The organism is Cellulomonas hominis (assembly GCF_014201095.1).
In the GTDB taxonomy this organism is placed as follows: Bacteria; Actinomycetota; Actinomycetes; order Actinomycetales; family Cellulomonadaceae; genus Cellulomonas; species Cellulomonas hominis.
The window spans coordinates 3925522-4378847 of record NZ_JACHDN010000001.1 but is presented as its reverse complement, the minus strand read 5'-3'; the positions used below and the strand labels follow the sequence as shown (position 1 = coordinate 4378847).

At 75.2% G+C, this 453326-nt stretch carries 444 protein-coding genes, 6 tRNA genes, 8 pseudogenes, 2 riboswitches and 2 other annotated features (1 of these 462 running past the window's edge); of the genes and pseudogenes, 230 read left to right on the top strand and 228 right to left on the bottom strand.

Going from position 1 to position 453326, the window contains the following annotated elements:
- From HNR08_RS20755 to HNR08_RS20740, 4 genes are all read left to right on the top strand, one after another.
- Positions 1-1597, top strand: partial view of a bifunctional acetate--CoA ligase family protein/GNAT family N-acetyltransferase gene (locus tag HNR08_RS20755; protein WP_146835304.1) — the 3' portion only. Its footprint begins 1184 nt before the window's first position; the window shows 1597 of its 2781 coding nt (coding positions 1185-2781); its start codon lies beyond the left edge, outside the window; it ends in the stop codon at positions 1595-1597.
- Between the two features lie 178 nt (positions 1598-1775).
- Entirely contained in the window at positions 1776-2345 is a 570-nt protein-coding gene (locus tag HNR08_RS20750) for a DUF5998 family protein (RefSeq protein ID WP_146835301.1), read from the top strand.
- A 2-nt stretch (positions 2346-2347) separates the two neighbouring features.
- Positions 2348-3526, top strand: a complete 1179-nt coding sequence (locus HNR08_RS20745; RefSeq protein ID WP_146835299.1) for an alkaline phosphatase family protein — start codon at positions 2348-2350, stop codon at positions 3524-3526.
- Positions 3527-3543: 17 nt separating this feature from the next.
- Positions 3544-4200, top strand: a complete 657-nt coding sequence (locus HNR08_RS20740) for a thymidine kinase (RefSeq protein ID WP_146835296.1) — start codon at positions 3544-3546, stop codon at positions 4198-4200.
- A 44-nt stretch (positions 4201-4244) separates the two neighbouring features.
- Here HNR08_RS20740 and sepH read toward each other — a convergent pair whose 3' ends face one another.
- Complete coding sequence (gene sepH, locus HNR08_RS20735; RefSeq protein WP_146835293.1) at positions 4245-5339, bottom strand: septation protein SepH; 1095 nt, start codon at positions 5337-5339, stop codon at positions 4245-4247.
- A 94-nt stretch (positions 5340-5433) separates the two neighbouring features.
- On the opposite strand from sepH, the gene HNR08_RS20730 reads away from it, so the two are divergent.
- From HNR08_RS20730 to HNR08_RS20720, 3 genes are all read left to right on the top strand, one after another.
- Complete coding sequence (locus HNR08_RS20730; protein ID WP_246802986.1) at positions 5434-6183, top strand: trimeric intracellular cation channel family protein; 750 nt, start codon at positions 5434-5436, stop codon at positions 6181-6183.
- A 121-nt stretch (positions 6184-6304) separates the two neighbouring features.
- Positions 6305-7150 (top strand): inositol monophosphatase family protein, encoded by an 846-nt coding sequence (locus tag HNR08_RS20725; RefSeq protein WP_246802985.1) that lies wholly within the window; start codon positions 6305-6307, stop codon positions 7148-7150.
- A 226-nt stretch (positions 7151-7376) separates the two neighbouring features.
- Positions 7377-7676 carry a DUF4193 domain-containing protein gene (locus HNR08_RS20720; protein ID WP_146835284.1) on the top strand — a complete coding sequence of 100 codons (300 nt, stop codon included), beginning with the start codon at positions 7377-7379 and terminating at the stop codon, positions 7674-7676.
- Between the two features lie 43 nt (positions 7677-7719).
- On the opposite strand, the gene HNR08_RS20715 is transcribed toward HNR08_RS20720, so the two are convergent.
- Complete coding sequence (locus HNR08_RS20715; RefSeq protein ID WP_146835281.1) at positions 7720-8208, bottom strand: DUF3093 domain-containing protein; 489 nt, start codon at positions 8206-8208, stop codon at positions 7720-7722.
- Between the two features lie 40 nt (positions 8209-8248).
- Here HNR08_RS20715 and dut point away from each other — a divergent pair, with 40 nt between their 5' ends.
- The 4 genes from dut (at position 8249) to HNR08_RS20695 (ending at position 10688) form a co-directional block, all read left to right on the top strand.
- Complete coding sequence (dut, locus tag HNR08_RS20710) at positions 8249-8731, top strand: dUTP diphosphatase (RefSeq protein WP_246802984.1); 483 nt, start codon at positions 8249-8251, stop codon at positions 8729-8731.
- Between the two features lie 74 nt (positions 8732-8805).
- Positions 8806-9582, top strand: coding sequence for a DUF3710 domain-containing protein (locus HNR08_RS20705; RefSeq protein ID WP_246802983.1), 777 nt, complete (start codon positions 8806-8808; stop codon positions 9580-9582).
- Position 9583: 1 nt separating this feature from the next.
- Positions 9584-9958 carry an OB-fold nucleic acid binding domain-containing protein gene (locus HNR08_RS20700; RefSeq protein WP_146835276.1) on the top strand — a complete coding sequence of 125 codons (375 nt, stop codon included), beginning with the start codon at positions 9584-9586 and terminating at the stop codon, positions 9956-9958.
- Positions 9959-10013: 55 nt separating this feature from the next.
- Positions 10014-10688 carry a DUF3159 domain-containing protein gene (locus HNR08_RS20695; RefSeq protein ID WP_146835273.1) on the top strand — a complete coding sequence of 225 codons (675 nt, stop codon included), beginning with the start codon at positions 10014-10016 and terminating at the stop codon, positions 10686-10688.
- On the opposite strand, the gene HNR08_RS20690 is transcribed toward HNR08_RS20695, so the two are convergent.
- Together HNR08_RS20690 and HNR08_RS20685 are read right to left on the bottom strand one after the other, a co-directional pair.
- Positions 10618-11295 (bottom strand): potassium channel family protein, encoded by a 678-nt coding sequence (locus HNR08_RS20690; protein ID WP_146835270.1) that lies wholly within the window; start codon positions 11293-11295, stop codon positions 10618-10620. The two genes, HNR08_RS20695 and HNR08_RS20690, sit on opposite strands and share 71 nt — an antisense overlap.
- Positions 11292-11942: a potassium channel family protein gene (locus HNR08_RS20685; RefSeq protein WP_146835367.1), complete on the bottom strand. Its 651-nt coding sequence runs from the start codon at positions 11940-11942 to the stop codon at positions 11292-11294. Before HNR08_RS20685 ends, HNR08_RS20690 begins: the two co-directional genes overlap by 4 nt.
- 107 nt (positions 11943-12049) lie before the next feature.
- Here HNR08_RS20685 and HNR08_RS20680 point away from each other — a divergent pair, with 107 nt between their 5' ends.
- The 4 genes from HNR08_RS20680 (at position 12050) to HNR08_RS20665 (ending at position 18603) form a co-directional block, all read left to right on the top strand.
- Positions 12050-14053: an APC family permease gene (locus HNR08_RS20680; protein WP_146835267.1), complete on the top strand. Its 2004-nt coding sequence runs from the start codon at positions 12050-12052 to the stop codon at positions 14051-14053.
- Positions 14043-15314 (top strand): class I SAM-dependent RNA methyltransferase, encoded by a 1272-nt coding sequence (locus tag HNR08_RS20675; RefSeq protein WP_146835264.1) that lies wholly within the window; start codon positions 14043-14045, stop codon positions 15312-15314. The genes HNR08_RS20680 and HNR08_RS20675 overlap by 11 nt, the downstream gene beginning before the upstream one ends.
- Positions 15315-15456: 142 nt before the next feature.
- Positions 15457-15642, top strand: a complete 186-nt coding sequence (locus tag HNR08_RS20670) for a translation initiation factor 2 (protein WP_146835261.1) — start codon at positions 15457-15459, stop codon at positions 15640-15642.
- Between the two features lie 162 nt (positions 15643-15804).
- On the top strand, positions 15805-18603 hold the full coding sequence (locus HNR08_RS20665) for an aconitate hydratase (RefSeq protein WP_246802982.1): 2799 nt from the start codon (positions 15805-15807) through the stop codon (positions 18601-18603).
- Between the two features lie 257 nt (positions 18604-18860).
- Here the strand turns inward: HNR08_RS20665 and HNR08_RS20660 are convergent, their stop codons facing one another.
- The 3 genes from HNR08_RS20660 to HNR08_RS20650 are packed head-to-tail and all read right to left on the bottom strand — an operon-like array spanning position 18861 to position 21281.
- Complete coding sequence (locus HNR08_RS20660; RefSeq protein ID WP_146835256.1) at positions 18861-19286, bottom strand: DUF1801 domain-containing protein; 426 nt, start codon at positions 19284-19286, stop codon at positions 18861-18863.
- A gap of 31 nt (positions 19287-19317) precedes the next feature.
- The gene (locus HNR08_RS20655) at positions 19318-20226 is read right to left on the bottom strand and encodes an aminoglycoside phosphotransferase family protein (RefSeq protein ID WP_146835253.1); all 909 of its coding nucleotides are present in this window, start codon (positions 20224-20226) and stop codon (positions 19318-19320) included.
- A gap of 47 nt (positions 20227-20273) precedes the next feature.
- The gene (locus HNR08_RS20650; RefSeq protein ID WP_222596004.1) at positions 20274-21281 is read right to left on the bottom strand and encodes an NAD-dependent epimerase/dehydratase family protein; all 1008 of its coding nucleotides are present in this window, start codon (positions 21279-21281) and stop codon (positions 20274-20276) included.
- A gap of 53 nt (positions 21282-21334) precedes the next feature.
- Between HNR08_RS20650 and HNR08_RS20645 the strand changes: the two genes are divergently transcribed.
- Positions 21335-21910, top strand: coding sequence for a TetR/AcrR family transcriptional regulator (locus tag HNR08_RS20645; RefSeq protein WP_146835250.1), 576 nt, complete (start codon positions 21335-21337; stop codon positions 21908-21910).
- An 11-nt stretch (positions 21911-21921) separates the two neighbouring features.
- On the opposite strand, the gene HNR08_RS20640 is transcribed toward HNR08_RS20645, so the two are convergent.
- The 9 genes from HNR08_RS20640 to HNR08_RS20600 all read right to left on the bottom strand — a co-directional run bounded on the left by HNR08_RS20640 (position 21922) and on the right by HNR08_RS20600 (position 30688).
- The gene (locus tag HNR08_RS20640; protein WP_146835247.1) at positions 21922-23424 is read right to left on the bottom strand and encodes an MATE family efflux transporter; all 1503 of its coding nucleotides are present in this window, start codon (positions 23422-23424) and stop codon (positions 21922-21924) included.
- 150 nt (positions 23425-23574) lie between these two features.
- Complete coding sequence (locus HNR08_RS20635) at positions 23575-24258, bottom strand: NUDIX hydrolase (protein WP_146835244.1); 684 nt, start codon at positions 24256-24258, stop codon at positions 23575-23577.
- Positions 24255-24959: a type 1 glutamine amidotransferase gene (locus tag HNR08_RS20630; protein WP_146835240.1), complete on the bottom strand. Its 705-nt coding sequence runs from the start codon at positions 24957-24959 to the stop codon at positions 24255-24257. The genes HNR08_RS20635 and HNR08_RS20630 overlap by 4 nt, the downstream gene beginning before the upstream one ends.
- A complete protein-coding gene (locus tag HNR08_RS20625) occupies positions 24956-26527 on the bottom strand; it encodes a phytoene desaturase family protein (protein ID WP_146835237.1) in 1572 nt (523 codons plus the stop codon). Before HNR08_RS20625 ends, HNR08_RS20630 begins: the two co-directional genes overlap by 4 nt.
- 37 nt (positions 26528-26564) lie before the next feature.
- A complete protein-coding gene (locus tag HNR08_RS20620; protein WP_146835234.1) occupies positions 26565-27308 on the bottom strand; it encodes an MBL fold metallo-hydrolase in 744 nt (247 codons plus the stop codon).
- Positions 27305-27553, bottom strand: a complete 249-nt coding sequence (locus HNR08_RS20615; protein ID WP_146835231.1) for a CDGSH iron-sulfur domain-containing protein — start codon at positions 27551-27553, stop codon at positions 27305-27307. Before HNR08_RS20615 ends, HNR08_RS20620 begins: the two co-directional genes overlap by 4 nt.
- A complete protein-coding gene (locus tag HNR08_RS20610) occupies positions 27550-28539 on the bottom strand; it encodes a glycosyltransferase family 2 protein (RefSeq protein WP_146835229.1) in 990 nt (329 codons plus the stop codon). The genes HNR08_RS20615 and HNR08_RS20610 overlap by 4 nt, the downstream gene beginning before the upstream one ends.
- Positions 28536-29597, bottom strand: a complete 1062-nt coding sequence (locus HNR08_RS20605; RefSeq protein WP_146835226.1) for an iron-containing redox enzyme family protein — start codon at positions 29595-29597, stop codon at positions 28536-28538. Before HNR08_RS20605 ends, HNR08_RS20610 begins: the two co-directional genes overlap by 4 nt.
- A gap of 92 nt (positions 29598-29689) precedes the next feature.
- Positions 29690-30688, bottom strand: a complete 999-nt coding sequence (locus HNR08_RS20600) for an NAD-dependent epimerase/dehydratase family protein (protein ID WP_146835223.1) — start codon at positions 30686-30688, stop codon at positions 29690-29692.
- A gap of 125 nt (positions 30689-30813) precedes the next feature.
- On the opposite strand from HNR08_RS20600, the gene HNR08_RS20595 reads away from it, so the two are divergent.
- Complete coding sequence (locus HNR08_RS20595; RefSeq protein ID WP_146835220.1) at positions 30814-31593, top strand: TetR/AcrR family transcriptional regulator; 780 nt, start codon at positions 30814-30816, stop codon at positions 31591-31593.
- A 10-nt stretch (positions 31594-31603) separates the two neighbouring features.
- On the opposite strand, the gene HNR08_RS20590 is transcribed toward HNR08_RS20595, so the two are convergent.
- Complete coding sequence (locus tag HNR08_RS20590; protein ID WP_146835217.1) at positions 31604-32176, bottom strand: YbaK/EbsC family protein; 573 nt, start codon at positions 32174-32176, stop codon at positions 31604-31606.
- A 57-nt stretch (positions 32177-32233) separates the two neighbouring features.
- On the opposite strand from HNR08_RS20590, the gene HNR08_RS20585 reads away from it, so the two are divergent.
- Entirely contained in the window at positions 32234-32701 is a 468-nt protein-coding gene (locus HNR08_RS20585) for a GNAT family N-acetyltransferase (RefSeq protein ID WP_246802981.1), read from the top strand.
- Positions 32702-32736: 35 nt separating this feature from the next.
- On the opposite strand, the gene HNR08_RS20580 is transcribed toward HNR08_RS20585, so the two are convergent.
- Positions 32737-33273, bottom strand: a complete 537-nt coding sequence (locus tag HNR08_RS20580) for a YbhB/YbcL family Raf kinase inhibitor-like protein (protein ID WP_146835214.1) — start codon at positions 33271-33273, stop codon at positions 32737-32739.
- 218 nt (positions 33274-33491) lie between these two features.
- Between HNR08_RS20580 and HNR08_RS20575 the strand changes: the two genes are divergently transcribed.
- The 6 genes from HNR08_RS20575 to HNR08_RS20550 are packed head-to-tail and all read left to right on the top strand — an operon-like array spanning position 33492 to position 41451.
- A complete protein-coding gene (locus tag HNR08_RS20575) occupies positions 33492-34526 on the top strand; it encodes a hypothetical protein (protein WP_221286399.1) in 1035 nt (344 codons plus the stop codon).
- The gene (locus HNR08_RS20570; RefSeq protein ID WP_146835211.1) at positions 34523-36151 is read left to right on the top strand and encodes a DNA polymerase Y family protein; all 1629 of its coding nucleotides are present in this window, start codon (positions 34523-34525) and stop codon (positions 36149-36151) included. The genes HNR08_RS20575 and HNR08_RS20570 overlap by 4 nt, the downstream gene beginning before the upstream one ends.
- On the top strand, positions 36144-39614 hold the full coding sequence (locus HNR08_RS20565) for an error-prone DNA polymerase (protein WP_146835208.1): 3471 nt from the start codon (positions 36144-36146) through the stop codon (positions 39612-39614). The genes HNR08_RS20570 and HNR08_RS20565 overlap by 8 nt, the downstream gene beginning before the upstream one ends.
- A gap of 45 nt (positions 39615-39659) precedes the next feature.
- Positions 39660-39974: a MazG nucleotide pyrophosphohydrolase domain-containing protein gene (locus HNR08_RS20560; RefSeq protein ID WP_246582120.1), complete on the top strand. Its 315-nt coding sequence runs from the start codon at positions 39660-39662 to the stop codon at positions 39972-39974.
- Between the two features lie 26 nt (positions 39975-40000).
- Positions 40001-40981: a dihydrodipicolinate synthase family protein gene (locus tag HNR08_RS20555; protein WP_146835206.1), complete on the top strand. Its 981-nt coding sequence runs from the start codon at positions 40001-40003 to the stop codon at positions 40979-40981.
- A complete protein-coding gene (locus tag HNR08_RS20550; RefSeq protein WP_246802980.1) occupies positions 40978-41451 on the top strand; it encodes a GNAT family N-acetyltransferase in 474 nt (157 codons plus the stop codon). Before HNR08_RS20555 ends, HNR08_RS20550 begins: the two co-directional genes overlap by 4 nt.
- A 24-nt stretch (positions 41452-41475) precedes the next feature.
- On the opposite strand, the gene HNR08_RS20545 is transcribed toward HNR08_RS20550, so the two are convergent.
- The 3 genes from HNR08_RS20545 to HNR08_RS20535 form a co-directional block, all read right to left on the bottom strand.
- The gene (locus HNR08_RS20545; protein ID WP_146835203.1) at positions 41476-42486 is read right to left on the bottom strand and encodes a hemolysin family protein; all 1011 of its coding nucleotides are present in this window, start codon (positions 42484-42486) and stop codon (positions 41476-41478) included.
- On the bottom strand, positions 42483-43892 hold the full coding sequence (locus HNR08_RS20540; protein WP_221287229.1) for a hemolysin family protein: 1410 nt from the start codon (positions 43890-43892) through the stop codon (positions 42483-42485). Before HNR08_RS20540 ends, HNR08_RS20545 begins: the two co-directional genes overlap by 4 nt.
- A gap of 142 nt (positions 43893-44034) precedes the next feature.
- Entirely contained in the window at positions 44035-45240 is a 1206-nt protein-coding gene (locus HNR08_RS20535; RefSeq protein ID WP_146835195.1) for an AI-2E family transporter, read from the bottom strand.
- 177 nt (positions 45241-45417) lie between these two features.
- On the opposite strand from HNR08_RS20535, the gene HNR08_RS20530 reads away from it, so the two are divergent.
- Positions 45418-45501 (top strand) — tRNA-Leu (locus HNR08_RS20530).
- A gap of 243 nt (positions 45502-45744) precedes the next feature.
- Here the strand turns inward: HNR08_RS20530 and HNR08_RS20525 are convergent.
- On the bottom strand, positions 45745-45969 hold the full coding sequence (locus HNR08_RS20525) for a PLDc N-terminal domain-containing protein (RefSeq protein ID WP_146835192.1): 225 nt from the start codon (positions 45967-45969) through the stop codon (positions 45745-45747).
- Positions 45970-46028: 59 nt separating this feature from the next.
- On the bottom strand, positions 46029-47279 hold the full coding sequence (locus HNR08_RS20520) for an alpha/beta hydrolase family protein (RefSeq protein ID WP_246802979.1): 1251 nt from the start codon (positions 47277-47279) through the stop codon (positions 46029-46031).
- A 101-nt stretch (positions 47280-47380) separates the two neighbouring features.
- On the opposite strand from HNR08_RS20520, the gene HNR08_RS20515 reads away from it, so the two are divergent.
- From HNR08_RS20515 to HNR08_RS20505, 3 genes are read left to right on the top strand one after another with little or no spacing between them, the layout of a single operon-like run.
- Positions 47381-48853 (top strand): DUF3375 domain-containing protein, encoded by a 1473-nt coding sequence (locus tag HNR08_RS20515; protein WP_146835189.1) that lies wholly within the window; start codon positions 47381-47383, stop codon positions 48851-48853.
- Positions 48846-49652: a DUF4194 domain-containing protein gene (locus HNR08_RS20510; RefSeq protein WP_146835186.1), complete on the top strand. Its 807-nt coding sequence runs from the start codon at positions 48846-48848 to the stop codon at positions 49650-49652. The genes HNR08_RS20515 and HNR08_RS20510 overlap by 8 nt, the downstream gene beginning before the upstream one ends.
- Positions 49649-53020: an ATP-binding protein gene (locus HNR08_RS20505; RefSeq protein WP_146835183.1), complete on the top strand. Its 3372-nt coding sequence runs from the start codon at positions 49649-49651 to the stop codon at positions 53018-53020. The genes HNR08_RS20510 and HNR08_RS20505 overlap by 4 nt, the downstream gene beginning before the upstream one ends.
- Positions 53021-53076: 56 nt before the next feature.
- Here HNR08_RS20505 and HNR08_RS20500 read toward each other — a convergent pair whose 3' ends face one another.
- Positions 53077-53457 (bottom strand): SHOCT domain-containing protein, encoded by a 381-nt coding sequence (locus HNR08_RS20500; protein WP_146835180.1) that lies wholly within the window; start codon positions 53455-53457, stop codon positions 53077-53079.
- Between the two features lie 151 nt (positions 53458-53608).
- Here HNR08_RS20500 and HNR08_RS20495 point away from each other — a divergent pair, with 151 nt between their 5' ends.
- Complete coding sequence (locus HNR08_RS20495) at positions 53609-56350, top strand: cation-translocating P-type ATPase (RefSeq protein WP_146835177.1); 2742 nt, start codon at positions 53609-53611, stop codon at positions 56348-56350.
- 57 nt (positions 56351-56407) lie between these two features.
- Positions 56408-57928 (top strand): MFS transporter, encoded by a 1521-nt coding sequence (locus tag HNR08_RS20490; RefSeq protein WP_146835347.1) that lies wholly within the window; start codon positions 56408-56410, stop codon positions 57926-57928.
- Between the two features lie 6 nt (positions 57929-57934).
- Here HNR08_RS20490 and HNR08_RS20485 read toward each other — a convergent pair whose 3' ends face one another.
- Positions 57935-60586: a winged helix-turn-helix domain-containing protein gene (locus tag HNR08_RS20485; protein WP_146835174.1), complete on the bottom strand. Its 2652-nt coding sequence runs from the start codon at positions 60584-60586 to the stop codon at positions 57935-57937.
- 93 nt (positions 60587-60679) lie between these two features.
- On the opposite strand from HNR08_RS20485, the gene HNR08_RS22855 reads away from it, so the two are divergent.
- On the top strand, positions 60680-61567 hold the full coding sequence (locus tag HNR08_RS22855; protein ID WP_246802978.1) for a DUF6325 family protein: 888 nt from the start codon (positions 60680-60682) through the stop codon (positions 61565-61567).
- 28 nt (positions 61568-61595) lie between these two features.
- Entirely contained in the window at positions 61596-61985 is a 390-nt protein-coding gene (locus HNR08_RS20475) for an SHOCT domain-containing protein (protein ID WP_146835171.1), read from the top strand.
- Positions 61986-62006: 21 nt separating this feature from the next.
- On the opposite strand, the gene HNR08_RS20470 is transcribed toward HNR08_RS20475, so the two are convergent.
- Genes HNR08_RS20470 through HNR08_RS20460 form a run of 3 tightly spaced genes read right to left on the bottom strand, consistent with a single transcriptional unit; the run spans position 62007 to position 65737 of the window.
- Positions 62007-63275 (bottom strand): MFS transporter, encoded by a 1269-nt coding sequence (locus HNR08_RS20470; protein WP_146835168.1) that lies wholly within the window; start codon positions 63273-63275, stop codon positions 62007-62009.
- A gap of 12 nt (positions 63276-63287) precedes the next feature.
- Positions 63288-64169, bottom strand: coding sequence for an alpha/beta hydrolase (locus tag HNR08_RS20465; protein WP_183835252.1), 882 nt, complete (start codon positions 64167-64169; stop codon positions 63288-63290).
- A complete protein-coding gene (locus HNR08_RS20460; protein WP_146840771.1) occupies positions 64166-65737 on the bottom strand; it encodes a hypothetical protein in 1572 nt (523 codons plus the stop codon). Before HNR08_RS20460 ends, HNR08_RS20465 begins: the two co-directional genes overlap by 4 nt.
- Positions 65738-65934: 197 nt before the next feature.
- Between HNR08_RS20460 and HNR08_RS20455 the strand changes: the two genes are divergently transcribed.
- Positions 65935-68079 (top strand): DNA/RNA non-specific endonuclease, encoded by a 2145-nt coding sequence (locus HNR08_RS20455; RefSeq protein ID WP_146840770.1) that lies wholly within the window; start codon positions 65935-65937, stop codon positions 68077-68079.
- Here the strand turns inward: HNR08_RS20455 and HNR08_RS20450 are convergent.
- Entirely contained in the window at positions 68052-68888 is an 837-nt protein-coding gene (locus tag HNR08_RS20450; protein WP_146840769.1) for a glycoside hydrolase family 16 protein, read from the bottom strand. The genes HNR08_RS20455 and HNR08_RS20450 overlap by 28 nt on opposite strands.
- A gap of 91 nt (positions 68889-68979) precedes the next feature.
- On the opposite strand from HNR08_RS20450, the gene HNR08_RS20445 reads away from it, so the two are divergent.
- Genes HNR08_RS20445 through HNR08_RS20435 form a run of 3 tightly spaced genes read left to right on the top strand, consistent with a single transcriptional unit; the run spans position 68980 to position 71218 of the window.
- Entirely contained in the window at positions 68980-69330 is a 351-nt protein-coding gene (locus HNR08_RS20445; RefSeq protein WP_146840768.1) for a DUF8129 domain-containing protein, read from the top strand.
- 26 nt (positions 69331-69356) lie between these two features.
- Positions 69357-69587, top strand: a complete 231-nt coding sequence (locus tag HNR08_RS20440; RefSeq protein WP_168432057.1) for a hypothetical protein — start codon at positions 69357-69359, stop codon at positions 69585-69587.
- A 2-nt stretch (positions 69588-69589) separates the two neighbouring features.
- Positions 69590-71218 carry a RecQ family ATP-dependent DNA helicase gene (locus HNR08_RS20435; RefSeq protein WP_146840767.1) on the top strand — a complete coding sequence of 543 codons (1629 nt, stop codon included), beginning with the start codon at positions 69590-69592 and terminating at the stop codon, positions 71216-71218.
- A gap of 7 nt (positions 71219-71225) precedes the next feature.
- On the opposite strand, the gene HNR08_RS20430 is transcribed toward HNR08_RS20435, so the two are convergent.
- Positions 71226-71681, bottom strand: coding sequence for a universal stress protein (locus tag HNR08_RS20430; RefSeq protein WP_146840766.1), 456 nt, complete (start codon positions 71679-71681; stop codon positions 71226-71228).
- Positions 71682-71797: 116 nt separating this feature from the next.
- Here HNR08_RS20430 and HNR08_RS20425 point away from each other — a divergent pair, with 116 nt between their 5' ends.
- Positions 71798-72967, top strand: coding sequence for a hypothetical protein (locus tag HNR08_RS20425; RefSeq protein ID WP_183835251.1), 1170 nt, complete (start codon positions 71798-71800; stop codon positions 72965-72967).
- A gap of 380 nt (positions 72968-73347) precedes the next feature.
- Entirely contained in the window at positions 73348-74400 is a 1053-nt protein-coding gene (locus HNR08_RS20420) for a M15 family metallopeptidase (protein ID WP_183835249.1), read from the top strand.
- A 28-nt stretch (positions 74401-74428) separates the two neighbouring features.
- Here HNR08_RS20420 and HNR08_RS20415 read toward each other — a convergent pair whose 3' ends face one another.
- The 4 genes from HNR08_RS20415 to HNR08_RS20400 form a co-directional block, all read right to left on the bottom strand.
- Complete coding sequence (locus HNR08_RS20415; RefSeq protein WP_146840855.1) at positions 74429-75493, bottom strand: YihY/virulence factor BrkB family protein; 1065 nt, start codon at positions 75491-75493, stop codon at positions 74429-74431.
- Between the two features lie 125 nt (positions 75494-75618).
- Positions 75619-76044, bottom strand: a complete 426-nt coding sequence (locus HNR08_RS22490; protein WP_146840854.1) for a winged helix-turn-helix domain-containing protein — start codon at positions 76042-76044, stop codon at positions 75619-75621.
- 290 nt (positions 76045-76334) lie between these two features.
- Positions 76335-78101 carry a metallophosphoesterase family protein gene (locus HNR08_RS20405; RefSeq protein ID WP_221286398.1) on the bottom strand — a complete coding sequence of 589 codons (1767 nt, stop codon included), beginning with the start codon at positions 78099-78101 and terminating at the stop codon, positions 76335-76337.
- Between the two features lie 73 nt (positions 78102-78174).
- Positions 78175-79146: an IS481 family transposase gene (locus HNR08_RS20400; protein ID WP_183835247.1), complete on the bottom strand. Its 972-nt coding sequence runs from the start codon at positions 79144-79146 to the stop codon at positions 78175-78177.
- 107 nt (positions 79147-79253) lie between these two features.
- Here HNR08_RS20400 and HNR08_RS20395 point away from each other — a divergent pair, with 107 nt between their 5' ends.
- From HNR08_RS20395 to HNR08_RS20385, 3 genes are all read left to right on the top strand, one after another.
- The gene (locus HNR08_RS20395) at positions 79254-80237 is read left to right on the top strand and encodes a cation diffusion facilitator family transporter (RefSeq protein ID WP_146838059.1); all 984 of its coding nucleotides are present in this window, start codon (positions 79254-79256) and stop codon (positions 80235-80237) included.
- An 8-nt stretch (positions 80238-80245) separates the two neighbouring features.
- Positions 80246-81562 (top strand): cytochrome P450, encoded by a 1317-nt coding sequence (locus HNR08_RS22850; protein ID WP_221286396.1) that lies wholly within the window; start codon positions 80246-80248, stop codon positions 81560-81562.
- Positions 81563-81809: 247 nt separating this feature from the next.
- Positions 81810-82202 carry a PASTA domain-containing protein gene (locus HNR08_RS20385; RefSeq protein WP_146838061.1) on the top strand — a complete coding sequence of 131 codons (393 nt, stop codon included), beginning with the start codon at positions 81810-81812 and terminating at the stop codon, positions 82200-82202.
- 310 nt (positions 82203-82512) lie between these two features.
- Here the strand turns inward: HNR08_RS20385 and HNR08_RS20380 are convergent, their stop codons facing one another.
- On the bottom strand, positions 82513-83277 hold the full coding sequence (locus tag HNR08_RS20380; protein ID WP_146838063.1) for a fructosamine kinase family protein: 765 nt from the start codon (positions 83275-83277) through the stop codon (positions 82513-82515).
- 30 nt (positions 83278-83307) lie between these two features.
- Here HNR08_RS20380 and HNR08_RS20375 point away from each other — a divergent pair, with 30 nt between their 5' ends.
- Entirely contained in the window at positions 83308-84303 is a 996-nt protein-coding gene (locus HNR08_RS20375) for an aminoglycoside phosphotransferase family protein (protein WP_183835245.1), read from the top strand.
- 7 nt (positions 84304-84310) lie between these two features.
- Here the strand turns inward: HNR08_RS20375 and HNR08_RS20370 are convergent, their stop codons facing one another.
- The gene (locus HNR08_RS20370) at positions 84311-84817 is read right to left on the bottom strand and encodes an Lrp/AsnC family transcriptional regulator (RefSeq protein ID WP_146838067.1); all 507 of its coding nucleotides are present in this window, start codon (positions 84815-84817) and stop codon (positions 84311-84313) included.
- Between the two features lie 119 nt (positions 84818-84936).
- Here HNR08_RS20370 and ald point away from each other — a divergent pair, with 119 nt between their 5' ends.
- From ald to HNR08_RS20350, 4 genes are all read left to right on the top strand, one after another.
- Complete coding sequence (ald, locus tag HNR08_RS20365; RefSeq protein ID WP_146838069.1) at positions 84937-86055, top strand: alanine dehydrogenase; 1119 nt, start codon at positions 84937-84939, stop codon at positions 86053-86055.
- 62 nt (positions 86056-86117) lie between these two features.
- On the top strand, positions 86118-86702 hold the full coding sequence (locus HNR08_RS20360) for a GNAT family N-acetyltransferase (protein WP_146838071.1): 585 nt from the start codon (positions 86118-86120) through the stop codon (positions 86700-86702).
- Complete coding sequence (locus HNR08_RS20355; protein WP_146838073.1) at positions 86699-88774, top strand: M3 family metallopeptidase; 2076 nt, start codon at positions 86699-86701, stop codon at positions 88772-88774. Before HNR08_RS20360 ends, HNR08_RS20355 begins: the two co-directional genes overlap by 4 nt.
- Before the next feature lie 40 nt (positions 88775-88814).
- Positions 88815-90167, top strand: a complete 1353-nt coding sequence (locus HNR08_RS20350) for a M20/M25/M40 family metallo-hydrolase (RefSeq protein WP_146838075.1) — start codon at positions 88815-88817, stop codon at positions 90165-90167.
- A 15-nt stretch (positions 90168-90182) separates the two neighbouring features.
- Here the strand turns inward: HNR08_RS20350 and HNR08_RS20345 are convergent, their stop codons facing one another.
- Entirely contained in the window at positions 90183-90443 is a 261-nt protein-coding gene (locus HNR08_RS20345) for a DUF5703 family protein (protein WP_221286395.1), read from the bottom strand.
- A 62-nt stretch (positions 90444-90505) separates the two neighbouring features.
- On the opposite strand from HNR08_RS20345, the gene HNR08_RS20340 reads away from it, so the two are divergent.
- Positions 90506-90799, top strand: coding sequence for a primosomal protein (locus HNR08_RS20340; protein WP_146838077.1), 294 nt, complete (start codon positions 90506-90508; stop codon positions 90797-90799).
- Positions 90800-90819: 20 nt separating this feature from the next.
- Here HNR08_RS20340 and HNR08_RS20335 read toward each other — a convergent pair whose 3' ends face one another.
- Positions 90820-91782 (bottom strand): aldo/keto reductase, encoded by a 963-nt coding sequence (locus HNR08_RS20335; RefSeq protein ID WP_146838079.1) that lies wholly within the window; start codon positions 91780-91782, stop codon positions 90820-90822.
- An 83-nt stretch (positions 91783-91865) separates the two neighbouring features.
- Between HNR08_RS20335 and HNR08_RS20330 the strand changes: the two genes are divergently transcribed.
- On the top strand, positions 91866-92747 hold the full coding sequence (locus HNR08_RS20330) for an undecaprenyl-diphosphate phosphatase (protein ID WP_146838081.1): 882 nt from the start codon (positions 91866-91868) through the stop codon (positions 92745-92747).
- Positions 92748-92761: 14 nt separating this feature from the next.
- On the opposite strand, the gene HNR08_RS20325 is transcribed toward HNR08_RS20330, so the two are convergent.
- Together HNR08_RS20325 and HNR08_RS20320 are read right to left on the bottom strand one after the other, a co-directional pair.
- Positions 92762-92950: a hypothetical protein gene (locus HNR08_RS20325; protein WP_146838083.1), complete on the bottom strand. Its 189-nt coding sequence runs from the start codon at positions 92948-92950 to the stop codon at positions 92762-92764.
- Positions 92951-92966: 16 nt separating this feature from the next.
- Positions 92967-93947: a CorA family divalent cation transporter gene (locus HNR08_RS20320; protein ID WP_168431211.1), complete on the bottom strand. Its 981-nt coding sequence runs from the start codon at positions 93945-93947 to the stop codon at positions 92967-92969.
- 112 nt (positions 93948-94059) lie between these two features.
- Here HNR08_RS20320 and mshC point away from each other — a divergent pair, with 112 nt between their 5' ends.
- On the top strand, positions 94060-95313 hold the full coding sequence (gene mshC, locus HNR08_RS20315) for a cysteine--1-D-myo-inosityl 2-amino-2-deoxy-alpha-D-glucopyranoside ligase (protein ID WP_146838087.1): 1254 nt from the start codon (positions 94060-94062) through the stop codon (positions 95311-95313).
- Here the strand turns inward: mshC and HNR08_RS20310 are convergent.
- From HNR08_RS20310 to HNR08_RS20295, 4 genes are all read right to left on the bottom strand, one after another.
- Positions 95310-95711 carry a DUF4232 domain-containing protein gene (locus HNR08_RS20310; protein ID WP_146838089.1) on the bottom strand — a complete coding sequence of 134 codons (402 nt, stop codon included), beginning with the start codon at positions 95709-95711 and terminating at the stop codon, positions 95310-95312. The two genes, mshC and HNR08_RS20310, sit on opposite strands and share 4 nt — an antisense overlap.
- The gene (locus tag HNR08_RS20305) at positions 95712-96584 is read right to left on the bottom strand and encodes a hypothetical protein (protein WP_146838091.1); all 873 of its coding nucleotides are present in this window, start codon (positions 96582-96584) and stop codon (positions 95712-95714) included.
- 82 nt (positions 96585-96666) lie between these two features.
- On the bottom strand, positions 96667-97059 hold the full coding sequence (locus HNR08_RS20300; protein ID WP_146838093.1) for a VOC family protein: 393 nt from the start codon (positions 97057-97059) through the stop codon (positions 96667-96669).
- Positions 97060-97180: 121 nt separating this feature from the next.
- A complete protein-coding gene (locus HNR08_RS20295) occupies positions 97181-98044 on the bottom strand; it encodes a PAC2 family protein (protein ID WP_146838095.1) in 864 nt (287 codons plus the stop codon).
- A gap of 58 nt (positions 98045-98102) precedes the next feature.
- Between HNR08_RS20295 and HNR08_RS20290 the strand changes: the two genes are divergently transcribed.
- The 8 genes from HNR08_RS20290 (at position 98103) to HNR08_RS20260 (ending at position 106348) form a co-directional block, all read left to right on the top strand.
- Complete coding sequence (locus tag HNR08_RS20290; protein WP_146838097.1) at positions 98103-99791, top strand: bifunctional 3'-5' exonuclease/DNA polymerase; 1689 nt, start codon at positions 98103-98105, stop codon at positions 99789-99791.
- A 60-nt stretch (positions 99792-99851) separates the two neighbouring features.
- Positions 99852-100448: a TetR/AcrR family transcriptional regulator gene (locus tag HNR08_RS21360; RefSeq protein ID WP_146838099.1), complete on the top strand. Its 597-nt coding sequence runs from the start codon at positions 99852-99854 to the stop codon at positions 100446-100448.
- Positions 100445-101374 (top strand): DMT family transporter, encoded by a 930-nt coding sequence (locus HNR08_RS21355; RefSeq protein WP_222596017.1) that lies wholly within the window; start codon positions 100445-100447, stop codon positions 101372-101374. The genes HNR08_RS21360 and HNR08_RS21355 overlap by 4 nt, the downstream gene beginning before the upstream one ends.
- Positions 101371-102276, top strand: coding sequence for a 3-methyladenine DNA glycosylase (locus tag HNR08_RS20280; protein ID WP_146838101.1), 906 nt, complete (start codon positions 101371-101373; stop codon positions 102274-102276). Before HNR08_RS21355 ends, HNR08_RS20280 begins: the two co-directional genes overlap by 4 nt.
- 251 nt (positions 102277-102527) lie before the next feature.
- Positions 102528-104399, top strand: coding sequence for a M6 family metalloprotease domain-containing protein (locus HNR08_RS20275; RefSeq protein ID WP_146838103.1), 1872 nt, complete (start codon positions 102528-102530; stop codon positions 104397-104399).
- Positions 104399-105151, top strand: a complete 753-nt coding sequence (locus tag HNR08_RS20270; RefSeq protein WP_146838104.1) for a hypothetical protein — start codon at positions 104399-104401, stop codon at positions 105149-105151. The genes HNR08_RS20275 and HNR08_RS20270 overlap by 1 nt, the downstream gene beginning before the upstream one ends.
- Positions 105148-106038: an ATP-grasp domain-containing protein gene (locus HNR08_RS20265; protein ID WP_146838106.1), complete on the top strand. Its 891-nt coding sequence runs from the start codon at positions 105148-105150 to the stop codon at positions 106036-106038. The genes HNR08_RS20270 and HNR08_RS20265 overlap by 4 nt, the downstream gene beginning before the upstream one ends.
- A gap of 1 nt (position 106039) precedes the next feature.
- Positions 106040-106348: a hypothetical protein gene (locus HNR08_RS20260; protein ID WP_146838108.1), complete on the top strand. Its 309-nt coding sequence runs from the start codon at positions 106040-106042 to the stop codon at positions 106346-106348.
- 19 nt (positions 106349-106367) lie between these two features.
- On the opposite strand, the gene HNR08_RS20255 is transcribed toward HNR08_RS20260, so the two are convergent.
- The gene (locus tag HNR08_RS20255; protein WP_371862384.1) at positions 106368-107549 is read right to left on the bottom strand and encodes an ROK family transcriptional regulator; all 1182 of its coding nucleotides are present in this window, start codon (positions 107547-107549) and stop codon (positions 106368-106370) included.
- 129 nt (positions 107550-107678) lie between these two features.
- Between HNR08_RS20255 and HNR08_RS20250 the strand changes: the two genes are divergently transcribed.
- From HNR08_RS20250 to HNR08_RS20225, 6 genes are all read left to right on the top strand, one after another.
- The gene (locus HNR08_RS20250; RefSeq protein ID WP_146838111.1) at positions 107679-109196 is read left to right on the top strand and encodes a sugar ABC transporter ATP-binding protein; all 1518 of its coding nucleotides are present in this window, start codon (positions 107679-107681) and stop codon (positions 109194-109196) included.
- Positions 109193-110254, top strand: a complete 1062-nt coding sequence (locus tag HNR08_RS20245; RefSeq protein ID WP_146838113.1) for an ABC transporter permease — start codon at positions 109193-109195, stop codon at positions 110252-110254. Before HNR08_RS20250 ends, HNR08_RS20245 begins: the two co-directional genes overlap by 4 nt.
- Before the next feature lie 45 nt (positions 110255-110299).
- Positions 110300-111352 (top strand): substrate-binding domain-containing protein, encoded by a 1053-nt coding sequence (locus HNR08_RS20240; protein ID WP_146838115.1) that lies wholly within the window; start codon positions 110300-110302, stop codon positions 111350-111352.
- Positions 111353-111419: 67 nt separating this feature from the next.
- Positions 111420-112610, top strand: coding sequence for a Gfo/Idh/MocA family protein (locus HNR08_RS20235; RefSeq protein ID WP_246803073.1), 1191 nt, complete (start codon positions 111420-111422; stop codon positions 112608-112610).
- A gap of 44 nt (positions 112611-112654) precedes the next feature.
- Positions 112655-113659 carry a sugar phosphate isomerase/epimerase family protein gene (locus HNR08_RS20230; RefSeq protein ID WP_146838117.1) on the top strand — a complete coding sequence of 335 codons (1005 nt, stop codon included), beginning with the start codon at positions 112655-112657 and terminating at the stop codon, positions 113657-113659.
- A gap of 39 nt (positions 113660-113698) precedes the next feature.
- Complete coding sequence (locus HNR08_RS20225) at positions 113699-115180, top strand: RNB domain-containing ribonuclease (RefSeq protein WP_246803074.1); 1482 nt, start codon at positions 113699-113701, stop codon at positions 115178-115180.
- A gap of 46 nt (positions 115181-115226) precedes the next feature.
- Here the strand turns inward: HNR08_RS20225 and HNR08_RS20220 are convergent, their stop codons facing one another.
- Positions 115227-116360, bottom strand: coding sequence for an aromatic acid exporter family protein (locus HNR08_RS20220; RefSeq protein WP_146838119.1), 1134 nt, complete (start codon positions 116358-116360; stop codon positions 115227-115229).
- A gap of 64 nt (positions 116361-116424) precedes the next feature.
- Here HNR08_RS20220 and HNR08_RS20215 point away from each other — a divergent pair, with 64 nt between their 5' ends.
- Together HNR08_RS20215 and HNR08_RS20210 are read left to right on the top strand one after the other, a co-directional pair.
- Complete coding sequence (locus HNR08_RS20215) at positions 116425-116721, top strand: hypothetical protein (protein WP_146838121.1); 297 nt, start codon at positions 116425-116427, stop codon at positions 116719-116721.
- Positions 116722-116809: 88 nt separating this feature from the next.
- Complete coding sequence (locus HNR08_RS20210) at positions 116810-117496, top strand: HAD family hydrolase (RefSeq protein ID WP_246803075.1); 687 nt, start codon at positions 116810-116812, stop codon at positions 117494-117496.
- A 27-nt stretch (positions 117497-117523) separates the two neighbouring features.
- Here HNR08_RS20210 and HNR08_RS20205 read toward each other — a convergent pair whose 3' ends face one another.
- The 3 genes from HNR08_RS20205 to HNR08_RS20195 are packed head-to-tail and all read right to left on the bottom strand — an operon-like array spanning position 117524 to position 120688.
- Positions 117524-118429, bottom strand: coding sequence for a carbohydrate ABC transporter permease (locus HNR08_RS20205; protein WP_146838122.1), 906 nt, complete (start codon positions 118427-118429; stop codon positions 117524-117526).
- A complete protein-coding gene (locus HNR08_RS20200) occupies positions 118426-119361 on the bottom strand; it encodes a carbohydrate ABC transporter permease (RefSeq protein ID WP_146838129.1) in 936 nt (311 codons plus the stop codon). The genes HNR08_RS20205 and HNR08_RS20200 overlap by 4 nt, the downstream gene beginning before the upstream one ends.
- Positions 119362-119419: 58 nt before the next feature.
- On the bottom strand, positions 119420-120688 hold the full coding sequence (locus tag HNR08_RS20195; protein WP_146838131.1) for an ABC transporter substrate-binding protein: 1269 nt from the start codon (positions 120686-120688) through the stop codon (positions 119420-119422).
- Positions 120689-120841: 153 nt separating this feature from the next.
- Here HNR08_RS20195 and HNR08_RS20190 point away from each other — a divergent pair, with 153 nt between their 5' ends.
- Positions 120842-121822 (top strand): IS481 family transposase, encoded by a 981-nt coding sequence (locus HNR08_RS20190; protein ID WP_146840922.1) that lies wholly within the window; start codon positions 120842-120844, stop codon positions 121820-121822.
- A 13-nt stretch (positions 121823-121835) separates the two neighbouring features.
- Here the strand turns inward: HNR08_RS20190 and HNR08_RS20185 are convergent, their stop codons facing one another.
- Entirely contained in the window at positions 121836-122873 is a 1038-nt protein-coding gene (locus HNR08_RS20185; RefSeq protein WP_146837188.1) for a nucleoside hydrolase, read from the bottom strand.
- Between the two features lie 318 nt (positions 122874-123191).
- Here HNR08_RS20185 and HNR08_RS20180 point away from each other — a divergent pair, with 318 nt between their 5' ends.
- Positions 123192-124232: a LacI family DNA-binding transcriptional regulator gene (locus HNR08_RS20180; protein ID WP_146837185.1), complete on the top strand. Its 1041-nt coding sequence runs from the start codon at positions 123192-123194 to the stop codon at positions 124230-124232.
- Between the two features lie 124 nt (positions 124233-124356).
- On the opposite strand, the gene HNR08_RS20175 is transcribed toward HNR08_RS20180, so the two are convergent.
- Both HNR08_RS20175 and HNR08_RS20170 read right to left on the bottom strand, forming a co-directional pair.
- Positions 124357-125283, bottom strand: a complete 927-nt coding sequence (locus HNR08_RS20175) for a RecB family exonuclease (protein ID WP_146837182.1) — start codon at positions 125281-125283, stop codon at positions 124357-124359.
- Between the two features lie 55 nt (positions 125284-125338).
- On the bottom strand, positions 125339-127105 hold the full coding sequence (locus tag HNR08_RS20170; protein WP_146837179.1) for an HNH endonuclease signature motif containing protein: 1767 nt from the start codon (positions 127103-127105) through the stop codon (positions 125339-125341).
- A 181-nt stretch (positions 127106-127286) separates the two neighbouring features.
- Between HNR08_RS20170 and HNR08_RS20165 the strand changes: the two genes are divergently transcribed.
- From HNR08_RS20165 to HNR08_RS20075, 19 genes are all read left to right on the top strand, one after another.
- Positions 127287-128402, top strand: a complete 1116-nt coding sequence (locus HNR08_RS20165; protein ID WP_146837176.1) for a site-2 protease family protein — start codon at positions 127287-127289, stop codon at positions 128400-128402.
- Positions 128403-128413: 11 nt separating this feature from the next.
- Positions 128414-129478 (top strand): tRNA (adenine-N1)-methyltransferase, encoded by a 1065-nt coding sequence (locus tag HNR08_RS20160; RefSeq protein WP_246803050.1) that lies wholly within the window; start codon positions 128414-128416, stop codon positions 129476-129478.
- 109 nt (positions 129479-129587) lie between these two features.
- A complete protein-coding gene (arc, locus tag HNR08_RS20155; protein ID WP_146837173.1) occupies positions 129588-131216 on the top strand; it encodes a proteasome ATPase in 1629 nt (542 codons plus the stop codon).
- Between the two features lie 98 nt (positions 131217-131314).
- Positions 131315-131938, top strand: a complete 624-nt coding sequence (locus HNR08_RS20150) for a DUF4956 domain-containing protein (RefSeq protein WP_146837170.1) — start codon at positions 131315-131317, stop codon at positions 131936-131938.
- The gene (locus tag HNR08_RS20145; protein ID WP_146837167.1) at positions 131935-132687 is read left to right on the top strand and encodes a VTC domain-containing protein; all 753 of its coding nucleotides are present in this window, start codon (positions 131935-131937) and stop codon (positions 132685-132687) included. The genes HNR08_RS20150 and HNR08_RS20145 overlap by 4 nt, the downstream gene beginning before the upstream one ends.
- 12 nt (positions 132688-132699) lie before the next feature.
- Positions 132700-134574: a carbohydrate-binding domain-containing protein gene (locus tag HNR08_RS20140; RefSeq protein ID WP_146837164.1), complete on the top strand. Its 1875-nt coding sequence runs from the start codon at positions 132700-132702 to the stop codon at positions 134572-134574.
- 136 nt (positions 134575-134710) lie between these two features.
- On the top strand, positions 134711-136339 hold the full coding sequence (gene dop, locus HNR08_RS20135; RefSeq protein ID WP_146837161.1) for a depupylase/deamidase Dop: 1629 nt from the start codon (positions 134711-134713) through the stop codon (positions 136337-136339).
- Between the two features lie 76 nt (positions 136340-136415).
- Positions 136416-136610: a ubiquitin-like protein Pup gene (locus HNR08_RS20130; RefSeq protein ID WP_146837158.1), complete on the top strand. Its 195-nt coding sequence runs from the start codon at positions 136416-136418 to the stop codon at positions 136608-136610.
- Positions 136611-136613: 3 nt separating this feature from the next.
- Entirely contained in the window at positions 136614-137468 is an 855-nt protein-coding gene (gene prcB / locus HNR08_RS20125) for a proteasome subunit beta (RefSeq protein WP_371862380.1), read from the top strand.
- The gene (prcA, locus tag HNR08_RS20120; RefSeq protein WP_146837155.1) at positions 137465-138190 is read left to right on the top strand and encodes a proteasome subunit alpha; all 726 of its coding nucleotides are present in this window, start codon (positions 137465-137467) and stop codon (positions 138188-138190) included. Before prcB ends, prcA begins: the two co-directional genes overlap by 4 nt.
- A gap of 13 nt (positions 138191-138203) precedes the next feature.
- Positions 138204-139565 carry a Pup--protein ligase gene (gene pafA / locus HNR08_RS20115; RefSeq protein ID WP_146837152.1) on the top strand — a complete coding sequence of 454 codons (1362 nt, stop codon included), beginning with the start codon at positions 138204-138206 and terminating at the stop codon, positions 139563-139565.
- Between the two features lie 110 nt (positions 139566-139675).
- Entirely contained in the window at positions 139676-140578 is a 903-nt protein-coding gene (locus HNR08_RS20110; RefSeq protein ID WP_146837149.1) for an FKBP-type peptidyl-prolyl cis-trans isomerase, read from the top strand.
- 2 nt (positions 140579-140580) lie between these two features.
- Positions 140581-141351: an imidazole glycerol phosphate synthase subunit HisF gene (gene hisF, locus HNR08_RS20105; protein WP_146837146.1), complete on the top strand. Its 771-nt coding sequence runs from the start codon at positions 140581-140583 to the stop codon at positions 141349-141351.
- 59 nt (positions 141352-141410) lie between these two features.
- A complete protein-coding gene (gene coaE, locus HNR08_RS20100; RefSeq protein ID WP_146837143.1) occupies positions 141411-142040 on the top strand; it encodes a dephospho-CoA kinase in 630 nt (209 codons plus the stop codon).
- Positions 142037-142690 carry a pyroglutamyl-peptidase I gene (pcp, locus tag HNR08_RS20095; protein WP_146837140.1) on the top strand — a complete coding sequence of 218 codons (654 nt, stop codon included), beginning with the start codon at positions 142037-142039 and terminating at the stop codon, positions 142688-142690. The genes coaE and pcp overlap by 4 nt, the downstream gene beginning before the upstream one ends.
- An 80-nt stretch (positions 142691-142770) precedes the next feature.
- On the top strand, positions 142771-144876 hold the full coding sequence (gene uvrB / locus HNR08_RS20090) for an excinuclease ABC subunit UvrB (RefSeq protein WP_146837137.1): 2106 nt from the start codon (positions 142771-142773) through the stop codon (positions 144874-144876).
- A 10-nt stretch (positions 144877-144886) separates the two neighbouring features.
- Positions 144887-145333, top strand: coding sequence for a VOC family protein (locus tag HNR08_RS20085; RefSeq protein ID WP_146837134.1), 447 nt, complete (start codon positions 144887-144889; stop codon positions 145331-145333).
- A gap of 194 nt (positions 145334-145527) precedes the next feature.
- Entirely contained in the window at positions 145528-146568 is a 1041-nt protein-coding gene (locus HNR08_RS20080) for a TerC family protein (protein WP_146837131.1), read from the top strand.
- Between the two features lie 4 nt (positions 146569-146572).
- Positions 146573-147571: a TerC/Alx family metal homeostasis membrane protein gene (locus HNR08_RS20075; RefSeq protein WP_146837128.1), complete on the top strand. Its 999-nt coding sequence runs from the start codon at positions 146573-146575 to the stop codon at positions 147569-147571.
- A 12-nt stretch (positions 147572-147583) separates the two neighbouring features.
- Here HNR08_RS20075 and HNR08_RS20070 read toward each other — a convergent pair whose 3' ends face one another.
- Positions 147584-147877: a YciI family protein gene (locus tag HNR08_RS20070; RefSeq protein WP_146837125.1), complete on the bottom strand. Its 294-nt coding sequence runs from the start codon at positions 147875-147877 to the stop codon at positions 147584-147586.
- 39 nt (positions 147878-147916) lie between these two features.
- Here HNR08_RS20070 and HNR08_RS20065 point away from each other — a divergent pair, with 39 nt between their 5' ends.
- Positions 147917-148762, top strand: coding sequence for an aldo/keto reductase (locus tag HNR08_RS20065; RefSeq protein ID WP_146837122.1), 846 nt, complete (start codon positions 147917-147919; stop codon positions 148760-148762).
- A 1-nt stretch (position 148763) separates the two neighbouring features.
- A complete protein-coding gene (locus HNR08_RS20060) occupies positions 148764-149921 on the top strand; it encodes an acyl-CoA dehydrogenase family protein (protein ID WP_146837119.1) in 1158 nt (385 codons plus the stop codon).
- Between the two features lie 57 nt (positions 149922-149978).
- Here HNR08_RS20060 and HNR08_RS22485 read toward each other — a convergent pair whose 3' ends face one another.
- The 3 genes from HNR08_RS22485 to HNR08_RS20045 all read right to left on the bottom strand — a co-directional run bounded on the left by HNR08_RS22485 (position 149979) and on the right by HNR08_RS20045 (position 153874).
- Positions 149979-151229: a DUF4190 domain-containing protein gene (locus tag HNR08_RS22485; RefSeq protein WP_146837116.1), complete on the bottom strand. Its 1251-nt coding sequence runs from the start codon at positions 151227-151229 to the stop codon at positions 149979-149981.
- A gap of 90 nt (positions 151230-151319) precedes the next feature.
- The gene (locus tag HNR08_RS20050; protein ID WP_146837113.1) at positions 151320-152024 is read right to left on the bottom strand and encodes an MBL fold metallo-hydrolase; all 705 of its coding nucleotides are present in this window, start codon (positions 152022-152024) and stop codon (positions 151320-151322) included.
- A complete protein-coding gene (locus tag HNR08_RS20045) occupies positions 152021-153874 on the bottom strand; it encodes a glycoside hydrolase family 15 protein (protein ID WP_246803049.1) in 1854 nt (617 codons plus the stop codon). Before HNR08_RS20045 ends, HNR08_RS20050 begins: the two co-directional genes overlap by 4 nt.
- A gap of 91 nt (positions 153875-153965) precedes the next feature.
- Here HNR08_RS20045 and uvrA point away from each other — a divergent pair, with 91 nt between their 5' ends.
- Positions 153966-156827 (top strand): excinuclease ABC subunit UvrA, encoded by a 2862-nt coding sequence (gene uvrA / locus HNR08_RS20040; protein WP_183835243.1) that lies wholly within the window; start codon positions 153966-153968, stop codon positions 156825-156827.
- A 2-nt stretch (positions 156828-156829) separates the two neighbouring features.
- Here the strand turns inward: uvrA and HNR08_RS20035 are convergent, their stop codons facing one another.
- The gene (locus tag HNR08_RS20035; protein ID WP_146837103.1) at positions 156830-157363 is read right to left on the bottom strand and encodes an OsmC family protein; all 534 of its coding nucleotides are present in this window, start codon (positions 157361-157363) and stop codon (positions 156830-156832) included.
- Between the two features lie 77 nt (positions 157364-157440).
- Here HNR08_RS20035 and uvrC point away from each other — a divergent pair, with 77 nt between their 5' ends.
- The 9 genes from uvrC to HNR08_RS19990 all read left to right on the top strand — a co-directional run bounded on the left by uvrC (position 157441) and on the right by HNR08_RS19990 (position 166578).
- Positions 157441-159507 carry an excinuclease ABC subunit UvrC gene (gene uvrC, locus HNR08_RS20030; RefSeq protein WP_146837100.1) on the top strand — a complete coding sequence of 689 codons (2067 nt, stop codon included), beginning with the start codon at positions 157441-157443 and terminating at the stop codon, positions 159505-159507.
- Positions 159504-160451 carry an RNase adapter RapZ gene (gene rapZ / locus HNR08_RS20025; protein WP_146837097.1) on the top strand — a complete coding sequence of 316 codons (948 nt, stop codon included), beginning with the start codon at positions 159504-159506 and terminating at the stop codon, positions 160449-160451. The genes uvrC and rapZ overlap by 4 nt, the downstream gene beginning before the upstream one ends.
- Positions 160448-161461 carry a gluconeogenesis factor YvcK family protein gene (locus tag HNR08_RS20020; protein WP_146837094.1) on the top strand — a complete coding sequence of 338 codons (1014 nt, stop codon included), beginning with the start codon at positions 160448-160450 and terminating at the stop codon, positions 161459-161461. Before rapZ ends, HNR08_RS20020 begins: the two co-directional genes overlap by 4 nt.
- Before the next feature lie 4 nt (positions 161462-161465).
- Positions 161466-162446 carry a DNA-binding protein WhiA gene (whiA, locus tag HNR08_RS20015; RefSeq protein WP_146837091.1) on the top strand — a complete coding sequence of 327 codons (981 nt, stop codon included), beginning with the start codon at positions 161466-161468 and terminating at the stop codon, positions 162444-162446.
- Positions 162447-162657: 211 nt separating this feature from the next.
- Positions 162658-163662, top strand: coding sequence for a type I glyceraldehyde-3-phosphate dehydrogenase (gap, locus tag HNR08_RS20010; RefSeq protein WP_146837088.1), 1005 nt, complete (start codon positions 162658-162660; stop codon positions 163660-163662).
- A 155-nt stretch (positions 163663-163817) separates the two neighbouring features.
- On the top strand, positions 163818-165008 hold the full coding sequence (locus HNR08_RS20005; protein WP_146837085.1) for a phosphoglycerate kinase: 1191 nt from the start codon (positions 163818-163820) through the stop codon (positions 165006-165008).
- Between the two features lie 5 nt (positions 165009-165013).
- A complete protein-coding gene (gene tpiA / locus HNR08_RS20000) occupies positions 165014-165802 on the top strand; it encodes a triose-phosphate isomerase (RefSeq protein WP_146837082.1) in 789 nt (262 codons plus the stop codon).
- Positions 165803-165962: 160 nt separating this feature from the next.
- On the top strand, positions 165963-166205 hold the full coding sequence (gene secG / locus HNR08_RS19995; protein WP_146837079.1) for a preprotein translocase subunit SecG: 243 nt from the start codon (positions 165963-165965) through the stop codon (positions 166203-166205).
- A gap of 13 nt (positions 166206-166218) precedes the next feature.
- Positions 166219-166578, top strand: coding sequence for an RNA polymerase-binding protein RbpA (locus HNR08_RS19990; protein ID WP_146837075.1), 360 nt, complete (start codon positions 166219-166221; stop codon positions 166576-166578).
- Positions 166579-166766: 188 nt separating this feature from the next.
- Here HNR08_RS19990 and pgl read toward each other — a convergent pair whose 3' ends face one another.
- The 4 genes from pgl to tal are packed head-to-tail and all read right to left on the bottom strand — an operon-like array spanning position 166767 to position 171104.
- Positions 166767-167537, bottom strand: a complete 771-nt coding sequence (pgl, locus tag HNR08_RS19985; protein WP_146837072.1) for a 6-phosphogluconolactonase — start codon at positions 167535-167537, stop codon at positions 166767-166769.
- Positions 167534-168451 (bottom strand): glucose-6-phosphate dehydrogenase assembly protein OpcA, encoded by a 918-nt coding sequence (locus HNR08_RS19980; RefSeq protein ID WP_146837069.1) that lies wholly within the window; start codon positions 168449-168451, stop codon positions 167534-167536. The genes pgl and HNR08_RS19980 overlap by 4 nt, the downstream gene beginning before the upstream one ends.
- Positions 168448-169989, bottom strand: coding sequence for a glucose-6-phosphate dehydrogenase (gene zwf, locus HNR08_RS19975; protein WP_146837066.1), 1542 nt, complete (start codon positions 169987-169989; stop codon positions 168448-168450). The genes HNR08_RS19980 and zwf overlap by 4 nt, the downstream gene beginning before the upstream one ends.
- Positions 169986-171104 carry a transaldolase gene (gene tal, locus HNR08_RS19970; RefSeq protein ID WP_146837063.1) on the bottom strand — a complete coding sequence of 373 codons (1119 nt, stop codon included), beginning with the start codon at positions 171102-171104 and terminating at the stop codon, positions 169986-169988. Before tal ends, zwf begins: the two co-directional genes overlap by 4 nt.
- Before the next feature lie 322 nt (positions 171105-171426).
- Here tal and HNR08_RS19965 point away from each other — a divergent pair, with 322 nt between their 5' ends.
- The 14 genes from HNR08_RS19965 (at position 171427) to HNR08_RS19900 (ending at position 184467) form a co-directional block, all read left to right on the top strand.
- The gene (locus HNR08_RS19965) at positions 171427-172383 is read left to right on the top strand and encodes a heme o synthase (protein ID WP_146837060.1); all 957 of its coding nucleotides are present in this window, start codon (positions 171427-171429) and stop codon (positions 172381-172383) included.
- A gap of 27 nt (positions 172384-172410) precedes the next feature.
- A complete protein-coding gene (gene xerD / locus HNR08_RS19960) occupies positions 172411-173391 on the top strand; it encodes a site-specific tyrosine recombinase XerD (RefSeq protein ID WP_146837057.1) in 981 nt (326 codons plus the stop codon).
- A 79-nt stretch (positions 173392-173470) separates the two neighbouring features.
- On the top strand, positions 173471-174337 hold the full coding sequence (locus HNR08_RS19955; RefSeq protein ID WP_146837054.1) for a ParA family protein: 867 nt from the start codon (positions 173471-173473) through the stop codon (positions 174335-174337).
- Positions 174321-175247: a segregation and condensation protein A gene (locus HNR08_RS19950; protein WP_146837051.1), complete on the top strand. Its 927-nt coding sequence runs from the start codon at positions 174321-174323 to the stop codon at positions 175245-175247. The genes HNR08_RS19955 and HNR08_RS19950 overlap by 17 nt, the downstream gene beginning before the upstream one ends.
- Positions 175244-175933: an SMC-Scp complex subunit ScpB gene (gene scpB, locus HNR08_RS19945; protein WP_146837048.1), complete on the top strand. Its 690-nt coding sequence runs from the start codon at positions 175244-175246 to the stop codon at positions 175931-175933. Before HNR08_RS19950 ends, scpB begins: the two co-directional genes overlap by 4 nt.
- Positions 175933-177162: a pseudouridine synthase gene (locus HNR08_RS22090; RefSeq protein WP_246803312.1), complete on the top strand. Its 1230-nt coding sequence runs from the start codon at positions 175933-175935 to the stop codon at positions 177160-177162. Before scpB ends, HNR08_RS22090 begins: the two co-directional genes overlap by 1 nt.
- Positions 177159-178277: a prephenate dehydrogenase gene (locus HNR08_RS19935; RefSeq protein ID WP_146840685.1), complete on the top strand. Its 1119-nt coding sequence runs from the start codon at positions 177159-177161 to the stop codon at positions 178275-178277. Before HNR08_RS22090 ends, HNR08_RS19935 begins: the two co-directional genes overlap by 4 nt.
- Complete coding sequence (gene cmk, locus HNR08_RS19930; protein WP_146840684.1) at positions 178259-178996, top strand: (d)CMP kinase; 738 nt, start codon at positions 178259-178261, stop codon at positions 178994-178996. Before HNR08_RS19935 ends, cmk begins: the two co-directional genes overlap by 19 nt.
- The gene (locus tag HNR08_RS19925; protein WP_146840683.1) at positions 178993-179652 is read left to right on the top strand and encodes a lysophospholipid acyltransferase family protein; all 660 of its coding nucleotides are present in this window, start codon (positions 178993-178995) and stop codon (positions 179650-179652) included. The genes cmk and HNR08_RS19925 overlap by 4 nt, the downstream gene beginning before the upstream one ends.
- A gap of 50 nt (positions 179653-179702) precedes the next feature.
- Positions 179703-181265: a ribosome biogenesis GTPase Der gene (gene der, locus HNR08_RS19920; RefSeq protein WP_146840682.1), complete on the top strand. Its 1563-nt coding sequence runs from the start codon at positions 179703-179705 to the stop codon at positions 181263-181265.
- The gene (locus HNR08_RS19915; RefSeq protein WP_146840681.1) at positions 181262-182359 is read left to right on the top strand and encodes a hypothetical protein; all 1098 of its coding nucleotides are present in this window, start codon (positions 181262-181264) and stop codon (positions 182357-182359) included. Before der ends, HNR08_RS19915 begins: the two co-directional genes overlap by 4 nt.
- A gap of 82 nt (positions 182360-182441) precedes the next feature.
- Positions 182442-183104 carry a GntR family transcriptional regulator gene (locus HNR08_RS19910; protein ID WP_146840680.1) on the top strand — a complete coding sequence of 221 codons (663 nt, stop codon included), beginning with the start codon at positions 182442-182444 and terminating at the stop codon, positions 183102-183104.
- Positions 183101-184366 carry an MFS transporter gene (locus HNR08_RS19905; protein WP_246803208.1) on the top strand — a complete coding sequence of 422 codons (1266 nt, stop codon included), beginning with the start codon at positions 183101-183103 and terminating at the stop codon, positions 184364-184366. The genes HNR08_RS19910 and HNR08_RS19905 overlap by 4 nt, the downstream gene beginning before the upstream one ends.
- A 27-nt stretch (positions 184367-184393) precedes the next feature.
- Positions 184394-184467: transfer RNA gene (locus HNR08_RS19900), tRNA-Pro, on the top strand.
- A 68-nt stretch (positions 184468-184535) separates the two neighbouring features.
- Here the strand turns inward: HNR08_RS19900 and HNR08_RS19895 are convergent.
- Entirely contained in the window at positions 184536-185858 is a 1323-nt protein-coding gene (locus tag HNR08_RS19895; protein ID WP_146840679.1) for an alpha-L-fucosidase, read from the bottom strand.
- Positions 185859-186066: 208 nt separating this feature from the next.
- On the opposite strand from HNR08_RS19895, the gene HNR08_RS19890 reads away from it, so the two are divergent.
- Together HNR08_RS19890 and HNR08_RS19885 are read left to right on the top strand one after the other, a co-directional pair.
- Entirely contained in the window at positions 186067-186702 is a 636-nt protein-coding gene (locus HNR08_RS19890) for an SGNH/GDSL hydrolase family protein (RefSeq protein ID WP_146840678.1), read from the top strand.
- Positions 186699-187361, top strand: a complete 663-nt coding sequence (locus tag HNR08_RS19885; protein ID WP_146840677.1) for a GntR family transcriptional regulator — start codon at positions 186699-186701, stop codon at positions 187359-187361. Before HNR08_RS19890 ends, HNR08_RS19885 begins: the two co-directional genes overlap by 4 nt.
- Here the strand turns inward: HNR08_RS19885 and HNR08_RS19880 are convergent.
- From HNR08_RS19880 to HNR08_RS19850, 7 genes are all read right to left on the bottom strand, one after another.
- Complete coding sequence (locus HNR08_RS19880) at positions 187358-188224, bottom strand: amidohydrolase family protein (protein ID WP_183835241.1); 867 nt, start codon at positions 188222-188224, stop codon at positions 187358-187360. The two genes, HNR08_RS19885 and HNR08_RS19880, sit on opposite strands and share 4 nt — an antisense overlap.
- On the bottom strand, positions 188221-189225 hold the full coding sequence (locus HNR08_RS19875) for an aldo/keto reductase (protein WP_146837968.1): 1005 nt from the start codon (positions 189223-189225) through the stop codon (positions 188221-188223). The genes HNR08_RS19880 and HNR08_RS19875 overlap by 4 nt, the downstream gene beginning before the upstream one ends.
- Positions 189195-190043, bottom strand: coding sequence for an RraA family protein (locus HNR08_RS19870; protein WP_146837966.1), 849 nt, complete (start codon positions 190041-190043; stop codon positions 189195-189197). Before HNR08_RS19870 ends, HNR08_RS19875 begins: the two co-directional genes overlap by 31 nt.
- 2 nt (positions 190044-190045) lie before the next feature.
- Complete coding sequence (locus tag HNR08_RS19865) at positions 190046-191998, bottom strand: DUF8034 domain-containing protein (protein WP_146837964.1); 1953 nt, start codon at positions 191996-191998, stop codon at positions 190046-190048.
- Positions 191999-192004: 6 nt separating this feature from the next.
- Positions 192005-192934 carry a carbohydrate ABC transporter permease gene (locus tag HNR08_RS19860; protein ID WP_221286394.1) on the bottom strand — a complete coding sequence of 310 codons (930 nt, stop codon included), beginning with the start codon at positions 192932-192934 and terminating at the stop codon, positions 192005-192007.
- On the bottom strand, positions 192934-193875 hold the full coding sequence (locus tag HNR08_RS19855; protein WP_146837962.1) for a carbohydrate ABC transporter permease: 942 nt from the start codon (positions 193873-193875) through the stop codon (positions 192934-192936). The genes HNR08_RS19860 and HNR08_RS19855 overlap by 1 nt, the downstream gene beginning before the upstream one ends.
- Positions 193876-193949: 74 nt before the next feature.
- Positions 193950-195212 (bottom strand): ABC transporter substrate-binding protein, encoded by a 1263-nt coding sequence (locus HNR08_RS19850; protein WP_146837960.1) that lies wholly within the window; start codon positions 195210-195212, stop codon positions 193950-193952.
- 208 nt (positions 195213-195420) lie between these two features.
- On the opposite strand from HNR08_RS19850, the gene HNR08_RS19845 reads away from it, so the two are divergent.
- From HNR08_RS19845 to HNR08_RS19805, 9 genes are all read left to right on the top strand, one after another.
- Positions 195421-196935, top strand: coding sequence for an MFS transporter (locus HNR08_RS19845; protein ID WP_146837958.1), 1515 nt, complete (start codon positions 195421-195423; stop codon positions 196933-196935).
- A 38-nt stretch (positions 196936-196973) separates the two neighbouring features.
- The gene (locus HNR08_RS19840) at positions 196974-198050 is read left to right on the top strand and encodes an aminopeptidase P family protein (protein ID WP_146837982.1); all 1077 of its coding nucleotides are present in this window, start codon (positions 196974-196976) and stop codon (positions 198048-198050) included.
- 97 nt (positions 198051-198147) lie between these two features.
- Entirely contained in the window at positions 198148-198993 is an 846-nt protein-coding gene (locus HNR08_RS19835; RefSeq protein WP_146837957.1) for an STAS domain-containing protein, read from the top strand.
- Positions 198993-199397 carry an STAS domain-containing protein gene (locus tag HNR08_RS19830; protein WP_221286393.1) on the top strand — a complete coding sequence of 135 codons (405 nt, stop codon included), beginning with the start codon at positions 198993-198995 and terminating at the stop codon, positions 199395-199397. The genes HNR08_RS19835 and HNR08_RS19830 overlap by 1 nt, the downstream gene beginning before the upstream one ends.
- Positions 199394-199810: an anti-sigma regulatory factor gene (locus HNR08_RS19825; protein WP_146837955.1), complete on the top strand. Its 417-nt coding sequence runs from the start codon at positions 199394-199396 to the stop codon at positions 199808-199810. Before HNR08_RS19830 ends, HNR08_RS19825 begins: the two co-directional genes overlap by 4 nt.
- On the top strand, positions 199798-200820 hold the full coding sequence (locus HNR08_RS19820; protein ID WP_146837953.1) for an ATP-binding protein: 1023 nt from the start codon (positions 199798-199800) through the stop codon (positions 200818-200820). The genes HNR08_RS19825 and HNR08_RS19820 overlap by 13 nt, the downstream gene beginning before the upstream one ends.
- Complete coding sequence (locus HNR08_RS19815; RefSeq protein WP_221286392.1) at positions 200817-202544, top strand: hybrid sensor histidine kinase/response regulator; 1728 nt, start codon at positions 200817-200819, stop codon at positions 202542-202544. The genes HNR08_RS19820 and HNR08_RS19815 overlap by 4 nt, the downstream gene beginning before the upstream one ends.
- Positions 202541-204127: a SpoIIE family protein phosphatase gene (locus HNR08_RS22845; RefSeq protein ID WP_146837951.1), complete on the top strand. Its 1587-nt coding sequence runs from the start codon at positions 202541-202543 to the stop codon at positions 204125-204127. The genes HNR08_RS19815 and HNR08_RS22845 overlap by 4 nt, the downstream gene beginning before the upstream one ends.
- 56 nt (positions 204128-204183) lie before the next feature.
- Entirely contained in the window at positions 204184-205842 is a 1659-nt protein-coding gene (locus HNR08_RS19805; RefSeq protein ID WP_146837978.1) for an Eco57I restriction-modification methylase domain-containing protein, read from the top strand.
- 6 nt (positions 205843-205848) lie between these two features.
- Here HNR08_RS19805 and HNR08_RS19800 read toward each other — a convergent pair whose 3' ends face one another.
- Positions 205849-206895 carry a hypothetical protein gene (locus tag HNR08_RS19800; protein WP_246803070.1) on the bottom strand — a complete coding sequence of 349 codons (1047 nt, stop codon included), beginning with the start codon at positions 206893-206895 and terminating at the stop codon, positions 205849-205851.
- A 106-nt stretch (positions 206896-207001) separates the two neighbouring features.
- On the opposite strand from HNR08_RS19800, the gene HNR08_RS19795 reads away from it, so the two are divergent.
- Complete coding sequence (locus tag HNR08_RS19795) at positions 207002-207601, top strand: hypothetical protein (RefSeq protein WP_146837947.1); 600 nt, start codon at positions 207002-207004, stop codon at positions 207599-207601.
- 34 nt (positions 207602-207635) lie between these two features.
- Here the strand turns inward: HNR08_RS19795 and HNR08_RS22085 are convergent, their stop codons facing one another.
- From HNR08_RS22085 to HNR08_RS19775, 5 genes and pseudogenes are all read right to left on the bottom strand, one after another.
- Positions 207636-208136: a glutathione peroxidase gene (locus tag HNR08_RS22085; protein ID WP_246803071.1), complete on the bottom strand. Its 501-nt coding sequence runs from the start codon at positions 208134-208136 to the stop codon at positions 207636-207638.
- Positions 208137-208190: 54 nt separating this feature from the next.
- Positions 208191-208721: pseudogene (locus HNR08_RS22080) on the bottom strand (WecB/TagA/CpsF family glycosyltransferase); the annotation flags it as partial.
- 218 nt (positions 208722-208939) lie between these two features.
- Complete coding sequence (locus tag HNR08_RS19785; protein ID WP_146837943.1) at positions 208940-209392, bottom strand: SRPBCC family protein; 453 nt, start codon at positions 209390-209392, stop codon at positions 208940-208942.
- Positions 209393-209394: 2 nt separating this feature from the next.
- Positions 209395-209748: an ArsR/SmtB family transcription factor gene (locus HNR08_RS19780; protein WP_146837941.1), complete on the bottom strand. Its 354-nt coding sequence runs from the start codon at positions 209746-209748 to the stop codon at positions 209395-209397.
- Complete coding sequence (locus HNR08_RS19775; protein WP_221286390.1) at positions 209745-210251, bottom strand: SRPBCC domain-containing protein; 507 nt, start codon at positions 210249-210251, stop codon at positions 209745-209747. The genes HNR08_RS19780 and HNR08_RS19775 overlap by 4 nt, the downstream gene beginning before the upstream one ends.
- 189 nt (positions 210252-210440) lie before the next feature.
- Here HNR08_RS19775 and HNR08_RS19770 point away from each other — a divergent pair, with 189 nt between their 5' ends.
- Genes HNR08_RS19770 through HNR08_RS19760 form a run of 3 tightly spaced genes read left to right on the top strand, consistent with a single transcriptional unit; the run spans position 210441 to position 214533 of the window.
- Positions 210441-212174 (top strand): ABC transporter ATP-binding protein, encoded by a 1734-nt coding sequence (locus tag HNR08_RS19770; RefSeq protein ID WP_146837939.1) that lies wholly within the window; start codon positions 210441-210443, stop codon positions 212172-212174.
- Positions 212171-214159, top strand: a complete 1989-nt coding sequence (locus HNR08_RS19765) for an ABC transporter ATP-binding protein (RefSeq protein ID WP_146837937.1) — start codon at positions 212171-212173, stop codon at positions 214157-214159. The genes HNR08_RS19770 and HNR08_RS19765 overlap by 4 nt, the downstream gene beginning before the upstream one ends.
- Entirely contained in the window at positions 214156-214533 is a 378-nt protein-coding gene (locus HNR08_RS19760) for a hypothetical protein (RefSeq protein ID WP_246803069.1), read from the top strand. Before HNR08_RS19765 ends, HNR08_RS19760 begins: the two co-directional genes overlap by 4 nt.
- A 31-nt stretch (positions 214534-214564) precedes the next feature.
- Here the strand turns inward: HNR08_RS19760 and HNR08_RS19755 are convergent, their stop codons facing one another.
- Entirely contained in the window at positions 214565-215320 is a 756-nt protein-coding gene (locus HNR08_RS19755; RefSeq protein ID WP_146837935.1) for a VOC family protein, read from the bottom strand.
- 137 nt (positions 215321-215457) lie between these two features.
- On the opposite strand from HNR08_RS19755, the gene HNR08_RS19750 reads away from it, so the two are divergent.
- The 3 genes from HNR08_RS19750 to HNR08_RS19740 all read left to right on the top strand — a co-directional run bounded on the left by HNR08_RS19750 (position 215458) and on the right by HNR08_RS19740 (position 219554).
- Complete coding sequence (locus HNR08_RS19750; RefSeq protein WP_146837972.1) at positions 215458-216303, top strand: ABC transporter ATP-binding protein; 846 nt, start codon at positions 215458-215460, stop codon at positions 216301-216303.
- Between the two features lie 97 nt (positions 216304-216400).
- On the top strand, positions 216401-217414 hold the full coding sequence (locus HNR08_RS19745) for an ABC transporter substrate-binding protein (protein WP_146837933.1): 1014 nt from the start codon (positions 216401-216403) through the stop codon (positions 217412-217414).
- 10 nt (positions 217415-217424) lie between these two features.
- Positions 217425-219554, top strand: a complete 2130-nt coding sequence (locus HNR08_RS19740; RefSeq protein ID WP_146837931.1) for an iron ABC transporter permease — start codon at positions 217425-217427, stop codon at positions 219552-219554.
- A gap of 14 nt (positions 219555-219568) precedes the next feature.
- Here HNR08_RS19740 and HNR08_RS19735 read toward each other — a convergent pair whose 3' ends face one another.
- The 6 genes from HNR08_RS19735 to HNR08_RS19710 form a co-directional block, all read right to left on the bottom strand.
- On the bottom strand, positions 219569-220600 hold the full coding sequence (locus tag HNR08_RS19735; RefSeq protein WP_146837929.1) for an NAD(P)/FAD-dependent oxidoreductase: 1032 nt from the start codon (positions 220598-220600) through the stop codon (positions 219569-219571).
- Position 220601: 1 nt separating this feature from the next.
- Entirely contained in the window at positions 220602-221126 is a 525-nt protein-coding gene (locus tag HNR08_RS19730; protein ID WP_146837927.1) for an isoprenylcysteine carboxyl methyltransferase family protein, read from the bottom strand.
- Positions 221123-222205, bottom strand: a complete 1083-nt coding sequence (locus tag HNR08_RS19725) for a type III polyketide synthase (RefSeq protein WP_146837925.1) — start codon at positions 222203-222205, stop codon at positions 221123-221125. Before HNR08_RS19725 ends, HNR08_RS19730 begins: the two co-directional genes overlap by 4 nt.
- A 125-nt stretch (positions 222206-222330) precedes the next feature.
- Positions 222331-223236 (bottom strand): UbiA family prenyltransferase, encoded by a 906-nt coding sequence (locus HNR08_RS19720; protein ID WP_146837923.1) that lies wholly within the window; start codon positions 223234-223236, stop codon positions 222331-222333.
- 103 nt (positions 223237-223339) lie between these two features.
- Positions 223340-223984, bottom strand: coding sequence for a PAS domain-containing protein (locus HNR08_RS19715; RefSeq protein WP_186812765.1), 645 nt, complete (start codon positions 223982-223984; stop codon positions 223340-223342).
- Positions 223985-224128: 144 nt separating this feature from the next.
- A complete protein-coding gene (locus tag HNR08_RS19710) occupies positions 224129-225820 on the bottom strand; it encodes an HNH endonuclease signature motif containing protein (protein ID WP_146837919.1) in 1692 nt (563 codons plus the stop codon).
- 168 nt (positions 225821-225988) lie between these two features.
- On the opposite strand from HNR08_RS19710, the gene HNR08_RS19705 reads away from it, so the two are divergent.
- Positions 225989-226678: a GOLPH3/VPS74 family protein gene (locus HNR08_RS19705; RefSeq protein ID WP_146837917.1), complete on the top strand. Its 690-nt coding sequence runs from the start codon at positions 225989-225991 to the stop codon at positions 226676-226678.
- Positions 226679-226684: 6 nt separating this feature from the next.
- On the opposite strand, the gene dinB is transcribed toward HNR08_RS19705, so the two are convergent.
- Both dinB and HNR08_RS19695 read right to left on the bottom strand, forming a co-directional pair.
- Positions 226685-227917, bottom strand: a complete 1233-nt coding sequence (gene dinB / locus HNR08_RS19700) for a DNA polymerase IV (RefSeq protein WP_146837915.1) — start codon at positions 227915-227917, stop codon at positions 226685-226687.
- Positions 227918-227947: 30 nt separating this feature from the next.
- The gene (locus HNR08_RS19695; RefSeq protein WP_146837913.1) at positions 227948-229792 is read right to left on the bottom strand and encodes an anthranilate synthase family protein; all 1845 of its coding nucleotides are present in this window, start codon (positions 229790-229792) and stop codon (positions 227948-227950) included.
- Positions 229793-229963: 171 nt separating this feature from the next.
- Between HNR08_RS19695 and HNR08_RS19690 the strand changes: the two genes are divergently transcribed.
- Entirely contained in the window at positions 229964-231184 is a 1221-nt protein-coding gene (locus HNR08_RS19690) for an amidohydrolase family protein (RefSeq protein WP_246803068.1), read from the top strand.
- Between the two features lie 19 nt (positions 231185-231203).
- On the opposite strand, the gene HNR08_RS19685 is transcribed toward HNR08_RS19690, so the two are convergent.
- From HNR08_RS19685 to HNR08_RS22935, 3 genes and pseudogenes are all read right to left on the bottom strand, one after another.
- Positions 231204-232256: an IS110 family RNA-guided transposase gene (locus HNR08_RS19685; RefSeq protein WP_168432408.1), complete on the bottom strand. Its 1053-nt coding sequence runs from the start codon at positions 232254-232256 to the stop codon at positions 231204-231206.
- Positions 232257-232506: 250 nt separating this feature from the next.
- Positions 232507-233052 (bottom strand): annotated as a pseudogene (locus HNR08_RS19680) (sigma factor-like helix-turn-helix DNA-binding protein); the annotation flags it as partial.
- Between the two features lie 124 nt (positions 233053-233176).
- Positions 233177-233455: pseudogene (locus HNR08_RS22935) on the bottom strand (RNA polymerase sigma factor); the annotation flags it as partial.
- Between the two features lie 137 nt (positions 233456-233592).
- Between HNR08_RS22935 and HNR08_RS19670 the strand changes: the two are divergent.
- From HNR08_RS19670 to HNR08_RS22840, 7 genes are all read left to right on the top strand, one after another.
- Positions 233593-234054: a hypothetical protein gene (locus HNR08_RS19670; protein ID WP_146840874.1), complete on the top strand. Its 462-nt coding sequence runs from the start codon at positions 233593-233595 to the stop codon at positions 234052-234054.
- Between the two features lie 220 nt (positions 234055-234274).
- Positions 234275-235156, top strand: a complete 882-nt coding sequence (locus HNR08_RS19665) for a manganese catalase (RefSeq protein ID WP_146840873.1) — start codon at positions 234275-234277, stop codon at positions 235154-235156.
- Between the two features lie 10 nt (positions 235157-235166).
- A complete protein-coding gene (locus HNR08_RS22075) occupies positions 235167-235976 on the top strand; it encodes a hypothetical protein (protein WP_183835237.1) in 810 nt (269 codons plus the stop codon).
- Positions 235973-236506, top strand: coding sequence for a phage holin family protein (locus HNR08_RS22070; RefSeq protein WP_146840871.1), 534 nt, complete (start codon positions 235973-235975; stop codon positions 236504-236506). The genes HNR08_RS22075 and HNR08_RS22070 overlap by 4 nt, the downstream gene beginning before the upstream one ends.
- Positions 236499-237110, top strand: a complete 612-nt coding sequence (locus HNR08_RS19650) for a DUF3618 domain-containing protein (RefSeq protein ID WP_146840870.1) — start codon at positions 236499-236501, stop codon at positions 237108-237110. The genes HNR08_RS22070 and HNR08_RS19650 overlap by 8 nt, the downstream gene beginning before the upstream one ends.
- 75 nt (positions 237111-237185) lie before the next feature.
- On the top strand, positions 237186-237977 hold the full coding sequence (locus tag HNR08_RS21350; RefSeq protein WP_221286389.1) for a DUF6098 family protein: 792 nt from the start codon (positions 237186-237188) through the stop codon (positions 237975-237977).
- A gap of 200 nt (positions 237978-238177) precedes the next feature.
- Positions 238178-239149, top strand: coding sequence for a D-alanyl-D-alanine carboxypeptidase family protein (locus HNR08_RS22840; protein ID WP_183835235.1), 972 nt, complete (start codon positions 238178-238180; stop codon positions 239147-239149).
- A gap of 10 nt (positions 239150-239159) precedes the next feature.
- On the opposite strand, the gene HNR08_RS19635 is transcribed toward HNR08_RS22840, so the two are convergent.
- Both HNR08_RS19635 and HNR08_RS19630 read right to left on the bottom strand, forming a co-directional pair.
- Positions 239160-240029 carry a formate/nitrite transporter family protein gene (locus HNR08_RS19635; protein ID WP_146840312.1) on the bottom strand — a complete coding sequence of 290 codons (870 nt, stop codon included), beginning with the start codon at positions 240027-240029 and terminating at the stop codon, positions 239160-239162.
- Between the two features lie 20 nt (positions 240030-240049).
- Complete coding sequence (locus HNR08_RS19630) at positions 240050-240631, bottom strand: DinB family protein (protein WP_146840310.1); 582 nt, start codon at positions 240629-240631, stop codon at positions 240050-240052.
- A gap of 63 nt (positions 240632-240694) precedes the next feature.
- Between HNR08_RS19630 and HNR08_RS19625 the strand changes: the two genes are divergently transcribed.
- The 5 genes from HNR08_RS19625 (at position 240695) to HNR08_RS19605 (ending at position 244941) form a co-directional block, all read left to right on the top strand.
- Complete coding sequence (locus HNR08_RS19625; RefSeq protein WP_146840308.1) at positions 240695-241684, top strand: phosphotransferase family protein; 990 nt, start codon at positions 240695-240697, stop codon at positions 241682-241684.
- Between the two features lie 75 nt (positions 241685-241759).
- Positions 241760-242470 carry an ANTAR domain-containing protein gene (locus tag HNR08_RS22835; protein WP_146840306.1) on the top strand — a complete coding sequence of 237 codons (711 nt, stop codon included), beginning with the start codon at positions 241760-241762 and terminating at the stop codon, positions 242468-242470.
- Positions 242471-242641: 171 nt separating this feature from the next.
- Complete coding sequence (locus HNR08_RS19615) at positions 242642-243370, top strand: ANTAR domain-containing protein (RefSeq protein ID WP_146840304.1); 729 nt, start codon at positions 242642-242644, stop codon at positions 243368-243370.
- A 120-nt stretch (positions 243371-243490) separates the two neighbouring features.
- A complete protein-coding gene (locus HNR08_RS19610; RefSeq protein WP_146840302.1) occupies positions 243491-244030 on the top strand; it encodes a flavodoxin family protein in 540 nt (179 codons plus the stop codon).
- A gap of 53 nt (positions 244031-244083) precedes the next feature.
- Complete coding sequence (locus tag HNR08_RS19605) at positions 244084-244941, top strand: aminotransferase class IV (RefSeq protein ID WP_246803172.1); 858 nt, start codon at positions 244084-244086, stop codon at positions 244939-244941.
- Between the two features lie 13 nt (positions 244942-244954).
- Here the strand turns inward: HNR08_RS19605 and HNR08_RS19600 are convergent, their stop codons facing one another.
- The gene (locus HNR08_RS19600; RefSeq protein ID WP_146840300.1) at positions 244955-246106 is read right to left on the bottom strand and encodes a M20/M25/M40 family metallo-hydrolase; all 1152 of its coding nucleotides are present in this window, start codon (positions 246104-246106) and stop codon (positions 244955-244957) included.
- Positions 246107-246131: 25 nt separating this feature from the next.
- A complete protein-coding gene (locus tag HNR08_RS19595) occupies positions 246132-247418 on the bottom strand; it encodes a sensor domain-containing phosphodiesterase (protein ID WP_146840298.1) in 1287 nt (428 codons plus the stop codon).
- Between the two features lie 138 nt (positions 247419-247556).
- Between HNR08_RS19595 and HNR08_RS19590 the strand changes: the two genes are divergently transcribed.
- From HNR08_RS19590 to HNR08_RS19580, 3 genes are read left to right on the top strand one after another with little or no spacing between them, the layout of a single operon-like run.
- Entirely contained in the window at positions 247557-249431 is a 1875-nt protein-coding gene (locus HNR08_RS19590) for a glycosyltransferase (RefSeq protein WP_146840296.1), read from the top strand.
- Complete coding sequence (locus tag HNR08_RS19585) at positions 249376-250527, top strand: hypothetical protein (RefSeq protein WP_146840294.1); 1152 nt, start codon at positions 249376-249378, stop codon at positions 250525-250527. The genes HNR08_RS19590 and HNR08_RS19585 overlap by 56 nt, the downstream gene beginning before the upstream one ends.
- A gap of 59 nt (positions 250528-250586) precedes the next feature.
- The gene (locus HNR08_RS19580; RefSeq protein ID WP_146840292.1) at positions 250587-250796 is read left to right on the top strand and encodes a hypothetical protein; all 210 of its coding nucleotides are present in this window, start codon (positions 250587-250589) and stop codon (positions 250794-250796) included.
- Between the two features lie 91 nt (positions 250797-250887).
- Here the strand turns inward: HNR08_RS19580 and HNR08_RS19575 are convergent, their stop codons facing one another.
- The 3 genes from HNR08_RS19575 to HNR08_RS19565 all read right to left on the bottom strand — a co-directional run bounded on the left by HNR08_RS19575 (position 250888) and on the right by HNR08_RS19565 (position 253404).
- Positions 250888-251472 carry a Dps family protein gene (locus tag HNR08_RS19575; protein ID WP_146840290.1) on the bottom strand — a complete coding sequence of 195 codons (585 nt, stop codon included), beginning with the start codon at positions 251470-251472 and terminating at the stop codon, positions 250888-250890.
- A 100-nt stretch (positions 251473-251572) separates the two neighbouring features.
- A complete protein-coding gene (gene ligD / locus HNR08_RS19570) occupies positions 251573-252466 on the bottom strand; it encodes a non-homologous end-joining DNA ligase (protein WP_146840288.1) in 894 nt (297 codons plus the stop codon).
- Positions 252463-253404, bottom strand: coding sequence for an ATP-dependent DNA ligase (locus HNR08_RS19565; RefSeq protein ID WP_221287178.1), 942 nt, complete (start codon positions 253402-253404; stop codon positions 252463-252465). The genes ligD and HNR08_RS19565 overlap by 4 nt, the downstream gene beginning before the upstream one ends.
- Before the next feature lie 78 nt (positions 253405-253482).
- Between HNR08_RS19565 and ku the strand changes: the two genes are divergently transcribed.
- The 5 genes from ku to HNR08_RS19540 all read left to right on the top strand — a co-directional run bounded on the left by ku (position 253483) and on the right by HNR08_RS19540 (position 257655).
- The gene (ku, locus tag HNR08_RS19560) at positions 253483-254517 is read left to right on the top strand and encodes a non-homologous end joining protein Ku (RefSeq protein WP_146840284.1); all 1035 of its coding nucleotides are present in this window, start codon (positions 253483-253485) and stop codon (positions 254515-254517) included.
- Positions 254518-254520: 3 nt separating this feature from the next.
- Positions 254521-255588 (top strand): PHP domain-containing protein, encoded by a 1068-nt coding sequence (locus HNR08_RS19555; RefSeq protein WP_146840283.1) that lies wholly within the window; start codon positions 254521-254523, stop codon positions 255586-255588.
- A gap of 147 nt (positions 255589-255735) precedes the next feature.
- Positions 255736-256017, top strand: coding sequence for an HU family DNA-binding protein (locus HNR08_RS19550; RefSeq protein WP_146840281.1), 282 nt, complete (start codon positions 255736-255738; stop codon positions 256015-256017).
- A gap of 160 nt (positions 256018-256177) precedes the next feature.
- The gene (locus tag HNR08_RS19545; protein ID WP_210737247.1) at positions 256178-256579 is read left to right on the top strand and encodes a Fur family transcriptional regulator; all 402 of its coding nucleotides are present in this window, start codon (positions 256178-256180) and stop codon (positions 256577-256579) included.
- 20 nt (positions 256580-256599) lie between these two features.
- Entirely contained in the window at positions 256600-257655 is a 1056-nt protein-coding gene (locus HNR08_RS19540; protein WP_308169183.1) for a threonine aldolase family protein, read from the top strand.
- 229 nt (positions 257656-257884) lie between these two features.
- On the opposite strand, the gene HNR08_RS19535 is transcribed toward HNR08_RS19540, so the two are convergent.
- On the bottom strand, positions 257885-259720 hold the full coding sequence (locus tag HNR08_RS19535) for a DEAD/DEAH box helicase (protein WP_146840753.1): 1836 nt from the start codon (positions 259718-259720) through the stop codon (positions 257885-257887).
- A gap of 236 nt (positions 259721-259956) precedes the next feature.
- On the bottom strand, positions 259957-260382 hold the full coding sequence (locus tag HNR08_RS19530; protein WP_146840752.1) for a CoA-binding protein: 426 nt from the start codon (positions 260380-260382) through the stop codon (positions 259957-259959).
- A 110-nt stretch (positions 260383-260492) separates the two neighbouring features.
- On the opposite strand from HNR08_RS19530, the gene clsA reads away from it, so the two are divergent.
- The 8 genes from clsA (at position 260493) to HNR08_RS19490 (ending at position 265999) form a co-directional block, all read left to right on the top strand.
- Positions 260493-261104 carry a cardiolipin synthase ClsA gene (gene clsA / locus HNR08_RS19525; protein WP_146840751.1) on the top strand — a complete coding sequence of 204 codons (612 nt, stop codon included), beginning with the start codon at positions 260493-260495 and terminating at the stop codon, positions 261102-261104.
- Positions 261101-262105, top strand: a complete 1005-nt coding sequence (locus HNR08_RS19520; RefSeq protein WP_146840750.1) for a DUF881 domain-containing protein — start codon at positions 261101-261103, stop codon at positions 262103-262105. Before clsA ends, HNR08_RS19520 begins: the two co-directional genes overlap by 4 nt.
- On the top strand, positions 262102-262434 hold the full coding sequence (locus HNR08_RS19515) for a small basic family protein (RefSeq protein WP_146840749.1): 333 nt from the start codon (positions 262102-262104) through the stop codon (positions 262432-262434). The genes HNR08_RS19520 and HNR08_RS19515 overlap by 4 nt, the downstream gene beginning before the upstream one ends.
- Positions 262431-263195, top strand: a complete 765-nt coding sequence (locus tag HNR08_RS19510; protein ID WP_146840748.1) for a DUF881 domain-containing protein — start codon at positions 262431-262433, stop codon at positions 263193-263195. The genes HNR08_RS19515 and HNR08_RS19510 overlap by 4 nt, the downstream gene beginning before the upstream one ends.
- Before the next feature lie 125 nt (positions 263196-263320).
- Positions 263321-263836 (top strand): FHA domain-containing protein, encoded by a 516-nt coding sequence (locus tag HNR08_RS19505; protein WP_146840747.1) that lies wholly within the window; start codon positions 263321-263323, stop codon positions 263834-263836.
- Positions 263833-264630 (top strand): transcriptional regulator FtsR, encoded by a 798-nt coding sequence (gene ftsR, locus HNR08_RS19500; RefSeq protein WP_371862418.1) that lies wholly within the window; start codon positions 263833-263835, stop codon positions 264628-264630. The genes HNR08_RS19505 and ftsR overlap by 4 nt, the downstream gene beginning before the upstream one ends.
- An 80-nt stretch (positions 264631-264710) precedes the next feature.
- Complete coding sequence (locus tag HNR08_RS19495; protein ID WP_246803215.1) at positions 264711-265247, top strand: bifunctional nuclease family protein; 537 nt, start codon at positions 264711-264713, stop codon at positions 265245-265247.
- A 167-nt stretch (positions 265248-265414) separates the two neighbouring features.
- Entirely contained in the window at positions 265415-265999 is a 585-nt protein-coding gene (locus HNR08_RS19490; protein ID WP_146840746.1) for a MerR family transcriptional regulator, read from the top strand.
- A gap of 38 nt (positions 266000-266037) precedes the next feature.
- On the opposite strand, the gene HNR08_RS19485 is transcribed toward HNR08_RS19490, so the two are convergent.
- Complete coding sequence (locus HNR08_RS19485; protein WP_168431192.1) at positions 266038-266808, bottom strand: AAA family ATPase; 771 nt, start codon at positions 266806-266808, stop codon at positions 266038-266040.
- Between the two features lie 109 nt (positions 266809-266917).
- Here HNR08_RS19485 and HNR08_RS19480 point away from each other — a divergent pair, with 109 nt between their 5' ends.
- Together HNR08_RS19480 and HNR08_RS19475 are read left to right on the top strand one after the other, a co-directional pair.
- Entirely contained in the window at positions 266918-268246 is a 1329-nt protein-coding gene (locus HNR08_RS19480; protein ID WP_146840786.1) for a chloride channel protein, read from the top strand.
- A 45-nt stretch (positions 268247-268291) separates the two neighbouring features.
- Positions 268292-268951: an MBL fold metallo-hydrolase gene (locus HNR08_RS19475; protein WP_146840785.1), complete on the top strand. Its 660-nt coding sequence runs from the start codon at positions 268292-268294 to the stop codon at positions 268949-268951.
- Here the strand turns inward: HNR08_RS19475 and HNR08_RS19470 are convergent.
- Both HNR08_RS19470 and HNR08_RS19465 read right to left on the bottom strand, forming a co-directional pair.
- Positions 268941-270170 (bottom strand): endo-1,4-beta-xylanase, encoded by a 1230-nt coding sequence (locus tag HNR08_RS19470; RefSeq protein WP_146840784.1) that lies wholly within the window; start codon positions 270168-270170, stop codon positions 268941-268943. The genes HNR08_RS19475 and HNR08_RS19470 overlap by 11 nt on opposite strands.
- Before the next feature lie 42 nt (positions 270171-270212).
- A complete protein-coding gene (locus HNR08_RS19465; protein ID WP_146840783.1) occupies positions 270213-271217 on the bottom strand; it encodes a LacI family DNA-binding transcriptional regulator in 1005 nt (334 codons plus the stop codon).
- A gap of 77 nt (positions 271218-271294) precedes the next feature.
- Between HNR08_RS19465 and HNR08_RS19460 the strand changes: the two genes are divergently transcribed.
- From HNR08_RS19460 to HNR08_RS19450, 3 genes are all read left to right on the top strand, one after another.
- Positions 271295-271981, top strand: coding sequence for a polysaccharide deacetylase family protein (locus HNR08_RS19460; protein ID WP_246803219.1), 687 nt, complete (start codon positions 271295-271297; stop codon positions 271979-271981).
- 80 nt (positions 271982-272061) lie between these two features.
- Entirely contained in the window at positions 272062-272601 is a 540-nt protein-coding gene (locus HNR08_RS19455; RefSeq protein ID WP_146840781.1) for an SRPBCC family protein, read from the top strand.
- A complete protein-coding gene (locus HNR08_RS19450; RefSeq protein WP_146840780.1) occupies positions 272598-273773 on the top strand; it encodes a zinc-dependent alcohol dehydrogenase in 1176 nt (391 codons plus the stop codon). The genes HNR08_RS19455 and HNR08_RS19450 overlap by 4 nt, the downstream gene beginning before the upstream one ends.
- Here the strand turns inward: HNR08_RS19450 and HNR08_RS19445 are convergent.
- Entirely contained in the window at positions 273763-273918 is a 156-nt protein-coding gene (locus HNR08_RS19445; protein WP_168431187.1) for a hypothetical protein, read from the bottom strand. The genes HNR08_RS19450 and HNR08_RS19445 overlap by 11 nt on opposite strands.
- 154 nt (positions 273919-274072) lie before the next feature.
- Here HNR08_RS19445 and HNR08_RS19440 point away from each other — a divergent pair, with 154 nt between their 5' ends.
- Both HNR08_RS19440 and HNR08_RS19435 read left to right on the top strand, forming a co-directional pair.
- Positions 274073-275251, top strand: a complete 1179-nt coding sequence (locus HNR08_RS19440) for an AI-2E family transporter (RefSeq protein ID WP_420867778.1) — start codon at positions 274073-274075, stop codon at positions 275249-275251.
- Between the two features lie 71 nt (positions 275252-275322).
- Entirely contained in the window at positions 275323-275658 is a 336-nt protein-coding gene (locus HNR08_RS19435; RefSeq protein ID WP_146839965.1) for a cupin domain-containing protein, read from the top strand.
- A 90-nt stretch (positions 275659-275748) separates the two neighbouring features.
- On the opposite strand, the gene HNR08_RS19430 is transcribed toward HNR08_RS19435, so the two are convergent.
- Together HNR08_RS19430 and HNR08_RS22055 are read right to left on the bottom strand one after the other, a co-directional pair.
- The gene (locus HNR08_RS19430; protein ID WP_221286388.1) at positions 275749-276531 is read right to left on the bottom strand and encodes a phosphotransferase; all 783 of its coding nucleotides are present in this window, start codon (positions 276529-276531) and stop codon (positions 275749-275751) included.
- Between the two features lie 101 nt (positions 276532-276632).
- Positions 276633-277460 carry a class I SAM-dependent methyltransferase gene (locus HNR08_RS22055; protein ID WP_146839961.1) on the bottom strand — a complete coding sequence of 276 codons (828 nt, stop codon included), beginning with the start codon at positions 277458-277460 and terminating at the stop codon, positions 276633-276635.
- Between the two features lie 118 nt (positions 277461-277578).
- On the opposite strand from HNR08_RS22055, the gene HNR08_RS19420 reads away from it, so the two are divergent.
- The 6 genes from HNR08_RS19420 to arr all read left to right on the top strand — a co-directional run bounded on the left by HNR08_RS19420 (position 277579) and on the right by arr (position 281928).
- Positions 277579-277920, top strand: coding sequence for a YciI family protein (locus HNR08_RS19420; RefSeq protein ID WP_146839959.1), 342 nt, complete (start codon positions 277579-277581; stop codon positions 277918-277920).
- 70 nt (positions 277921-277990) lie between these two features.
- Entirely contained in the window at positions 277991-278761 is a 771-nt protein-coding gene (locus HNR08_RS19415; RefSeq protein WP_146839957.1) for a hypothetical protein, read from the top strand.
- Positions 278762-278982: 221 nt separating this feature from the next.
- Entirely contained in the window at positions 278983-279849 is an 867-nt protein-coding gene (locus HNR08_RS19410; RefSeq protein ID WP_146839955.1) for an NmrA family NAD(P)-binding protein, read from the top strand.
- A complete protein-coding gene (locus HNR08_RS19405) occupies positions 279846-280478 on the top strand; it encodes a TetR/AcrR family transcriptional regulator (protein WP_146839953.1) in 633 nt (210 codons plus the stop codon). Before HNR08_RS19410 ends, HNR08_RS19405 begins: the two co-directional genes overlap by 4 nt.
- Positions 280479-280609: 131 nt before the next feature.
- Positions 280610-281488, top strand: coding sequence for a class I SAM-dependent methyltransferase (locus tag HNR08_RS19400; protein ID WP_221286387.1), 879 nt, complete (start codon positions 280610-280612; stop codon positions 281486-281488).
- 29 nt (positions 281489-281517) lie between these two features.
- Positions 281518-281928, top strand: a complete 411-nt coding sequence (gene arr / locus HNR08_RS19395; protein ID WP_146839974.1) for an NAD(+)--rifampin ADP-ribosyltransferase — start codon at positions 281518-281520, stop codon at positions 281926-281928.
- Here arr and HNR08_RS19390 read toward each other — a convergent pair.
- From HNR08_RS19390 to HNR08_RS22940, 3 genes and pseudogenes are all read right to left on the bottom strand, one after another.
- Entirely contained in the window at positions 281921-283348 is a 1428-nt protein-coding gene (locus HNR08_RS19390) for a DHA2 family efflux MFS transporter permease subunit (protein ID WP_221286386.1), read from the bottom strand. The genes arr and HNR08_RS19390 overlap by 8 nt on opposite strands.
- Positions 283345-283647: a hypothetical protein gene (locus tag HNR08_RS22465; RefSeq protein WP_338075839.1), complete on the bottom strand. Its 303-nt coding sequence runs from the start codon at positions 283645-283647 to the stop codon at positions 283345-283347. Before HNR08_RS22465 ends, HNR08_RS19390 begins: the two co-directional genes overlap by 4 nt.
- Positions 283648-283653: 6 nt before the next feature.
- Positions 283654-283773, bottom strand: a pseudogene (locus HNR08_RS22940) (PadR family transcriptional regulator); the annotation flags it as partial.
- A gap of 95 nt (positions 283774-283868) precedes the next feature.
- On the opposite strand from HNR08_RS22940, the gene pstB reads away from it, so the two are divergent.
- Both pstB and HNR08_RS19375 read left to right on the top strand, forming a co-directional pair.
- The gene (pstB, locus tag HNR08_RS19380; RefSeq protein WP_221287171.1) at positions 283869-284639 is read left to right on the top strand and encodes a phosphate ABC transporter ATP-binding protein PstB; all 771 of its coding nucleotides are present in this window, start codon (positions 283869-283871) and stop codon (positions 284637-284639) included.
- An 11-nt stretch (positions 284640-284650) separates the two neighbouring features.
- Positions 284651-285196, top strand: coding sequence for an ANTAR domain-containing protein (locus tag HNR08_RS19375; RefSeq protein WP_146839942.1), 546 nt, complete (start codon positions 284651-284653; stop codon positions 285194-285196).
- On the opposite strand, the gene HNR08_RS19370 is transcribed toward HNR08_RS19375, so the two are convergent.
- The 9 genes from HNR08_RS19370 to HNR08_RS19330 form a co-directional block, all read right to left on the bottom strand.
- Complete coding sequence (locus tag HNR08_RS19370) at positions 285180-286049, bottom strand: arsenate-mycothiol transferase ArsC (RefSeq protein ID WP_246803151.1); 870 nt, start codon at positions 286047-286049, stop codon at positions 285180-285182. The two genes, HNR08_RS19375 and HNR08_RS19370, sit on opposite strands and share 17 nt — an antisense overlap.
- 31 nt (positions 286050-286080) lie before the next feature.
- The gene (locus HNR08_RS19365) at positions 286081-286431 is read right to left on the bottom strand and encodes an ArsR/SmtB family transcription factor (protein WP_146839940.1); all 351 of its coding nucleotides are present in this window, start codon (positions 286429-286431) and stop codon (positions 286081-286083) included.
- An 81-nt stretch (positions 286432-286512) separates the two neighbouring features.
- Positions 286513-287157: an arsenate reductase ArsC gene (locus HNR08_RS19360; RefSeq protein WP_146839938.1), complete on the bottom strand. Its 645-nt coding sequence runs from the start codon at positions 287155-287157 to the stop codon at positions 286513-286515.
- A 59-nt stretch (positions 287158-287216) separates the two neighbouring features.
- The gene (gene trxA, locus HNR08_RS19355) at positions 287217-287540 is read right to left on the bottom strand and encodes a thioredoxin (protein WP_146839936.1); all 324 of its coding nucleotides are present in this window, start codon (positions 287538-287540) and stop codon (positions 287217-287219) included.
- Between the two features lie 25 nt (positions 287541-287565).
- Positions 287566-288573 carry a thioredoxin-disulfide reductase gene (trxB, locus tag HNR08_RS19350; protein ID WP_146839934.1) on the bottom strand — a complete coding sequence of 336 codons (1008 nt, stop codon included), beginning with the start codon at positions 288571-288573 and terminating at the stop codon, positions 287566-287568.
- A gap of 12 nt (positions 288574-288585) precedes the next feature.
- A complete protein-coding gene (locus tag HNR08_RS19345; RefSeq protein WP_146839932.1) occupies positions 288586-288996 on the bottom strand; it encodes an arsenate reductase ArsC in 411 nt (136 codons plus the stop codon).
- A 14-nt stretch (positions 288997-289010) separates the two neighbouring features.
- The gene (locus HNR08_RS19340; RefSeq protein ID WP_146839930.1) at positions 289011-289721 is read right to left on the bottom strand and encodes an arsenate reductase/protein-tyrosine-phosphatase family protein; all 711 of its coding nucleotides are present in this window, start codon (positions 289719-289721) and stop codon (positions 289011-289013) included.
- Between the two features lie 100 nt (positions 289722-289821).
- On the bottom strand, positions 289822-291249 hold the full coding sequence (locus HNR08_RS19335) for an arsenic transporter (protein ID WP_146839928.1): 1428 nt from the start codon (positions 291247-291249) through the stop codon (positions 289822-289824).
- Positions 291250-291597: 348 nt separating this feature from the next.
- The gene (locus HNR08_RS19330; protein WP_146839926.1) at positions 291598-291951 is read right to left on the bottom strand and encodes an ArsR/SmtB family transcription factor; all 354 of its coding nucleotides are present in this window, start codon (positions 291949-291951) and stop codon (positions 291598-291600) included.
- A gap of 100 nt (positions 291952-292051) precedes the next feature.
- Here HNR08_RS19330 and arsD point away from each other — a divergent pair, with 100 nt between their 5' ends.
- Together arsD and arsA are read left to right on the top strand one after the other, a co-directional pair.
- On the top strand, positions 292052-292432 hold the full coding sequence (gene arsD, locus HNR08_RS19325; protein ID WP_146839924.1) for an arsenite efflux transporter metallochaperone ArsD: 381 nt from the start codon (positions 292052-292054) through the stop codon (positions 292430-292432).
- Positions 292433-292444: 12 nt separating this feature from the next.
- A complete protein-coding gene (gene arsA, locus HNR08_RS19320; RefSeq protein ID WP_276509377.1) occupies positions 292445-294217 on the top strand; it encodes an arsenical pump-driving ATPase in 1773 nt (590 codons plus the stop codon).
- Between the two features lie 61 nt (positions 294218-294278).
- Here the strand turns inward: arsA and HNR08_RS19315 are convergent, their stop codons facing one another.
- Positions 294279-295673, bottom strand: a complete 1395-nt coding sequence (locus tag HNR08_RS19315) for an FAD-dependent oxidoreductase (protein ID WP_146839922.1) — start codon at positions 295671-295673, stop codon at positions 294279-294281.
- Positions 295674-295786: 113 nt separating this feature from the next.
- Here HNR08_RS19315 and HNR08_RS19310 point away from each other — a divergent pair, with 113 nt between their 5' ends.
- From HNR08_RS19310 to HNR08_RS19255, 12 genes and pseudogenes are all read left to right on the top strand, one after another.
- On the top strand, positions 295787-296173 hold the full coding sequence (locus tag HNR08_RS19310) for an ArsR/SmtB family transcription factor (protein ID WP_146839920.1): 387 nt from the start codon (positions 295787-295789) through the stop codon (positions 296171-296173).
- Positions 296173-296691 carry a GNAT family N-acetyltransferase gene (locus HNR08_RS19305; protein ID WP_146839918.1) on the top strand — a complete coding sequence of 173 codons (519 nt, stop codon included), beginning with the start codon at positions 296173-296175 and terminating at the stop codon, positions 296689-296691. The genes HNR08_RS19310 and HNR08_RS19305 overlap by 1 nt, the downstream gene beginning before the upstream one ends.
- A complete protein-coding gene (locus HNR08_RS19300) occupies positions 296640-297761 on the top strand; it encodes an MFS transporter (RefSeq protein WP_183835231.1) in 1122 nt (373 codons plus the stop codon). The genes HNR08_RS19305 and HNR08_RS19300 overlap by 52 nt, the downstream gene beginning before the upstream one ends.
- Positions 297762-297792: 31 nt before the next feature.
- Positions 297793-298236 (top strand): helix-turn-helix domain-containing protein, encoded by a 444-nt coding sequence (locus tag HNR08_RS19295; protein WP_246803310.1) that lies wholly within the window; start codon positions 297793-297795, stop codon positions 298234-298236.
- Positions 298181-299442, top strand: a protein-coding gene (locus HNR08_RS19290) for an IS3 family transposase (RefSeq protein ID WP_183834765.1) whose coding sequence is annotated in 2 segments (ribosomal slippage) — positions 298181-298529 and positions 298529-299442 — 1263 coding nt in all. Because the reading frame shifts where the segments join, the coding sequence is not laid out codon by codon here. The genes HNR08_RS19295 and HNR08_RS19290 overlap by 56 nt, the downstream gene beginning before the upstream one ends.
- A 37-nt stretch (positions 299443-299479) precedes the next feature.
- Positions 299480-300100: pseudogene (locus HNR08_RS19285) on the top strand (integrase core domain-containing protein); the annotation flags it as partial.
- A gap of 38 nt (positions 300101-300138) precedes the next feature.
- Positions 300139-300378, top strand: coding sequence for a hypothetical protein (locus HNR08_RS19280; RefSeq protein ID WP_168430949.1), 240 nt, complete (start codon positions 300139-300141; stop codon positions 300376-300378).
- 235 nt (positions 300379-300613) lie between these two features.
- A riboswitch (Fluoride riboswitch) is annotated at positions 300614-300689 on the top strand.
- A 381-nt stretch (positions 300690-301070) separates the two neighbouring features.
- Positions 301071-302333: a phosphopyruvate hydratase gene (eno, locus tag HNR08_RS19275; RefSeq protein WP_146840818.1), complete on the top strand. Its 1263-nt coding sequence runs from the start codon at positions 301071-301073 to the stop codon at positions 302331-302333.
- Positions 302334-302458: 125 nt separating this feature from the next.
- A complete protein-coding gene (locus HNR08_RS19270) occupies positions 302459-303004 on the top strand; it encodes a universal stress protein (protein ID WP_246803221.1) in 546 nt (181 codons plus the stop codon).
- A 26-nt stretch (positions 303005-303030) separates the two neighbouring features.
- Entirely contained in the window at positions 303031-303432 is a 402-nt protein-coding gene (locus HNR08_RS19265; protein WP_146840817.1) for a fluoride efflux transporter FluC, read from the top strand.
- The gene (locus HNR08_RS19260; RefSeq protein ID WP_146840816.1) at positions 303429-303809 is read left to right on the top strand and encodes a fluoride efflux transporter FluC; all 381 of its coding nucleotides are present in this window, start codon (positions 303429-303431) and stop codon (positions 303807-303809) included. Before HNR08_RS19265 ends, HNR08_RS19260 begins: the two co-directional genes overlap by 4 nt.
- 171 nt (positions 303810-303980) lie before the next feature.
- Positions 303981-305606, top strand: coding sequence for an FAD-dependent oxidoreductase (locus HNR08_RS19255; protein ID WP_183835227.1), 1626 nt, complete (start codon positions 303981-303983; stop codon positions 305604-305606).
- On the opposite strand, the gene HNR08_RS19250 is transcribed toward HNR08_RS19255, so the two are convergent.
- Positions 305564-306825, bottom strand: a protein-coding gene (locus HNR08_RS19250) for an IS3 family transposase (RefSeq protein WP_183834765.1) whose coding sequence is annotated in 2 segments (ribosomal slippage) — positions 305564-306477 and positions 306477-306825 — 1263 coding nt in all. Because the reading frame shifts where the segments join, the coding sequence is not laid out codon by codon here. The two genes, HNR08_RS19255 and HNR08_RS19250, sit on opposite strands and share 43 nt — an antisense overlap.
- Before the next feature lie 96 nt (positions 306826-306921).
- Here HNR08_RS19250 and HNR08_RS19245 point away from each other — a divergent pair.
- The 7 genes and pseudogenes from HNR08_RS19245 to HNR08_RS19215 form a co-directional block, all read left to right on the top strand.
- Positions 306922-307077 carry a rhodanese-like domain-containing protein gene (locus HNR08_RS19245; protein ID WP_183835225.1) on the top strand — a complete coding sequence of 52 codons (156 nt, stop codon included), beginning with the start codon at positions 306922-306924 and terminating at the stop codon, positions 307075-307077.
- Between the two features lie 192 nt (positions 307078-307269).
- Positions 307270-307644: a thioredoxin gene (trxA, locus tag HNR08_RS19240; protein ID WP_146840814.1), complete on the top strand. Its 375-nt coding sequence runs from the start codon at positions 307270-307272 to the stop codon at positions 307642-307644.
- Positions 307641-308036 (top strand): DUF302 domain-containing protein, encoded by a 396-nt coding sequence (locus tag HNR08_RS19235; RefSeq protein WP_146840813.1) that lies wholly within the window; start codon positions 307641-307643, stop codon positions 308034-308036. Before trxA (HNR08_RS19240) ends, HNR08_RS19235 begins: the two co-directional genes overlap by 4 nt.
- A 71-nt stretch (positions 308037-308107) precedes the next feature.
- Positions 308108-308371: a metal-sensitive transcriptional regulator gene (locus HNR08_RS19230; protein ID WP_146840812.1), complete on the top strand. Its 264-nt coding sequence runs from the start codon at positions 308108-308110 to the stop codon at positions 308369-308371.
- A gap of 557 nt (positions 308372-308928) precedes the next feature.
- Positions 308929-309966: pseudogene (locus tag HNR08_RS19225) on the top strand (IS256 family transposase); the annotation flags it as partial.
- A gap of 51 nt (positions 309967-310017) precedes the next feature.
- Positions 310018-311255 (top strand): IS3 family transposase gene (locus tag HNR08_RS19220; protein WP_246803297.1). Its coding sequence is split into 2 segments (ribosomal slippage): positions 310018-310297 and positions 310297-311255, totalling 1239 coding nucleotides; the frame shifts between segments, so codons are not numbered across the junction.
- Positions 310296-310409, top strand: a sequence feature (AL1L pseudoknot). (Overlaps the previous gene by 114 nt.)
- Before the next feature lie 15 nt (positions 311256-311270).
- A pseudogene (locus HNR08_RS19215) lies at positions 311271-311477 on the top strand (transposase); the annotation flags it as partial.
- A 409-nt stretch (positions 311478-311886) separates the two neighbouring features.
- Here HNR08_RS19215 and HNR08_RS19210 read toward each other — a convergent pair.
- The 3 genes from HNR08_RS19210 to HNR08_RS22825 are packed head-to-tail and all read right to left on the bottom strand — an operon-like array spanning position 311887 to position 314662.
- Positions 311887-312126: an acyl carrier protein gene (locus HNR08_RS19210; RefSeq protein WP_146840899.1), complete on the bottom strand. Its 240-nt coding sequence runs from the start codon at positions 312124-312126 to the stop codon at positions 311887-311889.
- Positions 312127-312146: 20 nt separating this feature from the next.
- Complete coding sequence (locus HNR08_RS22830; RefSeq protein WP_146840900.1) at positions 312147-314039, bottom strand: HAD-IIIC family phosphatase; 1893 nt, start codon at positions 314037-314039, stop codon at positions 312147-312149.
- Entirely contained in the window at positions 314036-314662 is a 627-nt protein-coding gene (locus HNR08_RS22825; protein WP_146840901.1) for a serine O-acetyltransferase, read from the bottom strand. The genes HNR08_RS22830 and HNR08_RS22825 overlap by 4 nt, the downstream gene beginning before the upstream one ends.
- 232 nt (positions 314663-314894) lie before the next feature.
- Between HNR08_RS22825 and HNR08_RS19195 the strand changes: the two genes are divergently transcribed.
- Positions 314895-315329 (top strand): MerR family transcriptional regulator, encoded by a 435-nt coding sequence (locus tag HNR08_RS19195; protein ID WP_371862415.1) that lies wholly within the window; start codon positions 314895-314897, stop codon positions 315327-315329.
- Positions 315330-315353: 24 nt separating this feature from the next.
- On the opposite strand, the gene HNR08_RS19190 is transcribed toward HNR08_RS19195, so the two are convergent.
- Positions 315354-316844 (bottom strand): SulP family inorganic anion transporter, encoded by a 1491-nt coding sequence (locus tag HNR08_RS19190; RefSeq protein WP_307724270.1) that lies wholly within the window; start codon positions 316842-316844, stop codon positions 315354-315356.
- 317 nt (positions 316845-317161) lie between these two features.
- On the opposite strand from HNR08_RS19190, the gene HNR08_RS19185 reads away from it, so the two are divergent.
- Positions 317162-317668, top strand: a complete 507-nt coding sequence (locus tag HNR08_RS19185) for a DUF421 domain-containing protein (protein WP_146840698.1) — start codon at positions 317162-317164, stop codon at positions 317666-317668.
- Between the two features lie 383 nt (positions 317669-318051).
- On the opposite strand, the gene HNR08_RS19180 is transcribed toward HNR08_RS19185, so the two are convergent.
- Positions 318052-319053: a hypothetical protein gene (locus HNR08_RS19180; protein WP_146840699.1), complete on the bottom strand. Its 1002-nt coding sequence runs from the start codon at positions 319051-319053 to the stop codon at positions 318052-318054.
- Between the two features lie 356 nt (positions 319054-319409).
- Between HNR08_RS19180 and HNR08_RS19175 the strand changes: the two genes are divergently transcribed.
- Entirely contained in the window at positions 319410-319892 is a 483-nt protein-coding gene (locus tag HNR08_RS19175) for a nuclear transport factor 2 family protein (protein ID WP_183835221.1), read from the top strand.
- A gap of 525 nt (positions 319893-320417) precedes the next feature.
- Here the strand turns inward: HNR08_RS19175 and HNR08_RS19170 are convergent.
- Together HNR08_RS19170 and HNR08_RS19165 are read right to left on the bottom strand one after the other, a co-directional pair.
- A complete protein-coding gene (locus tag HNR08_RS19170) occupies positions 320418-322556 on the bottom strand; it encodes a DNA methyltransferase (protein WP_146840701.1) in 2139 nt (712 codons plus the stop codon).
- Positions 322557-322558: 2 nt separating this feature from the next.
- Positions 322559-325294, bottom strand: coding sequence for a DEAD/DEAH box helicase (locus tag HNR08_RS19165; protein ID WP_183835219.1), 2736 nt, complete (start codon positions 325292-325294; stop codon positions 322559-322561).
- 332 nt (positions 325295-325626) lie between these two features.
- Here HNR08_RS19165 and HNR08_RS19160 point away from each other — a divergent pair.
- From HNR08_RS19160 to HNR08_RS19140, 5 genes are all read left to right on the top strand, one after another.
- Positions 325627-326864, top strand: a protein-coding gene (locus HNR08_RS19160; RefSeq protein ID WP_246803297.1) for an IS3 family transposase whose coding sequence is annotated in 2 segments (ribosomal slippage) — positions 325627-325906 and positions 325906-326864 — 1239 coding nt in all. Because the reading frame shifts where the segments join, the coding sequence is not laid out codon by codon here.
- Positions 325905-326018, top strand: a sequence feature (AL1L pseudoknot). It overlaps the preceding gene by 114 nt.
- A 23-nt stretch (positions 326865-326887) precedes the next feature.
- Entirely contained in the window at positions 326888-327952 is a 1065-nt protein-coding gene (locus HNR08_RS19155) for a competence protein CoiA family protein (protein WP_183835217.1), read from the top strand.
- A gap of 161 nt (positions 327953-328113) precedes the next feature.
- On the top strand, positions 328114-328428 hold the full coding sequence (locus HNR08_RS19150) for a helix-turn-helix transcriptional regulator (RefSeq protein ID WP_146840925.1): 315 nt from the start codon (positions 328114-328116) through the stop codon (positions 328426-328428).
- The gene (locus HNR08_RS22040) at positions 328425-329012 is read left to right on the top strand and encodes a hypothetical protein (RefSeq protein ID WP_246803308.1); all 588 of its coding nucleotides are present in this window, start codon (positions 328425-328427) and stop codon (positions 329010-329012) included. Before HNR08_RS19150 ends, HNR08_RS22040 begins: the two co-directional genes overlap by 4 nt.
- A 148-nt stretch (positions 329013-329160) precedes the next feature.
- The gene (locus tag HNR08_RS19140) at positions 329161-329574 is read left to right on the top strand and encodes a hypothetical protein (RefSeq protein WP_146838438.1); all 414 of its coding nucleotides are present in this window, start codon (positions 329161-329163) and stop codon (positions 329572-329574) included.
- A gap of 1 nt (position 329575) precedes the next feature.
- On the opposite strand, the gene HNR08_RS22035 is transcribed toward HNR08_RS19140, so the two are convergent.
- A complete protein-coding gene (locus tag HNR08_RS22035; RefSeq protein ID WP_246803089.1) occupies positions 329576-330040 on the bottom strand; it encodes a hypothetical protein in 465 nt (154 codons plus the stop codon).
- 241 nt (positions 330041-330281) lie between these two features.
- On the opposite strand from HNR08_RS22035, the gene HNR08_RS22030 reads away from it, so the two are divergent.
- Complete coding sequence (locus HNR08_RS22030; RefSeq protein WP_246803088.1) at positions 330282-330764, top strand: hypothetical protein; 483 nt, start codon at positions 330282-330284, stop codon at positions 330762-330764.
- 325 nt (positions 330765-331089) lie between these two features.
- Here the strand turns inward: HNR08_RS22030 and HNR08_RS19130 are convergent, their stop codons facing one another.
- The 5 genes and pseudogenes from HNR08_RS19130 to HNR08_RS22025 form a co-directional block, all read right to left on the bottom strand.
- A complete protein-coding gene (locus HNR08_RS19130; protein WP_146838436.1) occupies positions 331090-331425 on the bottom strand; it encodes a helix-turn-helix domain-containing protein in 336 nt (111 codons plus the stop codon).
- The gene (locus HNR08_RS19125; protein WP_146838434.1) at positions 331422-332513 is read right to left on the bottom strand and encodes a tyrosine-type recombinase/integrase; all 1092 of its coding nucleotides are present in this window, start codon (positions 332511-332513) and stop codon (positions 331422-331424) included. The genes HNR08_RS19130 and HNR08_RS19125 overlap by 4 nt, the downstream gene beginning before the upstream one ends.
- Before the next feature lie 496 nt (positions 332514-333009).
- The gene (locus tag HNR08_RS19120) at positions 333010-333447 is read right to left on the bottom strand and encodes a hypothetical protein (protein WP_146838432.1); all 438 of its coding nucleotides are present in this window, start codon (positions 333445-333447) and stop codon (positions 333010-333012) included.
- Positions 333444-333905 (bottom strand): hypothetical protein, encoded by a 462-nt coding sequence (locus HNR08_RS21340; protein ID WP_221286385.1) that lies wholly within the window; start codon positions 333903-333905, stop codon positions 333444-333446. The genes HNR08_RS19120 and HNR08_RS21340 overlap by 4 nt, the downstream gene beginning before the upstream one ends.
- 155 nt (positions 333906-334060) lie before the next feature.
- Positions 334061-334292, bottom strand: a pseudogene (locus tag HNR08_RS22025) (IS5/IS1182 family transposase); the annotation flags it as partial.
- Positions 334293-334528: 236 nt separating this feature from the next.
- On the opposite strand from HNR08_RS22025, the gene HNR08_RS19105 reads away from it, so the two are divergent.
- The 6 genes from HNR08_RS19105 to HNR08_RS19080 all read left to right on the top strand — a co-directional run bounded on the left by HNR08_RS19105 (position 334529) and on the right by HNR08_RS19080 (position 337888).
- Positions 334529-334834, top strand: coding sequence for a LapA family protein (locus HNR08_RS19105; RefSeq protein ID WP_183835211.1), 306 nt, complete (start codon positions 334529-334531; stop codon positions 334832-334834).
- A gap of 54 nt (positions 334835-334888) precedes the next feature.
- The gene (locus HNR08_RS19100; RefSeq protein WP_146838428.1) at positions 334889-335353 is read left to right on the top strand and encodes a hypothetical protein; all 465 of its coding nucleotides are present in this window, start codon (positions 334889-334891) and stop codon (positions 335351-335353) included.
- A 6-nt stretch (positions 335354-335359) separates the two neighbouring features.
- Positions 335360-336457, top strand: coding sequence for a fatty acid desaturase family protein (locus HNR08_RS19095; protein WP_371862385.1), 1098 nt, complete (start codon positions 335360-335362; stop codon positions 336455-336457).
- A 68-nt stretch (positions 336458-336525) separates the two neighbouring features.
- Complete coding sequence (locus HNR08_RS19090) at positions 336526-336753, top strand: hypothetical protein (RefSeq protein ID WP_146838426.1); 228 nt, start codon at positions 336526-336528, stop codon at positions 336751-336753.
- Positions 336754-337183: 430 nt separating this feature from the next.
- On the top strand, positions 337184-337525 hold the full coding sequence (locus tag HNR08_RS19085) for a hypothetical protein (protein ID WP_146838424.1): 342 nt from the start codon (positions 337184-337186) through the stop codon (positions 337523-337525).
- 174 nt (positions 337526-337699) lie between these two features.
- Positions 337700-337888 (top strand): hypothetical protein, encoded by a 189-nt coding sequence (locus tag HNR08_RS19080; RefSeq protein ID WP_146838422.1) that lies wholly within the window; start codon positions 337700-337702, stop codon positions 337886-337888.
- A gap of 96 nt (positions 337889-337984) precedes the next feature.
- On the opposite strand, the gene HNR08_RS19075 is transcribed toward HNR08_RS19080, so the two are convergent.
- From HNR08_RS19075 to map, 4 genes are all read right to left on the bottom strand, one after another.
- Positions 337985-338359: a hypothetical protein gene (locus HNR08_RS19075; protein ID WP_146838420.1), complete on the bottom strand. Its 375-nt coding sequence runs from the start codon at positions 338357-338359 to the stop codon at positions 337985-337987.
- 121 nt (positions 338360-338480) lie between these two features.
- A complete protein-coding gene (locus HNR08_RS19070) occupies positions 338481-339035 on the bottom strand; it encodes a mycothiol transferase (RefSeq protein ID WP_146838418.1) in 555 nt (184 codons plus the stop codon).
- Positions 339032-339424 (bottom strand): cupin domain-containing protein, encoded by a 393-nt coding sequence (locus HNR08_RS19065; protein ID WP_146838416.1) that lies wholly within the window; start codon positions 339422-339424, stop codon positions 339032-339034. The genes HNR08_RS19070 and HNR08_RS19065 overlap by 4 nt, the downstream gene beginning before the upstream one ends.
- Positions 339425-339480: 56 nt before the next feature.
- Positions 339481-340242 (bottom strand): type I methionyl aminopeptidase, encoded by a 762-nt coding sequence (gene map / locus HNR08_RS19060; protein WP_146838414.1) that lies wholly within the window; start codon positions 340240-340242, stop codon positions 339481-339483.
- Between the two features lie 69 nt (positions 340243-340311).
- Between map and HNR08_RS19055 the strand changes: the two genes are divergently transcribed.
- Genes HNR08_RS19055 through HNR08_RS19040 form a run of 4 tightly spaced genes read left to right on the top strand, consistent with a single transcriptional unit; the run spans position 340312 to position 342992 of the window.
- Positions 340312-340596 carry a helix-turn-helix transcriptional regulator gene (locus HNR08_RS19055; RefSeq protein WP_146838412.1) on the top strand — a complete coding sequence of 95 codons (285 nt, stop codon included), beginning with the start codon at positions 340312-340314 and terminating at the stop codon, positions 340594-340596.
- A gap of 30 nt (positions 340597-340626) precedes the next feature.
- A complete protein-coding gene (locus tag HNR08_RS19050; protein WP_146838410.1) occupies positions 340627-341661 on the top strand; it encodes a S66 family peptidase in 1035 nt (344 codons plus the stop codon).
- Positions 341662-341712: 51 nt separating this feature from the next.
- Positions 341713-342681, top strand: a complete 969-nt coding sequence (locus HNR08_RS19045; protein ID WP_146838408.1) for an NAD-dependent epimerase/dehydratase family protein — start codon at positions 341713-341715, stop codon at positions 342679-342681.
- Positions 342678-342992, top strand: coding sequence for a dihydrofolate reductase family protein (locus HNR08_RS19040; protein ID WP_146838406.1), 315 nt, complete (start codon positions 342678-342680; stop codon positions 342990-342992). The genes HNR08_RS19045 and HNR08_RS19040 overlap by 4 nt, the downstream gene beginning before the upstream one ends.
- A 9-nt stretch (positions 342993-343001) precedes the next feature.
- Here HNR08_RS19040 and HNR08_RS19035 read toward each other — a convergent pair whose 3' ends face one another.
- On the bottom strand, positions 343002-344000 hold the full coding sequence (locus HNR08_RS19035; RefSeq protein ID WP_146838404.1) for a serine hydrolase domain-containing protein: 999 nt from the start codon (positions 343998-344000) through the stop codon (positions 343002-343004).
- A 72-nt stretch (positions 344001-344072) separates the two neighbouring features.
- Here HNR08_RS19035 and HNR08_RS19030 point away from each other — a divergent pair, with 72 nt between their 5' ends.
- Together HNR08_RS19030 and HNR08_RS19025 are read left to right on the top strand one after the other, a co-directional pair.
- Positions 344073-344654, top strand: a complete 582-nt coding sequence (locus HNR08_RS19030; RefSeq protein ID WP_146838402.1) for a hypothetical protein — start codon at positions 344073-344075, stop codon at positions 344652-344654.
- Entirely contained in the window at positions 344651-344977 is a 327-nt protein-coding gene (locus HNR08_RS19025; protein WP_146838400.1) for a transcriptional regulator, read from the top strand. The genes HNR08_RS19030 and HNR08_RS19025 overlap by 4 nt, the downstream gene beginning before the upstream one ends.
- A 9-nt stretch (positions 344978-344986) precedes the next feature.
- On the opposite strand, the gene HNR08_RS19020 is transcribed toward HNR08_RS19025, so the two are convergent.
- The 4 genes from HNR08_RS19020 to HNR08_RS19010 all read right to left on the bottom strand — a co-directional run bounded on the left by HNR08_RS19020 (position 344987) and on the right by HNR08_RS19010 (position 347360).
- Positions 344987-345328 (bottom strand): VOC family protein, encoded by a 342-nt coding sequence (locus HNR08_RS19020; RefSeq protein WP_146838398.1) that lies wholly within the window; start codon positions 345326-345328, stop codon positions 344987-344989.
- Between the two features lie 40 nt (positions 345329-345368).
- Complete coding sequence (locus tag HNR08_RS19015; protein ID WP_222596021.1) at positions 345369-346535, bottom strand: epoxide hydrolase family protein; 1167 nt, start codon at positions 346533-346535, stop codon at positions 345369-345371.
- Positions 346523-346708: a hypothetical protein gene (locus tag HNR08_RS22020; RefSeq protein ID WP_216447764.1), complete on the bottom strand. Its 186-nt coding sequence runs from the start codon at positions 346706-346708 to the stop codon at positions 346523-346525. Before HNR08_RS22020 ends, HNR08_RS19015 begins: the two co-directional genes overlap by 13 nt.
- A gap of 106 nt (positions 346709-346814) precedes the next feature.
- Positions 346815-347360: an NUDIX domain-containing protein gene (locus tag HNR08_RS19010; protein WP_146838394.1), complete on the bottom strand. Its 546-nt coding sequence runs from the start codon at positions 347358-347360 to the stop codon at positions 346815-346817.
- A gap of 120 nt (positions 347361-347480) precedes the next feature.
- Between HNR08_RS19010 and HNR08_RS19005 the strand changes: the two genes are divergently transcribed.
- The 3 genes from HNR08_RS19005 to HNR08_RS18995 all read left to right on the top strand — a co-directional run bounded on the left by HNR08_RS19005 (position 347481) and on the right by HNR08_RS18995 (position 349939).
- Positions 347481-348302 (top strand): SDR family oxidoreductase, encoded by an 822-nt coding sequence (locus HNR08_RS19005; RefSeq protein WP_146838392.1) that lies wholly within the window; start codon positions 347481-347483, stop codon positions 348300-348302.
- A gap of 68 nt (positions 348303-348370) precedes the next feature.
- Positions 348371-349468 carry a carboxylate-amine ligase gene (locus tag HNR08_RS19000; protein ID WP_246803087.1) on the top strand — a complete coding sequence of 366 codons (1098 nt, stop codon included), beginning with the start codon at positions 348371-348373 and terminating at the stop codon, positions 349466-349468.
- Positions 349469-349594: 126 nt separating this feature from the next.
- Entirely contained in the window at positions 349595-349939 is a 345-nt protein-coding gene (locus tag HNR08_RS18995; protein WP_146838390.1) for an RNA polymerase-binding protein RbpA, read from the top strand.
- A gap of 69 nt (positions 349940-350008) precedes the next feature.
- On the opposite strand, the gene HNR08_RS18990 is transcribed toward HNR08_RS18995, so the two are convergent.
- The 10 genes from HNR08_RS18990 to HNR08_RS18945 all read right to left on the bottom strand — a co-directional run bounded on the left by HNR08_RS18990 (position 350009) and on the right by HNR08_RS18945 (position 361712).
- The gene (locus tag HNR08_RS18990; RefSeq protein WP_146838388.1) at positions 350009-350779 is read right to left on the bottom strand and encodes a polyprenol monophosphomannose synthase; all 771 of its coding nucleotides are present in this window, start codon (positions 350777-350779) and stop codon (positions 350009-350011) included.
- Positions 350776-352341 (bottom strand): apolipoprotein N-acyltransferase, encoded by a 1566-nt coding sequence (gene lnt, locus HNR08_RS18985; protein ID WP_146838386.1) that lies wholly within the window; start codon positions 352339-352341, stop codon positions 350776-350778. Before lnt ends, HNR08_RS18990 begins: the two co-directional genes overlap by 4 nt.
- A gap of 410 nt (positions 352342-352751) precedes the next feature.
- Positions 352752-354311: an amidohydrolase gene (locus HNR08_RS18980; RefSeq protein ID WP_146838384.1), complete on the bottom strand. Its 1560-nt coding sequence runs from the start codon at positions 354309-354311 to the stop codon at positions 352752-352754.
- A gap of 45 nt (positions 354312-354356) precedes the next feature.
- Positions 354357-357233 carry a DEAD/DEAH box helicase gene (locus HNR08_RS18975; protein ID WP_146838382.1) on the bottom strand — a complete coding sequence of 959 codons (2877 nt, stop codon included), beginning with the start codon at positions 357231-357233 and terminating at the stop codon, positions 354357-354359.
- 9 nt (positions 357234-357242) lie between these two features.
- On the bottom strand, positions 357243-358169 hold the full coding sequence (locus HNR08_RS18970) for a diacylglycerol/lipid kinase family protein (RefSeq protein ID WP_146838380.1): 927 nt from the start codon (positions 358167-358169) through the stop codon (positions 357243-357245).
- Positions 358166-358963, bottom strand: a complete 798-nt coding sequence (gene tatC, locus HNR08_RS18965) for a twin-arginine translocase subunit TatC (protein WP_307724260.1) — start codon at positions 358961-358963, stop codon at positions 358166-358168. Before tatC ends, HNR08_RS18970 begins: the two co-directional genes overlap by 4 nt.
- Positions 358964-358970: 7 nt before the next feature.
- Positions 358971-359264 carry a twin-arginine translocase TatA/TatE family subunit gene (locus HNR08_RS18960; protein WP_146838378.1) on the bottom strand — a complete coding sequence of 98 codons (294 nt, stop codon included), beginning with the start codon at positions 359262-359264 and terminating at the stop codon, positions 358971-358973.
- A 90-nt stretch (positions 359265-359354) separates the two neighbouring features.
- Entirely contained in the window at positions 359355-359696 is a 342-nt protein-coding gene (locus HNR08_RS18955) for a hypothetical protein (RefSeq protein WP_146838376.1), read from the bottom strand.
- A gap of 5 nt (positions 359697-359701) precedes the next feature.
- Positions 359702-360697 carry a helix-turn-helix transcriptional regulator gene (locus tag HNR08_RS18950; protein ID WP_146838374.1) on the bottom strand — a complete coding sequence of 332 codons (996 nt, stop codon included), beginning with the start codon at positions 360695-360697 and terminating at the stop codon, positions 359702-359704.
- Positions 360690-361712, bottom strand: a complete 1023-nt coding sequence (locus HNR08_RS18945; RefSeq protein WP_146838372.1) for a helix-turn-helix transcriptional regulator — start codon at positions 361710-361712, stop codon at positions 360690-360692. The genes HNR08_RS18950 and HNR08_RS18945 overlap by 8 nt, the downstream gene beginning before the upstream one ends.
- A 34-nt stretch (positions 361713-361746) precedes the next feature.
- Here HNR08_RS18945 and HNR08_RS18940 point away from each other — a divergent pair, with 34 nt between their 5' ends.
- Positions 361747-362964, top strand: a complete 1218-nt coding sequence (locus HNR08_RS18940; RefSeq protein ID WP_146838370.1) for a DUF3866 family protein — start codon at positions 361747-361749, stop codon at positions 362962-362964.
- Positions 362965-362976: 12 nt separating this feature from the next.
- Here HNR08_RS18940 and HNR08_RS18935 read toward each other — a convergent pair whose 3' ends face one another.
- From HNR08_RS18935 to HNR08_RS18675, 53 genes are all read right to left on the bottom strand, one after another.
- The gene (locus tag HNR08_RS18935; protein WP_246803086.1) at positions 362977-363468 is read right to left on the bottom strand and encodes a PH domain-containing protein; all 492 of its coding nucleotides are present in this window, start codon (positions 363466-363468) and stop codon (positions 362977-362979) included.
- A gap of 10 nt (positions 363469-363478) precedes the next feature.
- Entirely contained in the window at positions 363479-364327 is an 849-nt protein-coding gene (gene hisG / locus HNR08_RS18930; protein ID WP_146838368.1) for an ATP phosphoribosyltransferase, read from the bottom strand.
- Between the two features lie 29 nt (positions 364328-364356).
- Positions 364357-364620 (bottom strand): phosphoribosyl-ATP diphosphatase, encoded by a 264-nt coding sequence (locus tag HNR08_RS18925; RefSeq protein ID WP_146838366.1) that lies wholly within the window; start codon positions 364618-364620, stop codon positions 364357-364359.
- Between the two features lie 59 nt (positions 364621-364679).
- Positions 364680-365378: a nicotinamide riboside transporter PnuC gene (gene pnuC / locus HNR08_RS18920; protein ID WP_146838364.1), complete on the bottom strand. Its 699-nt coding sequence runs from the start codon at positions 365376-365378 to the stop codon at positions 364680-364682.
- Positions 365375-365845 carry a 6,7-dimethyl-8-ribityllumazine synthase gene (gene ribH / locus HNR08_RS18915; protein ID WP_146838362.1) on the bottom strand — a complete coding sequence of 157 codons (471 nt, stop codon included), beginning with the start codon at positions 365843-365845 and terminating at the stop codon, positions 365375-365377. The genes pnuC and ribH overlap by 4 nt, the downstream gene beginning before the upstream one ends.
- The gene (ribB, locus tag HNR08_RS18910; RefSeq protein ID WP_146838360.1) at positions 365842-367125 is read right to left on the bottom strand and encodes a 3,4-dihydroxy-2-butanone-4-phosphate synthase; all 1284 of its coding nucleotides are present in this window, start codon (positions 367123-367125) and stop codon (positions 365842-365844) included. Before ribB ends, ribH begins: the two co-directional genes overlap by 4 nt.
- Positions 367122-367742 carry a riboflavin synthase gene (locus tag HNR08_RS18905; RefSeq protein WP_146838358.1) on the bottom strand — a complete coding sequence of 207 codons (621 nt, stop codon included), beginning with the start codon at positions 367740-367742 and terminating at the stop codon, positions 367122-367124. The genes ribB and HNR08_RS18905 overlap by 4 nt, the downstream gene beginning before the upstream one ends.
- A complete protein-coding gene (gene ribD / locus HNR08_RS18900) occupies positions 367742-368743 on the bottom strand; it encodes a bifunctional diaminohydroxyphosphoribosylaminopyrimidine deaminase/5-amino-6-(5-phosphoribosylamino)uracil reductase RibD (protein WP_183835399.1) in 1002 nt (333 codons plus the stop codon). Before ribD ends, HNR08_RS18905 begins: the two co-directional genes overlap by 1 nt.
- A 144-nt stretch (positions 368744-368887) precedes the next feature.
- Positions 368888-369019, bottom strand: a riboswitch (FMN riboswitch).
- A gap of 112 nt (positions 369020-369131) precedes the next feature.
- Positions 369132-369800, bottom strand: a complete 669-nt coding sequence (gene rpe, locus HNR08_RS18895; protein WP_146840905.1) for a ribulose-phosphate 3-epimerase — start codon at positions 369798-369800, stop codon at positions 369132-369134.
- 37 nt (positions 369801-369837) lie between these two features.
- Entirely contained in the window at positions 369838-371514 is a 1677-nt protein-coding gene (locus HNR08_RS18890; RefSeq protein WP_146840904.1) for an RsmB/NOP family class I SAM-dependent RNA methyltransferase, read from the bottom strand.
- Complete coding sequence (gene fmt, locus HNR08_RS18885; protein WP_183835208.1) at positions 371511-372455, bottom strand: methionyl-tRNA formyltransferase; 945 nt, start codon at positions 372453-372455, stop codon at positions 371511-371513. The genes HNR08_RS18890 and fmt overlap by 4 nt, the downstream gene beginning before the upstream one ends.
- A 161-nt stretch (positions 372456-372616) precedes the next feature.
- Complete coding sequence (locus tag HNR08_RS18880) at positions 372617-374380, bottom strand: HNH endonuclease signature motif containing protein (RefSeq protein WP_146832060.1); 1764 nt, start codon at positions 374378-374380, stop codon at positions 372617-372619.
- Positions 374381-374491: 111 nt separating this feature from the next.
- On the bottom strand, positions 374492-375103 hold the full coding sequence (locus HNR08_RS18875) for an HAD family hydrolase (protein ID WP_146832057.1): 612 nt from the start codon (positions 375101-375103) through the stop codon (positions 374492-374494).
- Positions 375100-377241: a primosomal protein N' gene (locus HNR08_RS18870; protein ID WP_146832054.1), complete on the bottom strand. Its 2142-nt coding sequence runs from the start codon at positions 377239-377241 to the stop codon at positions 375100-375102. Before HNR08_RS18870 ends, HNR08_RS18875 begins: the two co-directional genes overlap by 4 nt.
- 5 nt (positions 377242-377246) lie before the next feature.
- Entirely contained in the window at positions 377247-378452 is a 1206-nt protein-coding gene (metK, locus tag HNR08_RS18865) for a methionine adenosyltransferase (protein ID WP_146832051.1), read from the bottom strand.
- Between the two features lie 19 nt (positions 378453-378471).
- Positions 378472-379686 (bottom strand): bifunctional phosphopantothenoylcysteine decarboxylase/phosphopantothenate--cysteine ligase CoaBC, encoded by a 1215-nt coding sequence (gene coaBC, locus HNR08_RS18860; RefSeq protein ID WP_146832048.1) that lies wholly within the window; start codon positions 379684-379686, stop codon positions 378472-378474.
- A gap of 13 nt (positions 379687-379699) precedes the next feature.
- Entirely contained in the window at positions 379700-379963 is a 264-nt protein-coding gene (gene rpoZ, locus HNR08_RS18855) for a DNA-directed RNA polymerase subunit omega (protein ID WP_146832045.1), read from the bottom strand.
- Between the two features lie 37 nt (positions 379964-380000).
- Positions 380001-380576 (bottom strand): guanylate kinase, encoded by a 576-nt coding sequence (gene gmk, locus HNR08_RS18850; RefSeq protein WP_146832042.1) that lies wholly within the window; start codon positions 380574-380576, stop codon positions 380001-380003.
- A 64-nt stretch (positions 380577-380640) separates the two neighbouring features.
- Positions 380641-380952 (bottom strand): integration host factor, actinobacterial type, encoded by a 312-nt coding sequence (mihF, locus tag HNR08_RS18845; protein ID WP_146832040.1) that lies wholly within the window; start codon positions 380950-380952, stop codon positions 380641-380643.
- Positions 380953-381141: 189 nt separating this feature from the next.
- The gene (pyrF, locus tag HNR08_RS18840; RefSeq protein ID WP_146832037.1) at positions 381142-381999 is read right to left on the bottom strand and encodes an orotidine-5'-phosphate decarboxylase; all 858 of its coding nucleotides are present in this window, start codon (positions 381997-381999) and stop codon (positions 381142-381144) included.
- Positions 381996-385325: a carbamoyl-phosphate synthase large subunit gene (carB, locus tag HNR08_RS18835; RefSeq protein WP_146832034.1), complete on the bottom strand. Its 3330-nt coding sequence runs from the start codon at positions 385323-385325 to the stop codon at positions 381996-381998. The genes pyrF and carB overlap by 4 nt, the downstream gene beginning before the upstream one ends.
- Complete coding sequence (gene carA / locus HNR08_RS18830) at positions 385325-386515, bottom strand: glutamine-hydrolyzing carbamoyl-phosphate synthase small subunit (protein ID WP_146832031.1); 1191 nt, start codon at positions 386513-386515, stop codon at positions 385325-385327. Before carA ends, carB begins: the two co-directional genes overlap by 1 nt.
- Complete coding sequence (locus HNR08_RS18825; protein ID WP_146832028.1) at positions 386512-387054, bottom strand: PH-like domain-containing protein; 543 nt, start codon at positions 387052-387054, stop codon at positions 386512-386514. Before HNR08_RS18825 ends, carA begins: the two co-directional genes overlap by 4 nt.
- The gene (locus HNR08_RS18820) at positions 387054-388406 is read right to left on the bottom strand and encodes a dihydroorotase (protein ID WP_146832025.1); all 1353 of its coding nucleotides are present in this window, start codon (positions 388404-388406) and stop codon (positions 387054-387056) included. Before HNR08_RS18820 ends, HNR08_RS18825 begins: the two co-directional genes overlap by 1 nt.
- Positions 388403-389446, bottom strand: coding sequence for an aspartate carbamoyltransferase catalytic subunit (locus HNR08_RS18815; protein WP_146832022.1), 1044 nt, complete (start codon positions 389444-389446; stop codon positions 388403-388405). Before HNR08_RS18815 ends, HNR08_RS18820 begins: the two co-directional genes overlap by 4 nt.
- Positions 389443-390030, bottom strand: a complete 588-nt coding sequence (pyrR, locus tag HNR08_RS18810) for a bifunctional pyr operon transcriptional regulator/uracil phosphoribosyltransferase PyrR (protein ID WP_146832019.1) — start codon at positions 390028-390030, stop codon at positions 389443-389445. Before pyrR ends, HNR08_RS18815 begins: the two co-directional genes overlap by 4 nt.
- Before the next feature lie 245 nt (positions 390031-390275).
- Positions 390276-390692, bottom strand: coding sequence for a transcription antitermination factor NusB (gene nusB / locus HNR08_RS18805; RefSeq protein WP_146832016.1), 417 nt, complete (start codon positions 390690-390692; stop codon positions 390276-390278).
- Position 390693: 1 nt separating this feature from the next.
- Complete coding sequence (gene efp / locus HNR08_RS18800; protein WP_146832013.1) at positions 390694-391257, bottom strand: elongation factor P; 564 nt, start codon at positions 391255-391257, stop codon at positions 390694-390696.
- Positions 391258-391372: 115 nt separating this feature from the next.
- A complete protein-coding gene (locus HNR08_RS18795) occupies positions 391373-392332 on the bottom strand; it encodes a GGDEF domain-containing protein (RefSeq protein ID WP_146832010.1) in 960 nt (319 codons plus the stop codon).
- Positions 392333-392434: 102 nt separating this feature from the next.
- Positions 392435-392953, bottom strand: a complete 519-nt coding sequence (locus HNR08_RS18790; RefSeq protein WP_246802855.1) for a hypothetical protein — start codon at positions 392951-392953, stop codon at positions 392435-392437.
- On the bottom strand, positions 392950-393624 hold the full coding sequence (locus HNR08_RS18785; RefSeq protein ID WP_146832007.1) for a hypothetical protein: 675 nt from the start codon (positions 393622-393624) through the stop codon (positions 392950-392952). The genes HNR08_RS18790 and HNR08_RS18785 overlap by 4 nt, the downstream gene beginning before the upstream one ends.
- A gap of 85 nt (positions 393625-393709) precedes the next feature.
- The gene (gene aroB / locus HNR08_RS18780) at positions 393710-394837 is read right to left on the bottom strand and encodes a 3-dehydroquinate synthase (RefSeq protein WP_146832004.1); all 1128 of its coding nucleotides are present in this window, start codon (positions 394835-394837) and stop codon (positions 393710-393712) included.
- Entirely contained in the window at positions 394837-395376 is a 540-nt protein-coding gene (locus HNR08_RS18775) for a shikimate kinase (protein WP_146832001.1), read from the bottom strand. The genes aroB and HNR08_RS18775 overlap by 1 nt, the downstream gene beginning before the upstream one ends.
- Positions 395373-396563, bottom strand: coding sequence for a chorismate synthase (gene aroC / locus HNR08_RS18770; RefSeq protein ID WP_146831998.1), 1191 nt, complete (start codon positions 396561-396563; stop codon positions 395373-395375). Before aroC ends, HNR08_RS18775 begins: the two co-directional genes overlap by 4 nt.
- Before the next feature lie 72 nt (positions 396564-396635).
- A complete protein-coding gene (locus HNR08_RS18765) occupies positions 396636-397448 on the bottom strand; it encodes a hypothetical protein (RefSeq protein WP_146831995.1) in 813 nt (270 codons plus the stop codon).
- Between the two features lies 1 nt (position 397449).
- The gene (locus HNR08_RS18760; RefSeq protein ID WP_146831992.1) at positions 397450-398151 is read right to left on the bottom strand and encodes a fimbrial assembly protein; all 702 of its coding nucleotides are present in this window, start codon (positions 398149-398151) and stop codon (positions 397450-397452) included.
- Positions 398148-399215, bottom strand: coding sequence for a type IV pilus assembly protein PilM (pilM, locus tag HNR08_RS18755; protein ID WP_146831990.1), 1068 nt, complete (start codon positions 399213-399215; stop codon positions 398148-398150). Before pilM ends, HNR08_RS18760 begins: the two co-directional genes overlap by 4 nt.
- Positions 399216-399312: 97 nt before the next feature.
- Positions 399313-400158 carry a prepilin peptidase gene (locus HNR08_RS18750; RefSeq protein ID WP_246802854.1) on the bottom strand — a complete coding sequence of 282 codons (846 nt, stop codon included), beginning with the start codon at positions 400156-400158 and terminating at the stop codon, positions 399313-399315.
- A complete protein-coding gene (locus tag HNR08_RS18745; protein ID WP_146831987.1) occupies positions 400142-401719 on the bottom strand; it encodes a hypothetical protein in 1578 nt (525 codons plus the stop codon). The genes HNR08_RS18750 and HNR08_RS18745 overlap by 17 nt, the downstream gene beginning before the upstream one ends.
- Positions 401720-401729: 10 nt before the next feature.
- Entirely contained in the window at positions 401730-402362 is a 633-nt protein-coding gene (locus HNR08_RS18740; RefSeq protein WP_146831984.1) for a PulJ/GspJ family protein, read from the bottom strand.
- Positions 402355-404148 (bottom strand): type II secretion system protein, encoded by a 1794-nt coding sequence (locus HNR08_RS18735; RefSeq protein ID WP_146831981.1) that lies wholly within the window; start codon positions 404146-404148, stop codon positions 402355-402357. Before HNR08_RS18735 ends, HNR08_RS18740 begins: the two co-directional genes overlap by 8 nt.
- A gap of 92 nt (positions 404149-404240) precedes the next feature.
- The gene (locus HNR08_RS18730) at positions 404241-404687 is read right to left on the bottom strand and encodes a type II secretion system protein (protein ID WP_146831977.1); all 447 of its coding nucleotides are present in this window, start codon (positions 404685-404687) and stop codon (positions 404241-404243) included.
- A gap of 171 nt (positions 404688-404858) precedes the next feature.
- Entirely contained in the window at positions 404859-406085 is a 1227-nt protein-coding gene (locus tag HNR08_RS18725) for a type II secretion system F family protein (RefSeq protein WP_146831974.1), read from the bottom strand.
- Positions 406082-407446: a type IV pilus twitching motility protein PilT gene (locus tag HNR08_RS18720; protein ID WP_276509332.1), complete on the bottom strand. Its 1365-nt coding sequence runs from the start codon at positions 407444-407446 to the stop codon at positions 406082-406084. The genes HNR08_RS18725 and HNR08_RS18720 overlap by 4 nt, the downstream gene beginning before the upstream one ends.
- Positions 407447-407529: 83 nt before the next feature.
- The gene (locus HNR08_RS18715; RefSeq protein WP_146831971.1) at positions 407530-409203 is read right to left on the bottom strand and encodes a GspE/PulE family protein; all 1674 of its coding nucleotides are present in this window, start codon (positions 409201-409203) and stop codon (positions 407530-407532) included.
- Between the two features lie 107 nt (positions 409204-409310).
- Positions 409311-410201: a shikimate dehydrogenase gene (locus HNR08_RS18710; RefSeq protein WP_146831968.1), complete on the bottom strand. Its 891-nt coding sequence runs from the start codon at positions 410199-410201 to the stop codon at positions 409311-409313.
- Positions 410198-411361, bottom strand: coding sequence for an endolytic transglycosylase MltG (gene mltG / locus HNR08_RS18705; RefSeq protein WP_146831965.1), 1164 nt, complete (start codon positions 411359-411361; stop codon positions 410198-410200). Before mltG ends, HNR08_RS18710 begins: the two co-directional genes overlap by 4 nt.
- Positions 411358-411957, bottom strand: coding sequence for a Holliday junction resolvase RuvX (gene ruvX, locus HNR08_RS18700; protein ID WP_146831962.1), 600 nt, complete (start codon positions 411955-411957; stop codon positions 411358-411360). Before ruvX ends, mltG begins: the two co-directional genes overlap by 4 nt.
- The gene (gene alaS, locus HNR08_RS18695; RefSeq protein ID WP_146831959.1) at positions 411954-414647 is read right to left on the bottom strand and encodes an alanine--tRNA ligase; all 2694 of its coding nucleotides are present in this window, start codon (positions 414645-414647) and stop codon (positions 411954-411956) included. Before alaS ends, ruvX begins: the two co-directional genes overlap by 4 nt.
- A gap of 123 nt (positions 414648-414770) precedes the next feature.
- Positions 414771-415253, bottom strand: coding sequence for a hypothetical protein (locus HNR08_RS18690; protein WP_146831956.1), 483 nt, complete (start codon positions 415251-415253; stop codon positions 414771-414773).
- Complete coding sequence (locus tag HNR08_RS18685) at positions 415250-415615, bottom strand: DUF948 domain-containing protein (RefSeq protein ID WP_146831954.1); 366 nt, start codon at positions 415613-415615, stop codon at positions 415250-415252. The genes HNR08_RS18690 and HNR08_RS18685 overlap by 4 nt, the downstream gene beginning before the upstream one ends.
- Before the next feature lie 137 nt (positions 415616-415752).
- The gene (gene rpsD / locus HNR08_RS18680) at positions 415753-416379 is read right to left on the bottom strand and encodes a 30S ribosomal protein S4 (protein ID WP_146831951.1); all 627 of its coding nucleotides are present in this window, start codon (positions 416377-416379) and stop codon (positions 415753-415755) included.
- Between the two features lie 220 nt (positions 416380-416599).
- A complete protein-coding gene (locus HNR08_RS18675; RefSeq protein WP_146831948.1) occupies positions 416600-418021 on the bottom strand; it encodes a replication-associated recombination protein A in 1422 nt (473 codons plus the stop codon).
- Positions 418022-418102: 81 nt separating this feature from the next.
- Here HNR08_RS18675 and HNR08_RS18670 point away from each other — a divergent pair, with 81 nt between their 5' ends.
- On the top strand, positions 418103-420340 hold the full coding sequence (locus HNR08_RS18670; protein ID WP_307724236.1) for an MMPL family transporter: 2238 nt from the start codon (positions 418103-418105) through the stop codon (positions 420338-420340).
- 162 nt (positions 420341-420502) lie between these two features.
- On the opposite strand, the gene HNR08_RS22820 is transcribed toward HNR08_RS18670, so the two are convergent.
- From HNR08_RS22820 to HNR08_RS18655, 3 genes are all read right to left on the bottom strand, one after another.
- A complete protein-coding gene (locus HNR08_RS22820; RefSeq protein ID WP_146831945.1) occupies positions 420503-421291 on the bottom strand; it encodes a GNAT family N-acetyltransferase in 789 nt (262 codons plus the stop codon).
- Positions 421288-423102 carry an aspartate--tRNA ligase gene (gene aspS / locus HNR08_RS18660; RefSeq protein ID WP_146831942.1) on the bottom strand — a complete coding sequence of 605 codons (1815 nt, stop codon included), beginning with the start codon at positions 423100-423102 and terminating at the stop codon, positions 421288-421290. Before aspS ends, HNR08_RS22820 begins: the two co-directional genes overlap by 4 nt.
- Positions 423103-423164: 62 nt before the next feature.
- A complete protein-coding gene (locus HNR08_RS18655; RefSeq protein ID WP_146831939.1) occupies positions 423165-424229 on the bottom strand; it encodes an Rv2578c family radical SAM protein in 1065 nt (354 codons plus the stop codon).
- A 126-nt stretch (positions 424230-424355) separates the two neighbouring features.
- Here HNR08_RS18655 and HNR08_RS18650 point away from each other — a divergent pair, with 126 nt between their 5' ends.
- Positions 424356-424892, top strand: coding sequence for a TspO/MBR family protein (locus HNR08_RS18650; RefSeq protein WP_146831936.1), 537 nt, complete (start codon positions 424356-424358; stop codon positions 424890-424892).
- Positions 424893-424913: 21 nt separating this feature from the next.
- Here the strand turns inward: HNR08_RS18650 and hisS are convergent, their stop codons facing one another.
- Both hisS and HNR08_RS18640 read right to left on the bottom strand, forming a co-directional pair.
- Positions 424914-426275: a histidine--tRNA ligase gene (hisS, locus tag HNR08_RS18645; RefSeq protein ID WP_146831933.1), complete on the bottom strand. Its 1362-nt coding sequence runs from the start codon at positions 426273-426275 to the stop codon at positions 424914-424916.
- A gap of 5 nt (positions 426276-426280) precedes the next feature.
- Complete coding sequence (locus tag HNR08_RS18640) at positions 426281-426985, bottom strand: MBL fold metallo-hydrolase (protein WP_183835203.1); 705 nt, start codon at positions 426983-426985, stop codon at positions 426281-426283.
- 147 nt (positions 426986-427132) lie between these two features.
- Here HNR08_RS18640 and HNR08_RS18635 point away from each other — a divergent pair, with 147 nt between their 5' ends.
- The 3 genes from HNR08_RS18635 (at position 427133) to HNR08_RS18625 (ending at position 430276) form a co-directional block, all read left to right on the top strand.
- Positions 427133-427906, top strand: a complete 774-nt coding sequence (locus HNR08_RS18635) for a peptidylprolyl isomerase (protein ID WP_146831927.1) — start codon at positions 427133-427135, stop codon at positions 427904-427906.
- Positions 427903-429642: a DUF349 domain-containing protein gene (locus HNR08_RS18630; protein ID WP_146831924.1), complete on the top strand. Its 1740-nt coding sequence runs from the start codon at positions 427903-427905 to the stop codon at positions 429640-429642. Before HNR08_RS18635 ends, HNR08_RS18630 begins: the two co-directional genes overlap by 4 nt.
- A gap of 64 nt (positions 429643-429706) precedes the next feature.
- Complete coding sequence (locus HNR08_RS18625) at positions 429707-430276, top strand: hypothetical protein (RefSeq protein ID WP_146831921.1); 570 nt, start codon at positions 429707-429709, stop codon at positions 430274-430276.
- On the opposite strand, the gene HNR08_RS18620 is transcribed toward HNR08_RS18625, so the two are convergent.
- From HNR08_RS18620 to HNR08_RS18525, 20 genes are all read right to left on the bottom strand, one after another.
- The gene (locus tag HNR08_RS18620; RefSeq protein WP_146831919.1) at positions 430228-432558 is read right to left on the bottom strand and encodes a RelA/SpoT family protein; all 2331 of its coding nucleotides are present in this window, start codon (positions 432556-432558) and stop codon (positions 430228-430230) included. The two genes, HNR08_RS18625 and HNR08_RS18620, sit on opposite strands and share 49 nt — an antisense overlap.
- A 148-nt stretch (positions 432559-432706) precedes the next feature.
- A complete protein-coding gene (locus HNR08_RS18615; protein ID WP_146831916.1) occupies positions 432707-433261 on the bottom strand; it encodes an adenine phosphoribosyltransferase in 555 nt (184 codons plus the stop codon).
- A complete protein-coding gene (gene secF, locus HNR08_RS18610; protein WP_146831913.1) occupies positions 433258-434370 on the bottom strand; it encodes a protein translocase subunit SecF in 1113 nt (370 codons plus the stop codon). Before secF ends, HNR08_RS18615 begins: the two co-directional genes overlap by 4 nt.
- Complete coding sequence (gene secD, locus HNR08_RS18605) at positions 434370-436265, bottom strand: protein translocase subunit SecD (protein ID WP_146831910.1); 1896 nt, start codon at positions 436263-436265, stop codon at positions 434370-434372. Before secD ends, secF begins: the two co-directional genes overlap by 1 nt.
- Before the next feature lie 99 nt (positions 436266-436364).
- A complete protein-coding gene (gene yajC / locus HNR08_RS18600; protein WP_146831907.1) occupies positions 436365-436781 on the bottom strand; it encodes a preprotein translocase subunit YajC in 417 nt (138 codons plus the stop codon).
- 104 nt (positions 436782-436885) lie between these two features.
- Positions 436886-437911: a Holliday junction branch migration DNA helicase RuvB gene (gene ruvB, locus HNR08_RS18595; RefSeq protein WP_146831904.1), complete on the bottom strand. Its 1026-nt coding sequence runs from the start codon at positions 437909-437911 to the stop codon at positions 436886-436888.
- Positions 437904-438524, bottom strand: coding sequence for a Holliday junction branch migration protein RuvA (gene ruvA, locus HNR08_RS18590; RefSeq protein ID WP_146831901.1), 621 nt, complete (start codon positions 438522-438524; stop codon positions 437904-437906). Before ruvA ends, ruvB begins: the two co-directional genes overlap by 8 nt.
- A gap of 139 nt (positions 438525-438663) precedes the next feature.
- Positions 438664-439233: a crossover junction endodeoxyribonuclease RuvC gene (gene ruvC, locus HNR08_RS18585; RefSeq protein WP_146831898.1), complete on the bottom strand. Its 570-nt coding sequence runs from the start codon at positions 439231-439233 to the stop codon at positions 438664-438666.
- A gap of 219 nt (positions 439234-439452) precedes the next feature.
- On the bottom strand, positions 439453-440208 hold the full coding sequence (locus HNR08_RS18580; RefSeq protein ID WP_146831895.1) for a YebC/PmpR family DNA-binding transcriptional regulator: 756 nt from the start codon (positions 440206-440208) through the stop codon (positions 439453-439455).
- Positions 440209-440295: 87 nt separating this feature from the next.
- Positions 440296-440922 (bottom strand): pyridoxal 5'-phosphate synthase glutaminase subunit PdxT, encoded by a 627-nt coding sequence (gene pdxT, locus HNR08_RS18575; protein ID WP_146831892.1) that lies wholly within the window; start codon positions 440920-440922, stop codon positions 440296-440298.
- A 1-nt stretch (position 440923) separates the two neighbouring features.
- Complete coding sequence (locus HNR08_RS18570) at positions 440924-442129, bottom strand: pyridoxal phosphate-dependent aminotransferase (RefSeq protein ID WP_246802853.1); 1206 nt, start codon at positions 442127-442129, stop codon at positions 440924-440926.
- A gap of 56 nt (positions 442130-442185) precedes the next feature.
- Positions 442186-442782 (bottom strand): NUDIX hydrolase, encoded by a 597-nt coding sequence (locus tag HNR08_RS18565; protein ID WP_371862344.1) that lies wholly within the window; start codon positions 442780-442782, stop codon positions 442186-442188.
- Positions 442779-443627 carry a pyridoxal 5'-phosphate synthase lyase subunit PdxS gene (pdxS, locus tag HNR08_RS18560; RefSeq protein ID WP_210736844.1) on the bottom strand — a complete coding sequence of 283 codons (849 nt, stop codon included), beginning with the start codon at positions 443625-443627 and terminating at the stop codon, positions 442779-442781. Before pdxS ends, HNR08_RS18565 begins: the two co-directional genes overlap by 4 nt.
- 173 nt (positions 443628-443800) lie before the next feature.
- Positions 443801-444439 (bottom strand): hypothetical protein, encoded by a 639-nt coding sequence (locus tag HNR08_RS18555; RefSeq protein WP_146831886.1) that lies wholly within the window; start codon positions 444437-444439, stop codon positions 443801-443803.
- The gene (locus tag HNR08_RS18550; protein ID WP_168430508.1) at positions 444436-445629 is read right to left on the bottom strand and encodes a glycosyltransferase family 4 protein; all 1194 of its coding nucleotides are present in this window, start codon (positions 445627-445629) and stop codon (positions 444436-444438) included. The genes HNR08_RS18555 and HNR08_RS18550 overlap by 4 nt, the downstream gene beginning before the upstream one ends.
- A gap of 20 nt (positions 445630-445649) precedes the next feature.
- On the bottom strand, positions 445650-446678 hold the full coding sequence (locus tag HNR08_RS18545; RefSeq protein WP_146831880.1) for a phosphatidylinositol mannoside acyltransferase: 1029 nt from the start codon (positions 446676-446678) through the stop codon (positions 445650-445652).
- Entirely contained in the window at positions 446675-447283 is a 609-nt protein-coding gene (gene pgsA / locus HNR08_RS18540) for a phosphatidylinositol phosphate synthase (protein ID WP_146831877.1), read from the bottom strand. Before pgsA ends, HNR08_RS18545 begins: the two co-directional genes overlap by 4 nt.
- Before the next feature lie 7 nt (positions 447284-447290).
- A complete protein-coding gene (locus HNR08_RS18535) occupies positions 447291-447890 on the bottom strand; it encodes an HIT family protein (RefSeq protein WP_216447823.1) in 600 nt (199 codons plus the stop codon).
- 4 nt (positions 447891-447894) lie between these two features.
- Positions 447895-449910, bottom strand: coding sequence for a threonine--tRNA ligase (gene thrS / locus HNR08_RS18530; protein WP_146831874.1), 2016 nt, complete (start codon positions 449908-449910; stop codon positions 447895-447897).
- Between the two features lie 174 nt (positions 449911-450084).
- Positions 450085-450156 (bottom strand) — tRNA-Val (locus HNR08_RS18525).
- A 236-nt stretch (positions 450157-450392) separates the two neighbouring features.
- Between HNR08_RS18525 and HNR08_RS18520 the strand changes: the two genes are divergently transcribed.
- Complete coding sequence (locus HNR08_RS18520) at positions 450393-450821, top strand: SsgA family sporulation/cell division regulator (RefSeq protein WP_146831871.1); 429 nt, start codon at positions 450393-450395, stop codon at positions 450819-450821.
- A gap of 4 nt (positions 450822-450825) precedes the next feature.
- Here HNR08_RS18520 and HNR08_RS18515 read toward each other — a convergent pair whose 3' ends face one another.
- Both HNR08_RS18515 and HNR08_RS18510 read right to left on the bottom strand, forming a co-directional pair.
- A complete protein-coding gene (locus HNR08_RS18515; protein WP_146831868.1) occupies positions 450826-451662 on the bottom strand; it encodes an aminotransferase class IV in 837 nt (278 codons plus the stop codon).
- A 5-nt stretch (positions 451663-451667) separates the two neighbouring features.
- A complete protein-coding gene (locus HNR08_RS18510; protein WP_146831865.1) occupies positions 451668-452813 on the bottom strand; it encodes a chorismate-binding protein in 1146 nt (381 codons plus the stop codon).
- A gap of 189 nt (positions 452814-453002) precedes the next feature.
- Here HNR08_RS18510 and HNR08_RS18505 point away from each other — a divergent pair.
- The 3 genes from HNR08_RS18505 to HNR08_RS18495 all read left to right on the top strand — a co-directional run bounded on the left by HNR08_RS18505 (position 453003) and on the right by HNR08_RS18495 (position 453281).
- Positions 453003-453074: transfer RNA gene (locus tag HNR08_RS18505), tRNA-Gly, on the top strand.
- 54 nt (positions 453075-453128) lie between these two features.
- Positions 453129-453199 (top strand) — tRNA-Cys (locus HNR08_RS18500).
- A gap of 10 nt (positions 453200-453209) precedes the next feature.
- A tRNA-Val gene (locus tag HNR08_RS18495) sits at positions 453210-453281 on the top strand.
- The last annotated feature ends 45 nt before the right edge of the window (positions 453282-453326 follow it).

Here is a 453326-nt window from a genome sequence, read left to right as displayed (position 1 = left end):
CTCGATGCTCGGCTCCGTGCGCCGCCGGCACCTCGGGCTCGCGCACCTGGTGTCGGCCGGGAACCGCGCGGACGTGTCGGGCAACGACCTCATGCAGTTCTGGCAGGAGGACGACGGCACCGACGTCGTCGCGCTGTACCTGGAGTCGATCGGCAACCCGCGCAAGTTCTCCCGGGTCGCCCGGCGGCTCGCCCGGGTCAAGCCCGTCGTGGTCGTCACCGCCGGCCGGTCCGGCCACGTCGTCCCGCCCGGGCACGCGGTCCGCCCGACGCTGGCCTCCCGGCGCACGCTGGAGGAGGTGATGCGCCGCTCCGGTGTCGTGCTCGTGGACAACACGCACCAGATGCTCGAGGCCGCGCAGCTGTTCGCGCTCCAGCCCCTGCCGCCCGGCCGGCGCGCCGCCGTCGTCGCGTCCTCGCCCTCGATGGCCGCGCTGGTCCGCGAGGCCGCCGGTGCCGCCGGGCTCACCGTCACCGGGCAGGCCGCGATCATCGCCGAGGACGCGGACGACGAGCGGATCGAGCGCTGCTTCGCCGAGGTGTACGCCGACCCCGAGGTGGACGTCGTCGTCACGGTGCACGTGCCGACCGCCGGCCCGCGGGACGACCGGGTCGCCCAGGCGCTCGCGCGCGCCGCCGCCGGGTCGGGCCGCACGTCCGTGGCGTGCCTGCTCGGGCTGCACGGCGCGACCCCCCAGCTCACCGCGCCCGACGCGGACGGAGCCCTGCGCACCATCCCGGCGTACACCACCCCCGAGGACGCGGTGCTCGCGCTCGGGCAGGCCGTCCGGTACGCCGCCTGGCGCGCTACCGACCGCGGCACCCTGATGCACCCCGAGGGCGTGCACGCCCGCACCGCCCGCCGGCTGGTCGACTCCTGGCTGGACGAGGCGGGCCGCCCCGCGACCCTGGAGGTCGGCCCGGAGCGGGCGGCGGAGCTGCTGGCGCTCGCGGGCGTCGAGGTGTTCCCGTCCGAGGGCGTGCACGACGCCGACGAGGCGGTCGCGGCAGCCGAGCGGCTCGGGTGGCCCGTCGCGCTCAAGTCCACCGTCCCCGCGCTGCGGCACCGTTCGGACCTCGGCGGCGTGCGGCTCGACGTGCACGACGCCGCCGAGCTGCGCGCGGACGTGGCGCAGGTGCTCGCGCTCGCGGCCGGCCGGGAGCCCGCGCCGGGCCGCGCGCCGCTCGAGGTGCAGGCCATGGCCCCGCACGGGGTGGCCACGGTGATCCGGTCCTCCGAGGACCCGCTGTTCGGTCCCGTGCTCGGCTTCGGCCTCGGCGGGGACACCACCGACCTGCTCGGCGACGTCGCCTACGCCGTGCCGCCGCTCACCGACGTGGACGTCGCCGACGTCGTGCGCGCCCCCCGGTCCGCGCCCCGGCTGTTCGGCTACCGGGGCGTGCCGCCGCTGGACGTGACCGCGCTGGAGGACGTGCTCGCCCGGGTGTCCGTGCTCGCGGACAACCTGCCCGAGCTGCACGCCCTCGAGCTGAACCCGGTCGTCGTCGCCGAGGACGGCGCGTACGTGCTCGGCGCGACGGCCCGCGTCGGCGCCGCGAGCCGGGCCGACGGACCGCGCCGCGTCCTGCCGGGGTAGCCCCCGCGCGCCGAACGTGCCGACGTACGCGGTGTCCACGTCGTCTGGCGGGTGTCCTTCGTGACGCGGGTGCACGCGGTGCACGCGGTGACCACCTCCTCGCCCTCGCTCGGGTCGTCGTCCCCAGCCTGCGGCGAAGGGTGTGACGGGCCGGGCCGGTCGGTGGGAGGATGTCCCGGTGCCTGCACCGTCCGCCGACCTCAGCCGTGACCTGCACCGGGCGGGGTACTACCCCGACCTGGTGGCCGACGTCCTCGACGTCGCCCTCGCCGACGAGCCGGTCGTGGCGCACCTCGTGCACCCCGAGACCACATTCGACGCCGCGGAGGTCCGCCGGCACGTCACCGTGCTCGCGCTGACGCCGACCCGGCTCGTGGTCGCGCACGTCGACGACCACCCGGCCGACCGGGAGCACCCCTCGGCCAGCGCGGCCGCGACGACCGAGGCCGTGCCGCTGTCCGAGCTGCGGTCGGTCGCGCTGACGCACGTGCTCGGCTCGCCGGAGCAGCACACGCCGGGCACCGCGGCCACCGAGCTGACCCTCGCGATCGGCTGGGGCGCCGTCTCCCGCGTCGACCTCGAGCCGGCGCAGTGCGGCGACCCGGCGTGCGAGGCGGACCACGGGCTGACCGGCACCCTCACGCCGGACGACGTGGTGGTGCGGGTGAGCGCGGTCGCCGAGGGCACCGACGCCGTCCGGGCCGCCGTGGCGTTCGCCCGGCGGCTCTCCGCGGCGAGCGCGCGCTGACGATGCCCGCCGCCGCGCCGTCCACCGTGCCCGGCCGGCTCGCGGACGCGGGCCTGGTCCTGCCCGACTACGCCGGGCCGTCGCTGTCGGGGCTGCTGCCCGCCGTCGCCGACGCGCTGGGGGTGCCGGCCGCCGACGGTCCCGCGCGCCGCGCCCAGCTCGGGCTGCCGGCCACGCACCGGGTGTGCGTCGTCCTGGTCGACGGGCTGGGGTACGCCAACCTCACCGAGCGCTCGGGGCACGCCCCGTTCCTGCGGTCGCTGCTCGACGGCGCCGCGCCGCTGTCGGCCGGCTACCCGTCCACCACGGCCGCCTCGATGGGCACGTTCGGCACCGGCACGGGGCCCGGGCGCACCGGCCTCGTCGGGTACACCGTCCGGAACCCGCGCGACGGACGGCTCGCGAACATGGTGTCGTGGGACGGGCTGGGACCCGCACGGGACTGGCAGCGCGAGCCCACGGTGTTCGAGACGCTCGTCGCGCACGGGGTCACCGTGACCACGGTCGGCCCGGGGAAGTTCATGGGTTCCGGCCTCACCGAGGCGGCCCTGCGCGGCGGCGGGTACCGGGCCGCGGAGTCCCTGGCCGACCGGGTGGACGCGGCGCTGCGGCTGCTGCGCGAGCCCGGGCTCGTCTACCTGTACTGGGGCGACGTCGACAAGACCGGCCACCACGAGGGCTGCGGGTCCTGGCAGTGGGGCGACCAGCTCGAGGCGCTCGACTCCGAGCTGCGTCGGCTGGTGCGCTCGCTGCCCGCCGGCGCGTCGCTGGTCGTCACCGCCGACCACGGGATGGTGGACGTCGACCCCGCCCGGCGCTGGGACGTCGCGACCACCCCGGCGCTCGCCGCGGACGTGGCGCTGGTGGCGGGGGAGCCCCGGGCGCTGCACGTGCACCTGGACGCCGGCGCGGACCCCGCGGTCGTCGCGGCCCGGTGGTCGGAGACGCTGGGCGACGCCGCGGTCGTGCTCACCGGGGACGAGGCGATCGGGGCCGGGTTGTTCGGCCCGGTGTCGGCGCACGTGCGACCGCTGATCGGCGACCTCGTGGTCGCGACCACCGGGCGGGCGACCGTCGTCGACTCCCGGACCCAGACGCCCGCCTCGCTGCGGCTCGTCGGCGTGCACGGCTCCCTGACCCCCGCCGAGGTCCAGGTCCCGCTGCTCGCCCTGCACACCTGAGACGGAACGAGGAGAGCGTGGCAGAGCTCGTCTTCTTCTGCGGCACGATGGACTGCGGCAAGTCCACCCTGGCGCTGCAGATGCACCACAACCACCAGGCCCGCGGCCGGGGCGGCGTGCTGTTCACCCGCAACGACCGGGCGGGGGAGCACCGGCTGTCCTCGCGGCTCGGCCTGTCCGTCCCCGCGCACGAGGTCACGGACAGCACCGACTTCTGGGACGAGGTCGTCGCGCGGCGCACCGAGGGGCGCCGCGTGGACTTCCTCATCTGCGACGAGGCGCAGTTCTACTCCGCGGAGCAGGTCGACCAGCTCGGCCGGGTCGTCGACGAGCTCGGCGCCGACGTGTTCGCCTTCGGGATCACCACCGACTTCCGCACCCGGCTGTTCGCCGGCTCGGCCCGGCTGCTCGAGCTCGCCGACCGGGTCGAGACGCTCCAGGTGCAGGCCCTGTGCTGGTGCGGCGCCCGCGCGACGCACAACGCCCGCACCGTGCACGGCGTGATGGTGGTCGAGGGCGCGCAGGTGGTCGTCGGCGACGTCGACGTCCCGGACGAGGACGCCGTCGGCTACGAGGTGCTGTGCCGCCGGCACCACCGGATGCGCACGACGGCGCGCACGTCGGGGGCGGCGGCGCTGTCGCCGCAGACGCTGGACCTGGCCGCGGGGGACTGAACCCCCCGGGACCCGGTGGGGTCCGCGGGGCTCCGGCTCGGCGGCTACTCGGGCTTCGCGCCGAAGACGATCTCGTCCCAGCTCGGCACCTTCGGCCGGCCGCGGCGCCCGCTGCGGGTCCGCGGCTCGGGGCGCGCGGGCTCCGCGGCGTCCGGGCCGGGCTCGCCGGGCTCCGCCGCGACGGGCGTCTCCGGCTCCTCGGCGACGGGGCGCACCGGTGCCGGGTACACCCGGGCCTGGGACGCGGGCTCGGTCTCCACCGGGTGGGAGCCCGGCAGGTCCGGGACGTCCGGGGCGTCGAGCTGCCCGAAGTCGAACGCGTGCTGCGGGCCGAAGCCGCCGAAGTCCTCGTCCTCGTCGTCCTCGAGGTCGAGCGTCTGCCGCACGCCGCGGCGGGCGCGCAGGTCGTCCAGCAGGTCCGCCGTCGCGCGGATGTCGTCCACCGGGTCCTCGGCGTGCTCCCCGTGGGGCGCCGGGCCGTCGACCGCGGCGAGCACGGGGCGCACGTCGGCGTCCACGTCGTACACGAGGTCCCGCACGGCGGACAGGTGGCGGCGCGGCACGGGGCCGTCGGCGATCTCCGTCTCGGAGAGCCAGCGGGCCTCGTCCTCCTCGGCGTGCACCGCGCGGGCCGAGGCGTCGTAGGTCCACCGGGCCTCGCGCAGGTCGTCCTCGACGAGGAACCGCGCCACGACGGTCCAGCCGGCGCCCGCCTCGCGGTACGCGTCCCACTCCACGCCGTCGGGGTCCACGCCGCGCGCGGCGAGCCGGTCCACGACGAGGTCGCCCAGCACCGGCGCCCCGACGTCCCGGCCGACCCGGGTGCCGCGCGCCTGCTCGGCGACGAACTCGCGCTCCGCGAGCACGGGGCCCTCGAAGCGCCGCACGTGCTCGACCGTGAGGCCGGAGTCCTGCGCGATCTGCTCCGCGGACTGCCCCGCGCGGACGCGCGCCTGGATCTCCCGCGGACTGGGCACGCCCGACTGCTCCGCGCGGATCTGCTCCAGCTGCGGGCGGTCGCGGCGCACCGCGGCGCGCAGCGGCTCGTCGATGTGCAGCCGGTAGCGCTGCCCGTCGGCCGCCGCGAGAACGAGGTGTTCCCCGTCCTCGTGCAGTCCGATCAGCTCGAGCTCAGCCATCACCTCTCCCATCATCCGCGACGAGCCTGCCACCGCCCACCCCCGATCCCGCGGAGGCCGGGCGGTGCGCCGCCGAACTGCCATGATCACCCCTGTGTTCGACGACCTCCCCCTGCAACCCGTCCTGGAGCTGCTCGGCGTGTTCGTCGGCGCCCTGTCCGGCGGCCTGGCCGCGGTCCGCAAGGGGTTCGACATCTTCGGCATCGTGGTCCTGGCCTGGGCCGCGGGTCTCGGCGGCGGCATCCTGCGCGACGTGCTGATCGGCGCCGTGCCGCCGGTCGGGATCGCGCAGTGGGAGTTCGTGGTGACGGCCTGCGTCGCGGGGCTGGTGACCTGGGCGGCGCACCCGGGGCTCGGGCGGCTCCGGCGGTTCGTGCTGGTGCTGGACGCCGGCGCCCTCGCGCTGTTCACCGTCGTCGGCACCGTGAAGGCGCTGGAGTACGGGACCGGGGCGACCGCGGCGGTCTGCGCGGGCGTCATCACCGGCGTCGGCGGCGGGGTGCTGCGGGACATCCTCACCGGGGAGGTGCCCGTGGTGCTGCACCAGCGGCAGCTCTACGCGATCCCGTCGGTGCTCGGGGCGCTGCTCGTGGCGGTGCTCTGGCACGCCGGCGCCCTGACCGTGCCGACCGAGGTGCTGGCGGTCTCCGTGGTGCTCGTCACCCGGCTCGTGGCGCTGCGGTTCCGGCTGCAGGCCCCCGGCCCGTGGGACCCGGCGGCCGTGCGCGCCCGCTACCCCGGCCGCGGCGCCCGCCCGGGCCGGGCCCCGCGCCCCCCGCGCGAGGAGCCGGCCCCGCTGCTCCGCTGGCTCCGCCACGTCCGCGGCGCCCGCGGCGCCCGCTGAGGGGTCGGGTCACCGGCCGAGGTCGACGGTTCCGCCCGAGGTCGTCGGTTGCGCACCCCGGCTGGACCGCGCAACCGACGACCTCGGCGCCGGTCGCGTGCCGTCGGGCAGGATGGGGTGCGTGAGCAGCGCGACCCCTGACCTGCCCGACGCCGCCGCGGTGCGGGCGCTGACCGACCTCGCCGAGCGGCTCGCCCGCTCCGCCGGCGACCTGATCCGCGCGAACCGCCCCGCCCGGGTGGCCGTCGCCGCGACGAAGTCCTCGGAGGTGGACCCGGTCACCGCGATGGACCTGGCGTCTGAGGCGCACCTGCGCGAGCTGCTCGCCGAGCACCGGCCGGACGACGGCGTGCTGGGCGAGGAGCACGGGCTGGAGCCGGGGACCACCGGGCTCACCTGGGTGCTGGACCCCATCGACGGGACGGTGAACTACCTGTACGGCGTCCCGGCGTACGCGGTGTCGGTCGGCCTGGTCGCCGGCGAGCCCGACCCGGAGCGCTGGACCGCGGTCGCGGGCGCGGTGCACTCGGTCGTCGACGGCGTGACGTACGCGGCCGGGCTCGGGCTGGGCGCCCGCCGCGACGGGCAGCCGATCGCCGCGAACCCGGCCCGGCCGCTCGCCACGTCGCTCGTCGGCACGGGCTTCGGGTACGTCTCGGAGCGCCGCCGCGCGCAGGGCCGGGTGCTGGCCGCGCTGCTCCCGCAGGTGCGGGACATCCGGCGCATCGGGTCGGCGGCGCTGGACCTGTGCCGCGTGGCCGAGGGGACGCTCGACGTGATGTACGAGCGCGGGCTCAACGCGTGGGACGTCGCGGCGGGCGAGATCATCGCTCGCGAGGCGGGTGCGCAGGTCACCGGCCTGCGGGGGCGCCGGGCGAGCCGGGACATGACCGTGGTCGGACCGCCGGAGACGGTGGCGGCCCTCGGCGCGCTGCTCGCCGAGCTGGGTGCCGACTCGGACGACTGAGGGCGGCGCGGGCACGTCCCCGGGGGTGTTCTGCGGGGGTTCGCGGGGGTTCGCCCGGACCGTCCGGCGGGCTCCGCGCGGGCCCGGCGCGGGAGGTGCCGGACCGGCGTGCGTCCCGCGACGAAATAGGGCACAATCCGGGGCGCCTGTCGGGAACAAACCTCGCCTGCCGCGACTTGATCCCGCGTACGCCGACCACCGACCCAACGGAGCGTGACCACACCTCATGGCAACCGACTACGACGCCCCGCGCAAGACCGAGGAGGACCTCAGCGAGGACTCGCTGCAGGAGCTCCAGGCCCGGCGCTCCGACAAGAACTCGGGCGTGGTGGACGAGGACGAGACCGAAGCGGCCGAAGGGTTCGAGCTCCCGGGCGCGGACCTGTCCGGTGAGGAGCTGTCCGTCCGGGTGCTGCCGCGTCAGGCCGACGAGTTCACGTGCTCCAAGTGCTTCCTGGTGCACCACCGCAGCCAGCTCGCGTACGAGAAGGACGGCATGCCCGTCTGCTCGGAGTGCGCGGCCTGAGCCGCCGTCCGGACGCGCGCGAGCCGCGCGCCCGACCCAGCCGTCACGACGCCGGCCGGACCCCCGTGGTCCGGCCGGCGTCGTCGTCCGCGGGCTGCAGCGCCCGCACGAGGTCGTCGGGCCGGCGGGTGGAGACCACCCAGTAGGGGGTCGGGTCCGCGGGGTCGTCGAGGCGGACCCGGACCGCCGTCCTGACCCACCCGCGCAGGCACACGTACGCGCGCGCGTCGAGCTCCGGGCCGAGCGCGGCGCGGGTGGCGTCCGCGTCCAGCGCGACGGGGTCCCGGAGCAGCCCGAGCGGCACGTGCGCGGCACCCGCGTGCAGCTCGCCGTCGGCGACCCGGACCCGCGTCGCCGACGCCACCGCGGCCGCCCCGGCGGCGACCAGGCCGGTCACCGCGCCCGCGACCCCCGGGCCGGTGCCCAGCGGCCACAGCACGATGCCGAGCATCGCCGCGGCGGCGGGCACGGCCAGCCAGACCGCGGGGGACGGCCAGAGGCGCTCGTCGAACGGGGGCGTCGTGGTCTGCACCGTCCCAGCATCGCACCCGCGGCCGGTAGGGTCGGGCCCCGTGACGAGCACCGAGGACACCACCGCCACCCTGACCGTGCTGCTCCGCCGCCTGGACGAGGGCGTCCCCGTCCCCGCGTACGCCCACCCGGGCGACGCCGGCGCGGACCTGGTCACGCGGGTGGACGCGACGATCGAGCCGGGGGAGCGGGTCACCGTCCCGACCGGCCTGGCCATCGCGCTGCCGGAGGGTTACGCCGCGTTCGTGCACCCGCGCTCGGGCCTGGCCGCCAAGCACGGCCTGACGATCGTCAACGCGCCCGGCACCGTGGACGCGGGGTACCGCGGCGAGATCGCCGTGACGCTGCTCAACACCGACGCGCGGGAGCCGGTGGTGCTGCACCGCGGCGACCGGGTGGCGCAGCTCGTCATCCAGCGGGTGGAGCGCGCGGCGTTCGTCGAGGCCGACGAGCTGCCGGACTCCGTGCGCGGCGCCGGCGGCTTCGGCTCGTCCGGCGGCTGGCGGTCGGGCGGGGCCCGCTAGGTGCACCGCACCGGGCGGACTACTGTGGACGTGTACGTGCCCGCGCGGCGGGCGACCCGGGGAAGGGACTGAGGGTGGCGCTATTCCGGCGCGGTGCGAAGGACCGCACCGCCCAGGACGAGACCCTGGAGCAGACGGCCGACCAGGCGACGCCCGAGGAGCCGGCCGCCCAGGCCGACGACGCGGCCGCGCCCGGCGCCCCGGACGAGGCGCCCGCGCCCGTCCCCGACCGGTCCGCCGGGCCCTGGGACGCCGCCGACGAGATCCCGCCGGGGCCCCGCGTGGACCTCGGCGCGCTCCGGCTGCCGGGCGTGCACGGCATGGAGCTCCGCATGGAGATCGACAAGAAGACCAACGTCGTGACCGCGGTCGGCGTGACGCTGGACGGCTCGACGCTGCAGATGCAGGCGTTCGCCGCCCCGCGCACCGAGGGCATCTGGGACGAGATCCGCGAGGAGATCGGCGAGTCCGTGCGCAAGCAGGGCGGCGCCGTGGACGACGTGCCCGGCCCGTTCGGGCGCGAGCTGCTCGCCCGGCTCCCCGTGCGCACCCCCGAGGGCCGCACCGGGCACCGCCCGGCCCGGTTCATCGGCGTCGACGGCCCCCGCTGGTTCCTGCGCGGCGTCATCACCGGCCGCGCGGCGGTGGACGAGGAGGCCGCGGGCAAGCTCGAGGACCTGTTCCGCCGCACCGTCGTCGTCCGCGGCGGCGACGCCCGGCCGCCGCGCGACCTGCTCGCGCTCCGGCTCCCGAACCAGGCCGACGGCGCGACCCCGGCCGCCCCGGCGGCGCCCGCCGCCCCCACGTTCGACCCGCTCAAGCGCGGGCCGGAGATCACGGAGATCCATTGACATGCCCACGTCGCTGCGCGAGCACCTGCGCCGGGCCGTCGCCTCGCAGGAGGAGATCGAGGCCGTCGAGGAGCGGGAGGACGCCGTGCGCGCCACCGGCTGCACGCCGGTGAGCCTGGCGTCCGACCGGCACCGCGCCAAGGTGTCCGGCGTGCTGCGCTCGGTGGTCCTGCGCCCCCGCGAGGGCGTGCCCGCCCTGGAGGCCGAGCTGTACGACGGCTCCGGCTCGGTCGTGCTGGTCTGGCTGGGACGCCGGGAGATCGCCGGCATCGAGCCCGGCCGCCGGCTGAAGGTCGAGGGCCTGGTGTGCTCCCGCGAGGGCCGGCGCTCCATGTTCAACCCCCGCTACGAGCTGCGGCCCCGACCCGGTGAGTGAGCCGGCGACGCCCCCCGGGCCGGAGACGGCCGAGGGCGCCGGCGCGGCCCGCGGCATGAGGGCGATCGGCGCCGACGAGTTCTCCTTCGGCGAGGCCATCGGCGGCGTGCGCGGTGCGGTCGAGTCCGTCGCGCCCGGGCTGGTGTTCGTCGTCGTGTTCGTCGCCGCGGGGCAGCGGCTGACGCCCGCGCTCGTGGCGTCCGCCGCCACCGCGCTGGTCGCGGTCGTCGCGCGGCTCGTGCAGCGCAGCCCGCTCACGCAGGCGCTGTCCGGCGTCCTGGGCGTCGGGATCGGCGTCCTGTGGGCGTGGCGGTCCGGCCGCGCGGAGGACTACTTCGCGTGGGGCCTGCTGACCAACGTCGCCTACCTGCTGGCGTTCGTGGTGTCCGCGCTGGTGCGCTGGCCGCTGGTGGGCGTCGTGGTCGGGCTGTTCCGGTCCGACGGCCCGATGTCGTCGCAGGGGTCGTGGGCCGGTGCCGTCGCGTGGCGCGCCGACCCCGAGCTGCGCCGCCGGTACGCGCTGGCGACCTGGCTGTGGGCCGGGATGTTCGCGCTGCGCCTGGTGGTGCAGGTCCCGCTCTACCTGGCCGGCGAGGTCGCCTGGCTCGGCACCGCGAAGCTCGTCATGGGCGTGCCGCTGACGGCCCTCGTGCTCTGGCTCAGCTGGATCCTGGTGCGCGGCTCGACAGCAGCTCGGCCAGCGCCACCTCCGAGCCGTCCCGCCCCGTGACGAACAGCAGCTCGTCGCCGCCCTCCAGGGTGTCGTCGCCGCTGGGGGAGAACGGCCGGTCGTCCCGCACGACGCACGCCAGCACGGTGTCGGCCGGCCAGTCGACCTGACCGATCAGCCGGCCCGCGAGCGGGGAGTCGTCGGGCAGCGTGAGCTCGAGGATGTCCGCGCCGGACTGGTGGAACGTGAAGATCCGCACCAGGTCGCCGACGGAGACGGCCTCCTCGATCATCGCCGTCATGATGCGCGGCGTGGACACCGCCACGTCGACGCCCCACGCCTCGTCGAACATCCACTCGTTCTTCGGGTTGTTCACCCGGGCCACGGTCCGCGGCACGCCGTACTCGGTCTTCGCGAGCAGGGAGATGACGAGGTTCGCCTTGTCGTCGCCGGTGGCCGCCACGACGACGTCGCACTCGTCCGTGCGCGCCTGGGTCAGGGTCGGCAGCTCGCACGCGTCGGCCAGCAGCCAGTCGGCGTCCGCGACCTGGGCCACGCGCATCGCGGACGGCTGGCGGTCGATCAGCGTGATCTCGTGCCCGTTGGCCAGCAGCTCGCGGGCGATCGAGCGCCCGACCGAGCCGGCGCCGGCGATGACGACCCTCACGCCTGCACCTCCGGGGCCGCGGTGACGACGCGCTCGACGGCCGACGTGTCGTCGGCGTGCATGAGCAGGTGCACGATGTCGTTCTCCTGGAGGACGGTCTGGGCGTCCGGCAGCAGGCCGTCGCCGTAGCGGGTCAGGTACGCGACACGGGCGCCGGTGGCCTCCTCGAGGACGCGCAGCGGCTTGCCGCGCCAGCCCTCGTGCACGTCGACCTCGGACAGCACGATCCGGCCGGAGGCGTCCGTGAACTGGCTGGTCGCGCCCATCGGCAGCAGCCGGCGGAGCACCTGGTCGGCGGTCCACCGGACGGTCGCGACCGTCGGGATGCCGAGCCGCTGGTAGATCTCCGCGCGGTGCGGGTCGTAGATGCGGGCCACGACGTTCTCCACCCCGAACGTCTCGCGCACGACGCGCGCGGCCAGGATGTTGGAGTTGTCGCCGTCCGAGACCGCCGCGAAGCCGAAGGCGTCGTCGATGCCCGCCTGCCGCAGCACGTCCCGGTCGAAGCCGAGGCCGGTGACCTTGCTGCCGGCGAAGTCCGCGTCCAGGCGGCGGAACGAGTCCGGGTTCTGGTCGATCACCGCGACCGAGTGGCCGTGGCTCTCCAGCGACTGCGCGAGGGTGGCGCCGGCACGGCCGCAGCCCATGATGACGAAGTGCACGACGCGGAACGCTATACCCCCGCGGGCGGTCTCAGACAGCGGGAGCACCCGGTTGGCGCGATCCGGCCCGGGTGCGCCTAGCATGGTCCCTCGTGCCGGATCTCGCGGATGCCGCCAAACGCTTGCTGCTGGGCCGACCGGTCCGCAGCGAGAACCTGGGGCACACCCTGCTGCCCAAGCGGATCGCCCTTCCCATCTTCGCCTCGGACGCGCTGTCGTCCGTCGCCTACGCCCCCGACGAGGTGCTGCTGACGCTGGCGCTCGCCGGGGTCAGCGCCACGGTGATCTCGCCGTGGGTCGGCCTGGCGGTCGTGGTCGTCATGATCACCGTCATCGCCTCGTACCGGCAGAACGTGCACGCGTACCCGTCGGGCGGCGGCGACTACGAGGTCGCCACCGTGAACCTCGGCCCGAAGGCCGGCGTCACCGTGGCGAGCGCGCTGCTGGTCGACTACGTGCTGACCGTCGCCGTGTCGGTCTCGTCCGGGACGCAGTACGCGGCCTCGGCGATCCCCGCGCTGCGCGGGCACGAGACGCTCGTCGCGGTCGGCATCGTCGTGCTGCTCACGCTCGCGAACCTGCGCGGGGTCAAGGAGTCGGGCAGCGCGTTCGCGATCCCGGTGTACCTGTTCATGGTCGCGGTGGGGTCGACGGCGATCTTCGGCTTCGTGCAGTACCTGATGGGCGACCTGCAGCAGGCCGCCTCGCACGACCTGACGATCGTGCCGGCCGACGGTTTCGAGCAGGGCCTGACGGGCGCCGCCGGCGCGTTCCTGGTCCTGCGCGCGTTCGCGTCCGGGTCGGCCGCGCTGACCGGCGTCGAGGCGATCAGCAACGGCGTGCCGTCGTTCCGGAAGCCGAAGTCGAGGAACGCCGCGACGACGCTGCTGCTGCTCGGCAGCCTGTCGGTGTTCCTCATCATGTCGATCCTCACGCTCGCCCGGATCACCGGCGTGCACTACGTCGAGGACCCGGCGACCCAGCTGCTGCGCGACGGCGTGCCGGTCGGCGAGGACTACGTGCAGGACCCGGTCATCGGGCAGCTCGCGCAGACGATCTTCCACGCGTTCCCGCCGGCGTTCTACCTGGTCGCCGTCGTCACGGGACTCATCCTCGTGCTCGCCGCGAACACCGCGTTCAACGGCTTCCCGGTGCTCGGCTCGATCCTCGCGAAGGACGGCTACCTGCCCCGGCAGCTGCACACCCGCGGCGACCGGCTCGCGTTCTCCAACGGCATCGTGGCCCTCGCGCTCGGCGCGATCGCGCTGATCATCGCGTTCGACGCGCAGGTCACCCGGCTGATCCAGCTGTACATCGTGGGCGTCTTCGTGTCGTTCACGCTGTCGCAGCTCGGCATGATCAAGCACTGGACCCGGGAGCTGCGCACGCAGCCGGACCCGGTGCGCCGGCGGCAGATGACCCGCTCGCGGGTCATCAACGCCATCGGCTTCGGCATGACCGCGACGGTGCTGCTCATCGTCCTGGTCACCAAGTTCACGCACGGCGCGTGGATCGCGATCCTCGCGATGATCGTCGTGTTCATCGGCATGCAGGGGATCCGCCGGCACTACGACGCCGTCCGCGCGGAGCTGGCGCTCGGCGCCGACCCCGCCGCCGCCCGCGCGCTGCCCAGCCGGGTGCACGCGATCGTGCTGGTCTCGCACCTGCACCGGCCGACCATGCGCGCGCTCGCGTACGCCCGGGCGTCGCGCCCGCACACCATCGAGGCCGTGACCGTGGGCGTCGACCCGGAGGACGCGCAGGCGCTGCGCGACCAGTGGGAGGCGATGGACCTGCCGGTGCCGCTGCGGATCCTGGACTCGCCGTTCCGCGAGATCACGCGGCCGATCATCACCTACGTCCGCTCGATCCGGCGGGACAGCCCGCGGGACCTGGTGGTCGTCTACATCCCGGAGTACGTCGTCGGCCACTGGTGGGAGCAGCTCCTGCACAACCAGAGCGCGCTGCGGCTCAAGGGCCGGCTGCTGTTCACGCCGGGCGTCGTCGTGGCGTCCGTCCCGTGGCAGCTCGCGTCGACGGAGGGTCAGACCGGTATGGAGGAGCACGTGCGCAGGACGACCTCTCGTGGCCTCTGAGGCGGGCGCGCCCGGGGACGTCGTCGAGCTCGAGGTCGGGCCGGTGGCCCACGGCGGCCACTGCGTCGCGCGGCTCCGGGCCCCGGGTGAGGACGGGCCGGGGCGCGTCGTGTTCGTCCGGCACGCGCTGCCCGGCGAGCGGGTGCGCGCACGGCTGACCGAGACCGGCGCGAAGGCGCGGTTCTGGCGGGCGGACGCGGTCGAGGTGCTGGACGCCTCGGCCGACCGGGTCGAGTCGGCGTGGCCCGAGGCCGGGCCCGGGGGCGTCGGCGGCGGCGAGCTCGCGCACGTGCGGCTCGACGCGCAGCGGACGTGGAAGGCCGGCGTGCTGCGTGAGCAGCTGCTCCGGCTCGCGCAGGTCGACCGCGACGTGCCGGTGCGCGCGCTGCCCGGGGACGACGAGCGCGGCGGCCTGGGCTGGCGCACCCGCGTCGGCTTCCTGGCCGACCGCGAGGGCCGGGCGGGCATGCGCCGGTTCCGGTCGCACGACGTGCTCCCGGTGACGACGATGCCGCTCATGAGCGGCGCGCTGGCCGAGTTGGACCTGCTCGGGCGCCGCTGGGCGCCGGGCGCCCGGATCGAGGCCGTGGCGCCCGCGGGCGGCGACCAGCCGGTCGTGCTGGTCGACGGACAGCCGTTCGACCTGCGCCGCGGCAAGGCGGACCCGCGGCCGAACGCGCGGGCCGCGGTGCGGGAGCGCGTGGCCGTCGGGGACCACGAGTGGACGTACCGCGTGGCCGCCGCCGGGTTCTGGCAGGTGCACCGCGAGGCGCCGGCGGCGCTGACCGGGGCCGTGCTGTCCGCGCTGGGTGACGTGGCGGGCGGCCGGGTGCTCGACCTGTACTCCGGTGCGGGGCTGTTCACGCTGCCGCTCGCGGACGCCGTGGGGGAGTCCGGCTCCGTCGTCGCGGTCGAGGGCGCCGACCGGGCGGTGCGCGACGCCCGCCGGAACCTGCACGACCGGCCGCAGGTCGCGCTGCACGGCGGGGACGTCGCCGGCGTGCTGGCCTCCGGCGAGGCGGGGACCCGCGCGGACGCCGTCGTGCTCGACCCGCCGCGCGTCGGCGCCGGGCGGGACGTCGTGCGGGCGGTCGCGGGGCTCGGGCCGTCGCGGGTCGTGTACGTCGCGTGCGACCCGGCCGCGCTGGCCCGGGACGTGGCGTACCTCGCGGAGGAGGGCTTCGCCCTGCGCGACGTGACGGGCTACGACCTGTTCCCGATGACGCACCACGTCGAGGCGGTCGCGGTCCTGGAGCGCTGACGCGCGCCGGCGTGGCTGGGGGCTCGGCGGGGCCGCGCGTGCCGCTGCGACGTGCGGGGACGGTCGCGCCGGGGGCGGCGGCGGCCTAGCGTGGGGGTGGGCGCCCCGGCCCGCGGGCGCCCGGGACCGGAAGGAGCCGACGATGACGACAGCGCACCAGGGTGACGCCCGCGAGTCCGCCGCGGAGGCGACGCGCCGCGTGGCCGAGGCGAGCCGCCGCGCGACCGCCGAGCTGCACAAGCAGGGCACCCCGGAGTACGACCCCCGCCAGCACGAGAAGGCCGTCGAGCGGGAGCGCCGGGCCGCGCAGGGCCCGGCCGAGGGCTGACGCGCCGCCGCACCGCACCGTCGTACCCGGCGACCCCGGGAGCGCCGCCGCCGCGCGTCGCTCCCGGGGTCGCGACGGGGTACGATGTATCTTGACGTCAAGATACTTGTTCCGCTCGGTCACCCCCAGCGACCGAAACTCGCCCCACGAAGGAGCCCCACAGTGAGCAGCGTCGACAGCTTCGGGTCGAAGTCCCGGCTGCAGGTCGGTGACGACACCTACGAGATCTTCCGGCTGGACGCCGTCCCCGGGACCGAGAAGCTGCCGTACAGCCTCAAGGTGCTGGCCGAGAACCTGCTGCGCACCGAGGACGGCGCCAACATCACGGCCGACCACGTGCGCGCGCTCGCCGCGTGGGACCCGTCGGCCGAGCCCGACACCGAGATCCAGTTCACGCCGGCGCGCGTGATCATGCAGGACTTCACCGGCGTGCCCTGCGTGGTCGACCTGGCCACGATGCGCGAGGCGATGGTGGACCTCGGCGGCGACCCGACCCGGATCAACCCGCTGGCCCCCGCCGAGCTCGTCATCGACCACTCGGTGCAGATCGACGTCTTCGGCCGGCAGGACGCCTTCCAGCGGAACGTCGAGATCGAGTACCAGCGCAACCACGAGCGGTACCAGTTCCTGCGCTGGGGCCAGACGGCGTTCGACGACTTCAAGGTCGTCCCGCCGGGCACCGGCATCGTGCACCAGGTGAACATCGAGTACCTGGCCCGCGGGATCATGGTCCGCGACGGCCGGGCGTACCCCGACACGTGCGTCGGCACCGACTCGCACACGACGATGGTCAACGGCCTCGGCGTGCTCGGCTGGGGCGTCGGCGGCATCGAGGCCGAGGCGGCCATGCTCGGGCAGCCGGTGTCGATGCTCATCCCGCGCGTCGTCGGCTTCAAGCTCATCGGCTCGATCCCGTCCGGCGTGACGGCGACCGACGTCGTGCTCACCATCACCCAGCAGCTGCGCCAGCACGGCGTGGTCGGCAAGTTCGTCGAGTTCTACGGCGACGGCGTGGCCCAGGTGCCGCTGGCGAACCGCGCGACGATCGGGAACATGTCGCCGGAGTTCGGCTCGACCTGCGCGATCTTCCCGATCGACGACGTCACGCTCGACTACCTGCGCCTGACCGGCCGCTCCGAGCCGCAGCTCGCGCTGGTCGAGGCGTACGCGAAGGAGCAGGGCCTCTGGCACGACCCGTCGCGCGAGCCGGCGTACTCGGAGTACCTGGAGCTCGACCTCGGCACCGTCGTCCCGTCGATCGCCGGCCCGAAGCGCCCGCAGGACCGCATCGAGCTGTCCGAGGCCAAGGAGTCGTTCGCCACCTCGATCCTCGACTACGTGTCCGACTCGGAGAGGGCGCCGTTCACCGGCCTCGACGAGTCCGTGGACGAGACCTTCCCGGCCTCCGACCCGATCGCGGCCGGCGAGCACGCGGACTCCTCGGACGCCCCGGCGCACGTCGCCGCGGGGGACTCGGCCCGCCGGCCGCACAAGCGCGTCCCGGTCACGCTGGCCGACGGCACGAGCACCGAGCTCGACCACGGCGCCGTCGTCATCGCGTCGATCACGTCCTGCACCAACACCTCGAACCCGTCGGTGATGCTCGCCGCGGCGCTGCTGGCGCGCAAGGCCGTCGAGCGCGGGCTGGCCTCGAAGCCGTGGGTCAAGACGTCGATGGCCCCGGGCTCGCAGGTGGTGACGAACTACTACGAGAAGGCCGGCCTCTGGCCCTACCTGGAGAAGCTCGGCTTCCACCTGGTCGGCTACGGCTGCGCGACCTGCATCGGCAACTCCGGCCCGCTGCCGGACGAGGTCTCGGCGGTCGTCAACGAGCACGACCTGTCGGTGGTCTCGGTGCTGTCCGGCAACCGCAACTTCGAGGGCCGCATCAACCCCGACGTGAAGATGAACTACCTGGCGTCCCCGCCGCTGGTCATCGCGTACGCGCTCGCCGGCACGATGGACTTCGACTTCGACCGCGAGCCGCTGGGCACCGACCCCGACGGCACGCCGGTGTTCCTCACGGACATCTGGCCGACGCCGGAGGAGGTCCAGGCGACCATCGACGCGAGCATCGACCGGTCGATGTTCGAGGCGGACTACGCCGACGTGTTCGCGGGCGACGAGCGCTGGCGCGCGCTGGACACCCCGGAGGGCGACACGTTCGCCTGGGACGGCGAGTCCACCTACGTGCGCAAGCCCCCGTACTTCGAGGGCATGGCCGCCGAGCCGGCGCCGGTCGCCGACGTCACGGGCGCCCGCGTGCTCGCGAAGCTCGGTGACTCGGTCACCACCGACCACATCAGCCCCGCGGGCTCGATCAAGGCGGACAGCCCGGCGGGCGTCTACCTCGCGGAGCACGGCGTCGAGCGCCGCGACTTCAACTCGTACGGCTCGCGCCGCGGCAACCACGAGGTGATGATCCGCGGCACGTTCGCGAACATCCGGCTGCGGAACCAGCTCGTGCCGGGCGTCGAGGGCGGCTTCACGGTCAACCACCTGACCGGCGAGCAGACGTCGATCTACGACGCCGCGCAGGCGTACGCCGAGGCCGGCGTGCCGCTGGTGATCCTGGGCGGCAAGGAGTACGGCTCCGGCTCGTCGCGCGACTGGGCGGCCAAGGGCACCGCGCTGCTCGGCGTGAAGGCCGTCATCACCGAGTCGTTCGAGCGGATCCACCGGTCGAACCTCATCGGCATGGGCGTGCTGCCGCTGCAGTTCCCGGCCGGCGAGTCGGCCGACTCGCTGGGCCTGGACGGCACGGAGACGTTCGACGTCGCCGGGATCACCGCGCTGAACGACGGGTCCACGCCCCGCACGGTGCGCGTCACCGCGACGAAGGCGGACGGCTCCGCGGTGGAGTTCGACGCGGTCGTGCGGATCGACACCCCCGGCGAGGCGGACTACTACCGCAACGGCGGCATCCTGCAGTACGTGCTCCGGTCGCTCGCCGCGGCCTGACGACGCACGCACGACGCCCCCGGGACCCGCGTGGTCCCGGGGGCGTCGGCGTGCCGGCCGGCGGCGGTGCGGACACCGGGTGCGCCGTGGTCCGCGTCGGGTGGGTGGAGGTGGTGCTGGACGGTGTGGACACCGGGTGCGCGGTGTCCGCGTCGGGCGGATGGGCATGCCGCTGGGAGACGTGGACACCGAGTACGCGGGGTCGGGCGCGGACGCCCGGGACTCGCGTCGTGGCGCGTCGCTCGTGTCGGCCCGGGTCAGCCGGCGTCGCGCGGGTTGGTCCCGGCGGCCGCCCAGGACGCCGCGACGATCCGCTCGAGGACGGCGGCGTCGACCGCGTCGAGGTCCTTGACGTACAGGCACCCCTTGCCGACGGTGTGCGGCCCCAGTGCGGCGAGGTCGTCGACGTGTGCCTCGACGCCGTCCATGAGGTACAGCGTCAGCGCCGTCTTCCGCGGCGAGAACGCGACGGGCGGCCAGTCGCCGGTGCGGCCCGAGGCGTAGGTGTAGCGCACGGAGCCGAAGCCGACGATCGACGGGCCCCACATCACCGGCGGCTCGCCGGTCACGCGCTGCATGAGGTCCAGCACGCGGTCGGCGTCCCGGCGGCGGCGCTCGGGGGTGACGGTGGCGAGGAAGGCGTGCGGGTCGGCGTCGGTCGCGACGGTCTTGTTCTCGGCCATCCGGCCATGATGCCCCGCGAGTGTCGCGCGGTCAGCCCAGCAGCCCCCGCACGGTGTGCGCGCCGATCGCGGCGAGGGTCGGGTCGTCGTCGCTGTGCGTCACCAGCGCGGAGCCCATGACCAGCGCCCAGCCCGCGGCCCGGCGCCAGCGCCCGGGGTCCGGCGGCCCGGCGGCGTCGGCGAGGGCGTCGCTGCGGGCCCGGAACGCGGCGCGGCCGGCCGCGTCGAACGTGAGCCACGCCGTCGCCAGGTCGCACGCGGGGTCGCCGGCGGTGACGTCGCCGAAGTCCAGCAGCGCGGCCAGGGCGCCGTCCCGGGTGACGAGGTTCGCGGGGTGCGGGTCGCCGTGCAGCCACACGGGCGGCCCCGGCCAGGCGGGCGCCGCGAGCGCGTCGTGCCAGAGCGTGAGGGCGCGCGGGTCGGCGCCGGGCAGCACGGCGTCGAGGTGCCCCGCCGCGATCCGCTCGGTGAGCGCCGCGCCCCGGCCGGCGAGGGAGCCGCCGCGCACCGGGTTCACGGGCGCGTCCGCCGGCGCGGGGACGTGCAGCGCGGCCAGGGCCTCGGCGAGCGTCCCGGCCCAGGCGGTCCGGGCGGCGACGGGCTCGTCGGCGGCGTGCCGGCCCGCGAACCACGGGACGACGCTCCACGACCACGGGAACAGCGGTCCGGGCCGGCCGAGGCGGACCGGCGCGGGCACCGGGACCGGGCACAGGCCGGCGAGGACGCCGAGCCAGCGCTGCTCGTGCTCGACGAGGTGCGCCGCGGCCGCGCGCCGGGGGAGCCGCACCGCGAGGTCGTCGCCGAGGCGGAACGTGCCGTTGTCCCAGCCGTGCGCGACGAGCCGGACGGGCAGGTCCGCGAGGTCCGGGTGCTGCTCGGCGAGCAGGTCCCGCACCAGGCCGGGGGTGAGGGCGACCTCGGCGGGCGGCTTGTCGGGCACGGTGGGACCTCCGGTCGGCCGGCGCGCGGCGGGTGCGGCGCGGCCGGTCAGGCTACCGGAGCGGGGCGGGCGCCCTCGTGCCAGTCGACGCGGTACGGCAGGTCCAGGTCCTCGAGGCGGGCGAGGGCGGGCAGGTGGTGCACGCCCGCGGGTGCGCCGGCGGCCAGGACGGCGGCCCGCGCCGCGAGGACGCCGGTGGCCCGGGACTGGCCGGTCCCGGTGACGGTCGCGCGAGGTCCCGAGGCGTCCCGGACCTGGAGCACCCAGTCCTCCCCGCCCGGCAGGTGCGCCCGGCCCGCGAGCCGCCCGACCGGCGGCACCCAGGTCAGCGCGGCGAGCGCGGCCGTGGCGAGCCGGCTGTCCGTGCCGAAGTAGGTCCGCACGGGCCGGCCGAGCTCGCGGGTCAGCACGTGCTGGTCGCTGAAGTCGGTCCGGTACAGCCGCCGAGGGCCGTCGGGCAGCGCGAACCGCGCGCCGCGGGTGTAGCTGCGCACGGTCCGGCCCGGAGCGGTCGTGTCGGGGAACCGGCTGCCGAGCAGCCCGAGGCTCCAGGCCGTCGCCGCGGCGCCGTGCGCCTCGCCCGCGCCCAGGACGACGGCGATGTCCAGGGCACCGCTTGCGTCCCGGCCGGCCGCGGCGTCCCGGCCGGCCGCGGCGTCCCGGCGGGCGACCGCGTGCGCGAGCAGGTTGGTCAGGCCGGGCGCGATGCCGACGCTGAGCACCACCGGGGCGGCGTGCGTCGCCCCGGCCAGCGCGTCCAGGTACCCGGCGGTCGCGCTCACGTCGACGAACGCGGTGCCCGCCCGGGTGACCGCCGCCGCGAGCCGGGGGTCCTCGCTGCCGGCGGCGTTGAGCACCACGTCGGCGTCGGCGGCGGCGCGCGCGACGGCCGCCCGGTCGCCGAGGTCCAGCGGGAGGTCGGCGCGTGCGGGGTCGCGGCCGGCGACGACGGGGGCGTGCCCGGCGGCGCGCAGGGCGGCGACGGCGTGCCGGCCGACCGCGCCGTAGCCGCCGAGCACGAGGACGTGCAGGGCGGTGGGGTCGGTGGCGGTCACGGTGGCCTCCTGGGTGCTAAGTCGAACATCGGTGTTCGAGATAGTATGCCGCCATGCCGACCACCCGCGCCGACGCCCGCCGCAACCAGCAGGCGGTGCTCGACGCCGCGCTCCGCCTGTTCCGGGCCGACCCCGCCGCCACGGTCGCGCAGGTCGCCGCCGCGGCCGGCGTGGGGCGCGTGACGCTCTACGGGCACTTCCCGACGCGGGAGGCGCTGGTCGGCGCGGCGCTGTCCGCGGCGGTCGACCGGGCGCGGCGCGCGCTCGACGAGGCGGGCGACGACCCCGACCCGCGGGTCGCGCTGCACCGGATGCTCGCGGCGGCCTGGCCGGCGCTGGCGGACGGGCACGGCGCCGTCGCCGCGGCGTGCCGCGAGCTGCCGGCCGCGGAGGTCGACGCCCGGCACGAGCCCGTCGTCGGGCCCCTGCGCGCGGTGCTGGAGCGCGGGGTGGCGTCCGGGGCGTTCCGGGACGACCTGCCGGTGCCCTGGCTGGTCGCCGCGGTGTCGGCGCTGGTGCACGCGGCGGCGGAGCAGGTCGCCTCGGGCGCCGCGGCGCACGACGCCGCGACCGCGCACCTCACGGCGAGCGTCGCGGCCGTCGTGGCGGTGGTGGCGCCGCGGGGCTGAGTCGCCCGGGGTCAGGCGCGCGCGGCGTCCCGCTCCGGGTCGGCCAGGTCGCCGGCCCCGGAGTCCGCGTCGGCGGCCGGGCGCGGTTGCGGGACCACCGCGTCCACGACCATCGACCCCTCGGACGGCCCCTCCACGGGCACCGGCTCCGGCGTGGCCTCGACCTGGGCGAGCGGGGCGATCGGCAGCGTGCCGAGGTGCCGGTGCGCGCGGGCGTAGGCGGGCACCAGCAGCACGACCGCGCCGGCCCAGGCGAGCGGGTTGCCCCACACGACGCCGACGAAGCCGAACGCCCCGCCGAGCACGATGGCCGCGCCGACGCGCATGACGAGCTCGATGACGCCGGTGAGCGTGGGCACGCCGGTGCGCCCGAGGCCCTGGAGCCCGCCGCGCAGCACGAACAGCACCCCGAGCAGCGCGTACATCGCGGCGTTGACGTGCAGGAACTGGGTCGCCAGGTGCACGACGCGGTCCGCGCCGTCGCCGACGAACATCTGCACGAGCGCGCCGCCGGTCGCGAGCAGCAGCACGCCCAGCACCGCCGACCCCGCCACGGCGATCCACGTGGCCTGCACGACGCCCTGCCGGATCCGGTCCGGCCGCCCGCCGCCGAGGTTCTGGGCGACGAACATCGACACCGCGAGCCCCAGCGACTGCAGCAGCGCGACCGCGAGCCCGTCGACCCGCGACGCGGTGGTGTACGCCGCGACGGCGTCGGCACCGAGGTCGTTCAGCCGCACCTGCACGGCGAGCGCGCCGATCGCGATGATCGACGCCTGGAAGCCCATCGGCAGACCGAGCCGCAGGTGCTCCGCGAGGTCGGCCCGCGGCACGCGCCAGTCGGTGCGCCGCACGTGCAGCACCGGCACCCGGCGGCGAACGAACTCCAGGCAGAGCAGCACCGAGACGGCCTGCGCGAGGACGGTCGCGAGAGCCGCGCCGCCGACGCCGAGACCCGCGGGACCGACCAGCAGCACGACGAGCGCGACGTTGAGCAGGCACGCCAGCGTGAGGAAGACCAGCGGCGTCCGGGAGTCGCCGATCGCGCGGATGATCGCGGACAGGTAGTTGAAGAACATCAGCGCGCCGGTCCCCAGGAAGCTCACCTGCGCGAACGTCGTCGCCTCGGCCATGAGGACGTCCGGCGTGCGCAGCAGCGCGAGCACCGGGCCGGCGAGCAGCGGAGCGGCGACGGTGAGCAGCAGGCTGGCGGCACCGGTCAGGAGCGTGCCGGTCGCGACCGACCGGCGCACGCCCGCGAGGTCCCGCGCGCCGAACGCCTGGGCGGTGGGGATCGCGAACCCCGAGGTCATGCCCCAGACGAAGCCGAGCAGGAGGAACAGGAGGCTGCCGGTCGCGCCGACGGCCCCGAGGGAGTCGACGCCGAGGTGGCGGCCGACGACGACCGCGTCGGCGAACTGGTAGAGCTGCTGGACGACGTTGCCGACGAGCAGGGGCACGGCGAACACGAGGATCACGCGCCAGGGGCTGCCGGCGGTCAGGACCTTGGCCATGACGAGAGGGCTCCGGGGCAGGGCAGGGGGTGGGTGGGGATCGAGGGGCGGGTGGGGCGGCCTGGTCGCCGGGTGGTCCCGTGCGGCACCGTCGATCGTATCGTTACGACCGCGCCGCACCAGCATCTTTTCCGGTGCGTCGGGGTGGGGTCAGACCGGCGCGGGGACGGTCCGTCCGGCGTCCCACGGGACGGCCCAGCCGAGGGCGTCCAGCAGCCGGTCCAGCACGAACGCCGTGAACCCCCACACGAGCACCCCGCCGGCGTCGAACGCGGGTCCCCGGTACTCGTGCCCGGCCCGGCGCACGGTCGCCGTCACCCGGTTGGCGGGCTCGACGAGGTCCGCCACGGGCACCCGGAACACGTCGACGGTCTCGGCCGGGTCGGCCGCCGCGACGGCGGACGGCCGGTCCCACCACGCGAGGACCGGCGTGACGAGGTTCCGGCTCGCGGTCACCGGCAGCGGCGGCAGCGCGCCGAGCACCCGGACGCCGGCCGGGTCCAGGCCGGTCTCCTCGCGCGCCTCGCGCAGCGCTGCCGCCTCGGGGCCGGCGTCGCCGGGGTCGATGCCGCCGCCGGGGAAGGACACCTGCCCGGGGTGGTGCCGCAGCGTGGGGGAGCGGCGGGTGAGCAGGACGTCGAGGTCGGCGGCGACGGCCGGGTGCGGCGTGCGGGCGGCCGCGCGGTCCAGGGCGCCGAAGAGCACGAGGACGGCCGAGCTGCGCACCGGGCGCCCGGGCAGGCCGCCGTCGAACGCGCGCTCCGGGTCGGGCGCCCACACCGGCCGGGCGTCGCACAGGGCCAGCAGGTCGCGCAGGGCCCCGGCGTCGGTCACGCGCGCTCCCGGACGGCGGCCGCGAACGCCGCGAGCCCGAGGTCGGCGGCGGGCCGGAGCGCGGCGAGGTGCTGGCGGGACCCGAGCCGGATGGTGTCGGCGTCGCCCGGCTCGAGGTCGGCGGTCATCGTCGGCGTGGCGAGCCAGAGGTCGAGCACGGTCGGGTCGACCTCGAGGTGGAACTGCAGGCCGACCGCGCTGCCCGCCCGGAACGCCTGCACGGGGGTGGCCTCGTTGGTGGCGAGCAGGGTCGCGCCGTCGGGCAGGTCCACCGCGTCGGCGTGCCAGTGCAGCACCGTCGGGCGGGCGCCGGCGGGCGCGAGCACCGGGTCGGGCGCGACGACGTCGACCGGGCCGAAGCCGATCTCGGTGCCGTGCCGGCGGTGCAGCGGCGCACCGAGCGCGAGGGCGAGCAGCTGCATGCCGAGGCAGACGCCGAGCGTCGGCACGCCGGCGTCGACGGCCTCGGCGAGCAGCCGGCGCTCCGCGGGCAGGCCGGGGTGGCCCGCGTCGTCGTCGGCGTCCTGCGGGCCGCCCATGACGACCAGCCCCGCGAGGTCGGACACCGCCGGCAGCCGGGGCGTCCGGTCGTCGACGACGGTGCGCGTGGTCAGCGGCAGCCCGTCGAGCGCGCGGGCGATCAGCCCGGGTCCCTCGTGCGCGACGTGCGTGAGGACGAGGACGGGTCGCGGCTGGCTCACGCCGCGACCCTATCCGCCCGCCCGAACACGTCGCGCAGCGCCCGCCGGGCCGCGTACCAGCCGGACAGCCCGTGCACGCCCGGCCCCGGCGGAGTCGAGGCGGAGCACAGGTAGACGCCGGGGACGCCCGCGTCGAACGGGTCCCACCGGGGCGTCGGGCGGGTGAACATCCGCAGCAGCGAGATCGCGCCGCCGGAGATGTCGCCGCCGACGAGGTTCGCGTCGTGCTCCGCCAGACGCGCGGCGGGGATCGCGTGCGCGGCGACCACCGTGTCCCGGAAGCCGGGGGCGAACCGCTCGACCTGGCCCAGCACCGCCTCGGTCGGGTCGACGTCGGAGCCCGCGGGCACGTGCGCGTACGCCCACACCGGCCGCCGCCCGCCGGACGCGCGGCCCGCGTCGAGCGCGGCGGGGTCGGACAGCAGGGTCAGCGGGTGCTCGGCGTGCCGGCCGCGGGCGACGGCGCGCTCGGCGGCGACGACCTGGTCGCGCGTGCCGCCCAGGTGCACGGTGCCCGCGCGGTGCACCTCGGGGTGCGCCCACGGGATCGGGCCGTCGACGACCAGGTCGACCTTCGCGGCGGCGTTGCCGTACCGGTAGCCGGCGTAGGCGCGGGCGAGCCCGGGCGGCATCGCGTCGCCCATCACCTGCGCCACCAGGCGCGGCGCCGTGTCGAACAGGTACGCGCGGGCGGGCGGCAGGTCGGCGCGTCGGGCGACCGGGCGCCCGGTGACCACGCGGCCGCCGAGCCGGACGAGGTCGGCGTGCAGCGCGTCGGCGATCGCCTGCGAGCCGCCGCGGACCACCGGCCAGCCGTGCCCGGCGTGCGCGAGCGTGGTGAGCAGGACGGCGGTCCCGGCGGCCGCCGTCGAGGGCAGCGGGGTGATGGCGTGCCCGGCCACGCCGGTGAGCAGCGCGGCGCCCTCCTCGGTGCGCAGCGCGGACGGGACGACCGGCGCGCCGTTGCGCAGCACGCCGAGGCCGAAGCGGGCGGCGGTGAGCGCGGCGCGGAGCGGGTCGCGCGTCACCCCGTCCGGCACGCTGCGGTGGTCGCCGAGGGCGAGGGCGACGACGTCCTGCCAGCGCTCGACCAGCGGCCCGAACAGCCGCCGCCACGTCGCGCCGTCCGCGCCGAGCCGCTCCGCCGTGCGGTCCAGGTCCCGGTAGGCGATGCCGGCCCGGCCGCCGTCGAGCGGGTGCGCGAACGAGGCCTCGGGCGTGAGCAGGTCGAGCCGCTCGTGCAGCCCGAGGGACCGGAAGAACGGGGACGCCCAGGCCATCGGGTGCACCGCGGAGCAGATGTCGTGCCGGATGCCGTCCGCGAGCCCGAGGTCGAGCGTGCGGCTGCCGCCGCCGACCGTGTCCTGCGCCTCGAGCACGACGACGTCCAGCCCCGCGCGGGCCAGGGTCACGGCGGCCGCGAGCCCGTTCGGGCCGGCGCCGACCACGACGGCGTCCGGGTCCGCGGGCCCGGGGGCGCGTCCCGGGACGCCGGTGCGGCGGACCGGTCGGGCGGTCGGGCGGCGCCCGGCGCTGTGCCGGGGCGGCGGTGCGGCGTCGGAGGTCATCACGCCGACCGTAGGCCGGATGTCTCGCGGGCGCAGGTCAGGACGGTCCCGCCTCGAGCGCCAGGCGCACCGCCTCGGCCGCCCCGCGCGTCCACGGCTCGCCGTGCCCGGGCAGCAGGAGGCCGGCGCCGGTGGCCGCGAGCGCCGCGAGCGACTCCAGGTTCTGCGCGCTGTCCGCGGTCGCGGCGCCGGCGACGATCCGCGGGCCGGTCCGCTTCGTGTACGGGTCGAGCGTGACGAGCGCGTCGCCGGTGAGCAGCACGCCGCGGTCGGGCAGGTGCAGCGCGACGCTGCCCGCGGTGTGCCCGGGGCAGGCGATCACCTCGGGGCGGCCGGGGACCTTGAGCCGCCGGCCCGGGAGGATCGACCGGACGACCCGCACGCCCCGGACGCGGGCGGCCCCGGCGCCGACCATCGCCGCGAGCGTGAGGGCGGCGCGCGGGTGGCGCAGGGGGTAGACGGCGCGCGGGTTCTCGTGCGCGTACCGGTACGGGTGCGCGGCGAGGTGCGCGTCGGCGGGGTGCACCCAGACGTCCGTGCCGAGCTGCTGCATCGCCCGGCGCGCGAACCCGACGTGGTCGAAGTGCGCGTGCGTGAGGACGACGGCCCGGACGTCGGCGGGGGTGCGGTCGACGGCCGCGAGCGCGCGGGGCAGCGCCGTCCACATGCGCGGCAGCCCGGCGTCGACGACGGTGGCGCCGCGCTCGTCGGCGAGGACGTAGAGGTTGACCGAGGCGTGCGTGAGGCGGGCGACGCCGGGGGCGGGGACGCTGACTCTCATCGCGGGTCACCTCCCGGGACTGGCTCGGGCGGGCGGGGCACCTCGTCGTCGGTGCGGAACCCGATGGCCTTGTGCGAGCCGTCGCAGAACGGCTTGATGCCGGACGCGCCGCACCGGCACAGGGCCACCGTGGCGCGGCGTCGCGGGACGGCCCGGCCGGCGGCGTCGCGGATCTCGACGTCCCCGCGCACGAGGATCGGCCCGTCCGGGCAGGGGGTCAGGACGACGGCGGGTCGGGTGGTCACGGTGCCTCCTGGGGTGCGGGACCGGTGCTGGGACGGGTGCGGGCGCGCAGGACGCGCGCCGCGGTGGCCGCGCGGGCGACGCGGCGGCCCGCGTAGGGGACGCCGCCGGTGGCGCGCAGGGCGAGGGCCAGCCAGGCGCACACGCCGCGCTCCAGCAGCCAGAGCGGCGCGAGCGGCACCGCGGACGCGGGCAGCACCCGCGCCCCGCCCGCGTGCCGCCGGCCCCGCTCGGCGGCGGCGAACGCGACCCCGGCCAGCGCGAGGAGCAGCGTGGGGCGCCGGGCGGCGGCCAGCAGGACGACCGGCAGCACCGCGAGCTCGGCGGCGAACCGGGCGGGCTGGGCGAGGCTGTCGTACGCCTGCCGGGGGCGCTGGCGCCAGAAGTGCGCGACGGCCGGCGGCCGCCGGGTGACGTACACGTCGTCGGCGCGGTGCTCGGTGCCGCCGCGGGCGCGGACGGTGCGGAGCAGCTCGAGGTTCTCGAACAGCACGTCGCCGTCGTAGCCCTCCGGCCCGAGCGCCGTGCGCCGCAGGGCCAGCGTGCCCGGGTAGTCCGACCCCGCGGCGCGGTTCAGCAGGATGCGGGCGGTGTCCCACCGGGCCTGCCAGGGGAGGGGGTCGTAGACGTTCTGGGGCCGGACGACGTCGGCGTCCGCGAGCGGGGCGAGCACCGCCCGGAGCGTGGCGTCGTCGTAGCGCACGTCGTCGTCGGCGAGGACGACCCGCCCCGCCGTCGCCAGCCGCAGGCCGGTGACCACCCCGGCGACCTTGCCGTTGCACCCGGGTCGCGGGTCCGGGCGGACGTGCCGGACCGCGGGGCCGAAGGCGCGTCCGTGCGCGGCGAACCGGTCGGGGTCCGAGCCGTCGACGACCGTCACGGGCAGGTGGCGCGCGAGCGCGTGCAGGTAGGCGGCGAGCTCCGCCAGGCCGCCGTCGTCGGTCCAGCGCAGCGGCAGGACGTACTCGGCGTCGGCGACGGCGGTCACGCCGCGCTCCCCACCGCCGGCGGCCGTCGCAGCGAGGTCTCCCCGGCGGACCAGCACCCGACCAGGTGGGCGCCGACCCGGCCGTCGACGGCGAGGCACGCGGCCGCGCCGAGCAGCACGTCGTCCAGCAGGTCCGGCTGCTGCTCCACCAGGGCGCCGGCCAGGTCGCGGCCGGCGATCTGCTCGTGCACCGCGTCCGCCTCGACGTGCTCGTCGAAGTACCACGTGACGTCGGCGTCGTAGCCGTGCCGCCGGAAGCCGTTGCCGTACAGCCGGTTCGGCTGCGAGGACGTCATCTCGAACGCGGCCAGGTGCCCGACGATGCAGCCGCGCAGCCGCCGGTGCAGGCCGAACAGGCTCATCATGTTGACCGAGGCCAGGGTGATCGCCGGGACGTCGTCGACGTAGCGGCCGTAGGTGTCGTCCAGGCCGAGGCCGCGCATCGTGCGCGCGAACAGCGCGGCGTGCATCCGCTCCGGCCGCCCGCCGCCGTACTCGTCGGCCTGGATCTCCACGAGCGCCGCCTTGGGCGCGCCCGCCAGCCGCGGGATGGCCCACGTGTGCGGGTCGGCCTCCTTGAGCTGGTAGACCGACCGGTGCACGAGGAGCTCGTGCAGCTGCTGGTCGGTGGCCTTGCGGGCGACGTACGCGGACAGGCTCGGCCCGGAGTCCCGGCTCGTCAGGTCGAACAGCGCGCGGGCCACCGCCGGGCCCAGCCCCTCGCGGGCGGCGTCCGCGTCGAGCTCGGCCCGCAGGTCGTCCGGGACGGCGACCTCGGCGCGGATCTGCGCCTCGAACGGCCCCTCGAGCGCGGCCCGGGTGCGCAGCAGGACCGGGTCCCACTCCAGGCGGTCGTCCACGCCGTCCAGGCCCTGGTGGTGCAGCTCGTACAGGGCGGTGAGCGCGATCTGCACGTCGTCGTCGGTCAGCAGGTCGGCCCGGGCGGCGGTGCCCGCGGCCTCCGCGGCGCGGTCGGGGAGCGCCGGGTCGACGACGCCGGTGGTCAGGGCGTCCAGGACGGCCGCGCTGAACGGTCCGCGGGCGGTGGGTGTGCGCATCTCGCTCCTCGTCGCGCGTGCCCGCGCGGTGTGCCCGGGCCCCGCTGCCAGAGGCGCCACCCGGGGCCGGTCGCCGCGGGCTGCTGCGCTGGTCACGCTAGTCGCGGAGCCCGTGCGGCGCGCGGCGAGCGGGCCGCGGGAGACCAGCCCGCGGCCGTCGCGGCGACCACCTCGGGCCAGGGCGTGGGGTGCATGCCGAACGTCGCGGTGGTCGCGGACGCGTCGAGGCGGAACGGGCGGTCGAACTGCCACAGCACCTCGTCGAGCTCGCGCAGCACCGGGACGACGCGGGCGCCGGCGGCGAGCAGGGGGCGGGGGACGCGGCGGACGCGGGGAGCGGGGGCGGCGGTCCCGGGGCCGGCCGCGGAGACGGCGTCGGCCGCGGTGACGAGGTCGGTGAGCACCTCGCGGACGGTGCGCTCCGGCGCGCCCGGGACGTGCCAGGCCCGGCCCCAGGCGCGCTCGTCCCCGGCGACGGCCGCGAGCGTGCGCGCCACGTCGGGGACGAAGGAGAACGCGTGCGGGACGTCCGGGTCGCCGAACGTCCGGGCGGTGCGCCCGCGCAGCGCCGCGTCGGCGTACCGGCGCAGCAGCCCGCCGGCGGCCGTGACGGTCGGCCCGATGTAGTCGGCGGCGCGGACCTCGGTGGCGCGGACCCGGCCGGCCTCGTGGGCGGCGAGCGCGTCCTGCCACATCCGGGCGCGGAGCCGGCCCTTGTGGCCCGTGGCGGCGAGCGGCAGGTCCGGGGTCATCGGGACGTCGACCGGGCCGTAGCCGTACAGGTTGCCCGTGGTGACCAGGACGGCCCCGGAGCGCTCGGCCGCGGCGAGCAGGGCGGCTGCCAGCGGGGGCCAGCGCGCCTCCCACTCCGCGTACGTGCCGGGGTTCGCGCAGTTCACCACCGTGGCGGCGCCGCGGGCCAGGTCGGCGAGGCGGTCGGCGTCGGCCGCGTCGGCGGCGACCCGGCGGATCCCCGGGTGGTCGGGGCCGCCGCCGGAGCGGGTGACGACGGTGACCGCGTCGCCGCGGTCGGCCAGCAGGCGGACGAGCGCGGAGCCGACCGGGCCGGCGCCGACGACGAGGTGGGACACGGGGGCTCCTTCGAGGGCGCGATCTTGCTCGTGAGCAGTGATCACCAGTGTGAACACTGTTCACGTTCCAGCGCAAGGGAGTGCCGGTGCCGGCTGCCGCCCGCCCGCCGTGCCAGGCTGGCCCGGTGACCGCCCGCCCCGACCCCGACCTCGACGGCGGCCCCCGGGCCGAGGGGGTCCGTGCGCGCGCCCGCCGGGAGCTCGTCCGGCAGATCGCCGACGCCGCACGCGACCAGCTCGCCGAGGTCGGTGCGGCCGCGCTGTCCGTGCGCGCCGTCACCCGGCAGCTCGGCATGGCGCCGTCCGCCGTCTACCGGTACTTCCCGAACCGGGACGCGCTGCTCACCGCGCTCATCACCGACGCCTACGTCGGGCTCGCCGACGCCGCGGCGGCCGCCGAGGCCGCCGTGCCGCGCGCCGACCTGCTCGGGCGGTGGCTCGCGGTGCACCGCGCCGTGCGGGGGTGGGCGCTCGGGCACCCGCACGAGTACGCGCTGATCTACGGCTCGCCCGTGCCCGGGTACGTCGCGCCCGAGGACACCGCCGCGCCGGCGTCGCGGGTCGCGCTGCTGCTGGCGGGGATCGCGGTCGAGGGCTGGGTGGCGGGGGGTCGCCCGGCCGCCGGCGCGGCCGGGGCGCTGCCCGGTGCGGCGCTGGGGGACGCGCTGCTGGCCGACGCGCGGGCGCTGCTCGGGACGGCGCTCGAGGGGGTCGAGGGGGTCGACGCGTCGGCCGTCGACCCGCGGTTGCCGCTCGCCGTGGTGGACGCCTGGACCGAGCTGTTCGGGGCGGTGTCCTTCGAGCTGTTCGGGCACTACCGGCGGGTCGTCGAGGCCCGCGCGGAGCACCTGGACGACGTCGCGCGACGGACGGCCGCTGCGGTTGGGCTGCCGCCGGGGTCGTGACCCGCGCGCGTCAGGCCAGGCCGAGACCGTCCACGACCTCCACGCCCGGCGCCGACGCGAGCAGCGACCCCGGCAGGGCGATCTTCGAGCGGCGCAGCCCCGACCCGATGATGACGGTGCCGCCCGCGTCGCCGTGGTCCGCCGCGACGGCCGCGTCCACCAGCACCCGGTAGCCCGGGGGCAGGCCCAGGGGGGTGATGCCGCCGTACTCCATGCCGGACTCCTCGACGGCCCGGTCCATCGGCAGGAACGACGCCTTCCGCACGTCCAGCAGCCGCTTGACGGCGTTGTTCACGTCCGCGCGCGTCGTGGCCCGCACCACCGCGGCGGCCAGGCGCTCGTCGCCCGCCCGGCGGCCCGAGACCAGCACGCAGTTCGCCGACAGGGCGAGCGGCAGGTCGTAGGCCTCCGTCATCGCGGCGGTGTCCGCGAGGCCGGGGTCGATCTCCGTCACGAGCACCTGGTCCGCCACCGCCGGGTCCACGGCCGCCCAGCCGGACACCGCCGCGGCGGTGGGCTCGGCGAGCAGGTCGAGGCGGTCGACGGCGCGCAGCCAGGTCAGGGTCCCGAGCGTCAGCGGCATGTCCGCAGGTTACCCACGGCGCCCGGTCGCGCGCCGGGAGTGGTCATGATGGGGCGCGTGACCGCCGACCCCGTCGCCGCCGACCCGTTCGCCGCCGACCCCTACGTGCTCGTGCCCGCCGCCCCGCCGCGCGCGGACTACCTCCGCCTGCGCCGCGAGTCCGGGCTGACGCCCAAGCGGCCCGAGCAGGCCGACGGGGCGCTCGCGGGCAGCTGGTCGTGGTGCCACGTCCGCACCGCGGAGGGCGCGGTCGTCGCCATGGGGCGGGTCGTCGGGGACGGCGGGTGGTACTTCCTGGTGGCGGACATGGCGGTCGACCCCGCGCACCAGCGTCGCGGGCTCGGGCGCCGGGTGCTGACCCGGCTGCTCGTCGACGTCCGCGCGCGGGCACCGCGGGGGGCGTACGTGACGCTGGTCGCGGACCCGCCGGGGCGGCGGCTGTACGAGTCGCTCGGGTTCCGCGACGTGGCGCCGGGGGCGACCGGGATGGTGCTGGAGCTGGACCTGGACCTCCCGGCCGGCTGAGGCGGGTCGGGTGCCCCGGGTGCGTCGGCGGGCCGTCAGCGGGCGTAGGTCGGCGTGATCGTCGCCCGGCCGAGGGTGTGGAACAGCGCCGTGAACGCGACGGCGGTGGGCGTCGCGTCCCGCGGGACGTCCAGGTGCTCGACGTCGAGGGCGTGCACCGCGAACACGTACCGGTGCGGCCGGTCCCCGGGCGGCGGCGCGGCGCCCTCGTAGCCCACCGAGCCGCCGTCGGTGCGGACCTGGAACGCGCCCGGCGGCAGCAGGTCGCCCTCCGCCGAGCCGGTGCCGCGGGGGAGCGAGGTCGTGCTCACCGGGACGTCGACGACCGTCCAGTGCCAGTAGCCGGCGGGGGTCGGGGCGTCCGGGTCGAAGCAGCTCACGACGAACGAGCGGGTGCCCTCCGGGAAGCCGGACCAGTCCAGCGCGGGTGACAGGTTCCCGCCGTCCGCGGCGAACGCGGCGTCCAGCGGCTCGCCGTGCACGACGTCGGCGCTCGCGACGTCGAAGCCGGCGACGGACGGCAGCAGGGCGTAGGGCTCGGGGGCGACGGGGCGGGTCAGCGAGACGGCCATGGTGCTCCTCAGGGGTGGTGCGGTCGCCGCCATCCTGCCCCGCCGGCGGGGTCCGCGCAGGGGCTCCGGCGGGTCGCGCGGGACGCGCCGGGCGTGGTCCCCAGGGCGGGTGACGCCGGATTGACGAGGTCCCGGATGTCGGCGTCTACTGGCACAATCGAACACGTGTTCGAACGAGTCGGGTGCGGCGGTGCCGCAGGTACGGAAGGGGTGCGGCGGTGAGCCAGGAGGAGCGGATCGCCCGGGCCCGGGCCGCCCTCGCGCACGCCGAGCTGCGCACCGGGGCGCGCAGCCTCGCACGGCCGGCCGACGGGGCCCGCGGTGCCGGCGACGGGGCGGCCCGGGGTGGGGCGGGCCAGGCGACCCGGGCCGGCGGCGTCCCCGCGGTCACGGGCGGCGGCGCGGACCTCGCGGACGCGGTGGCGCGCGTCCACGGCACCGCGGCGCTCGCGGTGGTCCCGCAGGACGCGGAACCGGCCACGTCCACCCCGGCCCCGCCCGCCCGGCCCCGTTCGGCCCCGCCCGCCGGTCCGGTCGCGGTCCCCGACCTGCCCGGCCGCCCCGCCCCGTCGCCCGCCCGCCCGGCGGCGCGCGGCCCGGTACTGCTCACCGACCGCCCGCCGCTCGCCGTGCCGCCCGCGCTCACCCCGCTGCTGTCGGACGGCCTGCGGCGCGGCAGCACCACCGCGGTGCTGGGCTCGACCTCCCTGGTGCTCGCCATGGTCGCCGCCGCGTGCACGGCGCGCGAGGCGTGGGCGGCCGTGGTCGGGCAGCCGAGCCTCGGCCTGCTCGCGGCCGCGCAGACCGGCGTGGCCCTGGAGCGGCTGGCCGTCGTCCCGCGCCCGGGGGTGGACACGCCGACCGTGGTCGCGGCCCTGCTGGACGGGATCGACGTCGTGGTCGTGGGGCCGGGTGCCACGCTCGTGGACGCGGACCGCCGCCGCCTCATGGCCCGCGCGCGGGACCGCGGGTCCGTGCTGCTGTCGACCGCGCCGTGGCCCGGTGCGGGCTGCGTGCTGACCGTCGAGGGCGGCCGGTGGTCCGGCGTCGGTGACGGCGACGGGCGGCTGCGCGCGCACGAGCTGCACGTGACCCGGACCGGGCGCGGCAGCGCGGGCCAGACGCAGGACCTGCGCCTGGTGCTGCCCCTCGAGGTCGGGACCGACCCGTACGGGCTGCCCGCGGCGCCCGCGCCCGCCCCGGCACCCACCCCCGCCCCGGCGGAGCGGGCCGGCCTGAGGCTCGTCGGATGAGCACCCGCACCACCGTCCTCTGGGTGCCGGACTGGCCGGTCGTCGCCGCGGTGCGTGCCGCGGACGTCCCGCCGCACCTGCCCGCCGCCGTGCAGCACGGCGCCCGCCTGACCGCCGTGTCCGCGCTGGCCCGCGCCCAGGGCGTGCGCCGCGGGATGCGCCGCCGCCAGGCGCAGGGCGCGTGCCCGGAGGTCGTGCTGCTGCCCGCCGACGACGACCGCGACGCCCGGCTGTTCGAGCCGGTGGCCGCCGCGACCGAGGCCGTGGTCGCCGGCATCGAGGTCGCCCGCCCCGGCCTGCTGCTGCTCCCGGCCGGTGGCGCCGCGCGGTTCCACGGCACGGAGGAGGCGCTGGCCGAGCGGCTGGTGTCCGTCGTGGCCGAGCGGACCGGGCACGAGTGCCAGGTCGGCACCGCGGACGGGCTGCTCGCCGCGGTCCTCGCCGCCCGCACCGACGAGGTGGTGCCGCCGGGCGCCTCGCCGGCCTTCCTCGCGCCGCGGGACGTCGGCGACCTGGCGCCCGCCGCGATGCAGGACGACGCCGTGCGCGCCGTCGCGGACCTGGTGGACCTGCTGCGCCGCCTCGGGCTGCGCACGCTGGGCGACCTCGCGGCCCTCGCCGGCGGGGACGTGCACGCCCGGTTCGGCGCCTGGGGCACCTGGGCGTGGACCCTCGTGCGCGGCGAGGACCTGCGCCCGCCCGCGCGGCGGCGGCCCGAGGCGGACCTCGAGGTCCGCGCCGACCTCGACCCGCCCGCGCACCGGGTGGACGTCGCGACGTTCGCCGGACGCCGCCTCGCGGAGGAGCTGCACGCCCTGCTCACCGAGCAGTCCCTGACCTGCGGGCGGCTGCGGATCACCGCGCGCACCGACGCCGGCGACGAGCTGTCCCGGACCTGGCGGACCGACCTCGGCGGCCTCGGCGGGCTGTCGGCCGCCCGGATCACCGACCGGATCCGCTGGCAGCTCGAGGGCTGGCTCACCGCGGCGGCCCTCGACGGCACCCGGGCCGGCGGCGACCCGGACGAGCAGGGCGAGCCCGTCGGGCTGGTCGCGCTGGGGATCACCGCGGAGGACGTCGCCGCCGCCGGCGCCGAGCAGGGGCGGCTGTGGGGCGGCCCGTCGGGTGGTGACCTGCGCGCGCACCGGGCGCTGGACCGGGTGCAGGGCCTGCTCGGCGGGGACGGCGTGCTCACCGCCGCCCTGCAGGGCGGGCGGGACGTCCGCGACCAGGTGCACCTGCAGCCCTGGGGCGCCCAGGCCGCCGCGCCCCGGCCCGTCGACCGGCCGTGGCCCGGGCGGCTGCCGCAGCCCGCCCCCGCGACCGTGCCCGCGCGGCCGTCCCCGGTGGAGGTGCTGGACGCGGAGGGCCGGCCCGTGCGGTTCGACGGCCGGCTCACCCTGAGCGGCGTGCCCGCCCGGGTCCGCACCGCCGCCACCGGCCGGCGGCCCGCCGCCGAGCACCGCGTCGCGGGCTGGGCCGGGCCCTGGCCGCTCGCCGAGCGGTGGTGGTCGGCCACCGACGCGCAGCTGTGCCTGCACGTGCAGGTGACCCTCGACGGCGGGCGCGCCCTGCTGCTCGCCTGCCGCCCCGACGGCTGGACCTGCGAGGCCGTCTATGACTGACACCCCCCGCTACGCGGAGCTGCACGCGCACTCGGCGTTCAGCTTCCTCGACGGTGCCAGCCAGCCGGAGGAGCTCGCCGCGGAGGCGCACCGGCTCGGCCTGACCGCGCTCGGCCTCACGGACCACGACGGGCTGTACGGCGTCGTCCGGTTCGCCGAGGCCGCCCGCCGCGTCGGGCTGCCGACCGTGTTCGGCGCCGAGCTGCACCTGCCCGTCCCGGGGCTCGCCGGCCCCGACGTCCTCGACCCGCCGACCGGTGTCCCCGACCCGCGCGCCGTGCACCTGCCCGTGCTCGCCCGCGGCCCCGACGGCTACCGCGCCCTGTCCCGCACGATCGCCGAGGCGCACCTGGCCACCGGCACCAAGGGCGCTGCCGCCTACCGCCTGGAGTCCCTCGCCGAGCAGGCCGACGGCCGGTGGCTCGTGCTCACCGGCTGCCGCAAGGGCCCCGTGCGCCGGGTGCTCACCGGCGACGGCCCGGGGGTCGCGGCCGGGGGCGTCGACCGGGCGCGCGCCGAGCTCGACCGGCTGGTCGCGCTGTTCGGGCGGGACAACGTGGCGGTCGAGGTCACCCAGGGCGGCGGCCCGTACGACTCCGAGGTCGCGGACGCCCTGGCGGCGCTCGCGGACGGCGCCGGGCTGCCGCTGGTCGCCACCGGGAACGTGCACTACGCGACCCCGCGCGACGCGGACCTCGCGATGGCGCTCGCGGCGGTGCGCGCCCGCTCCTCGATGGAGGACCTCGACGGCTGGCTCCCGGGCGCCCCGACGGCGCACCTGGCGTCCGCGGCCGAGATGCTGCACCGGCACCGCCGGCACCCGCAGGCCGTCGCGAACGCCGCCGCGATCGGCGCCGAGTGCGCCTTCGACCTGCACCTCGTCGCCCCGGACCTCCCGCCGTACCCGGTGCCGCCCGGGCACACCGAGGCCACCTGGCTGCGCGAGCTCGTCCGCCGCGGGGCGCTCGAGTGCTACGGCCCGCCCGAGGCCGAGAAGGTGCCCGGCGCGTACGCGCAGCTCGAGCACGAGCTGCGCGTGATCGAGGACCTCGGCTTCCCTGGGTACTTCCTCGTCGTCTACGACCTCGTCGACTTCTGCCACCGCAACGGCATCCTCGCCCAGGGGCGGGGGTCCGCCGCGAACTCCGCCGTCTGCTACGCCCTCAAGGTCACCGCCGTGGACGCCGTGCAGTACGGCCTGCTGTTCGAGCGGTTCCTCGCCCCCGAGCGCGACGGGCCGCCGGACATCGACGTCGACATCGAGTCCGGCCGCCGCGAGGAGGTCATCCAGTACGTCTACGCCAAGCACGGCCGCACGCACGCCGCGCAGGTCGCGAACGTCATCTCCTACCGCGCCCGCTCCGCCGTCCGGGACGCCGCCCGCGCCCTGGGCTACGACGTCGGCCAGCAGGACGCCTGGAGCAAGTCGATCGAGCGCTGGGGGACCCTGCGCGGCCCGCAGCCCCGGCACCCCTGGTGGTCCGGCGAGAACCGCGGGCCCGCGGACCCCGCCGCCGCGTACGCCGCCCAGCAGCGCGACCCCGAGGGCGTCGTGTGGGGCTGGAACCACGAGCCGGCCGTCGGCGAGCCCACCGCCGACGGCCACGACGTCGTCCCCGCGCACCGGCCGCCGCCCGCCAGCGACCTGGACGAGATCCCCGCTCCGGTGATCGACCTCGCCGACCGGTTCCTGCGCCTGCCGCGGCACCTGGGCATCCACTCCGGCGGCATGGTCATGTGCGACCGGCCGATCATCGAGGTGTGCCCCGTGGAGTGGGCGCGCATGGAGGGCCGCACCGTCCTGCAGTGGGACAAGGACGACTGCGCCGACGCCGGGCTGGTGAAGTTCGACCTGCTCGGCCTCGGCATGCTCACGGCCCTGCGGCTCGCGTTCGACCAGGTGGAGCAGCACGGCGGTCCGCGGCTCGACCTGCACGCCCTGCCGGACGAGGACCCCCTGGTCTACGACCTGCTGTGCGCCGCCGACACCGTCGGGGTGTTCCAGGTGGAGTCCCGCGCCCAGATGGGCACCCTGCCGCGCCTCCAGCCCCGGAACTTCTACGGCATCGTCGTCGAGGTCGCGCTCATCCGCCCCGGCCCGATCCAGGGCGGGTCCGTGCACCCGTACATCGAGCGCTACCAGGGCCGCCAGCCGATCACCTACGCGCACCCGAAGCTGGAGAAGTCCCTGAGGCGCACCCTCGGCGTGCCGCTGTTCCAGGAGCAGCTGATGCAGATGGCCATCGACGTCGCGGACTTCACCCCGGCCGAGGCGGACCAGCTGCGCCGCGCCATGGGGTCCAAGCGCAGCCTCGAGAAGATGGAGGCCCTGCGCGCCCGGCTCATGGCCGGCATGACCCGCAACGGCCTGCCCGAGCCGGTGCGCGAGGAGGTCTACGAGAAGCTCAAGGCGTTCGCCGACTTCGGCTTCCCCGAGTCGCACGCCTACTCGTTCGCGTTCCTCGTGTACGCGAGCGCGTGGCTCAAGGTGCACCACCCCGCCGCGTTCTACGCGGGGCTGCTCGCCGCGCAGCCCATGGGGTTCTACTCGCCGCAGACCCTGGTCGCCGACGCCCGGCGGCACGGGATCGGGGTGCTGCGCCCGGACGTGCAGCGCTCCGGGGTGCAGGCGGTCGTCGAGCGGGTGCGGCCCGCGCCGGCCGGGGGCGAGCCGCGGCTCGTGCCCACCCCCTCCGGCACCGCGGCCGTGCCCGCCGGCACCGGGCGGCCGGGCGCGGGCGACGGCGACCCCGCCCGCGCGCTGGCCGTCCGCGTCGGGCTCGCGTCCGTCCGGAACGTGGGGGAGAAGGTCGCCGAGCGGGTCGTCGCCGAGCGCGAGGCCCACGGCCCGTTCGCGGACCTGCGGGACCTGGTGCGCCGCGTCGAGCTGAGCACCGCCCAGCTCGAGGCCCTGGCCACCGGCGGCGCGCTGGAGCCCCTCGGCGTGACCCGCCGCGAGGCGCTGTGGGCGGCGGGCGCGCTCGCCCAGGAGGGACCGGACACCCTGCCCGGCGTCTCCGTCGGGGTCCGCGCGCCCGCACTGCCCGGCATGAGCCCGGTCGAGCTCGCCGTCGCCGACGTCTGGGCCACCGGCGTCACCGTCGACTCCTACCCGACCGAGCACGTGCGCGCGGGGCTCGACGCCGGCGGGGTGCTGCGGGTCGAGCAGGTGTTCCGGCACGAGGCCGGCCGGCGGATCGCGGTCGCCGGGGTGGTCACGCACCGGCAACGCCCGGGGACCGCCGGCGGCGTGACGTTCCTGTCCCTGGAGGACGAGACCGGCCTGCTGAACGTCGTGTGCAGCGCCGGGCTCTGGCAGCGGTTCCGCAAGGTCGCCCGCACCTCCCGGGCGCTCGTCGTCCGCGGCCGGCTGGAGCGGGCGGACGGGGCGACCAACCTCGTCGCCGAGCACCTGACGCCCCTGTCGCTCAAGGTCGCCACCAGCTCGCGGGACTTCCAGTGAGCCGAACCGCCGCCGCGCCCGGCCGCCACCGGCCAGCATGGGTCCATGGAGCTCCACGAGATGCAGGACCGTGCGCGCGAGGTCCGGGCGCGGTACGCGGAGGTCGAGCGCGAGCGGTACGGCCGCGCCTGGACCCCGCAGGAGATCGCCCTCGGGTTCGTCGGCGATGTCGGCGACCTGGCGAAGCTCGTCCAGGGCAAGGCCGGGGTCCGCCCGCGCCCCGACCTCGACGAGGCCCTCGCCCACGAGCTGGCGGACTGCCTGTGGTCGGTGCTCGTGCTCGCGGACACGTACGGCGTGGACCTGGGGGAGGCGTTCCGGGACCTGACGGACACCCTCGGCCGGAACCTCGCGGACTGACCCCGCGCGCGACCTAGACTGCGGCGATGCCGCTCCTCGGACCCCTCGTCGCCTACCTGCCCACGCCGCGCGGACCCGAGGGCGAGGTGCGGACCGACCCCCTCGAAGAGCTCGTCGACCGCGCCGTGCGCGCCGGCGCCTCGGGCGTCGCGGTCCTCGGGAGCACCGGCGGGTACCCGTACCTCACCGCGGGCGAGCGGCGCAGCGTCGTCGAGGCCGGCGTGGCCGCCGCGGACGGCCGGGTGCCGGTCGTCGCGGGCGTGGGCGCGTTCACCACCGACGAGGTGGTGGTGCACACGATCGTCGCCGAACGGTCCGGCGCCGCCGCCGTGCTGCTGCCGACGCTCGCGTACCTGCCGCTCACCGACGCCGAGGTGCTCGACCTGGTCCGGGACGTCGCGGACGCCGCGCGGGTACCGGTCTGGCTCTACCACAACCCGGTCAGCACGAGCTTCCGGTACGAGGTCGACACGCTCGCCCGCGCCGCGCAGGTCCCGGGCGTCGGCGGGGTCAAGGACCGGGGGAGCGACCCCGCGGAGCTGCGCGACCGGGTGCGGGCGCTCACGGGCGCCGTGCCCGCGCACGTCGAGCTCGGGTGCAGCGGCGACGTCATCGGCGTCGAGGGCCTCCTCGCCGGGGCGCGCACCTGGCACACCGGCCTCGGCGGGGTCCTGCCCGAGTGGTACGTCGCGGTGGCGGGCGCCGCCGCCGATGGCCGGGCGGACGAGGCCCGCGCGCTGATGGCCCGGCTCGCCCCGGTCGCCGAGCTGGTCGCGTCGCTGGGCGGCCCGCGCGCGGTGCACGCGGTCTCGGCGCTGCGTGGCGTGGACGTCGGGGACCTGCCCGCTCCGCTGCACCCGGTCGACCGGGACGGCGTCGCGGCCCTGGACCGCGCCCTGTCGACCCTGGGCGACCCACCCCCGCCGACGCCCGGCTCCGGCCCGGCGCAGACGCAGACGCGGGCGCCCCGTCCGGCACCTGCCCCGGATCCGGACGCCGAGCCGTGACGCCCGCCACCCGCGTCCGGCCCGCCGCGGACGCCGACCGCGCCGCGTGGGCCGCGATGTTCGCCGACTACCGCGCGGGCGCCGGTCTCGCTCCGGACCCGGACGCGGTCGCCCGCGTGTGGACCTGGGTCTGCGACCCGGCGCACCCCCTGCGCGCGCTGCTCGCCGTCACGGAGGACGGCCCGGTCGGGTTCGCGCACGCCCGCCGGTTCCCGCGACCGATCCTCGGGGCGGAGGGCGTGTACCTCGACGACCTGTACACGAGCCCGTCGGCCCGAGGGCGCGGCGTGGCTCGTGCGCTGCTGGGTGAACTGGCGGCGCAGGCGCGTGCCGAGGGCCTGGGTGTCGTCCGCTGGACGACCCGGCCCGGGAACGCTGCGGCCCGTCGCCTGTACGACGCCGTCGCGACGGTGGCCGACTCCGTCACGTACGACCTCGTCCCCGCTGAGGCCGCCGACCCCGTCCGGTGACCCCGAACGGGGTCGGGCCCGGCCCTACCCCGCCGCCGCCACCGGGAACAGGCGCGCGAGGACATCCGCCAGTGTCACCACGCCGACCACCCGGCCGCCGTCGTCGTGCACGACCGCGAGGTGCTGCCGCTGCTCGCGCATCTGCGCCAGCGCCGCCGCCACGGGGGTGTCCGCCGACAGCCGCAGCACCGGCCGCACGAGCGGGGCCACCGGGGCGTCCGCCGGGTGCGCGAGGGTGTCCCGCACGTGCGTGACCCCGTCGAGCCGGTCCCCGCTGCCCACGAGCACCCGCAGGTGCCCGGACGCCCGGGACGCGGCGCGCACGGCGGAGACGGTCGCGTCGGCGGGCACCGCGGTGACCGCGCCGCCGGCGACGAGGTCCCGCACGGTCGTCGTCTGCAGCTCCAGCGCTCCGGAGATCTGGGCGGAGTACGCGGCGTCCAGTGCCCCGACGTTCGCGGAGTGCTCGACGAGGTGCCGCAGGTCGTCGGGGTTCTGCCCGGTGGCGACCTGGTCCGCGGGCTCGACACCGACGCGGCGCAGGCACCAGTTCGCGGCCTCGTTCAGCACGCGCAGCACGGGCCGGGTGAGCCACATGAACGCCCGCATGGGCGTGGCCAGCAGGATCGCCGACGTCTCGGGGTGCGCGATCGCCCAGGACTTCGGGGCCATCTCGCCGACGACGAGGTGCAGGAACGTGACGATCACCAGCGCGAGCACGAAGCCGGCGGCGTCCGCGAGCCACAGCGCGACGCCCCAGCTCTCGAACAGCGGCGTCAGCCAGTGGTGCACCGCAGGCTTCGTGACGGCACCGAGCGCCAGGGTGCAGGCGGTGATGCCGAGCTGGGACCCGGCCAGCAGGACGGTGAGCTCGGTCGACGACCGCAGCGCGGCCCGGGCGGAGCGGCTGCGCGGGGCGGCCTCCTCCAGCCGGTACCGCTTGGCGGCGAGCGCCGCGAACTCGACGGCCACGAAGAAGGCGCTGAGCGCGATCAGCGCGACGGTGACGGCGATGACCACGACGGGGTCGCTCATCGGTCCTCCTCCTGGTCGCGGGCGACGGCGGCGGTGCGCTCGTCCTCGGTGGGCGGCGGGTCGGCGGGCACGGTGACCCGCACCAGGGCGGGGACGTGCCGCTCGACCTCGAGCACGTCGATGCGCAGCCACACGGGGTCGGGCTCGCCGGCGTGCGCGAGCTCCCCGGGGTCGTCGGGCAGCAGCACGACGACGCTCGCGCCGGCCGGCGGCAGCGCCCCGTGCGCGGCGATCGCCAGGCCGCCGATGGTCTCGTGGTCCCCGCGCGGCAGGTCCCGGCCGATCGCGCGCTCCACCTCGTCCAGGTGCACGTCGCCCGCCATCGTCCAGGCGCCGTCGTCCAGCACGAGCGCGGCCTCGACCGCGGCGTCGTGCTCGTCGGTGATCTCGCCGACGAGCTCCTCGGCGAGGTCCTCGAACGTCAGCACGCCGGCGAGGCCGCCGTACTCGTCCAGCACGCACGCGAGCTGGTTGCGCCCGACGGCCAGCCGGCGCAGGGCGTCCGGCAGGCTCATCGAGGTCGGCACCAGCTCGGCGGGCCGCATCAGGGCCTCGACGGGGGCGGCGTCCCGGCCGTCGGCCGCGAGCACGTCCTGCAGGTGCACGACGCCCACCACCTCCTCGCCGGAGCCGCCGCCCAGCACGGGGTACCGGGAGTGCCCGGCGGCCATCCGGGCGCGCACGTCCGCGACGGTGTCCCCGGCGCGGACGACGTCGACCCGGGACCGGGGGATCATCGCGTGCTCGACGTCCTGCTCGGGGAAGTCGAGGATCCGGTCCAGCAGCATCGACAGCTCGCGCGGCAGGTCGCCGCTCTGCGCGGACTCCGCGACGATGTGCTCGAGGTCCCGGGCGGTCGCCGAGTGCTCGACGTCGTGCACCGGCTCGATCCGCAGCAGCCGCAGCAGCGCGTTCGACGCCGAGTCGAACACCCGGATCAGCCAGCCGAGCACCCGCAGGTAGAGGTTGGTCGACGCCGCGAGGGCGACGGCCACCGGCTCCGGCCGGGCGATGGCGAGGTTCTTCGGGAAGAGCTCGCCGAACAGCATCTGGATGAGCGTCGACAGCAGCAGCGCGAGCACCGTGCCGACCGCGATCCCGACCCCGGTGGGCACCCCGACGCCGCCGAGGGCCTCGCCGAGCGACTCACCGATCAGCGGCTCGGCCACGTACCCGACGAGCAGGCCCGTCACGGTGATGCCGAGCTGCGCGCCGGACAGCATGAACGACGTCCGGCGCGTCACCGCCAGGGCCCGGCGGGCGCCGGCGTCCCCGTCGGCCGCGCGGGCGTTCAGCCGCGACCGGTCGACGGCCATGTACGCGAACTCCTGGGCGACGAAGTAGCCCGTCGCGGCCGTGATCGCCAGCACGACCAGCAGGCCGAGCAGCAACGACAGCACCCACATCACGCCTCACCCCCTGTCGCGGTCTCGTCGCGGTCCAGGGGGTACCTACTGCAGCCGTCCATCTCTCTCCAGGTCGCCCGGCACGGTCGGCCCTCCAACGGACGTCCGGCCCCGGTGGTTCCCGGCTCGCCCGGACGGGTAGCTACTGCAGCGCGGTGCCGTCGTCCGGGACCGGCTCGACCTCCTCGACGGCCTCCTCGACCTCCATGGGCGGGTCGGGCTGGTGGAACCGCGACCAGATCGCCCACACGACGGACACCAGCGGCACCGCGATGACCGCGCCGAGGATGCCCGCGGTCAGCGTCCCGCCGGCGACCGCGAGCGCCACGACCACCGGGTGCAGCGACACCTGCTTGCCCATGACCAGCGGCTGGAGGACGTGCCCCTCGAACTGCCCGATCAGCGCGATCCCGATGCCGACGACGGCCGCCTGGATCGGGCCGTTCGCCGCGAGCGCGACGATCATGGCGACGACCATCGCCGCCGGGGCGCCGATCAGGGGGATGAACGCGCCGATCAGCACGAGGACCGCCAGGGGAGCGGCGAGCGGCACCCCGATGATCGACAGCAGGACGAACGCGAGGAACCCGTCGGTCACCGCGATGATGACGGTGCCCCGGGTGTATCCGCTGAACGTGTACCAGCCGGCGCCGCCCGCTGTCTTCCAGGAGTCCCGCACCGTCGCGGGGAGCTGGTTGACGAACCAGGTCCACATCTCCTGCCCACGGGCCAGGAAGAAGATCGCGCAGAACACCGCGAGCGCCAGCGCGGTGAACACCTCGACGACCGAGCCGGCGGACGCGGCCGCCTGGCTCGCGAGCTCGCCGGCGTGCTGCTGGACCCACTCGCGCCCGGTGTCGATCCACTCGGCGATCTGCTCGTTCGTGATCGACACGGGCAGCGGTCCGTGCTCGAGGAAGTCGACGATCTGGTCGATGCCGTCGCTGAACTGCCGCGAGAGGTCCTGCCACTGGTTCGCCACGGAGTAGCCGACGTAGAACACCATGCCGGCCAGGACGAGGAACCCGGTGAGGAGCCCGAGCGCGGTCGCCAGCGGCCGCGGCATGCCCCGCGCGTAGAACTCGACGACCGGGCGCAGCACCGCCGTGAACACGAACGCGATGAACACCGCCACGAAGAGGAGCTGCACCTGGGCGGTGCCGTAGAACACCACGCCGATGCCCGCGAGCAGCACGAGCAGCCGCCACGTGATGCCCGCCGAGGTCCGCAGCCACCGGGGCACCCCGTCGTCGGCGGCCGTCCCCGCGCCGCCCCGCCGCTGGCCCGCGACGCGGCGCGCCGCCGGACCCGTCGAGCCGCCACCCCGACCGCCACCGACGTCAGCCACGCGCGCACCACCTCCGCTGGTCAGTCACCCGCCGCGACGGACCCGGCGGGGCACCCGCCAGTCTGCCCCCACCTGCGGATGCGTGCCCGGGCGCCACTCCGTGCTATGTTTTCTGCCGCACCTGACGGGTCGTCGGGGCGTAGGAATGCGCTCATGTGATCGGTCGGGAGACACCCTGTCCGGGTGGCGGAATGGCAGACGCGCTAGCTTGAGGTGCTAGTGCCCGTATAGGGCGTGGGGGTTCAAGTCCCCCTCCGGACACTCGTTGAGACAGCGACGACGAAGGCCCCGATCCCGCCGGATCGGGGCCTTCGTCGTGCTCGGTGCTCCGGTTCGCGCTCGTGGACGCGCGGCACGTCCCGGGCGCACAGGACCACACCCCGGGCGGGCGGTGCACCTCTCGGCGGTCGAGGGCGCGGACCTCGCGCGCGCCACCGGCGTCCCCGTCGGCGAGATCACCTTCCGGGGACGGCGGCACGGCCGCGGCGGTCCGGCTCGCGCGCCTCAGGTGGTGCGACGGCCCTTCGCCAGGTACGTGATCGGCCCCACCCAGTTCACGAGGATCGCCAGGCCCCAGGCGACCTTCGGGCCGTTGACCTCCTCGGCCGGGCGGCGGGCCAGGTCGCGGTAGGCGACCGCCGTCAGCGTGACCTGGGCGAGGCCGACGACGACGGTGCCGACCTTGCGCGACGTGCTCAGCTCCGACCAGCGTGCGTGCGTGTGTCCCATGGGCCGACGCTACGCGCGGGTCTCGCGGCGCGGCGAGGGCCGAAGGGCCCGGCGGTGCGTCACACCCCGAGCCGCTCGTCCAGCCAGTCGAACACCCGCTCCTCGGTGACCGCACGGCCCAGCGGTTCGCAGTGCCCGTCGGCGCCCTCCGCGGCGGTGAACGGCACCAGGGTCGCCACCTCCGGGGCGAGGTCAGCGAGCCGGCGCGACTGCCCGGGCCAGAACTGCTCGTGCTCGGGGTCGGTGATGAGCAGCGGCGTCGTGATCTTCGCGGCGACGTCGGTCGCGTCGTACGCGCGCACCGCGCGGATCGTCGCGGCGTAGCCCTCGGTGCCGTACGGGCGCGCGCGGAACCGCCACGTGCTCGCCGCGCCCTTGGACAGCCGCATCCCGAGGGCCATGTCGCGGTCGAAGGCGTGGTCGTCGCCCTTCCCGAGCAGGTGCAGCAGGCTCGACGGCACCGGGTGCTCCCAGATGGTCGCCACCTCGACCACTCCCGGGTCGGCCACGGCCGCCGCCGGCCGGTGCTCGAACGCGAGGGCGCGCGGCACCCAGTAGCCGCCCTGGCTGAGGCCGTAGACGGCGATGCGGCCGGCGTCCACCTCCGGCCGGGCCGTCACGGCGTCGAGCACCGGGGTCAGCACCGCCTCCCAGTCCGGGCGGAACGGCACGCCGCGCTCGAACAGCATCGACTGCTGCCCGGGCCCGTCGAACAGGACGACGTGGTAGCCGCGGCGCAGCGCCGCCGCCCCGCAGTCCGACCACAGGGAGGTGAGCGCCCCGTCGCTGCCGTTGACGGCGACCAGCGTCGGCCGCGGCCCGGTGGCGCCCGGGGCGTGCAGCACCCACGCCGGCAGCGTGGTGCCCTCGTACGGGATGTCGACGCGGTCGATGTCGAGGTCCACCGTGTCGACCCAGCGCTCCCAGGCCGCGCGGTGCGCGCGGAACGTCGGCAGCAGGTCCTCGTCGGACGGCAGCGTGGCGACCGCGTCGACGGCCACCCCGTACGCGGTGGCCGCCCGCAGGTACGCCGACGCCGCGCTCACCGGGTGGCCCGCGGCCGCGGAGGCGTCCGCCTGCCCGGCGAGCCGGTCGCCGAGCGCGCGCCAGGCGGCGAACCACGCGGCGTGGTCCTTGCCGTGCACCGACGCAGCGGTGGCGATCACCTCGCCCGCGTCGGCGGCCCCGCTCTGCGCCCGCCCGAGCGTGGCGCGGGCCTGGGTGTCGAGGTCGGGGTCGGTGGACAGCTGGAAGCGGCTGCGGTCGGAGATGACGGATCCCCCTGGTTCCGGAGCGACGGGCCGGGCCACCGTGGCACAGGTGCCTCGCAGGTGGCTCCCAGGGGGTGCAGGACGGGCGTCGTGGCGCGTTCGTCACGCCCCGCCTCCGTCCTCACCTACGCTGTCCCGCGATGATCACGCGAGCCGAAGGGGCGTACCAGGGCGCCGTCCGGGCCTTCCAGAACCCGATGCTGGACCTCCTGCACAAGCGGCACGCCCCCCTCGTGGTCTCTCTGCTCTCGCTCGTGTTCACCCCGGAGCGCCCCCAGGTCCCGGTGGCTGACGCGCACACGGAGGTCGGCGACGCCCTCGACCAGCTCCGTTCGGCGGGCTACGGCGACGAGCTGCCGGTGGGATCGGCGCGTGACCTGTGCCGGCAGTGGGCGGACGCCGGGTGGCTGGTGCGGCGGGTTCTGGAGGAGGACGTCGAGGTCTACACGCTCTCCGCCCACGCGGTCGGGGCGCTGGAGGTCGCCGGGCGCGCGGGCGGGTCGCGGGCGCGGGTCTCCCAGTCCCGGGTGCGCACCCTGCTGGAGGCGGTGGAGCGGCTCGCGCTGGACGCCGACCCCGACGTGCTGGTGCGCCTGGCCCGCATCGAGGGCGAGATCGCCCGGCTGCGCGCCGAGGCGGAGCGGATCGAGCGCACGGGGACGGTGGACCCGGTGGGCGACGAGCAGCTGCTGGAGGAGGCGGAGAACGTCCTGCACCTGGTCCGCGAGCTGCCCGCCGACTTCGCGCGGGTGGCCGAGTCGATCAAGGCGATGCAGCGGGACGTGGTGACGGCGCTGCGCCAGGACGAGCGGCCGACCGGCGAGGTGCTGCGGGAGTACCTGGAGCGCGGCGAGCACGTCATGGAGTCCACGGTCGAGGGCCGGGCGTTCTCCGGGGCGCTGCGCCTGATCGGCGACCCGCAGCGGCTGGACCAGCTCTCCGCGCAGCTCGACACGGTGCTGCGGCACCGGTTCACCCGCCTGCTGCCGGCGCAGCAGCGGGCGGAGCTCCGGGAGATCGGGCGGCGGATCGAGCAGGGCCTCGACCAGGTGTTCACGGCGCAGCGCGAGGCGTCGTACGTCATCACTGCGCAGGTCCGGAACCACGACCCGCTGCGGGACCGCGAGGTGGACGAGCTGCTGCGCGACGTGATGACGGGGCTGCAGGAGTGGCTGCCGGACGCGCGGCGCGGGCAGGCCGTCGACCCGCTGCGCCGGCTGCCGGTCGCGGAGGTGGAGAACCTGCGCCAGACCGCGGGCGACCTGCGGCCGCCGCAGGCGCCGGCGCCGCTGAGCGTGTGGGACGACGACGGCGACCCGGACGCGTCGTACGCGGAGGCGCGGGCGTGGGGCGGCCCGCACTACGCGGACCTGCGCGCGCACCTGACCGGGTGGGCCGACGCGGACGTGGACGTGGCGGCGGCGTTCAACGCCGCGCCCGAGGCGCTGCGCCGGCCGGTGGACCTGCTGGGGATGCTGGAGATCGCGCACACGCAGGGCATGACGGAGACCGACGCGGTCGCGTACGTCGAGGCGGTGCGGCCGGACGGGAGCCGCCGCCGGTTCGCGTTCGGCGGCGTGACGACACGGATGAGGGACGAGGGCGATGACTGACACGTGGACGGACGCGCCCGCCGAGGGCGACGAGGCGTTCATCCCTCCGGTCCCGATGGAGGAGGACCCGGCGGAGCTGTTCCCCGGGGACGCCGGGACGCTCGACGCCGAGGTGCGCCGGGTGCTGGTCCGGCTGCTCCAGCGACGGTTCCTGCTGGCGGAGCGCAACCCCGCGCAGTGGCGCACGCTGCTGGAGAACCAGCAGGTCGTCGAGTCGCGGCTGCACGACCTGTTCGTGCACCTCGTCGTCGACCACGACCGCGGCATCGCCTACAAGCGCCAGGTCCGCTCGACGGAGCTGGACGTCCCGGTGCTGCTGCGCGACGAGCCGTACACCCGGGCGGAGACCCTGGTGCTGGTGCACCTGCGGACGATCTTCCAGCGCGAGCGGGGGGCGGGGGAGAGCTCGGCGCGCGTGGACGTCGAGGAGATCGAGCAGACCGCGCTGACGTACTTCGACCCCGACGACACGAACGTCGCGTCCCGGCAGCGCGAGATCCGCACGGCGGTGGCCCGGCTGGCCAAGGAGGGCGTGGTCGAGGAGGAGTCCGAGGGGCGCTTCCGGGTGACGCCGCTGGTCGAGGTGGTGCTGAGCAACGAGCGGCTCGCCGAGCTGCGCGGTTGGCTCCGCGAGCAGACGGCCGCGGGACCGGCGGCCGCCGAGCACGACGGCCCGACCGACGCGTCCGCCGACGCCGACGACGCGTCCGTCGCCGACGCGCCCGACGACATGACCGCCGACCAGACCGCCGACCGCTCCGCCGACCAGACCGCCGACCAGGAGGACGACGCCCGATGACCATGGTCGACACGCTGTTCGGGCTGATCCCGCAGGCCTCGACGGGCCAGCAGTGGGTCGCGCGGGAGCTCCAGCTCGTGAACTGGGGCGGCTACGACGGCCACCACCGCGTCCGCCTGGCGCCGACGGCGACGCTGCTGTCGGGCGGCTCGGGCTCGGGCAAGTCCACGCTGATGGACGCGTACATCGCACTGCTGATGCCGCACACGACGCCGTTCAACGGGGCGTCGAACGGCGGCGTCGTGGGCCGCCCTCGCGGCAAGGACCAGCGGAACATCCTGTCCTACGCGCGCGGCAAGCTCGACGAGTCGCGGACCGAGGACGGCACCCGGCAGCGGGTGCTGCGCGGCGACGGGCAGGACACGTGGTCGGCGATCGCGATGACCTGGGCGGACCAGGCGGGCCGCGAGCTGACGGCGGTGCGGGCCTGGTACGTGCCGGGTGCGGCGCGGACGCTCGAGGATGTCACCGCGGTGCGGGCGACGCGGGACGGCGGATTCGACCTGCGGGAGCTCGAGCCGGCGGCGGGCGACCGGTTCGGCCGGGCGGCGCTGACGGCGGCGGGCCTGACCCCGTTCGACACGGACCGGGAGTTCACGGCGCGGCTGCACGCGACGCTGGGCATCGGCGCGACGGGCGACGGGGCGAAGGCGGTGGCGCTGCTCGGCCGCATCCAGGCGGGCCAGCAGATCACGACGGTCGACGCGCTGTACAAGGCGATGGTGCTGGAGGAGCCGAGCACGTTCGCGACGGCGGACGCGGTCGTGGAGCAGTTCGACAAGCTCTCCGGCACGCGCGAGCAGATGATCACGGCCCGCCAGCAGGTGAAGGCGCTGGAGCCGATCCGGGCGCACCGGGCCGCGATCGAGGAGGCGGCGGAGCGGCTGCGGGTCATCGCGTCGGTCGGCGGGTTCGACGAGGGCACGTCCCCGGCGGCGCTGTGGCGGCACGAGCGCCGGCTCGGCCTGCTGCGGGCGGTCGAGGCGGACCTGCAGCACCGGGACGAGGGCGCCCGCCGCGAGTCCGACGAGCTGGCGGCCCGGATCGCCGCGGCGCGCTCGGAGCTCGACGGCGTCAAGGAGACCCTGTGGGTGTCCGGCGGCGACCGGCTGGCCCGGGCGCAGCGCGAGCTGCGGGCGGCGGAGGAGAAGCGCGACCGGGTCGCGGCCCGCCGCGGGCGGCTGGACCGGGTGCTGGAGGAGGCCCTCGGCGTCGGCATCGCGTCGGCGGCGGACTTCGCCGAGCTGACCGAGCGGGCGCGCACCGCGCTGGCGGACGCCGGCGCGAAGAAGGCGGCGCAGGAGCGGCTCGGTGAGGCGATGGCGGCCCGCAAGGAGGCCCGTGCGGAGCTCGCGGAGCTGCAGGCGGAGCGTGCGGCGGCCGAGAAGCAGCAGGGCGCCATCCCGACGGACCTGCTGCGGGCGCGCGCGGCGCTGGCGGAGGCGGCGGGGCTGTCCCTGGAGGAGCTGCCGTTCGTCGCGGAGCTGATCGAGGTCCGCACGGAGCACGAGCCGTGGCGCGAGGCGTTCAACCTGGCGCTGGGCGGCTTCGCGACGCTGCTGCTGATCGACTCGGCGCGGCTCGGGGCGTTCCGCAAGGCGATCGACGGGGTCCGCCTGGGCCGGCGCCTGCGGTACGAGGGCGTCCCGACGGGCCAGCGGTCCGACGTGGCGCTGGACCCGCGGACGCTGCCGGGCCGGCTCGAGCTGCGGAACGGGCCGTTCTCCGGCTGGCTGCGCGGCGAGCTCGCCAGCCGGCACGCGTACGTCTGCGTCGACACCCCGGGCGAGCTGTCGCAGCACGCGAAGGCCCTCACCCGCACCGGCCAGGTGTCGGAGGGGCTGCGCGGCGCGCACGGCGGCCAGGGGCGGGCGAACGTCCTCGGCTTCACGAACGCGCGCCGCCTGGCGCACCTCGACGGGCAGGTCGAGCGGGTGCAGCACCTGCTGGCGCTCGCCGAGCGGGGTGTGGAGGAGGCCGCGGCCCGCCTCGACGAGCAGGACGGCGAGCGGCGCGGGTACGAGGCGCTGGTCGAGGTCACCTGGGACGACGTGGACCTCGCCGCGGCGGACGCCGAGCGCGCGCGCTGGGCGCAGGTCATCGAGGACGTCACGTCGGGCAGCCCCGAGGTGGTCCGGCTCCAGCGCCGCGCCGACGAGCTCAGCCTCGACGTCCAGGCGCTGACCGAGTCGGTGGGCCGGACGAAGGGCGAGACCGAGCGCCTGGGCGCCGGGTGGTCGGCGATCTCGGACGAGGTGGACGTCGCGCAGCAGGCGCTCGACGAGGCGCAGGACGCCGGGACGACCGCCGCGCCGGAGCAGCGTGCCTACCTGGAGCGGCTGCTGGGCGGTCCCGGCACCGAGCCGGGCGCGGCCGAGCGGCCCGCCGACGCGCTCGGGGCGTTCGACGCGACCGTGGCCCGTGCGGCGGACCTGCTGCGCGCCGACCGCCAGGCCGCGCAGGACGTGGTCACCGGCTCGCGGGAGGCCCTGCGCCGCACGTTCGAGACGTTCGTGGAGCGCTGGCCGGACCCGAACCTGGGCACGGACCCGGACGGGGCGTACGGCGACTACGAGCGGATCCTCACCGCGCTGGAGACGAACGGGCTGCACGAGCTCGAGGCCGAGTGGCGCAAGAGCCTGCTGCGGCTGTCCGGCAACGACCTCGCGGACCTGCACCACGCGCTGAGCCGGTCGGTCCGGGAGATCAAGGAGCGCATCCAGCCGGTCAACGAGATCCTCGCGGACCTGCCGTTCGCGGACGACGACCACCGGCTCCGGATCGACGCGCGCGACACGCAGTCGACGGTCGTGGCCCGGTTCCGCAAGGAGCTGCGCGACCTGCGCGAGGTGCTCGCGACCGACGCCACGGACGCCGAGCGGGAGCGCCGCTACCTGCGGATGGTCAAGGTCATCGACCGGATCCGCCGCACCGCCCCGGACTTCGCGGACCTGGTCGACGTCCGGCGGCACGTGCGGCTGAGCGCCGAGAAGATCGACCTGGACGGCCACCACGTCGCGCTGTACGACCACATCGGCGAGAAGTCCGGCGGCGAGTCGCAGGAGCTCGTGGCGTTCATCGTCGGCGCGGCCCTGCGCTACCAGCTCGGCGACGCGGGGGCGGCCCGGCCGCGGTACGCGCCGGTGTTCCTGGACGAGGCGCTGATCAAGGCGGACGCGCGGTTCACCGGCCGGGCCGTCGGCGCGTGGCGCGGGCTGGGGTTCCAGCTGGTCATCGGCGCGCCGAACGACAAGTTCAGCGCGCTGGAGCCGCACGTGGACCTCAAGTACGTGGTGCTCAAGGACGCCGCCGGGCGGTCGCGGACGAAGCCGCTGGCGGGGCTGCCGGAGGGAACGCCCGAGGCCTGACCCGGCATGACGCGGCCCCGGCCGCCACGCGGGCGACCGGGGCCGGCCGGCGGTCCTCAGACCGCGAGCGCCCGCGCCTTGAGCGCCTCGAACTCGGTCGGCGAGATCGCCCCCGAGTCCAGCAGGGTCTTGGCGTCGGCGATCTCGTTCGCCGGCGATCTGCCGGCGGTCTGCCGGATGTAGTCGTCCGTCTGCTTCTGCATCTGCACGGCGGTCTTCACCTGCCGCTCGGCCATGCCGCGTCCCCGCGCGATGATGTAGATCAGCGCGGACAGGAACGGCACCACGATCAGGGCGACGACCCACAGGGCCTTCCACCACCCGCTGAGCTCGTGGTCACGGAACAGGTCGCCGACGATCTGGAACAGCAGGACCAGATAGGCGAAGAAGCAGAACCACCAGACCATGAGCCAGAACCAGTCCCAGAAGTCGTTCATGTCCCCTCCTGCGTCGCGGGGTCGCGGGGTCGCATTGCGCTGACCTGGCCCACTGTGGCGCGCGCCGGGGTCCGCGCCCTCACCCTCCCGGGGTGAGGCCGCAGGCGGCGGGGGGTGTGAGCGTGGTCGCGACCGCCGGAGGGGAGCGACCATGACCGCGCAGCAGGCCCCGGAGCACGTGCCCGCCCGGGCACCCGCGCCGTCCGTCCCGTGGCACGCGGCCGCCGCCGCGGACGTGTGCGCCGCGCTGGAGGTGGACCCGGCCGTCGGCCTGAGCACCACCCAGGTGGCGGGCCGGCGGGCGCGGTACGGCCCGAACGCCCTCGCCGCGGAGCGCCCCGAGCCGGGGTGGCGCGCGTTCCTGCGGCAGTACCAGGACCTCATGCAGCTCGTGCTGGTGGGCGCGGCCGTGGTCAGCTGGATCGCGCTGGGGGACGTGACCACGGCGGTGGTGGTGCTGGCGCTGACGGTGCTGAACGCCCTGATGGGCCTGCACCAGGAGGGCAAGGCCGCCGAGAGCGTGGCCGCGCTCCAGCAGATGCTCGTGATGACGGCCAACGTCCGGCGGGACGGGCAGCAGCAGCGGCTCCCGGCGGAGGAGCTCGTGCCCGGGGACGTCGTCGGGTTCGAGGCGGGGGACAAGGTGCCCGCCGACGGGCGGATCCTCGTGGCGGCCTCGCTGGAGATCGAGGAGGCGGGGCTCACCGGGGAGAGCGTCCCGGTGCCGAAGAGCGCCGACCCCGTGCTCGCGGCCGGCGGCGACGAGGTGCCGCTCGGCGACCGGGTCGACATGGTCTACATGAACTCGCAGGTCACGCGTGGCCGCGGCGAGATGGTCGTGACCGCGACCGGCATGCAGACGGAGGTCGGCCGGATCTCCGGGATGCTCAGCGGCGTCCAGCAGGACAAGACCCCGCTGACCAAGCAGCTCGACCGGATCACGGTGATCATCACGGTGATGGCGGCGATCGCCCTGGTCGCGATCGTGGTGCTGGGCCTGGCGCGCGGCGAGGACTTCGACACGCTGTTCGTGGTCGGCATCAGCCTGGCCATCGCGGCGATCCCCACGGGCCTGCCCGCGGTGGTCACGATGCTGCTGTCCCTCGGCACCCGGCAGCTCGCCGAGCGGGGCGCGATCGTCAAGCGGCTCAAGTCGGTGGAGACGCTGGGCTCGACGTCGGCGATCTGCTCGGACAAGACCGGCACGCTCACGCTGAACCAGATGACGGCGCGCGAGCTCGTGCTGCCCGGCCGGCGGTTCTCGGTGGACGGCGAGGGGTACTCCACGACCGGCCGGATCCTCGCGGTGGCGGGGGAGGGCGACGTGGCCCTCGAGCCGTACGTGCTGCCGATGGCGCTCGCGAGCGACGCGGTGGTCCGGGACGGCGCGTGCCTCGGCGACCCGACCGAGGGCGCCGTCGTCGTGCTCGCGGCCAAGGCCGGGCTCGACGTCGAGGCCACCCGCAGGGCGTACCCGCGCGTCGCGGAGGTGCCGTTCGACGCGGAGTACAAGCTCATGGCGACCTTCCACGACCACGCGGGGCCGGGTGTCCCGGCGGGCGCGGTGCGGTGCTTCGTCAAGGGCGCCCCCGACGTGCTGCTCGCCCGGTCCGCGACGTACCTGGCCGCCGACGGCACCGAGCGCCCCCTGGCCGACGTCCGGGACCGGGTCCTCGCGGAGAACGACCGCCTGGCAGGCGAGGGGATGCGCGTGCTCGCCGTCGCACGGCGGGACCTGCTGCGCACCGACCTCGACGGCGACCTGCTCGGGGCCGTCGACGGCCTGACGCTGCTCGCGCTGATCGGCATCGTCGACCCCCCGCGGCGCGAGGCCCGGGACGCGATCGCCCGCTGCCACGAGGCGGGCATCCGGGTGCGGATGATCACCGGGGACCACGCCACCACCGCGGCGGCGATCGCGAAGCAGCTCGGCATCGAGGGCCGGGCGCTCACCGGGGCCGAGTTCGCGGCGATGTCCGACGAGCAGCTCGCGGCCGAGGTCGCGGGCATCGGCGTCGTCGCCCGCGTGGCCCCGGACGACAAGGTGCGCCTGGTCGACACGCTCAAGCGGCAGGGCGACATCGTCGCGATGACCGGCGACGGCGTGAACGACGCCCCGGCGCTGACCCGGGCGGACATCGGCGTCGCCATGGGGATCACCGGCACGGAGGTCACCAAGGACGCCGCCGAGATGATCCTCACCGACGACAACTTCGCGACGATCGTCACGGCGGTCGAGGGCGGGCGCGGCCTCTACGACAACCTGATGAAGTACATCCGGTTCCAGATCGTCGTGCTGGTCGGGTTCATCCTCACGTTCGTCGGCGCGGGTCTGTTCACCGTCGCGAACGGCACGCCCATGACGCCGCTGCAGATCCTCTGGGTCAACTTCGCGATCGACGTGCTGCTGGCGATCGGCCTCGGGTTCGACGCCGCCGCGCCCGGGCTGATGCAGCGCCGGCCCCGTCCGCCGGACCAGCCGGTGATCAGCGGCGGCCTGGGCCTGCGGCTCGGGTTCGAGGGCCTCGTGATCGCGGCCGGGGTGCTGACCGTCGTCGCGTGGGGCGAGGACCGGTACGACCTGGCGACGGCCACGACCATGGGCCTGACGGCGATGTCGCTCATGCACGTGGTCGCCGCGCTGGAGTGGCGCGACCTGCGGGTCGGCATCTTCTCCCGGGCGACGCTCGCGAACGGGCGGTTCGTCGTGCTCATGCTCGCGGCGATCGGGCTGGCGTTCCTCGTGACGACGGTCGACGGGCTGCAGCGGATCTTCGGCACGGTCACCCTGGACGGCGACCAGTGGCGGGCCTGCCTGCTGGCCGTGCTCGCGTACCTGGTGGTCGCCGAGGTGTCCAAGCTCGCGCTGCGCCGCTGGGCGCCGGCGGAGTAGGGGCCCGCCGTGGCCGCCGCCCTGGACCGGCGGCTCGCCGTCCTGCTCGCGGCGGCGATGTTCGTCCTCGTCGTCGACACGTCGCTCATGAACGTCTCGATCTCCGCGGTGGTGCGGGACATCGGCACGACGGTCAGCGGTGTGCAGACCGCGATCGCCCTGGAGGCGCTCGTCTCCGCGGCGTTCATCCTCATCGGCAGCAAGATCGGCGACCTGTTCGGCCGCAAGCGGGCGTACGTCCTCGGGCTGCTCGGGTACGGCGTCGGCGCGGTGGCGATGACGCTCGCGCAGGACCTCGCGGCCATCGTGGTCTGCTGGGCGATCATCGGCGGGCTCGGGGCGGCGCTGCTGCTGCCCGCGATGCAGTCGCTCATCCACGGCAACTTCGCCGGCGACGCGCAGCGGCGGGTGTACGCCATGGTCGGGGCAGCGGCCTCCATCGCGGCGGCGGTCGGCCCGCTGCTCGGCGGGTTCATCACCACGTACCTGTTCTGGCGGGTGGCCTTCGGCCTGGAGGCGGTCGTCATCGCGCTCGTGCTGCTCGGCGCCCGGCGGGTCCGGGACGTGCCGTACACCGGCGAGCGCACCGCCGACCCGGTGGGTGCGCTGCTGTCCGTGCTCGGCATGGGCGGGGTCGTGCTCGGGGTGCTCGTGTGGCAGGAGGGCGGCGAGGCGGTGGGGGCGCTGCTGCTCGTCGGGCTCGGCGCCCTCGTCGGGCTCAGCCGGTGGCTCGTCCGCCGCGCCCGCCGCGGCGCGCCGGTGCTGCTCGACCCGGGGCTGTTCCGGTCCGGGCACTTCCGGCTGGGGGTCAGCCAGCAGCTCGCCCAGCAGGTCGCGCTCGGCGGGGCGATGATCGCGCTGCCGATCTTCCTGCAGATGGTCCTCGGCTACGACGCGCTCCAGGCCGGGCTGTCGCTCGCCCCGCTGTCGCTCTGCATGTTCGCGACCGCCCTGCTCGCCGGGCGCCGGACCGGGCGGCGGCGGCCGGCGACCGTCGTCCTCGCGGGGTTCGGCGCCCTCGTCGTCGGCACCGCCGTGCTGCTCGCCGTCGTGCCGCGCGCCACGTCGGGCTGGCACCTGGCGCCGCCGCTGCTCGTCATGGGCGTCGGGCTCGGGCTGCTCGTCTCCCAGCTCAACACGTACACGCTGTCCCCGGTGTCCGAGGAGCGGGTCAGCGAGGCCGCGGGCGTGAACAGCGCCGCCGGGTCGTTCGGGCTGTCGTTCGGGCTGGCGCTCGCGGGCGCGGTCATGCTGGCCTCGCTCGCCACGGGCTTCACGGCCCGGGCCGAGGCCAGCACGGTGCTCGACCCGGCCGAGCAGCAGGAGGTCGCCCGGGCGCTGGAGGACGACGCCGAGCTGATGTCCGACGCCCAGCTCGCCGCGGTGCTCGCCGGCCGCCCGCCGGACGTGCAGGCCGAGGTGCTCCGGATCAACGACGAGGTGCGCCCGCGCGCGCTGCAGGTGGCGCTGCTCGTGCCGCTGCTCGCCGGGGCCGTCGGGGTGGTGAACGCGCTGCGGATGCGGCGGCTGCGGGACCCGGACCCGTCGTCGTCGGCCGAGGGCCTGGCGCTGGGGTAGCCGCCCTCAGTCGATCAGCCCGAGCTCGCGGCCCCGGCGCACGGCGTCGCGCCGCGTGTTCACGTCGAGCTTGCGGTACAGCGCCTTGAGGTGCGCCTTCACGGTGTTGACCGACACGAAGAACTCCGCGCCGATCTCCGCGTTGCTCGCCATGCTCGGCAGCGCGGCGAGGATGGCGCGCTCCCGCTCGGTCAGCGCCTCGACGGGGCCGTCGGGCGGCTCCGTCGGCGACCCGGCCGCCATCCGCTGCCGCAGCGTCGCCGCGAGCGCGTCGGGCCGGCCGACCAGGGCGTGCGCGAGCGGCGCGTCCAGCCCCGGGGGCCGCGCGGAGAGGAACGGGCGGACCAGGCGGCGGGGACCGGCCAGCTCGAGCGCGCGCGTCAGCGGCTGCTCCGGCCCCGGGCCCGACAGGTGCAGCCGGGCGGCGGCGCACGCGATCCACGCCTCGACCCGGGTGAGCAGGTCCACCGCGTCGTCCCGCTCGCCCTGCTCCGCCACGGCGGTGGCGAGCCCGAGGGCCTCGTGGTGCCGGCCGGCCGCGAGCAGGGCCCGGGCGTGGCAGAGCTGGGCGACCGGCCGGGACGGCGGGCCGCCGGCGACGGGGCGGCGCACGACCGCGCCGGGCGGGGAGATGAGGTGCACCTCGAGGCGCGCGCGGGCGAGCAGGTCGGCGGTCTGGGCGGGCGCGCCGATCCGGCCCGCCACGCGCTCCGCGTCCGCCAGGGCGCGGGCGGCGGCGCGCGCCCGGCCCCGCGAGACCGCGGCGAGCGCCTGCAGCACCAGCACGAGGTGCGCCGACGCGGGCTCCGGGCCGCCGGCCTCCGCCGCCAGGCCGAGCGCGAGCATCCGGTCCGCCTCGTCCACGTCGGCCCGCAGCAGGCGGGACCACGCCACCGCCGCGTGCGCCGGGCGCGCCTGCACGTGCTCGGTCCAGCCCCACGCGCGCGCGTCCTCGATCACCCGGCGCCCGACCCGCTCGCCGTCGTCGAGCGCGCCGTCGAACGCGTGCGCCAGCGCGAGCGTCGAGCGGGCGTCGAGCAGCGCGAGCGAGGGCGGCTGCGCGGGCGCGTCGGCGAGCAGCGCCGTGAGCGCCGGCACCGACTCGGCCGGGTGGCCGGTCCACAGGGTCCCCGCGGCGTGGTGCCCGACGGCGGCGGTGCGGTACGCGTCGAGCGCCGGGAACGGCCACGGCACCCGGTCCAGGTCGGCCTCCGCCGCCGCCCCGGCCGAGGCCGCCGCGTCGACGTCGCCCACCGCGCGCGCGGACGCGGCGGCGATCAGGTGCAGCAGCGTGCCCGAGACGGGATCGGGCGTGCCGCGCGTGAGGGCGCGGGCGCGCTCCAGGTGCGCGTGGCAGGCCTCGTGCCGGCCGGTCGCGAACGCCAGCGCCGCCGCGCACAGCTCCAGCGGGGCGCTCGGCGGCAGGTCCGCGTAGGGCACCCGGGCGAGCAGGTCCGCGACGGCGTCCCGCTCGGCCGTGCCGAGCCCGGGGGCCGCGGCCTCGGCGAACACCTCGCCCACGAGCGCCCAGTCCTCGGCGGCCAGCGCGTGCTCGAGGGCGCGCTGCGGCTCGTCGTGCCGGGCGAGCCAGCGGGCCGCGCGCCGGTGGGCCTGGCGGAACGCGTCCGGGTCCTCGAGGTGCAGCTGACCCTGGAGCATCTCGCGCAGCAGCGGGTGGTACCGGAGCCAGGTGCCGTCGCCGAGCGGGGACACGAAGTCGTTCGCGGCGACCAGCGCGTCCAGCGTGGCGCGGGGGTGGGAGCCGGGCGCGAGCGCGGCGGCCAGCTCCGGGCACACCGAGGTCGTGACCGACGTCAGCAGCAGGAACTGCTGCACCTCCGGCGGCTCGTGCTCCAGCACCTCGGCGATGAGGTACTCCGCCGCGGACCGCGCGGGCGCGGTCCCGTTGCCGCGGCGCGCGGTCCGCAGGTGCAGCCGGAGGCCGGCGGGCCAGCCGTCGGTGTCGCGGACCGCCTGGTCCGCCTGCTCCCGGGACAGGTGCACCCCCTCGGCGGCGGCGAGGGCGACGGCGGAGGGCCCGTCGAACGCGAGGTCCTGCGCGACGACCTCGGTGAGCTCGCCGTCCACGCGCAGCCGGTGCAGGGCCAGCGGCGGGTCGGAGCGGGTGAGCAGCGTCAGGCGCAGGGGCAGCGGGTACCGGAGCAGGTCCTCGACGCTGCCCAGCACGTCGGCGTCCCCGATCAGGTGGAACTCGTCGAGCACGAGCGTCACCGGCCGCGGGAGCTCGTCGACGCCGCGGTAGGCGCGGCGCAGGAAGTCGTCGGAGACCCGCGCGGGCACGTGCAGCCGGCGCAGCGGGTGGCCCTCGGGCACGGCGCCGCTCGCGCGCAGCGCCTCGAGGACGTCCCGCCAGAACGCGGCGAGCGTGTCGTCGTGCGCCTCGAGCGTGAGCCACGCGGTGCTCCGCGGCGGCCGGGCCGCGGCCCAGAGGGCGGCGGCGGTGGTCTTGCCCCAGCCCGGCCCGGCGGACAGGACGGTGAGCCGGTGCTGCGCCGCCTCGTCGAGCCGGGCGTCGAGGGCGGGCCGGCGCACGGCGCGCGCGGGTCCCGCGGGCACCGTCGTCCGTGCCCGCAGCATGCTGGCGGTGCTGCGTGCCCCCTGCACCGGACCCGTGGCGGGTGTCTCCACCTGGACCATGGGGCCACAGTAGGGCCTCTCTACCCCAAATGGGTGATTCCCGACATTTCGCTTTCTCGGAGGGTGGGCCGCGAGGCCGGCGGAGGAGGGGACGTGCGGACCATCCAGCTCACCGTCGTCGGGTCGCTCGGGCCCGACGCACTGGACGTGCTCCACGACGCGGGGGTGCGCGGCACCCGGGAGCAGACCGTCCTGGCGGCCGCCGTGCGGGACCAGGCGGCGCTCCAGGGGCTCCTGCAGCGCCTCGGGTCGCTCGGCCTCGACCTGGTCGAGCTCCGCACGTTGGAACCGGGCGCGGGCGACGTCGAGATCGTCGTCGCGGGGCGGGTCGGCGGCCTGCTCGCGCACATGCTCGCGGACACCGGCGTCGTCGCCGGCGGCCACGCGACGAGCTACCGGCTGCGCGACGTCGACCTGGCGGAGGCCCTGGACCGGCTCGCCGAGCTGGACCGGCCACCCCAGGGGGGTGAGGCGCGCGCCGCCCTCACGAGGCAGCGTGGGGGACCGGCGGACGACGGTCGTCGGCCCTCAGGAGGGGAGACCTCGATGGACGTGGACGAGATGGGGCCCATCGACTACGTGGTGGTCGAGTTCCCGCGCGACCGGATGGACGGCAGCGCGTTCCCCCTGCTCGTGGACCTGGTCGAGCGCGGGATCATCCGCGTGCTCGACCTGGCGTTCCTGGAGAAGGACGACGACGGCCAGGTGTCCGGGCTGGAGCTGAACGACCTCGACTTCGACGGCGAGGTCGACATGACGGTCTTCCAGGGGGCGTCGTCCTCGCTGCTCGACGAGGACGACCTGGCCGAGGCCGCCGCGGCGCTGCTGCCCGGGCGCGCCGCCGGCGTGATCGTGTACGAGAACACGTGGGCGGCGCCGTTCGCCACGGCCCTGCGCCGCGGGGGCGCACAGCTCGTCGCCAGCGGGCGCATCCCCGTGCAGGCGCTGCTCGCCTCGCTCGACGCGACCGACGCCGCGTGAACCCCACCGACCCGAACTGGAGGACGTCATGCCCGGACTGATCCGCGGGGTCGCCCGCACCGCCGTCGTCGCCGGCACGGCCAGCGCCGTGGCCGGGCGCGTGCAGCGCCGGCAGCAGGGGCGCTGGGCGGAGCAGGACGCCCAGCAGGCGCAGGCGCAGGCCTACCAGCAGCAGCAGGCGCAGCAGGCGTACGCCCAGCAGCAGCAGGCCTACGCGCAGCCGGCGTACGGGCAGTCCCCGTACCCGCAGGAGCCGTACACCGCGCCCGCCCCGGCGCAGCCCACGTCGCCCGGCGTGCCCGCCGGCTCCGACATGGACGCGCGCATCGCGCAGCTGCGCGACCTGGCCGCCCTGCGCGACCAGGGGGTGCTGTCCCCCGAGGAGTTCGAGGCGCAGAAGGCGCGCATCCTCGGCTGACCCGGCCGCGGGGCCGCGGCCTCACCCCCGGGCGGGCTCGTCCGCCGGGAGCGGGGCCGCGGCCTCGTCCGCGTGCGCGACGTGCCGCAGCTGGCCCCAGATCGCGACCACGAACACCGCGGAGCCCGCGCACGCGAACCAGAAGGGCGCGGTGACGCCGCCGTGCTCGGCGAGCACGCCGCCCAGGGCCGAGCCGAGCACCAGGCCGCCGAACACGCCGACGGTGTTCACCGCGCCGACCCGGCCCTGCAACGCGGTCGGCACGGCGCGCTGCCGCACCGTGACCGACGTCGTGCCCCAGACGAACGCGTGCGCCCCGAACACGAAGAAGATCGCCAGCGCGACCGCCGGCTGCCGGGTGAGGGCGAGGCCGAGGTGGGTCAGCGTCTCGACCACCAGCCCGATCCGCATGAGGTTCCCGAGCGACACCCGCCGGGTGATCCAGCCGTAGGCCGCCGTGCCCGCCAGGCCGCCGACCGCGCTGACGGTGGTGAGCAGGCCGAAGCCCACCGACCCGAGGCCGAGGCGCTGCGTCGCGTACAGCACGAGCACCGACCACGCGGCGCCGAACGTGATGTTGAAGATGAAGATGGTCAGCACCAGGGTGCGCACCGCCGCGTGCCGCCGCACCCAGCGCAGGCCCTCGACGATCTCCCGGCCGAGGTGCGGGCGGGCGGCTCCCGGGTCGCGCGGGACGGGCGGCAGCGTGATCCGGGCGACGAGCAGCACGGCCGCCGCCACGAGCACCGCCTGCGCGGCGACCGGCCAGACCGCCCCGGCGGCGAACAGCGCGGCGCCCAGGGGAGGACCGGCGAGCTGGTTCACCGTGATGAAGCCGGTCTGCAGCCGGGCGTTCGCGACCGCGAGGTCGTCCCGGGCCACGAGCATCGGCAGGAAGGTCTGCGCCGCGTTGTCCGCGAAGATCTCCGCGGAACCGAGGAGGAACAGGGCGGCCAGCACGACGGCGACCGTGGCGTGCCCGGTGGCGATCGTCGCCGCGAGGCCCGCCAGGACGACGACCCGGGCGCCGTTCACGACGACGACGATCAGGCGGCGGTCCCAGCGGTCGGCGAGGGCGCCCGCGAGCAGACCGAACAGCAGCGGCGGCAGCCACTGCAGCGTGGCGCCGAGCGCGACCAGCCGGGCGTCCGAGGTGAGCGAGGCGACGAGCAGCGGCCCGGCCGCCAGGGCGATCCCGTCGCCCAGGTTGCTCACCCAGGACGAGGCGAGCAGCCACCGGAAGGGCCGCCCGAGGCGGGCGGGGACGACGGTCTCGACGAGGCGGCTCACAAGGGCGGCAGCCTAGTCGTGCACGGCCTCCAGGATGGTCGCGGCCACCCGCGCGTCCGACAGGTACCCGGAGATGCCGTGCTGGTTGGACGTCGGGTTGTCGACCTTGCCGTAGTTCTCGATGCGGTCGACCGCGAAGTGCGGCGCGGCCAGCGGGTGCAGCGCGACGACGTCCTCCGGGTCGAACGCGTTGAACCAGGTGCCCACCGGCTCCGGCCAGGACAGGGGGCGCAGCGTGCGGCTGATCGCGGACACCGCCAGCGGCGAGCCCAGCGTCACGAGCAGCGGGACCTTCCAGCCCCGGTCCGCCGCCTCCCGGCGCAGCAGGTTGTAGGCGACGACCGTGCCGAGGGAGTGCGCGACCACGACCGCCTCGTCCGTGTCGTCGAGCGCCTGCCGCACGCCGTTCTCGATCGTGTCCCGGACCCGCACGTTGTGCAGGTACTGGTAGACGTCGCGGGTCGCCAGCGCCACCGACCACGCGCTCACGTTCGGGAGCCGGTCCAGCGCGGTCAGCGCCGCCCGCACCCAGCGCCAGTTGAGCGGACCGCGCTCGACGACCTCGTCGCCCGCGGCCGCCTGCACGTCCGCGTCGGACACGCCCGCCTCCCGGACGATCTCCAGCAGCGCCTCCCGCACGAACAGCTCCTCCTCGCCCGTGCCGTCGCCCGGGCCGCGGACCACGACCTCCGCCGCGCGCTCCGGGTCCGCGCCGCTGACCAGGTCGAACAGCGTCTGCCCGTAGTACGGCAGGCGCACGCGGTCGTCCGGCAGGTCGAGCGGGCGGCCGGCGTGGTGCGCGCCCTCGTCGAGCGCGTCCAGCCACTCCCGCTTCACCGCCAGCGGGTCCTTGTGCTCCTGGGCGCGGCCGTGCACCAGGACGAGCGTTCTCATGGCGCCTCCTCGGGGGCTCGCAGCGCCGCGGCGACCCGCGGCGCGTCGGCGGCGACCACGGTCCAGTGGCCCGGCAGGCGGGGGCCGAACGCGGCGGCGCGCGCCCGGACGGCATCCGGGGCGGCCGGCAGCAGCGCCCAGCCGCGGGCGAGCAGGGGGACGGGCGTCAGCAGGGCGCGCCACCGGTCCGGCGGTGCCGCGGGGTCGGCCAGGAGCAGGACGTCGAACAGCCGGGCGCCCGGGGCGCCGGGGGCCGCGAGGGCGGCCAGGTCGGCGCGGCGACCCCGGTCGTGCAGCGCCCAGGCGCGGTAGACGGCCGCGAGGGGGTCGGCGTCGAGGTCGGCGTCCGCGTCGTCGTCGGTGTCGTCGGCGTCGAGGCCGAACCGGGAGGACGCGGCGGCCAGCGCCCGCCGGCCGAGCGCCGCGGTCGCGCGGGGGGCGTCGGCCCGGGGGAGCGCGCAGTCCACCAGCCGTCCGTCCTCGACCGTCGCGACCGTCACGCGGCCCGGCAGCAGCGGCAGCACCGCGCAGCCGCCGGCGGACAGCGCGACGACCGCCGCGCCGTCGGTGCCGGGCAGCACCTGCGCCGCCGGGTCGCCGAGGACCCGCACGGACGCGGCTGGGCCCGGACCCGCGAGGGCCAGCCCGACGGCGAGCCGGTCCGCGGCGGTGGTCACCTCGGCGGGCAGCGGCGCGGGGCCGGGGTCCGGCGGCGGGACGGCGCCGGGGGCGGCGAGCGACTCGTGCCCGTCGGTCCCCGCGGGCGGCCACGGCACCAGCCGGGACAGCCAGGCGACGTCCGGGTCCGAGGACAGCCGCGCGTCCGGGGTCTGCGCGACGGCGAGCGGCGCCCCGGCCGCGGTGAGCTCCGCGGCCACCAGCCCGGGCAGGGCGCGCTTGAGCGGCCAGGGCCGGACCAGCCCCGCGCCCGACGCCGCGCCGTCCTCGCCCCCCACCAGCGCCGGGTGGTCCCCGCGCAGCGCCGCGACCAGTGCCGAGGTGAACACCGCGCGGTACGCCTCGCCCGCCGCGGCCGGGTCCGTCAGCTCGTACGCCGGGTCGCCCAGGGCGCACGCGTAGAACACGTCGACCGCCGCCGCCGGCCCCCGCGGCGGCAGGTTCGGCACCACCGCCGTGCCCTGGATCGCGAGCTCCTGCGTGCTGGTCGCGGCGGTCCGGCAGGCGTCGGACACCAGCACCACGTGCCGCACCGGCAGCCGCTCGGCGTACCAGGCCGTCAGCGAGACGTTCACCGCCTGGCCCCCGTCCTCCGGGGCGCCCGGCAGCAGCCAGAACTCGCTGCTCCCGGTGTTGATGCCGTGCCCGCTGAAGTACAGGACCAGCTGCTCGACGTCCCCCCGGTCCAGCAGCCCCCGCACGCCCGCCAGCACCGCGCCCGCGTCCACCGCGCCGCCGTCGGCGTCCGTGTACGTCAGCAGCAGGTCCGCCGGGACGCCCTGCGCGAGCGCCCAGTCCCGCACCGCGGCCACCGCGCCCGGCACCGCGCGCAGCTCCGGGAAGCGTCCCCCGGTCCGGGCGACCCCCACGAGCACCATCGCGCGCGCCACGGATCGAGTCGAGCACCGCGCCCGGGGGCCGTCAAGGGGTCGCGACCCGGGCCACCCGCGACGGGTCGCGCCCGGCTGCGAGCCCCCGGGGTAGCGTCCCGTCTCGACGCGTCGCATCGTCGGGCGGGGACGGGCAACGACGCCCGGGCCCGCCCGACCACCCGCAAGCCGCGCCGCACCCGAGGGGGCCGCCGAGCATGGGCACCGTCGCCGCAGCCGAGCCGTCCGCGCTCGCCGACCGCCTGCGCGAGCAGGAGCGCTACCAGCAGGAGCTCGCCACCCGGCGGGTCCGCGAACGGGACGCCGAACGGGCCCCGGCGCTCGAGGACCTGGACCAGGGCGCCGAGATCGCCGCCGCCAACGACCCGGTGCGGGTCGCCAAGCGGGTCGACCGGGTGAGCCGGTACCTCACCGGCCGCGACCCGGACTCCGTGCCCGCCGACGCGCCACCCGACGCGCTGCTCGCCGACGCCGCCGCCCGGCTCGACCTGCCCGACGAGCCCGGGGTGCTGCTGGAGCGCGTCATCAACCAGCCGGACTTCCTCGCCGTGCGGTACCTCGAGGGCGGGCACGTCGCACAGCGCACCGTCGGGCGCGTGGTCATCCGGGACGCCGCCGGCCGGACCGCCGGGTACGGGACGGGCTTCCTCGTGTCCGCGCACCTGCTGCTGACCAACCACCACGTGCTGCCGTCCGCGGACGTCGCGGCGGCCTCCTGCGTCGAGCTCGACTTCCAGCGCGGGCTGGACGGGCGGCGGCGCGCGGTCGTCGAGCTCGGGTTCGACCCCGGGCGGTTCTTCGTGGCCGACCCGACGCTCGACTTCGCGCTCGTCCAGATCGCCGGGGCGCCCGCGTCGACGGCCCCCTTCGGCTGGAGCCGGCTGACGGAGGCGCAGGGCACGGTCGTCGTGGGGGAGAGCGTCTCGATCGTGCAGCACCCGCGCGGCCGGGAGAAGGAGGTCGTGCTGCGGGAGAACAAGCTCGTCGACATCCCCGAGCAGGTGCTGCACTACCTGACCGACACCGAGCCGGGGTCGTCGGGGTCGCCCGTGTTCAACGACCAGTGGGAGGTCGTCGCCCTGCACCACGCGAGCGTGCGGCTGGGGGAGCAGTTCGTGAACGAGGGCATCCGGATCAGCCGGATCCTGCGGCACGTGCGGGCCGCGCAGCTCGACGCGGAGGGGCGCGCGCGGGTCGCGGCGCTCGGGACCGCGGCGAGCCCGCACGGGCGGGTCGTCGAGACCGGGCCCGGCGCCGACGGGACGGCGGGCAGGACGCCGGACGGGACGGCGGGCGGGACGACGGACGGCACCGTGACGGTCGACGTACCGGTGCGGATCACGGTGCACGTCCGGGCCGGGGTGCCGGCGGTCGTCGCGCGCGCGGGTGCCGAGGTCCCCGCGCCGCCCGCCCCGATCGCGCCGCCCGTCCCGGAGGCGCCCCCGGCCGACGTCGCCCCGGCCGCCGCGCCTCCCGGGCACGACGGCGCGACGGCCGCCGTCGCGCTCGCGCAGCCCGTCGAGGAGCTCGCCGTCGACCCCGACTACGCCGGGCGCGGCGGCTACGACCCGGACTTCCTCGGCGTCTCCCTGCCGCTGCCGGGCGTGGGCACGAACGCGGCCGTCGCCTCCGCGGAGCTGCGGTACCACCACTTCAGCGTCGTCATGCACCGGGAGCGCCGGCTCGCCCTGCTCGCCGCGGTCAACCTGGACGGCGCCCGCGCGGACGGCCCGCTGCGGTCCGACGACCGCTGGATCCTCGACCCGCGCCTGCCGCGCGAGGAGCAGACCGGCGCCGAGGTGTACCGGGACAACGCCCTGGACCGCGGCCACCTGGTGCGCCGCCTGGACCCCGCGTGGGGCCCGCAGGCGCGTGCGGCGAACGACGACACCTTCCACTACACGAACTCGGCGCCGCAGCACCACGCGTTCAACGCGGGCTCGACCCTGTGGCTCGGGCTCGAGGAGTACGTGCTGGGCACGGCCTGGCGCGACCGCCTGCGGGTCAGCGTCGTCAGCGGGCCGGTGCTCGCGCCGGACGACCCGCCGTACCGCGGGGTGCTGCTGCCGCGGCAGTTCTACAAGGTCGTCGCGGTCGTCGGGGGGGCGGGGGACCTCAGCGTGACGGGCTACGTGCTGGGGCAGCACGCGTTCCTCCCCGGCGTGCTGACCGAGGGTGCGTTCGGGCCGTTCCGCACGTTCCAGGTGCCGGTGTCGCTCGTCGCGGCGCTCACCGGCCTCGACCTGGCCGCCCACGCCGCCGCCGACCCGCTGCGGCACCTGGAGGCGACGGTCGCCGCCCGCCCGCTGCGGAGCTACGCCGACGTCGAGCTCGGCCCGTGAGCCGCCGTCCCGCGCACCCGGCCGACCACCAGCTCGGGGACGTCCGGCGCCCCGGGGCCGTGCGGCGCGTCCGGGAAGTCGAACACCGCGAGCAGCAGCTGCACCGGGTAGTCGGGCGCCTGGGCGACCTCGGCCGTCGGCCGCCCGTCGAGCGTGAACGTGACCCCGCCGGGCCGCCACACCGCGCCGTACGTGTGCCAGGCGCCGACGTCGAGCGCGGTCCGGGGCGCCGCGAACTCCTCGCGCAGCGCCGGGTCGCGGAACGGGTGCACGCCGTGCCCGAGCGCGGCCGTCGGCATCCCGTCCTCGTCGGTGCCCAGCGCGTCGCCGAACACCTCGACCAGGCAGATCTCGCCGCTGCGCTCGGGGACGTCCTCGACCCCGACCAGCCAGGCCGAGAACATCGACCCCGGCCCGACGCGCGCGCGGCAGGTCACCTCGACCGTGCCGAACCAGGGCGTGTAGGCCCAGCGGGCGGGCTGCTCCTCGCGCACGACCAGCCCGTCCGCGAACGGCTGCTGGCCCCGGGTGCTCCCGGCGGGTCCGGACCACGTGCCGCTCTGCGCCGCGGACACCCGCAGGGGCGGCTCGTGCACGCCCGGGCACCAGACGGGGTGCTCCGGGGGCAGGGACAGGTGCAGGCCGTCGGGACCGGTCCGGGCGGTGGCGGCGGCCTCGGCGCGCGAGCTCCACGCCGGCAGGTAGGCGAGGGTCCAGCCTCGGTCCCCGGGCGGCGCGGCGAAGCGCTCGTCCACCTCGACCGGTCCGGGCGGTCCGGGGTGGCGGGGCAGGTCCGTGCGGGACGCCATGCCGGCGATCGTAGGCCCGCCTCCGGTGGCAGCGCCCCGGGGCCCCGCCTAGCGTCGGAGGATCCTGCACCGCCGACGAGGAGGTCCACGCATGAGCGACGACGAGGTGACGCGCGACGAGCTGCCCGTGCCCGACTACGACCACCTGCCGGTCGGGTCCCTCGGGCACCGGATCCGCAGCCTCGAGGCGGAGGACCTGGACGTCCTGCGCCGCTACGAGGAGGCGCACGCGAACCGCCCGGCGGTGCTGCAGATCCTCGACCACCGGCTCCTCGACCTCGCGGAAGGCCAGCGCCCGTCCGGCGGCGACGCGACCGCGCCCGCGGCCGAGGCCGCCCCGCCGCCGTCGGGCGGCAGCGCCGTGTCGCCGCAGACCACCGGCCCCGCGCAGAACCCGCCGTCGCACGGCGTGCCCACCAACCCCAGCCAGCCGCGCCGCTGACCGGCGCCCGTCACCGGAGGTCCGCCGTGTCCGAGTACCGAGCCGAGGAGCTGGAGCGCGTCCCCGTCACCGAGGAGCAGCCGCCGCCGCCGGCCCCGGGGCGCATCGCGCTGTTCGGCCTCTGCATGCTGCTCTTCCTGGGCGGCTTCGCGCTGATGGCGCTCGGTGCCACCGAGGAGTCGATCGCCCTGTTCACGGCCGGCATCGCCAGCAGCGGCCTCGCGTTCTTCATCGGCCTGAACCGCAGCGGACGCTGAGGGTGGCGGGACGCGACGCGACCGGCGGCCCACCGCCGGGGCTGGACGACGCCGTCCGCCGGGTGCTCGGCGCCGGCACCACGCTCCGGGAGGCGCAGCGCGACGCGCTCGACGGGCTCCGGGACCGCGACACGCTCCTGGTCGCGCGCTCCGGTGCCGGCAAGACGGCGGTCTACGCCATCGCCACTCTGCTGAGCGGGCGGCTCACGGTGGTGGTCTCGCCGCTGCTCGCCCTGCAGCGGGACCAGGTCGCCGGGCTGCGGGAGGCCGGGCTGCGCGCCGAGGCGGTCAGCTCGGCCCGCGGGGCGCGCGCCCAGCGGGACGCGCTGGACCGCGCGGCGGCGGGCGACCTCGACGTCCTGGTGCTCGGGCCGGAGCAGCTCGTGCGCCGGCCCGTCGCCGAGGCGCTGGACCGCGCGCCCGTGGGCCTGGTCGTCGTGGACGAGGCGCACTGCGTCAGCGAGTGGGGGCACGACTTCCGCCCGGACTACGTGCACGTCGCCGGGACGGTGCGGCGGCTCGGCGGGCCGCGGGTGCTGGCGCTGACCGCGACGGCGTCGCCGCAGGTGCGGCAGGAGATCGTCGAGCGGCTGGGCATGTCCGACCCGCGCGTCCTCGTCCACGACGCCGACCGGCCGAACATCTGGCTCGGCGCGCACCACGCCGCCACGCCCCGCGAGCGGGACGACCGGGTGGTGGAGGTGGTCGCCGGCCTCGACGGCGCCGGGCTGGTGTACGCGCGGACCCGCTCGCACGTGGCCGACCTCGTCGCGGCCCTCGCGGCGGCGGGCCGGTCGGCCCTGGGGTACCACGCGGGGCTCCCGGCGGGCGAGCGGGCGGAGGTCGAGCGGGCCTTCCTCGGCGGTCGACGCGACCTCGTCGTCGCCACCAGCGCCTTCGGGATGGGCGTCGACCGGGCGGACGTGCGGTTCGTCGTGCACGCCGGGCCGCCGACGTCGCTGGACGCCTACTACCAGGAGGTCGGGCGGGCGGGCCGCGACGGGGAGCCCGCGCGGGCGGTGCTGGTCGTCCGGCCCGACGACTTCGGCCTCAACCAGTACCTGCGCTCCGGCGGCGTGCCGCGGCGCGGGACGCTCGGCGCCGTGCTGGACGCCGTGCGGGACGGCGCCCCCGACCAGCAGGCGCTCGTCGCGGCCAGCGGTCTCGCGGCGCGGACCGTGTCCCGCGCGCTCGGGGTGCTGCTGGACGCCGGCGCCGTGGAGCGCACCGACGACGGCGGCCTGCGCGCCACCGGCACCACCGCCGCGCAGGCCGCGCGCACCGCCGCGGAGCGCCAGGAGGAGCGCCGGGCGATCGAGCGGTCGCGCGTCGAGGTGGTCCGGACCTACGCCGACACCACCGACTGCCGCCGCCGGCTGCTGCTCGAGCTGCTCGGCGAGCGGCACCCGCGCCCGTGCGGGGCGTGCGACTCCTGCGACGCCGGGACCTCCGTCGAGGTCGAGGACGCGCCGCTGCGGCCCGGGCAGGCCGTCGAGCACGCGGAGTTCGGGGCCGGTCAGGTCTCCGTCGTCGAGGAGGACCGGGTCACCGTGTTCTTCGCCGACCGCGGGTACGTCACGCTCGACACCGCGGTCGCGTGGGAGTCGGGGCTGCTGCGCGACGCGGGCTGAGCGGGGGTCAGGGGACGACGGTGACCGGCCACCGCGCGTTGCGGACCAGTCGCACGGCCAGCGACCCGGCGATCCGGTGCCCGATGCTCGTGGAGGACCCCACGACCACGGAGTCGGCCCGCACCTCGTGCGCAACCGACGACAGCTCCTGGTACGGGTCGCCGCTGCGCACCAGCAGCTCCGCGCGGATCCCCTCGGCCTCCGCGAGCCCGAGCTGCGCCCGCAGGAGGCGCTCGGTGTCGTCCTGGTGCTGGAGCGCGGCCGCGCGGCTCTGGCCGGTGCTGTCCATCATCGAGGACAACCCGCCCGCGGGCTCCCGCACGTACACCGCCACCAGGCGGCTGCGCTGGCGCCGGCACACGCCTGCGGCGTACGCCGCCGCGCGCATCGACGGGTCCGACCCGTCGACGCCCACGACCACCGCCGTCGGCCCGTCGTGGCCGATCTCGAATCCGCCCGGCACAGGGGCACCGTCCTTCCCGCGAGGTCCGCGCCGAGGCTACCGGTGCGCGGGGCCCTCGCGGTGTGGCCGCGGGCGGTGGCGTCCGGCACAGTGGGCGGGACGGAGAGGAGGCCGCGGTGCCGGACCTGACCGAGGTGGCGGCCGACCTGTACGGGGTGCCGCCCGCGGAGTTCACCGCCGCCCGCACCGCCGCGGTGCGCGCCGCCCGGGCCGCGGGGGACAAGGACCTCGCCGCCGCCGTCGGGTCGCTGCGCAAGCCGTCCGCCGCCGCGGGCTCCGTGAACCTGCTGGTGCGCAGCCGCCCGGAGGACCTGGGCCGGCTGCTCGACCTCGGCGTGCGGCTGCGCGAGGCGCAGGCGGCGCTCGCCGGGGCGGACCTGCGTGCCCTGCACGCGGAGCAGCAGCGGGCGGTGCCCGAGGTCGTCGACGCGGCGCTGGGCCTCGGGGCCGGGGGCGGCGCCGCGGTGCGCGGGCAGGTCGAGGCGACGCTCCGGGCCGCGATGGGCGACCCGGACGCGGCGGCCGCCGTCGCGACCGGCCTGCTCGTCCGGGACCTCTTCTCCTCCGGGTTCGAGCCCGTCGACGTCGACGGCGCGGTGGCGGTCCCCGACGCACCGCCGCTCGCCGGGGTGCCCGCCCGGCGGACGCCGCTGCGCGCCGTGGCGCCGGACCGGGAGGACGACGCGCGCCAGGTATCCGGCGGGCCGGCGCACCGGCGCCGGGGGCGGCTCCTCACGGCCGAGGAGCCCGAGCCGGCGTCCGGCCGGGTGCGGGCGGTGCCCGGCCGGAGCGGCGCGGGGCGGACCCGGCGGGGCGCGGTGCGCGTGGCGGAGGACGCCGGCGCGGGCCGGGGGGACCGCGGTGCGGCCCGGGACGCCGAGCGCGCCGCCGCCCGCGAGGCCGAGCGTGCCGCCGCCCGCGAGGCCGAGGGTGCCGCCGCCCGGGAGGCCGAGCGCGCGGCCCGCCGCGCCGCCGCCCGCCGCGCCGCCGAGGAGGACGTCGCCCTCGCGCGCCGGGAGGCCGACGAGCGCCGGGAGGCCCGCGCGACGGCGGAGGCCCGCGCGGCGGACGCCGAGGCGCGGCTCGCGGAGCTGACCGAGGCCGCGGACCGGGCGCGCGCGGAGATCGCCCGGCTGCGCGAGGCCCTGGGGGAGGCCGAGCAGTCCGCCCGGGCCACGGGCGTCGAGCTGCGGCACGCCCGCTCGGCCCGCACCGCCGCGGCCCGCGCGGCGGAACGCGCCGACGCGCGGCTGGAGGACGCGGAGCGGGCCCTGCGTGACCTGTGACGACGTCGCGACGCCCCTGGTCAGGGTGTGACCCAGGTCACGCGTTCGCGTTGACACCCCCCGGGGGCCTTCCTACTGTGGAAGGACGGCACGCCTCGGCGGAGGCCGGGGCGCCCGTGGCGATGCCGGACCAGGTCCGGCACCCCGGCGCGTGCCACGCGAGGACGCGTCCCGACGCCGCTCAGGCGCCGGGGGCCCCGCGCGCGGCCCCGTCGCCGTCGCGGGTCCGGCGCAGACCGGAGCCGCGCCCGTGCGGGACCAGCGCCGTCGTCAGGAGCGCCATGAGGGACCGGAGGCCGTCGCGTCGGCCCCGCCACCGGCGGGGCGGGCGGGCGCGGCTCGGACCCGTGGCCGCCGGGGCCCGGGCGACGGGGCGCGCGGTGGCGGTCCTCGCGGTCGCGGCGGTGCTGGCGACGGGCGCCGGGCCGGCGGTCACGACCGCGGACGACCGGGCCCCGGCCGCGACCGCGTCCGCCCCGGCGGACCCCGGTGCCGCCGACGCCGCGCGCCGCGACGCGGAGTCCGCGGTGTACGCCGAGCGGACGGTCGCCGAGACCCGGGCGGTCGCCGGCGCGGCGCTCCAGGCGGCGACGGGGGCCGACCCCCTGCGGATCGCCCCGGAGCCGCCGCCCGGGCTCGCCGACCTCGACGCGGCCGTCGCCCGGCTGCGGGCGGGCGCCGCCGACCTGGGCGCGTCGGCCGGCGGCACGGCCGGGGAGCGCGTCGCGGCCGCGGCCGAGGTGCGAGCCGGCGCGGCGGAGGTGTTCCGGCTCGCGCTGCTCGTCGAGCGCGCCGTGCCGCCCGTGACCGCCGCGAGCGACCGCGATTTGGACGTCGCCGGGCTGGCCGCCGTCGAGCAGGCCGCGACCGAGGCGCTGAGCGCCGCGACGCTGCTGGCCTCGGGCCCCGCGCCGGGCAGCGCGCCCCGCACGTCCGGCTCCGTCCGGTCCGGGCCGCTGCGCTCCGACGGCACGATCGCCCCCGACCTGCTGTGCCCCGTGCCGTTCGCGCCGGGCGCCCGGCTGCGCTGCGACGCCGTCGACGCGCTGGTCCGGCTGAACGCCGACTTCCGGGCGGAGCACGGCACCGACCTCCCGGTCGGTGACACCTACCGGACGTTCGCCGCGCAGGTCGCGGTCAAGGCCGCGAAGGGCGGGCTCGCGGCGACGCCGGGCAGCTCGCACCACGGCTGGGGCGTGGCCGTCGACTTCCGCGGGTTCGGCGGGGTCGGGCAGTTCGACTCGCCGCTGTACCTCTGGATGCGCGAGCACGCCCCCGCGCACGGCTGGGTGCACCCCGCGGCGATGGGCCCCGGCGGGTCCGGGCCGCTCGAGCCGTGGCACTGGGAGTACGCGGGCGTCCCCGCGGTCGGCGGGCTGACCGCACCTGACCTCGCGCGGACCGCCCGGCCGGGCCCGGCCGCGGTGCCCTGACCGGGCGGCCGCCCGCCGCGCGGCCTGCTCAGCGCGGCGGCCGCCGGCGGTGCTGCTCGCGGATCGCCCGGCCGCGCCGCACGTCCTCCTCGGCCTTGGCCCGGCGCTTGTCGCTCGCGCGCGTGTCCCGCGGCGGGAGCTGGATGGTCCGCTCGGCCTCGATGCCGCCCTGCAGCTCGCGCCCGCGCTCCACCTCGGCGTCGAGCTCGGCACCGAACAGCAGCGCGAGGTTCGACAGCCAGAGCCACAGCAGCAGGATGATGATCCCGGCCAGCGAGCCGTACGTGCTCTCGTACTTCCCGAAGTTCGCCACGTAGAACCCGAAGGCGGCCGACGCCAGCACCCACACGACGACGGCCACGCCGGCGCCCGGGCTGATCCACCGGAACTTGGGCTGCCGCACGTTCGGCGTGAAGTAGTAGAGGATCGCCACCGCGAGCACGACCAGCACCAGCACCACGGGCCACTTCGCGATGTTCCACACGGTGACGGCGGTGTCGCTCAGGCCGATCGCCGACCCGATGGACCGGGCCAGCCCGCCGGAGGCCACCAGCGCGACCACGACCGCCACCGCGAACAGCACCAGCACGACCGTGACGACGAGCAGCACCGGGCGGAGCTTCCAGATCGGCCGGCCCTCGTCGATCTCGTACACCCGGTTCATGCCGCGGCTGAACGCGGCGACGTACCCGGAGGCGGACCACAGCGCCAGCGCCAGGGACAGGATGAAGGTGAGGCCGGCGCCGGGGCTCTGCTGGATCCGGTCCAGGATCGGCCCGATCGTCTCGGCGGCGTCCTCCGGGCCGACGTCCTGCACCGTGTCGACCACCTGCTGCACGAGGTCCTGACCGTTCCCGACCAGGCCCAGCACGGAGACGATCGCCAGCAGCGCCGGCGCCAGGGCGAGCACCGCGTAGTAGGTGAGCGCCGCCGCCAGGTCGGTGCACTGGTCGTGCTGGAACTCCCGCACGGTGGTGCGCACCACGTACTTCCAGGAGCGCTTCGTCAGGTCGTCGGGGGAGTCCGGCTTGCGCGGGTCCTCGGGGGAGGGCGCGTCCGTCCGCTCCGTGCTGGTGTCGTGCGTCTCCGCCACGGTGTCCTCCTGCGCGGGGTGGGCCCGCGCGCGGCGGGCCGGGACGCCGGGCGCGCGTCCTGGCCCGGCTGCTCCCGGCCAGCGTCACCCCGTCGGGGCGACGGCGCCACAGCAGCGCCGGCGGCTCAGGGCTGGACGCGCAGCCCGTCGACCGCGTTCAGGCGGTACCCGACGCCCCGCACGGTCGTGATCAGGCCGTCCACGCCGGACTTCGCCCGGACCCGGCGCACGTGCACGTCGACCGTGCGGGTGCCCTCGGCGAGGTCCTGGCTGCGCCAGGCGGCGGCGTACAGCTCGTCCCGGCCGACGACCCGGCCGGCGGACCGCGCCAGGTACGCGACGAGGTCGAACTCCTGGCGGGTGAGGTCCACGGCGCGGCCGTCGACCACGAGGCGGCGCCCCGGCAGGTCGACGAGCACGGTCGGCGCGAGCGGCAGCGTGGCGAGCAGCTCCTCGAACCGGCGCAGGTCCCGCGGGGCGGGCAGGTCGGCGGGTGCGGTGCGCGGGTGGGCGGCGGTGCGGGTGCGCGGGGCGGGGGTCAGGACGGTCACGACGGGCTCCTCGGGCGGTCCGCCGGCGCGGGGCGCGGCGGGGCGGGACGGCGGGGTCCCGCGGCTGGCTGACGGCTGGGGTGGCGGTCAGGCCCGACAGAGCGGACGCGCGCAGGCGGGCCGCGTGGTGCGGCACAGCGGGAGCGCGACGGTCATGGGGGCGAGTCTGGCACGGCGCCCGCCCGCGGGGCACGGGGGAGCGCCCCGCGTCTCAGGTCGCGGACGGATGTGTCGCCGGGGCGCGGACGGCGCGGGCGGCCGGGCGGCGCGGCGCGGCTGCGGGGCGGCACTCAGCCCGCGGGCGGCTCGGTGACCTCGGGGTCCGGCGTCCCCGCGCCGTCCCCGTCGGCCTCGGCGTCCGGCTCCGGCACCACGAGCGGCCAGGGCTCGGGGTCGTGGACGGTCGCGCTCGCGTCGGTGCCGATCTCGACCAGCTGCCAGTCGACGATCCGGCGGGTGTCCGGGTCCCAGCGCAGGAGGGTCATCTCGGCGGTGCCCTTGAGCGGGCCGATCCGCGGCTCGTTCTCCTGCGCGCCGGCGGTCGAGGACGAGATGTACCGGATGCCCTGGCCGATCTGCTCGGGGTCGGTCCGGGTGTGCATGTGCCCGGAGACCAGCGCGGGCACGCAGCCGTCCGCGAGCAGGGTCGGGGCGACGCGCGGGTTGTGGAACATCACCAGGTCCACCCCGTCGCCGTCGTCGCAGGCGACCTCCGACAGCCGGGTGCCGACGTCCGCGTAGGACTCGTCCTGCGTCTGCGTGACGATCAGCCGCGTGGCCTTCGGGTCGTGGTCGCCGAGCAGCCGGAGGCCGTGCACGTCGATGACGCCGCCGTCGAGCACCGTCGCCCCCGCGCGCGCGTACTGCGCGGTGGTCTCCGCGGAGTCGTGGTTGCCCGGCGCCGTGACGAGGTCGACGCCGTCGGGGATCGCGCGGGCGAACGTGCTGACGCAGTACTGCTCGACCGACGTCCCGTTCATCGTGGTGTCGCCCGCGTCGAGCACGGCCACCGCGCCCGACATCTCGGCCATGGAGGTGATGAGCGGGGCCATGCCGACGTTGCAGTGCAGGTCGGAGATGAGCAGGAACGTGAGCGGCTCGGCGTCCTCGGTCGCGGTCGGGCTCGGCGAGTCCGTGGCGGTCGGGTCGTCGGCCGGCTCGTCCGCCGTCCCGGCCCCGTCCGGCGGCGTCGGCGTGGGCGCCGCGGTCGGCCCGGTCGCGGCGACCGGCGCCGGCTCGAACGTCCCCCGCCGGTCCTCCCAGTCGCCCCACGCCGCGACCAGCGCCTCGTCGGCCTGCCGGTAGAAGTCCTCGTTCTCCTGGTACGCCCGGATCACGAGCCCGCCGTAGGTGTCGACGATGCCGCCCAGCCGCCCGGTGATCCGCGCCCCCTCGAGCGGGGTGCCGTCGAACACGGCCGACGCCGGCTGCGCCTGCACCCGCTCGCGCGCCCGGTCCTCCTCGCTCGCGGTCACCAGCGTCCCGACGAGCACGACCGCGGCGCCGCCGGCGACGATCTGCCGGGTGTGCGGCGCCAGCCGGGCGGTCAGCTCCTGCCGCCGGGCGGCGCCGAGGAGCGCCCGCCCGGCGAACCACGCCCCGGTGAGCACGGCGAGCGCGGCGAGGCTCCGCCAGGCGGCGTCGGCGACGAGCGCCCGGGCCGCGTCCTCGATGGTGGCCTGCGGGCCGGTGAAGAACTGGAGGTACGAGTTCAGGTCCCCGGTGAGCGCCTGGAGCGTGTCGATGCCGTGCAGCGCGTCGACGTCGGCGGGGATCTCCTCGACCGTCACGCGCGCGCCCAGCCCGACGGGCAGCGGGGAGTCGATCTGCAGCGTGCCGAACGGGCCGAGGTCGAGCGTCACGGTCGCGTCGGTGGTGACGTCGTACCGCGCCTCGTGCGGGCCCAGGCTCAGCTCCGCCGTCGCCGTGGTGACGCCGAACCAGACCGACACGAGCACCGCGGCCAGGCCGAGCAGCACGCGCGGCAGCCAGCGGCGCAGCCGTGACGGCCGGGCGGGCTCGGGGACCGGGGCGGCGGCGGGGTCGGGAGCGGACATCGCCACGAGCCTAGACGCGGCCCGGCGGCGCCGTCGCGGGCGGTGGCCCTCGTGCGGGGCCCGCGCCCCTGTGCTAGGTGTACTGACCCGTTGCGTTGTTGACGCGGTCGATGGGTGTGAGTCCGCCGATGCCGAGGTGGGGTCGTTCCAGGTTGTAGTGCTGGAGCCAGGCGGGCAAGGCTGCGGCGCGGTCGGCGTTGGATGACCAGATGCGGGAGTAGGCCCACTCAGTGGCCAGGGTCCGGTTCAGCCGCTCGACCTTGCCGTTGGTCCAGGGGCAGTGCGGGCGGATGAACTTCTGCACGATGCCCAGGTCGGCCGCGGTCTGGTGGAAGACGCGGGAGTTGCGGTAGGCGAACGCGTTGTCGCTGATCACCCGCTCGACCCGGACGCCGTGATCTGCGTAGAACCCCGCGGCGCGCGCCAGGAACCCCGCGGCGGTCGCGCCCTTCTCGTCGGGGTGGATCTCGGCGTAGGCCAGGCGGGAGTGGTCGTCGATCGCGGTGTGGACGTAGTCGTAGCCGATCCCGCGGCCGCGGACCTCCTCCGAGCGGCCGTGGGCGCGCCAGCCACCGCCGTCGGGGATCCGCCCGAGCTTCTTGACGTCGATGTGCACCAACGACCCCGGGTGCGGGTGCTCGTAGCGGTTCGCCGACCGGCGGGTCGCCCGGATGACCTGCCCGGTCACGGGGTCGCAGTCAGCCAGGCGCGGGACCCGGTGGCGGTGCAGGATCCGCCCGACGGTCGAGGCCGGCAACCCCACTAGACGCCCGATCGCGACCGGCCCGCGACGGCTCAGCATCCGGGCGATCCGCACCCGGGTCTCGACGCAGGCGCTGGTCCGACGCGGATGGCTGCGGGCCACGCTCGACCGGTCAACGAGCCCGGCGGGCCCCTCGGCCTGGAACCGGCGCCACCACCGCCACGCGGTCGTGCTGGACACACCCATCTCCGCAGCGACGTGCGCGACCGGACGCCCCGCGCCGATCCGCTGGACCATGGTCAACCTGCCGGCAGGCGTCAGCCGGGCGTTAGCGTGGGCCATGAGAGACCTCCGTTGGTCAGAGTCGGTTCCTAGACAGCTCCAACTCGACCCGGAGGTCTCTCTTCACGTCAACAACGGTCTTGGTCAGTACAGCTAGGCCAGGGACCGTGACCGAGACCGCGAGCACGGCGCCCCCCGACGGCCGGACCCGGACCCCCCACGCCGAGAGCACGCTCACGGTCGTCGTCGCGTTCGCCGCGAACGCGCTGATCGCCGTGGCGAAGACGGTGGCGGCGGTGCTCACCGGGGCGGCGTCGATGCTCGCCGAGGCGGCGCACTCCTGGGCGGACACCGGCAACGAGGTGTTCCTGCTCGTCGCCCAGCGCCGGTCGGCCCGGGAGCCGGACCGCTCGCACCCGCTCGGCTACGGCCGCGAGGTGTACGTCTGGTCCCTGTTCGCGGCGATCGGCCTGTTCGCCGTCGGGGCGGGGGTGTCCATCACGCACGGCATCCAGGAGCTCGTGCACCCCGAGCCGGCCTCGTCCTTCGTCGTCGCCTACGTCGTGCTCGGGGTGTCGTTCCTGCTGGAGGGCACGTCGTTCCTCCAGGCGTGGCGGCAGGCGCGCTCGGGCGCGGCCCGCCGGGACCAGGACCTGTGGGAGCACGTGCTCGCCACCTCGGACCCCACCGTGCGCGCGGTGTTCTTCGAGGACGCCGCCGCGCTCGTGGGGATCGTCATCGCCACCGCAGGGATCGCCGCGCACCAGGTCACCGGGTCGCCCGTGCCCGACGCGATCGGCTCGATCCTGGTCGGCGTGCTGCTCGCGGTGGTCGCGGTGCTGCTCATCGACCGCAACCGCCGGTTCCTGGTGGGGGAGACGGCCGACCCCGACCTGCAGCGCGCCGCGGTCCGGGCCCTGCTCGCGATGCCGGAGATCGCGCGCGTCACCCAGCTGCGGCTGGAGGTCGTCGGCGCCCGGCAGCTCCTGGTCACCGGCGCCGTCGACCTCACCGGCGACCTCGCGGAGCACGACGCGGCGCACGTCCTGGCCGCCGTGGAGCGCCAGGTCACGGCCGTGCCGGGCGTCGTCGGTGCCGTCCTGTCCCTGTCCGAGTCCGACGAGCCCGACCTGGTCGTCGAGAGCCCCTGAGGAGCCGCGTGCCCGCCGTCAGCCCCCGCACCCCGGTCGACCTCGACCCGGCCCGCACCGCCGCCGTCGCGGGGCGGGTGCTCGCCCCGCTCGTCGCGCAGGGGGCGATCGTCCGCCGGCCGCGGGCGACGGCCTGGGCGGAGCGCCGTCAGACGGACCGGGCGGCGGGCGCGCTGCTCGCCGACCTGCGCCGCCGGCACGACGGCGCTCCTGTGGTGCTCCGGATCGGGCCCCGGCGCCTGGTGCTGCCGCTGCACGCGGACGACGTCGGTGCCCTGCTCGCGGGCTCGCCGGAGCCGTTCAGCCCGGCGTCGCGGGAGAAGCGGGCGGCGCTGCGGCACTTCGAGCCGGACGCCGTCCTGATCTCCCGGACCGGGGACCGGCCGCCGCGCCGGGCGCTGAACGAGCGGGCGCTCGACACCGCGGAGCCGGTGCACCGTGACGCGGAGCCGCTGCTCGCCGCGGTCGACCGGGAGACCGGCGCCCTCGCCGCGCAGGTGCGGCGGACCGGCGTCCTCGACTGGGACGCGTTCGCCCCGGCGTTCTGGCGGGTGGTGCGGTCCGTGGTGCTCGGCGCCGGCGCGCGCGACGACGAGCGGGTCACCGACCTCCTGTGGACCCTGCGGCACGACGCCAACTGGGCCTTCCTGCGCCCGCGCCGCCCGCACCTGCGCGAGGAGCTCGCCGCCCGGCTGCACGACCACGTCGCCCGCGCCGAGCCCGGTTCCCTGGTCGCGCACGCCGCGGCGGCCGGCACGGCGACGGGCGTCGACCCCGCCGGGCAGGTGCCGCAGTGGCTGTTCGCGTTCGACGCCGCCGGGGCCGCGGTGGTCCGGGCGCTGGCGGTCGCGGCGTCCCGGCCGGGGGTGCGCGACCGGCTGCGGGCCGAGGCGGCGTCCGGGGCGGCGATGCAGCCGTACGCGCGCGGCAGCGTCCTGGAGTCGGTCCGGCTCTGGCCGACGACGCTGGTGGTCCTGCGCGACGCGACCGCGCCGACGACGTGGGGCGGGCGCGAGCTCCCCGCCGGCACCGGGTTCGCCGTCGTCAGCGCGTTCTTCCACCGGGACGCCGCGCGGATCGGCTTCGCCGACTCCTTCGCGCCGGAGGCGTGGCTGGACGGCCGCGCGGACGCGGACTGGGGCCTGGTCCCGTTCAGCGGCGGGCCGGTGTCCTGCCCGGGGCGCAACGTGGTGCTGCTCGTCGCCGGCCGCCTGCTGGCCCGGCTCGCGGAGCTCGACCTCGGGTACGCCCGCGCCCGGTACCTCGCGCGCGACCCGCTGCCGGCGACCTTCGACCACTACGGCGCGCGCTTCACGGCGGCCTGAGCAGCGGCGCCGCCGGCCGCCCGTGAGACACAGACGTCCGAAATGAGGACGAAACCTGTCGTCCGACAGGCGTAGGGTGAGCGCCGAGGGTGCGTCGCCCCGCCGGACGACCCGGCGGGAGCTCGACCGTCGTGCCGGCCTGCCGCTCCGTCGCAGCGCCGGGCACGCGTCGCCGCCCCTCCGCGGACCCGGCGCCCCCGGGGACGCGGCCGAGGAAGCACACAGCACAGCCCAGGAGGGCCCCCCGATGAACATGTCCATCGCCCGTGCCGGTCGATCGTCCACGCGCACGCTGGGCGTGGCCGCCGCCGCCGTCGCGACGGTCGCCCTGCTCGCCGCCTGCTCGGGCAGCTCCGACGACGCCGAGACCACCGACGCCGCGAGCGAGTCCGCCGCGAGCACCGAGGTCACCGGCGAGGTCCAGGTCATCGACCAGACCAACCTGCTGCTCGCCACCGCGCAGGAGACCCTGGAGGCCCGTGGCCTCGAGGTCGAGGTCGCGGACGCCCTGGGCCAGGGCCGCGCGATCGACGACCCGACCGCGTGGGTCGTCGTCACGCAGGACCCGACGTCGGGCACCCTCGAGGCGGGCGACACCGTCACCCTCACCGTGCGGATGACGACCGACCCGATCTCCTGACCCGGGAATAACCGCTGGACCCGACGCGCTGTACCGGGCGAGACTGAGGTCTCCCGGTCCGCGCGGCGGTGGCAGCATCCCGTCGCGGAGAGGACCGGCCCGGACGCGGAGCACGCGCCCCTGGTGAGGGGTGGACGGACGCGGGACGGGTGGCTCGTCACCGACGGTCCTCAACGAGGCCGGGACGGATCAGGTCGCGCGGGAGAAGGACAAGCGGGCGCGACGGACGGTGGCGTACGGATGCTGCCACCTGGCGCCGACGGCCCCCGGGGGAACGTTCCCCCCGGGGGCCGTCGTGGTGCCCGGGGCCTCACACGTACGGCGCGACCAGCCGGCGCAGCTGCGCGGCGTACCCGCCGCCGAACAGCACGGCGTGCATGCCCACCGGGTACACCTGGTGCAGCGCCACCCGGTGCTGCCAGCCGCGGCGCAGGGGGTGCACCTCCTGGTAGGCGTCGAGCAGGTCGGGCAGGTGCGGGCAGCCGAACAGCGCGAGCATCGCCAGGTCGGTCTCCCGGTGCCCGCCGTGCGCGGCGGGGTCGATCAGCGTGGCCCCCGCGGGCGACCAGAGCACGTTGCCGGACCAGAGGTCGCCGTGCAGCCGGGCGGGTGGCTCGTCGTCGTCCAGGTCGCCGCGGCGCAGCACGTCCGCGAGCCGGCCCAGCAGCGCCAGGTCGTCCGGGCCGAGCGCGTGCCGGCGCTCCGCCGCCCGGGCCAGCGGGTCGATGCGGCAGTCCGCGAGGAACGCGCCCCAGCGGTCGTGGTCGCCGGCGGGCATGGGCACCGGCTGGTCGAGCGGGCCGAAGAACCCGTCGCCCTCCCAGCCGGCGGGTGGCGCGCCGAAGGCGGGCGCCCCGGCGTCGTGCGTCACGGCCAGCCGCGCCCCGAGCTCCCGGGCGGCGCGCCGCGTCGGCGGCACCTCGGCCAGCCGCTCGACGTCGAGGTGGTCCGCTCCCACGTCCAGCACGGCGGCGACCGGCGCGCCCCCGCGCACGGCCAGCCAGCGCAGCCCCGCCGCCTCGCACGCGAAGAACCCCGGCGGCGCCCCCGCGCGCTGCTTGCGGAACGTCTCCATGCGACCGCCCCCTCGCCTAGCCTGTCGGCCGTGACCTCCGAGTCTGGACCGGCCGGGAGCCGCGGCGCGTCACCCGCGCGTGCGGCGCGCCGCGCGGGCGCGGTGGCGCTGCCCGCGGCGCTGCGGTCCGGGGCCGGGCGGACCCCCGAGGGTGCGGCGTGGCTCGGCCGGGTGCCGGACCTCGTCGCCCGGGCGCTGCGCCGCTGGGACCTGGTGGCGGGGGAGCCGTTCGCCTCCGGGTCGGCGTCCTGGTGCGCGCCCGTCCGGGGTCCGGGCGGCGCCGACCTCGTGCTCAAGGTGTCGTTCCCGCACGACGAGGCGCGCGACGAGGCCGCGGTGCTGCGCGCGTGGCACGGGCGCGGCGCGGCGCGGCTGGTGGACGCGCACGCGGAGGACTGGGCGCTGCTGCTCGACCGGGTGCGCCCCGGGACGCCGATGCGCGCCGCGCGGACCCCGGTCGCGGCACGGCTGGCGGCGGGCGCCGACGTCCTGCGCGCGCTGCACGCCGCCCCCGCGCCGGCGGGACTGCCCGCCCTCGCGGACGTCGTCGGGCGCTGGGCCGTGCTCGTGCGGGAGCGTGCGGACCGGGCCGCCTGCGCCGGGCTCCGGCTCGACCCCGGCCTGCTGCGCGCCGCGCTCGGGGTCCTGGAGGCGCCCGCGGCGGGCCGGGCGGTCGTCCTGCACGGCGACCTCAACCCCGGGAACCTGCTGCGCGGGCCCGACGGCTGGGTGGCGATCGACCCCAAGGCGCTGCGCGGCGACCCGGCCTACGACCCGTGGTCGCTGCTCGAGCAGGTGGGCGCCCCCTGGCGGGCGCCGGACCCGGTGCGGGCGCTGGGGGACCGGACACGGCTGGTGGCCGGGCGGGCCGGGGTGGACGCCGCCGCCGCCGCGGGGTGGGCGCTGGCGCGGTCGGTCGAGGCGGCGCTGTGGCTGTGGCACCACGGGGCCCGCCCGCCGGCCGTGGACGCGACGCTGCGGCGGGCGCGGGACTGGGCGGCCGTGCGGGACGGTGCCGCGCGCTGAGCCGGGCTCAGTCCCCGACGGACCCGCGCAGGTGCTCGAACACCAGGGACGTCTCGGTCGTCGCCACGTCCGGCCGGTCGCTGAGGCGCTCGACGACGAAGCGCCGGAGCTCGTCGGTGTCCCGCACGGCCACGTGCAGCAGGAAGTCGTCGGCCCCCGCGAGGAAGTACACGTCGAGCACCTCGGGCAGCGCCGCGACCGACCGGGCGAACGGCTCCAGGGCCGCCCGCGACCCGGCGGCCATCCGGACCGCGACCATGGCTCGCAGCCCGCGCCCGAGCGCCTGCGGGTCGACGTCGGCGTGGAACCCGCGGATCACCCCGGCCGCCCGCAGCGCCCGCACCCGCGCGAGGCAGGTGGACGGCGCGATGCCCGCGGCGGCGGCGAGCGCGTTGTTCGCCATCCGCCCGTCCTGCTGCAGCAGCCGGATCAGCCGGCGGTCCACGCGGTCCAGCCGAAGATCGTTCGCCGGTGTGACGGACGTCGCACCGGGCGCCGCAGGATGTTCGGTCATAGGCTCAGCGTAACGAAGCGACACGCATCGTTACCCGCCTGTCACACCGAGAAGTTCAGTCTGGTCCCCGCGCAGGACCGACCGGTCCCGCGGCACCGCACGAGCCCGGAGGCGTCGTCATGAGGGTCGGGATCCCCGCCGAGGTCAAGAACCACGAGTACCGCGTCGCCATCACCCCCGCCGGGGTGCACCAGCTCGTCGCCCGCGGGCACGAGGTGCTGGTCCAGGCCGGCGCCGGGACGGGCTCGGCCATCGCCGACGCCGACTACGCCGCCGTCGGCGCCCGCATCGTGCCGACCGCCGCCGAGGTGTGGGCCTCGGCGGAGCTCGTCTGCAAGGTCAAGGAGCCGGTGCCGTCCGAGTACGGCTTCCTGCGCCCGGACCTGCTGCTGTTCACGTACCTGCACCTCGCGGCGGACCGGCCGCAGACCGAGGCGCTGCTCGCGTCCGGCGTGACGGCGGTCGCCTACGAGACGGTGCAGCTCCCGGACGGGTCGCTGCCGCTGCTCGCGCCGATGAGCGAGGTCGCCGGCCGGCTCGCGACGCAGGTGGGCGCCTACCACCTGATGCGGAGCGCGGGCGGGTCGGGCCGGCTGCTCGGCGGCGTGCCGGGCGTGGCGCCGGGCAAGGTCGTGGTGATCGGCGGCGGCGTCGCCGGGCAGCACGCCGCCGAGATCGCCCTGGGCATGCGTGCCGACGTCACCGTCCTGGACCTGTCCGTGCCGCGGCTGCGGGAGCTCGACACCGCCTTCGGCGGCCGGGTGCGCACCCTCGCGTCGTCGGCCCTGGCCGTCGCGGAGGAGGTCGCGGACGCGGACCTCGTCGTCGGCGCGGTGCTCGTCCCGGGCGCCCGCGCGCCGAAGCTCGTCACCGACGAGATGGTCGCGGCGATGCGCCCGGGGTCCGTGCTGGTCGACGTGGCGGTGGACCAGGGCGGCTGCTTCGCCTCGACCCGCCCGACCACGCACGACGCCCCGACGTTCTCCGTGCACGGGTCGACCTTCTACTGCGTGGCGAACATGCCCGGCGCCGTGCCGGTGACGTCGACGCGGGCGCTGACCAACGCCACGCTGCCGTACCTGACCGCGCTGGCGGACCGCGGCTGGCGCGACGCGCTGGCGCACGACCCGGCGCTGGCCGGCGGCCTGTCCACCCACGCGGGCGACCTCTACCACGCGGGCGTCGGCGCCGCCCACGGCCTGCCGGTGCGGTCGGGCGCCGCTGCGCTGGTCGGGTGAGGCCGCCGCGACCTGCGGAAATGCGCGCGACGCGGGCGTCGGCCCGCTGGCACAGTGGGGCGATGGAACCCTTCGAGCTGACCGACGGGGTGGTGCTGCTGCGCGTCCCCGGCCCCACCGACGTCGACAGGATCACCGCGCTCTGCCAGGACCCGGCGATCCAGGAGTGGACCACCGTGCCGAGCCCGTACGCGCGGGCGGACGGCGAGGGCTTCGTCTCCGGGATGGTCGCCGACGGGTGGGCCGCGGGCAGCAGCCTCAACTGGGCGGTCCGGGTCGACGGCGAGCTCGTGGGCATGGTCGGGCTCGCGATGGAGGGCGCCGGCTCCGCGGAGATCGGCTACTGGCTCGCGCCCGACCGCCGCGGGCAGGGGCTGATGTCCCGCGCCGTCGCGCTGGTCGTGGACGCGGCGTTCGGCCGGCTCGGCCTGGACCGGCTGTCGTGGCGCGCGTACGTCGGCAACCTGCCGTCGCGCGCCGTGGCGGAGCGCGCGGGGTTCCGGGTCGAGGGCGAGGTGCGCGGCGGCGGCGTCCAGCGCGGCGTCCGGCGGGACGAATGGCTGGGCACGCTGCTGCGGTCCGACACGCCCGGCGCGCAGCCCCGGAACCCGTCCCCGGGCGGCGACCGGGCCAAGATGGCGGGATGACTGCCACGCTCGACGCGGACAACCCGTTCGCCGCACCGTCCCCGCTGCCCTACGGCCTGCCCGACTTCACCCGGATCCGCCCGGAGCACTTCCGGCCGGCCCTGCTCGCCGGCATGGCCGAGCAGCGCGCCGAGGTCGAGGCGATCGCCGCCTCGGCGGACGCGCCCACGGTGGCGAACACCCTCGACGCCCTCGAGCGCTCGGGCCGGCTGCTGCACCGCGCGGGGACCGTGTTCTTCAACCAGTCCTCGTCCGACTCCACCCCCGCGCTGGAGGAGCTCGAGGAGGAGGTCGCCCCGCTGCTGGCGGCCCACCACGACGCGATCTACCTCGACCGCCGGCTGTTCGCCCGCGTCGAGGCGCTGCACGCCGCGCACGCGGCCGGCGACCTCGACCTCGCCCCGGACACCGCGTGGCTGCTGCACCGCCAGCACACCGCGTTCGTGCGCGCCGGCGTCCGCCTGGACGACGCCGCGCAGACCCGGCTGCGCGAGCTGAACGCCGAGATCACCCGCCTGGAGACCGTGTTCGGGCGCCTGCTGCTCGCGGAGACCAACGACTCCGCGGTGCTGCTGACCGACGAGGCCGAGCTCGCCGGGCTGCCGGAGGACGCGCGCGCGGCCGCCGCCGAGGCCGCCGCGCGGCGCGGGCACGCGGGCGCCTGGCTGGTCGACCTCGTCCTGCCGACCCAGCAGCCCGCCCTGGCCCAGCTCACCGACCGCGCCGTGCGCGAGCGCGTGCACCGCGCGTCCGTCGCGCGCGGCGGCCGGGGCGGCGAGCACGACACCCGGGCCACCCTGCTGGCGCTCGCCCGGCTGCGGGCGGAGCGCGCCCGGCTGCTCGGCTACCCGCACCACGCCGCGTACATCGCCGAGGACGCCACCGCGAAGACCCCGGAGGCCGTCGCCGACATGCTCGGCCGGCTCGCCCCCGCGGCCGTCGCGAACGCCCGCGCCGAGGCCGCCGACCTGGAGGAGGCGCTGCGCCGCGACGTGCCCGGCGCCACGCTGGAGGCCTGGGACTGGGCGTACTACGCCGAGCAGGTCCGCAAGGAGCGCCGCTCCCTGGACGACGCGCTGCTGCGCCCGTACCTCGAGCTCGACCGGGTGCTGCACGAGGGGGTGTTCCGGGCCGCGCACGAGCTGTACGGCCTGACCTTCACCGAGCGCCCCGACCTCACCGGCTACCACCCCGACGTGCGGGTGTTCGAGGTCGCCGACGCCGACGGCTCCGGCCTCGGGCTGTTCCTCGGCGACTACTGGACCCGCGACTCCAAGCGCGGCGGCGCGTGGATGAACAACCTGGTCGACCAGTCGACGCTGCTCGACGAGGCGCCGGTCGTGGTGAACAACCTCAACATCCCGAAGCCGCCCGCGGGCTCCCCGACGCTGCTGACGTGGGACGAGGTCATCACGCTGTTCCACGAGTTCGGCCACGCGCTGCACGGGCTGTTCTCGGCGGTGAGGTACCCGTCGCAGTCCGGGACCGAGGTGCCGCGGGACTTCGTGGAGTACCCGTCGCAGGTCAACGAGATGTGGGCGTGGGAGCCGTCGATCCTGCGCGCGTACGCCGTGCACCACGTGACCGGCGAGCCGATGCCGCAGGAGTGGGTCGACACGCTGATCGCGGCCCGGCAGGACGGCGAGGGCTTCGCCACGACCGAGTACCTCGCCGCGGCGCTGCTGGACCAGGCCTGGTACCGGCTCGCGCCCGAGGAGGTGCCGGCGGACGTCGACGCCGTCGAGCCGTTCGAGGCCGCCGCGCTGGAGGCCGCGGGCATCGCGTTCGCGCCGGTGCCGCCGCGGTACCGGACGACGTACTTCAACCACGTGTTCGGCGGCGGCTACTCGGCCGGGTACTACTCGTACATCTGGTCCGAGGTGCTGGACGCCGACACGGTGACGTGGTTCGCGGAGAACGGCGGGCTGCGGCGGGAGAACGGCGACACGTTCCGGGCGCGGCTGCTGTCCCGCGGCGGCTCGGTCGACCCGATGGCCGCGTTCCGCGACCTGCGCGGCCGCGACCCGGAGATCGCCCCGCTCCTGGCGCGCCGCGGCCTCGACGCGTCCTGATCCCGGGGGCGCGGGGGTCGCGGCCGGTACCGTGGACCGCATGACCCCCGCGCCTCCCGCCAGCACCGACGTCCCGCCGCACGACACGACGGCGGCCGAGGCGGAGGTCGTGCGGATCGCCCAGGACCTCATCCGGTTCGACACCTCGAACTACGGCGACGGCTCGGGCCCGGGGGAGCGGTCCGCCGCCGAGCACGTCATGACGCTGCTGCACGAGGTCGGCCTGGAGCCCGAGCTGTTCGAGTCCGCCCCGGGTCGCGCGAACGTGGTCGTGCGCCTGGAGGGCAGCGACCGCAGCCGCCCCGCGCTGGTGCTGCACGGCCACACCGACGTCGTCCCCGCCGAGGCGAAGGACTGGAAGGTCGACCCGTTCGCCGGCGAGGAGTTCGACGGCATGGTCTGGGGCCGCGGGGCCGTGGACATGAAGGGCATGGACGCGATGATCCTGGCGGTCGTCCGCCAGATGGTCCGCGAGGGGCGCCGGCCCGCCCGGGACGTCGTCGTCGCGATGTTCGCGGACGAGGAGGCCGGCGGCCGGTACGGCGCCCGCTACGCCGTCGACCACCGGCCCGAGCTGTTCGAGGGTGCGACCGAGGCGGTCTCCGAGGTCGGCGGCTTCTCCGTGGACGTGCAGGGCCGCCGCGCCTACCTGCTGCAGACCGCCGAGAAGGGCATCGCCTGGCTGCGCCTGGTCGCGGACGGCACCGCGGGGCACGGCTCGGCCGTCAACCCGGACAACGCCGTCACCGAGCTGGCCGGGGCCATCGCCCGGATCGGCGCCTACCAGTGGGACACGCGGCTCACCCCGACCGTCCTCGCGCTGCTCGAGGGCGTCGCCGACCTCACCGGCCTGCCGCTCGACGTGGACGACCCGCTGGCCATCGACCGGCTGATCGGCGCGCTCGGCCCGGCCCGCCGGTTCGTCGGCTCCTCGATCCGCACGCTCGCGAACCCGACGCAGCTGCACGCCGGCTACAAGACGAACGTCATCCCCGGCCGGGCCACCGCGACCGTCGACGTCCGCCCGCTGCCGGGCGACCACGAGGACGTCCTCGCGACGGTCCGGGAGCTCGCCGGCCCGCACGTGCGCGTCGAGCCCGAGCACCTGGACATCGGCCTGGAGGTCCCCGCGACCGGGGCGCTGGTCGACACGATGACCGACGTCCTGCGCGCGCAGGACCCGGGGGCGGTCGTGCTGCCGTACATGCTGTCCGCGGGCACGGACAACAAGTCGCTCGCACGCCTCGGCATCGCCGGCTACGGGTTCGCCCCGCTGCGGCTGCCCGCCGACCTCGACTTCACCGCGCTGTTCCACGGCGTGGACGAGCGCGTGCCGGCGGACTCCCTGCGGTTCGGCGTGCGGGTGCTGGACGGTCTGCTGCGCGAGGCCTGAGCCGCGCGCGCCGGCTCAGTCCCCGAACGCCCCGAGCGTGGACCGGACCCGGATGATCCGGCGCCGGAGCCACACCTTCCGCTCGCCGCCCGAGTAGAGCAGCGTCCGCGCGAGCTCCCAGCGGCCGTGCTCGGCCTCGTCCGTGAGCAGGCGCCGTGCGTCGGTGCGGCTCGTCGTCCGCGGGATCGTCACGACGCGGTACTCGTACTGCCGGGCCGCGCTCGCGCGGTTCCCCGGCGTGTCCAGCGGGTCCCCGCCCGCAGCCGTGGTGGCCATGCCCACCGCCTTCCGGTGACGTCGTGGTGCCATTGTGCCTGGTGCGGCGCTACGGTCATCGCATGGCTATCGACCCGCGCGCGGCACTGGACCGCCTCATCGCTGCGCTCGAGGCGCACTACACCGCCGTGTCCACCCGGCGCGGCGAGGACGACCCGGCCGTCGACGACGCGTACGACGTGCTCGCGGACGCGTTCGAGGTGTACGACGACGCGCTGGGCACCGTGCACGGGGAGGCCACGCCGTTCTACCTCGCGGAGGACGACGAGGAGGACGAGGAGGACGAGGACGCCGAGGCGGACGACTACGACCTCGACGACCTGCCCGAGGCGGACGAGGACGACCTCGCCCGCTGACGCCGCCGGTGCGGGGCCGCTCAGCGCCGTTCGGGGTAGCCCAGCGCCGGCGCGCTGACCTCGTCGAGCGCCCGCAGGATCTCCGGCGGGAGCTCGACGTCCTCGGCCGCGAGCGTGGCCCGCAGCTGCGCCGGCGTCCGCGCGCCGACGACCGCCGACGCGACCTGGGCGCGCACCCGCAGCCAGGCGAGGGCGACCTCCAGCGGCGCGCGCCCGAGCCCGTCGGCGGCGGTGACCACGGCCTCCACGACGGCGGCGGCCACCGAACCGAGGTAGGGCTCGACGAACCCGGCCAGGTGCGGCGACGCGGCGCGCGAGTCGGCCGGGACCGTCCGGCGGTACTTGCCGGTCAGCACGCCGCGGCCCAGCGGGGACCAGGCGAGCACGCCGATGCCGAGGTCGGCCGCCGCGGGCAGCACCTCGCGCTCGATGCCGCGCTGGAGCAGCGAGTACTCCGCCTCGACCGCGGCGAGCCCCGGGTCCTCGCCGAGGAGCGTCGCCGCGCGGGCGACCTGCCAGCCGGCGTGGTTCGACAGCCCGACGTAGCGGGCGCGCCCCGAGTCCACGGCCCGGCGCAGCGCGCTGACCGTCTCGGCGAGCGGCGTCCGCGGGTCGGGGGTCTGCACCAGCCACAGGTCGACGTGGTCCGTGCCCAGCCGGCGCAGCGAGGCGTCCAGCGTGTCGAGCAGCGCGCCTCGCGAGGCGTCCACCACGCCGCCCTCCGGCGTGCGCCGCACGCCGGCCTTGGTGCACAGCACGAGCTCGTCGCGGGGGACCACGGTGCCGAGCAGCGACCCCAGCAGCTCCTCCGCGCCGCCGTCCGCGTAGGACGCCGAGGTGTCGACGAGCGTGCCGCCCGCGTCGGCGAAGTCGCGCAGCTGCTCGGCGGCGTCGTGGGCCTCGGTGTCGCGGCTCCAGGTCAGCGTCCCGAGGCCGAGGTGGGAGACCCGCAGGCCGGTCCGTCCGAGCTGGCGCTGTTCCATGCCAGCGAGGGTAACGGGGCACGAGCAGGTCAGCGGCTATCGTGGCGCCTCGTGGCTGCGCGTCGAGAGATCGGGACCGTCGGATGAGCGTCTGGGAGGCGATCGTCCTCGGCCTCGTGCAGGGTCTGACCGAGTTCCTGCCCGTCTCGTCCTCCGCGCACCTGCGGATCGTGGGCGAGCTGATCGGCTCCGGGGACCCCGGCGCGGCGTTCACGGCGATCACCCAGATCGGGACCGAGACCGCGGTGCTGCTGTACTTCCGGCGCGACATCGCCCGGATCTGCACGCACTGGTGGCGGGCGGTGCGCGGCGACCTCGGACCCGACTGGCGGTCCCGCCTCGGCGCGCCCCCCGGCGCAGCGCCCGACCCGGACGCGCGGATGGCCTGGTTCATCGCGCTCGGCTCGGTGCCCATCGTGGTGCTCGGCCTGCTGTTCCAGGACGCCATCGAGCAGCCGTTCCGGAACCTCTGGCTCATCGTGCTGACCCTGGCGGGCTTCGCGCTCGTCCTGGACTGGGCCGACCGCCGGGGCCGGAAGTCCAAGCCGCTCGGCGACCTCACGCCGCGGCACGCGGTGTACTTCGGCCTCGCGCAGGCCATGGCGCTCATCCCGGGCGTGTCCCGGTCGGGCGGCACGATCACGGCGGGCCTGCTCATGGGCTACACCCGCGAGGCCGCCGCGCGGTACTCGTTCCTGCTCGCCATCCCCGCCGTGCTCGGCTCCGGGCTGTACCAGCTCGCGTCGTCGGTCGGGGACTTCGGCAGCGCCGGGACGCCCGGCCTCGGCGTGACGCTCATCGCGACGCTCGTGGCGTTCGTCGTCGGGTACGTCGTGATCATCGGGTTCCTCAAGATCGTGTCGACGTACTCCTACCGGCCGTTCGTCGTCTACCGGATCGGGCTCGCGGTCGTCGTCGCGCTGCTGCTCGTCACCGGGGTGCTGCACCCGCTCGCGGGGGCCTGACCGCGACGGGCCGGTCAGCCGCGGTCGCGCCGCGCCCGGCCGCGGGCCGCCCGCAGGTCGCGGACCTCGATCGCCAGCGCGGTCAGCAGGGCGAGCAGCGCGCCGATCCAGAGCACCACAGCGAGACCGCCGCCGGCATCCGTCTGCGACAGCGCGATCAGGACGACCGCGAGCAGCAGGAGCCAGAGGACGGGTCGGCGCACGGGGCCAGCGTAGGCGCTACAGCCACCCGGAGCGCTTGAAGAGCCGGAACAGCCAGAACGCCGCGCCGCCCATCAGGAGCAGCGCCGCGGGGTACCCCACGAGCCAGTGCAGCTCCGGCATGTGGTCGAAGTTCATCCCGTACACGCCGGCGATGAGCGTCGGCACCGCGATGATCGCCGCCCACGCGGAGATCTTCCGCATGTCCTCGTTCTGCCGCACGGACACCCGGGACAGGTGCACGTTGAGCATGTCCCCGAGCAGGTCGTCGTGGGCGTCGAGGTGCCGGTCCACCTTGGTCAGCACGGCGTCGAGGCGGCGCATCCACCGCATCGTGCGGGTCTCGCGGCGGCTGTCCTCCTGCTCCGCGACGAGCTCGGGGAACGCGGCGAGCAGCGGGACGAGCGCGCGCCGGGCCTCGGCGATCTCGCGCTTGAGGTCGTAGACGACCTCGGCCGGGTCGCCCGCGTCCGGGGTGAACACGACCTGCTCGACGTCGGCGACCGCCTCCCCGATGCCGGCCTCGACGTCCCCGGCGCGGCGCACCAGCGACATGAGCACCGCGGCGAACACGTGGCTGCCGCGGTCCTGGGGGAGGTGCTCGGCGTCGCCGAGGTGCTCCAGGACGTCGTCGAGCAGCGCGCCGGGGCCCTCCTCGGCGGTGAGGGTGACCTCGTCGACGACGAGCGCGGCCCACAGGCCGGTGCGCACGTCGCGGGTGGCGGCGTCGTACGTGAGCGTGGGGCTGACCAGGTAGCGGCCGCCGCCGGGCAGCCGGCGGAGCTGCGGGTGCCGCGGCTCGCGCACCCCGCCGCCGGCCACCGACCGCCGGACCACGGACTCCGGGACGCCGGCCTGGCGGGCGGCGTCGGCGAGCGCGTCGAGGGAGTCGACGTGCACCCACGCGGCGGGCGGCTCGGGGGCCGCGAGCAGCCCCAGCAGCCCGTCCGGCGCCGTCGCCGTCCAGCCGTCGTCCCCGTGCACCCAGGCGTGTTCCATTCCGCGCATTCTCCCCGGCCAGCGGCTCGCCGGGCCGCGCGACGCGCCGCCGGGCCCGCGCGGGGCCGGACGCGGTCGGCGGGGCCGCGGCGGGGCGATTACGCTCTAGGCCGTGCTCACCTGGCCCGCCCCGCAGATCCCGCAGCTCCCCGGCCAGGGGGGTCCCGTGCGCGTCCGGGACACGACGACGGGCGACCTCGTCGTCGCCGGCCCGGGGCCGGACGCCACGGTGTACGTCTGCGGCATCACGCCCTACGACGCGACCCACATGGGGCACGCCGCGACCTACGTGGCGTTCGACCTGCTGGTGCGCGGCTGGCTCGACGAGGGCAAGCGCGTCCGCTACGCCTCGAACGTCACCGACGTGGACGACCCGCTGCTGGAGCGCGCGGAGGCCACCGGCGTCGACTGGCGCGAGCTCGCCGCGGACCAGACCGCCCTGTACCTCGAGGACATGACGGCGCTCGGCGTCGTGCCGCCGGACGTGTACACCGGCGCGGTCGAGGCCGTGCCGGCCGTCGTGGCGGCGGTCGAGGCGATGGTCGCGGACGGTTCCGCGTACGTGGTCGGGGTGCCCGACGCCCACGGCCAGGGCGCCGGCGACGTGTACGCGGCGGTGTCCGCCGACCCGGCGTTCGGCGAGGTCGCCCGCCTCTCGCGCCCCGACATGCTCAAGCTGTTCGGCGAGCGCGGCGGCGACCCCGAGCGACCGGGCAAGCGCGACGCCCTCGACCCGCTGCTCTGGCGCGCGGCCCGCCCGGGGGAGCCCTGCTGGGACGGCGGCGACCTCGGCCCCGGGCGCCCCGGCTGGCACATCGAGTGCGCGGTGATCGCCCGCGACGGCATCGGCCTGCCGTTCGACGTGCAGGGCGGCGGCTCCGACCTGCGGTTCCCGCACCACGAGATGAGCACGTCGCACGCGCGGCTGCTCGACGACGGCGAGGGCGCCCGCACGCACGTGCACACCGGCATGGTGGGGCTGCACGGCGAGAAGATGAGCAAGTCCCTGGGCAACCTGGTGCTCGTCTCGCAGCTGCGGGCCGACGGGGTGGACGCCATGGCGGTGCGCCTGGCGATCCTCGACCACCACTACGCGTCCGACTGGGAGTGGACCGACGCGGTGCTGGACGCCGCCCGGGCCCGGCTGGACCGGTGGCGCTCGGCGGTGTCCGGGAACGGCGGGCCGGCGGCGGACGCGACGCTGGCGGAGATCCGCGCGGCCGTCGCCGACGACCTCGACGCGCCGCGCGCGCTGCGGGCCGTGGACGCCTGGGCCGAGGCCGCGCTGGCGGGCGCCGAGGACGAGCAGGGCGCGCCCGGTGTCATCGCCCGAGCCGTGAACGCGCTGCTCGGGGTCCGGCTCTAGCCGCCCCAGCCCTCGACGGCGCGCTGCCAGGCGCCGACCTCCACCGCGGCGCCGGCCAGCACGTCGATGCCGCCCTCGGGCGCGTCCAGCCGCACCGCCGCGGCACCGGGGACCGGCGTGACCAGCAGGGCGACGGTGACGTCCGGGTCCTGCGAGGTCGACATCGCCCCCCACCGGAGCTGCGCGGACACCGTGCCGCCGGGGCCGACCACCAGGGCATCCGGGGCCGGTGTCCCGGTGGGGGTGCCGGTCTCGACGTCGGGCACGAGCGTGCCGGACGCCCGGAGGAACCCGACCTCGGGGCGCCCCTCGACGACGCACGGGTCCGGGGTGGCGTTGGTGGCGCGCAGCAGCAGGTAGCGGCTGCCCAGGGCGGCGTCGAACCCGGCGACGGCCACCTAGAGCGCGGCGCAGCCGGGGGCGCCGGGCTGCGCGGTGGCGGGATCGGCGGCCGGGGCGTCCGGCTCCGGCACGCCGAGCATCCCGCCCTGCTCGCGGAACGACGACGCGACGACCACGTGCACCGGCGGCCGCTCCGCGGGCCACGGCGTCGCGCCCAGCTCGCGCGCGAGGCCGGTGACCGTGTCGTCGCCCTGGACCTGCACGCGCAGCCAGGCCTCCGGCGTGCCGTCGGTGGCGGCGCGGGTGTCGAGGAGCAGCGAGGTGACGCCCGGCCGGCCCGCGACGCCCACGAGGACCCGGGCCAGCGCGTCGTCGAGGACCCCGGGGCCGACCATCGTGGTGATCCGCTGGTCCACGGTGCCCAGCACCACGCTCGTGAACGGCAGCCCGGTGGTCGCCGCGGCCAGGCCGGGGAGGTCGTCCGCGGTCGCGACCGTGCCGCTCGCGGAGTCCGGCGTCGCCTGCACGTCCGTCACCCCCGGGAGGGCCGCGAGGTCCGCGACCGTCCGGAGCACGAGGGCGGCGTCGTCCCGGTCGTCGAGCTCGGCGGCCAGCGCGGGCAGGCCGGTGCGCTCCGGCTGCCAGACCCGCGCCCCGGCGCGGGGGCGGTCGGGCAGCGCCGCGGCGACGGCCCGGCCGACGTCCCGGAACTCCCGGGCCGTGGCGACGTCGGTGCGGACGTCGAGGCCCCCGTCCGCGGTCGGCGTGGCCTCGCTGACCCCCGGGATCGCGGCGACCTCCTCGACCAGAGTCGGCGGGGCCGCGGCACCCGGGCCCGGGTCGGTGCACCCCGCCAGCAGCAGGGCGACCGCGGTCAGCGCGGCGGCGACGGCGCCGGCGGCGCGGCCGGGACCCAGGAGGTGCGACATGACCCGGACCGTAGCCAGGGCCGGCACCGCGCGGGGGAGGTTCGCGGGCGTGCGCACAGGACGCGCACAGGACCCGCGCGGCTCAGCCGTCCGCCGGCCGCGCCAGGGCGCACACGTTGCCGTCCGGGTCGAGGACGTACTGCACGACGTCGCCCCAGCCCCGCGGCTCGGGGCCGCCGAGCGGCGTGCCGCCGAGGTCGCGGGCGAGGGCGGTCGCGGCGGGGAGGTCGTCGACGCCGAGGTACAGCTCGGTGGTCCGCTGGGTGCCGTGCGCGGCGGCGGGCGGCGTCGGCCCGTCGAGGTTCCGCAGGAACGACCCGAGCTCGTACACCGCCAGGCCGGGGGCGCCCGGCTCGGGGCGCAGCTCGAGGTAGTTCGGGGCGTCGGCCGTCGCGGGCCAGCCGGTGAGGCCGCGGTAGAACCGGCGCATCGCGTCGAACCGGGTCGTGGCGAGGATCGTCAGCTGCAGGCGCACGGTGGTCCCTTCCCTTGGGCGTCGTCCCGACATGCCACCGTGGAGATCGCGCATCGACGCGGGACCAACGGCCCGGCTGGGGACGGGCCCCCGCGGCCGACGCGCCGCCGACGGCGCCGGGTCAGCCCCCGATGCCCTTGTCCCGCCGGCGCAGGTAGCGCTCGAACTCCTGGGCGATCGCCTCGCCGCTGGCCTCCGGGAGCTCGGCGGTGTCCTTCGCCTCCTCGAGCTGGCGGACGTACTCGGCGATCTCCGAGTCCTCGCTCGCGAGCTCGTCGACGCCGTCCTGCCAGGCGGCCGCGTCCTCCGGCAGGTCGCCCAGCGGGATCGGCTCGCCGGTGAGGGCCTCGATGCGGTGCAGCAGCGCGAGGGTCGCCTTGGGCGACGGCGGGTGCGCGACGTAGTGCGGGACGGCGGCCCACAGGGAGACGGTGCGCATCCCGCGGGCGGCGGCCTCGTGCTGCAGGACCCCGACGATGCCGGTCGGGCCCTCGTACGAGTTGCTCTCGACGTCGAGGGCCTCGCGGACGGCCGGGTCCTCGCTGGTGGCGGTCACCGGGATCGGCCGGGTGTGCGGGACGTCCGCGAGCAGCGCGCCGAGCGTGACGACGGTGGTGGCGCGCAGGCCCTCGGCGATGTCGAGGAGCTCGCCGCAGTACCGCCGCCAGCGCATGGAGGGCTCGATGCCGTGCACGAGGACGACCTGCCGGCGGGCCTGCGGGGTGGTCGCGACGGCCACGGCGGTGGTCGGCCAGGTGATCTCCCGGCGGCCGTCCGCCCCGGCGCCGATCACCGGCCGGTTCACCTGGAAGTCGTGGTACTCCTCCGGGTCCAGCTCGTCGACCTGCTCGGCGTGCCAGGCCTCGTGCAGGTGCTCCAGGGCCTGGCTGGCGGCGGACCCGGCGTCGTTCCAGCCTTCGAAGGCCGCGAGCAGGATCGTCTCCTGCTCCGGGAGGCCCGCGGGGCCGTTCGCCTGCTCGGTCATCGGCCCAGCGTAGGACGTGCCGCGCCGGGGTGTCGGGCCCGGGCGCCACAATGAGGGCGTGCCGTTCGTCCTCGTCGCCGTCGACCCGGACCGTCCGGGCGGTGCGGTGCTGCGCGAGGTGCGGGACGTCGACGCCGCACTGGCGGGCCAGGTGGGGCCGCCGGAGCGCGTCGCGGGGGAGGACCTGCCCGCGGCGGTGGCGGCGCGCGAGGCGGACCGGCCGCGCTGGGTGTGGGACGACACGGAGCACTGGTACCCCGACCTGCTGGCCGCCGGCGTGCGCGTCGAGCGGGCGCACGACCTGCGGCTCAGCCACGTGATCCTGCGGCGCAGCACCCGGTGCGCGGGTACGGCCGTGGCGCGGGCCCCCGAGGGTCCGTGGGACCGGGCGGCGCCCGCCGCGGGGCCGCACGAGCCGGACGACGCCACCCTGTTCGACGACCTGGCCGCGGCGGTCCCGGACGCCGCGCCCGACGTGCCGGCCGAGCTGCGCCGCCAGCTCGCGGCCCTGGAGGAGGCGGGCGACGACGGCCGCCTGCGGCTGCTCCTCGCGGCGGAGTCGGTCGGGGCGCTGGTGGCCGCGGAGATGCGGCACGACGGGCTGCCGTGGCGCAGCGACGTGCACGACGCCCTGCTCACCGAGCTGCTGGGCCCGCGTCCGCACGACGGCGCCCGGCCGGAGCGCCTCGCCGGGCTGGCGGAGCAGGTGGCCGCGGCGCTCGACCGGCCGGGGCTCAACCCCGACTCGCAGCCGGAGCTGCTGCGCGCCCTGCGGGCGGCCGGGCTGGACGTGTCGTCCACGCGCACGTGGGAGATCCGGGCGCTCGACCACCCGGTCCGCGAGCCGCTGCTGGAGTACAAGAAGCTCGCCCGGCTGCTGTCCGCGAACGGCTGGGCGTGGATGGACCGCTGGGTGCGCGACGGCCGGTTCCGGCCGGACTACGTGCCCGGCGGTGTGGTCACCGGCCGGTGGGCGAGCAGCGGCGGCGGCGCGCTGCAGCTGCCGACCGGCATCCGTGCCGCGGTGCGCTCCGACCCCGGGTGGCTGCTGGTCGTGGCCGACGCCGCCCAGCTCGAGCCCCGCGTGCTCGCCGCGATGTCGGCGGACGGGGCGATGGCCGCGGCGGGCCGGCACGCCGACCTGTACGCGGGCGTCGTCGCCGCCGGCATCGTCGAGGACCGCAAGCAGGCGAAGTACGCGATGCTCGGCGCGATCTACGGGGCGACGACCGGCGCGAGCGCGGTGCTCATGCCGCAGCTCGCCCGGGCCTACCCGCGGGCGGTGGCGCTGGTGGAGGAGGCCGCCCGGGCGGGGGAGCGCGGCGAGCAGGTGACGACGTGGCTGGGCCGGTCCTCGCCCCGGCCGGGCGCCGCGTGGCTGGCGGCGCGGCAGGCGGCGTCGGCGGAGGGCGCGGCGCCCGAGGACGCCCGGGACGCCCGCCGCCGGGCGCGGGACTGGGGCCGGTTCACCCGGAACTTCGTCGTGCAGGGCACCGCCGCGGAGTGGGCGCTGTGCTGGATGGCGGTGCTGCGCCGGCGGCTGCTCGCGATGCCGGGGCGGCCGCACCTCGTGTTCTTCCTGCACGACGAGCTCATGGTGCACGCGCCGGTGGAGGTCGCGGACGAGGTCGCCCAGGCGGTGCGGGAGTCGGCGGTCGAGGCGGGGCGGCTGCTGTTCGGGGACACGCCGGTGGACTTCGCCCTCGACGTGTCGGTGGTGGACACGTACGCCGACGCCGTGCAATGATCTGGCTGGGTAGACAGGTCTACCCAGTTGAGCAACTCGTCGAGCACCCAGGGAGACGCCATGGCGGACGGCGGAGCGCGCCGGCGACCGGCGCGGGAGCGGCTGCTGGCCGTCGCCGCGGAGCGGTTCTACGCGGACGGCATCGCCGCGACGGGGATCGACACCCTGACCGCGGACGCGGGCGTCGCGAAGATGAGCCTGTACAACAACTTCGCCTCGAAGGCCGACCTGGTCGCCGCCTACCTGGCGGCGCGGCACGCGGAGTGGCTCGACCTCTACCGCGCCCGCCTCGCGGCGACCGGCCCGGACGCCGACCCCCGGGACCGGGTGCTCGCCGTGTTCGACGCCTACGCCGACCACGCGCGCGCCGGCTACGTGCGCGGCTTCCGCGGCTGCGGCCTGCTCAACGCCGCCGCCGAGCTGCCCGCGGGCGACCCGGGGCGTGCGGTCGTGCGGGCGCACAAGGAGGAGGTCGAGGGGATCGTCGCCGGGCACCTGCGCGACCTGTGGCCCGACCAGCCGGACCGCGTCGCGGACCTCGCCCGGCACCTCGCGTTCCTGCTGGAGGGCTCGATGGCCCGCGCCGGGCTCGAGGGCGACGACCGGCTGCTGCACCGGGCGCGCGCCCTCGCCGCCGGGCTGCTGGGCGCCGCGTGACGGCGCGGACGCTCGCGGTGCTCGCCGCGGCGGTGCTGTGGGGCACCACCGGCACGGCCGCGACGTTCGCCCCGGACGTCGGGCCGCTCGCGATCGGCGCCGCGGCGATGGGCCTCGGGGGTCTGCTGCAGGCGGCGACGGCGCACCGGCTGCTGCGGGACCACCGCGCGGCGCTCGGCCGGCGGTGCGGGCTCGTGCTGCTGGGGGCGGTCGCGGTCGCGGTCTACCCGCTGGCGTTCTACTCCTCGATGCACCTCGCGGGCGTGGCGGTCGGCACCGTCGTGTCGCTCGGTTCGGCGCCGCTGGCGGCGGCCCTGGTGGAACGCGCGGTGGACGGCCGCCGGCTGTCCCGGCGCTGGCTGGCGGCCGCGACCGTCGGCCTGGCGGGCGTGGCGCTGCTCTGCGGGGCGCAGGCGGCCGGCGGGGCTGGGGGGACGGGCGCCGGTGCGGTGGGCGTGGCGCTCGGCCTCGTCGCCGGCGCGACCTACGCGCTCTACTCCTGGGTCGCCGCGCGGCTCATGGCCGGCGGCGTGCCGTCCCGGGCGGCGATGGGCGCCGTGTTCGGCGCGGGCGGGGTGCTGCTGCTGCCGGTGCTCGCCGCGACCGGCGCGCCGCTGCTCGCGTCGTGGGGGAACGCCGCCGTCGGGACGTACATGGCACTGGTGCCGATGTTCGCCGGGTACGTGCTGTTCGGCTGGGGGCTCGCCCGGGTCGCGGCGAGCACGGCGACCACGCTGACCCTGCTGGAGCCCGCGGTGGCGGCGGTGCTCGCGGTGCTGGTCGTGGGGGAGCGGCTGCCCGCCGCGGGCTGGGCGGGCGCCGCGCTGGTCGTCGCGGGCCTCGCGGTGCTGACCGTGCCGGGGCCGGGCCGCGCCGCGGCCGCGGGACGGCTGCGGCGCGCGCGGAACCTACCCTGGACGGCATGACCGCGACCGCTCCCGAGGCTCCCGAGGCCCCGGCCCCGCTCGGCGCTCCGGCCTGGCGCGCCCGGGCCGCCGCCCACGCCGAGCGCGCGGACGCCCTCACCGCGGGGCACCGGGAGCGGCGCGCCCGCGGCGAGCGGCACGCGGTCGAGGACTTCCTCTTCGAGTACTACCCGGCCACGCCCGCGCAGCTGCGCCGCTGGCACCCCGGCGCCGGAACGGCCCTCGCGCCCGGCGACGACGGCCCCGCCCCGCAGGCCGCGTGGCGCTGGTACCGCACCGCGGCCGACGGGACGGTCGCGCTCGACGTGCCCGCGTTCCTCGCCGACCGCGGCGACACCGTCCGGTACGTGCGGACCCTCCTGGCCGCGACCGCCGCCCGCCCCGCCGCGACGGGCTGCTTCGGTCTGCACGAGTGGGCGATGGTCTACCGGCAGCGCGCGGGCGAGCACCGGCACGCCCTGCCGCTGCGGCTCGGGGAGGACGGCACCGACGCGGTCGTCGAGGGGCACCGGATCCGGTGCACGCACATCGACGCGTTCCGGTTCTTCACCCCCGAGGCGGCGCCCCGCAACGCGCTGCAGCCGACCCGGGAGACGCAGGTCGCCATGGAGCAGCCGGGCTGCCTGCACGCGGCGATGGACTGCTACAAGTGGGCGCTGAAGCTCGGCCCCCTCGTGCCGGGGGACCTCCTGCTCGACTCCTTCGAGCTCGCCCGGGAGATCCGGTACACGGACATGCAGGCGTCGCCCTACGACGTCGCCGCGTACGGGCTCGAGCCCGTCGCGATCGAGACCCCCGAGGGCAAGGCGGAGTACGTGCGGCGGCAGCGGGGCTACGCCGCGCGCTCGAACGACCTCCGGCGCCGGCTCCTCGACGCGGTCGGCGCGCCGGCGCGGGGCTGATCCCCCTCCCGCGGGCCGACTACCCGCAGGAGGTGGCGACGCCCGGGGCCGCACGGGAGGACGCTCGTCGGTGAGCGTTCGACGAGGGCGGCGGGACGGGGGCACCGGGCCGCCCCTGGTGTCGCGCCACCGCCGACCTGCGTCCGGTGGCCCGCGCCCGCACCGGCGCCCGGCTGCCCGGCCGGCGTCCGCACCGGCCCCCGGGGGACCCGCGCCGCCCTCCGGCGGCCGGGCGACGAAGGGACGAGCCCATGAGCAGTGGAATCCGTGCCGCGTGGACGGCGGACCAGCGCACGCAGACGTGCGCGGTCCAGGCCAGCCCGGAGCTCCTCGACCAGTGGAACGAGCGGCTCGCCGAGGTGCAGGGCGGGCTCGGCGACGGCCCGCACCTGCGGCTGCCGCGCGAGCCGCGCCGCCTGGGGTTCAACGACGGCGTGATCGTGCCGCCGGAGGAGTTCCCGGTGGGCACGCCCGTGCAGCTGATCGCGCGCGCGGCCCTGGACCGGGCGCCGCTGCGCGGCCGGGTCCGCGTGGCCGTCGTGCTCGTGGACTTCTCGGACAAGCACATGACGAAGTCCACCGCGGACCTCGAGAAGCTGTTCTTCTCCACCGGCGTGCTGCCGCACGGCAGCGTCAAGGAGTACTACACCGAGGTCAGCAACGGGCTGATCACGCTGGACGGCGTCGTCGTCGGTCCGTACCGGATGCCGCAGACACTCGGGTGGTACGCGAACAACGGCTCGGGGATCGGGCTCAACGGCACGGCGTTCCGGTCGCCGCAGCTCGCGCGGGACGCGGCGGTCTCCGCGAACGCGGCCGTGGACTTCTCGCCCTACGACAACGACGGCAACGGGTTCGTCGACGCGTTCATCGTGGTGCACGCCGGCCCCGGCGCCGAGGTCACGGGCGCGCTCGGCGACATCTGGTCGCACAAGTCGACCCTGAGCAGCGCGTACACCGCCGACTCGACGAAGATCTACGGCTACCTGACCATCCCGGAGGACGCGAAGATCGGCGTGTCCGCGCACGAGCTCGGGCACCTGCTGTTCGGCCTGCCGGACCTCTACGACACGGACTACTCGTCCGAGGGCATCGGCAACTGGTGCCTGATGGCCGGCGGCACCTGGAACGGCGGCGGCGAGCAGCCCGCGCACCCGAGCGCGTGGTGCAAGGTCAACCAGGGCTGGGTGACGACGACGGTCGTGAGCGCGAACGGGACGCTGACGGTGCCGCAGGTCGAGACCGGGCACGGCGTCTTCCGGCTGTGGAAGGACGGCACGTCCGGGCCGGAGTACTTCCTGCTGGAGAACCGGCAGCAGACCGGGTACGACGCGGCGCTGCCGGGCAACGGCCTGCTGCTCTGGCACATCGACGAGAACCAGGCGGGCAACACCGACGAGAACCACTACAAGGTGGCTCTGCTCCAGGCGGACGGGAACCGCGACCTCGAGCTCGACCACAACCGCGGCGACGCCGGCGACCCGTTCCCGGGGTCGGCCGGGAAGACGTCGGTGGACGGCAGCACGACGCCGAGCACGAAGTCGTACGCGAACGCCGACACCTGCGTCGCGCTGTCCTCGGTCTCGGCGTCCGGCGCGTCGATGACGGCGACGGTCCGCGTCACCTGCAAGACGGTCCTCAAGGACGTGAAGGACACCCGCAAGGAGATCAAGAAGGAGACCGCGAAGGAGCTGCGGAAGGAGCTCAAGAAGGAGCTGAGCAAGGAGCTCCGCAAGGAGCGGGCCAAGGAGCTCGTGAAGGAGCGGGCGAAGGAGCTCAAGGACGTCAAGGACCGGTACGAGTACCTCAAGGACGTCGCGGCGGAGCGCCCGTTCGAGCGCCCGTTCGAGCGGCCCTTCGAGCGGCCCGGTCTCGGCGCCCCGCAGGGCCCGGGCGGCGGCGACGTCGAGGCGCGCCTCGCCGCTCTCGAGGAGGCCGTCTACGGCGCCGCCGAGGCGGAGGGCGGGGCCGAGGAGGCGGGCGCCGAGCCGTTCATCCCGGAGGACCTGCGGCCCGAGCTGCACGGCGCCCCCGGGGGCGAGCCCGACGACGCGGCCCTGGTCGAGCGGATGGCCGCGGGCGACGCGACCGCCAAGCGCGAGTTCGACACCCGGGCGCAGTAGTGCGCGTCCTCGTCGTGGCCGACGCGGCGGACGCCGGCGCGCGGGCGGCAGCGCGCGTCGCCGCCCGCGCGGGGTCGGACGTCCGGTGGCTGCCCGCGCCGCTGCTCGCCCGCGCCCGCTGGTCGCACCGGGTGGCCCCGGACGGCCGGGCGCGCACCCGGCTGACGGTGCCCGGTCCGCGCGGCCCGGTGACCCTCGCCGACGAGGACCTCGACCTGGTCTGGTGCCGCACGGAGCCCGGCACCCCCGCGGCGTTGCGCGGGGCGTCCCGCCGGGACCGGGACTACGCCGCCGCGGAGCTGCACGCGCTCGTCGTCAGCTGGCTGGCGGGCCTGGACGGCCGCGCCGTGAACGCGCCGGACGGCGACGGGGCGGCCGGCCCGGCGTGGTCGGCGTGGCGGTGGCGGGCCGTCGCCCGGTCCGTGGGCCTGGACGCGCCCGACCCGGTGGTGGCGACGTCGGCCCGGCTGGTGGACGGCTGGCGCGGGCACCCGTGGGACGCCCGCCGGCCGCTGACCGACACCGGCCCGCCGGCGGACCGGCTGCTGGTGGCCGGGCCCGCGGTGCTGGGCGCCCGCGACCCGGATCAGGCGGCGGGCGCGCGCCGCCTGGCGGCCGCGGCCGGGTGCCGGGTGCTCACCGTCCTGCTCGACGCGCGCGGCGGGGTCGTCGGGGCCGACCCGGACGCGGTGCTCGCGGACGCCGCGGAGGTGCGCGCCGCGGCGGCGGTCCTGGCGGGAGCGGCGCCGTGATCCTCGTCCTCGGCCACGGCGACGACCCGGCGGTGCGCCTCGTGGTCGACGCGGCGCTCGAGCTCGGCGTCGCGCACGTCCTGCTCGACCAGCTCGCGAAGCCGCTGCCCGACGTCCGGCTCGGCCCGGGGGCGTTCGTCGAGGTCGGCGGCGCGCGGACGCCGCTGGACGACGTCACCGGCCTGTACGCCCGTCCGCTGTCGCCCGCCGCCGGCACCGACCCCCGGGACGCCGAGCGGGGGCGGGCGCTGGTCGACCTGGTGTGCGGCTGGGCCGAGGGGACGGCGGCCCGGGTCGCGTCGCGGGTGTCGGCCATGCACTCGAACTCCTCGAAGCCGTACCAGGCGCAGCGGATCGCGGCGGCGGGCCTCGCGGTCCCCGAGACGCTCGTCACCGACGACCCCGCGGAGGTCCGGGCGTTCGTCGCCGAGCACGGGGAGGTCGTCTACAAGTCGGTCTCCGGCATCCGGTCCGTCGTCCGGTCGCTGGAGGGGCCGGACCTGCGCCGGCTCGACCGGGTCCGGGCGCTGCCGACGCAGTTCCAGGCGCTGGTGCCGGGGACGGACGTGCGGGTGCACGTGGTGGGCGCCGAGACCTTCGCCACGGAGGTGGCGAGCGACGCGGTCGACTACCGGTACGCCGGCCGAGAGGGTCTCGACGCCCGCCTCACCGCGACGGAGGTTCCGGACGACGTCGCCGCCCGGTGCGTGGCGCTGGCCGCGTCGCTGGACCTGCCGCTGGCCGGGGTCGACCTCCGCCGCACGACCGGGGGTGGTTGGGTGTGCTTCGAGGTGAACCCGATGCCCGGGTTCAGCTACTACGAGTCGCACACGGGCCAGCCGATCGCTCGGGCCCTGGTGCGGTACCTCGCGGGGAAGGCGGACTGACATGGTCGCCGTGGTGGAGAACCGGACCGCGGTCGTCGCGGTCGTCGAGGGGCAGCGCGACGTCGACGAGGTCCTCGTCGAGCTCGTGCTCGACGTGGCGGAGGCGGGCCCGGTCGAGGGGTACCCGGACCTGGTGTCGGGGCAGGTCGGGGCGGACCGGTCGCTGGTCGTGCGGGCGCGCCGCGCGGAGCTGCCGGCCGGGGAGCTCGTCGGCAGCCGCCTGCGCGGGCAGGTCGCCCTCGCGGGTCCGGGGGTCGTCCGCCTCGTCACGGCGCCGCCGGACGCGCCCGAGCTGAACCCGACGAGCTGACCCCGCCCGGCCGGCACCCTCAGGCGATCTGCGCCTCGAGCAGCGCGTCGATCGCCCCCGGCGAGAGCACGTGGTCCACCGCCATCGCGGACGCCCCGAGGATGCCGACCTGCGACCGCGCCTGCGACGTGACGATGCGCAGGTGCTGCGTCGCCAGCGGCAGCGACCGCTGGTAGACGACCTCGCGGATGCCGGCGATGAGGTGCTCGCCCGCCTCGGCCACGACCCCGCCGATGACGACGAGCGACGGGTTGAGCAGGCTGACGCACGCGGCGAGCACCGAGCCGATCTCCCGCCCGGCCTGCCGCACGGCGCGGCCCGCGGCGAGGTCGCCGGAGCGGACCAGGGCGACGACGTCCGCGCCGTTCGCGGCGGGCAGCCCGGTCGCGGTGAGCGTCTCGGCGAGCGCGCGGCCGCTGGCGACGGCCTCGAGGCAGCCGAGGTTGCCGCAGCGGCACGGCACGTCGGCGGCGCCCGGGACGGCGATGTGCCCGATGTCCCCGGCGGCGCCCTGGGCCCCGCGGCGCAGGCGGCCGTCGGAGATGATCCCGGAGCCGATGCCGGTGGCGACCTTGACGAACAGCATGTCGTCGACGTCGGGCCAGGCGGTGCGATGCTCGCCGAGCGCCATGAGGTTCACGTCGTTGTCGACCAGCACCTCGGCGCCGAGCCGGGCGGCGAGGAGGCCGCGCACGTCCACGTCGTCCCAGGCGGGCATGATCGGCGGGTTGATCGGGCGGCCGGTGGAGTGCTCGACGGGGCCGGGCAGGCCGACGCCGACCGAGGCGAGGTCGCGCAGGGGCCGCCCGGTGGACGCGAGCAGCTCGCGCCCGTGCTCCACGACCCAGTCCAGGACGACCTCCGGCCCGGCGGCGATGGCGAGCGGCGCCTCGGCCTCGGCGAGCACGGTGGAGGCCAGGTCGGTCACGGCGAGCCGGGCGTGCGTGGCGCCGAGGTCGACGGCGAGCACGAGGCGCGCGTCCGGCCGGAAGGCGAACGTGGTGGGCGGCCGGCCGCCGGTCGAGGACGCCTCACCGGCGGGGGCGATCAGGCCGGCGGCGAGCAGCTGGTCGACGCGCGTGGTGATCGTGGACCGGGCCTGGCCGGTGCTCGCGGCCAGGTCGGCGCGCGTGCGGGGGACGCCGTCGCGGAGCAGCTGGAACAGCTCGCCGGCGCCCGCGTGCCGCTGGGGGAGCCTCACCACGTCCTGCATGGCGCTTAGTGAACCACGAAGTACCCGGACTTGTGTCGGTCACGGTTCGATAACTCTGACGGATGACGTGACACTTATGATTGACGCCCGACGAAAGTCCGGTCTACGTTCGGCCGCATGGTCAACGAGGACCCCCGGCCGCTGCTCCAGATGCGCGGCATCGTCAAGCAGTTCCCCGGCGCACGGGCGCTGGACGGCGTCGACCTCGACGTCCTCCCCGGCGAGGTGCACTGCCTGCTCGGGCAGAACGGCGCCGGCAAGTCGACGCTCATCAAGGTCCTGGCCGGCGCGCACCAGCCCACCGAGGGCGAGGTGCTGGTCGACGGGGCGCCCGTGACCATCCCGCACCCGGTCGCCGCGCTGCGGCTCGGCGTCGCGACCATGTACCAGGAGCTCGACGTCGTCCCGGGTCTGACCGTCGCGGAGAACGTGTTCCTCGGGCACGAGCTGTCCACCGGCGGGGTGTCCCGCCGCCGGGAGGCGCACCGGCGCACCCGCGAGATCCTCGCCCGCCTCGGGCACCCCGAGATCGCCCCCGGCCGCGAGGTCGGCGGCCTGCCCGCGGCGGCGCAGCAGATCGTCTCGATGGCCCGGGCGCTGTCGCACGACGCCCGCGTCATCGTCATGGACGAGCCCTCCGCGGTGCTGGACTCCGACGAGGTGCAGAACCTGTTCCGGGTGGTGCACGAGCTCACCTCGTCCGGCGTCGCCATCGTGTACATCTCGCACCGCATGGAGGAGATCCGCGCGATCGGCGACCGGATCACCGTGCTCAAGGACGGCCGCACGGTCGCCCGCGACCTGCCCGCCCGCAGCACCCCGACCGCGGAGCTCATCCGGCTGATGACGGGCCGCTCGGTGGAGTACGCGTTCCCGCCGGCACCGGGGGTGCCCGACGACGCGGCGGTAGTGCTGGACGTCGACGGCCTGGCCCTGCGGGGCGCCTTCGCCGGCGTGTCGTTCCAGGTGCGCGCGGGGGAGATCCTCGGGCTCGCCGGGCTGGTCGGGTCCGGGCGCTCCGAGATCCTCGAGACCGTCTACGGCGCGCGCCGGGCGACGGGCGGCACCGTCCGGGTCGAGGGCCGGCGGCTGCGCCCCGGGGACGTGCCGGCAGCGGTGGACGCCGGGATCGGCCTCGCCCCGGAGGAGCGCAAGGCCCAGGGCCTGCTGCTCGAGGAGCCGGTGTACCGCAACGTCACCCTGTCGACCTTCGGCCGGTTCGCGCGGGGCGGCCTGCTCGACGAGCGCGCCGAGCGTGACGCCGCGCAGGCGCAGGCCGAGGCGCTCGACCTGCGGCCCGCGGGCGTGGACCGGGCGATGCGCACGCTGTCCGGCGGCAACCAGCAGAAGGCGATGCTCGCCCGCTGGCTGGTGCACGGCTGCCGGGTGCTGCTGCTGGACGAGCCGACCCGGGGCGTGGACGTCGGCGCGCGCGCCGAGATCTACGGCCTGGTCCGCCGGCTCGCCGACGAGGGCGCGGCCGTCGTGGTCGTGTCCAGCGAGATCCCGGAGGTGCTCGGCCTGGCCGACCGGGTGCTCGTGATCTCCGAGGGCCGGGTCGTCCACGAGGGCCCGGCCGCCGCCATCGACGAGCACGCCGTGCTCGACCTCGTCATGGAAGGGAGTGCCGCGTGAGCGAGCACCAGCTGTCCTCGCCGGCCCCGGCGCCCGACGCGGACGAGTCCGCCCGGGTCGAGCGCGTGGCCCGCGAGCCGGCGCGCACGCGCCGGGGCGCCGCCTCGGGCGGCGCCGCCCGCACCCTCGGCCTCGTGGTCGCCCTCGCGGCGATCTGCCTGGTCGGGTACATCACGGCCGGCAGCCGGTTCGCCAGCCTGGACAACATGGTCGTCATCCTCAGCGCCGCCTCGGTCCTCGGGGTGGTGAGCATCGGGATGACGTTCGTCATCACGGCCGGCGGCATCGACCTGTCCGTGGGCTCGGTCCTGGGCCTGGCCTCGGTGTGGGCGACCACGCTGGCGACGCAGCAGATGGCCGACCAGTACGGCTGGATCGTCATGGTGGGCTGCGCGCTCGCCGTGGGCGCCGGCGCGGGGCTGGTCAACGGCGTGCTGGTCGCGTACGGGCGCGTCGTCGCGTTCATCGCGACGCTGGCCATGCTGGTCGCGGCCCGGGGGCTCGCCGAGCTCATCGCGCAGCGGCGCACCCAGCTCGTCACGGTGCAGTCGTTCTCCGACACGTTCAAGGGGAACCTGCTCGGCGTGCCGAAGATCGTGTGGATCTTCGCGGTCGTCGCGGTGGTCGGCTGGTTCCTGCTCAACCGCACGACGTTCGGCCGCCGCACCGTCGCGGTCGGCGGCAACCCGGAGGCGGCCCGGCTGGCGGGCATCCGGGTCAAGCGGCACACCATGCTGCTCTACGGGCTGTCCGGCCTGGCCGCGGGCATCGCCGCCGTCATGATGCTCGCCCGCACCGGCGCGGGGTCGTCCACGAACGGCCAGCTCTACGAGCTCGACGCGATCGCCGCGGTGGTCGTCGGCGGCACGCTGCTCACCGGCGGCCGCGGCACGATCGTCGGCACCGTCCTCGGCGTCCTCATCTTCCAGACGCTCACCAACGTGTTCATCCAGAACAACCTGGACTCGTCGGTCCAGAACATGGTCAAGGGGGCGATCATCGTCGCCGCCGTCCTGCTGCAGCAGCGCTTCTCCACGCGCCCCCCCCGCACCACCTAGGCCCCACCCCACCCTGCCCGCTGGACATCGTTCGAAGGAGATCTCATGTCCGCTCGCCCGACCGCGCGCCGCCGCCTGCTGGTGCCCGCCGCGCTGCTCACCGTCGGCCTGCTCGCCGCGTGCACCTCCAACACCCCGACCGAGGAGGACGACGGCGGCTCGGACGCCGCCCCGGTCGCCGTCTCCGACAACGACGAGCCCGGCGACACGGTCGTCATCGGGTTCTCCGCCCCGGCCGCCGACCACGGCTGGATGGGCGCGATCACGTCGGCCGCGCAGAAGGAGGCCGAGAACTACGAGGACGTCGAGCTCCGCGTCGCGGAGGGCACCAACGACGTCAACCTGCAGATCAGCCAGATCGAGGGGTTCATCAACGACGGCGTCGACGCGATCGTGCTGCTGCCGTTCGACGGCGCCGCGCTGACCGACGTCGCCACGAAGGCGATGGACGCCGGCATCCCGGTCATCAACGTGGACCGCGAGTTCTCCAGCCCGTTCGCGTCCCGGGCCACGATCCTCGGCGACAACTACGGCATGGGCGTCTCGGCCGGCACCTACATCTGCGAGCAGCTCGGGGACAACCCGGACGCCGTGGTCGCGGAGATCGCCGGCATCGACTCCCTGCCGCTCACCCAGGACCGCAGCCAGGGATTCGCGGACGCGCTCGACGGCTGCGGCCTGTCGGTCAGCAACCGGGTCGCCGCGGACTTCACCGTCCAGGGCGGCGAGCAGGCGGCGGCGAACCTGCTGCAGGCGGCGCCGCAGATCGACGCCATCTGGAACCACGACGACGACCAGGGCGTCGGCGTCCTGGCCGCCATCGAGAACGCCGGCCGCGACGAGTTCTTCATGGTCGGCGGAGCGGGCTCCGCGAACGTCATGCGGGAGATCCAGTCCGGCGACTCCGTGCTGCAGGCGACGGTCATCTACCCGTCCACGCAGGCCGCCGACGGCATCAAGCTCGCGCGGCTGGTCGCGCACGACAAGTCGATGAGCGACCTCGCGTCCTCCGGCGTGCCGCGCACCATCCAGCTGTACGCGCCCGTCGTCACGGCGGACAACGTCGACCAGTACATCGACTCGGCCTTCGAGTCCTGACCCGGGCCGCGGCGGGGCCGGTGCTGACCGGCCGGCCCCGCCGCGCCCACCCGAGGAGGGTCTCGCGATGGACGAGACGACGGCGGCGCCGCTGCGCGTCGGCATGGTGGGGTACGCGTTCATGGGCGCCGCGCACTCGCAGGCGTGGCGGACCGCGCCCCGGTTCTTCGACCTGCCCCTGACCCCCGTGATGCAGGTGGTCGCGGGGCGGGACGCCGCGGCCGTGAAGGCGGCGGCCGAGCGGCTCGGCTGGCGGGACACCGCGGGCTCCTGGCAGGAGCTCGTCGCCCGCGACGACGTGGACCTGGTGGACGTCTGCACCCCGGGCTTCACGCACGCCGAGATCGCCGTCGCGGCGCTGGAGGCGGGCAAGCACGTGCTGTGCGAGAAGCCGCTGGCCAACACCCTCGCCGAGGCGGAGGCGATGGTCGCCGCGGCGGCGTCGGCGTCGGCGCGGGGGGTGCGGTCGATGGTCGGCTACACCTACCGGCGGGTGCCCGCGGTGCAGCTCGCGCGGACGCTCGTCGCGGAGGGCCGGATCGGCACCGTCCGGCACGTGCGCGTGCAGTACCTGCAGGACTGGCTGGCCGACCCGGAGGCACCCCTGTCGTGGCGGCTCGACAAGCAGGCCGCCGGCTCCGGGGCGCTCGGGGACATCGGCTCGCACGCCGTGGACCTCGCGCAGTTCATCACCGGCGAGCGCGTCACCGGGGTGTCCGCCGTGCTGGAGACGTTCGTGCACGAGCGGCCGGTCGCGGCGGAGTTCGCCGGGCTGCACGGCACCGGCGGGACCGAGCGGGGGCCGGTCACCGTCGACGACGCCGCGGTGTTCCTCGCGCGGCTGTCCGGGGGCGGTCTCGGCGTGTTCGAGGCGACCCGCTTCGCCGCGGGGCGCAAGAACGCCATCCGCCTGGAGATCAACGGCGACCGCGGGTCGGTGGCCTTCGACTTCGAGGACATGAACGTCCTGCACTACTACGACGCCACCGAGGACCCGGCGTACGCGGGCTTCCGGCGGATCGTCGTCACCGAGCCGCAGCACGCCTACGTGGCGCAGTGGTGGCCCGCGGGGCACGGCCTCGGCTACGAGCACGCGTTCACGCACCAGGTGGTCGACCTGGTCGGGGACGTGGCGGCAGGCCGGGACCCGTCGCCGTCGTTCGCCGAGGGGCTGGCGGTGCAGCGCGTGCTGGCCGCGGTCGAGGCCTCCGCCGCGGACGACAGCCGCTGGGTCGCGCTGACCGAGGACCCCGCCTGACACCCTGACCTTCCTGCCGGACGACCCGCGAAGGAGCGAGCACCATGGCACGACCCATCACCCTGTTCACCGGCCAGTGGGCCGACCTGCCGTTCGAGGAGGTCGCCCGGCTCGCCGCCGACTGGGGCTACGACGGCCTCGAGATCGCCTGCTGGGGCGACCACCTGGACCCGTGGCGGTGGGACGACGACGCGTACGTGCAGAGCAGGCTCGACATCCTCGAGAAGCACGGCCTGAAGGTCTGGGCGATCTCCAACCACCTCAAGGGCCAGGCCGTCTGCGACGACCCGATCGACCAGCGGCACCGCGACATCCTCCCCGACGTGGTCTGGGGCGACGGCGACCCGGAGGGCGTCCGGCAGCGCGCCGCGACCGAGATGCAGCACACCGCCCGGCTGGCCGCGAAGCTCGGGGTCGACACGGTCGTCGGGTTCACCGGGTCGGCCATCTGGAAGTACGTGGCGATGTTCCCGCCGGTGTCCGCCGCGGCGATCGACGCCGGGTACCAGGACTTCGCGGACCGGTGGAACCCGATCCTCGACGTCTTCGACGAGGTCGGGGTGCGGTTCGCCCACGAGGTGCACCCGTCCGAGATCGCCTACGACTACTGGACGACCGTGCGCACCCTCGAGGCCATCGGCCACCGGGAGGCGTTCGGCCTGAACTGGGACCCGAGCCACATGGTCTGGCAGGACCTCGACCCGGTGGCGTTCCTCTGGGACTTCCGCGACCGGATCTACCACGTGGACTGCAAGGACACGAAGAAGCGGATGCGCAACGGCCGCAACGGCCGGCTCGGCTCGCACCTGCCCTGGGCCGACCCGCGGCGCGGCTGGGACTTCATCTCCACCGGCCACGGCGACGTGCCGTGGGAGGACGCGTTCCGGGTGCTCAACACCATCGGGTACGACGGGCCGATCTCCGTGGAGTGGGAGGACGCCGGCATGGACCGCCTGCTCGGGGCGCCCGAGGCGCTGGCGTTCGTCCGGCGGCTCGCGTTCGCCGCGCCGGACGCGGCGTTCGACGCGGCGTTCTCCCGGAAGGGCTGAGGGCGGGCGCGGCGGGGCACGCCGCCCTAGGCTCGCGGCGTGCCCCGACGCCATGTCCGCCTCCGGCCCACCGAGGACGCCCGCGCCCGGGAGGTGGACGCCGCCGTCCGCACCGGGCTCGCGGCGCTGCGCGCGGAGCTCGGCGTGCCGGACGGCTTCCCCGAGGACGTGCTGGCCGAGGTCGCGCACGCCGTCGGGGCGGGTCCTGCGGGGTCGCGGGCCGACGCGACCGACATCCCGTTCGTGACGATCGACCCCGAGGGCTCGCGCGATCTGGACCAGGCCGTGCACCTCGAGCGTCGCGGGTCCGGCTACCGGCTCCGCTACGCCATCGCGGACGTCGCCGCGTGGGTGCGCCCCGGCGGCGCGGTCGACGCGGAGGCCCGCCGGCGCGTCGTCACGCTGTACGCGCCCGACGGCCGGGTCCCGCTGCACCCGCCAGTCCTGTCCGAGGGCGCCGCGAGCCTGCTGCCCGGGCAGGACGCGCCCGCGGTGCTCTGGGACGTCGACCTGGACGCCGACGGCGCGCCGACCGCGGTCCGCGTCGGGCGGGCGCTGGTGCGCAGCCGGGCGCAGCTCACCTACGCCGGGGCGCAGCGGGCGCTCGACGACGGCACCGCGGCGGGCACCCTCGCGCTGCTGCCCGAGGTCGGCCGGCTGCGGCAGGAGGCCGAGGTCGCGCGCGGCGGGCTGACCCTGCCGACCCCGGACCAGGAGGTCGAGGTCGACGCGCGGGGCCGGTGGACCCTGACCAGCCGCGCGACCCTGCCCGTAGAGGAGTGGAACGCCCAGGTGTCGCTCCTCACCGGCATGTGCGCCGCGCGGATCATGCTGGACGGGCGGGTCGGCGTGCTGCGCACCCTGCCGCCGGCGGACCCGCGCGACGTCGAGCGGCTCCGCCGGTCCGCCCGGGCGCTCGCGGTGCCCTGGCCGGACGGCGCCGACCACGCGACGGTCGTGCGCGCCCTGGACGCCGCGGTCCCCGCGCAGGCGGCGCTGCTCACGGAGGCGACGACCCTGCTGCGCGGGGCCGCGTACGTCGCGTTCGACGGCGCGGTCCCCGCGCAGACGCAGCACGCCGCGATCGCCGCCCCGTACGCGCACGCGACCGCCCCGCTGCGGCGGCTGGTCGACCGGTTCGTGGGGGAGACGTGCGTCGCGCTGGCGGCCGGTGCGGAGGTGCCCGAGCCGGTGCGGGCGGCCCTGCCGGCGCTGCCGGAGCTCATGGCGGCCGGCGACCGGCGGGCGTCCGCCTACGAGCGCGGGTCCGTCGACCTCGTCGAGGCCGCGCTGCTGGCGGGGCGGGTCGGGGAGGAGTTCGACGCCGTCGTCGTGGACGTGCGGGACGACGGGGCGTCGGGCGTCGTGCAGCTCCGGGAGCCGCCGGTGCGCGGGCGGGTCGTCGGCGAGGCGCTGCCGCTCGGCACGGACGTGCGGGTCCGGCTCGCCGAGGCGTCGGTGGCGGGGCGGACGGTGCGGTTCGTGCTGGACGGGCGGCCGGGGCGGGACGCGCGCGGCTGAGTCAGGGGGCGCCCGGGGGCGCGGTCGGCGGCCCGAAGCGCGCGCGTCAGGCCTCGTCGGGCGCCGACAGCGGCGCGAGCGCGACCAGCACGGCGTCCGCGGGCCGGGTGCTGCCGTCCTCGGGACGCCCGGCCGCCACCGCGGCCCGGAGCGCGGTGAGCGCCTCGGCGAACCGCTGCCCGGCGTCGTCCGCCCCGCCGCCGGGCAGCGTGCGCACGAGCGTCGCGCCCGCCCGCAGCGCCGCCGCGGTGGCGTCCCGCGCGGGGTCGGCGGGGGTGTCGGCGTCCGGCGCGAGCGGCAGCAGCGGGACCCGCTCCGGGTGCTCGCGGCGGGCGGCAGACGCGTCGCGGCTGGTACGCACCGCGCGCGCGACGTCGAGCGCGATACCCGCCGCCGCGTCCAGCCGGCCGGCACCCGTGGCGAGCCGCGCCCGCCAGTCCCGGTAGCGCGACGCCGTCCAGTTCGCCCGGGCGGCGTCCTGGGCGTCGCGGACGGCCGCGCCCGCGGCGGCCCGGGCGGCCCGCAGCGCGGCACCGTCCGGCACGGGGGCGTCGTCGTCGGCCACGGCGTCCGCGACACCGCCGAGGTGCGCCGCAGTCGCCTCCGCGAGCCGCCCCAGCGCCCGGTCGGCCGGCGTCAGCGGCAGCGGCGGCAGCAGCGCGTTCACCCCGACGCCGATCGCCGCGCCCACCAGGGTCAGGCCCACGTACGCGGACACGTACCCGACGGGGTCGGCGTCGCCGATCACCAGCACGAACAGCGCCGACGTGGGCAGCCACGACCCCATGTCGCCGAGCACGCGCCAGCCGGACAGCAGCACCCCGACGAGCACCACCAGCGCCAGCGCCGGCAGGGGCGGAACGGGCAGCAGGTCCACCAGCCGCGCGACCACGGCCCCGAGCGCGATGGCCAGCACCGCCTGCGCCGAGCGCCGCGTCGAGCCCCGGACCGTGACCGAGGTGGCCACCACCGCGCCCAGCGGGGCGTAGTACGGGTAGTCGCTCCACGGGCCCGGCACCAGCCCGACGACGACCCAGGCCAGCACGGCCGCGCCGGTGGTCCGCACGGCGCGGCCGATCCACGGGCGGCGGGCCAGGGCGCGGCCGAGGCGCTGCCGGAGGGCGCGGGGGGACGGCGGGGGAGCGGGGCCGGGCTGTGCGGGGTCGGGTCGTGCGGTCACCGTCCCCACCCTCGCCCGCCCCGCCCGCGGGCGCACACCGGGGCCGGCGGCTAGCGTCGACGGCATGCCGCGCACGAGGTCGGCCGCCGTCGCCGCGTCGGACCGGTGGGTCGACCCGGACGGGTTCCGCGCCCCCGCCGGCGAGGTGCACGCCTGGGAGCCGGGCCGCAACGAGACGGTGTGCGGGCTGTCGCTGCACCGGTCGGCGCTGCTGCGGTTCCCGCACGTCGCGTGGGCCGACGCGCAGCCCGCGACGGGCCGGGACGCCGACCGGGTGACGCGCGTGTGCCCGCGCTGCGCCGCCGGGATGGGCCGGCGGCGCGACGAGAAGCCCTGGCGGCGGGTCGACCCGCGGCCCTGAGCCCCCCGGCCGTTCACCGCCCGGCCACCGGCGCCGGTTAGCCTGGCCCCGGGCCCGGACCGGCCCTCCCGACGACAGGAGACGTGCCTTGACCCTGCGCCCCGACGCCCCCGCTCTCCCGACCGCCGTCCTGTGGGACATGGACGGCACGCTGGTCAACACCGAGCCGCTGTGGATGGCGGCCGAGACCGAGCTGGTCGAGTCCTGGGGTGGCACCTGGACGCACGAGGACGGCCTCACCCTCGTCGGCAACCCGATGAAGGTGTCCGGGGCGGTCCTGCAGGGCCGCGGCGTGGGGCTGTCGGTCGACGAGATCGTCGGCTTCCTCAACACCCGGGTGGCGGCGGCCGTCGCGGAGCAGACCCCGTGGCAGCCCGGTGCCCGCGAGCTGCTCACCGCGCTGGCCGACGCCGGCGTGCCGCAGGCGCTGGTCACCTCGTCCTACCGGGAGCTCGCCGACCCGTTCGCCCGGGTCGCCGGGGTGTTCGCCACGGTGGTCGCGGGGGACGAGGTCGACCGCCCGAAGCCGGACCCGCAGCCCTACGAGCTGGCCGCCGAGCGGCTCGGGGTGGACGTCGCGGACTGCGTCGTCGTCGAGGACTCCCCGGCGGGCATCACGTCCGGCGTCGCCGCCGGGGCGCGCGTGCTCGCGGTCGAGGTGTTCCGCGCGCTGCCCGACCTGCCGGGGCTGAGCACGACCGGCTCGCTCGCGGACGTCACGGTCGCGGACCTGGCCCGGATCGGCGGCGGCGCGGTCCTCGACCTGCTGCGCTGACCCGGGCCGGCCCGTGCCGTCGGGAGGTCAGCCCTTGACCGCCCCCGCGAGCGCACCCTGCACGAAGTACCGCTGGAACATCAGGTACACGATGACCACCGGTATCGCCGACAGGATGATGAAGGCGTTGAGCGGCCCGTAGTCGGTGCCGTGCTGCGTCGAGAAGCTCTGCACGGCCAGCGGCACCGTCCAGTTCGCCTGCGACCGCAGCAGGGTCGTCGCCATCGCGTACTCGTTCCACGTCCCCACGAAGTCGAGGATGAACAGCGCGGCCAGCGCGGGCTTCGCGAGCGGGAGGACCACCTGCAGGAAGATCCGGAACGTCGACGCCCCGTCCAGCCGCGCGGACTCCTCGAGCTCGTCCGGGATCGCCCGGAAGAACCCGTACAGCACGAACACCGCGTACGGGATCCCGAACGCCAGGTACGGCAGCATCAGGCCGGGCACCGAGTCGAGCAGGCCGAGCGAGAGCATCGTGCTGAACAGCGGGCCGAGGGCGATCTGGATCGGCACCATCGAGCCGATCGCGATCAGCGCCAGCACCACGCGGTGCGCCTTGAACCGCAGCCGCGCGATGGCGAACGCGGCCGCCGCGGCGAGGAACAGGCCGACCGGCACCTTCACCAGCGAGACGACGAGGCTGTTCAGCCCCGTGCGCCCGAGGTCCCCGACCCGGAACGCCTCGGCGTAGTTGTCCCACGCCCACGACGTCGGCAGCGACCACGGCGCGGTCGTGCTGATGTCCGCGTTCGACTTCACCGAGGTGAGGAACATGATCGCGAACGGCAGCGCCCACAGCAGCGACGTGAGGACCAGCGCGATCCACAGGCCGATGCCGGCGTAGTCGCGGCGGCGCCGGGGCGTGCCGGGTGCCCGCTCCGCGGGGCGGGGGCGCCGGGTCACGGCGACCGGGACGGCCAGCTTGTCGCTCACTTGTCGTCTCCCTTCATCGACCAGGCCATGTAGGGGATGACCAGGCAGAGCGACAGCACGAGCAGCACGGTGGCGACCGCCCCGCCGGCGCCGAAGCTGTGGTTGGTGAACGACTGGGTGTACGACCACAGCGCGAGCACCTGCGTCGACTGCGCCGGCCCGCCGCCGGTCATGCCGACGATGAGGTCGAAGACCTTGAGCGAGTTGATGATCGTGAGGATGACGACCACGACCGTCGTCGGCCGCAGGGCGGGCAGCGTGACGTTGCGGAACACCTGCCACGTGCCGGCACCGTCGATCTTCGCGGCGTCGACCAGCTCCGGCGGCACGGACTGCAGTCCCGCGAGGAACAGGACCATCGGGAACCCGACGGCCTGCCACACCGACGCCGCGAACACCGAGTACAGCGCGATCTTCGGGTCGCCGAGCCAGGACTGCGCCCAGTCGCCCAGGCCGACCGCCTCGAGCCCCTGGTTCACCAGGCCGAGTGTGGGGTTGTAGATCCACCGCCACATGGCCGCGACCGTGATCGAGGCGAACACCGCGGGGATGTAGATGACGGACCGCATGAGGTTGCGGCCGACGATCCGGCGGTTGAGCCCGAGGGCGAGCAGCAGGCCCAGCACCATCGGGATCAGCAGGGACAGCACGACCCAGATGACGGAGTTGCCGAACGCCTTCCAGAACACCGGGTCGGCGGTGAACAGCCGCCGGTAGTTGTCGAGGCCCACGAACTCGGGCGTCTCGGTACGGAACCCGGACCACTTGTAGAACGACAGGCGGATCGAGTCGAGCATCGGGTAGGCGATGAAGTAGCCGTACAGCGCGACGGCCGGCAGCAGGTAGGGCAGGGCGGTGAGGAACGGCCGGTGGCGGCGGCCCCGGCGGGGTCGGTCCGTCCGCGGCTCCTGGCGAGTGCGAAGGAGGGTCATCGTCGGCTCCAGACGGGCTCCGGGACGGGCCGGCACGGCCCCGCCCCGGAGCGCTCGGTCAGTTGTTGGCGTCGCGCCACGTCTGGAACTCGGCGCCGGCGTCGGCCGGGTCGAGCTCACCGGTCAGCACCGAGTTCTGGATCCGCCAGTACTCGGTCGTCTCCGCGGTCGAGAAGTTCTGGTCGTTGTTCACGAACAGGCCGCCCGAGGCCGCGATGATCGACTGCCAGTCCGTGCCCAGCGGGGCGTCGGCGGCGGGCTCGACGGTGGAATTCACCGAGATCGAGGCGAACGCCGTGCCGAGCTTCTCCTGGCCCTCCGGGGAGACCATGTAGTCGAGGAACTTCGCGGCGGCGTCCGGGGACTTCGCCGCCGGCGTCACGTAGAGCAGCTCCCCGAAGCCGTAGGTCCGCTCGGTCCCGGTCGGGAACGTGAAGATCCCCATGTCCTCGACGGGCAGGCCGCCGTCGATCGCCATCGGGCCGTACCAGTCGCCCTCGATGGTCATGGCCGCCTGGCCGCTGTAGAACAGCTGCGCCGCGTCGTCGTTGCTGATGCCCATGAAGCCCGGGTTGAGGAAGTCCGCACCCCAGGTCTCGAGCTCGGTGAACGCGTCGGTGACGCAGGACTCGCTGCCCCAGTCGCCGTCGCCGGTGGTGAGCTCGTCGGCCGTGTCGGCCCCGCACTCCGTCTCGATCAGCGAGTCGAGCAGCCGCATGACGTGCCAGTTGACCGTGCCGCCGAACGTCATGGGGATGATGCCGGCGTCCTTGAGCTGCTGCGCCGCCGCGACGAGGTCGTCGTACGTGGTCGGCACCTCCGTGATGCCGGCCTGCTCGAACAGGGTCTTGTTGTAGTAGACCGCCTCGGTCGCCTGGATGAACGGGACTCCGTGGTAGCCGCCGTACTGGGTGGCGTTCGCCAGCGCCGCCGGCGTCAGCTCGTCCGCCCAGCCGTACTCCTCGTACGCGTCCGTGAGGTCCGTGCTGACCCCGGCGCTGACGAGCTCGCCGCCCAGGCCCGGGCCGCCCCAGTACCGGTAGATGTCCGGGAGCGAGTCCGTCCCTGCCGCCTGCCGCAGCGCGTCCTTGTGCGCGTCGGTCGCGCGCTCCTCGGTCTCCACCGTGATGCCGGGGTTGGCCTCCTCGAAGCCGGCGACGAGGGCGTCCCACGCCGTCTTCTGCGCCTCCTCCTGCGTGAGCGTCCAGACGGTGACCGTCTGGTCGCCGCCCTCCGCCGCGTCGTCGCCACCGCCGCTGCACGCGGTCAGGCCGAGCGCGAGCGCCCCGACCGCCGTCGTCGCGATCCACCGTGTCTTCAGCACCATTGCCTCCATCGTGTGTGTGTGGTCGATCCGGGATCGGGGCGGGCCTAGGTGTACTCGGCCGGGACGTTGATGACGGTGCGGGACCGTTGACGTGAGGAGAACCTCCGGCTGGGGTGTGGCTTGTCGAAGGCCCACGTCCCGCCGGAGGTTCTCGTGTCTCACGGTAATGCGCGTCTGACTGTCCATGGCCGAGCTCTGCTGGTCCGGCGGGTGATCGAGGGCCATCGCCCGGTCGCCCACGTCGCCAAGGAACTCGGCGTCTCTCGCCAGTGCGCCCACCGGTGGGTCAATCGGTTCCGCAGCGAGGGACCGGCAGGGCTGGCCGACAGGTCCTCACGCCCGCACCGCTCACCGACCCGCACCGATCCCGAGATCGAGCTGGTGGTAGTCCTCGCGCGCCGCGCCCACCGTCGAGGGCCTGCCTGGCTGGCCGAGCAGACCGGCGTCCCGGCCCGCACGGTCTCGCGGATCCTGGCCCGTCATCGAGTCCCGCACCTGGCCGACTGCGACCCGCTGACCGGCCAACCGATCCGAGCCACCCGCCTGACCACGCTGCGCTACGAACGCGAACGACCCGGCGAGCTGGTCCACATGGACGTCAAGAAGATCGGCCGCATCCCGCCCGGTGGTGGCTGGCGCGCTGGCGGCGGCTGGACCCTGGCCAACCACCAGTCACGCGTGGACAAGACCCCGATCGGCTACGACTACGTGCACGCCCTGATCGATGACTGCTCCCGGCTGGCCTACTGCGAGATCCTGCCCGACGAGAAGGGCCCGACCTGCGCGGGCTTCCTGGCGCGCGGCGCGGCCTACTTCGGCGGCTGCGGCATCGAGCGCATCGAGCGGGTCATGACCGACAACGCCTACGCCTACAGGTACTCGGGCGACCTGCGCGCCGTCGTGGCCGCGCTCGGCGCCCGCCAGGTGTTCATCAAGCCGCACTGCCCCTGGCAGAACGGCAAGGTCGAACGACTCAACCGGACCCTGGCGACCGAGTGGGCCTACCGGCAGATCTTCACCAGCAACGACGACCGCGCCGCCGCTCTTGCTCCCTGGCTCGAGCACTACAACACTCGCAGACCACACATCGCACTCGGCGGACGACCGCCGATCAGCCGACTGTCACCAACGTGATGGCCGAGTACACCTAGGCGCCGGCCTGCCACCGGGCGAACTCGTCGAGCTTGTGGAAGAAGTCCTCGAACATCAGGCGCGTGTCCACGTGCGTGTACACGCGCATCGGCCGGGAGCCGCGCAGCGCCCGGTACGTGCCGTCCGGCGTCATCTCGGGCGTCGGGCGCTCGACGAACCGGGACGACGACGCGTCCGGCTCGAAGGTGGAGCGCAGGGCCGTGAGCAGCACCAGCGGGGAGTCGCCGAGCGCGTACGACTCGGGCACCTCGAGGCCGTGCTCGTGCACCCGGTCCTGCTCCCAGCGCACCTCGTCGTACAGGTACGCGCCCAGCGGGCCGGTCGCCGCGACGCGCCGCCGCAGCTCCACGTCGGATACCAGGCACTGCCGGTAGACGTCGCGCGGGATCTGCCAGATCGTCAGGTCGGGCGCGCCGAAGAGCACCTGCGCCGCGGGGACGTCGATCAGCAGGTTGTACTCGACCGGCATCGCGTGCGCCGGGGGCGTGGCGAGGCCGTCGTGCTCCGGGCCGCCGATCCACACCAGGACGATCCGCTCGGCGATCCGCGGCTCCAGCAGGTACGCCGACGCCAGGTCCGTGAGGCCGCCGCCCGCCGCGTAGAACAGCGGGGAGTCGTCGTCGCGCAGCGCCTCGGCGATGATCGCCCGGGCCGCGGGGGAGTCCTGCGGGGTCGCGGTGTCGGCCAGTCCGCGCGAGGCGCCCCGGACGATGCGGTCGGCCGAGTCGAGGCCCATCCGGGCGAACACGTCGGCGAGGACGGCCTCCGCGTTGGCGGCCGTGTCCGCGCCCGGGTCGATCGGGTCGTCCGGGCGCAGGTGGGACGCCACGAGCAGGGGGATCGCGACCGACGGGGACAGCAGGTGGTGCACCACCTGGAACAGGTCGTCGGGGTCCCCGGAGAAGTCGTTGTCGATGATGACGCGGCTGCGCGGCGCCGGGAACGGCCGGTCGAGCCAGGGGGTCTCCCCGAGGCGCCAGCGCGGGCCGGCGGGGGCGGGGGGATCAGCGTGGGGATGGGGGATGCGGGTCAACGGCCTCTCCTGTACCGAGTGGGTTCCAGCAGTCGCGACGCGGGGCGGGGGGCTCGGGGCCGGCCCGCGACGGGGGTCTCCCGTCGGCCGGGTCGTGCTCCCGGCGCGGGTGTCCGCGCTCCGGTTCCTGCCGGCGTCGGTGCCGTCATCGAGAACGTCCTCGCTGACGTCGACACCGGTAGGTTATCGATCACCTAACCGCCTCGACAAGAGGCGGTGCATCACGAACGGGTAACGCATGGATATGCACACCAGCGACCGGGGCGGCTTCGCTACAGTCGGAGCGCGCCCACCCGACTCCCGCCGAAGAGGCCGCCCATGAGCACGCAGGACCAGGCCAGGCCCCCGAAGATGGCCGACGTCGGACGGCTCGCCGGCGTGTCCGCCCAGACGGTCTCCCGGTACTTCACCGGCACCGGCTACGTCGGCGCCGACACGCGCGCGCGCATCGAGGCCGCGATCGCCGAGCTCGACTACCAGCTCAACCAGTCCGCCCGGAGCCTGCGGGTCAACTCGACGCGGACCATCGGCGTCCTCACCACCGGCCCGTCGCTGTACGGCAGCTGGTCCGTGCTGAGCGGCCTGAACCAGGCAGCGGCCGCCGCGGGGTACTCGCTGCTCACGGTCCAGCTCGAGGCCGACCCGTCCGGCTCCGACACCCCGGAGTGGATGCACCGGGCCCTCGACCGGTTCCTGTCCGCCCGGGTGGACGGGATCATCGTGTCCTCGTCGCACTTCGGGATCGAGGACCTGCTCGAGCGTGTCTGGGAGCGGGTGCCGGTCGTGCTGCTGTCCGGGCGTTCCTGGCCGAACGCCGACTCCGCGACGGTCGACTCCTACGAGGCCGGCCTGCTCGCCGTGCGGCACCTCACCGGCCTCGGGCACACGCGCGTCCTGCACCTCGCGGGACCCGAGGGGCCGAACGAGAGCTTCGAGCGCGAGCGCGCGTACCGGGACGCCCTGGCCGCCGCGGACCTGCCGGTGCTGCCCGCGCCGCGGGGCGACTGGTCGGCGCAGTCGGGCTGGGAGATCGGCACGACCGTGGACCCGACGACGTTCACCGCCGTGTTCGCGGGCAACGACCAGATGGCGCTCGGGTTCATGAGCGCCCTGCGGGCCCGCGGGCTCGCGGCGCCCGGCGACTACTCCATCGTCGGGGTGGACGACATGCCGGACGCGCGGTTCTTCTCGCCCGCGCTGACCTCCGTGCAGATGGACTTCGTGGGTCTCGGGCGGGCCGGGCTCGAGATGATCCTGCACCGGGTCCGCTCCGGGGAGCGCGTCGCGCGGCGGGTGATCCGGCCGACGCTGGTGGTGCGGGACTCGACGCGGGCCTGGGTGGGGGCGGGACGGGCCTGAGGGCGGCCGGCGGTTGCGGTACGGCGGCGGACGGTCGGGGCTGCGGTGGTCCGGTGGAGTGCAGTCCGGTCGTTCACGGTCGGATGGCGGGCGGTCCGGTGGTTCGCGGTCGGGTGGGCGCCGTTCAGGCCGACGCCGATGCGGGCGCCGCCAGAGGCGTGATGCCGATCGCGCGCTCGACCGCCCCCTCGGGGATCTCCGGCGCCGTGTTGCCGAACGCCGGGCACACGGCCTGGTGCGCGCACCAGTCGCACAGCCGGGACCTCCGGGGACGCCACTCGCCGGTGCAGGCGGCCTCCTCGATCTGCGACCACAGCGCCCGGAGCCGGAGCTCCAGCGTCCGCATCTCCGCTTCGGAGGGGGAGTGCCGCAGGATCTGCCCGTCGCCGAGGTAGACGAGCTGGAGCATCTTCGGCAGCACGCCGCGCTCCCGCCAGAGGACGTACGCGTAGAAGCGCATCTGGAACAGCGCCGAGCCCTCGAACCCCGGGTTCGGCGACTTGCCCGTCTTGTAGTCGACGACCCGCAGCGCTCCGTCGGGGGCGACGTCGAGCCGGTCGACGATCCCGCGGAGCTGCGGCCCGTCGTCCATCAGCGTGCGCACGGCCAGCTCGCGGTCGCCGGGCTGCAGGCGGTTCGGGTCCTCCAGCGTGAAGTACGTGTCCAGCAGCAGCCGGGCGGTGCCGAGCCACGCCTCCCGCTCGTCCTCGGAGGCGAACAGCGTGACCACCTCGGGGGAGCGCTCGAGCAGCCGGTCCCAGGCCTCGGGCATCAGCGCGTGCGCCGCCGCGGGGGTGCGCTCGCCGAGCGGCAGGTCGTACAGCCGCTCCAGCACGGAGTGCACGAGCGTCCCGCGCGCGGCCGCGGAGCTCGGCGGCTCGGGCCGCTTGTCCACCACCCGGAGCCGGAAGAGCAGCGGGCACTGCTGGAAGTCGTTCGCCCGCGACGGGGACAGCCCCGGCACGCGCGGCTCGGCCGGCGCCTCGACGTCACCGGCATCGGCGGCGTCGACGGACACGGGGGCGAGGAGCTGCGGGTCGGTGGTCGTCATGGTGTCGAGCCTAGGTGCCACCACTGACACACCGGGGACGCGGGTCGGCGGGGCATCAGAACGGGGGTTCGGCGTCGTGGGGGACGGTGGTCGTGTCGAGGGAGCGTCCGGTGCCGGGGCGTACGAGGTAGCGGTGGCCGGTGGGGGTGATCCACTCGAACAGGCCGGGTTCGATCTGCCGGAGCCGGAACCCGCCGACGGTCTTGAGCCGGTGGTGGGCGCGGCACAGCGGCCCGAGGTTGCCCGCGTCGGTGCCGCCCAGGGGTGTGTCGGGTGGGGCGCCGGGTTGCGGGTGGTAGGCGATGGTGTGGTCGAGGTCGGTGCGGGTGGCGGGCACGGTGCAGCCGGGTGCCGCGCAGGTCTTGTCCCGGACGCGCACGTGCTCGTCGAGTGCGGCGGGTGGTCGGTATCGGCGTCGTCCGATGTCAAGGGTCTGCTCGGTGAGCGGGTCGGTCACGATCCGCTGCCAGTCGCCTCCGGCGGCCAGGGCCCGGGCGGTGACCGCGTCGATGGCCCCGTACCCCTCGAGGTCGCCCGGTTGGTCGTCCAGGCCGAGCAGGGTGGAGGCGGCGATCGTGACCCGCACCTGCGCGCCCGGGCGGCCGCCGCACGTGCCGCAGCCGTTGGTGGTGCGGCCGCGGTGGGCGCGGGCGGCGAGGTCCGCGGCGTCCGACGTTGGGGCGGCGGGCACCGGGGTGCTTGTGGTGTCGGGACACCGCGTGTTGAGGGCGCCGGCCTCGGCCGGCGCGGCGGCCGCCGGCGCGGGCTCGGGCGCGGAGATCGGGACGGGGATGGGGGTGATCGTGGCGGTCGGCTCGGGGGCCATCGGGCGCGTCGGCCCACCCGGGGTGCTCCACGCCCGGTCGACCGGCACCGGTCGCGGGGTGGGCGGGTGGAGGCGCACCTCGAACGCCGGACCCTCCACCGCCGGCACGTCCCCGACCACCAGGTCGCGCAGCCCGTCGGCGCGCAGCTGGTCCAGGGTGCGGGGATCACCCAGGGCGCGGGCGGCGCGGGCGGTGTGGTCCAGCACCCCGTCCAGCCGGGCCGCGTCCGGGGCGCTCAGCACGCACCACATCGCGGCCATCCCGTCCGGCCGCCGCCGCGGGTGCGTCACCCGCCGACCCTCGCGGGCCGTGGCGTGCCGCAGCGCGGCACCCTCGGCGTCCACCAGGGCGATCGCGTGCTCCACCCGCTGCTCGAACTGCGCGTGCGAGCACTGGTCCGCGTCCGGCAGCACCGCATCCTCCACCGCCAGGCTCACCTCATACGGCAGGTCCCGTGCCCGACGCACCAGAGTGTCCGCCTTACGGGCATCCACATGCCCGCTCGCCAACGCCGCACCGGTCGCCTGCAGCAACCCGTCCAGCAGCACCGCATCACGCACCACCCGGCTGGCGGTCAGCACCGGCAACCGCAACCGCATCCCCACCTCACCGGCCACCACCCGCTCCCGCCCCACCGGCGCGGCCCCACGCCCCGGGGTGCGGTCCGGGTCCATCGTCGGGCGCACCACCAGCTCGGCCACCGCGGCGAGCTTGCCGGCGTGGGCGGAGGACTCCATGCGGTCCCAGGCGGCCACCACCTCGAGCACGACCCCGGCGGGCAGCACCGACAGGTCCAGACCCCGCAACCACGCATCCAGCTCGGGTCCTGGCGGGCAGGCCGCGATCGCCTCGATCTGCCGCTGCTGCGCCGTCCCTGCTCCGCCCGCTGCCGGGTCCGCCCCGAAGTCCGTCAGGCACCGACCGTCGTCCCCGTACCGGGGCAGCACCACACCCGCGGCGGGATCACCGTCGGGATGTTCGTGCAGGTCAGCCATGGATCCACCGTATCCGCGTCCACCCACACCCGACCCCCGCGCAGCCCCACCCTGGGGACCACGCACGCGCACCGCGCCTGTGGAGGAGTCGGTGCCCCGCGATCACGCGGATCAGCCCGCCGAGCCCCGACGGCGCGTCCCGGCGCACGGGGCACCCGCCCGACCCCCGTAGCCTGGCCCGGTGGAGAACCGGACGCGCGGCTGGGTCGTGGGGCGGGTGGCCGGGGCGCCGGTCATCCTGACGCCGAGCAGCCTGCTCATGGTGGCGCTGATCGCGCTGGTGTTCGCCCCGACCGTGCGCGCGCGGGCGCCGTGGCTCGGCACGGGCTCCACCTACGTCGTGGCGCTGGTCATCGGGGTGCTGCTGCTCGTCTCGATCCTGGTGCACGAGCTGGCGCACGGCCTGACGGCCCGGTCCCGCGGCCTGCACGTGCAGGAGTACGCGCTCACCCTCATCGGCGGCCACACGGCGTACGGCGGCCGGGTGACGCCGCTGAGCAGCGGCCTGGTCGCCGTCGCCGGCCCGCTGGCGAACCTCGTGCTCGCCGTCGTGTTCACCCTGCTCGCCCGGGCGGTCGACCCGTTCGGGGTCGCGGCGACGGTGCTGGTCGCGGCGGCGTACGCGAACGGCTTCGTCGGACTGTTCAACCTGGTGCCGGGGCTGCCGCTGGACGGCGGGCAGGTGCTGGAGTCCGTGGTCTGGGGCGCGACGAAGGACCGCCGCCGCGGGACCACGGTCGCGGGCTGGGCGGGCCGGGTCGTCGCCGTCGGGTTCGTCGCCTGGGTGCTGCTGGTGCCACTGCTCAGCGGCGCGCGGCCGGATCTGGTGGCCGTGGCGTGGGGCGCGCTGGTCGGCGCGTTCCTGTGGTCGGGCGCGGGTCAGGCGATCAAGGCCGCGCGCACGTCCCGGGCGGTGGACGCGCTGGCGGTCTCCACGGTCGGGGTGCGGGCGGTCGGCGTCCCGGCGACGGCGGTGCTCGCGGAGGCCGATGCCGCCCGCGGGCGGGCCGGGGCGGACGCGGTCGTGCTGCTGTCGCCCGACGGGCGCCCCGCCGCGTACGTGGACCCGCAGGCCGCGAACGGCGTCCCGGTGCACGAGCGCGCGCACGTGCCCCTCACCGCGGTGTCCGTGACGCTGCCGGCCGGCGCGGTCGTGGACGCGTCGCTGCGCGGCGTCGCGCTGGTGCAGGCCGTCGCCGCGACGTCCCGGTTCGCGCCGGTGATGGCGGCGCTCCAGGACGGCCAGGTCGTGGCGCTGGTCCGCAGCGCGGACGTGGCGGCGGCGCTGCGCTCCTAGACTCGACCCCCGTGACCGACGACACCGCTCCCGCGACCGCCGCCCAGCCGACCGGCGCCGACCAGCGCCGCGGCCTGCTCCGGGTGGGGGAGCGCGTCCAGCTCACCGACCCCCGGGGCCGGCTGCACACCATCACGCTCCAGCCCGGCGCGACCTTCCACACGCACAAGGGCTACTTCCGGCACGAGGAGCTGATCGACGCGCCCGAGGGCACCGTCGTGACGAGCAGCGGCGGCGTCGAGTACCTCGCCCTGCGCCCGCTGCTGTCCGACTACGTGCTGTCGATGCCGCGCGGTGCCGCCGTGGTCTACCCGAAGGACGCCGGCCAGATCGTGCAGATGGCCGACATCTACCCGGGCGCCCGGGTGGTCGAGGCGGGCGTGGGGTCCGGCGCGCTGACGATGTCCCTGCTGCGCGCGGTCGGCGACGGCGGCCGCCTGCACTCGATCGAGCGGCGCGAGGACTTCGCGGCGATCGCCCGCGGGAACGTCGAGTCGTTCTTCGGCGGCCCGCACCCCGCGTGGCGGCTGTCGGTGGGCGACCTGGCGGACGTGCTGCCGACGGCGGAGGGGCCCGGAGAGGTCGACCGCGTGGTGCTCGACATGCTGGCCCCCTGGGAGAACCTCGACGCGGTCGCCACGGCGCTGGCCCCGGGCGGGGTGCTCATCGCGTACGTGGCGACGGCGACGCAGCTGTCCCGGCTCGCGGAGGACGTCCGGGCGGACGGCCGGTACACCGAGCCGCAGGCGTGGGAGTCGATGGTCCGCGGCTGGCACCTGGAGGGCCTGGCGGTCCGCCCCCAGCACCGGATGATCGGCCACACCGGCTTCCTGCTCACGACCCGCCGGCTGGCGGACGGCGTCGAGCCACCGCTGCGCAAGCGCCGCCCGGCGAAGGGCTCCCAGCCGGGGGAGGCCGCGCTGGTGGACGAGACCGGCGACGTGGTCAGCAGCCGGTCGTTCCAGGAGGTCCCGGACGCGGAGTGGACCCCGGAGGCCCTGGGCGAGCGCGCGGTCTCCGACAAGAAGGTCCGCCGGGTCCGCCGCGACGTGGGGCAGGCGCCCGAGCAGGACTGACCCCGTCTCGACCGGCGAGGCCTCCCCGCACCGATTGACAGGGGTGGTTAGGGTCTCCCCACGAATGCCGCACAGCGCCGTGAGGTCGACACGGATCGGAGGCACCGCGATGACGGAACCGACAGCGCGCGACCTGCAGCGCGAGCTCGCGCTCCTGGCCGCGAAGAACGAGCGCCTGTCCGACGCCCTGGTGGCCGCGCGCGACCAGATCATCGAGCTCAAGCGCCAGATCGACGACCTCGCGAAGCCCCCGGGCACGTTCGCGACGTTCCTCACGGCCCGCGAGGACGGGACGGTCGACGTCGTGTCCTCGGGCCGCAAGATGCACGTCGGCGCGAGCCCCGCGGTGGATGTGCACCGGCTGCGCCCGGGCCAGGAGGTCATGCTCAACGAGGCCCTCACGGTCGTCGAGGCCGGCGGGTACGAGCAGGTCGGCGAGCTCGTCACCGTCAAGGAGCTGCTCGGCCCGGACCGCGCCCTGGTCGTCGGCCGCGGCGACGAGGAGCGGGTGGTCCGGCTGGCCGGGCAGGTCAAGGACGGCTCCGTGCGGGTGGGCGACGCGCTGACCGTCGAGGCGCGCAGCGGGTTCGTGTTCGAGCGGGTGCCGCGGGCGGAGGTCGAGGACCTCGTGCTCGAGGAGGTCCCGGACATCGACTACGCCGACATCGGCGGCCTCGGCCCGCAGATCGAGGCGATCCGGGACGCGGTCGAGCTGCCGTTCCTGCACCCCGAGCTGTTCCGGGAGCACGGCCTGAAGCCGCCGAAGGGCGTGCTGCTGTACGGCCCGCCCGGGTGCGGCAAGACGCTGATCGCCAAGGCGGTCGCGCACTCGCTGGCGGCGACGACGGCGCGGGCGCGGGGCGAGGACGCCGGCGAGGCGAAGTCGTACTTCCTCAACGTCAAGGGCCCGGAGCTGCTGAACAAGTACGTCGGCGAGACCGAGCGGCACATCCGGCTGATCTTCTCCCGGGCCCGCGAGAAGGCGTCCCAGGGCCACCCGGTCGTCGTGTTCTTCGACGAGATGGAGTCGCTGTTCCGCACCCGCGGCACCGGCGTGTCCAGCGACGTCGAGACGACGATCGTGCCCCAGCTGCTCGCCGAGATCGACGGCGTGGAGCGGCTGGAGAACGTCATCGTCATCGGCGCGTCGAACCGCGAGGACATGATCGACCCCGCGATCCTGCGGCCCGGCCGGCTGGACGTGAAGATCAAGATCGAGCGCCCGGACGCCGAGGGCGCCCGCGAGATCTTCGCGAAGTACCTCACCCCGGGCCTGCCGATCCACGCGGACGACCTCGCCGAGCACCACGGCTCCCCGGCCGAGGCGGTCGAGGCGATGATCTCCCGGGCGGTGGAGCGGATGTACTCCGAGAACGAGGAGAACCGCTTCCTCGAGGTCACCTACGCCAGCGGCGACAAGGAGATCCTCTACTTCAAGGACTTCAACTCCGGCGCGATGATCCAGAACGTCGTCGACCGGGCGAAGAAGTCCGCGATCAAGGACCTGCTCGCCACCGGTCAGCGCGGCCTGCGCGTCGAGCACGTGCTGACCGCCTGCGTGGACGAGTTCAAGGAGAACGAGGACCTGCCGAACACCACCAACCCCGACGACTGGGCCCGCATCTCCGGCAAGAAGGGGGAGCGCATCGTGTTCATCCGCACGATCGTCCAGGACAAGAAGGGCGAGGAGGCCTCGCGCCGGATCGAGAACGTGCAGAGCACGGGGCAGTACCTCTGAGCGGGGGCTGACGCCCCGCACAGCGACGGCACAGGCCCGCGCGGCGTCATGGTGGCACCCGGTTCACCGGGTGTTCACCCACGACCCGCGAGGTGCCCATGCCAGCCGCCGTCCTGTTCGCCGCCGACCTCGTCGCCATCGGCGTCCTGACCTTCGCCCTGTACTTCCCCCGGCACCGCCGGCGCGACCTCGTCGTCGCCTTCCTCGGCGTGAACGTCGGCGTGCTGGCCGTGGCCGGCGCGCTGTCGTCCGCCACGGTGGGCGCGGGCCTCGGGCTCGGCCTGTTCGGCGTGCTGTCGATCATCCGGCTGCGGTCCTCCGAGATCGACCAGCGCGAGGTCGCCTACTACTTCGCGGCCCTCGCGCTCGGGCTGATCGGCGGGCTGGGCTCGTCGCTCGGCGCCACGGCGCTCGTGCTGATGGCGCTGATCCTCGTGGCGCTGCTCGTCGGTGACCACCCGAGGCTGCTGCGCCGGTACCGGCAGCAGGTCGTCGTCCTGGACCACGCGATCGCCGACCACGCCGCCCTGGTCGCGCACCTGGAGCAGCTGCTCGGGGCGCGGGTGCACGGGGTCACGGTGCAGCGGCTCGACCTGGTGGACGACACGACCGTGGTCGACGTCCGCTTCTCCGAGGACCCCGCGCGCCGGGTGGCCGTCGACGACCTGCTGGCGGCGGCCACCGCCCCGCACGCCACCCCCGTCCCGGCGGCGTCCCGGTGACCGGCTTCGCCGCCCTGCCGGCGGTCGCCCTCGCCGAGCTGCAGGAGACCGCCGCCCTCCAGACCCGGGTGGACCGCAAGTACGTGCTGCCGCTCGACGCGCTGCCCGGCCTGCTCGCCGCGCTGCCCGACGGCACCCGCCGCCTGGTCATCGACGGCCGCGACGCGTTCGGCTACGAGTCGGTCTACTTCGACACCCCCGCCCTCGACGCCTTCCGCCTGGCGGCCGGGCGCCGGCGCCGCCGGTACAAGGTCCGCACCCGGACGTACTGCGACACCGGCGGCTGCTGGCTCGAGGTGAAGACCCGGGGCCCGCGCGGCACCACCGTCAAGGAGCGCCGCGAGCACGACCCCGCTGCGCCCGCCGAGGTCGGCGACGGCCTGGGCTTCGTGCTCGACGCGCTGCGCGGGCGCGGGCTGCCCGCCGGCGACCTGGACCTGCGCCCGACGCTGACCACCCGCTACCGGCGCCGCACCCTCCTGCTGCCCGACGGCGCCCGCACGACCGTCGACACGGGCCTCGAGTGGCACGGCGCGCAGGACGGGGCGCCTCGCACGGCCACCGTGCCGGCGCACGCGGTCGTCGAGACCAAGAGCGTCGCCGGCGCGTCCGCCGCGGACCGGGCGCTGTGGGCGCTCGGGCACCGGCCGGCCCGGATCTCGAAGTACGCGACCGGCCTGGTGGTCCTGGACCCCACGCTCGCCGGCCGCCCCTGGCGGCGCACCCTGCGCCGCACCCTGACCCCCTGAACGGAGACCCCCATGCGCCGCACCCGACACCTGATCGCCGCACCCGCCGTCCTGCTGAGCCTGCTGCTCGCGGGCTGCACCGCCGACGCCCTGGCCGACACGAGCACGAGCACCGGCACGAGCACCGCCGAGGACGCCACGACCGTCGTCACCGACGTGGCCGCCGGCGCCACCGCCGAGGAGGTGCTGGCGGCGAACGCCGACGTGCACGAGGTCGAGGACGCCGGCGCCGCGGCGGCCACGATCACGCTCGACGGCGACACCGCGTCCGCGGACGGGGACGCCGACGGCGTGACGGTCGACGGCTCGACCGTGACGATCACCGCCGGCGGCACCTACACGCTGACCGGGACCCTGTCCGACGGCCAGGTGGTCGTCGACGCGGGCGACGCGGTCGTGCACCTCGTGCTCGACGGGGCCGACCTCACGTCGAGCACCGGGTCGCCCCTCGTGGTCGCCTCGGCCGGGTCCGCCGTCGTCGAGCTGGCCGACGGGTCGGACAACGCCCTGACCGACGCGGCCGAGTACGCCGACGCCGACGCCGAGGACGCCCCGAACGCAGCCCTGTTCAGCACCGCCGACCTGACGATCACCGGGGACGGCGCGCTCACGGTCACCGGGAGCGCGAACGACGGCATCACGTCGAAGGACGGGCTGGTCGTCGAGTCCGGCACGATCACCGTCGAGGCGGCCGACGACGGCATCCGCGGCAAGGACTACCTGGTGGTCGAGGGCGGCACGCTCGACGTCACCGCCGGCGGCGACGGGCTGAAGTCCGACGAGGCCGACGACACGGCGAAGGGCTTCGTCGTCCTCGCGGGCGGGGACGTCGCCGTGGCGGCCGAGGGCGACGGGGTGGACGCCGAGACGGACGTGGTCGTCACCGGCGGCACCCTCGACGTGACCGCGGGCGGCGGGTCGGCGCAGGCCGCGTCCGACGACGTCTCCACCAAGGGCGTCAAGGGCTCGGCGTCGGTCGTGGTCGGCGGCGGCTCGGTGACGGTCGACGCGTCCGACGACGCGCTGCACTCCAACGGCATCGTGTCCGTGACCGACGGCGACCTGACCCTCTCCTCCGGGGACGACGGCGTGCACGCGGACGCGGCGCTGGACGTCACCGGCGGCACGGTCGACGTCCTGACGTCGTACGAGGGCCTGGAGGCCGAGGCCATCACGCTGGCCGGCGGGGACGTCGCTGTCGTCGCCTCCGACGACGGCGTCAACGCCGCGAGCAGCGCCGCCGGGTCCACCGAGGACGCCCAGGGCGACTGGGGCGGCCCGCAGGGCGAGACCTCCGGCACGGCCAGCCTCACGATCACGGGCGGCACGGTCGCGATCGACGCGGGCGGCGACGGCCTGGACGCGAACGGCTCCCTGACGATGTCGGGCGGCACCGTCATGGTGAACGGCCCGACGAACGACGGCAACGGCGCGATCGACGCCGACGGCACGCCGTCCGTCACCGGCGGGACGCTGGTCGCGGCCGGGTCCTCCGGCATGGCGATGGCCCCCGGCACCGACGGCCAGGGCTGGGTGTCGGCGACGTTCGACACCGCGCAGCCCGCCGGGACGACCCTCGCGGTCGTGGCCGCCGACGGGACGGTCGTCGCGACGTTCACGCCGGCGAAGGACATCACGTCGCTGGTGCTGTCCGCGGCCGGCATCACGAGCGGGGAGACGTACACCGTGGTCTCCGGGGCGACGGCCGCCGGGGACGCGTTCGCCGGGTACACGACCGGCGGCGACGCCTCGGGCGGCACCGAGGTGGCGACCGTGACGGCCGGCGAGCACACCGGCGGCATGGGCGGCGGGATGGGTGGCGGCCCCGGCGGCGGCCAGGCCCCGGGCGGCGGCCAGCCGGGCACCCGCCCGGGCGCCGACGCCTGACCCCGCCCCCGGGCCCGGAGCCCCGGGCCCCGGGCCCCGCAGAGTGGAAGGTCCGGACCGACACGCCCACGGCGAGTCCGTCCGGACCTTCCACTCCGTCGAGGACGCACCGGGCCGCGGCCGTAGGGTGGCCCGTGTGACCGTGCGCCGCGTGATGGGGATCGAGACCGAGTACGGCGTGCTGCAGCCCGGCCGCCCGACCGCGAACCCGATGCTGCTGTCCAGCCACGTCGTCGCGGTGCACGCGGCGGCCCGGCAGGGCGGGCGGCAGAAGGCCCGGTGGGACTACGACGACGAGGACCCCCTGCAGGACGCCCGCGGCTTCCACCTGCAGCGCGCGGCGGCGCACCCGTCGCTGCTCACCGACGACCCGGCCCGCCCGGCTCCCTCCGGGGACGCCGGCGGCACGCGCGACGCCGACGGCCCCCAGGAGGTCGCCCGGTCGCTGGTCGAGGAGTACGAGGACCCGGGCGCCGCGAACGTCATCCTCACGAACGGGGCCCGGCTGTACGTGGACCACGCGCACCCGGAGTACTCGTCGCCGGAGGTCACGAACCCGCTGGACGCGGTGCGCTGGGACCGGGCGGGCGAGCTGGTCATGCTCGCGTCGGTCCGTGCCCTGGCCTCGACGCAGGCGCTGCCGGACGTGGCGCTGTACAAGAACAACGTCGACGGCAAGGGCGCGACGTACGGCACGCACGAGAACTTCCTGGTCGACCGCGCGGTGCCGTTCGCGGACCTCGCGTCCCGGCTGACCCCGTTCCTCGTCACCCGGCAGGTGTTCACCGGCGCCGGCCGGGTCGGGATCGGCCAGCGCGGGGAGGACGCCGGCTTCCAGCTGTCCCAGCGCGCCGACTACATCGAGGCCGAGGTCGGCCTGGAGACGACCCTGCGCCGCCCGATCGTCAACACCCGCGACGAGCCGCACGCCGACCCGGACCGGTGGCGGCGGCTGCACGTCATCATCGGGGACGCCAACCAGCTCGAGGTCGCGACGTACCTCAAGCTCGGCACGACGTCGCTGGTGCTGTGGCTGATCGAGCGCGCGGCGGCGGGGCAGGCCGGCGACCTCGGCGCGGCCCTGGACCGGCTGGCGCTGGCCGACCCGGTCCGCGCGGTGCACGCGGTCAGCCACGACCTCACGCTCACCGAGCGGCTCCCGCTCGCGGACGGCCGGCGGCTCACGGCCCTGGAGGTGCAGCGCGAGTACCTGCGCGCGGTCCGGACGGCGCTCGGCCGCGGCGCCGCGCCGGTGGACGACCAGACCGCCGACGTCCTGGCCCGCTGGGGCTCGCTGCTGGACCGGCTCGGCACCGACCCGGCGTCCTGCGCGCGGGAGGTCGAGTGGCTCGCCAAGATGCGGCTGCTGGAGGGCCTGCGCCGCCGCGACCACCTCGACTGGGACCACCCCCGGCTGGCGGCCGTGGACCTGCAGTGGTCCGACGTGCGCCCCGAGCGCGGGCTGTACCACCGGCTCGTCGGCGCCGGCGCGGTCGAGCGGCTGGTCACCGACGAGGCCGTGGCCCGGGCCGTGACGCACCCGCCGGAGGACACCCGCGCGTACTTCCGCGGCGAGACGATCGCCCGGTTCGGGGCGCACGTGTCGGCCGCCTCCTGGGACTCGGTGGTGTTCGACGTGCCCGGCGCTCCGACGCTGCAGCGCGTCCCGATGCGCGACCCGCTGCGCGGCACCAAGGCCCACGTGGCGGGCCTGCTGGACGCGTCGCCGGACGTCGGCGCGCTGCTGGCGGCGCTCGGCTCCTGATCAGGGCCTAGGGTGGTGCCACTGCGGGGCCGGCGCGGGTGGCCGGCCCCGGGACCGACTACCGGCGGAGGTGCACATGGCTGGTCAGGAACGCGCTCGGGACCGCCGCGAGGACGACGAGCCGGTCGACGGCCCGGACGTCGAGCAGGCGACCGCCGCCGCGCAGCAGCGGGACGCCGAGGTCGACGCCCTCCTCGAGGAGATCGACGACGTGCTGGAGACGAACGCGGAGCAGTTCGTCCGGGGCTTCGTGCAGAAGGGCGGTCAGTGACGCGTGCCGACGGACCCGCTGACCTCGGCGGGACGGCTGCCGGACGCGTTCACGACGCCCGGGTCGTCGTCCTTCGTCGACTTCCTCGCCCTGCACGCCCCGGACCTCCTGCCGGGCCGCCGCTCGCCCCTGCCGGCCGGTGAGGTGCCCGGCGCCCCGCACGCCACCACGATCGTCGCGCTGACGTTCGACGGCGGCGTCGTGATGGCCGGCGACCGCCGCGCCACCATGGGCTCGCAGATCGCGTCGCGGGACATCGAGAAGGTGTTCCCGGCGGACGACTACTCGGCGGTCGGCATCGCCGGCACCGCGGGCCTCGCGGTCGAGCTGGTGCGGCTGTTCCAGCTCGAGCTCGAGCACTACGAGAAGATCGAGGGCACGCTGCTCTCGCTCGACGGCAAGGCCAACCGGCTCGCGACGATGATCCGCGGCAACCTCGGCCTGGCCATGCAGGGCCTCGCGGTGGTGCCGCTGTTCGCCGGGTTCGACCTGGACCGCGGCACCGGCAGGATCTTCTCCTACGACGTCACGGGCGGCCGCTACGAGGAGCACCAGCACCACAGCGTCGGCTCCGGCTCGGTGTTCGCGCGCGGCTCCCTGAAGAAGCTGTGGCAGCCCGGCCTGGACGCCGGCGCGGCGGTCCGCGTGGCCGTCGAGGCGCTGGTGGACGCGGCCGACGACGACTCCGCGACCGGCGGCCCTGACCAGTCCCGGCGCATCTGGCCGGTCGTCGCCACGGTGACGTCCGCGGGCTACCTCCGGGTCGCCCAGGACGCCCTCGGCGAGGTGGTGGCCGCCGTGCTGGCGGGCCGCGCCGAGCAGCACGCCCGCGCCCGGCAGGAAGGCGACGCCCCATGAGCATGCCGTTCTACGTCTCGCCCGAGCAGCTGATGAAGGACCGGGCGGACTACGCCCGCAAGGGCATCGCCCGCGGCCGGTCCGTCGTCGTGCTGGCCTACGAGGACGGCATCGCGTTCGCGACGGAGAACCCGTCCCGCGCGCTGCACAAGGTCTCCGAGATCTACGACCGGATCGCGTTCGCCGCGGTCGGGAAGTACAACGAGTTCGAGAACCTGCGGGTCGCCGGCGTCCGGTACGCGGACCTGCGCGGCTACTCCTACGACCGCCGGGACGTGAACGCCCGCGGGCTGGCGAACGCCTACGCCCAGACGCTGGGCACCGTGTTCACCACGGAGTCCAAGCCGCTCGAGGTCGAGATCGTCGTGGCCGAGGTGGGCGCCGACGCCGCGACCGACCAGATCTACCGGCTGTCCTACGACGGCTCGGTGGCCGACGAGCGCGGGTTCGTCGTCATGGGCGGGCAGGCGGAGCGGCTGCGCGAGGAGGTCGCCCAGTCGTGGGTGCCCGGCATGGCGCTGGCCGACGTGCTGGCGCTGGCGGTGCGCGTGCTCGGCGCCCCCGCGGACGGCGCGGACGAGGACGACCGCCGGGTCATCCCCGCCGCGCAGCTCGAGGTCGCGGTCCTGGACCGCACGCGGCCCCGCCGGGCGTTCCGGCGGCTGTCCGGGGTGGTCCTGGAGGACCTGCTGGGCTCGGCCGCCGTCCCGGACCTGCCCTGAGGGGAGCACCACGATGGACCGACGGATCTTCGGGCTGGAGACGGAGTACGGCGTGACCTGCGCCGCCGACGACGGGCGCGGGCTGTCCGCGGACGAGGTCGCGCGGTACCTGTTCCGCAAGGTGGTCGCGTGGGGCCGGTCCTCCAACGTCTTCCTGCGCAACGGCTCGCGGCTGTACCTGGACGTCGGCTCGCACCCCGAGTACGCGACCGCGGAGTGCGACGACTGGCGGCAGCTCGTCACGCACGACCGGGCGGGGGAGCGGATCCTCGAGGGCCTGGTGGCCGACGCGCAGCAGCGCCTGGAGCACGAGGGGCTGTCGGGCCGGATCCACCTGTTCAAGAACAACACCGACTCGGCGGGCAACTCCTACGGCTGCCACGAGAACTACCTGGTGCGCCGGCAGGGCGACTTCTCCCGGCTGTCCGACGTGCTGGTGCCGTTCCTCATCACCCGGCAGGTGCTCACCGGCGCGGGCAAGGTGCTCGCGACGCCGCGCGGCGCGGTGTTCTGCCTGTCGCAGCGCGCCGACCACATCTGGGAGTCGGTGTCCTCGGCGACGACCCGGTCCCGGCCGATCATCAACACCCGGGACGAGCCGCACGCCGACGCCGAGCACTACCGCCGGCTGCACGTGATCGTCGGGGACTCGTCGATGTCGGAGACCACCACGATGCTCAAGGTGGGCAGCACCGACCTGGTGCTCCGCCTGATCGAGGCCGGGCTGCCGATGCGCGACCTCACGCTGGAGAACCCGATCCGCGCGATCCGCGAGATCAGCCACGACATCACGGGCAGCCATCCCGTGACCCTGGCGACGGGGCGGACGGTCACGGCGGTGGACCTGCAGGAGGAGTACCTGGGCCGGGTCCGCGACTGGGTGCAGCAGGAGTCGGAGGCCGGGCCCGAGGTGAAGCAGGTGCTCGACCTCTGGGAGCGCGGCCTGCGGGCGGTGCGCACCGGCGACCTGTCGCTCGTGGAGCGCGAGCTGGACTGGGTCATCAAGTACCGGCTGATCGAGCGGTACCGGGCGAAGCACGGACTGGACCTGTCGGACGTGCGGGTGGCCCGGATGGACCTGGCGTACCACGACATCTCCCGCACCGAGGGGCTGTACAACCTGCTGGCGCAGCGCGGGCTGGTCGAGCGGGTGACCACCGACGTCGAGGTGTTCGAGGCGACGTCGGTGCCGCCGCAGACGACGCGGGCCAAGCTGCGTGGCGAGTTCGTGCAGGCCGCGCAGGAGGCCCGCCGGGACTACACGGTCGACTGGGTGCACCTCAAGCTGAACGACCAGGCGCAGCGCACCGTGCTGTGCAAGGACCCGTTCCGCAGCGTGGACGACCGGGTGGAGCGGCTGATCGAGTCCATGTGACGCGACCTGCACGGTTCCTGCCCACCACCCGACCCGGGGGCGTCCGGAGGGCACCCGCGGTGCCCGTACAGTGGGCCGCGGATCTGTGCTGGACGTTCGGAAGGATCGACGTGCGACGTCTCGTGGCCGCGTGCGCCGCCGCGGTGCTGCTGCTGGTGGGCTGCTCCCCGCAGGACCCCGAGCCCCCGGAGGTGGTCGTCACCGGCGAGGCCGGCGAGGCGCCCACCGTGACCTACCGGACGCCCCTGCGCGTCGCCGAGTCGCTGCACGAGGTCGTCTGGCCGGGCAGCGGGCCGGAGCTCGAGGACGGCCGTCCGGTGCTGCTCGACTTCTGGCTCGAGGACGCGTCCGACGCGACCCTGGTCAAGGAGTCGTACTCGTCCAGCCCGACGCCGCGGATGCTCACCGAGGAGGACCTCGGCAAGGACCTGTACGCGACGCTGTCAGGCCAGCGGGTCGGCGCGCGGCTGCTGCAGATCAGCCCGGCGTCCTCGGCGAGCGCGTCGTCCTACCCGACCGTCACCGTGCTGGACGTCCTGCCGACGCGCGCCGGCGGCGAGGCCGTGGCGCCGCGCGAGGGCATGCCGGTCGTGACCCTGGACGCCGACGGAGCGCCGTCGATCGCCCCGACCGGCACCGAGCCCCCGGGCGATCTGGTCGTGCAGCCGCTGATCCGCGGCACCGGGGACCAGGTGGCCGAGGGCGACGTCATCACGGTGCAGTTCACCGGGTTCGTCTGGGAGACCGGGGAGCCGTTCGACTCGACGTGGACCGGCAAGGGCCCGCAGACGTTCTCCCTGGCCGACGTGCCCGCGTGGTCCGAGGCCCTGGTCGAGCAGGCGGTCGGCGGCCAGGTGATGGTCGTCGTGCCGCCGTCGTACCCGCTGGGCGCGACGCAGAGCGAGGAGCTCGCCGGGCAGACCATCGTGTTCGTCATCGACCTGCTGGCCACGCGGAGCCCGGCGGCGGACGCCCCGGCCGACGCGGGCACCGCCGCACCGGAAGGGGACTGAGCGTGTCCGTGGCCCTGCGGGTCATCCCGTGCCTGGACGTCGACGCGGGCCGCGTCGTCAAGGGCGTGAACTTCGAGAACCTGCGCGACGCCGGCGACCCGGTCGAGCTGGCGCGGCGGTACGACGACGAGGGCGCGGACGAGGTGACGTTCCTCGACGTGTCCGCGTCGTCGTCGGACCGCGAGACCACCTACGACGTGGTCCGGCGCACCGCCGAGCAGGTGTTCGTCCCGCTCACGGTCGGGGGCGGCGTGCGGTCGACCGACGACGTGGACCGGCTGCTGCGGGCGGGCGCGGACAAGGTCGGGGTCAACACCGCGGCGATCGCCCGGCCCGAGCTCATCGCCGAGATCGCGGAGCGGTTCGGCAGCCAGGTGCTCACCCTGTCGGTGGACGCCCGCCGGGTCACCGGCGGCACCCGGACGGACTCCGGGTACGAGGTCACCACGCACGGCGGGCGGCGCGGCACCGGCATCGACGCGGTCGCGTGGGCGGCCCGGGCGGCCGAGCTCGGCGCGGGGGAGATCCTGCTGAACTCCATGGACGCCGACGGCACGACGGCCGGGTTCGACCTGGGCATGCTGCGCGACGTGCGGCGCGAGGTGCGGATCCCGCTGATCGCGAGCGGCGGCGCCGGGACGGTCGAGCACTTCGCGGAGGCCGCGGCGGCCGGCGCGGACGCGGTCCTGGCGGCGAGCGTCTTCCACTTCCGCACGCTCACGGTGGGCCAGGTCAAGGACCACCTCCGCGCCCGGGGCTTCGAGGTCCGCTGACCGGCGTCCCCGCGGGCCCGGGGGTGCGCGGGTGCGCCCGGGCACGGCACGATGGGGCGATGCAGCGCATCGGACTGACCGGGGGGATCGCGGCCGGCAAGTCGGTCGCCGCGCAGCGGCTCGTGGAGCGCGGGGCGGTGGTGCTCGACTACGACGTGCTGTCCCGCGACGCGGTGGCCCCCGGGTCGCCGGGCCTGGCGGAGCTCGTCGACGCCTTCGGCGACGGCGTGCTCGCGCCCGACGGGACGCTGGACCGCCCGGGGCTCGCCGCCGTGGTGTTCGCGGACGACGCGGCCCGCGCCCGGTTGAACGGGATCGTGCACCCGGTGGTGCGCCGGCTGGCCGCCGAGCGGGAGGCCGCCGCAGCCGCTGCCGACCCGGGCGCGGTCGTGGTGCACGACGTCCCGCTGCTGGTCGAGTCCGGGTACGCCGACGCGTTCCACCTGGTGGTGCTCGTGCAGGCGCCCGCGGTGCTGCGCGTCGAGCGGCTGGTGCGCACGCGCGGCATGGACCGCACCGAGGCGGAGCGCCGGATCGCCGCGCAGGCCCCCGACGAGGACCGGCTCGCCGTCGCGGACGTCGTGCTGGACGGCTCCGGCGCGCCGGACGAGCTCCGGGAGCAGGTCGACGCGCTCTGGGACCGGCTCGCGGCCGAGCGCCGCGACGAGCGCGAGGTGGACGCCCCGTGACGACCGTGCTGCTCACCGCGTTCGAGCCGTTCGAGGGGCAGCCGGTCAACGCGTCCTGGGCCGCGGTGCGCGGCGTCGCGGACGCCTGGGACGAGCGCGCCGAGGGTGCCGCGCTGGTCACGGCGCTGCTGCCGGTCTCCTTCGCCCGGGCGCCGCGCCGGCTGGCGGAGCTGCTCGCGGACGTGCGGCCCGGTCTCGTGGTCTGCGTGGGCGAGGCGGGCGGCCGGTCCGCGGTCGGCGTGGAGCGGGTGGCGGTCAACGTGCAGGACGCCCGGATCCCCGACGAGGACGGCGCGCAGCCGGTGGACGTGCCCGTGGTGCCGGGCGGCGACGTGGCGCACCTGTCGTCGCTGCCGGTCAAGGCGTGCCTGGCGGCGGTGCTCGCGGCGGGCGTGCCGGGCGAGGTGTCCAACACCGCCGGGACGTACGTGTGCAACACGGTGGCCTACGCGCTGGCCGACCACCTGGCGGCCGGGCGCGCACCGGGGGCGCGGGGCGGGTTCGTGCACGTGCCGCGACTGCCGGAGCAGGTGCCGGACGGCGCGCCGGCCCTGGACGCGGCGGCGTCGTCGGCCGGGCTGGGCGCGGTGCTGCGCGCGGCGCTGCGCACGCGGGACGACGTCACGCTGGCGGCGGGCACGCTCGCCTAGATCCCCGGCGGCCCGCCCCGCCCGCACGCCCTGCGCGAACCCCGGCGGCCCGTGTCGGACCCTCGTCGTACGGTGGACGCATGCGTCCCGTGACCGACCTGCAGCGCACCGTCGCCCCGTTCGAGGTGGTGTCCGAGTTCCAGCCCTCCGGCGACCAGCCGGCGGCGATCGCGGACCTCGCGAAGCGCATCCGGGCGGGGGAGAAGGACGTCACGCTGCTCGGCGCCACGGGCACCGGCAAGTCGGCGACGACGGCCTGGCTGATCGAGCAGCTGCAGCGCCCGACCCTGGTCATGGCGCCGAACAAGACGCTCGCCGCCCAGCTGGCCAACGAGTTCCGCGAGCTGCTGCCGAACAACGCCGTCGAGTACTTCGTCTCGTACTACGACTACTACCAGCCCGAGGCGTACATCGCGCAGACGGACACCTACATCGAGAAGGACTCGTCGATCAACGACGAGGTCGAGCGCCTCCGGCACTCCGCGACGTCTTCTCTGCTGACCCGCCGGGACGTCGTGGTGGTCGCGTCGGTGTCGTGCATCTACGGCCTCGGCACCCCGCAGGAGTACGTCGACCGGATGGTCACCCTGGACGTGGGGGACCAGGTCGACCGGGACGCGCTGCTCCGGCAGTTCGTGTCGATGCAGTACTCCCGGAACGACATGGCGTTCACGCGCGGCACGTTCCGGGTGCGCGGCGACACCGTCGAGATCATCCCGGTGTACGAGGAGCTCGCGATCCGGATCGAGTTCTTCGGCGACGAGATCGAGGCGATCCAGACCCTGCACCCGCTGACCGGCGACATCGTGCGGAACGAGCAGCAGGTGCACGTGTTCCCGGCGACCCACTACGTCGCCGGCCCGGAGCGCATGGAGCGCGCGATCAACGGGATCGAGCACGAGCTCGAGGAGCGCCTGAAGGACCTGGAGCGGGCGAACAAGCTGCTCGAGGCGCAGCGGCTGCGCATGCGCACGACCTACGACATCGAGATGATGCGCCAGATCGGCTCGTGCTCCGGCATCGAGAACTACTCCCGGCACATCGACGGCCGCGCGCCGGGCACGGCCCCGAACACGCTGCTCGACTACTTCCCCGAGGACTTCCTGCTCGTCATCGACGAGTCGCACGTGACCGTGCCGCAGATCGGCGCGATGTACGAGGGCGACATGTCCCGCAAGCGCAACCTCGTGGACTTCGGGTTCCGGCTGCCGAGCGCGATGGACAACCGGCCGCTGCGCTGGGAGGAGTTCGTCGAGCGGATCGGCCAGACCGTCTACCTGTCCGCGACCCCGGGCGACTACGAGCTGTCCATGTCCGACGGCGTGGTGGAGCAGATCATCCGCCCGACCGGCCTGGTCGACCCCGAGGTCGTCGTCAAGCCGACCAAGGGCCAGATCGACGACCTGCTGGACGAGATCCGCACCCGCGTCGAGAAGGACGAGCGCGTGCTCGTCACGACGCTCACGAAGAAGATGGCCGAGGACCTCACCGACTACTTCCTCGACAAGGGGGTGCGGGTCCGGTACCTGCACTCCGAGGTGGACACCCTGCGCCGCGTCGAGCTGCTGCGGGAGCTCCGGCTCGGCGAGTACGACGTCCTGGTCGGCATCAACCTGCTCCGCGAGGGCCTGGACCTGCCCGAGGTCTCGCTCGTGGCGATCCTCGACGCGGACAAGGAGGGCTTCCTCCGGTCCGGCAAGTCGCTGATCCAGACGATCGGCCGCGCCGCCCGCAACGTGTCCGGCCAGGTGCACATGTACGCGGACAAGATCACCCCGGCGATGCAGCAGGCGATCGAGGAGACGAACCGCCGCCGCGAGAAGCAGATCGCGTACAACACCGAGCGCGGCATCGACCCGCAGCCCCTGCGCAAGAAGATCGGCGACATCACCGACCTGCTGGCCCGCGAGGACGCCGACACCGCCGAGCTGCTGGGCGGCGCCGGGCGGCAGGCGAGCCGCGGCAAGGCCCCCGTCCCCGGCCTCGGGTCGAAGGCGGGCCCGCCGACCGAGCGCACCAAGCTCGTCGGCGCGGCGGCCGGCGAGCTCGCGGACCTCATCCAGGAGCTCACCGACCAGATGCACGCCGCGGCGGGCGAGCTGCAGTTCGAGCTCGCGGCACGGCTGCGCGACGAGATCTCGGGGCTCAAGAAGGAGCTCCGGCAGATGCACGCGGCGACGGCCTGAGGAGGCGGCGATGGCGCTCGAGGTCCAGGTGGTGTTCGACGCGCACTCCCCGCGCGCCCTCGGGGCGTTCTGGGGGACCGCGCTCGGCTACGTCGAGGAGCCGCCGCCGGCGGGGTTCGCGTCGTGGGACGCGGCGCTGGACGCCTGGGGCTTCCCGCCGGACGACCGCGACCTGGCGTACGCGCTGGTCGACCCGGACGGCCGCGGGCCGCGGGTGTTCTTCCAGCGGGTGCCCGAGGGCAAGACCGCGAAGAACCGCGTGCACCTCGACGTGCGCTGGTCCGCGGCGCAGGGCATCGACCGGGACGACCGGGCGGCCAAGCTCGCGAGCGCGCGGCGGCACGCCGCCACGCTCGTCGCGGCCGGCGGCACGGTGCTCCGCGAGGTGGACGACGAGCGCGAGGGCGCGTGGGTGGTCCTGGCCGACCCGGAGGGCAACGAGTTCTGCGTCGTGTGACGCGCGGCACGTCGCGCGCCGCGCTGTGCGACTGGGACCGATGACCTATGCTGGCGCACGCAGTGGAGGGGAGTATCCCGACACGACGCCCCCGTCATCACGGTCGCCTCCGTAGCCGGCCCGGGGCCGTCGGCCCGGCAGCGCCGGGTGGGAGAGACCTCCGGTACTCAGTCGTCTGTACCGGAGGGTGATTCATGTCCGTGGACCTGTGGGTCTGGATCGTGACGGGTGTCGCGATCGTCGGGATGCTCGTGTTCGACTTCTTCGCGCACGTCAAGACACCGCACGCCCCGTCCTTCCGCGAGGCCGCGACCTGGTCGACGGTCTACATCGTGCTCGCGATCGTGTTCGGCATCGGCCTCGGCATGGTCTGGGGCTGGGACCACGGCACGGAGTACTTCGCGGGGTACGTCACCGAGAAGAGCCTCTCGGTCGACAACCTGTTCGTCTTCCTCATCATCATGACGAAGTTCGCGGTACCCCGGGAGTTCCAGCAGAAGGTCCTGCTGGTCGGCGTCGCGATCGCGCTGGTGCTCCGGACCGTGTTCATCCTGCTGGGCGCCGCGGCCATCGAGCAGTGGTCCTGGGTGTTCTACCTCTTCGGCGCGTTCCTCGTGTACACCGGCATCAAGCTGGGCCGGGAGAAGCACGACGAGGGCGAGCTCGAGCACGCCGGCGAGCGCAAGGACGGCCTGGCCGTCACGCTGATGAAGAAGGTGCTCCCGACCACCGACGAGTACCACGGCGACCGCCTCACCACCCGGATCGACGGCAAGCGCCTCATCACCCCGATGCTGCTGGTCATGGTCGCGATCGGCGCCACCGACGTGCTGTTCGCGCTCGACTCGATCCCCGCGATCTACGGCCTCACGCAGGAGCCGTACATCGTGTTCACGGCCAACGCGTTCGCGCTGCTCGGCCTGCGCCAGCTGTACTTCCTCATCGGCGGCCTGCTGGAGCGCCTGGTGTACCTCAACAAGGGACTGGCGTTCATCCTCGCGTTCATCGGCCTCAAGCTGGTCTTCCACGCGATGCACGTGAACGAGCTGCCGTTCATCAACGGCGGCGAGCACATCGAGTGGGCCCCCGAGATCCCCACGTGGCTCTCGCTGCTCGTGATCCTCGGTACGCTCACGGTCGCCACCGTCGCGAGCCTGGTGAAGACCAGGCGGGACCGCGACGCCGCCCCGGCCGCCGTGGCCGCCGCGGAGGAGCCCGCCAGCAAGGAGCACTGACCCGTTGGACGTCTCGCCGCTCGTCTGGTGCGTCTCGCTCGGCCTCGCCGCCGCCGTCCTGATCGTGGACGTCGCGGTGGTGGGCCGGCGGCCGCACATCCCCAGCACCGCCGAGTGCCTGCGCTACCTGGGGGTCTACGTCGGGCTGGCGCTGGCGTTCGCGGTGGTGGTCTGGGCGGTCTGGGGCGCGGACCCGGCGGGGGAGTTCGTCGCCGGGTGGCTCACCGAGTACTCGCTGTCGGTGGACAACCTGTTCGTGTTCCTGCTGATCATGTCCCGGTTCGCGGTGCCCCGGCAGTACCAGCAGACTGCCCTGCTGGTCGGGATCATCCTCGCCCTGGTGTTCCGGGGCATCTTCATCGGGATCGGCGCCGCGGCGATCGCCTCGTTCTCCTGGGTGTTCTACCTGTTCGGCGCGTTCCTCGTCTGGACGGCCGTCAAGGTCGCCCGGGAGGGCGTGGGCGACGACGACCCCGAGGGTGAGGACTACCGCCCGCCGGCGCTCGTCCGCCTGGTGCAGCGGGTGCTGCCGACCACCGACGCCTACCAGGGCGTCCGGCTGACCGCGAAGGTCGACGGCCGGCGGCACGTCACGCCGATGCTGCTCGTGCTCGTCGCGATCGGCGCCACGGACCTGCTGTTCGCGTTCGACTCGATCCCCGCGGTGTTCGGCCTGACCCAGGAGCCGTACCTGGTGCTCATGGCGAACGTGTTCGCGCTCATGGGCCTGCGGCAGCTGTACTTCCTGCTCGGCGGGCTCCTCACGCGGCTGCGGTATCTCAACATCGGGCTCGGCGTGCTGCTCGGCTTCATCGGCCTCAAGCTCGTCCTGCAGGCGCTGCACGAGAACACGCTGCCGTTCGTCAACGGCGGCGAGCCGGTCGGCTGGGCACCCGAGCTGCCCTCGTGGGTGTCGCTCGCGGTGATCGTCGTGACGCTCGGCGTCACGGCGGTGACGAGCATCGCGGCGTCCCGGCGGGACGAGCGCCGCGCGGCGGTGTAGCGCGCAGGCGGCTCAGCCCAGGGCCTCGGCCCACGGGCCGATGACCGGGTTCCACGCCCGCACGTCGACCTCGGCGATCACGCCCGCGACCGCGAACGGGTCGTCGGCGAGCACCGCGTCCAGCGCGGCGCGGTCGGGCTGGTCGAGCACGAGCAGCGCGCCCGGCGCGCCGTCGGCGAACGGGCCCGAGCCCAGCAGGCCGCCGCGCTCGGCGACGCCGCGCAGGTAGGCGCGGTGCTCGGGGCGGACCTCGTCCTGGAGGTCGGTGCGGCTGTCGTACGTGTACCGGACGGCGAAGAGGGCCATGCGTCCCATCCTGCCGCACCGTCGTGCCAGGGTGGGGGGATGACCCCCACCCCCGTCCCGCCCGTCCCGTCGGTGCCCCTGCTCGACGGCACCACCGTCCCGCAGCTCGGCTTCGGCGTGTTCAAGGTCGACGACGACGGCGCCGAGGCGGCCGTCGCGCACGCGCTCGAGGCCGGCTACCGGCTGATCGACACCGCCAAGCTCTACGGCAACGAGGCCGGCGTCGGCCGCGCGGTCCGCGCCTCCGGCCTCGCCCGCGAGGACGTGTTCGTCACGACCAAGCTCTGGAACGACGACCAGGGCCGGGAACGCACCCTCGCCGCCTTCGAGGCGTCCGTCGAGCGCCTCGACCTCGGGGTGCCGGACCTGTACCTCATCCACTGGCCGTTCCCCGGTCAGGACCTGTACGCCGAGACCTGGCGGACCCTGGTGGAGCTGCGCGACGCTGCCCGGGTGCGGTCGATCGGCGTCTCGAACTTCACGCCCGCGCACCTGCGCCGGGTGATCGACGACTCCGGCGTCGTCCCCGTGCTCAACCAGGTGGAGCTGCACCCGTACCTGCAGCAGCGCGAGCTCCGGGCGTTCCACGCCGAGCACGGGATCGTCACCGAGGCCTGGTCGCCGCTGGGCCGGGACACCGGCCTGCTGGACGACCCGGTGATCGTCGACGTCGCCCGCGCGCACGGCGTGACGCCCGCGCAGGCGGTGCTGCGCTGGCACCTCGACCTCGGCACGGTCGTCATCCCGAAGTCGGTGACCCCGGAGCGGATCCGGGCGAACATCGACGTGTTCGGGTTCGCGCTGACGGCTGAGGACCACGAGCGGATCGCGACCCTGGACCGCGGCGGCCGCATCGGTCCCGACCCCGACCGGCTGGGCGCCTGACGTGCCCGCGCGCACGCTGCTCACGGCGGACCTGCTGGCCCGGGTCGCCGAGCGCGCCCCGGTGCACGACCGGGAGAACACCTTCCCGCACGAGGACCTCGCCGACCTGCGGGCCGCCGGGTACCTGGGCGCGTTCGTGCCGCGGCCGCTCGGCGGGGCCGGGCTCACGCTGGAGGAGGTGGCGCGCGAGCAGACCCGGCTCGCGGCGGCCGCGCCGGCGACCGCCCTCGCGGTGAACATGCACCTCGTCGTCACCGGCATGGCGGCGGTGCTCGCGGACCGGGGCGACGACTCGCTCGACTTCGTGCTCCGCGACGCGGCGGCGGGGGAGGTGTTCGCGTTCGGGAACTCCGAGGCGGGCAACGACCTGGTCATGTTCGGCTCGCGCACCCGCGCGGTGCGCCAGCCGGACGGCGGGTACCGCTACCACGGGACGAAGATCTTCACGTCGCTGTCCCCGGTGTGGACCCGGCTCGCGACCTTCGGGCTCGACGAGGCCCACCCGGACGGCCCGCGGCTCGTGCACGCGGTGGTCGCGCGCGAGAACGGCGGCGTCGAGACCAAGGACGACTGGGACACGCTGGGCATGCGGGCCACGCAGTCCTGCACCACCGTGCTCGACGGCGCGTACGCGCGGCCGGACCGCGTGGTCCGGGCGCTGCCGCCGGGGCCGAGCGCCGACCCGTACGTGTTCGCGCTGTTCGCGGTCTTCGAGATCCTGCTCGCCGCCGTGTACACCGGCATCGGGCGGCGGGCGCTCGAGCTCGCCGTCGCGGCGGCGCACCGGCGGACCTCGATGAAGCACGACGGGCGCGGCTACGCGCAGGACCCCGACATCCGGTGGCGGGTGGCGGACGCCGCCATCGCGCAGGACGGCATCGAGCCGCAGGTCTGGGCGCTCGCGCGGGACGTCGACGAGCGCGTCGACCACGGCGCGCTCTGGTTCGCCAAGGTCGTCGGCCTCAAGGTCCGCGCGACCGAGACCGCCCGCGAGGTCGTCGACCGCGCGGTGCGGGTGTCCGGCGGCGGGACGTACTTCAGCGGCAGCGAGCTCGGCCGGCTGTACCGGGACGTGCTCGCGGGGCTGTTCCACCCCTCCGACGACGAGTCCGCGCACGCGACCGTCGCGACCGCCTGGCTCGGCCCGGTCGAGGGCTGAGACGACGAAGGCCCCGGGGCGGCCAGCGCCCCGGGGCCTTCGCGGTGCGGGTCGGCGTCAGGCGCCGATCTCGTCCGAGCAGCTCACGGCGAACTCGACGCGGCCGCCGCAGGTCGTGCCGAACTCCTCGTACGCGGAGCCGCTGGGCGCCTCCCAGTAGAGGTCGTCGCAGGCGGTGCCGCTGCCGGCCTCGCAGGCGTCCCACAGCGCGTCCAGCTCCGGGTCCGAGCCGTAGCCCTGGGCCGCCGTGTCCTCCGTGGCGGCGGAGTCCTCGGCGCAGAACTCGCCGCCTGCCGCCTGGCCGCCGCAGGTGTCGCCGAACGCCTCGTAGTCGGAGCCCGACGGCGAGCTCATGTACAGGCTGTCGCACGCCGCGCCGTCGCCCGCCGCGCAGGCGTCCCACAGGGCGTCGAGGCTCGCGTCGTCGCCGTACGTGAACGCCTCGCCCTGCGCCGTGCCGGCGCTCGACTCGCAGTTCGCGCCGCCGCTCGTCAGGCCGCCGCAGGTCCAGCCGAACTCCTCGTCGTCGGAACCGGCAGGCGCGAGCCGGTAGAGGTCGTCGCACGCCGCCATGTCGCCCGACCCGCAGTCGGCGCGCAGGTCGTCGATACGGTCGTTGTACGCCTGGATGCCGAGCACCACGACGATCGCGACGATGATGCCGCCGATGATCTCGAGGGCGCCCAGCACGATGCCCGCGATCGCGAGGCCGCGGCCCTGCGTGCCGTCCCGCTTGGTGCGGCCCAGGCCGATGATGCCGAGGATCAGCGGCACGATGCCGAGCATGAGGATGCCGGTGACCAGCGCGGCGATCGAGACGCCGTCGGTGCGAGCCGGCGCGGGCTGCTGGTAGGGGCCGGGGCCGTAGCCGCCGGGCGCCGGGGGGTAGCCGCCGCCGGGCGGGTAGGCGCCGCCGGGCTGGCCGTAGCCGGGCTGTGCGTACGCCCCGGGCTGGCCGTAGCCGGGCTGTCCGTAGCCGCCGGGCTGCTCGCCGCCCGCCGGGGTGCCGGGCGCGCCGTACGGGCCGGGCTGCTCGCCGGACTGCGCGTAGCCGGGCTGGCCGTAGCCCGCCTGCGGCGCGCCGTACGGGCCGGACGGGACCTGCTCGGTCGGGGTGGCGTCCGGTGCCGGGGCCCAGGAGGGGCCCGCGGGCGCCTCGTAGCCCGACGGCGCGGGCCCGGTGGTCGGGGACGCCTCGTACCCGGAGGGCGCGGGGGCCTCGGGCTGCTGCGCGGCACCCGGGGCGGGCCAGGTCCGGGGCTCCGGGTCGCGGCCGGGCTCGGGCGTGGCGCTGCCGTCGTTCGACATGGACGTCCCTTCTGCGTGTGTGAAGAACCTGTGCGCCACTATGGCAGACGAGGTGGTCGGCTGAGGGGCGTCATCCACGTGGCTGAGAGGTCACCACCCGCGGGCGCGCCACTCGCCGAGCCGGGGCCGCTCCGCTCCCAGGGTGGTGTCCCGCCCGTGCCCGGGGTAGACCCACGTGTCGTCGCGGAACCGCCCGAAGACCCGCCGCTCGAGGTCGGACATGAGCGCGTCGAACGCGGCCGGTTCCGTGGTGCGGCCGGGGCCGCCGGGGAACAGGGAGTCGCCCGTGAGCAGGTGCACGCGGCCGGGTACCGCGCCCGGGGCGCGCGCGTCGCGGGGCTCGGTGTACGCCAGCGCGACGGCGCCCGGGGTGTGGCCGCGCAGCGCGACCACCTCGAGCGCGAGCGCCCCGACCGCGAGGGTCTCGCCGTGCGCGAGCCCGCGCGGGGCCGTCGTACCGGCGGCCGCGGCGACCGCGTCCGCGTCCGGCGCGCCGGCCGCGTGCGGCGCGCCGGTGGCGTCGAGGACCGCCGCCAGCGCACCCAGGTGGTCGGCGTGCCGGTGCGTGGTGACCACGAGGTCCAGCCGCCCGCCGGGCGAGCCCTCGCGGACGAGCGCGAGCAGCCGGTCGGGGTCCGCCGCGGCGTCCACGAGCACCTGCGCCCCGGTCCGGCGGCAGGTGAGCAGGTACGCGTCGTTGTCCATCGGGCCGACGGAGGCCTTGCGGATCGTGACCTCGTCCAGTGCGCGGACGTCCGCCGGGCCGCCGGGCGCGACGTCGCCGGTGTACGTCACGGCCGCCCCACCGCCTCGGCCCGGCCCTCGGCGGACCCGCCGCGCGCCAGGGCCTCGTCCAGGCTGTGCACCGCGCGGACCAGCGCCAGGTGCGACAGCGCCTGCGGCAGGTTGCCCGCCATCCGCCCGGTCGCCGGGTCGTACTCCTCGGCGAGCAGGCCGACGTCGGTGCGGAGCCCGACCAGCACGTCCAGCACCTGCGTCGCCCCGGCGACGTCGCCCTGGCGGGCGAGGGCGTCGGCCAGCCAGCCCGAGCAGGCGAGGAACGGGTGCTCGTCCCCGCGCAGGCCGTCGTCCGTGCGCTCGGTCCGGTACCGGTGCAGCAGGCCGGGGGCGACCTCGAGCTCCGCCCGGACGGCCGCGACGGTGCCGCGCAGGCGCTCGTCGTCCGGCGGCAGGAAGCCCACCTGCACGAGCTGGAGCAGCGACGCGTCCGTGTGCTCGGCGCCGTAGTACTGGACGAACGTGCCCCGCCCGGGGTGCCACCCGTGCGCGAGCACGTCGGCGTGGACGGCGTCCCGCTCCCGGCGCCACCGCTCCACCGGCCCGGGCAGCCCGTGCTCCTCGACGGCCCGCACCCCGCGGTCCAGCGCCGCCCAGGCCATGACCTTGGAGTGGGTGAAGTGCCGGGGCTCGCCGCGGACCTCCCAGATGCCGGAGTCCGGCTCGCGCCACGTGCGGCACAGGTGGTCGACCAGGTGCACCTGCAGCGACCAGGCGTCCGTGCTCTCCGGGACGCCCGCGCTCCGCGCCAGGTGCAGGGCGCACATCACCTCGCCGAGCACGTCGTTCTGCACCTGCCCGACGGCGGCGTTCCCGACCCGCACGGGTCGCGACCCGGCGTAGCCCGGGAGGTGGTCGAGCGTGCGCTCGGGCAGGTCCCGCGACCCGTCGACGCCGTACATGATCTGCACGTCCGCCGGGTCGCCGGCGACCGCGCGCAGCAGCCACTGCCGCCACGCCTGCGCCTCGGTGCGGTACCCGTGCTCGAGGAGGGCCTCCAGCGTCATCGCGGCGTCCCGGAGCCAGCAGAAGCGGTAGTCCCAGTTCCGCTCGCCGCCGAAGTCCTCGGGCAGGGAGGTCGTCACCGCCGCGACGATCCCGCCGGTCTCGGAGTCCGACAGCAGCCGGAGCACCAGCAGCGACCGCACGACGGCCTCCCGGTACCGGCCGCGGTACCGGGAGGCCTGCGCCCACGCACCCCAGCGGTGCTCGGTCGCCTCGATGCGGTGCTGCATCCGCGGCGCGTGCGGGACCGGGCGCCAGGACGGCACCCAGGTGAGGGACAGCTCGACGTCCTCGCCCGCCGCGAGGTCGAACGCGTCGGTGTGCGCGCGGCGGCCGCCCCGGTGCGGTCGGGGGAGCCGGTCGCCGCGCAGCAGCAGGCTGTCCGGCCCGGCCACGGCCTGGATGACCTCGGAGCCGTCGGGGTCGGTCACCCGGTGCACCCAGGGCTCGACCAGCCCGTAGCCGAACCGCACGACCCACTCGTGGTGCACGCGCACCGTGCCGCGAATGCAGGTGAGGCGGCGGACGAGGTCGCACCGGCCGTCCCCGAGCGGCATCGCGTCGAGCAGCACCGCGGTGCCGGTCGGGGTCTCGAACGTGGTCTCCAGCACGAACGAGTCCCCGAGGTAGCGCCGGGTCACCCGCGAGGCGCCCGGAACGGTGAGCAGCCACCGGCCGTGCTCGGGCCCGCCGAGCAGCGCGGCGAAGCAGGCGGGGGAGTCGAACCGCGGCGGGCACAGCCAGTCGACCGAGCCGGCGCGGGAGACCAGCGCCGCGGTCCGGCCGTCGCCCAGCACCGCGTAGTCGCCGATCGGGGTCGTGGCGTCCGTCACCTGCAGCACGACCCCATGCTGCCCCCACCTGCGCCGTCGCGCGACGCACACCGTTCGAACACATGTGCGGATGTCGGTGGTCCGCCGTAGCATGGCGCGCGTGAACGATCGACTGGTGGTCCAGGGGGCCCGCGAGCACAACCTGCGCAACGTCGACCTGGACCTCCCGCGCGACAGGCTCATCGTCTTCACCGGCCTGTCCGGGTCCGGGAAGTCGTCGCTGGCCTTCGACACCATCTTCGCGGAGGGGCAGCGTCGGTACGTCGAGTCGCTGTCCGCGTACGCCCGGCAGTTCCTCGGCCAGATGGACAAGCCCGACGTCGACTTCATCGAGGGCCTGTCGCCCGCCGTGTCGATCGACCAGAAGTCGACCAACCGCAACCCGCGGTCGACCGTCGGCACCATCACCGAGGTGTACGACTACCTGCGCCTGCTGTTCGCGCGCGCCGGCACCCAGCACTGCCCCGTGTGCGGCGAGCGCGTGACCGCCCAGACCCCGCAGCAGATCGTCGACCGGCTCCTCGAGCTGCCGGAGGGCACGCGGTACCAGGTGCTCGCGCCGGTCGTGCGCGGCCGCAAGGGCGAGTACGCCGACCTGTTCAAGGAGCTGCAGGCCAAGGGCTTCGCCCGCGCCCGGGTGGACGGCGAGGTGGTGCAGCTCGCGTCGCCGCCGACGCTCGAGAAGAAGCTCAAGCACGACATCGAGGTCGTCGTGGACCGCCTGGTCGCCCGCGAGGGCGTGCAGCGGCGGCTGACCGACTCCGTCGAGACCGCCCTCGGGCTGGCCGGCGGCCTGCTCGTCGTCGAGATGGTCGACGCCGACCCGGACGACCCCGAGCGCGAGCGCCGGTTCTCCGAGAACCGCGCGTGCCCGAACGACCACCAGCTCACGCTGGAGGAGATCGAGCCCCGGACGTTCTCGTTCAACGCCCCGTACGGCGCCTGCCCGGAGTGCACCGGCATCGGCTCCCGCCTGGAGGTCGACCCCGAGCTGGTGGTCCCGGACGAGGACCTGTCGCTCCGCGACGGCGCGGTGGCCCCGTGGGCGCAGATCTCCTCGGAGTACTTCGAGCGGGTGCTGTCCGCGCTGGCCGACGACCTCGGGTTCTCGATGGACCAGCCCTGGCGCGCGCTGCCGGAGCGGGCCCGCAAGGCGGTGCTCTACGGCGAGAACCACCAGGTCCACGTGAAGTACCGCAACCGCTGGGGGCGGGAGCGGCAGTACTCCACCGGCTTCGAGGGCGTGGTGACGTTCCTGGAGCGCCGCCACTCCGAGACCGAGTCCGAGTGGAGCAAGGAGAAGTACGAGGCCTTCATGCGCGAGGTCCCGTGCCCCGTGTGCGACGGCACGCGCCTCAAGCCCGAGGTGCTGGCGGTGCTCGTCGGCGGCAAGTCGATCGCCGAGGTCTGCGCCCTGCCGATCCGCGAGGCCAAGGAGTTCCTCGACGCCCTCGAGCTCGGCGTGCGGGAGCGGCAGATCGCCGAGCAGGTGCTCAAGGAGATCCAGGCGCGCCTGGGCTTCCTCCTCGATGTCGGCCTCGACTACCTGTCGCTCATGCGCGCGGCCGCCACGCTGTCCGGTGGCGAGGCGCAGCGCATCCGGCTCGCGACCCAGATCGGTTCCGGCCTGGTGGGCGTGCTGTACGTCCTGGACGAGCCGTCGATCGGCCTGCACCAGCGGGACAACCGCCGGCTCATCGACACGCTGACCCGCCTGCGGGACCTCGGCAACACGCTGATCGTCGTCGAGCACGACGAGGACACCATCCGCACCGCGGACTGGATCGTCGACGTCGGCCCGGGCGCGGGGGAGCACGGCGGGCGCGTGGTGCACTCCGGCGACCTCGAGGGCCTGCTCGCGTCCCGCGAGTCGGTGACCGGGGCGTACCTGTCCGGGCGGCGCTCGATCCCGATGCCGGCGCAGCGCCGGAAGGTGGACAGGAAGCGCCAGGTCACCGTGCACGGCGCCCGCGAGCACAACCTCAAGAACGTCGACGTCTCGTTCCCGCTCGGGACCCTGACCGCGGTCACCGGCGTCTCCGGGTCCGGCAAGTCGACGCTCGTGAACGCGATCCTCTACACGGTCATGGCGAACGAGCTGAACGGCGCCCGGCGCGTCGCCGGCCGGCACAAGCGCGTGTCCGGGCTCGAGCACCTCGACAAGGTGGTGCACGTCGACCAGGGCCCGATCGGCCGCACCCCGCGGTCGAACCCCGCGACCTACACCGGCGTGTGGGACCGGATCCGCAAGCTGTTCGCGGAGACGACCGAGGCGAAGGTCCGCGGCTACACCGCCGGGCGGTTCTCGTTCAACGTCAAGGGCGGCCGCTGCGAGGCGTGCTCCGGCGACGGCACGCTCAAGATCGAGATGAACTTCCTGCCGGACGTCTACGTCCCGTGCGAGGTCTGCCACGGCGCCCGCTACAACCGGGAGACGCTCGAGGTGCACTTCAAGGGCAAGACCGTCGCGGACGTGCTCGACATGCCGATCGAGGAGGCCGCGGAGTTCTTCGCCGCCGTCCCCGCGATCAGCCGGCACCTCAGCACCCTGGTGGACGTCGGCCTCGGCTACGTGCGGCTGGGCCAGCCGGCCCCGACGCTGTCCGGCGGCGAGGCGCAGCGCGTCAAGCTCGCCACCGAGCTGCAGCGGCGCTCGACCGGCCGCACCGCGTACGTGCTGGACGAGCCGACGACCGGCCTGCACTTCGAGGACATCCGCAAGCTGCTCGGCGTGCTGCAGAACCTCGTCGACAAGGGCAACAGCGTCATCGTGATCGAGCACAACCTCGACGTCATCAAGAACGCCGACTGGATCGTCGACATGGGCCCGGAGGGCGGCTCGGGCGGCGGCACGGTCGTCGCCGAGGGCACCCCGGAGCACGTGGCGACCGTCGCGGCCAGCCACACCGGCCGGTTCCTCGCCGAGGTGCTCGAGCCGGCGCGCGAGGCCGTCAGCGCCTGACGTCAGAGCCCGACGTCGGCACCGGCGTCCGCGGCCTCCAGGACCGCGGGCGCCGGCTCGGTCCGCACCGGGAACGAGACCGAGCGGGCGATGAAGCAGTGCTCGTGCGCGCGCCGGTGCAGGTCGGCGAGCTGCGCGTCCAGCGCATCCGCGCCCTCGCCGGCGGGCGCCGCCGAGCCGGGGCGCACCGTCACGTGCGGGCGCAGCACCACCTCGGTGAACTCGCCGTGCCCGGCCGCCGCCACCCGCATGGTGCCGCTCGCGCGGTCGGCGTACCCCACGACGACGATGCCCGACGCGGCGGCCAGGTGCAGGAACCACAGCATGTGGCACTGGGCGAGCGCCGCGACCAGCAGCTCCTCCGGGTTGTGCCGCGCCGGGTCGCCCCGGAAGGCCGGGTCCGCGGACCCGAGGATCGGCGGCTTGCCCGCGACCTGCACCTCGTGGTCGCGGCCGTAGGCGGTGTACCCGGTGGTCCCGGTCTCGCCGGCGCCCGTCCAGACGACGTCGGCGGCGTAGGTGTGCAGCAGGCCCATGCCTCAGCGTAGGCGCGGGTGCGGGGCGGTCCTGCCCGGGGCCGGGTGTGTCGGTGGGTCGAACTAGGCTGCTGCATATGGCCGATCCCGCGACGTACCGCCCCGCACCGGGCGAGATCCCGGACTCGCCGGGGGTGTACCGGTTCCGCGACGAGCACGGCCGGGTCGTCTACGTCGGCAAGGCGAAGAGCCTGCGCCAGCGGCTGAACAGCTACTTCCAGGAGGTCGCCGGCCTGCACCCGCGCACCCAGCAGATGGTCACCACCGCGGCGTCCGTGCAGTGGACCGTCGTGGGCACCGAGGTCGAGGCGCTGGCGCTGGAGTACTCCTGGATCAAGGAGTTCGACCCGCGGTTCAACGTGAAGTACCGGGACGACAAGTCCTACCCGTACCTCGCGGTCACGCTGGCGGACAAGGTCCCGCGCGTGCAGGTGATGCGCGGCGCCAAGCGTCCCGGGACCCGGTACTTCGGGCCGTACGCGCACGCCTGGGCGATCCGCGAGACGGTCGACCTGCTGCTGCGGGTGTTCCCGGTCCGCACCTGCTCGGCCGGCGTGTTCAAGCGGGCCCGGCAGCAGGGCCGGCCGTGCCTGCTGGGGTACATCGACAAGTGCTCGGCCCCGTGCGTCGGCCGGATCTCCGAGGAGGACCACCACGTCCTCGCCGAGGAGTTCGCCGAGTTCATGGCCGGCGACACCGCCCGGTTCACGCGCCGCCTGACCGCCCGGATGAAGGAGGCGGCGGCAGAGCTCGACTTCGAGCGCGCCGCGCGGCTGCGGGACGACATCGCCGCGCTGGAGCGGGCGACCGAGAAGAACGCCGTCGTCCTCCAGGACGGCACGGACGCCGACATCTTCGCGCTCGCCGGCGACGAGCTCGAGGCCGCGGTCCAGGTGTTCCACGTCCGGGACGGCCGGATCCGCGGCCAGCGCGGCTGGGTGGTCGAGAAGGTCGAGGACCTCGGCGACGCCGAGCTGGTCGAGCACCTGCTGCAGCAGGTCTACGGCGACGCCCCGGGCGCCGAGGCGGGCGGGGCGACGGCGGGTGCCGTGCCCCGGGAGGTGCTGGTGCCGGTGCTCCCGCCCGAGCTGGAGCAGGTGCAGACCTGGCTGTCCGGGCTGCGCGGCTCCCGCGTGCAGGTCCGCGTCCCGCAGCGCGGGGACAAGGCCGAGCTCGCGCAGACCGTGCGGAAGAACGCCGAGCACGCCCTGGCCCTGCACCGCACGCGCCGGGCCGGCGACCTCACGACCCGGAGCCAGGCGCTGCGCGAGATCCAGGAGGCACTCGGCCTGGACACCGCGCCGCTGCGCATCGAGTGCTACGACGTCTCGCACAACCAGGGCACCTACCAGGTCGCGTCCATGGTGGTCTTCGAGGACGGGCTGGCCCGCAAGAGCGAGTACCGCCGGTTCAGCATCCGCGGGCCGGAGGGCACTGGCGCCCGCGACGACACGCAGGCCATGCACGAGGTCATCACCCGGCGGTTCCGGCGCTACCTCGCCGAGCGCGAGCAGTCGGGCGACCTCGAGCTCGGCCTGGGCGAGGACCAGGTGGCGGAGGCGCTGGCCGACGGCGACGTCGGCCCCGTGCGGTCCGGGCCGGTGGACGAGACGACCGGCCGGCCGCAGAAGTTCGCCTACCCGCCGAACCTCGTGGTCGTGGACGGCGGGCCGCCGCAGGTCGCCGCCGCGGCCGCCGCCCTCGCCGAGCTGGGCATCGACGACGTCGCGCTGTGCGGCCTCGCGAAGCGCCTGGAGGAGGTGTGGCTGCCGGGGGAGGACTACCCCGTGATCCTGCAGCGCTCGTCCGAGGGGCTGTACCTGCTGCAGCGCGTCCGCGACGAGGCGCACCGGTTCGCGATCACCGCGCACCGCAAGCAGCGGAGCAAGGGGATGACGGTCTCGGCGCTCGACTCGGTGCCCGGCCTCGGCCCCGCCCGGTCGGCGGCGCTGCTCAAGCACTTCGGGTCCCTGAAGCGGCTCCGCGCGGCCTCGGCCGAGGAGATCGCGTCCGTCCCGGGCATGGGCGCGCGCACCGCCGCCGCGGTGGTCGAGGCGCTGGCCACGGACGGTGCGCGGGCCGCCGCGCCCGGGTCCGTGGCCGGCGCGGCGGACGACGGGACGACTGGCATGCTGGGGGCATGAACGACGAGATCTCGCCGATCACGGTCCCGACCGGCATCCCCGCGATCGAGGCGGCCGCCGCCGCCCCCCGGGTGCGCCAGCCCCACCTCATGATCATCACCGGCATGTCCGGCGCGGGGCGGACCCGCGCGGGCGCGGTGCTGGAGGACATGGGCTGGTACGTCGTCGACAACCTGCCGGCGCAGATGCTCACCCACCTGGTCGGGATGCTCACGCACGGCGGGCCGCCGAGCGCGGACCTGCGGCTCGCCGCCGTCGTCGACGTGCGCGGGCGCGAGTTCTTCGCCGACCTGCTGGCGGTCCTCTCCCAGCTCCGGGAGTCCGGGGTCGACTACCGGATCCTGTTCCTCGACGCCTCGGACGAGGTGCTGGTGCGCCGGTACGAGCAGGTCCGCCGCCCGCACCCGCTGCAGGGCGAGGGCCGGATCCTCGACGGCATCGCGGCGGAGCGCGCCCTGCTGGCGGACATCCGGGAGCGGTCCGACGTGCTCATCGACTCCTCCGAGACGAACGTGCACGAGCTGGGCCGGATCGTGCGGGCCGCCGTGTCCACCGGCGAGCAGGACGACGTCCTGCGGGTGAACGTCCTCTCGTTCGGCTTCAAGTACGGCATCCCGCTCGACGCGGACCACGTCGTCGACGTCCGGTTCCTCGCGAACCCCTACTGGATCACCGAGCTGCGGCACCTGTCCGGCCGGGACGCCCCCGTGCGCGACTACGTGCTCGGCCTGCCGGGGGCCCGGGAGTTCGTCGACCGCTACGTCGACGCCCTGGAGCCGGTGCTGGCGGGCTACCTCGCGGAGGAGAAGCGCTACGTGACCATCGCGGTCGGCTGCACCGGCGGCAAGCACCGCTCGGTCGCGATCAGCGAGGCGATCGCGGAGCGGCTGCGGGGCCGCGGGCAGCGCGTGACGGTCGCGGCCCGGGACCTCGGCAAGGAATGAGCGCGGACCGCGGGCTGCGTCCCGCGTTCGTGGCGCTGGGCGGCGGCCACGGGCTCTCCGGCACGCTGTCCGCCCTGCGCCGGGTGACCGACCGGCTGACGGCGGTCGTGACGGTCGCCGACGACGGCGGGTCCTCCGGGCGGCTCCGGGAGGAGCTCGGCGTGCTGCCGCCCGGCGACCTGCGGATGGCCCTGTCCGCCCTGTGCGACGACTCCGACTGGGGCCGGACCTGGCGCGACGTGCTGCAGCACCGGTTCACCTCGGCCGGCGACCTGGACCGGCACGCCGTCGGCAACCTCCTGATCGTGGCGCTGTGGGAGCTGCTCGGCGACACCGTGGACGGCCTGGACTGGGTCGGGCGGCTGCTGGGCGCGCGCGGCCGCGTGCTGCCGATGGCGGCCGTGCCGCTCGCGATCGAGGCCGACGTGCGGCGCGCGGACGGGCACGTCGACCTGGTGCGCGGGCAGAGCCACGTCGCCGTCGCGCGGGACCCGATCGCGGAGGTCCGCCTGGTCCCGGAGGCGCCGCCGGCGCTGCCCGAGGCGGTGGCCGCCGTCGACGAGGCCGACTGGGTCGTGCTCGGCCCGGGCTCCTGGTACACCTCCGTGATCCCGCACCTGCTCGTGCCCGACCTCGCGGCGGCGCTGCACCGGACCGCGGCCCGGCGGATCGTCGTGCTCAACCTCACCGCGGACGCCGAGACGCCCGGCATGGGGCCGTGCGAGCACCTCGACGCCCTGCGGCAGCACGCGCCGGCGCTGCGGGTGGACGCCGTGATCGCCGACCCGGGGTCGGTCGACGACGTGGACGAGCTCGCGGAGCGCACGCACGCCGCGGGCGGCCGTCTGCTGCTGCGGCAGGTCCGCCGCGGCGACGGCACGCCGCGGCACGACCCGCTCCGGCTGGCGGCGGCGATCAGCGACGTCGTCGAGGGGTTCCTCGGCGACGTGGGCCCGGACCCCCGGAACCGGACGAACGGGACACCCGGGGGTCGCGGGATGGCAGGATGACCGCATGGCTCTGACGGCACAGGTGAAGGACGAGCTTGCGCGGCTCCAGGTCGACAAGACGTCGTGTCGGAAGGCGGAGGTCTCGGCCACGCTCCGGTTCGCGGGCGGGCTGCACATCATCTCGGGGCGCATCGTCATCGAGGCCGAGCTCGACACCGGCGCCGCCGCGCGCCGGTTGCGTGCGGCCATCGCCGAGGTCTACGGGCACGCGTCGGACGTGATCGTGGTGTCCGGCGGCGGCCTGCGGCGCGGCAACCGGTACGTCGTGCGGGTCGTCAAGGACGGCGAGTCGCTCGCGCGGCAGACCGGCCTGCTCGACAACCGCGGCCGGCCCGTGCGCGGGCTGCCCCCGCAGATCGTGGCCGCCGGCGCCCAGGAGGCCGAGGCGGCGTGGCGCGGGGCGTTCCTCGCGCACGGCTCGCTCACCGAGCCCGGCCGGTCGTCCGCGCTGGAGGTGACCTGCCCCGGGCCCGAGGCCGCGCTGGCGCTGGTCGGCGCGGCGCGGCGCCTGCAGATCCCGGCGAAGGCCCGCGAGGTGCGCGGGATCGACCGGGTGGTCATCCGCGACGGCGACGCGATCGCGGCGATGCTGGCCCGGCTCGGCGCGCACGACACGCTGCTGGTCTGGGAGGAGCGCCGGGTGCGGCGCGAGGTGCGCGGCACCGCGAACCGCCTGGCCAACTTCGACGACGCGAACCTGCGCCGCTCGGCCCGGGCCGCCGTGGCCGCGGGCGCCCGCGTGGAGCGCGCGTTCGAGATCCTCGGCGCGGACGTGCCCGAGCACCTGCGCGAGGCGGGGGAGCTGCGCCTCGCGCACAAGGAGGCCTCGCTCGAGGAGCTCGGCAAGCTGGCCGACCCCGTGCTCACCAAGGACGCCGTCGCGGGCCGGATCCGGCGCCTGCTGGCGACCGCCGACAAGCGCGCGTCGGACCTCGGGATCCCGGACACCGAGTCGGGACTGAGCCCGGACCTGCTCGACCTCTGAGCAGGGCGCGCACCACGGGCGGCGCGCCGGGCGGTCAGACCTTGGTCCCTGCGCCACCCCGCGCGCGGGTATAGGCTTCTAGCCATCCGGAGACCTCGCGCGGGTCAAGAACGTGTGACCACGGGGTTTCCGGGCGGCGCACACCGGCGTGCGCAGTCCATCACCGCAACAGTGTGTGCCGGCGCTTGCCGGCGCGTGCCGAGGAGGGCAAGTGACCATCAAGGTCGGCATCAACGGCTTCGGCCGCATCGGGCGCAACTTCTACCGTGCCATCGTGGCGTCGGGCGCCGACATCGAGATCGTCGGCGTCAACGACCTGACGGACAACAAGACGCTGGCTCACCTGCTCAAGTACGACACCGTGCTGGGCCGCTTCCCGCAGAGCGTCGACTTCGACGACGAGAACCTCATCGTCGACGGCAAGAAGATCCGCGCCCTCGCCGAGCGCGACCCGGCGAACCTCCCGTGGGCCGAGCTGGGCGCCGACATCGTCATCGAGTCGACCGGCTTCTTCACCGACGCGACCAAGGCCAAGGCGCACATCGACGCCGGCGCCAAGAAGGTCATCATCTCCGCCCCGGCGAAGAACGAGGACGCGACCTTCGTCGTGGGTGTCAACCACACCGACTACGACGCCGCCGCGCACCACATCATCTCGAACGCGTCCTGCACCACGAACTGCCTCGCCCCGGTGGCGAAGGTCCTCAACGACGCCTTCGGCATCGAGCGTGGCCTCATGACCACCATCCACGCGTACACCGGCGACCAGAACCTGCAGGACGGCCCGCACCGCGACCTCCGTCGCGCCCGCGCCGCCGCGCAGAACATCGTCCCGACCACGACCGGCGCCGCCAAGGCCGTCGCGCTCGTGCTGCCGGAGCTCAAGGGCAAGCTGGACGGCTTCGCGCTCCGCGTGCCGACCATCACCGGCTCCGCCACCGACCTGACCTTCACCGCCTCGCGCGAGGTCACGGTCGAGGAGGTCAACGCCGCGGTCAAGGCCGCCGCCGAGGGCCCCCTCAAGGGCACGCTGGAGTACACCGAGGACGAGATCGTCTCCTCGGACATCGTCACCAACCCGCACCAGAGCATCTTCGACGCGAAGCTCACCAAGGTGATCGGCGACCAGGTCAAGATCATCGCCTGGTACGACAACGAGTGGGGCTACAGCTCGTCGCTCGTCAAGCTCACCGAGTACGTCGGCGCGCGTCTCTGACGTCTGCCACGCACCAGTAGCGACGGTCATGCGTCCGCGTACGCCGGGGTCAACGGCCCCGGCGTACGCGGACGCTGCCATGTAGGGCCCCAGGCACGGCAGTGCCCAGGACGCCGCCGGGTGCCGGCGGCCGTGACGGAGCAAGGTAGGAGAGCATGAAGACCATCGAGGACCTCGGCGACCTGCGCGGCAAGCGCGTTCTCGTCCGTTCCGACTTCAACGTGCCGCTGGACGGCACGACCATCACCGACGACGGCCGCATCCGCGCCGCGCTGCCCACGCTGAAGGGCCTGCTCGACGCCGGCGCCCGCGTGGTCGTCACCGCGCACCTCGGCCGCCCGAAGGGCGAGCCCGACGCGAAGTACTCGCTGGCCCCCGTCGCCGCCCGCCTCGGCGAGCTGCTCGGCCAGCCGGTCGCCCTCGCGGAGGACGTCGTCGGCGAGTCCGCGAAGGCCACCGTGGCGGGGCTCGAGGACGGGCAGATCGCCCTGCTCGAGAACATCCGCTTCGACGCCCGCGAGACCTCCAAGGACGACGCGGTGCGCGGCGAGCTCGCCGACGAGCTGGCTCAGCTGGCCGACGCGTTCGTGTCCGACGGCTTCGGCGTCGTGCACCGCAAGCAGGCGTCGGTCTACGACGTCGCGCTGCGCCTGCCGCACGCCGCGGGCTCGCTCGTGCTCACCGAGGTCGAGGCCCTGCGCAAGGCCGTCGAGGACCCGGAGCGGCCCTACGTCGTCGTGCTCGGCGGCTCGAAGGTCTCCGACAAGCTCGGCGTCATCGCGAACCTGCTGACCAAGGCCGACAAGCTGCTCATCGGCGGCGGCATGGTCTTCACCTTCCTCAAGGCCCAGGGCCACGAGGTCGGCTCCTCGCTGCTCGAGGAGGACCAGGTCGAGACCGTCAAGGGCTACCTCGCGCAGGCGCAGGAGTCCGGCGTCGAGATCGTGCTGCCCGTCGACATCGTCGCGGCCGACTCCTTCGCGGCGGACGCCCCGCACGAGACCGTGGACGCCGACAAGATCCCCGCCGGCAAGATGGGCCTGGACATCGGCCCCAAGTCGAGCGAGCTGTTCCGCGCCGCGATCCTCGACGCGAAGACGATCGCCTGGAACGGCCCGATGGGCGTGTTCGAGTTCCCGGCGTTCGCCGAGGGCACCAAGGCCGTCGCGCAGGCGCTCGTCGACACCGACGGCTTCTCGATCGTCGGCGGCGGCGACTCGGCCGCGGCCGTCCGCCGTCTCGGCTTCGACGAGGCGGGCTTCGGCCACATCTCCACCGGCGGCGGCGCGTCGCTGGAGCTCCTCGAGGGCAAGACCCTCCCCGGCATCGCGGTCCTGGAGGACTGATCGGCATGGCACGCACCCCCCTCATCGCGGGCAACTGGAAGCTCAACCTCGACCACCACGAGGCCGTGCACCTGGTCCAGAAGCTCGCGTGGACGCTCAAGGACGCGAAGCACGACTTCTCCGACGTGGAGGTCGCGGTCCTGCCGTCGTTCACCAACATCCGCTCCGTGCAGACGCTGGTCGACGCCGACAAGCTCGACATCCGCTACGGCGCGCAGGACGTGTCGCAGCACGCGTCCGGCGCGTACACCGGTGAGGTGTCCGCCGCGCAGCTCGCGAAGCTCGGCGTCACCTACGTCGCGACGGGCCACTCGGAGCGCCGCGAGTACCACGGCGAGTCCGACGCGGTCGTGGCGGCGAAGTCCGTCGCCGCGCTCGGTGCCGGCATCACCCCGATCGTCTGCGTCGGCGAGGGCCTGGAGATCCGCAAGGCGGGCACCCACGTCGAGTACACGCTGACCCAGCTCGAGGGCTCGCTCGCGGGCATCACCGAGGAGCAGGCGAAGACGGTCGTCATCGCCTACGAGCCGGTCTGGGCCATCGGCACCGGCGAGGTCGCCACCCCGGAGGACGCGCAGGAGGTCTGCGCGGCCATCCGCGGCAAGCTCGCCGAGCTGTACTCCGCCGAGGTCGCCGACGCCGTGCGCGTCCTGTACGGCGGCTCGGTGAAGTCCGGCAACGCCGCGCAGATCATCGGCAAGCCCGACGTCGACGGCGCCCTCGTGGGCGGCGCGTCGCTGGACGCCGAGGAGTTCGCGAAGATCGCCCGGTTCAAGGCGCACGCCGGCGCCTGAGCCACCCGGGGCCGGCGACCGGAGGGGGTCCACCCTCCCGGTCGCCGGCCCTCCCGGTCCCGCCCGCCGCGCGTCCTGCTGGATTCCGCGGCGACGGGTCGCCTACCCTGGACCGCGGTCCACCACCGAACGTCCCATCGCGAGAGAGTCAGACAACGCCGTGACAGCCCTCACCATCGCCCTCCAGGTCCTCCTGGTGGTCACGAGCCTGCTGCTCGTCCCGCTCGTCCTCCTGCACAAGGGCAAGGGCGGCGGCCTCTCGGACATGTTCGGCGGCGGCATCACCAGCAGCGCCGGCTCGTCCGGCGTGGCCGAGCGCAACCTCAACCGGATCACGGTGGGCGTCAGCCTGGTGTGGGCGGTCGTGATCGTGCTGCTCGGCCTCATCGAGCGCGTGAGCTGAGGGGGCGGACGACATGGCGAGCGGAAGCGCGATCCGGGGTTCCCGCGTCGGAGCGGGCCCGATGGGGGAGGCCGAGCGCGGCGACGCCGCCCCCCGCATCTGGATCTCGTACTGGTGCGCGAACGGCCACGAGACCCGGCCGTCCTTCGCGGAGGAGGCCGCCGAGGAGGCGCCCGTCACCTGGGACTGCCCCCGCTGCGGGTTCCCCGCCGGGCAGGACCAGGCGAACCCGCCGTCCCCCGTGCGGAACGAGCCGTACAAGACGCACCTCGCGTACGTGAAGGAGCGCCGGTCCGCCGAGGACGGCGAGGCGATCCTCGACGAGGCCCTGGCCGCGCTGCGCGCGCGCCGCGGCGGCCGCGGGGTGCGCTGAGCACCCGACCGACGACTGACGAACGGCCCCGCGGCTCCGGCTGCGGGGCCGTTCGGCGTCCCCGGGGCTCGCCGGGAGGGGCCTGGGGGGCGCGAGGTCGACGGTTGCGCCCGAGGGCGTCGGTTGCGCCGGCCCGTGGTGGGCGGAACCGTCGACCTCGCGCGGAGGGGTCGCGTGGGCGGGACGGGTCAGGCCGCGCCGACCTCCGCGACCGCGGCCGCGTCCACCAGCCACAGGGTGGCCTCCGTGCCGCGGGCCCCCGCGGCGGGGGTGACGTCCACCGGGGCGTCGGACAGGGCCGAGGCGACCGGGCCGGCCTTCTCGGCGCCCGCGGCCACGACCCAGACCTCGCGGGCGACGCGGATCGCCTCGAACGTCAGCGACACCCGCAGCGGCGGAGGCTTGGGGGAGCCGTGCACGCCGACCGTGGGGACGCCGGTGACGCCGACGCCCTCGTGGCCGGGGAACAGCGACGCGACGTGGCCGTCGGGGCCCATGCCGAGCATGAGCACGTCGAACGCCGGGACGTCGGAGCCCTCGGGGGCGAAGACGGCGAGCTCGGCGGCGTACGCGGCGGCGGAGTCCTCGGGCGTCGCGATGCCCGCGGCCTCGTCGAGCGGGCGCATCGGGTGCACGTTCGCGGCGGGCAGGGCGTCGCCGAGCGCGTCGAGCAGGGCCTCGCGGGCCTGCGTCTCGTTGCGGTCGGGGTCGCCGTCCGGCAGGAACCGCTCGTCGCCCCACCACAGGTGGACGCCGGACCAGTCGACGGCTGCCCGGGCGGGTGACGCCGCGACGGCCGCGAGCGTCCTGATGCCGACGGTGCCGCCGGTGAGGACCACGTGCACCGGGGCGGCCGCCGACTGCAGGTCGACCAGGCGGGTGATCAGCCGCGCGGCGGTGGCCTCGGCGAGCACGGTGGCGTCGGGGTGCACCAGGACGGTGCGCGGGGCGCCCGTCATGCGCCCACCTTCGCCAGGCCCTTGCGGAGCACCTCGCCGTAGACCTCGTCGGCGTCGAGCCGGCGGAGCTCCTCGGCGAGGCACTCGCGCAGCTTGCGGATCGGCAGGGCGATCCGGTGCTCGGGCTGGTCGGGCTGGCGCAGCGCGGCGGTCTTGCCGTCGGGGCGGTCCAGCACGATCGCGCCGGAGCGGCGCTCGAGCCGGACCTGGGTGATGGCGGGCGCGTCGGCCTGCCGCTCGATCTCGACCGGGCAGTTCAGGGCCCAGCCGAGCCACGCGGCGATGAGGTCGACCGACGGGTGCGTGCTCTCCCCGGCGACGACGGCCCGCTGCACCGGCTCGAACGGCGGCTGGTCCAGGGTCGCGGCGATCAGGCCGCGCCACAGGGTCGTCCGGGTCCAGGCGAGGTCGGTGTCGCCCTCGGCGTAGGTCTCGGCGAGCCGGTGCAGCGTCCGGGTGGGGCTGGTGCACTCGGTGGAGTCGGTGATCCGGCGCCGCGCGAGCTGCCCGATCGGGTGCTGCGCGGGGTCCTTCGGCACGTCGTACGGCCACCACGCGACGATCGGCGCGTCGGGCAGCAGCAGGGGCAGCACCAGGGTGTCCAGGTGCCGGGCCTGCGCGGACGACGGGTGCAGGATGACGACCTCGCTGGCGCCGGCGTCGCCGCCGAGGCGGATCTGCGCGTCGAGCTCGGAGTCCTCGCCGGGGCCCTCCTCGGTCAGCACGATGACGCGGCACGGGTGCTCGCGGGAGGCGTCGTTCGCCGCGGCGATCGCGTCCTCGGGGTCGTGCGGGCCGACGTCGATGATGAGGGTCAGCACGCGCCCGAGCGCGACCGCGCCGCCCTCGTCGCGCTCCTGGACCAGCCGCTTGTTGATGTCGCGGGTGGTCGTCTTCGGCAGGTCGATGATCACGGTCGCCTCCAGGCTCGTCCGTCGCGCTCCAGCATGCGGTCGGCCGACTCCGGCCCCCAGGTGCCCGCGCGGTAGGGCTCGGGCTTGCCCTTGCTCGCCCAGTAGGACGTGATCGGGTCGAGGATCTTCCAGGAGAGCTCGACCTCCTCGTGCCGCGGGAACAGCGGCGGGTCGCCCAGCAGGACGTCGAGGATCAGGCGCTCGTAGGCCTCGGGGGAGGACTCGGTGAACGCGTGGCCGTAGCCGAAGTCCATCGTGACGTCCCGGACCTCCATCGCGGTGCCCGGCACCTTGGCGCCGAACCGCAGGGTCACGCCCTCGTCGGGCTGCACCCGGATGACCAGGGCGTTCTTGCCGAGCTCCTCGGTCGCGGTGGACTCGAAGGGCAGGTGCGGCGCCTTCTTGAACACGACGGCGATCTCGGTGACGCGCCGGCCCAGGCGCTTGCCGGTCCGCAGGTAGAACGGCACGCCCGCCCAGCGGCGGGTGTCGACGTCCACGCGGATCGCGGCGAAGGTCTCGGTGGTCGAGTTCGGGTCGAACCCGCCCTCATCGAGGTAGCCGACGACCCGCTCGCCGCCCTGCCACCCGGCGGCGTACTGCCCGCGCGCGGTGTGCTTGCCGAGGTCCTTGGGCAGCCGCACCGCGGAGAGCACCTTGATCTTCTCGGCGGTGAGGTCGTGCGCGTCGAACGTGACCGGCTCCTCCATCGCGGTGAGGGCGAGGAGCTGGAGCAGGTGGTTCTGGATGACGTCGCGCGCGGCGCCGATGCCGTCGTAGTAGCCGGCGCGGCCGCCCACGCCGATGTCCTCGGCCATCGTGATCTGCACGTGGTCGACGTAGTTGGCGTTCCAGATCGGCTCGAACAGCTGGTTCGCGAAGCGCAGCGCCAGCAGGTTCTGCACGGTCTCCTTGCCGAGGTAGTGGTCGATCCGGAACACGTCGTCCGGCCGGAACACGCTCGACACGACGTCGTTCAGCTCACGGGCGGACTGCAGGTCGTGCCCGAACGGCTTCTCGATGACCACGCGGCGCCAGGCGTCGTCGCGGGACTCGGACAGGCCCGAGCGGGCGAGCTGCTTGCAGACCACCGGGAACGCGCTCGGCGGCACCGACAGGTAGAAGGCGTGGTTGCCGCCGGTGCCCCGGGACACGTCGAGGTCCTCGACGGTCTGGCGGAGCCGGTCGAACGCGTCGTCGTCGTCGAAGGTGCCCTGCACGAACCGGATGCCCTCGGACAGCTGCCGCCAGGTCGCCTCGCGGAACGGGGTCCGGGCGTGCTCCTTGACCGAGTCGTGCACGATCTGCGCGAAGTCCTGGTCCTCCCAGTCGCGCCGGGCGAACCCGGTGAGCGCGAAGCCCGGCGGGAGCAGGCCGCGGTTGGTGAGGTCGTACACCGCGGGCATGAGCTTCTTGCGCGCGAGGTCGCCGGTGACCCCGAAGATGACCAGGCCGGACGGCCCGGCGATGCGGGGGAGCCGGCGGTCGCGGGGGTCCCGGAGCGGGTTGTGCTCCGGGGTGACCTTGGCGGGCCTCACGCGGTCACCTGGCCCAGTCCGTCGCGGACGGTGTCGAGGAGCTCGGTCCAGGACGTCTCGAACTTCTCGACGCCCTCGCGCTCGAGCCGGTCGGTGACCTCGTCGAGGGAGATGCCCAGGCCGGCGAGGGCCTCGACGACCCGCCGCGCCTCGTCCTGGGTGCCGGTGACCGTGTCGCCGCGGAAGTCGCCGTGGTCGGCGACGGCCTGCAGCGTGGCCTCGGGCATGGTGTTGACGACACCCGCGACGACGAGCTCGTCGACGTAGCGGGTGTCGGGGTACGCCTTGTCCTTGACGCCGGTCGAGGCCCACAGCGGCCGCTGCGGCCGCGCGCCGTCGGAGGCGAGCGACTGCCAGCGCTCGCCCGCGACGACCTCCTCGTACACCCCGTACGCGAGGCGGGCGTTCGCGATGGCGGCCTTCCCGCGCAGCTCCGCGGCCTCGGGGGAGCCGATGGCGTCCAGACGCGGGTCGACTGCGGCGTCCACGCGGGACACGAAGAAGGACGCCACCGAGGCGATCGGCGCGAGGTCGTGCCCGTTCGCGCGGGCCTGCTCGAGCCCGGCCACGAAGGCGTCGAGCACGGCGCGGTACCGCTCGAGGGAGAAGATCAGCGTCACGTTCACGCTGATGCCGTCGGCGAGCACCTGCGTGATCGCGGGCAGGCCGTCCAGCGTGGCCGGGATCTTGATGAAGACGTTCGGCCGGTCGATCGTCGACCACAGCGCGCGCGCCGCGTCGACGGTGGCCTGGGTGTCGTGCGCCAGGCGCGGGTCCACCTCGATCGAGACGCGGCCGTCGACGCCGTCGGTGGCGTCGTGCACGGGGCGCAGCACGTCGGCGGCCTCGCGGACGTCGTCGGTGGTGATCGCGAAGACCGCGCCGTCCACGTCGGTGCCCTGCGCCGCGAGCTGCCGGAGCTGCTCGTCGTAGGCGTCGCCCTTCGCCAGCGCGCTCGCGAAGATCGTCGGGTTGGTGGTCACCCCGACCACGCGGCGCTCCGCCACGAGGTCCTTCAGGTTCCCGGTCCGCAGCCGTTCCCGGGACAGGTCGTCCAGCCAGACCGCGACGCCGGCGTCGGCCACCCGGTCGAGCGGCGTGGTGCCCTCAGTCATCGTCCTGCCACCTCGTTTCTCGTCCCGCACGGACCGGGACGTCGACTCCTCGTGCGCCCGGTCGGGGGGCCGGGCGCCGCTCACGCCCGGCTGTCGGTGCGGCCTGCCGGGCGTGCTCATCGAGCCTAGACCCGCTGGTGGGGGATCGCCGGTTCGTCCACAGGCCGGGCCGGGCAGGGCGACGGACGTCACACCTCTGGGACCGAGGTCCCATGCGCGGGACGTCCCCCTCTGCTGCCGAAAGGGCCGTACGATGGCGAGGACCATCCGCGGGGCGACCCGCGGGACGCGGACACGGGCGGAGGACCGGAGCGTGCGCACGATGAGCCCAGCCGCTCCCGCCGGTGCGTCCTCCCGTCCGCAGTCCAACCCCGTCCCCGCCGCCGGCCCCCGCACGCTGCGCCGCCGGGTCGGCGCGTACGTCGCGCTGACGAAGCCGCGCGTCATCGAGCTGCTGCTCGTCACGACGCTGCCGACGATGATCCTCGCGCAGGGCGGCTTCCCGCCGGTCGGGCTCGTGCTCGCCACGCTGGTCGGCGGCGCCGCCGCGGCCGGATCTGCGAACGTGCTCAACTGCTACCTGGACCGCGACATCGACCAGGTGATGAACCGGACGAAGCGCCGGCCGCTCGTCACCGGCGAGATCACGCCGCGCGCGGCGCTGGTGTTCGGGCTGCTGCTGGGCGTCGCGTCGCTCACCTGGCTCGCGCTGCTCGTGAACGTGCCGTCGGCGCTGCTCACGGGCGCCGCCATCCTCATCTACGTCGTCGGCTACACGATGATCCTCAAGCGTCGTACGCCGCAGAACATCGTGTGGGGCGGCGCCGCGGGCTGCATGCCGGTGCTGATCGGCTGGTCCTCGGTGACCGGCGGGCTGTCGTGGGCCGCGGTGCTGCTGTTCGGCGTCATCTTCTTCTGGACGCCGCCGCACTACTGGCCGCTGTCGATGAAGTTCCGCAAGGACTACGCCGCCGCGGGCGTCCCGATGCTCCCGGTCGTGGCCGCGGAGGCGAAGGTCGCGAAGGAGATGATCGCGTACACCGTCGCGATGATCGCCTGCTCGCTGCTGCTGGTCCCGGTCGCCGGGATGACCTGGGTGTACGCCGTCGTGGCGACCGTCCTCGGCGTGTGGTTCCTCTGGTCGAACGTCGCGCTGTACCGTCGCGCCCAGGACCCGAGCCGCGGCAAGCTCCGCGCGATGTCGGTGTTCCACGGGTCGATCACGTACCTGTCGCTGCTGTCGGTCGCGGTGGCGGTCGACGTGTTCCTCCCGCTCTAGACGAGGCGCACCCCGGGGAGGACGGCGATGGCGGACGGCGCGGCGCCCGTCGAGGTCCCCGGACCCCTGCGCGCGGCGCTGGACGGCTACCTCGCGCACCTCACCGTCGAGCGCGGGCTGTCCGCGAACACGCTGGCCGCGTACCGCCGGGACCTGGACCGCTACGTCGAGCACCTGGCCGCCGCCGGGCGCGCGCGGGTGGGCGACGTGGCGGAGGCCGACGTCGAGGACTTCCTCACCGCGGTGCGGACGGGCTCCGACGGGCGGGCCGTGCTGTCAGCGTCGTCGGCGAAGCGGGCCGTCGTGGCGGTGCGGGGCTGGCACCGGTTCTGCGTCCTCGAGGGCCTGAGCGCCGGCGACCCGGCGCGCGCCGTCCGGCCGCCGAAGCAGTCCCAGACGCTGCCGAAGGCCATCTCGACGCACGACGTCGAGCGCCTGCTGGAGGCGGCCTCGCTCGGCGACGGGCCGGTGCCGCTGCGCGACCGGGCGCTGCTCGAGCTCGTGTACTCGACGGGCGCGCGGATCTCCGAGGCCGTCGGGCTGGACGTCGACGACCTCGACCTGACCGAGGGGCGCGCGGCGGTCCGGCTGTTCGGCAAGGGCAGCAAGGAGCGCGTCGTGCCGGTCGGGGCCTACGCGGTCGAGGCGGTCGAGGCGTACCTCGTGCGGTCCCGGCCCGCCCTGGCGGCGGCCGGGTCGGGCGGCGCGGCCGTGTTCCTCAACACCCGCGGCGCGCGGCTCTCCCGGCAGAGCGCGTGGGCGGTGCTGCGCACGGCGGCCGAGCGCGCCGGGCTGCCCGGGGCCGAGCACGTGTCGCCGCACACCCTGCGGCACTCGTTCGCCACCCACCTGCTCGCGGGCGGCGCGGACGTCCGCGTCGTGCAGGAGCTGCTCGGGCACGCGTCCGTGACCACCACGCAGATCTACACGCGGGTGACGCCGGACACGCTCCGCGAGGTGTACGCGACCAGCCACCCGCGCGCCCGGCGGGAGCGCGCCCGGGCCTGACCCCGGCGGCGCACGTCACACGCGGCCGGGTCGGCGCGGCAGGCCCGGGGGACCGGCGCCGCTCCGGTAGGTTGTGCGGGTGGCACGCGAGGAGACGACCGAGACCGTTCTCGACCCGGTGGGCAGGCCCCTGCCCGACTTCCCCGTCCCCGCCCCCCTCGCCGCGCACGGGCCCGCACGCGTGATCGCGATGTGCAACCAGAAGGGCGGGGTCGGCAAGACGACCACGACCATCAACCTGGCCGCCGCGCTCGCCGAGTACGGGCGCCGGGTGCTCATCGTCGACTTCGACCCGCAGGGCGCCGCGTCCGTCGGCCTGGGCACCAGCCCGCACGAGCTCGACCGCACCGTGTACGACCTGCTGGTCGACCGGAACGCCGTCATCACGGACCTGGTGCGGCCCACCGAGATCCCGGGCCTGGACCTGCTGCCGGCGAACATCGACCTGTCCGCGGCCGAGGTCCAGCTCGTGTCCGAGGTCGCCCGGGAGTCGATCCTGTCGCGCGTCCTGCGGCCCGTGCTGGACGACTACGACGTCGTGCTCATCGACTGCCAGCCGTCGCTCGGCCTGCTCACCGTGAACGCCCTGACCGCGGCGCACGGCGTGCTCATCCCGCTGGAGTGCGAGTTCTTCGCGCTGCGCGGCGTGGCCCTCCTGGTCGAGACCATCGAGAAGGTGCGCGACCGGCTGAACCCGCGCCTCGAGGTCGACGGCATCCTCGCGACGATGTACGACCCCCGCACGCTGCACGCCCGCGAGGTCGTGGCCCGGGTGTACGAGGCGTTCGGCGACACGCTGCTGCAGACCGTCATCGGCCGGACCGTGAAGTTCCCGGACGCGTCCGTCGCGGCGGAGCCGATCACCACCTACGCGCCGACGCACGCGGGGGCGCACGCCTACCGGCAGCTGGCCCGGGAGCTCGTCGCCCGTGGCGACGCCGCCTGAGACCCCCGCGCCCGACGCCGCCGCACCGGAGGCCGTCGCCGCCCCCGTCGGGTCGAGCGCCTTCGAGGTGCACCTGGAGAACTTCTCGGGGCCGTTCGACCTGCTGCTGGGGCTGATCTCCAAGCACAAGCTCGACATCACCGAGGTCGCGCTCGCCGCGGTCACGGACGAGTTCATCGCGTACATCCGCGCGGCGGAGCGGTCGGCGGCGGACGGCGGGCGCACGTGGGACCTCGGGCAGGCCAGCGAGTTCCTGCTGGTGGCGGCGACGCTGCTCGACCTCAAGGCGGCCCGGCTGCTGCCCGCGGGCGACGTCGAGGACGCCGAGGACCTCGAGCTGCTGGAGGCCCGGGACCTGCTGTTCGCCCGCCTGCTGCAGTACCGCGCGTACAAGGTCGTGGCTGCCGACATCGGGCGCCGGCTGACCGAGCAGGGCAAGCGGCTGCCGCGGACCGTCGAGCTGGAGCCGCACCTCGCGGCCATGCTGCCCGAGCTCGTGTGGCAGATCGGGCCGCAGGAGCTCGCCGCGCTGGCCGCGAAGGCGCTCGCGCCACCGCCCCCGCCGCCGGGCGTGGACATCAGCCACCTGCACGCGCCCGCGGTCTCGGTGCGGGAGCAGGCGGCGGTGCTGGCGGACCGGCTGCGGCACGGCGGATCGGCGACGTTCCGGGCGCTGACGGCGGACGCCGGGTCGACGCTGGTCGTGGTGGCGCGGTTCCTGGCGCTGCTGGAGCTGTTCCGGGAGGGCGCGGTCGGGTTCGACCAGGTGACGCCGCTGGGGGAGCTCACGGTGCGGTGGACGGCGACGGGCGACGGGGACGTGGCGGTGACGACGGACTTCGACGAGGACGACGACCCGGCCGCGGTGGCCGCGGTGCCGGACGGGGTGGACGAGGGGACGGGCCGATGACCGACGAGGCGACCGCGGGGCCGCAGGAGGCGCAGGAGCCGCCGGTGCCGCTCGGCGAGGGGGAGCAGCCGCCCGCGCCCGAGGAGCTCGCGTTCGACGTGGCCGACCTGCCCGGGGGCGCCCTGGCGGCGCTCGAGGCCGTGCTCATGGTGGCCGACGAGCCCATCCCCGCCGTGCGGCTCGCCGCGGTGCTCGGGCTGCCGACCGGGGACGTCGTGGACCTGCTGCGCACGCTGGCCGAGGAGTACCGCGGCGAGCACGGCGGGCGGCCCCGCGGGTTCGAGCTCCGCCAGGCCGGCGAGGGCTGGCGGATCTACTCCGCACCCGCGTACCACCAGGTCGTCGGCGCCTTCGTGCTCGACGGGCAGACCGCCCGGCTGACCCAGGCCGCGCTGGAGACGCTGGCGGTGATCGCCTACCGGCAGCCGGTCACGCGCGGGCAGGTCTCGGGTGTGCGCGGCGTCAACGTGGACGGCGTCGTGCGGACGCTGACGGCACGCGGCCTGGTGACCGAGGCGGGTACCGACCCGACCTCGGGTGCGCTGCTGTACCGGACCACGGGATACTTCCTCGAGCGGATGGGCCTCACGAGCCTCGACGAGCTGCCCCCGCTCGCCCCGTACCTGCCCGAGATCGACGCGTTCGACGGGCTCGACGGGGCCGACGGTACGACAGGAGACGTGTGATGAGTGCAGCAGGACAGGGCGGCGGTCGCGGCCGCGGCGGCGCCGGTGGTGGCGCGGGCCGGGGTGCCGGCGGCGCCGGTGGGCGGTCGGGCGGCGGCGCGAGCCGCGGCGGGCGGCCCACCGGGGGGCGGCCGGGCGGCGGCGCCGGGCGGCCGGGCGGGTCCGGCGACGGCGGGCGCTCCCGCGACGGCGGCTGGTCGGGCGGCGGCGGGCGGTCCGGCGGGCCCGCACGCTCCGGCGGCGGCTGGTCCGGCGGTGCCGAGCGGTCCGGCGAGGGCGGCGCCCGGTCGGGCGGTCCGCGGTCCGGCGGTGCCCCCCGCACCGGCGCGGCGCCCTCCCGCGGTGCGGGCGGCTCGCGCGGCGCGGGCGGCTCGCGCGGCGCCGGCGTCTCCCGCCCCGGTGCGCAGGGCGTCGGCCGCCCCGGCTCCCGCTGGCCCGCGGCCCCCGCGCGCCCGGCCGGCCCCCGCCGGCCGCGCAGCGAGCCGACGGTGGACGTGCACGACCCCGAGGGCGTCCGCCTGCAGAAGGTGCTCGCGCAGGCGGGCCTCGGTTCCCGCCGCGCCTGCGAGGAGCTCATCGCGGCGGGCCGGGTGTCCGTGGACGGCCAGGTCGTCCTCGAGCTCGGCGTGCGCGTGGACCCGCGCAGCGCCCAGATCCACGTGGACGGCCTGCGCCTGCAGCTCGACCAGTCGGTGGTGACGATCGCGCTGAACAAGCCGCTGGGCGTCGTCTCGACGATGCACGACCCCGAGGGCCGGCCGTCGCTCGCGGAGTTCGTGGCGGGTCGCGAGGAGCGGCTGTTCCACGTCGGGCGCCTGGACGCCGACTCGGAGGGCCTGATCCTCCTGACCAACGACGGCGAGCTGGCCAACCGGCTCTCGCACCCGTCGCACGGCGTCACGAAGACCTACCTCGCGACCGTCGAGGGCCGCGTGCCCGGCGGGGTCGGCGCGCGGCTGAAGCGCGGCGTCGAGCTCGAGGACGGGGTGGTCGCGGTCGACGCGTTCCGCGTGGTCGACGCGACGCCGCAGGCCAGCCTGGTCGAGATCGTGCTGCACGAGGGCCGCAACCGCGTGGTCCGGCGCCTGCTGGAGGAGGTCGGGCACCCCGTGACCCGCCTGCTGCGCACCCAGATCGGCCCGATCAAGCTCGGCGACCTCAAGGTCGGCCGCACGCGCGTCCTCGGGAAGGCGGAGGTCGGCTCGCTCATGACCTCGGTGGGGATGTGAGCGCGGCGGCCGTCGCGACCCGGGGGCCGGTGCGCGTCGTCGGCACGGGGCTGCTCGGCGCGTCCGTGGGCCTGGCCCTGGCGACCCGCGGCGTGGACGTCACCCTGGCCGACCCGTCGCGCACCGCGCTGGCGCTGGCCCGGGACGTCGGGGCCGGCCGGCCCGCGGAGCCGGGCGACCCGGAGCCGGCGCTGGTGGTCGTGGCCGCGCCGCCGGACGTGACGGCCGACGTCGTGCGCGCCGAGCTCGCCGCGCACCCGGACGCGGTGGTCACCGACGTGGCGAGCGTCAAGGGCTACGTGCTGCGCGAGCTGCGCGCCGCGGGCGCCGACCTGACCCGGTACGTCGGCTCGCACCCGATGGCCGGGCGGGAGCGCTCCGGCCCCGCGGCGGCGGTCCCGGACCTGTTCGTGGGCCGGCCGTGGGTGGTCGTCGACTCGGGGGAGTCCCGGCCGGACGCGCTGCTCGCGGTGCGGGCGCTGGCGGCGGACCTCGGCGGCGTGCCCGTGACGATGGACGCGGACGCGCACGACGCGGCGGTGGCGGCGGTGTCGCACGTGCCGCAGGTCGCGGCCAGCCTGGTCGCCGCGCGGCTGCGGGGCGCCGAGCCGGACGCGCTCGGGCTCGCGGGCCAGGGGCTGCGGGACGTCACGCGGATCGCGTCATCGGACCCGGCGCTGTGGACGTCGATCCTCGCGGCGAACGCCGGCGCGGTGCGGGACGTCCTGGCGGGCCTGCGCGACGACCTGGACGAGGTGCTGGGCGCGCTGGACAGCGCGGCGCGCGCGACCGGGCCGGAGGACGTGGAGCTCGGCGCGCTGGCGCGGATCGCGCGGCTGATCGCGGACGGCAACGCCGGCGTCGGGCTGGTGCCCGGCAAGCACGGCGGCGCCCCGCGGCGGTACGCGGTGGTCACGGCCCTCGTGCCCGACCAGCCGGGCGAGCTCGCCCGGCTGCTGACCGACGTCGGCGCCGCCGGCGTGAACCTGGAGGAGCTGCAGCTCGAGCACGCGGCGGGACGACCCGTCGGCATGGCGTCGGTGTCCGTGGACCCGGCCCGCTCGGCGCACCTGGAGGCGGAGCTGACGGCCCGCGGATGGAGGCTGGTGAGGTGACGGCGAGCGCACGGCGCCCCGTGGTGGTGGCGATCGACGGGCCGTCCGGCTCGGGGAAGTCGACGGTGTCCCGGCGGGTCGCCGAGCGGCTCGGCCTCGCGTACCTGGACACCGGGGCGATGTACCGCGCGGCGACCTGGTGGGCGCTGCACCGGGGCGTGCCGCTCGCCGACGCCGACGCGGTGGCCGCGCTGATCCGGGACATGCCCCTGGTCATGGGCGTCGACCCCCGGGACCCCGGGGTGCACGTCGACGGGCACGACGTCGGCGAGGCGATCCGCGAGACCGCGATCTCCGCGGCCGTCAGCGCCGTCGCGACGAATCTCGAGGTCCGGGCCGAGCTCGGCCGGCGGCAGCGCGACGAGATCGCCGCGCAGGCCGCGTCGTCGTCGTTCTCCGGCGGGCGCGGCATCGTCGCCGAGGGCCGCGACATCACCACCGTCATCGCCCCCGACGCCGACGTCCGGCTGCTGCTCACCGCGAGCGAGGAGGCCCGGCTGGCCCGGCGCGCCCGCGAGGTGCACGGCACGGCCGACGCCGCAGCCGTCGAGGCGACCCGCGACCAGGTGGTGCGCCGCGACGCGGACGACTCGACGGTCTCGCAGTTCCTCGTGGCGGCGGACGGCGTCGTGACCGTCGACTCCTCGGGGCTGGACCTGGAGCAGACCGTGCAGGCCGTGCTCGACGTGGTGGCCCGCACCGCGGACCTCCACGCGTGACCCGCGGGTACGCCGAGCGGCCGGTCCCGGGCTGGGCCCGCGCGATCGGCAGGACGCTCGCGCACGGCGTGTGGGACGCCCGCGTGGTCGGCGCCGAGCACGTGCCGGCCACCGGGCCGGTGCTGTTCGCCGCCAACCACACCAGCGTGGTCGACGGGCCGCTCCTGGAGGGCGTGACGCCGCGGCCGGTGCACATCCTGGTCAAGGAGGAGATGTTCACCGGGCCGTTCGCGGGCATCCTGCGCGCGTCCGGGCAGATCCCCGTCGACCGCTCGGGCGGACGCGAGGCCCTGGCCACGGCGCTGAAGGTGCTCCAGCGCGGCGACGCCGTCGGGGTGTTCCCCGAGGGGAACCGCGGGCGGGGCGACGCGGCGTCCGCGCGCGCCGGGGTGGCGTGGCTGGCCGTGAACGGGTCCGCGCCGGTCGTGCCGGTCGCGGTGCTCGGCACCCGGCGCACGGGGGAGTCGGTCGGGCACGTCCCGGGGTTCCGGCGGCGGCTGCACGTCGAGTTCGGGGAGCCGGTGCACGTCGGGCGCACCGAGGGCATGTCGCGCCGGGAGGCGACGTCGGCGGCCATCGAGGCGATCCGCGAGGCCCTGTCGGCGCTGGTGGCGGACGCCCAGGCGCGCACCCGGTTCACGCTCCCGACGGACTGACCCGCGGGGCGCGGTCGTCCCGGGGTCCGCCGTCGGGGACAATGGTGCCCATGCGTGACAGCGGGCCGGACCGGCCGACCACCAGCGGGACCGTCGAGGACGGGTACGGCGACGACCTCGCCGACGGCACCCGGAGCCTCGCGGACGAGGCCGTCGTCGACCCCGCGGCCCAGGCCGAGGACGACGCGGCGCGCGAGCGCGCCCTGCGGGCGGGCCTCGAGGAGTACGAGCTCGGGGACGAGGACGTCGCCCTGCTGTCCGGGGAGTACGACGACGAGGACGGCGGCGGCGCCGAGCTCGCGCTGCCGGTGCTCGCCGTCGTCGGCCGGCCGAACGTCGGCAAGTCGACGCTGGTCAACCGCATCCTCGGCCGCCGCGAGGCCGTCGTCGAGGACAGGCCGGGCGTGACCCGGGACCGGGTGTCCTACCCAGCGGAGTGGGCCGGCCGCCGGTTCACGCTGGTGGACACCGGCGGCTGGGAGGTCGACGTCGCCGGCATCGAGGCCCGGGTCGCCGAGCAGGCCGAGGTCGCCATCGAGCTCGCGGACGCGGTCCTGTTCGTCGTGGACGCGACCGTCGGCCCGACCGCCACGGACGAGCGGGTCGTGCGGCTGCTCCGCAAGTCCGGCAAGCCCGTCGTGCTCTGCGCCAACAAGGTCGACGGCCCGCGGGTCGAGGCCGACGCCGCCGAGCTGTGGAGCCTCGGCCTCGGCGAGCCGCACCCGGTGTCCGCCCTGCACGGCCGCGGCACCGGCGACCTGCTGGACGCCGCGGTCGGCGCGCTGCCCGAGGTGTCGGCGCACGGCGTCGCCCGCCCGGGCGGCCCGCGCCGCGTCGCGCTGGTCGGCCGGCCGAACGTCGGCAAGTCCTCGCTGCTGAACAAGGTCCTGGGCGAGAACCGCGTCGTCGTCGACGACGTCGCCGGCACCACCCGGGACCCGGTCGACGAGCTGGTCGAGCTCAAGGGCGTCCCGTGGTGGTTCGTCGACACCGCCGGCATCCGGCGCCGCGTGCACCAGACGTCGGGCGCGGACTTCTACGCCTCGCTGCGCACCCAGGCGGCGATCGAGAAGGCCGAGGTCGCCGTCGTGCTGCTGGACGCGAGCCAGCCGCTGACCGAGCAGGACACCCGCGTGATCCAGCAGGTCATCGACGCCGGGCGCGCGCTGGTCATCGCGTACAACAAGTGGGACCTCATGGACGAGGACCGCCGCCCGTACCTGGAGCGCGAGATCGAGAAGGAGCTCGTGCAGATCCAGTGGGCGCCGCGGGTGAACATCTCCGCGCGGACCGGCTGGCACACCGACCGGCTGGTGCCGGCGCTGACCCGGTCGCTCGAGTCCTGGGACACCCGCGTGCCCACCGGCCGGCTGAACGCCTTCCTCGGCGAGCTCGTGGCCGCGCACCCGCACCCGCTGCGGGGCGGCAAGCAGCCCCGCATCCTGTTCGCGACCCAGGCGTCCACCCGGCCGCCGCGGTTCGTCATCTTCGCGACCGGCTTCCTCGAGGCGGGGTACCGCCGGTTCATCGAGCGCCGGCTGCGCGAGACCTTCGGGTTCGAGGGCTCGCCGATCTCGATCTCGGTGCGCGTGCGGGAGAAGCGCAAGCGGTGACGCGGGAGGCGGCGCCCGGGCGCGGCACGGAGGCGGGGCGCCGCCCGCTGCTGCCGCGCCGGTCGCCGCTGCTCGTGCTCGGCCTGCCGCGCGACCCCGCGGGGCCGCGGCACGTGGCCGGGTTCCTCGCCGTCACGGTGCTGACCGTGCTGGTCACGCGCGGGCTGCTGGCGCTGACCGGGTTCCCGCAGTTCGGGGGCGGCGGGCTGCACATCGCGCACGTCCTGTGGGGCGGGCTGCTGATGGCGGTCGCGGTCGTCGGGGTGCTGTCCTGGGCCGGGCCCGTGGTGCGGCCGCTGGCGGCGCTGGTCGGCGGGGTGGGGTTCGGGCTGTTCATCGACGAGATCGGCAAGTTCGTCACGGCGGACAACGACTACTTCTACGCGCCGACCGCGTCGCTGATCTACGTGGTCGTCGTGCTGCTCGTGCTCGTCGGCGAGGTGATCCACGGGCGCCGGGCGCGGGACCCGCACGAGACGCTCGCCGCCGCCGCGGACCTGGCCGTCGCCGGGCTGGCCGGCGGGTTCTCGGCGCGCGCCCGCCGGCAGGCCCGCGCGCTGGTCGACGCCGCCGGGGAGGTGCACGGCAGCGCGCAGGTCCGGGTGCTGCTCGACGCGGTGGAGGACGACGCGCGCGAGCTGCCCGACCCGATCGGGGTCGTGTCGCGGGCGGTCGTCGCGACGTCCCGGCGCGTCGTGCGGGTGCGGTGGCTGCCGCGGGTGACCGTCGCGGTGCTGGCCCTCGCGACGCTCTTCACCGTCGGCCGGGGGATCGCGCTGGTGGCCGGCGGGGCGGACCTGCCCTGGTGGGCGCTGGTCGGCATGCTCGCCTCCGGGGCGGCGTCGCTCGTCTGCTCGGGGGTCGGGCTGCGGCTGGTCGGGCGGGACCGGGCGCGCGGGTACGAGTGGTTCCGGCGGGCCGTGCTGGTGAACCTGCTGCTGACGCAGATCTTCCTGTTCCGCGTGGACCAGTGGAGCGCCGTCGGCGGGCTCGTCGTGGACCTCGTGCTGCTCGGGCTGGTGGCGGCGGAGCTCGACGTGCTGCGGGACGGCGAGGGCGCCGGGCCGGGGCGGGTGCGGGCCGCGGCGGCCTGAGCGCGCGCGCCGCGGGCCGGGTCGTCCCACGTCCTGGACGTGCGGCGCACACATGGACACGACTGAGATACATGTAGTGCCCATGGAAGCCGCCGTCGCGTCCGCCGCCCCGCCCGCCGCCGAGACCGCCTACCGCCACGTCAAGGACGCGCTGCTCACCGGGCGGCTCGCCGCCGGGTCGATGGTCAGCGAAGGGGATGTCGCCGGCGAGCTCGCGATGAGCCGGACCCCGGTGCGCGAGGCGTTCCTGCGGCTGGCCGCCGAGGGGTGGCTGCGGCTGTTCCCCAAGCGCGGGGCGCTCGTCGTGCCGGTCGCCCCCGGCGAGGCCGAGGCGGTCGTGGACGCGCGGCTGCTGCTGGAGTCGCACGCCGTGGACGTCGTCGCCGCCGGTCCGGACGAGGGACGCGCGCGCCTCGTGGCCGCCCTGCGCGACCTGCTGGACCGGCAGCGCGCCGCCGTCGCCGCGGGCGACCTGGCCGCGTACGCCGAGCACGACGCGGCCTTCCACCAGGCGATCGTCGCGGCGGGCGGGAACGCGCTGCTCACCGACTTCTCCGTGACGCTGCGGGAGCGGCAGCGGCGGATGATCGCGCTGTCCGTGGGCGCCGCGGGGGAGCGGGCGCCCGGGTTCGTCGAGGGCCACGAGGCGCTGCTCGCGGCGGTCGAGGCCGGGGATGCCGCGGCGTTCCGGGAGCGGCTCGGCGAGCACCTGCACGGCGCGCACCTGCGGGGGGTGGCCCGGTGACGGCGACCGAGGAGCGGGTCGCCGCCGCGGCCCCCGCCGAGGGCTCCGGTGCCCCGTCCCGGGCCTGGCTCCGCGTCGGCGGCCTCATGTTCGCCGTCGCCTGGGGCGGCAACGAGTTCACCCCGCTGCTCGTCATGTACCGCGAGGTCAGCCACCTCTCGGCGCTCACCGTGAACGTGCTGCTGGGCGCCTACGTGCTCGGCATCGTGCCCGCGCTGCTGGTCGGCGGCCCGCTGTCCGACCGGTACGGCCGCCGCCCGCTGCTGCTGCCCGCCGCGCCGCTCGGCATCGTCGGGTCGCTCGTGCTCGCGCTCGGCCCGGCGTCCGTGCCGGCGCTGGCCGTCGGCCGGGTGCTGTCCGGCCTCGCCCTCGGGCTCGTCATGGCTGTCGGCACCACGTGGGTCGCCGAGCTGTGCGCCGCCGCGGGCGAGCCGCGCACCGGGGCCCGCCGGGCGTCGCTGTCGCTGACGGCCGGCTTCCTGCTGGGCGCCGGCGTCGCCGGGGTGCTGGCGCAGTGGGGCCCGTGGCGGACGGGGACGCCGTACCTGCTGCACGCGGCGGTCACGGTCGTCGCCGGGCTGGTGGTCCTGGGGGTCCCGGAGACGCACCCGGCCCCGGCACCGGCCGACCGGGGGCGGCTGCGCGACGACCTGCGGATCCCCGCGGTCGGCCACCGCCGGTTCCTGCGCGTCGTGCTGCCGCTCGCGCCGTGGGTGTTCGGGGCGGTCGGCTCCGCGTACGCCGTGCTCCCCGGACTGATGCGGTCCCACTCCGGGGGCGTGCCGATCGCGTTCTCCGCGCTGCTCACCGTCGTCACGCTCGGCGTCGGGTTCGGGGTGCAGTCGGTCGCCCGCCTCATCGACACCCGGCACAGCGCCCGGGCGTCCGTGGTGGCGCTCGTCATCCTCGTCGCCGGGATGATCCTCGCGGCGTGGGCGTCGCGCACGCTGTCCCTGCCGGTCGTGCTGCTCGCCGCCGCGGTGCTCGGCGCCGGGTACGGGCTCGCGCTCGTCGCCGGGCTCTCCGAGGTGCAGCGCATCGCGACCCCGGCCGACCTCGCCGGGCTCACCGCGGTGTACTACTCGGCGGCGTACCTCGGGTTCTTCGTCCCGGCGCTGCTCGCGTGGCTGTCCACGCGGTGGGCGTACCCGGCGATGTTCCTCGGCGGGGCCGTCGTCGCGGCGGCGTGCCTGGTCGTGGTCGCGTGCGCGTGGCGCGCCCACCTGCCGGCGGGGGACAGCGGGACCGTCCGCATACGGTAGAGTTGCGGAGGCTCCTGCGGGGGCCATCGGGCTGTGGCGCAGCTTGGTAGCGCACTTGACTGGGGGTCAAGGGGTCGCAGGTTCAAATCCTGTCAGCCCGACAGGAGAGCCCCGGTGGGACCACGTCTCACCGGGGCTCCGTCGTCTCCGGGCCGTGCCGCGGGAGTCGCTACCGGGCGGGGTCGAGGAACACCTCCACGACCGGCACCGCCACGTCCGGCCGCACGGTGGGCAGGTGGAGCGTGAGCGTCCCGGGCGGCTGCCCGCCCGGGACCGTGTTCCAGGCCTTCTGCTCGGGGTCCGACCGGGAGCCGCGGACCTCCGACCCGTCGTGGAGCAGCTGCGCGTACCGCACCCGGTCGCCGATGCCGCGCAGGTGCAGGTGCCCGAACGGCCACGCGAACAGGTGCAGGTACAGCCGGTCGGCGCGCTGGGTGAGCACCACGCCCGGGGGCAGGCCGGGCGCGAGCGCGTCCGCGACCTCGGGCTCGGCCGGTCCGGCTCCGGTGACCGCCCGGCCGTGGAGGCGCATCCAGTCGCCCAGCGCGGCGAGGGTGGCGGCGTCGCGCGGGGGGATCCGGCCCCGCCCGTCCGGGCCGGTGTTCAGCAGCAGGTTCCCGCCCTTGGACACGGTGTCGACCAGCATCCGCACCAGGAGGTCCGGGTCCTTGAAGCGCGTGTTGTCGCGGTCGTAGCCCCAGCTGCCGTTCAGCGTCTGGCAGGCCTCCCACACGAGCAGCCGGCCGGCCTCGTCGCGCGGCGGGGCGTCCGGCTGGTACTGCTCGGGCGTCACGAGGTCGCCCGGGATGCCCAGGCGGTCGTTCACCACGGCCTGGGGCTGGAGCTCGCGGACCATCGCGAGCAGGGCCTCGGCGTCCCAGTCCTGCGGGTACTTGCCCCGCCACCCGTGCTTGTCCTCCGCGAACGTGAAGTCGAAGAAGACGTAGTCCACCGGCCCGTAGCCCGTCAGGAGCTCCCGCACCTGCGCGTGCAGGTACGCGCGGTACCGCGCCATGTCCCGGCCCTCGTTGAGAGCGTGCGCGTCGGGGTCGTCGCGGCGGGGGTGCACGTGGTCGACCGTGAAGTCGGGGTGGTGCCAGTCGATGACCGAGTGGTAGAGGCCGAGGTGCAGGCCCTCGGCGCGCACCGCCTCGGCGAGCTCGGCCACGAGGTCGCGGCCGCGGGTGCGGGCGAGTCCGTAGTCGCTGACGGCGGAGTCCCAGAGCGCGAAGCCGTCGTGGTGCTTGGTGGTGAGCACGACGTACCGCATCCCGGCGTCCCTGGCGGCGCGGGCGATCGCGCGCGCGTCGAACAGGTCGGGGTCGAACACCTCGGCGTAGCGCGCGTACTGCTCGACGGTCAGCCGCTCGTTGCTCATCACCCACTCGTGCCGGGCGGCGGCGGAGTAGGGGCCCAGGTGCACGAACAGGCCGAACCGGGCCTCGGTGAACCACGCCTGCTCGGGGCGCAGGGTCGGGGCGGACGGGGTCACAGGGCATCGCTCCTCGGGGTGGCGGCGGTCGCGGACGGGGGGAGCCGTGCGGACAGGGTTCGCCTCATCGCGTGTGCTCCGACCTCTCGCACGGTCCCGGTCCTGGGCACGCTACACTAATCGATAATCGGTGAGCGCGCGCCCGGCGGATGCGCCCGGCGCGCCGGCCCGCGCACCCGGCGCACCCGGCGACGAAGAGGAGAGGCCCATGACCACACCCCGACGACTCGTCTTCGTCGGCGACTCGATCACCGACGCCGGCCGGGACCGCGCCGACGCCGCGTCGCTCGGCGACGGCTACGTCGGCCTCGTCGCCCGTGCCCTGCCGGGCACCCGCGTCGTCAACCTCGGCGTCGCGGGCGACCGGGCGGTCGACCTCGAGGCGCGGTGGGAGTGCGACGTGACGCCGTCGGCGCCGGACGTGCTCACCGTGTACGTGGGGGTCAACGACACCTGGCGCCGGTTCGACGCGGGCGAGGCCACCAGCGCCGAGGCGTTCGAGGCCACCTACCGCCGGCTGCTGGCGCGGGTGCCCGGCGGTGCCCGGCTGGTGCTCGTCGAGCCGTACCTCCTGCCCGTGCGGCCGGAGCAGCACGTGTGGCTGGACGACCTCGCCGGCAAGCGCGAGGTCGTCACCCGGCTCGCCGCGGAGACGGGCGCTGCCCTGGTCCCGCTGCACCGGGCGCTCACGCGTGCGGCGGCCGGGCCGGGCGCCGCCGCGCTCGCGCCCGACGGGGTGCACCCCACGCCGGCGGGATCGCGGATCATCGCCGACGCGTGGCTCGCGGCGTCCGGCGAGGACGGGCAAACGATTGTCGATAGCGACGCTAGGCTGGCGGGATGACGGACGCCCTGAGCTCGATCGGCGGCCTGGAGCGCGGGCTCCTGTCGGACCAGATCTACGACCTCGTGAAGTCGATGATCAAGACGTCGCAGCTGACGCCCGGCGAGCAGCTCGTCGAGTCCCAGCTCGCCCGGCGGCTCCAGGTGAGCCAGGCCCCCGTGCGCGACGCCCTCAAGCGCCTCGCCCACGAGGGCCTGGTGACGCACGTGCGCCACCAGGGCAACTTCGTCGCGCAGTACTCCGACGAGGAGGCGCAGCAGGCGAAGCAGGCCCGGGTCGCCGTCGAGGCCCTGGCCGGCCGGCTCGCGTGCGGGCGGCTCGTCCCGGAGACGCGGGCCCGCCTGGAGGAGGTCATCGACGCCATGCACGGCGCGGTGGACGCCCAGGACCTGCCGGCGTTCCGCGAGCTCGACTTCGGGTTCCACCGCGCCGTGATCGAGGCGAGCGGCAACGGCTACCTGCCCCGGATGTGGGACATCATCGAGCCGAGCCTGCGGTCGCTGCACCTGCTCGGCGACCCCGAGTTCACAGGTGACTGGCACCAGGTGGCGGACTGGCACCGCAGCCTGCTGGACGCCCTGGACTCCGGTGACCCCGAGGCGGCCTCGGCGTTGTTCGAGGCGCACGCCGCCGGCACGCTGCTGGACCGGGCGGACTAGCCCCCGGCGCCGTAGAGCCGCGCCGCCGTGCCGCGCCACACCGCGTGGGCGGCTGCGGCGCCGAGGGCGGGCAGCGCGCGTGCGGTCCGCGCGACGATCTCCTCGTACGGCGCCACGCGCGCCGACATCGGCCAGTCGCTGCCGACCATGAGCCGGTCCGGCCCGAGCAGGTCGAGCGCCGCGCGGGCGGCCCCGGCGACGCGGCCGGCGTCGTCGGGCCGGGTGGTGTGCAGCCCGGAGAGCTTCGCGTGGACCCGGGGGTGAGCCGCGGCGGCCGCCAGGCCCACCCGCCAGGTGGCGTCCGGCTCCCCGCCGCCGAGACCCAGGTGGCACACGACGACGTCGAGGCCGGGGTGCCGGCGCGCGACGGCCGCGACCGCGGGCAGCTGCTCGGGGCGGACGAGGGTCTCGAGCACCCGGCCCGACGCGGCGAGGCCCTCGCACAGGGCGTCCAGGCCGGCGACGTCGGCCAGGTCCGCCGCACCACCCGGGACGGCGAGGCGCACGCCGGCGATCCGGGCCGGGGTGCGCACGTCGTCGAGCACGGCCTGCGCCATGCCGGCCCAGGCGCCGGGGCGTCCGGGCCGGGCGTCGTACTGCAGCACGACCGGACCGGGCAGCGGCCCGTGCGCGGCCGCCTGCCGCAGCAGCCAGCGCGCCTCCGCCGCCGTGTCCGCGGCCTGCACGGCGACGGCGGCGCGGACCGGTACGGGCGAGGCCCCGGCGGCGCGGGCGAGGTCCTCCGGGCCGACCCGTGCCGGCAGGCCGAGGTCGTCCCGGAACCACGAGATCCGCGCGGCGGCGGTGTCCCACAGGTGCACGTGCGCGTCGACCAGCCCGTCGGCACCGCCCGACGCGGTCACGGACGGACCGGGGCCGCCGCGCCGGCCCCGGCGATCGCGTCGAGCTCCGGCCACAGGCGGTCCGGGACGTGGGCGCTCGCCGCGGCGGCGGCCACGTCGACCTCGGCCGGGGTGCGCGCGCCCACCACGACCGCCTCCACGCCGGGGAGGCGCAGCGGGTACCGCACGGCGGCGGTCGGCAGATCGGTCCCGGCCGCGGCGCACGCGGCGGCCATGCGCCGCGCCCGGTCCACCTGGTCCGGTGAGGCCGGGCGGTAGTCGAAGTACGGCGCGGACACGGGGTCGGCCAGCACACCGGAGTTGTAGACGCCGGCGGCGACCACGCCGGTCCCGCGCGCCCGGGCCGCGGGGAGCAGGTCGTCGAGGCCCGTCCGGTCCAGCAGCGTGAGGCGCCCCGCGGGCATCACGACGTCCAGGACGCCGGCGCTCTCGCGCACGAGCCGGGCCACGGGCGCCGTGCGCCCCATCCCGACGCCGACCGCCCGCACGACGCCCTGGTCGCGCAGCTCGAGCAGGGCCGGGAGCGCGCCCCGGAGCGCCTCGTCGACGTCCGCGGGGTCGTGCAGGTACAGCAGGTCGACGCGGTCGGTGCCGAGCCGGATGAGGCTGCCCTCGAGCGAACGCAGCACCCCGTCGCGGCTCAGGTCGCCCACGGTCCGGCCGCCTGGTCCGCCGGTCCCGCCCGGCGGGGCGGGCACGCCGTCGGCGTCGACGATCGTCCGGCCGACCTTCGTGGCGATCACCACGGAGCCGCGGTCGACGCCGGCGAGGGCGCGGCCCAGGCGCAGCTCGCTGACGCCCTCGCCGTAGTGCGGTGCGGTGTCGAAGAACCGGATGCCGCGCTCCAGGGCGCGCCCCACCGTCGCCTCCGCGTCGGCCTCGGCCACCGGCGTGTAGAGGTTGCCGATGGGCGCGCAGCCCAGCCCGAACGACGCGAGGGGGACCGCGTCCGGCCCCGCGCCGGCCGGGGTCAGCGGGCGGAGCGCTGCGCGGAACGCCATGCCTCGAACTCCCCTCGCGTGTCCGGGGTCAGCGGGTAGTAGTCGCTCAGGCGGGCGCCCTCGTCGAGCCGGCGGCGGCTGAAGACCTCCCACTCCTCGTGGTCCTGCGCCGACTCGACGACCTGCTCGGCCATGGCGCGCGGGACGATGACGGGTCCGTCGTCGTCCGCCACCACGAGGTCGCCCGGCAGGCACAGCACGCCGCCGACCGCGACCGGCACGTCGTAGGCCCAGGGGAAGAGCTCGGACTGCGAGGCGTAGTGCGGCGTCACCCCGGTGGACCACACCGGAAGCCCGAGCTCGCGGATCCGCCCGGAGTCGCGGATCCGCCCGTCCACCACGATGCCGGCGCCGCCCTTGCGCTGGAAGTAGCGCGCCAGGATGTCGCCCACGCAGCCGGAGAACCGGCTGCCGTACGCCTGGATCACGAGCACGTCGCCGGGCCGGACCGTCTCCAGGACGTGCCACAGCGCGGTGTGCCGCTCCACGTACTCCTGGTCGTCGCCGGCGGCGAGGTCCTCGCGCTGGGGCATGAACTGCAGGGTCAGCGCCGAGCCCACTACGCGGTACCCGGGCGCGAGCGGCCGCGGGCCCTCTACGAACGAGTGCCTGATCCCCAGCCCGTGCAGCTTGGCGCACGCGGTCGCCGACGACACCCGGCCGAGCCGCTCGAGGGCGGCGGCGTCGGCGCGCTCGAACGGGGCGCCGCGCACGGGCAGCGTGACGGCGGGCCGGGCGGGGGCCGCCGCCGTGCCGCCGGGCCCGGGGTCCAGCGGCAACGGGTCCAGGGGCAGTCCGCGGGTGAGGGCGTCGGTCATGGTCAGGCTCCTTCGTGGTGCGGGTGGCCGTGCCGCAGGTGACGCGGCGCGCCGGCGGCGGGCACGGTGAGCAGGACGACGTCGGCGCGGTGCGACGGCGGCAGCTCGACGAGCAGGTCGGGCGCGTCCAGGGGGACGGTCGCGGTGGCCCCGGCTCCGCGGACACCGGCCGCCGAGGTCGACGGGCCGGGCCACGTGCCGCCCTCCTCGCGGCGCGCCTCGACCCCGGCGAGGCGTTCCTCGCCGAACCGCGACGGGCGCACGCGCACCCGCCGGCGTTGCGTGGGCGACAGGTTGACGAGGGTGAGCGCCACCCGGCCGGTGCGGTCGGCCCCGCGCTCCAGCCCGGTGACGAGGGCGGCGACGTCCGGCGGGAGGCCCGGCCGTCCGCGGTCGGCGTCGGTGTACGCGACGGCCGCGAACGGCAGGCCGCCGTTGTAGAGCGTCTGCGGCGTGCCGGTGACGAGCTGGCCGAGCACCTCGGTGACCACCGGGTTCGCGCGCTGCCAGAAGTGCAGGTGCACCGTGGCGGGGTCGACCGGCTCGGCGTCCATGACGGCGACCCGGCGCGCGAGCTGGCCCAGCGCCATCGACAGGGCGCGCTCCGGGTAGTCCGGCCGCGTGCCGTCGAGGAAGGCCAGCCACGGGCCCTCGTGCCCGGCCTCGACCTTGTCGCGGAACGGCCGTACCTCGCGGGAGCCCGGCACGCCGTCCAGGACGCGCTCCAGCCGCTTGCGGTCGGCGTCGTCGCGCGTCCACCACCACAGCCACGTCGGCAGGTCGAGCTGGAGGGGGCCGAAGTCGAACCAGCCCTGCGCGCCGTACCGGTAGGGCACGAGCGTCGCGGGCTCGGCCGCGTGCACGCCCAGGCGCTCGATCCAGCCGGTCCTCAGGCTGAACGGCGTGTCGGTGACCGGGGCGGTGATCGCGTGCTCGAGGACGGTGTCGAGCATGGTGCGCACCAGGTCGAGCGGGGCGTCGTCGCGGACGGGCGAGACGAAGGACGCGTTGATCCCGCCGATCAGCGTGCTCATGCCGACCGAGTGCAGGCCGTGCGGCCAGGTCCAGCCGTAGTGCCCGCCGTACCAGGCTCCGCCGTGGAGGCCGCCGACGGTCCCGTCCGGCGCCACGTTGTCCGGCATCAGCCCGCCCGCGGCCGCCGCGCGCTCGCGCCAGCCGTCGACGTACCTCGTGACCCAGGCGGCCGACGCGGGGTCGCCGTCGTAGAGCCAGCGGTTGGTGACGAGCGACGTCGCAGCGAGGTTGACCGCGGTGTCCCCGGCGGCGCGGCGCTGCAGCTCGGCCCCCATCAGGCGGGCGCGCGCGGGGTCCTCGAGGTCGGACCACTGCGTGATCCCGGGCAGGCCGTGCAGCGGGAGGCCGTAGGCCGCCATGTAGTCCAGCGACGCGGGGTAGGTCTGCCACTCGGGGCCGAGCCCGGGCAGCGGCCCGCGCGCCCCGGTGTGCGGCGCCGTGATCATGTTCCGGGCCGGGTCGTAGTTGCCCCGCGCGGGGTCGGTGTAGAGCCCGGCGAACCGGCGGGCGCGCTCGGCGAACCGCTCGTCGGCCGGGTCGGCGGCGCAGAGGCCGTAGAACAGCAGCAGCGACTCGCCCTGGTGGAACCAGTCGTACCCGTTCTCGTAGCCGCCGGTGAGCATGCCGGCCTCGGTGAGCTGGGCGGTCACGCCCTCGAAGTGGTGCTTCGCCGCGTCGAGGACGGCGTCGCTGCCCCCGAGCGCGTAGAACGCGGGCCAGTTGAAGAACGGCTCGTACAGGTCGTCGACGCCGTCCCGGTCCTCGAAGCCGCCCGCGTCCCGGATGCGCCCGTCGGGCTCGCAGTAGCGCGCGGAGAACAGCCGCCAGGCCTCCTCGGTCGCGTCGAAGAGGCGGCGCTCGAGCACGGCCCAGGCCGGGACCTCGTGCAGCGGCGTGGTGGGGATGCGGGGGTCGGTCACGGTGCGTCAGCCCTTCGTCGCCCCGGCGACCAGGCCGCCGATGATGTGCCGCTGCATGAGGACGAAGAACAGGACCGCGGGGCTCACGGCCAGCAGCAGGGTCGGGAAGACCGTCGTGTAGTCGGTGCTGAACTCGCCCACGGCGGCGTAGACGCCGGTGGTGACGGTGTAGATGCCGGAGCTCGGGCCGAGGATGATCTGCGGGCTCACGAAGTCGTTCCACACGCTGATCGAGTTCAGCACGACGATCGTGGCCACCACGGGCCGCATGATCGGGAAGATGCACGCCCAGAACGCGCGGATGCGCCCGGCGCCGTCGAGCGCGGCGGCCTCGTCGATGTCGCGCGGCACGGTGCGCAGGTACGCCGCGAACAGGAAGATCGTCACCGGCAGGGTCGCGGCGGTCTCGAAGAGGATGAAGCCCGGGATCGTGTTGATCAGGCCGAGGACCCGCAGCACGAACACCACGGGGATGAGCGTGACCTGCCCGGGGATGAACAGACCGGAGACGAACAGCAGGAGCAGGCCGAGGTGCCACTTCGAGCGGCCCCGCGCGATGACGTAGGCGACCGGCGCGGCCAGCGCGATGCCGCACACGTTGACCAGGGCGACGAACAGCAGGGTGACCCCGTAGGCCCGCACGACGTTGAACTTCTCGCTGGTGAGCGCGGCCTGCAGGTACTCCAGGCTGAACGTGTCGGGGCCGATCGCCAGCGGCGAGGAGATGATCGCGTCCTGCGGCTTGAACGCGTTGATCACCATGATGTACAGCGGCACCAGCATGACCAGCGCCCCGAGGCCGAGCACCACCCACGTGAGCACCGTGCCGGGGCCGGGCGCGGTCCGGCGCCGGGGGCGGGCCGCCGGGCGGTCCGCGCCGCGGGGGACGCGCGCCGTCCCGGTGACGGGGGTCGTCGAGTGCGTCGTCGTGGTCATCAGTCGGTCACCTTCTTCTCCGCGCCGCGCCGGGCGAACGTCACCGCGAGCCCCAGCACGGCCGTGACCAGCAGCAGGATCACCGACTGCGCGGCACCGAAGCCGAGCTCGGACTGGGCGAACGAGTCCCGCAGGATCTGGTAGACGATCGTCTGGGTCGACCCGGCGGGGCCGCCGTCGGTGAGGGCCAGGACGACGTCGTACACCTTGAGCAGCCCCACCAGGGTGAGCACGAGGTTCACCGTGAACACGGGGGCGATGAGCGGCAGCGTCACGTTGCGGAACTGCTGCCACCTCGAGGCGCCGTCGACCGTGGCGGCCTCGTAGTACTCGGTGGGGACCGACTTGATGCCGGCCAGGAACAGGATCATGTTGAACCCGAAGTGCGACCAGACGATCGTGAGGATCACGCTCGCCTTGGCGAAGCCGACCTCGGTGAGGAACGGCACCGGTCCCACGCCCAGGTGGTCCAGCAGGCCGTTGACGGCGCCCTGGGGCGAGAGCATCGCCGACCACAGGAAGCCGATGATCAGCGCGCTGATGATGTACGGGTAGAAGAAGATCGTGCGCAGCAGCGTGTTCGCGCGGCTGTTGCCGGCGATCAGCGCGGCGATGAGCAGCCCCACCCCGTTGCACAGCACCGTGCCGACGAGGGCGACGACCGCGGTGAAGACCGCGGCGTCCACCGTGCGGGGGTTCCGGAAGGCCTCGGCGTAGTTGTCGAACCCGATGAAGGTGAAGTTCAGGCTGTAGCCGTTCCAGTCGGTCAGGCTCAGCACGAACGCCAGGACCATCGGCACGATGAACATCGCCAGGAAGACCAGGACCGCCGGCCCGCCCATGACGATGCCGGGCAGCCGGTCGCGCCACACGCGCGCGGCCGGCCGCCGGCGCGGGGGGTCGGGCCGGACCGCGGGCCGCGGGGTCGTCAGGGTTGCCATGCGCGGGGCCTCCGTCGTCGGTGGGGGCCCGGGCGCGGCGGGTGCCGCGCCCGGGCGGGTGGGGTGCGGCCGGCTCAGCCGAGCTGGGCCGCGAACCAGTCGTCCATCGCGGCGGTCACCTGGTCGGGTGCGGTCCCGCCGATCAGCGCCTGCGTCTGCGCGTTGATCTCGTCCGAGTAGCCGGTGGGCAGGGTCCGCTCGCCGTAGCCCTGGCCGGTGGGCGTGTAGGAGTCGGCCGGGGTGTCCGCGACGATCTGGAGGAGCTCCTCGCCGAGGGCGTCCATCTCGTACTCGTAGCCGTCGCGGAAGTTGCCGTCCACCTCGAGCTGGGCCGACACCGCCGTCTGGTCGGTGACCAGGAACTCGACGAGCCGCGCGGCCGCGTCCTGGTGCGCGCTGGACCGGAGGATCGAGTACGGGCTGGCGATGTTGGCGCCCATCGCCGGGGCGTCGACGCCCTCGACGGCCGGGGCGCGGAACACGCCGATGTCCGCCTTCTCGGTGGCCTTCGCCTCGCTGCCCGCGAACCAGCTGCCCATCGGGTAGATCGCGCTCTTCCCGGAGAGGAACGCCTGCTCGGCGTCGGCGTACTTGATGCCGAGCGCGTCCTTGGGCACGTAGCCCTGCGCCACCCAGTCGACGTACGTGGCGACGGCGTCCCCGTACGTCTCGGAGAACGTCGTCTCGCCCGCGGTCATGTGCGCGAACCACTGCGGGTCCTCGCCGACGACCGACGGCAGGCCGAGCGCCTGCAGCGAGTGGCTGGTCATCCAGTCGCCCCCGGTCTGGAGCGGGGTCCAGCCGGCGTCCTGGAGCGCGCCCAGCGCCGCGGTGAGCTCCTCGACCGTCGTCGGCACCTCGGCGATGCCGGCTTCCGCGAAGGCGGTCCTGTTGTAGAAGTACAGGCTCTGGAGCTGGAATCCGATGCCCGCCATGTAGTACTTGCCGTCGATCGAGTACTGGTCGGCCAGGGGGCCCTCGGTGGCCCAGTCGTAGTCCGACAGGTCGACCAGCTCGGGGGCGAGGTCGGTCGTGGGCGGCAGCGACTGCACGACGTCGGGCGCGTCGCCGGCGGTGAGCAGGCGGGGGAGCGCGGCGGTGACGCCCTCGGCGCCGGGGTTCTGGATCACCACGTCGAGGTCGGGGTTGGCGTCCTCGAACGGCTCGACCAGCGTGTTCCAGAACTCCTCGGTGAGGTTGGGGGTCACGTTGACGAGCATGGTGACCTGCGTCGTCCCGCCGGAGCCGGCCTCGTCGCCGGAGCCGGCGCAGCCGGCGACCGCGAGCGCGGCCACGGCGAGGGTGCCGGCGCTCGCCAGGGTGCGGTGCTTGATCATCGTTGATCCTCTCGGGTGGCCGCCCGACCGGGCACGCACCTGCGCGCGCCCGGCGTCCGGCCCACGGGTGTCGTCCGGTGTGGAGGGACGTTCGGAGACTAATCGATAATCGTTGGGAAGGGAAGGGTGGGCGCTCACCCTCCCCGGGTGAGCGCCCACCCCCGCCGCCCGCCCTAGCGTCGAGCCCACCACACGGGGGAGGACGGGCATGGCGGACGCGCGGAGCAACCGGGGCAGGGGCGTCCTCGCGGCCACCTGCCTGTCCACCCTCGTGGTGAACGCGAACACGTCGGCGGTGAGCATCCTGCTCCCGGCGATCAGCGAGGACACCGGCACGTCCGTGAGCGTCCTGCAGTGGGCGGTGACCGGGTACTCGCTGGTGGGCGCGGCGGTGATCGTGACGTCCGGATCGCTGGGGGACGTGTTCGGGCGCAAGCGGGTGTTCCAGCTGGGCCTGCTGCTGTTCGTGGCGTCCTGCGTCCTGATCGCGCTGTCCACCAGCGGCACGGGTGTGATCGTGGGCCGGCTGATCCAGGGGGCCGCGGGCGCGACGATCCTGGCGTGCGGGCTGAGCCTGCTGTCCGTGGCGGCGGACGGGGACCAGAAGCTCACGTGGGTGTCCCTGTGGGGCGCGGCGGCCGCGGTCGGGGCGGCGGCGGGCCCGCTGCTCGGCGGCGTGCTCGTGGACGTCACCGGGTGGCAGGGGCTGTTCTGGATCGACGCCGTGGTGGCCGTGGTGTGCATGGGGATCACGTACGCGGCGGTGGCGGAGTCCCGGGACCCGGACCGGCCGCGGTCGATCGACTACCTCGGCACGGTGCTGGTGGCGCTGACGCTCGCACCGCTGATCCTCGGGGTGTCGAAGAGCGGGGACTGGGGGTGGCTGTCGGCGGGGACGATCGGCTGCCTCGCGGTGAGCGTGGTGGCGGGGTACCTGTTCGTCGTCGTCGAGAAGCGGGTGGCGGTGCCGCTGCTGGACCTGGCGCTGCTGCGGAACCGGATCCTGGTGGGCGCGACGCTGGCGATCCTCATCGGGGCCGGCACGATCAACGGCCTGATGTACCTGCTGAGCCTGTACCTGCAGAACCCGGTCGCGCTGGGGTTCACGCCGCTCCAGGCGGGGCTCGCGACGCTGCCGGCGACCGTGGGGCTCGTGGTCGTGGCGCCGATGGTGCCGCAGCTCGCGAGACGCTGGGGCGGGCGGCAGACCATCGGGATCGGGTTCCTCGTCACGACGGCGGGGTTCGTGGTGGTCGGGTTCACGCAGGCCTCCTGGACGTACGTGTGGTTCCTGCTGCCCCTGATCGCGATCGCCGTGGGGATGGGGCTGTCGAACGGGCCGTCGTCGTCGGCGGCGACCGCGGCGGTGCCGGAGGAGCAGGTCGGCGGGGCGTCGGGCGTGTCGAACATGGCCCGGTACGTCGGGGCGGCCGTGGCGACGGCGCTGGCGGCGACGATCTACGCGTCGGTGGACGCGAACCAGCAGGCCGACGGGGCGTCGGAGGCGGACGCGCTCGCCGCGGGGCTCGCCGCGGCGTCCTGGGTGATGGCCGCGATCAGCGCGCTGGGCGTGCTGCTCGCGGTGGTCGCGATCCGGCGGCACCGTGCGGCGCAGGGCACGCTGCAGGACTCCGCCGCGGCGGCCGCGGCCCACCTCATCACGCTGCCGACCACGGCCGCGGGTGCCGCCCGGGCCCGGCCGACGACGGAGGACGCGCCGTGAGCGCCGCGCCGTTCACCACCGAGGACTACGCCGCGCGGATGGCGCGGGTCGTGGCCGACGCGGGGGCCGCGGGGCTGGACGGGGTGCTGGTGACGCCGGGGCCGGACCTCGTGTGGCTGACCGGGTACCGGCCGACGGCGATCACCGAGCGTCTGACGGTGCTCCTGCTGACGGCGGACCGCGAGCCGACCCTGCTGGTGCCGACCCTGGAGCGGCCCGACGCGGAGGCCGCGCCCGGGGCCGCGGCGACGACGCTCGCCGACTGGACCGACGGCGCCGACCCCTACGCGGCGGCCGCGGCCCTGCTGCGCGGCACCGGCACCTACGCCGTGGCCGACAGCGCGTGGGCGCTGCACCTGCTGGGCCTCCAGGCCGCGCTGCCCGGGACGACGTACCACGCCGTCACCGGGCGCCTGCCGATGCTCCGCGCGGTCAAGGACGCCGACGAGCTGGGGCGGCTGGCCGCCGCCGGGGCCGCGGCGGACGCGACCTACGAGGAGATCGTCGGGGTGCGGTTCGCCGGGCGTCGCGAGACCGACGTCGCGGCGGACCTGGCCGACCTGCTCCGCGCGCACGGGCACGAGCAGGTGGACTTCACCGTCGTGGGGTCCGGGCCGAACGGGGCGAACCCGCACCACGAGGCCGGCGAGCGGGTGATCCGGGAGGGCGACTGCGTGGTGCTCGACTTCGGCGGGCTGATGGCCGGCTACGGGTCGGACACCAGCCGGACGGTGTCGGTCGGGGAGCCCGGCCCCGACGTGCGCGAGGTGCACGAGGTCGTGCGGCTCGCGCAGCAGGCCGGGGTCGACGCCGTGCGGCCGGGGGTGGCGTGCCAGGAGGTGGACCGGGCGGCGCGGGCCGTCATCGCGGACGCGGGCTACGGCGACCGGTTCATCCACCGCACGGGGCACGGCATCGGGGTGACGACGCACGAGCCGCCGTACATGATCGAGGGCGAGGAGCTGCCGCTCGTGCCGGGCATGTGCTTCTCCGTCGAGCCGGGGATCTACCTGCCCGGGCGGTTCGGGGTGCGGATCGAGGACATCGTCACGGTCACCGCGGACGGGTCCCGGCGGCTGAACGCGACCGACCGCGGGCTGCGCGTGGTGGGCTGAGGTGCGTCGTCGCGCGTCCCGCTGACCTCGGCTGTAGCATCGCGCCGCGCCCCGGACGACGGGGCCGCGCAGCCGCACCGAACCAGGAGACCCCCGCATGCCCTCGGACGCCGCCCGCCTCGCCCAGATCCTCGAGAGCCGGCGGGAGGAGATCTCCGCGGCGTGGCTGGAGGCCGTCGTGTCGGAGCTGCGGGGCCGCACCACCCGCGCCGAGGCCGAGCGCGAGCAGGCCGACATCCTCGAGGCGCTGACCGCCGGCCTGCGGCAGGGCGGCACCCGGCTCACCGAGCCGGCGTTCGACGCGCTGCGCGGGCTGCTCGCGGAGCTGTCCGCCGCCCGCGCCCGGCTCGGGTTCACGCCGCGCGAGACCGCGGTCGGGGTGTTCGCGCTGAAGGACGGCCTGTACGCCATCGGGGAGCGGGCGACCGACGGCGGCGAGATCGTGGACGTCACCGCGCTGCTGCGCCTGGTCGACGACCTCGGCCTGTTCACCTTCGAGTCGTTCGCCGCCGCGCGGGAGGCGATCATCGCCGAGCAGGCCGAGCAGCTGCTCGAGCTGTCGACGCCGGTGGTCAAGCTCTGGGAGGGCGTCGTCGCGGTGCCGCTGGTCGGCACGCTGGACTCGGCCCGCACGCAGGTCGTCATGGAGAAGCTGCTGCAGACCCTCGTGGACACCGGCTCGGAGCACGCGATCATCGACATCACCGGCGTGCCCGCCGTGGACACCCAGGTGGCGCAGCACCTGCTGAAGACCGTGGTCGCGGCGCGCCTCATGGGCGCGGAGTGCACCATCTCGGGCATCCGGCCGCAGATCGCGCAGACGATCGTGGCGCTCGGCATCGAGTTCGGCGACATCAGCACCAAGGCGACGCTGGCCGACGCGCTGGTCGCCGCGCTGGGGGCGAACGGGTCGGCGCGGGCCGCCGCGGCCCCGGTGGCGTGATGGACGCCGTCCCGATCCTCAAGCTCGGGTCGACGCTGCTCGTCTCGATCCAGGTGGACCTCCAGGACCAGAGCGCCCTGCAGCTGCAGGAGGACCTCGCCGAGCGCATCACGCAGACCGGCGCGCGCGGGGTGCTCATCGACATCTCCGGCCTGGAGATCGTCGACAGCTTCATCGGCCGGATGCTCTCGTCCATCGCGGGCATCTCCCGGGTGCTGGACGCGACGACCGTGGTGGTCGGCATGCGGCCGGCCGTCGCGATCACGATGGTGGAGCTCGGGCTGTCCCTCGACGGCGTGCGCACGGCGCTCGACGTCGAGAAGGGCCTGCGCCTGCTGGAGCCGGCGGACGCCACGTCCCCCGAGGCCCTGCTGCTGGGCCTCGACGAGGCCGGGACCGCGTGACCACCACCGATCCCGCGGCCGCCGAGCGGCTGGCCATCGCCACCGACGGCGACGTCGTCCGGGTGCGGCAGGCGGTCCGGGCGCTCGCGCAGGGCGCCCGGCTCTCCCTGGTCGACCAGACGAAGCTCGTCACCGCGGCGTCCGAGCTCGCCCGCAACACGCTGATCTACGGCGGGGGCGGCGAGGCGCTGCTGTCCGTCGAGACCAACGGGCGGCGCACCGGCGTGCGGGTGGAGTTCCGCGACGAGGGGCCGGGCATCCCCGACCTGGACCAGGCCATGACCGACGGGTGGACGAGCGGCAGCGGCCTCGGCCTCGGGCTGTCCGGGGCGCGCCGGCTGGTGGAGCAGTTCGCGATCGACACCGCGCCCGGCCGGGGCACGCGCGTCACGATCACGTCGTGGTCGCGGTGAGCGCCGACGGCACCGTCGAGGACGTCGCCTGGCTGACGGTCGACCACGTGAGCGCGGTCGGCACGGTGCGGCGGGCGGCGTCCGCGCTGGCGTCCCGGGTCGGCATGCGCGAGGAGCGCGTCGGCGAGGTCGCGCTGGTGGTCACCGAGCTCGCGGCGAACCAGGTCCGGCACGCCGGGTCGGGCTCGGTGCTGCTGCGCGTGCGGCACCGGGCCGCCGGACCCGTCGTGGAGGCCGTCGCGGTCGACGCCGGTCCGGGGATCGGCGACGTCGAGGCCGCGCTGGAGGACGGGGTGTCGTCGGCGGGGACGCTGGGCATCGGGCTCGGGGCGGTCGCGCGGCTCGCGTCGTCCTGGGACGTCTGGACCCGGCCCGGGTCGGGCACGGTGATCGTGGCGAGCTTCGCCGCCGAGCGCGCGGACGGTGCGCCGGTCCCGGCCGCGGTCGGGGTCACCCGGCCGATGGCGGGCCAGGAGGTCTGCGGGGACGCGTACGCGGTCCGCGAGGACGACGGCGTGCTGACGCTGCTCCTCGCCGACGGGCTCGGCCACGGCCCGCTCGCGGCGGCCGCGAGCGGCGAGGCGGTGCGGGCGTTCCGGGCCGCCCCGCCCGGTGGCCCGGCGACCCTGCTCACGACCGTGCACCGGGCGCTGTCCGGCACCCGCGGCGCCGCGGCGGCGATCGCGCGGCTCGAGGCCGACCAGGTCCGGTACGCCGGCGTCGGCAACATCGCGGGCGTGGTGCTCGGCGGGGACGCGCGGCGGGCGATGATCAGCCACCCGGGCATCGTCGGCGGCCAGGCCCGGACCATCCGGGAGACGACCTACCCGCTGCCGCGCGGCGCCGTGGTGGTGATGCACAGCGACGGCGTCACCGAGCGCCAGACGCTCGAGGGCTACCCGGGCCTGCTGGCGCGCTCGCCGCTGGTGACGGCCGCGGTGCTGCTGCGGGACTTCGGGGTCCGGCGGGACGACGCGAGCGTCGTGGTGGCCCGCGCGGGGGCGGCGTGACGCCCGGCGCGGGGGAGGCCCGCGACCTGCTCGCGGTCGAGGTGCTCGCCGAGGGCGACGTCGTCGTGCTGCGGCAGGTCGGGCGGGAGGCCGGCGAGCTGCTCGGACTCGACCGGCAGGACCAGGTGCGCCTGGCCACCGCGCTGTCCGAGGTGGGGCGCGAGGTGGTCGCGGGCGGCCGCGGGCGCGCAGGCGGGGGGCGCGGGCGCGCGGTGCTGGCGGTCGCGCTGCGGCCGGTGGGGGCGGAGCTGAGCGTCCGGGTGAGCGGGCCGGGTCTGACGGCGGACGGCGGCGAGGGGGTCGCGGCGGCCCGGCGCCTGGTGGACCGGGTCGAGACGGCGGCCGGACCGGACGGCGAGCACGTCGTCGTGCTGCGCAAGTCCCTGCCCGACGGGTCGGCGCCCCCGGCGCACCGGTTCGACGAGATCCGCGCGGCCCTGTCCCGGCCGCGGTCCGCCGACGCGCTGGCCGAGCTCCGGGTGCAGAACGCCGAGCTGGTCCGGGCCCTCGACGCGCTGGCCGCCCGGGAGCAGGACCTGGTGCGGGCCAACGAGGAGCTCGAGGAGACGAACCGCGGCGTCGTCGCCATGTACACCCAGCTCTCCGACGAGCTGGAGGAGACGAACAGCGGCGTCGTCGCGCTCTACGCCGAGCTGGACGAGCGCGGCCGTCAGCTCGCGGCGGCGAACGACGCGAAGACGCGGTTCCTGCGCAGCGTCAGCCACGAGCTCCGGGCGCCGGTGAACTCGATCCTCGGGCTGGCGTCGCTGCTCGCCGACGGGGACCTCGACGAGGAGCAGCGGGTGCAGGTCGGGTACCTCGACACGAGCGCGCGGGCGCTGCTCGGCATGGTGAACGAGCTCCTGGACCTCGCGCGGGCCGAGTCCGGTCGGCAGCACGTGCGCCGGGTCCGGGTGGACCTGCCCGCGCTGGTGGCGGAGCTCGGCGGCACCGTCCGGCCCCTGCTGCGCCCGGGCGTCGACCTGCGGCTCGCGGTGCCGGACGGGCTGGTCGTCCACACCGATCCCGAGCTGCTCGGGCGGGTGCTGCGGAACCTGCTCACCAACGCGGCGAAGTTCACGGAGCAGGGCGCGCTCGCCGTCGAGGTGACCGGCCCGGGGGATGCCGACGGCGTCGTGATCCGGGTGCGGGACACCGGTCTCGGCATCGCCCCCGAGCACCTCGACGCCGTGTTCGACGAGTTCTTCCAGGTGCCGAACCGGTTGCAGCCGTCGGTCAAGGGCACGGGCCTCGGCCTGCCGTACGCGCGGCGGGTGGCCGAGGCGCTGGGCGGGACGCTGGAGGCTGCGAGCGAGGTCGGCCGGGGGAGCACGTTCACGCTCACCCTGGAGCGGACCGGCGTGCCGGCGGTCGGGCGGGTGCTGCTCGTCGACGACGACGGCGCGAGCCGGGCGGTGCTGCGCGGGCTGCTCGCGGAGTTCGCCGCCGAGGTCCGCGAGGCGCGGGACGGCGCCGAGGCGCTGACCGCGGTGGCGGCCGAGCGGCCCGACGTGGTGCTGCTCGACGTGCGGATGCCCGGGCTGGACGGCCCGGCGGTGCTGGCCGCGCTGCGGTCCGACGCCGCGACCGCGGACCTGCCCGTCGTGCTCGTGTCCAGCGGGGAGACACCCGGCGCGGACGCCCCGTTCCTCGACAAGTCCGACCTGGACGCCGCGACGCTCGCGCGGGCGCTGCGGGCGGCCGCGGGGACGGCGGCCCCGTGACCGACGCCCCGCGCCGCGTGCTCGTCGTCGACGACACCGAGGCGCACCGCTACGTCATGGCGTCGTGGCTGCGCCGCGCCGGCTACGCCGTGACCGAGGCGGCGACCGGGCGGCACGCGCTCGACCTCGCCCCGGGGCACGACGCCGTGGTCCTCGACGTGAACCTGCCGGACATGTCGGGCCTCGACGTGTGCGAGCGGATCAAGGCGGACGAGGCGACCGCCGCGCCCGTCGTGCACGTGTCCGCGACGTCCATCGACGCCCGGTCCCGCACGTCGGGGCTGGAGCGCGGGGCGGACGCCTACCTGGTCGAGCCGCTGGACCGCGACGAGTTCCTCGCGACCGTCGCGGCGCTGTGCCGGTCGCACGCCGCGCGCCGGGGCATCACCGAGCACGCGCGCCGGCTCGCGGACCTCACGGCGACGATCGTCCCGCTCGCGTCGGCGGGGTCTCTGGACGAGCTCGTGGCCGCCGCGGTCCAGGGCGCGGCGACGGTGTTCGACGCGCCCGTCGTCGTGGTCGCCGCCGCGCCGGACGGCATGGCCACCCGGGTGGTGTGCGCCGGGCCGGGCCGCCCCGTCGTGCGCGGCCGGCTGCTGGCGCCCGTGTCGCCGCCGGTGGGCCCCGGACCGTACGACAGCACCGCCGCGGACGCCCCCGGCGTGTGGCGGGAGATGCTCGACCGGGCGGGCGTCGCGCCGACGGCCTGGCTCGTCGTGCCCGCCGTCGACGGCTCGGGCCGCGCCCTCGGCGGGTTCGCCGTCGCGACGCCGGACGGGCCGCTCGGGGCGGAGGACCTCGACCTCGCCGAGCAGCTCGGGGCGGCGCTCGGCGGGGCGCTCGCCACCCTGCGGTCGTACGCCGAGGAGCACCTCATCGCGCTCACGCTCCAGCGGTCGATGCTGCCGCACGCCCTGCCCGAGCCGCCGGGTCTGCGGATGGCCGCCCGGTACAGCGCCTCCGACGCGCAGCTCAGCGTCGGAGGGGACTTCTACGACGCCCTGGAGCTGCCCGACGGCCGGGTCGCCGTCGTGATCGGCGACGTGCAGGGCCACTCGCTGCGCGCCGCGACCGTCATGGCGCAGCTCCGGTTCTCGCTGCACGCCTACCTGCTGGAGGGCCACCCGCCCGCGCGGGCGCTCGACCTGCTGCACGACCTGCTGGTGCGCAGCCACCCCGAGCTCGTGTCGGTGTGCGTCGCGGTGCTGGACCTGCGCGACGGCACCGTCGAGGTCGTGAACGCCGGGCACCTGCCGCCGCTGCTGGTGACGCCCGAGGGGGCGCGGTACGTGCGGGCGTCCTCCCCGCTGCTCGGCGTCGGGCGGACGCAGGACCGGGCCGTCGAGCGGATCGCCACCGACGGGCCGTGCACGCTCGTGCTGGTCACGGACGGGCTGCTGGAGCGGCGCACCGGGAACCTGCGGGAGGCGCTCGACCGGATGGCGGAGGTCGCCGCGGCCGCGCGGACGCTGGACGCCGGCGAGCTGTGCGACGTGCTGCTCGGGCGGTTCGACGCGCACGAGCGGGACGACGACGTGGCGGTGCTGGCGGTGCACCTGATGGGGGAGCGGAGCGGGGCTTGAGGGCGCGGCGGTCCGCGGCCGTGTCCGACCCCCGTGAGAGGATCCGGACCGTGGCGATGGCGGAGCCGACCGAGGTCGAGTACGGGGAGGTGTTCACCCGTCGGTGGGTCGTCGACGCGCTGCTGGACATGGTGGGCTACCGGGTCGAGACGGACCTCGCTGCCTCGACGATCATCGAGCCCGCCGTGGGTTCGGGTGCGTTCCTGGGCCCGATCGTCGAGCGCCTGTGCCGGAGCGCTCGTCGGCACGACGTCCCCTTCGCGGAGTTGGCCGATGCGATCCGGGCGTACGACCTGCAGGGGCAGCACGTCGAGGCGTGCAGAGCACTCGTCGTCGGCACGCTCCGCGCGCACGGAGCGCACGACGGAGAAGCCCGATGGCTTGCGAATACCTGGGTGCACCACGGCGACTTCCTGCTGGACGACATCGACGCCGAGGCCGACTTCGTCGTCGGCAACCCGCCGTACGTCCGCGCCGATGATCTCGATGAGGCGACCGCGACCGCATACCGGGCCCGCTGGTCGACGATGTGGGGACGTTCAGACATCTTCGTCGGGTTCTACGAGCGCTCGCTGGGACTGCTCAAGCCCGGCGGTCGGCTCGGGTTCATCTGTGCCGACCGGTGGATGCGCAACTCCTACGGCGCTCGCCTTCGACGCCTGATCTCGGACGGGTACTCCGTCGATGCGGTGTGGCAGATGCACGACGTCGACGCGTTCCATGCGGAGGTCGCCGCCTATCCCGCGATCACGGTGATCTCGAATCGCCCTCAGAGCGTGGTCGCGCTGCTCGAGACGACAGGGGAGTTCGGTGCCGAGGCGGCCGACGCCGCGGTCTCCTTCACCCTGGCTGAGTCCGACCGCGCCTGCGGCGACGGCTGGACGGGCGTGCGCCTGGAGGACTGGTTCGGCGGTGGCGACCTGTGGCCATCCGGGAGCCCTGGGCTGATCGCGCTCCTCGAACACCTGAACGAGAACTTCCCGCGGCTCGAGGACACTGGCGGGACGACGAAGATCTCGATCGGGGTCGCGTCAGGAGCCGACAAGGTGTTCATCGTCGACGCCGACGAGGTCGACATCGAGCCCGACCGGCTGCTTCCGCTGGTCATGGCGGACGACATCCGCACGGGGGTCCTCTCGGATCACCGTCGTCGGTGCCTGATCAATCCGTGGGACGGGCGGGGCGAGCTCGTGGACCTTCAGCGGTACCCCCGCATGGCGCGGTTGCTCGCGGCCGATCCCGCGGTTCGAAAGCGGTTTGTCGCGAGGCGACGTCCCACGGCGTGGTACCGCACGATCGACAGGGTGTACCCGGGCTTGGCAGAGCGGCCCAAGCTCTTGCTGCACGACATGAAGGCCCAGATCACACCGGTGTTCGAGCCGGGCGGGCTCTACCCGCACCACAACCTGTACTACATCGTGTCCACCGGATGGGACCTCGAAGTGCTGGGCGGTCTCCTGCTCAGCCGCGTCGCCGAGGCGTTCGTCGATGCGTACGGCGTCAAGATGCGTGGCGGGACGATGCGCTTCCAGGCGCAGTACCTCCGGAAGATCCGTGTGCCGGCGCCTGAGTCGATCGACCGTCCGACGGCCGAGCGCCTCCGAGAGGCATTTCGCGACCGGGACCGTGTCGCAGCGACTGAGGCGGCGGCCAGGGCATACGGGTTGTCGGCGACGATGCTGGACGCCCTGGGACCGCGGGTCCGGACCGCCTGATCGGCCCTACTCGCGATCCCGCGGCCTCTTCAGGCGTGCGCGCGCGTCGCGGTGGAGCGTCACGGGGGTAGTGTCGAGCACCCTGCGCACCATCGTGGCGAGGAACGTCGCCGGGCTGAGCGCGTCCGGGATCGACGCGTGCTGAACCCGCACGGCCGGCATCGCCGCGATCACCCCCTCGAGTTCGGAGATCGCCACGACAGGCATGCCCTCGTCGGCCTCGGGGTCGCTCTCCAACCCTGCCGCGACCAGGGCGTCGTCGGCATCGAGGGTGTCGTCGTCGTCGATCTCACCCCCGTAGTCGAGCATGACCAGGCATGTCGCGTGGTAAGCGTCGTCCTCGCGTCCCAGCTTCTCCAGCAGGTCGATCAGCCACTCGGCCTTCTCGGGCTCCTCCTGGAGGATCGTGGACCTCAGTCCGAATACGAATCCCAACGCGGCCAGCGGGTGACGAAGGCGGAGGTTCTTGGCGTCGCCGTACGACTCCTCGATCCGGTTGGCCGCGTTCTTGCCGAACGACGAGTCCATGCGCTTCGTCGAGATCAGGATCTCGGGGCCGGTCTGCCAGTCCGACATGATGACGTCGACCTGCTTGAGATAGTTCTTGCCCAGGATGCTCGCGGAGGCGCTCGTGACCTCCTTGACCGTGGCTTTCGACCGCAGCAGGTGCTCGATCTCCTTGGCCAGCCTCCGCGGGGCGGCGGCGATGAGGTTGGCCACCGGCTGCGGGAGGATGCGCGGGTGGCTCGCCCGGGGCCACACGGAGTCCGGCCCGAACCCGGCGCGTCGGAGTTCGTGGCTCAGCCAGACGTCCAGCGCCAGCGCAGGCACCCCGGTCTGCGTCGTCGCCCTGAGGTGGAGCGGGACGCTCAAGAGCCTTTCGAGGGTGTCGAAGTCGGGCTCGTAGGAGAGGCGCCCGTCGACCTCCCGCACCCACGGGTTGGAGTGGGCGCTGTCGGGCGCTGCGTCGCTGATGATCCGATCGAAGTACGCCCAGGCTTCTGTCTTCAGGCTCACCGGTGCTTCCGTCCACTCTGCGTCGGGGAGGTTCACGTCCTGATCAGGAGGTTAGCGGTAGCGGAGGTTCCTCAGGCCCCGTGTGCCGGTAGCGTCTGCACCGACCGCAGCCGCAGCCGTCGACCACCCACCAGGAGGACGCGTGCCGCGCGCCGAGCACCTCACCGACGACCAGGTCCGCGGGCTGCTGGCCGTGATGGCCGGTGCGACACCGCTGCCGCGCGGCAACGTCGCCCACCAGTACCTGCCGTCGGCCGGCCCGGACCTCGTCCCCCTGCTGGCGGAGGCGTACGGCTCGGAGCGTCGAGCCCCGGTGCGTCGGGACCTCGTGACGTTCGCCGGGTCCCGCGTGCGCACCGACCCGCGGGTGCTCGAGCTCGCGGCGAGCGCGCTCCGTGACCGAGCCCCCCAGGTCCGCGGCGCGGCCCTCTTCTTGTACGCGCGCACAGAGGACCCCGCGGTCGTCCCGACCCTTCTGGCGTGGTCGCCACCGACGGAAGGGGACGCGGGGCTGCGGGACCGGGCCATCCGCGCTGCCCGGGAGCGCGACGTGCAGGAGTGGGTGCGCTTCACCGCGTACGACGAGATCGTCCCGTGGTCCGGGACCACCGAGGCGCCCGGCAGCCCCGAGTTCTGCCGGTCGGTCGACGTCTTCATCCGGGAGTACGCGGCGAGTCTCGTGCCGGGCCTGGAGCGGGTGCTCGGGTCCCTGTACCTGGAGCACCTCGCGCCCCGGCCGTAGCGCGCGCACCGGCGGCCGACCCGGTGCACCGGCCTCAGGCGTCGCGGGTGCCCGCCCCCAGGTACTCCTCGATCGCCTCGACGACCTCCGGCGCGTCAGGCGTGGTCCGTGGCCGGAACCGTCGCACGGAGCCGTCCGGGTGCACGAGGAACTTCTCGAAGTTCCACTGCACGCGCCCGGCCTTGCCGCCGGCGTCCGGGACCTGGGTCAGCGCGCGGTACAGCGGGTGCGCACCGCGCCCGTTGACCTTGACCTTCTCGGTCATGGGGAACGTCACGCCCCAGGTCGCGGAGCAGTACTCGGCGATGGCGTCCGACGAGCCGAGCTCCTGCAGGAACTGGTTGCTCGGGACGCCGAGCACGGTGAACCCCCGGTCGCCGTAGGTGCGCTGCAGCTCCTCGAGCTGCTCGTACTGCGGGGCGAGCCCGCAGCGCGAGGCCACGTTGACCACGAGGGCGACGCGGCCCCCGGTCAGCGCGCCGAAGGTGGTGCGCTCGCCGCGCAGCGTGGTGATCTCGATGTCGCCCAGGTCCATGCGCCGATCCTCACACCTCCGGCTCGGGGACGAGGGCCCCGGCCCACCGAAGGCGAGCTGCACGCGCGCCCCGGTCAGCGGCCCGTACCGGAGGATCCAGCGTTCCTGGCGCGGTTTGCCGAGCCCGACGACCAGCACCTCGACGCCGGCGGCGCGCACCCGGTCGGCCCAGTCGCGGGACCGGGCGGCGTCGTCCAGGTCCCCGCGGTCCGGCGACCACGCGCCGGCCACCACCAGGCCCGGCCGGTCCACCGCCAGCCGCTCCCCGAGCGCCGTGAGCACCTCGGGCCGGCCGCCGAGGAACCCGACGCGGAGACCCTGCACCTCGGCGGCGTCGAGGATCGGGTCGATCAGGTCGCTGCCCGCGAGGCGGGGCCAGGCGCGGCCGGTGAGGTGGGCCGCGTGCCGGACGAGCGGGGCGCCGTCGAGCAGGTTGAGCCACCGGACCGCGGGCGCCGCGGCGTCCTCGGGCCGGAACCGCGCCCGGGGCGGCTCGCCCGCCGCGGGGTGCGCCCAGGTGAACGGCACGAGCGAGGAGGGCCCGTGGCAGCCGAAGTGGTGGATGTGGTCGAGGTTCGCGCTCATCACGCCGAGCGGCCAGGGCTCGGTGCTGGTCGCGTGGGCGACGATGGTCGCGACGGCGTCCGGGGCGTCGAGCAGGTCGACCGGCGTACCGCCGAGGAGGACGCGCGGCCAGGCGGTGCGTGCGGTCATGTGCTTCACCGTCCGGAGGGGGTCGGCTGGTGCGGGGGGGCACGGGAGGGGAAGCAGGGGCACGACATCGCCGGCGGGCCCCGCGGGGGTCAGATCCGGTCCCAGTCGTCGATCTTCGGGTCCCGCGGCCACGGCCGGCCGGCGCCCTCCTCGACGAGGTCACGCAGGCTGAGCAGGAACGTCGCCCACTTCGTGCTGCAGTGGTGCAGGAACTCGACGGGCTCGGCCCAGCCCTCGTGCCGGAACAGCACGACCGTGAATTCACCCGCCGCCCGCAGGGCGAAGTCGATCTCGGTGCCCAGCCACTCCTCGGGCCCCTGTGCCACCCGCCAGCGCACGTGCGCGCCGGGATCGGCCGCCAGGACGTCGAGCAGGTAGGGCTCCGCGACCGGCGGGAAGGGTGCCGCGAGCCGCCCGCGCGGGCCGCCGTCGCCCGACGCGCCGGTCGCCCACCAGCCCGCCACGCCCTCCGCCGTCGTCAGCGCGCGGTACACGTCCGCGGCCGGGGCGCGCACGCCCACCCGGTGCCGGATCTCCGCCATGGTCAGTCCTCCTGCGGCGTCGTGGTGCGGGTGCGCCCGGCGTGGACCGCCTCCGCGAGGCGGGTGATGCGGCGGAGCCGGGCGTCCCAGGCGCGCCCGACGGCCTCGAGCTCGGCGACCGCGCGGGCCAGCTGCGCCGCATCCACCCGGTACCGGCGCTCCCGTCCCGCGACGGTCGCCCGGACCAGGCCGGCCCGGTCCAGCACCGCGAGGTGCTTGGCGACGGCCTGGCGGGTCACGGGTACCCGCTCGGCCAGGCTCGTCGCCGTGCCGCCGCCCTCGGCGAGCAGCAGGTCGAGCAGCCGGCGCCGGGTCGGGTCGCCGACAGCGGACCACAGCGTGTCGTCGGCGGTCACGGCCGGGCCTGCGCCAGCGCCGTCGCGTGCGCCGCGAGCCGGGGGAGGAACCAGTCCCACCCCTGGACGTGGTCGGCGTAGCGCTCCTCGAGGACCGCGACCTCCCAGCCGCGCTCCCGGAAGCCGGTCTCGACCATCCGCAGCAGGGTGCCTGCGCCGTCGGGCACGAGCTCGAAGGTCACGAGGTAGGAGTTCCCGGGGGCCGCCGCCTCGCCGGCCGCGTGCGTCCAGCGGAACGCGAAGACCCGGGGCGGGTCCGCCTCCACCACGGTGAGCCGCTCGACCACCGCGTCCGGCTCGCCGCGTGTGCCGAACACGAGCTCGCCCTCCGCGCCCGGTCGCGCCTCGCCGAGCACCGCGTCGTCCGACCACCACAGCGCCAGGTGCTCGGGGGTGCTCAGCACCTCGTAGACCACGTCCGGGGGCGCCGCCACGCGCACCTCCCGCTCGATGCTGCCGACCTCGCCCTCCATCGCCGCCTCCTCGCTTGTGCAACCGATCATTGCGCTTCACGCTACTCGGGCGCCGCGTCTCAGGCAACCATCGGTTGCCTGTCGGCCTGCGACCACTCAGCGCCGCCCAAAACGCTCGGTGGGTGTCGGTGGGTGTGCGTAGCCTGTCGGAGCCGAACCAGGACGGTCCCCCCACCGGCCGAGGCAACCGCCCCTCGACTCGTCGACATGGAGAACCGCGTGCTCGCACGACTGCTCTGGCGCTACCTGCGCCCCTACCGATGGCTGCTGGCCGGCGTGCTGGTGTTCCAGCTCTGCTCGGCCCTGGCGATGCTCTACCTGCCCAGCCTCAACGCCGACATCGTCGACCAGGGCGTGGCCCGCGGCGACACCGGCTACATCTGGCGGACCGGGGCGTTCATGCTCACGGTGTCGCTCGGCCAGATCCTCGCGGCGATCGCCGCCACCTACTGCGCGGCCCGCGCGGCGATGCAGGCGGGTCGCGACATCCGCGACGACGTCTACGAGCGGGTCAGCGGGTTCTCGGAGCGCGAGATCTCCCGGTTCGGCGCCGGCTCGCTCATCACCCGCAACACCAACGACGTCCAGCAGGTGCAGATGCTGGCCATGATGGGCGCGACCATGCTGGTCTCCGCCCCGATGCTCGCGATCGGCGGCATCGTCATGGCCCTGCGGCAGGACGTCGGGCTGTCCTGGCTGATCGCCGTGTCCGTCCCGGTGCTGCTGGTCATCGCCGCCCTCATCATCGGCCGGATGGTCCCGCTGTTCCGGTCCTACCAGGGCAAGCTCGACGCGGTGAACCGCATCATGCGCGAGCAGCTCACCGGCGTGCGGGTGGTCCGCGCGTTCGTCCGGGAGGACATCGAGTCCGAGCGGTTCGGTGTCGCGAACACCGACATCATGGTCGTCGGCCGGAAGATCGGGTCGCTGTTCGTCGTCCTGTTCCCGCTGGCGATGCTCGTGCTCAACGTCACCGTGGTCGGCGTCATCTGGTTCGGCGGCATCGAGGTCGACGCGGGGAACGTCCAGATCGGCACCCTGCTCGCCTTCATGCAGTACATCGGCCAGATCCTCATGGGCGTCCTCATGGCCACCTTCATGACCGTGATGATCCCGCGCGCCGCCGTGTCGGCCGAGCGCATCAGCGAGGTGCTGGGCTCGCGGTCCACGCTCGCCGAGGCCGCCGACCCCGTGCGCGAGGCGACCCGCCCGGGGGAGGTCGCGTTCGAGGACGTGACGTTCGCCTACCCGGAGGCCGAGCACCCCGTGCTGTCGGGCCTGACGTTCACCGCGCGGCCCGGGCAGACGCTCGCCGTCATCGGGTCGACCGGCTCCGGCAAGACGACGCTCGTCTCGCTGATCCCGCGCCTGTTCGACGCCACCGGCGGCACGGTGCGCGTCGGCGGGACCGACGTCCGGGACGCCGAGCTCGAGTCGCTGTGGTCCGGCATCGGCCTGGTGCCGCAGCGGCCGTTCCTGTTCGCGGGGACCGTCGCGTCCAACCTCCGCCTCGGCCAGGAGGACGCGACGGACGCCGACCTGTGGCAGGCGCTCGAGATCGCGCAGGCCTCGGACTTCGTCGCGCAGATGGACGGCGGCCTCGAGGCCCGGATCGCCCAGGGCGGCACCAACGTCTCCGGCGGTCAGCGGCAGCGCCTGGCGATCGCGCGGGCCCTGGTCCGTCGCCCCCCGGTGCTCGTGTTCGACGACTCGTTCTCGGCGCTCGACCTCGCGACGGACGCCCGGCTGCGCCAGGCGCTGTGGCGCGAGCTGCCGGAGGTCACCAAGATCGTCGTCGCCCAGCGGGTGTCCACGGTGACCGACGCCGACCAGATCCTCGTGCTCGAGGACGGCCGCGTCGCCGGGCTCGGCACCCACGCCGAGCTCCTGGCCGGCAACCAGACCTACCGCGAGATCGCGGAGTCCCAGCTCTCCGTGGAGGCCGGCCGATGAGCGAGAAGACCGAGGTCCTCACGGAGGACGAGAAGCTCGAGATCGAGCTCGGGGAGCAGGCGCGGATCGCGTCGGACTCCTGGGAGGGCGTCGCGCCCGGCAAGGCCGACAACTTCAAGCAGTCGTTCGGCCGGATGATCGGCCTGCTGGCCCCGTACAAGGTGGCGCTCGTCGCGGTGACCCTGATGGGTGCCGCGGGCGTCGTGCTCACCGTGCTCGCACCCCGGGTGCTCGGGCGCGCCACCGACGCGGTGTTCGAGGGCTTCGTGTCCCGGCAGCTCCCGGCGGGGATCACCCAGGACCAGGCCGTCGCCGGCCTGCGCGCGCAGGGCCAGGACCAGCTCGCGGACATGGTCGCGGCCATGGACCGGGTCGTGCCCGGGGAGGGCATCGACTTCGACCTGCTGGGCCGGCTGCTGCTCACGGTGCTCGCGCTGTACGTCACGAGCGCGCTGCTCATGTGGCTGCAGGGCTACATCATCAACGTCGTCATGGTGCGGGCCATGTGGCGGCTGCGCGAGTCCGTCGAGGCGAAGATCAACCGGCTGCCGCTGGCGTACTTCGACAAGGTGCAGCGCGGCGAGCTGATCTCCCGCGTCACCAACGACATCGACAACATCACGCAGACGATGCAGCAGTCGCTGTCCACCGCGCTGACCTCGATCCTCACGGTCATCGGCGTGCTGGTCATGATGTTCTCGATCTCGTGGCAGCTCGCCCTCGTGGCGCTGGTCTCCCTGCCGCTGATGGGCGTCATCTTCGGGGTCATCGGGCCGAAGTCGCAGAAGGCCTTCGGCATCCAGTGGCGCAAGGTCGGCCGGCTGAACGCCCGCGTCGAGGAGTCCTTCTCCGGCCACGCGCTCGTCAAGGTGTTCGGCCGCCGCCGCGACTTCCAGGACAAGTTCCGGGCGGAGAACGAGGAGCTCTACCAGGCCTCGTTCAAGGCGCAGTTCCTCTCCGGGATCATCTGGCCGGGCATGTCCTTCGTCGGGAACCTCACCTACGTCGGCATCGCGGTGCTCGGCGGCCTCATGGTCGCGAACGGCACGATGCGGCTGGGCAGCGTGCAGGCGTTCATCCAGTACGCCCAGATGTTCACGCAGCCGCTGTCCGAGCTCGGCGGCATGGCCGCGGTGGTCCAGTCCGGCACGGCCTCGGCGGAGCGCGTGTTCCAGCTGCTCGACGAGGACGAGCAGAGCACCGAGCCCGCGGACGCGCCCCGGCCGGCCGAGGGCGACGGCACCATCGAGTTCGAGCACGTGCAGTTCTCGTACCGCCCGGACCAGCCGCTGATCGAGGACCTCTCGTTCACGGTGCGCCCCGGGCAGACGGTCGCGATCGTCGGGCCGACCGGCGCGGGCAAGACCACGCTGGTCAACCTGCTCATGCGGTTCTACGAGCTGGACGGCGGCCGGATCCTGGTCAACGGCCAGGACATCGCGACGCTGACCCGGCACGACGCCCGGGCCCGCACCGGCATGGTGCTGCAGGACCCGTGGCTGTTCGCCGGCACCATCCGGGAGAACATCCGCTACGGCCGGCAGTCCGCCACCGACGAGGAGGTGCTGGCCGCGGCCCGCGCCACGTACGTGGACCGGTTCGTGCACTCGCTGCCGCACGGGTACGACACCGTGCTGGAGGAGGACGCGGCGAACCTGTCGGCGGGGGAGAAGCAGCTGCTCACGATCGCCCGCGCGTTCGTGGCGCAGCCGTCGGTGCTCATCCTCGACGAGGCCACCTCGTCCGTGGACACCCGCACCGAGCGGCTGCTGCAGCGCGCCATGGCGTCCCTGCGGGAGGGGCGGACGTCGTTCGTCATCGCCCACCGGCTGTCCACCATCCGCGACGCCGACCTCATCCTCGTGATGGAGCACGGCGCCATCGTGGAGCAGGGCACGCACGACGAGCTCATCGCCGCGGGCGGGGCGTACCACCGGCTGTACCAGTCGCAGTTCGCCGGTGCCGCGGTGGAGGAGCAGGTGTGACGCGCCTCGACCGGCCGACGTCCCCCGGGGTCCCCGGACCCCGGGGGACGGGGGCGTCCCGGCGCGGCCCGCTGCCGTCCGTGCCGACCGCCGTGCTCGCCGCCGCGACGCTCGTGCTCGGCTTCGCGGTCGCGGAGCTGACGGGCGTGCGCGCGCTCGGCGGCGTCGTGCTCGCGGGCGGCGTGGCGTGGTGCGCCGCGCGGAGTGTCCGATCGGCCGGCGTGCTGCGGGTCGCGGCTGTCGTGGCCCTCGGCGCGGTCTGCTTCGTCGCGTCGCACGTCGTGGCCGGGAGCCTCGGCGCCTGGCCGTCGGTCGTCCTGGCGGCGGCGGTGCTCGCCGCGGGGACCGCACTCCTGGTGGACCGCCGGGCCTGACGCCGGTCCGGGGCCCGGGGGGTGGACGCGGTCAGCCGCGCCCGGTCGTCGGGTCCCGGTCCGTCAGGCAGTACCGGCGTCCCGCCGGGTCGACGAGGACGGTCCACCGCTCCCGCACCCGCTCGACCCGCGCCCCGAGCGCTGCGTGCCGGGCGGTCTCCGCGTCCCGGTCGTCGCACGCGACGTCGAGGTGCGCCCGCACCGGGCCGGTCGGCTCGTCGAGCCGCTGCAGGAGGATCCGCAGCGGCAGGCCCGCGGGTCGCTCCAGGGGCACGAGCGTCGCACCGGACGCGGCGGGGCGCGGCGCCCACCCGGTGAGCGCCGGCCAGAACGCCGCCTCGGCGGCCCACCGGTCCGCCGGGACGTCGATCGCGTACTGGTCGACCAGGCTGGCGTGCGGGGCGGCTCCGGCGGCGGCGGGCCAGCGCTGCGGGGCGGGGCGGTGCCCGTGCTCCCCGGGGCGGACGAAGCAGAACGGCATCCCGCCCGGCGAGGTCAGGACGACGTGCCCGGACGCGGCCACCTCCCGGGCGCCGAGCGCGACCGCGACGTCCGCCGCCGCGCGGACGTCGGGCACGTGCAGGTCGAGGTGCACGCCGGGCGGCCCGGACCGGGTGCGCTGCGCGCGCAGGAAGGCGTCACCCGTCGGCGGCAGCACGGTCACGAACTCCTCGTCCGGGCCGCGGAACGCCGACAGCGTCCCCGCGGTGACGGCCTGCCAGTGCGCCAGGGTGGCGGCCCAGCCGTCGGCGGGTCCGTCGAGGAACGCGGTCGTCCACACGATCATGCGGCGCACGGTAGCGGCGCGGGCGGGGGAGCGTCCCGGGATTTGGCTGCGGCCACCTGCCACCCCGCGGACGCCCGATGGACTTCTGAGGTAAGGCTTCGCTAAGGTCCCGAGACGTGCCGCTGAACACCTCCGCGATGGCCGCTGCCGACGTCAGCATCGGCTACGGCGGCGACCCCGTCGTCACCGGCGCCAGCGTCGAGCTGGCTGCCGGGCGCGTGACCGCGCTGGTCGGGCCGAACGGCTCCGGCAAGTCGACGCTGCTGCGTGGCATGGCCCGGCTCCAGCGGCTGTCCGCCGGCCGGGTGACGCTCGCCGACGGCGACGCGGACGCGCTGTCCGCCCGCGAGTTCGCCCGGCGTGTGACGCTGCTGGCGCAGTCAAGGCCGACGCCCGCGGGCATCACGGTGCGGGACGCGGTCGAGTTCGGGCGGCACCCGCACCGGCAGGGCTGGCGGGGGAGCGACCCCGAGGGCCACGCCGCGGTGGACCGCGCGCTCGCCCTCGCCGGCATCGCCGACCTGGCGGGCCACGACGTCGACGCCCTGTCCGGCGGGCAGGTGCAGCGCGTCTGGTTCGCCTCCGCGCTCGCGCAGGACACCGGTGTGCTGCTGCTCGACGAGCCGACCAACCACCTGGACCTCCGGTACCAGGTCGAGGTGCTCGAGCTCATGCGCTCCCTCGCCGACGCCCATGGCGTCGCCGTCGGGGTCGTGCTGCACGACCTCGAGCAGGCCGCCGCGGTCGCCGACCGCGTGCTCGTGCTGAGCGACGGCCGCGTGGTCGCCGACGGTCCGCCCGAGCGCGCGATGACGTCCGCCCTGCTCAGCGAGGTGTACGACATCGACATCCAGGTCCGCACCGACCCCCGCACCGGGCACCTCGGCGTGCACGCCCCGCGGCTGCTGCTCCGGCGCGTCGCGGCGGCCCCCGAGCGGGCACCCGGTCCCGTCGCCGGCGTGCCGGACCCCGTCGGCGCCTGACGCCGGCCCCCTGACCCCCCACCCCGCGCCGACCGGTGCGGGGACTCCGGGCGCGACGCGCGGGCGCCCTCCACCTCCCGCGCAGACACGAGGAACCATGACCACCCGACGCACGCTCGCGGCCCTGCTGGCCGTCGGCGCGATGACCGCCCTGGCGGCCTGCGGCACCACCGACGAGCCCAGCGAGCCCGCCGGCGACGCGGGCTCCACCGCCGCCGGCGGCCCGGTGTCCATCACGGACGACCGCGGCGAGACCGTCGAGCTCGACGCGCCAGCCACCCGGGTCGTGTCGCTGGAGTGGATGCAGACCGAGATGCTCGCGTCGCTCGGCGTCGAGCCGGTGGGGGCCGCGGACGTCGCGGGCTACACCTCGTGGGTCGGCACCAGCGTCCCGCTCAGCACCGAGCCCGAGGACGTCGGCACCCGCGGCGAGCCCTCGGTCGAGGCCATCGCCGGCCTGGAGCCCGACCTCATCGTCGGCGTGACCAGCTCGATCCCCGAGGGCGCCATGGAGCAGATGGCCCGCATCGCCCCGATCGCGCTGTTCGACGGCGCCGACGCGGCCGACCCGCTGGGCTACGTCGAGGACACGTTCCGCGACATCGCGACCCTCGTCGGCGCGGAGGACGCGGCCGACGAGGTGGTCGCGGCCACCGAGCAGACGATCGCCGACAACGCCGCCGCGATCGCGGACGCCGGGCTGGAGGGCGCGCCGGTCGTGTTCGCCTCGCCGTACGCCGAGGGCGCGAACGTCACGATCCGCATGCACGGCCCGCGCAGCGCCTTCCAGGCCGTCGCGACGGAGATGGGCCTCGGCTCCGCGACCGAGGACCCGGGCGACGACGCCTACGGCCTGTCCTACGTCGACGTCGAGGGCCTGACCGCCCTCCCGGCCGACACCCGCTTCCTGTACTGGGGCAACGACGACGAGGACGACGTCGTCGAGACGACCCTCGCGAGCAACCCGGTCTGGCAGTCGCTGCCCTTCGTGCAGGAGGGCCACGTGTACCGCGCGGGCGTCGGCATCTGGGCGTACGGCGGCCCGGAGTCGCTCGCCGCGTGGTCGGACGACCTGGTGGCCCAGCTGACGGCGCCCTCGTCGGCCGAGTGACGCCGGCACCGTGACCACCGCACCGCCGGCCGCCGGCCCGGACGCCCCCGCGTCGTCCGGGCCGGCGGCCGCGCCCGCCCCCGCCCCGGCGCGCCACCGGCTGCGCGCCCTCCTGGTGCTCGGCCTGCTCGTGGCCTGGCTGGTCGCAGCCGCCGCGTGGCACCTCACCCAGGGCACCGCCGACGTCACCGTCGGCGCGCTCTGGCGCGCCCTCACCGGGCAGGGCGGGCTGGACCAGGCGGCTGCGGTGGTCACGGCCTCCCGCCTGCCCCGCCTCGCGGCGGGCGTCCTCGTCGGGTGCGCGCTCGGCGCGTCCGGCGCCGCCCTCCAGGGCGTGGCCCGCAACCCGCTCGCCGCCCCGGACACCCTCGCGGTGAACTCGGGCGCGCACCTGGCGGTCACGGCCGCCGCGGTCGTCGGGGCGAGCCTCGGCGCGCTGCCCGGGGTCGTGGTCGCGTTCGCGGGCGGCCTCGCCGCGGCCGGTGTGGTCATCGGGCTGTCGGGCGGGGCCGGGGCGTCGCCGGTGCGGCTGGTGCTCGCCGGCTCGGCCATCACCCTCGGCCTGTCGTCCGTCACGCAGGCCCTGCTCGTGCTGTTCCCCTGGGAGACGCAGGGGCTGTTCGCCTGGGGCGCGGGTTCGCTCGGGCAGAACGGCATGGGCACCGTGCGGACCGTCGCGCCGATCGTGGTGCTCGCGTTCGCGGGCCTGCTGCTGGTGGCGCGCCGCCTGGACCTGCTGCAGCTCGGCGACGACGCCGCGCGGTCGCTCGGCGTGGACGTGGTCCGCACGCGGCTGGTCACCGTGCTCCTCGCCGTGCTGCTGGCCACCTGCGCGGTCACGGTCACCGGCCCGATCGGCTTCGTCGGCCTGTGCGCGCCCCTGCTGGTCCGGCTGCTCGCCACCTGGGTCCGGCCGCTGACGAAGCACCGGCTGCTCATCCCCGCCGCCGCCGTCGCGGGCACCGCCCTCGTGCTGACCGCGGACGTCGCGCTGCGGGCGGTCTTCGGCCCGATCAGCGGCGTGACCGTCCCGACCGGCGTGGTCACCAGCCTCATCGGCGCGGTCGCGCTGATCGTGCTCGCCCGCCGCGCCCGCACCGCGCTGGAGCCGGACACCCTCGTCACCCTGCGCGCCGGGAGCCCGCTGTCCCGCCGCGCCCCCGCGCTGCTGCTCGGGGCGGCGCTGGTCCTGCTGGCGGGCGTCCTGGTCGCCGGCGTCCTGCTCGGCGACTCGACGGTCCTGCTCGGCGACGTGCACAACTGGCTCGCGGGGCGGGCGTCCGTGCGGCTGGACATCGTCCTGGACTCGCGGGTCCCGCGCGTTGCCGCGGCGCTGCTGGCGGGGGCGTGCCTCGCGCTGGCCGGCGGCCTGGTGCAGACCGTCACGCGGAACCCGCTGGCCGACCCGGGCGTCCTGGGCGTCTCGCACGCCGCGGGCCTCGGCGCCGTCGTCGTCATCGTCGCGGCGGGCGCGCCGTCGTTCGCGGCGGTGTTCGCCGGCGCCGTGGTCGGTGCCGTCCTCGCCGGGCTGCTGGTCTTCGGGGTCACCGCCGGGACGGGGCTGGCGTCGGGCCGCATGGTGCTGGTGGGCCTCGGCACCGGGGCGGCGGCCAGCGCGGTCACGACGCTGCTGCTCGTGCGCACCGACCCGTGGAACCAGAACCGCGCCATCACCTGGCTCGGCGGCTCGACGTTCGGCGCCGGGCTGCCGCAGCTCGTCCCGATGGCGGTCGCGCTGCTGGCCGGGGTGCTGGTCGTCGCGCGCACGCACCGCGACCTGGACCTCGTGCAGGTGGACGACGTGACCCCGCGGGTGCTCGGCGTCGACCTGCCGCGCAGCCGGGCGCTGCACGTCGGCGTCGCCGTGCTGCTCACCGCCGCGGCGACCGCCGCGATCGGCCCCGTGGTGTTCGTCGGGCTGGTGGCCCCGCACGCCGCGCGGATGCTCATCGGCAAGCGGCACCGCTGGCTGCTGCCGATGACGGTCGTGCTGGGCGCGGCGCTCGTCGGCATCGCGGACGCGGTCGGCCGGACCGCGATCGCCCCGGCCCAGCTGCCCGCCGGGCTCGTCACGGCCGTCGTGGGGACGCCGTACTTCCTGTGGCTGCTCTGGCGGATGCGGGTGGCGCGGGGCCGCTGACCCGGCGGGGCGCCTCAGCGCGCCAGCCGCTCCACCGCCCCGGCGAACACCGGCGGCAGCCGGACCGCCGCGGGCACGAGCGCCCCGCGCAGCGGCGACGTCGCGGCGGCCACCAGCGTGCTCGTGAGCAGCCGGTAGTCCCGCGTCGCCGCGGCCCACGCCCGCTCGTACCCCACCGGGTCGTCGCGGTGCGCCACGGCCGCGCGCGCCTGCGCGAAGCCGAGGCGCAGGCCCTCGCCGGTCAGCGCGTCCACGTAGCCGGAGGCGTCGCCGACCAGCAGCACCCGCCCCGCCGTCCTGGCGCGGGTGCGCTGCCGCAGCGGCCCCGCGCCCCGGTCGGCCGCGTCCACGGGGGCACCGGCCAGGCGTGCGGCGAGCACCGGCATCCCGGCCAGCTCCGCGTCGACGTCGATCGGCGACGGTCCCAGCAGCGCGACGCCGACCAGCCCGGGCGCCACCGGCGTCACGTACGCCTCGGCGCGGCGGCCCCAGTGCACCTCGACCAGGTCGGTCCACGGCGCCACCCGGTAGTGCCGGCGCACGCCGAACCTCCGGGCCCGCCCGCGGGCGGCCGGCGCCTCGAGCCCGGTCAGGCGCCGCACCGTCGAGTGCAGCCCGTCGCAGCCCAGCAGCCACCGCGCCCGGACCCCGGCCGCCTCGACGCCGTCGGCGTCCTGCCGCAGGTCGGTGACGCGGCCGCGGAGGCGTGCGACCCCGAGATCCGCGGCGCGGGCGGCGAGCGCGGCGTGCAGGGTCGTCCGCCGCACCCCGCGCCCCGGGGGTCCAGCGAACCGGTGCTCCGCGCGCAGGTCGTCCCGGACGTAGGCGATCCCGGCCAGCGGCCGCCCCGGCGGGTCCACGCCGAGCCGGTCCAGCGCGGCCACCGCCTGCGGCATCAGGCCCTCGCCGCACGCCTTGTCCACGGACCCGGTCCGGGGCTCCACCACCAGGGCGGTCAGCCCGGCGAGGCGCGCCTCGATCGCGGCGGCCAGCCCCACCGGCCCGCCGCCGGCCACGAGCACGTCGACGTCCGGCGTCGCCGCCACGTCAGCGCCCTGCCGCGGCGAGTGCGCGCTCCTCCGCCGGGATGCGGAAGCCCAGCAGCAGCACCGCGTTCAGCACCGTGAACCCGAGCGCCGTCACCCACGCGGTGTGCACCAGCGGGAGGGCGAGCCCCTCGACGACCACGGCGACGTAGTTCGGGTGCGACAGCCACCGGTACGGCCCGCGGTGCACCAGCGGCAGGCCGGGCACCACGATCACCCGGGTGTTCCAGCGCGGGCCGAGCGTCGCGATGCACCACCACCGCAGCCCCTGGCTCGCCAGCACGAGCACCAGCGCCGGCCAGCCCAGCCACGGCAGGAACGGCCGGTCCGCGGCGTGGACCTCGACCACGCACGCGACGAGCAGGCCGGTGTGCAGCGCCACCATCGCGGGGAAGTGCCCGCGACCGGACTCGACGCCGCCGCGGGCGGACGACCACCGGGCGTTGCGGGCGGACACCACCAGCTCGGCCAGCCGCTCGACGGCGGTGAGGGCCACCAGCAGGTCGAACCACGCGACGGAGGTCACGCCGCGGCCCGCCCCGGCCAGCGCAGCGCCACCAGCTCCGCCCCGACACCCGGACCGAACGCCAGCACCACGCCCAGCCCGCCCGGCGGCCCGGGCTCCGTGGCGGCGAGCACGTGCAGCACCGCCGCCGACGACAGGTTCCCCGTGCGGGCCAGCGTCGCGCGGCTCACCGCGAGGGCGCCCTCCGGCAGGCCGAGGGACTCCTGCACGGCGTCGAGGATCTTCGGACCGCCGGGGTGCACCACCCAGCGGTCCACGTCCGCCGCCGTGGCGCCCAGCGGGGCGAGCAGCGCAGCGACGTCGCCCGCGGCGTGCGCCGCGACGGTGTCCGCCATCCCGCCCGACAGCACGATCCGCAGCCCCGAGCCGCCGACCTGCCAGCCGAGCTCCCCGGTCGTGCCCGGGTACAGGACGCTCCGGGCGCCCACGACCTCCGGACCGTCCACGCCGGCCGCACCGGTCGCCGCCGCGCGCGCCTCGCCGACCAGCACCGCCGCCGCTGCGCCGTCCCCGAACAGGCCGCTCGCCACGAGGTTCGCCGTCGAGTCGTCGTCCTGCTGGAACGTCAGCGAGCACAGCTCCACCGACAGCAGCACCGCCACCGCGTCCGGGTGCGCCGCCAGATGGTCCGCCACGATGCCCAACCCCGCAGCCCCGCCCGCGCACCCCAGCCCGAAGGACGGCACCCGGCGCACATCCGGCCGCAGCCCGAGCGGCTCGACCAGCAGCGCGTCCAGCGACGGCGCGGACACGCCGGTGACCGTCGTGAACACCAGCACGTCGACGTCCGCCGGGCGCAGCGCTGCCGCGTCCAGCGCGTCCAGCACCGCGCGGCGGGCCAGCTCGGCACCCTCCCGGAGGAACAGGTCGTTCGACTCCCCGAACGACGACAGCCCGGCGTACTTCTCCAGCGGCAGCGCCAGGTGCCGGGTCTCGATGCCGGAGGACGCGTGCACCCGGTCGAGCAGCGCGCGCCGCCCCGGGTCGCGGGTCAGCAGGCCGCCGATCTCGGCGCTGATCTCCGCCTGCGGGTAGACGTGCGTGGGGAGCGCCGGGGCGACTGCCACGATCCGGGACATGGTCGCGATCCTGCCCCGGCCGTCCCGCGCGCGCGACCGCGGGCACCCGCCGCGGGGCAGGCCGCAGGGGCAGGGCCCGGCTGCGGCGGGACTCCTTCGCGTCAGCCGGTCGGTCGCGCAGCCCATCAACCCGTCGCGACGAGCAGCACGACCGCCAGTCCCGCGGTGAGGATCGCCGCCGTGAACGGCCACCGGCTCGTCGTCCTGCGCAGCGCCACCCACACGGCCGACCCGGTGAGCACGGGCGCCGCCACGAGCGCGACCACCCCCGCCCCACCCGGTGCTCCCGCCGGGCCCAGCACGACGACGAGCACCGCCGCGAGCAGCACACCCGCGGCGCCGAACGCCGTGCCCCGCCGACCGAGCCGGTGCGGCAGCCCCCGGACCCCCGTCGCGGCGTCGTCCTCCAGGTCCGGCAGCACGTTCGCCAGGTGCGCCCCCACGCCGAGCAGCGCACCGCCCGCGGTCACCCACCAGGGCGCGAGGTCCGCCCCGCCCGGCACCCCGAGCGTCGCCACCGACGGAAGCCCGCCGAACGCCACCGCGTACGGCGCCCACGACCACACCGTCGACTTCAGCCGCGCGTTGTACGCCCACGCGACCGCGACGAGGGCGACGTGCAGCGCGGCCGCCGCCGGACCGAGCGCGAGCGACAGCGCGACGCACGCCCCCGCTGCCAGGAACGCCGCCCGTCGCAGCAGGGCGGGGGACAGGTCACCGGCCACGACCGGTTTGTCAGCCCGGCCCACCGCGAGGTCCCGGTCCGCGTCGATCCAGTCGTTCGACCAGCCCACCGAGAGCTGCCCCGCGAGCACCGCCGCCGCGACGAGCACCGCCCGGCCGGCGTCCGCCCCGGCGGCACCCGCCGCGTACGCGCCGGCGAACAGCGTGACCGCGACCGCCGGCCCGGCGTGGGCGGCGCGGACGAGGGCGAGCGCGCGACGACGCGGACGGTCCCGGGCGCCCGTGGGGCCCTCGGTGCCCGTGGGGCCCTGGACGCCCGACGGCTCCGGGGCGGGCGGTCGCGGCATCTCGCTCCCTGGTCGGCGGCGGTGCGGCGCCATCCTGCCGCACCCCGTCGCCGCCCGCGCGCGCGTCGCCCACCACGGGTGACGTCCCCGGTCGCCGCCCCGCTCAGGTCGGCCGGTGCGACGGAGCCAGCAGCCCGTCGAGGAACGCCGTGACCCGGCCGGTCTGCCCGTGCAGCGCCGGCAGCGCCCCCACGATGGCCGCCGCGAGCACCCGCAGCGGGACGTTCGCGTCGTTGGAGGCAGCGCGCAACATCGCGAACCCTGCCTCCGGGTCGGTCCCGTAGGTGAACGCGAGCACCCCGCACGCCTGGTCGATCGACGCGCGGCTCTGCGCGGACGCGGCGATCGACGTCGTCGCGGCGGCCTGCGCCTCGTCGCGCACCACGTCCGTCACGTCCACGACGAACCCGTGCAGCTCCGCCGGCCCGCCGCCGTCCAGCGTGCCGACACCCTCGCCGACCACCGTCACCACGCGGTCCCGGCCCTGGGCGTCCCGGATCCGGTGCACGCACGAGAAGGCGGCGCCCGTCCGGGTCGCGCGGTCCAGGACGTCCAGCACCCGCTCGCGGTCGTCGGGGTGCTTGTGGGCGAGCAGGAGCTCCGTCGTCGGGACCACCTCGTGCGGCGCGAAGCCGTGGATCGCGTACACCTCGTCGGACCACCACCAGGTGCCGGTCCGCAGGTCGAGCGTGAACGCGCCGCCGACCGCCCGGGTCCCCAGGCTGAGCGCGGGTTGCACGCCGGTCACATCGGGCATCGGACGGTGCCCCCGTCCATCCTCGGGTGGCCCCGGTGCGGCGTGTCCTGACTCCGGGGCGCTGATCTTGCCGACCCTACGCGCCCGCGGCGTGGCGTGCCCCCGGGGGACGCGCTCGGTGGGTGCGTGGTGGTGTCAGAACGGTGGTTCGGCGTCGTGGGGGACGGTGGTCGTGTGGAGGGAGCGTCCGGTGCCGGGGCGTACGAGGTAGCGGTGGCCGGTGCGGGTGATCCACTCGAACAGGCCGGGTTCGATCTGCCGCAGCCGGAACCCGCCGACGGTCTTGAGCCGGTGGTGCGCGCGGCACAGCGGCCCGAGGTTGCCCGCGTCGGTGCCATCCAGGGGTGTGTCGGGTGGGGCGCCGGGTTGCGGGTGGTAGGCGATCGTGTGGTCCAGGTCGGTGCGGGTGGCGGGCACGGTGCAGCCGGGTGCGGCGCAGGTCTTGTCCCGCACCCGCACGTGCTCGTCCAACGCTGCCGGTGGTCGGTACCGGCGCCGTCCGACGTCCAGGGTCTGCTCGGTGAGCGGGTCGGTGACGATCCGTTGCCAGTCGCCTCCGGCGGCCAGGGCCCGGGCGGTGACCGCGTCGATGGGCCCGTACCCCTCGAGGTCCCCGGGTTGGTCGTCCAGGCCGAGCAGGGTGGAGGCGGCGATCGTGACCCGGACTTGCGCGCCGGGGCGGCCGCCGCAGGTGCCGCACCCGGTGGCGGTGCGGCCGCGGTGGGCAGCAGCGGCGCCGGGCGCAGGGTCGTGCGCGGCGGTCGGCGCGGGCTCGGACGCGGCGGGCGGGACGAGGATCGGGGTGATCGTGGCGGTCGGCTCGGGGGCCATCGGGCGCGTCGGTGCACCCGGGGTGCTCCACGTCCGGTCGACCGGTGCCGGCTTCGGGGCGGGTGGGTGGAGGCGGACCTCGAACGCCGGACCCTCGCTCGCCGGCACGTCCCCGACGACGAGGTCCCGCAGCCCGTCGGCGCGTAGCTGGTCCAGGGTGCGGGGGTCACCCAGGGCGCGGGCGGCGCGCGCGGTGTGGTCCAGCACCCCGTCCAACCGGGCCGCGTCCGGCGCGCTCAGCACGCACCACATCGCGGCCATCCCGTCCGGCCGCCGGCGCGGGTGCGTCACCCGCCGACCCTGGCGGGCCTTGGCGTGCCGCAGCGCGGCACCCTCGGCGTCGACCAGGGCGATCGCGTGCTCCACCCGCTGCTCGAACTGCGCGTGCGAGCACTGGTCCGCGTCCGGCAGCACCGCATCCTCCACCGCCAGGCTCGCCTCATACGGCAGGTCCCGTGCCCGACGCACCAAGGTGTCCGCCTTGCGGGCATCCACGTGCCCGGTCGCCAGCGCCTGCCCGGTGGCCTGCAGCAACCCGTCCAGCAGCACGGCATCGCGCACCACCCGGCTGGCGGTCAGCACCGGCAACCGCAACCGCATCCCCACCTCACCGGCCACCACCCGCTCCCGCCCCACCGGCGCGGCCCCACACCCCGGGGTGCGGTCCGGGTCCATCGTCGGGCGCACCACCAGCTCGGCCACCGCGGCGAGCTTGCCGGCATGCGCGGAGGACTCCATCCGGTCCCAGGCGGCCACGACCTCGAGCACGACCCCGGCGGGCAGCACCGACAGGTCCAAGCCCCGCAACCACGCATCCAGCTCGGGCCCGGGCGGGCAGGCCGCGATCGCCTCGATCTGCCGCTGCTGCGCCGTGCGTGCGGCCCCGGCACCCGGGTCCGGCCCGTACTCGGTCAGGCACCGACCGTCGTCCCCGTACCGGGGCAGCACCACACCCGCGGCGGGATCACCGTCGAGGTGTTCGTGCAGGTCAGCCATGAATTCACCGTATCCGCGGCCACCCACACCCGACCCCCGCGCAGCCCCACCCTGGGGACCACGCACGCGCACCGCGCCTGTGGAGGAGTCGGTGCCCCGCGATCACGCGGATCCGCCCGCCGAGCCGTCCGGCACACCGCACCCGCGGCCCTGACTAGGGTCGACTCCATGCCCATGCTGCTCGCGGAGGACCTGCTGCTCCTGCTCCTGGACGACGTGCGCGGCAGCACCCCTGCCGTCCCGGTCGACGAGGCCCTCGGCGGGGCGGTGCTGGCGGAGCTGGCGCTGGCGGGCGCGGTGGTGGTGGTGCCCGGCGGCGGCTGGGGCCGGTCGGCCCGCGTCGTCCCGGCAGTGCCCGGCACCCCCGCCCCCGCGCCGGCCGACCCGGTGCTGCGTGCGGCCCAGGCGCGGGTCGCCGAGCGGCCCCGCACGGCCCGCGAGCTCGTGGGCCTGCTGGGCCGGGGGTTGCGGCCGGTGCTGTCCGAGCGGCTCGCGGGGCGCGGACTGGTCCGGCGGCAGGACGACCGCGTCCTCGGGCTGTTCCCGCGCACCCGGTGGCCCGCGGCGGACGTCCGGTACGAGGCGTCGGTCCGGGCGCGGCTGGCCGACGTCCTGGTGCGCGGGCTCGCCCCGGACCCGCGGACGGTCGCCCTCGTCGCGCTGCTGTCCGCGGTGGACCAGGTGCCGGCGGCGGTGGACCACGAGGGCCTCGGGCGGGGCGAGCTCCGGCGGCGGGCGAAGCACCTGGCGCAGGGGGAGTGGGCGGCGAAGGCGGTGCGGGAGGCCGTCGACGCCGCCGCGGGCGCGATGGTCGCGGTGATGGCCGCGACGACGGCGGCGGCGGCGAGCAGCAGCTGAGGGCACTCAGCCCGGGTCGGGGAGCGTCGGCATCTCCAGCCCGGCACCGTGCCGGAGCAGCGCGCCCCGGACGACCGCCCCGGACCCGAACCGCTCCGCGACGGCGTCGACCGCGAGGTCGAGGCCGGTCGTGTGGGGTCCGTCGAGGCCGGTCGTGTCGGGTCCGTCGAGGTCGAGCGTCGGCTGCCAGTGGTCGTCCCGTTCCAGGCCGGTGAGCGCGACGCCGACGAGGGTCAGCCCGCGTTCGCGGATCAGCGGCCCGGCCTCGGCGAGCAGCGCCGCGGCGGCGGCCGCGAGGGACGCGCCCGTCGCGGTGGCGTGCGGGAAGGACCGGGACCGCGTGGCCTTCGTGTAGTCCGCGAACCGCAGCCGCAGCACGACCGTGCGCGCGAGCCGGTGCCCGGCGCGCATCCGCCGGCACACCCGGTCCACCAGCCCCAGCAGCGCCGCCCGCACGTGCTCCGGGTCGTGCGGCCCCGGACCGAGCGCCCGCTGCGCGCCGACCGATCCCCGTCGCCGGCCGGTCTCGACCAGGTCGGGGGTGCGGCCGTGCACGACGGCGTGCAGGTGCCGGCCCATCGCGGGGCCGAGGGCGGACACGAGCACCTGCTGCGGGAGCGCGGCGACGTCCCCGGCGGTCGCGAGCCCGTACGCGTGCAGCTTCGCGGCGGTGACGTCGCCGACGCCCCACAGCACCTCGAGCGGCAGCGGGTGCAGGAACGCGTCCTCGCGCCGCGGGTCGACCAGGAGCAGGCCGTCGGGCTTCGCGACCCGGCTGGCCACCTTCGCGAGGAACGGCGTCCGCGCGATGCCGACGGTGATCGGCAGCCCGACCTCGGTCCGGATCCGGGCGCGCAGCCGCGCGGCGAGGTCGACGGGCGGGGCGTCGATGCGGTGCAGCCCGCGCACGTCGAGGAACGCTTCGTCGATGGACACCCCCTGCACGGCCGGCGTGGTGTCCTCGAAGATCGCGAACACCGCCCGGCTCGCCGCGACGTACGCGTCGAACCGCGGCCGCACCACCACGAGCCCGGGGCACAGCGACCGCGCCTGCCGCCCGCTCATCGCCGTCCGCACACCGCGGCGCTTCGCCTCGTACGACGCCGCGAGGACGACCCCGCCGCCGACCGCGACCGGCCGGCCGCGCAGCCGGGGGTCGTCCCGCTGCTCGACGGAGGCGTAGAACGCGTCGAGGTCGGCGTGCAGGATCCCGGCGCGCGGCGGGAGGTCGGTCGGCATGGAACACATGTTCGACCCGACGTCCGACACTCACCCCAGCAGCGGCGTGACCAGCCGGTCCAGCGTCGCGAGCCCGTCGGAGGACAGCACGCTCTCCAGGTGCCCCTGCACGGACGCGACCCCCGGGCCCCGCAGGGCGTGCACGACACCCGTCGCGTCGGCCGACACCGCGAGGCCGTGCCGGGGCGTCCGGACCGTGCCGGGGGCGACCCGCGCGGCGAACGTGTTGTAGAACCCGATCGCGGCGGGCTCGCCGAACACGTCGACCTCCAGCCGGAGGCCCTGCCGCGGGGCGGGCAGCGGCTCGACCGCGAGGCCCGCCTCGAGCGCGAGCACCTGGTGGCTGAGGCACACCGCCAGCGTCGGCGCCCCCGTCGCGAGCCGCCGGCCCAGCAGCGCCCGCAGCCGGGCGATCCGCGGGTCGCCCGGCTGTCGCGGGTCGCCGGGCCCCGGGCCGAGCACGAGCAGGTCGGCGTCCACGTCCGCGTCCGCCGGGACCGCGTCCCACGGCACGACGCGCGCCGCCAGGCCGAGGTGCCGGAGCTGGTGCGCCAGCATCGTCGTGAACTGGTCCTCGGCGTCCACGACCAGCGCCGTCCGCCCGCCCGCGCGCGCCGCCCCGGCGCCCTGCGGCCGCAGCCAGAACGACGCCAGCCGGTCGTTCCGCGCGGCCAGCGCCGCCGCGACCCCGGGTGCCTCGGCGAGCCGCGGGGCGGGACCGTCCCCCGACGCGGCGCGCGGCAGCAGGCCGAGCGCCGTGAGCACCCCCGCGGCCTTCGCGTGCGTCTCCGCCACCTCGCCCGCCGCGGTCGAGTGCCGGACCAGCGTCGCCCCGACCGGCACGGTCACCCGGCCCGCACCGTCGAGGTACGCCGTGCGGATGAGGATCGGCGCGTCGAGCGCGTACCGGTCGCCGTCCGGCTCGAACAGCGCGAGGACGCCGGAGTAGTACCCGCGCGGCGTCGTCTCGTGCCGGGCGATCACCGCGCACGCGTTGCCCATCGGCGACCCGGTGACGGTCGGCGCGAACATCGTCAGGCGCAGCACCTCGCGGACGTCGAGGCCGGTGCGGCCCTCCAGCACGTACTCGGTGTGCGTGAGCCGGGACATCTGCTTGAGGTACGGCCCGAGGATCCGCCCGCCGTCGGGGCAGACGGCGCTCATCATCTTCATCTCCTCGTCGACGACCATGAAGAGCTCGTCGCTCTCCTTGCCGTCCGCGAGGAACGCGAGCAGCTCGGCCCCGGTGGGCGGCCGCTCCCCGTGCCGGAACGTGCCGCTGATCGGGTTCATCCGCGCGACGCCGCCGGCGACGCTGACGTGCCGCTCCGGGGTCGCCCCGGCCGCGGCGAGCCCCGGCGTGCGCAGCGCGAACGTCCAGTACGAGCCCTGCTCCTGCTCCAGCAGCGCCCGCAGCCAGCCGAGCACGGCGGTCCCGGACGCCGCGGTGGTGGTGGCCACGAAGTCGCGCCGCAGCACGAAGTTCGCCCCTTCGCCGCGGCCGATCTCGTCGTCGACGACGGTCCGCACCCGCTCGGCGTACGTCGCGTCGTCGACGTCGAACCCGTGGGCCTCGAGCGGCACGGGGACCGGCGGCAGCACGGCCAGCGCGTCGGCCAGCGGCACCCGCTCGTGGTGCCGCACCCGCAGGCAGCGCAGCGGCGCCCCGTCGTCGTGGGCGGCGAACCCGCGTTCGTGCACCTGCCGGAAGGGCACGAGGGCGAGGACGGTGCCGCCGTCCAGCGGGATGTCGGCCAGCCGGTCGACGTCGGCCACGTCGCCGGTCAGGACGTCGAGCACGGGGGAGCCCTCGCGGCGCAGCACGGCGAACGGCGTGCTGTCGTCGGTCAGGAGGGAGTCGAGGAGAGTCGTCATGGGAGCCGTTCCGGGTCGGGACCGGCACCCGTCCGGACGCTCCCGCCGCACGACCACCGGTCAGGGCGGTCGTCGACGCGTCGAGGTCCGCCTAGGAGGCGGGCCACCACGAGGTCTGCGACGCGGACATGGCGGACAACCTACCCCCTCCGCGTGACGGAGGATGGACGCGTGCGTACCGAGCCCGCCCCGCTGCCGTCCCTCCGTCCCGTGCGCCTGGTGCGCGACGTCCGCCCCTGGGGCGGCCCGGCCGTGGACGTGCACGTCGCCGACGGCGTCGTCACGGACCTGACCCCGGCCGGCGTCGAGCCGGTGCCGCACGACGTCCCCGCCGACGCGGTCGTGGACGGCCGGGGCCTGCTCGCGCTGCCGGGCGTGGTGAACGCGCACGCGCACGTCGACAAGTCCTGGTGGGGGCTGCCGTGGCAGTCCTACGGCGGCGAGGGCGGCACCGACGGCCGGATCCGCCACGAGCGGGCGCGGCGCGACGAGCTCGGCATCCCCGGCGTCGCGACGACCGCCGCCGTGCTCGCGGAGATGGTCCGGCACGGCACCACCGCGATCCGCTCGCACGTGGACGTCGACCTCGGCGTCGGGCTGCGCGGCATCGAGGCGGTCCGGGAGGCCGCCGCGGCGTACGAGGGCGCGCTGCACGTCGAGGTGGTGGCCTTCCCGCAGGACGGGGTCCTGCGCCGCCCCGGCGTCCTGGACCTGCTCCACGACGCGGCCCGGGCGGGCGCCGAGCACGTCGGCGGCCTCGACCCGGCGACGATCGACCGCGACCCGGTCGGCCAGGTGGACGCGGTGCTGGCGCTGGCGGCGGAGCACGGCGTCGGCGTGGACGTGCACCTGCACGACCCGGCGGAGCTCGGCGCGTTCCAGGTGGAGCTGCTCGTCGAGCGGGCCGAGCTGCTGGGCCTGCACGGCAAGGTCAACCTCGCGCACGGCTTCGCAGTCGCCCAGCTGCCGGACGCGCGCCGGGCGGACCTGCTCGCCGCGATGGGGGCCGTGGGCATGTCGATGACGACGGTGGCGCCGCTCCGGCTCCCGCAGCTGCCCGTCGCGGAGCTCGACGCCGCCGGGGTGCGCCTCGGGCTCGGCACCGACGGCATCCGCGACCTGTGGAGCCCCTACGGCACGGGGGACACCCTCGGCATCGCGTGGCAGCTCGCCCGCGCCAGCAGCCTCGTCCGCGACGAGGACCTGCTCCGCGTGGTCGAGGCCGCCACGAGCAAGGGCGCATGGGCGGTCGGCCGCGAGCGGCACGACCTCGTGCCCGGCGCCCGGGCGGACCTCGTGCTGCTCGACGCCGAGAACCCGATGGACGCCCTCGTGCGCACCCCGCCGCGCGCCCTCGTGCTGGGCGGCGGCCGGGTGCTGCACGAGGCCTGACGGACGCTCCTATGGTTCGTCAAGCCGGGAGTGGGCCGTGTTCGAGTTGGCGGAACAGGTCGCGGGCGATGTATCGCTTGAGGCAGCGGCGGATCTCGCGGTCGGTCTTGCCCTGGGCGCGGCGGCGGTCGATGTAGTCGCGGGTGCGCTGGTCGTAGCGGGCGCGAGACAGGGCGATGACGTGCAGCGCGCGGTTGAGCTGGCGGTCCCCGGAACGGTTCAGCCGATGCCGGATCGTCATGCCTGAGGACGCGGGGATCGGGGCGGTCCCGGCGAGCATCGCGAACGCGGCCTCGGAGCGGATCCGTCCCGGGTGGGACCAGGCGATCAGGACCTGGGCGGCGGTGAGGGCTCCGATCCCGGGCTGGGTCAGCAGGTCGGGCCGCCACGAGCGCACGATCTCACCGATCGCGGTCTCGTGGTCGCGGGCCTCGCCCTGCAGGGTCAGGACCCGGCGCGCCAGGGTCCGCAGGACGTTCGCGGTGGTCACCGTCTGACGGTCCCAGGCCGATCGGGTCCGCAACCGGGCGGCGGTCTGGACCGTCACGGTCGTGTTCGCCCCGCGCAGCACGGCGCGCAGCTCCTCTGGCGCCGCGGTGACCAGAGCGAGCAGCTGGCGCTGAGCCAGGGTCGCGGCCTCGACCCCCGAGCGGCGGGCCGCCATGAGAACGGCGAGCTCGGCGCGAGGACCGTCGTCCTTGATCCGCGCGAGGTGCTCGCGGGCCAGGGCCTCGCGTGCGGCGCGGACCGCGTCCAGGGAGTCGGACTTCGCGCCATGACGTCGGGCGGCTCGCTTCGGGCGGTCCAGCTCCACGACCTGCTCACCGGCCGACCCGAGGAACCGGGCCAGACCGGCGCCGTAGCCGCCGCCACCTTCCAACGCCCAGACCCGCGAGCCACCACGGATCGCGCCGACCCAGGTCAGCAGCTCGCCATAGCCACCCGGATCGGTGCTGACGGTCAACTCGCTGAGCGTGCCGCCAGTGGTCGCGTCCACGACCGCGGCGGTGTGGGTGTGCTTGTGGGTGTCGACCCCGATGACGAGATCGACGCGTTCAGCCAGACTGGTCACTGCGTACTCCTTCGACCGGAGGAACGTGAGGTTCCGGTCCGGCTGGAGATCGGCAGGACTGTGACGGGACACGCCCGCGTCCACGGGCGGTCAAGCTCCTGATCAGGCCAGCAACTCCGGTCGGGCCGGGGCCGGCAGGCACGCGCGGACAAGTCCGCTCGAAGGCACGAAGCCAGTCAGACGTAGAGTCACGCGCGCACCCACCGAACACAGCCCACCGCTCAGCGAGCCGCAGGCACAAGCCTCACAGTCAGTCGTGCAGGTGCCCGTGCGTCCGCACGGGCACGCCGAGCTCCTCGGCGATCTCGGCGAGCACCTCGGGGCAGTAGTAGTACCAGCGGACCCGCTGCACGGCTCCGTCGAGCTCCTCGACGCGGAAGGCGTCGAGCAGCGGGCCGCGACCGTCCGGCAGCGCCTCCCGCAGCACGACGACCTGCTCGCCGAGCACGTCGACGCGCTCGGCCGCGTACCGGACCGCGTGCGCCTCGAGGACGAACACGTGCGTGAGCGAGCTGTCCCGGATCTCGTCCCGGCCGGTCTCGACCGCCACCCCGACGACCTCGGCGACGGCCCGGTCCCGGAACAGCGCCGCGACCTCGTCGACGTCGTACCGGCCGAAGGCGTCCACCAGGCGGTCCAGCAGGGCGGTCGAGGCGGCCGCAGGCCGGCGCGGGGCCGGGTCGGCCAGCCGCCCGCGCCCGCGGTGCAGCGCCGCCTTGACCGCCCCGACGGTCGTGCCGAGGACGTCGGCGATGTCGGCCAGCGGCAGGTCGAACGCCTCCCGGAGCACCAGCGCGGCGCTCCGCCTGCGGCGGGAGCAGCGCGGCCGCGGCGAGGGCGTCCCGCACCTCCGCCGGGTCCGCCGCGTCCGGTGCCGCGCGCTCCGGCACCTCGGCCACGGGGAGGGGCCGGTGCCGTCGCCACTCGTCGACCGCCAGGTTGCGCGCGACCCGGAACAGCCAGGCCCGCGGGTCGGCGATGCCGGCGTACGTCTCCGCGGCCCGGGTCATCGCCCGGGCGAGGGTGTCCTGGACGAGGTCCTCGGCGTCCCAGGCCGACCCGGTGAGCCCGGGGCAGAACCGGTACAGCGCGGGCCGGTGCGGTTCCAGCACCTCGAGCAGCTCGCGCCGCGCGGCCCGGACGCGGGCGGTCAGGTCACCGGCGACCGGGGCGTCGGCCGGTCCGGTGCTGATGGTCATGGTGGCCATGATGTCCTCTCCGGGCGGCCGCGGTCGGGCCGTCCACCGGGACGACGGACGACGAGGCCCGCCGGATACGTCGGCGTCCCCGGCGCCCCGGATCGCGGGCGGCCGGACGCCGCCGCACGATGGGCCGCATGACGCCCCAGGACCCGTCCCGCAGCCCCGCCGACGCCCCCGACCCCGCCCACCTGCCCCCGCCCGGCGTCCCCGACGACGTGGTCGAGGCCGTCGGCGGCGTGACCGCGGCGTTCGAGGTCGTCGAGCACGCCCGCGGGATGCTCTACGCCTTCCACCGCCTGATCGGCCGCGCCGACGCCGAGCTGGCGGAGGCCCTGGACCGCCTCGAGGCCGCCGGCCACCCCGACGTCGCGGACGAGCTCCGGGCCGAGGTCGTGGGCCGCAACGTGCTCGCCGGTCGCTGGACGTTCCAGGTGGTCGAGGACTTCGACGACGGCTACTACCGCACGTTCGCCGAGGCCGAGCGGCGCACCCGCGACCGGCTGCTCGACGGCCGCCGCCACGTGCACGAGTCCCAGCTCAAGGAGCGGAACCGCACGCACGGCCGACCGGGCCACGAGTCCCGCCCGGACTCCTGACCTGCGGCGACGTCTTCCTGTGGCGACCCCTGCACACCTGACCTAGCGTCGTTGCAGGCGGTGACCCCGAGGGTCCCGCCCGACGTCACCGGCGGAGGAAGCCCGCCGGCGCCATCCCCGGCCGACGGGGGCGGTTGCCGGAACGGCTCCCGCCCACGCGACCGCGGTGCCCGCACCCGCACAACCGGTGCCCCGCCCTGCGCGGGGCACGGAGGTCGCGATGTTCTTCCACCGCCAGGAGCTCCAGCACCAGGCCACGCCCGACCGTCCCGACGCCGTCTACGCCCGCAAGCTCCAGGAGGTGCTCGGGGGGCAGTACGGCGAGATCACCGTCGCCATGCAGTACGGGTTCCAGTCCTGGAACACGCACCTGCCCGGCAAGTACCGGGACCTGCTCTACGGCATCGGTGCCGAGGAGTTCGGGCACGTCGAGATGCTCGCGACGATGATCGCCCAGCTGCTCGAGAAGGCGCCCGTCGGCATCACCGAGGACGCCGTCCAGGCGGACCCGACGGTGGCCGCCGTCCTCGGCGGGACCGACCTGCAGCACGCCATCGTCGCGGGCGCCGGCGCCCGGCCCGTCGACAGCATGGGCAACCCGTGGAGCGCCGGGTACGTCACGGCCAGCGGCAACCTGCTCGCCGACTTCACGGCGAACGCGAACGCCGAGATGCAGGGCCGGGTGCAGGTCGCGCGGCTCTACCACATGACCGACGACCACGGCGTGCGCGACCTGCTCGCGTTCCTGCTGGCCCGGGACACGATGCACCAGAACCAGTGGATCGCCGCCGCCCGGGAGCTGCAGGAGGAGGGTTTCGAGGGCCTGCCGGTGCCGAGCAACTTCCCGCTCGTCCAGGAGGACCGCGACGTGGCGTACCAGTACATCAACTTCTCGGACGGCGCCGCCGCCGACCAGGGCTCGTGGGCCTCCGGCCCGACCCCGGACGGCCTCGGCGAGTTCACCTACGTGGCAGAGCCGCCCGCGGGCGTGCCGATGCCGCCGCCCACGCAGCCGGACCCCCGGCTGTACGGGACGACCCCGCAGCCCAACCTCGCGGAGAAGGCGGCGGGGAAGCTGAAGGACACCTTCAAGAGCGAGTGAGGAGGACGCGATGATGAGCTCCCAGGACACGGGCGGTGCGAAGGCCGCCGTCGGGACGGCGCGCGACGAGGCACAGGGCCTCGCGCACGCCGCGGCGGACAGCGGGCAGGGCCTGCTGCACGAGGCGAAGGACCAGGCGGGGGAGGTCGTCGCGGAGGCCAAGGGGCAGGCGCGCGACCTGCTCGGTGAGGCCCGGGAGGGCCTGCGCGGCCAGGCCTCCGACCAGCAGGCGCGGGCGGCCTCCGGGCTGCGTGCGCTCGGGGACGAGCTCGGCCGGATGGCCGACGCGTCGGAGCAGGGCGGCCTCGCGGGCGACCTGGTCCGGCAGGTCGCGGGGCGCACCGGCTCGGTCGCCACCTGGCTGGAGGACCGGGAGCCGGGCGACGTGCTGAGCGAGGTCACGGACTTCGCGCGGCGGCGCCCCGGGCTGTTCCTCGCCCTGGCGGCCGGCGCCGGCGTGCTCGCCGGGCGGCTGACCCGGGGGCTCAAGGACGCCCCGTCGGGCGGCACGTCGACCACCTCGTCGACGGCGCGCGCCGGGTCGGCGTCGTTCGCCGGCGGGCCCGGCGTGGTCGCCGGCGGCACGGCGCAGGTGGCGGAGGTCGACGTCGTCGGCGAGCCGCAGCACCGCGAGCCCGGACCCGCCAGCACCGGGGACGCCCCGTGGACCGCGCCCGCCACCGGCGAGGAGCGCGCCTGGGCCGCGAGCGGCGGCGAGGCGCCCGTCGCACCGACCCCCGGCCACCTGCCGGGCGCCGACGACGCCGGGACCGCCGGCGGCGACCCGCTGGCCGGGATCCGCCGCGAGGAGCAGCCGTGACCACCGGGCCGGGGGACCCGACCGTCGCCGCCGCACCGGGCACCGGCCCGGCCGCGGGGGTGCCGCTCGGGGCGACGCCCCCGCCATCGGCGGGCGCGGGCGCGACGCCGGGCTCCGCACCGGGCACCGCCCCGGGCTCGGACGGCGGCGACCGCCCGTCGATCGGCGACCTCATCGGGGCGGTGACGCAGGACCTGTCCGCCCTGGTCCGCCAGGAGGTCGAGCTGGCGAAGGCCGAGATCAGCCAGTCGGCGAAGCGCGCCGGCCGGGGGACCGGCATGCTCGCCGGCGCCGGCGTCGCCGGGCACTTCGTGCTGGCGTTCCTGTCCGTCGCGCTGTGGTGGGGCCTGCCGATCGGCAAGGCCTGGTCGGCGGTCGTCGTCGCCCTCATCTGGGCGGTGATCGCCGCAGTGCTCGCCGTGCGCGGGCGCGGCGAGCTCCGCCGGGTGAAGGGTGCCCCGCGCACCGCCGAGACCGTCAAGAAGATCCCGAACGCCCTCAAGGGGGACGAGGAGGCGAACCATGAGTGAGGACCCGGACGTGATCCGCGAGCGGATCGAGCAGACGCGGGCGGACCTGTCCGCGGACGTCGACGCGGTCGGCGACGCGCTGGACCCCCGCCAGATGGCCCACCGGCAGGCGGACCGGGTGCGCGGCAAGGTCGGCGCCGTGCGTGACCGCGTCATGGGCAGCGTGCACGACGCCCGCGACTCGGTGGGCGGCGCCGTCGGCGGCGCGGGCGGCTCGGCCCGTTCCGTGGCCGGCGACGTGGCGTCGGGCGTCCGGGACGCCCCGCACGCCGTCGCGCGGCAGGCGGAGGGCAACCCGCTCGCCGCGGGCCTGATCGCGTTCGGCGTCGGGCTGCTCGCCGCGTCGCTGCTGCCGGCCTCCCGGCAGGAGCAGCGGGCCGCGCAGGCCGTCAAGGAGCAGGCGGTGCCGCAGGTGAAGGAGGCCGCCGCCCAGGTGGCGGACCAGCTGCGCGAGCCCGCCCGCGAGGCCGTCGAGACGGTGAAGGAGCGGGCCACCGAGGCCGCCGGGACCGTCAAGGAGCACGGCGCCGGCGCGGCGCAGGACCTCCGCGACCAGGCCCAGCAGTCCGCCCAGGAGGTCAAGGAGGCCCCGCAGCAGGGCTGACGGGACGGCAGCACGGAACGGCACCGCCGGCGGCCCAGCGCCGCCGGCGGTGCCGCCCGTGCGGGAGGAGGCGCCATGCCGGCCGGTGACGGCGACCTGGTCCTGCTCCACCGGCTGGACGAGCTGGTGGAGCTCCTCGACCTGCTGGGCGCGACCGCCTACGTGCGCGTCAGCGCCGGCCCGGCGGCCGACGCGGCGGGACCGAGCGTGGACGGTGAGAGCGGCGCGACGCTGCCGGGCCTGAGCGTGAACCGGCTGAGCCCCGAGCCGTGGTGGGACCGTCCGGCTCGGCAGTGGGTCGCGCGCCAGGTCTGCCAGTACGGGCACCTCGCGGGCGGGGACCGCTACCCCTGGGTGCTCACCGGCCGGGAGGCCGGGCGCGGGCCCGACCGGGAGCCGCTGGTGGTGGACGTGCACCCGGTGGCCCGGCTGACCCCGGGCTTGGTCGAGGAGGCGGTGCGCGAGTACCGCGCAGCGCTCGACCCGGGGGGCTCCACCCACGCAGCGTCTCCGAGGACCACCCAGGGGGCCGCGCGGCGGGCAGGCTGGATCGTGACCGCTGCCGGACGGAGGCCGCGGCGCGGACCGCAGGAGGGCGCGCAGATGGAGACCGTGCTGGGGACGTCCGCCGTCCTGACCGGGAGCAGCGACCCGCTGACGAAGGCGAGGCTCCTCGCGGCGCTGCTCGGGCGCCCGATGACGGGCCCCGACCTGCGGCGCTGGGTGCGGGACAACGACGCTGCGGACGCCGTGGACGAGCTGCTCGCGGCGGGGTCGGTGCGGTCGACCGCCGGCGGGGGGCTGGCGCTGGACGGGCGGCGGCAGGGGTCCGCGCTCTCGGCGCTCGCCCGCGACCTCCAGCTCTGACGGCGCGGCGTCGCACGCTGCCCCGCGCCGGGCGCCACTCAGCCGCGGGCGTCCGTCACCACTCAGATCCGGTCGGCGCGTCGTCAGCCGGGTCGCGCGCCCGGCGGCGCCTGGACCTGGGCGGACATCCGGCGGACACTGGGGGACCGACCACCCCAGGCCGGCCCAGGCCACCGCCGTTCGACCCCAGGAGCACCGCCGTGACCCCGCGCCCCCAGCACGCCCGAGGGACGCGCGCGCGACGCGGGCGGCACCGGCCGGCGGGGGACGCCGGGCGTGCGGTGCGCCGGGGGACGCAGGCGCTCGCGACGGTGGTCGCCGGCGGGCTCGCGCTCGGCCTGGCCGTGCACGACGGCGGCCTGCTCGACCCGCCCGACCCCCACCGGACCCGGACCGCCGCACCCGCCGCCGACCCGGCCCCCCGGGCGTCCGCCGGAGCCGAGGACCGAGGGCCGGCCCCGGCTGCGACCCCGTCGACCGCGGGCCTCGCCCCGGCCGGCGACCCGCGCCCGTCGCTCCGGACGCCCGACATCCCGTGGAGCACCCCCGAGGAGCTCACGCCGCCCGCCCGAGCCGGCCTGGACCTCGCGCGGGAGTCGACGACGGACCCCGCCTCCGTGTGGATCGTGGTGAACAAGGCCCTGCCGCTGCAGCCCGCGACCTGGTCCCCGCCGGACCTCGTCGCGGTCGGCGCCTACCAGGTGCGCGCGGTCGTGCAGGACCCCCTGACCCGGATGCTCGCGGCCGCCGCCGCGGACGGGGTCCGCCTCGAGCTGCGCAGCGGGTTCCGGTCGTACGACTACCAGGCCGGGGTGCACGCCGGCTGGGCCGCGCAGGTCGGCGCCCCGCGCGCGGACGAGGTCTCGGCCCGCCCGGGGCACAGCGAGCACCAGACCGGCCTCGCGGTCGACGTGGGCAGCGGGAGCCGGCCCGACTGCGACTTCCAGGACTGCTTCGCCGAGACGGACGAGGGCCGGTGGGTGGCGGCGCGCGCGGGGGAGTTCGGGTTCGTGGTGCGGTACACCGCCGCGGGTCAGGCGGTCACCGGGTTCGCCGCCGAGGGCTGGCACCTGCGGTACGTCGGCACTGACCTGGTCGGCGAGATGCAGCGCCGGGGCGTCGGCACGCTCGAGGAGCTGTTCGACCTGCCCGGCGGCCCCGCGTACCGCTGACCGGTGCCCGCTACCGCCCGGCGGGCGGCTGCGCGTTCTGGCGCAGCCACTCCGTGTCGTCGTTGACGTAGGCGTAGTACAGGCCGATGAGCAGCCCGCCGCCGAGGAAGTTGCCCAGCAGGGCGATCCCGACGTTGCCCGCCGCGGCCCCGAGGTCCAGCCCCTCCTGCAGCCCGACGATCGAGAACAGCACGGTGTTCGCGACGGAGTGCTCCAGGCCGAGGAACGCGAAGATGAACACGGACGTGATCATCACCAGGCACTTGGTCAGGTCGTCCTTGATGAGGCCGTTGTAGACGAGCAGCATCGCGATGTTGATGCAGAAGTTGCACAGCAGCGCGCGGACCAGCAGGTCGACCCACCCGACGGGCCCGTCGGCGACGTACGCGAGCTTGTGGGCGACGGAGTCCACCATCTCGTCCAGCGGCGCGCCCTCGACCAGGGTGGAGAACCGGAGCAGCACGGCGACGAACAGCCCGCCGAGGACGTTGCCCAGGTAGCAGAGGCCGAGCAGCCGCAGGGCGCGTCCCCACGAGGTGCGCCGGTGGTACGCGCCGATCGAGACGATCATCATGTTCGACGTCAGCAGCTCGGAGCGCGAGTAGTAGATGAACACCAGCGCCCAGCCGAACACCACGGCGCCGACCACCCGCCCGACCGGCCGCAGCGTGTCGTCGCCCACGCCGACCGCCGTGAACGCCGCGAGCACGGCGTAGTAGGTCGCGTACAGCAGCCCGATGATCACGCCCGCCATCGCCGCGCGCTGCAGGTACCGGCGCGCGAGCCCGCCGGACATGGTGGTCTTGGTCTCGAGGACCTCCAGGGCGGTGCTGATGAACTGCTTGCCCGGGAACAGGGACTGCGGGTCGGCGGGACTCACGGCGGACACGGTGCCACAGGTCAGAGGCGTGACGCAGCCCGGGCGGCGTCCTCGATCCGCGCGCGGTGCGCCGCCCAGCCGGCGTCGTCCCGCGGCGACAGGTTCGGGTCCGCCGGCCCGTCGCCCGCCCGGCCGTCGATCGTCTCCCGCAGGATGTCCGCGTGGCCGGCGTGCCGGGCGGTCTCGGCGACCAGGTGCACGAGCACCCGGTGCAGCGTCACGTCCGCGCGGTCGTCCGGCCACCACGGCACCCGGCCCGGGGCGTCGAGCGGCAGCGCCTCGATCGTCGCGTCGGCGTGCGCGGCCGAGAAGGTGTGCAGCTCCCGGACCTGCTCGACCGTCTCGTCGGCGGGCAGCCACAGGTCGGCGTCCGGCTCGGCCCCGTCGGCGAACCACGGCAGCGGGCGCCCGGACGGGCGGCCGAAGACCACACCGAGGTAGTCGAGCTGCACGCTCGCGACGTGCTTGACGAGGCCCGCGAGGTTGGTGCCCGTCCGCGTCACCGGGCGCCGGGCGGCGTAGTCGTCGAGCCCGTCGAGCGCGCGGAGCAGCCCGTCCCGCTCGGACCGCAGGTACCGGTGGAGCATCGCCTTGTCGTCCATCCGGCCCAGTCTGCCCCGGAGGTCCCACACGCGGCGCCGGGACCCGCCGCTACCGTGGCCGCCATGCTGCGCACCGAGCCCGACCAGCACCTGCGCGACGCCCTGCCCGGCGTCCTCGCCCCGCTCGGGGAGGTGGTGGACCTCGAGCGGCTGACCGGCGGCATGTTCGCCACCACCTTCCGTGCGACGCTCGCCGACGGCACCCGCGTGGTGGCGAAGACGGCGCCCACCGCCACCGAGCGGCTGCTCACCTACGAGCTCGACCTGCTCCGGACGGAGGCGCAGGTCTACCGGCTCGGCGCGGACCGCCCGGAGCTGCTGCTGCCCCGCCTCCTGCTCACCGACTTCAGCCGGACGGCCGTGCCGTCGGACGTCGTGGTCGCGAGCCACCTCGACGGCGCCCCGCTCACCGAGCTCGCCGTGGGCGGCCGCCTGCCGGACGACATGCGCGAGCGCGTCCGGCCCCAGCTGGGGGCCCTCATGGCGCGGCTGCACGCGGTCACCGGCGAGCGGTTCGGCTACCCGAACCCGGCCGCGGGCCTGCAGGCGGGCACGTGGCCCGAGGCCTTCGCGCGGATGACCGGCGCGCTGCTGGAGGACGCCGCCCGCTCGGGGACCGGCCTGCCCGTCGCCGCGATCCGGGCCGCGCTGCACCGGCACCGGGGCGCGCTCGCCGAGGTGCGCCGGCCGGTGCTGGTGCACACCGACCTGTGGGACGCGAACCTGTTCGTCGACCCGGCCACCGTCACGCTCACCGGGCTGATCGACCCGGAGCGCGCCGTGTGGGGCGACCCGCTGCTCGAGCTCGCCGGCGCCGACCAGACCGGTCTCGGGCCCGTGCCGGAGGCCCTGCTGGCGGGGTACGCCGACGCCGGCGGGGTGCTGGCCCTGGGCACGCCGGCAGGCGACGCCCGGCTGCTGCTGTACCGCCTGTACATGTCGCTCGTGCTGCTCGTCGAGATGGGGCCCCGGGGGTACTCCGGCCCGGAGGCCGACGCGCACCGGGCCGGGTGCGAGCGCAACCTGGGCGCCGTGCTCGACGCCCTGGGGTAGCCCGCCCGCCCGGCCGCGCCGGACCGTGCGCGCGCTCGGCGTGCGGGACCGTGCCGTGGGCCCGACACTGGCCGCGTGACGGACCGCCACGACCTGCTGCTGGCCCTGGCGCGCGCGGTCGCGCGGCAGCGCGCCGGCGCCGGGCCGGAGGGGCTGTGCCGCGCGGCGGTCGCGCTCCTCGGCGCCGACGGCGGCTCGGTCACCTGCGCGCCGGCCGAGCCGGCCGGCGCCACGGTCTGCGCGACGGACGAGGTCGCAGCGCGGCTCGCGGACCTCGAGGAGGTCGTGGGCGACGGGCCCGCGGTCCGGGCGTTCCGCGAGGGGCGGCCGGTGACCGCCGTCCTCGGCGCGGACACGCCCGTGCCGGCGTCGCTGGCCGCCTTCGCGGCCGCCGCCGCGGGCATCCCCGGGGACGGCCGGCCGCTCGTGGTCCGCGCGTGGCCGGTGCGCGCGGCACGCGGACCGGTGGCGGTCCTGGCCGTGCACGGGGCGGCCGGGAGCCCGGACGGGGCAGCCGGCCCGGAGGGCCGCGACGGGCCGGGCGGACCGCGCACCGACCCGGGGCAGGTGCTCGCCGACGCGCTCGCGCCCGCCCTGCTCGGCGCCCCCGAGCCGCCCGGCGGCGGGCCGGTGCAGCGCGCGGTCGGCATGGTCGTCGCGCAGACCGGCCGCCCGCCGCACGACGCGCACGCCCTCCTGCGCGCCCGTGCCTGGGCCGAGGGCGTGCGGCTCGCAGACGTCGCGGCGGACGTCCTGGACCGCCGGACCGCGTTCGGCGGGCGCTGACGCCTCACCCGGACGGGGGACGCCCGGGCGCGTGCTCCACCCGCACGGCCGCGGCGGTGGTGGCGCGACCCGGCGACGTGCCACGATGACCGGGCGTGTCCGGCAGCGCACGCACCCGATGCGGCTCGTCGACGAGCCCCGCGCGTCATCCGCTGCCCAAAGGGGGCGGACATGACGGAGGGACGTGCGGCCACGCCCGGTTCCGAACCGGAGCGCAGCGTGCGGGCGATGCTCGACGACCTCGTGCGGTCCGCGTCCGCGGCGACCGGTGCCGCGGCGGAGGCCACCGTGCGGGTGCGGCGCCGGGACGGCGATCGCGGGCTCGCGGCGGTCGGGGACCGGGCGGCGGCGTGCGACGGCGTCGGCGACCGGGCCGGCGGCGCCGCCCCGTGGCGCGCCCTCCTGGACGAGCCCGGCGAGGTGGTGCTCCCCGACCTGGCCGAGGCGTCGGCGTGGCCGGGCTGGCGGGACGCCGCCGTGGCCGCCGGGTTCGGCTCCGCGGTGGTGGTCGCGGCCGAGGTGCCGCGCGGCGGTCGCGTCGCCCTGTCCCTGTACCTCGACGCACCCGGCGCGGCCGGCCCCGCCGAGGTGCGGCGCGCCGCGGGCTTCGCGGGTCAGGTCGCGTCGCTGATCGCCCTGCACAGCTCCATCCCGGTCCGGCCCGCCCCCGCGCCGGCCGTGCTCAGCGCGCGGCGGTCGCGCGCCGGGATCGAGCAGGCCGTCGGTGCGCTGATGGAGGTGCGCGGCTGCCCGGAGGACGAGGCGCGGCACGTGCTCGCGGTGCTGGCCGCCGAGCAGGGGCGCAGCGTCGAGGCCGTGGCCGCGTCCGTGGTCGAGCACGCCGCCCGGTCGGTCCGGACCGCCCGCCCGGCGCCGCACGCGGAGGCGCTGCCCGACTGACGCGCCGACCTGCCGGCGCGGGAGCCCCACCGGGACCGTCGGCCCAGGCCGGGGCCGGCCGGGGGTCCTACGGTGGACGGCCAGCGGCCGGAGGGCGGCCGCCCGGGCAGGGGAGGCGCCGTGCGCGCGCACGTGGTGTACGAGAGCATGTTCGGGAACAGCCGCGCCGTGGCGCACGCGGTGGCCGAGGGGCTCCGGGCCGCGCTGCCCGACGCCGACGTCACGGTGGTCAACGTGCTCGAGGTCGCGGACGACCTGCGCACCGACGTCCTGGTCGTCGGCGGGCCGACGCACGCCTTCTCGATGAGCCGCCCCGAGACCCGCGCGAGCCGGCCGACCCACCTCACGACGGACGAGGCCCGGCGCGCGGCGGAGAGCCAGCCCGGCGCCGACGCGGGCCGCGGCGTCCGCGAGTGGCTGGAGCAGCTCACCGCGGTGCCCGCCCCGGTCGCGGCGACGTTCGACACCCGGGTGAACCGCCCGGTGCCGAAGCGCGCGGCGAGCGGCATGGCCCGGCGGCTGCGGTCCGCGGGCTGCCGGCTGGTGGCCCCGCCGCAGGGGTTCTTCGTGCACGGCATGCACGGCCCGCTGGCGGACGGCGAGCTGGACCGGGCGACCGCCTGGGGCGGCCTGGTGGCGCGCGCGGCGCTGGAGGGCTGAGCCCCGTACGCTGCGGTCGGTCACGACGGCACGGACGGGAGCGGGGTGCGGCGGTGGTGCAGGACGTCACGTCGACGGTGTTCTGGGTGAACGGGCGGCTGGTCCCCGAGGCGGAGGCCACGACCTCCGCGCGGGACCACGGCTTCGTCGTCGGGGACGGGGTGTTCGAGGCGGTCAAGGTCGACCGCGGCCGGATCTTCGCCCTGACCCGGCACCTGGAGCGGATGGCGCGCTCGGCCGCGGGCATCGGCCTGCCGGGCTTCGACGTCGAGCGGGTCCGCCGCGCCGCGCACGAGGTGGTGGAGGCGAACGCCCCACTGCTGACCAGCGCGTTCGACCTGCTGCGGATCACGTTCACGGGCGGCCCCGGTCTGCTCGGCAGCGGGCGCGTCGACGGGCCTCCGACGCTGGTGCTCGGCGTGACACCGGGGCACGACCCGGACCCGGAGACCGCCGTGATCACCGTGCCGTACCGGCGCAACGACGTCGGGGCGCTCACCGGGCTGAAGACCACCTCCTACGGCGAGAACGTCCTCGCGCTCGCGCAGGCCCACGCGGCCGGGGCGAGCGAGGCGGTGTTCGCGAACACCCGCGGGCAGCTCTGCGAGGGCACCGGCACCAACGTGTTCGTCGTGCGCGGCGGCGAGCTGCTCACCCCGCCGCTGTCGTCCGGCTGCCTGGCCGGCGTGACCCGGGCGCTCGTGCTCGAGTGGCACGGCGGCCGGGAGGCGGACCTGCCGTACGACGCGCTGCGGACCGCCGACGAGGTGTTCCTCACCTCGACCGGGCGGGACGTGCAGCCCGTCGTGGCCGTGGACGGGGCGCCGGTCGGCGACGGGGCGCCCGGCCCGGTGACCCGGGAGGCGGCGCGGGTGTTCGCCGAGCGGCAGCGCGAGCACGTCGACCCCTGACCCCGCGGGAGCCTCAGACGGCGTGCAGGACCGCGGCGAGCAGCGCGGCCCGGTCCGCCACCGAGGGCAGCCGCACGTGCTCGGTCGCCGCGTGCGCCCCGCCGCCGAGCGGGCCGAACCCGTCGAGCGTCGGCACCCCCGCCGCGCCGGTGAGGTTCGTGTCCGCCGCCCCGGGCGCGGGCGCGCCGGTGACCTCCTGCCCGACGCGCACCCCCGCGGCGGCGACGGCCTCGAGCAGCGCGGCCGACGCCGACCCCGGCTCCCAGGGCGGGCGGCGGGAGAGCACCTCGGCTCGCACGTCGGCGCCGTCGCGCACCGGCTCGGGCGCCGTCAGCCGGCGCAGGACGGCGCGCTCGGCGTCGGCGGTGACGAAGCGCAGCCCCAGGTCCGCCCGCGCGTGCGCGGCGACGACGTTGGTCCGGGTGCCGCCGACGACGGTCCCGACGTTGGCGAGGACGGTCGGGTGCCGGTCGAGGTACCGCCGGGCGGCCAGCAGCTGGTCCACCAGCTCGTCGGTCGCGGACACCCCGGCGTCCGGGTCCACCGCCGCGTGCGCAGCGACGCCCGTGACGTGCAGCCGCAGCCGGGTCGACCCGCGCCGGGCGGTCTTCAGCCCGCCGTGCGCCCCCGGCGCCTCCAGCCCCAGCACGTAGCCGGCCGCCGCGGCGGCGTCGCGGACCAGCCCGGCCGACGCCGGCGACCCGACCTCCTCGTCGGGCGTGATCAGCAGCCGCACCGGTCGGTGGTCGAGCCGCAGGTCGCGCAGCAGCGCCGCGGCGGCGAGGGCCACGACGATCCCGGCCTTCATGTCGTAGGTCCCCGGCCCGTGCACGACGTCGCCGTCCCGGCGCACGGGCACCGCGCCGACGGCGTGCACGGTGTCGTGGTGCGCGAGCAGCAGCGCCGGATCGCGCCCCGCCCGCGGTCCGCGCCCCGGCAGGTCCAGCAGCACGGCGTCGCCGGCGGCGCGGTCGGCGGTCGGCACCCGCCCGCCGCGGAACCCGGCGGACCGGCCGTCGGCGACCAGCACGCCGGCCAGGGCGTCCAGCCGGGCGGTGTCACCGGTCGGGGTCTCGTGGCGCGCGTACCGGAGCAGGCGCTCGGCGTCCGCGGGCAGCCGCTCGCGGGCGGCGTCCGGGAGCCGGCCGAGCGCGGGACCCGTCATGCCAGCCGAACCTAGGCCCGGTGCGTCACGCCCGCGAGTCGGCGCCGAACCGGCGCAGCAGGGCCTGGGCGGCGCGCGCGACGAGCCCGTGCTCGTGCGTCACCGCGAACTCGAACTCCCGCGCGGCGTCGACCCGGCTGCCCGGGGCGGCGTCCGGCGCGGCGCGCACCTCGCGGGCGACGAGGGCGACCGACTCGTGGGCGCCGAGCACGACGACGGCCCACTCCCGCGCGAGCGGCTCGGCCGGGTCCAGGGCGGCCCAGCGCACCCCGCCGGGCAGGTCGGCGACCTCCCCGGACCCCAACGCCCCCACGAACGGCAGCCGCTCGGCGAGCCGGCCGTACCGGCGGGCGGACCGGCCGCCGAAGTACCGCGCGTCCTGGAACGCGCCGAGGACCAGCGGCGGCACGCGGTGCGCGACAGCGGCGACCTCCAGGGTGCGGGACAGCGGCAGCAGCAGGTGCTTCGGGGCGAGCCGGACGTCCCGGCGGGCGGCCACCATCTCGAACGGCGTGGCGTCGCCGCCGAGCGGGGCGTGCGGGCGGGGGAGCCGCCCGGCGTGCCGGTCACCGGCGGGCAGCGCGCGCTGCGGACGGCCGAGGTACCAGCCCTGGCCGAGGTCGGCGCCGAGCACGAGGGCCCGGGTGAGGTCCTCGCGGGTCTCGATGCCCTCGGCCACCACCCGCGCGCCGGTCGCCTCGGCGCGGGCGCGCACGGCGCCGGCCACGGTGATCGTCTCCGGGTCCTCGAGCGTCCGCAGCAGCTGCAGGTCCAGCTTGATGACCTCGGGCGCCAGCAGCGGGATGAAGGCCAGGGACTCGGGGACCGCGCCGACGTCGTCCAGCGCGATCGCGCAGCCCGCGGCGCGCAGCCGTGCGGCGGCGTCCAGCATCCCGGCCGGGTCGTGCGCGAGCGCCCGCTCGGTGACCTCGACGACGACCCGCACGTGCGGGTCCCGGCGGGCCAGCGTCTCGAGCACCAGCGGCAGGTGCCGGGACAGCGTGCGCGGCTCGATGTTGAGGAACAGCGTGTGCGACGCCCCGCCCGACGCCCGGGCGGCGTCCGCGAGCGCCCGCGAGATGGACGCGCGCTCCAGCTCGCCCAGCAGCCCCGCGGACTCGGCGGCGTCCAGCACGTCCAGCGGCGAGTCCCATCCGGAGCCCTCGGGGGTGCGCAGCAGCGCCTCGCGGCCGAGGACCTCGCCGGTCGCGAGCTCGACCACGGGCTGGTAGACGCAGTGCACGCTCCCGGAGCGCAGCAGCTCGGGCACGGGCACCCGCCCCCGGCGACGCGGCTCGGACAGGACGGTCACCCCCTTCCCATCGGCCGGGTGCGCCCGGGTCTGAACGTCCTGGTCGGATCGCTTTCCTGCAGAGGCGGCCCCGGTGGCCGATCGGTAGCGTGGCCGCCGGACCGGGTGGCACCCGGCGCACGGGGGACGGAGGGGTACGTGGCACGGCACCAGCAGGAGCGGCGGGTCGGCGACCACCTGGTCGACCGGGGGCTGGTGGGCAAGGCCACCCTGGACGCCGCGCAGCGGGTGGCGGCCGAGTCGGGGGCGCGCATCGGGGACGTGCTCATCGCGATCGGCGCGCTGGACTCCGTGCAGCTGACCCGGGCGCTCGCCGACCTGTGGGGGCTGCCGTACGCGTCACCGACCCGGTCGGCGGACGCGCCGGACGTCCCGGGGCTCGACGTCGGCGACCTGCTCGCGGAGGGCTGGCTGCCCCTGGAGCGGCGCGGCGACGGCGTACCGGTGGTCGCCGTCACCGACGAGCCGACGCCGGACCTGCGCGCCCGGATCGCCGCGGCGCTCGGCGAGGAGCCCTTCCTCGTCCTGGCCGACCGCGGGGAGCTGCAGCAGGCGGTGCTCGAGCGCTACGGGACGGACCTCCGGGACCGCGCGAGCCTGGGTCTGTGGGGTCGCTCGCCGGACCAGTCCGCGCGCACCGTGCTCGTGCCGTGGCAGCGGGTCGCCCTCGTCGTCGCGCTCGTGCTGGTGGTGCTCGCGGCGGTGGCGGACCTGCGCCTGGTGGTCGTCACGCTGTCCGTCCTCGTCGGGTTCGCCTTCCTCGTCGGCACCGGGTTCAAGTTCTGGGCGTCGCTGCGCGGGGCGCGCATGGAGCACGTCACGCGCACCGACCCCGCCCGCCTCGCCGCGCTGCCGGACCACGAGCTGCCCCGCTACACGGTGCTCGTCCCCGTGTACAAGGAGGCGAACATCGTCGCGAACCTCATCGGGAACCTCGGGGCGCTCGACTACCCGGCGCACCTGCTCGAGGTGCTGATCCTCGTGGAGGAGGACGACACCGAGACCCGGGCGGCCGCCGAGGCCGCGCACCCGCCGGCGCACTTCCGGTTCATCACCGTGCCCGCGGGCGCCCCGCAGACCAAGCCGAAGGCGTGCAACGTCGGGCTGGAGTTCGCCACGGGGGAGTACCTCGTGATCTTCGACGCCGAGGACAAGCCGGAGCCCGACCAGCTCAAGAAGGCCGTCCTGGCGTTCCGCGACGCCGGCGAGGACCTGGTCTGCGTGCAGGCGGCGCTGAACTACTTCAACGCCGAGGAGAACGCCCTCACCCGGATGTTCACCCTCGAGTACTCGTTCTGGTTCGACTACATGCTGCCGGGCCTGGAGTACAACCGGCTCGCGATCCCGCTCGGGGGCACGTCGAACCACTTCCGGGTCAGCGGGCTGCGCCGGCTCGGCGGGTGGGACCCGTACAACGTCACCGAGGACGCCGACCTCGGCATCCGCGCGTCCGCCGAGGGGATGCGGGTCGGGGTGATCGACTCCACCACGTACGAGGAGGCGAACACCTCGTACCCGAACTTCGTCCGGCAGCGGTCCCGGTGGATCAAGGGCTACATGCAGACCACGCTCGTGCACCTGCGGCACCCGTTCCGGCTGGTCCGCGTCGCGGGGCTGCGGCAGACGCTGTCGTTCCTGTTCCTGGTCGGCGGCACGCCCGCCACCTTCCTCGCGGTGCCGCTGCTGTACGCCGTGTTCCTGGCGTCCCTGCTGCTGGAGCCGGAGCAGCTGTCGTTCCTGTTCCCCGGGTGGGTGCTCTGGCTGTCCCTGTTCAACCTGGGCGTCGGCAGCGCCCTGATGATCTACGTCTCGATGATGGGCGCGTTCAAGCGCCGCCGGTACGGCCTGGTCCTGTGGGGGATCGCGAACCCGGCGTACTGGCTGCTGCACTCCGTCGCCGCGTACAAGGCGCTCTGGCAGCTCGTCACGAAGCCGCACTACTGGGAGAAGACCGCACATGGCCTCACTGGTCTCGCCGCTGCCCCGCACCCGGTCCCGGCGGGCCGCGGCTGACGTCTGGCCGGTGCACCCGGCGGCCCGGTGGCTGACCCGGGCCGCGTTCGCGCTGCCGTACGTGCTCGTCGCCCTGGTGTCGCAGGGCTCGCCGTGGACGGCCACCGCGAACGAGGCGCTGGCCGCGCGGGGCGACCTCGTGCAGTGGGGCGACACGTCGCTCGGCTGGACGGCCGAGGTCTTCCCGCCGCTGTCGGCGGCCCTGTCCTCGCTGCTCGGCGGCAGCCCGTTCCTCATGAACCTGCTCGCCGCGGCCGTGCTGGGCTTCACGCTGCAGCGGCTCGCCGGCGTCCTGGTGCGCGAGGGCCTGGGGGCGTGGGCCACCGCCGCGGTGATGGGCATCTTCGTGCTCGCCCCGCCGCTGTACTACCTCGCGGCCAACGACCTGGAGTCCCTGCTCGGCATCGCGCTGCTCGTGCTGGCGCTCGACGGCATCGCGTCCTTCGTCGAGCAGCGGTCCACCGAGGCCGGGTTCCGCGCCGGCCTCGCGCTCGGCGTCGCCGTCATGGTCGACCCCGGGGCCTGGCTGTACGCGCTCACGCTGGGCGCCGCGGCACCGTTCTTCGCGCGCCGCGCCGGGCAGGAGGGACGGGGCGCGCACAGCGCGACGGTGGCGGTGCTGCTGTTCCCCGCGGTCGCGGCCGTGCTGTTCTGGCTGTACGTGTCGTGGTGGTTCGCCGCCGACCCGCTGGGCGGGCTGGGGCACGCGGCGGCCGACGGCTGGTTCCCGGGCGGGGTGGCCGCGTCCGCGGTCGCCGCGGCGCAGCAGGTGTCCCTCGCGCTGCTGGTGAGCCCGCTGGTGCTGATCGCGTGCGTGCTGCGCGCCGTCCGGGACCCGTGGTCGCTCATCGCCCCCGGCATCGCCCTGGTCGGTCTGTACCTCTCGCTGTGGCTCGGGCTCCGCGAGGCCGCCGGCCAGACCTACGTCGTGCTCGCCGCGCTGTACGTCCTGCTGCTGGCGCCCCGGGCGCCGAGCGCGCGCCGGCGGGCGCTCGTGGTCGGAGCCGCGCTGCTCCAGCTCGCGCTCGGGTGGGCCGCGGTCCTCACCGTCCCGTCGGCGCTCGGGGAGTGGGCGCGGACGCTCGCCGGCGGGTGACCGCGCCGGGGCGCCCTCCCGGGTGGTCGGGGCCGCGGGATCGGGGTACAACCGGGACTATGACCACCCGCCCCCGGAACCTCACCTCCGACCCCGCCGCCGAGCACCTCGCCGAGCCCCGCGCCTCCGAGGCCGAGCTCCGCGCCCAGGACGCCCGCTCCGGCGGCGACCCCACCGGCGCGCCCCGGTCGCTGCGGGACAGCGAGCTGCTGCCCGACGACGAGGCCATCGCCGCCTCCGACGACTGGGACGAGCCCGAGCGGCTCTGAGCCGGCCGCCCGCGCCGCCCGCGCACAGCACGAGGCCCCGGTCACCCCCTGGTGACCGGGGCCTCGGCGTCTCGCGGCCGAGCCTCGCGGCTCAGCGGTCCTCGGCCTGCTTCGCGGCCTTGCCGGCGCTGCGGGCGGCGGCCTTCTCGGTGGTGGCGCCGTGGGTGCTCAGCTCGCCGCCGGCCGACTCCAGGTGCGCCCGGACGAACCAGTGGAACAGCTCGAGCTCGTGCAGGTGCCCGATGAGCAGGTCGTTCGTGACCGTGTCCAGGTCCTCGGTGTCGTCCGCGGCCTTGCGGTGGTCCTCGATGACGCCGACGTAGACCTCGTCGAGAGCGCCCAGGTGCTCGATGGCACCTGCCCGGCCGATGGAGTAGTCGTCCCAGGTGCGGTCCGCGACCAGCGCGCCCGGCGTGCCCACCGGCGCGACGCCGAGGGTGGCGATGCGCTCGGCGATCGCGTCGACCATCGCGCGCACCGCGTCCACCTGCGGGTCGATCATCTCGTGCACCGCGATGAAGTGCGGGCCGGTGACGTTCCAGTGGATGTGCTTGAGGGTGAGGGCCAGGTCGTTCAGGGCGTTCAGCCGCTTCTGCAGGACCGCGGCCACCGCCGCGCCGTCCTCGACCGTGAGCGACGGGACGGTGTACTTCGGCAGTTCCGTGCGGCGAGCCATGGCATGTCCTCCTCGTGACGTCCTCGGCGTCCGGCGACGCCGTCCGCCCTCCACGCTGCCGCAACCCGCGCGGGTCCGCAATCGCAGGTGAGGCGCCCGCTCAGGCCCCGCCGGCGCGCGCGAAAGGGTCGCCGTCGGCGTCGAGGCGCGCGAGCACCTCGGCGGGGGAGAGCTGGCTCAGGTCCGGCCCGATCTCGTCCCACGACCGCGGCGCCGCCACCGCCGGGCGCTCCCGGCCGCGCAGCGAGTACGGCGTGATCGTGGTCTTCGCCGGGTGGTTCTGCGACCAGTCCACCAGCACCCGCCCCCCGCGCGCGTCCTTGCGCTGCACGGCCACCACGAGGTCGGGGTGCGCCGCGGCGAGCTCGTACGCCAGGTCCCGCGCGTACTGCCGGACCTCCATCGCGGTGCGGCGGCCGTCCAGCGGCGCGTAGAGCTGCAGGCCCTTGCTGCCGGAGGTCACCGGGACCGTCGTCGTCAGCCCGTCGGCGCGCAGCCGGTCCGCGACCAGGTGCGCCACCCGCGCGCACTCCGCGAGCCCGGCCGGCGCGCCCGGGTCCAGGTCGACCACGAACCGGTCGGGGTTCCGGACGCCGCCGCGCGGCCCGACCCGCCACTGGGGCGTGTGCAGCTCGAGCGCGCCGCCGTTGGTCGCCCACACCAGCCCCGCGACGTCGTCCAGGAACGGCAGGTCGAGCTCCTTGCCCTCGTCCTCGGCTCCCGGGGCTGCGCGCAGCGTCTGCCGCCGCAGCCAGGACGGGGCGCCCCGCGGGGTGTTCTTCTCGAAGAACCGCTCGCCGCCGACGCCCTCGGGGAACCGGATCCGGGTGACCGGGCGGTCCTTCAGCTGCGCCAGCAGCGCGGGCGCCGCGCGCACCACGTAGTCCACGGCCTCGGCCTTGGTCGTGCCGGTCGCCGGGTACAGCACCCGGTCCAGGTGCGTCAGGCGGACGTCCCGGTCGCCCACCCGGACGGACTGCGGCTGCTCGGTCACGGGGCCTCCCACGGGTCGGGGCCGACGTCGGTCCGCCGGCCGCGGATCACCGGCTGCCGGAGCCGGCCGGACGGGGTGCGGGTCAGGTACCGCACGTCGAGCACGACCTCGGGCCGCACCCACACGCTGCCGCGGACGTCCACCGGCTCGAGGCGCTCGGCGAACGGGGACGCGTCCGCCGTCAGCGGCGCCAGCACGGCGGCCAGGTCCCGGGCGGCCGCGCCCGCGAGGCCGCTGCCCGCCCGGCACAGGAAGCGCAGCCCGCCGTCCGCGTCCGGCGCGCCGAGCAGCACCGCGCCCAGCCGGCCGCTGCCGGTGCTCTCCGGCCGCCAGCCGCCGACCAGCGCGGCGCGGGTGCGGTGGTGCACGGCCTTGACCCAGTCCGCCGACCGGCGCCCCGCCTGGTAGGTCGAGGTCGCGCGCTTCGCCACGACGCCCTCCAGGCCCTGCGCCCGGGTGGCCGCCCAGATCAGCGGGCCGTCGTCGTACACGGGCGACAGCCGGGCGGGCTCCGGGAGGTCGAGGGTCTCGAGCGCCGCGCGGCGCTCGGCGAACGGCCGCCGGGTCAGGTCGGTGCCCGCGAGCGCCGGCACGTCGAACACGAGGTACGACACCGGCACCCGCCGTGCCAGCGCCGCCGCCCGGGCCGGGTCCCGCACGTGCATCCGCTCGGCCAGCGCCACGAACGACGGCACGCCGTCGCGCAGGGCCAGCACCTCGCCGTCGAGCACCGTGCCCGGCGGGAGGGCCGCCGCGAGCGCCTCCAGCTCGGGGTACGCGGCGGTCGCGTCGCGGCCGTTCCGGCCGACGAGCCGCAGCCCGTCGCCGGTGTGCTCGGCCAGGATGCGGACCCCGTCCCACTTCACCTCGAACCGCCACTCCGGGCCGTACGGGAGCCGCGCGGCGCCGCCGACCTGGGCCGCAGGGGTGGCGAGCATGGGCTGCACGGGTCCATCCTGCCCAGGACACGACGTTTCGTCGCGGGGGAGCCGCCCCGCCGGGGAGGGTGGTCGCTGATGCGCGCGATCTGGAAGGGTGCCGTCGCGTTCGGGCTGGTCAACGTGCCCGTCAAGCTCTACGCCGCCACGGGGGAGCACGAGGTCCCGCTGCACCAGGTGCACAAGAAGGACGGCGGGCGGATCCGGTACAAGAAGTTCTGCAGCATCGAGGACGAGCAGGTCGAGTACGCGGACATCGCGAAGGGGTACGAGACCGACGACGGCCAGCTCGTCGTCCTCACCGACGAGGACCTGGACCGGCTGCCCCTCGCCACGGAGCGGGAGATCGAGGTCATCGAGTTCGTCCCCGGCGACCAGGTCGACCCGATCCTGCTGGCCAAGACCTACTACCTGGAGCCGGACCGCACCGCCGCGAAGCCGTACGCCCTGCTGCGCGAGGCCCTGACCAGCACCGACCGGATGGCCGTCGTGAAGGTCGCGCTGCGGCAGCGGGAGTCGATGGCGGTGCTGCGGGTGCGGGACGACGTCATCTGCCTGCAGACGCTCCTGTGGCCGGACGAGGTGCGGGAGGCGGACTTCCCGATCATCGACCAGGACGTCACGGTCAAGCCCCAGGAGCTCGCGATGGCGTCCTCCCTCGTGGAGTCGCTGGCCGGGGACTTCGACCCGTCGGGGTTCGAGGACCGGTACCGCGCCGCGCTGGAGGAGGTCATCGAGCAGAAGGTGTCCTCCGGCCGGACGCAGGCCGTGCCGCAGCCGGAGGAGGTCGGCGAGGGCGGGCAGCAGACCGGCGAGGTCGTGGACCTGCTGGCCGCGCTGCAGCGGTCGGTGGAGAAGGCCCGCGCCGGGCGGGGGGAGGGGGCTGCCGAGGCCGCGGAGCCCGCCGGGTCGGCCGAGGAGGAGGCCACCGGGACGAGCGGGCGGAAGGCACCGGCACGGTCGTCGCGGAAGAAGAAGGCCGACGACGAGCCCGCGAAGCCCGCCCGGTCCTCGCGCGCGAAGGCGTCCGGCACCGGGACCGCCGCCGCGAAGAAGGCCGAGGAGCCGCCGGAGGACAAGCCCGCCCGGCCCCGCCGCAAGCGGGCGTCCTGAGGCGTGGCCGGCACGGGCGCGGACGCCGCGCAGGTCCGGTCCGACGTGGTCGCCGCGCTGCGGCGCGCCGCGTACCTGCTCGAGCGCGGCGGCGCGACGTCGTACCGGGCGGACGCGTTCCGCGCCGCGGTGCGGTCCCTGGAGCGGCTCGACGCCGGTGAGCTCGCCGCGCGCCTGGCGGCGGGCACCCTCACCGACCTGCCCGGCGTCGGCGCACGCACCGCGGAGGTCGCCGACGCGGCGGCCGCCGGGGGACCGGTGCCGTACCTCGTCGACCTCGAGCAGAAGTACCCCGCCGCCGAGGCCACCGGCGCCGGCGCGGACCTGCGGGCGGTCCTGCGCGGGGACCTGCACGCCCACACCGAGGCGAGCGACGGGTCCACCACCGCGCAGGAGATGGTGCTGGCCGCGATGGAGCTCGGGCACGAGTACCTCGCGATCACGGACCACTCGCCGCGGCTGACGGTGGCGAACGGCCTGTCGCCCGCGCGGCTGCGCGCCCAGCTCGACGCCCTGGACGCCCTCAACCGGGCCATCGCGCCGTTCCGGGTGCTCACCGGCATCGAGGTCGACGTCCTGGACGACGGGGCCCTCGACCAGGAGCCGGAGCTGCTGGACCGGCTCGACGTCGTCGTCGCGTCGGTGCACTCCAAGCTCCGGATGGACCGCGCCGCGATGACCCGCCGGATGCGCGCCGCCGTCGCGAACCCCCTGGTGGACGTGCTGGGGCACTGCACCGGGCGCCAGCTGACCGGCAAGCGGCAGCGCCCGCAGAGCGAGTTCGACGCGGAGGCCGTCTTCGCCGACTGCGCGGAGCACGGCGTGGCGGTCGAGATCAACTGCCGGCCCGACCGCCTGGACCCTCCGCACGCGCTGCTGGACGTCGCCGTGGACGCCGGCTGCCTGTTCACGATCGACACCGACGCGCACGCGCCCGGGCAGCTGTCCTGGCAGCCGGTGGGGTGCGACCGGGCCGCCGCCCACGGCATCGGGCCGGACCGGGTGCTCGACGCGTGGCCCCTGGACCGCCTCCTGGGGCACCTCGAGGGCCGCCGGGCGACCCCCGTCTGAGGGGTCCGGGACACGCCTGACCCGCGTGGTTGTGCGGGAAGGGTGCCATGTGCCGTTAAGGTCGTCCGCGTCGGTCCGCCGGGATCAGCGCCCCGCGGGGCAGCCGCACGGACCGCACACCCCGTTCGATCCACAAGGAGCACATCCGTGAGCGTGAACCGCACCGAGCTCGTCCAGGCCATCGCCGCCAAGGCCGGGCTCACCAACACCGCTGCCGACGCCGCCCTCAAGGCCTTCCAGGAGGTCCTGGTCGAGCAGCTCAGCGCCGGCGAGAGCGTGACCATCCCCGGCCTGCTCGCGGTGTCCCGCGCCGACCGCGCCGCCCGCACCGGCATCAACCCGCAGACCGGCGAGAAGCTGGACATCCCGGCCGGCTACCGCGTGAAGCTGACCGCCGGCAGCGCCCTCAAGCGCGCCGTCGCCAACTGAGCGACCCCGCACCGCACCGCGAGCCGGGGGTCCCGTCGGGGCCCCCGGCTCGCGGCGTCCCGGGGGCGGTCCGGGACTGCCCGGGCCGCCGCCGGTGTTGAGTATGATTGTCAACCGCCCGACGGGGGCGGAGCGGGAAGGAGCAGGCACGATGGCCGTCATGCAGCGCAACACCAAGCAGCGCGCGGAGATCCTCACGCTGCTCGACGACCTCGACGAGTTCCGCAGCGCCCAGCAGCTGCACGACCTGCTCAAGGGCCAGGGCTCCACCACGGGCCTGGCCACCGTCTACCGCGCCGTCCAGACGCTCGCCGACGCCGGCGAGGTGGACGTGCTGCGCTCCCCGGAGGGGGAGGCCGTCTACCGGCGCTGCGTGCGGCGCAGCCACCACCACCACCTGGTCTGCCGCTACTGCGGCAAGGCCGTGGAGATCGACGGTCCCGGTGCCGAGGCCTGGGCCGAGCAGGTGGCCGGCGCCCACGACTTCTCCGACGTCGAGCACACCATCGAGCTCGTCGGCACCTGCGCCGAGTGCCGGGCGGCGCGCGCGGGGCAGCCCTGACGCTGCGGCAGGATGGTCGGGTGGACAGACTGCACGACCCCGACCGACGCGAGCTCGGCTCCGACAACTACGCCGGGGTGCACCCCGAGATCCTGGCCGCCCTGGCCGCCGCCAACGAGGGGCACGTCCCCGGCTACGGTGCCGACCCGTACACCGCGCACCTGCAGGAGGTGCTCCGCGGGCTGTTCGGCCCGGACGCCACGGCGTACCCGGTGTTCAACGGGACCGGCGCGAACGTCCTCGCGCTCCAGACCATGCTGCCCCGCTGGGGCGCCGTGATCTGCGCGGAGACCGCGCACATCAACACCGACGAGAACGCCGCGCCCGAGCGGGTCGGTGGCCTCAAGCTCCTCACCGTGCCGACCCCCGACGGCAAGCTCACCCCGGAGCTCGTGGCGACCCGGGCCCACGGCTTCGGCGACGAGCACCGCGCCCAGCCCGGCGTGGTCTCGATCACCCAGGCCACGGAGCTCGGCACGGTGTACACGCCCGACGAGATCCGGGCGGTCGCCGAGCACGCGCACGCCCTCGGCCTGCGGGTGCACCTGGACGGCTCGCGGCTGGTCAACGCGGCCGCCGCCCTCGACGTCCCCCTGCGCGCGCTCACCACCGACGTGGGCGTCGACGTCATCTCGCTCGGCGGGACCAAGAACGGCGCGCTGTTCGGGGAGGCCGTCGTCGAGCTCACCCCCGGGTCGACGCCCGGCATCGCCTACCAGCGCAAGGTCGACATGCAGCTCGCGTCCAAGATGCGGTTCGTGTCGGCGCAGCTCATCGCCCTGTTCGAGGGCGACCTGTGGCTCCGGTCCGCCCGGCACGCGAACGCCATGGCGGCGCGGCTCAGCGCCGGGGTGTCCCAGGTCCCCGGCGTGCGGGTCACGCAGCCGACCGAGGCGAACGCGGTGTTCGCGGCCCTCCCCGCAGGCTGCGCCGACGCGCTGCGCGAGGTCCGGCGGTTCTACGACTGGAACGCCGCGACCGGCGAGGTGCGGTGGATGTGCGCCTTCGACACCCGCGAGCAGGACGTCGACGCGTTCGTCGCGGCCGTCCGCGAGGTCGTCACCGCCGCGGCCTGACCCGCCCCGGGACGACGTCCCCGCCCGCGCGCCGGCCGTACCTCGGCACACAGCGGACGCCGAGATCGGTCGCCCGCGCCGAGATCGGTCGGTGCGGCGACCGATCTCGGTCGGGAGCGCCGATCTCGGCGAGCCCGGCGCCCGACCCGGTCCCGCTCCGGGGGCCGCGCCGGCGGGGCGAGCCATCGGCGCGCGGGGGGAACGGGGCGGGCGCGGCCCTCGCGGCGGGTCAGCGCGGGGCGGACGTCCGGCGGGGGCGGGCGTCGCGGTCGCGGTCCCGGTCGCGCGGGGTGTGGTGCGCCGGGCCGCGGGAGGCGCCGCGCTCCGGGCGGGCGCCGCCGCGCGGGCCCTCGTCCACGCGGATGCGCAGCGGGCGGCCGGCGACGCGGGCGCGCCCGATGCGGTCGAACGCCTCGGGCGAGAGGCCGCCCGGGATCTCTACGAGCGAGAACGTCGAGAAGATGTCGATCTTCCCGAGGTCCTTGCCGTGCAGGCCGCCCTCGTTCGTCAGCGCACCGACGATCGCGCCGGGCTGCGCGCCGTGCTGGTGCCCGACGGACACGCGGTACCGCAGGCCGCCGGTCGGGCGCGCGGGGTTCCGGCGCCGCTCGCCCTCGGGGCCGCCGTCCCGGCCGCGGGGGGCGCCGCGCTCGGGCGCGAGCCGGGCCCGGGACAGGGCGTCGTCCAGGTCGTCGCCCTCGGTCGCGCGGGGCGCGGGGCCCTCGTCGCCGACGGCGAGCGCCGCGAGGACGGCCACGAGCTCGGCGGTGTCCACCTCGGGGTGCGCGGCGAGGAACTCCCCGGCCGCGGTGCGGTACAGGTCCAGGCGGCCGGCGTCGCGGCGCGCGGGCACCCGCTGGAGCAGCTTCGCGACCCGGTGCGCGGAGACGTCCGCGGGGGACGGGATGTCGATCTGCTCGAGCCGCTGGCGCGTGGTGCGCTCGATGGCGCGCAGCCGGCCCTGCTCGTTCGGGGTGACGAAGGTCAGCGCCTCGCCGGTGCGGCCCGCGCGGCCGGTGCGGCCGATGCGGTGCACGTAGGCCTCGGGCTCGCCGGGGACGTCGAAGTTGACGACCAGGCCGATGCGCTCGATGTCCAGGCCGCGCGCGGCGACGTCGGTGGCGACCAGGACGTTGATCGCCCCGGTGCGCACGCGCTCGACGATCTTCTCCCGGTCGGCCTGCGCGACGTCGCCGGAGATGTAGGCCGCCGCCACGCCGCGCTCCACGAGGGAGACCGCGACGTCCTCGGCCGCGCTGCGGGTGCGGACGAACACGATCGCCGCGTCGGCGTCCGTCACCGCGAGCACGCGGGCGAGCGCGCCGGCCTTGTGCCGGAACGGCACGACCGCGTACGTCTGCTTGACGCTGGTCACGGTGGACGACTGCCGGGACACGGTGATCTCGACGGGGTTCGTCAGGTGCTGCGCGGCCACGCGGCGGATCGCCTGCGGCATGGTCGCGGAGAACAGGGCGACCTGGCGCTCGGCCGGGGCGGCGGACGCGATGCGGTCCACGTCCTCGGCGAAGCCCATGCGGAGCATCTCGTCGGCCTCGTCCAGCACGAGGAAGCGCACGGCGTCGAGGACCAGGCTGCCGCGGTCCAGGTGGTCGATCACGCGGCCGGGCGTGCCGACGACGACCTGCGCGCCGCCCTTGAGCGCGCGCTGCTGCGGCAGGTACGGCGCGCCGCCGTACACCGGGACGACCTCGAGTCCGGGCAGGTGCGAGGCGAACGACTCGAGCGCCTCCGCGACCTGCATGGCGAGCTCGCGGGTCGGCGCGAGCACCACGGCCTGCACCTCGCGGCGCTCCGGGTCGACGGCGGCGAGCAGCGGCAGGCCGAACGCGGCGGTCTTGCCGGTGCCGGTCTGGGCGACGCCGGTGATGTCCCGGCCGGACAGCAGCGCGGGGATGGCCTCCGCCTGGATGGCGGTCGGCGTGGTGAAGCCGAGCTCGGTCACGGCGGCGCGCAGGGGCGCGGGCAGGTCGAGGTCGGCGAAGGTGACGGCGGGCGCCTCGGGGGCGTCGTCCGCGGGCAGGGCAGGGTCGAGCACAGACGTCATCGGGTCAGGCACCGTTCGTGTCGCTGGGGGGAGCTGCGTCATCCGGCCCGGTCGGCCGGTCGTCGAGTCGCGCTCCCACACCCACACATCACGAGGCCCTGGGCCTCGGCACGCACATCACGGGAACCTGCGACTCACTCCGAGATGCCCCAATCGTACCGGGCGGGCCCCCGCCACCGCCGGACGGGGCGCGGTGACCTCGGGCACAGCGGCCCGCGCCGCCCGGCCCGGACCCCTCAGCCCAGGCCCAGCCGCCGGCCCTCGATCGCCGGGCACGCGTCCATCACCACGTCGAGCCCCGCCGCTGCGGCCCGCGCCGCCGCGTCCTCGTCCACGACGCCGAGCTGCAGCCACACCGCCCCCGCCCCCGCGGCGACGGCCTGGTCCACGACGTCCCCGGCGAGCGCGGAGTTGACGAACACGTCCACCACGTCGACGCGCCCGGCCGCCGCGACCGCCTCGGCGACGGTCCTCACGCCGGCTGCCCCGTGCACCGTCTCGGCGCGCGGGTGCACCGGCACGACCGCCTGCCCGAGGTCCTGCAGGTACGCCGCCACGCCGTACGCGGCACGGGCGCGGTTGGTCGACAGCCCGACGACCGCCCAGGTGCCGCGCGAGGTGAGCAGGCGGCGGATCACGGCGGGGTCGTTGACGTGGGCCATGCCGCCCAGCGAACCACACCGGCCCCGAGCGGGTGGCTGACGTGGCCCTGGGGGTGGGGGACCGGTGCGTAGGATGGGGCGTTGATCAGGAACGACAGGCAGGAGCGGGCGTGGCCGAGCGCGACGTGGTGAGCGACCGCGTCCTGACCGTGCCCAACGTGATCAGCCTGGTCCGGCTGCTGATGGTGCCGGTCTTCGCGGTGCTGATCGCGGCGGGCCACGACGGCTGGGCGCTGGTCGTGCTGGCGGTGTCCGGCGCGAGCGACTGGCTGGACGGCGTGCTGGCGCGCCGGCTGGGGCAGGTGTCCCGGCTCGGCCAGGTGCTCGACCCCGCGGCCGACCGCCTGTTCATCCTCGTGACCCTCCTCGGCCTGGCGGCGCGCGACGTCGTCCCGTGGTGGCTGGTCGCGGTGCTGCTGGCGCGCGAGGCGATGCTGCTCGTCATGCTGATCGTGCTCGCCCGGCACGGCTACGGCCCGCTGCAGGTGCACCTCGCGGGCAAGGCCGGCACGTTCGCCCTGCTGTACGCCTTCCCGCTGCTGCTGCTCGCGCACTGGGGCACCTGGGTGGGCGACGTCGCGTCGGTGCTCGGCTGGGCCTGCGCCTGGTGGGGCGTCGCGCTCTACTGGTTCGCCGGCCTGCTGTACGTCCGGCAGGCGTGGACGCTCGTGGGCCGCCGGGGCGGCGCGGACGCGGGCGAGCCCCGCACGGTGGCCGTGTGACCCCACGCGACGGCGCCGCCGCACCCGGCCCCGCGCGCACGACGGGCCCCGGACCGGGCGCCCGCCGCCCGGACGCCTCGATGTCCCTGCTGACCGAGGTGATCCGCAACCCGCTCGACCCGGAGTACCGGGACGCCGCCGAGCGCCGCGCCCGCCAGGGCAAGACCCGGCGGCGCGGGGGTGTGGGGACCGCCGCGGTCGTCGTGCTCGCCGTGGCACTCGGCACGGCGACGACCTGGTCGGTGCTCGCGCTGCGCGCCCCGCAGCCGTCGGCGCTCGCCGCGCGCGAGGTGCTGGCCGGGCAGATCGAGGAGCGCAGCGCGGAGGTGGAGCGGCTGCGCGACCGCAGCGCCGCCCTCGCGGAGGAGATCGGCACGCTGCAGCAGGGCGCGCTGTCGGCGGCCGAGTCGCCGCTGCTCGACCAGCTCGCGGCCGACTCGATCACGTCGGGCGCCGCGGCGGTCGGCGGCGAGGGGCTGCGGATCACGCTCGAGGACGCGGACCAGGCGGTCGGGGCGGACGACCCGGACTCCCGCGTGCGGGACAGCGACCTGCAGATCGTCGTCAACGGCCTCTGGGCGTCCGGCGCGGAGGCGATCGCGGTGAACGGCGAGCGGCTCGCCACGACCACCGCGATCCGCACCGCCGGGGACGCCATCCTCGTGGACGTCGTGCCGCTGGTCGGCCCGTACACGATCGAGGCGGTCGGCGACCCGCAGGAGATGCAGACCCGGCTCACCCGGACGTCGGGCGGGCAGCTGCTGGCGGTCCTGCAGTCGACGTACGGCATCCGCACGCAGGTGTCGTCGCAGCGCGAGCTCGCGCTTCCGGCGGCGGGGACGGTGACGCTGCGGTCGGCCCGGCTGCCCGAGGGCGTCGCGGTCGTCCCCGGCGGGGACCGGAGTCCGTCCGGGACCGCCCAGCCGTCGGGCACACTGTCCACGGGGCCGGAGCCGCGGGCGGCGGCCGGCGACGCGCACGACAGCGAGGGGGACCTGTGATCGCGGTCATCGGACTGGTCATCGGCGTGGTGGCGGGCCTGGTGCTGGAGCCGACCGTCCCGGCGGTGCTGCAGCCCTACCTGCCGATCGCGGTGGTCGCGGCGCTGGACGCGCTGTTCGGCGGCCTGCGCGCCGTGCTGGACGGCCTGTTCGACGACCGGGTGTTCCTCGTGTCGTTCCTGTCGAACGTCGTCGTGGCCGCGCTGATCGTGTTCCTCGGCGACCAGCTCGGCGTCGGCTCGCAGCTGTCCACCGGCGTGGTGGTCGTGCTCGGCATCCGGATCTTCTCGAACGTGGCGGCGATCCGCCGGCACGTGTTCAAGGCATGACGGTGCCCGACGACGCCGCACCGGCACGCGACCCGCAGCCCGTCGTCGGCTGGCGGGCCCTCGGCCGGGCCCTGCGGCCCCGCGCGACCCGCGCGCAGGCGCTCACCGGCGTGCTGTGCGTCCTGCTCGGCTTCGCGATCGCGGTGCAGGTGCGCCAGACGGACGCGGAGAGCCTCACGACGATGCGCGAGTCCGAGCTCGTCTCGCTGCTGGACCAGACGACCCGCCAGGCCGACGAGCTGCAGGACCAGGTCTCCGAGCTCGAGCGCACGCACCAGGAGCTGCAGTCCGGGTCGACCAGCCGGGAGGCCGCCCTGGACGCGGCCACCCGCAGCGCGGCCGCCCAGGGCATCCTGTCCGGGCGGCTGCCCGCGGAGGGCCCGGGCGTGACGATCACCGTCCGGGACCCGGAGCAGCAGGTCTCGGCCCTCACGCTGCTGAACGTGCTCGAGGAGCTCCGGAACGCCGGCGCGGAGGCCGTGCAGCTCAACGACCAGCGCCTCACGGCGTCGTCCTACGTCCTCGGCACGGACGACGGCGTCGAGGTGGACGGCACCCTGATCTCGCCGCCGTACCGCTGGGTCGCGATCGGCGACCCGGACACCATCGCGACGGCCCTGGCGATCCCCGGCGGCGCGCTCGCCAAGGTGCAGATCGACGGCGGCACGGCCGGGGTCGAGTCCCACGACCTGGTCGAGGTGACCGCGACGCGCACGGTGCCGGACCCGCAGTTCGCGACGCCGCGCTCGGCCGACGACTGAGCGGCCGCGCCGCGCGGCGCACGTCACCCAGGAGGCGGGCTGTGCTCACCGGGCCCGGGACCTTTAGGCTGTCGGGGACCCCGGTGCAGGTCGGGGCAGGTGTTGCAGCAGGTCTGGAGGCTGGCATGAGCGACGAGCAGCAGGTGCCGGGTGGCGCGACGCCCCCGACGGCGCCGGACGGGGCGACGGCGCCCGCCACCCCCGACACGACGATCAGCTTCGGGTCGCTCGGCGGGCTCGACCTCGAGTCCGCCGGGCCGGTCGGGCTCACCGCGGAGCAGGCCGCGGCCGTCCAGGCGCTGCCGCGCACGTCGGCGCTCCTCGTGATGCAGCGCGGCCCGAGCTCGGGCGCCCGGTTCCTGCTCGACGCCGAGCGCACGGTCGCGGGCCGCAGCCCGAACGCCGACATCTTCCTGGACGACGTGACGGTGTCCCGCAAGCACGCGGAGTTCGTCCGGGAGCTCGACGACTTCGTCGTGCGGGACGTCGGCTCGCTCAACGGCACGTACGTGAACCGGGAGCGGATCGACTCCGCGGTGCTCCGCGCCGGCGACGAGGTGCAGATCGGCAAGTTCCGCATGACGTTCCACCCGAGCCCCGCGGCCCGGCCGGGCGGCCAGCCGGCCGGTCCCGCGCAGTGAGCCCGGCGCGCCCCGCCCGCCGTCCCGAGCCCGCGCCGGTCCCGGCGGACCGCCCCGAGGCGGCCGCCACGCCCGAGGAGGCCCCGGGCCCGTGGCCCCGCGGCCTGTCCCGGCAGGCGACCATGCGGATCTCGGACGTGCTCGCCGCGCTCCGGATCGAGTTCCCGGCGGTGACCAACTCCAAGCTCCGGTTCCTCGAGGAGCAGGGCCTGGTCGACCCGGTGCGGACCCCGGCGGGCTACCGGCAGTACAGCCCCGCCGACCTGGAGCGCCTGCGGTTCGTGCTGCGCGAGCAGCGGGACCGGTACGTGCCGCTCAAGGTGATCGGGGAGCGGCTCGCCGCGCTCGACGCCGGCACCGAGTCGGAACCGCTGTCGCCCGCGCTCATCGTCACGGAGGACGGCGTCCCGCGCTCCGGCCCGGCCGAGGCCCGGTACACGACCGCCGCGCTGGCCCGCGAGGCGGCGGTGGACGAGCAGATCGTCGTCGACCTGGTGCAGGCGGGCGTGCTGCGGCCGACCCCGTCCGGGCACCTGGACGCCTGGGCGAAGGACGTCGTGCTGGCCGCCGCCGCGCTGGCGGAGCACGGGATCGAGGCCCGGCACCTGCGCCCGTTCCGCAGCGCGGCCGACCGGCAGATCGACATGGTGGAGACGGTCGTGGCTCCGTGGCGCGGGCAGTCCTCGCCGTCGGCGCGCGGCCGCGCGAGCACCGTGGCGGCCGAGGTCGGGGAGCTCTGCACCCGGCTGCACACCGCCCTGGTGCGCGCGGGCGTGGCGGACCTCGCGCCGTAGCGGACCCGAGCGGACCCGAGCGGACCCGGCCCGGTCCCCGGACGGTGCGCGGACCGGCGCGCCGACGTAGCGTGGACCGCATGCACGAGGACGACCTGGTCGAGCTCGAGGTCCTCGGCGTACGCCGGCACCCCGGCGACGACGAGCTCGTGGTGCTGCTCCTCGAGCCGGTGGGGGAGCTGATCGTCCCCATCGCGATCGGGCCGACGGAGGCCGGGGCGATCGCGACCGCGCAGGCCGGGGTGGTGCCGCCGCGCCCGATGACGCACGACCTGCTCCGCGACGTGCTGGCGTCCCTGGACGTGCGCGTGCGGCAGGTGGAGATCACCGAGCTGGTCGGCGGCGTGTTCCACGCGGCGCTGGTGCTGGGGGACGGGCCGACCCGGGTGGACGCGCGCGCGTCCGACGCGATCGCGCTGGCGGTGCGGGTGGGCTGCCCGGTGCTGTGCGCGACGGACGTGCTGGCCGAGGTGGGGGTCGAGGCCACGCCGGCGACGCCCGAGGACGAGGAGGCCGACGGCAGCCCCGAGGAGCAGGTCGCGCAGTTCCGGGAGTTCCTCGACCACGTGTCGCCGGACGACTTCGAGCGCGGTGAGCCGGGGGGCCGGTCGCCCTAGGTTCAACCTCAGGTGGAGGGTGAGACACGCCGTGCGCGACACGCCGGGAACCGCGGGCGGCGCGGTCGTTGACCGCCCCCCGCACCGGCCCTAGCGTTGCACCCAGAACAGCACCGATCCGCGACCGCCGCACCGGCGGGTACGGACGCGACGAGCGGAGGACCCCCGTGACCGGCACCGAGCAGACCGCCGAGGCGGCAGGCGGCGTCCCCCAGCGTGCGCAGGGCCTGCTGTTCGGCGACGACCTGCCGGACCTCGACGTCACGACCGGCTACCGCGGGCCGACGGCCTGCCGCGCGGCCGGCATCACGTACCGCCAGCTCGACTACTGGGCCCGCACCGGCCTGGTCGAGCCGTCCGTGCGCCCCGCGACCGGCTCCGGCACCCAGCGGCTGTACTCGTTCCGCGACATCCTCGTGCTCAAGGTCGTCAAGCGCCTGCTCGACACCGGCGTCTCGCTCCAGCAGATCCGCGCGGCCGTCGGCCACCTGCGCGAGCGTGGCGTCGACGACCTCGCGCAGATCACGCTGATGTCGGACGGCGCGAGCGTCTACGAGTGCACCTCCGCCGACGAGGTCATCGACCTCGTGCAGGGCGGCCAGGGCGTGTTCGGCATCGCGGTCGGGCGCGTCTGGCGCGAGGTCGAGGGCACGCTCGCGGAGCTGCCGACCGAGCGCGCGGAGGACGAGTCCCCGGTGGCGCACGCGCACGACGAGCTCGCCGCGCGCCGCGCCGCCCGCAACGCGGGCTGACTCAGCCGAGCCGCCGAGGCGTCCGGGCCCCGCCGGGCTCAGGTCCGCGGCGCCCGCAGCGCGCGGTCCAGCAGCTCGTCGAACGCACCCGCGAGCTCGCGCGCCCCCGGCCCGGGCCAGGCGTGCACCGGCTGTGCGGCGCCCTGCGCCTGCTGGAGGGCGGCGCGCTCGGGCACGAACGGCGTGAGGACCAGCGGCCCGTACAGCCCCCGCAGCTCCTCGAGCCGGAACGCCTGCTCCACCGACCGGGCCTTCACCCGGTTCACGACGACCCCGAGCGGCTGCAGCTGGCCCGCCGGTCCGCGCCGCAGGTCGTCGATCGTCCGCATGGCCCGCCCGACGGCGGTGACGGAGAACAGCCCAGGCTCGGTGACGACCACAGCCCGGTCGCAGGCGGTCAGCCCGGTCCGGGTCAGGCCGCCGAGCGAGGGCGGGCAGTCCACCAGCACGAGGTCGTAGTCGTGCACCCAGGCGAGCGCGAACCGCAGGCGGTCGACATCCGCGGCCTGGCCGTCGTAGGCGTCGTGCCGGGAGGACGCCGCCGAGCCGACCAGCACGTCCAGGCCCGCCTCGGCCCACGCGCTCGGCGCGGTGGCGGCGGCGAGGGACTCGGCCGACGGGGAGTCCAGCACCGCGGCGACGTCGGCCTCTGCCGGCGCCGTGGCCAGCGCGAGCGTGCTGTCGCCCTGCGGGTCCAGGTCCACCACGAGGGTGCGCAGCCCGCGCTCGAGCGCCGCCGAGGCGAGCCCGAGCGTCACCGAGGTCTTCCCCACGCCGCCCTTGAGCGAGCACACTCCCAGCACCAGCACGAGCCACACGGTAGCCCGCCACCAGCGCCGACGCGGAATCCGCCGGGCCCGCGGACCTCACTCCACCCGGGTGAGGCCCCCGGACGGTCGCCCCGGGCATCATCGGAGCGTGGAGGCCCCCCACCCCGTCCTCGGGGCGGACCCGTCGACGCTGCACTCCCGGGCGTACGTGCGCCTGCTGGTGCTCAGCGCCGTGCTGGGCGTGCCCGTGTCCGCCGCGGCGTGGGGGTTCCTGCACCTGGTGAGCGAGGGCACCGAGCTGGTGTACGACGACCTGCCGTCGGCACTCGGCATGGACGGCACGCCGGCCTGGTGGGGCGTGCCGTGGGTCGGGCTGGGCGGGCTGCTGGTCGGCCTGTGCATCCGGTACCTGCCGGGGCGGGGCGGGCACGTGCCGGTGAACGGGTTCTCGACCGGGGCCCCGCCCCCCGCGCCGCGGGAGATCGCCGGCGTCGCGCTCGCCGCGCTGGCCGGGCTGACGCTCGGGGCGGTCATCGGGCCGGAGGCGCCGCTCATCGCCCTCGGGGCCGGGGCGACCGCCTGGGCGGCCCGGCTGCTGCGCCGGGACCTGCCGGAGCGCGCCGTGCTGCTGCTCGGGGCCGCGGGCAGCTTCGCCGCGATCAGCCTGCTGATCGGCAACCCGCTCGTCGGCGCGTTCCTGCTCATGGAGGCGTCGGCGCTCGGCGGCGCCGCGCTCGGGCTGGTGCTGCTGCCCGGGCTGCTCGCCGCCGGCATCGGCGCGCTGGTCATGGTGGGGCTCGGGTCGGTCACCGGGCTGGGGGTGGTGGCGCTGACCATCCCGGACCTGCCGACGCCGGCGCGGCCGGACCTGGCGCAGCTCGGCTGGGCCGTCGCGATCGGGCTGGTGGCGCCGCTGCTCGGCTGGGTGATCGTCCGGGTCGGGCGGGCCGTCGCGGGCCGGGCCGCGGTCCGGCCGGTCGCGGTGGCGGTCGTGGTCGGCCTGGCGGTCGGCGCGCTCGCGTGGCTGTACGCGGGGACGACCGGCCACGACGTGTCCGAGGTGCTGCTCTCCGGGCAGGAGGCGCTGGGGCCGCTGCTGCTGTCCGCGGATGACCACACGGTCGGCGCCCTGCTGCTGCTCCTGCTCTGCAAGGGCGCGGGCTACGGGCTGTCCCTCGGGGCGCTGCGCGGCGGGCCGGTGTTCCCGGCGATGTTCCTCGGCGCCGCCGGCGGCCTCGCGCTCTCCCACCTGCCGGGCCTGCCGGCGCTCGCCGGGGCGGCCATGGGCATCGGGGCGATGTCGGTCGTCATGCTGCGGCTGCCGCTGACGTCCGTGCTGCTGGCGACGCTGCTCCTCGGGTCCGGTCTGACGCTCATGCCGCTGGTGATCGTCGCGGTGGTCGTCGCGCACGTCGGGACCGCGTGGCTGCGCCGCGGGTCGGAGCAGCCCGCGCCGGCCCCCGCGGCGCCGGCCTGACCGGCCCGGCTCGACGCGCCCCCGGCCGCGCACGATGCTGAGGGCATGAGCACCACGATCACCCACTGGGGCCACGCCTGCGTCCGCCTCGAGCGCGACGGTCGCCGCCTGGTCCTCGACCCCGGCGCCTTCGGCGACCCCGCCGTCCTGGACGACGCCGACGCGGTCCTGGTCACCCACGAGCACATCGACCACGTCGACCCGGCGCGGCTGGTCGCGGCCCTCGCCGCCCGCCCGCACCTGGAGGTGTGGGCGCCCGCGGTCGTGGTCGACCTGCTGGCGGAGGCCGGCGCGCCCCGGGAACGGCTGCACGCGGCGGCCGACGGCGACGCGTTCACCGCCGCCGGGTTCGCCGTCCGGGCGCTGGGGGAGCAGCACGCGGTCGTGCACCCCGACCTGCCCGGGGCCGCGAACGTCGCCTACCTGGTGGACGACGCGGTGCTGCACCCCGGCGACTCGCTCACCCCGCCGCCCGCGGGCACGTCCGTCGACCTGCTGCTCGTGCCCGTCGCCGGGCCGTGGCTGAAGCTGTCCGAGGCCATCGACTACGTGCGGGCCGTCCGGCCGCGCGTCGCCGCGCCGGTGCACGACGCGATCCTCTCGGACCGCGGCCGGGCGCTGGCCGACCGCCTGGTCGGCGGGCTCGGCGGCGCGGGGGAGTACCGGCGGATCGTCGCCGGTGAGCCGTACACGCTCAGCCGCTGACCCGGGCGACCAGGGCGGCACCGTCCGCGGCGAGCGTCACGTCCGCCGCGCCACCGCCGGCCTCGACGCGGTAGTCCCCGAGGAACCCGTCCAGCACGATCCTGCCGCCGGCGTCGGTTCGCACCGGCGTCGGCGGCAGCCACCACGCGCCCTTCACCAGGGCGTGCAGCGCGTCGTACGCGGGCTTCGGGGTGCCGTCGGCGCGCAGCAGCCCCGCAGGCGCGCCCAGCCAGGCACCCACGTCGCCGAGGCCCCAGTAGGTCACCGCGGCGACCGCCGGGTGCTCCAGCAGGGTCGTGTAGTGCCGGACCACCTCGTCCGCCTGCCGCGCCTCGCCCTCCGGGGTGGACGGCCAGGACGGCACCTGCCAGTCGTTGAGGTCCACGATCTCGGGCGGCATGAGGTCGCCGGACAGCAGCGTCGTCTCGGTGAGGTGCAGCGGCAGGCCGAACCGCGCGAACCGGTCGAGCATCCCGCGCGTCCACTCCTCGCCCCGGTAGCCCTGGTGCATGTGGGTCTGGAGGCCGATCGCGTCGATCGCCACGCCCGCGGCCAGGCAGTCCTCGATCAGGCGCTCGTAGTCGGCGGACAGGTCGAAGTCGTTGAGCAGCAGGGTCGCGCCCGGGTCGGCGGCGCGCGCCGCCTCGAACGCCAGCCGGGCGGTCGCCACCCGGCCGTCGCGCGCCGCGAGCCGGGTCAGGCCGTTGGGCTCCTTGTCGAACACCGGCATGATGACGACCTCGTTGATCGCGTCCCACGTGCCGACGAGCCCGCGGAAGTCCGTGACGTCCCGGGTGATCCGGCCCCGGACCGCCGCGGCCACCTCGTCCTCCGGCAGGTCCCGCAGCCAGGCGGGGGCGAGCGTGTGCCAGGCGAGCGGGTGGCCCTTCACCGCGACGCCGCGGTCCGCGAGCCAGCGCGCCGCGCGCGTCAGCCGCCCGGTCGCGGGCCGGCCGCGCTCCGGCTCGAACTGCGCCCAGTAGAACGGCAGGGTCGCGACGTTGAACAGGTCGAGCCAGCGGTCCAGCTGGCCCGCGGGCGCCTCGGGCTCCTCGCCGCTCGCCACCGGCAGCACCTCGAACGCCGTGCAGCCGAAGCCGAACGCGTGCCGGGTCTGGGCGACGGTGACGTCGGCGTCCGCGAGCGGGGTGCCGTCGCGGCCGAGCACGGTCACCTCGGCGCGGGCGGCGCGGTGCGCGAGGGCGGCGGGGCGGGTCATGGCACTCCTTCGTGCGGGCGGTGCGGGGGGCTCGGATCGGGCTCAGGGGGCGGCGGGCGCGGCGGTGGTGCCGCGGCGCACGAGCGAGGTGGGCAGCCGGACGTGCGGGTCGGAGGTGTCCCCGCCGTCGAGCAGCGCGGTGAGCATCCCGATCGCCGCCGCACCGAGCGCCTGGATCGGCTGGTGCACGGTGGTCAGCGGCGGGTCGGTCTGCGCGGACTCCGGGATGTCGTCGAAGCCGATCACCGACAGGTCGCGCGGCACGGCGAGCCCGAGCTCGTGGGCCACGTCGATGGTGGCCATCGCCGAGAGGTCGTTCGCGGCGAACACCGCGGTGGGGCGGTCGTCGCGGGCCAGCAGCTCGCGGGCCGGCTCGACCGTGGACTCCTTGCGGTAGTCGCCGGCCCGGACCAGCCGCTCGTCCACGTCGACGCCCGCGGCGGCCATCGCCTGCCGGAAGCCCTGCTCGCGCAGCCGGGAGGACTCGAGGTCCGGGCGTCCGCCGACGAACGCGATCCGCCGGTGCCCGAGCCCGAGCAGGTGCTCCGTGCCGAGGACGGCGCCGCCGAGGTTGTCGGAGTCCACCGTGGGCAGGCCGGTCGGGCCGGTGTGCGGGTCGATCGCGACCACCGGCACGCCGGCGTCCGCGTCCACCACGGTCGGCGTGACCAGCACGGCGCCGTCGATCAGGGTGCCGCTGAGCCGGGACAGGTACCGGCGCTCCCACCCGGCGCCCCTGCCGTGCAGGCCGCCGGTGTAGGCGAGCAGCTCGTACCCGGTGTCGGCGAGCGCGCCGGCGGCGCCCTTGAGGATCTCCGCGGAGAACGGCTCGAACTCCGCGACGAGGATGCCGATCACGTGCGTCCGGTGCGAGCGCAGGCTGCGGGCGACGAGGCTGGACTCGTAGCCGAGGCTGTCGATGACCTCCATGACCCGGGTGGTCGTCGCCTGCGCGACGCCGTACCGGCCGTTGATCACCTTCGAGACCGTCGCCACCGACACGCCCGCGGTCCGCGCGACGTCGGTGATGGTCACTCGCTGCCCCATGACGGGGGATCCTAGCCCCTGGAAAACGGTATCGATAACGATTGACACGCCCGCCCGCGCCGCGGGAGACTGCCGCCGTGCCGCACCCCGACGACGAAGTCTGCCCGACGGCGACCCCCGGCGACAGCCCGACGGACGTGCCGGTCGAGACGGCGCGGGGCAGCGGGCGCGTCGTGGCCCTCACGTTCGACGACGGGCCCGAGCCCGGGCCGACCGACGCGTTGCTCGACGTCCTCGCCGCGGCGGGGGTCCGGGCGACGTTCTGCGTGGTCGGTGAGCGCGTCCGCGCGCCCGGCGGGGCCGCGCTGCTGCGCCGGACCGCCGCCGAGGGCCACGTGATCGCCAACCACGGCAGCAGCTACGCGGACCTGGGCGACGCGCCGTCCGCCCTGGTCCGCGCCGACCTGCTCGCCACGCTGCGGGACATCCGCGAGGCGCTCGGCGACGACGCCGCCCCCGTGCCGTACTACCGGCCCGCGAACGGCTCGTGGGGCTGCACGGCGCGCGTCGCCGCCGACCTCGGGATGCAGCCGCTCGGCCTGGGCACCGTCATCGGGGACTGGCTCACCCAGGACGCGCCGGTGCTCGCCGCCCGGCTGCGCGCAGCCGTCCGGCCCGGGGCCGTCGTCCTCGCCCACGATGGCGGCGGCGACCGGTGGGGCACGGTCGCGGCGGTCCGCGAGGTGCTGCCCGGGCTGGTCGCCGACGGCTGGCGGTTCGTGCCGCCGGCCGCCCCGGGTGCGGGCGCGCCGGCCCCGACCTAGCGTCGAGGGTCCGAGGCCGGTCCGGGCGTGCAGCACCTCGCGCCGGGCGCCGCCGGCCCCGCCACCCCCGGGAGTGCGCGATGGAGCTGCACGCGACCACGACCGTCCGGCGTCCGCCGGGCGACGTCTACGACTTCTGGCACCGGTTCGCCGACCTGCCGACGTTCATGAGCCACCTCGACGAGGTGACGGTGCTGCCGGACGGCGGCACGCGCTGGCGGGCCACCGCGCCCTTCGGCCGCACCGTCGAGTGGGAGGCCGACACCACCGCCGACGTGCCCGGCGAGCGCATCGCCTGGGCGTCCCGGAAGGGCTCCGCCGTCGGCACCGAGGGGGACGTGCGGTTCGTCCCCGCCCCGGGCGACCAGGGCACCGAGATCCGCGTCCGGATGGCCTACACCGTCCCGGGCGGCCCGCTCGGCGAGGCCGTCGCGCGGTTCTTCGGCGAGTCCCCGCACCAGGCGCTCGACGACGACCTGCGCCGGGCCAAGCAGGTGCTCGAGACCGGCGAGGTCGTGCGGTCCGACGGCGCGCCCGGCGGCAAGCGGGCCCGCCAGGAGTTCCCGCAGCACGCCGCGCAGCCGCTGACGGCCGAGGAGCGGGCGGAGGCGCTGGCATGAGGGCCGTCACGTGGACGGGGCGGAACTCCGTCGAGGTCGCCGACGTGCCGGACCCCGGCATCCTCAACGCGCGGGACGCGATCGTGCGGGTCACCTCCACCGCGGTGTGCGGGTCGGACCTGCACCTCGTGGACGGCTACGTGCCCACCATGCAGAAGGGCGACGTCCTCGGGCACGAGTTCATGGGCGAGGTCGTCGAGGTCGGCCCCGGGGTCGCGCCGGACCGGCTGCGCGTGGGCGACCGGGTCGTCGTCCCGTTCCCGATCGCCTGCGGGGCGTGCACCGCGTGCGTGCGGGGGCTGTGGTCGTGCTGCGAGAACTCCAACCCGAACGCCGGCGCGTCCGAGAAGATGTTCGGGCACCCGGTCTCCGGGATCTTCGGGTACTCGCACCTCACCGGCGGGTTCGCCGGCGGCCAGGCGCAGTACGTCCGCGTCCCGTTCGCCGACGTGGGCCCGCTGCGCGTCCCGCCCGGCCTCACCGACGAGCAGGTCCTGTTCCTGTCGGACATCCTGCCCACCGGCTACATGGGTGCCGAGATGTGCGACATCCAGCCCGGGCAGGTCGTCGCCGTCTGGGGCGGCGGGCCGGTCGGCCAGTTCGCCGCCGACTCCGCCCGCCTGCTCGGGGCCGAGCGCGTCGTCGTCATCGAGCCCGAGGGCTACCGGCGCGCGCACGCCGAGGCCGCCGGGCACGAGACGCTCGACCCGTCCGACCTCGACATCCGCTCGGCGCTGCTCGAGCTCACGGGCGGCCGGGGCCCGGACGCGTGCGTCGACGCCGTCGGCATGGAGGCGACGCACGGCGCCCTGCACGTCGAGGCCTACGACCGGGCCAAGCAGGCGGTCCGGTCCGAGACCGAGCGCCCGCACGCTCTGCGGCAGGCGATCCTGTCCTGCCGGAGCGGCGGCGTCGTCTCGGTGATCGGGGTCTACGGAGGGCTCCTCGACAAGTTCCCCGCCGGGGCCTGGATGAACCGCTCGCTCACGCTGCGGACCGGGCAGTGCCACGTGCACCGCTACCTCGAGCCGCTGCTCGGGCACATCGAGCGCGGCGCGCTCGACCCCGCCCGGATCATCACGCACCGCCTGCCGCTCGAGGAGGCGGCGCACGGCTACGAGATCTTCAAGACCAAGCAGGACGACTGCGAGAAGGTCGTGCTCACGCCCTGAGGGAGCGGTCCGTCCCCGGGTCCAGCGCGATCCGCAGCGCCGCGTCCAGCGGCAGCCGGGTGCGCACCCGCCGCCGGCGCGCGAGCACCTCCGCGCGCCGGCGGGCGCGGGCGTCGGTGAGCCGGGGGTCGCTGGTCTGGGCCATGGCACCCAGCCTGCCGCGCCACCCCGGGGACGGCATCGGCCCCGGGGTGGAGACCGGGGTACGCCGAACGGTGGACGTCCCCGGTCGCGGACCGTCCCGGGGGCCCGTAGCGTCCCAGGACGGCCAGGGCCGGCACGGCACGAGCGGAGGGCGGATGCGGATGTTCGGACGACGACGGGGGCCCGGGCCGGGGGCGCCCGCGCCGCGGACGGTGGTCGCGCCGCCCCGGGTGCGGACCGGGCCGACGGTCGCGAGCCTGTGGGCGGACGGCTTCGGCCGGATCGGCACCCGCTCGGTGCAGCTGCTCGCGCTCATCGCGGTGGTCGCCGTCGTCGCCTTCGGCATCACCCGGCTGACGCTCGTCGTCATCCCCGTGCTCATCGCTCTCGTGCTCGCCGCCGCCATGCACCCGCTCGTCTCCTGGCTGCGGCGGCGCGGGTTCCCGTCGATGCTCGCGACCTGGGTGGCCCTGGTCCTCGTGGTGGCCGTGCTCGCCGGGGTGCTGTGGGCCGTCGTGCGGGCCGTCGTCGACCAGTGGGACGAGCTCGCCGACCAGGCCGTCGAGGGCTTCGGCCAGCTGCAGGACGGGCTGACGGCGCTGCCGGTGCAGATCTCCGAGGAGCAGCTCGCCGACGCCCGGGAGACGGTCACCGGGTTCCTCACGTCGTCGTCGTTCGGGGCGAGCGCCGCCGCGGGGTTCTCGGCCACCGCGAACTTCCTCACCGGCTTCTTCCTCATGGTCGTGGTGCTGTTCTTCTTCCTCAAGGACGGGCCGAAGATCTGGGAGTTCCTGCTCCGGCCCTTCGAGGGCGAGCACTACGCCCGCGCCAAGCGGGTCGGCGACCGCACCGTGACCACGCTCGGCGGCTACGTGCGCGGCACGGCGATCGTGGCCGCGGTGGACGCGATCGGCATCGGGATCGGCCTCGCCGTCGTCGGGGTCCCGCTGGCGATCCCGCTGTCCGTGCTGGTGTTCCTGCTGGCGTTCATCCCGCTGGTCGGGGCCACGCTCGCCGGCATCCTCGCCGCGCTGGTCACGCTCGTCGCGAACGGCTGGGTGGACGCGCTGATCGTCGTGGCGATCGTCGTCGCGGTGAACCAGCTCGAGGGCGACCTGCTCCAGCCCGTCGTCATGGGCCGCTCGCTGCGCCTGCACCCGCTCGTCATCCTGGTCGCGCTGACCGTCGGCACGGTGCTCGCCGGCATCACCGGCGCCGTCCTGGCCGTGCCGATCGCCGCGTCCATCTGGGGTGCCGTCCAGGTGTGGAACGGCGAGGACGAACCCGCGCGGCCCGCGAAGCAGAAACGCCCCGAGACCGTGGCCGGGCGGTAGCGCCGCCCGCCGGGTCCCCGCGTGCCAGAGTGGACCCACCTCAGCCGCCGACGACGACGGAAGGACGCCGCATGGACACCCACCAGCTCGCCCAGGACCAGATCGCGCTCGCCCACGAGGACCCGCACGGCCGGTCCGCCCAGCTCGTGGTGCACGACGGGCCGCTGCGGCAGACCGTCATCGCGCTGACCAAGGGCACCCGGCTCGCGGACCACAACTCGCCGCCCGCGGGGAGCATCCTCGTCCTGCGCGGCACCGTGGGGGTCTCCACGGCCGACCGCGTGGACACCCTGCCGGCCGGCTACCTCGTGACCCTCACCCACGACCGGCACGGGGTGGAGGCCCTGAGCGACGCGGCGATCCTGCTGACCACGGTCACGGGCACCGGGGAGCCCTCGCACGGCTGACCCGTGCGGGTCCCGTGCGCGGTCGACGAACCCGCGCCACGAGGGCGATCCAACCGGGGTGCGTGGTCACCCGGCGGTCCACCTCGCGGGTCACGGCGCGGCGAGCAGGGCTTCGGTCGCGCCCTCGACCCACGCCGCGTCCGCGGTGTACGCGTCCGCGTGCGCCCGCAGCTCCGGGGAGCCGGCCGCGCGGGCGCGCGTGTGGTCCGCCAGCGCCCGGAGCCGCCCGGGGACCGCCACGAGCACGTCCCGCTCCCGCACGCCCCGGCCGTACGCGGCGCACAGGAGCGCCAGCCGCCGCGCGCGCTCGACCAGCGGCACGTCCTCGGGATCCGCCGCCGCGGGGCCGAGCGGCGCCAGGCGGTACGCGAGGTACGCCAGGTCCCAGACCCGCGGGCCGGGCGCGGCCGTGTCCCAGTCGATGAGCCCGACCACGTGCCCGTCGGCGAACACGAGGTTGTACGGCGCCGCGTCGCTGTGGCACACCACCTCCGCGGGCTCGCGCGCGGGCAGCCGCCACACCAGCCCCGCCGTGTCCAGGTCGGCGGACGCGTCGTGCACCCGGCGCAGCAGCGCGGCGGCCTCGGCGATCACGTGGTCGGCCCAGGCCCACGCGGGCATCGGGTAGGCCGGAACCGTCCCGGGCACGAACGCCGTGACGTCCCGGCCCCGGTCGTCGACCCCGCGCGGCTCGGGGACCTCGGTCACGCCGCGCGCCCGCAGGTGCGCCAGCAGCAGCTGGACCGCCGGGGTCCACGGTCCCGCCGGGCGGCGGACCGAGTCGCCCACCCGCACGGCGCCGCCCGTGTTGCCGCCCGGAAGGCGCTCCTCGGCGTCCGGGGTCTGGGTGTCCTGGGTGTCCTGGTGCGGCACGCACCCGATCATCGCCGGGCCGGGAACCGCTGGTCCAGCGCGATCCGGCGATGCTCGAGGAGAGCGCGACGCAGGTCCTGCTCGGCTGACACGCGCGGCGCTCACGCCGGGAGGCGGCCCGCGACGAGCAGGTGGCTGCCCGCACCGAGCAGCGCGGGCTCCCGCTCGGTCGCCCGGATCACCCCGAGCAGCCGCGCGCGGGTCGCCGGGTCGCCGAGCAGCGCGTCGGGGTCGGGGGACATCCGGCCGATCCCCTCGACGGCGACCGGCCCGTCCGCCGCGAACCCGGCGGCGACCACCTCGGCGACCAGGTCCTCGGGCCGGTGGAAGTAGGCGGTCGTGAACCAGCCGGGCCGGCCGGTCGCGTTCCGGTGCACGCCGTCGGCCAGGTCCCCGGCGACGATGTCGCCGAACTCCGTCTCGCGCAGGTACCCCGCCACGACGCCGTCGATCGCCGACGCCCACCGGCTGATCCCTGCCGCGACGACCACGCCGCCCGGTCGCAGCACGCGCGCCGCCTCGCGAAGGGCCCGCACCCGGTCGGCGCGCTCGGTGAGGTGGTACAGGGGCCCGAGCAGGAGCACCGCGTCCGCGCTCGCGTCGGCCACCGGCAGCGCCCGAGCGTCCCCGGCCCGGACGGAGGCGAGCGGCCGCCGCGCCGACCGGCTCGCCGCCTCGGCCTGGCGCAGGTGCAGCGGCGCCGGATCGATCAGGTGCACGGCGTACCCCGCGTCCGCGAGCGGCAGCGCGTACCGGCCGGCGGCACCGCCGACGTCCAGCACCTCCGCGGGCGCCGCCGGCAGCCAGCGGTCGAGCAGCTCGCGGGTGCGCACCGCCTCGAGCAGCCCGTAGCCGCGCTCCAGGCGCTGCTCCTCGCGCCCCAGCGCGTAGTACGCCTGGACCTCGTCGGGGACCTCCGGTGCGTCCATCCGGCGACGGTACCCACGCGGCGGGGTGGGGGCAGCCTGTTTTCGCGGCGCCGCGCCGCGGCGCAGTGACCTGTGTCACAGTGGGCCCGACGGCCGGCACGATGCGACGGAGGCGACCATGCCGCGGTACCTGATCTCGTTCGACGACGGCGCGATGGCGCACCTGTCCCCGGACGACCTGGCCGGCGCCGGAGTCGACTCGCACCGCGTCGTCGCGGACGCCCGGGCCGCCGGGGTCTGGGTGACGGGAGGCGGCATCCCCGGCGCCCCGGCGAGCGTGGTCGCCCCCGACGGGTCGGTGTCGACGCGCCCGTACCCGGACCCGAAGGCCGGCGTCGGCGGGTTCTCGATCCTCGAGGTCGGCTCGAAGGACGAGGCGCTGCACTGGGCCGGGCGCATCGCGGAGGCGTGCCGGTGCCCGCAGGAGGTCCGCGAGATCGGGGACGACCCGGACGCGTAGCCCCTCGCGCGCCGGCGCCGGCGGGCCCTACCGTTCTGGCAGCCGACCGACGACGAAGGGGCCGACCGCGATGCCGCTCGACACCGACCTGCACCCGAGCCTCCGGCGCCTCGACGCCCTCGCGGAGCACCTGACCGCCGACCCCGCCGTGGTCGCGGTCGTCGGCGTCGGATCGGCGGGGACCGAGACCGCCCGGTTCGACGACCACTCGGATCTCGACTTCTACGTCGTCGTCGAGGACCGGGCGGCCAAGGACCGCTACGTCGCGTCGACGGCGTGGCTCGCGGGCCTCGGCGGCCGGGTGGCGTTCGCGTTCCCGAACACGCACGACGGGTGGAAGGTGCTGCTCGCGGACGGGCTGTTCCTCGAGTTCGCGACGTTCACCGCGGACGAGCTCCCCGGCATCCCGCTCGCTGGGGAGCGCGTGGTCCGGGGTCGCCCGGGGTTCGCGCCGCCGCCGCGCCCGGTGCCGGCCCGCGACGCGCGCGACACCGTGGCGCACCACCTCGACGAGGTGCTGACCAACCTGTTCGTCGGCCTGCACCGCGAGCTGCGGGGCGAGCGGCTGGCCGCGCACCGGTTCGTCCAGGTCTACGCCGTCGACCACGTGCTCGCGCTCCTGCGGCTGGACGAGGCGACGGAGCAGCCGTTCCCCGACGTGTTCGAGGCCACCCGCCGCGTCGAGCAGGCGCGCACCGACCGGCAGCCCGACTGGGCCGCGCTGGTCCGGGGGTACCCCGGCAACGCCGCGTCGGCCCGGGCGGTCCTCGACTGGGTGGAGCGCTGGTACGACCCGAGCCCGGCGATGGTGGCGGCGATCCGGGGGCTCCTCGCGCGCTGACCCGCGAGCCACCCGGACGCGCCCGCGGCGCATGCTCGACCCGCCGGGGCGCGAGTGGACGTTCGCGACGTACGAGCCGGGCGTCGCGTGGTGAGCGGGCACCATTTCGCTACGCGCCCGTAGCGTAGAGTGCCGGGCATGCCCCGGACCCCACGCGCCGACCTGCGCGTCCCGCCGCCGCCCGCCCCGGGTGCCCCCGGACGCTTCCCGGGAGCCGGCGCGTGACCGGCACGGTCGTCGTGACGGGCGCGGGCGGCAACGTCGGCGGCGCGGTGGTGCGGTCGCTGCTGGGCCGGGGGACGGCGGTGCGGGCGGCCGGAACCGACCCGCGGCGCCTGGCCCGGCTCCACCCCGAGGCCGCGGCGGTGCACCTCGACCTGCACGACCCGGCGACGTTCGGTCCTGCGGTGGCCGGGGCGCACGCCCTGTTCCTCGTCCGGCCGCCGGCGATCGCGACGGTCGGGCCGACGCTCAACGCGCTCGTCGACGCGGCGGTGGCCGCCGGGGTGGCGCACGTGGTGTTCTCCTCGGTCACCGGGGCGGACACCAACCGGGTCGTCCCGCACCACCGCGTCGAGACGCACCTGCGGTCCTCGGGCGCGGGGTGGACGATCCTGCGGCCCGGGTTCTTCGCGCAGAACCTCGCCGACGCCTACCGCACCGACATCGTCGGCGACTCGCGCATCCTGCTGCCCGCGGGCACCGGCCGCGCCGCGTTCATCGACGTGCGCGACCTGGGCGACGTCGCCGCGGCCGTGCTCGCCGACCCGGCCGCGCACCGCGGGGCCGGCTACACCCTCACCGGTCCGCAGGCCCTGGACTTCCAGGGGGTCGCCGCGGTCCTCACCCGCGAGCTCGGACGCCCGGTGCGCTACGAGCCGACGTCCGCGGTGCGGTACGTGCGCCACGTGCACGCGCAGGGCCGGCCCCGGACCCAGGCCGTCGTGCAGACCGTCCTGCACACCGGCCTGCGCCGCGGGCAGGCCGAGACCGTCGACCCCACGCTCGAGCGCCTGCTCGGCCGGCCCGGCCGCACCCTGGCGCAGTACGTGCACGACCACCGCGGCCTGTGGGCGCCGGCGCCGTGACCGCCCACCGGCCCCGCCCCACCGACCCGCGCGTCGTGCGCTCCCGCGCCGCCGTGCTCGCCGCGACGCTCGAGCTGCTCGCCGAGCGCGGCGTCGCGGGCGCCACCGTCGAGGCGGTCAGCGCGCGGTCGGGGGTCGCGAAGACCACGATCTACCGGCAGTGGCCCGACCAGGCCGCGCTGGTGCGCGACGCGTTCGACGGCGCGCTCACCGCCCCTCCGCACCCCGACACCGGCACGCTGCGCGGCGACCTCACCGAGCTCGTCACCGGCCTGGCGGACGCCGTGACCTCCGGCCCCGCGGCGGCGATCATGGCAGGGCTCGTCGACGCCGCCGAACGCGACCCCGCGTTCGCCGAGGTGCACCGCGCCCAGGCCGCCGCCCGCCACCACGTCGTGCACGACGTCCTCGCACGCGCGGCGAGCCGCGGGGAGATCCCACCGGACACCGACCCGGCGGTCGTGCTCGACCTGCTCGCCGGGCCCGTCTTCCACCGCCGCTGGGTCACCCGCCGGCCGCTCGACCCCGCCTTCACCGCGGCCGTCGTCACCGCGGCCCTCGCCGCGCTCGAGCCCCGCACGCCCCGCGACGCAGGGCGGGGCGGACCCGCCGGCCCGCACACGACGTGACGTCCGCGAGGTCCGTGTCGCACCGGGGGAGTCGTCACCCCGCGGGCGGGACGGGGCCGGCCCCGCGGCCGCCGGGGCCGATGGGGACGATGGTCCCGGGATCGCGCCGCGGCGCCGCCCATGCTTCCGCTGTGACCGCCGACCCCGACCCCGACCCCGCCCCCGCGCACGATCCGGCCGAGGCACAGGCCCGCGGCGCCGCCGCCGCCCACGACGTCGCCAAGCGCCGCGCCTGGGCCGGGACGGCCGCGGCGTACGCCGAGACGTTCGCGACGCTGTGCGCGCACGCTGTGCCGGCCCTGCTCGGCGCCGCCGGGGCGCGGCCGGGCGACCGCGTGCTGGACGTCGGGACCGGCCCCGGGACGGTCGCCCTCGCCGCGGCGGCCCGCGGGTGCACGGTGACCGGCGTCGACCCCGACCCGGAGATGGTCGGCCTCGCGCGGGCGGCGGTCCCCGGCGCGCGGCTGCTCGTCGGGGCGCTGCCCGACCTGCCGGCCGAGGTCGGCGGGGGCTACGACGTCGTCGCGGCGAACTTCGTGCTCAACCACGTGGGCGACCCGCTCGCCGCGGCCGCCGCCCTCGCCCGCGCGGCGCGGCCGGGCGGCCGGGTCGCCGTCTCGGTGTGGCCGGTGCCCCCGGGGCCCGCCCAGCAGCTCTGGGCCGATGTGCTCGCGCGCGCCGGCGTCCGCCCCGCGTCAGCGACGGTCCCCGCCGCCCGGGACTTCCCCCGCACGCCGGGCGGGCTGGCGTCGCTGCTGAGCGGCGCGGGGCTGGGCGCGGTGGACGCGGGGGAGATCGGCTTCGAGCACGTCGTGGACCCCGACCTGTGGTGGAGCGCGGTCGAGCGCGGCGTCGCGAGCATCGGCGCCGCCTACCGGGGCCAGACGGCGGCCGGGCGGTGTGCCCTGCGCGAGGCGTTCGTCGAGCTCGCCGCCGGGCACACCGGCCCGGACGGGCGGCTCCACCTGCCCGCCCGGGCGATCGTCGGCGCGGGGCGCGCGACCGCCTGAGCCGTCGGGCCTAGCCTGGGCGGGTGAACCTGGACCAGGCGCGGGACGAGGGGCCGTTCTTCCACGGCACGAAGGCCGATCTGCGGGCGGGTGACCTGCTCACCGCGGGCTTCCGGTCGAACTACCGGCCCGAGATCACCATGAACCACGTCTACTTCACGGCCCTGGTCGACGGCGCGGGCCTCGCCGCCGAGCTCGCGGCCGGCGACGCCGCGCCCCGGGTCTACGAGGTGGAGCCGACCGGGCCGTACGAGGACGACCCGAACGTCACCGACAAGAAGCTCCCCGGCAACCCCACGCGGTCGTACCGGAGCAGCGCGCCGATCCGGGTCGTCCGCGAGGTCGCCGACTGGCCGCGGCTGACCCCCGAGGCGCTGGCGGCGTGGCGCGCGCGGCTGGCGGCGCTGCTGGCGGACGAGCGGGGCGAGATCATCAACTGAGTGCGGGGGAGCCCGGCACGTCGACCTCCGCCGCGACGGGTGGCCGCGGAAGCGCGCGCGCGAGGGCCGCACCCACGACCGCGAGCCCGACGAGGACCACCCCCACCCGGTGGAACGAGGTGAGCGCCGCGGACCCGTCGGCCCCCGTCGCGACGATCGAGCCGAGGACGCTCACGCCGACCGCCCCGCCGAGCCGCTGGGTGATGTTGTACAGCGTGTTGCCGTCGGCGAGCTCCCCCTCCGCGAGCGGTGCGAGGAACGCGGCGAGCAGGGGGGTGGTGACGAAACCCGCGGCGAGCGCGCGGCCGCAGAGCATGAGCGCGGTGACCCACAGCGGCGTGCCGGGCGTGAGCAGCAGCAGGACCGTGCTCGACGCGGCCAGCACCGCGAACCCGAGCGTGACGAGGGCCCGGAGCGGCAGGCGGGCCGACATGCGCTGGCCGAGCGCGGTGCCCAGCCCCATGACGACGCCCTGAGGGAGCAGCGCCAGGCCGGTGGCCAGCGGGCTGTGCCCCTGCACCTGCTGGGTGAACACCGGCATGAGGAACACGGTGCCGAACGCGATGACCGACGCGAGGACCTGCAGCACGAGGGCGAGCAGCGACGGACCGCCGCGCACGACGTCGAGCCGCACCGCGGGGGACTCCCGCCGCCCGGCCCACCGCACGTACGCGGTGAGCAGGAGGGCCCCGGCGACGAGCAGGGTCAGGGGAACGGGCCGGCCCCACCCGTCCGCGGCCCCGCGGGTCGCCCCGAGCAACGTCGCCACCAGGCCGCCCGCGAGGAGGACGAAGCCGACGGGGTCGAACCGCGTCCCCGGGCGGGCGCGCTCGCCGACGTCCTGCAGGCCGAGCGCGAGCAGCAGCCCGACGGCACCGACCGGCACGTTGACCAGGAACACCCACCGCCACCCGCCGGCGCCGATGAGCAGGCCGCCGAGCGAAGGTCCGAGGGCGGGCGCGAGGAACAGGACCACCGCGGCGGACACCGGGATCGTGCCGCCGCCTCCCACGCCGCTCCGGCCGAGCAGCACGCTCAGCGCGAGCGGGACCAGGGGCGCCCCGACGAACCCCTGCACGACCCGCGCCGCGACCAGCAGCTCGACCGTCGGGGCGAGGGCGCACACCGCCGACGCGGCGACGAACAGGCCCATGCTCACCAGGTACACGCGCATGGTGCCGAAGCGGCGCGAGGCGTAGGCGGTCAGGGCGAGCCCCACCGCGAGCGACAGCAGGTACCCCGAGACGACCCACTGCACGGAGCCCAGCCCGGCGGCCAGGTCACGGGCGACGTCCGGGACCGCGACGTTGACGATGCTCGAGTCGAGCATGCTCAGCGCGGGGCCGATGAGCAGCCCGTAGCGCGCGGCGACGCCGAGCGGCCGGGAGGTGGTGCGCGCGTCCTCCTCGTCGACCGTCACGGCCGTGCGGCCTCGGTGCGGAGCTCGTCGAGCCAGCGCAGCTCCTGCGTGAGGCGGTCGACGAGCTGCTCCTGCGCGCGGCGACGCCACGTCCGAGCGGGCCCGGGCGTGCCACCCGAGGGCGGCTCGGCGAGCAGGCCCCGCACCTGGGCGAGCGCCTGCTCCACGACCTCGCGGCGGGTGGCCAGGACGCCGAGCCGCGCCGGGACATTGAGGTCGTCGAAGAAGCTCACCCGCAGGAGGAACTCCTCGTCGTCGCTGGCGAGCTCGCGGGGGAGGGACGACACCAGGTCCCGCAGCAGGCGACGCCCGGACTCCGTGATCGCGTAGACGTTGCGGGCCGGTCGACCCTCCTGCTGCTCGACCGTCTTGGTCACGGCGCCGTCGCGCTCCAGCCGCTTGAGCGCCGGGTACAGCGAGTTGTTGTTGAAGCGCCACGACCACCGGGCGCGACCACCGGATCACGACGCGCCCTGCCACGAGGACTCACCGCGACGTGGCACCCGCCCCGCGGGCCGTCCTGGAGTGCGAGGACGTCAACGTCTACCACGGCTCCTTCCGTGCCGTCACCGACGTGTCCTTGAGTTTCGGGCACAACGAGATCACCGCGATGATCAGCCCGTCCGGATGTGGGAAGTCCACGCTGCTGCGCTCGTTGAACCGGATGAACGATCTGGTGGACTCCGCCCGGGTCGAGGGGGCGGTGCGGTACTGGGGCCAGGACATGTACGCCCCCGGCGTCGACCCCATCGAGGTCCGGCGCCGCGTCGGCATGGTGTTCCAGAAGCCGAACCCGTTCCCGAAGTCCATCTACGACAACATCGCCTACGGCCCCCGCGTGACGGGAATGAAGGTCGGCTCGATGGACGACCACGTCGAGCAAGCGCTGCGCCGCGCGGCGTTGTGGGACGAGGTCAAGGACAAGCTCGCGCAGAACGCCTACGGACTCTCCGGTGGCCAGCAGCAGCGGCTGTGCATCGCCCGCACCATCGCGGTCGAGCCGGACGTCATCCTCATGGACGAGCCGTGCTCCTCCCTGGACCCGGTCGCCACCATGCGCATCGAGGAGCTCATGTCCCAGCTGCGCGACCAGTACACGATCGTCATCGTCACCCACAACATGCAGCAGGCCGCCCGCGTCGCGGACCGTACGGCCTTCTTCACCGCAGACGTCAACGAGCAGACCGGGGAACGCACCGGGGTGCTAGTGGAGTTCAACGACACCACGAAGATCTTCGAGGCTCCGGACGACTCCCGCACCGAGGACTACATCACGGGCCGCTTCGGCTGATCGGGGATGTGATGACCGCCGTGTCCGCCGGCCCCTTGAGCCGGGCCGTCACCGTGCGCCACCAGGACGTGGCGCGCGGGTGGGGACGGCGTGCCCGGGTCCGGTCCGTGCTTTTCCTCGATCCGGAGCTCGAAACCGACTGCATGCTGCTGTGCCAGCTGCGGGCCATGGGCATCGGGGCGTCGGTCCACGCCGACGCGTTCGGGGCTGTCCTCGAGGTCGGCGAGCACCGCCCAGACGCGTTGGTGCTGTCCGCACGGACCCCGGTCGGGGACGCGGTGCGCACGGTGGCGATCCTGCGTGCGGAGTTCGCTCTGCCGATCCTGCTGGCGATGGCACCGGAGGAGACCGAGGCCGCGGCACCGGTCATCGTCGCCGGGGCCCGGCCCCTGCTCGAACTTCCGTACCGGCTGGAATCCGTCCTTGCCGCGCTCGGTGAGATTGCACCTGACCGATCCCGGGTGGAACCGGTGCAGGTCGGTGCACTCGTGCTCGACCCGGCCGCCCTCGATGGCCGGTACAACGGTCGGCACCTGAACCTCAAATGTCGTCGATGATCGACTCGACGACCGCGTCGGTCTGGCCCGTGGGGTCCTTAACGTCCCAGTCGAGATAGCGCCGTCCGGGGTAGAGCGGGCAGGCGTCTCCGCAACCCATGGTGATGACGTAGTCCGAGGCGCGTACCACCTCGTCGGTCAGCGGCTTTGGGAACTCGGCGACCACGCCGATGCCTCGTCGGTCCAGCAGACGCGCTACCTGCGGGTTGATGCGAGCTGCCGGGCCTGAGCCGGCGGTGCGGACCTGCACCCGTTCCGGGGCCAGGTGACGCAGGACCGCGGCGGCGATCTGGGACCGACCGGCGTTGTGCACGCAAACGAACAGGACGTCTGTGCCGTCGCGGACTGTCCGGCCCTCGGCACGGGATAGCGCACCGAGCCGGTCGGCGGCGAACCGGGCGGTCAGCACCGGCAGGTACGTCCGTACCTTCGCACGGGCGGCGAGGAGGTCGTAGCTGTCGAAGACGTATCGCTCGACCGTCTCGGCTCCGAAGACTCCACGAAAGTCCTCGGCGAGGGTTTCCACGACCCGCGACAAGAGGCGCTCGTGCTCGCTGCGCGGCCGCTCCGTCACGGTGGCGTCGAGGTCGAGGACCAGCGCGCCGAAGCGCACGAGCGCGTCATGGGAGGGTGAGTAGATCTCGGCACCGTCGGGAGCGGTGTGCCGGTCGAGGAGCTGGACGTCGGACATGGCGGCCAGGTGCTCACGGATGCTCTCCGGGTCCATGCCGGGGCCGGCCAGCCGCTGGACAGTGACGTCCCAGGCGGGATCGCTCAGGATCAGGGCAAGCAGCTGGATCCGCGCCGGGTCAGCCATCACGGCCAGCTGCCTGGAGTGCTGGATGTCCGTCACGACAAGTACCACGCGCGGGCCGGACCGGGTGCTAGCGCAGCAGGTCGCCGATCGCAGCGAGCCGGTCGGGCAGGATCGAGCACCACACCTGACGTCCGCGAGGCTCGCGCGTGACCACGCCTGCGTCGGCGAGCACCTTCAGGTGGTAGGTCACCGTGGGCTGGCGAAACCCCAACGCTCGGGCGAGGTCGCTCACGCAGGCCTCGCCGTTCTCGCTGTGGTGCATCAGGCTGAGCAGCTGCAGACGGGTGGGGTCGGAGACGACACGCAGCAGGCTCGCCGTGCTCTCCGCCTGCTCGCGGCTGAGCGCCGTGTGCAGGGGAGTGGGCGCGGGTGACCCCACGCTCGGCGGGGCGCCGGCAGCGGCAGATGACGTATCCATACGCGTCTATCATATCGGCCCCTTCGTCAGGTCTGGCCCCGGCGGTCGAGGTGACAGGACGCCCTGCCACCTCCACCCGTTTCAGGCTCGAGGCAAGATCTCGGAGAGCAGCCGGTGCACACGGGCGTCGATCTCGTCGCGGATCCGTCGGGCCTCATCCAGGGATGCGTCGGCGGGATCATCGAGCTCCCAGTCCTCGTACCGCTTACCGGGATAGATCGGGCAGGCGTCTCCGCAGCCCATGGTGACCACGACGTCCGCGGCGCGGACGACATCGTCGGTCAGGGGCTTGGGGAAGGCCTGGGAGAGGTCGACCCCGGCCTCGGCCATCGCCTCGGCCGCCCGCGGGTGGATCGACTCGATCGGGGAGGAGCCGGCGGAGCGCACGTGCACCCTGCCCTGGGCGTGGTGGTCGAGCAGGGCGGCGGCCATCTGCGAGCGGCCGGCGTTCTGGACGCACACGAAGAGCACCTCGGGCACGTCGTGCGGGGCGGCGCCCTTGGTCTGGGCGAGGGCGGTGAGCCGGTCACGGGCGAATCTCGCGGTCAGCACCGGCAGGTGGGTGGTGACCTTCGCGGTGCGGGCCAGGGCAGTGTAAGACTCGAAGACGTAGCGCTCGACGGTCTCGGCGGCGAAGACGCCGTGGAACCGCTGAGCCAGGTCCGCGGCGATGGTGTGCAGCTCGTGGTCGGGGGTGAGCAGCCCCGGCAGGCCCTTGGACGTCATTGTTCCTCCTGGTGCTCCGGCGGGCGGCGCGCGGAGCGCCGCCCGCGGCGGTGGTCGCGCTACAGGTATTCGGCGAGCTCGTCGAGGAACTGCTTCTTGGTCTGGGCGCCGACGAGGCTCTTCACGACCTCGCCGCCGGCGTAGAGGTTGAAGGTCGGGATGGACACGACGCCGTACTTCGTGACGGTCTCGGTGTTCGCGTCGGCGTCGAGCTTGACGAACTTGATCTTGTCGCCGTGCTGGGCGGCGAGCTCCTCGATGATGGGCTCGGTGCGGCGGCACGGGGCGCACCAGGTGGCCCAGATGTCTACGAGGACGGGGCCTTCGGCCTGGAGGACCTCGGTGTCGAAGGTGGCGTCGGTGACGGCGGGGACGTTGCTCATGCGGTTCTCTCCTTCGGGTGTCTCGTCAGGCGAGGACGGCGCTCTGCGGCGCCTGGGCGGCATCGGTGACCGGGTCGCCGGAGTCGTCGAGAGCGGCGAGGTAGCGCTCGGCGTCCAGGGCTGCGGCGCAGCCGGTGCCGGCGGCGGTGATGGCCTGGCGGTAGATGTGGTCGACGGCGTCGCCGCAGGCGAACACGCCGGGGATGTTGGTGGCGGTGTGGGGGCGGGCGACCTGGATGTAGCCGGCCTCGTCGAGGTGGACCTGGCCCCTGAGGATGTCCGTGCGGGGCCGGTGGCCGATGGCGACGAAGATGCCGGTGGCATCGATGTCGCGTTCCTCCCCGGTGACGGTGTCGCGCAGGCGGGCGCCGGTGACCTTGCCGTTCCCGTGGATCGCGGCGACCTCGCTGTTGAAGGCGAACTCGATCTGCTCGTGCGCCATCGCCCGGGCGGCCATGATCTTCGACGCACGCAGCTCGTCGCGGCGGTGCACCACGGTGACTTTCTCGGCGAAACGGGTGAGGAAGGTGGCCTCCTCCATCGCGGAGTCCCCGCCCCCGACGACCAGGACATGCTGGTTGCGGAAGAAGAACCCGTCGCAGGTGGCGCACCAGGAGACACCGTGGCCCGAGAAGGTCTTCTCCTCGGGAAGGCCGAGCTCCTTGTACTCCGAGCCGTTGGCCAGGATGACCGCGCGGGCGGAAAACGTCTCGCCGTCGTCGGTGGTAACGGTCTTGACGACACCGGTCAGGTCGACCGCGACGACGTCCTCGTAGCGGACCTCGGCGCCGAAGCGCTCGGCCTGCTTCTGCATGTTCTCCATCAGCTCCGGGCCGAGGATGCCGTCGGGGAAGCCGGGGAAGTTCTCCACCTCGGTGGTGTTCATCAGCGCGCCGCCGGCGGTGATCGCGCCGGCAAAGACCAGCGGGCGCAGGTTGGCCCTGGCGGCGTAGATGGCCGCGGTGTATCCGGCCGGGCCGGAGCCGACGATGATGACGTCCCGGACCTCGGTACCGGTGGCCTGCTGACTCATCTGCGGTTCCTCTCAGGCCTGGGCGGGGAGCAGCTCGCCGAGGAGCGCCTCGACGCGGCCGCGGATGTCGTCGCGCACGCGCCGGACGGTCTCGATGTCCTTGCCGGCCGGGTCCTCGAGCTCCCAGTCCTCGTAGCGCACGCCGGGGAAGAACGGGCAGGCGTCGCCGCAGCCCATGGTGATGACCACGTCGGAGGCCTGGACGGCGTCCGGGGTGAGGATCTTCGGCTTCTGGTCGGTGATGTCGATGCCGAGCTCGGCCATCGCCTCGACGGCAACGGGGTTGATCGAGTCGGCGGGCGCCGAGCCGGCCGAGCGGACCTCGACCTTGCCGCCGGACAGGGCGGTCATTAAGCCAGCGGCCATCTGGGACCGGCCGGCGTTGTGGACGCAGACGAACATGGCGCTGGGACGCTCAGACATGGGGTTCTCCTCGATCAGCGGGTCGCGGCGGGCGCGAGGTTGGTGGGGTTGGTGAGCAGGGACAGACGTGGGGCGAGGTTGCCGACGCGGCGGCCGAGCTCCTCGAGGGCGTGGTCGAACGACTCGGGGGTGCCGGCCAGGATCGGGTCCGGGATGGACCAGTGGACGTCGACGGGGAAGGCCAGCTCCTCGTGCGCGCGGTCGCAGACCGTGACGACGAGGTCGCCTTCGGCGCGCACGCCGTCGACGTGCTGGGGCCGGACCTGGGGCAGCTTCAGGTCGTGGCGGCGGGCGCTCTCGAGGGCGCCCGCCGCGATCGCCTCGGCCGGATGGGTGCCGGCCGAGACGGCAGGGATCGCGCTGGCCTGACGCCACAGGGCGGCGGCCAGGTGTGAGCGGGCGGAGTTGGCGGTGCACACGAACAGCACCCGCGGCACCGGCCGAACCGCATCGGCGGTGAGGTCGTCGAGCCCGCCCGGAACGAGGTGGACGTAGGAGCGGCGCCTGTCACCCTCGGACCGGGTGCGCCCGACGACGCCCTCCCGCTCGAGCACCTTCAGGTGATGGGCCAGCAGGTTCGACGGCATGCCCAGGGCCTCGGCCAGCTCCGACGGCGCGGCGTCGCCCAGGCTCAGGGTGTCCACGATCTGCAGTCGGGCCGGGTCGGCCAGGGCCGCGTGCAGGGCTGCCCGCCGGAGCAACTGGGCCGTTCGCTCATCGTTCATTGCCTCAATGGTGACTGAGCGGGCTGAATGCTGTCAACAGAAGTCCGGGTCGCTCGCGGGAAGCGGCCCGCCTCATGGGTGAAGACCGGCCGCTCGAGGGTCAGGCGCCCAGGAGCGTCAGCCATCCAGCCAGCGCGAGCAGGGTGATCGCGAGGACGGGCACGGTCAGGACGATGCCGACGCGGAAGTAGGTGCCCCAGCCGATGTGCATGCCCTTGCGGTCAAGCACGCTCAGCCACAGCAAGGTTGCGAGGCTGCCGATGGGCGTGATCTTCGGGCCGAGATCGGCGCCGATGATGCTGGCGTAGGCCATCATCTGCTCGGTCAGCCCGCCGGCGCCGGCCGCGTCGATGCCGAGTGCGGAGATCAGGGCGGTGGGCATGTTGTTCATCACCGAGGACATGGCGGCCACGAGGAAGCCGGTGCCGGTCGCGGTGGCGACGTTGCCGTGCTCGGCGATACCGGCGAGGACCTGGCCGAGCTGGTCGGTCAGCCCCTGGTTCCGCAGCCCGTAGACGACCAGGTACATGCCCAGGCTGAACAGCACGATCTGCCACGGCGCGGACTTCACGACCGACCACACGTCGATGAGCGACCCTCCGGTGCCACCACTACCGCCGCCCCGGACGCCCGCTGCGTCACCGGCACCCGACCGCTTTGACGACGTGGCGTGCTGGCCGACCAGGACCGCGTCGGATGCCGGAGCGATGCGACGGAAGACACTTCGCGGCTGGCGCGCCGCGACGAGGGAAATGGCCAGGGCGCACACGGCCGCGACCGCGGCGACCGGGATCCCGAGAGGATCGGCGACGAAGTACCCGACCAGCAGGACGGCCAGCACAACCACTCCGGCGCGGAAGGTCAGACGGTCCCGCACCGCGTCCGCCGGCGCACCGAGGGCGGCGACGTCGTAGGGCCCGGGAATGGACCGGCGGAAGAACAGTCGCAGCACGACGAGGCTGGCGACGAGGGAGACCAGGGCTACGGGCGCCATGACGAGGGCGTAGCGGGCGAAACCGATGCCGAAGTAGTCAGCGATGACGATGTTGACCAGGTTGGAGACGATGAACGGCAGGCTCGTGGTGTCCGCGATGAACCCGGTCGCCATGACCAGGGCGAAGGCCGCCTTGGGGGAGAACTTCAGCGCGACGATCATCTGGAAGACGATCGGGGTCAGCGTGAGCGCGGCGCCGTCGTTGGCGAAGACCGCAGCGATCGCGGCACCCAGCACGACGATGAGGTTGAAGAGCTTGCTGCCGTTCCCCCGGCCCCAACGGGCCACGTGCAGGGCGGCCCACTCGAAGAACCCGGCCTCATCGAGGATGGAACAGATGATAATGACCGCGACGAAGGTCAGCGTGGCGTTCCACACCAGGTCCCACACGATCGGAACGTCGGAGAGGTGGACGACGCCGGTGGCCAGGGCGACGCCGGCACCGGCCAGCGCGCTCCAGCCGATACCGAGCCCCTTGGGCTGCCAGATCACCAGGACCAGCGTGGCGACGAAGATGGCGAGGGCGAGCAGCACGGTCAGACCCCCGTCACGCAGGTAGCGCCGGTCGACGACGGCCCGAACGTGACCGCAACCTCACGCGACGGTATTGCTGTGAGTCTCACGAGCTCTTCCTTTCTCGGCGCGCCCGGCGACGCCGCCCCATCACCTGGACACAGCACGACGCCCGCCACACGTGGTGACGGGCGTCGCTGCCGCTGTCGGTTGTCGGAGCCGGTGCCGGCACAAGAGCCGGCGCGTCTGAGCGCCAGCGCAATCCCGGCACAGCGCTGTATCGAACATTGTCGATATGGAGACTAGTGGGTCCATATCGACCACTGTCAAAGTGACATCCAGGTCGCTCGCCTCAGGCGAGAGGGCGGCTCAGTGGTCAGCGACCGCCAGCACGCCCGAGATCCGGTCCAGGACCTCAGGAACGATGCGGTAGTGCACCCACGTCCCGCGCCGCTCGCTCGTGACCAGACCCGCCTCCCGCAGCACCTTGAGGTGGTGGGAGATCGTCGGCTGCGTCAGGTCCAGCGGCTCGGTCAGATCGCACACGCACGCGTCCCCGCCCTCGTGGGCGGCGATCAGGGACAGCAGCCGCAGCCGGGTCGGGTCGCCCAGCGCCTTGAACGTCCGGCTCAGCTCGACCGCATGCTCGGGGGGTAGCGGTTCGCGGACCAGCGGCGTGCTGCACACAGGGAGTCCGGTAAGCGGCAGCGTGAGGGTGGACATGGCTCCAGTATGGGACCTTGGTTTGACATCCGTCGAAACAGACGCCGTACGCTGAAGATATATCGACCGATGTCGATTCACACACTACGGAGGTTCCACCATGAGCACCATCGAGGTATACGAGCCGGCCATGTGCTGCAGCACCGGGGTCTGTGGCCCGGACGTCCCTCAGGAGCTCGTCACGTTCTCCGCCGATCTCGACTGGCTGAGGTCCCAGGGCGGTAACATCCAGCGGTTCAACCTCGCGAGCGAACCAACCGCGTTCGCCGGCCGCCCGGCCGTCGTGCAGTTCCTCCAGCTCTCCGGCTCCGAGGGACTGCCGCTGGTGCTCGTGGACGGCACCGTGGCCATGACCGGCCGCTACCCCGACCGCGACCAGCTCGCCCGGTGGGCCGGCCTAACCCCGGTGCCCGCCGGTCGCCCCGAGCTGGGCCTGGCCCAGGAGCCCGGTGCCTGCTGCGGCGGCTCCGGCTGCTGCTGAAAGGGATCGACAGTGATTCCCACATTCCTCGCCGACGCCCCGCGTTACGTCTTTCTGACGGGCAAGGGCGGCGTCGGCAAGACCTCCGTCGCCTGTGCCACGGCGATCCACCTGGCCCGCCAGGGCCGCAAGGTCCTGCTGGTAAGCACCGACCCCGCCTCCAACGTCGGCCAGGTCTTCGGACTGGGCATCGGCAACACCATCACCGAGGTGCCGGCCGTGCCCGGGCTCTCGGCGCTGGAGATCAACCCTGACCAGGCGGCCGAGGCCTACCGGGAACGGATTGTAGGCCCGGTCCGCGGCCTGCTGCCAGCGACCGAGGTCAACGTCATCGAGGAGCAGCTCTCCGGGGCCTGCACCACGGAGATCGCCTCCTTCAACGAGTTCACGGGTCTGCTCACCGGTGAGGAGGCCGTCGCCGGTTTCGACCATGTCGTCTTCGACACCGCGCCGACGGGCCACACGATCCGGCTGCTCCAGCTGCCCGGGTCCTGGACCGACTTCCTGAACGAGGGCAAGGGGGACGCGTCCTGCCTCGGCCCGCTCGCCGGCCTCGACCGTCAGCGCGCCGTCTACGCCGAGGCCGTCGCCGCGCTCGGTGACCCGGCCCGCACCCGCCTCGTGCTCGTCACCCGCGCCCAGCGCGCCGCCGTCGCCGAGATCGAGCGCACCCACGCCGAGCTCGCTGCCCTCGGCCTGCGCGAGCAGCACGTCGTCGTCAACGCCGTCATGCCCCCACCGGAGGCTGATGAGCTCGCGACGGCGCTCTACGAGCGGGAGCAGGCGGTCCTGGCGGACCTGCCGCCCGCGCTGCGTGGCCTGCCGACCGACGTCCTGGCCCTCAAGGGCGACAACATGGTCGGCCTGGACGCCCTGGGCAGCCTGTTCGAGCCGGGCGTCCAGCTCCCGGGGGAGCAGCCCGAACCGCTCGACCTGCCCGCCGCCACCGAGCCGCTCGACGCGCTGGTCGAGGAGCTCGCCACCCAGGGCCACGGCCTGGTGATGCTGATGGGCAAGGGCGGCGTCGGCAAGACCACGGTCGCAGCCGCGGTCGCTGTCGCCCTGGCCGAGCGGGGGCTGGACGTGCACCTGACCACCACCGACCCCGCCGCGCACCTGACCGAGACACTAGACGGCACGATGCCCGGGCTCGAGGTCTCCCGGATCGACCCCGTGGCCGCCACCGAGCGATACCGCGCGACGGTGCTGCGGACGAAGGGGGCGGCCCTGGACGACGCGGGACGGGCAGCCCTGGAGGAGGACCTGCGTTCCCCGTGCACCGAGGAGATCGCGGTCTTCCAGGCCTTCTCCCAGGCCGTCCACGAGGCGAAGCGACGCTTCGTGGTCATGGACACCGCCCCGACCGGTCACACCCTGCTGCTGCTCGACGCCACCGGCTCCTACCACCGCGACGTCGTGCGCCAGATGGGGGAGGGAAGTTCGTCGTACACCACGCCGATGATGCGGCTGCAGGACCCCGACTACACCAAGGTCGTCGTCGTCACCCTCCCCGAGACCACCCCGGTGCTGGAGGCCCAAACCCTGCAGGCGGACCTGCGCCGCGCCGGCATCGAGCCATGGGCTTGGGTCATGAACAACTCCCTCGCCGCCGCCGGGACGACTGACCCGCTGCTGCGGCGCCGCGCGGTCAACGAGCACGGTGAGATCGAGCGGGTCCTGACCGACGCTGAGCGCTGCGCCGTCCTGCCGATGCTCGCCCGGGAACCGGTCGGGGTGCCAGCGTTACGCGCCCTCACCGCGCGCGAGCCCTCCGTCGTCGCCTGAGCCGCAGCGACGGCACAGGCCCCCGCAACCAAGGATCGCGGGGGCCTGCGTTCCTTCCCGGCTACTCTCCCGAGCGGCCGTGCAGCAGGCCGGTGGGGAAGCCGATGAGCGCCGGCTCAGGGGCGGGGCCACAGCACCCGCCGCCGGCGGGGTCAACCAGAGCGGTGCCGTCGGCATCGAGGACGGGCAAGCTCGTCGAGCACACACCCGTCTCGGGAAGGTCGAGCTTGAGTTCGCGGGCGGCTTGCTCGTCGCCGGCGAGGTGGGCGGCGATGCTGCGGACCTGCTCGTAGCCGGTGGCGAGCAGGAACGTCGGTGCGCGGCCGTAGGACTTCATCCCGACGACGAAGAACCCGGGCTCGGGCTGGGCCAGCGTCTCGGCGCCGTGCGCGGGCACGGTGCCGCAGGAGTGGAACTGTGGGTCGATCAGCGGTGCCAGGGCTCGCGGGGCCTCCAGGCCGGGGTCGAGGTCCAGGCGTAGCTCGCGCAGCATCGAGAGGTCCGGGCGGAAGCCGGTCGCCCCGGCGACCGCGTCCACCGTCAGCTCCCGGCGGCCGGCGGCGGTGTCCAGGGTCACGGTGACCCGGTCCCCGGCGTTCTCGAACCCGGTGATGGTCGTCGAGGTGAGCAGCCCGATCTTTCCGGCCTCGACGGCCTCGCGAAGGCTGGAGCCGAGCTGGCCGCGGGCGGGCAGTCCGTCGGCGTCCCCGCCGCCGTAGGTGCGGGTCACCGACGCGCCACGCACCGCCCAGGTGATCCGCGTGCCCGGCTCGAGATCCGCAAGCTCGACGAGGTTCAGCAGCGTGTTGGTCGCGGAGTGCCCGGCTCCCACGACGAGCACGTGCCGGCCGGCGACGCGGTCGCGGTCGGTCCCGAGCACGTCGGGCAGCGGGCCGAGCAGGAACGGTGCCGCCTCGTCCTCACCGGGGGCCGGCAGGCCGGCCACGCCGAGCGGGTTGTGCTGCGACCAGGTCCCCGAGGCGTCGAGCACCGCCCGCGCGTGGTGGTCGACCACCCGCCCGTCGACGACGGTGCGGACCAGGAACGGGCGCTCCTCCCGGCCCACCCCATGGGTCTTGTCCAGGCCGATGCGGCTGACCGCCACCACCCGTGCGCCCGTGAGGATCCGGTCCCGCAGCTGCGGCGTCGCCGCCAACGGCTCCAGGTAGTCCGCCACCAGGTCCCCGCCGGTCGGCAGCCGGACCCCGGCCGGGGCGACCCAGCCGGTGGGCTCCAGGAGCCGGCGGGCCGCGGCGTCGACGTCGTACTCCCACGGCGAGAACAGCCGGATGTGCGCCCACTCCCGGACCGCCGCCCCGACCGCCGGGCCGGCCTCCAGCACCAGCGGGTCCAGGCCCCGCTCGAGCAGATGCGCGGCGGCCGCCAGGCCCACCGGGCCCGCGCCGATGACGACGACGGGAAGAGAGTCCAAGGATGGGGCCGGGAACTGCGACATGAGTTCCTCCAGGAGTCTGCGGACCGAAGTCCGATTGATGAGTGTCAATACGCTCGGGTTGGAGCATGGCGCAACGTATCGACGTGTGTCAATCGGTCGTGCATACTGGGGCCATGACCGCTCTGCCGCTCACCGACGTCACCGCCGTGGCCGCGTGCTGCGCCCCGCTCACCCGCGAGCCGGTCACCGCCGACGAGGCGGAGAAGCTGGCGGGGATCTTCAAGGCGGTCGCCGACCCGGCACGGCTGCGCCTGCTGTCGATCATCGCCAGCCACGACGGCGGGGAGGCGTGCGTGTGCGACCTGACCGAGCCGCTCGAGCTGTCCCAGCCCACCGTCTCCCACCACCTCAAGGTGCTCGTCGAGGCCGGGCTCGTCACCCGCGACAAACGGGGCAGGTGGGCCTACTTCGCCGTCGTCCCCGACGCGCTGGACGCCCTGGGCAAGGTCCTGACCACCCGGCACAACCCCGGAAGCGGCAAGGCAGGTGGTTGCTGCTGATGAGCGCGACGCTGACCCTCGCCCGGATGGAGGCGGCGCACTGGCCCGAGGTCGAGGCGATCTACGCCGCCGGCATCGCCACCGGGCACGCCACCTTCGAGGCCACCACCCCCAGCTGGGAGGCGTTCGACGCCGGTCACCTCGCCCACCACCGCCACGTCTGCCTCGACCACGACGGGAGCGTCCTCGGCTGGGCCGCCGTCAGTCCCGTCTCCGCCCGCGCCGTCTACGCCGGGGTGGTCGAGCACTCCCTCTACGTCGCGCCGGCCGCCCGCCGCCGCGGCGTCGGCCGGATGCTGCTCGCCGAGCTCGTCCACTCCACCGAGGCCGCCGGGATCTGGACCATCCAGTCCAGCGTCTTCCCCGAGAACACCGCCAGCCTCGCCCTGCACCGCGCCACCGGCTTCCGCCAGATTGGCACCCGCCGGCGCATCGCCCGCATGAGCACCGGACCCCTGGCCGGACAGTGGCGCGACACCGTCCTCCTCGAACGCCGCAGCGCGACCGTCGCGGGCTGACGGCCACGCCGCCGCACCCCGCCGCACCGACCGAGCGGCGCGCCTGGCACGTCGTCACCGCCCTGGCGATCTCCTCCCTGGTCACCTACGGCGCCCTCACCTACGCCTTCGCCGTCCTCCTCGTGCCGGTCGCCGCCGCGCTCGACGCGACGCTCGCCACCGTGACCGGCGCCTTCTCCGTCGCGCTGCTCGTCAGCGCCGCCGCCGCCGTGCCCGTCGGACGCGCCCTCGACCGGTTCGGCGGCCGACCCGTTCTGGTGATCGGCACGACGCTCGGCGCCCTGACCCTGCTGACCTGGTCGTACGTGCAGACCGTGACCGGCCTCTACGCCACCTTCGTGCTGATGGGACTGGCATGGGCGGGCGCGCACTACGAGCCCGCCTTCGTCATCATCAACCGCTGGTTCGGGGCCGACCGTGCCCGGCCCCTGTTCGCCGTCACCGTGGTCGCCGGGTTCGCCGCCACCGTCGCGATGCCCGCCACGCGGGCACTCCTCGACGTCGGCGGGTGGCGCTGGGCCCTGCGGGTGCTCGCGGCCGTGCTGGCCGCCTGCGTCGTGGTGCAGCTCGGCGTCGTCCGCAGCGCCCCGCTCCCCGCGGAGCCCGCCGGTTCGGGGACACGGCCGCGTCCCTGGCCATCTGCGGAGAGCCGTGCCGCGCGCACGGCTGCCGCACCCAGGCCGGGCGTGGAGGTCGCCTGGCTCACCCTCGCGGCGGCCGCCGCGGCCGCGGCAGTCTCGATCGTCACCGTGCACCTGGTCGCCTACCTGACCGGCCGCGGCACCGACCCCCTGACCGCCGCCGTAGCCGCCGGCTCCCTCGGCATCATGTCCGTCACCGGGCGCATCCTGTTCACCGCCGCGGCTGCCCGTCTCGGCGTCGCCAGGACCAGTGCCACCATGGTCGCGCTCCAGGCCGCAGGGGTCGCCGCACTCCTCTGGCTCCCGGGCACGGCCGGGCTAGTTGTACTGACCCGGACCGTTGTTGACGTGAGGAGAGACCTCCGGGTCGAGTGGGAGCTGTCTGACGGCTCTCTCGAGCACACGGAGGTCTCTCGTGTCCCACGCTAACGCCCGGCTGACTCCTGCCGGCAGGTTGACCATGGTCCAGCGGATCGGTGCGGGTCGTCCGGTCGCGCATGTCGCCGCGGAGATGGGTGTCTCGCGCACCACGGCGTGGCGGTGGTGGCGCCGGTTCCAGGCTGAGGGCCGCGCCGGCCTGATCGACCGCCCGAGCGTGGCCCACACCCACCCGCGCCGTACGAGCCCTTGCGCCGAGACCCGGGTGCGGATCGCGCGGATGCTGACCCGTCGCGGACCTGTGACGATCGGGCGTCTGGTCGGGTTGCCGGCCTCGACCGTCGGGCGGGTCCTGGCCCGGCACCGGGTTCCGCGGCTGGCGGACTGCGACCCGGTCACAGGGGGCCTGACCCCGGTTCTTGGACACGCTGAATCCAGCAACGCGCTGGGGAAGCGAGATGATCCAGTTCATGGCCAGGAAGAGCTACTCCGAGGAGTTCCGTCGTCAGGCCGTCGACTTGTATGAGTCCACTCCGGGCGCCACGGTGCGCGGGATCGCCGCGGACCTGGGCATCGTGCGCGGCACGCTGCGCCACTGGCTCGAGGTCTACGGCACGGGCGCCAAGACGGCCGTCGACGGGTCGGCGACGCCCAGCCCGTTGCGGTCCAAGAGCGCTGCGGCGAGCTCGACGGCGCCTGTCGGCGAGTCGCCGCAGGAGCGGATCGCCCGGCTCGAGGCCCGGGTCCGCGAGCTCGAGGTCGAGACGACCAAGCTGTCCACCGAGCGGGCGATCTTGCAGCAGGCGGCGAAGTATTTCGCCGGGGAGACGCGCTGGTGAGTCGCTTCCAGTTCGTCGCCGACAACTCCGCCACCTACCCGGTGAAGCGACTGTGCGAGCTCGTGCAGGTCGAGCGCTCGTCCTACTACGCGTGGAAGGCTGGCGCGCCGGCGCGGGCCGAGCGCGCCGCGGCGGACGCTCGGCTCGAGGCACGGATCCGCAAGGTCCACGCCGCGGACAGCACGCTCGGCGCGCCGCGGGTCACGGCCGAGCTCAACGACGACGCGCCCGCCGGTGAGCAGGTCAACCACAAGCGCGTCGCCCGGGTGATGCGCGCGGCGGGTATCGCGGGCTACGTCAAGAAGCGTCGAGTGCGGACCACGATCCCCGAGCCGTCGGGCCGCAAGCACCCCGACCTGCTCAAGCGGGACTTCACCGCGCCGGCACCGAACCGGCGCTACGTCGGCGACATCACCTACCTGCCGATCGCCGACGGCACGAACCTCTACCTCGCCACGGTCATCGACTGCCACTCCCGCCGGCTCGTCGGGTGGGCAGTCGCCGACCACATGCGCACCGAGCTCGTCGAAGACGCGCTCAAGGCCGCCGCCGCGACCCGCGGCACCCTGGCCGGGGCGCTGTTCCACTCCGACCACGGGTCGGTCTACTGCTCGAAGGACTACGCCAGGGTCTGCGCGAGGCTCGGCGTGACCCAGTCGATGGGCGCCGTCGGGTCCTCGGCCGACAACGCGATGGCCGAGTCGTTCAACGCCACCCTCAAGCGCGAGGTCCTGCAAGACGACGCCTGCTGGCCCGACGAGCCAACCTGCCGCCGGCAGGTCTTCCGCTGGCTGACCCGCTACAACACCCGCCGCCGCCACTCCTGGTGCGGCTACCTGTCCCCGACCGCCTACGAGGCCCGCCGGGCCGCTACGCTGCCGATCGCCGCGTAATCACACCCCGTGTCCAAGAACCGGGGGTAGGGCCCCCGGGCAGGTCATCCGCGCCATGCGCCGCACGGCGGTCCGCTACGAGCACCCGCACCCTGGGTCGCTGGTCCACATCGACGTCAAGAAGCTCGGGCGGATCCCTGACGGCGGCGGTTGGCGAGCACACGGCCGGGCGTCCACGGTCGATCACCGGCACAAGAAGGTCCCGACCGGATACGACTACGTCCACACCGCGATCGACGACCACTCCCGCCTCGCCTACGCCGAGATCCACACCGACGAGAAAGGCGTCACTGCCGCCGGGTTCCTGGCCCGCGCGACGGCGTTCTACGCCGATCACGGCATCCAGGTCGAGCGGGTGATCAGCGACAACGCGTTCGCCTACCGCAACTCCGCCGTCTTCCGGCAAACCGCGGCCGACCTGGGCATCGTCCAGAAGTTCATCCGACCGCACTGCCCCTGGACCAACGGCAAGGTGGAGAGGCTGAACCGAACTCTGGCCACCGAGTGGGCCTACTCCCGCATCTGGTCATCGAACGCCGACCGCGCGGCGGCCTTGGCCGCCTGGCTCGAGCACTACAACATGGACCGACCCCACCTCGGCATCGGCGGCCTCACACCCATCGACCGCGTCAACAACGCAGCGAGTCAGTACAGCTAGTCACCTTCGTCGCCCTCTTCGGCGCCGGCTTCGGCGTCATGACCATCGCCCGACCAACACTGCTCGGCGACTACGTGCCGGCCACCATCTTCGGCCGAGCCTCCGGGCGGCAGACCCTCGCCATGAACCTGGCCCGCGCCGCCGCACCCTGGGTCGCCGCACTCACCGTCGAGGCGACCGGAAACTACGCGGTCCTGTTCGCCGCAGTGACGACCCTCGCCCTAGTGGCGGCCGCCGCGCTGCTCAAGGCGGGGAGAATCCGCGACCGCCGCACATGACGCCGGCTGACGCCCGCCGCCTGGCGTCCACAGCGCGCCGGGGGAGCGTGCGCACCGCCCGGTGAAACGTTTGAACCCGATCTGACTTGCTGACAAGCGGGCGCTACTGGCACCTCTGCATATCAGGATTGGTCGTACTCCTGGACGCGGGAATCTAGCGGCGGCGTACGAGCAGGCAGCGGGCCTGTCCCGATGAGACTGCGCCGTTCGGCTCGTTCGGTGGCAGCGCTGCTACGGTGGTCTTGGCGATGGATCCCGCCGAGACCTTCCCGGTCTGAACCGCCTCCAGGGCTGATGGTTCCTGCCCCTTCGTCGTCGACGGGCAGGTGCGTCATGTGTTCCAGCGTTCGGAGCTCCACGAAGGGGCCGGCGCGCCCCGAGCCGGACCGTCTGCTCCTCGCGGAGCTTCACCGCCGACCACCCGGCGAGTTGCACCCCTCCGCCCACGCCCTGCGCACCGGGGCGACGCACGAGCTTCCCGCGTCGACCGCGAGACACCGACCTCCCCACCGGGGCCACGTCACCGCTCGGCTCGGGGCGTCCACGCGCCCGACCCGCGCGTCGCCGTCTGTGTGCGTCGACCTGGACGTCGGGCGCCGCAGACGGCCGGACTACCGGCCCCGGTGGGGAGCCCACTGCCCGCTGCGGCCATCCGAACTGCCCGCTGATCACCCAGTCAAGGAGGATGCACGATGAGTACCGCTTTCACCCCGACCGGCCTGTCCGCGCTGGAGGTCCTGGACTCGCGGGGCAACCCGACGCTCCAGGTCAGCGTGACGCTCGACGACGGACGCACGTCGGTCGCGGGGGTTCCGTCCGGCGCCTCGACCGGATCGCGGGAGGCGGTCGAACTGCGAGACGGTGACCCCGACCGTTACGCGGGCAAGGGAGTGCTGACCGCGGTCGGCCACGTCAACGGCGAGATCGCCGAGCTGCTGACGGGTCGCCGGTTCGAGGACCTGGCCCAGGTGGACCAGGCGATGATCGACGCCGACGGGACCCCGACCAAGGCCAGGCTCGGCGCCAACGCGATCGTCGGGGTCTCCATGGCGCTCGCCCGCGCCCTGAGCGGCGACGCCCCTTTGTGGCAGTCGCTGGCGCCGGCCGGGGTGTCCCCGCGGTTGCCGGTCCCGCACTTCAACGTCCTGAACGGGGGCGCCCACGCCGCGAACGACCTGGACTTCCAGGAGTTCATGATCGCGCCGGTCGGTGCGCCCTCGTTCACCGAGGCCGTTCGCGCCGGGGCCGCGGTGTACGCGCGGCTGCGCGGGCTGCTGCGCGAGGCCGGGCACGCCACCGGGCTGGGCGACGAGGGCGGTTTCGCCCCCGACATCGCGGCGCCCGAGGACGTCCTCAGGCTCCTGGTGCAGGCGATCACCGACGCCGGGTACACCCCCGGACGCGAGGGCGTCGCGATCGCCCTGGACCCCGCGGCGAGCGAGTTCTACCGAGACGGCGCCTACCGCGTGAACGGCGAGAGTCTGAGCAGCGACGACATGATCGAGCGATACGCCACGATGGTCCGCGAGTTCCCGGTGTGGTCGATCGAGGACGGCCTGGCCGAAGGCGACTGGGACGGCTGGCAGCGGATGACCGACCGCATGGGGGAGAGCACCCAGCTCGTCGGGGACGACATCTTCGTGACCAACCCGGCGATCATCACCGAGGCCGTGGAGCGTCGCGTGGCGAACTCGGCCCTGATCAAGCTCAACCAGATCGGCTCGGTGACAGAGACCCTCGCCGCGATGGCGGTGTGCCGCCAGGCCGGCTACACCCAGATGGTGTCCCACCGGTCCGGGGAGACCCCCGACACGTTCATCGCGGACCTGACCGTGGCCACCGGCTGCGGCCAGCTGAAGTCCGAGGCGCCGGCTCGCGGCGAGCGCGTCGCGAAGTACAACCGGCTGCTGGAGATCGACGCCGCAGCGGGTCTGCCGTTCGGCCTGACCCCCTGACACCGACTGCCCCGGGCCGGCGACCCCTGGCCGGTCCGGGGCACCCCGCGCGCCCGGGTGCGGTCGAGCAGGACCCGCCCGGGCGCGCCTCACCGCCCGTCCCCGCCACAGACAGGAGCAGTCCCGTGAGGCACGTCCCGCAACCCGCCGTGGACCGCATGGTCGACTTCAGCGCGCGCCCGCTGGTCGTGGGCGTCGTCCCGGACCTGCCGCAGCTCGTCGCGCTGACCGCCCTGTCCCTGGCACGCGCCGCCCAAGCACCGGCCCTGCACTTCGCCTACGCCGACCCGACCCGGTACGTGGTGACCGAACGACCCGACGGGTCCGTCGTGCACGCAGCCCTCGACCCCGACGACGCCGGCGACACCTGGCAGCAGACGCAGACGGACATCGAACGGCAGGTCGCCGCGACGCTCCGCGGAGCCGAGGTCCCCTGGCAGGTGCACTACCTCGCGGGTCGACCCGACCGCGCCCTGACCCACCTGGCCCGCGCCGTGGACGCCGCCGCGATCGTCGTCGGTACCCGCGCACCGGGAGCCGCAGCACGCATGCACGAGCTCCTGGAGGGATCGGTCGCGGTGCACCTGGCCCACCACCAGCACCGCCCGGTCCTGACCGTTCCCCTGAGCGTCGTCGACTGGAAGGACCTCAAGGCCCCGTGGAAGCAGTGAACGCTCGACGACCGCCGCTGTGGCGAATGGCCGTACTCGTCGCCGCCGGGGCGACCCTCGGCACCACAGCCCGCGCGACCCTCGAGTCGACGTTCGCCCCCACCACCGGGGCCGTGCCCTGGGTGACCTTCGGCATCAACATCACCGGGTCGTTCCTGCTCGGAGCACTCCTGCAGCTCCTGACCTACGCAGGGCCGGACACCGGCTGGCGGCGAACCGTACGTCTCGGGTGCGGCACCGGGGTCATCGGCGGATTCACCACCTACAGCACCTTCATCCTCGAGATCGACCAGCTCGCCCGCGGCGGCAACCTCGGCGCCGCGACCGGCTACATGTTCGCCAGCGTGTCCGCCGGGCTCGCGGCGGCCCTCGTGGCTATCGCCTTCGTCAACCGCGTCGCGGGACGACGTTCGGTGGTGACGGCATGACCGCGCTCTGGCTCGCCCTGGCCGGTGGCCTCGGCGCGGCAGCACGGTTCCTGCTCGACACGGTCATCGCCCGGCACAACCGGCTCTCCACCCCGATCGGCACCATCGTGGTGAACGTGACCGCCTGCATGCTGCTCGGCCTGCTCACCGGGTGGGCGGTCGGCGACCCCGCCCGTGGAGACCTGAAGACGATCCTCGGTGTCGGTTTCCTCGGGGGGTACTCGACGTTCTCCACCGCCAGCGTCGAGGGCGCCCGCCTAGTGGTCCAGGGACGGAGATGGACTGCCCTCGGCCACGCCGGCTCGATGCTGGTTCTGAGCATCCTCGGCTCCAGCCTCGGTCTCTACCTCGGTGGCATCGCGCAGCAGTCCTGGTGAGCACGACGCTGCGCCGGCACGAGGGTGCAGTTCGAGGTCCGATGTCGCGAAGCGGCGACCCCGATCGGTCTGCGATCACTGCACCTCGGGTGCCGTAGCGCGCCCTAGCGTGCCCGAACTCACAGCCGCGCGGTTTGAAATGTATACCCCCCGGGGTATAGGTTCGTCGCCATGGCCAACGTGTCCGACCCCACCACCGCGCACCCTCCCCGTCGCATCGTGATCGTGGGCGGCGTGGCCGGCGGCATGAGCGCCGCCGCCCGCGCTCGCCGCCTGGACGAGCGCGCCGAGATCGTCGTCCTCGAGCAGTCCGAGCACGTGTCGTTCGCGAACTGCGGGCTCCCGTACCACCTGTCCGGCGAGATCGGGCGGCGCGAGGACCTGCTGCTGCACACGCCGGAGTCGCTGCGCGCCGCGCTGCGGCTCGACGTGCGCACGGGCACCCGGGTGACCGCGATCGACCGCGCCGCGCGCACCGTCTCGGTCACCGCGGCCACCGGCGACGACCGGATCGGGTACGACGCGCTGCTCCTGGCCCCCGGGGCGGTCGCGGTCCGCCCGCCGGTCGACGGCCTCGACCACCCCGCGGTGCACACCCTGCGGACGATCCCCGATCTCGACGCGCTGACCGCCCGGGTCGCCGCGCTGCCCGCCGGCGGTCCGCGCCGTGCCGTCGTGGTCGGGGCCGGGTTCATCGGCCTGGAGGCCGTGGAGGCCCTGGCCGCGCGCGGCCTGGACGTCGCCTTGGTGGAGCTCGCGGACCACGTGCTGCCGCCGCTCGACGCGGAGCTCGCGCCGCTCCTCGCGGACGAGCTGCTCGCGCACGGCGTCGGCCTCCACCTCGGGGTCTCGGCGACCGCGATCACCGAGGCCGAGGACGGCGCCGCGCTGGTCACCCTGTCCGACGGCACACGGCTGCCCGCCGAGGTCGTCGTGGTGAACGTCGGCGTGCGGCCCGCGAGCGAGCTCGCACGGGACGCCGGTCTCGACCTCGGCGCCCGCGGTGCGATCCGGGTGGACGGCGACCAGCGGACCTCCGACCCGCACATCTGGGCCGTCGGCGACGCCGTCGAGGTCGTCCAGGCCGTCACGGGAGACCTCGGGCCGGTGCCGCTCGCCGGGCCGGCCAACCGCCAGGGCCGGCGCGCCGCGGACGCGATGCTCGGGCGGCGCACGACCCGCCAGGCACCGGTCCTCGGCACGGCGGTCGTCCGGGTGTTCGGGTTGACGGCGGCCGTCACCGGCGCGAGCCGCGCGGCGCTGCGGCGCGCCGGCATCGCGCACGAGACCGTCCGGGTCCACCCGGGCCACCACGCCGGGTACTTCCCGGGGGCGGAGCAGGTCCACGTCCTCGCGAGCTTCGCGCCCGACGGCCGGCTGCTCGGCGCGCAGGCCGTGGGCCGCGCCGGCGTCGACAAGCGGATCGACGTCCTCGCCACCGCGCTGCGGGCCGGGATGGGCGCCGACGACCTCGCCGAGCTCGAGCTCGCCTACGCACCGCCGTACGGCTCCGCCAAGGACCCGGTCAACATGCTGGGCTTCGTCGCGCAGAACGTCCTGGACGGGACCATGCCGCAGTGGCAGCCCGACGACGCCGACGACGTCCTGGCCGGCAGCCTGGTCCTGGACGTCCGCACGCGTGCCGAGTACGACCGGGGCCACCTCGACGGCGCGGTGCACATCCCGCACACCGAGCTGCGCGACCGGATCGACGAGGTCGGGCCCTACCCCCGGTTCTTGGACACGGGGTGTGATTACGCGGCGATCGGCAGCGTAGCGGCCCGGCGGGCCTCGTAGGCGGTCGGGGACAGGTAGCCGCACCAGGAGTGGCGGCGGCGGGTGTTGTAGCGGGTCAGCCAGCGGAAGACCTGCCGGCGGCAGGTTGGCTCGTCGGGCCAGCAGGCGTCGTCTTGCAGGACCTCGCGCTTGAGGGTGGCGTTGAACGACTCGGCCATCGCGTTGTCGGCCGAGGACCCGACGGCGCCCATCGACTGGGTCACGCCGAGCCTCGCGCAGACCCTGGCGTAGTCCTTCGAGCAGTAGACCGACCCGTGGTCGGAGTGGAACAGCGCCCCGGCCAGGGTGCCGCGGGTCGCGGCGGCGGCCTTGAGCGCGTCTTCGACGAGCTCGGTGCGCATGTGGTCGGCGACTGCCCACCCGACGAGCCGGCGGGAGTGGCAGTCGATGACCGTGGCGAGGTAGAGGTTCGTGCCGTCGGCGATCGGCAGGTAGGTGATGTCGCCGACGTAGCGCCGGTTCGGTGCCGGCGCGGTGAAGTCCCGCTTGAGCAGGTCGGGGTGCTTGCGGCCCGACGGCTCGGGGATCGTGGTCCGCACTCGACGCTTCTTGACGTAGCCCGCGATACCCGCCGCGCGCATCACCCGGGCGACGCGCTTGTGGTTGACCTGCTCACCGGCGGGCGCGTCGTCGTTGAGCTCGGCCGTGACCCGCGGCGCGCCGAGCGTGCTGTCCGCGGCGTGGACCTTGCGGATCCGTGCCTCGAGCCGAGCGTCCGCCGCGGCGCGCTCGGCCCGCGCCGGCGCGCCAGCCTTCCACGCGTAGTAGGACGAGCGCTCGACCTGCACGAGCTCGCACAGTCGCTTCACCGGGTAGGTGGCGGAGTTGTCGGCGACGAACTGGAAGCGACTCACCAGCGCGTCTCCCCGGCGAAATACTTCGCCGCCTGCTGCAAGATCGCCCGCTCGGTGGACAGCTTGGTCGTCTCGACCTCGAGCTCGCGGACCCGGGCCTCGAGCCGGGCGATCCGCTCCTGCGGCGACTCGCCGACAGGCGCCGTCGAGCTCGCCGCAGCGCTCTTGGACCGCAACGGGCTGGGCGTCGCCGACCCGTCGACGGCCGTCTTGGCGCCCGTGCCGTAGACCTCGAGCCAGTGGCGCAGCGTGCCGCGCACGATGCCCAGGTCCGCGGCGATCCCGCGCACCGTGGCGCCCGGAGTGGACTCGTACAAGTCGACGGCCTGACGACGGAACTCCTCGGAGTAGCTCTTCCTGGCCATGAACTGGATCATCTCGCTTCCCCAGCGCGTTGCTGGATTCAGCGTGTCCAAGAACCGGGGTCAGGCCCCGTCCACGCGGCGGCGGACGGTCGCCCGGTGGCGGTGCACTGCGCCAGCGGGGTCCGGTCCCACATCGCCACGCGCGTGCTGCTGCAGGCCGGGTTCGACGCCCGCAACCTGTCCGGCGGCTGGATCAGCCTCGACCTGGCCCGACCCGACCTGACCCGCACCGCCGAGCGGGTCGCCGCATGACCGGCACCGGTCCCGGTGCCCCCGCCTCACCCCGTCCGATCATCCCGAGCAAGGAGAGCTGAACCATGTGCAGCCCCACCCCGTGCCGCTCGTGCGGCAAGACGACCTGGACCGGATGCGGCATGCACGTCGATGCCGTCATGGCGGACGTGCCCCGTGACCAGCAGTGCACCTGCCACTGAGAGCGAACCCATGACGACGGTCAATCTGACATCCGAGACCTTCTTCCCGACAGTGCGCAGCGACGGCATCGTGCTGGTGGACTTCTGGGCCTCCTGGTGCGGACCGTGCCGGATGTTCGCCCCGGTGTTCGAACAGGCCTCGTCGACGCACGCGGACATCGTGTTCGCGAAGGTCGACACCCAAGCCGAGCAGGATCTCGCCGCGCAGGCTGCGATCACCTCGATCCCCACGCTCATGGCCTTCCGCGACGGCGTTCTCGTCTTCGCGCAGGCCGGCGCGCTGCCCGCAGCCGAGCTCGACAAGGTCATCGCGGCCGTGCGCGACCTGGACATGGACGAAGTCAGCGCCCAGCTCTCAGAGCAGGACCGGGAGGTGGCCCGGTGAAGGACACCATCGCCGTCACCGTCGAGCACCCGTTCCACGCGGCGGTCGCCGCGGTGCGCGAGGCGCTGGCCGTGCAAGGTTTCGGCGTCCTGACCGAGGTCGACCTGGCCGGCACCCTGCACTCGAAGCTCGGTGTCGACCTACCCGCGCAGACGATCCTGGGCGCATGCAATCCGCCGCTGGCGCTGCGTGCGCTGCAGGCCGAGGAGTCGATCGGGGTCCTGCTGCCGTGCAACATCACCATCCGAGCGATCGCGGCGGACCGAACCTTGATCGAGACACTGGATCCCATGGCGATGGTCGCGGTCACAGACAACGAGCGCCTCCGCCCCGTCGCCGACGAAGCAGCCACACGGCTGCGAGCCGCCCTCACCGCTGTCACCAGGGCGTAAGACCCAGCCACAGCCACCGAGGCAGGTGCACCCACGCGCGTCCTGCCCGGAGGAACTCAAGGAGAGAACACATGGACCTCGACCCCAGCGAGATGAGCAAGGTCGTCAACCGCCTCAAGCGGGCGCAGGGCCAGCTCGCAGCCGTGGTGCGCATGCTCGAAGAAGGCCAGGACTGCGAACCCGTCGTGACCCAGCTCTCCGCGGTCTCCAAGGCCCTGGACCGCGCCGGATTCGCGATCATCGCCTCCGGCATGAAGCAGTGCCTCAGCGACCCCGACAACGTCGACACTCTCGACGTCGACAAGCTCCAGAAGCTCTTCCTGTCACTCGCCTGAACCACGACCGACACCCCTCGCACCACAGCGCCCCAGGACGCAACCCACACACGCAATCGACACCCCGCGGTGTCCGGAAGGAGCCGGCCATGTGCCGTGCCGTGACGTGCCGCAAGTGCGGCAAGACCACCTGGGCCGGATGCGGCCAGCACGTCGACCAGGTCCTCCGAGGTGTACCCAGGTCCGAGCGCTGCCCCGGACACGAGAACGAGCCGTCCACGGGATTCCTTGCCAGGCTGTTCGGGCGGAATTGAGCCGCTACCGCGCGCCACATCGGGACGGTGGGTGACCACGGTCGCCCGCACCTCGAGGTTCCCCCCTCACCCGGCGGCCGCGACACTCGGGTAACGCGACCGTGCAGGTCGCCGTCGAGAGTGCGCACCTCGGGCGCACCCTGCAGACACGCGATCACGGCGGCGGAGCCGCCCAAGTCGCAGTGGCGTCCCGCAGAGTGGTGTGCGAGCCCGGCCTTGATCGGGCATCGTCGTAGACGTGTAGGCGGTCACCGCGTGATTCTTCGAGAGACCTACCAAGTCGACTCGAGAGAAGGACCCGCGATGACCGCTGGACCCAGTCTGGACCCTGCCCGCTTCCTGCACGAGCACCTGAGCACGGCCAGCCCCGACCTGCTGCGCGAGCTGCTGGGCGTGTTCATCGACACCCTGATGGGCGCCGAAGCCGACGCGATCTGCGGCGCTGACTACGGCTCCCGCTCTGCGGAGCGGACCAACGTGCGCAACGGCTACCGGCACCGCGACTTCGACACCCGGGTCGGCACGATGGACGTGGCGATCCCCAAGCTGCGCGCCGGCACCTACTTCCCCGACTGGTTGCTGGAGCGCCGCCGGCGCGCGGAGGCGGCGCTGACTAGCGTCGTTGCAACCTGCTACCTCCTGGGCGTCTCGACCCGGCGGATGGACAAGCTCGTCGAGTCGCTCGGGATCACCAGGCTGTCGAAGTCCCAGGTCTCGCGGATGGCCGCGGACCTGGACGAGCAGGTCGCCGCGTTCCGCACCCGTCCGCTGGACGCCGGCCCCTACACGTTCGTGGCGGCCGATGCCCTGAGCGTGAAGGTCCGTGAGGGCGGACGGGTGGTCAACATCGCGGTCATGGTCGCGACCGGGGTCAACGCCGACGGGCACCGAGAGATCCTGGGCATCGACGTGTCCACCGCGGAGGACGGGGCCGGGTGGTTGACGTTCTTCCGAGACCTGACCGCCCGCGGCCTGACCGGGGTCAAGCTGGTGACCTCTGACGCGCACTCCGGGCTGGTCGCCGCGATCGGCGCGACCCTGCCCGGCGCGACCTGGCAGAGGTGCCGCACCCACTACGCGGCGAACCTGATGTCGACCTGCCCGAAGTCCTCCTGGCCGTGGGTCAAGACGCTGCTGCACAGCGTCTACGACCAGCCCGACACCGACGCGGTCCACGCCCAGTTCGACCGGCTGCTGGACGCCGTCGCCGACAAGCTCCCGGCCGTCGCGGACCACCTCGAAGCGGCCCGGGCCGACGTCCTGGCGTTCACGTCCTTCCCGAAGGAGGTCTGGCGCCAGATCTGGTCCAACAACCCGAACGAGCGTCTCAACCGCGAGATCTGAACCGCCCCGGCTTCCGTAGAGGCTCTCAATCCACGGAGGATGAGAGTCATGGCAGCACCGAGGAAGTACCCGGAGGAGCTTCGGGAGCGAGCGATCAGGATGGCCGTCGATGCGCGGCGTGACCCCGCGACGCGGGTCGGGGCGCTGCGCCGGATCGGTGACCAGCTCGGGATCAATCCCGAGACGTTGCGGAACTGGGTCACCCAGGCCGAGGTCGACGCCGGCGATCGACCCGGGACGAGCACGTCGGACGCGCAGCGGCTGGCCGAGCTCGAGCGGGAGAACCGTGAGCTGCGCCGATCCAACGCGATCTTGAGGTCGGCGTCGGCTTTCTTCGCGGCGGAGCTCGACCGCCCACAACGGTGATCGTGGAGTACATCGACGGCCACAAGGGCCAGTTCGGGGTCGAGCCGATCTGCAGGGAGCTGCAGGTCGCCCCGAGCACCTACTACGCGGCCAAGACACGTCCAGCCTCGGCGCGGTCTGTCGGCGACGCCGAGCTGACCGAGGTGATCACCGCTGAGCACGCGGGGAACTACGGGGTCTACGGGGCGCGCAAGATGTGGAAGCACCTGCACCGCCTGGGCCACCCGATCGGGCGCTGCCGGGTCGAACGCTTGATGCGCGCCGCTGACCTGCACGGAGCCGTCCGCGGCCGGGCCAGGCGCACCACGATCCCGGGCAAGGACGGTTGCCGCGCCGGGGACCTGGTCAACCGCGCGTTCACCGCGACCGCCCCGAACCAGCTGTGGGTCGCGGACTTCACCTACGTCCGGACGTGGGCCGGCTTCAGCTACGTCGCGTTCATCATCGACGTCTACTCACGCATGATCGTCGGCTGGAAGGCCGACACCACGATGCGCGCCGACCTGGTCACCGACACCCTGGAGATGGCCGTGTGGTCTCGCGGCCGCGCCGGCGTTACCGACCTGACCGGGCTCATCCATCACACCGATGCAGGGTCGCAATACGTCAGCCTGGCGCTGACCGAGCGGCTCGCCGCGCTCGGCATGCGGGCCTCGATCGGGACCGTCGGCGACGCCTACGACAACGCCCTGGCCGAGTCCACCATCGGCCTGTTCAAGACCGAGCTCATCCGTCGCCGGGGGCCCTGGCGGACGCTGGATGACGTCGAGATCGCGACCCTGGAGTGGGTCGACTGGTTCAACAACCGGCGCCTGCACACCGAGCTCGGCGACATCCCACCGAGCGAGCACGAGGCCGCCCACTACCGTCAGATCACGGCGTCCACGACGCTGGAAACCAAAGAACCGAGCCTCCACTGAACCCGGGGCGGTTCAATCCGCCGCCGCACCGACGTCGTGGGGATCTTCCCCGACCGCACCTCGATCATCCGCCTGGTCGGAGCCGTGCTCGCGGAGCAGCACGACGAATGGGCCGAAGGACGCCGCTACCTCGCCCTGGACGTTCTTGGCCGATCCCGGCTCACTGCCCTGCCAGACCCGCCGGAGGTGACCACGCCCCAACTCCCGGCGCTCAGCGCCTGAACCCGAAGATCACGCGGAAGCCGTCACACACCACGCCCGGGGACTTGACCCAAGTCGCTACCGCTCCAGAACCACCTCGGACCGGAGACCACCCCTGTCAGACCCGGCTCGCGCACCCGATGGGACAGCGTCATCGCAGGTCACAGTGACACGCAGACTACGACTGGCAGCCCTGGATATCACGGTTGGTCGTACTCGGTTGATCCCGTGCGGCGGGGGCGGGGTACGCGCAGCATCGGTAGGCAGACCGCGGACCGTCGAGCCAGTGCGTCGCCGATCGGGTCGTCAGCGCGGCAGAACCTCGCTGACCGCAACCGCCGAGTCGACGCACCGTGAGGTGTTGCGGCCGACGGTGGCGCGATCTCCGGCTCGAGCGTTTTAGAGCCGCGGGACGCTCGGGGCTGATCGGTCACGCGCTGGTCTTGGCTTCGATCAGCCGCACGAGCTCGCCGACGTTCTGGATCGAGCCCATCTCGGTGTCCGCGAATCGGATCCCGAACGCGGACTCGAGGGAGAACAGGATGCTGATGTGGGCCAGTGAGTCCCAGCCTTCGACGTCCCCTGCGGTGGTGGTGTCGGTGAGCTGGAGGTCCGGCTGGAGCAGGACGTCGCGGATGACGTCGTGGACCTGGTCCTGGGTGCTGGGCACGTGCGTGGTGTTCCTTCGTGTCAGGTGCTGGAGGTCTGGCGGTCGCTCGGGAGAGCGACGGTGATGTACTCGGGGCGGTGGGGTTCGCGGTCGGTGGTGAGCTCCCAGGTCTGGGTGGGGCCGTGCCCGTGCTCGTCGACTGCGCCCGGGGTGTCGATGCGGCTGAACCCGGTGGTGGGCAGGATCGGCTCGGCGGGTGCGTTGCGTCCGGACGGCACGAGGTGGCCGACGACGCGGGCGAACCCGTGTTCGCGGGCGTGGTCGACGAGGACGGCGAGCAGGGCGTTCTCGGCGGTGCGGCCCAGGACCCGGCAGGACATGACGAACGTGTCGATGACCAGGGCGTCGGCGTCGGGGACGGCGATGAGCGCGGCGACCAGGCCGTGGTCGTCGAACCGGTCGCGCACCCGCATGCCCCAGATGACCGCGCCGGGGGTGGCGGCGAGGGTCTCGACGGCGGTGGCGGTGTGCCGACGGCCGGTGAGGTTGAGCTGGTTCGTCTTGCCGATGAGCTGGACGATGCGCGGCAGGTTGGTCGCGTCGAGGTCCTCCAGGGTGGCGGTCATGTCCAGGCCGGCGAGGAACTCCTCAGGTGTGCTGGCCTGGGTGGCGACGTCCCGGATCTGGGCGCGGGCGCGGTACTGCTCGGTGCGGCGGCCGTCCTCGGCGCTGAGCGCGGTGGTCTGCAGGCCGGGGAACCGGGCCAGCGCGCGGATGTACCCGGAGGGGTCGGTGGGCAGGTCCACGACGGCGACTTGGGGCAGATCGTGGTGCACTCGCTCGCGCTCGAGGGGGTTGTCGTCGACGAACACCAGGGAGTCCAGGCCGAGGTCGAGGTCGTCGGCGATGGCGCGCAGGGCCGATGGCTTGTCGCCCCAGGACGCCTGGAACGACACGAAGTCCTCCAGCCGCAGGACCATCTCGGGGTGCTCGGTGAACGGAGCCCGGGCCTCGTCGGGGTTGTTCTTGGACGACACGGCCAAGACCAGGCCGCGGCTGCACAGCGCGGAGACGTAGCGCTGGAACGCGACGAACGCCTCGCCGGCGGGGCCGCCGCCCAGGGTGATGCCGGCGAGTCCGTCCTCGCCGATGACACCGCCCCACAGGGTGTTGTCCAGGTCGACCACGACGACCTTGCGTGACAGGCCGGCTGCGGCCGCGACGACGTCCATGGCGCGGACGGCGAGCGGCCCGACGGCGCCGAGGCCGATGGCGTGCTTGGAGGTGTACCAGAACCGGTCGTCGAACCACGCGCTGAGTCCGACCTCGGCGGCGACCATCTCGGCGTCGACGAGGTGGGTGCCGCGCGGGAGGTGGTCGGCGAGGGCAGCGTTGACCGCGCGGACCAGGCGGCTGCGACCGGCGGGCAGGACGGCGCCGAGTCCGCCGAGGGCGTCGTCCGGCGCCGGCACGAAGGTCGTCTGGACGATCGTGGCGCCCGTGCGCTCGCGCACGAGGTCCCACAGGCCGGCCCAGCGGGCGACCTCGGCGTCGACGGCGCCGAGGGGGTCATCGGGGGCCTCGGGGAGGCGCAGGTCGCGGTGGTCGATCACGAGCAGGACAACGTCGGGTGCGAAGGCGTACAGCTCCGAGCCCGGGTCGAGCACGGCTTGCTCGTAGGCGCGGTACCCCGTCTCGTAGGTCTCGAGCGCCACGCCGTGCGCGAGTGCAGCGACGCGCAGCGCTGCGGCGAGCTGGCCGCTGGTGTGGCTGGACAGCAGGGCCAGCCGCATCGTCCGCCGGGCCCACGCGGGCGGCGCGCCGTCGCTGCGCAACCGGGTGAGCAGCCGGTCGGCGGTGGCCCAGACGGTGAAGTCCGGCTCGGACCGGGCGACCCGCGCCAGGGCATCGAGCGCGGCGCTGGTGTCCCCGGCGCGGTGGTGGGCGAGGGCCTGGTCGAGGTAGCGCTTCACGCGGCGTCCTCCGGCTGCGCGCGGCGGGGGATGACCCGTGGGGGCGGGGCCAGGACGGTCGCGCCGGGCGGCACGTGCGTCATCACCACGGCGTTGGGTCCGATGGTCGCGCCGTCGCCGACGATCACGCGTCCCACGAGCACACAGCCAGCGCCGAGCGAGACGTCGTGCCCCACCCGCGGAGCCTGGGCGTGGAAGGTGGCGGGATCGCCGCTGCCGGCGCCCAGGGTGACGTTCTGCCGGATCACCGTCCCGTCGCCGATCTGCGCTCCGGGGTGGATGACGATGCCGTGCTGGTGGGCGATCCGCACGCCGCGGCCGAGCTGCACGCTGTTCGGGATCTCGATGCCGGCGACGTTGCGCATGAGGATGCCGGCGAGCCGCTGAGCGGCTGACATCGCCGGTCGCAGCGCCGCGGGGAAGCCGTCGGAGGCGATCCATGCACCCCAGCGCTGCGTGGCCGCGGCGTAGAACCCGGGGGTCCACAGACCCTCGGAGTTGATCTTGTGGTCCTGGCGGATCGCCGCGAGGAAGTCGCGCAGGCTGCCCGGTCCGGGTGTCGGCGGGGTGCATCCGCGATCGGGGATCGTCGAGGTGGTGTGGCTCGTACTCGGTGCGGTCACGGGGGCTCTCTCCTGGCTGTACCGGCGACGCGCCACCGATTCCGGACAAAACGGGCGAAGCGCTCGAACCGACCCTAACGTGAGGTGAGAGTATGTGTCGTCGTCGTCACCCGTTGGACGTGCCCTCGCGAGGGTGAAACTCCGGGCGGGTTGCGGGGGGGGGGGGGGGGGGGGGGGGGGGGGGGGGGGCGAGCCCACCCGGAGGCGCCGTCGGTGGGCGGGTCGGATCGCTATGCTCGGGCGTCGCTGGCGAAGGGAGAGCGTGGTGGACACGCGGCACATGCAGATCGGCGAGGTGGCCGAGCGCACGGGCCTGTCGCTGCGCACGATCCGGTACTACGGGGAGGTCGGCCTGGCCGAGCCGTCCGCGCGTAGCCAGGGCGGGTTCCGCCTGTACACCGAGCTCGACGTCGAGCGTCTGAAGCTCATCATGCGGATGAAGCCGCTGGACTTCTCGCTGGAGGAGATGGGCGATCTGCTCGCGATCCTTGACCGCCTCCCGGAGGCCGGCGGCGACGAGCGCGAGGAGCTGCTCGAGCGGCTGTTGACCTACCGCACCGCGGCGGACGATCGCGCCCGCAAGCTGCGCAAGACCCTCGAGGTCGCCGAGGACTTCCGACGGTTCATGTACGAGCAGTCGGGTCGGGCCGCCGCCGAGCGCGCCTGAGCACGTCGGCGGCGACCGCGGAGGTCAGTGACCGCCGCCGAGGTGGCCGGCGAGCCGGTCGTGGCGACGGGCGCTGTCGGCGTTCAGGCCGACGATCTGCACCTGCTTGCCCTTGGCGTGGTACTTCGTGGTGATCGCGTCCAGTGTCGCGACCGTCGAGGCGTCCCAGACGTGCGCGCCGGACAGGTCGATCACGACGCGCTCGGGGTCGCCGTCGTAGTCGAACTGGTAGACGAGGTCGTTCGAGGAGGCGAAGAACAGCTCCCCGGACACCGCGTACACCCGCTCGCCGTCGTCGTCCGAGTGATCGAGCCGGGTCACGGTGGTCAGGTGCGCGACCCGCCGGGCGAACAGCACCATCGCGGCGATCACGCCGGCGACGACGCCGTAGGCGAGGTTGTGGGTCGCGACGACGACCGCCACGGTCAGCACCATCACCAGGGTCTCGCTCAGGGGCATCCGCCGCAGGGTAGCCGGGCGGATGGAGTGCCAGTCGAACGTCGCGACCGACACGATCACCATCACCGCGACCAGCGCGGCCATCGGGATGATCCCGACCACGTCGCCCAGACCGACGACGAGCACCAGCAAGAACACGCCGGCCAGGAACGTCGAGATCCGGGTGCGGGCACCGGAGGCCTTCACGTTGATCATCGTCTGGCCGATCATCGCGCAGCCCCCCATGCCGCCGAACATGCCCGACAGGACGTTCGCGACGCCCTGGCCCCACGCCTCGCGCGTCTTGTTCGAGTGGGTGTCGGTGACGTCGTCGACGAGCTTGGCCGTCATCAGCGACTCCAGCAGGCCCACCAGCCCCATCGCCAGGGCGTACGGCGCGATGATCCGCAAGGTCTCGAGGTTCAGCGGCACGTCGGGCCACAGCAGCGACGGCAGACTGTCCGGCAGTGCTCCCTCGTCGCGCACCTGCGGCACCTGCAGCGACAGCAGCACGGTCGCGGCGGTCAGCACCACGATCGCGACCAGCGGCGCCGGCACAACGGTGGTCACCCTCGGCAGCAGCACGATCACGGCGATACCTACCGCCACGAGCGGGTAGACCACCCACGGCACGTCGACCAGGTGCGAGACCTGGGCGAGGAAGATCAGGATCGCCAGGGCGTTGACGAACCCGACCATCACCGACCGCGGGATGAACCGCATCAGGCGCGCCACACCGAGCAAGCCGAGGACGACCTGGATCAGCCCGCCGAGGATCACCGTCGCCAGCAGGTAGTCCAAGCCATGGTCGCGAGCCACCGGCGCGATCACCAGGGCGATCGCGCCCGTCGCGGCCGAGATCATCGCCGGTCGGCCGCCCAGGAACGCCAACGACACCGCCATGACGAACGAGCTGAACAGCCCGACTCGGGGATCGACCCCGGCCAGGATCGAGAACGAGATGGCCTCGGGGATCAGGGCCAGGGCGACCACCAGGCCGGCCAGCACCTCGGTCCGCAGGCGGCGCGGTGAACGCAGCGCACCAAGAACCGAGTGAGCTGCGTCGGCTTCGGGCACGACAGGATGAATGGGCCTGGGAGGAGAGGACGTCACGTCAGGTCCGTTCCGGTCGAGGGGGAGACCTCGGTCGGCACGCCGCGCGAGGTCGATGGTGTGCGCGTCGTCGCGCGGGAGTCGACGGCGGGTCGCGCGCCATCGGCGCAGCGCTACCCACCTGATCCCTACCCTAACGTGACAGGAGAGTTGCGTCGACGCACGGGGTGCTGAGATCCGACGGGACGAATAACGGTGTGCTCGAGGTTCCCTCCGGTCGCCCCGGGCGTCGCGTGCCACGAGGGTGGAGACGAGGACGGCGAGGACCGGGGGAGGCGTGCATGTGGTTCGACTCGTGGGGCGACCCGCTGCGGGTGGTGCTGGTCGGCGCCGCGGCGTACGCCGCCCTCATCCTGCTGCTGCGAGTCTCGGGCAAGCGCACCCTGGCCAAGCTGAACGCGTTCGACCTCGTCGTCACCGTCGCACTGGGCTCGACGCTCGCCACGATCCTGCGCAGCGCGGACGTCGCATGGACCGAGGGCGTCACCGCCCTCGTCGTGCTCGTCCTGCTGCAGCTGCTCGTGTCCTGGACGACCTCGCACCTTGGTCCCGGCCGGTCGGTCGTCACCGCGCGACCCACGACGGTGCTGCGCGACGGCATGCTCGACGAGTCCGCCCTCGCGGCGCAGCGGCTGACGCCGGCGGAGGTGCGCCAGGCGGTCCGTAGCAGCGGGGCCGGCGGGTTCGACCAGGTCGCGCGCGTCGTGCTGGAGACCGATGGCACCCTGAGTGTGGTCACCACGTCCCAGCTCGGCGACGGCACCGCGCTCGAGCCCGGCGACCGCTGACCGTCGACCAGCTCCGGCCCGACGCGGCGCCGGTAGCAGGGCCGCACATGCAACGCCGTTGCCCGCCTACGACGGATTGCGCGAAGCTGTGGCGTCGGGCGTCGGTCCAGCGCCCCGGGCGACCCCACAGCGCCCGACCCCGCGCGCCCAAGACCGTCGACGCCTAGCAGCCGCCGCTACGGGTGTTCTTCGGCGCAAGGCCGACACCGATGATCCCGGGCCTGCACCAGCCCCCCGCGCCTGGGCATCGGGGGAGCAATCGAGGACGTCTGCATCGACGGTCACTGTCTCAGCCGGGCCGCTCCGAGCTCCAGGGCGCGTTCGCAGAGCGATATATCCGCAGGTCAGAGCGGTACGCAGGCTACTACTGGCACCCCTGCGTATCAGGATGGGTCGTACTCGTCGTAGTCGGACGCTTCAAGCACGTCGGCGAAATCGACCTCGGGCTCAGGCGGTTCCCAGGTGCCGTCGATGCCCAGCGCCTCGGTCTCCTCCGCGTTCAGCTTGAGGTCACAGACGGGGCACTCGAGCCCCTCAAAGCTGAGTCCCGCGAACGCGACGTAGTAGCCGCCATCGGGGTCCCTTTCGACGTCAACGTCGCTGGTCCATCCGAGCGCCGCACTGTAGCCGCACGCTGGACACGGGTGCTCGACCGTCTCGTCGAAGGCCGGGCGCAGTCGCTCCAGCTGGCGGACGAGCGCATCGCGACCCTCGGGTTGCTCGATGGCGTCGAGGCGAAGCTCGAAGGCCTGCTTCGCCAGGACGACGCGGCGTTTCGCGAGCTTGAGCAGCCGTCGCACCCGCTGTGTCTGGAGCGATAGAGCCTCGTTGGCCTCATCCCGCCAGAACAGAGCAGGAGGGAGCTCGATCGCCTCGACGACGAGGGTGACGTACACGACCATCGCACGGACCGCCTCGGTGAGCCGATCGGGGTCGACCACGGCCAGGTGAACGGCGTCGTTGCGTACGTCCAAGGGCAGCTCGACCGACACGTTGCACTTCGGGTAAAGGCGCGCGACGACGGCCACCGCGACAGAGGCGTCGATCGTCCTCAGACGCCGGCGCTGCCCTCCGGGGACGGGTGCCACGTTGACGCCCGGACGGAACCGAGCCAGCGTGTCCACCATCTCGCCCTTGGTGTTCCCAGCGCTGCTCAGGAGCATGGGCTCTGTCTCGGCTACGGCGGCCTTCGCCGCTAGCTCCACTGCGGCTCCGACATGGAACGCCCCGTCGAGCAGAACGAACTCGTCCTTGCTCGTCACGGCCCGGATCGCTGCCCGCCCATGGTGTGACGCAGCATCCAACAGGTGCTCCACGACCTCATCGACGGGGCGCGTCCTGCTTCCTCTTCTCCAGCCAGTCAGAGGGGCGTCGCTGCTCGTCATCCAGCGATGATCGCGCGGTCGAGTGGGCGTACCCCTACGACACGCTGCCCGGACGACGACGGTCGCATCAGATGAATCATCGTTGCATCGGAGGTAACACCGGACGAAGATCCGCAGGTCACGCCACCGGCGCCATCGCACTGCTCGCGGCCTCCCGCGGCCGCGCATCGCAGGATGCATGGCCGACTCGCGGCGTTTGACCTGGTCAGAGGCCGACTTTGCCCGCGCGTCGGGGAGCGGTAGTGCCGTCGGCGTGTTACATCGAATGCAATACGCAGACTGCTACTGGCACCTCTGCGTATCACGATCGGTCGTACTCGACCCGCACTCGTAGCGCGATGACTAGCGTTTCGGTCATGACGAGCGAGATCGAGCTGCAGGAGCGCCTGGAGCGCCTCGAGTCCGAGTCCGCCATCCGCACGCTCGTGCACGAGTACTGTCATGGAGCCGACAAGCGTGACCGCGCCCGGTTCGCGGCGGTGTGGACCCCTGACGCCGTCTGGCAGGTGGCCCCGACGCAGGAGTTCCGCGGTGTGGAGGCGATCTGCGCCGCCGTCGAGTGGCAGTGGGGTGCGTTCCTGCAGATGCACCACTGGACCTCCAACCTCGTGATCGACCTGGACGGCGATCAGGCGCGCGGTGAGGTCGACGTCAGCGTGACGACCCAGTTCCTCGACGGGACTTGGGCGCGCGGAGGCGGGGTCTATCGCGACTCTTACGTTCGCACTGACGTCGGCTGGCGCATCTCGCGGCGGGAGGCCGAGCACCTGTTCGATCTGGACCCGAGGCCCAACGTCGGCGCTGGCACGGTCGCCGGCGATGCGTCGCTTCCGTCTTGAGTCCAGCGCGCCGGATCAGTAAAGCTGCACGTCAGAGCGATACGCAGACTGCTACTGGCACCTCTGCATATCAGGGTCAGTCGTACTAGAAGGGCCGAGCCGGCATCCGTAGGCGTGACCAGGGCTCAGCTGGAGCAGCCGCCGCACGTCGCGCCGCGATTTCGCGTCATGAGCGCCTGTGCCCAGATCCGGAGATCCGACCGTGCGGTGCAGGGACAGCGACGGTCATCGGCGCCCGGGTGCACGCCGCTGCAGTCGGACGCCTTCGCAAGCGTCGCCGACCGCGAGGGCGGGTCTGCCGTCGACGGGATCACCGGGAGATACGACCAGAGCGACCTCATCGTCTACGGCGCCGAGGACGATGAAAAGATGGACTCAATCCTCGATGCGCTGGAGCGCGCGCCCCCAGCACGTGCCTAAGCCACCCTCGACGCCGCCAAAACCGACGCTCGCCCGGTAGCAGCAGCAGCCCGCTCGCGCGCCCGGGCAAGGGCCCGATCTCCCAGGCCCGGTCAGTCCGACGAGCTACAGCGTCCGTGTGTTGATCTCGAAGCTGCGCAGGTAGTCAGCGTAGAGCCGGGTCGTCTGGAGGGACGGGTCGAGCCGCGCGACAATCTGCTGGTACTCGACGAGGGAGTCGGTGACGATGAACGCGTGCGTCAGGTTGTCGCGCAGAGCGGCCGCAGCGACGAACGCGCCCCACGTGCTCGTGTCGAACAGGACGCCATAGCAGGCGCCTGCTGGGATCGACCAGCCTTCCGTGGCCACCTCATTGATGCGCTCGCCTTGGGCGCCGGCGCGCAGCCAGAGCAGGGGGGCGATCGCCTCGAACCGGCGCCCGAGCGAGATCAGGGTTGGGTCCTCGTAGGTGAGGGTGAAGAACTCGGCGTTTTCGCGGAACCCGTCGGCCATGGGGAACTCGTCGACGAAGCGGTAGTCCCCTGCCACCGCCGATCCAGTCGTCGTGGTGCCGGTGATGGCGGCGCGGATGCGCGGTTTCGTGATGTAGTCGCAGATGCCAAGTGCCTCCCACTCGTCGTCCCCAGGCTTGAGCCCCCGCGCGCGCAACTTCTCCTGTTCGCCAGCGCTGACCTCGTTATTGGTGACGCAGATACTGCGACGGCGACCGCCATCCTGATGATTGAGCCGCATCACGGCGTGAGCCGTGGTACCAGAGCCCGCGAAGAAGTCGACAACGAGCGCCTCTTCCTTGTCGGCGAGGAAGTGACGAAGTGCGTCCTCGACGGCGTAGAGCGACTTGGCGTACGGGAACCTTCGGTCGGGGAGGAAGGTGTCCAGCAAGCCCGTCCCGTGTTGCTGCGCGTTATGCGAGGCACGGTCCCACTGGGTGTGCGGCATCACGGACTTCCTCGTCACGTACTGGGCGACCACCGCACCGCTCGGCTCTTTGCCGGTGACGGTCACGCGCCCGTCCTCGATGTCCTTGACCACGCCACCCAGGAGGTACTGGATGATGTAGGCCTGGGGCTTGCTTGGGGTGGCCTTGCCAGCGCGGACGTACCCCTTGGCCCACCGCTCGTCGAAGGCTGAGTCCGTAAGACTCCAGTTCATCTCGGTTCCGTCATCGCGCATCGGGAACACGGCGATGCACCCCGCCGGTGGCTTGTAGTCCTCGACCCGCGCACTCAGCGGAAGCGGAGCGCCGCGACCAACGATGTGTCCGGTCGCCTCATGTACGTGGATAGCGAAGAACTGGTTGGGTCCGCATGCACCCTTGCCTCGACGGCCACGCGCCCCTTCGATAGACCGTCGACGCATGGTCTCCCAGGCGACGGGCTGTCCTTCGGAGTTCTCGACGCCAGCAGGTGCGATTCGGGTACCGGGCGTCCACAAGAAGAAGATAAACTCATTACTACGGGCGAACTCGTTACCGCGAACGATTCCCCGAGGATTGATCACTGAAGAGACCATTTGCATCTTCCGGTCCGGAAAAATCTGCTCGAGCAGAAGGCCGAGACGCAGGTACTCCTTCTCGTCGATGGTCACGATCAGGACCGAGTCCGCGGGCTTCAGCAGGCGCTTGGCCAGCAGCAGGCGTCGTTCCATGAAGCTGAGCCACATTGAGTGGCGGTACGGATCGATGTCGTCGACGTAGTCGTTGTTGTACTTCCAGTCGCGGGCGCCGGTGTTGTACGGCGGATCGATGTAGATCGCGTCGACCTGGCCCTCGTGTGCGAACAGCAGCGCCTCGAGCGCGTGGTAGTTCTCCGCGTTGATGACCGTGTGGAACGGCCTACCGCCATCGTCGCCGTCCGCGCCACCCCCACGCAGGACGCTGCCGGTGGACACCAGGCCCGGGTAGATGGGGTCCCCGAACTCGCGCGTGGCCACCAGACGTCCGCTGGTGACCCGCCGGGTCTCCCCGTTACCATCGCGCAGCTGGGCGTGCGTCGCTGCGACGTCGGTCACCGTCCAGACGCCGGAGCCGTCGATGTCAGCAAGGTCGTCGGAGCCTTCCGCGATGACCTGGACCTTCTCCCCCTCCCGAATCCCGAACCCGGGAAGGACGACCGACTCAGGCAGGTGGCGGTCGAACACCAGGCCCAGGCGCCGGCTCTTGGTGACCTTGTCGTACTCGGCGCGCAGCGCCGTGCGCAGCTGCGGGTCCTTGATGGAGTCGATGAGGTTGTCGATGTGCGCCATGGTCAGTACCTCGTCCCGTACGCGCGGAAGAGGTCACGCGAGTCGGTGCCGTCGAAGGCCGCGATGGCGTCGCGGATCAGCGGGTCCTTATGGTTGAGCAGGAGGTAGTGCTCGTCGACGAGCGCGACGGACTGGATCCGGTGGTACGCGTCGGCGTGGGTGGTGGCGTAGGCGGCGAGCCCCTTGAGCTTGTCGACGGCGTCGGCAAGGTGCGTGCCGTGCGGGTCGACGAGCGAGGCGACCAGCTGGCCGGCGACATGGTCGACGAAGACGAAGTCCGGAGCCAGCCCGTTGATGCCACCGGTGGTCGTGTACGGGATCTGCAGCGAGTGCCGGCCGGTCGACGGGTTGCGGTACCAGGCCACGGCACCGGCGGCGAGCTCGGTGCGCAGCACGTGCTCCTCCCAGCCCTGCAACTCGGTGCGGTACAGCCCGGCGGCGTCGGACAGGATGTGCCGCTCCCACGCAGTGCCGGCGGAGCTCTCGGTCTTGCTGCTGGGCAGGGTGATCGTGGTCAGCAGGGGCCGGTCCGACTCGCGCTTGATGCGGTCGAACCGCTCCTGCTCGGGCGCGGGGAGCCGGGTGATCGCGCCGCCGTAGTCCTTGAACCACTGCTCGACGATGTGCGAGGCGCGGTTCTTCAATGCGGTCGGCAGGCTGGGATCGCCGGCCAGAGCGATGGTGGTCAGCTGCGCCTGGCGGATCTGGTCGTCGCGGTCGGCCAGACGCTTGACGTACGCGTTCGCTAGACCTTGCGGGAGTAGCGCCTCAGCGCGCTTCATCAGGATCTGCACGCCGCGGGCGTCGAGCACGAGCTCGGAGCTGGTGTCGGTACTGACGGAGGTTGGGTTGGCGAAGCCGACGGTGCGCTCGAAGAGCCGGGTGACGCCGGCGCCGCGCACGAGCTCGTCGAGTTCGCCGGAGTCCTCGAGCACCGTCCGGCGCTCGTCGACCACTGAGAGCAGCGCCGCCCGGGCCTTGATCGGCGCCTTCGAGTCGATCGTCACGCCGTCATGCTCGCCGGCGAGCAGGATCGCCATCTGGGTGAGCCGGTCGATGGGCGAGCGCAGCGTGCGCCGCGGAATCGTGTAGGACGGAAGCGCGGCGATCACGTCGAACACCGACGTCGACGCCGCGGCGCTGAGATCGTGCACCGGGGTCGCGTCGGCCGCGAACAGCCCTCCGGCCTCGATCGGCTCGTCGCTGCCCGAGCTCGTCGAGCTCGACACTGCCGGCTGTGCGACCTCGGTCGGTGAGGTGGGGGGCGCGCTCGTCTCGTCGATCGACGCCAGGTCGAAGTCGTCTGACGCCGGAGCCACGGCCGAGGTGGTTCGAGGCGCGGCGTCGTGGGCTGAAGCGGGTGCCGGGGCGAGGTTGGGGTTCCGCCCGAGCTCGACAGCGTCGACGATGACGGCGGTGCCGCTCGCGAGGGTCTCGTCGTCGCCGACGCGGAACCGTTCGGCGATCGCCTCGACGGCGGCCTTGTCGAACTTCGGCAGGATGCAGTGGACGGCGTTGAGGTCCTGGTCGGTGTCGATGCGCCGCGCGAGGGGGGTGCGCACCATGCGCCCCATCACCTGCGTGATGAGGTCGAGGTCGCGGGCCACGCGGAACGAGAGCAGGACCTCGGCGCGCGGGCAGTCCCACCCGGTCGTGATCGCCGTCTTGCACAGCACGACGCGGATCTCGGTGCGGTCCTGGATGTCCTCGGGCGGGCACCAGGGGATCTCGTAGCTGCCTGCGCTCACCGCGGTGTGGTCGGCGAAGGTGTGCACGACGGCCTCGGGGCCGATGCCGGGCCACTCCTCGAGCACCGTGCTGATCAGCGTGCCGAGCTCGGCCGGCGTCGGCTTGTCGGCCACCTGGATGACCAGCGCGGGATGGACGGTCGGCTCACCGGTCGCCGCGGTGTACGCGGCCCACTTCTGGTCGTACAGCCGCACGCGCTGGACGGCGAACCGGACGAGGGCCGGCTCGGCGGCGTCGATGCCCTGGGTGTGGCCCAGGACGATCTGCTCCTTGAGGAGTCCCGAGGCGCGCACGTCCTCGATCTGCACGGTGTGCTGCTTCGTAGTCCGGCCGGCCTCGGCCATCGCGCCGAGAAACCGCCGCGGTGTCGCGGAGATGCCCCACACTACGGGTGCCGCGGGGCGAGCGGTCGCGCCGCCGCCGATGATCTGGCTGACGATCGTCTCGCGGTTGCGGCCGGACGCAGCGGCTGTCGTGGTGCCCCGGTGGGCCTCGTCGACCACGACGACGAAGCCGTGCGGGCGCTGGACGATCGTGTTCGCGATCGTCTCCCACAGCGAGTAGTTGCGCCCGTCGACGCGCGACCTCGACAGCGTCGCGTTGGCGCCCAGTTTCTGGATGTTGAGGAAGTAGACGCGCCCGGGGGCGAAGACCTCCTCATCGAAGTCGCTCTCGATGATCGTTAACCGGTTGAGCTTGATGTCCGAGGAGGAGTCGAGCATCTTCTGCAGCGTCTGCCGGTTCAGCGACGGGTCGTCGGTGACCCACAGGAACGTCGCATCCTCGACTCCCGGGGTCGCCTCGTCCCCGTCCAGAGACGCCTCGATGACCCCGGTCGCGATGACGGTCTTGCCCGCGCCGGTCGGTGCGGCGAGCACGACGGCGGCCCGCTCGTCGGGATCCTCGTCGTGATCGCGGGTTGCGCGGGTGAGGTGCTTGGAGACCGCCGCGACGGCAGTCTCCTGATAATCGAACAGCTCGTACTTCACACCCGCTCCTCCGCTCCGGCCCCCAGCAGCGTAGAGCCCGACAGCGGTTGCCATGGCCAGAGTGGAGTCAGCGACTAGATGATGCTGATCGCAACGCCACCGATGCCGGCGTCGCGCGAGGTGAAGACACGCGGCCCAACACCACTGCGCTACAGGGTGGCTGCCACTTGGGGATAGGCCATCTGAGGGATACCTGCCTGCGCGTGCCCTCTCCAGGTACCTACCCTCGCCTCGAGAGGGGGATGTCCCGTGCCTCTGGTGGCCGAACTCGACGGCGTTCGTGAACCGCCCCGGCTTCCGTAGAGGCTCTCAATCCACGGAGGATGAGAGTCATGGCAGCACCGAGGAAGTACCCGGAGGAGCTTCGGGAGCGAGCGATCAGGATGGCCGTCGATGCGCGGCGTGACCCCGCGACGCGGGTCGGGGCGCTGCGCCGGATCGGTGACCAGCTCGGGATCAATCCCGAGACGTTGCGGAACTGGGTCACCCAGGCCGAGGTCGACGCCGGCGATCGACCCGGGACGAGCACGTCGGACGCGCAGCGGCTGGCCGAGCTCGAGCGGGAGAACCGTGAGCTGCGCCGATCCAACGCGATCTTGAGGTCGGCGTCGGCTTTCTTCGCGGCGGAGCTCGACCGCCCACAACGGTGATCGTGGAGTACATCGACGGCCACAAGGGCCAGTTCGGGGTCGAGCCGATCTGCAGGGAGCTGCAGGTCGCCCCGAGCACCTACTACGCGGCCAAGACACGTCCAGCCTCGGCGCGGTCTGTCGGCGACGCCGAGCTGACCGAGGTGATCACCGCTGAGCACGCGGGGAACTACGGGGTCTACGGGGCGCGCAAGATGTGGAAGCACCTGCACCGCCTGGGCCACCCGATCGGGCGCTGCCGGGTCGAACGCTTGATGCGCGCCGCTGACCTGCACGGAGCCGTCCGCGGCCGGGCCAGGCGCACCACGATCCCGGGCAAGGACGGTTGCCGCGCCGGGGACCTGGTCAACCGCGCGTTCACCGCGACCGCCCCGAACCAGCTGTGGGTCGCGGACTTCACCTACGTCCGGACGTGGGCCGGCTTCAGCTACGTCGCGTTCATCATCGACGTCTACTCACGCATGATCGTCGGCTGGAAGGCCGACACCACGATGCGCGCCGACCTGGTCACCGACACCCTGGAGATGGCCGTGTGGTCTCGCGGCCGCGCCGGCGTTACCGACCTGACCGGGCTCATCCATCACACCGATGCAGGGTCGCAATACGTCAGCCTGGCGCTGACCGAGCGGCTCGCCGCGCTCGGCATGCGGGCCTCGATCGGGACCGTCGGCGACGCCTACGACAACGCCCTGGCCGAGTCCACCATCGGCCTGTTCAAGACCGAGCTCATCCGTCGCCGGGGGCCCTGGCGGACGCTGGATGACGTCGAGATCGCGACCCTGGAGTGGGTCGACTGGTTCAACAACCGGCGCCTGCACACCGAGCTCGGCGACATCCCACCGAGCGAGCACGAGGCCGCCCACTACCGTCAGATCACGGCGTCCACGACGCTGGAAACCAAAGAACCGAGCCTCCACTGAACCCGGGGCGGTTCATTCGCGTCGTGTCGATCGACCTTGACGACGACGAGTGGGATGCGCTGCGGATGAAGTCCCGCGGGGGCGCTCTGCGATTCCGCGACTGCTCCTCCGCCGCGTACTTGCGTACCTCTCACCGAGGACTGCGGCACTTCGCTCACGCGCCTGGCGCGGGCGGCTGCGACGCGCACGCCAACGAGTCCGTGGCGCACATGCAGGTCAAGGCACTCATCATCGTCGCCGCGCGCGCTGCTGGCTGGCAAGCGCAGCCTGAGGTGCCCGGTCCCGGCTACCAAGCCGACGTCCTGGCCACGTCCCCCGCCGGCATGCGACTGAACTTCGAGGTCCAGCTCTCCCGCGAAGAGGACACCGACTACCGAACCCGAAGCACGCGGCGGACAGCGGACGGCTGCCGCGTACTGTGGTTGACCCGCTACCCCCTTGCGCCGCGAAACGAATGGGACCTCGATCCCCTCGCAGTCCCCGACCCGCGCGCGCCGCAAGCCCGACTCACCCAAACGGATCAGCAGCAGTTCACCGTGCAGCTCGACCGGACTTGCACTCTCGGCGAAGCAGTGGCCGATCTTCTCTCGGGAAGGGTCGCGCTGCGGCCGCGCATCGTCGGAGAGCGGACCTCGACGGTCGTCTTGGCACGGCGATCATGCTGGAGCTGCGGCGTTCGGATGACGCTGTGGCGCGCAGTAGGCGAGCAGACGGTCGGCGTATGTGGTCGCTGGGTCGACGCCGCCGCTGAGCGCCCAGTGGATAATGCACAGGCCAAGCCGGAACAGGCGCGCGACATCCGCGCGGCGGTCGCGCATCGCATCAATGCGCTGCGGTGGCCCGCAATGGCGCACCTGTCATCGCGTGTGTCGAAGGAAGCAGGGAGGACATACGTCGCCTTCTCCTGCTGGAGGTGCAGCCGAGTTCAAGGCGACCACTACCTCGCTGAGGTCTGGCATGAGGCCGCTTACAACCCCGATCAGCCCAGAGTGCGCGTCAGCCGCGGTGCGAGCACAGTCGCAGCCGCACACTGGTGCCGCCCGCCGACCGGAGCAGCACCGTGCGGAAGCACGGCAAGTACTGGGTGACGCCGACCCGCGCGCACCGGTGAGTACTGCACGCACGTGCCGGGGGCCTGACCCGCACCATGTCCGGGCGGACACCTATGCCGAGACGTGGAACCAGCCGCCGTCTCGAGGGGGATGCAGATGCCTTGAGCGTGCGGTCCGACCTATGTAGAGTTAGACCTATGAAGGTGACGCACTCGCTCGTGCTCGTGGCGCTCGCGCTCCTAGAGATGGACCGCGAGGACGAAGGACGCGTGTGGGGGTACGCACTCTCCAAGCGCTCGGGCGTGCGATCGGGAGTCCTGTATCCGCAGCTGGATCGGATGATGGGCGAGGGCTGGCTGGACGACCACTGGGAAGAGAGGGTCGAAGGGCAGAAGCGACCGTCGCGCCGCTACTACACCCTTACTGATGATGGACGTAGAGAGCTCGGCGCGGTCGTCGCCCGAGCAGCAAACCAGCCGCGGTTCCGGTCGATGAAGGTGGCGATCGCGTGATCGGGGAGATCATCGGAGCTACAGGCGCGCTCACCGCACTCGCTCTCGCCGTGTTGATCTTTGGGTTCGCGCCAGGGATCGCGCTTGCAGCGATTGTGCGCCTGATCCCGGATATCGATCGCCGGCGGGAACTGCAATCTGAACTCTATGAGGTACCCCGGTGGGAGCGGCCGTTCTGGGTCGCTGAGCAGCTCGAAGTCGCGGTTCGGATCGGGCTGACTCCGCGATTGGAGTGGTACTGGGGGCGCCACGTCTGGCACCGCGCCAAGCTGGAGTCAGGTCTTGAGCGCCATCTGCAGTATCCCGAGTCGTTCGAGGTGCCAGACGGCGAGGCAAAGTCTGACGTCCGTCCGGGTGATCTCGTCAAGCTGATGTGGTCGGTCGACAAGTTCCCTGGCGAGAGGATGTGGGTCAAGGTCACGGAGCGCCGGGGCGATCTGTTGGTCGGCACACTCGAGAACTGGCCGATCTACGTCTACTTGCACCCTGGCGAACGGGTCCCGTTTCACATCGACGACATCATCGACTGCCAGTTCGACGACACCGAGATCGCTATCGAGTCGACGGAGATAACCGCCGGGTAAGCGCACCCGGCGTTTCATGAAGCAGCCCCAGGCTGCCGCAGCAGCGGGCGCAGCGCGCCCTGGCCTGGGACCCGCCACCCTGTCGCCCGTTGACCGGGGGAGGGGGCAGCGTTGCTTAGCTCCGACTGTACTGCGACGCTCGGTGCCCATGGATCCGACCGAGGTCGTGCTGCATCGTGTTCGGGTGGCGCACCTGCGCTGGCGCTTGGCCGCGCTCGACCACGCGCGTGCGGTAGTCGCGGCGCTCGAAGCAGGAGCCGATCTCGCTGAACTGGTCCCGGACGCCGAGGTTCAGCCGGATGCGGAACTCCCTTGGGTGGCTGACGGCGCGGTCAACATCGCGGTCCCGGCGGGGTTCGACGGGGCGTCGGTGCGCGAGCTCGGCGAGCGTTACGCGGTGGGCGAGCTATCTGAGGACCAGTTGTGCTCGCAGCTCACTCATTGGCGTGCCCGGCACGGTGTCGACGCACGAGAACTCCGCCAGGAAGTGGGGCTGCTGTTGGTCGACGAGCTGATCGATGAGCCGCTCTACCGGCGGCTGCAAGAGCCGCGCGTTGAGTGACTCAGATCGTGTACGGCGGTGCCGCACGCGGTGCGACTGCTTGTCGGCCGGCATAGCGAGCCCATGTGCCGCCGGCGGCTTCCTGATGGGCGAATGCGATGGCGTGGCTGTACCCGAGGGCGTCGGCGACGACGGACGGCGGAAGCTCCGTGACGAGCTCGTCCAGGGCTCTGTTGCGAGCCCCCTGCAGGTTGATGCCGAGTTCTCGTAGGCGCGTCATCACTGTCTGGGGGAGCAGGTGGCGGCCGGCGCGAGTGCTAGGGAACATCCACGGGCTCTCGGTGTTGCCGGTGGCGAGGTTGGGTCGGTTGCTGAGGTGCGCGCGGACCAGCCCGGCGAACGGTTCGGGCAGGGGAGTGGGCGGCGTGCCGAGTTCGATGGTCATGCCGGCGGGGGAGTCGTGCACCGCGTCCACGCGCAGCGCGACGACCTTGACGAGGGGTTGTGCGAGCAGAAGCAGCAACATGCCCGCGGTGCGGTAGGGCAGCGACTCGCTGGTGCCGACGAGCAGCTCGCCGATCCAGGCGGTGCGCTGCTCCTGGGTGATGGCGGGCCGTGAGCGCGGCGTCCGGAACGGGACTTCCAGGCGGGCTCAGTCGGTGGCGTCGGGCGAACACCATGAAGGTGCGAATGAAGTATCGGGTGCTCGGGCCAGCCTGCAGGTAAGCGTCGACATCACCTTGTCGGCAGGTGGACAGGGTCCGGCCGTGGGTGGCATCGAGCCAGGTGAGGAACTTGATGGTTTCGGTGATCTCTTGCTTGGAGTGATGCACCGGGCCGCGGAGCGTGCGGTCGTCGGCGGGCATTGCGCGGATGCGTCGCAGGTGGTGCCACGTCGCGAACTGCTCGACGGGCTGGGCGATCGGCGTCGGCAACGGGGCGAGCTTGCGCGCGATCCAGGACTCGAACCGAGCGAGGTACTGCTCACGGTCCGGGAGGATCCCTCGGTTCTGAAGCAGCGCGCGAAGGTGCTCGACGTGCAGTCCGGGCTCGTGGGCGTCCAGCCCCTCGTGGCTAAGGGGCACAGCTCCCGAGGCCAAGCCTGTGAGCAGTGCCTGCACCTTCGCCGACCGTTTCCAGGTGCGGATGCTCTCGGGCCGTCGTGCGGCGCAGAGCGCCTCGGCGATCCGGCTCATGGCCGCTGGGTCCGCCGCGTCGCGGACGATCAGCTCGTCGAGCTCCTGGCGTAGCAGGCACCGTGCGCATAACCGAGCTCGACTCACTTCTCCCTCGACGCCGCAGCCGGCGCAGGTGAAGTCGAAGGGGATCTCGGCGCAGGGCGCGCACAGCCGCGCCCCGTCGGCGCGAAGGCCTGGGAGCAGGCGTTCGGAGCCGCAGCCGGCACAGATGCCGTGAAGGCGAGTCGCTTCGTAGAAGCAGCTGTTGCAGATGCGGCCCTCGGGCCAGGTGGCTCGCACCCGCGCTGCCATCCGCCCACAGCGCGCGCAGGGCACGTTGCCGACTGTCCGGGGGCGGCCGCGGGTGGTGTTCCGCGGCGTGAGGCCCTCGAGCGGTTCACTCATCGTCGATCACGCGCGCGCGTCGTGGCCGGGCCGAGCGGTCGAGCGCGACCACGTTCTCCCCGGCGGTGGCGGCCTTGCGTCGAGCTCGCGCGTCCGCGGCGGTGACCGTGACCAGGTCGCTCACCTCGCACTGGAAGACGTCGCACAGCGCTGCGAGCAGCTGCAGGGACACCCGCTCGGGCCGCTGGTTGACCAGGCGGTAGACCTGCACGCGCGACAGCTCGATCCCGCGCTCGGCGAGCAGGGGGACCAGCTCGGTGGTGTTGTGCAGGCCGCGGGCGGCCATCAGCTCGGGCAGTCGCCAGGTGTAGTCGACGTCGCGCTTCATGGCCGTCCCTCCAGCGCGTCCCGGACGGTCCGATCGAGCGCTTGTCGCAGGGTAGAGGTCCGGAACGAGGAGCTGACGAACGTGTAGATACCGGTGGTCGAGGCGTGCTCGTGGCCCATCTGCGCCTGGACGAACAGCGGATCCCACCCGTCTTCCAGCAGGTGCGTGGCGTAGGACCGGCGCAGGGAGTGCAGGTCCAGCCCGGTGGGGAAGTCCAGGATCTCGCAGTAGCGGCGGAGCCGGCGCAGCAGGGTCGGCTCGGAGACCAGCGCGCCGCTCTCGTTGGGGAACACGTCGAGCGTGTCGTGCGAGCCGCGCCCGTTGCTCAGCCAGTCCTGGATGACCTCGGGGGTCCAGGAGAAGACGGTGAGCACCGCGCGAGGCTTCGGGGGAGAGGCTCGCCGGGACTTGCCGAACCGGACCTTGCAGACGCCGTACTTGCCGAACTCCGGCGCGTGCGGGTTCCGCGCGAAGTCGACCAGCTGGAGGTGGCGCAGCTCGTTGAACCGCAGGCCGAACGAGTACGCGACCTTGAGCATCGTCGCGTCCCGATAGGCGGCCTGCCAGCCGCGAACTCGGGACGTGGCAACGCGCTCGACCTCCCAGTCGGCATAGTCGAACAGCCGCTGCAGCTCGTCGCGCGTGAACGGCCGCTTGGACGGCCCGCCCTCGAACTCCTGGACGTGCGGCGCGGTGTTCCAGTCGAAGAACACCTGCGCAGGGTGCTCACCGAAGAGCCGCTCGCACTCGACGTCCCAGCCGTAGTCAGGGTTGGAGATGTACGACGTGAAGTGCCGCAACGCCGCCTGGTGCGCGCGGATCGTCGCGTTGCTCAGGTGCCGCACCGAACGCAGATCCCCGAAGTACTCCTCGACGAGCAGCGGGGTCCACCGCCAGGGGAACTCGTTGACCGACTCGATGAACCGGCGCACGTAACGCAGCCTCTGGTCGATCGTCGCGAACTGGAGGTTCCGGGACAGCTGCTGGTTGCGCCAGCCGAGCAGCATGTCCTCGACGGCTTGATCCTCTGGATGGAGGGTGTGGACGCTCGTCAGAACCCGCACGCGTCCGGCTTCGTCGACCGCCACGCAACCCTCCCGGAGTGGTTACATCAGATGAATCATCGTTGCATCGGATGTAACACCGTGGCAAGACCTGCAGGTCAGCGCCTTGGCGCCGGCGCGCCGATCGCAGCGCGGTGCCTGCATGCGCTGGGCTCCCGTGGCACTTCCACCGCGTTCGCCCTGGTCAGAAGGCGATTCGGCTCGCGTAACGGGGAGGGGTGGTGCCGGTCGCGTGTTACATCAGATGCAATACACAGACTACGTTTTGTCATAACGTCCATTATCGGCGTTCAAGGAGGGCGAGTACCAACCAGGTGAGAGGCGCGCGTTCTGCGACGAGCGGGGCATCGCCTACACGGAGGCCTCGCTGCTCGAGTCCTACGCGATTGTCGTGCGGCCCCTCAACCGGGTCGGGGCCCTGGCCACAGGCCCGTTCCGGCGCCCGGTCACCGACGAGTTCCGTTCGGCCCGCTGAGCCCTCCGGCTCAGAGACGGCCTTCCCGCCGACACCGCGGCAGCCTCACCCGCCTGCGCGTGCTCGATCCCGCCAGGCATCGCGTCGTCCACCGGCGTGCGCTACGGCCGCGGCCAGGAGCTCCAACCGTCGCGGCCCCACCCGTGTGAGGTCGCCCAGGCGCACAGCCGGCGCCGCGTCGACGTCGGACAGCGACGCGGCGAACAGCAGCACCCGCCGTTCGGAGGGCGACACCAGCCCCATGTACGCGGAGACGGCCGCGAAGTCGATCCACGCACCGGCCGGCCTGTCCTCACGCGCTGGTGCGCGGCACACCCACGGGCGTGCCGGTCCCGCTAGACCCGCACGGATCAACAGTTCGGTCGCGGCCTCGAGAGCATCGATGCCGCGTGCCCATGCACGCAGCAGGGCATCCAGCTCCGCATCCTGCGCAGGCGCCCAGCGCGCAGGGCCGCGGTCACCGCCGGCCGGGGTCGTGGTCACTCGAACGCGATCGCATCGACGAGGTGCTGGACACCGGCAGCCCGGGGCTCCTCGGCCGAGGTCAGGACTCGTGCGCCAGGCTGCCGCTGCGCGCGCTCGGCGTCCAGCCGGTGACCGATGCCCCGCAGCATGACAGCGAGCTCGTGCGCAAGCCCGGAACCCAACTGCTCGACGGACGTACCACCGACCAGCAGTCGCCGGTCTGAGACCGCGAGCGTCACCCACGGGAAGCCGGCCGCAGCGAGCATCCGAGCACTCTGTGGGCTCTCGATCACCGCCCGCTCGTCGGCACTGACCCGACGGGAGAACACTGCAGGCACGGTGTACGACCGCGGAGCTTCCGGCGTTCCGAGCGTGATCGGCAATCCGGCCGCCAGGACCGAGACCAGCCGCAGCGGCGCGGTGCCCAGATCACCGCGCACCGAGGGTGACGCCCCGGCTTCATGGCGCTGCTCCATGGTCCGAGGAAGGATGCGAACGGCAGGCGGGACGGGCATGGCGCCCTCCGAGAAAGATCCGGGACGACATCCGCCAAGAGGTGAGATCGCTGCCGGGCACTCACCATGCTACGCCCGGGTGATCCAGGGCGTGTCTCCTGAGCGTTCAGGCAGAGGAGTACCGCCCGGATGACGGCCGCGCCGCGGTAGACGACGGCGCGCTTGAAGTAGCGAGTGGCCAGTCCGCGGCACTGCTCGAGGTGAGCGAAGGCGCGTTCGACGACGTTGCGACCGCCGGAACCGACCGGGTCGAAAGCCGGCGGCCTGCCGCCAGCCGCCCCACGGCGTCGACGGGTCGCGGACCTGGTCGGATGGTTCGGGGATGACCGCGACGATCCCACGCGAGCGCTGGTCGAGACCGTCGAGATGGAACGGCAGACCGAGGAGAGGGTGACACGCGCAACGTCAGCAACCGGGTCGCCCTGGATCGGCGACGCGCGGCGGCCTGGGGCCGGGAGGCGTAGACTCGGAGCAGCCCGGTGTCGAGGACCTCCCAGTGAGGCGACGACCCGGATCCAGCATCGGAGGGCGTCATGCCCGTCCAGCCAGTCTCCCGCTCTCGCCCGCAGCGTGGCCGTGAGCCGGTGCTGCCCGAGATCCGCGACCCCCAGGACGATGTGCGTCAGCGCGGCTCGGGGACCCGGACGAGCGCCGCGTGGTTCGGCATCGCGGTCGGGGTGCTCATCATGGTCGCGCTGGTCGTGTTCATGCTGCAGAACACCGAATCCGTGACGGTGTCCTTCCTCGGCATGACGGGCACGGCTCCGCTGGCCGTGATCCTGCTGATCGCGGCGTTGGGGGTGGCCCTGGTGGTCCTGCTCGTCGGCGGCCTGCGGATCGGGCAGCTGCGCCGCCGTCTGCGCAACAGCGAGCAGCGTCTCGCGCTCTGAGCACGTCGGCGACGCCGTGCGTTCGCCGCCCAACCACCGGACCGAGGTCCTGCCATGACCGCACTCTCGCCCGTCTCCTCCACCGCCCGGACCGACGACACCGCGGGTGACTTCCTGCGTGTGGTGTCCGTGCTCGAGCCCGGCCTCCCTGTTGAGCTCGGCACGGCCGCCCAGCCCGCCTCGTACACGGTCCCGCTGGTCTTCTCGCGCCGCGTGAGCCCGCACGAACGTCAGCACATCGAGGATCCGCGCACCGCGGCCCGCATCGCCGAGGAGTTCGGCGGGGGCCCCGGTCTGCACCTGGTCGTGTCCGACCGGCGTCTGCTCGTCGAGGGCACCACGCTCGAGCAGCTCCGCGACGGGCTGGCCCGTGCGCTGAACGACATGCTCCAGGAGCTGGGGCGCGAGCTGCGCCGAGTCGGTGACGAACGTGCGGCGGCCGCCGAGGTGCACGTACAGGATGAGCGCCGCCGCACCGCCACGGTGCATGCCGCGGTGTCGGCGATCACGTTCGAGTAGGCCACCGTGGACACCCGCACGTCAGCCCCGACCGGGAGGGCGCCGGTCCGGCCGGCACGGGAGCGGCAGGTCAGCGAGTTCACCGACCTGAGCCGCCAGGTGCAGGAGTCCGGGCTCATGCGCCGCCGCCACGGGTACTACTGGACGCGGTTCCTGGTGCTCACCGCCCTGCTGGCGGCCACGGTCGTGACGTTCGTCGCCGTGGGCCCCTCGTGGTGGCAGCTGGTCACCGCCGCTGTCCTGGCCGCGGTGCTGGGGCAGGTGATGTTCCTGGGGCATGACGCCGCCCACCGCCAGATCTTCGAGTCGGGGCGCTGGAACGACTGGTCGAGCCTGATCATCGCGAACCTGTACGCGGGGATGAGCTACGGCTGGTGGCAGCACAAGCACTCCCGTCATCACGCCAAGCCGAACCAGGTCGCCGCGGACCCCGACATCGCGACCGACGTCATCGTGTTCCACACCGAGGAGCTGGCGGCGGCTCGCACCGGCCTCACGGGGTGGCTGACCCGACGCCAGGGCTGGTTGTTCTTCCCCGTCCTGCTGCTCGAGGGCCTGAACCTGCACGTGTCCGGGGTGAAGACGATCTTCGGTCGCGGGCCGGTCAAGCGCCGCCCCGTAGAGATCGTGTTCATCACGCTGCGCCTGGGCGGGTACCTGGCGCTGGTGTTCTGGATGCTGCCGGTCGGGATGGCGTTCGCGTTCCTGGGGGTGCAGCTGGGGCTGTTCGGTCTGTACATGGGGGCTGTGTTCGCGCCCAACCACAAGGGTATGCCGCTGGTTCCGCGTGACGCGCGGATCGACTTCCTGCGCCGGCAGGTGCTCATGAGTCGCAACATCCGCGGCAACCGGGTCATCGACACGTTCATGGGTGGCCTGAACTACCAGATCGAGCACCACCTGTTCCCGAGCATGCCGCGTCCGAACCTGCGCCGGCTGCGGCCGACCGTGCGCGCGTTCTGCTCCGAGCACGGGATTGCGTACACCGAGACGAGCCTGCACGGGTCCTACGGGATCGTCATCCGCCACCTCAACAAGGTCGGGATCGCCGCCACCGACCCCTTCCAGTGCCCACTGGCTGCGCAGTACCGCTCGTCGCGGTGACCCACGTTGCCTGACAACCCCTGGTCGATCCAACGCCTGGCCCTCAGGGTCGGAGAGGACCCAGCACAGTGAGCGCGACCACGCCTGTGCCGCACCCCGCACGCCGCGACGGATCGTCGGACGCGGTACCCGCGCCCTCGGCGAGCCCGGGAGCGAACCTCGACGACATCAACCCGTCCTACGACTCCCCGACCGATGCCGACCGCGACGCCGACGACCCTGGTACACCTGCCGCGCCGCCGACCAGCCCTGGGCCCGACCCGGACGACATCAACACCTCGCCCCGCACCGAGTGACGAGCGGTCCACCTCGCCCGGACGGCCAGGGTCAGGTCTGCCGGGGCCGCGTCGTCGGTACCGGGGGTGGAACGGGTCCGGGACGCGCGTCCGGCCTCCCGACATGCACGGAGCGCACGAGGGTCGCTACGGGGCCGGTGGAACAGCGCGTTGGTGCTACGCAGCCGCGCATGCGGCGCCGGCTCGCGGCTCGACGCCGCCGCCCTGCGCGTGCGGGGCCCCGGCGACGATTGCTGAACCGCCACCGCGTCGCCCCGCACTGGGTGTCCCGGAGCGACTTCATCTGCTGCGAGCTACTACCGGGGGCCGATGTCCAGCTCGATCACGCCAGTAAGGCCGCGACAGCCGCTCAGGTCTGTCCCGAGTGCGTCGGTTACCGTCCCGTGGGGAGCGCGACGCGTACGACGAAACCCGATGAGGATGGTGCGAAGTGTCCACGATGCAGGGGCCAGGCTGGCGTGACTACACCGCCGACCACACGTACTGGACGGGTCGTCAGCGAGGTGAGTACGTCGAGGTCGTCCGCCTCCACAGCGGGACGTTCGCCGAGGAGGAGATCTGGGGGTCGTACCGCAGCACCGGCGCAGCAGTCGGAGCAGCAGCACAGCTCGCCTACCTGCAGGGCAAGGCCGACGCCGAACGGGAGCTCAAGACCCGCCTGCACGAGGTGCTCGACTCGATCGGCCTCGGAGCGCTGCCGGTGGTTGCACCCGACCTGACGCCTCACGAGACGGCGCAACTCCCTGCTGACGACCTCGGATCCGGGCGCTGAGGCCCGCCGACGCGCGGTGACATCCGGAAGTCCCCACGATCGACGCACCTCGTGGCCTGTTGCGTCGGGCTGACGCGGCGGGATGGGGAGGGCGCGCGGGAACGCCCGAGATCAGCCCGGCAGAATGCCACTTCAGAACCTCAGAGAACCTGAAAGAAGGTCGGGAAGGCCGCGGTGAACGACCCGGTCGATCACCGCGGCCGCGACGTCGTCGAACTGCTGCGCATCATCGAGGCGGGCACGATCGATATGCGAGACCTGACCCGCGTCACGCGTAAGACGCTCCACGTGGTGCGCCCAGGTCCCCCGCCCCAGGAGCTGCTCGGTTTCGTCGACTGGGTATCTGGCCGACGCAAGCCCTGAGGTAGAACGGGCTACTAGCGGCGCAATGGCGTGGCGAAGGGGGCGTCGCGCTTGCCGCGGTCGGTAACTCACACCGCTGCGCCTGGGCTACTCGTCTCAACTCGATACGTCGCTGTACCAGTCCGCTGGCGGGCCGGGATCGCGAGCGTCACCCGCATCGGCGTCCGCCGACGACGCCGGCCACGCCTCCCGTCCACGAACGCAGTCCGCGACGGCCGCCGCCCGGCCGTGGCCTCGGGCCGACGGTCCCGTCTCCGGTGCGCGCGCCCGGCGCACCAGCGCCACCGAGCTCGCGACATACGCCGCGCCCAGCAGCACGAACGCGACCGACAGCACCAGGTCGAGCGTCACGTCGCCGTCCCGCGTCCACCACCTGACCAGCCCGAACGTGATCCAGAACGCCCCGATCGCGAACCCCGCCAGGGGCGTCCGGGTCGCCTGCCACCAGGGTCGCCGCGGCTCCGTCACCATGGCGCCGACCCTAGCGGCGACCCTGTCCGCGCGGGCGTCGCCTTGACCCTCGACCCGCTCGACCCCCGAGCGTGCTGCCGTGCCCGACTCGACGCCCTCTGCCGGCCCGTCCCGCGCGGCGTCACTCCCCCGTGCTGCCGTCGACCGCCTCCCGCAGCACGTCCGCGTGCCCGTTGTGCCGCGCGTACTCCTCCACGAGGTGCACGAGGATCCAGCGCAGGCTGACGCGCTCCCCGTGCCGCTCGCGCGCGGCCAGGGAGTCCAGGCCGGCGCCACCGGGGGCGTCGAGCACCGCGTCCACGGCGGCGTCCGACGCGGCGACGGCGGCGTCGAACACCCCGCGCAGCGCCACGCCGTCCCGCCCGCTCGCGAGGTGCCAGTCGGCGTCCGGGTCGGCGTCCCAGTCGACCGCGTCCCACGGCGCGGCGGGCTCCCGGCCGTGCAGGACGACGCCGCACCAGTAGTCCTCGACGAACGCCAGGTGGGTGAGCAGCGAGCCGAGCGTCATCGTGCTGGGCGGCAGCGCCCGGTGCAGGCCCGCGTCGTCCACGCCGGACGTCTTGAGCCGCAGCGTGTCGCGGTGGAACGCGAGGAACGCCCGGAGCAGCGTCACCTCGTCACCGGCGGGCGGCGGGTCGCGGCGGTCGACGGGCGGGGTGACGCCGGTCGCCGTCACGCGCCGGCCCCGGGTGCGCCCGCGGCGACGGGCACGAAGTGCTCCCCGAGGTCCAGCCTCCCCGTCGTCTCCACGACGACCGCGGTCATGTCCGTCGTCGCCCAGGTCTGGTGGTCCTCCCCGGGCTCCCACACGACGAGCGTCCCGGCGCCGACCTCGACAGGCGGGTCGTCGTCGGTCTGCACCAGCCCCCTCCCGGCGAGCACGGCGAACACCTGCCGGCGCACCGCCGGGTGCCGCCCGAGCGTCCCGCCCGCCGCGATGGCCGCCACGTGCACACCCGTCGCGTCGTCCGAGCCCGCCGTCAGGACCGGCGGCAGGAACCGCATGACGACGCCGGTGCTGCCGAAGGCCTCGATGTCCCGCTCGGGGACGGTGTAGAGCCGCATCGGGCCAGCATGCCCGATCCGGCGGCGCACCCGGAGAGGCCCGCCGCACCCACGGCTCACGTGAGGATCTCGGCCCCGTCCTCGGTGATCGCGATCGTGTGCTCGCTGTGCGCGGTGAGGCACCCGGTGGCGCTGCGGAGCGTCCAGCCGTCGGCGTCGGTGACGAGCTCGTCGGTGTCCGCCATCACCCACGGCTCGAGCGCCAGCAGCAGGCCGGGGCGCAGCGTGTACCCCCGGCCCGCCCGGCCCGTGTTCGCGACGTGCGGGTCCTGGTGCATCGTCGACCCGACGCCGTGCCCGCCGAACTCCGTGTTGATCGGGTACCCCGCCGCCGAGAGCACGGTGCCGATCGCGTGCGAGACGTCCCCGAGCCGCACGCCCGGTCCGGCCGCGGCGATCCCGTCCGCCAGCGCGCGCTCGGTCGCCTCGATCAGCGCCTCCGCGCCGGCGGGTCGCGCCGTGCCGACGACGAAGCTGACCGCGGAGTCGGCGACGATCCCGTCCAGGGACACGGCCAGGTCCAGGGTCAGCAGGTCGCCGTCCGCGAGGCGGTAGTCGTGCGGCAGCCCGTGCAGCACCGCGTCGTTGACGGACGTGCAGATGTGGTGCCCGAACGGCCCGCGCCCGAACGAGGGCGCGTAGTCGACGTAGCAGGACTGCGCCCCGGCGGCGAGGATCATCTCCCGCGCCCAGCGGTCGACGTCCAGCAGGTTGGTCCCGACGACGGCGCGCGACCGCAGGGTCGCGAGGATGTCGTGCACGAGGGCGCCGGTGGCGCGGGCCCGGCGGACCTCCGCCGGGTCGAGGATCTCGATCATCTGCTGCCTTCCACGCGCAGGATCCGATAACTATCCCGGCCATGCTATCCCGGTATTACTATCGGTCCCATGGTCCGCCTGCCGCTGTCCCCCGCCGAGGTCGAGCGCGGCCGCCGCCTGGGCGCCCTCCTGCGGGAGGCCCGGGGCGCCCGGTCGATGCTCCGCACCGCGCTGGACGCCGGCGTCTCCCCGGAGACGCTGCGCAAGATCGAGTCCGGCCGGGTCGCGACGCCGGCCTTCCCCACGATCGCCGCGATCGCCGACGTCCTGGGGCTGTCCCTCGACGCGGTGTGGGCGGAGATCAGCGCGGCCGACGCGTCCACCGACCGCGCGCGGGAACCGCTCGCCTCCTGACGCGGGCCCGCGCCTGCCAGACTGCGACCCGTGATCCGCTACCCGCGCCCCCTGGTCCCGGGCGACGTCGTCGGCGTCGCCGCCCCGTCCTCCGGCGTCGAGGACCGGCACGCCGCGCGGCTCGACGTCGCCGTGCGGCACCTCACCGACCAGGGCCTGGGGGTCCGGCTCGGACCGCTCGTGCGACACGCCGGGATCGTCAGCGGGCCGCCGGCCGCGCGCGCCGCCGAGCTGACCGGGCTGATGACCGACCCCGCCGTCCGGGCCGTCGTGCCGCCGTGGGGCGGGGAGATCGCGCTGGACCTGCTGCCGCACCTGGACCTCGACGTGCTCGCAGCCGACCCCACCTGGTTCGTCGGCTACTCGGACGTCTCCACACTGCTGCTGCCGCTCACGCTGCGCACCGGCGTCGCGACGCTGCACGGGCAGAACCTCATGGACACGCCCTACCGGGTGCCCGAGCCGATGCTGCCGTGGCTCGACGTCGTGCGCGCCGAGCCCGGGGCGACGCTCGTGCAGGGCGCGGCGCCGCGGTACCGGTCGGGCGGCTTCGACGACTACGCGGCCGACGCCGGGGTCACCGAGTACGCCCTGGACGCGCCCGGCGGGTGGACCCGGGTCGACGACGGCGGACGCGACGGCGGCGACGTGCACGCCACCGGCCGGCTGGTCGGCGGCTGCCTCGAGACGATGTCACACCTGGCCGGGACGCCCTACGGGGACGTCGGCGCGTTCGCGGCCGCGCACGCCCCCGAGGGCACGATCGTCTACCTGGAGGCCGCGGGCACGGACGCCGCCGACGTCACCCGCCGGCTGCTCGGCCTCCGGTACGCGGGCTGGTTCGCGCACGCCAACGCCGTGCTGATCGGCCGCACCGCCGGGCCCGACGCGCCCGGGCTCACGCAGCACGACGCCGCCCGGCACGCGCTCGGCGACCTGGGCGTGCCGGTCCTGGTCGACGTCGACTGCGGGCACGTCCCGCCGCACCTCGCGCTGGTGAACGGCGCGCTGGCCACCGTCGAGCACGCGCGGGCCGGCTCGGTGCTCACGCAGACCCTGGCCTGAGCGGGCCGGCACCCCTGGTCACGCCCCGCCCGCACGGTGTTGGCTGGCGGGATGCGACGGGTGCTGGTGCTGGGCGGGACGGGGTGGCTCGGGCGGGAGGTCGCACGCGCGGCGCTCGCGGACGGGGCGGAGGTCGTGTGCGTCGCGCGCGGCGAGTCCGGCGCGGTGCCGGCGGGTGCGACGCTCGCGCGCGCCGACCGGACGGCGCCCGGGGCGTACGACGCGCTGGGTGGCGACTGGGACGAGGTGGTCGAGCTGGCGTCGGCTCCGGGTCTGGTCGTCCCCGCGCTCGCCGCCCTCGCGCCACGGGCCGCGCACTGGACGCTGGTGTCGACGGTCTCGGTCTACCGGCGCGACGACGAGCCCGGCGCCGACGAGACGGCCGACCTGGTCGAGCCGCGGGACCTCACCGCGTACCCGGACGCCAAGGTCGCCGCCGAGCGGGCGTCCGCGGACCACCTGGGCGACCGGCTGCTGATCGCCCGTCCCGGCCTGATCGTCGGACCCGGCGACCCGACGGACCGGTTCGGCTACTGGCCCGCGCGGCTGCACCGCGGTGGGGCGGTCCTGGTGCCGGACGCGGCCGGCCGGTACGTCCAGGTGGTCGACGTCGCCGACCTGGCGGGGTGGATCGCGCGCGCCGGGGCCGCCGGGGCGACCGGCCGCGTGAACGCCGTGGGCCGCCCGCACCGGATGGACGAGTTCTTCGCGGCGGTCCGGGCCGCGACGGGGTTCGACGGCGAGCTGGTGGTGGCCGACGACGCGTGGCTCCTCGACCACGACGTCCGGTACTGGGCGGGGCCGCGGTCGCTGCCGCTGTGGCTGCCGGCCGACGCCACCGGGTTCGCCCGGCGGGACGGCGCCGCCTACCTGGCCGCCGGCGGGACCGTCCGCCCGCTCGAGGACACGATCGCCCGCACCCTGGCCGACGAGGTCGCTCGCGGCGCCGGTCGACGCCGCCGCGCCGGCCTCGACCCCGACGACGAGGCCGCCCTGCTCGCGCAGCGGGTGCCGGCATGAGGCTGACCACGACGACCCACGTCTCGCTCGACGGCGTCGAGGCCGCGGTCCGCGCCCTGAAGGACGGCCCCGACGGCGAGCTGCTGGTGCCGGGCAGCGGCGTCCTCGTCCGGCGGCTGCTCGCCCGCGGCCTGGTCGACCGCATGGACCTGGTCGTCCACCCGCTCGTCGTCGGCCAGGGCACCCGGCTGTTCCCCGACGCCGGGCCGGACGCCGCCCTGGAGCTCGAGAGGTCCCGGACCACGGCCCGCGGAGTGACGATCCAGACGTACCGGGTGACCGGCGGGCGGCCGGGGTACGCGCGGTCCTGAGCCCCCGGCTCAGCCGGCGGCCGGCTCGCGCAGGACCGGCCACGCGCCGTCGGACGTGTTGGCGATCACGGTGACCGTCAGTCCCGTCCGCGGGTCGTGCCGGGTGCGGGCCGAGACGCCGGCGTCGTACCCCTCCAGCACGAGGTCGTCGGACTCGAGACCCCGCCAGAACCCGCGCCCGTACCGCATGCCCTCGTCCTCGACGGTGCTCACGGGCTCGGTGAGCGTCGCGAGCGTCGCCGCGGAGACGATGCGGTGCGCCGTCAGCGCGCGCCAGAACGCCGCGAGGTCGGCCGCCGTGGTCACGAGCCCGCCGTCGCCGCTCCCCCGCACCGGCAGGTGCAGCACGTTGGTGCGCGGGCCGTCCTCGTCCAGGTACCCGACGGCGAGGTCGGCGGCGGGCTCGTCGGTGCGCGGGAACCCGGTGCGCTCCATCCCGGCACGCGCGAGCACCCGCTCGGCGACCAGGTCCGGGAACGGCGTCCCGGACACCCGCTGCGCGACGAGCGCCAGCAGCACGAACCCGCTGTTGCTGTAGGCGAACCCGGCGCCCGGCTCCGCGACCTGCGGGTGCCCGTCGAGCATCGGCAGGTAGGCCTCGGTGTCGTCCAGGACGTGCGGCGGCAGGGTGAGCACGTAGTCGGTGATGGCGCCGTCGCCGCTCTCGTCCAGGTAGTCGCCGATGCCGGACGTGTGGCTCAGCAGGTGGGCGAGCGTCACCCGGTCGTCCACGAGCGGGAGGTCGGCGCCGAGCACCGGGCGCACGGGGTCGTCCCACCCGAGCCGGCCCTCTTCGACGAGGGACCCGATGACCAGGGCCGTGAACCCCTTGGCGACGCTGGCCACGGCGAACCGCTGGTCGACCTCGGCCGCGAGCCGGCGCGCGCGGTCCGCCCAGCCGTAGGCGCGGGCGAGCAGCACCTCGTCGCCGCGGCTGACGTGGACGACGCCGCTGAAGCCGCTCGCGACGGCGCGCTCGTGCAGGGCGGGGCCGGGGTCGACGCTCATCGCGCGACCCTAGCCGCCGCGACTCGCCCGGACTCGCCCCACGCGGTCACTCTGTCTGGCAGAGTAACCGCCATGGCCTACCTCGACCGCCTCCTCGAGCGGGAGCGCGCCGCGCGCCACGCCCGCTCGATCCCGCTCGCTGCCGTGACCGTCGCCCTCGGCGTCCTCACCTGGCACCACGCCGCGCGCCTGTACCCGACCCCGATCGAGACCCTCACGCCGTTCGTCACGTTCGCCGCGGTGTTCCTCGCGATGCGCCTGCAGCGGGCGGTCACCGGCGCCGGTGCCGGCTCCGACGGCTACGGCGCCGTCGTGATCGCGCTGGCCGTGCTGCTCGTCGTCACGCCCGTCGGGTTCCTGCTGCCGATGTTCGCGGGCGCGGAGGCGCTGCTGGGGCTCGGCCTGGTCGTGCTCGGCTGGCGAGGCCGGGACCGCGCGCTCTGGGTGCCCGGGATCGTCCTCGTCGGGGTCGGCCCGTTCGTGCACCTCAACGGCGCGGCCAACACGCTGGTCGTGCTCCCGGATCCGGACACGGCGGTGCTCGCCCTGACCGCGGCGGCGTTCGCCGGGTTGACCGTCGCCGCCGTCGCGCGCGAGCGGCGCCGCGCGGTGCCGCTGCCCCCGCCCGCCGGGTCCCCCGAGCCGCTCGGATGACCGAGCCGCACCCGCTGTCCCGCCTGGACGAGACGGTGCACCAGCGGGCCCGCCTCGGCATCCTCGCGGTGCTGTCCGAGCGCACGGACGCGGACTTCAGCTACCTCAAACGCGCGCTGGCCCTGACCGACGGCAACCTCGGCCGGCACCTCGACGTGCTGGTCGGCTCCGGGCTGGTCGCGCTGCGCCGCGGATACGACGGCCGCCGCACGCGGACCTGGGCCCGGATCACCCCGGCGGGCCGGCAGGCGCTGCTGACGGAGCTGGACCTGCTGCGCTCGATCGCGGCGCTCGTGGAGGCCGCCCGCGACGACGAGGGCTGACCGGGCCGGTCAGCAGCAGAACGGGTTCCCGTCCGGGTCGGCCAGGACGACCCAGTCCCCGTGGCTGTCGCTGCGCCGGTCGACGAGGCGCCCGCCGAGCCGCTCGACCTCCGCGATCGTCGCCTCCCGGTCCGCGGTGCGGCAGTCGAGGTGGATCCACCCGGGCGCCGCCGCGGCCTCGTCGGCCTGCTGGAACAGCAGGCGGGTGCGACCCTCCCCGGGGTCCACGAGCACGAACCGGTTGCCCGCGTCGCGCGGGGTGCCGCCGACGAGGGCGGCCCAGAACCCCGCCAGCGCCCAGGGGTCGCGGCTGTTGACGGTCACGCAGTCGACGCTGAGGAGCGGTGCCATGCCGCGAGCGTAGGGGTGACCTCCGACACCGGGGCCCGGGTCAGGCCGCCGGGCGGTACGGCCGGAAGAACTCCCGCAGCTCGGCGGCGTACGCCTCGGGCTGCTCGACCGGCGCGAAGTGCCCGCCGCGCGGCGGCTCGGTCACCCGGACGACGTGCGAGGTGCGCTCCAGCCACGCGCGCGGCGGGCGCAGGATGTCGCCGCCGAACAGGGCGAACCCCGACGGCACCTCCACCCGGCGGCTCAGCTGGTCGCGCGGGATCGCCGCGTTCGCGCGGTACATCCGCATCGAGGACCCGATCGTCCCCGTGACCCAGTACCGCGTGACGTTCGTGAGGACCTCGTCCCGGGTGAACGCCCGCTCGACGTCGCCGCCGCCGTCGCTCCACGCGCGGAGCTTCTCGACGATCCACGCCGCGAGACCCGCCGGCGAGTCGGTCAGCCCGACGGCCGCCGTCATCGGCTTCGTGCGGTGCACCGCGCCGTACGCGCCCTCGGCCGCGCCCCACGCGGCGACCTCCGCGAACCAGGCCCGCTCCTCGTCGGTGAGGTCCGCGGGCGGACCCGCGTGGTACGGGATGCCGGCGTCCATCCGGTGCACCGCCACGACGCGGTCGGGATGGTCCAGCGCCAGGTACCGGCTGACATGGCTGCCGATGTCGCCGCCCGCGGCGCCGAACGTCGCGTAGCCGAGCGCGGACATGAGGTCGGCCCAGAGGCCCGCGACCTCGACGGAGTCCCGCGCCCGGGCGGGCTTGTCCGACCACCCGAAGCCCGGCATGTCGGGGACGACGACGTCGAACGCGTCGGCGGGGTCCGCGCCATGCGCTCCGGGGTCGGTCAGCAGCAGGACGACCTTCTCGTACCGCCACGCCGAGTCGGGCCAGCCGTGGCACAGCACCAGCGGCAGCACCGGGCCCTCGGGCGCGACCGCGCGGGCGTGCACGGCGTGCACCGCGAGGTCGCCCAGCCGCACCCGGACCCGCGGCAGCCGCGCGGCGGCCTCCTCCTGGGCGGCCCAGTCGAAGTCCTCGGCCCAGTACCCGACGAGGTCCCGCAGGTACGCGAGGTCGGTGCCGGCGTCCCAGCCGGCGTCCTCGGGGGCGTCGGGCCACCGGGTCGCGCGCAGCCGCGCCCGCAGGTCGGCGAGGACCCCGGGGTCGGTGCGCGGGACGAACGGCTCCCCGGGCACGGTCAGACGGCGCACTCGCAGACGAGGTTGTACTCGACGACCTGCTCGCCGTCCTCCGGCCGGGCCCAGGCCTCCGCCTCGGCGCGCGACCCGAACCGCCGCCCCGCGAGCCGCCCGTTGGCGAGCAGCACGCTCACCTCGATCTGGGTGCGCGGGTCGTCGAGGTCGACCGCGGTGTCCTGGCTCATGTCCGTCCTCCTGCGTCGCGCGGCGGGATCGCCGCCCCATCGTCCAGCACAACGCGGACGGCCGCCGGAACATGCCCCGCGGCGGCGACCGGCGCGGGCGCCCGGATCAGCGCACCCGGCCGTCGGCGATCGCCGCGTGCATCAGGGCGGCCACCGACTCGCCGTCCGTGATCGCCCCCGTGCGCACCAGGTCCAGCACCTCCGGCCACGGCACCCGACGGACCGCGACGATCCCCTCCTCGGCCTGACCCTCGCCCGCGGACACCGGCCGCACCCCGCGCGCGAGGAACACCCGTCCCGGCGCGCGGCACACCCCGTTGAGCGAGTACACCTCGCCGAGCGCCTGCCAGTCGTCCGACTCCAGCCCGGTCTCCTCGCGCAGCTCCCGCCGGGCGGCGACCAGCAGGTCCTCGCCGTCCGACCCGCCCGCGGGCACCTCGAGCGACATCCGGCCGACGGTGTAGCGCTCGAGCTCGACGAGCACGACCTCGTCGTCCGCGGTCACCGGCACCACGAACACCGCGGGCTGCCGGACCTCGACCACGCCGTAGATGCCGGCGCCGCCGTCCGGCCGGGTCACCGCGTCCTCCCGCACCCGGATCCACGGGTTCTCGTACACGGTGGTGGAGCGGTGCGTCTGCCAGGCGGCCATGGTCAGCGAGCGTAGCCGCGCCGGCGGCCCCAGCGGTGGCGCGCCCGGCCCGCCCGCGCGAGCGTGGGGTGCGCGGCCCGGGTCCCGGCGGCCGCACCCGCACCGGCCCCAGGAGGCACCGTGAGCGCCCAGGACCCCACCGCCCGGCCCGACCCCACCCGCGTGCTCGTCACCGGCGCCGACTCCGGCATCGGCAAGGCGTGCGCCGTCCGGCTGGCCCGCCCGGGCGGCCACGTCGCGATCACCTGGCACGAGGACGAGGACGGCGCCCGCCGCACGGCCGACGAGGTGCGGGAGCGCGGCGCCGAGCCGCACGTGCTGCGCCTCGACCTGTCCGAGCCCACGGACGCGCCCGGGGTGGTCGACGCGGCCGTCGCCGCCATGGGCGGGCTCGACGCGGTGGTGCTCGCCGCGGGGACCGGGACGGCCACGCCGCTGCTCCACCTCGACTTCGCCACCTGGCGGCACGTCCTGGCGGTGGACCTGGACGGCGCGTTCCTCTGCCTGCAGACCGCCGCCCGGCACCTCGTCGCGGCGGGGGCGGGCGGCCGCATCGTCGCGATCACCAGCGTCCACGAGCACGCCCCGCGGGTCGGTGCCGCCCCCTACTGCGCCGCGAAGGGCGGGCTCGGCCTGCTGGTGCAGGTCGCGGCGCTGGAGCTCGCGGAGCACGGCGTCACCGTGAACGCCGTCGCGCCGGGCGAGATCGCCACGCCCATGACCGGCCAGGAGGACGAGACGGTGCTCAGCGACCACGAGCGCCCGGGCATCCCGCTGCGCCGGCCCGGGGACGCCCGCGAGGTGGCCGCGGTCGTCGAGCTGCTGTGCTCCCCCGACGGCGGGTACACGACCGGGGCGTCGTGGGCCGTCGACGGCGGGATGCTCCGGATGGGCCCGATGGCGGGCTCGCACCTCCAGGCGGACGGCTGGCGGCGGCCCTGAGCGCCGGGGCGGCGCCGCCCACCCCGCTCAGCAGGACAGATGCGACGCCGCCGGTCAGACTGCGGTGCGTGCGGACGATCGGTGTCGAGGAAGAGTTCCTGCTGGTGTCGGAGGACGGCGCGCCCCGGGCGGTGGCGGCGGCCGCGCTGCAGCACGCGTCCACCCAGGACGGGGACGACGACCCCGACCAGCCGGGCGGCTCCCTGGAGAAGGAGTTCGCCCAGGAGCAGATCGAGACCTCCACCCACCCGTGCGCCGACCTGCCGGCGCTGCTGGAGGAGGTGCGCGCGGGGCGGTGGCGGGCGGACGCCTCCGCGCAGCACGCCGGCGCCCGGATCGCCGCGCTGGCGACCTCGCCCCGCCCCGCCGACCCGAGCGTCGTGGTGAACCGCCGGGCGCAGGACATCGCGCAGCAGTTCGGGCAGACCGCCCGCGACCAGCTCACCTCCGGCTGCCACGTGCACGTCGAGGTCGCGGACGACACCGAGGGCGTGCGGGTCGTCGACCACCTGCGCCGGTGGAACCCCGTGCTGCTGGCCCTCAGCGCGAACAGCCCGTTCTGGCACGGCGACGACTCCGGCTACCAGAGCTTCCGGTCCCAGGTCTGGGGCCGCTGGCCGACCGCCGGCCCGACCGCCCCGTTCGGCGACGCCGCCACCTACCGGCGCACCGTCGCCGAGCTCGTCGCCAGCGGGACCATCCTCGACACCGGGATGGTCTACTTCGACGCCCGGCTGTCGGCCCGCTACCCGACGGTCGAGGTGCGGGTCGCGGACGTCTGCCTCGACCCGCAGGACGCGGTGCTGCTCGCCGCCCTGGTGCGCGGGCTGGCGGAGACGGCGCTCGCGGACGGCGCGGAGCCGGGGCCGCAGCCGCGCACCGAGGTGGTGCGGGTCGCGGCGTGGCGCGCCGCGCGCTCCGGCCTCGGCGGCGACCTGCTCTCCCCCGGGACCGGCCGGCCCGCCCCGGCCGCCGCGGTGGTCGACGAGCTCGTGACGCACGTCACGCCGGCGCTCGAGTCGACCGGCGACCTGGCCTGGGTGCGCGAGCACCTCGCGGCGCTGCTGGACCGCGGGAACGGCGCCCAGCAGCAGCGACGCTGGCGGCACGAGGGCGCGGACGACCGCGAGCTGGTCCGGCGGGCCGTGCACGCGACCCTCGCCTGAGGTCCGCCGCAGCCGCTCGCCGCGCGTTCACGGGACCTTCACGACAGACTGGAACACTGAACGGTCCCCGGACGTTGAGCACCTCGAGTAAGCAATACGTCTGCACGTCAAGGCACGGAGGTCCTGATGTCGAACCGGTCCCTGCGCGGTATGCGCATCGGGTCCCACAGCATGGAGACGGACGAGGGCGTCGACTTCGCCCCGCGTCTCCAGGCCTACTACGACTGCCCGAACGGGCACACGATCATCCTGCCGTTCTCGGTCGAGGCCGACGTCCCGGTGGTGTGGGAGTGCCGGTGCGGCGCGGAGGCGCTCCTGCGCGACGCGTCCAAGCCGGAGCCGAAGGCCACGAAGCCGCCCCGCACGCACTGGGACATGCTGCTCGAGCGCCGCACCATCAAGGAGCTCGAGGAGCTGCTGGACGAGCGCCTCGACCTGCTCCGCGCCGGCAAGCTGCGCCGCAGCGCCTGAGCCCCCCGCACGCACGTGCCCCGCACCCCACCGGGTGCGGGGCACGTCGTCGTTCCCGGGAGCGTCCGCCTAGCCGCGGCGCCGCCCGCGGCGCAGGAGGTCGCGCACCTGCCGCGCCCGCTCCTGCGCGCCCCACACGGTCACGCGCACCAGCGCCTCGACGACGATGGACCGGCTCATCTTCGACCGGCCCTCGGCGCGCTCCACGAACGTGATCGGCACCTCGACCACCCGGCCGCCGGCGCGCAGCACCCGCCAGGCCATGTCGATCTGGAAGCAGTACCCGTGGGAGGCGACCTCGTCCAGCGCCAGGCCGCCCAGCGTCGCCGCCCGGTACGCCCGGAAGCCCGCCGTGGAGTCCCGCACCGGCAGCCCCATCGCGAGCCACGCGTAGGCGTTCGCGCCCCGGGACAGCAGCTGGCGGTGCAGCGGCCAGTTCACGACCCGCCCGCCGCGCACCCAGCGCGAGCCGATGACGAGCTCGGCGTCCGGCACCCGCTCGAGCAGCCGCGGGAGGTCCTCCGCCCGGTGCGACCCGTCGGCGTCCATCTCGACGACCGTGCCGTACCCGCGCTCCAGCGCCCAGCGGAACCCCGCCACGTAGGCGGTGCCGAGTCCCTGCTTGCCGGTGCGGTGCAGCACGTGGACCGCCCGGCGCCCCCGGTCCGCGGCGTCCTTCTCGGCCAGCCGCTCGGCGAGCTCGCCGGTGCCGTCGGGCGAGGCGTCGTCCACGACCAGCACGTCGGCGTCGGGCACCCAGCGGGCCAGGGCCTGCAGCGCGCGCGGCAGGCTGTCCCGCTCGTCGTAGGTCGGGACCACGACCAGCGTCGCCCCGGTCACGCAGCGGCCTCCGGGCGGTCGTCGCGGCGCACCCGCCGCGCCCCGGCCATCCCGGCGCCGGTCATCACCAGCGCCAGCGCGCCCACGATCCCGCTCGGCCAGGCGCCCATCGCCACCGCCGGGGTCGTCGACCGGCGCAGGGGCAGCCGGGCCACGAGCTGCTCGGCCGTGAACAGCCCGGTGCTCTGCGCGACCGTGCCGTTCGGGCTGATGACGGCGCTCACGCCGACCGTCGAGACCTGGACCGTCGCGCGCCCGGTCTCCACGGCGCGCAGCCGGGACATCGCGAGCTGCTGCGTCGACTCGGCCGAGTAGCCGAACGACGCGTTGTTCGTCTGCACCACCAGCACCTCGGCGCCCTCGCGCACGCTCTCCCGGACGATCGGGTCGTAGGCGACCTCGAAGCAGATGACGTCGCCGATCCGCACGGTGCGCCCGAGCCGCGCGGACTCCAGCGGGATCACGCCGGGCTCGGTGCCGGCGATCATGTCGTGCTGCACGAGGTCGACGGCCGACGAGAACGGCCGGACCAGGTCGCGCAGCGGGATGTACTCGGCGAACGGCGCGGGACGCTGCTTGGAGTACCGCGCCACCGGGCCCTCGCCCGGCGCCCAGAGGATCGACGTGTTGTACCGCCCGCCGGACTCCGGGTACTCGATCGTCCCGACGAGGACCGGCGCGCCGACCGCCTGCGCGGCCCCGTCGATCGCCGCGGCCGCCCCGGCGTCCACCTGCGGGTCGATGTCGGTGCCGTTCTCCGGCCACAGCACGACGTCGAGGTCGCCCGGAGCCACCTGGTCGAGCAGCGCGTACGTCCCGGCCACGTGGTTGTCCAGCACCTCCCGCCGCCGGTCGAACGCGTGCAGCCCCGGCTCGGACACGTTGCCCTGCACGGCGCCGGCGGTGAGCGTGCCTTCCTCTGCGCGCGTGTCCATCGGGACGAGCAGACCGACCACCACGAGCGCGACGGCCAGGGCCAGCCGCCCCAGCGTGGGCAGCAGGGCGAACCGACGGGCGGCGGTCCAGGCGAGGGCGAGCGCGGCGCCGGCGGCGGCGACGACGAACGACACCAGCGGCGCGCCCCCGAGCCGGGCGAGCGCGAGCACGGGCGAGTCGGCCTGGGAGAACGCGAGCCGCCCCCAGGGGAACCCGCCGAACGGCCAGATCGAGCGCAGCTCCTCGACCGCGACCCAGAGCACCGCGAACACCACGATCTGCAGCGACCCGCGCCGCCACACCGCCTCGCCGCGGCGGGCCCAGGACCACGCGGCGGCGAACAGCGCGACGAAGCCGGCCTCCGCCACGGACAGCGCCACCCACGGCACCGCACCGACCGCGTCGTCGGCCCAGGTGAGCAGCGGCAGGAAGAAGGCGACGCCCCAGATCAGGCCGACGAGGGCGTTCCACCGGGCGCTGTCGCGCCGCATCGCGAGGAACAGCAGGGCCATCCCCGGGGCGGCGGCGTACCACCAGCCGAGGTCGGGGAACGCGGACCACGTGAGGAGCCCGCCGAGGAGCGCCAGGACCGCGCTCCACCAGCGGGAGGGGTCACGTCGGGGCACCGCGCCAGGGTACGGCACCCGGCTGTCCGTCGGGGCCGCCCCCGGGCCCGGGCCGACCGACCGGCCCGCGTGTCCTTCGTACCGCACGACACCGCGGAGCGGTGCCCGTTCTCTAGTGAACACGCGGGCCTGGTCGGAGCCCGACGTGGTCCGCCGATGTCCGCCCCCTCAGCGGCTGCCGCTCCGGGCGCCGTCGTCCGGACCACTGCCGAGAACCTACCGAAACGACCGGGGGTGTCAAGGGCCCCCCGGGGCAGGTCACCGGCATCCGCCGAGGTCAGGGCGGGCGCCGAGCGCGCCCCGGTTTGTCCGGATCGCCAGACCGGTTCGGCGTGTCGTCCGGCGTGTCGGGAACGGCCCCGGGTGACGGGTCCGGGTGCGCCCGGGCGCGGGTTCACCCGTCCGCCGGATCACCCGAGGGCGTCGTGCAGGACCACCCCGGCGCGGACGGTCCGGAGGCAGTCCGGCGCCGGGTCGCCGGGGTCCAGCGCCGGCAGCCCCGCGCTCCCCCAGACCGCCAGGTCGGCCGGCGCCCCGACGCGCAGCAGCCCCGCGTCCGGCTCGGTCGAACCGGCCGCGAGCCACCCGCCGCGCGCGTGCGCCGCGAGGGCCGCGGCGACCGGCAGCCGCTGGTCGGCGGTCCGGTGCCGCGCCGCGGCGCGCACCGCGCCCCAGGGGTCGAACGGGGTCACCGGGCTGTCCGAGCCGAACGCCAGCGGCACGCCCGCGGCGCGCAGGTCGGCCAGCGGGTGCAGCGACGCGGCCCGGCCCGCGCCCAGCCGCGCGGCGTACAGGCCGCCGTCGCCGCCCCAGGCCGCGTCGAACGCCGGCTGCGCGGAGACGGTGAGCCCGAGCAGCACCAGAGTGGCCAGGGCGGGCGCGTCCAGCATCGAGGCGTGCTCGAGCCGGTGCCCCGCGCGGCGCACCCCCTCGACGCCCTCGACCTCGGCCGCCGCCCGGAACCCGAGCAGCACCTCGTCCATCGCGCGGTCGCCGATGACGTGGAACGCCGCCTGGACCCCCGCGCGGGTGACCGCGGCGACGTGGTTGCTCACCTGCTCGGCGGTGAGGTCCAGCTGCCCGGCGTCCCCGGGCGCGTCGGCGTACGGGGCCCGCAGCGCCGCGGTGCGGCTGCCCAGCGACCCGTCGACGGCCAGGTCGCCGCCGATCCCGGTCAGGCCCGGCACGGCCGCCAGCAGCTCGCGGGCGTCGTCGGTGGTCTCGCAGCGCTCCGCGCGGTACCCGACGACGAGCGGCAGGCCCGAGGCGGGGTCGGCCGTGCGCGCCAGCAGGTCCGCCAGCCCCACGCGCGTGTCGGCGTGCGGGACGCTCTGCTCGTGCAGGGCCACGATCCCGGCCCGCGCCGCGGCGGCCAGCGCCCGCTCGTCGAGCTCGGCCCGCCGCGCGCCGGCGGCCTCGCGCACCGCGGTCCGCGCCGCCGCGTGGGCCTCGCCGGTGACCTGCCCGTCCTCGTGCCAGCCGGGCAGCGCGGGCAGGCCGAGCACCTGGGCGAACGACGTCGAGACCACCCCGGAGTGCAGGTCCACCCGTCCGAGGTACACCGGCGCGCCCCCGGCGGCGGCGTCGACCTCCGCGCGTGTCGGCGCCCGGCCCTCGTCCCAGGCGTGCTCGTCCCAGCCGTACCCGGTCAGCGGCGCCCCGTCGGACGCGAGCCGCCGCCCGAGCGGCCCGTCCACGGCGTCCCGGACGGCCGCCAGCACGTCGTCCACCCGGCGCGCCCCGGACAGGTCCAGCGCGTCCAGCCGCAGGCCCGTGTCCAGCACGTGCGCGTGCGCGTCGACGAATCCGGGCGTGACCAGCGCGCCGCCGAGCTCGACGACCTCATCCGCCTCCGGCGCGTCCGCCGCGGCCCCGACCCACGCGAACCTGCCGTCGGCCACGAGCAGGGCGGTGGCGGCGGGCACGTCGGGCGTCAGCACCGTGCCGCCCCGGTAGAGCGTCGAGGTCACGGACGGACAGTAGCCTCCCGTGCGCGCAACCGCCGATCGGGTCCGTCATGTCCCCGCGTACGCGACGACCCCGCGGCGCACCGCCCCCACGGCCTTGTGCGCCGTCTCGCGCAGCCGCGCGTCCGGGGCGGCCTTCGCCACCTGGTCCAGCACGTCGATCACCTGCTTGCACCACCGGACGAAGTCGCCGGCGGCGATGTCCGCGTCCCGCAGCACCGCGTCGAGCCCGCGCCCGGCCGCCCAGCGGTGCACCGGGGTCACGAGCCCGAGGTCGAGCGGCTGCACGGTCTCCAGCCGGTGCGCGGTCTCGAGGTCGTCGAGCTCCGACCAGATCCGGGTGGTGGCGTCCAGCGCGACACCGAGGCGGCCCGCCGGCCCGCCCGGCACCGACGGGTTGCGGTCCCGGTCGTCCCGGCGCGCGGAGTACACGACCGCCGACACCGCCGCCGCCAGCCCCGGCACGTCCAGGTCCTCCCACGCCCCGCGGCGCAGGCACTCGGCCAGCAGCAGGTCGTTCTCGGCGTACAGCCGGCGCAGCCACTGGCCGTCCTCGGTCACGCGGGTGTCCCCGTCGCGCCGCGCGAGGTACCCGAGCTGGTCCAGCACGTCGCAGATCCGGTCGAACACCGTGGCGATCGAGCCGGTGCGGCCCTCGATGCGGCGGACCAGCGCGCGGTGCTCCCCCTCAAGCCGCTGCCAGCGCTCCGCCCACCGGGCGTGCTCCTCGCGGTCCGGGCAGGCGTGGCAGGGGTGCGCGCGCAGCCGGCGGCGCAGCGCGGCGATCGCCTCGTCCTCGTCCTGCGCGACGGCCTTGCCCCGCCGGCGGGACGGGGCCGCGCCGCTGACCTTCCCGGCCGCGATCTCGGCCCGCAGCGCCGCCGCGAGGTCCCGCCGGTGCGAGGCGGCGCGCGCCGAGAAGCCCTTCGGCACCCGCAGCCGCCCGACGGTCCGCACGCCGTCGCCGACCTCCTGCACCGACAGCCGGCGCACCTCGCGCTCCGTGGTGAGCACCAGCGGGCGCGCGCCCTCGAACCCGCCCGCGGACCCCGGCTCGACGACGACGGCGTGCGTCGCGCGCCGCCCGCTCGGCACCGACACCACGTCCCCGACCCCCAGCCCGCTGAGGCTGCGCGCCGCCTGCTCCCGCCGCGCCGCCGCGTTCGCCCGGTGCACGCCCTTCTCCCGGTCCCCGATCTCCCGGCGCAGCGACCAGTACTCCCGGAAGTCCCCGAGATGGCAGGACATCGCCTCCGCGTAGCCCTCCAGGGCCTCCGCGTGGCTCTGCGCCTGCCGGGCCAGCCCGACGACGCCGCGGTCCGCCTGGAACTGCGCGAACGACGTCTCCAGCACCTCGCGCGCCCGGACCCTCCCGACCTGCGCCACCAGGTTGACCGCCATGTTGTACGTCGGCCGGAACGCCGACCGCAGGGGGTACAGCCGCTTCGACGCCAGGCCGGCCAGCGCCATCGGGTCCAGGTCGCCCCGCCCGACGACGACCGCGTGCCCCTCGGTGTCGATGCCGCGCCGCCCGGCCCGCCCGGTGAGCTGCGTGTACTCCCCCGGCGTGATGTCGACGTGGTGCGAGCCGTCCCACTTGACCAGCTTCTCCAGCACCACGGACCGCGCGGGCATGTTGATGCCCAGGGCCAGCGTCTCGGTCGCGAAGACGACCTTGACCAGGCCGCGGACGAACGCCTCCTCGACCGTCTCCTTGAACGCCGGCAGCATCCCGGCGTGGTGCGCCGCGACGCCGCGGACGAGGGCGTCCACGAAGCCCCAGTACCCGACGACGTCCAGGTCCTCCTGCGGGATGGACGCGCACCGGGACTCGGCGATCAGCCGGATCTCCTCCTGCTCGGCCGGCGACGTCAGCCGCAGCCCGCCCGCGAGGCACTGGGCGACCGCGGCGTCGCACCCCGCCCGGGAGAAGATGAACACGATCGCGGGCAGCAGCCCCGCCTCGTCGAGCACGTCGACCATGACCGGCCGCGGCACGGGCCGCGGCCCACCGCCGCCCGGCCCGCCCGGCCCGCCCGGTCCCCCGCCGGGACCGCCGTCGCGGCGCCGGCCGCCCGGGCCCCGGAACCCGCGGTCCCCCGCGCCCCGGCGCCCCCGGTGCGGGCCGTCGCCGGACCGCTCGGCGCGGCGCAGCAGGTGCGCGAGCTCGGGGTTGATCGGCGGGTTCGCGCCCGGCGCCGTGGGGTCCACGTGCCCCGCGTAGAGGTCCAGCAGGTCGTCGCGCACCAGCACGTGCTGGCCGAGCGGGACGGGCCGGTGCTCGCTGACCACGACCGCGGTGTCCCCGCGCACGGTGCGCAGCCAGTCGCCGAACTCCTCGGCGTTCGACACGGTGGCGGACAGCGACACCAGCTGCACGTCGTCGGGCAGGTGGATGATCACCTCCTCCCACACCGGGCCGCGGAACCGGTCGGCGAGGTAGTGCACCTCGTCCATGACCACGTACCCGAGGCCGTCGAGCGTGCTGGACCCGGCGTAGAGCATGTTGCGCAGCACCTCGGTGGTCATCACGACCACGGGCGCCTCGCCGTTCTGGGTGGTGTCGCCGGTCAGCAGTCCGACCTGGCCGGCGCCGTAGCGGCGGACCAGGTCGTTGTACTTCTGGTTCGACAGCGCCTTGATCGGCGTCGTGTAGAACGCCTTGCGGCTGGTGGCGAGGGCCAGGTGCACGGCGAACTCGCCGACCACGGTCTTGCCGGCACCGGTCGGGGCGGCGACCAGCACGCCGCTGCCGTGCTCCACCGCCTCGCAGGCCTCCGCCTGGAAGTCGTCGAGGGGGAAGTCCAGCAGCGCCCGGAACCGGGCGAGCTCGGTGCGCTCCGCCTGGGCCCGCCGCCGGGCCGCGGCGTAGCGCTCGGCCGGGGACAGCTCCTCGGGGTCGCGGGTCGTGTCGCGTCGTGCCACGTGCACACCCTAGGTCGGGTGCGGGGCGAGCACCCGGACAGCGCCGGGGTGGACCTCGGCGACCAGCGGCAGGGGGCCGATCCGCTCGCCGTCGGCGTGCGCCTCGGGCGGGGTCCGGCCCAGGTGCCCGGCGGGCTCGACGAGGACCTTCCGGCTGCGGATCACCTGGACCTGCGGGTGCCGCACGTGCCGGCCCACGTACATGCCGGGGAAGATCCGCACCACCCCGGCCCTCGTGAAGGGCCCCGCGACGACGACGTCCAGCAGCCCGTCGTCCAGCCGCGCGTCCGGCGCGACCCGGATGCCGCCGCCGATCCAGGGCCCGTTCGCGGCGACCACGACGGTCCCCGCGGACTCCCACACGCCCTCGTCCGTGGTCAGCCGGTACCCGTACGGCCGGAAGGCCCGCAGCTCCGGGACCAGCGCCCGGACGTACCGGGCCGAGCCCTTCGGCCAGGTCATCGCGTTGGCGCGGGCGTTCACCGCGGCGTCGATGCCGCAGGAGAGCGCGCCGAGGAACCACTCGCGGGCGCTGTGCCGGGGCGAGCCCACGCTCACCGCGTCGATGGCGCGCGGGCCGGTGAGCAGGGCCCGCTCGATGGCCGCGACCGACGCCGCGACGTCCCCGCGCGGCAGGTCCAGGGCGCGGGCCACGTCGTTGCCGGTCCCGCCCGCGACGATGCCGAGCGGCAGGTCGGTGTCGGCCACGACGTTCGCGCCCAGGTGCACCAGCCCGTCGCCGCCCACCACGACCAGCGCGTCCAGCCCGGCCACGGCGGCGCGCCGGGCGTGCGCGGTCGCGGTCAGCAGGTCCCGCGCCGTCAGGTCCTCCACGTGGTGCCCGCGCCGGCGCAGGGCGTCCAGCGCCGCGGCGCCCACGCCGGACCCGCGCCCGACGCCCGCCACGGGGTTGATGACCACCCCGAGGTGGCTCACCGGGTCAGGGTCCCGTCGGCGTCCGCCGTCCCGAGACGCTTGTCCACCCGCCGGTCGTGCAGCAGCGACAACCCGACCGCGGCCATGTACAGCCCGATCGTCGGCAGCGCGAGCACCATCATCGTCAGCACGTCCGGCGTCGGCGTCATCACCGCGGAGAACACGCAGGAGATGAGCACCGCCCAGCGCCAGCCCTTCAGCCAGGTCGCACCCCGCACCAGGCCGACCAGGTTGAGGCAGAACATCAGCACCGGCACCAGGAACGCGACGCCGAACGCCAGCACGAACCGCATGACGAAGCTCAGGTACGTCGAGGCGTCGATGAGGTTCGTCGCCTCCTCCGGCACGAACTCCGTCAGCACCGTCACGGCGCGCGGCAGCACGTACCAGGCGAACGCCGCGCCCGCGAGGAACATCGGCACGGCCACCCCGACGAACCCGATCGCCGACCGGCGCTCCTTGCGCGTCAGGCCCGGGGTGACGAAGGCCCAGAGCTGGTAGAGCCACCACGGGCTCGACACGAGCGCCCCGATGAACAGGGCGACCTTGAACTTCATGTCCATCGCGGAGGCCAGGCCCCCGAAGTTCACCGAGGCGACGACGTTCCGCTCGGCGGCCGCGTCGAGCAGCGGGTCCTGGAGCGCCTGGAAGGCCGGGTCGTAGACCATCCAGCCGAGCACCGCGCCGACGAGCACGCCGAGCGCGGCGAGCACCAGCCGCTTGCGCAGCTCCACCAGGTGCTCGCGCAGCGGCATCCTGCCCTCGGGGTTGGCCGAGGGGCGACGCAGTGCCACGGTGCGGTCAGGGCCTCGGGTCGGTGGAGCCCTGCTCCGTGGGGGCGGGCGCCACCGGAGCCGGGGGCGTCGCGGGGGCGGCCGGCGCGGGCGGCGCCGCGGCCGTCGGCGGGACGGTCGGCACGGCGGGCGGCGCCGGCTTGTCGTCGTCCTCGGTGAGGTCGCGGACCTCGCGCTTGAAGATCTTCAGGGACTGACCCACGCCCTTGGCGACGTCCGGGAGCCGCTTCGCCCCGAACAGCAGCAGGACGATGAGGATGAGGAACAAGATGGCGGCCGGGTGCTCGAAGAGCCTTCCCATGAGGAACTCCCAGGTGCGTCGGGGCGGTCACGAGAGTCTACCGCCGCGGTGGGGGGACGTGACGCGCACCACGTCCCACTCAGGTGGTGATCAGCGGGTGTAGGCCTTCCACGTCTCCCGGACCGCGCGGTCCCGGGCGCGCCGACGCTCCCGCCGCACGCGGGCCTGCGCGCGCACCTCGGCCCAGCGGGCGCGCGCCTGCTCCGGCTCCGGCAGCAGCACCGCCTCCCGGGCCGTCCGCGCCGCGCGCTCGGCCTCCTGCGCCTGCTCCGCCAGCGTCGAGGCGTGCTCCGCCAGCTCGCCGAGCACCTGCGACGCACGCTCCAGCTCGCGGACCAGCGCCCGGGCGCGCCGCCACAGGTCGCGGCCCAGGAAGAACGCGCCGACGAGCGTGCCGAGGACCAGCACCACCCACACGACGACCCAGACCATGCGGGTCAACCTATCCCGTCCGCGCCGGCCGGCCCGGCCAGGGGGCCGTACGCCGCCAGCGCGTCGCGGGCCCGGGCCGCGACGTCCCGGCCGACCTCCGGCGGCTGCACACCGAGCAGGTCCTCGGCGGCCTGCAGCAGCAGGTTGCGCAGGAACGCGGGCTGCGCGATCCGGACGTCCACCTCGAACGTGCCGTCCGGCAGGTTGCGCACCTCCTCCACGGGCACCGTCTCGGCGACCCAGCGGCCGGTGCTGCGCAGGTGCAGCGTGACGACGTCCCCCGCCGGGTCGGGCCGGAACTCGGCGGTCGCCCCGCGGCCCGCGCCCGGGTGGGGCTCGGCCGGCACGTCGAGCACCTCGGCGGCCAGCACGCGGTCCAGCCGGAACAGCCGCTCGTCCCCCGCGCGCAGGCACCAGGCCTGCAGGTAGGACCGCTCGTCGCTGGTCATCAGGCGCAGCGGGTCGACGTCCCGGTCGCTGGTGACGTCGGACGCGTTCACGTAGCGGATGCGGAGCCGGCGGCCGGACGCCAGCGCCGTGCGGATCGCCGCGACGACGTCGGGCCGCCCGTCCACCGCGAGCCGGACGTCCACGGCGTTCGCCGCCTCGCCGGTCGCCGCGGTGAGCTTGCCGAGCGTCGAGCGCAGCACCGCCAGGTGCTCCGCGTCCAGCGTCGGGCCGAGGTCCGCGACCATCGTGCTCAGCGCCGCCAGCAGCGTCACCGCCTCGCGGGTGCCCAGCCGCAGCGGGCGGGTCATCCCCCGCGCTTCGGTGAGCCGGATCTCGCCGCGGTCGTAGGAGTCCGCGTCGAAGTCGATGAGGTCGTGCGGGTAGTACCCGGGGGTGCCGCTCATCCAGAGCGTGTCGACGTCCGCCATCACCTGCGACGACGACACCCCGAAGTGCTCGGCCAGCTGGTCCACGGACACGCCGTCGTTCCGGTCGAGGTAGCCGATCATCCCGAGCAGCCGCAGCAGCCGCTCGCTCGCCCGCTCAGCCACGCGCGGCACCTCCCTCGGGCCCGCCGAGCCGCTCCGCGGCCCGCAGCAGGCGCAGCACGGCCGCCCGGAGCTCCGGCGGGTCGGCCACGAGGACCGCCTCCCCGTAGCCGGCGACCTCCTCGGCCAGCTCCCACGCGGCCCGGAACGGCACGCGCACCAGGTCCCGGTCCGCCACGACCGCGCGCAGGGCGGGGTCGGCGTCGTCGGGCAGCGTCGTGGCCTCGCCGCGCGCGCGGATCGCCTCGGCCCGCTCGGGGCGCAGCGCGAGCAGGGCGGTGCGCTCGGTCCGGGCGTCCCACGAGCGCAGGGCACCGGCCGTCTCCTCCGGCGTCGGCGCGTCGAACGCCCGCTCGTCCCCGACCGCCCTGACCCGGCCCTCGATCCGGCTCAGCCGGAACGACCGCGGCGCCGCCCGGTCCACGTCCCGCCCGACCAGGAACCAGCCGCCGCGCCGCGCGACGAGCCGCCACGGCTCGACCAGGCGCTCGCGCACCTCGCCGGTGTTCGCGGCCCGGTAGGTGAACCGCACCCGCTGCCGCGCCTGCACGGCGTCGAGCAGCGGCCGGAACGCGTCGCCGCCGGCCCGCACCCGTGGCGCCAGCCCGGCGGCCAGGTCCGTCGCCCCCGCGCCCGCGCCCACCGCGCGCAGCTTCGTCAGCGCGCGCGAGGTGTCCGCGCGCACCGAGCGGTCCTGCCAGAACTCCGCCGCCAAGGACAGCGCGCCGAGCTCGGCGGGGGTCAGCTCGAGCGGCGGCAGAGCGTACGCGTCCTGGTCGACGCGGTAGCCGATGTCGTCGCCGTGCCCCGCGGACGTCACCGTGGTCACCGGGATGCCCAGCTCCCGCAGCGTGTCCTTGTCGCGCTCGAACATCCGCTCGAAGGCGTCGTCGGACGCCGCCTCCCCGTAGCCCGCGACGGAGCGGCGGATCTGCTCCTTCGTCATCCGACCCGGCGTGTGCACCAGGGCGATGACGAGGTTGAGCAGCCGCTCGGCGGGCTGGATCTGTTCGGGCATCGGGGACCACCGTAGTGGCCGGTAGCGTGGTCCGGTGATCACGTGGCGCGCGGGTGTGGTGGAGTCGGTCGGCCGGTCGTGGCCCGGGGCGGTGGAGCTGACCGTCGTCGTCGCGGACGGCGTCTCCGGCCCCGACCCGGTCAGGGTGAAGGCGCTCGCCTACCCCGCCCTCGTCGGCACCCCCGAGGCCGGCGACCCCGTCCTGCTCAACGTCTCCGCCCTGGCCCGCGGGCTCGGCACCGGCGGCTACGCCCTGGTCGTCGCCCCCGGCACGCCCGGACGCCTGCCCGCCGACCCCGAGCCCGGCCCCGGCCACCTGGTCAAGGCCCGGTACACCCCGTTGCAGGCCATGGTGCTGGGCGTCGACGACCAGGAGTCCCCGCACCACGAGGTGCTGCGCGACGCCGACGACCTGGGCGGGACGCCGGTCGTCGTCGCGGACCTGCACTCCGCGCTGCCGGCCGTCGTCGCGGGGCTGCGGTACGCCGACGCGCGCCTGGCGGCGGGATCGGACCCGCTGCGCGTCGCCTACGTCATGACGGACGGCGGCGCGCTCCCCGCGTGGTTCTCCCGCGCGGTCGCGGGCCTGCGCGACGCGGGCTGGATCGCCGCCTGCCTCACCGCGGGCCAGGCGTTCGGCGGCGATCTCGAGGCCGTCACCGTGCACACCGCGCTGCTCGCCGCGCGGCACGTCGTCGGCGCGGACGTGGTCGTGGTCGCGCAGGGGCCGGGCAACCTCGGCACCGGGACCCGCTGGGGGTTCTCCGGCGTGGCCGCGGGCGAGGCCGTGAACGCCGCCGCGGTGCTCGGCGGGCGGCCCGTGGCGTCGCTGCGGGTGTCCGGCGCGGACGCGCGCGAGCGGCACCTCGGGGTGTCGCACCACTCGCTGACCGCCTACGGGCGGGTCGCGCTCGCCCCGGCGGACGTGGTGGTCCCGGTGTTCGACCCGGCCCCCGCCCCGGAGGGCGACCCGGGCGAGGCGGCGGGCCTCGCGGTGCCCGACCCGGTGGAGCACCCCGAGGCGCACCTCGCGGCGGTCGGGCGGCGGGTCGGCCAGCAGGCGCGGGCCCTGGCCACGCGGCACCGCCTCGTGGACGTCGCGGCGGGCGCGGACCTGCTCACCGCGCTCGGCGGCTCGCCGGTCCGGCTGTCCACGATGGGCCGAGGCCTGGCGCAGGACCCCGCGGCGTTCCTCGCGGCCGCGGCCGCCGGCGTGCACGCGGCCCGGCTGGCGCGCGGCGCGGCGGGCTGAGCCGGGCGCCGCTCAGTCGTCCCGGGTCGTCCGGGTCCGCGCCGCCACGAGGGTCGCCAGCCGCCGGGCCTCCCGGCGCGCCAGCTCGCCGTCGGCCCGCTGGATGCCCATGACGGCGAGCGTGTCGCCGTCGTCCAGGTCGAGCTGCACCCACGGCCGGCCCTCCCCGAACCGCACCCACACGATCTGCGCCCACGGCACCGTCCGGGTGGTCGCGAGGTTGCGCACCCGCAGCCCCTCGGGCGTCGGGGTGGCGCGCACGGTGGCCTGCCGCCAGCAGAACCAGACGATCGCGAGCCCCACCAGCCCGATGCCGGTGAGGTCGCTCGCGCTGTACCCGGCCAGGCCGGTGCCCGGCAGCAGCACGAGCAGCAGCACCGTGGCGAGCGCGACGACCACGCCGAGCACGCCCGTGACCCAGCGCGCGAACCGCGGCCGGAACACGGCGTCCAGCGCGGGCCGCCGCTCGTCGCCGGGCACCCCGCCGGTCACCCCGCCGGCCACGCTCGCCGCCTCAGAGCCGGCAGGCGTGGATCGACGTGACGAGGATCGCGCGCGCGCCGACCTCGTACAGCGCGTCCATCACCCGGTTCGTCTCGGCGCGGCGCACCATGACGCGGACCGCGGCCCAGTCGGTGTTGTGCAGCGGCGAGACCGTCGGGGACTCCAGGCCCGGCGTGACCGCCACGGCCCGGTCCACCAGGGACAGCGGCACGTCGTAGTCCATGAGGACGTACTCGCGGGCGGTCAGCACGCCCTGCAGGCGGCGGGTCAGCACGTCCAGCCCGGCGGGCTCGGCACCGTCCGCCCGGCGCACCAGCACGGCCTCGGACTGCAGGATCGGCTCGCCGAACACGTCCAGCCCCGCGGCGCGCAGCGTGGTGCCGGTCTCGACGACGTCGGCGATCACGTCCGCGACGCCCAGGCGGATCGCGGTCTCGACGGCGCCGTCCAGGCGGACGACCTCCGACGGCTCGACGCCCTGGCCGCGCAGGTACTCCGCGACCAGCACCGGGTACGAGGTGGCGACGCGGCGGCCGGCGACCTCGCGGACGTCGTTCATCGCGCCGGCCTGGGTCGCGAACCGGAAGGTCGACCGGGCGAAGCCGAGCCGCAGGTGCTCGGTCGCGGGCGAGCCGGAGTCGAGCAGCAGGTCGCGGCCGGTGATGCCGACGTCGACGGTGCCGGTGCCCACGTACACCGCGATGTCGCGGGGCCGCAGGAAGAAGAACTCGACGTCGTTGTCGGCGTCGGGCAGGACGAGCTCGCGGGAGTCGCGGCGCTGGCGGTAGCCCGCCTCGCGCAGCATCTCGGCGGCGGGCTCGGCGAGCGAGCCCTTGTTGGGGACGGCGATCCTCAGCACGGGGGTTCCTTCGGGGGGTGCGGGGCGGGTCAGAGGTGGGCGTACACGTCGTCGAGGGTCAGACCCTTCGCGACCATGAGCACCTGCAGGTGGTAGAGCAGCTGGGAGATCTCCTCCGCGGTGCGGACGTCCCCCTCGTGCTCCGCGGCCATCCAGACCTCGGCCGCCTCCTCGACGATCTTCTTGCCGATCGCGTGGACCCCCGCGTCCAGCTCCCGCACCGTCCCCGAGCCCTCGGGCCGGGTGGTCGCCTTGTCGGTGAGCTCCGCGAACAGCGTGTCGAACGTCTTCACGCCCGTCAGGGTAGACGGTCGCCGGTCCCCGGCCGCCGGGGCGCCCGCACCGCGGACGCTCACCCGGACACCCCGGCCGCCGCGGTCACCTGCTGCGGCTCGGCGCGGTCCCGGGCGCGCCACCAGACGACGAACCCGGACACCACGACGCCGGCGTACACGAGGTACAGCACGGCCGACGGGTAATACCCGGCGCTCAGCAGCAGCGGCACGCCGACGGCGTCCACGGCGATCCAGATCAGCCAGAACTCGATCCAGCCGCGCGCCATGCCGTACGTGGCCAGCAGCGAGCCGACGAAGATCCACGCGTCCGCCCACGGCCCCCACGAGCCCAGCGCCTCGAAGACCCTCGCGCACACGACCGTCCCGACGACGCCGATCAACAGGATCTGCACCCAGCCGGACCACCCCGCCCAGCGCGGCACGACCGCCGGCGCGTCCGGGGTGCCCGCGTCGCGGGCGGCGCGGCGGGCCTGGGACCAGCGGACCCAGCCGTACACCGCGACCGCCACGAAGAACACCTGCCGGCCGGCCTGCCCGTACAGGTCGCGGTCCTGCGGGGTGTGGAAGACGCCGCCGAGGAACACCGTGAACAGCAGGACGTTGCCGACGATGCCGACCGGCCACGCCCACACGCGCCGCCGCAGCCCGCCCAGCGCGGACGCGAGTCCGAACAGGTTGCCGACGACCTCCCGCCACAGCACCGCGTGGCCGGCGACGACGAGCTGCGCGTCGAACAGCCAGGACAGGACGTTCACAGGTCGCGCAGCGCCACGACGGTGGCCACGGCGGCCTCGGCGGCCTCCGCCCCCTTGTCCTCGTGCGAGCCCGGCAGGCCGGCTCGGTCGAGGGCCTGGGCCTCGTCGTCGCACGTGAGGACGCCGAAGCCGACCGGGACACCGGTGCTCACGGCCACGTCGGTCAGCCCGACGGTCGCGGCCTGGCACACGTAGTCGAAGTGCGGGGTGCCGCCGCGGATGACGACGCCGAGCGCCACCACCGCGTCCACCGCGCCGCTGCGGGCGAGCCGGGCCGCCGCGACCGGCAGCTCGAACGTGCCGGGCACCCGCACCTCGCGGACCTCCGTCACGTGCACGTCGGCCAGCGCCCGGCGGGCCCCGGCCAGCAGCCCGTCCATGACCGTGGTGTGCCAGCTCGCCGCGACGACGGCGACGCGCAGGCCGCTCCCGTCCGTGCTGATCGCGGGTGCGCCGCTGCCGCTCATCGTGCGTCCTCCTTGTTCATGAGGCCGGGGAGCAGGTGCCCCATGGCCCGGGCCTTCGTCCGCAGGTAGGCCTCGTTGTGCGGGGTGCGCCCGACCTCGATGCCGCGCACCTCGGCGACCTCGATGCCGTGCGCGGACAGCCCCGCCACCTTGGCCGGGTTGTTCGTCAGCAGGGTGATCCGCCGGGCGCCGAGGTCCTCGAGGATCGCCGCGGCGGCCCCGTACTCGCGCCGGTCCGCGGGCCAGCCGAGGTCGATGTTCGCCTCGACCGTGTCCCGGCCCTGGTCCTGCAGCGCGTACGCGCCGATCTTCGCCAGCAGGCCGATCCCCCGGCCCTCGTGCCCGCGCAGGTAGACCACCGCGCCGCCGTGCGCGGCCGCGAGCTGCAGGGCGGTGTCGAGCTGCGCGCCGCAGTCGCACCGCGCCGAGCCGAACGCGTCGCCGGTCAGGCACTCGGAGTGCACCCGCACGACCGGCTGCTCCGCGAGCCCTCCCGCGGCGACGAGCGCGAGGTGGTCGGCGCCGGTGCGCTGGTCCCGGTAGGCGTGCACGGTGAAGTCGCCGTGCTTCGTCGGCAGGTGCGCGCTGTGGGCGCGGTGCACGCGGCGGACCGTGTCCGCCGGGGGCGTCGCATCCGGGGCCGGCTCGGCCGGCAGGTCGCCCTGCGCGGTCCGCCACGCGATGAGGTCGGAGATCGTCAGCACCACGAGCCCGTGCTCGCGGGCCAGCGCCGCGGTCTGCGGCAGCCGCATCATCGTGCCGTCGTCGTTCACCAGCTCGGCGATCGCCGCGACCGGCTCGAGCCCGGCGAGCCGGCACAGGTCCACCGCCGCCTCGGTGTGCCCGGCGCGGTGCAGCACCCCGCCGGGGACCGCGCGCAGCGGCAGCACGTGGCCGGGGCGGATGAGGTCCTCGACGCCCGACGCGGGGTCGGCGAGGACGTGCAGCGTCCGGGTGCGGTCAGCCGCGGAGATGCCGGTGCCGACCCCGTGCGCCGCGTCCACCGTCACCGTGTAGGCGGTGCGCCGCGGGTCCTGGCTGTGCGGCACCATCAGCGGCAGGTCCAGGGCGTCGGCGCGCGCGCCCGTCATCGGCGCGCACAGGTAGCCGGACGAGTGCCGGATGGTCCACGCCACCCAGTCCGGGGTCGCGCGGTCCGCGGCGAGGATGACGTCCGCCTCGTTCTCCCGGTCCGGGGAGTCGGCGACGAGGACGGGCCGCCCCGCGCGCAGCTCCGCCAGCGCCTGCTCGACCGTGCCCAGCACGATGTCGTCGGTCATCGGACCCCTCCCGTCGCGAGCAGCCGCTCCACGTACTTCGCCAGGACGTCGACCTCGAGGTTCACCCGGGTGCCGACCGCCGCGCCGCCCAGCGTGGTGGCCGCCAGCGTCGTGGGGATCAGCGAGACGCCGAACCAGTCGTCCCCGACCGCGGTCACCGTCAGCGACACCCCCGCGACCGCGACCGAGCCCTTCTCGGCCACGTACCGGGCGAGCCCCGGGTCCAGCGCGACCTCCACCTCGTCCCAGCGCGGCCCGGGCGTCCGCCGGCGCACCGTGCCGACCCCGTCCACGTGCCCCTGCACGACGTGGCCGCCGAGCCGGGCGTCCGCGCGCACCGCGCGCTCGAGGTTGACCGGCGCGCCCGGGCCCAGGTCGCCCAGGGCCGTGCGGCGCAGCGACTCCGGCATGACGTCGACGGCGAACGTGCCGTCACCCGGCAGGTCGGCCACGGTCAGGCACACGCCGGAGACCGCGATCGAGTCGCCGAGCCCCGCGTCCGAGACGACCAGCGGACCGCGGACGACCAACCGGGCGTCGCCCGGGGACCCGTCCGTGCCGGGCGTCAGGTCGAGCGCCACGACGGTGCCGACCTCCTCCACGATGCCGGTGAACATCAGCTCTCCTCCTCGGTGTCGGCCACGACGAGCACGTCGGGGCCCAGCGGCAGCACCGCGCGGGGGTGCAGCCGGACGGCGTCGGCGATCGTCCCGACGCCCAGGTCCGCCACGGCGGGGCGGCCGGCGCCGAGCAGCACCGGCGCGACGTAGGCGTGCACCTCGTCGACCACCCCGGCGCGCAGGAACGCGGCGGCCAGCGTCGGGCCGCCCTCCACCAGCACGTGCCGGACCTCCCGCTCGTGCAGCGCGGCCAGGACGGCGCGGGGGTCGCGGGTGCGCAGGTGCAGCACCTCGCCGCCCGGGCCGGCCAGGCGGCCGCCCGCGGGCAGGTCCCGGGTGCCGACGACGACCCGCAGCGGCTGGTGCACCGCGAGCGACCCGTCCGGCGTGCGCGCGGTGAGGGCCGGGTCGTCGGCCAGTGCGGTTCCCGTCCCGACGACGAGCGCGTCGACCTCCGCGCGCAGGGCGTGCGCGTGCGCGCGGGCCTGCGGGGACGTGATCCACCGGCTCGTCCCGTCGGCGGCGGCCACCCGGCCGTCCAGGGTGCTCGCGGTCTTCAGCGTGACGTACGGCCGGCCCCGGCCGACGGCGCGCAGCCACGGCCGCAGCAGCGCGCGGGCGGCATCCTCCTCGACGCCGGCCGTGACGTCGACACCGGCGGCGCGCAGCCGGGCGGCGCCGCCGACGGCGAGGGGGTTCGGATCGGCGACGGCGTGCACGACGCGCGCGACCCCGGCGTCCAGCAGCGCGACGGAGCACGGCCCGGTGCGCCCCGTGTGGTCGCAGGGCTCCAGCGTGACGACGGCGGTCGCGCCCCGGACGTCCGCGCCACGCCCCCGGGCGTCGGACAGCGCGGCGACCTCGGCGTGCGGGGTGCCCGCGCCGCGGTGCCAGCCCTCCCCGAGCACGGCGCCGTCCGGGGCGAGCAGCACGCAGCCGACGCGGGGGTTCGGGCCGTGCGCGGGTCCGCGGCGCGCGAGGTCCAGGGCACGCCGCATCGCGTCCCGCTCGACCGTCGCGCGCACGTCCAGCGCCTCGCCGTCCACCGCCCCGCTCCCTCCGTCGCCGCTCGGGCTCCGGGGCGCGGCCGGCGCGCGGGTGCACGACGACCACGGTGCCCACGGCTCACGCCGCACGCACCGCCACGACTCCTCCCATCCGGACTTTCACCGTCGGTCCTGGAGTTCCACCAGGTCAACCGCTCGCGCCGAGGCGCTTGCGGGTCGCGGACTGTCACCGCCGGCTCGGACTTTCACCGACCCCGGAGCACGTGTGTGTGTTCTGGGCAACGATGATGCCACACCGGGCATTCCCGGCCGCGCGACGTCCGGCCCGCGGGCGCGGTCGGGAGCCCGTGGGAGCCGGCCGGAGCCGGTCGGGAGTCCGTCAGCGGCGCGCGATCGCCTCGTCCGCCAGCGCGCGCAGCGCGTCGATCTCGCCCGCCACGTCCGCCGCCCCGTAGACCGCGGACCCGGCGACGAACACGTCGGCACCGGCCGCCGCCACCGTCGCGATCGTGTCCCGGGAGACGCCGCCGTCCACCTGGATCCAGGTGTCGGCGCCCTGCTCGTCGATCGCGGCCCGCAGCCGGCGCACCTTCGGCAGCGTGCCCTCGATGAACGACTGCCCGCCGAAGCCGGGCTCGACCGTCATGACCAGCACCATGTCGAACTCGGTCAGCAGGTCCAGCAGCGGCTCCGCCGGCGTGGCCGGCCGCAGCGCGATGCCCGCCCGGGCGCCCGCCGAACGCAGCTCCCGCGCGAGGCGGACCGCCGCCTGCGCGGCCTCCGCGTGGAACGTCACCGAGGCGGCCCCCGCGCGGGCGTAGTCGACGGCCCAGCGGTCGGCGTCCTCGACCATCAGGTGCACGTCGATCGGCACCGGCGACACCTCGGCGATCCGCTTCACCACCGGCAGCCCGAGGGTCAGGTTCGGCACGAAGTGGTTGTCCATGACGTCGACGTGCGCGTAGTCGGCCCGGGCGATCCGGCCCAGGTCGCGCTCGAGGTTGGCGAAGTCGGCGGACAGGATGCTGGGGCTGATCAGAGCGGGCACGGCCCCAGCGTATCGGCGGGCGCCCGCCGGGGCAGGGTCAGGCCAGGCGGCGCAGCAGCGTGAGGTGCATCGCGTCGGTCCCGTGCGCGTGCGGCCACAGCTGGGCGTCCTCGCGCTCCGGAAGGTCCAGGCCCGGCGCGATCCCGTGCAGCACCGCAGGGGCGTCGAGCACCTCGACCTCGAGACCGGCCTTCCGGGCCGCGCGCGTCGCGTCCAGCACGGCGAGCCGCGTCTCCGCCAGCACGGGCGAGCACGTGACGTACGCGACGACGCCGCCCGGCCGCACCGCCCGCAGCGCCGAGCCGAGCAGGTCCCGCTGCAGCGCGCCGAGCTGCGCCAGGTCGGCGGGCGTGCGGCGCCAGCGCGACTCGGGCCGCCGGCGCAGCGCGCCCAGCCCGGTGCACGGCGCGTCGAGCAGCACGCGGTCGTACGCGCCCGGCTCGGCGTCCCCGACCTCGCGCCCGTCCCCGACCCGGACCTCCTCGACCGCGCCCTCCGGGGCCCCCGCGACCGCGCCGCGCACCAGCCGCGCCCGGTGCGGCTGCACCTCGTTCGCCACGAGCCGCGCCCCGCGCTCCGCGGCCAGCGCCGCCAGCAGCGCCGCCTTGCCGCCGGGCCCCGCGCACAGGTCCAGCCACCGCTCGTCCGGCCCGTCCAGCGGTGCCGCGGCCAGGGCGAGGGCGACGAGCTGGCTGCCCTCGTCCTGCACTCCCGCGCGTCCCGACCGCACCGCCGCCAGCCCTGCGGGGTCGCCGCCCCCGGCCAGCGTCACGGCGGTGGGCGCCCAGCGCCCCGGGGCGGCGTCCGGCCCCGCCTGGGCGAGCAGGTCGTCCCGGTCCGCCAGGCCCGGCCGCGCCACCAGCGACACCCGCGGCGCGTCGTTGTCGGCCGCCAGCAGCGCGCCGAGCTCGCCGGCCGTCCGGCCGTGGCCCACCAGCGCCTCGCGCAGCGCCCGCGTGACCCACGCCGGGTGGCTCTCGATCACCGAGAGCCGCGCGACCTCGTCCGTCTCCGTGGGGTCGGCCGCGTCGCCCACGAGGTCCAGCCACGCATCCAGCGGCTCCCGCGACACCGCGCGGAGCACCGCGTTCGTGAACTGCGCCGGACCCGCGCCGACGTGCTCCCGCACCAGCGCCACCGTCTCCGACACCGCCGCGTGCGGGGGCACCCGCATCCCGAGCAGCTGGTGCGCGCCCAGCCGGAGCGCGTCCAGCACCGGCGGGTCGATCCGGTCCAGCGCTCGTCCCGCGCACTGCTCGATCACCGCGTCGTACCGCCCGCGCAGCCGCAGCGTCCCGTACGCGAGCTCCGTGGCGAACCCGGCGTCCCGGCCCCGGATGCCGCGCTCGCGCAGCAGCGGCGGGAGGACGAGGTTCGCGTACGCGTCCGACTCGGCCACGGTGCGCAGCACGTCGAACGCCGCCGTCCGGGCCGGGTCGCCGGTGCGCCGCCGCTCGGCCGGCGCGGCCGCGGTGCGGGCCCGGGGACCGCGACGCCCGGTGCCGCCGCCCTGCGCGCCGCCGGACTGCCGCCGCGGACCGCCGCTCCCCCGCTCGCCACCGCGGCCGGACTCGCCGCCGCGCCCCCGCTCGCCACCGCGGCCGGACTCGCCGCCGCGCCCCCGCTCGCCACCGCGGCCGGACTCGCCGCCGCGCCCCGCACCGCCACCCGCACCGCGGCCCGCGCCGGAGCGTGACCCGTCGCCGGCGGTCACTCGCCCGCCTCCGACCCGAGCACGGTGGGCTCGGGCAGCCGCGCACCGCGCGCCCAGTCCGCCGCCGCCATCGCCTTCTTGCCCGCCGGGCGCACCTCGCCGAGTCGGACCGCGTGCGTCCCCGTGCCGACCAGCACCTCGCCGCGGCCGATCCGCACCTCGCCCGGCGCCAGCTCCGTCACCTCGGGCGCAGGGCGCACCGGCCCGAGCCCGAGCCGCGACCCGTCAGGCAGCGTGGTCCACGCCCCGGGCGCCGGGGTGCAGCCGCGGATCCGGCGGTCGACGGCCATCGCCGGGTGCTGCCAGCGCACCCGCGCGTCGTCGGTGCTCAGCCGCGGCGCGACGCTGATGCCGTCACCCGGCTGCGGCACCGGCGTGAGGATGCCCTCCTCCAGCGCGTCGAGGGTGCGGACCAGCAGCCCGGACCCGGCGTCCGCCAGCCGCCCGAGCAGGTCGCCTGCGGTGTCCGTCGGCCGGATCGTCTCGGTCAGCGTGCCGTACACCGGCCCGGTGTCCAGGCCCGCCTCGAGCCGGAACGTCGACGCCCCGGTGACCTCGTCGCCCGCGATGATCGCGTGCTGCACCGGCGCCGCGCCGCGCCAGGCCGGCAGCACCGAGAAGTGCAGGTTGACCCACCCGTGCCGCGGCAGGTCCAGCACCGCCGGCGGCACGAGGTTCCCGTACGCCACGACGGGCGCCGCATCCGGCGCGATCGCCGCGAGCCGCTCCTCGACCTCCGGGTCGCGCAGCGTGGTCGGCGTGAGCACCTCGATCCCCGCCTCGAGCGCACGCTCCTTGACCGGGCTGGGCGTGAGCGTCCGGCCGCGACCGGCACGGGCGTCGGGTCGGGTGAGGACGGCGACGACCTCGTGTCGGGAGGCGAGCAGGGCGTCGAGCGACGGCAGCGCCACCGCGGGCGTCCCGGCGAAGAGCAGGCGCATGACGACCGATCCTAGTGCCGGTCGGGAGCGGTGCCGCTGGCGCCGTGGACCTGGGCCCGCCGAACGGCAGCGAGACGGTCACAGCCAAGACCACCGCACCGCCGGCGAAGGCCACCGGTGCGACCCCGCCCCGGGGCTGCGGAGCAGGCAAGGCGGCGTCGCTAGAACGGTGGTTCGGTGTAGCGCTGGGTGGTGGTGTCGAGGGACTGCCCGGTGCCGGGGCGTACGAGGTAGCGGTGGCCGGTGGGGGTGATCCACTCGAACAGGCCGGGTGCGATCTGCCGCAGCCGGAATCCGCCGTCGGTCTTGAGGCGGTGGTGGCGCCGGCACAGGGGCCCGAGGTTCGCGGCGGAGGTGTCGCCCAGGGGTGTGCCCGGTGGGGCGCCGGGTTGCGGGTGGTAGGCGATGGTGTGGTCCAGGTCGGCCCGCCACGCGGAGGTCGAGCAGCCGGGGGCGGCGCAGGTCTTGTCGCGGACCCGGATGTGTTCGGCCAGGGCGGCCGAGGGCCGGTAGTGGGTGCGCCCGACTTCGAGGGTGACGCCGGTGTCGTCGGTGAGGATGCGTTGCCATTCGCCGTCGGCGGCGATGGCTCGGGCGGTGGCGGCGTCGAGGGGGCCGTGCCCGTCGAGGTCGGCGGGCTGGTCGTCCAGGCCCGCGAGGGTCGAGGCGGCGATCGTGATCCGGACCTGCGCGCCCGGGCGACCCGAGCACGTCGTGCACCGGCCACCCGAACCGGACGGGGCAGCGCCGGACGGGGTACCGGACGCGGCGGCGGACGCGGCGGCATGAGCGGCGGCAGGAGCGGCACCGGGAGTGGCGGCGGTCGCGGTCGCGGTGCCGGTCGTGGACGCCGCCGGGTCGGTGGCGGGCACGGGGGTGATGGTCGCGGTGGGTTCCGGCTGGACCGGGCGCGGGCGTACCGGCTGGCCGATGACCGTGACCCACGCCCCGTGCGGGCGTGCGACAGGTACGGGCGGGGCGGGCGGGTCGAGGTGCACCTCGAACGCCGGACCGCCGGCCGCCGGGACGTCCCCGACGACCAGGTCCCGCAGCCCGTCGGCGCGCAGCTGGTCCAGGGTGCGGGGGTCGCCGATCGCGCGGGCGGCGCGGGCGGCGTGCTCCAGCACCCCGTCCAACCGGAGCGCGTCCTCGTCGGGTAGCAGCACCCACAACGAGGACATCCCCTCCGCCTGCGCCCGCGGGTGCGTCACCCGCCGGGTGCAGCGGGCACGCTCACGCCGCTCGACCGCACCCGCGGGGTCGACCTCGATCAACGCCCTGTCCACCCGCTGCACCAGCTGCGCCCGCGAGCACTGGTCCGCATCCGGCAGCACCACGTCCTCCACCGCCTGGGCGACCTGGTGCGACACCTCCGCCAGACGCCCGGTCAGCACCGCGACCTTCCCCGGATCGATGTGCCCCGTCGCCAACGCCTCACCCGTGGCGGCCAGCACCCCGCCCAGCAGGCGACCATCACGCACCATCCGGTTGCACGCCGGACGCGAGTCCCGCAACCGCATCGACAGCTCATCCCCCGCCACCCCGGCCACCACCGGCGGTGGACCAGCCAACGTCGACCAGTACGGGTTCATCCCCGGACGCTCACCCAGCTCACCGGCGGCGGCCAGCATCCCGGCGTGGCAGTGCGCGACCATCCGCCGCCACGCCGCGGCGACCTCCACCACGACCGGCTCGGGCAGCACACTCAGGTCCAGACCCGTCAACCACGCGAACAGCACCGGCCCGGGCAGAGCGGCGGAGATCGCCTCGACCTGCCGCTCCTCGGCAGACCGCGGCTCCGCGCCCGCCGGCACGTCGCGGTCCGGACCGTAGTGCGTCGAGCACACCCCGTCGTCGTCGTAGACCGGCAGCACCACGGGCGCGGTCTCCGCCGCGTCCTCGAGGTGTTCCTGCTGGTCAGCCATACCGAAACGCTACCGACCACCACCCGCACCCGACCCGCCCCGAGCACCAACCTGGGGACCACGCACACCCCGCCCGCCTGTGGAGGACTCGGCGCCCCGGAATCACGCGGCTCAGCCCCCCGCGCCCAGCACCCCCCGCGCCACGAGCTCGGCCCGCAGCGCCGCCGCGTCCGTGAACAGCACCCCCTGGAACCCCTCCGCCTCCGCGGCGGCGACGTTCGCCGGGCTGTCGTCCGTGAACACCGTCCGCCCGGGCACCAGCCCGTGCCGCGTGGCCAGGAGCCGGAAGATCCGCGGGTCCGGCTTCGCGACGCCCTCCTGCCCGGAGACGACGACGGCCTCCAGCCGGCCGATCGCCGGCGCGGCGGGCACGGCGTGGTGGAAGGTCTCCGCGGACCAGTTCGTCAGGCCGAGCACCCGCACGCCCGCGGCGCGCAGGTCGTCCACCACGGCGGCGCTCCCCGGAACCTCCCCCGGCAGCGCGTGCGCGAACCGCTCGACGTACAGGTCCAGCGTGGCGACGTGCTCGGGGTGCCGGTCCGCCACCTCGGCGCGGGCCTCGGCCCAGGGCCGGCCGGCGTCCTGCCGCTGGTTCAGGGCGGGGAAGTCGACGTCGGCGAGGAACCGCTGCACCTCGACGTCGGGCAGCACCCCGGCGAACGCCGCAGCCGGGTCCCAGCGGACCAGCACGTTGCCCAGGTCGAACACGACGGCGTCGATCACAGCATCTCCTCGGGGTCGAGCCGCACCCGGACGGACCCGCCCTCGCGGCGGGCGCTGCGCACGGCGAGGGACGCCCCGAGCGACCGGGCGAGCGCGCGTCCGTCGGCGACCGGCACACGCACCAGGCTCCGCACGGGCGGGTCCAGCGACGCCGGCTCCCCGGGCGCTTCGGGCAGCGGCACGGGGCCCAGCACGTCCGCCCCGGGTGGGAGGTCGACCCGGGACAGCACGGCGGCGACGACCTCGCGGGTGCCGGTCAGCTCGGCGACGCGCACGGCGGGCGGGAGCCGCACCTCGGTGCGCTCAGCGAGCTCGCGCTCGGCGAGCCCGACGGGGTCCCAGCGCACCAGCGCCTGCGTGGGCCGCTCGGCGCCGTCGCCGACCAGCAGCACGACGCCGCCCTCGCCCTGCGGCTTCACGAGGGCCGCCGCGGCGAGCCACCGGCGCAGCGCGTCCTCGGTGGCCCGCAGGGAGGTCGACGACGTCGTCACGGCGGCGTCCAGGAGCACGGCCGCGGCGTAGCCGGCGGGCGCGACCGGCTCGGCGCCGATGGTCGACACCACGAGGGCGGGCCGGTCGGGGACCTCGGCCAGCACGCCCGTGCGCGCGCCGGACGACCGGACCGTCACCCCCGGGAACGCCCGGCCGAGCTCCTCCGCGGTGCGGTCGGAGCCGACGGCCACCGAGCGGAACGTCCCGTTGCCGCACGCGTCGCAATGCCACTGCGTCGCGAGCCGCCCGCACCAGCCGCACTGCGCCGTCGCGTCCCCGGACGACAGCTGCAGCGGCCCGTGGCAGTGCCCGCACCGGGCGACCTCGCGGCACCGGGCGCACGCCACGGCGGGCAGGTAGCCGGCGCGCGGGACCTGCACCAGGACCGGCCCGTCGGCGAGCCGCTCCCGGATGGTCCGCCACGCCTGCCCGGGCAGCCGGGCCGCGGCGGCGGCACCCTCCCGGGCCAGCTCGACGCTGGTCAGCGCCCGCACCCGCGGCGTCCGGGCGCGCACGACGTCCCGGTCGGCGGCGACGGGGCGGACCCAGCCGGACGCCACCAGCGCCTGCACCTCGACGGACCGGCTGTGCGCGGCCAGCAGCAGGGCGCAGCCCTCGGTCTCGGCGCGCAGGCCGAGGACCTCACGCACGTGCGGGTAGGGCGCGCGCGGCTCGGCGTGCAGGTCGTCGCCGTCGTCCCAGCACACGGCCAGGCCGAGGTCCCGCACCGGCGCGAACGCCGCCGCCCGGGTGCCCACGACGACGCGCGCGTGCCCGCGCAGGGCGGCGAGGTACGCCCGGTAGCGTCGCGCGGGGCCGTCGTCCGCCATCAGGCGCACGTGCGCCGCGTCCGGGCCGTCCGGCGTCCAGGCGGGCACGCCGGCGTCCGCCAGCGCGGCGCACACCCGGTCGACGTCGCGCGCGTCCGGCACCACCACCAGCGCCCCGCGCCCGCTCACCAGCGTCGCCGCGACGGCCTGCGCGACCGCGTCGGGCCACCGTTCCCCCGCGGGCCCAGGCAGCGCGGACCACGCGGCGCGCGGCGAGCCCCGGCCCGACAGGTGCGCGAGGAACGCCGGCCCGCCGCGGTACGGGGCCCAGGCCGTCCCCGACAGCGCGCCGCCGGACGGGGGCGCGGCGTGGGACCCGGCGACGGCCGGCGGCACCTCCCCCTCCGTCCGCGCGTGCCGCGGCGGCACCGCCAGCCGCAGCACGTCGGCGAGGGTCCCGGCGTACCGGTCGGCGACCCCCCGCGCCAGCCGCGCGACCTCGGGCGTCAGGACCGGCTCCGGCGACACGACCCGCCGCAGCGGCACGAGCGCCCCGTCGTGCTCCGCCTCGGCCACGCGGTCCAGCACGTAGCCGTCGACGTCCTGCGCCCCGAACCGGACCTTCACCCGGGTCCCGGGTCGCGCGGCCTCCGCGAGGCTCGCCGGGACCAGGTACTCGAACGGCCGGTCCAGGTGCGGCGGGGAGAGCTCGACCGCGACGCGCGCCACAGGCAGCTCGGCCGCGGGCTCGACGTCCACGTCCCGCGCCCGGGCGCGGCGCCGCGGCGCACGGGCCGGGGCCGGGGCGTCGAGCCCGGCGAGGACGGGCTGCTCGGGGGTGCCGGCGGCTCCCGGCGGCGCCGCGGCGTCCGCCACGTCCGTCAGGACAGCGCCGCGCGCAGGGCGTCCACGCGGTCGGTGCGCTCCCAGGTGAACTCGGGCAGCGCCCGGCCGAAGTGCCCGTACGCGGCGGTCTTCCGGTAGATCGGCCGCAGCAGGTCGAGGTCGCGGATGATCGCGGCCGGCCGCAGGTCGAACACCTCGCGGATGGCGCCGGTCAGCTGCTCGTCCGAGACGGTCCCCGTGCCGAACGTCTCGACGTAGAGGCCGACGGGGTGCGCCTTGCCGATCGCGTACGCGACCTGGACCTCGCACCGCCGGGCGAGCCCGGCCGCGACGACGTTCTTCGCGACCCAGCGCATCGCGTACGCGGCGGAGCGGTCGACCTTCGACGGGTCCTTGCCGGAGAACGCGCCGCCGCCGTGCCGGGCCATGCCGCCGTAGGTGTCGACGATGATCTTGCGGCCGGTGAGCCCCGCGTCGCCCTGCGGCCCGCCGACGACGAACTGACCCGTCGGGTTCACGAGCAGGCGGTAGTCGCTGACGTCCAGGTCGAGGCCGGCGTCGGCGAGGACCGGCGCGACGACCTCGGCGGCGATGGCCGGCGCGAGCTCGGCCTCCAGGTGCAGCGACGGACCGTGCTGGGTGGAGAGCACGACGGTGTCGAGGCGGACGGCCCGGTCGCCCTCGTAGCCGACGGTGACCTGCGTCTTCCCGTCGGGGCGGAGCTCGGGGACGATGCCCTCCTTGCGGACCAGCGCGAGGCGCTCGGCCAGCCGGTGCGCCAGCCAGATCGGCAGCGGCAGGAGGCTGTCGGTGTCGTCGGACGCGAAGCCGAACATGAGGCCCTGGTCGCCGGCGCCCTGCAGGTCGAGCGGGTCGTGGTCCGCGGCGTCCTGCCGGGACTCCCACGCCTTGTCGACGCCCTGCGCGATGTCCGGGGACTGCTGGCCGATCGAGACGGACACGCCGCAGGAGTCGGCGTCGAAGCCGATCTCGGAGGACGTGTAGCCGATGGAGCGGACCACCTGGCGGACGATCTGCGGGATCTCGACGTACGCGCTCGTGGTGACCTCGCCCGCGACGTGCACGAGGCCCGTCGTCACCATGGTCTCGACGGCGACGCGCGCCGTCGGGTCCTGCTCGAGGATCGCGTCGAGGATCGCGTCGGAGATCTGGTCACACACCTTGTCCGGGTGTCCCTCGGTCACGGACTCGGACGTGAAGAGGCGCATGTCGGAGGTCATGCGCACAGGTTATCGGGACTCAGCGGTCCAGACGCACGACGACCGCGTCCCACAACCCGTCCGCCACGGCGTCCTTGCTGCCCTCGACCCGGGAGACGACCTCGCCGGCCGCGTCGAGCACGGTCACCGCGTTGTCGTCGGTGCCGAAGCCGCGGCCCGCGCCGACCGCGTTGACGGCCAGCAGGTCGGCGCCCTTGCGGACCGCCTTGGCCCGGCCGTGGTGCAGCACGTCGCCGTCCGCGTCGCCCGTCTCGGCGGCGAACCCGACGACGACCTGGCCCGGCCGGACCGGGTCCCTGACCAGCTCGGCCAGCACGTCCGGGTTCTGGACCAGCGCCAGCGGGGGCACGGCGCCGTCGGCCTGCTTCTTGATCTTGTGCGCCTCGTCGACCGCCGGCCGGAAGTCCGCGACCGCGGCGGCCATGACGACGACGTCGGCGTCGGCCCCGGCGGTCCGCACGGCGTCGCGGAGCTGCGCCGTCGTCTCGACCGGCACGACGTGCACGCCCGCGGGCGGCCGCACCGTGAGGTTCGCCGCGACCAGCGTCACCCGCGCGCCGCGCGCGAGGGCGGTCCGGGCGAGCGCGACGCCCTGCCGGCCGGAGGACCGGTTGCCGAGGAACCGGACGGGGTCGAGCGGCTCGCGCGTGCCCCCGGCGGACACGACGACGGTGCGCCCGGTGAGGTCGGGGTTGCGCGGCTTGCCCTCAGCGTCGACGAGCGCCAGCGCGGCCGCGGCGATCGCCTCGGGCTCGGGCAGCCGGCCGGGGCCGGAGTCGGCGCCGGTGAGCCGACCGGAGTCCGGGTCGAGCACGTGCACGCCCCGCTCGCGCAGGGTCGCCACGTTCGCCCGGGTGGCCGGGTGCTGCCACATCTCGGTGTGCATCGCCGGCGCCATGAGCACCGGGCACGTCGCCGTCAGCAGGGTCGCGGCGAGCAGGTCGTCGGCCCGGCCGTGCGCGGCCCGCGCGAGCAGGTCGGCGGTGGCGGGGGCGACGACCACGAGGTCGGCCTGCCGCCCGAGCCGGACGTGCGCGACCTCGGGGACGTCGTCGAACACCTCGGGCGTGACCGGGTGCCCTGAGAGGGCCTCCCAGGTGGCGCGTCCCACGAACTCGAGCGCCGCCCGGGTCGGCACGACGCGCACGTCGTGCCCGGCCTCGGTCAGCAGGCGCAGGACGTGCGCCGCCTTGTAGGCGGCGATCCCGCCCGCGACGCCCAGGACGACGCGCACGTCGGGGCCGGTCTCAGGCCTCGTTCGCGGTGACCGTCAGCAGGCCCGCGTCGATCTCGCGCATCGCGATGGACAGCGGCTTCTCCTGCGGGCGGGTCTCCACCAGCGGGCCGACGTACTCGAGCAGGCCCTCGTTGAGCTGCGAGTAGTACGCGTTGATCTGGCGCGCGCGCTTGGCCGAGTAGATGACCAGCGCGTACTTCGAGTCCGCGCGGTCGAGCAGGCGGTCGATCGGCGGGTCGGTGATGCCGATGGGCTCGGCGACGGTTCCGGACACGGTGGCTCCCGTAAGTCGAGTGGGTGGGGACTGCCGGTCAGTCTACCGCGACCGGCAGGCCCATCAGGGCGACCAGCTCGTCCGTGGCGCGCCGGACGTCGTCGTTGACGATGACGTGGTCGAACTCGGACTCCGCCGCCATCTCCACCTCGGCGGTCTCGAGCCGGCGGGCGCGCTCCTCGGCGTCCTCGGTGCCGCGCCCCACGAGGCGGCGCACGAGCTCCTCCATCGAGGGCGGCGCGAGGAACACGAACTGCGCGTCGGGCATCGTCCGCCGGACCTGGCGCGCGCCCTGCAGGTCGATCTCCAGCAGGGCGGGCTCCCCGGCGGCCAGTCGCTCCTCGACCGGCCGCCGGGGGGTGCCGTAGCGGTTCCTGCCGTGCACCAGCGCCCACTCCAGCAGCTCGCCGCCGGCCGCCATGGCGTCGAACTCTTCGGGCGACACGAAGTGGTAGTGCAGGCCGTCCACCTCCCCCGGCCGCGGGGGCCGGGTGGTGGCGGACACGGAGAGCCAGACCTGGGGGTACCGGGCCCGCAGGTCGGCGGACACGGTGCCCTTGCCGACGGCGGTCGGTCCGGCGAGGACGGTCAGCCGGGCGCGCGGCGTCGTCATGCGGTCTGGTGCTCCTGGAGTTGTGCGACCCCTCGCGGGGCCGGGGACGGACGTGCGGCTCGGGTCACCCGAACCGGTCGACGAGCGCCTTCACCTGGTGCGGGCCGAGGCCGCGCACGCGACGCGTCTCGGAGATCCCGATCTCGGTGATGATCTGGCGCGCCTTGACCTTACCCACACCCGGGAGGGACTCGAGCAGGGCGAGGACCTTCAGCTTCCCGATGGTCTCGTCCTTCTGGCCCTGGGCGATCACCTCGGACAGCGTGCCCTGCGAGTACTTCAGCCGGTTCTTGACCTCCGCGCGTGCCTGGCGGGCGGCGGCGGCCTTCTCGAGAGCCGCGGCGCGCTGCTCGGGGGTGAGAGTCGGAAGTGCCACGTGAGTCACCTTCTCATCACTGTCAGAGGGCAGGGACATGGAACATACGCGATCCGCGTGCCCCGGTGCGACAGCGCCCCGGAACCGGCGTGGACCCCATCTGTCGAGGATGACACGGTATGCCCGCCACGGCACGTTCCGGCAGCGTGTCGCGCCCGCGGGGTTCCCGCGCGGGCACCGGCGCCGGGGTCAGCGCAGGGCCGCGCCGGCCTCCCCCGCCGCCCGCAGCGCGGCCTCCCGGAGACCCGCGACCGACGGCCCCGCGGCGAGCACGCCGCGCGACGAGGACGCCAGGACCGCCGGCCGCGCCGCGCCGAACACCGCGGCGAGCTCCGCCGGGCCCGCGCCCTGCGCGCCGACGCCCGGGGCGAGCAGCGGGCCGCGCACGGCCGCGAGGTCCACCCCCAGCCGCTCGGCGGCGTCCCCGACCGTCGCCCCGACGACCAGCCCGACCGAGCCCAGCGCGCCCCCGGTCGCCGCGAGCTCCGCCGCGTTGGCGACGGCCGCCTCCCGGGCGACCCGGTCCGCGACCGCCACGCCCTCGGCGTCCCGCGCGTGCTGCACCGCGGGGCCCTCGGGGTTGGAGGTCAGCGCGAGGACGAACAGGCCGCGGCCGGTCGCGTGCGCCGCCTCGACGGCCGGTGCCAGCGAGCCGAACCCCAGGTACGGCGACACCGTCAGCGCGTCGCCGGCCAGCGGCGACCCGTCCCGCAGGTACGCGTCCGCGTAGGCGCCCATGGTCGAGCCGATGTCGCCGCGCTTGGCGTCCACGACCACCAGCGTGCCGGTGTCCCGGCCCGCGGCGACCACCTCCTCCAGGACCGCGACGCCCGCGGCGCCGTGCCGCTCGAAGAACGCGGACTGCGGCTTCACCGCGGCCACCCGGCCGCCGACCGCCTCGAGGACGGTCAGCGCGAACCGGCGCAGCCCCTCGGCGTCGTCCGGCAGGCCCCAGGCGTCGAGCAGCGCGGCGTGCGGGTCGATGCCCACGCACAGCGGACCGTGCGCGGACATCGCCGCCGCGAGCCGCGCGCCGAAGGGCGTCACCCGGCCACCGCCGCGAGGCCCCGGCGGGCGGCGGTCGCCGCGTCGTGCTCCTGCAGGCTGGCCACGCCGAACGGACCGGCCAGCGCCGCCTCGATGCCCTGCACCGCGGCGCCGAGCTGCTGCACGGTCGTGACGATGGCCTTGTCGGCGGCCGTCGTGGCCGCGCGGATCTCGTAGCCGTCGGCGCGCGCGCCCTGGCCCGAGGGCGTGTTCACGACGATGTCGACCTCGCCGGCCGAGATGAGGTCGACGATCGTCGGCTCCCCCGCCGGGCCGCGGCCGGTCGAGAACTTCCGCACGACGGTCGAGGCGATGCCGTTGCGCTTGAGCACCGCGGCGGTGCCGTCGGTCGCCAGGATCTCGAAGCCGAGCTCCGCGAGCCGCTTGACCGGGAACACGATCGAGCGCTTGTCCCGGTCCGCGACCGAGATGAACGCCCGGCCGCCGGTCGGCAGGCCGCCGAACGCCGCGGACTGCGACTTGGCGAACGCCGTCGGGAAGTCGGTGTCGAAGCCCATCACCTCGCCGGTCGAGCGCATCTCCGGGCCGAGCACCGTGTCCACGACGATGCCGGAGCCGGTGCGGAACCGCTTGAACGGCAGCACGGCCTCCTTGACGGCGATCGGCGCGTCCAGGTCGATGACGCTCGCGTCGTCGGCGGGCAGCAGGCCCGAGGCCCGCAGGTCCGCGATCGACCTCCCGGTCATCACCAGCGCGGCCGCCTTGGCGAGCGGCACGCCGGTCGCCTTCGAGACGAACGGCACCGTGCGGGACGCGCGCGGGTTCGCCTCGAGGACGTAGAGCACGTCGGACACCAGCGCGAACTGGATGTTCAGCAGCCCGCGGACGCCGACGCCCTTCGCGATGGCCTCCGTCGACACCCGGATCCGCTGCAGCTCCGACTCCGACAGGGACACCGGCGGCAGCACGCACGCCGAGTCGCCGGAGTGGATGCCGGCCTCCTCGATGTGCTCCATGACCCCGCCGAGGAACAGCTCGGTGCCGTCGTAGAGCGCGTCGACGTCGATCTCGATGGCGTCGTCGAGGAACCGGTCGATGAGCAGCGGCGGGAGGGTCCCGCGACCCGCGATCGTGGCGTCGGCCAGCGCCCGGGTCACGTACTCCTCGAGCTGGGCGTCCGAGTAGACGATCTCCATGCCGCGCCCGCCGAGCACGTACGACGGGCGGACCAGCACCGGGAACCCGATGCGGTGCGCGGTCGCCCGGGCGGCCTCCAGCGTCGTGGCCGTGCCGAACGCCGGCGCGGGCAGCCCGGCGGCGGCCAGCACGTCGCCGAACGCCCCGCGGTCCTCCGCGGCGTCGATCGCGGCGGGCGGCGTCCCGAGGATCGGCAGGCCCGCGTCCTCGAGCCGCTGCGCGAGGGACAGCGGGGTCTGCCCGCCGAGCTGCACGATGCTGCCCGCGACCGGCCCCGCGGCCTTCTCGGCCTCGTAGACCTCGAGGACGTCCTCGAAGGTCAGCGGCTCGAAGTACAGCCGGTCCGCGGTGTCGTAGTCCGTGGACACCGTCTCGGGGTTGCAGTTGACCATCACGGTCTCGAACTCGCCCTTGAGCGCCAGGGTGGCGTGCACGCACGAGTAGTCGAACTCGATGCCCTGGCCGATGCGGTTGGGGCCGGAGCCGAGGATCAGCACCGCCGGACGCGTCCGGGGCGCGATCTCGGTCTCCTCGTCGTAGGACGAGTAGTGGTACGGCGTGCGGGCCGCGAACTCGGCGGCGCAGGTGTCCACGGTCTTGTAGACCGGGCGGACGCCCAGCGCGTGCCGGACGCCGCGCACGACGTCCTCGCTCTCCCCGCGCAGCGACGCCACCTGCGCGTCGGACAGGCCGTGCCGCTTGGCCCGGGCCAGCACCGACCGCGTGATCTGCGGGGCGGCGGCCGTCTCGGCGGCGACCTCGTTGACCAGCTGCAGCTGGTCGAGGAACCACGGGTCGATGCCGGTGCGCGCGTAGACCTCGTCCACGGACACCCCGGCGCGGAGCACCTGCTGCACGTCCACCAGCCGGTGCTCCGTCGGCCGGGCGATCGACTCGACCAGCGCGGCCAGCTCGTCGCCCGTCGCCGGCTGCCCGTCCCAGTGGAAGCCCGAGCCCTTGCGGTCGATGGACCGCATCGCCTTGCCCAGGGCCTCGGTGAAGTTGCGGCCGAGCGCCATGGCCTCGCCGACGGACTTCATCGTGGTGGTGAGCGTCGGGTCGGCGGCCGGGAACTTCTCGAACGCGAACCGCGGGACCTTGACGACGACGTAGTCGAGCGTCGGCTCGAACGACGCCGGCGTGGAGCCCGTGATGTCGTTCGGGATCTCGTCCAGCGTGTAGCCGACGGCCAGGCGCGCGGCGATCTTCGCGATCGGGAAGCCCGTGGCCTTCGACGCCAGGGCCGAGGACCGGGACACGCGCGGGTTCATCTCGATGACGATGATCCGGCCGGTGTCGGGGTTCACCGCGAACTGGATGTTGCAGCCGCCGGTGTCGACGCCGACCTCGCGGATGACCGCGATGCCGATGTCCCGCAGCCGCTGGTACTCGCGGTCGGTCAGCGTGAGCGCCGGGGCCACGGTCACCGAGTCGCCGGTGTGCACGCCGACCGGGTCGACGTTCTCGATCGAGCAGACGACCACGACGTTGTCGTGCTTGTCGCGCATGAGCTCGAGCTCGTACTCCTTCCAGCCGAGGATCGACTCCTCCAGGAGCACCTCGGTGGTCGGCGAGTAGTGCAGGCCCTGACCGACGATGCGGCGCAGGTCGGCCTCGTCGTACGCGATGCCGGAGCCGAGGCCGCCCATGGTGAACGACGGGCGGACGACGACCGGGTAGCCCAGGTCCGCGACCGCGCCGAGCGCGTCGTCGATGGTGTGCACGATCGCCGACCGCGCGGACTCGCCGCCGCAGACCTCGACGACCTGCTTGAACTGCTCGCGGTCCTCGCCCTTCTGGATGGCGGGGATGTTGGCGCCGATGAGCTCGACGCCGTACTCCTCGAGGACGCCCGCCTCGTCCAGGGCGATCGCGGCGTTCAGCGCGGTCTGGCCGCCCAGGGTCGGCAGGATCGCGTCGGGGCGCTCCTTGGCGATGATCGCCGTGAGCACCTCGGTGGTGATCGGCTCGACGTACGTGGCGTCGGCGAACTCCGGGTCGGTCATGATCGTGGCCGGGTTGGAGTTCACGAGGACGACCCGCAGGCCCTCCTCCTTCAGCACGCGGCACGCCTGGGTGCCGGAGTAGTCGAACTCCGCGGCCTGGCCGATGACGATCGGACCGGAGCCGATGACCAGGACGCTGGAGATGTCGGTGCGGCGCGGCATCAGGCGTCCGTCCCTTCGGTGGTGGCGGCCGGACGCATGAGGTCCAGGAACCGGTCGAACAGGTAGGCGGCGTCGTGCGGGCCGGCGGCGGCCTCGGGGTGGTACTGCACCGAGAAGGCCGGCAGGTCGAGGGCGGCGAGCCCCTCCACCACGTCGTCGTTGAGGTCCACGTGCGAGACGGTCACGCGGCCGTAGCGCCCGCCGTCGTGCGGCGCGACGGACTCGCCGTCCAGCGGCGCGTCGACCGCGAAGCCGTGGTTGTGCGCGGTGATCTCGACCTTGCCCGTGACGCGGTCCAGCACCGGCTGGTTCACGCCGCGGTGCCCGTAGCCGAGCTTGTAGGTGCCGTAGCCGAGGGCCCGGCCGAGGATCTGGTTGCCGTAGCAGATGCCGAAGAACGGGATCCGGCGGTCCAGCACCTCGCGGAGCAGCTCGACCTCGTGGGTGGCGGCGCCGGGGTCGCCCGGGCCGTTGGAGAAGAACACGCCGTCGGGGGCGGTGGCCAGCACGTCCTCGATGGTCGAGGCGGCGGGCAGCACGTGCACCTCGATGCCGCGCTCCGCCATCCGGTGCGGGGTCATCGCCTTGATGCCGAGGTCGACGGCCGCGACCCGCGCGACCGGCTCCGCCAGCGGCGCGCCGTCCGGGCCGAGGGCCGGCACGACGTACGCGGCGTCCGTGGACACCTCGCCGGCCAGGTCCGCGCCGGACATCTGCGGCTGCGCCTGCACCTCGGCGACCAGGTCCTCCGCGGCGCGGGGCCGGCCCGCGCCGTCGAGCAGCGCCTCGCCCGACAGGATGGCCGCGCGCATGACGCCCCGCTCGCGCAGGTGCCGGGTGAGGGCCCGGGTGTCGATCCCCGAGATCCCGACGACGTCCTGCGCCGCGAGCTCCTCGTCCAGGCTGCGGTCCGCGCGCCAGCTCGACGCGCGGCGCGCGGGGTCGCGCACCACGTAGCCGGACACCCAGATGCGGCCCGACTCGGGGTCCTCGTCGTTGACGCCGGTGTTGCCGATGTGCGGCGCCGTCATCACGACGATCTGCTTGTGGTAGCTGGGGTCGGTCAGCGTCTCCTGGTACCCGGTCATGCCGGTGTTGAAGACGATCTCGCCCCAGGTGGTGCCGGTGGCCCCGTAGGCCTCGCCGGCGAACGTCCGCCCGTCCTCGAGGACCAGCAGTGCGTCCGTCATGAGCTCTCCTCCGACCCGCTCGCGGCGGGTGTCGATCCGATCAGGTCCTGGGTGGCCGCGCGCAGCCCGTCCGCCTCGTGGGCGTGGCGCAGGCGCAGGCCGGTGTCGAGGCCGCGGGGGTCGGCGCCGGGGTCCGGGACCCAGGTCAGCACGACCAGCCCCTCGCCGCCGACGACCTTGCCGGCCATGCCGCCGGACGTGCCGACCGCGCGCAGCGCCGCGCGCGGGACGAACACGTCCGGCGCCCCTCGTCGTCGCAGCACCACGCCCGCGTCGTGCACCCGCACCGTGGCGGCCGACCGGACGCCGAGGCCGTGGGCGCCGACCCGGTCCAGCCAGTCGCCGGCGCGGGTGGTGGACACGTAGGTGGCGTCGAGGGCGGCGGTGCGGGGCGCGCCGAGCGCGTCCTCGTCCGGCACGGGCGGGGGCGGCGGCACGGGGCTCGCGCCCCGGGACAGCCGGCGCCACCCCTTCGCCATGCCGAGCAGCAGCGCCGCCCCGAGCACGACGAGGACCGTCACCGACAGCCACGGCGGCATCAGGGCGTCACCCGCCCCGCCGCGAAGCGCGGGTCCGCCGGGTCGTCCTGCGGCACGCCGTCGAGCACCGTGGCCCGGCCGCGCAGGAACGTCGCGACGACCCGCCCGGGCAGCTCGCGTCCGCGCAGCGGCGAGTTCGCCGACGCGGTCGCCTGCTCCTCCGGGACGACGACCCGGCGGGCGTCGGGGTCCACCAGCACGAGGTTGGCGGGCTCCCCCACCGCGACCGGCCGGCCCTGGTCCGCGACCCGGCCGATCCGCGCGGGGTTCGTGGACAGCACCCGGGCGACGTCCGCCCAGGTGAACGCGCCGGTGTCGACCATGGTCTGCTGCACGACCGACAGCGCGGTCTCCAGGCCGGTCATGCCGAACGCGGCCGCCGCCCACTCGCAGTCCTTGTCCTCGCGGGTGTGGGGGGCGTGGTCGGTGGCGACGATGTCGATCGTGCCGTCCGCGAGGCCCGCGCGGACCGCGTCCACGTCGGCCTGCGTGCGCAGCGGCGGGTTCACCTTGTAGACGGGGTCGTAGCCGCGGGCCTCCTCGTCCGTGAGGACCAGGTGGTGCGGGGTGACCTCGGCGGTGACGTCGATGCCGCGGGACTTCGCCCACCGGACGATCTCGACCGAGCCGGCCGTCGACAGGTGGCAGACGTGCAGCCGGGAGCCGACGTGCTCCGCCAGCAGCACGTCGCGGGCGATGATCGCCTCCTCCGCGACGGCGGGCCAGCCGGCCAGGCCGATCTCGGCGGACACCACGCCCTCGTGCATCTGCGCGCCCTCGGTCAGCCGAGGCTCCTGCGCGTGCTGCGCGACGACCCCGTCGAACGCCTTGGTGTACTCCAGCGCGCGGCGCATCAGCACCGGGTCGTGCACGCACTTCCCGTCGTCGCTGAACACCCGGACGCGGGCGGCGGAGTCGGCCATCGCGCCCAGCTCGGCGAGATGCTCCCCCGCGAGACCGACGCTGACCGCGCCGACCGGGTGGACGTCCACCCAGCCGGCCTGCGCGCCCAGGCGCCACACCTGCTCCACCACGCCCGCGGTGTCCTGCGTCGGGGTGGTGTTCGCCATCGCGTGCACCGCGGTGAACCCGCCGGCCGCGGCGGCGCGGGTGCCGGACGCGATCGTCTCGGCGTCCTCCCGGCCCGGCTCGCGCAGGTGGGTGTGCAGGTCGACCAGGCCGGGCAGCAGCACCATGCCGGTCGCGTCGATCACGTGCAGGTCGTCCGGGGCGTTCTCCGCCGCGTCACCCGCATCGGCGCCGATCGCCGCGACGAGGCCGCCGGCGATGAGCACGTCGGTCCGGTCGCCGCCGAGCGGGGCGACGTCCTTGAGCAGGTACTGCGTGGTCATCGGGCGGTCCCCTCGGTGGCGGCGGTGGCGGCGGCGGTCAGGACCGGGACTGCCCCGGTCGCGGGCGGCGCGCCCGTGTCCCCGTCGCCGGACAGCAGCAGGTACAGCACCGCCATCCGCACCGCGACGCCGTTCGCCACCTGCTCGACGATCACCGACCGCGGCGAGTCCGCCGCGTCCGCCGAGATCTCCAGGCCGCGGTTCATCGGCCCGGGGTGCAGCACGATCGCGTGGTCCGGCAGCCCGGCCAGCCGCTTCGCGTCCAGCCCGTACAGCCGCGTGTACTCCAGCGGGCTCGGGAAGAACCCGCCGCCCGCCGTCGACATCCGCTCGCGCTGCACGCGCAGCATCATCACCGCGTCGGGGCCCTGGGCGAGGACGTCGTCCAGCCGGTAGGACACCTCCGCCGGCCAGGGGCCCACGCCCACCGGCAGCAGCGTCGGCGGCGCGACCAGCGTCACGCGGGCGCCGAGCGTGTGCAGCAGGTCGACGTTCGACCGCGCGACCCGGCTGTGCAGCACGTCGCCGACGACGGCCACGTGCAGGCCGGCGAGGTCCTCGCCGACCCCGTCGGGGTTGCCCGGGCCGCCCCGGAGGTGCCGGCGGATCGTGAAGGCGTCCAGCAGCGCCTGCGTCGGGTGCTGGTGCATCCCGTCGCCCGCGTTCACCACGGCGGCGTTCGTCCACCCCGCGTGCGCCAGCGTGTGCGGGGCGCCGGAGGCCTGGTGCCGGATGACGATCGCGTCCGCGCCCATCGCCTCCAGCGTCAGCGCGGTGTCCTTGAGCGACTCGCCCTTGGACACGCTCGAGCCCTTGGCCGAGAAGTTGATCACGTCCGCGCTGAGCCGCTTCGCGGCCGTCTCGAACGAGATGCGCGTGCGGGTGGAGTCCTCGAAGAACAGGTTCACCACGGTGCGGCCGCGCAGCGTCGGGAGCTTCTTGATCTGCCGGCCCTGGGTCGCGGCCATCTGGCTCGCGGTGTCCAGGACCCGGATCGCGGCGGCCCGGTCGAGGTCCGCCGTCGACAGCAGGTGCCTCACCGCGCACCCCCCTCGATGACCACGGCGGTCCGGCCGTCGGTCTCGGCGAGCAGCACGCCCACCCGCTCCGCCGTCGACGTCGGGAGGTTCTTGCCCACGTAGTCCGCCCGGATCGGCAGCTCGCGGTGCCCCCGGTCCACCAGGGCGGCCAGCTGCACCGCGCGCGGGCGGCCCAGGTCGTTCAGGGCGTCCAGCGCCGCGCGGATCGTGCGGCCGGAGTACAGCACGTCGTCCACCAGCACGACGACCTTGCCGTCGATGCCGCCGTCCGGGACCGTCGTCGCACCGATCGCCCGGGTGGGGTGCTGCGCCAGGTCGTCGCGGTACATCGTGACGTCCAGGCTGCCGACCAGCCGCTCGGCCACCAGGCCGGGCTCCACGGAGGCCAGCCGACCGGCCAGCCGGTGCGCCAGCGGCACGCCGCGGGTCGGGATGCCGAGGACGACGAGGTCGTCGCCGCCCTTGTTGCGCTCGAGGATCTCGTGGGCGATGCGCGTCAGCGCGCGGGCCACGTCCTGCTCGCCCATGACGACGGTGCCCTGGGGGGCGCTCGCGTCGTCGGGCACGGGGGTGCCGGAAGTCATCCGGGCCGTCTCCTTCCCCGCCTCACGGGACGGTGTTAAAGGAATTGCCTGTCCCGGGCACCCTACCGTCCGGTCCCGGCGGGGGCCGGGCGCGTCCACGCTGCGGGCGACGTGACCCTCGCCACGTGCCGGCACCGCCGCGGGCACCCGCGGCCCGCGAGCCGGTCGTGCCACGGGGCCGGGACGCGGAACGGCCCCCGTCCGGGTGGGACGGGGGCCGTTCGGCGCGGGCGGGCCTGGGAAGCTCAGGCCAGCAGGGTCGGCTTCAGGTCGACCAGGCGGCCGAGCAGGCCGTTGACGAAACCCGGGGACTCGTCCGTCGACAGGCTGCGCGCCAGCTCGACGGCCTCGTCCACCGCGACGGCGTCCGGGACGTCGTCGTTGAACAGGATCTCCCACGTGCCGATCCGCAGGAGCTCGCGGTCCACCGCGGGCATCCGCTCGATGGTCCAGCCGTGCGAGTGGGTGGCGATGACCTCGTCGATCCGCGCGCGCTGCGCCTGCACGCCCTCGACGAGCTCGACCGAGTACTGCGGCAGGGCCGCCTCGGTGCCGGGCTCGGCGATCCGCTTCGCGAGCAGCGTCAGCGGGTCGAGCCGCCGCTGCTCGGCCTCGAAGAGGACGTCGAGGGCCCGCTTGCGGGCCTTGGTGCGTGCTCCCACCTCAGTCGTTCACGCGGCCCAGGTAGCTGCCGTCGCGGGTGTCGACCTTGACCTTGGTGTCCGACTCCAGGAACAGCGGGACCTGGATCTGGTAGCCGGTCTCCAGCGTCGCGGGCTTCGTGCCGGCCGAGGAGCGGTCGCCCTGCAGGCCCGGCTCCGTGTAGGTGACCATGAGGGTCACCGACGGCGGCAGCTCGACGTACAGCGGCACGCCCTCGTTGGTGGCGACCATGGCGTTCGTGCTCTCGAGCATGAAGTTCGCGGCGTCGCCGACGGTGGCGGCCGGGACGGTGATCTGGTCGTACGTGTCCGTGTCCATGAACACGAAGTCGTCGCCGTCCTTGTACAGGTACTGCATGTCGCGCTTGTCGACGTTCGCGGTCTCGACCTTCAGGCCCGCGTTGAACGTGCGGTCGACGACCTTGCCCGAGAGGACGTTCTTGAGCTTGGTCCGGACGAACGCACCGCCCTTGCCGGGCTTCACGTGCTGGAACTCGATGACCGTCCAGAGCTGGCCGTCGATCTTCAGCACGGTGCCGTTCTTGAGGTCGTTGGTCGTCGCCACGTGTCGCTGCTTCCTGTCCGGGGTGCGTCGGTCGGGCCGCCACGCGCGCCCGCGGGTCGCGGACGGGGCTGGGCCGCCGACCATCGTAGCGTGCCGCCGGTCCCCCGGCGCCGCGTCAGACGTCGCCCGCGAGCGTCCGGCGCCCGTCCTTCGCGGCGAACAGGTCCGCGTCGGCGCGGTCGAGCAGGCTGCGCACCGTGTCGTCGGGGCGGAGCGTCGCGACCCCCGCGCTGGACGAGAGCGCGCTCCCGGGCGCCGCCGACGCCGCCCACCGCCGGGCCTCGGCGTCATCCGCGCCGGGGAGCACCGCGATGAACTCGTCGCCGCCGACCCGCCCGAGGAAGGCCCCCGCAGGGAGCGCGGCGCGCCACGCCGCGGTGAGGTCCGCCAGCAGGTCGTCCGCGCCGAGGTGGCCGTGCCGGGCGTTCACGACCTTGAAGTCGTCGACGTCGAACGCCACGGCGCTGAGCGGCACCCCGCCGCGCAGGGCCCGCGGCACGACGTCGGCCGCCCGCTCGTAGAAGGCGCCGCGGTTGAGCGCCCCGGTGAGGTGGTCGGTGCGGGCCTGGCGGCGCAGCCGGTCGGACTGCTCCGCCATGAGCCAGCACGACAGCAGCGCCATGGTGCTCGCCGCCACCACGACGACGGGGTGCACCGCCGCGGGCGCGAACGTCGCGGACAGCGCGATCGCGGCGACCACCACCCCGGCGACGACCGCCGCCCGTCGCCGCTCCAGCGCGTACGCCGCGAACTGCCCCGCCACGACGAACCCCAGCGCGAACAGCACGACTCCCTGCGCGGTGCGGCACGTCGTGACGAGCACCGCCGAGACGACGATGCCCCCGATCACCACGGCCTGGGTGCTGCGCTGGTGCACCGGCAGCGCGAGGAGCACCCCGCACAGCACCACGTCGACCCCCGACACCACGAGCCACCAGTGCGCCGGCGAGAGCGGGTCGGCGGGCCACACCCCGCCCAGCGCCGTGACGACCGCCATGACGAACAACCCGATCGCCAGGTGGTCGCGCGCGGAGACGTCGCGGTCCTCCCCGGGTCGCTCCTGGTCACGGCGCATGGCCCTCCATCGGGAGGCGCCGGCCGTGACTGGACCGCTGAATCGGGTGAAACCGGGCGTACGGGGCGCTCTGACTCCCGTGCCGCGGGCGCGCGCCGCGGTTCAGCGCGTCAGCAGCCAGCGCCCGAGCACGCCCACCCCGGCCGACCACACCAGGGACGCCAGCGTGCCGATGACGAACCGCTCGGACACCGCGGGGTCGTCGCCCGCGCGCAGCTCGGGGTACCGGCCGAGGCCCTTGACCGCCACGACCACGGCAACGCCGCCCGGTTCGTCCGCCAGCAGCGTGCCGGTGATGGCCAACCGCTCGAGCACGCCGATCCAGGTCCCGCCGCGCAGCTTGGCGCGAGCCCGGTCGCTGTCGGGCCCGTCGCCGAACGCGCGGGCGTCGGCGTGCCCGTCGCCGCCGCGGTTCACGCGGCCCTTGCGGTACTCGCGCGGCCGGTCGTTGGCAGGCCCGGCGTGGGGCGCCGGCCCGGCCGCGTCGGCAGGCCCGGACGCGCGCGGCCGGCGCCCGCCCCGGTCGGCCAGGCGCAGGACGCCGGCGGCCGCGACCCAGCCGAGGCCGGCGCTCACCGCCAGCGCGGCCACGACCAGCACGGTTCCCCACAGCGGCGTCACGCGTCCCCCTCCGGCTCGTCGACGGACCCATCGTGGCCGGGGCCCGCGGCGAGCCGGAGCAGGCGCGCCGCCGCGGGGCGCGCCGCCACCTCCTCGGCCCACAGCGCGGTGCGGAGCCGCTCGCTGACCGCCTGCTGGCTGATGCCGAGCGCGGCGGCGACGTCCTCCTGCCGGGGTGCTCCCCCGCCGGCGGGCGTCGCCATGCGGTCGACCACCGACCAGCCCGCGGGCGTGCGGCGGGCGACGACCGCGCCGAGGAGCGCGAGCACGCCCTCGGCCTCCGCGGCGACCTCCGCGCGGTCGCCCCGGACCGCCAGCGGGACGCCGCGCGCGCGGGACTTGGCGGCCTCGACGGCCTCACGCGCGTGGACGAACGCCGGCCCCGATGCCTCGCGCGACGACGACGGCAGCGGTGCGTCGACGCGGCCGGCGCCGATGCCGACGCTCCAGCCGCCGAGGCGGACGAGGTGCAGGGCGACCTCGACGGTCAGCCCCGGGTCGGCCAGGACGGCCTGCACCTCGTCCCCGACCGTGCGCTCGAACGGCAGCACGACGGCGCCGGGTGCCGCCACCGCCAGCGGTGAGTCGGCCGCGGCGAGCGCGGCGAGCAGGTCGGGGACGCGGTCGCCCACCCGGCGGCTGCTCTGCTGGTCGACCGTCAGGGTCCACATGCGGACAAGGCTAGGACCCTGTCGCGACCCTCACAAGGCGTGAGCCTTGTTCGACGCAGTACAAGGCTGTGACCTTGTCGACCGTTCAGCCCAGAGAGAGCCCGCGCGGCGCCGCGACGCCCTCGGAGATCTCCGCGTACGCGGCCACGAGCAGCGCCGGGTCCGGCCCCTCGAGTCGCACCGGCCGCGCGACGTCCTCCAGCACGACGAACCGCAGCAGGTCCCCGCGGGTCTTCTTGTCGCGCCGCATCGCCGCGAGCAGCTGGTCCCACCGGTCGCCCCGGTACGACGTCGGCAGCCCCAGGGCGGTGAGCACGGACCGGTGCCGCGCCACGACCTCCTCGTCCAGGCGCCCCGCGAGCCGCGCGAGCTCCGCCGCGAACACCATGCCGACGGACACCGCGGCGCCGTGCCGCCAGGAGTACCGCTCCACGTGCTCGATCGCGTGCCCGAGCGTGTGGCCGTAGTTGAGGATCTCCCGCAGCCCGGCCTCGCGGAGGTCCTCCCCCACGACCCGCGCCTTCACCGCCACCGACCGCTCCACCAGCTCGGCCAGCACCTCGGAGCCCGCGGCCCGCACCGGGTCCGTGATCTCCTCGGTGTGCGCCTCGACCAGGTCGAGGATCCGCGGGTCGGCGATGAAGCCGCACTTGACGACCTCGCCCAGACCGGCGACGTAGTCGTGCTTCGGCATGCTCTCCAGCGCCGCCAGGTCGCAGAGCACGCCCGCCGGGGCGTGGAACGTGCCGACCAGGTTCTTGCCCTCGGCCGTGTTGATGCCGGTCTTCCCGCCGACGGCGGCGTCCACCATCGCGAGCAGCGTCGTCGGCACCTGGACCACCGTGACGCCGCGCAGCCACGTCGACGCGACGAACCCCGCGAGGTCCGTGGTCGCGCCGCCGCCGAGGCCGACCACCGCGTCGCTGCGCGTGAAGTCGGCCTGGCCGAGCACCTGCCAGCAGAACGCCGCGACCTGCGCCGTCTTGGCCGGCTCGGCGTCGGGGACCTCGGCCAGCAGCACCTCGTAGCCCTGCGCGCCCAGGTCCGCCCGCACCGCGTCCGCCGTCGTCGCCAGCGCCGCCGGGTGGATCACGAGCACCTTGCGGACGCCGTCGCCCAGCAGCCGCGGCAGCTCGCCGAGCAGGTGCCGGCCGATCACCACCTCGTACGGGTGCTCGCCGCGCACCTCGACCGTCCGTGCCGCGTCAGCCATCAGTCCCCGCTCCCGTCCGCCGGCGCCAGCGCCGCCTCGACCCGCTCCGCCACCTGCTCCGCGGTCGCATCATCGGTCGGCACCACGACCGTCGCGACGCGCTCGTACACCGGCCGGCGCTCGTCCATGAGCGCCTGCCACCGCGACCGCGGGTTGCCCAGCGCGATCGACCGGGCCTGGTTGAAGCCCACCCGCGGCGCCGCGTGCCGCAGCGTCACGTCGAGGAACACCACCGCCCCGCCGGCCGCCCGGAACCGGGCCAGGGCCTCCTCGGTCAGCGGGTGCAGCACGGCGCCGCCGCCGAGGGCGAGCACCCCTCCCGGCTGCTCGAGCGCCGCGCGGGCCGCCTCGTGCTCCAGCTCCCGGAACCGCGCCTCGCCGTCGTCGACGAAGACCTCCGCGACCGGCTTGCCGGCCAGCCGCTCGACGTCCGCGTCGGTGTCCCGGACGGGCACGCCCCAGCGCGCCGCCAGCGCCGCAGCGGCCTCCGGGACCAGCGCCCCGGGCGGGCCGACCAGGACGACCCGGGGCCCCGTCATCGCAGCAGGTCGGGGATCGCCGCGACGTACGCCTCGAGGTTGCGGCGCACCTCGCCGACCGAGTCGCCCCCGGTCTTCTCCAGCAGCGCGTCCGCGACGACCAGCGCGACCATCGCCTCCGCGACGACCGCCGCCGGCGGCACCGCGCACACGTCGGAGCGCTGGTGCTGCGCCTTCGCCGCGTCGCCGCTCGCCGTGTCGACGGTGTCCAGCGCGCGGGGCACGGTCGAGATCGGCTTCATCGCCGCGCGCACGCGCAGGATCTCGCCGTTCGTCATGCCGCCCTCGAGCCCGCCCGCGCGGTTGCTGCGCCGGCGGATCACGCCGTCGGCATCCCGCTCCATCTCGTCGTGCGCCTGCGAGCCGCGGCGGGTCGCGGTGCGGAAGCCGTCGCCGACCTCGACGCCCTTGATCGCCTGGATGCCCATGAGCGCGCCCGCGAGCCGCGCGTCCAGCCGCCGGTCCGCGTGCACGTACGAGCCCAGGCCCGACGGCAGCCCGTAGACCAGCACCTCCACGACGCCGCCCAGGGTGTCGCCGTCCTTGTGGCACTCGTCGATCTCCGCGACCATCGCCGCCGACGTCGCCGCGTCGAAGCAGCGCACCGGGTCGGCGTCGAGCGCGGCGACGTCGTCCGGCGTCGGCAGCGCGGCGTCGTCCGGGACCGCGACCGGGCCGATGCCCACGACGTGCGACACGAGCCGGACGCCGGCGGCCTGCCCGAGGAACCGGGCCGCGACCGTCCCGAGCGCCACGCGGGCCGCGGTCTCGCGCGCCGACGCGCGCTCCAGCACCGGGCGGGCGTCGTCGAACGCGTACTTGCGCATGCCGACCAGGTCGGCGTGTCCCGGGCGCGGCCGGGTCAGCGGGGCGTTCCGGGCGCGGTTCAGCTTCTCCGGGTCGTCCACCGGGTCCGACGACATGACGTCGACCCACTTCGGCCACTCGGAGTTGCCGATCTCGATCGCCACCGGGCCGCCCTGCGACTCGCCGAGACGCACGCCGCCGAGGATCCGGACCTCGTCCTGCTCGAACTTCATGCGCGCGCCGCGGCCGTAGCCGAGGCGACGCCGCGCCAGCGCGTCGCGGATGTGGGCCGACTCGACCTGCACACCCGCGGGGAGGCCCTCGAGCACGCCCACCAGGGCGGGGCCGTGCGACTCACCGGACGTCAACCAACGGAGCATGGTCGGGATCTTCCCACGTCGGGCGGGGACGGCCGCGCCCCGGTCCACGTCGTGGGCCGGGGCGCGGGGAGCTCAGGGAAGCAGCGGGTTGCGCCCCGTGCCGGAGGGCAGCGACCCCTCGTCGAGGATGCCCGCCGCCGTCAGCGGGTCGGCGTCCGGCAGGACATAGGTGTAGCCGGTGACGACCAGCTCGACGTCGCCGGGGGCCGTCGCCGGCCGGGTGGCGGTGGCCTCGGACTCCTCGAGCGCGGTCGCCGTCACCGACGTCACCAGCAGCAGGCGCTGCGTGGCGTGCTGCAGGTCGTCCAGGAACTGGGCGGCCGACGGGTAGGAGCCGACGACCGTCACCGACATCGGCACGGCGACCAGACCGCCCAGGTCCAGAGTCGGCGTCGGCGCGGCGGTCGCGGTGTCCGACGGGTCCTCGACCGTGGCGTCCGGGCTCGCCGTCTCGGTAGGCGTCGGCTCCGGCGTCCCGGCATCGCCCGCCGCCGGCTGAGTGGCGGCCGTGTCGCCCGCGGCCGGAGTCGCAAGCGTCACGATCTCCGGCACCCCCGGGGCCAGCGCCGTGATCGTCACGCCGTCCGCGGCGGCCCGCTCGTCGATCTGCCGCAGATAGGACGAGAGATCGGCGGTGGCCGGGATCTGCGACCGCGCGGTCGCGAGCTGCGCCTTGTACTCGTCGAGCTTCGCGAAGTCCGCCTCGAGCTTCGCGACCTGGAGCTGCAGCAGGTCGTTCTGGTCGCGCTGCGACGCGGCCTGGTCGCGCACCTCGGTCGCCTCGTCGAGCGTCGGGGAGATGACGCCGAACCAGCCGCCGGCCGCCATCGCGGCGGCGACGACGACGGTGCCCGCGATCCACGGGCCCTTCTTCGTTCCCGCCATGTCAGCCCTCCTCGCCGTCGGCCGGCAGGTACCGCGCGGACAGCGCGGAGATGCTCACGTTCACCCGCGACTCCACCGAGTACCGGGCGCCGCCGTCGTCGTCCTCCGCCGTGGCCGCCGAGCTGACCCACGCGTCCGCGAACCCGGGGATCGCGTTCAGCGCGTCGATCCACGCGGCCGTGTCGGGGACGGTCGGCACCGACGTCGTGAACACGAGCTGGCCGATGCTCACGCCCGCGAGCGGGTCGGCGACCACGGTCGCGCCCTGCATCGGGCTGGACATCGTCACGGTGAGTGTCTGGATCGTCGCGCCGTCGGGCAGCACCGAGGCGATCGCGTCCAGGTACGGGCGCCACTCGACGTCGGTCGACATGCCGACCGTCCGGGCCGCCTCGATGTCGTCCAGTGCGTTCAGCACGACGGGGACCTCGGCGTACTTCGCCGCCTCGGCCTGCAGTCGGGCGGTGTCGTCCTGCGCCTGGACCAGCTCGGCGTCGGCGTCGCTGCGCGCCACCAACGCGAGTGCGTACCCGGCAGCCAGCAGCACGAGGACGAGCACCAGCAGCAGGGCCAGGAGCCGCTTCGTCTGCGACAGGCCGCGCGCGGCCCGCACCTCGGGCGGCAGCAGGTTGACCTGCGGCAGGTGGACGGCGGCCGGCGCCTGGCGCTTGTCGCGCTTGCGCTCGGGGGCGAGGGTGCTCATGCGGCGACTCCGTGGGCCAGGCCGACCGAGAGGGCGGCGGTCTGCTCGGCGCCGGCGAGGTGCTCCGGGCGCACGGCCTTGCCCTTGCGCAGGCCGCCGAAGGGATCGCCGAGCGCGACGGGCAGACGGGAGGCGCTGGACAGGAACTGCCCGGCTCCCGGCAGGTGGGACGCGCCCCCGGTGAGGACGACGACCTCGACGCCCTCGCCCGGGTGCTTGCCGTTGTAGAAGACGAACGTGTTCCGGACCGCCTCCAGCAGCGGGTGGGCGACGGATCGCACCGCCTCGGCCGCCTGCACCAGGCGAGGGTCGTCGATCTCCGGGTGGCCGAAGCCGACCCGGCGCTTCACGTCCTCCGCCTCTGCCGGCGGGATGGACAGCGCCTCTGCGACGGCCGCGGTGATCGCCTGCCCGCCGGTCGGCAGCATGCGGACGAGCCGCGGCCGGCCCTGCGCTGCCACCACGACGGTCGTCACCGCGGCACCGATGTCGACGAAGGCTGCGGTCGTGCTGGCGAGGTCGCCACGGGCGAGCGCGCGCACGAGGGCGAACGCGTTGAGGTCGACCATCTGCGGCCGGAGCCCGGCACCCTCGACCGCGAGCACGTTCGCGTTCACGGTCGCCCGCTGCGCCGCGACGAGCATCCCGTGCACCATCCGGCCCTGCGGCCCGTCCGACTCGGTGGCGGGGTAGAAGTCGAGCAGCACGTCGTCGACGGAGACCGGCAGCATCTCGCCCACCTGGAACGGCAGGGACGCCTTGAGCTGCGGCAGCGGCAGCCACGGGAGGTCCAGCTCGCGTACGAGGACCCGCTGGTTGCCCACGCCCATCACCACGTCGCGCGACTCGAACTTCGTCGTCTGCCAGAGCTGGCGCAGCGCCGCCGACACGGTCACGGGCTCGGCGACCTCGCCGTCCCGCACGGCCCCGGGCGGCAGGAGGACCTGCCCGTACCGCACGAGCGTCGCGTCGCCGCGGGCAGGGCCGCCCGAGCCGAACTCGAGCTCGGCAGCCCGGACGGCTGTTGCGCCGATGTCCAGGCCGATCACGCGTGAGCTTCCCACAAGGCACCCTTCCGACCGCGGGGACTGTCCACCTGCCTATCGGGCGACGCACCCCCGGACTTGAGAGTCCGGCACGCCCGTCACCCCAGCCGCGGCGTCAGGCGCCGACGGCCTGGAACAGGGCGACGTACCCGTCCAGCGCCTGCTGCCCCGCGACCACGCCGAGGGCGGCGCCGACCAGCATCCACGGGCCGAACGCGACGGCCGTCCTGCGCCCGACACGGCGGGCGGCGAGCAGCGCGACGACCACGGCGCCGGCGAGCAGGAACGCCGCGAAGAACCCGACGACGACCGCACCCCAGCCGAACCAGCCGAGCAGCATGCCGAGGAGACCTGCGAGCTTGACGTCGCCGAGCCCCATGCCCGCGGGGTACACGACCCAGATCACTGCGTAGGCGAGCGCGAGCGCCGCGCCGCCGAGCAGGGCCCGGCCGAGCGCGGACCAGTCGCTCGCGCCGCCGGGATTCGCCGAGGCGAGCAGCAGCAACGCGGCCAGCACGGGGTACGACGGCAGCACGAGCGCGTCCGGGAGCCGGTGCACGTCGACGTCGATCAGCGCCAGCGCGACCGCGAGACCGACCGCGAACAGCAGGGCCGGAAGCACCCAGCTCCAACCGGCCCACCAGGCGGTGAGCCCGAACAGCAGGCCCGTCCCAGCCTCAACCAGCGGGTAGCGCGGGCTGATCGGAGCCGCGCAGTCGCGGCACCTCCCGCGCAGGAGCAGCCACGACAGCACCGGCACGTTGTCCCGCGGCCGTACGCGCGCCCCGCAGGCCGGGCACGCGCTGGGCGGGCTGACGACCGAGGCGCCGCGCGGCACCCGCCAGACGACCACGTTCAGGAACGAGCCGACCAGCAGACCCAGGCCGGCGCACGCCACCACCAGCAGCGCGGACGCGCCGGACGCTCCGAGCACGGCGACCAGCTCAGGAGGTGGTCTCACGGGTGTACTGCACCTCCACGCCGTACGACGAGATGGTCGAGGACCCGGACAGGCCGCCCCAGACCGGCATGGCGATGTAGGTCATGTCGAGCTGGTTGTCGACGGTCACCGACCTGCCGGAGTACACCTGGCCGACGATCTCCGACTTGTTGGCCTTGCGGATCGAGCACGGCGAGTAGAGCAGCGTGTTCACCGTCTTGTCCACGGTCACCTGGTTGTCCAGCGCGATGCCGTCACCGCTGCAGCCGACCGTCGCTCCCTGGAACACGCTGGGCTGGATGAGGTACAGCAGCGCGGGGTCCTCGGCGGTCGCCGTCCCTGGCTTCGCCGTGATCGTCGTGTTGCTGGAGAAGTTGAAGCCGGCGCGCGAGATCACGACGATGTCGTGGTTCGGGACGATGTCGATGCCCTGCATCTTCACCTGATCGTTGGGGCAGTCGCTCACGATGACGGTCGGCCCCGGCAGCTGGTACGCGTTGGCGAAAAGCCAGGCTCCTACCCCATCGGCCTTGCCGTTCATGTTGCGCGACTGCCCGTCCGCGCCCACGAGGTTCTGGTTCCCCGGCGGGTTGTACCCGCCGCAGACGAAGTTGCCCTGCGGGAACGTCACGACGTTGGTGTACCCGTGGGCGGCCCAGCCCGCCTGGGCGCTGGTGTCCCACGTGAGCTGTGGGAACGCGGTGCTGGGCGGGGCGTCCACGACCACGTTCGAGAAGCACTTGCCGGCAGTCGCGCAGATGTCGCCGCTGGCCGTGTAGCGGGCGCGGGCCTGCTGACCGACCGGCGTCTTGTCCAGGGAGACGTTGCCCGTCGCGGACAGCGCGCGTCCCCCGATCGAGGCGGACTGGTTCGTCGCCTCCACATTGCCCTTGGCCCACGCGTCCACGCTCACCGTGCACTGTGCCTCGAGCTTGATCAGCCCCTGCGCGTAGATCGAGCCGTGGTACTCCTGGTTGTTCCGGCAGTAGAAGTCGCCGTTGGTGTAGATGTCGGCGTCCGGCGTCCCGGACTTGCTCGCGAGCACCGTCTTGTTCGAGACGGTCATCGTCGAGTCCGAGAAGATCGCCTTGTCGAGGTTGTTCGCGTAGTGGGGAGTCAGCCGCACCAGCGACTCGACCGTGCGCTCGGCGACCTGGGTCCCGGCGATCTGGTCGGACGTCGAGGTGGTCTTGATCGCGGCCTGCGTCACGGGCGTCGTGGCGAGCGCGGTGCAGGGCACCGCCGCGCCGGCCGCGTTGTAGTAGGTGACCTCAGTCGAGCTGGTGTAGGTGTCGCTGCCGACGGTCCCGCTGCCGGGGATCGTCCCGCACAGCGAGGTGAGGGCGGAGGGCGCCGCCGACTGGATCTGCGCCGTGAGCGTCGTGACCTGCGACTCGGCGGCCGCCACCGCTTCGGACCGCTGGCGGTCGCGGCCGGTCTGACGCGCCTCGGTCAGCGCGATGCCGACGGTCACCACGACCAGGACGCCGACCAGCGCCACGACCGCGATCGCGGCCACGATGGCGACGCCGTCGTCGGGCCGCTGCCGGGCCGCGCGGATCCTGCGCAGCACACGCGTCATGTCCTGCTCCTCACTCGGGGGGCACCGGCAGGCACTGGCTGCCGGTGTAGCCGTAGGTGGTGTTGCGGCCGGAGATCGACGCGTCGATGGACACGTCCCGGCCGGTCTCGGCGTTGCGGGAGACGAGGTGGACCTTGAGCAGCCGCGACCCGTAGACGCCGCCGGCGCCGACGTCGAGCTGGAACGGCGCACCCTCGAGCGCGAGGCCGCGGGAGACGATCGACCAGTCGGTCACGGCCCCGCCGGTCTGCCACGTCGGCTCCCAGGAGCGCATCCGGAGGTCGTAGGCCCCGTCGCCGTCGTCGGCGACCTGCCACTGCACGCACTTCTCGGTGCCGTTCGACTGCGTGTAGATCCGCATGCACGTGCCGCTGTTGCTGCCCAGGTCCTGGCACGACGCCACGTGCGCGACCTCGTCGGCGGGGCTGAACAGGACGTTGCCCGAGCGCACCTGCCGGTCGATGATCGCCAGCGCCTGGCGGGTCTGGAACGCCGCGTCCGAGGCGGACTCCGCGTCCTTCGTGATGGACATGACCGAGATGAGGGCACCCGTGATCATCGCGATCGCCAGCGAGAACACGATCATCGAGACGAGCAGCTCGGTCAGGGTCATGCCGCTGTCACGCGGCGCGCGCTCAGCCATTCGCGGCCGCCTTGTACGAGGCGTCGGCGGTGACGCCGCCGAGGTCGGACACCACCGCGAAGCTGGTCAGGGTCGTTCCTCCGACGGACACCGTCGCGACGACCCGTGCGGTCAGGACCGCGGAGCCGTCGACCGTCGTCGTGCACGCGGTGGTCTTGCAGTCGGTCGTCAGCACGCCGGTCCGGGTCGCCGGCGTCCGCGCGATGCTCGGCCGCTGCACCATGACCGACCCCTCGTACGTGACGCGGACGCCGCCGTAGTCCACGGCCGTCGCGGGGATCGTCCACGACTCCGACTGCGGCGCCCCTGCCGCCGCCACCGACGCGTATCCGGCCAGGTTCACCGTCGTGTACCCGGTGCCGTTCCACACGCGCAGCGTGCCCGCGCGGGTGAACGCCGGCGTCTGCGCCCCGGCACCCTCCTCCGCGCGGACCGACTCCGTCAGGCCCGTCACCGACCACAGGCCGTTCGTCGCGGAGAAACCCGACGGCGCAGCGGTGAAGGCCGTGGCCGCCATCGCCGACGTCCCCAGCGTGCGCTTCGCCGCGCCGTGGCTGCAGTCGATCGTGGCCCCGGTGCACGCCCCGGTGTTGGCCGAGCCGAGGATCGCCGCGACGGAACGCGTCGGCTGCCCGGACGTGCCGAACGTGGCGAGCGGCACCGCCGTCCCGTCGGGCGCGGTGTAGGTCAAGGAGGCGGCAGAGCCCGCGGTCTGCACCACAGACGACGAGCATGGCCGCAGGGAGCCCGCCGCGCCGGTGGTCAGCGCCGCGCCGGTGCTGTCGAGGCAGACGGAGGCGTCGGCGGCGACGGCGGCGCGGGCGGTGCCGGTGTCGCTGCTCGACGGCCGCAGCGCGAGCGTCCCGCCCGACCCCGAGGTCTGGAGCGAGCCGGACGTGTGCACGGGCGTGCCGACGATCAGCGACTGGTCGGGGGTCGAGGACGGGTCCGAGTCCACCGCCGCCGTCGCGGCCTCGCCGCCGGTGCGGGTGATCGTGCCGTCGGCCACCGAACCACCCGAGGTCGACGCACCCGCCTGCCCGGTGGCGGTCTGCTCGACGAGGAACGTGGACGACGCCCGCGCGAAGTCGAGCTGCAGCGACGTCGCCGACATGCCGGTGATCGGCACCGTGGAGTCGACGGGATCGGTGACCGTGACCCCGCCCAGCGCCTCGCCGGCCCGGACCGTGAGGTACGCCTGGCACGGTGCGGCGAACGGCGCGGTCGCCGTCGAGAGGCAGCCGGCGGGCGAGTACGTCGTCGTGCGCTGCGCGGTGGTGCGGGCGTCCGGGAACACCGGGCTGGTCCAGCGCACGAGGACCGTCAGGTTGAACGGCTGCGACCCCGACGCGGTCGGGGGAGCCTTCGTCACGTACGTGTGGACGCGGTACGTCACGCCGTCGACGGCGGTGTCGGTCCACTGGCCGGAGACGGTGTTGACGACCAGCGTCTCCGAGACGCCGGGCAGGACCGCCGAGGCGGGCGAGAAGGTCGTCACACCGGACGCCGTGCTCGTGTAGAGCAGACCGCTCTTCACGGTGGAACCGGCGCCGGGCTGCGTCACCGTGTCGTACGGGAGCGCCCGGAGCCGCTCGAGCTGCTGCGTCGCGAGGGCGGTCGCGGTCTGGCGCTGACGGGCCTGCTGGATGGTCTTGAGGCTGCTGACCACCGCGTAGCTGAGGGAGGTCATGACCGCGGCGACGATGACCATGGCGACGATGACCTCGATGAGGGTGAAGCCGGCGTCGTCGGGGCGACGCCGCAGACGGCGCAGTACGGCGTTCATCCGATCCTCCCTCGTGCGCGACTCCGTCTGATGCGCCCGCGAGGGGGCACCCGCCAGGCAGCGGGCACCCCCTCCGGAATGTGGCGCGTAGGTCAGCAAGCCCCCTTGGCCAGGCCCGTCTCCGTGTACTTCCACGTGGACGCACCGTCGAGCGCCGGGTCGACGGCGACGCAGAACGCGCCGGTCGAGGCGGTCGCGCTGCCGGAGGCCGTGTTGCCGTTCGACAGCGTCCCGCTGGTGACGGGGGTCCCCGCCCCCGCCCCCGCCGTCATGGTCCAGGTGCTGGGCGCACCGGCGGCGCCAGCCGTCGTGGCCACCGTCAGGTTCTCCGTGCCGTCCACGAAGTAGGCCGCGATCTCCTTGCCGATCGTCGAGACGTCGGCCTTGGCCGAGGTCTCCGCGGCCTTCTTGCGCTGGTTGAGGAACACCGGGATCGCGATGGCCGCGAGGATCCCGATGATGATCATGACGACCAGGAGCTCGACCAGGGTGAAGCCCCGGTCCTTCTCCTCGATGGACTTGCGGATACGAGCGATCACGTCGACTCCTGAGGTGAGGGAAAGCCGTGTTCTGAAGAAAGTCGGTCCGCGATCCGCGGGCCGTTCGGGTGGTGCACCACCAACATCGGGAGCGCGTCGTCGCAACTTGAGCGGATGACAGCCCGTCAGCGAGATTCACCCCGACGGGTGAGCCCGCTGTCCGATTTGCCGCTATTGCACGACGTTGAAGATGCTGAAGATCGGCATGTACAGGCCGACGACGATGAAGCCGATGATCGCGCCGACGATGACGATCATGAGCGGCTCGATGAGGCTGGTGAGCTGCTCCGTGGTGGACTCGACCTCCTGGTCGTAGAACTGCGCCACCTTGGACAGCATCGTGTCGAGGGCGCCGGTCTCCTCGCCCACGGACATCATCTGCACCACCATCGGCGGGAACACCGGGTGCTGGCCGAGCGGCCGCGACAGCGACTCGCCGCGGCGCACCGATTCCTGCACGGCCTTGGTGGCGCGCTCGACGACGATGTTGCCGCTCGTCTCGCCGACGATGTCGAGGGCCTGGAGGATCGGCACGCCGGCGTGGATCATCGTGCCGAAGTTCCGGCAGAAACGCGCGAGAGCGACCTTCCGGAAAAGCGGCCCGAAGACGGGCATCTTCAGGCGCCAGGGATCGACCTTCTCGCGGACGCCACGGTCGTTCTTGTGCTTGCTCCACCACCACGCGAACGCCACCAGGAGCACGACGATCGGGCCGATGGCCCACTTGAGCCCGTTCGAGAGCACGACGAGGAACTTGGTCAGCGCGGGGAGCTCGCCACCCAGGTCCGCGAACATGTCCGCGAAGATCGGCACGATGAACAGCAGCATGCCGATCATGGCGAGCACGGCGACGATGAAGACGATCACCGGGTAGGTCATGGCGGACTTGATCTTGCTCCGCAGCTTGACCTCGTCCTCGAAGTTCTGCGCCACCGACAGCAGCACCTGGTCGAGGAACCCGCCGATCTCCCCCGCTCGCACCATGTTCACCATGAGCGGGGGGAAGACGTCGGGGTGCCGCTCGAGCGCGGCCGAGAACGCCACACCCGTCTCGACGTCGGTCCGCACCTGCGCCAGCACCTTGGCGAGGGGCTTGGACTCGGTCTGCTCCGTGAGGATGGCCAGAGCCCGGATCAGCGAGAGGCCGGAGTCGATCATGGTGGCGAGCTGGCGCGACATCACCGCCAGATCCTTGAGCTTGATCCGGTCGCTGAGACCCGGGATCGTGATCTCGCGCTGCAGGCCGGTGGTCGACACCTCGGAGATCGAGACCGCCGCGAGGCCCATCTCGCGGAGCCGGTGGGCGACCGCCGCCTGGCTGGCCGCGTCGACCCGGCCCTTGGTCAGCTTGCCGGACCGGTCCCGGACGGCGTACTCGAACGTCTTCGTGTCGCTCATGCCAGGTCCCCGTACCCCGACGCCGCCGCCATCCCCGCCTGACCCTGGGTCATGCCGGAGAAGCGGCCGGTCAGCCGGTTGAAGTCCTCGATGTGGTGTGCGCGCTCCAGTCCCACCTCGTAGGCGATCCGGCCCGTCCGTACCAGCTCCGCGAGGTGCTGGTCGAGGGTGTGCATGCCCTGCTGCGCCCCCGCCTGCATCGCCGAGTAGATCTGGTGCGTCTTGCCCTCGCGGATGAGGTTCCGCACGGCGGGCGTGGCGATCATGACCTCGGTCGCCACGACGCGGCCGCGGCCGTCCGCCCGCTTGCAGAGCGTCTGGCAGACGACGCCCTGCACCGCGCCCGCGAGCTGGGTGCGGACCTGCGCCTGCTGGTGCGACGGGAACACGTCGATGATGCGGTCGATCGTCTGCGCGGCGTCCTGCGTGTGCAGCGTCGCGAACACGAGGTGGCCGGTCTCGGCGGCGGTGAGCGCCACCGAGATCGTCTCGAGGTCGCGCAGCTCGCCGACCAGGATGATGTCCGGGTCCTGCCGCAGCACGTGCTTGAGCGCCGCGGCGAACGAGTGGGTGTCTCCCCCCACCTCGCGCTGGTTGACCAGCGACCGCTTGTGCCGGTGCAGGAACTCGATCGGGTCCTCGACGGTCATGATGTGGTCGCTGCGGGTCCGGTTCGCGAGGTCGATCACCGACGCGAGCGTCGTCGACTTGCCCGAGCCGGTCGGGCCGGTGACGAGGACCAGTCCGCGCGGGAGGCCGGCGAACGTCGCGACGACCGGCGGGACGCCGAGCTCCTCCAGCGGCTTGATCTCGTACGGGATGACGCGGAACGCCGCCCCGATCGACTCGCGCTGCTGGTACAGGTTCACGCGGAACCGCGCGACGCCGCGCAGTGCGTACGAGAAGTCCAGCTCGAGGTTGGCCTCGAACACCTCCCGCTGCTTCTGGGTGAGGATCCGGTACAGCACCCGGCGGAGCGGGTCGGGCATCTGCGGGGTGAAGCCCGGCAGCGGCTCGAGCGAGCCGGAGATACGCACCGTCGGCGCCGCCCCGGAGGTCAGGTGCAGGTCGGACGCGCCGATGCGCACCATCTCGCGCAGCGCGTCGTCCAGCGAGAGGTCGTCCTGCTCGAGGGGGTCGCCCATGCCCACGCGGCCGGCGGCGCGCAGCCCCGGGGCGGGGGCGACCGGGGCCTGCGGTGCGGACGGCGCAGCGGGCGGGGCCGCCGTCGGCACAACGGGGGCAGCGGCGGCCGGCACCGGCGGCAGTGCCGCGGTCCGGACCTCCGGGGACGGCGCCGCGTACGGGGCCGCCGGCTGCCGCGGCGCCGACAGGGCGTCGGGCATCCAGGGTTCGCTCACGTCTCTCCTCCGTCCCGCACAGCCCGAGACGGCCGCACGAACTGCTCATCGGCCCACCGGGCCGTCGGCTTGAGCCGTCGCGGTCAGGCGACGACGCGCAGGATCTCCTCGATCGACGTCGACCCGGCCGCGACCTTCTGCCACCCGTCGTCGCGGAGCGTGATCATGCCCTGCGCCCGGGCCGTCGCGGCGATCTCGGCGGACGAGGAGCGCGCGACGGCGTGCCGCTCGATGTCCTCGGTCACCGTCATGACCTCGTGCAGCGCGAGGCGCCCCCGGTAGCCGGTGCGGGAGCACGCGACGCAACCCACGGGGCGGAACACCTCGGGGAGGGCCTCTCCCGGCACCCAGGGGAAGCGGGCCGAGATCAGCTCGGTCTCGGTCGGGACGTACGGCTCGCGGCACTTCTCGCAGAGCTTCCGGGCGAGGCGCTGCGCCACCACCGCGTCCAGCGCCGACCCGACGAGGAACGGCTCGATCCCCATCTCGACCAGCCGCGTCACCGCCGACGGCGCGTCGTTCGTGTGCAGCGTCGACAGCACCAGGTGCCCGGTCAGCGCCGCCTCGATCGCGATCTGCGCCGTCTCGTGGTCCCGGATCTCGCCGAGCAGCACCACGTCGGGGTCCGACCGCAGGATCGAGCGCAGCGCCCCCGCGAACGTCAGGCCGGCCTTCGGGTTGACCTGCACCTGGTTGATCCCCGCGAGCCGGTACTCCACCGGGTCCTCGACCGTGATCACGTTGATCTCCGGGCGGGACACCGCGTTCAGCGTCGCGTACAGGGTGGTCGACTTCCCCGACCCGGTCGGGCCGGTGACCAGGATCATCCCGTACGGCTTGGTGTACGCCTCGTGGTACGTCGCGTAGTTGTGCTCGAGGAACGCCAGGTCCCGCAGGTCGAGCGACGCGGTCGAGTTGTCCAGGATGCGCATGACGATCTTCTCGCCCCACACGGTCGGCAGCGTCGCCACGCGCAGGTCGATCTTGCGGCCGTTGTGCGTCACGGACATGCGGCCGTCCTGCGGCTTGCGCCGCTCGGCGATGTCGATGTCCGACAGGATCTTCACGCGGGAGATGACCCCGCCCTGGATCTGCTTCGGGGACCGCTGCATCTCGTGCAGCACGCCGTCGATCCGGTAGCGCACCCGCAGGTCGTGCTCCGTGGGCTCGATGTGGATGTCCGACGCCCGGTCCGAGATCGCCTGCGTCACCAGCAGGTTGACGTACCGGACGATCGGGGCGTCGTCCTCGACGACGTCGCCGATGCGCGACAGGTCGATCTCGGCGGGCGCCTGCTCCTCCTCGAACGCCGAGGACAGGTCCTCCATCTCGCCGTCGGCCCGGCAGAACCGGTCGATGGCGCGGGCCAGGTTCTCGAACGTGGCGACGATCGGCAGCACCGCCATGCCGGACACGGTGCGCACGTCGTCCACCGCGACGACGTTGCCCGGGTCGGCGGTGGCGAGGACGAGCGAGCCGTTCTCGAACCCGACGGGCAGCACGGTGTACCGGCGGCACAGCGCGGCGGGGACCATCGAGACGGCGGCGCGGTCCACCGGGTACTCGTCGAGGTCGACGAACGCCATGCCGACCTGGCGCGCGAGCGCGGCGACGAGCTGGCCCTCGGTGAGCACCCCGATCTCGACCAGCGTGCGGCCGAGCGACTGCCCCCGCACGAGCTGCTCGTCGAGGGCGGCCATGAGCTGCGCCTCGGTGACCAGCCCCTCGTCCAGCAGGATCTCGCCGAGCTGCTTCACCCCGTGTCCCTCCGTCCGGGGCAGGTCGGTGCACCTGCCCCGTAGGGACCATCGGCAGAGGGGCGGGCGAAGATGAGGAAGCGGGCGCGGGTTCGCCCGGAGCGGCGTCAGGCCGCGGGCTCGTCCAGGACCGCCGCCAGCGCGGCGTCCATCGCGGCGAGCGGCGCGGGCCGGCCCGTCATGAGCCGCACCTGCTCGACGGCCTGGTGCAGGAGCATCCGCTCCCCCGGCACCGCGACGCCGCCGCGGGCGGCCCACGCGGCGTGCAGGGCGGTCGGGCGGGGGTCGTAGGCGACGTCGAGCAGCACCGCCCCCGCTCGCGGGGCCGCGGCGTCGGCGGCCAGCGCGGCAGCCAGGTCGTCGGCGGCCCGCGGCGGCAGGGTGGAGACGACGACGTCGGCACCCTGGAGCGCGCGCAACGCCTCGTCCAGGGGCCGGAACACCGGCTCGACGCCCATGCGGTGCGCGGCCCGCGCCAGCCCGCCGGTGCGGCCCAGGGACCGCACGTGCACGACCGGGGCGGTGCAGCCGAGCTCCGCCAGGGCCGCCAGCGTGGACGCGGCCGTGGCGCCGGCGCCCAGCACCACGGCGCTCCGGGGCACGGCCGGCGCTCCCGCGCCGGCGCCCGGACCGAGGCCCTCGGACAGCGCCGCGACCAGCCCGTGCACGTCCGTGTTCGCCCCGGTGAGCACCGGCCGCGCTCCCCCGGGCTGCACCAGCACGGTGTTCACCGCGCCGACGACCGCCGCGAGCGGCTCGACGTGGTCGAGCAGCGGGATGACGGTCTGCTTCAGCGGCATGGTCAGGCTCAGGCCCGCCCAGGTGCCGTCGAGCGCCGCCAGGAAGCCCGGCAGGGCCTCCTCGGTGGTGTCGATCGCGTCGTACGCCCAGCCGTCCAGGCCGAGCGCGGCGTACGCGGCGCGGTGCAGCCGGGGCGAGAGCGAGTGCGCGACCGGGTGGCCGAGCACGGCGGCCCGGCGGGGGTCGTGCGTGCTCACCCGTTCGCTTCCTGCCAGGCCCTCAGCTCGTCGCGGTACTCCTGGTGCTCGTCGAAGGTCGAGGCGAACTTCGTCTCGCCGGTGTCGAGGTTGACCGTCACCCAGAACAGCCAGTCACCCTCGGCGGGGTTGAGCACGGCGTCGATCGACGCGCCGCCGGGCGACGCGATCGGGGTGGGCGGCAGGCCGGGCAGCTTGTACACGTTGTACGGGTTGTACGGCGGCTGCGCGTCCTTGGTGTCCGCGTAGGTCAGCTCGGTGCCGGACTTGCCCAGCCCGTAGGCGACGATCGCGTCGATCTGCAGCGGCATGGCGATGTCGAGCCGGTTCTGGATGGCGCGCGCCATCTTCGGCCGGTCCTCGTCGTGCTTGGCCTCACGCTCGATGATCGAGGCGCGGATCAGCACGTCCTCCCACCGGTCCTGCGGCACGCCCTTGCTCGTCAGCTGGCTGGTGGTCTGCGCGACCATCTGCGAGAGCAGGCCCGCGGCGGTGGTGCCGGGCTCGACCTCGTACGTCGACGGGAACAGCCAGCCCTCCACGTTGCCGTTCGCCTCGGCGGGCAGGCCGATCGCGGCCGGGTCGGCGGCGGCGGCCTGCAGGTCCTCCACCGGGATGGTGGTGACCTCGTAGATGCGCTGGTAGACCTGCGCGGCGGTGTAGCCCTCCGGGATCGTCACGCGGGACGACACGCGGTTGGCCTCGTCGAGCAGGGCGTTGACGGCGTCGGCGGCGCGCATCTCGAGCTGCAGCGCGTAGGTGCCGGGCTGGATCGAGGTCGCGCCGGGGTTCGCGGCGTACGCGTCGGTGAAGGCCTTGACGGTGGCGACGACGCCCGCGTCGTGCAGGGTCTGGCCGATGGCCACGCCGGTGTCGCCGGACGCGACGGTCACCTGGACCTCGCCGCTGCCGGGACCGGGGTAGTCCTGGACGGTCTCCTCCGCGGAGCCGCCGGTGAACAGGCCGCCGACGACGCTCCACACGACGAAGGCCGCGCCGCCCACGAGGGCGAGCGCGAGCACCAGCACGACCACGGAGCGGCGCCGGCGGTGCTTGCGCTGCTTCGCCTGGTGCTCCTTGTCGTCCCGGCGCGAGCGACGCGACGGGGGCGGCGCCTCGTGGTGCTCCTGGTGCGGAGCACCGAGGAAGAGGTCGCTCACTCGGCTGTCCCTTCGGTGTGTCCTGCCTGTCCTTCCCCGAGACCCCCCTGGCGCCGGCCGGGGGCGTCCTGCGGGCGGGTCACCGTGACCCGCTCGCCGGGCCGGCGGCCCGAGGAACGCTCCGCGTCCAGCGCGGTCTGCAGGATCACCACGGCGGCCGCCTGGTCGACGACCGCACGATGGCGGCGCCCGGACCGGCCGGACGCGTGCAGCGCGTGATGGGCGGTGACGGTGCTCATCCGCTCGTCGACCAACCGCACCGGAACCGGTGCGACGGCCTGCGCCAGCGCACCAGCGTACGCGCGCGCGGCCGCTGCCGCAGCGCCTTCCTTCCCGGACAGGTGCCGCGGCAGCCCCACGTACACCGCCGCGGCTCCCCGCTCGGCGACCTCGGCGACGATGGCCGCGAGGTCCTCGGGCAGGTCAGCGGGCCGGTTGTCCCGCGCGAGCGTGGCCACCGGGGTGGCGACGAGGCCGTCCGGGTCGCTCGCCGCGAGGCCGACGCGGACCGAGCCGACGTCCACCGCGAGGCGCGCTCCGCGGGTGACGGCGTCGGGATCGGGCGCGTCGGCGGACGGGCCCGGGCCGGCGCTCAGGCGCCCGCCCGGATCGCGTCCCGGACGCCCGCGAGGGCCTCCGGGAGCCGGGCCGCGTCGGTGCCGCCGCCCTGCGCCAGGTCGTCCTTGCCGCCGCCTCCGCCGCCGAGCAGGCCCGAGGCCGTCTTGACGAGGGAGCCGGCGCGCACGCCGCGCTCGCGCGCCGCCGCGTTGGTCGCCACGACGACGACCGGGCGGCCCTTCGCGACGCCGCCGATCGCCACGACCGCCGGCGCCGACTCGCCGAGCCGGCCCCGGACGTCGAGCACGAGCGTGCGCAGGTCGTCCGCGGCGACCTCGCCGGCGTCGTGCGTCACGACGCGCACGCCGGCGACGTCCTCCGCCGAGGCCGCGAGGGTCCCGGCCGCGGCGAGCACCTGCGCGGCGCGCACCGAGGCGAGCTCCTTCTCGGACTCCTTGAGCCGGGACAGCAGCGAGGACACGCGGTCGGCGAGCTCCTCCGGGCGGGCGCCGAGCAGGCCGGACAGCTGCCCGACCAGCGCGCGCTCCTTGGCCTGGAACCCGTAGGCGCCGTCACCGACCAGCGCGTCGACGCGGCGGACGCCGGAGCCGATGGAGGCCTCGCCGAGCAGCGTCACCAGCCCGAGCTCGCCGGAGCGGCGCACGTGCGTGCCGCCGCAGAGCTCGCGGGACCAGTCCCCGCCGATCGACACGACGCGCACCTGGTCGCCGTACTTCTCGCCGAACAGCGCCATCGCGCCGAGCGCGCGCGCCTCCGCGATGGGCATGACCGCGTCGGTGACGTCCAGGTCCTCCTGCAGGCGGGTGTTCACCCGCTCCTCGACCTCGGACAGCACGCCCTGCGGGACGGCCTGGCCGGAGCGGAAGTCGAACCGGATCCGGCTGGGCGCGTTCTCCGAGCCGGCCTGGGTCGCGGTCGGGCCGAGCGACTCCTGGATGGCCTTGTGCACCATGTGCGTCGCGGTGTGCGCGCGGCTGATCGCGAGGCGGCGCTCGGTGTCGATCGTCGCGACGCCCGGCTCGTCCAGGGTCAGCGTGCCCTCGACCAGGCGGCCGCGGTGCACGGGCAGGCCCTTGACCGGCGCCTGCACGTCGTCGACCTCGACGGTCGCGCCGCCGTCCAGCACGATCGTGCCGTGGTCGGCGAGCTGGCCGCCCATCTCCGCGTAGAACGGGGTGACGTCCAGCACGACCTCGACGTCCGCCGGCGCCGTGGCGGCGGGCGCGGGCACGCCGTCGACGAGCAGGCCGACCACGCGCGAGCGCGACGTGGTGCGGTCGTAGCCCACGAACTCCACGGGCTTCGCGTCCGAGCCCGCCAGCGTCGCGTGCAGGTCCTGGTACGCCGCGGTGTCGGTCCGGCCCGCGCGCTTGGCCAGCGCGTCCGCCCGCGCCCGCTCGCGCTGCGCCTGCATGAGCGTCCGGAAGGCCTTCTCGTCCACGGAGACGCCCTGCTCGGCGGCCATCTCGAGGGTGAGGTCGATCGGGAAGCCGTAGGTGTCGTGCAGCTGGAACGCCTTCTCGCCGGAGAGCAGCGGCGTGCCGCCCGCGGCCGGGGCCTTCGCCTCCGTCACCGCGGTGTCGAGGATCGTCGTGCCCGCGGCCAGCGTGCGGCGGAACGACTCCTCCTCGGCGTACGCGACCCGGGAGATGCGGTCGAAGTCCCGCGCGAGCTCCGGGTACGACGGCGCCATGGCGTCCTTCGACACGGGCAGCAGCGTCGGCAGCGCGGGCTCCTCCACGCCGAGCAGGCGCATCGCGCGCACCGCGCGGCGCAGCAGGCGGCGCAGCACGTAGCCGCGGCCCTCGTTCGACGGGGTCACGCCGTCGCCCATGAGCATGAGTCCGGACCGCACGTGGTCGGCCACGACGCGCATCCGGACGTCGTCCTCGTGGTCCGCGCCGTACCGGCGGCCGGACAGCTCCTGCGCGGCCTGGATGACGGGGAAGACCTCGTCGATCTCGTACATGTTGTCGACGCCCTGCAGCAGGAACGCGACGCGCTCCAGGCCCATGCCGGTGTCGATGTTCTTCTGCTTGAGCTCGCCGAGGATCGGGAAGTTCTCCTTGCCGCCCCCGTCGCCGCGCTCGTACTGCATGAACACGAGGTTCCAGATCTCGATGTACCGGTCCTCGTCCACGACCGGGCCGCCCTCGGCGCCGTACTCCGGGCCGCGGTCGACGTAGATCTCCGAGCACGGGCCGGCGGGGCCGCGCGCGCCGGTCGACCAGTAGTTGTCCTTCATGCCGCGGCGCTGGATGCGCTCGTCCGGCAGGCCGGCGATCTTCTTCCAGAGCTCGGCCGCCTCGTCGTCGGTCTCGTAGACCGTCACCCAGATCTTCTCCGGGTCGAAGCCGTAGCCGCCCTGGTCCTGGGGGGTGGTGATCAGCTCCCACGCGTGGGTGATCGCCCCCTCCTTGAAGTAGTCGCCGAAGGAGAAGTTGCCGTTCATCTGGAAGAACGTGCCGTGCCGCGTGGTCTTGCCGACCTCCTCGATGTCGAGGGTGCGCACGCACTTCTGCACGCTCGTCGCGCGCGGCCACGGCGCGGTCTGCTCGCCGAGCATGTACGGGATGAACGGGACCATGCCGGCGATGACGAACAGCGTCGACGGGTCGGGCGAGATCAGCGGGGCCGAGGGCACCACGGCGTGGCCGCGGGCCTCGAAGAAGTCGAGCCAACGCTGGCGGATCTCGGCGGTGCGCATGGTGTGTCCTGTTCGTGTGCTCGCGGCGGTCGCTGTCCGCCGTCCTCGTGCTTCAGCGTCGCGGCGCCCGGGGGTGTTCCCGTCGCCTCGACCGGGGTGCAGCCTAGGGGGCCGCGGGTGCTCTCAGTAGAACGAGTACGGCAGGTCGCCGTCCTCGTCCGCGGGGTCGTCGGTCGGCTCGTCCGCCCAGCCCCGGCGGGCGCGGGCGGCGCGGGCGGCCTCGCGGGCCTCCGGGTCGCGGTGCCAGGCCGGCGGCACGGCACCCGCGGCGCCCTCCTCGGCGGCCGCGGCCCGGGCGGCGCGGCGCTCCGCGCGCAGGGCGTCGACGTCCACGTCGCCGACCAGGTCGTGCCGCAGCTGGGCCTCGCGCTCGGCCATCCCGGCCAGCAGCTCGCGCCGTGCGTCGGACAGCGACCGGACGGTCCCGGCCGCGGTGGCCCCGGCGCGGAAGGCGGTGCGCGCGGCCTGCGCGGCCAGCGCCGCGCCGCCGAGCGTGCGGTCCCCCGCGTCCGGCCGGGCCGCCGGCGGCTCGTCCAGCAGGCCGAGCCGCTTCGCGCCCGCGACGGCGACCGCCGCGCCGACCGCGACCCAGAACAGCCGCTTCATCGCGCGGCCCCGCGCTTCCCGCCCAGCCCGGCGAGGGCCCGGCGGACGCCGTAGGAGAACGCGGCGACCTTGATCATCGGGCCGCCGACGGTAGCGGCGAACAGCGACGTCAGGGCCGAGACGTTCTGCGTGACCTGGGCGGCCGAGGTGGTGATCGCGTCGACCCGCTCCAGCTGCGTGTTCGCGGACGACACGGTCGTGGCCGCCTCGTCGAGGATCGGCACGGTGTGGTCCGTGAGCTCCTTGACCGACGTCCGGGCCTCGTCCAGCACGCGGCCGAGCTTGACCAGCGGCAGCGCGAGCGCCCCGACGAGCAGCACGAAGGCGATGGCCGCGATGAGCCCCGCGATGTCTCCCAGCATGACCAGCCCTTCTCCAGGTGCGTGCGCGTCAGCGAAACCCTACCGGGCGCCGCGTGCGGCGCCCGGAACGCCGCGACGCCCCGGCACGGACCCTGACGGGCGGTGCGGGGGCGTCGCGGTCGAACGGCGTGGTGCGCTCAGCGGGCGTAGTACTCGACGACCAGCTGGACCTCGCACGTGATCGGCACCTCGGCGCGCTTCGGGCGACGCACGAGGACCGCGGACAGCTTCTCGAGCTGGACGTCCAGGTAGCCCGGGACGGCCGGCAGGACGTCGCGGTGCGCGCCGGCGGCGGCGACCTGGAACGGGACCGTGGTCTGCGACTTCGGCTTGATCTGCAGGGTCTGGCCCTCCTTCACGCGGAAGGACGGACGGTCCACGATCTTGCCGTCGACCAGCACGTGACGGTGCGTCACGACCTGGCGCGCCTGCAGGATGGTGCGGGCGAAGCCGGCGCGGAGCACCAGCGCGTCCAGGCGGGTCTCGAGGTCCTCGACCAGGGCCTCACCGGTCAGGCCCGGGGCCTTGCGGGCGTCCTCGTACGCACGGGCGAGCTGCTTCTCGCGCAGGGCGTACTGGGCGCGCAGGCGCTGCTTCTCGCGCAGCCGGACCGCGTAGTCCGACTCGGTGCGGCGACGGGCGCGGCCGTGCTCGCCCGGGGGGTAGGGGCGCTTCTCGAAGTGCTTGACGGCCTTGGGCGTCAGCGCGAGGCCGAGGGCGCGCGAGAGGCGCACCTGGCGACGCGCACGGGTCACGTTGCTCACAGAGGTTCTTCCTGTCGTCTCGTACGGCACACCCGGTCGCGGATGGTCCGCGGCGGGCGTGGGGCCGACCTTCGTGCGACGGTGCCCGGCGAGCGGGCGCGGTCGCGGCTAGGACCCCAGGGTGGCCGCCCGGCTGACCCCGGGGCAGGACCCCGGGCGCGGACGACCGGTCAACTCTACCGGGTGACGCGGCTGTGTCCTAACCGGGCCTCACCGGGCCCTACGCGGGTGGCGGCGCCTGGTCCAGCACGGACCGGATCCGCCCGAGCCGCTCGCCCACCTGGCGCTCGTACCCGTTCTCCGTCGGCGCGTAGTACCGGGTGCCGAGCAGCTCGTCCGGCAGGTACTGCTGCGCGGCGATCCCGTGCGGGTGGTCGTGCGCGTACAGGTAGCCCTTCCCGTGGCCCAGCGCCTTCGCCCCGGCGTAGTGCGCGTCCCGCAGGTGCGCGGGCACCGAGCCCATGCGGCCCGCCTGCACGTCGGCCAGCGCGGCGTTGATGCCGTTGTACGCGGCGTTCGACTTCGGGGCGGTCGCCAGGTGCACGACGGCCTCGGCCAGGATGATCCGCGCCTCCGGCATGCCGATCAGCGCGACGGCCTGCGCGGCGGCCACGGCGGTCTGCAGCGCGCTCGGGTCGGCCATGCCGACGTCCTCGGCCGCGGAGATGACGATCCGGCGCGCGATGAACCGGGGGTCCTCCCCCGCCGCGATCATCCGGGCCAGGTAGTGCAGGGAGGCGTCGACGTCCGAGCCGCGCACCGACTTGATGAACGCGCTGATGACGTCGTAGTGCTGGTCGCCGTCCCGGTCGTAGCGGACCGCCGCGACGTCGATGGCCCGCTCGGTCGTCGCGAGGTCCACGACGGCCGGCTCCTCCGCGGCGGCGTCCCCGTGGTCCGCGTCGGGGTCCGCCAGGCGCGCCTCCCGGTCGGCCAGCGCCGCGCCCGCCGCGGCCTCGAGGATGGTCAGCGCCTTGCGCGCGTCGCCGCCGGACAGCCGCAGCAGGTGCTCCTCGGCCTCCTCGGTGAGCCGGACCGCGCCGCCGAGCCCGCGCTCGTCGTCGACCGCGCGGCGCACCAGCGCCCGCACGTCGTCGGTGCCGAGCGGGCGGAGCGTGAGCAGCAGCGACCGGGACAGCAGCGGCGAGTTCACCGAGAAGCTCGGGTTCTCCGTGGTCGCCGCGACCAGGGTCACCCAGCGGTTCTCGACGCTCGGCAGCAGCGCGTCCTGCTGGGCCTTGGTGAACCGGTGCACCTCGTCGATGAACAGCACGGTCTCCGAGCCGTCGGACGCGAGCCGGCGGCGGGCGTCCTCGACGACCTGCCGGACGTCCTTGACGCCGGCGGTCACGGCGGACAGCTCGACGAACCGGCGGCCGGAGGTGGTGGCGACGAGGTACGCGAGCGTGGTCTTCCCGGTCCCCGGCGGCCCCCACAGCACGACGGACGACGGCGCGGCCCGCCGCGCGGTCGCGTCCCCCGGTTCGACCAGCCGCCGCAGCGGCGACCCCGGCACCAGCAGGTGCTCCTGCCCGGCGACCTCCGCCAGGCTGCGCGGGCGCATCCGCACCGCGAGCGGGGCCCCGGCCGACGGCGCGGGCGTCCCCTGCGCGGTCGAGGTGACCGCGTCGAACAGATCCATGCGGCCGAGCCTACGCAGCCCCGCCCACACGCCGCGCCGCGATGGTGCGCGGGGGCCGGTGGGCCTGCGATGCTGACCTGCGTGTTTCAGAGCCTGGGCCACCTGGTCGCCCGCCACCCCCGCCTGACCCTGGCCGTCTGGGCCGTCATCACCGTGGGGTGCTTCCTGCTGGCGCTGGTCGGCGTGGGCGGTCAGAACCTGTTCGACCGGCTCACCACCGGGGAGCCGGTGGTGCCCGGCTCCGACTCGGCCCGGGCCTCCGAGCTGCTGCAGGAGTCCGACACGTCCGGCGCCTCCCTGACGCTGGTCGTGCGCGGCGCGGACCCGGCGACCGAGGGGCTGCCCGAGGCGCTGGAGCCGGCCCGGCAGGACGTCGCGGACGTGGAGGGCGTGACCTCGGTCATCGACCCGTTCGTGCTGCCGGAGGGCGCCGCGAACCCCGCCGCCGCGCCGCTGCTCGCGGCCGACGGCGACGGCTTCCTCGTGGTCGCCGAGCTCGACCCGGCCCTGTCCGACGACGCGCGCGCCGACGCGCTGCGCGAGGTCGAGCAGCGGCTCGCCGCCGTCCCGGACGCCCTCGCGGGCGTCGCCCCCGACGCCACGGGCCTGGTCGGCGGGACCTCGCTCATCGTCTCGGCGATCACCGACCAGGTCGAGCAGGACCTCACCACCGGCGAGGCGATCGCGCTGCCGGTCGCCCTGCTCATCATGGTGCTGGTGTTCGGCGGCTTCCTCGCGGCGTCCATGCCGCTGGCGGGGGCCGTCGCGTCGATCGCGGGCGGGCTCGGTGCGCTGGTCGGCCTGTCGTACCTCATGGACGACCTCGAGTCGTCGGTGGTCAACGTCGTCACCGTGCTCGGGCTCGGCCTGTCCATCGACTACGGGTTGCTGATCGTGTCGCGGTTCCGCGAGGAGCTCGGGCGCACGCTCGGCGACGACGAGGGCCGCGCCAACCGGCGCCGGCGCGGCGACGGCGCCGTCGTCACCGCGCTCGTCACGACGATGGGCACCGCCGGGCGCACCGTGGCGTTCTCCGCGCTCACCGTCGGCGTGTCCATCGCCGGGCTGCTGGTGTTCCGCCAGGACATCCTGCGGGCCTTCGGCGCGGGGTCGGTCGCGGTCATCCTGTTCGCGGTCGCGACGGCGCTCACGCTCGTCCCGGCGCTGCTGGTGCTGTCCGGGCGGCGGCTCGCCCGGCCGAGCGTGCTGTCGAAGGTGCCCGGCGTGCGCGCCGTGCTGGCCCGCACCGCCGACGTCAGCCACGAGGAGGGCGTGTTCTCCCGGCTCGCCGCGCGGGTGCAGCGCCGGCCGTGGTGGGTCATGGGCGGCTCGCTGGCGATCCTGCTGGTGCTCGCCTCCCCGCTGCTGCACGTGCAGCTCCGGAACTCGACGACCGAGCTGCTGCCGCTGTCCAGCCCGCAGCGGGAGTTCGTCCGGGTGCTCGCCGAGCAGTACCCCGCGTCGTCCTCGCCGTCGGTCCAGGTGGTCGCCCGCACCGGCGCCGCCGAGGCCCAGGCCGTCGTGCCCGACCTCGAGGCGCTGCCCGGCGTCGCCTCGGTCGACCCGCCCGCGGTCCGGGACTCCGTCGTCGTCATCGGCGTCCGCCCGGACGACACCGACCCGGGCGGCACGGGCGCGCAGGACGTGGTGCACGAGATCCGCGACCTGGACCTGCCGTTCGACGCGTGGGTCGGCGGCCAGGCGGCCAACCAGATCGACTTCACCGACGCGCTGGTCGACCGGGCGCCGTGGGCGCTCGGCATCGTCGCCGTGGCCACCCTCGTGCTGCTGTTCCTCATGACCGGCTCCGTGCTGGTGCCGGTGAAGGCGCTGCTCACCAACGTCGTGTCGCTGTGCGCCTCGCTCGGCGTGCTGGTGTGGGTCTTCCAGGACGGCAACCTGTCCGGCGTGCTGGGCTTCGAGTCCACCGGCGGGATCGAGACGTACGTGCTCGCGCTCGTCATCGCCTTCGCGTTCGGGCTGGCGATGGACTACGAGGTGTTCCTGCTGTCCCGCATCAAGGAGCTGCACGACGCCGGCGTGCCCAACGACGCGGCCGTCCGCCTCGGGCTGCAGCGCTCCGGGCGGGTCATCACGTCCGCCGCGGCGATCGTCATCGCGGTGTTCGCGGGGTTCGTCGCCGGGGAGCTGCTGGTCATCAAGGAGGTCGGGTTCTCCCTGGCGGTCGCCGTGCTCATCGACGCGACCCTCGTCCGGCTGCTGCTCGTCCCGGCGACGATGACCGTCCTGGGGGACCTGAACTGGTGGGCCCCGGCCCCCCTGCGCCGCCTGCACGACCGCCTCGCGATCACCCACTGACCCCGCGCCGCCCCGCGCCGGCGTCGGCGCGCGACCACCGCGATCGGTCGTCCTGCGCCGAGATCGGTCGTCCGCACCGAGATCGGTCGTCCGGGCGACCGATCTCGGCCGGAAGCACCGATCTCGACGCCCGAAGGCGCCGCGTCGCGCCGCGCCGGGAGGTCAGTCGCGGCGGAGGGTCGTCATGCGGTGCAGGGTGCGCAGGCCGAGGCGGTGGTAGATCCGGCGGGCGCCGTGGTTGTCGTCCCACATGCCGAGGGTCACCCAGTCCGCCCCGTCGACGAGCAGGCCCCGCACGGCCGCCGCGGTGAGCGCCGCGCCGAGCCCGCGCCCGCGCTCCCCCGGCCGCACGCCGAGGCCGTGCAGGTGCCCGGAGCCGTGGCCGCCGGGGCGTCCGGCCCGCGGGTTGGCGCCGATGACGCCGGCCAGGCGCCCGCCGTCGCCGGGCACGCCCCACCAGCGCTCGCCCGGGCCCTCCGGGTCGGCGTCGGTGGTCGGGTTCGCCTCGGCCAGGCACGCGCGGATCGCGTCGGCGTCCCGGACGGGGTCGAGCGCCCGCACGAGGGACTCGGCCGCGAGGGCCGGCGGCGGAGCGTCCGTGATCAGGCACTCCCAGCCGGTGCGCGCCGGCCGCAGCCCGAGCCGGTGCACGTCCGCGGCGCGCAGGAGGCCGAGCGCGGCCGTGTCCACCCACGCGAACAGGTGCGTGCCGTCGTCGTGCGCGCGCAGGGCGTCCGCGACGGGCTCGGCCGGCCCGAGGGCGACCAGCACCGTGCCCGCGGCGCCCCGGGTGGTGCGCAGCACCGCCAGCAGCGCGCCGTCGGCGGCGTGCACGCGCTCGGGCCGCAGCCAGCCCCGCTCGTCCAGCAGGAACGGGTCGTCCGCCCAGCCCGCGGGGAACGCGGGCGGGGCGGACGGCACCGGGGCGGCGGACGGGTCCGCCGCGGTCACGCCTCGACGGTCGCCGCGGCGGCCTGCTCCTTCGCGACGCCGTCGTCCGTGGCGGCCGACTTCGGCTTCGCGTCCACGCCGGCCTCCCGGCGCTGCTCGGGCGAGATCGGGGCCGGGGCGCCCGTCAGCGGGTCGAAGCCGCCGCCGGACTTCGGGAACGCGATGACGTCGCGGATCGACTCGGAACCGGTCAGCAGCGCCACGACGCGGTCCCAGCCGAACGCGATGCCGCCGTGCGGCGGGGCGCCGAACTGGAAGGCGTCGAGCAGCCAGCCGAACTTCTCGCGGGCCTCGGCCTCGTCGATGCCCATGACCGCGAACACGCGCTCCTGGACGTCGCGGCGGTGGATACGGATGGACCCGCCGCCGATCTCGTTGCCGTTGCAGACGATGTCGTAGGCGTAGGCCAGCGCCTGGCCCGGGTCCTCCTCGAACCGGTCGATCCACTCCGGGGTCGGCGACGTGAACGCGTGGTGCACGGCGGTCCAGGCGCCCTCGCCGACGGCCACGTCGTCGTCCTCGCCCGTGGGCTTGAACAGCGGCGCGTCGACGACCCAGAGGAAGGACCACTGCGACTCGTCGATCAGCCCGCCGCGGCGGCCGATCTCCAGGCGGGCGGCGCCGAGCAGCCCGCGGGCCTCGGACGCCTTGCCGGCGGCGAAGAACACCGCGTCGCCCGGCTGCGCGCCGACGGCGGCGACCAGGCCCTCGCGCTCGGCCTCGGAGATGTTCTTGGCGACCGGGCCGCCCAGGGTGCCGTCCTCGGCGACCGTGACGTACGCGAGGCCCTTGGCGCCGCGCTGCTTCGCCCACTCCTGCCAGGCGTCGAACCCGCGCCGCGGGGTGGCCGCGCCGCCGGGCTGGACGACCGCGCCGACGTAGGGCGCCTGGAACACCCGGAACGGGGTGTCGGCGAAGAACTCCGTGAGCTCGACGAGCTCGAGCCCGAACCGCAGGTCCGGCTTGTCGGTGCCGTACCTGGCCATCGCCTCGGCGTAGGTCATCCGCGGCAGCGGCGTCGGCACCTCGTGGCCGATGAGCCCCCACAGCGCGACGAGGATCTCCTCGCCGAGCGCGATGACGTCCTCCTGCTCCACGAAGGACATCTCGATGTCGAGCTGCGTGAACTCCGGCTGCCGGTCGGCGCGGAAGTCCTCGTCCCGGTAGCAGCGGGCGATCTGGTAGTACCGCTCCAGGCCGCCGACCATCAGCAGCTGCTTGAACAGCTGCGGCGACTGCGGCAGGGCGTACCAGGAGCCGGGCGCCAGCCGGGCCGGGACCAGGAAGTCGCGCGCGCCCTCGGGGGTGGAGTGCGTGAGCGTCGGGGTCTCGACCTCGACGAACTCGTGCGCCTCCAGCACGCGGCGCGCGGCCTGGCTGGCCTTCGAGCGCAGCCGCATGGCGTGCGCGGGCGCCGGCCGGCGCAGGTCGAGGTACCGGTGGCGCAGCCGCGCCTCCTCGCCGACCGGCTCGTCCAGCGAGGACGACACCGGGAACGGCAGCGGCGCCGACTCGTTGAGCACGACGACCTGCTGGGCGACGACCTCGACCTCGCCGGTGGCCAGGTGGTCGTTCTCGTTGCCCTCGGGGCGGCGGCCGACCTCGCCGGTCACCTGGAGCACGTACTCAGAGCGGAGCCCGTGCGCGACGGCCTCGTCGCGGATGACGACCTGGGCGATGCCCGAGGCGTCGCGGAGGTCCACGAACGCGACCCCACCGTGATCACGACGGCGATCCACCCACCCGGTCAGGGTGACGGTGGTGCCGATGTGCTCGGCCCGCAGCGAGCCGGCCGTGTGGGTGCGCAGCACGAGGAGTCCTCTCAGGTGGGTGGGTCGCTGCACGCAGCAGCCCCGCGAGTCTACTGCCCCGCTCAGAACAGCGCGGGCTGCACCGCCGCGGGCAGCGCGGCGTCGGGGGTGGTGGTCCCGCCGCCGGGCTGCACCCGCCAGGGCGAGGGCGACGGCCGCGCGCCCTCCGCCGCGACGCCGGGCCCGAACAGCCCGTACCGGCGCCGCAGCGGCCGCAGCCGGTCCTTCAGCCAGCGGTGGTACTCCTCCGGCACGTACGCCCCCCGCCCGTACAGCTGCGCGTACCTCGGGACGAGCTCCGGCCGGTGCTCGCGCAGCCAGCCGAGCATCAGCGGCCGCACCGGTCCGCGCAGGTGCAGCGGGATCACGGTCACCCAGGACGCCCCGGCCGCCGCGAGGTCGCGCAGCAGCCCGTCCAGGTGCTCGGTCGAGTCGGTCAGCCACGGCATGACGGGCGCGACCAGCACCCCGCACTCGAGCCCCGCCTCCCGGACGCTCCGCACCAGCGCGAGCCGGGCGCGCGGCGTGGGGGTGCCGGGTTCCATCGCCTGCTGCAGGTCCTCGTCGCCGATCGCCAGGGACACCGCGACGCTGACGTCCACCTGGGTGGCGGCCTCCGCGAGCAGCGGGACGTCCCGCCGCAGGAGCGTGCCCTTGGTCAGCAGCGACAGCGGCGTCCCGGAGTGCGCCAGCGCGCCGATGATGCCGGGCATCAGCGCGTACCGGCCCTCCGCGCGCTGGTACGGGTCGGTGTTCGTGCCGAGCGCGACGTGCTCGTGCCGCCACGACGGCCGGCGCAGCTCGGCGGTCAGCACGTCCACCACGTTGGTCTTCACGACGATCTGGGTCTGGAAGTCCTCGCCCGGACCGAGGCCCAGGTACTCGTGCGTCGGCCGGGCGAAGCAGTACGTGCACGCGTGCAGGCAGCCCCGCATCGGGTTCACGGTCCACCGGAACGGCATCGCGGACGACTCCGGCACCTTGTTCAGCGCCGACTTCGCGTGCACCTCGTGGAAGGTCACGCCGGCGAACTCCGGGGTGCGCACCGAGCGCTGGTGCCCGGCCAGGGCGAGCCCGGGCAGGGCGGTGTCCGCCTCCGCCGCGATCTTCTGGCCGTCCCACCGCATGGCTCGATTCGAACACGTGTTCGACCGGCGGGCAACCACCGAGGCGGGACGGCCGCCGTGCCGCGGGAAGGTCAGCATGCTGGCCTTCCGGTTGCCGGACCGCCCGCGCCGGCGGACGGTGGAGGCATGACAGCCGCGACCCCCGCCGCCGCCCGCCCCGCCGGCGCCGCCGCCCCCGCGCCCCGCGCCGGGTCCGCCCGCGGCTGGCCCGTGCTCGCGGGCCTGCTGCTCCTGAACGCCGCCGTGGCGTGGGGCGGGAGCCTCGCGTCGGCCTCCGGCGTGGACGGCTGGTACGCCGACGCCGACAAGCCCGCGTGGACGCCGCCGAGCTGGGTGTTCGGCCCCGTGTGGACGGTGCTCTACGCCGTCATGGCCGTCGCCGCGTGGCTGATCTGGCGCCGCCACGGGTTCCGGGCGGCCCGCACCGCACTGGTGCTCTACGGCGTGCAGCTCGCGCTCAACGCCACGTGGACGCCGGTGTTCTTCGGCGCCGAGCGGCTCGGAGCGGGCCTGGCGATCATCCTCGCGCTGGAGGTGGCGCTGGTCGCGACGATCGTCGCGTTCCACCGCCTGACCCCGTGGGTCGCGTGGCTGCTCGGGCCGTACCTGGCCTGGGTGCTGTACGCGACGACGCTGAACGCCGGCCTCGCCGCGATCGCCTGAGCCGCGACGGGGCCCCGGGCGTCAGCCCTCTGCCGGCACCACCCGCGGCCACAGGTCCTCAGCGGGCGGCGCCCAGGAGCCGGCGTCCGCGGCGACCTGCTCGCCGGACCGGATGTCCTTGACCTGGTCGCCGTCCTCGCCGGGGAACCAGACGAACGGGATGCCCCGCCGGTCCGCGTGCTTGATCTGCTTGCCGAACTTGGCGGCCGTCGGCGCGACCTCGACCGGGACGCCCCGGGCGCGCAGCGCGGTGGCGACGGCGTCGGACTGCGGGCGCGACTCCTCGGACGTCACCGCGACCAGCACCGCCGACGGCACGCCGCGGGTCGCGCGCACCAGCCCGGCGGACAGCAGCCGGGACACCAGGCGGGACACGCCGATCGACAGGCCGACGCCCGGGTAGGTCTGGTTCCCGTCCGAGGCCAGCGTGTCGTACCGGCCGCCCGAGCAGATCGACCCGAGCTGCTCGTGCCCGACGAGCACCGTCTCGTAGACCGAGCCCGTGTAGTAGTCCAGCCCCCGGGCGATCTTGAGGTCCGCGACCACGACGCCCGGGGCGCGCACCGCGGCGGCCTCCACGAGCTGCCGCAGCTCGGCGAGGCCCTGCTCCATGAGCTCGGACTCGACGCCGTGCGCCGCGGCCAGCGACCGTACCCGGTCGACCACCCCGGCGTCCCCGCCGGAGATCGCGGCGAGGTCCAGGCACGCACGCGCCTGCTCCGGCGTGGCACCTGCCTCGGCGACCAGCAGGTCCGCGACGGCGTCCGGCCCGATCTTGTCGAGCTTGTCGATGCTGCGCAGCACCGCGTCGACGTCGGTCAGCCTGAGCCCGCGGTAGAACCCCTCGGCCACCCGGCGGTTGTTCACCAGCACGCGCACCGGCGGCAGGCCGATCTCACGCAGCGCGCCGAGCGCCTCGGCCATGACCAGCGGCAGGTCGACCTCGTAGTGGTACGGCAGCTCGCCGGCACCCACGACGTCGATGTCGGCCTGGGCGAACTCGCGGAACCGGCCGTCCTGGGGGCGCTCGCCACGCCACACCTTCTGGATCTGGTACCGGCGGAACGGGAACGCCAGGTGCCCGGCGTTCTCCAGCACGTAGCGCGCGAACGGCACCGTGAGGTCGAAGTGCAGCCCGAGCTGCGCGGCCCGGGCCGGCTCGCCCTCGCCCGCCTCCTCCTGCAGCCGGCGCAGGACGTAGACCTCCTTGGACGTCTCCCCCTTGCGCAGCAGCTGGTCCAGCGGCTCGACCGCGCGCGTCTCGATGCCGGCGAACCCGTGCAGCTCGAAGGTGCGGCGCAGGGTGTCGAGGACGTGCTGCTCGACGACGCGACCGTCGGGGAGCCACTCGGGGAAGCCGGACAGGGGGGTGGGACGGGCCATGCGCGTCATCCTGCCAGGTACGGGTTGGTGGCCAGCTCCCTGTCCACCCGCGTGGCGGGGCCGTGCCCGGGGAGCACGTGGGTGCGCGGCGGCAGTGTCGCCACGACGTCACGGAGCGTCGCGGCCATCGTCGCCGGGTCGCCGCCCGGCAGGTCGGTGCGCCCGACGGTCCCGGCGAACAGCACGTCGCCGGTGAACGCCACGCGGTCGTCGCCCGCCTCCAGCAGGTAGAGCGTCGAGCCCTCGGTGTGCCCCGGTGCGTGCCGCGCGACCAGCCGGACGCCGCCCAGCACGAGCTCCTCGTCCGGCGTGCGCGCGCCGTCGCCGGCGCCGAACGGGGCAGGCTCCCCCGCGTCGAAGCCGTCGGCGTCGAGTCCCGCGTCCCGCAGCGCCGCGGCCAGGCCGTCCGACACCCCGCGGGCACCGGCACCCAGCGTCCCCAGCGGGTCCGCGAGGCGGTAGGCGTCCCGGGCGTGCAGCCGCAGCGGCACACCCGCGGCGCCCGCCACCCGCCCGGCGTCCCAGACGTGGTCGGCGTGCCCGTGCGTCGCGACGACCCCCGCGACCCGCAGCCCGTGCTCCGCCACCGTGGCCGCCACCGCGGGCGCGACACCACCGCCGGGGTCCACCACGACGCAGGTCCCGTCGTCCGCGGCGACGACGTAGCAGGTGGCCGCGAACACCGGGGCGGTCAGTCCGAAGATGCGCACCGGCGCCACGCTAGCGGCGCCTGGGCCGGTGGGCGCACTCAGCGCCATCGCCGCCTGCCTAGACTGTCGGGCGGGCGCGGGAGCCTCGGCCGCCGCGCCCGCGCGCGGGGGCCGACCCCGCCCGAGGACCGAAGACGAGGAGTGTGCGTGCCGTCCAGCAAGCGCGAGCGCGAGTACGAGCGACGCCGGTACGAGAAGTGGCAGGAGCGCCAGGCCGCGAAGAAGGCCCAGCGCCGTCGCCAGCAGGTGGTCGCCGGCGGCGTCGTCGGCGTGCTCGTGCTGGGCATCGGCGTGACCGCGGCCCTGCTGCTCGGCGGCGGCGACGACACGCCCTCCGCGGCGGCGACCCCCACGGCCACCGCCGACGCCACCACCCCCGCCGCGCGCACCGGGAACGGCGGCGTCCTGCCCGACGCCGCGCTCGCCGAGGGCCGCACCTGGACCGGCACCATCAGCACGAGCCAGGGCGAGATCGGCGTCGAGCTCGACGGCGCGGCCGCCCCGCAGGCCGTCGCCAACTTCGTGACCCTCGCGCAGGAGGGGTACTTCGACGGCACCGACTGCCACCGGCTCGTCACGAGCGGCATCTACGTGCTGCAGTGCGGCGACCCGACGGGCACCGGCAGCCCCGGCTACGCGTTCGGCCCGATCGAGAACGCCCCCGCGGACGACGTCTACCCGGCCGGCACCATCGCGATGGCGCGGCAGGGCGGCGACGGCGAGTCCATGGGCAGCCAGTTCTTCCTCGTCTACGAGGACTCGACCATCCCGTCGGACACCGCCGGCGGATACACCGTGTTCGGCCGCATCACGTCGGGCCTCGACGTCGTGCAGGCAGTCGCTGACGCGGGCGTGACCGGGGGTGCCTCCGACGGCACCCCCGCCACCCCCGTCACCATCGAGGGAGTGGAGACCCAGTGACCGAGACGCCCGACGAGCAGCAGCGCTCGCACGACAGCGAGGACGTCGCCGTCGCCGCGACGACGCCGACCGCCGAGACGCCGGAGGCCGCGGAGGCCGAGGTCGAGGTCGAGGTGGAGCCCACCGAGGCCGACGCGACCGAGGTCGACGCGAGCACCGAGGTCACCGAGCCCGCCACCGAGGAGCCCGCCACCGAGGAGCCCTCGGCCGAGGCGACCCGGCCGGAGGCCGCGCAGCCCGAGGCGAGCGAGCCCGAGGCCACCGAGCCCGAGACCGCGCAGCCCGAGGCGACCGAGCCCGAGGCCGCCGAGGCGCCCGCCGCCCCGGCCCCCGCGCCCCGCCCCGGCCCGCGCCCGCCGCTGCCGAGCGCCCTCAAGCCCCGCCCCCGCCCGGTCCCGCAGCCGGGCGCCGCCGCCCCCGCCGCGTCCGCCCCGGCCACCCCGGTGGTCCCGGTCCCGGCGCCGGACGACTCCGCCGAGGCCGCCGCGGCCGCGGAGTTCGGCCGGGTGGACGAGAACGGCACCGTGTACGTCCGGGAGGCCGCAGGCGAGCGCGCCGTGGGCCAGTTCCCCGGCGCGACCGCGGAGGAGGCCCTGGGCCTGTACGTCCGCCGCTACCTGGACCTGCAGGCGAAGGTGGCCGTGTTCGAGGCCCGCCTGGCGGCCACGGACCTCGCGGTCAAGGAGATCGACCAGACCCTCGCGAAGCTCACCGAGGAGACCGCGGAGCCGGCCGCCGTCGGCGACCTGGACGCGCTGCGCGCCCGGCTGGACGGTCTGCGCGCCGCCGCGGCCGAGCGCCGCGCCGCGGTGGAGGCCGAGCGCGCCGCCGCCCGGCAGGTCGCGCTGGCCGCCCGCACGCAGATCGTCGAGCGGGCCGAGAAGATCGCGGGCACCGACCCGGCGCGCATGCAGTGGCGCCCGGCGGGCGAGCAGCTGCGGACCCTCCTGGAGGAGTGGAAGGACGCGCAGCGCTCCGGCCCGCGCATCGACCGCACCTCCGAGGAGGCGCTCTGGAAGCGGTTCAGCCACGCGCGCACGACCTTCGACCGGGAGCGGCGGCACTACTTCGCCGAGCTCGAGTCCCGCAACGCGGGGGCGAAGGCCGCGAAGGAGGAGATCGTCCGCGAGGCCGAGCGCCTGCAGACGAGCACCGACTGGGGCGCCACGGCCGGCGCGTACCGCGACCTCATGGCGCGGTGGAAGGCCGCCGGCCGCGCCGCGCGCCAGGACGACGACGCGCTGTGGGCCCGGTTCCGGGCGGCGCAGGACACGTTCTTCCACGCCCGTGACGAGCTGAACGCCGCGACCGACCGCGAGTTCCAGGCGAACCTCGAGGTCAAGGAGGCGCTGCTGGTCGAGGCCGAGGCGATCGACCCGGCGAAGGGGCTCGGCCAGGCGAAGGCCGCGCTGCGCTCGATCCAGGACCGCTGGGAGGCCGCGGGCAAGGTCCCGCGCGGCGACATCCAGCGCGTCGAGGGCCGGCTCCGTGCGGTCGAGTCGAAGGTCCGCGACGCGGACCAGGCCGAGTGGCGCCGCACCAACCCCGAGACGCGTGCGCGCGCCGAGGGGGCCGCTGCCCAGCTCGAGCAGGCGATCGCCGCGCTGGAGGCGGACCTGGAGCGCGCGCAGGCCGGCGGCGACAAGCGCAAGGTCGCCGAGGCGCAGGCGGCGCTGGACGCCCGCCGCGCCTGGCTGGAGCAGGTGCAGCGGGCCGCGCAGGACTCGCGCGGCTGACGCTCGTCCACAGGGTGCCGGTCGCCGCTCGACCTCGGTCGGGGCGACCGGCATCCTGCGTCGGGTGACCTCCCGACGCCCACCCGCTCCCCCGCGCCCCGCCGACGTCCTCGTGCGCCGCGCCGACCTCGGCGACGTCGCCTGGCAGGTGCTGGTCCGCGACGGGCACGTGGTGCCGCTGCACGACGACGTCGGGCTGCCCGCGGGCGTCGCCGCGACCCCGGCGCTGCGCGCTGCGGCGCTCGCCGGCCGGGTGGCCTCCCGGGAGGCGGTGGCGCGCGCCTCGGCCGTCTGGGTGCACCTCGGCGGGCCGCCGCCGGCGCGGGTGCACGCCGTCGCGGTCGCGGCCGCCTCGCCCCGGGACGTCGTCGTCCTCGGCGGCGTGCGGGTCACGACGCCGCGCCGCACCGCGCTCGACGTCCTCGCGCTCGAGCCCCCGGACGTCGCCCGCGCCGTGCTGGCCCGCCTGGCGCGCGCCGGCCTCGACCTGGGGCAGGTGCAGACGGACCTCACGGCGGCGGCGACGCGCCGGGGAGTCCGGCACGGGCTCGCCGTCCTGCACGCCCTGCGCGCGGAGCGGGAGGCTCAGCCCTCCGCGACGGGCTCCGCGGCCTTCGCGCCGGTGATCCGGTAGACGTCGAACACGCCCTCGACCTTGCGCACCGCGGACAGCACGGACGCGAGGTGCGACGGCTCGGCCATCTCGAAGACGAACCGCGACTGCGCGACCCGGTCCCGGGACGTCGACACCGACGCGGACAGGATGTTCACGTGGTGGTCGGACAGCACCCGGGTCACGTCCGACAGCAGCCGGTTGCGGTCCAGCGCCTCGACCTGGATCTGCACGAGGAACAGCGCGGTGCTGCCCTGGCTCCACTCGACGTCGACCATGCGCTCGGGCTGCATCTTGAGCTGGGCCACGTTGATGCAGTCCGACCGGTGCACCGACACGCCCTGGCCGCGCGTGACGAAGCCGATGATGTCGTCGCCCGGGACCGGGGTGCAGCACTTGGCGAGCTTCACCCAGATGTCGTCCACGCCCTTGACGACCACGCCCGGGTCACCGGTGCGCACCCGCCGCGCCGTCTGGCCGGGGCGCGCGACCTCGGCGATGTCCTCCTCGGCGCCGGGCTCCCCGCCCATCGCGTGCACGAGGCGCTGCACGACCGTCGCCGCGGACACCTGGCCCTCGCCGATCGCCGCGTACAGCGCGGACACGTCGGCGTACCGCATCTCGTTCGCCAGGGCGACGAGCGACTCGTGGGACAGCAGGCGCTGGATCGGCAGGTTCTGCTTGCGCATCGCCTTGGCGATGGCGTCCTTGCCGTGCTCGATCGCCTCCTCGCGCCGCTCCTTGGTGAACCACTGCCGGATCTTGTTCCGGGCGCGCGGGCTGGTGACGAAGCCGAGCCAGTCGCGGGACGGGCCGGCGGTCTCCGACTTGGACGTGAAGACCTCGACGACGTCGCCGTTCTCCAGCGTCGAGTCGAGCGGCACCAGGCGGCCGTTCACGCGGGCGCCCATCGTCCGGTGGCCGACCTCCGTGTGCACCGCGTACGCGAAGTCCACCGGCGTGGCCCCCGCGGGCAGCGCCATGACGTCGCCCTTCGGCGTGAAGACGTAGACCTCGCCGTCGGCGATCTCGAACCGCAGGGAGTCGAGGAACTCCGAGGGGTCCGCCGTCTCCTTCTGCCAGTCGACGAGCTGCCGGAGCCACGCCATGTCGTTGCCGTCGGTGTCCGTGCCGCCGGCGTTCTTGGCGTTCTCCTTGTACTTCCAGTGCGCCGCGACGCCGTACTCCGCGCGCCGGTGCATGTCGTGGGTGCGGATCTGGATCTCGACGGGCTTCCCGCTCGGCCCGATCACCGTCGTGTGCAGCGACTGGTACAGGTTGAACTTGGGCATCGCGATGTAGTCCTTGAACCGGCCCGGGACCGGGTTCCACCGCGCGTGCAGCGCGCCGAGCGCCGCGTAGCAGTCCCGCACCGTGTCGACCAGGACGCGCACGCCCACCAGGTCGTAGATGTCGGCGAAGTCGCGGCCGCGCACGATCATCTTCTGGTAGATCGAGTAGTAGTGCTTCGGCCGGCCGGTGACCGTGGCCTTGATCTTCGCGCTGCGCAGGTCGGCACCGACCTGCTCCCGCACGACGGCCAGGTACTCCTCGCGGGCGGGGGCGCGCTCGGCCACCAGGTGCACGATCTCGTCGTACACCTTCGGGTACAGCGTCGAGAACGACAGGTCCTCGAGCTCCCACTTGATCGTGTTCATGCCGAGGCGGTGCGCCAGCGGGGCGTAGATCTCGAGCGTCTCGCGGGCCTTCTTCTCCGCCGACGCGGCCGGGACGAACTTCCAGGTCCGCGCGTTGTGCAGGCGGTCGGCGAGCTTGATGACGAGCACGCGGATGTCCCGGGACATCGCGACGACCATCTTGCGGACCGTCTCGGCCTGCGCGGCGTCCCCGTACGTCACCTTGTCGAGCTTCGTCACGCCGTCGACCAGCATGGCGATCTCGGGGCCGTACTCGGCGCGCAGCTGCTCCAGGGAGTACGACGTGTCCTCGACCGTGTCGTGCAGCAGCGCGGCCGCCAGCGTCGGCGGGGTCATGCCGAGCTCGGCGAGGATCGTGGCGACGGCGACCGGGTGCGTGATGTACGGGTCGCCGCTCTTGCGGAGCTGGCCGCGGTGCGCCTGCTCGGCGGTCGCGTACGCGCGCTCCAGCAGGCCGAGGTCGGCCTTGGGGTGGTTGGTCCGGACGGCCTGCAGCAGCGGCTCGATGACCGGGGACTGCCCCCCGACCGCGCGTCCCTGCCCGAACCGCGCCAGGCGCGAGCGCACCCGGCTGGTGGAGCCCGTGCTCGCGGGCGCCTCCGGCCGCGCGCCGCCGGGAGCCGAGGTCCGGACCTGGTCCGCCATGCGCGCCTCCTGACCTGCCGGGGTCACCCGGCCTGGTGCCACCGCCCGCCGGGGGTGCTCCCGGCCGGGCCGCTGATCCGCACGATTCTACGGCCCCGCAGGCGGGCCGCCGTCCGGGACGCCCCGGACGGCGGCGCGCCGCGCGCGGTCAGCCGACCTGCAGCAGCGCGTCCACGTGGTGGCCGGCCAGCCGGGACCGGCCCGGCAGGAACGTGAGGTCCATGAGGAACGACAGCCCGACCACCTCGGCGCCGCACTCCTGCAGCAGCTCGACGGTCGCCGCGGCCGTGCCGCCGGTCGCCAGCACGTCGTCCACCACGAGCACCCGCGAGCCCGCGGGGACGGTGAACGGGTGCAGCTCGACGGAGGCCGCCCCGTACTCCAGGGAGTAGTCGCGCCGGGCGGTCGGGCCGGGCAGCTTGCCAGCCTTGCGCACCGGGAGGAAGCCCGCGCCGAGCTCCTTCGCCACCGGGGCCGCGAGGATGAACCCGCGCGCCTCCATGCCCGCCACCAGGTCCACCGGACCCGGGACGCGCGCCGCCATCTCGCGCACGACGGCCGCGAACGCGGGGCCGTCCGCGAGCAGCGGGGTGATGTCCTTGAACACCACGCCCGGGGTCGGGTAGTCCGGCACGCTGCGCACCAGCGCGTCGATCCGCTCGATCAGGGCGGACCCCGTCAGGGGCGCCTCCTGCGCGGTCATCGGCGTCCCTTCCGTCGCGGCTGCGCGCCCTGGCCCTGGTGCCCGCCGGGGCGGGTCTGGCCGGTGTACCGGGCGGCGGCCACGGGCTCGTCCTCGCCGCCCTCGTCGCCGTCGGCCGGGGCCGCACCCGCGGCCCTCGCGCGGGCGGCCAGCACCTTCGCGGTGTGCTCCTTGATCGGGCGCTCCCGCTCCCGCAGCGCGACCTCGAGCGGCGTCGCGAGGAACACCGAGGAGAACGCGCCCACGATCATGCCGACGAACAGCGCCAGTGCGATGTCGCGCAGCGTGCCGGCGCCGAGCACGAACGCCCCGATGAACAGGATGCCCGCGACCGGCAGCAGCGCCACGACCGAGGTGTTGATCGACCGGACCAGCGTCTGGTTGACGGCGAGGTTGGCGCGCTCGGCGTAGGTGGAGCGGGTCTGCTCCAGCACGCCCGTGGTGTTCTCGCGGACCTTGTCGAACACCACGACGGTGTCGTAGATCGAGTACGCGAGGATCGTCAGGAAGCCGATCACCGTCGCCGGCGTGACCTCCCAGCCCACCGCCGCGTACACGCCGACGGTCACGATCAGGTCGTGGAACAGCGCGATGATCGCCGCGACGGCCATCCGCCAGTTCCGGAAGTACACCGACAGCACGACCATGACGAGCACGAGGAACACGACGAGGCTCTGCACGGCCTTGCCGGTCACGTCCTTGCCCCAGGTCGGGCCGATGAAGGAGCTCGCGACCTCGTCCTCGGAGACGCCGTAGGCCTCCTCCAGGCTGGTCCGGACCTGCTCGACCTGGTCGTTGGTCAGCTCGGACGTCTGGATCCGGATGGCCGCGGACCCGACGTTCGTGACGCGCGGGACCTCGTCCGGGGCGATCTCGGCGATCGCGTCGATCGCGGGCTGCTGGTCGGTGGTCGAGGCGTTCGAGACCGTGAACTCGGAGCCGCCGCGGAACTCGATGCCCGGCTGCAGGCCCGGCTTGACCAGGAAGATCGCAGACAGCACCACGAGGATCCCGGCGATCGAGAACCACAGCCGGCGCTTGCCGACGATGTCGTACGACCGGCGGCCGGTGTACAGGTCGTTGCCCCACTGGGCGAAGTTGACGGCCATCAGGCGTCGCTCCCCTCGGTGCGTCGTGCGGCGTCCTCGGGGTTCGTGCCGTCGTCGGGTGGTGCGGTGTCCTGCGCGGCGCCGTCCTGCGCGGCGCCGTCCTGCGCGGCGGCGGCCTTCGCGGCCGCGCGCCGCTCGGCGATCGTCCCGCCGGCGGGCACCGCGGCGGCCACCAGCGTGGACGTCGGGACGCCGAGGTCGGCCGGCGCGGCGCCGGCGTCCGCGCCGGCACGACGGCCCGTGACGACCCGCCCGCGGCCGACGTACCGGGTCGCCTCGGGGGCGCCCAGCCGGCGCGGGTCCAGGCCGGACAGCGGGTGGCCGCTGGCGAAGAACCGCGTCCTGGCGAGCAGCAGCATGACCGGGTGCGTGAACGTGAAGACGATCAGCAGGTCGAGCAGCGTGGTGAGGCCCAGGGTGAACGCGAAGCCGCGCACCGAGCCGACGGCCAGGAAGTACAGGACGATCGCCGCGAGGAAGTTCACCGCGTCGGACGCGAGGATCGTGCGCCGCGCGCGCTCCCAGCCGCGGTCGACGGCGGCGACCAGCGTGCGGCCCTCGCGCAGCTCGTCGCGGATGCGCTCGAAGTACACGATGAACGAGTCCGCGGTGATGCCGATGGCCACGATGAGTCCGGCGACGCCGGGCAGCGACAGGCGGTACCCCTGCGTCCAGGACAGCAGCGTGATCGTCCCGTAGGTCAGCACCGCGGCGATGATGAGCGAGGCCACGGTGACCAGCCCGAGCGCGCGGTACTGGAACAGCGAGTAGACGACGACCAGCAGCAGGCCGATGAGGCCCGCGATGAGGCCCTTCTCGAGCTGCTCGGAGCCGAGCGTCGCGGAGATCTGCTCCTCGCTCTGCACCGTGAAGCTCAGCGGCAGCGCGCCGAACTTCAGCTGGTTCGCCAGGGCGGTCGCGGAGTCGCGCGTGAAGGAGCCGGAGATCTCGGCCTTGCCGTCCGAGATGATCACGCCCGGGTTGAGCCCCGGCGCGGAGATGACGAGGCCGTCCAGCACGATGCCGAACTGGTTCTGCGGCGACGTCAGGCCCTGCAGCCGCTCGGTGACGGCGGCGAAGGTCTTCGTGCCCTCGCTGTCGAACTCGAGGTTGACGACCCAGGTGTTCGTGACGGTGCCCTGCGAGTTGACCTGCAGGCCGGACGAGGCGTTCGCGATGTGCGAACCCTCGATCTCGACCGGGCCGAGCACGTACTTGACGGTGCCGGCGGGGTCGCAGGTGACCAGGGCCTCGTCCGGGTCACCGGACTCGCCGCCGGTGAGGTTCTCCGGCTTGGTGCAGTCGAGCTCGTCGAAGCGCGCCTGCACGGCCGGGGTGATGTAGTACTCGGCGTCGCTGGCGGAGTCCGGGGCGGCCTTCGTCGGCTCGTCCGAGGGCTCCTCGGCGGGGTCGGTCGCGGCGTCCGTGGCGGCGTCCGTCGGGGCCGCCGTGGCGCCGTCGGTGGCCGCGTCCGTCGTCGTGTCCGTCGCGGCGGGCTCCGGGCCCGAGTACGTCAGGACCGGCCGGAACTCCATCTGCGCGGAGGTCCGGACCAGGTCGAGCGTCTCCTCGCTCGGGCGGCCGGGCAGCGCGACGACGATGTTCGACCCGCCCTGGCTCGTGATCTCCGCCTCGGCGACGCCCGACGAGTCGACGCGCTGCCGGATGACCTCGATGGCCTGGTTGATGGTCTCCTGCGTGACGCTCGACTGGTCCTCGGTGACCGGGGCGAGGATGAGCTGCGTGCCGCCCTCCAGGTCGAGCGCCAGCTTCGGCGTCCAGCTCGCGTCCGACCACTTCGTGCCCGCGAGCACCGTCCCGAAGACGGCGACGACCAGGACGGCCAGCGTGAGGAGAATGCGCGCCGGGTGCCGGCGACGGGTGGGTGGGGCCAACGGATCTTCTTCTCTCGTGCGCGTACCGCCCGCGCGGTGCGGGCGGTACGGGTGGTGGGCGCCCCGCCCCCCGGACGTGCCGGGAGGCGGGCCCGTCGACTACTGCTGCGGCTTCTTCTTGCTGTCGGGACCCTCGTCGTCGCGCGGCGGCTGCAGCGAGGACAGGTCGTCCGGGACCTCGATGAGGCCCGGCGGGACCGCGCCAGGCTCGTCGCGCCACTCGGCGTCGTCGGTGGCCTCGTCCTCGTCGGCCTCCTCGACCGGCGGCTCGACCAGGCGGGCGATCGCGGCCTTGATCCAGCGCGACTGGTTGCCCGGCGTCGACTCGAGCGTGACCTCGTCACCGTCGACCGAGACGACCGTCCCGTACATGCCGGAGCCCGTCATCACCTGCTGGCCGGGCTCGAGGCTGTCGCGGAAGCTCAGCTGCTCGCGCTGGGCCTTGCGCTGCCGGCTCGACAGCAGCCACATCGCCCCGATGCCGATGACGAGGATGATGAGGAAGGAATAGTCCACGAACAACAGCTCCTGATCGCACGGGTCGTCGGCCGCAGTCTAGGCGCCACGGCTCCGGGCTCCTAACGAACGGACCTGTGGGTCGGTTCCCGCACCCGGTCGGCTCAGCCGAACAGCGTGCCCGTGGGCACCGGTGGGGTCAGGCCGAGGTGCGCCCAGGCCTCCGGGGTGGCCACCCGGCCGCGCGGCGTCCGGCCGATCAGCCCCTCGCGGACCAGGAACGGCTCGGCGACGGTCTCCACGGTCTCCGGCTCCTCGCCCACCGCGACGGCCAGCGTCGTGAGCCCGACCGGCCCGCCCCCGAACCGGCTGCACAGCGCGGTCAGCACGGCGCGGTCGAGGCGGTCCAGCCCGCGCCGGTCGACCTCGTAGACCTCGAGCGCCGCCCGCGCCGCGGCCAGCGACAGCGTGCCGTCGCCGCGCACCTGCGCCCAGTCGCGCACCCGCCGCAGCAGCCGGTTCGCGATGCGGGGGGTGCCGCGGGACCGGGACGCGATCTCGGCCGCCGCCTCCGGGGCGAGCGGCACGCCGAGCAGCCCGGCGGAGCGCAGCAGCACCCGCTCGAGCTCGTCGTCGGCGTAGAAGTCGAGGTGCCCGGTGAACCCGAACCGGTCGCGGAGCGGCGCCGGCAGCAGGCCGGCGCGGGTGGTGGCGCCGACCACCGTGAACGGCGGCAGGGCGAGCGGGATCGCGCTGGCGCCCGCGCCCTTGCCGACCACGACGTCGACCCGGAAGTCCTCCATCGCGACGTACAGCAGCTCCTCCGCCGGGCGGGCCAGGCGGTGGATCTCGTCGAGGAACAGCACCTCGCCCTCCTCCAGGGAGGACAGGATCGCCGCCAGGTCGCCGGCGTGCTGGATCGCGGGTCCGCTGGTCACGCGCAGGGACGTGCCGAGCTCCGCCGCGATGATCATGGCGAGCGTCGTCTTGCCGAGCCCGGGCGGGCCGGACAGCAGCACGTGGTCCGGGGCCCGGCCGCGGCCGATCGCCGCCTGCAGCACCAGGGACAGCTGCTCGCGGACGACCTTCTGGCCGACGAACTCGTCGAGGTGCCGCGGGCGCAGCGCCGCCTCGGCGGCCCGCTCCAGCTCGTCGGCCTCCGGGCGGACGACCGACGGGTCCTCAGCCACGCCCGCCGCCCAGCGTCCGCAGCGCGGCGCGCAGCACGCCCGCCACCTCGGCCTCGCCGACCGGCTCCTCGCTGCCGTCCAGCACGGTCGCGACGGCGTCCTGCGCCGCCTTCTGGTTCCAGCCCAGCCCGACGAGCGCGTCCACGACCTGGTCGCGCCGGTCCGCCGGAGCGGCGGCCGCGGCCGATCCGCCCGGGACACCCACGGGCGCCGGGGCGCCGAGCCGGTCCGCGAGCTCCAGCACGATGCGCTGCGCCCCCTTGTGCCCGATGCCGGGCACGCGCTTGAGCGCCGCGAGGTCCTCCCCCGCGACCGCCCGGCGCAGGCCGTCCGGCGTGTGCACCGCGAGCATCGCCAGCGCGAGCCGCGGCCCGACGCCGCTGACGGTCTGCAGCACCTCGAACACCTCGCGCTCGTCGTCCTCGGCGAAGCCGAACAGCGTGAGAGCGTCCTCCCGGACCACCAGCGAGGTGAACAGCGTCGCGGCCTGGCCGACCCGCAGCCCTGCGAGCGTCGCCGGGGTCGCCTGCACCAGCAGGCCCACGCCCCCGACCTCCAGCACCGCGGCGTCCAGCCGCACGGCCCGCACCGTCCCGTGCACCGAGGCGATCACACCGGCTCCTTCCCGTCGTCGCGTGCAGTCTGCCACGGATGCGAACACGTGTACGAACGACACACCCCCGCGCAGTGGACGGCTCGAGCGGACACGCCGACGGCGTGCCGGTCCGGACCTCCCACCTCTGCGCCGGGCGTCAGGCGCGCACGCGCCGGCTGGCCTGCTCCGCCGCGGCCCACGCCCGCTGCGCGGCGGTCATCGACCCCGGCGCGCGCTGCGGCGCCCCGATCGCGCCGGCCGGGCGCCACAGGTGGCAGATCGCCAGGGCGAGCGCGTCCGCGGCGTCCGCGGGCCGGGGCAGCTCGTCGAGGGACAGCAGCCGCTGCACCATCGACTGCACCTGGGGCTTGTCCGCCCGCCCGTTGCCGGTGACGGCGGCCTTCACCTCGGACGGCGTGTGCATCGCCACGGGGATCCGCCGGCGCGCGGCGGCGAGCATCGCGATCCCCGCGACCTGCGCCGTGCCCATGACCGTCCGCACGTTGTGCTGCGCGAACACCCGCTCGACGGCGACGGTGTCCGGGGCGTGCTCGTCGAGCCAGTCCTCGATCTGCGCCGCGACGGCGAGCAGCCGCTGGTCGACGTCCAGGTCCGGGGTCGTGGTGGCGACCCCGACCGCGACCATCCGCACCTTCCGCCCGGGGAGGCCGTCGACCACCCCGAGCCCGCAGCGGGTCAGCCCCGGGTCCACACCAAGCACGCGCACCGCCCGAGTCTCCCAGCCCGCACCCGCCCCGCGCGGGAGCCGCGCCGCGCAGGGCCACAGGCACCCGTCGCCCCGGCGCACGCCGTGAGTGGAGGTTGCTGGCGGGACACGCCGGGCGTGTCGGGCAGAACCCTCCGGTCAGCGGGAGACGGCGGGGTGGACACGCCGACGCCCCGCGCCGGACCGGGGTCCGGGCGGGGCGTCGCGGCGCGCGAGGGGTCAGTCCTCCTCGAGCTCCGCCATGACCTCGTCCGAGGCGTCGAAGTTCGCGTAGACGTTCTGCACGTCGTCCGAGTCCTCGAGCGCGTCGATCAGCCGGAGGATCTTGCGGGCACCCTCAGCGTCCACCTCGATCTGCGTGGCCGGGTAGAACACCACGTCGGCGGAGTCGTACTCGATGCCCGCGTCCTGCAGCGCCGTGCGGACGGGCACCAGGTCGGTGGCCTCGGACAGGACCTCGAACTGGTCGCCCGCGTCGTTGACCTCCTCCGCGCCGGCCTCGAGCACCGCCATCATGACGTCGTCCTCCGTGGTGCCCTCCTTCGGGACCATGACGACGCCCTTGCGGGAGAACAGGTACGCCACCGAGCCGGGGTCGGCCATCTGGCCGCCGCTGCGGGTGAACGCGACGCGCACGTCCGCCGCCGCGCGGTTGCGGTTGTCGGTGAGGCACTCGACGAGGACCGCGATGCCGCCGGGGCCGTAGCCCTCGTAGAGGATCGTCTGGTAGTCCGCGCCGCCGGCCTCGGCACCGGAGCCGCGCTTGACGGCGCGCTCGATGTTGTCGTTCGGGACCGAGGTCTTCTTGGCCTTCTGGATCGCGTCGTAGAGCGTCGGGTTGCCCGCCGGGTCACCGCCGCCGGTGCGCGCGGCGACCTCGATGTTCTTGATGAGCTTGGCGAAGAGCTTGCCGCGCTTCGCGTCGATCACGGCCTTCTTGTGCTTCGTGGTGGCCCACTTGGAGTGACCCGACATCGCTTCCCTCTCGCTTCACCAGACTCGTCCTGCACGCGCATCCCCAGGGCGTCGCGACCCGGCGCCGGGTCGCGCGCCGACGCTCCCCTACCGGGCGTCGCGGACGATCTCGACGAACAGCCGGTGCACCCGCGTGTCGCCCGTCACCTCCGGGTGGAAGGACGTCGCGAGCAGCGGGCCCTGGCGCACCGCGACGATCCTACCGGCGGCGGGCCCGCTCTCCACGCGGGCGAGGGCGGTGGCGGCCGGTCCGATCTCGTCGACCCAGGGCGCGCGGATGAACACGGCGTGCACCGGCTCGTCCGCGCTGGACGGCACGCCCTCGATCCGCAGGTCCGTCTCGAAGGAGTCGACCTGCCGCCCGAAGGCGTTCCGCCGGACCGTGACGTCCAGGCCGCCGAGGGTGCGCTGGCCGTCGATGCCGCCGACGATCCGGTCGGCGAGCAGGATCATCCCGGCGCACGAGCCGTAGGCGGGCATCCCCGCGGCGAGGCGGTCGCGGACCGGCCCGTCCAGCTCGAACGCGCGCAGCAGCTTGTCGATGGTCGTGGACTCGCCGCCGGGGAGCACGAGGGCGTCGACGGCGTCCAGCTCGGAGGCGCGGCGCACGGGGACGGCCTCCGCGCCGCTCGCGCGCAGGGCGGCGAGGTGCTCGCGGACGTCGCCCTGCAGGGCCAGGACACCGATGGTCGGGGAGGCGCTCACGCGCCTCATCCTACGAATCCGCGGTGACTGCTCCGTCCACCGCGCCGGCGGGCACCTCGACGGCGTCCCACGCGGCCACGAGGTCGGCGAGCCGGGACAGGCCCTCGAGCAACGCGGACCGCTCGCTCGCGAGGGACACCCGGACCATGCCCTCGCCCCCGGGCCCGAACGCGCTGCCCGGCGACACCGACACGTGCCGCTCGTCCAGCAGGCGCAGCGCGAACGCCTCGGAGTCGGGCGTCGCGGCGGAGACGTCGACCATGAGGTAGAACGCGCCGAGCGGCGGCACGCAGGGGACGCCGCGCGCGGCCAGCAGGGCGACGGCCGCGTCGCGGCGCTCCCGGTAGGACGCGACGGCCGCGGCCACGTCGTCCTGCGGGCCGGTGAGCGCGGCCAGGGCGGCGCGCTGGCTGACCGACGACGGGCACGCCACCGTGGCCTCCGCGACCTGGCCCAGCAGGTCGATGACGCCGGGGTCGCGGGAGACGACGTAGCCGAGGCGCCAGCCGGTCATCGCGTAGGTCTTCGAGAACGAGAAGAACGTGAGCACCCGGCCGTCCGTGTCGAACGCCGCGGCGGACGCGTGCGGGGCGTCGAAGGTGATCGCCTCGTAGCACTCGTCCGCGAGCACCCACAGGTCGCGCTCCCGGGCCAGCTCGACGACGCCCGCGAGCAGCTCCGCCGGGTACACGGCGCCCGTCGGGTTGTTCGGGGAGCACAGCACGATCGCGCGCGTCGCCGGCGTGACCGCCGCCGCGATGTCGGCGAGCACCGGCACGAAGCCGTTCGCGGCGTGCGCCGGGTAGGTGCCGACCTCGACACCGGCGGCCACGGCGGCCATCCGCCAGTTCGGGAACTCCGGGTCCGGCACGAGGATCTCGTCGCCCGGGCCGGCCAGGGCGTTGATCGCCATCGCGAGGCCGTGCATGGCGCCGTGCGTGACGACGACGTCCGCGGCCGTGACGTCGAGGCCGTTCACCCGGCGCACCTTCTCGGCCAGCGCGGCGCGCAGCTCCGGGGTGCCGGTGCTCGACGTATACCCGGTGTGCCCGGCCGCCGCGTCGCGCCCGGCCGCCGCGACGACGTGCTCCGGCGTCGGCACGTCGGGCTCCCCGATCTCCAGGCGGATCGCCTCCGGGTCGCGCATCGCGAGCTCCATGAGGGTGCGGATGCCGCTGCGGTGCATGCGGGTGACGGGCGAGGTGGAGTGGGGCACCGGCCGACGATAACCGATCCGGGCGCCCCGAAGTTACCCCCCGGTACGAAAAGCGCTCAGTCGTCGCGCTGCAGGCCCAGGTGCCGGGTCACGCCGTCCCACCCGCCCAGCAGCGGCCGCACCAGGTCCGCCAGCCCCTCGGGGAACACCTCGCGCGTCTCGGCCGCGAGGTCGTCCAGGTGCCACCAGCGCACCTCGTCCAGCACGTCGAGCTCGACCTCGGTCCAGCCGTCGCGCGCGATCGACGCGGGGTCGAGCGCGTGGTCGACGCGGGCCAGGAAGAACTCCTCGTCCTGGCGGCAGTGCTCGGCGTAGAAGTCGAAGATCGCCGACCGGGTCAGCACCGGACCGACCAGCGCGCCGTCGCCGAGCACCAGCCCGGTCTCCTCGCGCAGCTCGCGGACCGCCGCCGCGCGGGCCGACTCCCCCGGGTCGATCCCGCCCCCGACGGTGAACCACCAGGACCGCTCGGGCTGGTCGACGTCGTGCCCCCGGACCAGCAGCAGGCGGTCGTCGGCGTCGAGCAGCAGCACGCGCGCCGCGCGCCGGAACCGCAGCCCGTCGGCCCCGAGCACCCAGTCGTCGCCGAGCACCGACGGCGACGGCCCGCCGGCCCCGGTGGGGGTCGGCGGGCCGTCGGTCGGGTGGGTCACCAGCCGCGCTCGGCCAGGCGGTGCGGCACCGGGACGTCGTCGACGTTGATCCCGACCATGGCCTCGCCGAGGCCGCGGGACACCTTCGCGATGACGTCCGGGTCGTCGTAGAAGGTCGTGGCCTTGACGATCGCCGCGGCGCGCTGCGCCGGGTTGCCCGACTTGAAGATGCCGGAGCCGACGAACACGCCCTCCGCGCCGAGCTGCATCATCATCGCCGCGTCGGCCGGGGTGGCGATGCCGCCCGCGGTGAACAGCACGACCGGCAGCTTGCCGGCGCGAGCCACCTCGACGACCAGGTCGTACGGCGCCTGCAGCTCCTTGGCCGCGAGGAACAGCTCGTCCTCGGGCAGCGAGGTGAGGCGGCGGATCTCCTGGCGGATGGTCCGCATGTGCGTCGTGGCGTTCGAGACGTCGCCGGTGCCGGCCTCGCCCTTCGACCGGATCATGGCCGCGCCCTCGGTGATGCGGCGCAGCGCCTCGCCGAGGTTGGTCGCGCCGCACACGAAGGGCACGGTGAACTGCCACTTGTCGATGTGGTGCGCGTAGTCCGCCGGGGTGAGCACCTCGGACTCGTCGACGTAGTCGACGCCCAGGCTCTGCAGCACCTGCGCCTCGACGAAGTGGCCGATGCGGGCCTTGGCCATCACCGGGATGGACACGGTGTTGACGATGCCGTCGATCAGGTCGGGGTCGCTCATCCGCGCGACGCCGCCCTGGGCCCGGATGTCGGCGGGCACGCGCTCGAGCGCCATGACGGCGACCGCGCCGGCGTCCTCGGCGATCTTGGCCTGCTCCGGCGTGACGACGTCCATGATGACGCCGCCCTTGAGCATCTCCGCCATGCCGCGCTTGACGCGGGCCGTGCCCACCGCGGGGGCGTCGGCGGTCGCGGGCTGGGTGGTGTCGCTGGTCACGGTGACCTCACAGTTCGGGAGGGGGTTGGCGGCTTCCGTCGTCCATCGTAGTCGCGCGCGCGGCGGCCCCGGGGGCGCCGTCCACGCCTCGCGCGGTCGTGTCAGGCGGCGGCCGGGGGGCGGCCCGGGCGGCCGAGCGCGGGGGGCCACGCGTCGTCCAGCTCGAGGGTCTCGGGCATCGGCGCGCGCCCGGCCAGCCGCAGGGTGCGCACCGCCCAGCCGCGCCGCATCCGCTGGGCCTGGGCGACCGCCTCGTTGTGGAACCGGCGCGCGAGCTGCACGCGGTACCAGGCGTCGCCGAGCGCGTCGAGCAGCTCGCCGGCGCCCGGCTCCTCGCGCAGGGCGGCGACCTCCTCGGGGTCGGCCAGCGCCTCGCGCAGCGTCGCGGAGAGCTCGCTCTCGACGAGCCCGCGGTCCTGCTCCGGCCCCGGCGTGCCGGCGCGCGCCGGGCCGCGGAGCTCGGCGGGCAGCCGCGCCATGCCGCCGGTCTGCGGGTCGCCGGCCGCGATGGACGCCCAGGACGCCTCGCCCACCAGCACGCTGCTCACCGGGTCCAGCACGCCCGACGCCGCCAGCGTGGACGCCGCGGACGCGCGCCGGAGCAGCTGGGTGTCGACGACCGCGCGGGACGCGGCGACCTTGCGGTGCAGCCGGTCGATCCGGGACGCGGCGAGCCACGACCACCACACCACCAGCAGGACGACCGCGACCACGAGGACCGCCGTCTCGGACCAGCTCATTCGTCACCCCGCAGGCGGCGCAGGACCTCGCGGCGCGCCCCGCGGCGGGAGGTCGGGTCCTCCCCCACGGGCGCGGCGCTGCCCTCGACCGCCATCTCGTACACCGTCAGGACCTCGTGCGTCACGGACGACCAGTCGTACCGCCCGACCGCCGACTCCCCCGCGGACGCCACCCGGCTGCGCCGCTCCGGATCCCCGAGAAGCTCGACCAGCGTGCGCGCGAGGTCCGCGGAGTCGCCGGTGCGGAACAGCACGCCCGCCCGGCCGTCGTCCAGCACCCGCCGGAACGCCCCGAGGTCGGAGGCGACGACGGCCGTGCCGGCGCTCATCGCCTCGACCAGCACGATGCCGAACGACTCGCCGCCGGTCTGCGGCGCGCAGTACACGTCCGCCGACGCGAGCAGCCGGGCCTTGTCCTCGTCGCTGATGCCGCCCAGGAACTCCACGGCGTCAGCGTCGTCGCCGAGCAGCTCGCGGACCTCCGCCGGGCCGGTGTCGCCGCGGCCCGCCACGAGGAAGCGCACGCCCGGGAACGCCCGGCGGACCTCCGGCACCGCGTCGAGCAGCACCGGCAGGCCCTTGCGGGACTCGTCGAGCCGGCCGAGGAAGACCACCGTCGGCGCCTCGGGCGTGCCGAGCCAGCGGGGGTCGGTGCCGGCCCGGGCGAACGCGTCGACGTACACGCCGTTCGGGATCACCACCGCGTCGCCGCCCAGGTGCTCGACCAGGGTGCGACGCGCGTCCTCGGACACCGCGATCCGGGCGCTGATCTTCTCCAGCGACTGCCGCACCAGCGGGTAGGCGATCTGCAGCGACCGGGACCGCACCAGCGAGGAGTGGAACGTCGCCACGACCGGCCCGTCCGCGATCCACAGCGCGAGCATGCTCAGCGACGGGGTCACGGGCTCGTGCAGGTGCAGCACGTCGAACTGCCCCGCCTCCAGCCAGCGCCGCACGCGGGCGGCGGTCAGCGGGCCGAACGTCAGCCGGGCGACCGCGCCGTTGTACCTGACCGGCACGGCCTTGCCCGCGGATGTCATGTACCCCGGGATCGGGGTGTCGTCGTCGGCCGGCGCGAGCACCGAGACGCTGTGCCCGCGGGCGATGAGCGCCTCCGCGAGGTCGCGGACGTGGAACTGCACGCCGCCGGGGACGTCGAACGAGTACGGGCAGACGATGCCGATGCGCAGCGGCCGGGCCGGGGCGGGGGTCATCGCGCGGCCTCCCCGGCGGTCTCCCCGGCGGTCTCGCCCGCCGTCTCCCCCGCCGCCGCCCGGGTGCGGGCGTACCGCTCCGGGTCGAGGTCGGCGACGAACACCTTCTGCAGCATGTGCCAGTCCTGCGGCGCGCGGTCGATGCCGCGGGCGAGGTCGTCGACCCAGGCCTGGGTCAGCGCCCGGACGCGGTCCTGCCGCGGCACGTCGTCCGGGACCGGGAGCAGCCGGCCGAACTCGATGACGACGCCCCAGGCGGTGCCGGCCGCCCGCCGCCGGGGGCCGCGCAGGCGCTCGTAGGTGATGGTGGTCGCGCACAGCGGCGCACCGGTCGCGACGGCCAGCGCCGCGGGGCCGGCGGCAACCCGCGCGCGTTCGCCGAACAGGTCGACCTCCACGCCGCGGGCGGTCAGGTCCCGGTCCGCCAGCAGCGGCACCAGGCCGCCCGGTCCCTGCTTGATCGCGCGCACCAGCTCGCGGAACACCCCGCCGCCCCCGCCGGACAGCGGGATGATCTCGAGCCCCAGGCCCTCGCGGAACGTGAGGAACTCCTGGAACAGCGCCTCGGGCTTGAGGCGCTCGGCGACCGTGACCGTGCGGCCGAGGTGGGTGGTCGCCCACGCGCCGGCCAGGTCCCAGTTGCCCAGGTGGCCCAGCGCCATGACGACCATCCGGCCGGCGTCGATCTCCCGGACGACCTCCCGGGGGTCCTCGAGGCGCACCCGCGCGGCGATCTGCTCGGGCTTCACCCCGACGAGCGCGAACGACTCGCCGTAGTACCGCATGTACGAGCGCATCCCGAGCAGCGTCAGCCGCCGGATCTCCTCGGGCGGCGCCTGCGGCCGCACCCGGCGCAGGTTCGCCTCGAGCTGCCGCACGCCGCTGCCGCGCACCACCCAGGCGACGTCCGCCACGAGCCGGAACAGCCCGCGCACGATCGGGTCCGGCACCTTGCCGACCACCCGCCACGCGAACGCGAACAGGCGCGCCACGTCGAACCGGCCCGTCCGGGCCTCGTCGCTCACGCCGCCGCCCCCGCCTGCCGCCGGACCGTGGCCATGCGCTGCACGATCGTGACGAGCGAGGCGACGGCCAGCAGCGCGAGGACGACCACGAGGACGACCTGCGGCACACCGAGCCCGACCAGCGCGGTGGCGACCAGCACGGTCGCCAGCCGGTCGGCACGCTCGGCGATGCCCACCGCGGCCGTCATGCCGAGGCCCTCGGCGCGCGCGCGGGCGTAGGGCACGATCGAGCCGAGCACCAGGCAGGCCAGCGCCGCGCCGGCGCCCCAGGCCGAGTCGCCCTCGCCCATGAACCACAGCACCAGGCCGGAGAAGATCGCCGCGTCGCCGAACCGGTCGAGCGTGGAGTCGAGGAACGCCCCCCACGGCCCGGACCGGCCCGCGCGCCGCGCCATCACCCCGTCGAGGGAGTCGGTGAGGGCGAAGAACGCGATCACCAGGCTCGCCGCGAGGAAGTGCCCGGTGGGGTACAGCCACAGCGCGGTCGCGACGACCGCGACCGTGCCGGTGATCGTCACGGCGTCCGGGGACACCCCCCGCTTCAGCAGCGCGTCGGCCACCGGCGTGAAGAGCCGCGTCATGGCCCCCCGCAGTCGGTTCAGCACGGGCGGGTCAACCCCTCTCCTCGCCGGGCTCCCCGGCGGTCGGCCACGCGGCGGCGAGGCGCGCGCGCGTGTCGTGCAGCAGCTCGGGAAGCGCCCGCGTCCGGCCGACGATCGGCAGGAAGTTCGCGTCGCCGGACCACCGGGGCACGACGTGCTGGTGCAGGTGCGCGGCGATGCCGGCCCCCGCCACGTCGCCCTGGTTCATGCCGATGTTGAAGCCGTGCGGCCCGCTGACCTCGCGCAGCACCCGCATCGCCGTGCGGGTCAGCGCGGCGATCTCGGCGACCTCCGGCCCGGTCAGGTCGGTGTAGTCGGCGACGTGCCGGTACGGCACGGCCAGGACGTGGCCGCCGTTGTACGGGTACAGGTTGAGCACCACGTACGCCGTCGTCCCGCGCGCCACCACGAGCCCGTCCTCGTCGGACAGGGCCGGGATGCGGCAGAACGGGCAGCCGTCGCCCGCGGCCCCGTCGGCGGGCTTGTTCTCCCCGCCGATGTACGCCATGCGGTGCGGCGTCCACAGGCGGCCGAAGCCGTCGGGCACGCCCGCGAGGGCGGCGGCGTCCTCCGCTGCCGCCCCGCGGGCCGCGTCGTCGTGCTCGGGCACCGCGTCAGACCTGCGCGTGCTCGCGGACCGCGGCGACGACGCGCTGCACGGCCTCGGCCACCGGCACGCCGTTCTCCTGCCGGCCGTCGCGGTACCGGAACGACACCGCCCCGGCCTCCGCGTCCTCGCCGCCCGCGATCAGCACGAACGGGATCTTCTGCGTGCTCGCGTTGCGGATCTTCTTGCCGAACCGGTCGCTGGACCGGTCGAGCTCGGCGCGGATGCCCTGGGTGCGCAGCTGGGCCACGACCCCCTCGAGGTACGGCTCGAACGGCTCGGCCACCGGCACCGCGAGCACCTGGACCGGCGCGAGCCAGGCCGGGAACGCGCCCGCGTAGTGCTCGGTCAGCACCGCGAAGAACCGCTCGATCGACCCGAACAGCGCGCGGTGGATCATCACCGGGCGCTGCCGGGTGCCGTCCGAGGCGGTGTACTGCAGGTCGAACCGCTCCGGCAGGTTGAAGTCGAGCTGGATCGTCGACATCTGCCAGGTGCGGCCGATCGCGTCCTTCGCCTGCACCGAGATCTTCGGGCCGTAGAAGGCCGCGCCGCCCGGGTCCGGGACCAGGTCCAGGCCCGACTCGGTGGCCACCTGCCGCAGCGTCTCGGTGGCCTCCTCCCACGCGGAGTCCTCGCCGACCGACTTCTCCGGGTTGCGGGTCGACAGCTCCAGGTAGAAGTCGTCGAGGCCGTAGTCCTTGAGCAGGTCGAGGACGAAGGTGAGCAGGCTGGTCAGCTCGTCCTTCATCTGGTCGCGGGTGCAGTAGATGTGCGCGTCGTCCTGCGTGAAGCCGCGGGCGCGGGTCATGCCGTGCACGACGCCCGACTTCTCGTACCGGTACACCGTGCCGAACTCGAACAGCCGCAGGGGCAGCTCGCGGTACGACCGGCCCCGGGAGTCGAAGATCAGGTTGTGCATCGGGCAGTTCATCGGCTTGAGGTAGTAGTTCTGCCCCTGCCGGGTGACGTTGCCCTCGGCGTCCCGCTCCTCGTCCAGCTGCATCGGGGGGTACATGCCCTCGGCGTACCAGTCCAGGTGCCCGGAGATCTCGAAGAGCTGCTGCTTCGTGATGTGCGGGGTGTTGACGAACGAGTAGCCCGCCTCGACGTGCTTGCGACGCGAGTACTCCTCCATCTCCATCCGGATGATGCCGCCCTTGGGGTGGAACACCGCCAGCCCCGAGCCGATCTCGTCCGGGAACGAGAACAGGTCGAGCTCGTTGCCCAGCCGGCGGTGGTCCCGGCGCTCCGCCTCGGCGATGCGGTCCAGGTACGCCTTGAGCTCGTCCTTGGTCGGCCACGCCGTGCCGTAGACGCGCTGCAGCTGCGGGTTCTTCTCGCTCCCGCGCCAGTAGGCGGCGGCCGACCGGGTCAGCTGGAAGCCGTTGCCGAGCAGCTTCGTGCTGGGCAGGTGCGGGCCGCGGCACAGGTCCTGCCAGACGACCGTCTCGGACTCCCGGCCCGCGCCGCGCACGTTCTGGTAGTACGTGAGGCCGCCGGAGCCCACCTCGACGGAGGCGCCCTCCCCCGCGGTGTCCGCGGTGGACTTCAGGCCGATGAGCTCGAGCTTGTACGGCTCGTCCGCGGCCAGCGCGCGCGCCTCGTCGTCGGTGACCTCGACGCGGCGGAACGTCTGGCCCTCCTTGACGATGCGGGACATCACCTTCTCGAGGGCCCGCAGGTCCTCCGGGGTGAACGGGGTCTCGACGTCGAAGTCGTAGTAGAAGCCGTCGGTCACGGGCGGGCCGATGCCCAGGCGGGCCTTCGGGTTGACCTCCTGCACCGCCTGCGCGAGCACGTGCGCGGCCGAGTGCCGGAGCACGGCCAGGCCGTCCGGGGAGTCGATCGTGACGGCCTCGACGACGGCGCCGTCCGGGAGCGGGCGGGACAGGTCCCGGAGCTCGCCGTCGACGCGGACGACCACGACGTCGCGGCGCGCGGCGTACAGGTCCGTGCCCGTCGTCCCCGCCTCGGCCGTGGTGCTGACGCCGTCGACGGTGAGGGTGATGAGCTCGGACACGTGCGGGTCTCCTCGGGTCGGTCCCGCGCCTCGCGCGCGGGGTCCGGGTCGATGCTACCGACCGGTCGCCTCGTCGCCGGGACGCACGCCCGCGCCGGTCGGGGGCTCGCGCGGGCCGCGGCCCGGGACGACGACGGCCCCCGGTCCGCTGGGGACCGGGGGCCGTCGTGCCGGTGGGCGATACTGGGTTCGAACCAGTGACCTCTTCGGTGTGAACGAAGCGCGCTACCACTGCGCCAATCGCCCGGCGGTGGACAACAGTACCCGACGCGGGGCGGAAGGACGAAACCGGCCCGGGGCAGCCCGGGCGTGCCGGTCCACCAGCGGGATCGCCGGCGCGGCGCCGCCCCGGCCCGGCAGACCGCGACCGGCGCTGAGGGGTTCCACCGGGTGAAAGTCGGCGCGGGACCTCGGACCCGGGCAGCGCGGCTGTCATCATGGTCATCTCGCGTGACGTGTGGACATGTGTGAAGGAGGATGCGGTGGCCCAGCGCTCGTACGACGTCGTCGAGTCCGTCGCCATGCAGCTCATCAGCTCCGATGCCAGCGTCCTGCCTGTCACCGCGGAGCTGTCGTACCGCGTGAGCGACCCCTACACGGTGCGTGCCGTGTTCACCAGCCCCCAGTCCACCTCGGTCTGGCTGCTCGGGCGCGAGCTGCTGCTCCAGGGCATGCTCGCGGACGCCGAGGACCCCGCGGGCTGCGGGGACGTGCAGGTGTGGCGGGACGAGGACCCGCTGTTCACCCTCATCTCGCTGACCGGCATCGAGGGCAGCGCGCTGCTCGCGGCGCCGTCCGAGCCGCTCGAGCGGTTCCTCACCGCCACCGAGCAGCTCGTCGCCCTCGGCACCGAGAGCGACCGCATGGAGGGCGAGATCGCGGCCCTGATCGCCGCGCTCCTCACCGCCTGAGCCGCTACGGGTCCGGGTCGGCGCCCGCGCGCGCCCGGAACAGCTCCGCCACGGCCGCGGTCAGCGGGCCGGTCGCCACGGCCGCGCCGTCGAGGGCGTGCACGCCGACGAACCCGCGCAGCGACCCGCTCAGCGCCAGCGACGCCCCGCCGCGGCGGACGTCGTCCAGCACCTCCCACGGCAGCTCGCCGGACCGCGCCTCCGCCACCGGCAGGCCCGCCTCGGCGGCCCACTCCAGCGCCAGCGCCCGCGTGACCCCCGGCAAGCAGCCGGAGGACAGCGGCGGCGTGAGCAGCGCGCCGTCGCGCTCGACGAACACGTTCGAGCCGGTGCCCTCGCACAGCTCGCCGCGGGTGTTCGCGAGCACCGCCTCGTTGCCGCCCGCGCGCTGCGCGGCCGCGAGGGCCAGCACGTCCGCGGCGTAGGACGTCGACTTGTGGCCCGCCAGCGGCGACCGCTCGTTGCGCACCCACGGCACCCGGACGACGTGCGCCGGCCCGCGGAGCGGCGCCGGGCCCGCCGTGACCACCAGGCTCGGCGCGGCCGCCCCCGGGGCGCCCGGGCTCACCGTGACCCGCACCCGGCCGACGTCGGCGCCGCCCGCGGCCAGAACGGCGGCCACGGCGTCCCGGACCTCGCCCTCGTCGACCGGCGGGAGGTCGAGGGCTCGCAGCGAGGCGGCCAGGCGGTCCAGGTGCCGGGTCAGCGCGAACGCCCGGCCCGCCGCCACCGCGCAGGTCTCGAAGACGCCGAGGCCCGTCGCGAAGCCCGCGTCGGCGCCCGACAGCACGGGCTCGCGCGGGTCGCGCAGCCGGCCGCCGGCCCACAGGACGCTCACCACGGCGGTCAGTCTGGCACCGGCGCGGCGCCGGGCTGGGACGCGGGGCCGGAGGCCAGTGCGACGAGCCGCCGCGCCTTCAGCTCCGTCTCCGCCCACTCCGCCTCGGCGTCGCTCCCCCACGTGATCCCCGCGCCCGTGCCGAACCGCAGCACGCCGTCCCGCCACACGAACGTCCGGATGCCCACCGCCAGCTCCGCCGCGCGGACGCCCCCGTCCGCACCGACCTCGACCCAGCCGACCGCCCCGCAGTACGGCCCGCGGGGCACGGGCTCGAGCCGGCGGATGACGTGCAGCGCCGCGAGCTTCGGCGCCCCCGAGACCGACCCCGGCGGGTACGTCGCCGCCAGGAGGTCCGCCCACAGCCCCTCGCCGTCCCGGACGTCGTCCCGCAGCCTCCCGCGGACCGTCGACACCAGGTGCACGAGACCCGGGTGCTCCTCCACGCCCAGCAGCGTCGTGACCTCCACCGTCCCCGGGTCGCACACCCGCTGCAGGTCGTTGCGCACCAGGTCGGTGATCATGACGTTCTCGGCCCGGTCCTTGGCGGTGAGCCCGTCCGCCGTCGGCGCGGTGCCCTTGATCGGCGCCGAGGTCACCCAGCCGTCCGCCACGCGCAGGTACAGCTCCGGCGACGCGGACACCACCCACACCGGCGGCACCGCTCCCCCGGCCGGCACGTGCACGACGCCCGCGTACGGCGCCGGGTTGCCCGCCGCCAGTCGCGCCCCGAGCGCCCGGGCGTCCGGCTCCGCGCCGCGCGCGTCGACCGGCAGCGGCGCGGCCAGGACGCGGCAGAGGTTCGCCTGGTAGACCGTCCCCGCCCGGATCGCCGCCCGGACCTCCCCCACGGCCGCGACGTACGCCGCCCGGTCCAGGGACGACGTCCAGGCGCCGGCGTCAGGACCGCGCCACGCCCCCGGGTCGGCGGTGCCGTCAGCAACCTCGTCCCCGGGCCGGGCCGGGCCGGCCGTCGCGAACCGCCACGCCCCCACGCGGCCCACGAAGTCCCCGACGAGGACCCAGGACCCCGGCGTCCGCAGCCGCCCCGGCTCGAGCGCGACGTCCGGGACGTGCTCGACGGGGTCGCGGAGCACGCGGCCCGCGAACCGGGCGGAGCCGGGCGCAGGACCATCGGACGGTCGGCTGGGCACCCGGTCACGGTAGCCAGGACCCCTCGTCCGTCCCCGGAGGCGCGACGTGCGCGGCACGCCACGCCGCGTGTCCCGCGTGATCACGCGGATCTCCGGGCCTCGGCCGGGCCGGTTGGACTCTCGCGTCCGGAGTCGGCTATTGTTCTCGACGCACCCGGAAAGCCGGTGAGAACCGGTGGAACGAGGCGCGCGGACGTGGCTCAGTGGTAGAGCATCACCTTGCCAAGGTGAGGGTCGCGGGTTCGAATCCCGTCGTCCGCTCGGAGGCAGACACTCCCGGCCGACCTACTCGGTCGCTGAGGACTGAGGTCTCAGGGTGGAGTGGCCGAGAGGCGAGGCAGCGGCCTGCAAAGCCGTATACGTGGGTTCGAATCCCATCTCCACCTCGTATCGCCCGGGCGATTGGCGCAGCGGTAGCGCGCTTCCCTGACACGGAAGAGGTCACTGGTTCGATCCCAGTATCGCCCACGAGCACGAAGGCCGTCCCGGCACCCCGGGGCGGCCTTCGTCGTC

Excerpts from the sequence above, each read along its gene's own strand:
- HNR08_RS19465 (WP_146840783.1), bottom strand. The coding sequence starts at position 271,217 with ATGGGGCAGCGAGTGACCATCACCGACGTCGCGCGGACCGCGGGCGTG.
- HNR08_RS22090 (WP_246803312.1), top strand. The coding sequence starts at position 175,933 with ATGAGTGCAGCAGGACAGGGCGGCGGTCGCGGCCGCGGCGGCGCCGGT.
- HNR08_RS19855 (WP_146837962.1), bottom strand. The coding sequence starts at position 193,875 with ATGGCAACCCTGACGACCCCGCGGCCCGCGGTCCGGCCCGACCCCCCG.
- HNR08_RS19130 (WP_146838436.1), bottom strand. The coding sequence starts at position 331,425 with ATGAAGCGCGACGTCGACTACACCTGGCGACTGCCCGAGCTGATGGCC.
- HNR08_RS19260 (WP_146840816.1), top strand. The coding sequence starts at position 303,429 with ATGACCGCGCTCTGGCTCGCCCTGGCCGGTGGCCTCGGCGCGGCAGCA.
- dinB (WP_146837915.1), bottom strand. The coding sequence starts at position 227,917 with ATGCCGACCGACCTCCCGCCGCGCGCCGGGATCCTGCACGCCGACCTC.
- HNR08_RS19040 (WP_146838406.1), top strand. The coding sequence starts at position 342,678 with ATGAGGCTGACCACGACGACCCACGTCTCGCTCGACGGCGTCGAGGCC.
- HNR08_RS19175 (WP_183835221.1), top strand. The coding sequence starts at position 319,410 with ATGACGAGCGAGATCGAGCTGCAGGAGCGCCTGGAGCGCCTCGAGTCC.
- HNR08_RS18580 (WP_146831895.1), bottom strand. The coding sequence starts at position 440,208 with ATGTCGGGTCACTCCAAGTGGGCCACCACGAAGCACAAGAAGGCCGTG.
- HNR08_RS19830 (WP_221286393.1), top strand. The coding sequence starts at position 198,993 with ATGGACGCCGTCCCGATCCTCAAGCTCGGGTCGACGCTGCTCGTCTCG.
- HNR08_RS19280 (WP_168430949.1), top strand. The coding sequence starts at position 300,139 with ATGACCATCGCCCGACCAACACTGCTCGGCGACTACGTGCCGGCCACC.
- HNR08_RS20555 (WP_146835206.1), top strand. The coding sequence starts at position 40,001 with ATGCCGCTCCTCGGACCCCTCGTCGCCTACCTGCCCACGCCGCGCGGA.
- HNR08_RS19695 (WP_146837913.1), bottom strand. The coding sequence starts at position 229,792 with ATGACGACTCTCCTCGACTCCCTCCTGACCGACGACAGCACGCCGTTC.
- HNR08_RS19710 (WP_146837919.1), bottom strand. The coding sequence starts at position 225,820 with ATGGCTGACCTGCACGAACACCTCGACGGTGATCCCGCCGCGGGTGTG.
- uvrB (WP_146837137.1), top strand. The coding sequence starts at position 142,771 with ATGCGTCCCGTGACCGACCTGCAGCGCACCGTCGCCCCGTTCGAGGTG.
- HNR08_RS20230 (WP_146838117.1), top strand. The coding sequence starts at position 112,655 with ATGGCACGACCCATCACCCTGTTCACCGGCCAGTGGGCCGACCTGCCG.
- HNR08_RS19745 (WP_146837933.1), top strand. The coding sequence starts at position 216,401 with ATGACCACCCGACGCACGCTCGCGGCCCTGCTGGCCGTCGGCGCGATG.
- HNR08_RS20005 (WP_146837085.1), top strand. The coding sequence starts at position 163,818 with ATGAAGACCATCGAGGACCTCGGCGACCTGCGCGGCAAGCGCGTTCTC.
- HNR08_RS18735 (WP_146831981.1), bottom strand. The coding sequence starts at position 404,148 with ATGAACGCCGTACTGCGCCGTCTGCGGCGTCGCCCCGACGACGCCGGC.
- HNR08_RS18555 (WP_146831886.1), bottom strand. The coding sequence starts at position 444,439 with ATGAGCTGGTCCGAGACGGCGGTCCTCGTGGTCGCGGTCGTCCTGCTG.
- carB (WP_146832034.1), bottom strand. The coding sequence starts at position 385,325 with ATGCCGCGCCGCACCGACATCTCCAGCGTCCTGGTCATCGGCTCCGGT.
- HNR08_RS19965 (WP_146837060.1), top strand. The coding sequence starts at position 171,427 with ATGAGCCCAGCCGCTCCCGCCGGTGCGTCCTCCCGTCCGCAGTCCAAC.
- HNR08_RS19835 (WP_146837957.1), top strand. The coding sequence starts at position 198,148 with ATGCCCTCGGACGCCGCCCGCCTCGCCCAGATCCTCGAGAGCCGGCGG.
- HNR08_RS20645 (WP_146835250.1), top strand. The coding sequence starts at position 21,335 with ATGCCGACCACCCGCGCCGACGCCCGCCGCAACCAGCAGGCGGTGCTC.
- HNR08_RS19415 (WP_146839957.1), top strand. The coding sequence starts at position 277,991 with ATGCCGCTCGACACCGACCTGCACCCGAGCCTCCGGCGCCTCGACGCC.
- hisS (WP_146831933.1), bottom strand. The coding sequence starts at position 426,275 with ATGGCCCGTCCCACCCCCCTGTCCGGCTTCCCCGAGTGGCTCCCCGAC.
- HNR08_RS19630 (WP_146840310.1), bottom strand. The coding sequence starts at position 240,631 with ATGGACGACAAGGCGATGCTCCACCGGTACCTGCGGTCCGAGCGGGAC.
- HNR08_RS19850 (WP_146837960.1), bottom strand. The coding sequence starts at position 195,212 with ATGATCAAGCACCGCACCCTGGCGAGCGCCGGCACCCTCGCCGTGGCC.
- cmk (WP_146840684.1), top strand. The coding sequence starts at position 178,259 with ATGGAGGCTGGTGAGGTGACGGCGAGCGCACGGCGCCCCGTGGTGGTG.
- arsD (WP_146839924.1), top strand. The coding sequence starts at position 292,052 with ATGAGCACCATCGAGGTATACGAGCCGGCCATGTGCTGCAGCACCGGG.
- HNR08_RS20280 (WP_146838101.1), top strand. The coding sequence starts at position 101,371 with ATGACCGCGACCGCTCCCGAGGCTCCCGAGGCCCCGGCCCCGCTCGGC.
- HNR08_RS20445 (WP_146840768.1), top strand. The coding sequence starts at position 68,980 with ATGAGCGACGACGAGGTGACGCGCGACGAGCTGCCCGTGCCCGACTAC.
- der (WP_146840682.1), top strand. The coding sequence starts at position 179,703 with ATGCGTGACAGCGGGCCGGACCGGCCGACCACCAGCGGGACCGTCGAG.
- HNR08_RS19315 (WP_146839922.1), bottom strand. The coding sequence starts at position 295,673 with ATGTCGCAGTTCCCGGCCCCATCCTTGGACTCTCTTCCCGTCGTCGTC.
- HNR08_RS20130 (WP_146837158.1), top strand. The coding sequence starts at position 136,416 with ATGGCTGGTCAGGAACGCGCTCGGGACCGCCGCGAGGACGACGAGCCG.
- HNR08_RS19845 (WP_146837958.1), top strand. The coding sequence starts at position 195,421 with ATGGCGGACGCGCGGAGCAACCGGGGCAGGGGCGTCCTCGCGGCCACC.
- tpiA (WP_146837082.1), top strand. The coding sequence starts at position 165,014 with ATGGCACGCACCCCCCTCATCGCGGGCAACTGGAAGCTCAACCTCGAC.
- HNR08_RS20180 (WP_146837185.1), top strand. The coding sequence starts at position 123,192 with ATGAGCACGCAGGACCAGGCCAGGCCCCCGAAGATGGCCGACGTCGGA.
- HNR08_RS19650 (WP_146840870.1), top strand. The coding sequence starts at position 236,499 with ATGAGTGAGGACCCGGACGTGATCCGCGAGCGGATCGAGCAGACGCGG.
- HNR08_RS19510 (WP_146840748.1), top strand. The coding sequence starts at position 262,431 with ATGACGGTGCCCGACGACGCCGCACCGGCACGCGACCCGCAGCCCGTC.
- HNR08_RS20305 (WP_146838091.1), bottom strand. The coding sequence starts at position 96,584 with ATGTCGCACCTCCTGGGTCCCGGCCGCGCCGCCGGCGCCGTCGCCGCC.
- HNR08_RS20380 (WP_146838063.1), bottom strand. The coding sequence starts at position 83,277 with ATGGAGACGTTCCGCAAGCAGCGCGCGGGGGCGCCGCCGGGGTTCTTC.
- HNR08_RS20065 (WP_146837122.1), top strand. The coding sequence starts at position 147,917 with ATGACCCCCACCCCCGTCCCGCCCGTCCCGTCGGTGCCCCTGCTCGAC.
- xerD (WP_146837057.1), top strand. The coding sequence starts at position 172,411 with ATGGCGGACGGCGCGGCGCCCGTCGAGGTCCCCGGACCCCTGCGCGCG.
- HNR08_RS20565 (WP_146835208.1), top strand. The coding sequence starts at position 36,144 with ATGACTGACACCCCCCGCTACGCGGAGCTGCACGCGCACTCGGCGTTC.
- HNR08_RS18960 (WP_146838378.1), bottom strand. The coding sequence starts at position 359,264 with ATGGGAAGGCTCTTCGAGCACCCGGCCGCCATCTTGTTCCTCATCCTC.
- carA (WP_146832031.1), bottom strand. The coding sequence starts at position 386,515 with ATGACGGACGCACTGCTGGTCCTCGAGGACGGGCGGACGTTCGCCGGC.
- HNR08_RS20510 (WP_146835186.1), top strand. The coding sequence starts at position 48,846 with ATGACTGACACGTGGACGGACGCGCCCGCCGAGGGCGACGAGGCGTTC.
- HNR08_RS20385 (WP_146838061.1), top strand. The coding sequence starts at position 81,810 with ATGAACATGTCCATCGCCCGTGCCGGTCGATCGTCCACGCGCACGCTG.
- coaE (WP_146837143.1), top strand. The coding sequence starts at position 141,411 with ATGCAGCGCATCGGACTGACCGGGGGGATCGCGGCCGGCAAGTCGGTC.
- HNR08_RS20370 (WP_146838067.1), bottom strand. The coding sequence starts at position 84,817 with ATGACCGAACATCCTGCGGCGCCCGGTGCGACGTCCGTCACACCGGCG.
- HNR08_RS20450 (WP_146840769.1), bottom strand. The coding sequence starts at position 68,888 with ATGGCGTCCCGCACGGACCTGCCCCGCCACCCCGGACCGCCCGGACCG.
- pafA (WP_146837152.1), top strand. The coding sequence starts at position 138,204 with ATGGACCGACGGATCTTCGGGCTGGAGACGGAGTACGGCGTGACCTGC.
- gmk (WP_146832042.1), bottom strand. The coding sequence starts at position 380,576 with ATGACGACGCCGCGCGCCCGGCTGACCGTCCTCGCCGGACCGACCGCC.
- HNR08_RS19045 (WP_146838408.1), top strand. The coding sequence starts at position 341,713 with ATGCGACGGGTGCTGGTGCTGGGCGGGACGGGGTGGCTCGGGCGGGAG.
- HNR08_RS19030 (WP_146838402.1), top strand. The coding sequence starts at position 344,073 with ATGGCCTACCTCGACCGCCTCCTCGAGCGGGAGCGCGCCGCGCGCCAC.
- ribH (WP_146838362.1), bottom strand. The coding sequence starts at position 365,845 with ATGAGCGGCAGCGGCGCACCCGCGATCAGCACGGACGGGAGCGGCCTG.
- trxA (WP_146839936.1), bottom strand. The coding sequence starts at position 287,540 with ATGAGCAACGTCCCCGCCGTCACCGACGCCACCTTCGACACCGAGGTC.
- HNR08_RS19475 (WP_146840785.1), top strand. The coding sequence starts at position 268,292 with ATGAGCACCACGATCACCCACTGGGGCCACGCCTGCGTCCGCCTCGAG.
- uvrC (WP_146837100.1), top strand. The coding sequence starts at position 157,441 with ATGGCCGATCCCGCGACGTACCGCCCCGCACCGGGCGAGATCCCGGAC.
- ribD (WP_183835399.1), bottom strand. The coding sequence starts at position 368,743 with ATGCGGCGTGCCCTGGACCTCGCGCGCCGCGGACCCGCGCACGGCCCG.
- HNR08_RS18620 (WP_146831919.1), bottom strand. The coding sequence starts at position 432,558 with ATGGCGGACCAGGTCCGGACCTCGGCTCCCGGCGGCGCGCGGCCGGAG.
- HNR08_RS20525 (WP_146835192.1), bottom strand. The coding sequence starts at position 45,969 with ATGGGACACACGCACGCACGCTGGTCGGAGCTGAGCACGTCGCGCAAG.
- HNR08_RS20560 (WP_246582120.1), top strand. The coding sequence starts at position 39,660 with ATGGAGCTCCACGAGATGCAGGACCGTGCGCGCGAGGTCCGGGCGCGG.
- HNR08_RS20150 (WP_146837170.1), top strand. The coding sequence starts at position 131,315 with ATGCCAGCCGCCGTCCTGTTCGCCGCCGACCTCGTCGCCATCGGCGTC.
- scpB (WP_146837048.1), top strand. The coding sequence starts at position 175,244 with ATGACCGACGAGGCGACCGCGGGGCCGCAGGAGGCGCAGGAGCCGCCG.
- HNR08_RS18650 (WP_146831936.1), top strand. The coding sequence starts at position 424,356 with ATGACAGCCGCGACCCCCGCCGCCGCCCGCCCCGCCGGCGCCGCCGCC.
- HNR08_RS19305 (WP_146839918.1), top strand. The coding sequence starts at position 296,173 with ATGAGCGCGACGCTGACCCTCGCCCGGATGGAGGCGGCGCACTGGCCC.
- HNR08_RS20495 (WP_146835177.1), top strand. The coding sequence starts at position 53,609 with ATGACCGCGCAGCAGGCCCCGGAGCACGTGCCCGCCCGGGCACCCGCG.
- HNR08_RS18995 (WP_146838390.1), top strand. The coding sequence starts at position 349,595 with ATGTCGAACCGGTCCCTGCGCGGTATGCGCATCGGGTCCCACAGCATG.
- HNR08_RS19450 (WP_146840780.1), top strand. The coding sequence starts at position 272,598 with ATGAGGGCCGTCACGTGGACGGGGCGGAACTCCGTCGAGGTCGCCGAC.
- HNR08_RS19075 (WP_146838420.1), bottom strand. The coding sequence starts at position 338,359 with ATGGTGACGGAGCCGCGGCGACCCTGGTGGCAGGCGACCCGGACGCCC.
- HNR08_RS19565 (WP_221287178.1), bottom strand. The coding sequence starts at position 253,404 with ATGCTCGCCACCCCTGCGGCCCAGGTCGGCGGCGCCGCGCGGCTCCCG.
- HNR08_RS20540 (WP_221287229.1), bottom strand. The coding sequence starts at position 43,892 with ATGTGGGTGCTGTCGTTGCTGCTCGGCCTGCTGGTCGTGCTGGCGATC.
- HNR08_RS20170 (WP_146837179.1), bottom strand. The coding sequence starts at position 127,105 with ATGGCTGACCTGCACGAACATCCCGACGGTGATCCCGCCGCGGGTGTG.
- HNR08_RS19585 (WP_146840294.1), top strand. The coding sequence starts at position 249,376 with ATGGCCTCACTGGTCTCGCCGCTGCCCCGCACCCGGTCCCGGCGGGCC.
- HNR08_RS20320 (WP_168431211.1), bottom strand. The coding sequence starts at position 93,947 with ATGGAACACGCCTGGGTGCACGGGGACGACGGCTGGACGGCGACGGCG.
- HNR08_RS19375 (WP_146839942.1), top strand. The coding sequence starts at position 284,651 with ATGACCGCCGTGTCCGCCGGCCCCTTGAGCCGGGCCGTCACCGTGCGC.
- HNR08_RS18905 (WP_146838358.1), bottom strand. The coding sequence starts at position 367,742 with ATGTTCACCGGCATCGTGGAGGAGGTCGGCACCGTCGTGGCGCTCGAC.
- HNR08_RS19150 (WP_146840925.1), top strand. The coding sequence starts at position 328,114 with ATGAAGGTGACGCACTCGCTCGTGCTCGTGGCGCTCGCGCTCCTAGAG.
- arc (WP_146837173.1), top strand. The coding sequence starts at position 129,588 with ATGACGGAACCGACAGCGCGCGACCTGCAGCGCGAGCTCGCGCTCCTG.
- eno (WP_146840818.1), top strand. The coding sequence starts at position 301,071 with ATGAGTACCGCTTTCACCCCGACCGGCCTGTCCGCGCTGGAGGTCCTG.
- whiA (WP_146837091.1), top strand. The coding sequence starts at position 161,466 with ATGGCTCTGACGGCACAGGTGAAGGACGAGCTTGCGCGGCTCCAGGTC.
- HNR08_RS20545 (WP_146835203.1), bottom strand. The coding sequence starts at position 42,486 with ATGAGCGACCCCGTCGTGGTCATCGCCGTCACCGTCGCGCTGATCGCG.
- HNR08_RS19230 (WP_146840812.1), top strand. The coding sequence starts at position 308,108 with ATGGACCTCGACCCCAGCGAGATGAGCAAGGTCGTCAACCGCCTCAAG.
- rapZ (WP_146837097.1), top strand. The coding sequence starts at position 159,504 with ATGAACGACGAGATCTCGCCGATCACGGTCCCGACCGGCATCCCCGCG.
- HNR08_RS20020 (WP_146837094.1), top strand. The coding sequence starts at position 160,448 with ATGAGCGCGGACCGCGGGCTGCGTCCCGCGTTCGTGGCGCTGGGCGGC.
- HNR08_RS19345 (WP_146839932.1), bottom strand. The coding sequence starts at position 288,996 with ATGTCTGAGCGTCCCAGCGCCATGTTCGTCTGCGTCCACAACGCCGGC.
- HNR08_RS20660 (WP_146835256.1), bottom strand. The coding sequence starts at position 19,286 with ATGGCCGAGAACAAGACCGTCGCGACCGACGCCGACCCGCACGCCTTC.
- aroB (WP_146832004.1), bottom strand. The coding sequence starts at position 394,837 with ATGGCTGACGCGGCACGGACGGTCGAGGTGCGCGGCGAGCACCCGTAC.
- HNR08_RS20745 (WP_146835299.1), top strand. The coding sequence starts at position 2,348 with ATGCCCGCCGCCGCGCCGTCCACCGTGCCCGGCCGGCTCGCGGACGCG.
- HNR08_RS20215 (WP_146838121.1), top strand. The coding sequence starts at position 116,425 with ATGCCGCGCACGAGGTCGGCCGCCGTCGCCGCGTCGGACCGGTGGGTC.
- HNR08_RS19725 (WP_146837925.1), bottom strand. The coding sequence starts at position 222,205 with ATGTCCCGGATCGTGGCAGTCGCCCCGGCGCTCCCCACGCACGTCTAC.
- HNR08_RS18765 (WP_146831995.1), bottom strand. The coding sequence starts at position 397,448 with ATGGCGGGAACGAAGAAGGGCCCGTGGATCGCGGGCACCGTCGTCGTC.
- HNR08_RS19885 (WP_146840677.1), top strand. The coding sequence starts at position 186,699 with ATGACGGACGCCCTGAGCTCGATCGGCGGCCTGGAGCGCGGGCTCCTG.
- HNR08_RS22020 (WP_216447764.1), bottom strand. The coding sequence starts at position 346,708 with ATGAGCCAGGACACCGCGGTCGACCTCGACGACCCGCGCACCCAGATC.
- HNR08_RS20580 (WP_146835214.1), bottom strand. The coding sequence starts at position 33,273 with ATGGCCGTCTCGCTGACCCGCCCCGTCGCCCCCGAGCCCTACGCCCTG.
- HNR08_RS22075 (WP_183835237.1), top strand. The coding sequence starts at position 235,167 with ATGATGAGCTCCCAGGACACGGGCGGTGCGAAGGCCGCCGTCGGGACG.
- HNR08_RS19360 (WP_146839938.1), bottom strand. The coding sequence starts at position 287,157 with ATGACGTCCAAGGGCCTGCCGGGGCTGCTCACCCCCGACCACGAGCTG.
- HNR08_RS20355 (WP_146838073.1), top strand. The coding sequence starts at position 86,699 with ATGACTGCCACGCTCGACGCGGACAACCCGTTCGCCGCACCGTCCCCG.
- HNR08_RS20195 (WP_146838131.1), bottom strand. The coding sequence starts at position 120,688 with ATGGTGCTGAAGACACGGTGGATCGCGACGACGGCGGTCGGGGCGCTC.
- HNR08_RS19615 (WP_146840304.1), top strand. The coding sequence starts at position 242,642 with ATGACGGAGGGACGTGCGGCCACGCCCGGTTCCGAACCGGAGCGCAGC.
- HNR08_RS18740 (WP_146831984.1), bottom strand. The coding sequence starts at position 402,362 with ATGGCTGAGCGCGCGCCGCGTGACAGCGGCATGACCCTGACCGAGCTG.
- HNR08_RS20670 (WP_146835261.1), top strand. The coding sequence starts at position 15,457 with ATGACGACAGCGCACCAGGGTGACGCCCGCGAGTCCGCCGCGGAGGCG.
- HNR08_RS19720 (WP_146837923.1), bottom strand. The coding sequence starts at position 223,236 with ATGCCGCGACCGCCCGCCCCGGAGCCGTCGGGCGTCCAGGGCCCCACG.
- HNR08_RS20455 (WP_146840770.1), top strand. The coding sequence starts at position 65,935 with ATGGGCACCGTCGCCGCAGCCGAGCCGTCCGCGCTCGCCGACCGCCTG.
- HNR08_RS19265 (WP_146840817.1), top strand. The coding sequence starts at position 303,031 with ATGGCCGTACTCGTCGCCGCCGGGGCGACCCTCGGCACCACAGCCCGC.
- HNR08_RS20175 (WP_146837182.1), bottom strand. The coding sequence starts at position 125,283 with ATGACGACCACCGACCCGCAGCTCCTCGCCCCCGTGTCCGTCGACGCC.
- HNR08_RS19365 (WP_146839940.1), bottom strand. The coding sequence starts at position 286,431 with ATGGATACGTCATCTGCCGCTGCCGGCGCCCCGCCGAGCGTGGGGTCA.
- pgl (WP_146837072.1), bottom strand. The coding sequence starts at position 167,537 with ATGACGGGCGCCCCGCGCACCGTCCTGGTGCACCCCGACGCCACCGTG.
- HNR08_RS20140 (WP_146837164.1), top strand. The coding sequence starts at position 132,700 with ATGCGCCGCACCCGACACCTGATCGCCGCACCCGCCGTCCTGCTGAGC.
- HNR08_RS18795 (WP_146832010.1), bottom strand. The coding sequence starts at position 392,332 with ATGCGCCGTGACCAGGAGCGACCCGGGGAGGACCGCGACGTCTCCGCG.
- HNR08_RS19255 (WP_183835227.1), top strand. The coding sequence starts at position 303,981 with ATGGCCAACGTGTCCGACCCCACCACCGCGCACCCTCCCCGTCGCATC.
- fmt (WP_183835208.1), bottom strand. The coding sequence starts at position 372,455 with ATGCGCCTGCTCTTCGCCGGGACGCCCGCGGTGGCGCTGCCGTCGCTC.
- HNR08_RS20500 (WP_146835180.1), bottom strand. The coding sequence starts at position 53,457 with ATGAACGACTTCTGGGACTGGTTCTGGCTCATGGTCTGGTGGTTCTGC.
- HNR08_RS19020 (WP_146838398.1), bottom strand. The coding sequence starts at position 345,328 with ATGGCACCGCTCCTCAGCGTCGACTGCGTGACCGTCAACAGCCGCGAC.
- HNR08_RS19420 (WP_146839959.1), top strand. The coding sequence starts at position 277,579 with ATGCCGCGGTACCTGATCTCGTTCGACGACGGCGCGATGGCGCACCTG.
- pyrR (WP_146832019.1), bottom strand. The coding sequence starts at position 390,030 with ATGACTTCCGGCACCCCCGTGCCCGACGACGCGAGCGCCCCCCAGGGC.
- HNR08_RS18690 (WP_146831956.1), bottom strand. The coding sequence starts at position 415,253 with ATGAAGCGGCTGTTCTGGGTCGCGGTCGGCGCGGCGGTCGCCGTCGCG.
- HNR08_RS19805 (WP_146837978.1), top strand. The coding sequence starts at position 204,184 with ATGGCGGAGCCGACCGAGGTCGAGTACGGGGAGGTGTTCACCCGTCGG.
- HNR08_RS20275 (WP_146838103.1), top strand. The coding sequence starts at position 102,528 with ATGAGCAGTGGAATCCGTGCCGCGTGGACGGCGGACCAGCGCACGCAG.
- HNR08_RS20035 (WP_146837103.1), bottom strand. The coding sequence starts at position 157,363 with ATGGGCCTGCTGCACACCTACGCCGCCGACGTCGTCTGGACGGGCGCC.
- HNR08_RS20295 (WP_146838095.1), bottom strand. The coding sequence starts at position 98,044 with ATGACCGAGCAGGCGAACGGCCCCGCGGGCCTCCCGGAGCAGGAGACG.
- HNR08_RS20200 (WP_146838129.1), bottom strand. The coding sequence starts at position 119,361 with ATGACCCTCCTTCGCACTCGCCAGGAGCCGCGGACGGACCGACCCCGC.
- trxA (WP_146840814.1), top strand. The coding sequence starts at position 307,270 with ATGACGACGGTCAATCTGACATCCGAGACCTTCTTCCCGACAGTGCGC.
- HNR08_RS18775 (WP_146832001.1), bottom strand. The coding sequence starts at position 395,376 with ATGACGGGGCCCCGGGTCGTCCTGGTCGGCCCGCCCGGGGCGCTGGTC.
- HNR08_RS19100 (WP_146838428.1), top strand. The coding sequence starts at position 334,889 with ATGACCGCACTCTCGCCCGTCTCCTCCACCGCCCGGACCGACGACACC.
- HNR08_RS20570 (WP_146835211.1), top strand. The coding sequence starts at position 34,523 with ATGAGCACCCGCACCACCGTCCTCTGGGTGCCGGACTGGCCGGTCGTC.
- prcA (WP_146837155.1), top strand. The coding sequence starts at position 137,465 with ATGAGCATGCCGTTCTACGTCTCGCCCGAGCAGCTGATGAAGGACCGG.
- HNR08_RS19705 (WP_146837917.1), top strand. The coding sequence starts at position 225,989 with ATGCCCATGCTGCTCGCGGAGGACCTGCTGCTCCTGCTCCTGGACGAC.
- HNR08_RS19170 (WP_146840701.1), bottom strand. The coding sequence starts at position 322,556 with ATGGCGCACATCGACAACCTCATCGACTCCATCAAGGACCCGCAGCTG.
- HNR08_RS19670 (WP_146840874.1), top strand. The coding sequence starts at position 233,593 with ATGACGCCCCAGGACCCGTCCCGCAGCCCCGCCGACGCCCCCGACCCC.
- ku (WP_146840284.1), top strand. The coding sequence starts at position 253,483 with ATGCGCGCGATCTGGAAGGGTGCCGTCGCGTTCGGGCTGGTCAACGTG.
- HNR08_RS20700 (WP_146835276.1), top strand. The coding sequence starts at position 9,584 with ATGCCCACGTCGCTGCGCGAGCACCTGCGCCGGGCCGTCGCCTCGCAG.
- HNR08_RS21340 (WP_221286385.1), bottom strand. The coding sequence starts at position 333,905 with ATGGAGCAGCGCCATGAAGCCGGGGCGTCACCCTCGGTGCGCGGTGAT.
- HNR08_RS19010 (WP_146838394.1), bottom strand. The coding sequence starts at position 347,360 with ATGGCCGCCTGGCAGACGCACCGCTCCACCACCGTGTACGAGAACCCG.
- HNR08_RS20400 (WP_183835247.1), bottom strand. The coding sequence starts at position 79,146 with ATGGCCCACGCTAACGCCCGGCTGACGCCTGCCGGCAGGTTGACCATG.
- HNR08_RS20505 (WP_146835183.1), top strand. The coding sequence starts at position 49,649 with ATGACCATGGTCGACACGCTGTTCGGGCTGATCCCGCAGGCCTCGACG.
- HNR08_RS18655 (WP_146831939.1), bottom strand. The coding sequence starts at position 424,229 with ATGCGGTGGGACGGCCAGAAGATCGCGGCGGAGGCGGACACCGCCCTG.
- HNR08_RS19875 (WP_146837968.1), bottom strand. The coding sequence starts at position 189,225 with ATGGCGTTCCGCGCAGCGCTCCGCCCGCTGACCCCGGCCGGCGCGGGG.
- HNR08_RS20695 (WP_146835273.1), top strand. The coding sequence starts at position 10,014 with ATGAGGGCGATCGGCGCCGACGAGTTCTCCTTCGGCGAGGCCATCGGC.
- HNR08_RS18825 (WP_146832028.1), bottom strand. The coding sequence starts at position 387,054 with ATGCCGCCGTGGCTGTCGGTGACGGTCCTCGTCGTGCTCGGGGCGGCG.
- tal (WP_146837063.1), bottom strand. The coding sequence starts at position 171,104 with ATGACTGAGGGCACCACGCCGCTCGACCGGGTGGCCGACGCCGGCGTC.
- HNR08_RS22055 (WP_146839961.1), bottom strand. The coding sequence starts at position 277,460 with ATGGACGCACCGGAGGTCCCCGACGAGGTCCAGGCGTACTACGCGCTG.
- HNR08_RS19600 (WP_146840300.1), bottom strand. The coding sequence starts at position 246,106 with ATGACGGGTCCCGCGCTCGGCCGGCTCCCGGACGCCGCCCGCGAGCGG.
- HNR08_RS19140 (WP_146838438.1), top strand. The coding sequence starts at position 329,161 with ATGGATCCGACCGAGGTCGTGCTGCATCGTGTTCGGGTGGCGCACCTG.
- HNR08_RS19180 (WP_146840699.1), bottom strand. The coding sequence starts at position 319,053 with ATGACGAGCAGCGACGCCCCTCTGACTGGCTGGAGAAGAGGAAGCAGG.
- HNR08_RS20640 (WP_146835247.1), bottom strand. The coding sequence starts at position 23,424 with ATGGCCAAGGTCCTGACCGCCGGCAGCCCCTGGCGCGTGATCCTCGTG.
- HNR08_RS19990 (WP_146837075.1), top strand. The coding sequence starts at position 166,219 with ATGGCGAGCGGAAGCGCGATCCGGGGTTCCCGCGTCGGAGCGGGCCCG.
- HNR08_RS19535 (WP_146840753.1), bottom strand. The coding sequence starts at position 259,720 with ATGACGTCTGTGCTCGACCCTGCCCTGCCCGCGGACGACGCCCCCGAG.
- HNR08_RS19890 (WP_146840678.1), top strand. The coding sequence starts at position 186,067 with ATGACCACACCCCGACGACTCGTCTTCGTCGGCGACTCGATCACCGAC.
- HNR08_RS18785 (WP_146832007.1), bottom strand. The coding sequence starts at position 393,624 with ATGTGGACCCTGACGGTCGACCAGCAGAGCAGCCGCCGGGTGGGCGAC.
- HNR08_RS19755 (WP_146837935.1), bottom strand. The coding sequence starts at position 215,320 with ATGATCGTGTGGACGACCGCGTTCCTCGACGGACCCGCCGACGGCTGG.
- HNR08_RS20620 (WP_146835234.1), bottom strand. The coding sequence starts at position 27,308 with ATGAGAGTCAGCGTCCCCGCCCCCGGCGTCGCCCGCCTCACGCACGCC.
- HNR08_RS18820 (WP_146832025.1), bottom strand. The coding sequence starts at position 388,406 with ATGACCACGCAGTACCTGCTCAAGGACGTCGCCCCGCTCGGCGGCGAC.
- HNR08_RS19340 (WP_146839930.1), bottom strand. The coding sequence starts at position 289,721 with ATGAACGATGAGCGAACGGCCCAGTTGCTCCGGCGGGCAGCCCTGCAC.
- HNR08_RS19545 (WP_210737247.1), top strand. The coding sequence starts at position 256,178 with ATGCAGCGCAACACCAAGCAGCGCGCGGAGATCCTCACGCTGCTCGAC.
- HNR08_RS20475 (WP_146835171.1), top strand. The coding sequence starts at position 61,596 with ATGCCCGGACTGATCCGCGGGGTCGCCCGCACCGCCGTCGTCGCCGGC.
- HNR08_RS20605 (WP_146835226.1), bottom strand. The coding sequence starts at position 29,597 with ATGCGCACACCCACCGCCCGCGGACCGTTCAGCGCGGCCGTCCTGGAC.
- HNR08_RS20685 (WP_146835367.1), bottom strand. The coding sequence starts at position 11,942 with ATGGGCTGCGGCCGTGCCGGCGCCACCCTCGCGCAGTCGCTGGAGAGC.
- ribB (WP_146838360.1), bottom strand. The coding sequence starts at position 367,125 with ATGACCGACGACATCGTGCTGGGCACGGTCGAGCAGGCGCTGGCGGAG.
- HNR08_RS19625 (WP_146840308.1), top strand. The coding sequence starts at position 240,695 with ATGCTGCGCACCGAGCCCGACCAGCACCTGCGCGACGCCCTGCCCGGC.
- secF (WP_146831913.1), bottom strand. The coding sequence starts at position 434,370 with ATGGCCGTCAACTTCGCCCAGTGGGGCAACGACCTGTACACCGGCCGC.
- map (WP_146838414.1), bottom strand. The coding sequence starts at position 340,242 with ATGATCGAGATCCTCGACCCGGCGGAGGTCCGCCGGGCCCGCGCCACC.
- HNR08_RS18745 (WP_146831987.1), bottom strand. The coding sequence starts at position 401,719 with ATGACGCGTGTGCTGCGCAGGATCCGCGCGGCCCGGCAGCGGCCCGAC.
- HNR08_RS19025 (WP_146838400.1), top strand. The coding sequence starts at position 344,651 with ATGACCGAGCCGCACCCGCTGTCCCGCCTGGACGAGACGGTGCACCAG.
- HNR08_RS20590 (WP_146835217.1), bottom strand. The coding sequence starts at position 32,176 with ATGCCGCTGACGCTCGGGACCCTGACCTGGCTGCGCGCCGTCGACCGC.
- HNR08_RS19750 (WP_146837972.1), top strand. The coding sequence starts at position 215,458 with ATGGCCGCTGCCGACGTCAGCATCGGCTACGGCGGCGACCCCGTCGTC.
- HNR08_RS19470 (WP_146840784.1), bottom strand. The coding sequence starts at position 270,170 with ATGACCCGCCCCGCCGCCCTCGCGCACCGCGCCGCCCGCGCCGAGGTG.
- HNR08_RS20260 (WP_146838108.1), top strand. The coding sequence starts at position 106,040 with ATGGTCGCCGTGGTGGAGAACCGGACCGCGGTCGTCGCGGTCGTCGAG.
- HNR08_RS19575 (WP_146840290.1), bottom strand. The coding sequence starts at position 251,472 with ATGGCTCGCCGCACGGAACTGCCGAAGTACACCGTCCCGTCGCTCACG.
- HNR08_RS19495 (WP_246803215.1), top strand. The coding sequence starts at position 264,711 with ATGCACGAGGACGACCTGGTCGAGCTCGAGGTCCTCGGCGTACGCCGG.
- pdxT (WP_146831892.1), bottom strand. The coding sequence starts at position 440,922 with ATGAGGCGCGTGAGCGCCTCCCCGACCATCGGTGTCCTGGCCCTGCAG.
- HNR08_RS19910 (WP_146840680.1), top strand. The coding sequence starts at position 182,442 with ATGGAAGCCGCCGTCGCGTCCGCCGCCCCGCCCGCCGCCGAGACCGCC.
- HNR08_RS18615 (WP_146831916.1), bottom strand. The coding sequence starts at position 433,261 with ATGACCGCGCAGGAGGCGCCCCTGACGGGGTCCGCCCTGATCGAGCGG.
- HNR08_RS19455 (WP_146840781.1), top strand. The coding sequence starts at position 272,062 with ATGGAGCTGCACGCGACCACGACCGTCCGGCGTCCGCCGGGCGACGTC.
- HNR08_RS22085 (WP_246803071.1), bottom strand. The coding sequence starts at position 208,136 with ATGGACCTGGGCGACATCGAGATCACCACGCTGCGCGGCGAGCGCACC.
- HNR08_RS20360 (WP_146838071.1), top strand. The coding sequence starts at position 86,118 with ATGGAACCCTTCGAGCTGACCGACGGGGTGGTGCTGCTGCGCGTCCCC.
- HNR08_RS20345 (WP_221286395.1), bottom strand. The coding sequence starts at position 90,443 with ATGGCCACCACGGCTGCGGGCGGGGACCCGCTGGACACGCCGGGGAAC.
- HNR08_RS20335 (WP_146838079.1), bottom strand. The coding sequence starts at position 91,782 with ATGGAACAGCGCCAGCTCGGACGGACCGGCCTGCGGGTCTCCCACCTC.
- HNR08_RS20465 (WP_183835252.1), bottom strand. The coding sequence starts at position 64,169 with ATGAGAACGCTCGTCCTGGTGCACGGCCGCGCCCAGGAGCACAAGGAC.
- HNR08_RS19665 (WP_146840873.1), top strand. The coding sequence starts at position 234,275 with ATGTTCTTCCACCGCCAGGAGCTCCAGCACCAGGCCACGCCCGACCGT.
- HNR08_RS18725 (WP_146831974.1), bottom strand. The coding sequence starts at position 406,085 with ATGAGCGACACGAAGACGTTCGAGTACGCCGTCCGGGACCGGTCCGGC.
- HNR08_RS19530 (WP_146840752.1), bottom strand. The coding sequence starts at position 260,382 with ATGGCCCACGTCAACGACCCCGCCGTGATCCGCCGCCTGCTCACCTCG.
- HNR08_RS19295 (WP_246803310.1), top strand. The coding sequence starts at position 297,793 with ATGGTCCAGCGGATCGGTGCGGGTCGTCCGGTCGCGCATGTCGCCGCG.
- aroC (WP_146831998.1), bottom strand. The coding sequence starts at position 396,563 with ATGCTCCGTTGGTTGACGTCCGGTGAGTCGCACGGCCCCGCCCTGGTG.
- HNR08_RS19445 (WP_168431187.1), bottom strand. The coding sequence starts at position 273,918 with ATGGCCCAGACCAGCGACCCCCGGCTCACCGACGCCCGCGCCCGCCGG.
- metK (WP_146832051.1), bottom strand. The coding sequence starts at position 378,452 with ATGACCTCCGACATGCGCCTCTTCACGTCCGAGTCCGTGACCGAGGGA.
- HNR08_RS18955 (WP_146838376.1), bottom strand. The coding sequence starts at position 359,696 with ATGGTCTGGGTCGTCGTGTGGGTGGTGCTGGTCCTCGGCACGCTCGTC.
- HNR08_RS18760 (WP_146831992.1), bottom strand. The coding sequence starts at position 398,151 with ATGAGCACCCTCGCCCCCGAGCGCAAGCGCGACAAGCGCCAGGCGCCG.
- HNR08_RS19505 (WP_146840747.1), top strand. The coding sequence starts at position 263,321 with ATGAGCGACGAGCAGCAGGTGCCGGGTGGCGCGACGCCCCCGACGGCG.
- HNR08_RS20330 (WP_146838081.1), top strand. The coding sequence starts at position 91,866 with ATGAGCGTCTGGGAGGCGATCGTCCTCGGCCTCGTGCAGGGTCTGACC.
- HNR08_RS18685 (WP_146831954.1), bottom strand. The coding sequence starts at position 415,615 with ATGCTGGGAGACATCGCGGGGCTCATCGCGGCCATCGCCTTCGTGCTG.
- HNR08_RS18945 (WP_146838372.1), bottom strand. The coding sequence starts at position 361,712 with ATGCCCGAACAGATCCAGCCCGCCGAGCGGCTGCTCAACCTCGTCATC.
- HNR08_RS20080 (WP_146837131.1), top strand. The coding sequence starts at position 145,528 with ATGTCCGTGGACCTGTGGGTCTGGATCGTGACGGGTGTCGCGATCGTC.
- HNR08_RS20240 (WP_146838115.1), top strand. The coding sequence starts at position 110,300 with ATGTCCGCTCGCCCGACCGCGCGCCGCCGCCTGCTGGTGCCCGCCGCG.
- HNR08_RS21350 (WP_221286389.1), top strand. The coding sequence starts at position 237,186 with ATGCCGGCCGGTGACGGCGACCTGGTCCTGCTCCACCGGCTGGACGAG.
- HNR08_RS19870 (WP_146837966.1), bottom strand. The coding sequence starts at position 190,043 with ATGACCGACGCCCTCACCCGCGGACTGCCCCTGGACCCGTTGCCGCTG.
- HNR08_RS20625 (WP_146835237.1), bottom strand. The coding sequence starts at position 26,527 with ATGACCTCCGACGCCGCACCGCCGCCCCGGCACAGCGCCGGGCGCCGC.
- alaS (WP_146831959.1), bottom strand. The coding sequence starts at position 414,647 with ATGCGCACCGCCGAGATCCGCCAGCGTTGGCTCGACTTCTTCGAGGCC.
- HNR08_RS19055 (WP_146838412.1), top strand. The coding sequence starts at position 340,312 with ATGGTCCGCCTGCCGCTGTCCCCCGCCGAGGTCGAGCGCGGCCGCCGC.
- trxB (WP_146839934.1), bottom strand. The coding sequence starts at position 288,573 with ATGAGTCAGCAGGCCACCGGTACCGAGGTCCGGGACGTCATCATCGTC.
- HNR08_RS22035 (WP_246803089.1), bottom strand. The coding sequence starts at position 330,040 with ATGTTGCTGCTTCTGCTCGCACAACCCCTCGTCAAGGTCGTCGCGCTG.
- HNR08_RS20340 (WP_146838077.1), top strand. The coding sequence starts at position 90,506 with ATGGCTATCGACCCGCGCGCGGCACTGGACCGCCTCATCGCTGCGCTC.
- HNR08_RS19185 (WP_146840698.1), top strand. The coding sequence starts at position 317,162 with ATGTGGTTCGACTCGTGGGGCGACCCGCTGCGGGTGGTGCTGGTCGGC.
- HNR08_RS19775 (WP_221286390.1), bottom strand. The coding sequence starts at position 210,251 with ATGATCGGTTGCACAAGCGAGGAGGCGGCGATGGAGGGCGAGGTCGGC.
- HNR08_RS20405 (WP_221286398.1), bottom strand. The coding sequence starts at position 78,101 with ATGTCCGCTCCCGACCCCGCCGCCGCCCCGGTCCCCGAGCCCGCCCGG.
- HNR08_RS19330 (WP_146839926.1), bottom strand. The coding sequence starts at position 291,951 with ATGTCCACCCTCACGCTGCCGCTTACCGGACTCCCTGTGTGCAGCACG.
- HNR08_RS20350 (WP_146838075.1), top strand. The coding sequence starts at position 88,815 with ATGACCCCCGCGCCTCCCGCCAGCACCGACGTCCCGCCGCACGACACG.
- HNR08_RS18675 (WP_146831948.1), bottom strand. The coding sequence starts at position 418,021 with ATGGATCTGTTCGACGCGGTCACCTCGACCGCGCAGGGGACGCCCGCG.
- HNR08_RS19195 (WP_371862415.1), top strand. The coding sequence starts at position 314,895 with ATGCTCGGGCGTCGCTGGCGAAGGGAGAGCGTGGTGGACACGCGGCAC.
- HNR08_RS22485 (WP_146837116.1), bottom strand. The coding sequence starts at position 151,229 with ATGTCGAACGACGGCAGCGCCACGCCCGAGCCCGGCCGCGACCCGGAG.
- pdxS (WP_210736844.1), bottom strand. The coding sequence starts at position 443,627 with ATGGCGGAGATGCTCAAGGGCGGCGTCATCATGGACGTCGTCACGCCG.
- HNR08_RS19765 (WP_146837937.1), top strand. The coding sequence starts at position 212,171 with ATGAGCGAGAAGACCGAGGTCCTCACGGAGGACGAGAAGCTCGAGATC.
- HNR08_RS20070 (WP_146837125.1), bottom strand. The coding sequence starts at position 147,877 with ATGGCCCTCTTCGCCGTCCGGTACACGTACGACAGCCGCACCGACCTC.
- ald (WP_146838069.1), top strand. The coding sequence starts at position 84,937 with ATGAGGGTCGGGATCCCCGCCGAGGTCAAGAACCACGAGTACCGCGTC.
- HNR08_RS18880 (WP_146832060.1), bottom strand. The coding sequence starts at position 374,380 with ATGGCTGACCAGCAGGAACACCTCGAGGACGCGGCGGAGACCGCGCCC.
- HNR08_RS19580 (WP_146840292.1), top strand. The coding sequence starts at position 250,587 with ATGACCACCCGCCCCCGGAACCTCACCTCCGACCCCGCCGCCGAGCAC.
- HNR08_RS19035 (WP_146838404.1), bottom strand. The coding sequence starts at position 344,000 with ATGAGCGTCGACCCCGGCCCCGCCCTGCACGAGCGCGCCGTCGCGAGC.
- HNR08_RS20485 (WP_146835174.1), bottom strand. The coding sequence starts at position 60,586 with ATGGTCCAGGTGGAGACACCCGCCACGGGTCCGGTGCAGGGGGCACGC.
- HNR08_RS20085 (WP_146837134.1), top strand. The coding sequence starts at position 144,887 with ATGGCGCTCGAGGTCCAGGTGGTGTTCGACGCGCACTCCCCGCGCGCC.
- HNR08_RS19310 (WP_146839920.1), top strand. The coding sequence starts at position 295,787 with ATGACCGCTCTGCCGCTCACCGACGTCACCGCCGTGGCCGCGTGCTGC.
- HNR08_RS19065 (WP_146838416.1), bottom strand. The coding sequence starts at position 339,424 with ATGCGGCTCTACACCGTCCCCGAGCGGGACATCGAGGCCTTCGGCAGC.
- HNR08_RS19440 (WP_420867778.1), top strand. The coding sequence starts at position 274,073 with ATGCGGATGTTCGGACGACGACGGGGGCCCGGGCCGGGGGCGCCCGCG.
- HNR08_RS19840 (WP_146837982.1), top strand. The coding sequence starts at position 196,974 with ATGGCGCGGGTCGTGGCCGACGCGGGGGCCGCGGGGCTGGACGGGGTG.
- HNR08_RS19860 (WP_221286394.1), bottom strand. The coding sequence starts at position 192,934 with ATGACCACGACGACGCACTCGACGACCCCCGTCACCGGGACGGCGCGC.
- HNR08_RS20250 (WP_146838111.1), top strand. The coding sequence starts at position 107,679 with ATGGTCAACGAGGACCCCCGGCCGCTGCTCCAGATGCGCGGCATCGTC.
- HNR08_RS19435 (WP_146839965.1), top strand. The coding sequence starts at position 275,323 with ATGGACACCCACCAGCTCGCCCAGGACCAGATCGCGCTCGCCCACGAG.
- HNR08_RS21360 (WP_146838099.1), top strand. The coding sequence starts at position 99,852 with ATGGCGGACGGCGGAGCGCGCCGGCGACCGGCGCGGGAGCGGCTGCTG.
- sepH (WP_146835293.1), bottom strand. The coding sequence starts at position 5,339 with ATGGCTGAGCTCGAGCTGATCGGACTGCACGAGGACGGGGAACACCTC.
- HNR08_RS20515 (WP_146835189.1), top strand. The coding sequence starts at position 47,381 with ATGATCACGCGAGCCGAAGGGGCGTACCAGGGCGCCGTCCGGGCCTTC.
- HNR08_RS20490 (WP_146835347.1), top strand. The coding sequence starts at position 56,408 with ATGTTCGTCCTCGTCGTCGACACGTCGCTCATGAACGTCTCGATCTCC.
- HNR08_RS20720 (WP_146835284.1), top strand. The coding sequence starts at position 7,377 with ATGGCAACCGACTACGACGCCCCGCGCAAGACCGAGGAGGACCTCAGC.
- HNR08_RS19785 (WP_146837943.1), bottom strand. The coding sequence starts at position 209,392 with ATGGCGGAGATCCGGCACCGGGTGGGCGTGCGCGCCCCGGCCGCGGAC.
- HNR08_RS20235 (WP_246803073.1), top strand. The coding sequence starts at position 111,420 with ATGGACGAGACGACGGCGGCGCCGCTGCGCGTCGGCATGGTGGGGTAC.